The organism is Streptomyces sp. NPDC057694, from assembly GCF_042799415.1.
GTDB lineage: Bacteria > Actinomycetota > Actinomycetes > Streptomycetales > Streptomycetaceae > Streptomyces.
This window is the reverse complement of the sequence record NZ_JBHVIX010000001.1, coordinates 1-404,779: the sequence shown is the minus strand read 5'-3', so window position 1 is coordinate 404,779 and position 404,779 is coordinate 1. Positions and strand designations below refer to the sequence as shown.

Here is a 404,779-nt window from a genome sequence, read left to right as displayed (position 1 = left end):
TGCCCCACCCTTTTTCTTGGCTGCACGTCGTCCGCACGTAGAAAAAAACATGAGCTAGGGTTTTCTCCCTTTCCCTCACCCCCCCCCACCCCCCGGGACCACGATGTGGAGGCCGGTTCGCCTCATGTCCGCGCCCGAGCGGTCAGGTCCCGTAGGAGACCTTGACCTTCTCGAACCCCAGCGAATGCAGCAGCCCCTTCAGCATGTCGGTGGTGTTGCCCTCGGCGCGGCCCGTGAGGCCGCTGTCCTTCGCGGCGTCACCGATGTGCATGGCGGCGACCTTGCGCACCGCCCGCTCGTCGTTGGGGTTGTCCGAGAACAGATCGCCGAGCCGGTCGAGCAGCCCGCGCTGCTTCGACACCGCGTAGGAGCGGTCCGTGTCCAGCGCGGGCTTGCCCAGCTGGGCGTGCGGCAGACGCAGCGTCGCCGACGTGCGGTCCTTGTTCACCCGGACATCTCCGGGGTCCACCTTTCCGAGATCGACGTACGCGTCCACGGTTCCCGCCCCGATGTACAGGGTCCTGGTCCCGCGGATCGCGTCCGGCAGGTATTTCGTGTCCTTCTCCAGATCGACGACGACCTGGAAGTTCCCGGACGCGGCGTCGTAACGGCTCAGGTCCCGCACCGACTTGAGCAGCGTGGGGCCCGACCGGTCGTGGGTCTCGGTGCCGAACAAACCGTCGAGACGGTTCATCAGGCGCAGTCCCGTGGCGACCAGAGCCACCACGACGACGACCACGATGGCGGCCTTCGCCCACGGGGGGAGCGCAGCAACAGCCCTCGGCTTCATGAGGGAAACCTCCTTCCCATGCAGCCCGAGTTCCCGCGACGGGCGCAGATCACGCCTGCCGCGGTGCCGCCTTCGCCGGGCGTCCTGTCCGCCGGAGCGGTTCGTGCCGGTTCACTCCCGTACCGGCCGGTCGCCCGTCACCCGTGACCACCAGACGCCCTCGCCGCGCGTCAGTCCCGGCAGGGCCAGCTCCATCTCCCGTACCCTGCGCGCCGTCAGCTCCCCGCTGATCAGCCAGGACGTGTTGCCGCCCATGGTCCGCCCGAACTCGGCTCCCAAGGAGGCGAGTTGTGCGCTCACCGCGGCGAGCGCGTCCAGGGGGACCTCGGCCTCGAAGGTGTGCACCGGCTCGAAGACCCGGGTGCGGGCCCGCTCCAGCGCCCGCCGCACCACGAGCGCCGTCACCGCGCGGAAGTCGCCCGCCACGCTCACCGGCGAGTCGAACCCCGAGCGGATCAGTGTGACATGACAGTCCGTCACCGGCCAGCCGTGCGGCCCGCCCGAGGCGAGCGTGGCCCGCGCCGTGTCCGCGACGGCCTGGTGGAACGCCCGGGGCAGGGCGCCCAGTTCGGTCTCGTACGTGAAGACCCGGTCGGAACCGGGCGGCCCCGGCTCGACCCGCAGACCGACGGTCGCGGGCAGCCCGGTCGTGCTGCGGCGCCCCATCTCCTCGACGTCCTCGCCGGTGCCCACCGGGCGCTCCACGCACCGGATCCGGCTCGGCTCGAACACCGCCTCGATACCGAACTCCTCGGCGAGCGTGGCCCCGAGAACCTCCTTCTGCACCTCCCCGTACAGCAGGAGAGCCGTCGCGCCCCCGGTGGCCGGGCGGGCGTGGATCAGCGGGTCCTGGTCGGCGAGGTCCAGGAGGGCCGCCCGCAGTGCCGCCCCCTGCCCCGGCTGCACGGCGCGGGCCACGGTCTCCAGCGTGGGCGGCGCGAACCGGGAGCGGCCCGTGTCGGTCCTGCCGAGCCGGTCGCCGACCCGGATCGCCGCGACGCCCCGCACCTCGGCGATCCCGCCGGGGCCCGCGGTGTCCCCGCCGGGGCCCGCGGTGTCCCCGCCGGTCCCGGCGACCCGCAGCCCGGTGATGCGTGCCGGTACCGACTCGGTGCCTCCGTCGGTGTCCCGGCGCAGGAACGTCACCTTCTGCCGGGCCCGCAGCTCGCCGTCGTACACGCGCAGATAGCCGACGCGTTCACCGGCGGGCCCGCGGCGCACCGCGAACACGGTCGCGGCGGGCGGCGCCGACACGTCCGCCTTGCCCGCCGCGGGCAGGAACTCGACGATGGCGTCGACGAGCCGGTCCGCGCCCTGGCCGCCGAGCGCGGACCCGAACAGCAGTGGATGGACCAGTCCCTCGGCCGTCCGCGCGACCAGCGCCCGGCGCAGCGCTCCGGATGTCGGCGGCGGCCCGTCGACCAGGGCGGCGAGGACCGTGTCGTCCACCTCCGCGAGGGTCCGCGCCGCCGCGTCGTCCAGGGCGTGCTCGATGACGGCGGCCCGGGGCGTGCCCGCGTGGCTGACCCGGGACAGCGGGACCACGTACGGGGTGAGCCTGCGGCGGATGTCGTCGAGCAGCGGGCCGGTCCGTGCGCCCGCCCGGTCGATCTTGTTGACGAACACGAGTGTGGGCAGCCCGAGCCGCCGCAGCGTCTTGAGCAGCACACGCGTCTGCGCCTGCACGCCCTCCACCGCGGAGATCAGCAGGACGGCCCCGTCGAGCACGTCGAGCGCGCGCTCCACCTCGGCGATGAAGTCGGAGTGGCCCGGGGTGTCGATCAGATTGATCTGGGTGTCGCCGACGGTGAACGCGGCGACGGCGGAGCGGATGGTGATGCCGCGCCGTCGCTCGATCGCACCGGTGTCGGTGCGGGTGTCACCGGCGTCGACGCTGCCGAGCCGGCCGATGGCCCCGGTGTCGAACAGGAGCCGCTCGGTGAGGCTGGTCTTACCGGCGTCGACGTGGGCGAGAATGCCGATGTTCAGGGTGGTGCGAACCTGCGGGGTCTGCATGGAAGGTCGAGTCCTCGAGAATCGTCCGGCGTGGGCGCTGAACTGCTTCGAGGAATCGGCGCATTCCGTTCTCCTGCTCGCATGAGGACCGTGACCCGGGTGCGGGCCCTGTGACCCGGCCATGGTGCGCACCGGGTCAGGGGGCCACGCAACTCATTTTCCCGGCGGTGCGAACCGGCGTACGTAGCGCTTCTGCCACGGGGTCTCCACCGCCTGCGGGGCGTAGTGGCGTCGCACATAGGCCACCGCCTCGGGCGCGGGCACCCCGTCGAGCACCGCGAGGCACGCGAGCGCCGTCCCTGTCCTGCCGCGCCCGCCCGCACAGGCCACCTCCACCCGCTGCTCGGCGCTGCGTCGCCACGCGTCGGCCAGCACTTCGCGGGCCCGTCGCCGGTCGGCCGGGAGCCGGAAGTCCGGCCAGCGCAGCCAGGTGAACTCCCACTCCACGGGCGGCGGTTGCCGCCCCAGCAGATAGACCCCGTACGCGGGGTGCGGGCCGGGCGGCAGCGGCGCCCGCAGTCCACGTCCCCGTACCAGTCGCCCCGACGGGAGGCGAAGGACGCCCGGCGCTTCCGGGTCCCAGGTCATCGCGTCTCCCGCGCGGCGGAGAGGAGGAACGCCGCCAGCCGGCGGGCCCGCCCGAACGCGTCGGGGAACACGTCGAGGCCGTCGGAGACGAGCGCTCCCTCGTGCAGCAGCATCAAGGAGCGCCCCAACTCCCTTGCCGCGTCCGGCGACACGTCGTGCGCGAGTCGCGTGAACAGCTCCAGCATCCACTGCTTCTGCCCGGCGATGACGGCGTACGCGGGGTGGGCCGGATCGCTGATCTCGGCGTGCGCGTTGACCATGCTGCAGCCCTTGCCGCTGTGCGCGGCCATCCACTCCCGCGACGCGTCGAACACCGCCAGCACCCGCTCCGTGGGCGTGAGGCCGGCCGGGTCGTGGTGCCGGGCCAGGAAGGCGCGCCAGCGGGCGTCCCGGGTGGCCAGGTAGTCGACGACGATCCGCTCCTTGGAGCCGAACCGGTCGTAGAGCGTCTTCTTCGTGACCCCCGCCTCGGCGGCGATCAGATCGACGCCCACGGCGTGGATCCCGCGCTCGTAGAACAGCCGCGACGCGGTCTCGAGGACCCGGCGCGCGGCGGGGGTGAGGTCGGGCCGGTCCGGATCGACGACCGGAGGGACGTGCGGGGCGGAAGGGGGAGGCATACCGCAAGAGTATACCGATCTGTATAGTCGGGCCGTGACGGCGGAGTAAGCAGATCTGTTTACTCGCGCCGCGTGCCCGTCCCGTTGTCGTCCCGAGGTGGTGTCCGCACCGTGAACGTGCTGCTGTCCGTCGGCTTCGTCCTGACCTGGAGCTCCGGTTTCATCGGGGCCAAGCTCGGCGCCGCCGAGGCGAGCGCCGTGACCACGCTGATGTGGCGGTTCCTGCCCCTGGCCCTCGTGCTCGCCGCCGTCGTGGGGCGCCGCGCCGTACGGGAGCTGACCGCGCGGAGCCTCGCACGCCAGATCGCCGTCGGCGCCCTCTCGCAGAGCGGCTATCTCCTGACCGTCTACTACGCCATCCAGCTCGGCGTCTCCAGCGGCACCACCGCCCTCATCGACGGCACCCAGCCCCTGGTCGCGGGCGCCCTCGCCGGACCGCTGCTGCGCCAGTACGTCACCGCGCGCCAGTGGGCCGGCCTCTGCCTCGGCCTCGCCGGCGTCCTGGTCGTCACCACGGCCGACGCGACGGCCGTGACCGGGGTGCCCCCGTGGGCGTACGGGATTCCGTTCCTCGGCATGATGTCGCTGGTCGCGGCCACCTTCGTGGAGAGCCGCTCGACCACCCGCGTCGAGCCGATGGTGGGGCTCGGGGTGCACTGCGCGACGAGCGCCGTCGTCTTCACGCTCCTGGCCGTGGCCACCGGCGACGCGACCCCGCCCGCCGCACCGTCCTTCTGGCTCTCCCTCGTCTGGCTCGTCGGCCTGTCCACCTTCGGCGGGTACGGCCTGTACTGGGTCGTGCTGCGCCGCGACGGCCTCACCCGCGTGAACACGCTGATGTTCCTGATGGCGCCGGTCACCGCGGTGTGGGGAGCCCTGATGTTCGGCGAGCCCTTCGGGGTGCGGACCGCCCTGGGCCTGGCCCTCGGACTCGCCGCCGTGGTCGTCGTACGGCTAGGGCCTGTCTTCAAACTCCCCTCGTTCGCCCGGAGGGCGGCCCCGCGGCGTCTGGTGCGTGCTCTCGGCGTGCCGGGCGCACGGCCTCGTACTGGACGTACTTGGCCTTGTGCCCGGTGCGGCGAGAGTGCGTGCCAGGCGTCGCGGGGCAGAGGGGAGTTTGAAGACAGGCCCTAGGAGGCCGTGGGCGGCGTGACCAGGTGGCTGTTGGGGAGGATCGCGGCGCCGGCGAGCTCCGGCACATCGGCGACGACGACACCCGCCTGCGCGAGGACGCCCATCCCGTCGGCGCCCGGCACGAACGTGTCCGGCTCGCGCCAGGCCGTCACCACCCGCCGCACCCCCGCGTCGACGATCAGCCGCGCGCACGGCTTCGGTCGTGAGGCGCGGTGGGCGCACGGCTCCAGGCTGCTGTAGACGGTGGCCGCCGCGAGCCGCGGATCGTCGCCGGGGAGCTTCGCGAGCGCGGCCTCCTCGGCGTGCACGACCGGGTCGCCGCCCTCCCGGGAATGCCCTCGTGCCAGCTCCGTGCCGTCGGCCGCGACCACCACGGCGCCCACGCTGAACGCGGTCTGCGACGGCGGGCAGTCGGCGGCCAGGTCGCAGGCGAGGCGCAGCCAGTACCGGTCCGCCGCCGTGACGCCGTCCGTGGTGCCGGGCACGGTCGGCGCGTACCGGGTGACGATCACATCGCCGACCCGCTCCGTGTCCAGGACCCGCATCCGGCTGCGCGGCCCGCCCGGATACGCGCCGGGGCCGAACAGGCGGGGTGCGTCCGGCTCCCCGACCACCAACGGCGCTACGGCGAGCCGCAGTTCGTCCGCGAGGCCCAGCCGCAGCAGCTGGGTGTGCACCCGCGCCCCGCCCTCGACCATCAGCCGCCGCACGCCCCGCTCGCCGAGGTCGTCCAGGAGCGCCGCCCAGTCGACGGCCGCCCCGAGCGCCACCACCTGCGCGGCCGCGCCGAGCCGGGCGCGGGCGAGGACCGCGCCCCGGTCCGTGGTGTAGACGAGGCGCTCGCCGCCCGTCGTGAAGAACGGGTCGCCGGGATCGAGCTCCCCCGACCCGCTGACCGTCACCTTCAGGGGATACGCGGGCCGCCCCTCGCCGACCCGCTCGGCCCGCCGCGCCTCGGAGTTGACCAGCAATCGGGGCCGGTCGGCGCGCAGGGTGCCCGCGCCGACGAGGATCGCGTCGCTCGCCGCACGGACCGCGTCGACCCGGTCGAAGTCCTCGGCGCCGGAGAGGAGCAGCCGCCCTTCTCCCGTGTCGTCGAGACACCCGTCGAGCGAGACGGCGGCGGACAACAGCACATGAGGGCGGGGCATGGCGACTCCGTGACCAGGAGGAACGAACACCTCGACCCTACCGAGGAGCGGGCGGCGTGCGTGATCCGGCCGGAGGGACGACGGCGGCCGGACGTGGAACGCACCCCGCCGCGGCGGGAGGCGGTGCCCGGTGCGCGATGAGAGGCTGTAAGCGGCTCACGTGACGCCCGGGACACCACCTCAGACCGCTACGGACCGCGGAGGCGCGCGCATGACGACCCTCACCGGCGACTATCTGACCCTGGACGACGGCCGCCCCGCCGTCCGCCTCACCCGCACCTACCACCGGCCGGCCGAGCAGGTGTGGAGCTACGCGAGCGACCCCGCCGAGCTGGCCCGCTGGTTCCCCTCGACGTTCGAGGCGGACGAACTGCGCCCCGGAGCCACGATCCGTTTCTTCGAGGACCCGAACATGCCGGAGTCCACCGGCACCGTCCTCGCCGCCGACGCCCCGCGCCACCTCTCCTACACCTGGGGCGCCGACGAACTCCGCCTCGACGTCACACCGCTCGGCGACGGCACCACCCGGCTCACCCTGACGGACGTACTGGAGAGCGCCGACACCGCCGCCCGCAACGCGGCGGGCTGGGAGGTCTGCCTCAACGCCCTCGACGCGGCCGACCGGGGCGAGCCCCAGGCGCCGTCGCAGCCCGCCTGGAAGGAGCTGTACGACGCCTACATCACGGCGGAGTTCCCCTCGGGCGCGCCGGTACCCGGCCTGGACGACCGCACCTGAGGCGGCCACACCCCGGGCACCAGAACGCCCGACGCATAGGCGCGGGCGACGAGTTCGGTGCGGTTCGCAGCTCCCCACCGCCGGGACAACTGCCGCAGGTGATACGTGACGCCGTCCGTCGTCAGGCCCGTCTCGCGCGCCGCCTGTGCGGTCGTCGCACCCGCCGCCAGCAGTGCCAGGATCCGCTCCTCGTTCGGGTGCAGCGCCTCGGGCTCCGGTGACGGCTCGGCCGGAGCGGACACGGCGGACGTGCGCAGCATCACCAGCAGATCCGGCAGCCCGTTCGGGGTGTCGCTCACCGGGTCGACGATCAGCTCGCCGTGCCGCCGCGCGCCGTGCGTGTCCCGCCAGGTCACCGACACCGTGTAGCGGGACCGGCGGCGCAGCTTCAGGGCCTCGGCGATCCGCTCCACCTGCGCGCCGTCCAGCGGCGGGAACAGCTCCAGCATGTCCCGGCCCCTGAGCCGGCCCGGCGTGGTGCCCCACTCGGCGGCCAGCGCCGCGTTCGCCAGCCGCACCGTGCCGTACGGATCGCACACCGCGACCGGCATCGGGATCCGGTCGAACAGCACCATCGCGCGATTGCGCCACACCACCGCGTCCACGACACCTTCACCTCCCGCCCTGCACGTCACGGACCGGCGCCCGGCACAACCCCGGCACGCCGTCGGCCACTACACAATCATGTAGTGCGCCTGCGCGGACCGGCGGGGGAGCGGCAGCAAGCTGGAACCTCCGATCCACCGCTCCGCGAAAGGCAGTTGTCGCACCATGCCGCACAACGCGCTGCTCCCGCCGCCCCCCACCGACGGCCTTCCGCTCATCGACATCTCCGCCACCGGCCCGGGCCCGGCTCCGATGCAGCAGGTCATGCGCCTGATGCGGGAGAACGGGTCGGCCCTCGTACGCCGGCTGCACGGCCGCGACGCCCTGTTCGTCGCCGACCTCGACCTGGTCACCGAACTCTCCGACGACGACCGTTTCGCCAAGTTCGTCGGCCCGGCCCTGCAGAACGTGCGGGAGTTCGCCGCCGACGGCCTGTTCACCGCGTACAACGACGAGCCGAACTGGGCCCGCGCCCACGACATCCTGATGCCCGCCTTCGCGCTCGGCTCGATGCGCACCTACCACCCGGTGATGTACCGCGTCGCCCGCCGCGTCATCGACAGCTGGGACCGCGCGGCCCGCGACGGCAGCCCCGTCGACGTTCCGGGCGACATGACCCGGATGACCCTCGACACCATCGGGCTCGCCGGATTCGGTTACGACTTCGGGTCCTTCGACAGCGTCGAGCCCCACCCCTTCGTCGAGTCGATGGTGCGCTGCCTGGAATGGAGCATGAAGCGCCTCGCCCGCGTCCCCGGCGGCGACCATGCCGCCGTCGACGCGGCGTTCCGCGCCGACGCCAACCACCTCGCACAGGTCGTCGACGACGTCATCACCGCCCGCGTACGGGGCGCGGCGGCGGACACCGACGACCTCCTCGGCCTCATGCTCACCGCCGAACACCCCCGGGACGGCTCACGCCTCGACACGGCGAACATCCGCAACCAGGTCATCACCTTCCTCATCGCCGGACACGAGACGACCTCCGGCGCGATGTCCTTCGCCCTGTACTACCTCGCCAAGAACCCCGCCGTCCTCGACCTCGTGTGCCGTGAGGTCGACGGGCTGTGGGGCGACACCGCCGATCCGGAGCCCGGCTTCGACGACATCGGCCGCCTCACCTACACCCGGCAGGTCCTCAACGAGGCGCTGCGCCTGTGGCCCACGGCCGCCGCGTTCAGCCGTCAAGCCCGCGAGGACACCCTTCTCGGCGGGCGCATCCCGCTGCGCGCCGGGCAGGGCGTCAGCGTCCTCACCCCGATGCTGCACCGCCAGCCTGTTTGGGGCGACAACCCCGAGCGCTTCGACCCGAACCGGTTCACCCCCGAGGCCGAGGCGGCCCGCTCAGTGCACGCCTTCAAGCCGTTCGGCACCGGTGAACGCGCCTGCATCGGGCGGCAGTTCGCCCTGCACGAGGCCACCATGCTGCTCGCGATGCTGGTGCACCGCTACCGGCTGCGCGACCACGCCGCATACCGGCTCACGGTGAAGGAGACCCTCACCCTGAAACCGGACGGCTTCACGCTCACCCTCGCCCCGCGCACCCCGGCCGACCGCCGCCACGGCCCACTTCCCGGACCCGGCGCCACCACGGCGCCCGAACAGGCCGCCGAAACAGCCGGGTTGCCGGTGCGCGTCCGCCCCGGCACCCGCGCCCTGTTCCTGCACGGCAGCAACTACGGCACCTGCTCCTCCCTCGCCCTGCAACTCGCCGACGAGTCCGCCGCGCTCGGCTGCGACACCGAGGTCGCACCGCTGGACGCCTACGCGGGCGCCCTGCCCACGGACCGGCCCGTGATCGTCGTGGCCGCCTCCTACAACGGCCGGCCCACCGACGACGCACGGGAGTTCGCCGCCGCCCTCGACACCGTGCCCGACGGCGTGGTGTACGCGGTCCTCGGCGTCGGCGACCGCAACTGGGCCGCCACCTACCAGCACGTCCCCACCCGCATCGACGAGCGGCTCGCCGCCGCGGGCGCCGAGCGGCTGTGCGAACGCGCCGCCGCCGACGCCTCCGGCGACCTGAACGGCACCGTGCGCACCTTCACCGCCCGGCTGCGCACCGCCCTCCTGGAGCGCTACGGCGACCCCGACGCCACCGGCGCCGCCCCCGCGCCCACGGCCGCGTACGAGATCCGCGCACTCACCGGCGGCCCGCTCGACGCCGCCGCCCGCCGGCACGGCCTCGCCGAGCTGACCGTCACCGAGTCCTACGACCTCACGGCGCCGGGCCACCCCCGCACCAAGCGGTTCCTGCGGCTCGCCCTGCCCGAGGGGGCGACGTACCGCACCGGTGACCACCTCACGGTCCTCCCCGCCCACGAACCCGCCCTCGTGGACCGGGCCGTGGCGGCGCTCGGGCTCGATCCGGACACCCTGCTCGACCTGCGCGACCACCGGCCGGGGCGGACCGGACTCGCCGTCGACCGCCCGCTGACGGTGCGCGAACTCCTCACCCACCACGTCGAGTTGCGGCACCGGCCCGCCCCCGAAGCGGTGGCGGTGCTGGCCGCCGCCAACCCGTGCCCGCCCGAGGCGGCCGCCCTGAAGGCGCTCCCGGCCGACGACCCGCGCACCTTCGTCGAACTCGTCGAGGACCACCCGGCACTGCGCGGAGCGCTCACCTGGCCCGCACTCCTGGAGGTGCTCCCGCCGCTGCGGCCGCGCCACTACTCGATCTCGTCCAGCCCGGCCACCGGCAAGCCCGGACAGGTCGACCTGATGGTGTCCGTGCTCGACGCCCCGGCCGCCTCCGGCCGCGGCCGCCACCGGGGAACCGGCTCCACCCACCTCGCGGAACTGCGACCCGGCGCGACGGTTCTCGGCCGCGTACAACCGTGCCGCGACGCCTTCCGCATCCGGCCCGACGTGCCCGAACCGGTCATCATGGTCGCGGCCGGAACAGGCCTCGCCCCGTTCCGCGGCGTCGTCGCCGAACGCGGCGACGGGCTGCCGCCCGCGCTGGTCTACTTCGGCTGCGACCACCCCGACCGCGACTTCCTGCACGCTGACGAACTGCGCGCCGCCGACGCCGCCGGAACGATCTCGCTGAGGCCCGTCTTCAGCGACGCACCCGTCGACGGCCACGCGTTCGTGCAGCACCGCATCGCCGCCGAGGCCGACGAGGTGGGCCGGCTGCTCGACGCCGGTGCACGGGTCTACGTCTGTGGCGACGGCGCCCGCATGGCGCCCGGGGTGCGCGCCGCCTTCCGCGCGCTGTACCGGCAGCGGACCCCCGGCGCCGACGAGAGCGCGGCCGAGGGCTGGCTCGCCGGACTCGTGGCCGAGGGGCGCTACGTGGAGGACGTCTACGCGGGGTGACGACCTTGGCCGAAGCCTGGCGTAGCGGGATCGTCACGGAGGGCCCAGAATCAGATACATGTCCTTTATGTCCGCGGGTGTGACGTGGCTGGGACTGGGCCTGACGGTCGGTGCGGCGGGCCTGGTGACCTACGGTCTGGCGATGTTGCCGTGTTCGGCGACGGTCCGCCAAGAGGATGCCGAACTCGTCTGTCGCCCGGCTCGGCGCATGGCGCTGGGCCTCTGCGCGCTGGCGGTGTCGGCGGTCGTGGTCGGGACGGTGCTGCTGGTGTTCGCCGTCACGGACTTCAGCTGACACCCGCCGGGCCGCCGCGAGGGCGGCCCGGCGGGTGTGGCTCAGGCGGTGTCAGGCGCCGTCGCCGCCCCCGTAGGGGCGGGTGATGACCTCCATGCCGTGGCGCACGGGATCCTTGAAGTACACGCCACGACCGCCGTCGTTGTGGTTGATCTCGCCCGGCTGCTTGCCGTGCGGATCGGCGTAGTAGGTGAGCCCGGCGTCCTGGATACGACCGAAGATGCCGTCGAACTCCTCCTCGGTGACGAGGAAGGCGTAGTGCTGCGTCACGATGGACTCGGCCGGGATCGACGCGAAGTCGAGCGTGACGGCGTTGCTGAGTTCGAGAGCGACGAACGGGCCCCATTCGGCGCCCACCTCGAGACCGAGGATGTGGGCCAGGAACTCGGCCGACTCCCGGTTGTCCCGGGCGTGGACGATGGTGTGATTGAGCTGTACCGCCATGGTGGATTGCCTCCGATGGGCAACTCCGGCACCTCCATGCCTCACCGGGTCGGTGACCGGCACGCGATGCGGCCGGGAGTATAGGCACATCACGGCGTGCTCGGCCACCGGTACGCCGGGAGGCTCAGTCCAGTGCCAGTTCGGGGTTGTACATGTCCAGCCAGAGCGCCAGATCGAGGGTGCGCTCAAGCCCGCGCCGGGACGCCTGGGTGATCTGCGGGGCCTCGCGGTGCGCGGCCCGGTGCACCCGGTCGCGGTCGACGAGGTCGAAGACCCGGTGCGAGGGACGCGACAGCAGGTCCTTGGTGTGGTCCTGGAGCGCCACCGCGTACTTCGGGTCCTGCGTGGAGGGGTACGGGCTCTTCACCCGGTCGTACACCGACTTCGGCAGCACGTCCGCCGTCGCCTCCCGCAGCAGCGACTTCTCCCGGCCGTCGAAGGACTTCAGCGCCCATGGCGTGTTGTACACGTACTCGACGAGCCGGTGGTCGCAGAACGGCACCCGCACCTCCAGGCCCACCGCCATGCTCGCCCGGTCCTTGCGGTCCAGCAGCACCCGCACGAAGCGGGTCAGGTGCAGGTGGCAGATGCGCCGCATCCGGTACTCGAAGTCGCTCTCGCCGTCGAGGCGCTGGATGCCGCGCACGGCCCCCGCGTAGTTGTCGGCGATGTACCCGCCCAGGTCGAGACGGCTCGCGAGGTCCGGGCGGAGCACGTCCGCGTCGTCGCCCATGTGGCGGCCCATCTTCAGCAGCCACGGGAAGGTGTTCGCGGAGCGGGCCTCCTCGTCGAAGAACTGCAGATAGCCGCCGAACACCTCGTCCGCGGACTCGCCGGACAGGGCGACCGTCGAATGCTCGCGGATCGCCTTGAACAGCAGGTACAGCGAGGCGTCCAGGTCACCGAAGCCGGCGGGGAGGTCACGGGCCCGGATGACCCGGGCGCGCACCTCGGGGTCGGCCAGCGCGTGCGAGTCGAGCACGATGTCGCGGTGGTCGGTACGGGAGGCCTTCGCCACGTCGTGGACGAAGGGGGTGTCGGGTGTGCCGCGCAGTTCGTCGGCGACGAAGTTCTCGGCCTGCCCGAGGAAGTCGACGGCGAAGCTGCGCACCGTCTCGCCCCGCCCGGCCAGCTGCCGGGCGGCGATCGCGGTCATCGCCGAGGAGTCCAGGCCGCCCGAGAGCAGCGTGCAGCGCGGCACGTCCGAGACGAGCTGGCGGCGCACGATGTCGTCGAGCAGCTCGCGCACGGTGGCGATGGTCGTGTCCCGGTCGTCGGTGTGCGCCCTCGTCTCCAGCGTCCAGTACGCGCGCGCCCGCAGCCCGGACCGGTCCACGGTCACGACCGTGCCCGGCTCGACCTCGTGCATCCCGTCCCACACCGCCTGTCCCGGAGTCTTCACGAACGTGAAGAGCTCGCGCAGTCCCTCCAGCGAGACCCGGCCCCGGGCGAGCGGGTTGGCGAGGATCGCCTTGGGCTCCGAGCCGAACAGCACGCCGTCCGGGGTCTCGTAGAAGTAGAAGGGCTTGATGCCCATCCGGTCGCGGATCATGACGAGCTTGTCGGACCTGCCGTCCCAGATGGCGAAGGCGTACATGCCGTTGAGCCGTCCGGGCAGCTCCTCGCCCCACTCCAGATAGCCGCGCAGCACGACCTCGGTGTCCGAGTCGGTCCGGAACTCATGCCCCTTGGCGGCCAGTTCCGAGCGCAGCTCGGTGTAGTTGTACGTCTCGCCGGAGTACACCATCGCGACCGTGCCGCCCGGTGTCTCCACGGTCATGGGCTGCCGTCCGCCCGGCAGGTCGATGATGGCGAGCCGGCGGTGGCCGAGCGCCGCGGGACCGTCGATCCAGGTGCCGCGGTCGTCCGGGCCGCGGCACTCCATGGTCGCCGTCATCGCATCCAATGTGTCGTGCGAGGCCCGCAGGTCACGGTCGAAGGAGACCCAGCCGGTGATGCCGCACATATGCTTCCTCCCGCTTGCCGATCCGCCGTGTCGCTCCGGTGCGGCCGGTGTGACCTGCGAGAAAGCAGGGACGAGTGCCACCGCGCCGAATCGGTTGTACACGGCATCTATGTGTCGAGCGTGTGACATGGCGGCGGGGCCGGTCAATGAGTCCGTAACGCGGCGGGCGGGGAGACCCCGTCGCTTTCGGCCGTGCGTCAAAAAGGTAAAGCGACCGATTCCCTTAGCAAATCCGCCGTGTGCGGAGTTGTGGGTGATGGTTGCCTGGGGCGACCGGGTGGGATCCGGCCATCGGCAAAGATTTGATCAACCCTCAGATCCAGCCCCGGCGCTGCGCGATCACACCCGCCTGGAACCGGTTCGCCGCGCCGAGGAGGTGGTGCAGACGGCTCGTGCGGCGGCGCATCGTGCGCACCGACCACCCCAGCTGCCGGGCGATCGCCTCGTCCTTCAACCCGCTCACCAGGAGCGAGAGCATCAGCCGGTCCTCGGCGTCGAGCGGGCCCTCGGCGGGCGCGTCGAGCGGCTCGGCCACGCGCCAGCACAGCTCCCAGTGGTCGATGAGGAGATCGAGCAGTGCCGACGGGCGGATCACGGCGGCCCGCACCTCGGACGACAGATCCAGCGAGAGCGGCATCAGCGCCACCCGGTCGTCGGCGATCGCCAGCTTCACCCGCAGCCCCGGCAGCACCCGGGCCTGCTCACCCAGACCGACCAGACGCCGGATGTCGTCGAGGACGCCCGGCCACTCCAGCGCCTCGGGCGCGTAGACCGCCCGGTAGGTGAGGCCGTCGGCGAGCGAGGTCTCCTCGACGGGGTTCGCGGTCGTCAGTGCGTAGGGCGGCCGGTCGAGGGTGCGCACCTCGTCGCGGGCCTCCTGTTGCAGGCGTACGAACCAGCGGCCCAGCGCCTCGCTGCCGTGCACGACCTCCACCTGCTCGCCGCCGCCGTGCCGCCCGGCCGTGAACAGCCGGGACAGCTCTGCCGCGGTGGACCGGACCCGGTCGAGCTCGGCCGCGCGCGTGCGGACCAGGGCGTCCACAGCGTGCTCGGGATCGATCGCCGCGTACCGCCGCCGGGTTCCGGACAGCCGTCCCACCAGACCCAGGTCGTGCAACCGGTGGAGCGCGCGGCCCACCCGGTCCGCGGAGCACGCGAGTTCGTCGGCGAGCTGTCCGGGGGAGGCCGCCTCGCGGGAGAGCAGGGCGCGGTAGACGGCCTCGTCGAAGGGGTCGACGCCGACCGCGGAGAGCTGTTCGGTCATGCCGGGATCCTGGCCCATGTGTGCCACCGGCAGCAATGGGCCGCCGAGATCCGTTGTGCCGGCCTCCTCCGCCCGACTACCAACTCCCACCATGGGCAACCACATACGACTCACCCGTCGCACTCCCCGCGGTGTGCGAAGACCTCTGCATGCCGTGCTGACCGCCGCCGTGCTCGGCGGCCTGTTGTCGGCGACCCCCGTCGCGCAGGCCGCGGCCACCCCCGCCCGCACCCGCGTGATCGTCGAACTCGACGGGGCCACCGCCCTGGAGGCGCCCGCGGGCACCGCCCGTGCCGCACGTGCCGCCGACGTCCGTGCGGCGCGCGAGCGCATCGACACCCGGCAGGACGCGATCGTCGAGGCCGCGAAGGACGCGGGCGCCGCCCCGAAGTCCGTACGCCGCATGGGGCTTGTCCTCAACGCGGTCTCGATGACCGTCGACGAGGACACGGTGTCCCGGCTGCGCGCCCTGCCCGGGGTCCGCGCCGTCGTCCCGGACACCCGGATGAAGGTCCAGGCCACCGAAGCCGCCCCGGAGCAGGAGCTGGTCAACCTGCCCCAGGTGTGGCAACGCTCCGCGCCCGGCGGCACGAAGGCCACCGGCAAGGGCGTCACCGTCGCCGTCGTCGACTCCGGCGTGGACTACACGCACCCCGACCTCGGCGGCGGCTTCGGAGAAGGCCACAAGGTCGTCGGCGGCCACGACTTCGTCAACGGCGACGACGACCCGATGGACGACAACGCCCACGGCACCCACGTCGCCGGGATCATCGCGGCCGACGCGGCCCACCCGGGCGGCGTGACCGGAGCGGCGCCGGACGCCGAACTCCTCGCCTACAAGGTGATGGACGCCGACGGCTACGGCGACACCTCCACCATCGTCGCCGGCATCGAGGCCGCCGTCGACCCGGGCAACCCGCACCGCGCCGACGTCATCAACCTCAGCATCGGCGGCCCCGGCGACGGTACCGACCCGCTCGGACTCGCCGCGAGCGCCGCCGTCGACGCGGGCGTCGTGGTCGTCGCCGCCGCGGGCAACGACGGGCCGGGCCCGTACAGCGTCGGGTCGCCCGCGGCGGCCCGCGGCGTCCTCGCGGTCGGCGCCTCCACCAGCGGCATCGCCGTGCCCGAACTCCGCCTCGCGGGACAGCGCGAGACCCTGGAGACGTACCGGGGGCTGGTCTCCGCCAACCCGCCGCGGCAGCCGGTCACCGGCGCGCTCGTCGACATCGGCCAGGGCAGCGCCGACGACTGGGACAAGGCCGGCGACGTACGCGGCAAGATCCTCCTGTACGCCGCGCCGCCCGCGCGCACCGAGGGCGACACCGTCTACGCGGAGGATCTCGCCGTCTACGAGGAGGCCGAGAAGCGCGGCGCGCTCGCGCTGATCGGCGGCGTCGGGGGCGGCGGCGGACCCGTCGTCGCGAACGAGCCCGGTGACGGCGCACCCGTCGCCTCCGACAGCGGACGGAGCCTGAACGGCTCGGGCGGCGACCTGCGCATGGACCGTCTCGTCGTCACCGGCGTCGACAGCGTCCAGGCCGAGGAGCTCACCGGACTCGCAGCCCAGGACGCGAAGCTGACCCTGTCCGGCCGCGACTCCACCGACGAGATCGCCTCGTTCTCCTCGCGCGGCCCCGACCAGAACCTGAACCTCAAGCCCGATCTCCTCGCCCCGGGCGTGGAGATCCGCTCGACCGTGCCGACCTCGATGGTGTCGTCCGGCGCCTGGCGCATGTCCGGCACGTCGATGGCGTCACCGCTCGTCGCGGGCTCCGCCGCGCTGCTGCGCCAGCTCCGGCCCGAGCGCACCCCCGCGCAGATCGACGCCGACCTGACCGGAACGGCCCACCGCCTCAAGGGAGTCGACACCATCGCCCAGGGCGCGGGCCGGCTCGACGTGGCCGCCGCGGCCGACGCCGCGCTGACCGCGTCCCCGGCCACCGTCTCGCTCGGCCTCGCCGACATGGGCGGCCCGCGCGTCACCGGCTCGCGCACCGTCACCCTGCACAACAGCTCCGGGAAGACCGTCAGCGGGACGGTCTCGGCCGACGGCGACGCGGCGCGGGTGAGCCCCCGCCGGGTCACCGTGCGCGCGGGCGGCTCGGCCACCGTGCGGCTCACCGTGGACGCCCGCCGCCCCGACACGACCGTGCACTTCTCCGGCGCGGTCACCGTCACCGGCCACGGGCACACGCTCCTGACGGTGCCGTACCTGCTCGAGGCGATCCCGCTGTACGTCGACGCCACCCCCGACCCGTCGTCCGGCGCGAGCACCGCGTACGTCTACACGCCGACCGCGCTCACCGCACCGCCGGTGCTCACGGTGGATCCGCCGAAGGGACGCAACTACACGAAGACGACGAAGGCCACCGGCGACCCGCACTACTTCGCCGTCGACCTGGACGGACCCGACCCTGGCACCTACCGCCTCACGGCGCGCGCGAAGGCGGCCGGTGGGCAGCACCAGTACGGCACCGGCGGCTTCGAGGTCACCCCGGCCGACGCGCACGGCACCGCGTGGCGGCCCGTCGGGCCCAACAGCGCCGACGGCCGGGTCACCCTGGCGTCGAGCGACCCGGAGCAGGCCGTCATGACCCAGTCCGGCAAGCCCGGCGCCTGGCTCACCACCGACGCGGGCAGGACGTGGGCGGAGCGCGCCCGCACCCCGTTCGCGGGCGCCGCCACCAACGAGCCCTCGATCGTCGTGGACGCCCACGACTCCAGCCGCTGGTGGTCGGCGATGCAGGCCTTCTCGTGGTCCGTCGGCAACGGAGGCATCCTGCGCACCGCCGACAGGGGACGCACCTGGGAGCGCCTGAACGCACCCGACCTGTCCTACAAGAACCTGGTCAGCGACGCCGACAACCGTGTCCTGGTGGCGCAGACGGACGAGGGCGCGCTCTTCGTCAGCCGTGACGACGGCGACAGCTGGCAGCCCGAGGAACTCGGGCTGCCAGCCGACGTCTACGCCGTCGCCATGGGCGGCGACGACCTGTACGTCTGGGCCGGGCGCGCCGTGTGGGTGGTGCGCGACATGGTGGGCGGCGGACCGAAGAAGGCCGAGCGCGTCTACGCGGCGGCCGGCGACGGCAGCCAGGCGTTCGCCGGGTTCTCCGCCGACGGTCAACTGGTTGCCGTGAAGATCCTCGGCAAGGGCGGCGGCCTGTTCATCAGCTCCGACGGCGGCCGCACATGGGGCGCCGGACAGGGCAACGGGCGCGGCCTCGTCACCGTCAGCCGCGGCGAGATCCTCCAGGACGGCTCCGACGGCAAATACCGCGTCAGCAAGGACGCGGGCGCCACCTGGCAGGAGATCGGCAAGCCGGTCGCGGGCACGGTCCTGTACGACTACGACCGCTGGGCCGACGGCAGCTACACCGTCAGCGCCGCCTCGGCAGGCATCTACCGCGGCGGGCAGGGCGGTTCGGGTCAGCAGCGGATCGGCGTGCAGGGCGAGAGCGTGCCCGCGCTCGCCGTGGCCGACGGATCGTTGCTCGCCGGGACGAGCGTCGGCATGTACCGCACCCCGCTGCCGGCCGCCTCGCCCGAGTGGGGCCCCGGAGAGCACGAAGGCACCACCGGGACGCAGGTGACGGCGATCCAGCCGTACGCCCGCGACAGCAGGATCGTGTGGCGCACCTTCGAGAGCCTCGCCGGGCTCTCCGTGCAGAAGAGCACGGACGGCGGCCGCACCTGGGAGGAGCGGGGGCAGCTCGACGGGAACGCGCTCGCCCTGGCCGTGGACCCGCGCGACCCCGACCGGGTCGCCGTCTCCTACGCCCGCATCGACGGCCCCGGCGTCTACACCACGGCGGACGGCGGCGAGCACTGGAAGAGCCTGCGCAAGAACGACGAGTACCGCGCGCTGGCCTTCGACCCGGGCCGTGCCGGACGGCTCTGGCTCGGCGGATACGGCGGCCTGTCGTACTCCGACGACTTCGGCAGGACGCTGACCGAGGCGGCCGACGGCGCGGTCTCCGCGCTGGGCGCCGACGGCTCCCGGCTGATCGTCGGCGGTCAGACGCTGCGCTGGTCGACCGACGGCGGCCGCACCTTCCGCACCGCCGACCACGGCGGCCTGCGCATCCAGGTCTCCGGGATCGTCAAGGCCGGCGGCGCCTGGTACGCGGGCACCACCGGACGCTGGATGCCGGGTGAAGTCCCGTACGGAGCCCGGGGCGTTCTGAAATCCACCGACGGCGGCCGCACCTGGCACAACGTCTCGGGGACGCTCCAGAACACCGACGTCCTGTCGATGGCCGCCTCGCCCGACGGACGCGGCCTGTACGTCGGCACACAGCTGGGAGGGGTGCACCGGCTGACGCTGAAGTGAGCCGGGGAAGGGGGCCCGTGCGAGGGGAGGGGCCCCCTTCCTCACTTCCCGACTTCCTCGAGCCCTTGTCAGTCCGTCGTCTTGAGGTCCCCGTCGAAGGTCGCGGCCGCCAGGCCGAAGGACAGGGTCATCCCGACGCCCGAGGTGACCGAGATGGCCCGCACGCCCGCCGCGACGTCCCGTACGAGCAGTGGTCCGCGCGGGCTGCTCGCGTACACGCCCTGCCAGCGCTCGGTGACCCGCACCTCGCGCACGCCGAGGACGCGGGCCGCCTCGCGCAGCAGCAGCGCCGACGTCGCCTCGTCCTGGAAGGGGATCTCCGTCGCGTCGTACGCGTGCGAGTCGCCGACCAGGACCGTGCCGTCGGGCAGCCGCGTGAACATCACATTGGCGACCACGTCCAGCAACTCCGGGCTGTGCGCGGTCACTTCGGCCCGCAGCGCGGGCGCGGAGGACGTGGCCGTGAACGCGTCGTAGCGCAGCATCGAGGTCGCCGTCAGCACCGCCGCGTCCGTACGGAAGGCGGCCGGTGCCTCGATCCGCGCCATCGACAGACGGCACCGCTCGATCCCGTGCGCCTCCGCCTCGGCCGGGTGCAGGCGGTCCAGGTCGTGGCCGACGCAGAGCAGGATCCTGTCGCCGTGCACCTCGCCGCGAGCGGTGTGCACGGTGCCTTCCTCGACCCCCGTGACGTTCGTGCCCCACACCACCGTCGCCCCGGGCTGCTCCGCCAGCCAGGCCGCGAGCCGGGGCGCCGCCTCGCGCGGGTTCACCCGCAGGTCGGCGGGGAGGAGGGCGCCGCCCACCAGGTCGTCGCGCGCGTCCGCGGGGCGCCCGAGCGCGTCCCCCACCTGGTCCCGGGTGCGCAGCCGCACCGCGTCCGCGCCCCGCTCCTCCCGCAGCTCCTCCAGGACCGCCAGCTCCGTCGCCGACCGCGCCACCACCAGGGCGCCCGCCTCCGGGGCCCACAGCCCGGCCCGCCCGGCGGCGTCCAGCCACCCGGTGCGCGAGCGCTCGGCCAGGCCGAGCAGCTCGCCCTGTTGAGCGGTGACGCAACAGTGGCCGAAGTTCCGCACGGACGCGCCCACCGGCCGCCGGTCCCGCTCGACGACCGTGACGCTCAGCCCGCGCCGCACCGCCTCGACGGCATGGGCGAGACCGACGATCCCGGCGCCGACCACGACGAGGTCGCTGCGGCCGGTCGGCAGGTCCACGGAAAAGGAGGGTGCTGTTGCGATGCTCATGCCGCCCAGCCTGCGGAGTGCCCCGCACCGACATCAAGAGCTGTCTATACAAGTTTCCCGAGTGTTTACCGTCCGGAGATCAAGCGGGGCCTTGTCCTGTTCGGCCCGGAACTGTAAGACTCGACTTGTGAAGACAAGTGCGGAGAGCGGGCCGCTGCACCAGCGGCTCGGCGCCGAGTTCCGGCGCCGGATCGAGGCGGGGGAGTGGCCCGAGGGGCAGCCCGTGCCCAGCGAGGCCCAGCTGTGCGAGGAGTTCGGCACCTCGCGCGGGCCGGTGCGCCAGGCGCTGGCCCAGCTGCGCGCGGAGGGGCATCTCGTGGGCGGCCGCGGCAAGCCGCCCGTGGCCCGCAGGGTCACCCCGTCCCAGCCGTTCGCCTCGCTCATGTCGTTCACCCAGTGGGCGCGCTCCATCGGGCGCGTCCCGGGCCAGTTCACCGTCGAGGTGGCCCGCCGCCGCGCCGGAGCGGAAGCGGCCGCCCGCCTCGGTCTCGACGAGGGCGAGTCGGTCGTCGACCTGGTCCGGCTGCGCAAGCTGGACGGCGTACCGGCGATGGTCGAGCGCTCGACGTTCGTACTGGACGCGGGCGCCCACCTGTTCGCGGTCGACCCCGACGCGGGCTCCGTCTACGAGGCCCTCATCGCCCGCGGCGTCGACCTGCACCACGCGCGCCACACCATCGACGCCATCGCCGCCGACCCGCAGGACGCCGAACTGCTGGACGTCGCCGTCGGTCAACCCCTGCTGCGCGTAAGGCGGTTGGCGTACACCGGCGACGGCACGCCCGTCGAGTACGCGGACGACCGCTATCTGCCGTCGATGGCCACCTTCACCATCGAGAACACCGTCGGAGGCCGCACCGTCGCGGCCCGCGAACGCACCGACGACGCACCGCCCCACCACACGCTTAAGGACACCCAGTGATCGAACTCGCCGTCTTCGACATGGCAGGAACGACGATCGAGGAGCACGGCGCCGTCTACGAGGCGCTGCGCCACGCCGTCGAGGCGACGGGCGTCACCGTCGCCCCCGCCGACCTCCAGACCTGGATGGGCACCGACAAGCGCGAGGCCATCGCCGCGCTCGTCCGCATCGGCGGCGGCACCCCGGACGCGGAGCTGGTGGAGCGCCAGTACGGGGTCTTCCGTACGTTCCTCAAGGAGCGTTACGAGGATGTGCCGCCGGAGCCGATCGCCCACGCCGACAAGGCACTTGAGGAACTCCGCGCCCGCGGCGTCAAGGTCGCCCTCACCACCGGCTTCAGCGCCGACGTGGCGCTGCCGCTGCTCGCCTCGCTCGGCTGGTCCGTCGGCGAGGGCGGCAATCTCGACGCCGTCGTCACCTCGGACGAAGTGCCGCGCGGCCGCCCGGCCCCGTACATGATTCACCGGGCGATGGAGAAGACCGGCGTCGTCGACGTCCGCACGGTGCTCGTCGCCGGTGACACGGTCGTGGATCTGGAGGCCGGGACGAACGCGGGGGCGGGCGTCGTCGTGGGCGTGCTCACGGGCCAGTTGACCCGTGAGCAGCTCGAAGCCCACCCGCACACCCACGTGCTGAACAGCGTCGCGGACGTCCCGGGCCTGCCCGAGAGCGCCGCTAGCTGAGCGCCGCGTCCACGATGGCCTGCGCCTCGCTCTGCACCTGGGCGAGGTGCTCGGCCCCGCGGAACGACTCGGCGTAGATCTTGTACACGTCCTCCGTGCCGCTGGGGCGCGCCGCGAACCACGCGCTCTCGGTGGTCACCTTCACGCCGCCGATCGCCGCGCCGTTGCCCGGCGCCTCGGTGAGCCGGGCCGTGATCGGCTCGCCCGCGAGGGTGTCCGCCGTGATCGCGTCGCCGGTGAGCTTCGCGAGCCGGGCCTTCTGCTCCTTGGTCGCCTTGGCGTCGATCCGCGCGTAGGCGGCGCCCGACGCCCCGTGCTCGGCGGCGAGTTCGGCGTAGTACACCGACGGCGTCTTCCCCGTGACCGCGAGGATCTCGGCGGCGAGCAGCGCGAGCAGGATGCCGTCCTTGTCGGTCGTCCACACGCTGCCGTCCTTGCGGACGAAGCTCGCTCCGGCGCTCTCCTCGCCGCCGAAGCCCACGGATCCGTCGACGAGCCCGGGCACGAACCACTTGAACCCGACGGGGACCTCGACGAGGGTGCGCCCGAGCGAGGCGGCGATCCGGTCGATGACGGCGCTCGACACGAGGGTCTTGCCGATCGCCGCGGACGCCGACCAGTGCGGGCGGTGGCTGAACAGGTAGTGGATGGCGACGGCGAGATAGTGGTTGGGGTTCATCAGGCCCGCGTCGGGCGTCACGATGCCGTGCCGGTCGGCGTCGGCGTCGTTGCCGGTCAGCAGGTCGAAGTCGTGGCGGCGCGCGAGCACGGACGCCATCGCGGGCGCCGACGACGGGTCCATGCGGATCTTGCCGTCCCAGTCCAGCGTCATGAACCGCCACGTGGGGTCGGTCTCCGGGTTCACGACGGTCAGGTCGAGGCCGTACAGCTCGGCGATGCGCGACCAGTAGTGGACGCTCGCCCCGCCCAGCGGATCGGCGCCGACGCGCACGCCCGCGGACCGGATGGCGTCCACGTCGATGATGTCCTTCAGGTCCTCCACGTAGCGTTCGCGGAAGTCGTACGGCTCCCAGGCTGTGGCGTCACCGGCGGCCGCCGTCCAATCGGCGTCCTCCAGAAGCTCGTTGGCGCGCTGTGCGATCCAGGCGGTCGTCGTCGAGTCGGCGGGACCGCCGTGCGGCGGGTTGTACTTGAAGCCGCCGTCGCGCGGCGGGTTGTGGCTCGGTGTGATCACGATGCCGTCGGCGCGGTCCGCGCCGCCGTCCGCGGTGCGGTTCCAGCGCAGGATCGCGTGGCTGAGCGCCGGCGTCGGCACGAAGTCGCCGTGCGTGTCGGCCATGACGCGCACGCCGTGCGCCGCGAGCACCCCGAGCGCCGTCGTGAGTGCGGGCCCGGACAGGGCGTGGCTGTCGGGGCCGATGAACAGCGGGCCCGTGATGCCCTCGGCCGTGCGGTGCTCCACGATGGCCTGGGTGATCGCGGCGATGTGCTTCTCGTTGAAGGCGCCGTCGAGGCTGGAGCCGCGGTGGCCACTCGTGCCGAAGACGACACGCTGCTCGGGACGCGAGACGTCGGGCACCGTCGAGTAGTAGGCGTCGACGAGGGCGTCGATGTCGACGAGGTCATCCGGCCGGGCGGGGGTTCCTGAGCGGTCAGTCATGGGAGCAGTTTCCCACTTGCGTCCATGGGGCCCGGCCGGGACGCCTCGCTGTTTCCTGTGGGTTCAGGCCTCCTTCGTCAGCTTGTCGAGGGCGGCGGTGATGTCCGCCTCGGACGCCTCCTTGGTGATGCCGAGGTCCGAGAGCACCCCCGTGCCGTTCTCCTGCTCCAGCAGCGCCAGCAGGATGTGCTCGGTGCCGATGTAGTTGTGCCCCAGGCGCAGGGCCTCGCGGAACGTCAGCTCCAGGGCCTTCTTCGCCTCGGCGTCGAACGGGATCAGCGCCGGGGACTCCGCGGCGGACGCCGGCAGCCTGACCGTGGCCGCCTGCCGCACGGTGTCCAGGAGCACGTCCTGCGCGAGGATCGCCCGTGCGCCGAGGCTGTCCGGCTCGTGCAGCAGTCCGAGGACCAGGTGCGCGGTGCCGATCGAGGTGTTCTTCGCGGCGTGCGACTCGGTCTGCGCGCTCACCACCACGTTCCGGGCGCGCGTCGTGTAGCGGTTGAAGCCCTGGCTCGGGTCGAGGTCGTTCTCCGAGCCCTTCGCCACGAAGCGCTTCTGCGCCGCCTGGCGCGTGACGCCCATGCTCTTGCCGATGTCGGTCCAGGAGGCGCCGGAGCGGCGGGCCTGGTCCACGAAGTGGCCGATGAGGTGGTCGGCGATGTCGCCGAGGTGGTCCGCCGCGAGGACCGCGTCCTGGAGCTGGTCGAGGGCGCTGGTGTGCACCTTCTTGATGGCGTCGATGAGGTCGTCGAGGCGGACGGTCGGGGTCATGCCCGCGGGGTTCACGTCTTCCGGTGGATTCGTCATGAGGCAACCCTAGGTTGACAGTGAAGGGGTGTCAACCTTCAGTTGACACCCTGATGGGGAGTTCGGGAGCCGGGAGGAGGCGTTCGATCTCGTCGGCCGGGTACGGCGTTCGCCGGCTCTCGCCGAGCAGCCGTTCCACGAACCCGTCGAAGAGGTCGAGAGCGGGCGCGTACGGAGCGAGCAGCGCGTGTACCGCGTCCGTCGGGGCTTCGGCGGGCAGATGGTGGCGGCGCAAGTGGCTCAGGGTGCGGCACAGGTCGTACGACGGCAGATGCCGGCCCAGGAACCCGGTCTCCGCGGCGCCGAGTCGGAAGCGCGCGCTGAGCGCGAGGCCGAAGTCCGCGAACAGCAGCCGGTCCCCGTCGGCCAGCAGATTGCCGAAGTGCCCGTCGAAGTGCACGACACCCTGCTCCCGCAGAAACGCGGCGGTGCGCTCCACCTCCCGCACCGCCCAGCGGTACGTGTCCTCGTCGGGCCGCGCCGAGAACCGCTCGGCGACCGTCTCCGGCACGTACTCCAGGAACAGCGCGAGACTGTGCTCGGCCGCCGCCAGCTCGGTGAGCCGCACGCGCACCGCGGGGGAGTCCTCCCAGTGGGCGACGGCCCCGTCGAGCCCGCCGAACTCGTCCAGGAAACCGTCCGGTGCGCTGTCCGGCAGGATCCGCCAGTGATAGGTCAGGGGAAAGCCGTCGTGCGCCTGCGACAGCACCCAGTTCGTGGTCATGACGTGCAGTGCGAGCTCCCGCCACGCCCCGAACCCCGTCGAGCCGATCCCGTACTGGTAGAAGCTGGGAAGGTCGAAGAGATCGACGGTGGAGCGCAGGTTCGACGGCCGCAACTCCCTGGCCGTGAGCGGCACCCGCTTGACGAAGACCGGTGTGCCGTCGACATCGAGGACGCCCGAGCGCCCGCCGATGCCGGCGGATCCGGGCCGCGCGCCGCGCACCAGCTCTCCCAGTCGCCGGTCGTCGATCAGCGCGAGGGCGGTGGACATCCGGGCGTACCGGGTGTGACGGCGGTGCATCGGCGACTCCTGGGGACGCGAAGGGTGGCCGGGCACTCGCCCGGCCACCCCATCGTGCCGTGCCGCCGCGCTGCTACGGCAGCTGGTTGATCTTGAACGTGGACGTCGTGTTGCGGACGTCCACCGCGTTGTCGCTCAACTTCAGGTTGTGGAAGGTCACTTCACCGACCGCCGGACCCTGCCCGGCCTCCGGCATCTCGTTCGCCCACAGTCCGAAACCGGACTTGGCGTCGTAGGCGTCGCCGCTCTTGTGCGCGCCCGAGATCGTGACATCGGTCAGGATCGTGTCCTTGATCGGGAACTGCGGCTGGCCTCCCACGTAGTTGGTCTGGAACATGATGCCGCTGTACGTCGGGTCGAGGATGTCGACGTCATTGACGCGGATGCCCTGGAACACCTTGGACGCCGAGAACATCCAGATCCCGGGGAAGGTCTGCCCGCCCCAGAAGTGCCCGCCGGAGCGGACGATCGAGGTGTTCTCGACAGCCGTCGGACCCGTGCCGAAGCCGTTCATCGGGTAGCCGAAGTCCAGCGAGCTGATCGTGATGCCGGAGTAGACGAGGGTGTCCGCGACGAGCATGTTGCGGAACGTGTTGTCGTATCCGCCGTAGACCGCGATACCGGCGGCCCGCCAGGTGAGCAGCGCCGTCAGGTTCTCGAACACGTTGTTCTTCTCGTCCGCGCCGCCCGCGTCGATCGCCGAGAACAGCGCGAAGCTGTCGTCACCGGTCGAGCGCGCCTCGTTGTTCACGACGTGGTTGTCCGTCGAGCCGTTCGTCATGTTGACGCCGTCCGCGAACGTGTCCCGGATCCGCGAGTTCTTGATGGTGACCCGGTCGGTGTTGGCGCCCCAGTACAGGCACACCGTGTGCTCGTTCCAGATGTCGTCGATGGTGATGTCGGCGACGTTGGCGAAGTCGAACACCTTGCCGGGGCCGTCGATGCGCGAGGTGTAGTTCCCGAAGAACGAGAAGTGCGCGAACGTCGACCCGTTGGCGGTGGAATCCGCGCGGAAGCCCGCGTCGGTGTTCTCCTGCGACGACGGCGTGTGGAACCGGGTGAACCAGGGACCGGCGCCGACCACCTTGACGGCCTTGCCGTACACCTGGAACTTGTTCGACGTCTCGTAGTCACCGGCCGGCAGATACACACCGACGAGCTTGCCCGTCGTGTCCATCCGCACCTTGTCCAGCGCGTCCTGCACGGCCTGCTGCGAGAAGCCGGTCGGCACGGCGTACGTGGCCGGGTCCGGGTTGGCGAGCTGGGTGGCCTCCTCCAGGTTGACGTAGTCGATCGTGTACGTCGACGAGTTCGCGGCGTCCTTCTGGAGCCGGATCTTGCTGCCCTTGGGCACGGTCGTGCCGAGCAGCAGGTTCGCCTCGTCGTAGATGTGCCGCGGCCCGCCCGCGCTCGGCGTGTTGCCGGGCCCGGTCTCGTTGCCGTACAGCCACGCGTACTTCGACGACAGGTCGATGGCCTTGAGGAACGTGCCGTCGACGTAGACGTTCAGCGTCGAGTTGGTGCCGCCGCCACCGGTCGAGTCCGGCATCGAGAAGCGGGTGACGAGGGTGTTCGTCGGCGCCTTCGTCGTCCACTCGACGTACGAACCGGTCGAGCCGAGCGTGACGGCCTTGCGGCCCGACGCCTCGCCCGCCAGGTCACCGACGGTCCGGTTGGGACCGACGGCCTTCGCGCCACCGCCCGCGGTGCCGTCCTCCGCCTCGTACATGTCGTACGGCATGCTCGCGCCACGCCCCACGAACAGCGGCTGCGAGGAGGTGTTGTTGGCGCGCTTGACCGCCAGCTCCTCGGAGTCGTCGGCGATCACCGTCTTCACGGTGAACTTGCCCTTGCCCGCCGCCCAGGTGCCCAGCTTGACCGGGTCGGTGGTGGCTCCGGCCGCGATCGCGCCGCTCGCGGAACCCGTGAGCGTCTTGACGACCGTGCCGTCGGAGTCGGTGACGGTCAGCGTGATGCCGTGGGCGGTGGCCGAACTCGCCTTGTTGCCCTGGTTCTTGACGGCGACCGAGAAGCTGACCGTGTCGTTCTCCGCGGGCGCGCTCGGCGACCAGGACACCGGGGAGGCGATCAGGTCCGCGCTCGTCACCGGCTTGACGACCAGCGAGGTGGGACTGGTGTAGCTGTTGTTGCCCTCGTTCTGCTCGATCACGAGACCGCTCGGGTCGACGACGGCGCCGACCGTGTACGTGCCCGCGTCGTGCGCCCCGATGTCCGCGCTGACGGTCGCCGTGGCGCCGGCCGCGAGCGTGCCGACCGAGGCGGTGCCCACCTTCTGCGAGCCGAGCAGGAAGTCGAGGTCGGTGGCGTCGGCGGCCTGCGTGCCCGCGTTGCGGACCGTCGCCGACAGCGTGATCTTGTCGGACTCGACCGGTGCGTCCGGCTTCGAGGTGATCCCCGTGACCACGAGGTCCGGGTTGGGCGCCGGGGCGCCGAGCACCTGGAACTCCGCCACCTGCCCGCCGGAGGAACCGGAGTTGGCGGTGATGGAGAGGCGCACGTCCGCGACGCGGCCGCTCACCGGGATGCTCACCTTGTTGCCGCTCGCGGGGGAGAAGGAGTAGTCCTTCGCCGCGACCAGCGACGTGAAGCCCGACGCCTTCTGCTCGCGCCCGAGCACCTCGATCTTCTGCGTCCGCGCCGACCAGGCAGCGTCCGGGTTGAGCTTCACCACGACCGACGACACGTCCGCGTTCGAGCCGAGCTTGACCGTCAGCGTCCCCGGGTACGCCCCGGCGGCGCCCTCCCAGTAGGTGCTGGTGTCGTCGTCCACCGCGTTCTCGGCGACATAGGTGAACGTCGAGGACGAGGCCGTCACCGGCTTGCCCACGGCGAGGTTCGCGTCGTTCGACGTCGACCCGTTGCGGGTCACGGAGTTGCTGGCGGCCGACACGTTGTCCGCCGCGTCCTTCGCCCGCACCGTGTAGGTGACGGTCGCCGACTGCGGCTGCGTGTCGGTGTACGTCGTGACGTCACCGGCCACGGACTTCAGCAGCTGCCCGTTCGCGTAGACGTCGTAGCCCGTGACCTTCACGTTGTCCGTGGAGGCGCCCCACGCCAGCTTGACCTGGCCGGGCGTCGCCTCCGTGAACGCCAGGTTCGACGGAGCCGTCGGCGCCTGCGTGTCGCCCGAAGCACCCGTCCGCGTCACGGAGTTGCTGTTCGCGGACTGGTTGCCCGCCGCGTCCTTGGCCCGCACGTAGTAGGTCAGCGTCGACGACGCGGGCTGGGTGTCCGTGTACGTCAGCGTGTCGCCGTCGACCGAGGCGCGCAGCTGGTTGTTGGCGTAGATGTCGTAGCCGGTGACCTTCACGTTGTCCGTGGCGGCCTTCCACGTCAGCTTGATCTGCCCGGTCGCGGGCTCGGTGTACGCGAGCGAGCTCGGCGCGGCCGGTGCCGTCGTGTCACCGCTCGTCGGCCCGTAGACCTCCAACTCCGAGAGCTGACCGGCCTGTTGCACGGTGTTCCCGGTGACCTTCACCCGCACATAGCGGGTCGTCGTGGTGTTGAACGTCAGAGTCTGTGCCTGCCCGTTCGCCGAGCTGAACTCGTACGCCTTCGACGCGACCAGGTCCGCGAAGTCGCTGCCGTTCGTGCTGCTCTGCAACGTGAGCGTCTGCGACCGGGTCTCCCACGTCGACGGCAGCCGCAGCACCACCCGGTTCACCTGCACCGAAGCGCCCAGGTCGACCTGGACCCACTGTGGCAGCGCGTTGTTCTGGCTCTCCCAGTAGGTGGCGGCGTTGCCGTCACCGGCGTTCGCCGCGAGATACGTCTGCGTCGTGGAGCTGGCCGTGAACGTGCGGCCGCGCGCCAGGTTCGTCGAGGAGTCGCTGCTGCCGTGCACCTCCAGCTCGGACAACTGGGCCGACTGCCAGCCGGAGTTGGCCGTGACGACGACGCGCACATAGCGGGTCTGCGCCGCGCCGAAGGACACCGTCACCGTGTTCGAGGAGCCCTGCGCGAAGGAGTACTGCGCCGACGCCTTCAAGGTGTCGAAGGTCTGCCCGTCCGCGCTGCCCTGCACCGACAGCGTCTGCGTACGGGTCTCCCACGCGGCCGGCAGCCGCAGCACCACCTCGTCGACGCGGGCCGACGTCCCCAGGTCGACCTGCACCCACTGGGGGAAGTCGGAGCCCGAACTCTCCCAGTACGTCGAGGCGTTGCCGTCCGAGACGTTCGCCGCGCCGTAGTCCGCCTTGGCGCTGCTCGCCTTGGCGGTGGCACCCGCGGCGAGATTCGGCCCGCCCGCGGCCTGCGCCGAAACCGCCGGCAGACCGAGGAGCGCCAGGGTGAGGGCGAGCACCGTCACCGCGAGAGCGCGCCAGCCACCTCCCGCTCTCCGTCTGCCGGATCTCGGCACGAACTGTCCGATCATGACTCCCCTGTCCCCGCGCCCGCCGGCGCGGTGAAGCGAATGAGGCGAGTGAAGTGAAGGATCACCATCGTGTTCTTGCGTTCAGTTGTTGGAGAATTGCAGAGTGATGTTGTGGAGTCCACCGTTTGAACAGAGGGAGTTGCGATGGGGGAGAATCCACGACCATGTCCCACGCACAGGCGGCCGACGGCGCCGCGCTCCACTACGACGTCCTCGGCAGCGGCGCACCGTTGCTGCTGCTGACCGGCCAGTCGAACAATCACCACTGGTGGGATGCGGTGCGCGACCGTTTCGCCGCGCACTTCACCACCGTCGTCATGGACTGGCGCGGCACCGGCGCGAGCGACGCCCCGGACACCGACACGTACAGCACGCAGAACTTCGCCCGGGACGCCGTCGCCGTCCTCGACGCCGCCGGCATCGACCGGGCCCATGTGTACGGGACTTCGATGGGCGGCCGCGTCGCCCAGTGGCTGGCCGCCGACCACTCCGCGCGCGTCGACCGTCTCGTCCTCGGCTGCACGTCACCCGGCGCGCCGCACGGCGTCGAGCGCGGCCCCGCCGTCCGCAAGGCCCTCGCCGACCCGGACCCGGACGCGGCCCGCGCGGCGCTCCTCGACCTGATGTACACCCCCGCCTACACCGCCACGCACCCCGGCCCGTTCCGCACCCTCGGCGACCCGGCGATGCCCCTGTACGCACGGCGCCGCCATCTGCGCGCCAGTGCCCGGCACGACGCCTGGGACGCGCTGCCGCGCATCGCCGCGCCCACCCTCGTCGTGCACGGAACCGACGACGACTTCAACCCGACGGCCAACGCCCCGCTGCTGGCCGAACGCATCCCGGACGCGCGGCTGCTCCTGATCCCCGGCGGCAGGCACGCCTACTTCGAGGAGTACGCCGACGTCGCGACACCCCCGGTGATCGCCTTCCTCGACGGCTCCTGACCGCCCCGGCCCCGTTCCGCGAGGGTGCCGCGCATCGGTGAACTCCGTAGGCTGCGACTGGCCTGAACACCGCCCTGGCCACTGGCCTGAACGCCCGCCTGAACCCCATGGAGGAGTGCGAGACCATGCCCGCCGCCCACGTGACCCTCGCCGACGTCCTGGCAGCCGCGGAAGCCGGCGCCACCGGAGCGCTGTGGCGCCTCGAAGGCGCGGCCCGGCAACTCGACGCCAATGTCGTCCGGCTGCGGCCGGGCACCCGCGGCGCACCGCACGTCGAGCCCGACCTCGACGTGCTCCTCTTCATCGCCGAGGGCAGCGGCACGCTCTGGCGGGCGGGCGCCGAGGAGCCGCTGGCGCCGGGCACCCTGCTGTTCGTGCCGCGCGGTGAGGAGCGCGCCGTCGGCGCCGGGGACGACGGCCTCGTCTATCTCACCGCGCACCGCAGGCGGCCCGGCATGACCATCCGCCGGGCCGCCTCACCGGTCGCCGCGGAGGGCGGCGAGGCCCCCTGTCTGCTGCCTCGCGTCTGCGAAGACTGCGGCCGGGTCACCGACGACGGCGCGGCCCGCTACTGCGCCCACTGCGGCAAGCGCTTGCCCGGACCGGGTCCTGCGCAGACTTCCGGCCTTAGTTGAGACGGAGGGTTCACGCCAGGAGGCCCGTTCGCGACAGCAACTTCCGGATGCCGCAAGGGTCTTGACGCTCCGCCTCCGTCACATTTCGCCACTGATTCAACACACAAGGTTACCGAAAGCCGGGGGTGCGGGATGAGATCCCGCCCGCCGCGCGGCAGAATCTTGCCCGCGGCGGCCGCAGCCGACTCCCGGGCCGGCCGCCAGGGGTGGGGGAGCACCACCGGGGAGTCCGGGCGTGTGGGGCGCGCGGACTCCCCGCCCCCGGTCACCTCACGCCGACGGCACGGTGTCCTCGAACGCCGTGCCCGCCGAGCGGTAGGCGGCCACCTTCGCCGCCACCTGCGCCGGGGTGAGCACCTGGTCCTTGACGTGCAGCACGTAGTCGACCTGCTCGTCGTAGGCGCGCGCACTGGTACTCGTGTTGCCGGCCAGGTCGATCAGCCACTGGTTGAAGTTGATCGACATCGGCCGCTCGGGCAGATACGCGGCGTCGTGCGTGCCGAACAGCTCACCGTCGACGTAGTACCGGATGGAGCTGTCGTCGATGGTGACGACCAGGTCGTGCCAGCCGTCGTAGCTCCGCCGGCCCTCCGTGTGCTGGTTCACCGCCTGCCACGGATCCGGGTTGTAGGTCTCCCAGGACGTCGTGTAGAGGATGTTCGACGGCTCGCCCCAGCCGCCGTTGGGCAGGTACTCGAAGTCGTACTCGGCGTAGTCGTCGGCCATCGGCGCCTTGAGGTCGTTGATCGTGAAGAACGTCTGGACGAGGTGGTCCCCGTCGGGCCCGCTCTTCGGTGCGTCCGCGAATTTCACCCGCGCCGCGTAGGTGCCGTTCTTGAACTTCGTGGCCTTGGTGAGCACTTCGGTCTGCTTCGTGCTCTCGCCGGTGCCCGCCGTGGACGTCTCCAGGTTCATCACGGTGTTGCCCGACGCGACCGGGAACGTCACCTTCTCCGGCGCCCAGGTCGCCCCCGGCACGCCGGGCCCGCCGGAGTTGGAGCGCACGGTCCAGCCGTTGGCCGCGATCCGCGGGTCGTTGTACGCCGTGTAGGAGAAGTCGTCGAAGAGGGTCGCTCCGCCGGCCGGCGGGTCGGTGGGATCGGTCGGGTCCGTGGGATCGGTGGGGTCGTTGCCCTCGGGGGCCGTGCCCCACACCGTGGCGCCGCCGAGCTGCGCGGTCACCTTCGACCAGTTCCCGTACGCGCTCTGTGTGCCGCCGAACGAATAGTCGTCGGCCTGGTTCAGCGGCTGCCAGTCGGAGCGGTAGAAGCGCAGTTGCAGATCGCCCGTGTCGGCTCCGGCCGCGAGGGAGCCCGCGTCGGACGTGAAGCCGATCTCCAGGTACCGGTCGGCGGTCGCGGTCGGGTGGGCGAGGGTGCCGAGGGTGCCGGTGACGCGGGCGCAGCCCTTGACCGCCCACGAGCAGGCGAAGCGATAACTGGCGCTCGCGGAGTCGGACTTGAAGTAGTAGCGGAGCTTGACGTTGCTCAGTCCGACGGTGGCGGAGCCGGTGTTGCGGACCTTCAGCCAGGGTTCCGCCTGATCGCTGCCGGTGCTGCCCGTGTGGTACTGCACGCTCAGCGCGCTGTCGGCCGCGGCGGCGCCCTGCGGGAGCGCGAGCAGGCTCACGCAGCCGAGCGCGCCGGCGACGGCGCAGGCGAGTGCGGTTCTCGTCCTGGGGGAGCGGGCCGTCCTGCTCGTGCTGCTCGTGCTCTTCGTGCTGTTCGTTCTGGGAGTCCTTCTCATGACTGTTCCCTTCCGGAACCGTGGGGGTTGGGGACGTACGGGTCGAGCGGCCCGTGCCGCACGCCGAGCGCGGCGAGCCGGGCGCCGTGCTCGCCGAGGCGGACGCGGAAGTCCGGCCAGGACGGGGCGCCGTGCCAGGCGCGGTCGGCGAGCGCGGACAGGCGGGGGAAGGTCCTGCGGTCGAGGTGGTCGACCGTGGGGGCGTACTCGGTCCACAACTGGGCCTGCACACCGAGGAGGCGGCCCGAGGCGTCCGGGTCCGTCGGCGGTTCGTGCTCGTGCACCGTGCGCAGGTCCACGACGAGGCCGGGCTCCGCGTGCGGCTCGTCGGGGGAATCCGTCTGCGCGTAGTCCAGATACGACGCGCGGTGCTGGCAGCTGATCACGGGATGCCCGCGCTTCAGCGCGATCCGGGTGTGCTCGGGGTCGCGCCAGGTCATCACCGCGAACTCCGTCGGCAGGCCCTCTCCCGTCTCGGCCCAGACCACCGGGGTGCGGCCGCGCTCGACGAGGTGGGCGCCGATCCGGCCCAGGAACCAGTCCCGCAGCGCGTCCGTGTGCGTGAGTCCCTCGGCGGCGGCCCGGGCCCGCGCCGCCGGGCTCGCCGCCCATTCGGTGGTGGGGCACTCGTCGCCGCCGATGTGGACGTGCTGGGCCGGAAAGATGTCGACGACCTCGTCGAGGACGGTGCGCAGGAAGTCGAGGACCGGCTCGTGGACGCCGAACACGGTGTCGCACACGCCCCAGAGCGGCCATACGTCGAGCCGCCGTTCGGGGACGTTGCCGAAATCCGGGTACGCGGCGAGCGCCGCCCGCGCATGGCCCGGCATCTCGACCTCCGGGACGACGGTGACGCCACGGGCGGCGGCGTACGCGACGAGGTCCCTCAACTCCTTCCGCGTGTAGGCCCCTTCGTGCGGGACGGGGCCGTTGCGCCGTCCGCCGATCTCGGTCAGCAGCGGGTATGCCGCGACCGGCATCCGCCACCCCTGGTCGTCGGTGAGGTGCAGATGGAGCACGTTGAGCTTGTGCAGGGCGAGCAGATCGACACAGCGGCGCAGGACGGACACCGGCTGGAAGTGGCGTGCCACGTCGAGCATGAAGCCGCGCCAGGCGTGCCGCGGCACATCCGTGATCTCGACGCAGGGCAGCCGCCACGCGACACCCGGCTGCGGTGTGCCCGAGAAGACTTCGACGGGCAGCAGCTGACGCACCGTCTGGATGCCGCGCAGCAGCCCCGTGAGGTGCGCGGCGCGCAGGAGGACCGCGTCCGGGGCGACGGTGAGGCCGTACCCCTCGGCGCCCAGACCGCTGAGATCCGGATCGAGCGCGAGGACGAACGCACCATCGGGAGAAGGAGCCAGCGGCAGCCCGGTCGCGGGTGCGAGGAGGGTGCGGAGCAGATCGGCGGCCGGTGCGGCGCCGGGGGAGACCCGGACCGCCGTCCGGTCGGACAGGGTGAAGTGGCCGGGACGATGGGTGAGTTGGGTGGGGAGGGGGACGAGTGCGGGCAGGGGTGCGGGCACGGGGAACCTCCGAGGCGAGGGGGTCAGCCCTTGACGGCGCCGGCCGCGAAACCCGACGTCACATGCCGCTGGAGCAGCAGGAAGATCGCCAGGGCGGGCAGCGCGAACAGGGTGGAGGCGGCCATCGTGGCGCCCCAGTCGGTGCCGAACGTGTTGTGGAACGAGGACAGCCACACCGGCAGCGTCCGGTGGTCCTGCTCCTTGATGATGAGGAAGTTGGCGTACGCGAACTCGTTCCACGCCGTGATGTAGCCGAACAGCGACGTCGCCATCAGGCCGGGCGCGAGCAGCGGGAACGCGATGTGCCGGAACGCGCCGACTTGCGTACAGCCGTCGACCTGCGCCGACTCCTCCAGCTCCGCGGGAATCGTCGCGATGAAGCCGCGCAGCACCACGATCGTGAACGGCAGCGTCATCATGAAGTAGACGAGGGTGAGGGTGGGCAGCCGGTCCAGCATCCCGGTGTCCCGAGAGATGATGTACACGGGGATGATCAGCGACTCCCACGGCGCCATCTGCGCGACGAACACCATCAGCATGAACTGCCGCCGCCCCCGCCACCGCATGCGTGCCACGGCGAACGACGCGCCGAGCGCCACGATCAGCGCCAGTGCCACCGCGCCGAGGGTGACCAGCACGCTGTTGCGCCAGAACAGCGCGAACCCGTCCGCGTCGATGGCCCGCCGGAAGTGGTCCAGAGTCCAGCTCTGCGGCAGCAGCTGAGGACTGTCCGACTGGATGTCCCGGGACGGCTTGAAGGCCGTGGTGACCATCCAGTACACGGGGAACAGGCACACGACGACCGTGACGGTCGCGGCGATGTTCAGCGGGAGGCGGCGCAGCGCGCGCGGTGTGCTCACAGCTCGGTCTCCTGTCGGAACATCTGCCGGAAGTAGGCGACGAGCACCCCGGACATCAGCAGCACGGTGACCATGGACGCCGCGGAGCCCAGGTCGTACCGCTGCTGGGCGAGCGCGGTCTGCACCGCGTACACGGGCAGGATCGTCGTCGCGTCGCCCGGGCCGCCCCGCGTCATCACCCAGATCTGCACGAACGCCTTGAACGTCCAGATGACTTCGAGGGAGAGCACCAGCATGAAGATCGGCCGCACGATCGGCAGCGTGATCGACCGGAAGATGCGCGGCCCGGACGCGCCGTCGATCCGGGCCGCCTCGTGCAGTTCCGCCGGCACGGTGGTGAGCGCCGAGTAGAGGGTGATCGCCGCGAACGGCACCGACTGCCACACCACCAGCGTCACGAGGATCGCGAACGCCGCCGGGCCGTGCGCCAGCCACGGGTAGCCCTCGAAGGACGTGAACCCGAGCCCGGTCAGGGCGTGGTTGACGATGCCGAACTCCGAGTGGAACAGCCACTGGAACACGGTGGTCGCCGCCACCACCGGCATCGCCCACGTGAGCACCAGGGCGCTGAGCACCGCCGTCCGTCCGAACCGGCCGAGCCGCTCGATCATGAGCGCCACCAGCGTGGACAGCACCATGATCAGCGCGACGTTGACGGCCATGAACAGGAACGTGCGGCGCACCACCGTCCAGAAGCGCGGATCGGTGAGCAGGGTCGTGTAGTTGTCGAACCCGACGAAGTGCGCGTCACCCAGGATGAGTTGGCGCAGCCCGAAGTCCTGGAAGGAGATCAGGACCGCCCGGACCAGCGGGTACACCAGCAGATACAGCATGCCGAGGACGGCGGGGGCGACCAGCAGGTACGGCCAGACGCCCGACATGGTGGGGCGGCGGGGCGGGCCCGGCGGGCGCCGGGTCGGCCGGGACAGGGGGCGGCGGGGTTGCGCGGTCCGCTCGCGGACGACCGACACGGCGCACACTCCTTTCGGGAACGCGAGGGACGGCGGGAGAGCCGAGGGCAGGGGAGTCGGGGAAGGGGCCTCAGGAACCGGAGTTCATCGCCGACGTGATCGCCTCGGACGCCTTCTTCGCCTCACCGGCCGGATCGCCACCGGTCAGGACGGCCGTGAGGTAGTCCTTGATCGGGTTCTTGGCCTCGACCGCCGCCCAGCCGGGTGTGTTCGGCGTCGCGTGGCCGACGGCCGCGCCCACCGCCATCGTGGAGGCGCCCGGGTCGGCGGAGACCGCGCTCGCGAGCGTGGTCCTGTTCGGCACGTAGCTCATGGCGACCGCGAGCTTCTTCTGCCAGGCGTCACCCGTCAGCGCCTTGACGAAGGTGTACGCCTCGTCCTGGTGCTTGGCCACGGCCGGGATCACCAGGTCCGAGCCGCCGGTGAACACCGCTCCCGGAGTGCCGGCCGTCTTGCCGGGGATCGGGAAGAAGCCCAGCTTGTCCTTGAGCTCCGGGTTGTTCTGGGCGACGACGTTCGCGCCGCCCGGCGTGGAGATCACCTGCGCGATCTCGCCCTTCGCCATCACCTCGGCCTGCGGCGGCTGTGCCTCGTCGGAGTCCTTGGGGCCCTTGCCGAGCGCCTGGAGCTTCTTGTAGAAGGCCATCGCCCGCTGTGCCTCGGGGGTGTCCAGGGAACCCTGCCACTTGCCGCCGGACTCCTCGGCGAGGTCCCCGCCCTCGTCCCAGACGAAGCCCGCGTAGGTGTACCAGTTCTGGCCCGGCAGATAGATGCCCTGCTGCTTGCCCTTGTTCAGCTTGCGGGTCGCCGCGACCCACTGGTCCCGCGTCTTGATCGCGGAGGCGTCGACGCCGGCCTTCTCGAACAGGTCCTTGCGGTAGATGACCACCCGGTTGGCAGCGTAGTACGGGATCCCGTACTGCTTGCCCTCGTAGGCGCCGGGTTCGGCGAGCCCCTTCAGCCAGTCCTTGCCGCCGAGATCGTCTACCTTGCCGCTCAGGTCGGTCAGCCCGCCGCTCTGCGCGAACTGTGCGACCTGGGTGTTGCCGCTCTCGATCACGTCGGGTGCGTCGTTGCTGGCGAGGGCCGCGGTGACCTTCTCACCGATGCCGTCCCACTCCTGGATCTGCACCTGTACGTCGATGTCGGGATGCGCGGCCTCGAAGCCCTTGACGAAGTCCTTCTGGAAGGCGGCCGACACGCTGTCACGCATCAGCCACACGTCGATCCTGGTCCGTCCGCCGGCGGAATCTCCGTCGGAGCCGGACGAGCTGCTACAGGCACTGAGCCCGGCGACCGCGACGAACGCGGACAGGCCGGCGAGGAAGCGGAGCTTCACGGTTCACCTCTGGGGGACGGACCTGACCAGTTGGCAACTGGTCAGGTGACCTCTGATGAGGCAGAAAGCTGGCATAGACCATTGGCCGCGTCAACCCCCTGGTAGAACATAGGTAGTTGGGGAAGTTCTTGGCGATCTTCGCGCTCACGTGGTCAACTGGTAAGGCAACTGGTTGTGCGCACGAGAGGGAGGCGAGCGTGAAGGACGCGCAGGAGGATGCGCAGGGCGCGGTGCTCAAGAGGGAGCGGGTGCGCGACCACATCCTCGAACTGATCGAGTCCCACCGTCCCGGCGACGCGATCCCGTCCGAGCGGGCGCTGTGTGCGCGCCTCGGCGTCTCCCGCCCCACCCTGCGCGCGGCCGTCGACGAACTCGTCGCCGCCGGTCTTCTCGTTCGCGAACACGGGCGGGGCATGTTCGTCGCCCCCGAGAAGATCACCCAGGAACTCGTCCCGCAGGACACGGGCCTGACGCTCCCGCAGGCGTCCGGTGCCTGGTCGAGCAGGCTCCTAGAGTTCACCACGATCCCGGCGGGCGCTCGTGTCGGGCGCAAGCTGCGCCTGTCGCCCGCCGCGCAGATCGTGTACGTGGCCCGGCTCCGCCTCGTCGACGGGGCGCCGATGGCCGTCGAGCACCTGCACATCCGGGCCGATCTCGTCCCGAACCTCAGCGCCCAGGAGCTGGAGGACGGCGACCTGTACGAGCATTTGCGGGCCCACCACGACGTCCACGTCCAGGAGGCGGTGCAGGCCATCGAGCCCACGGTGGTCACCCGCGCCGAGGCCGATCTGCTGGAGGTGCCGGAGCTGTCCCCCGCGCTGCTCGTCGAGCGCCTCACCTCGGACACGGAGGGCAGGCCCGTCGAGTACGTCCATTCGCTCTACCGGGGCGACCGCTACCGGATCGTCTCCCGCCTCACGCTCGGGCCGGTCGCGGCGCCCGTCGCCCCGCTGCCGGGACACCACCCGGGCATCCCGCCGGGCGACTTCGCCCACCGCGACACGGTCGCCTCCATCACGCGTGGCGACGTGCAGACGCCCTGAGCCTGGCTACGGTTCCGTCATGGCCGACTACCGCATCGAAACCGTACGCAACGGCGAGCGCGACTGGACCGCGCGCAACGACCGGGGCGCCGAGGTCCGCATCGCCCCCGCCGACTCCGAGGGCGCCCAGCCGTCCTTCACCCCCGTGGAACTCCTGCTCGCCGCGCTGGGAGGCTGCGGCGGCCTCGTCGTCGACCGCACCGCGCGCACGGTCCCCCACGACGACCTGCGGATCGTCGTCGAGTCCGTCTCCCGCCCCGAGGACGACGGCCGCGTCGGCAGGGTGAGGGTCAGCTACGAACTCGAACTGCCGGAGGGCGACACGGCCGCGGCGGACACCTTCGAGCGCGGTGTCCGCCTGACCCATGAGAAGTACTGCACGGTCAGCCGCACCGTCGAGCACGGCGCCCGGGTGGAGGCCCTGGGGCCCGACGGGACGATGCTCTTCCTGGGCGGCTGACCGCATCCACCGTCGCTACGGCAGGGCGTGCACCTTCGGTCCCACCGAGTTGGACCACGCGCTGCCCGCCGTGGCGTCCCAGTTCGTGGACCAGGTCATCGCGCCGCGCAGCCCCGGATAGGTCTTCCCGGGCTTGAACGACCCGCAACCCGTGCCCCGTGCGAGGCAGTCGAGCGCGTTGTTCACCACGGACGGGTCGACATAGCCGCTGCCCGCCCCGCGCGTGGAGGCCGGGACGCCGAGCCCGACCTGCGACGGGTCGAGACCGCCCTCCAGCTGGATGCAGGCGAGCGCGGTGAGGAAGTCCACCGAGCCCTGGCTGTACACCTTGCCGTCGCAGCCCAGCATCGAACCGCTGTTGTAGTACTGCATGTTGACGACCGTGAGGATGTCCTTCACGTTGAGCGCCGTCTTGAAGTACTCACCGGACGTGGACTGCATGTCGATGGTCTGCGGCGCCATGGTCAGGACGAGCTTGGAGCCCGCCTTCGCCGCCAGGGCCCGCAGCGCCTTCGTCATGTAGGTGGAGTTGAGGCCGTTCTCCAGGTCGATGTCGACGCCGTCGAAGCCGTACTCCTGCATGAGCGCGTACGCGCTGTTGGCGAACGCCGTCGCGGAGGCGTCGCTGTTGACCGAGATGCTGCCCTTCTCGCCGCCGATCGACAGGATCACGGACTTGCCGGCCGTGTGCTTGGCCGCGATGTCCGCCTTGAAGTCGGCGGTGGAGGCGTAACCGACGGCCGGATCCAGGTTGAAGGTGATCTGGCCGGGCGTGGTCGTCGCGTCGGCGAACGACACCGCGATGATGTCGTACTGCGAGGAGACGTCGCGGAGCTTCTGCACGGTCGCGCCGTTGTTGAAGTTCTGCCAGTACCCGGTCAGCGCGTGCTTGGGCACGGTGCCGCCGCCGGGGTTCCCGCCCCCGGTCGTGGCGGTCCGCGCGCTCACGGCGGTCGACTTGGCGGACTCACCGGCCGCGTTCGTGGCACTGACCTGGAAGCTGTACGAGGTGTCGGCGCTCAGGCCGGTGACCGTGGCCGACGCGCCCGTGGTCGAGGCGACCTTGGCGCCGCCCTGGTAGACGTTGTAGCCGGTCGCGCCGGAGACCGGCGACCATGACAGGTCCACGGTGGAGGACGTGGTCGCGCCCGCCGCGAGCCCGGCCGGCGTGCCCGGGATCACCACGGGGTCGCTGCCGCCGCCCCCGTCGGGGCCAAAGACGTTCACGTCGTCGGCGTAGTACGCGCCCTGCCCGTACCAGCCGTGCGTGTAGATCGTGACGGACGTCGTGCTCGCGCCGGTCTTGAAGCTGGTGGTCAGCTGCTGCCAGGACGAGGCGCCCGGCGTCCACGTCGACACGTCGGTGGTCCCGGTGCCGCTCGCGCCGAGGTAGACATAGCTGCCCTGCACCCAACTGCTCAGGGTGTACGTCGAGTTGGGCTTCACCGCGACGGTCTGGGTGCACTGGGCGGTGTCCTGCCCGGCCGGCGTGGCCTTGAGCGCCTTGGCGCCGCCGTGCACGGGGGAGGAGACGGTCGCGCCGCTGCCCGCGCTACAGGTCCAGTTGCTCAGGTCCGACTCGAAGCCGGCGTTCTTGGCGACGTTGACGTCGGCTGCCTGAGCGGGGGCGGCGAGCGCCGTCACACCGAGCGCGGCCGCCGAGACGACGGCGAGCGCGGCGGCAAGGCGTCGTGGTGCGCCGGGTCTGCCATGACGTGCACGGTCCACAGAGTGCCTCCGGGGGAGAGGAGAAGGGCGGATGTGGACGACGGTGGCCACCGTGTCGTGCGCCAAAGTTGGTCCAGACCATTCGCGTTGTCAAGACCTGTGGAGGGAGAAGGAGTTCGGGAGGCACGGAAACGGCGCCGGACGGGAAGTCCGACGCCGTTGAAGAGGCAGGGGGCCGCGGCCCGGAACGTCAGAGCAGTCCCCGTGCGTACGCCGCCTGCCCCACGTGCTGGAGATCGTCCGAGAGGACGCTCATCAGGCGCACCCCCAGCGTCACCGGCGGATCCCAGCCCTCGTCGACGATCCGGTCCAGATCGGCGTCCGTGAGGCCGGAGAGGTACTGCAGGCTCCGCTCGTGCACCGCGTCGTGGTAACCGAGCAGCAGCTCGCCGGAGGCGACACGCACCTGACCGACTTCCTTCGGCGTGTGCCCGTACCCGGTGTCGGTCTCGGGGAGCGGCAGATCGAAGCGCGCGGCCCAGTCCTGGGCGAGCCACACCTGGTCCGTTCCGGCCGCGTCGGCGACATGGTCGTCCTGCACGCGCGTGAGATGCCAGATCAGCCAGGTGATGGAATTCGCGTCGTCGCCGGGACGCGCCTGCAACTGCTCCGCGGAAAGCCCGTCGAGGACTGCGTGGACCTCTTCCTTAATGCGGTGGTAACCGTCAATGAGCAGGTCGTGTGAGTGCATGGTGTGCAGTGTCGTCGACTCGGCGCATTTCGGCCAACGGGAGCCGCGAATATGCCGGAAGACTGGCGCGAAAAGCATGGTGACAGAGAGCGGCGAGTGCCGATACTCGACAAGTGGGACGGTTGAACATTGTGCGGAATCGGCGGACCACGGTGACCGGGAGACCCATTGACCGGCCACTCCCGCCGAGAGGGTCGATTACTGATCACGCGCCACCGCGTAAGTGATCAATGGCGCCAGCAATGGGGGAGATCGTGCACGACGAATTCCTGTGCCATGTCACCGCGTACGGAATATGCGGCGGACAGCGCGTAGGTGTCCCGCTCGGCACGTACCGTGCCCCGACCCTCCCCCTCGCCCTGTGGTGGCTGCGCGATCGCGCCACCTGGATCGCCGAGCGCCTCGACCCGCGGCCCGAGCTGCCGCACCTGCCCGAGGGCGCCCTGATGCCGGTCGCCGACAGTGCCCCCGACGTGCCCTCCCTGCTGCGGGCCTGGTGCGCGGACACCGAGCACCAGGAGCGGGTCGCCGAGGAACTCGCGGGCGGCCGCCTCGTCCGGGTCGCCACCCGCGACGACACCACCGAGTACGAACTCCTCGCCGAGTCCGTGGACGCCCTGCGGATGGCCCGCACGCTGCCGCGCGCAGAGGCCCCCGTTTCCGCGTCGGTATGACATGACTAATCGCCGTCACGGGTGAATGCGTGCGTGAGACCGCGCGGGCCCGGGGAGTGTGGTCACGCACAGTGAGAACGATCACCTCGGGGCCGCAAAAATGAAACACAGATCCGTATTCTCCGTCGCTCTGCTCGCCTTCACAGCCGCCCTCGTGCCGGCCGCGTCCGGCGCCCAGGCCGCGAAAGGACCCGGTCAGGTCTGCTTCTGGACCGAACCCGGCCAGCACGGTACGGCCTGGTGCTATGCGCCACCCGGATACGCGGAGGCCGAGAACGGCACTCAGCGTCGTGCCGCGTCCTTCGAATCCCGCGTGGGCACAAGCGTCTACGCCATCAGCTACACCGTTTCCAACTGCCTCTACCGGGAGATCCGGCGCGACGACTACTCCGAGAACTGGGAGTGGGCCGGAAAACTCGACGGCGTCAGTGACAACACCATGGGGTGCGAGCAGGGCTGAACCGGCCATGATCCACCGCCTCCGCGCCCAGGCGCTCGCGCTCGTCACGGTCGCCCTGCTGCTCGCCGGCTGCGCGAGCCGCGCACCCGGTCCGGTCCGCTCGCCGGACGACACCGTCAGGGCCGCCCAGCAGGTGCTCACCGACCGCTGTCTGACCGGCCGGGGACTCACCCCGCCCCGGCCGGGGCAGCGCGCGAGGAGCGCGGCCGACGAACAGCGCGTCGCCGACGCCCTGTTCGGCAGGCCACCCGCCGAACTGTCCCTGACCCTGGCGAACGGGGTCCCCGTCCGCGCCCACACCGACGGCTGCCTCGCCGCGGCCCAGCGCACCCTCTACGGCGACCAGAAGCGCTGGTTCCGTGTCTCGACCGTCGTCAACAACCTCAAGCCCGAAGCCGCCTACCGGCACACCTCGCTGACCGCCGTCCGCGAGCGGCACCGGGCCGATCTGACCGCATGGCGGCACCTGCGCACGCACGCGCTCGACGTCTCCGCGCGGATCCTGCGCACCACCCCTGGCACCACCGGCTGACACCGTCACCCGGCACCACCGGCAGAAGGAACCCCATGAAGCATCCGCTCGCCCTGTTCGCCGCCGTCGCCCTCGCCCTCGGCGGCGCGGCGGTCACCACCACCGCGTACGCCGCCCAGTGCCCCAGCGGCGAATTCTGCGCCTGGACCGACGCCAACTACACCGGAATGCGCTGGAACTGGTCCGGCGACGACCACGACTGGGAGCCCGGCATCCAGGACGAGGACTCCTCCTGGGCCAACCACGGCATCTCCGGCCCCGGCATCAAGGACCACGTCCAGGTCTACGAGAACCCCGGCCTGATCGGATTCGGCACGGTCTGTCTCGCGCCCGGACAAGAGATCCCCAACGACGGCTGGGGCAACGACAGCGGTGACTCGCACACCTGGAAGATGGAGTGCTGACACCGCACTGACGGAATTCAGAAGGCGTCCGCCGTGTGCGGCAGCAACCCGGCGGACAGCGCGGCGTCGAGCATCGGCGCCGCGCCCGGCGTGTGCTCGGTGACCAGACCGGCCGCCACCAGCGCCCGTACGGTCACCGACCCCATGTAGGCACTCGCCAGATCACGCACGTCCAGGGACAGGTCGGGAGCGTCCTCGGTCGGGGCGTAGGAGAAGCCGTCGGGGGACGCGATCAGCCGGAACGTCCCCGCGTTGGCGGACAGGTGCGGATCGCGGACCTCGAGCACCACATCGGCCGGCGCGTCCCAGGAGCGCCCCGCGAGCGCCGCGCGGACGTCCACGAGCCGTACCCACAGGGCCGGGAACTCCTCCGTGACCCGCACCTGGTCCGGATCCCCCGCGAACAGCCGCAGCGGATCGTCGAGCGGACGCCCCCAGGCCCGCACCCGGTCGGTCAGGTCGATGCCGGCCAGGTAGTTCCACAGCGCCGCCGCGACCTGCGGGGAGTCCGCCTCCAGTTCGTCGAGGCGCACCAGGCCCTGCGCCTGCGAGGCCGCGTCGCCCTGCTTCGTCCGGTAGATCGCGTACCCGGCGAGCGGCTCGCCGAGCACCACCACCCGAGCGGGCGAGAACTCCGCGCTCTCCTCGTCCTTCTCGGACAGCCACTCCTCGCGCCACCAGTCACGGGTGCGCGCGAGGCGCCCTGCGCGACGCGCCCTGGTCCCCTCGAAGTACGGGCCGAGCACATCCGGTGCGGCCTCCGCCTCGACCAGTCGCAGGGGACCGGGGTCGGGCGGGACGCGCAGGGCCAGCGGACGGCGCGTGTCGATCTCCACCGTGGCGCCGTACGAGCCGGGGCCGAAGCCGAACCGGCCGTAGATCGACGCCTCCGAGGCCCACAGGGCGATCAGGGGCGCCCCCTGAGCCGCGCAGCGCGCGAAGAGTTCGGCGATCATCCCCGACAGCACGCCGCGCCGGCGGTGCGTCGGCGCCACGGACACGAACGTCAGCCCAGGACAGGGGAGTTCACCGCCGCCGGGCACGGAAAGCTCGAAGGGATGCGCGGCCGCGAAGCCCACCAGCTCGTCGCCGTCGTAGGCGCCGATCCGCAGGCAGGTGGCGAGCGTCTTCTCGTGCTGGCGCCGCTTGTCGCTCTCGGGCGACTCGTGGAAGACGAGGTAGGCGAGCGCCAGAGCGCGCTGGATCTCTGACTCGGGGACGTCACGGATCTGGACGGAAGACGCATTCATGATCATCAAGCCTAGTCGTGAGCCGTCGCCCGCGCTCTCCGAAAAAACGGGGACGTGGACGACGCCCGGGGAGTCGTCGTCAAGCGCGGCGACAGGCCTCGACGTGACGGCTCTGCGTGACCGTCTGGGTGGCGGGGTCCGGGCCACCCGAGGCCGCGCGCCATCGGAGTTTCATGAGGCGCGACTGTTCTTCTCCCGATCCGGGCGGTACGGATGCACCGTCCCCGAATTTTCTCAGTGCCGCACCCGGACGAGTCCGAGGCGGAAGCTCAGCCGCTGCATGCCGCGCCGCGCATGGCTCTTGACCGTGCCCAGCGGCCAGCCGGTGCGCTCGGCGATCTGCGGCTGGGTCAGATCCTCGTAGAAGGCCAGACACAGCACGGTGCGCTGGGGCGCCGGAAGCTTCGCCAGCTCCTGGGTGACCACCATTCTGTCGAGCACCGAGTCCGTGGAGACCACGTCCACCGTGTAACCGGCGGTCGCCAGGTCGAAGAGGGCCGCGCGGCGGGCGCGGGCCGCGAGGGCGTCGGCGATCCGCCGACGGGTGATGCCCGTCAGCCAGGCCGCCGCCGTACCGAGTTCGGGCCGGTAGCCGAGGCGTCCGCGCCATGCGGCGAGAAAGACCTGCTGCACCACGTCCTCGGCGTCGCAGGTGTCGCCGAGCGCCCGCCGGGCCAGCCGGTGCACCAGCGGCGACCAGCGCCGGTACACCTCGGTGAGGCACGCCGCGTCACCGGCCGTCAGGCCGTCCGCCAGGGCGGCCTCCGTCGCCGTGCGAGGGTCGGGTACGTGCTGCCGTACCGCTGTGCTCATCGATGAATCGTCAACTCCTGGAAACGGTCGTGAACTCACCTCGTGGCGACCAGGACCGGGCAGGCGGCAGCACACCCGGCCGTGGCCCGGTCATCCTGGAAACGTCTTCGCCATCCCGGCAACCCGCATCGGTTGTGCGTCGTATCGTGAGCCGATGGACGAGGGGCGAGAGTCATCGCACGCGCGACGCACATCCGAGGAAGGGCCCGGCGTCACCACCGGAGCTCTCGCGCGGCGGCTCGGGGTCTCCCCGACGACACTGCGCAGTTGGGACCGTCGCTACGGACTCGGACCCGTCCAGCGCTCGACGGGCCGGCACCGGCGCTGGACGGACGAGGACGTCGCGGTCGTCGAGGAGATGTGCCGGCTCACCACGACGGGCCTGCCGCCCGCCGAGGCCGCACGCCTGGCCCGCAAACGCCTGGTGACCGAACCCGCCGGGCTGCCGCGGCAGGGCCGGGACACGGCCGAAGCCGCCACCCCCGCCTCGCTGGAGCGCCTCTCCCGGGGCATCTCGCGCGCCGCGACCCGGCTCGACTCGCCCACCGTGCACAGCCTGTTCACCGACGCCGTGCGGACGTACGGCCTGGTGCGCACCTGGCAGGACGTGATGGTGCCGGTGCTGCACGCGGTGGGCCGCAAGTGGGAGGAGGCGGGCGACCGGTACGTGGAGGTCGAGCACCTGCTGTCCTGGCACGTCTCCCGCACCCTGCACCAGGCCGTCCCCGTCGCCCCCGTGTCCACGCTGCCGCCGCTCGTGCTCGCCTGCGTCCCCGCCGAACAGCACGTCCTGCCACTGGAGGCGCTCAGCGCCGCGCTGGCCGAACTCGGCGTGCCGCAAAGGATGTTCGGGGCGGCCGTGCCCGTCGAAGCGGTCTCTGCCGCCGTGCGCAGGACCGGGCCCCGCATCGTCGTGCTCTGGGCGCAGGCCCGCTCCACGGCGAGCCTGCCGCTGGCCCGTCATCTCGCCGAGACCCACTGGGGAGTGCGCGGGGCCCGCGGCAAGCCCGCCGTGATGCTGTGCGGCCCCGGCTGGGCGGGCCGCAGCGTGCGGGGCGCGCTGCATCCGACGACACTGCCGGAGGCTCTGCTCCAGATCGGACGGGCGTACCCGGAGATCAGTCGAGGCCGCGCGCCTGCTTGAACCGGGCGAGGCCGTCCGACAGGTCGACGATCGGGTCGGGGTAGTCGTACGCGGCCCTCTCCAGGCCCTTGAGCTTCCACGGCCGGTGCACCGCGGCCCCTTCGAGCTCCGCCAGTTCCGGCACCCAGCGCCGCACGTAGGTGCCGTCCGGGTCGTACCGCTCCGCCTGCGCCAGCGGATTGAGCACCCGGTTCGGCCGGCTGTCCGTGCCGGTGCCCGCCATCCACTGCCAGTTCAGCTGGTTGTTCGCCACGTCACCGTCGACCAGCAGGTCGAGGAAGTGGCGGGCGCCCACCCGCCAGTCGACGTACAGCGTCTTGACCAGGAAACTCGCCGTGATCAGCCGACCCCGGTTGTGCATCCAGCCCTCGTGCCGCAACTGCCGCATCGCGGCGTCCACCACCGGATATCCGGTACGTCCCTCCTGCCACGCCTCGATGTCCTCGCCCGCCGAGCGCGCGGTGCGCCAGTGGTCGCCCTTGGTGCGGTAGTCGGCGTGCGCAGCGGCCGGGCGCGCGGCGAGGACCTGGTGGTGGAAGTCCCGCCAGGCGAGCTGCCGTACGAACGCCTCCGCGCCCGGGCCGCCCGCGGCCCGCGCCCGCTGCGCGGCCTCCACCGGACCGATCGTGCCGAAGTGCAGATGCGGGGACAGCTTCGAGGTGGCGTCGCCCGGCATGTCGTCGTGCCGGTCCTCGTACGCGGAGATCCCCGACCGCAGCCACGCGGTGAGCCGCGCCCGGCCCGCCTGCTCACCGCCCTCGGCGAGCCCCGGCGACACCCCGGGGACATCGCTCCGCTCGGGCAGCGGCGACGACCCGACGCCCTCGGGCACCTGGATCGCGCGCGGCGCCCGCACCACGGAGCGGACCGGCTGCTGGTCCCAGTGCCGGTGGTAGGGGGTGAACACGGCGAAGTGGTCCTTCCCCGCCGGTGCCACCTCGCCGGGCGGCACACAGGTCACCACCGCGTCGTGCACGACCAGCTCGCAGCCGAGACCCCGCAGCGCGGCGCGCAGCGCGTCCTCACGCCGACGCGCGTAGCGGCTCACGCCGCCCGCGAGATGCACCGCGCACGCGTCGGTCTCGGACACCACCTTCGCGACCTCGGCCGTCACCTCGCCGTCGCGCAGGATCAGCCGCCCGCCGCGCTCGCGCAGCCCCGCGTCCAGGTCGCGCAGGCAGTCCGCGAGGAACGCCTCCCGGTTCGGCACGGTGAAGGACGCCGCGTCGATCCCGCTGTCCCGGACGAACAGCGGAACCACCGCATCGGATGCGTCGAGGGCGGCCCGCAGCGGCGGATGGTCGTGCACCCGCAGGTCGGAGGTGAACAGGACGACACGGACACGCACGGAACGACTCCCGGGGGAACGATGGACAGACGCCTTCGTGAGCCCTTCCCCCGCCGGACCCGACCTGGATGCAGCCGCTCGCCCGAACGGGTCCGCGGACCCGCAGGCCACGGGCTGTGCATGTACGGGACAGGAGCGGGCAGGCGAAGAACAGGGACGGCGGAACGCCACAGGGCGAGGGCGGTCCGTGAGAGTGCGACGGGTGGAGGTGCTGGCGACATGCGAGCAGAGGTGTTGCGACGGTTTTCCGCGGGAGCGCCGCGAGGATCCTGGCCGGCCGAGGAGTACGCGGCGCGACTGCGCGCCCAGGGCCGCGCCGCGCGCGTGGTGATGGACCTGGAGACGGACGCGTTCCTGGTGGTGGCCGGGGACGCGGAGACCACCGGCTGAACAGGGGAGCGGGGGGGGGAAGGGGGCGGGGAGAGGGGCCCCCCCCCCCGCCCCCCCCCCCCCCCCTCCACCCTGTACCGAGCCCCCGGCCCCGTGGCCGGGGGCTTTCAGCGCCCTGCGGCGCCCACCTCCGAGAGCTGCTCCCCACCGGCCTCGCCGGAGAGGCGCGCCGTGACCCGGACCGTGCCGTCCTCGGGCGCCCGCACCGCAAGCGTCCGGCCGGGACGGGCGGAGTCGACCGCTCCGCTCGCCGTGATCCCGACGACCGCACGGCTGCCCGCCGCGACCAGGTACCAGTGGTCCTTCGGCGACTTCCACCGCGTCGAGGCCACCACGTGCTGCCCGAAGCGGCTGCACGCCGCCGTGTTCCGCGCCTGCCCGACCAGCTCGGCCGGCGTGGTCAGCGACGTGGTGGGCGTACGCAGCAGCATGGCCACATCGCCCGGTCCGCGCCACGTCGAGGCACGCGCACACATCCACACCGCGTGGCCGCCGCCCTCCGGCAGATCCTGCTCGGCGAAGTCCCAGGCGTTCACGGCGCGCACGCCGCCGCCCGCCCACGAGCCGAGCCGGCACGCGCTGCGCGCCCACGCGAGCAGCGCCTGGCTGCTCGTCGCCTCACGCGGCTGCCGCGCCGGGGGAGTGCCGTGTCCCGGCAGCGGCGTGTACGTGAGGTGCACGGGCGAGAGCCCGCCGAGATCCGCGACCACGAAGGCGTGATGCTCCACGATCCGCGAGGAGGAGCGCAGTTGCAGCACGGGACGCCGCTGGCAGTTCCCCGCCGCGACCACCGGGACCGTGTCGGTCACGCCGTCGCCGGACACGTGCAGCGGCCGGGCCGGGCTGTCGGGCCGCAGTAGATCCCGGGTCGTCGACTCGGCGACCCAGGGGGCGGTCAGATAGCGGGCCGAGCCCTTCGACCGGGCCAGCACGACGACGGCGGCCGAGGTGACGTCCGCGTCGTCCGCCCGGGCCAGGTCGAGCGCGGCGGGTGAGTCGCCGTCGGCGTCGGTGTACCGCGCCAGACGCTCGCCGTCGCTGAACAGGACCACGGCCCGGCCGCCGACATCGCCCGCGTACAGCAGCTGCGGACTGCGCGGTGGCGCGTCGACCGGAGTGCCGGGCGTCGACGTCACCCGCACGTCGGTGGTGGGCGCCGCCCAGGTGCCCAGTGCGCGGGAGAGCAGGTCCTTGTCGTCCTTGCGGTCGCCGCGCGCGGGCCACGCCGTGAAGTCGACGCGGGAGGTGTCCGCCCACTGTCCCGGTGCGGTCCGCACCAGGCGGTCGGCGGAGAGATACCGGGGTGTGGCGGCGCGGGCGGCCGTCGTCGGCTGTCCGGAGCCGTCGGTGCTCTGCGGGACGATCACCGCGGCCAGGGCGACGGCGACCGCCGCGCCCGTGACCCACACGGCCCGCTTGCGCCGGCCGCGGCGGACCAGATCGGTGGGCCGGCTCTGGACCGAACAGGCGTCGAACTCCTGGGAGCGCAGCAGGGCTTCGGCGGCCGCACCGGCGGCCGCGTCCAGCTCAGCGGCGGCCAGGACGCTCGCCGAGCCGTCCGGAACACCGGCCGCCTCCAGCAGCGCGGCGACCCGCTTGTCCGGCAGGCCGTCGACGCGGCGCAGCACGAACGCGGCACGGGTCGGGGCAGGCGGGTCGGCGAGCGCCTGCCCCAGTGCGATCTCCTCCGGGCCGCCCGCGTGCGGGAACAGCCGCAGCCCCCACACCACGGGCAGCCTCGGCACGAGGGTCCGGGGCGGCGGCAGTGCGCCGGGCCAGCCGGCGGGCCGGTGGGCGGCGGACAGGGCCGCGCGCAACACCCGTACCCGCAGGGCGTCCCGGGTGAGGGTGTCGCCGTCCTGCGGACCGCGCGGGCGGGGCACGAGCGCGCCGCGCGCCCCGGGCAGCGCCCGTTGCGCGGCTCCGTGGGCCAGCAGGACCCGCCGGTGACGGGAGAGGGCGGCGGGAAGAGTGAGATACGCGAGGCGCACCAGCGCCGTGTACTGCGTGACGAGAGCGGCCTCGGCACGATCCGTGGCTATCCTGGTGCGCTTGACGGGACGGCCGGGTCGGAGGACGGACATGATCGGGCCTTTCGGGTCGAGAGACGGACCGAAGGACACGCCGGACAACGAGACGTGTCGACGACCGTCAAACGACCGGAACCCGATGCGGTCACTCGGGGCGGCCCAATCAGGACTGCCTCGGGCGAGTCGGGGTATCAGCATGGCTGCGGGGGCCTTGCCACACGGGCCGGGGCGCGAGAGAGACATGGATGAGCGAGTACACCGAGTGCATGGGCGGAGAAGTGATCCGATCGGGCTTCGAGGCGTCGGTCGACCCGCTGCGGCAGGTGACGCACTACTCCGGTGAACCGGGTTGCATAGCCGACGCACGCGCGTTCACCCGCGCGTTCCTGACACGGCTGCGCCAGGAGTGGTGCGTGGGTCTCGACACGCACGTGACCGGTGACGTGATGCTCATCGTCAGCGAACTGATCACCAACGCGGACCGGCACAGTGCGGGCCCCTACGTCCTGGAGCTGGAGGGGACGGCGCGGCACATCGTCGTCACCGTCTACGACAGCAGCGCGGCCGTACCCCTGCGCTTTCCCAAGGACCCGGGGCGCATCGGGGGGCACGGCCTGGAGATCGTGGACGCGCTCGCCGACGTCACCGTGGAGCGAGTGCCCGTCGGCAAGCGCGTACAGGCAGTGCTGGCACTGCCCTCCTGAAAGCCCGGCTCAGACGGTGTCCGCCTCGGCGAGCATGCCCGAGCGCAGCCGGGAGATCAGCTGCTTGATCAGGCGTGACACATGCATCTGCGAGTATCCGAGCCGCTCACCGATCTCCGCCTGGGTCAGCTCCTCGACGAACCGCAGATGGAGCAGCTGCCGGTCCCGCTGCGGGAGCCTGGCCACCAGCGGGGCGAGCGCGTGGAAGTCCTCGACGAGCTCCATCGCGCCGTCCTCGACCCCGATGAAGTCCGCGAGCACCGACTCGCCGTCCTGCCCGCTGTCACCACCGGTCAATGCCGCGTCCAGGGACGCGGACGTATAGCCGTTCGAAGCGAGCTGGGCCTCCACGACCTGGCCCTCCGAGAGGTCCATCAGCGTCGCCAGCTCGGCGGTGCTCGGCTCCCGGTCCAGACGGCTGCACAGCTCGTCGCGTGCCTTCGCCAGTTCGAGCCGCATCTCCTGAAGCCTGCGCGGCACGTGCACGGCCCACGTCGTGTCCCGGAAGAAACGCTTGATCTCGCCGCTGATGTAGGGCAGCACGAACGACGTGAACTCCACCTCGCGCGAGATCTCGAACCGGTCGATCGCCTTGATCAGACCGATCGTGCCGACCTGCACGATGTCTTCGAAGTCCTCGGTGGAGCCGCCGCGGTGCCGGAAGCGACCGGCCGCGAAGCGGACCAGCGACATGTTCATCTCGATCAGCGTGTTGCGCGTGTACTGGTACTCCGGAGTGCCCTCCTCCAGCTCCGCGAGCCGCCGGAAGAACTGGCGAGACAGCTCCCGCGCGTCCAGCGGCGCCACCCGGCCGGGGTCGGAGATCTCGTACGCGGATACCTCACCAACCGTGGTCCGGGTCCTGTGCGCAGTGACGTCCGTCCCGCTCATGGTGGAATCCACCGTCCCTCCCGCGCCGTGGGCCGACGCAACGCTCTGTTCCATCATGGTGTTCGGCAGTTACCCGCGAACTCGCCGGTCATGCACATTTGCTCAGGAGGTACGCCATCAACACGGCAGACACAGCAGGGGCGGTGCGCGAACTCGCCGCCGCGCTCCCCGACAGCACCCTCGTCACGGACGCCGACGTCCTCGCGACGCTCGGCCGGGACGACGCCGAGTGGGCGCCCGTGGGCCGGCCCCTGGCCGCGGTGCGCGCCACGTCCGCCGACGAGGTCCAGGCCGTCGTCAGGGAGTGCGCGGCCCGGCGGATACCCGTCGTCACCCGGGGCGCGGGCACCGGCCTGTCCGGCGGCGCCAACGCCGTCGACGGCTGTCTCGTCCTCGACGTGTCGCGGATGAACCGCATCCTGGAGATCGACACCGAGAACCTGATCGCCGTCGTCCAGCCCGGCGTCGTCAACAACGACCTCAAGGCCGCCGTCGCCGAGCACGGCCTGTGGTACCCGCCGGACCCGGCCAGCGCCCCCTGGTCCACGATCGGCGGCAACGTCTCCACGAACGCGGGCGGCCTGTGCTGTCTCAAGTACGGCGTCACCCGGGACTACGTCCTCGGGATGGAGGTCGTCATGGGCGGCCCCGCGGGCGAGTACGGCTCCCGCGTCCGGCTCGGCCGGCGCACCACCAAGGGCGTCGCCGGATACGACCTGACGAGCCTGTTCGTCGGCTCCGAGGGCACCTTCGGGGTCGTCACCGAGATCACGCTGAAGCTGCGGCCCGCCCCGGTGGCCGAGCCCCGCACCGTCGTCGGCGCCTTCGACAGCCTCGTCGCGGCGGGCGCCGCGGTCGCCCTGGTCACGAGCCGCGGCCTGGCCCCGGCCGCCCTCGAACTCCTCGACCGCGCCTGCATGCAGGCGGTGGAGGACTGGAAGCACCTCGGCATCGAACCCGGCGCCGAGGCCATGCTGCTCGCCCGGATCGACGCCCCCGGCGACGCGGGCGCGGCCGAGGCCGACGCCATGGCCGCCGCGTTCCGCGAGGCCGGGGCGATGTGGGCCGAGCAGTCCACCGACGCCGTCGAGGCCGAGGCCCTGTTCGACGTACGACGTCTCGCCTATCCGGCGCTGGAGCGCCTCGGGCCCGTCCTCACCGAGGACCTGTGCGTGCCGCGCTCCGCCGTGCCCGCGATGCTCGCCACCATCGAGAAGATCGGCCGCGCGCACGGCGTACGCATCGCCACCATCGCGCACGCGGGCGACGGCAATCTGCATCCGCTGCTGATCACCGAGCCCGGTGACGAGGCGGCCCGCGTCGCCGCGCAGGCCGCCTTCGAGGAGCTCCTCCAGGCCGCGATCGCCGCGGGCGGCACCGTCACCGGCGAGCACGGCGTGGGGCTGCTCAAGCGCGGCGGGATGCGGGCCGAACTCGGTCCCGCCGTGCTCGCGATGCAGCGCGCCGTGAAGCAGACCCTCGACCCGCTGGACCTGTTCAACCCGGGGAAGGTCGTCGGCGAGGACTGACCTTCCCCGGGCGTCGGATCAGCGGGGCAGCCCCGCCGGATCGGTGGCCCACGCCGTGTCCGGCCGGTCCGTCAGCCGGTAGGAGAGGGTGCCGCCGGTCCGCAGGAAGTCCGCGTCCGTCCAGGACCGGTCGTGCACGCGGCCGTCGAGGCGCACCCCGGAGACGTAGGCGTGCGTGTCGTCGGCCGCCGGGGCGTCGACCACCAGGTCCGTGCGCCCCGGCCGGTCCACCACCGCGTGCGGGAACAGCGGGGCGCCGAGCAGCAGGTCGGCGCTGCCCGGCGCCTTCGGGTACAGGCCGAGCGCCGAGAAGACGTACCAGGCGGACATGGTGCCGAGGTCGTCGTTGCCGGGCAGGCCCGAGGGCCCGGTCCCGTAGACGGTGTCGACGATCTCGCGGACCGTGGCCTGGGTCTTCCAGGGCTGTCCGAGCGCGTTGTAGAGCCACGGCGCGTGGATGCCCGGCTCGTTCGTCGGGTCGTAGCGCAGCGCGTCGCCGCCCTTGACGGACCAGGAGCCGTCCGCCTTGTGGAAGAACCCGTCGAGGCGGCTCGCGGCGGTCTCCCGGCCGCCCATGGCGTCCGCGAGTCCCTGGACGTCCTGCGGCACCATCCAGGTGTACGTGGCGCTCGTGCCCTGCGCGAACCCGAGGTCGCTGCCGGGGCTGAACGGTGTCACCCACGACCCGTCGACGTTGCGCGCCTGGACGTAGCCGGTGTCCGCGTTGAAGACATTGCGCCACCAGGTGCCGCGCTCGGTGAAGTACGCGGCCTGCTTCTCCTTGCCGAGCAGCTTCGCCCACGATCCGAGCGCGGCGTCGGCGACCGAGTCCTCCAGCGTCTCGGCGGCCCCGCCCCAGCAGTGGCACACGTCCTGCGGCGCGTAGTGCGAGGTCAAGTACTGCGCGAGGTTCGGTCGTTGGCCTTCGCACTGTCCGGGGCAGCCCGCGTCCGACAGGCCCGCGTCGCGCGGCTCGGTCGCCTGGCGGGCCAGCGACTCGAAGGCGCCCTCGTAGTCGAAGTTCCGTACTCCCATCGCGTAGAACGTGGCGAGGGTCGCGGCGGACGGATCGCCGGTCATGACGTGCGTGGCTCCGCTGATGTGCACCCAGCGGTCCCACACGCCGTCGTTCTGCCGCGCGAAGTTGTACAACGACTGCGCGAAGTCCCCGGCCACCTTCGGTTTCAGCAGCGCGAGCAGCTGGATCTGCGCGCGGTACTGGTCCCAGCCGGAGAAGTTGCTGTACTGCGCGCTCTGCCCGCGCGCGAGGCGGTGCGGGGCGCCGTCCATGCCGGGATAGCGTCCGTCGGTGTCGCTGATGATGTTCGGCTGCATCAGGGAGTGGTAGAGCGCCGTGTAGAAGGTGGTGCGCTGCGCGTCGCTGCCGCCCGAGATCTTCACGGAGCTCAGCTCGCGGTCCCAGTCGCGGGACGCCTCGGCCGCCACGGCGTCGACGCTCGCCCGCGGGGCGATCTCCTCGCGCAGATTGGTCTCGGCGCCCTTCAAGGACACGTACGAGATCCCGAGCCGCATGTGGACATCGTTGTCAGACGCCGTGTCGAAGCCGACCCAGCCGCCGGAGCCCCGTCCCGCGCGGTCCGCGCCGGTCGCGTAGCCCTCGCCGCCGTCCGCGCTGGTGGAGCCGGGGGAGACGGTGGCGTCCTTCCAGGTTCCGTACGAGGCGAAGTCCCGGTCGAACGACGCGCTGAAGTAGAGCTTGTAGTAGCTCTTGCGGTTGTTGGTGCCGCCGTTGGCCCGGCGGCCGCAGAACGCGCCGGTCAGCACCCAGCCGGTGACCTTGCGGTGCGCCCGGTCGATCTCTACGTGCGCGTCTTCACTGCCGTTGAGGGAGTTGGACGTGCGGAACAGCAGCGAGGCGGCCTCGCCGGCGGGGAAGCCGAAGTCGGCGACGCCCGCACGGCGGCTCACCGCGAGGTCGGCCGTCGCGCCCGAGTCGAGGCCCAGGGTGTAACGGCCGGGCACCGCCCGCTCGTTGTCGTGGCGGAAGTCCGAGGCGTAGACCGCGTCCTTGGTGTCGGCCGAGGGGGACGAGGTGACGTCGCCGACGAACGGCATGATCGGCACGTCGCCCGCGGCGCCGGGATGACAGCCCGCGCCGTTGACGTGGGTGAGGCTGAGACCTCGTATCCGGGTGGTGTTGTACGCGTACCCGTTCGCCGCGCCGGTGTTGGTCTGGTCGCCGGTGGTGCTGGTCGGGGACCAGGAGATCATCCCGTACGGGCGGGTGGCTCCCGGATAGGTGTTGCCGCCGTTCGCCGAGCCGATCAGCGGGTCGACGGAGGCGGTGGGGCGGTCCTGCGGCGCGGCGGCCGAGGCGAGCGGGCCCGGCAGGGTCAGGGCGAGGGCGGTCGCCAGACCGAGCGCGGCGAGGCGGCGGCGGGTGGGCGCCGCGGATCTGAAGGGCACGGAGCGGGCCTTTCGTCGGGGTCGGGGGCGCCGCCGAGCGTAGATCGCCGGGCCGTCCCGGGGAACGGGTCGGGACGGATCACAGATGAACACCCGGTGAAACCGGCCCACTTGAACCGCTACGCCCCCGCGGTCCCGGCCCGTCCGCGAGACTGCGGTGGGGACAATCCCGGCAGTAGGGCAAGATCGACGACAGCGGCTCCTCCGCGGCGCGCGGAACGGGCGACAACCGACAGTGCAGTGCACGGATGAGGGAGGCGGTCCCATGGCCCGGCCGATCACCGCGGGAGTGGACGGATCACCCGAGAGCGCGGCGGCGGCCGCCTGGGCGGCACGCGAGGCGGTACGGCGCGAGCTGCCGCTGCGGCTGGTGCATGTGAGCGAGGCGCTGCCGGAGAGCCTCGCGATCGCCGCCGACGAGGCCGCGAGCACGCGGTGGGCGCACGATCTGCTGGAGGACGCCGAGCAGGAGATCGCCGAGCGCCACCCCGGTCTCTCCGTCACCGTCGACGTCCTCGACGACGCGGCCCCCGCGGCGCTGACGGCCGCCGCGCGCGACGCGGAACTCCTCGTCCTCGGCTCGCGCGGGTACGGCACCCTCGTCGGATTCCTGCTCGGCTCCGTCGGCCGGCAGGTCGTCGCGTCGGCGGAGCGGCCCGTGGTCCTGGTCAGGGAGGGCGCCGAGGCGAGCGCCGAGGCCGCCGGGCGCGAGGTCGTCGTCGGGCAGGAGGGCGACGCCGAGGACAGCGCCGCCACCCTGGAGTTCGCCTTCGCCGCCGCGGCCGCCCGCGGCGCGACGGTGCGCGCGGTGCGGGCCTGGAGCCTGCCGCCGGTCTTCGCCTACAGCCCGGCCTCGCTCCAGCTCCTCGACGAGTCCGGAGGCATGGAGCCCCACGAGAAGAAGGCACTGGCCGCGGCGCTCGCGCCCTGGCGCGACCGCTTCCCCGACGTGCCGGTCGTCGAGCACGTCGAGATCGGCAGCGCCGGCCAGGTGCTCCTGTCGGTGGCCTCTCAGGCCCAGCTCCTGGTCGTCGGACGCCGGGCCCGGCGCACCGCCGTCGGCGCCCGGATCGGCTCCGTCGCGCACGCCGTGCTGCACCACGCGCCGTGCCCGGTCGCGGTGGTGCCGCACGGCTGAGCGCGGCCCGGCCCCGGGTCAGCCCTCGCCGGTCAGGGACACGGCGCCCACCGGGCAGGCCCGCACCGCCTCCTTCACCAGGGGGTGCTCCCCGGCCGCCGTCGCGCGGCCCGGGAGCACTTCGCTGAGTCCGTCGTCGTCCTGTGTGAACACGTCCGGGGCGGTCAGCGCGCACATGCCCGCGCCCACGCACCGCTCCTTGTCGACCTCGACCCGCACGGCGCTCACCACGCGACCGGCAGTTCGAGCATGCCCTGGATGGTGTCCCCGGGCTTGAACGGGATCTCCTCGGCGGGAGCCGCGAGACGCAGCGCGGGGAACCGCCTCAGGAGGCTGTCGAGCGCGATCTCCAGCTCGGCGCGCGCGAGGTTCTGGCCCAGGCACTGGTGGATCCCGAACCCGAACGCGAGATGGTGGCGCGCGCTGCGGTCCCAGTCGAGGCTCTCCGCCTGCGGGAAGGCGCCGTCGTCGCGGTTGATCAGCGACGTGGAGAACACGACGCCCTCACCGGCCCGGACCGTCGACCCGGCCACCTCCATGTCCTCCTTCGCGATCCGCAACAGCCCGTCCGCGATGGACAGATACCGCAGCAGCTCCTCCACCGCGACGGCCGTCGTCGTACGGCCCTCGCGCAGCGCGGCCAGCTGCTCGGGGTGGCGCAGCAGCGTGAAGGTGCCCAGCGAGATCATGTTCGCGGTCGTCTCGTGTCCGGCGACGAGCAGGATGACGGCGTACGCGATCAGCTGGTCGCGGTCCGGCGGCCCGTCGGGCCCTTCCCGGTGGATGAGTTCGTCGAGGAGCCCGTCGCCCGGATCGGCGCGCTTGCGGTCGATCAGGTCGCCCAGGTATCCCTCCAGTTCGTCCCTGGCCCGCTGCACGTCGGACGGGGCCGGGCCGCGCAGGAGCCGGCGTGAGCGTTCCTCGAAGAACTCGTGGTCCGCGTACGGGACTCCCAGCAGCGCGCAGATGACCATGGAGGGCACCGGCAGCGCGAACGAGCCGACGAGGTCGGCGGGCGGTCCCTGCTGCTCCATGGCGTCGAGCAGCCGGTCCACGGTCTGCTGAATGCCCGGGCGCAGTCCGGTGATCCGTTTGAGCGAGAAGCTCGGGATCAGCATCCGGCGCTGGGCGTTGTGCTCGGGGTCGTCGACGCCGAGCAGCGCAACGCGCCGTGAGCCGGCCTTCGCGAACCGTTCGGTGGGCGCCGGGAAGCCGGGGCGTTCGCGGTCGCTCGACAGCCGGGGGTCGGCGAGCAGTTCACGGGCCAGGGTGTGCCCGGTGACGGCCCATACCGTGCGGCCGTCGTAGAACGTGACGCGGCTGAGCGGGCGTTCGTCGCGCAGGGGCGCGTAGGCGGCCGGCGGCTGGTAGGGGCAGCCGCGGTCCTGCGGGAAGGGGATCGGGTCGGTGGCGGCAGCTGATGCGCGGGACGCGTGGGGTGCCGCGGGATGGGGGTGGGGGGCCTGGCGGGCCGGTTCCGTCGTGGATTCCGTCATGGATCGGATCGCCTCGCAGTGCTCGGTGGTGCGCGCGGAGCTGGCCGTTCCGCGCTCCCTCGTCATTGGATGCCCCTACCACCGACCCGGTCGACGCCAAGACCGGCCAGTTCGTACGCACGGGTGATCTGGCCGGGGTTTTTCGCCGCCGGCCGGGCGAGACGCCGTCGGCCCGGTTCGGGGCGGAGGTGCGGGAGGAGAGGGAGCGCCGGATTCGGCCTCCCGGTGGCCGGATCGCGGTGTGAGAGGGGCCGGAATCGTGCCGTCCGCGGGCGCCGGGGCTGCGTCCCCTCAGGCTTTGAGGGCGACCACGGCCTCGTCGGTGTACGGAAGGAAGGTCAGCGTCTGGTGGAAGTACAGCTCGATGCCGTGTCCGTCGTGCGCCGTGTAGCCGATCGCCAGGTCCTCGCCGAGCCGCAGCTCGAAGTCGCCGCCGCGCGTGGAGATCACGAACGCGCCGTTCAGGGCCGGGGCCCAGATCAGTTCGCCGTCGAGGATCCGGCTCAGATGGTTGGCGACGGGATAGCCGTGGTCGGAGGTCTCGCTGACGGCCGTGTACGCGTCGGCGCCGAGCAGCAGCGCGTACGGGCCGTCGACGCCGGCGAGGCGCAGCGCGGTGAGGGCGCGGCTGATGGTGTCCGGGTAGTCGCGCGGCTCGGCGGGCAGGCTCAGGACCGGGTTGGAGGTGCGCTCCCGCAGCCCGGGGATGCCCGCGGCTCCGTAACCGTCGAAGATCGCCTGGTCCTCGGCGAAGGCCATGGACCGTGCCGCGTCCTTCACGGGCTGCCAGTCGGAGTCGAGCGCCCCGCGCTCCACGTCGTCGACCGCTTCCCGGCTCACGACGAACGGGACCCGCAGCTCGACCAGCGGCCGGGCCGCGCGCAGCCGCGCGGTGACGCCCGGCGCGGGCGGGGCGATGTCGGTGAGGTGGCCGGTGCCCACGGCCGCGAGCTGCGGTCCTTCGGGGCCGGTGACGTCCACGACGCGGCGGCCCGCGACATGGCGCTGGAACGTGCGGCGGGCCTCCTCCTCGATCTCCGCCCATGCGGCGGGCGTGATCGGCGCGAGCTCACGGTGCAGATTGGTGCCGGGGGTGGGGGTGCTCATGATGCTCAGGCTCCTTTGAGGCTGCCGATGCCGAGCGAGCCGTCGACGACGTCGGCCGCGGTGGGCGGGGGATCGGGCAGGTCGTCGAGGAAGTCGGCGCTCGGCACGTGGAAGAGGCACCCCGTCACCGCCGTCGAGAAGTCGAGGATGCGGTCGTGGTTGCCGGGCGGATCGCCGAGGAACATGTTGCGCAGCATCCGCTCGGTGACGTCCGGTGTGCGCGCGTAGCCGATGAAGTACGTGCCGAACTCGCCGCGGCCGAGGCTGCCGAACGGCATGTTCTCGCGCAGGATCTGCCGCTCGGTGCCGTCGTCGTCGACGATCGTGTTGAGCGCGACGTGCGAGTTCGCGGGCTTGACGTCGTCGGACAGTTCGACGTTCGCGGTCTTGGTACGGCCGATGACCCTCTCCTGCTCGTCGGAGGGCAGCGCTTCCCAGGCCGCCATGTCGTGCACGTACTTCTGCACGATCACGTAGCTGGAGCCGCGGAAGTCCGGGTCCTCGTCGCCCACGTACACCGCGGCGGCGGCCGCCCCGCCGACGGGGTTCTCGCTGCCGTCGACGAAGCCGAGCAGGTCGCGCTCGTCGAAGTACTTGAAGCCGTGCACCTCGTCCACGACGGTGACGGCGGAGCCGAGCCGGTCGACGAGCAGCCGGGCCAGTTCGAAGCAGAGGTCCATCCGGCGGGCGCGGAGGTGGAGGAGCAGATCGCCGGGGGTGGCCGGGGCCAGGTGGCGCGGTCCGGCCAGGGCCTGGAAGGGGTGCAGCTCGCGCGGCCGGGGACCGGCGAAGAGCCGGTCCCACGCGGTCGAGCCGATCCCGGCCACGCAGGTGAGGCCGTCGTCGGGGGAGCGGAAGGCGACCGAGCGCAGCAGCCCGGAGAGGTCCTCCAACGTGTCGCGCACCGCGCTCTCGCCGCCGGGCGCGACGGTGACCACGAGGAACATCGCGGCCTTCGCAGGTGGGGTGAGGACGGACTGCGACTCGACCACGAAGACTCCGCTCCTGTGACAGCTGCCGTGATTTCTCAGTTTTGTCACTTTATGGGTAGATTCGAGGCGCGGCATGTGCGGCAGTTGGGTGGATGTGTCCCATCTCACCCGACGGAAACCACTGGGATGGGTGGAGCACGGTTGGTTGGCTGTTAAACTTTGAACCAAGGCCCCGACCGTTCTCCCCCGTACGGTCGGGGTCCTTTTTTTGCCATGACGCATGTCCCATTGGGACAGATGTCCCAATGGGACGCGAGGGGGTTACTGTGGAAGGGCGGGGGCGAGCGAGAGCGACGAAGGAGTCGAGTCATGAAGGCACTTCAGTACCGGACCGTCGGGGCAGCGCCGGAGGTCGTCACCGTCCCTGACCCGGAGCCGGGTCCCGGACAGGTCCTCCTGAAGGTGACCGCCGCGGGCGTCTGCCACTCCGACATCGCGGTGATGAGCTGGCCCGCCGAAGGGTTCCCCTACGAGCTTCCGCTGACCCTCGGCCACGAGGGCGTCGGCACCGTCGCCGCGCTCGGCGCGGGTGTGAGCGGTCTGAAGGAGGGCGACCCGGTCGCCGTCTACGGACCCTGGGGCTGCGGCACCTGTGCCAACTGCGCGCAGGGCAAGGAGAACTACTGCCTGCGCGCCGACGAGCTGGGCATCCGTCCGCCCGGACTCGGCGCCCCCGGCTCCATGGCCGAGTACATGATCGTCGACGACCCGCGCCACCTCGTGCCGATCGACGGCCTCGACCCCGTCGCCACCGTGCCGCTCACCGACGCCGGTCTCACCCCGTACCACGCGATCAAGCGCTCGCTGCCCAAGCTCGTGCCCGGCTCCACCGCCGTCGTCATCGGCACCGGCGGGCTCGGCCACGTGGCCATCCAGCTCCTGCGCGCCATGACCGCCGCGCGTGTGATCGCCCTCGACGTCACCGAGGACAAGCTCGCCCTCGCCCGCACCGTCGGCGCCCACGAGGCGATCCTTTCGGACAAGGACGCCGCCGCGAAGGTGCGCGAACTGACCGGCGGGCGCGGCGCCGAGGCCGTCTTCGACTTCGTGGGCGTCCAGCCCACCGTCGAGACCGCCGGCGCCGTCGCCGCGGTCGAGGGCGACGTGACCCTCGTCGGCATCGGCGGCGGCCTGCTCCCGGTCGGCTTCGGCGCGACCAACTTCGAGGTCAGCGTCACCGCGCCCTACTGGGGCAGCCGCGGCGAGCTCATCGAGGTACTGGACCTGGCCCGGGCCGGAGCCGTCTCCGTGCACACCGAGACGTACTCCCTCGACGAGGCGCCCCTGGCGTACGAGCGACTGCACGACGGCAAGATCAACGGCCGCGCGGTGATCCTCCCCAACGGCTGACACGTGGCGCAAACCGTGGTCGGTTTTCGGCCACGGTTTGCGTTCATCATTCAACTGTCGGCGCGGAGAGGGCTGTTCCGGGTGGCGGGTGATCAATAGCCTGAGGTGAACCGTCCGTACATCCCACTTCAGGGAGCGCCATGTCCACCGCGCAGATCCCCGACATCCTGTCGCCGGAGTTCGCCGCCGACCCCTATCCCGCCTACCGCGCGCTGCGCGAGTCGGAGCCGCTCCTCTGGCACGAGGCGACGCAGAGCTGGATCGTCTCGCGCTACGCCGACGTGGAGCGCGTCTTCAAGGACAAGGCGGGCCAGTTCACCACCGACAACTACGACTGGCAGCTGGAGCCCGTCCACGGCAAGACGATCCTCCAGCTCAGCGGCCGCGAGCACTCCGTGCGCCGCGCGCTGGTCGCCCCGGCCTTCCGCGGCAGCGACCTCCAGGAGAAGTTCCTGCCGGTCATCGAGCACAACTCCCGCGCCCTGATAGACCAGTTCCGCGCCACCGGCTCCGCCGACATCGTCAGCGACTACGCCACCCGCTTCCCGGTCAACGTCATCGCCGACATGCTCGGCCTCGACAAGGCCGACCACGCCCGCTTCCACGGCTGGTACACCGCCGTCATCGCCTTCCTCGGCAACCTGGCGGGCGACAAGGACGTCGCGGCGGCGGGGGAGCGCACCCGGGTCGAGTTCGCCGAGTACATGATCCCGATCATCCAGGCCCGCCGCGAGAACCTGGGCGACGACCTGCTCTCCGCCCTGTGCGCCGCCGAGGTCGACGGCGTACGGATGAGCGACGAGGACATCAAGGCGTTCTGCAGCCTGCTCCTCGCGGCCGGCGGCGAGACCACCGACAAGGCGATCGCCAGCATCTTCGCCAACCTGCTGGTCAACCCCGAGCAGCTGGCGGCCGTGCGGGAGGACCGCTCGCTGATCGACCGGGCCTTCGCCGAGACGCTGCGGTACACGCCCCCGGTCCACATGATCATGCGGCAGTCGGCCACCGACGTGGAGCTGACCGGCGGCACCGTCCCCGCGGGCGCCACCGTCACCTGCCTCATCGGCTCCGCCAACCGCGACGGGCACCGCTACGCCGAGCCCGACCGCTTCGACATCTTCCGCGACGACCTCACCACCACCACGGCCTTCTCGGCCGCCGCCGACCACCTGGCCTTCGCGCTCGGCCGGCACTTCTGCGTCGGCGCGCTGCTCGCCAAGGCCGAGGTCGAGATCGGCGTGAACCAACTGCTCGACGCGATGCCCGACGTGCGCCTCGCCGACGGCTTCGACCCCGTGGAGCAGGGCGTCTTCACCCGCGGCCCGCAGTCGCTGCCGGTGCGCTTCACTCCGGTCGCCTCCTGACCGGCGGCCGGGTGTTAACCTCGTACACATGCTTCGTTCCACGTGTCTGAACTGGTGGCGCCTCACTTAGAGGCGACCCCAGTCATGCACGAACAAGGGCCGTCCCCGGACGGCCCTTCTTGCTTTCCTCCCGCGGATCTCCGCCGGCGGAGGCCGGGCCGCCCCGAGGGCGACCACGACCCGTCGAACCGCAGGGAGAGATCATGACCGCCACCGTCGAGCACCCCACCACCGACGTCCTCGGCACCACCGCCGCGCGCGCCCGCAGCGCGGAACTGGAGCGGCTCGTCCGCGGCGACCCGGGCCGCTTCCGGGTCCTCACCGGGGACCGGCCGACCGGACGACTGCATCTCGGCCACTACTTCGGCACCCTCCACAACCGCGTCAGACTCCAGGACCTCGGCGTCGAGACCTTCGTCCTCGTCCCCGACTACCAGGTCCTCACCGACCGCGACGTGGCCGAGAACCTCAAGGAGTACGTCGCCGAACTCGTCCTGGACTACCTGGCCATCGGCATCGACCCGGAGCGGTCCACGATCTTCACGCACAGCGCCGTGCCCGCACTCAACCAGCTGCTGCTGCCGTTCCTCAGCCTCGTCTCCGTCGCGGAGCTGAACCGCAACCCCACCGTGAAGGACGAGATCGCCCACTCCCGGCAGTCGGCCGTCAGCGGGCTCATGCTCACCTACCCCGTCCACCAGGCCGCCGACATCCTCTCCGTCAAGGCCAACCTGGTGCCCGTCGGCCAGGACCAGCTGCCTCACCTGGAGATCACCCGCACCGTCGCCCGCCGCTTCAACGACCGCTACGGCCACGGCACGGAACTCTTCCCGCGCCCCGAGGCACTGCTGTCCGAGGCGCCGCTGCTCCTCGGCACCGACGGCACCAAGATGAGCAAGAGCCGGGGCAACGCCATCGCGCTGTCCGCCGACGCCGACGACACCGCCCGGCTGCTGCGCGGCGCCAAGACCGACGCCGAGCGCCGCATCACGTACGAGCCCGCGACCCGACCGGAGGTCTCTTCACTGGTGCTGCTCACCGCGCTCTGCGAGGGCACCGACCCGCACCGGGTCGCCGAGGAACTGGGCGACGGGGGAGGTGCCGCGCTCAAGCGCCGCGCCACCGAGGCGGTCAACACGCGGCTGGCGCCGATCCGGGCCCGCCGCGCCGCCTACGCCCGCGACCCGCAGCTGGTCAGGGACGTACTGCGGGCCGGGAACGAGACCGCGGGCGCCCTCGCGGAGCAGACGCTCGACGAGGTGCGCACGGCCATGCGGACCGACTACTGACACCTGGACGACCGCAGAGGCGCTGCGGGGAACCGGCTCAGCGCACGACCGGTGTGAAACTCACCGGCAGCGCCGTCAGGCCCCGCATCCAGATCGACGGCCGCCAGGACAGCTCGGCCGGCTCCACCGCGAGGACCAGATCCGGCAGCCGGTCCAGCAGGGTCTCCACCGCGGTGCGCGCGATGACGTCGGCGAGCAGCGGAGCGGGGTAGGGGCAGCGGTGCTCGCCGTTGCTGAACGACAGGTGCGCCGCGTTCTCCGCCCCGACATGGCCCTCCGGCCAGATCTGCGGGTCGGAGTTCGCGGCCGCGAGACCCAGCACCACACAGTCGCCCGCGCGGATCTGCCGGCCGCCGAGCTGCGTGTCGCGCACCGCCCAGCGGCCGATGAAGTTCTGCGTCGGGGTGTCCAGCCACAGCACCTCGTTCAGCGCCTCGCCGACGCTGAGCCGCCCGCCCGAGACATTGATCGCGAAGCGCTCGTCGGTGAGGAGCAGACGGAGCGTGTTGCAGATCCAGTTCGCCGTCGGCTGCTGGGCCGCCGCGATCACCGAGATCAGGTCCTGCACGATCTCCTCGTCGGTGAGCCCTGCCGGATCGAGGATCATCCGGGACGTGACGTCGGCCCCCGGCCGCTCCCGCTTCTCCCGCACCAGACGCTGGATGCGCTCACCGACCCGGACGTACGCCGCCACCGGGTCGTCGCCCTCGTTGGCGTCCAGGGAGATCCGCAGATCGTCCACGAGCTCCTGCGTCTCGTCCGCGAGTTCGGGCATCCCGCACATCTGCACCGCTGCCCGCATCGCCAGCGCGTGCGCGTACGAGGCCATCAGCTCGGCCTGCCCACTGCCCGCGAACGCGTTGATGAGGCGGTCGGCGATCTGCGCGCAGTCCCGCGCCAGTTCGAACTGGTCGACCTGCTCCAGAGCGTGCGTGATCACCCCGGCGCGGCGCCGGTGCTCGGCCCCCTCGGTGAACAGCACCGACGGCTGGTACCCGACGAACGGCATGAGCGGCCAGTCGGCAGGGATGTGCTCCCACTGGTTCCAGCGCCGCGAGTCCCGCGCGAACAGCTCGTCGTGCGCCGTGACATAGCCGAGCTCGGCGTAACCGAGCACGAGCCACGCGGGCACGTCCCCGTCGAGCAGCACGGGCGCCACCGGACCGTGCTCCGAGCGCAGCGCGCGGTAGAGCTGCGACGGAGTCTGCTGATACTGCAGGCCGCTGAGCGGGACGGCGCCCGCGTGCGCGGGGCAGGCCGATACGTCGGGGGGCGTCGTTTCCGTCACGGTGTCGTCTCCTGGGCCATGGCGATGGCGTAGAGGTGGTCGACGAGGGTGATCAGCACGTCCTTCCCGGACGACCTGACCCGTGCGTCGCAGTCGACCATCGGGATGTGCGCGGGCAGCGCGAGGGCCTGGCGGATCTCTTCCAGGGAGTGGCGCACGGGCTCGTCGTCGAACCGGTTGACCGCCACCACGAACGGGGTCCCGTGATGTTCCAGGCGGTCGATCGCGTACCAGGAGTCGTCCATGCGCCGGGTGTCGACGAGCACGACCGCGCCCAGGGTCCCGGAGAACAGCCGGTCCCACAGGAACCAGAACCGCTCCTGGCCGGGCGCGCCGAACAGGTAGAGCACCATGTGGTCGTTGAGGCTGATCCGGCCGAAGTCGAAGGCGACCGTGGTCGTCGTCTTGGAGGCCACCGCCGACGTCTCGTCGACGCCGACGCCCGCCTGCGTCATCACCTCTTCGGTGTTCAGCGGACGGATCTCGCTGACCGAGCGGACCAGCGTCGTCTTGCCGACCCCGAACCCGCCGACCACGACGATCTTGAGGCCGGTGTCCGCGCCGGCGCCGAGCGGTGTGCGCTGAGCGGGCAGCTCAGAGGTTGCGGAGCCCATGGAGCACCTCCTTGAGAAGAGCGGAATCGGGGAGTTCGGCGACGGACGGGGCGGCCCTCGGATGGCGGGCGGTGATCTTGCCGCTCGCCTGGAGGTCGCCGAGCAGGATCCGGACGACGGTGATCGGCATCCGCAGCTCGGCGGCGATCTCCACGACGGCCGTGGGCCGCCGGCACAGTTCGAGGATGCGTACGTGCTCGGACTGCATCCCCGACGCCGGCTCGCACTCGCTCACCACCAGGGTCACCAGGTCGAAGGAGGCGTCGTCGGCGCGGCTGCGGCCCCCGGTGACCGTGTACAGCCGGTCCGGGGCACCGGTGTCCACCGGCCGCCGCGTCACTGGGCGCCGCCCCCCGCGCCGGACTGACGCGGAGCGGCCCGCAGGTGCTCCCCGATCTGCTCGACCAGCTCCGACATCTGGTGGCCCACGACGCCCGGATCGGCCTCCTCGTCGGCGACGACCGCGAGGTGCGCGCCCTCTCCGGCGTCCACGATGAACAGCAGCCCGCCGTGGAACTCGGTCATCGAGTGCCGTACGCCGCCGCTGCCGTTGCCGAACTCCACGGACGCGCCCTGGGCGAGTGCCTGGATACCGGAGCAGATCGCCGCGAGCTGGTCGGCCTGGTCGAGCGTCAGATGCTCGCTCCAGCACAACTTCAGACCGTCGCGGGACAGGACGAGGGCGTACCGGGTGCCGGGAGTGCGCTCGAGAAGGTTCTCCAGGAGCCAGGTCAGGCTGGTGTCAGTGGTCTGCATGGCGGGGTCGGGACGGCCCTTCCGGCGGTCCGGAAAGGCTGCCCGTGCCTCCAATCTCACGGTGTAGAGCGGTGCGGAGCGGGCTGGGAGCGGCCGGGTGGAGCGGCCAGGGGTGTCGGCGGTCAGTCCGTGGCGTCGGGCCGGCCGGCGTCCTGGGCGTCGGGCTTCTTGGCGTCCTTCGCCCGGCGAGCGGCGTGGAAGGCGCCGAAGCGGGCGCCCGCGTCCCGGGACGGTGTGGGGGCGGCGGCCGGCGCGGGGCGCGAGCGCTCCTGCTCGACCGCGGCCATCGTGCGGCCCGGCGGCCTGACCGGCAGCCCGTTCGGCGTGGACTCGACGCCCGGTGCGGGGCGCGGCACGACCGTGTCGGTGGTGTCCATGAGGTTCACGGTGTCCGTGCCGTTCGGGTACGCGGTGTCCGGGGTGCTGGTGGTGGCCGTGACGCCCGGGGTGGTGTCGGCCGCCGGAGTGTCGGCGCGCTCGTGCGTCTCGGCGGGCGCCGGACGCGGGATGTTCACCGGCGGCGCCTGTTCGCGCTGCTGGGCGAGGACCTGGGGCGGCAGCAGCACGACGACGCCGGTGCCGCCGCGCGAGGACGGCCGGTAGTTCACGGCGATGCCGTACTTGGCGGCGAGCCGGCCCACCACGGCGAGCCCCAGCCGGGTGCCCTGCAGCGACGCCAGGTCGGTGACCTGGCCGGACACCGCGTCCTCGGCCCGCCGCATCGCGGCGTCGGCCATCTTCAGGCCGCTGTCCTCGATGGTCACGACGAGGCCCGCGGAGCGCTCCTCCACATACACGTGCACCTCGTCGATGGGCGGCGAGAAGTTCGCCGCGTTGTCCATCAGTTCGGCGAGCAGGTGCATCACGCCCTCGGCCGCGAAGCCGGCGATCGCCGCGTCCGTCGCGCAGTGCAGCCGCACCCGCTGGTAGGCGGCGATGCGTCCGACGGCGCCGCGCAGCACGCTCTCCATCACGATCGGCCGGTTCCAGGCGCGGCTGGAGCGGCCGCCCATCAGCAGCGCCAGCCGGTCCGTCATGAGCCCGAGCTGGGAGGTGGCGTGGTCGAGCTTGAGCAGGTCCCCGAAGACCTCCTCGCCGTGCCGCTCCTGCATGCTGCGCAGGTCGGCGAGCATGCTCACGGCCTTCGCCTGCACCCGGCCGAGCGCCTTCGCCGACGCGGCCTGCGCGGCGGCTCCGCGCCGCTCGCTCAGGGCCAGTTCCCGAAGAAACGTCTCGGCCGGAACCTTCAACAGGGGGTTCTCGGGCCAGATCGGCTCGGCCAGCACCGTGTCGGCCGAGGCGCCGTCGCGCAGCCGCTCGACCGCGGCCGGGAACGTCTCGGAGGTCAGGCGGTCCAACTCGCCCGCCGCCCGGCGCAGTTCGTCGTGGGCGGCGTCGCGCTCGGCGGCGGTCCGGTCGGCCCGGTGCACGGCCTCGCTGAGAGCGGTCGTGAACTCCTGGAGGATGCGGGCCAGTTGAGGATCGTAGGGCGGGGTGGGCGCGGGGAGCCGGCCGTCCTGCAGGTGCCGTGTCACGCCGGGCAGTGTGACGTTCACCAACTGCGCCGCCTCGGCGGCCTGCTGGGTCAACCGGCCTGTCGCGAGGGCCAGTTCGCTGCGGGCGGTCTCCGCCTCCCGGCGGGCGCGGCCGACGGTCGTCGTGTGCACGGCCAGGACGACGGCGAGGAACGCCCAGGCGGCCAGGGCCGTCCAGACCGCCCAGGTGCGCGCGGCCGCCGGAGCCAGCGCGGCCGCGCCGCCTGCCGCGGCGGCCGCCACCACCAGCACGGTGAGCGCCGCGACCAGCGACGGTCGGCCCGCCCCGGCTTTCGGCTGAGAGCGGGCAGTGGAGGGTGGAGCAGGCACTGACATTCCGCGATCCCTCGGTCGTTGCGTGCGGGGAGCGGCCGCTCGACCGGTCGGGTCGGCGGCGGATCCGGGCCGTCCGCGCCGAAGGGGACGCCGATCTTCCGGACCGTACGAACGCTCATGCTAGTCACGCCGCGCGACGGGAAGACCGGACAAGCCGGGCAGTTCTCCCGGCGGGCGACTTCGTCGTGAACTCGCCCTTGCCTCTACCGGTCGTGGTAGCTGCCGCTCTGACCTTATATGTGGCACGAAGTCGTGGTGGGGGCGGGTGCGGAAAGGCTTCGGGAATCACCGGAAGGTGTCGCTCCGCACGACGTCAAAGCGTCGTTGAGCGAAGGCTTTCAGCCAACATCACTAGTTTTCCACGATGTTCCAGTGCCCGACCTCCCGGTACTGGGAGTCGTGGATCGCCGCGCCGTCACCCGGCGTCAGGTCGAAGTGGTGGAGATTGCCGCCCCAGTACCGCAGTGCGCGGCCCAGTTCGCGTGCCGCGTCGCCGTCGAAAGCGCTGTCACCCATGTCGATCTCAAGGAGGAACTTCATGCCTTCTACCCTGTCATTGAACCGCCCATTGAGACTTTTGCCGTGGCACCGGTGTGGACGGGGGCGCGCTCTGAGGTTTTCCGTGAACCGGTGTGCATGCTCGGGCCGATCCCGGGAACCAGACAACGGACAGGCTCTGGCAGCCCCACCCCCCCGGGCGCTTGAGCATTGAGCCCCGCCGCCTCCGCTCTCCCCCCTGCGAGGCGGCGGGGCTGTCGTCTGTCCTGGCAGTCCTGGCAGGGACTAGCCCTGGTGGTGGTGCGGCTGCTGGGCCGGGTGGCCGTGCGCCGCGGCGGCCGTGGCGAGCATGCCCTCCGCCTGCTCCTTGGGCAGTTGGTGCTCGATGCCGCAGAACGTGCACTGCGTGCGGTACTTCGTCGAGATCGGGAACAGCGGTATGAAGAACAGCGTGAACTTCGTGACGTACTTGCGCAGCGAGTGCGCCGACGGATTGCCGCAGCCGCCGCAGACGAGCGTGAGCATCGCGAGCTGATACACGTAACCGCGCGTGCCGAAGATGATCATGGGTGGTCCCCTCCCGGTCGATGGCCACCGCCGAGCGTGGGGCCTCGCGCCATCGTAAGCAGCCCCTGCGCCGCCCTCACAAGCCGTACTTGCGAGTGGAGTGCTCCTCCTGCGCGAGGCGGCGAAGGGCGAGGAGCAGTGGCTCGAAGAGGATGGCCGCCGCGACCACCAGTTCGGCCTTCTCCGTGTCGCTGTCCATGTCGTCCAGGCGCTGCATGTCCAGCCGTGCCACCTCGTCCATCTGGCGCGCGTACGCGAGCAGGGTCGCGGGGTCCCTCGCGTACCCGAGCCGGACGACCGTGGTGACGGTGGTGACCAACTGGCGGTAGCTGGGGGACAGGGCGCCGATCTCGCGCGCGTGCTCCCAGCCCACCTCTCCGAGGCACCAGTCGACCGCCGCGGTCACCTCGGCCGTCAGCGGGTCGTCGGCCGGCGCCTCGGGCGGCTGCGGCAGCGACCACATCGCGGCGCCGAGGCGGAAGGTCGTACTGAGCGAGTCGTCGTCGATGTGCGCGAGCACCTCCCGCGCGGTCGCCACCGGCACCCGGCCGATCTGGATCAGGGCCCGCACCAGATTGAGCCGCCGCAGATGGTCCTCCGCGTACTCGGCCTGCGTCTTGCTGATCCGCCGCCCCGGCGGAAGCAGACCCTCCCGCAGGTAGTACTTGATCGTGCCGACCGGCACCCCGCTGCGCTCGCTGAGCTCCGCCAGCCGCATCTCTTGTGTCCTCCATTGGAAAGTGCCACTATCCAATCACGCGAACACCGGGAGTCCAAGGGGGAGTTGTGCCCGTGAAGACACAGATGGGACGGACCACGGCCGACGTGGAGGGCGACGTCGTCGTCTTCCTGATCGGCATGCGGATCAATCACTTCTGGGCCGTGCACCGCTGGCTCCCGGTGTTCTGCGCCATGCCCATGATGCTCAGGGAGCTCGGCAAGGACCGCGGCCTCGGCCTGCTCCACCACGTGCTCGGTACCGCGAACCCGCGCACGTACTACGTCGTCCAGTACTGGGAGTCGAAGGAGAAGCTGCTCACGTACGCGGCGGCCCCGGGCCGGCGCCACCAGCCGTGGTGGGCGCGCATGAACCGCTACGCCCGCAAGAGCCGCGGACACGTCGGCCTGTGGCACGAGACGTACGTCGTGCCCGCGGGCTCCTACGAGACGATCTACGCCGACATGCCGCCGTACGGACTCGCCAGGGCCCACGGCGTGCGCCCGCTGCGTGACGGGGTGCAGGCCCGCGACCGGCTGTCGGTCTGACTCGGCCACAATGCGCGGCCGGAGCGCTACGGACCGTGCGGATGTGGCCACACCGGCCGCCCGAATCGGCATTTCGGGGCTCGTGATGAAAGTATTGCGCCCATGGCAATCAAGACCTACTTCGACATCACGATCAACGACGAGCCCGCCGGGCGGATCACGTTCAACCTCTTCGAGGACGTCGTCCCGAAGACCGCGGAGAACTTCCGTGCCCTGTGCACGGGCGAGAAGGGCTTCGGCTACGCCGGCTCGTCCTTCCACCGCGTCATCCCGCAGTTCATGCTGCAGGGCGGCGACTTCACCGCCGGCAACGGCACGGGTGGCAAGAGCATCTACGGCGAGAAGTTCGCCGACGAGAACTTCCAGCTCAAGCACACCAAGCCGGGCCTGCTCTCCATGGCCAACGCGGGCCCGAACACCAACGGCTCGCAGTTCTTCATCACGACCATCGTCACCGACTGGCTCGACGGCAAGCACGTCGTCTTCGGCGAGGTCGAGGACGGCATGGAGCTCGTGAAGAAGATCGAGTCGCTCGGCTCGCGCAGCGGTTCCACCGCCGCGAAGATCACGATCGCCGAGTCCGGCCAGCTCTGATCCTCCGCACAACCCGGAAGCCGGGAACCCGCCGCACGGCGGGTTCCCGGCTTCTGCCGTTCCGGGGTGAAGGGCGCCGAGGGCGCTATCCGAAGCGCTCGATGCGGATCCGGTCCACGGGCTGACCGAGGTCGACCAGCAGCCTGGAAGCGTGCTCGGCGAACGCGTTGGAGCCGCACACGTACGCCTCCCACGCGGGTGCGCCCCGCGTGAAGCACGGCGCCAGATGGTCGGCCGCCAGGCGCCGGCGCTCGCCCTCGCGCGTGAGCACCGGCGTCGTCTCCTCCCCGTACTCGGCGGCGTAGATCAGATCCTCGGCCGTACGCGCGGACACGACCAGACGCAGGGGCACGGTCAGCCGCCGCAGCCGGTGATGGCGCAGCATCGACATCAGCGGAACCACGCCCGAGCCCGCGCCGACCAGCAGCGCGGGCCGGTCGCCGGGCCACGCGAAGAAGCCGCTGAGCGGTCCGCGGACCTCCACCGCGTCACCGACCCGGGCGACGGTGTGCAGATGGCCGGAGACCTCGCCGCCGTCCACGTGGTCGAGGGTCAGCTCGATGTGCCCCGTGTCGTCCGGGGGCGAGGCGAGCGAGTAGTGGCGCTGCGCGGTGTAGCCGTCCTCCGCGGTCAGCCGCAGGATCAGATGCTGGCCCGGCAGATGCCCCTGCCAGCCGGGGACCGCGAACCGGAACGTCGACACCTGGGGCGTCTCGCGCCGGATCTCCGTGATCACCGCGCGCTGCCAGGCGGCCGCGGTCTGCCGGCCGACGGCGATCCGGCCGGGCACGGCGAACCGGGTGGGCGGCGTGAAGGTCGTCTCAGTCACCGGAGTACCGCTGCTCCTCCCAGGGATTGCCCCGCGCGTGGTACCCGTTCTGCTCCCAGAAACCGGGCTCGTCGTGGTCGAGGAGGCGCAGGCCCGCGAGCCACTTCACGCTCTTCCAGAAGTACAGGTGCGGCACCAGCAGCCGGGCGGGTCCGCCGTGTTCGGCCGGAAGCGGCTCGCCGTCGTGGCTGAAGGCCACCCAGGCCCTGCCGCCGCTGACGTCGGCGAGCGGCAGGTTCGCCGAGTAGCCGGTGTGGGAGTACGCGACCACGTGGGTGGCGCGGGCGTCGGGGCGTACGGCGTCGAGGAAGGCGTCCAGCGGGACACCGCCGAAGCGCACCCCGAACTTCGACCAGCCCGTCACGCAGTGGATGTCGCCCTCGTACCCGGACGAGGGCAGCGCCCGCGCCTCGTCCCAGGTCCACGTGCGCTCCTCGGCGACCAGCCCGTCGACGCGGAAGGTCCAGTCCCGCTCGGCGATCCGCGGAGTCACCTCGGCGGAGAGGACCGGCCAGTCGTCGCGTGCGTCGTACTGGCCGGGCGGCAGCCCCGGATCGTGGCTGCGGGGACGCCCGACGAAGCCGCGGGTGACGGGGACGGTCATGCGAAGAACTCCAGGTCGGCAAGGGTGTGGCACGCACACGTGCGCAGGACGACTCTGCCATCCCGCGCCGCTTTCGCGCACATCCGTCTCAGCGGCGCGGACCCACCGGCACGCCCAGCGGCCGGGCCAGACCCGTGATGTTCTCGTCGAGACGCTGAAGGTGGCGCAGCACACGGAAGGTGACGGTGTTCGCGGCCGGCATGCCCAGACCGTCCGTCTCCAGCATCGCCGTGATGCTCGCCCCCGACTCGACGCGGCCCTGCTCCTCCGTCTCGTTCACGTGCGCGACCAGGACGTCGATGTTGTGGTCGATGCGCTGCGCCGCGCGCGCCAGGCGCGGATCCGCGCCGATCCGCTTGCTGTACGGGACGAGCTCGGCCGTCGCCGCCAGGGAGCGCGCGTGATAGGCCGAGGTCTCAAGGAGCGCCACCAGATAGCGGGCGGTCTGCCGGCGCTCGCGCAGCGGCGTGATGGGGTGCGTCAGCGGCTGGGTGGACGCCCGCAGCTCGTCCAGCGCGGTGTCCAGGTCACGTGCCTTGTCCAGCAGGTCGACGGCGGGACCGCCGCTGAGCTGCTCCACGGCGCCCGCGACGACGTCGCCGAGCCGCTCCAGCACGGCGGCGAGCTGTTCGTCGGTGTGCCGGTCGGTGCGGACCGGGAGCACCAGCATCGCGGCGATGATGCCGCAGGCCGCACCCAGCGCCGTCTCCTCGATGCGCAGGACGAGCACGTCGAGGCTGTAGGTGTTCAGCAGGGTGTAGAGCAGGCCCAGCATCGCCGTCACGAAGAACGACATGAGGGCGTACGACAGCGGAGCGGTGAAGAACATCGCGAACACGCAGACCAGGACCAGCACGAACGCCAGCCAGGTGTGGTGCCCGACCGCGCCCGCGAGCGCCACACCGGCGACGACCCCGAGCACGGTGCCGAGCAGCCGCCGGTAGCCCTTGACGACGATCTCGCCCGTCGACGCGGTGTTGAGGAAGACGACCCAGCAGGTCAGGACCGCCCAGTACCAGCGCTGCGAGGAGAGAAACTCGCCGCCGACGATGGCGAGCGCCGAACCGACGGCGACCTGGAACGCCGCACGGGTGGTGGGCCGCTGGAATCCGGCCGGGTCCGGGGTCTCCTCCTTCTCGGTGCTCGTGATGGACACGTCCTCCGCGTCGAACTCCTCGCGCGAACGGATCGTCGCGGGGGAGTCGTCCGACTCGTCCTGCGGCCCGTCGAGCGCGAGCCGCAGACCGAGGACGGCGCGGGCCGCCTCACCGATGCCGCGGAACACGTCCTGCACGGCGAGGGTCGTGCCCGGCGGTATCGACTCCTCGTCGCGGTAGCCGAGCAGCCGGTTGCGGACGTGGGCGACGGCCGTGCCGCGGTTCGCCTCGGCGGGGCGGGCCACCATCAGGCGCAGGGCGCCCAGGTCGCGGCGGAGCAGCGCGGTGGACTCGTCCTCGGCGCGCAGCAGCTTGCCGGTGGCGGGCACCGGGGCGCCCGGCAGATGCAGGGTCAGGGTGTCGGCGCGCTCCGCGCTGCGGGCGTTCAGGAGCAGCATGCCGAGTCGCTCGGCGGCCACCTCGGCGTCGGCGACACGGCGCTGGATCAGCGCGGCCGCGGCGTCGTCGCGGGTGCCGTCCTCCAGGCGCCCCTGGATCATCAGCGCGGTCTCGTGCAGCCGGGCGGTGCGCCGCCGCAGATCGTCGAGGACGTCGTCCAGTTCCTCCGGCGGCGCGTCGAGCAGCAGCGTCTGGGCGTCCACGAGCTGCGCGAGCCGCGCGCGGAACGCGTCGCGCAGCCGCCCGAGCACCCGCTGCGGCGTCTCCGGCACCAGCGCGAACCGGGCCACGGCACTACAGGTGAACGCGATCGCCAAGGTACCGAACAGGACCGGCAGTTGATCCACCGAAGCGTTCACGAACAGGGACACGAAATACACCTGAAAACCGATCAGGCCGAGCGCCGTGCCCCGGTCGCCGAATCTGCGGCTGTAGACCGCGCCGAAGATGAGCGCGACGAAGAACGCGTCCCCGACGACGACCAGACTGTGCAGCAGCGCGCCGAGCGTCATCGCCACGAGAGCGGTCGGCAGCCCGAGCGCCAGGGTCGCCGCCTGCCCGCGCACGGTCTTCTCGCGGATCGCGAACGTGCCGACCATCGCGGCCATCGCGCCCGACACCATGTGCGTCACATCGGTGCCGAGCAGGGCGAGCACGCCGAGCGTGAGCCCGATCGCCGCCACGGTGCGCACGCCGGCCATCAGCCGCAGCAGCCCGGGGTCGGAGGCCACGAAGCGGTCCCACGTCGCGGTCAGGGTCGGCCGTCGCGCCACCTGCGTCACTCCAAGATCGATCCGGCGTTCGTGCCCCCGAGCATACGAGCACGAGCGCGCGGCTTTGACGCGTCCATGGCCCGGATTCGGGGTGACAGAACGGCGAGGTCGACAGGGATGCGGCGGTCATGGACCTGAACGGGACCGGCCCGCGGCCGAGTTGAGCGTCAGGCGGAGCGACGTGGCCGGAGGGCACCGCTGTTCGCCGTTCCTCCTTCTGTTGCGCTCCTGTTTCTCTACTGTGCGGATTTCAGGACGGCCGCCACGAGCGGCCCCGACGACTCGCCGCCCCGGCCGCCGCGCCGCATCACGGCGGCCGCGGCGACGTCGCCGTGCCAGGCCGCGAACCAGCCGTTGGGCTCCTTCTGGCCGATGACCTCGGCCGACCCGGTCTTCGCCCCGATGTCGCCGGTCAGCCCCGCCATGGAGCCGGACGCGGAGCCGGAGGTCGCCGTGGTGTGCAAAAGGTCACGCAGTTGAGCGTGCGCGGCCGCGTCGAGCGGCCGGTGCGCGGTGGCGAGCGTGCGGTGGTCGACGTCCGGGGCGACGAGGTAGGGCTGCCGGAACTGTCCCGTGCGCGCCGTGGAGATCACCGACGCCATCGTCAGCGGGTTCATCCGCACCTCGCCCTGCCCGATCATCGAGGCCGCCTTCGACGCGGCGTGCTCGACCGGGACCGCCCCGGCGAACACGTCGACGCCCGCCGACCAGCGCTCCCCGATCCCGAACACGTCACGCGCCTGCCGGGACAGCGCGTCGTCGGCGATCTTGCCCGCCTGGGTGATGAAGGCGGTGTTGCAGGACGCGGCGAAACTGCTGCGGAACGTACCGCCGACGATGTCGAAGTCGTCGACGTTGTGGAACTTCCAGCCGCCGTACGAGGCGTTCTTCGGGCACGGATGCGGCCGGTCGGGGGCGGCGAGCTTCTTCTCCAGGAGCAGCGAAGCCGTGATCATCTTCATGGTGGAGCCGGGCGCCAGCCGTCCCCGCAACGCGGTGTCCGCGCCCTTCTCCCCGGATCCCGCGACGGCCAGGATCTCTCCGGTCGACGGCTTCACCACCACCAGCGAGGCGTCCGACCGCAGCGCGACCTCCCGCTCGGCCGCCTTCTGGATCCGCGCGTCGATCGTGGTCCGCACCCGCCCGGGCGCTCCCTCGGGCACGGACGCCAGCACCTGACCGCCGGGAGCCGTCCGCAGCTCGACGCCCGGCCGGCCACCCGCCGAGCCTCCGTAGCCCTGCCGCAGCCCGTCGACCACAGAGGCGAGCGAGGGGAAGGCGCGCGGGTCGAGCGGTCGTCCGGCCCGGTCGGATGCGTCGACCCGCGCGGGGCTCGTCTCCCGCGCCTCGAACCGCGCGCCGTCGCCCAGTCGTGGATGCAGCACGGCCGCCCGCCAGTCGACGACGGGCACCCCGTCCCCGGCCCGCCGCACCACGGTGAGGCCGGAGTCGTACGACACCGGTGCGCGCCCGCCCTCGTACGAGAACCGGGCGCGCACGGAGAAGGGGACGCTTGGGCCCTTCGGCGTGCCCGCCGTGAGGCGTACGGGGGTGAGGTGGCCGCGCTCCCGGTAGTCGCGCAGCGCCGCACCGGCGGCCGTCGCGTCGTCGGTGCGGCCGGCGGCCCGCTCCGTGTCGCCGTCGGCCCAGGCGTCGAGGAACCCGTCGGCGGCGCCGCGGATCTCGGCGGCCGACAGCGGGCCGGTCCGGGGCGCCGGATCGCCCGCTGCCGTGAGCGCCCAGCCACCCGCGCCGAGGGCGACGACGGCCACCGCGCCGCCGATCCACAGACCGCGTCTCCCGCCGGTGCCCTGCCGCCCGTCGCCCACGGGTCCTCCGCCCTGCCGAAGCCTCGAGATCCTGACGGCTCACCGTAGGCAGGTCCCGAGAGCGCTTCCCTGGCGGAATGCGCCGTTCAGGGGTGGCGTATCACCCCAGGCCGAGCGCGGCCAGCGTCCGGTCGGCCATGGCCGACTCCCCGAGCGCGTTCGGATGCACCGGCACGAAATTGGTGCCGAACAGCGCGGGCTCGACCCAGCGCGTGCCGCTCGCCTGGCAGGCGTCGTGGCCCTCGGACGCCTGCGCCAGATCCACGTACGTGGCGCCGGTCTCGGCCGCGGCCCGCCGTACCGCGGTGTTGAGGTGGGTCTGGATGTCGCGGACGTAGGGCACGTCACCGGTGGCGATCGGCATCTTCGCGAAGCACCCCGACTGCGCCTTCGCCGGCATGATCCACGGATAGCCGAGGATCGCGACGCGCGCGTTCGGCGCCTTGTTCCGTACGGCCTGCAGCGCGGCCTTCACCGCCGGATACGTCTTCGTGTCGATGTCGTCGCTGAACTTCGTGCCGTTCTGGTCCTTGCACGGGCTGCCCTGGCCCGCGGAGAGCACCCCGGCGGCGGCGCACGCCAGGATCGTGCTGATGAAGGTGTTGTTGTCGTTGCCGCCGATGGTCAGGGTCACCAGGCCGGTGTCCGTGCCGAGCGCGTCCAGCTGGGGTGCGACGCCCGGGTACTGGGCCCCGGCGAAGTCCTTGGTCTGTGCGCCGCCGCAGGTCACGTCCTTGAGCGCGGCGCCGGTGCGGGCCGCGACGACATGCGGGTAGTTCTTCGTGGAGCGGGCGCACAGTGGGGACGCGGAAGGGTCGAGCGGCAGGACGCCGGAGGCCGCGCTGTAGCTGTCGCCGAGCGCCACGTAGGGAAGCGGCTGATCAGCGGCCTGCGCGGGTACGGCAAGCCCCACGAGGGCCGCGCCGGACGCCACCGCCACCGCCGCGGACCGCCCACGGAGGAACGCGCGATTCGCCATCTGTAGCTCCTTCGAAACCGGCTCGGCTCATGGCCAAGTTCCGTATGAGACAGGGGATTCCAGCGCGCTGACTCTCGAAGCTACCGACGAGTTAGAAAACGAGTCAATAGGTGTGCACGGGGTCGTGACCAGGGGCGGGCGGGGCCCGTGGTCATGAGGTGGCCGAGCGCGGGACTCAGTCGGCCTGCGCCGCCTCGGGAGCGTGTCCGAAGTCGAGCACGTTCTCGGCGGTGCGCTCGGTCTGGTGAGCCGCTTCACGGGCGACGGCCAGGACGTCGCCCTGCTCGTCGACCAGCTGGTCGTAGATCGGGGCGGGGGCGGTTGATGGTGCGGGCACGGCGAGAACTCCAGGTGGGTGCGGTGCAGGGGTACCTGCGCTGCGGACAAAAGGGGACCCTACGACGACGCGGTCGCGGTCGCTCGACCGGGGTCGGGTTGGACGCCGGTGCGAGCGCGAGATATGAGGCCGGATACGCCCGCCACCAGGCACGCGGGCCGCTTCGCGCCAACCCTGAACGAGGCGGGGACAGCGGACGGAGAGGCCGATAGACAAGAGGAGGGGGGTCGGCGCCGTTAAGTCCACACGGGGAGGGCCGTCACATGATCACGATCGACGTCGCCGTCTTACTGGGCATCATCGCGTTCTTCCTGCTGCGACGGCCCGTCGCGCCGAGAAAGCGGGTCGACACGTTCTTCGTGATGCTGGTCTCTCTCGTCCTCGGCGTCCTCATCGCCCCCACGCCGTTCGGCGAGGGCATCACCAACGTGATGAACCAGCTGTCCACCAGCATCTCCAACTGGGGCAACTGACCAGGTCGCGACCGTGCTGTGCCAGACTCGGGCGGATGAGGATCAGAGACTTCCGTGCCGACGACTGGGAGCGCGTCTGGCCGTTCTGGCAGCGGATCGTGGCCGCCGGCGAGACCTACGCCTGGGACCCCGGCACGAGCGAGTCCGAGGCCCGCGCCCTGTGGACGCAGGGCGCGGGCAAGCGGGTCCTCGTCGCCGAGGACGCGGCGGGCGGGATCGTCGCCACGGCGTACGTGAAGCCCAACTACGGCGGACCGGCCCGGGACGTCGCCAACGCCGGATTCATGGTGGACCCGGCCCACGGCGGCCACGGGTACGGCCGTGCGCTGGCCGAGCACGTGCTGGCCGCCGCGAAGGCGGACGGGTACCGCGCGATGGTCTTCAACGCCGTCGTCGAGACCAACCCGGCCGTACGGCTGTGGACCTCCCTGGGCTTCACGATCCTGGGCACCGTGCCGGACGCGTACGACCACCCGCGCCACGGCCGCGTCGGCCTGCACGTCATGCATCGCGTGCTCTGAGACAGGTCCGCGCGGAACCCGCGGGACTCACAGGTCCAGCGTGAGCCGGCCGCCCCTCGCCGCCCGGGACACGCACACCATCAGCGTCTCGTTGCCGGCCCGCTCCTGCGCGGTGAGCACACTGTCCCGGTGGTCGACCTCCCCGGCGAGCACATCCGTCTCGCAGGTACCGCAGGTGCCCTCCGTGCAGGAGTAGAGAACCTCGACCCCGGCGTCCCGCACGGCGCTGAGGATCGACTGGTCCGCCGGGACCGTCAGAACAGTGCCCGACCGGGCCAGTTCGACCTCGAAGCTCTCGTCGCCGCCGGCCGGCGCGGCCACCGGCGTGAAGCGCTCGGTGCGCAGGGACCCGGCCGGCACGAGAGCTTCCACCGCGGTGAGAAGGGACTCCGGGCCGCAGGCGTAGACGAGTTCGCCGGGCCGCAGACCGGCGAGCAGGGTGTTCAGGTCCAGCGGACCTTCCTGGAGACGCAGCCGCTCGGCGGGATACCGAGCGGCCAGCTCAGCGGTGAACGCCATCGAGGAGAGCGACCGGCCACCGTAGGACAGCGTCCAGGGAGCGTCGGCCGCCGCCAGCATCGGCAGGATCGGGGTGATGCCGATGCCGCCCGCCACGAACCGGTACGCCGGCGCCGCTTCGAGCCGGAAGTGATTGCGCGGACCACGGGCCCGTACCCGCCGGCCCGGGCCCAACGCGTCGTGCACATGCGCCGATCCGCCCCGCCCGTCCGGCTCCCGCAGCACCGCGATCCGCCAGGACGACGCGTCCGTGCCGCACAGCGAGTACTGCCGCTCCAGGCCGTCGCCCAGGAGCAGATCGATGTGGGCGCCCGGCTCCCACCCGGGCAGCGCGCCACCGTCCGGACGGCGCAGCAGCAGGGAGACGACGCCGTCGGCCTCCTGCCGGCGGTCGGCGACGACGAGATCGGTCAACTCGCTCACGGTGCGGGGTCCTTGTCGGTGCGGGTGCGGGTGGGGAGACCGGGAGGTCCGGGGTGATCCGGGTGGGCGAGCATCCACTCCCACAGGGCGACCGGATCCTCCGCCTCGTGGCGGGCCCCGCAGTGGCAGATGCCGCTGAGCAGGTCGGTGCCGGGGAGCCAGTCGACGCGGTAGACCTCGCCGCTCATGACGTGGCCGCTCGTCCTGCGGCCAGCCGGGCGAGGATGCGGCGGGCGGCGAGGCCGCCGGTGTCGATGTTGATGCTCAGCTCCTGGTACCCGGCGGGCTCGGAGTCCAGGGCGCGCTGCAACAGGTTCAGCGCGTCCACGTCCTGCATGACCACCGTGTGGTTGAAGTCCCTCAGGAACGTGGTGACTTCGTCGTCGTCGACCGCGAAGTTCCGGGAGACCGCCCAGAAGTCGTACACCTTGCCGGGCGCCGACGGGGTGATCGCGTACGTGATCTCGGTGAGGAACGCGGGGGAGTCCTGCCCCGCGGGGCTGATCCGGCTGTGCAGGAGATACAGGCACGGCGCGTGGTACTCGATGTCCTGGAGCCGCTGGATGCGCCCCTCGATCCCGGTCGACCGGGCGTAGAACGGCGGACAGGCGGCGTCCGCCATGTGCCGCGAGACCCGCACGATGCCCGCCGCCTCGTCGACCTCCGTCGTGATGGGCGTCTCGGCGACCTCGGGGGTGCCGATGTACCCGCCGTGCAGATACGTCTCGTGCGAGAGGTCGAGCAGATTGTCGACGAGGAGACCGTAGTCGGCGTCGATCGGTTCCATGCCCCGCACGGTGACCCAGCCGTCGGCGGCCAGGTGCGGGGCGCGCGGCACGGTGTCCGGATCGGCGAGGCCGGGGTCACCGATCCACACCCACACCATGCTGTCGACCTCGGCCACGGGGTAAGAACTCACGCGTGCGGTGCGCGGTACGCGCTTCTGCCCCGGCACGAAGACACAGGTGCCGGTCGTGTCGTACGTGAACCCGTGGTACCCGCACACGACCCGGTCGCCGTCGAGCCCGCTCGCCGACAACGGGAAGCGCCGGTGCACGCACCGGTCGGCGAGCACCACCGGCTCACCGGCCTCCGTGCGGTACAGGGCGAGGGGTTCCCCGAGGACGGTGCGGCCGAGCAGCTCACGGCCGACCTCCGACGACCAGGCGGCGACGTACCACTGGTCACGGGCGAAGGCCGGGCCGGGCGACGGGTTCGGGTGGGCGGTCGTCATGGCAGGCGTCCCTCCTGTCACGGCGCGGCCACGTCGCCGCGCATCGCTCACCAGAGTGGTGACGTGGGCCATACCCCCACAACGCCACTTCCGTCAGGCGGAAGCCGCGGGCCCGGAAGGGGCGGACGGCGGGTCGGGCCGCCAGCCCAGGGCGCGCGATATGCCCCGCCCGGCCAGCCGTACCGCCGGGACCAGCGCGGGTGTCCGGGCATCGGCCACCGGCACCACGAGGGAGACCGCCGCGACCACATCACCGTGCGGCCCGCGCACCGGCGCCGCCACCGACAGCGCGTCGTCGGTGATCTGCCGGTCGCTCACCGCTATCCCGGAGCGCCGCACCTCGGCGAGCATTCCGCGCAGCCGCCCCGGATCGGTCACCGTGTACGGCGTGAACGCGGCGAGGCCCTCGGCCGCGTACCCGTCCTGGAGGTCGCGCTCCCCGTGGGCGAGCAGCACGAGCCCGACCCCGGTCGCGTGCAGCGGCCAGCGCGCGCCGACCTGCGAGTGGACACCCACCGCGCCGCGCCCGGACAGCCGCTCGATGTAGACGACGTCGCGGCCGTCGCGCACGGCCAGGTGCACGTTTTCGTGCGTGGCCTCGTACAGGTCCTCCAGGAACGGCAGCGCCGCCTGCCGCAGCCCGAGCCCGCGCGGGGCGAGCGCCGCCAGCTCCCACAACCGCAGCCCCACGTGATAGCGGCCGGCCTCGTCCCGCTCCAGGGCGCCCCATCCGGCGAGGGCGCCGACGAGCCGGTGCGCGGTGGCCGGCGGCAGTGCGGCGCGGCGGGCCAGGTCGGTGAGGGTGAGGGCCGGATGGTCCTGGTCGAACGCGCCGAGCACGGCGAGCAGCCGGTCCGACGCGGAGCGGGGCGCCGGGACACGGGGGAGCGCGGGTCGCCCCATCGGAGGCTCCTGTCAGGTCGGGTTTCCGGACCGTACGGTGTGCCGCTCCGCCTGATCAAGGGGATGGGAGAATCGAGGGAGGACTCCCCATGACCACGACGACCACCCCTTTCGAACCAGGAACCACCGTGACCACGCAGCAAGAGCAGACCGCCCGCACCACCACCCCGCCCGACATCCGCCTCGTCGTCACCGACATGGACGGCACCCTCCTGGATGCCGACGGACGCGTACCGGACGAGGTGTGGCCGCTCCTCGCCGAGCTGAACCGGCGCGGCATCGTCTTCTGCCCCGCCAGCGGCCGCCAGTACGCCACGCTCGCCGCCGAGTTCGCCGCCGTCGACGACGGCGGCATGGTCTACGTCGCGGAGAACGGCACCTACGTCGTGCGCGGCGGCACCGAGATCAGCTCGGACGTGCTCGACCGGGCCGTCGTCTCCCAGATCGTCAAGTCGATACGTCAACTGGTCGACGAAGCCACCGACGCGGGTGGGGCAGGGGTGGACCTGGGCGTCGTCGTCTGCGGCAAGCAGTCCGCGTACGTAGAGCGCTCCGACGAGGCGTTCATGACCGAGGTGCGCAAGTACTACCGCAACCACCGCGTCGTCGACGACATCACGGCCGTCGACGACGACGTCATCAAGGTCGCCGTCTTCGACTTCGGCCAGGCCGAGCGCACCGTCGCCCCGGCCCTCGCGGCGCTCACCGACACGCACAAGGTCGTCGTCTCCGGGGAGCACTGGGTCGACGTCATGAACCTCACCGCGAACAAGGGCGTCGCCGTCCGCGGCCTCCAGCGCGAACTGGGCGTCACCCCCGCCCAGACCATGGTCTTCGGCGACTACCTCAACGACCTGGAGATGCTGGACGCCGCCGACTGGTCCTACGCCATGGAGGGCGCGCACCCCGACGTCCTGCGCCGCGCCCGCCACCGCGCCCCGGCGCACACGGACAACGGCGTCGTCCGCACCGTACGCGCCGTCCTCGGGCTGCCCGCACAGCGCTGAACAGGCGGCTCCGGCGCGTCCAGGGCCGCCCGGCAGGCCCTCTACGGCAAACCGGCGGGATACGGGACCGTGGCCCCATGACCTCGCTGCCGCCCGTGCCGCCCGCGCCGTCCGTCTGCTACGCCTGCGCCAACGAAGCCCGGTTCGACGACCTGCCGCCGCGTGAGCGCGTCGCCCATGACGCCCACTGGCGCGTCGCCCACTCCTTCACCAGCGCGCTGCCCGGCTGGCTCGTCCTGCTGCCCCGGCGCCATGTGACCGCGGTGCACGACCTCAGCGACGCCGAGGCGACGACCCTGGGCGGCTGGCAGGTCGGCGTCTCGCGGGCGCTGCGCGCGGTCACGGGATGCGCCAAGACGTACGTCGTCCAGTTCGCGGAGGCCGAGGGGTTCGCCCACGTGCACTTCCACATCGTGCCCCGCCAGGCGGGGTTGTCCGCTGCCCGACGCGGGCCCGGCGTCTTCGAGTTGCTGCACCGGCCGACGCGCGAGCGGGTGAGCGCGCAGGAGGCGGACCGGCTCGCCCTCGCGCTGCGCGCCCACCTCTGAGCGGGAACGACCATGGCCGGATCGCGCCCCCTGATTGGCATGGACCTGTCCATGATCCCTCGCTAGGCTGCGCCACCGGCAGGCGAAGGGAGCGCTCCCGGCGCATGCCGTGCTGTTCCGTTCGGTTCCACCCCCACATCACTGGAACGACGAAGGGTCGCACCATGAGACGTACGAGACGACGTACCACCTCCCTGCGCACCGTCCTGTCCGCCCTGATCGTCACGGGCGCCTGCGCGACGGCAGGATTCGTCCCGGCCGCCACCGCCACCGCGCAGCCCCCCGCCTCCGACGGCGTACTCGCCGCCATGCAGCGCGATTTCGGCCTCACCCGCGGCCAGGCCGAGACGCGCCTGGCCACCGAGAAGGCGGCGACCGCCACCGAACGACAGGCGCGCAAGGCCGCCGGATCCGGCTACGCGGGCTCCTGGTTCACCGCCCGCGACGGCCGGCTGACCGTCGCCCTCGCCGACGGCGCCAAGGCCGACGCCGTACGCGCCACCGGCGCGGACGTGCGACTCGTCGACCACAGCGCCCGACAGCTCGACGCCGCCAAGGCGCGCATCGACGACCTCAAGGCCCCGACCGGCGTGGCCAGTTGGCGAGTGGACTGGCAGGCGAACAGCGTCGTCGTGGACGTCGTGGACGTCGTCGCGGGACAGCGGAGCGACAACGATGTCAAAGACTTTCTCGCGCGGGCCCGCCGGGCAGGCGGCGCCCTGAAGGTCGAGAGCACTGACCACGCGCCCGGCACCCTCGCCGCGGGCACCGTCGGCGGCGACCCCTTCTACACCGGCAACGTCCGCTGCTCCATAGGCTTCTCGGTGCAGGGCGGATTCGTCACGGCCGGGCACTGCGGCGGTGCCGGGCAGGGCGTCAACGGCTGGGACGGCTCCTACATCGGCAACATCCAGGGCTCCTCGTTCCCCGACAACGACTACGCGTGGGTCAACGTCGGCAGCGGCTGGTGGACGGTGCCCGTGGTGCTCGGCTGGGGCACGGTCTCCGACCAGCTCGTGCGCGGCTCGGCCGAGGCCCCGATCGGCGCCTCCATCTGCCGCTCCGGCTCCACCTCGCACTGGCACTGCGGCACCGTTCTCGCCAAGAACGAGACCGTCAACTACAGCCAGGGCGCCGTGCACGAGATGACCAAGACGAACGTGTGCGCCGAACCCGGCGACTCGGGCGGCTCGTTCATCAGCGGCGACCAGGCCCAAGGCGTCACCTCCGGTGGCTGGGGCGACTGCACCGGCGGCGGCGAGACCTGGTACCAGCCGATCAACGAGATCCTGAACCGCTTCGGTCTCACCCTGAACACGGCCTGACCGGCAGTCGGCAGGGGTGTCGGCGCCGGGCGAATTCGCTGGTGCCGGCACCCCGGACCGACGATGATCACCTCTCATGACGACGCCTCCGAAGCAGTCACCGGTCCACGCGGCCGCCCGCAACAACGCCCTGTGGTGCGCCGCCATGAGCCGCACCCACGGCGTCATCGGCGCGTTCACCGACGAGGCCTGGGCGGCCCCGGCCCGTACGCCCCCGTACTACCCGGACGCGGTGACCCTGGTGTCCGGCGCGGACCCGGCCGCGCTCGTCGCCCGGATCGACACGGCCGCGCCGGGCGCCACCGTCAAGGACAGTTTCGGCGATCTCGACCTGACCGGCGCCGGGTTCCAGGTGCTGTTCGAGGCCCGCTGGATCCACCGCCCGGCCGACGCACCCGTACCCGGACCGGTCCCGCCCTGGGACCTGGTGCGGGACGCGGACACCCTGCGCGCCTGGGCCGATGCCTGGGACGACGGCGACGCGGACCTCTTCGGGCCCGCGCTCCTCGACGCCCCCGACGTCCAGGTGATCGCCGCACGCGACACCCAGGGGCGTGTGACCGCGGGCGCCGTGCTGAACCGGGGCGCGGACGCCGTCGGAGTCTCCAACGTCTTCTCCCTGGGCCCGGCACCGGACACGGCCTGGCCGTCCGTGGTCGACGCCGCACACCGCCTGTACCCGGGCCTGCCCGTCGTCGGCTACGAACACGGCGACGACCTGACCGCGGCCCTGCGTCACGGCTTCGCGGCCATCGGCCCGCTCCGGATCTGGCTCAAGCCCTGAACACGCCCGGCACGAAAGGCAGTCCGCGCTCGGCCGACCGAGGGAGAATCGCCGAGGAGTCGGCTCCGTCGGTGATGTGATGGGCAGGGACACCCACCCGTCCGAGCCGGGCAGGAGCATCATGAGCACCCATCAGACCGACACCGGGACCCGCACCAGGACCGACACGGCCGCCGCCGCGCCGGCGGCACTGTTCACGGCCGCGCGTTCCGCCGAGATCGTCACCGACAGCTTCGCCCGCACCCCCGACCCGCGGCTGCGCGAGATCCTCGGCTCGCTCGTCCACCACCTGCACGCCTTCGCCAAGGACGTGGACCTCACCGTCGACGAGTGGGCGGCCGGCATCCGCTTCCTCACCGAGACGGGCCACACCTGCGACGACACCCGGCAGGAGTTCATCATGCTGTCCGATGTGCTCGGGCTGTCCATGCTCGTGGAGACCCTCCCGCACCCGGCCGACGGTCAGTACACCGAATCGACAGTGGAGGGCCCCTTCCACATGGTCGACTCACCGCCGCGCGCACTCGGCGACACCATCGACGAGGCGGCCGCCGGGGGCGAGGCATGCCTGGTGACCGGCCGGGTCACCGACGCCGAAGGCATCCCCGTCGCGGGCGCGCACGTCGACGTGTGGCAGGCCGACGCCGACGGCTACTACGACGTGCAGCGCCCCGGCGAGGTCCCGGACCGCAATCTGCGCGGACTGTTCACCGCCGACGACGACGGCCGGTTCTGGTTCCGCACGATCGTGCCGCGCCACTACCCGATCCCCACCGACGGACCCGTGGGCGGCCTCCTGCGGGCCACCGGCCGCCACAGCTTCCGGGCCGCCCACATCCACATGGAAGTGACGTCGCCCGCGACCCGCACCCTGACCACCCATCTGTTCGTCGCCGACTCGCCCTACCTGGACTCCGACGCGGTCTTCGGCGTCAAGGAGAGCCTCGTCCGCGACTTCGCCGAGGTCGACGACCCCGACCGGGCAGCCGCCCACGGCCTGCCGAACCCGTTCCGGCACGTCGACTTCCCGGTCACCGTCCAGCGGGACGGCTGACGGCCGTGCGCCTTCCGGCCGCCGAGCAGCGCGGCGCCCGACGGCCGCGCGCTTTCCGGCCGCCGTCCACGGGGACGCCCGATGCCCGTATGTTTCCCGGCCGCGGCCTGCCGGATGCCCGGTGGCTGTGCGCTTCTCGGCCACCCGTCCACCGGGCGTCTTGCTACCGCAGGCTTCCCGGTCGCCGCCGACCGGGACGCCCGACCGGTCGTGCGCTTCACCGTCACCGTCACTGTTACGTCCAGCGCCGCGTCCGACGGCCGTACGCGTCCCGGTCACCGTCCAGTCCAGCGCCGCGCCCGGCAGCCCCCGCTTCCCCGCCACCGCCCACAGCCACGGCCGACCGTCGTTCGCGCCGCGGGCCACGCCCCCCCGACACCCCGGAGAACGGAGCCATGACCGACCACCCCCCAGGACCCCCGCAGGTGACCGTCCACGAGACGCTGCCCGCGCGCGTCCTCCTCGGCCCCGGCGCCCGCCACAGCGTCCCCGACGAGTGCGAACGCCTCGGTGCCCGGCGGGTCCTGCTCGTCTCCACCCCGTCCGCCGCGAGCCCGGCCGACGAACTCGCCGACGCCCTCGGCGCCCGCCTCGCGGCCCGCTTCGGCCGCCCGGCCGCGCACACCCCGGTCGCGGTCACGGCCGACGCGCTCCGGCTGGCGGAGGAGGCCGGCGCCGACAGCGTCGTGGCGCTCGGCGGCGGTTCGGCCGTCGGGCTCGCCAAAGCCCTCTCCGTACGCACCGGCATCCCACAGATCGCCGTTCCCACCACCTACGCCGGTTCCGAGGCGACCCCCGTGCTGGGCGAGACCGAGAACGGCGTGAAGACCACTCGCCGCGCGCCCGCGATCGCCCCGGGCACGATCGTCTACGACCCCGAACTGACCCTCACCCTGCCGCCCGGCCTCACCCTCACCAGCGCCCTCAACGCGCTCGCCCACGCCGTGGAAGCGCTGTGGGCGCCGGACGCCACGCCCGTGAGCGACGCGCTGGCCACCGAGGCCGCCGACGGCCTCCTCACCGCCCTGCCCCTGGTGCTCGGCGAACCCGCGCACCCGGGACACCGCGGACGGCTCCAGTCGAGCGCCTGGCTCGCCGGGCTGTGCCTTGCCGGAACGCGGATGGGCCTGCACCATCAGCTCGCCCACGCCCTCGGCGGCACCTACGACCTGCCCCACGCGGCCCTGCACGCCCTGCTCCTGCCGCACGTGCTGGCCTTCAATCTGCCGGCCGCACCGAAGGCCGGTGCCCGGCTGTCCCGCGCCACCGGCGACGCGGACCCGGTCGCGGCCGTCGCCCGACTCGCCCGCTCCTACGACGGCCCGACCACACTCGCCGCCCTCGGAGTCCCGCACGACGGACTGCGGACGATCGCCGAACGCGTCGCCGCGGCCCCTCACCCCAACCCCCGCCCGGTGACCGCCGATTCCGTCACCCGGCTCCTGGAGGCAGCCTTCTAGCCCGACGGGTGCGCGTGCGCCGCCCTGTGCCTCAACTCTCCCCCCATGCGCCGGAGGCTCTCTCTCTGCGCGTGCGGTGCGCCCCCTTTGCGGGGCTTCGCCACGGCCGGGCCGGGTGATACCGCTGGAGACACGGCACTACCGCAGGGGGGATGAAAGGAATCGGCATGACACCTCAGACTCATCTCGAAGCGGGGCGGCTGTCCGCCATAGCGAAGATCCTCGACCGGGCCGACGGCCATCTCAGCGCCGCGGTGCGCGAATGGGCCACGCTCCCGGCCCCCGTCGACGACCGGAACCTGACCGGGATCCAGTCACTGCTCGAAGTGTCGCGCAGCGCCTCCCGCGACGTGACCTGCGCCGTGCGCCACGCGGGCAGCGGCGATCTGGCCCAGGCCCACTTCCACCTGGAGGCGGCGCGCACGGCCCCCGACAAACACCCCGCACTCGCGGCAGCCATGCACGGCCCGCTGCCCGCCGGGGTGCGCACCGCGCTCCAACTCCTGCGCGGCATCCGGGGATTCTTCAGCGCGGAGGCCGAGGACGCCTTCGTCCGCGCGCTCACCGGCAACGCCCACCAGCAGCGTCTCGCGAGCTGACGCCGGCCCGGCCCCACAGACATTTTTCGGGCGGACAGCCCGCGTCTCCCGCACTCGACAGGGGCATGACACTCCTGCACGCGTCACCCCCCGATCGCAGTGACAGGAGAGCATGTTGAAGCCCATCCGGACCCTGCGCAGAGCGTCCCTCGTCACCGGCGGCGCCCTCGCCCTGGTCGTCGCACTCGCCGGCAGCGCCCTCGCCGCCCCGCCGGGCGCCCTGCCCGGCAACGCGGACAGCACGGAGACCACGTTCCAGCCCGCCTACGACTACGACACCGACGGCTGCTACCCGACGCCCGCCATAGGCGCCGACGGAACCCTCAATGGCGGACTCAACCCCAGCGGCGCCCTCAACGGCCAGTGCCGCGACGCCGAGGACCTCGCCAACACCAACGGCTACGCCCGTACCAAGTGCAACAACGGCTGGTGCGCCGTCATGTACGCCCTCTACTTCGAGAAGGACCAGGCCGTGGCCGGCAGCGGCATCGGCGGCCACCGGCACGACTGGGAACACGTCGTCGTCTGGGTGAAGGACGGCACCGCCCAGTACGTCGCCACCTCCGCCCACGGCGATTTCGTCGTGCACGCCCGCGACGAGGTCCGCTGGGACGGCACCCACCCCAAGATCGTCTACCACAAGGACGGCATCCGCACCCACTGCTTCCGTCTCGCGACGGCGGGCGACGAGCCCCCGGAGAACCATCGCGGCACCTGGCAGTTCCCCACCCTCGTCGGCTGGAACGGCTATCCGCCCGGCCTGCGCGACGCCCTCAGCGCCCACGACTTCGGCAGCGCCACCCTCGGCCTGAAGGACGCGACCTTCCCGAGCCATCTCGCCGCCGCCCTGCCCGACGGCGTTCCGTTCGACGTCAACGCCTGACGTCCCGCACGCCGTAAGTCACGCCGTAAGTCCCGTGCATCACCGCTAAGTTACTGGATCGTAACCTCCTGAGTGCTACCGGCGGTAACGGCCCTGTCGATACCGTCCCCGCGACGCGTGGGGACGGTGGGACGTCCGTCCGCGCGCCGTACCTTCCCCCTGCGCTCAGGAGGTTCGCCATGCCCGCCCCCACCCGTCTGCTGGCCGCCGCCGTCACCGTCGCCGCCTGTCTCGGCGCCCAGGCGCTGCCGGCTGCGGCCGACAGCGCGTCGAACTCCGGCGACACGGTCTCGCGCGGCGTCACCATCCCCGCGTTCTACAACCCGCCCGCGCAACTCCCGGACGCCGACGGCAGCGTCATCCGCAGCGAGCCGCTGCCGCTCGCGCTGAGCCTGCCCAGCCTGCACGGGCCGCTGCCCGGCAAGGCCACCCGCCTCATGTACAAGACGACCGACTCCACCGGCAGCCCCGCCGCGGCGACCGGCGCGTACATCGAGCCCACCGCGAAATGGCGCGGAGCGGGCCCCCGTCCGCTGGTCGCGCTCGCCCCCGGCACCCAGGGCCAGGGCGACCAGTGCGCCGCCTCGCTGGGCCTCGAACACCCGATCACCATCAACGGGCAGACGCTGTCCGTCGGTTACGAGGACCTGGCGGTCTACCGGCTCCTCGCCAAGGGCGTCGCCGTCGTCGTCACCGACTACATCGGCCTCGGCGCCACCGACCGCCTGCACACCTACGTCAACCGTCTCGACGAGGCCCACGCCGTGCTCGACGCGGTACGCGCCGCCCGCTCCCTGGACGGCGCCTCGGTGACCGAGCAGTCGCGCGTCGGACTGTTCGGCTACAGCCAGGGCGGCGGTGCGACCGCGGCGGCCGCCGAACTCCAGCCGGCCTACGCCCCCGACGTCCAGCTCTCCGGCACCTACGCGGGAGCGCCGCCCGCGGACCTCACCGAGACGACCAAGGCCATCGACGGCACCGACCTCGTCGGCGCGCTCGGCTGGTCCCTCAACGGATTCCTGCAGTCCGACCCCGCACTGCGCCCGATCGCCGACGCCCACCTCAACGACAAGGGCCGCGCCGCCCTGAAGGACCTGTCGACCATGTGCGTCGGCGACGCGATCCTCTCGTACAGCTCGCAGCGCAGCTCGTCGTGGACGAACGACGGCAAGAGCCTCGACGACATCATCCGGTCCGAGCCGCGCCTCCAGGAGTTCCTGGAACAGCAGCGCATCGGGACCATGACACCGGCCGGTCCCGTCCGGATCGCCACCGGCGTCAAGGACAACCTCGTACCGCACGCCCAGGCCCGCCGACTCGCCGTCGACTGGTGCGCCAAGGGCGCGCAGGTCACGTACAAGCCGGTGGTGCTGCCCGACGTCGGGCGCGCGCTCATCAACCACTTCGGCCCGCTCCTCACCGACCAGGGCACCGCGGTGGACTGGCTGACGGACCGGCTCTCGGGCGAGCCCGCCTCCTCCAACTGCGCTTCCCTGCCGACCCAATAGTCAGGGGCGCGGCGGGCGGGCCCTGTGGCAGCATGACCGGGCTCCCCGTCCGGGGAGCACCTGCCGGAAAGGAACCCCTGACCCGTGCCCCGCTCCGTCACCCTGATCCGCTCCGCCGCGCTGTCCGACGTCGCCGAGTACGCGTACGCGGCGACCGCGCCCGCCGACGCCCGGCTCGTCTTCCTCGCCGGGGCGTGCCCGCTGGACGAGGACGGCGCGACCGTGGCCGTCGGCGACCACGCCGGTCAGGCGGCCCGGTGCGTCGCCAACATGAGGACCGCCCTCGCCGCGGCCGGGGCCACCCTGGAGGACGTCATCAGCACCCGTGTCCTGGTGGCATCGACCCGCCAGGAGGACCTGGTCAAGGCCTGGAGCGTGGTCAGGGACGCCTTCGGCGGGCACGACGTGCCGAGCACCCTCATGGGTGTCACGGTGCTCGGATACGCCGATCAGCTCGTCGAGATCGAGGCCGTCGCGGCGGTTCTCGACGACTGACGCGGACAGCGGTGAGGCCCGACCGCCGTGGAGGCGCACGGCGGTCGGGCCCAGAACCGGAGCGGGTCGACCTCAGGTCGAGGTGACCCTCACCGGTTCCGTCTCGGCGGAGCTGTGCCGCTGGGCCCAGCTCTCCAGCGCCGTCCGGCAGGCGTGGTCGAGATGGTGCAGCCCCGACAGATTCACCTCGACGGGCCGGTCGTGGGGGAGCGCCTCCAGGCTGTCGAGGATCTTCGGCAGCCGCAGGAACGTCGCGTTGCCCGACAGATGCGCCTGCACCGGCCCCGCGCCCTTGTCCACCACCTCCAGCTTCACCTGGGAGGCGTCCCACGCGGTCTTCGCGACGGACAGCGCCACACCCACGAGTACGCCCTCGAACATACTGACCGTCACGATCGACACCGCCGTGACGACAAGGATCAGCACCTCGCCGCGCTGCTCACGCCACAGACCCACCACGGTCCGTACGGGAATGAGCTTCGCCCCGGCGTGCACGAGCACACCCGCGAGCGCCGGGACCGGGATGTAGGCCAGCGCGGCCGGCAGCAGTGCCGCGAACAGCAGCAGCCACACACCGTGCAGGACCCGCGACGCCTTGGTCCTGGCGCCTGCCTGGACATTGGCGGCGCTGCGCACGATCACCGCGGTCATCGGCAGCGCGCCGAGGATGCCGCACACGGTGTTGCCCGCGCCCTGTGCCAGCAACTCCTTGTCGTACGAGGTGCGGGGACCGTCGTGCATGCGGTCGACGGCCGCCGCGCTGAACAGCGACTCGGCGGAGGCGATCAGCGTGAACGCGACGATCGTCCCGACCAGGCTCAGCCCGGCGATGTCGCCGAGGGTACCGAGGGACGGCGGCTGCACGGACTCCACGAGCCCGCTGACCTCGACGGTGGCCACCCGCAGGTCCAGCACGAGCACCGCGATGACGGCGAGGCCCACCGCCGCCAGCGGCCCGGGCACCACGCGCACGTGCCGCGGGAGGTGTTTCCACAGCACCAGGACGGCGACGGTGCCGGCGCCCAGGGCGAGTGAGGCGATCGAGCCGGTGCTGCCGAGGGCGTCGACGAACGCGTCGGGCAGCCCGGTCACCTTGCCGATCCCCGACTCCGGTGCCTCGGTGGCGAATATGGAGTACAGCTGACCCGCGATGAGCACGAGCCCGATGCCGGCCAGCATCCCCTCCACCACCGAGACGGAGATGGCCCGGAAGTAGCGCCCGATCTTGAGGGCGCCCATGCCGATCTGCAGCAGCCCGGTGGCGAGCACCACGACACCGAGACCGGGCAGACCGAACTCGCGCACCGCCTCGTAGACGAGGACGGTCAACCCGGCCGCCGGACCGGACACTTGAAGGCTGCTGCCGCGCATCAGACCGGTGACGATGCCTCCGACGATGCCGGTGACCAGACCGAGCTCGGCGGGCACGCCGGAGGCGACCGCGACACCCACGCACAGGGGGAGCGCGACGAGGAAGACGACGAGTGAGGCGGTGAAGTCCTGCTTGAAGTGAGGGTATTTGGTCATCACAGAACTCACAGAGCCTCGAACGAGTCGGTGGCGGTGCGGTGTTCGTGCACCCTTCCCGTGTGCACTTCGTAGTACCAGCCGTGCAGTCGCAGGTGGCCCTCCGCGAGCCGCCGCTCGACACACGGGTAGGAGCGCAGCCGGAGCAGCTGGGTGAGCACGTGCCGCTGCACGGCTTCGGAGACGGTCGGGTCGGCGGGGTCCGCCGCGGACGGTGACTCGGCCGCGTGGGCGAGCCAGTCGCGCACGGCGGGTACGGCGTCGAGGTCGTCGCCGCGGACCAGGGCGCCGACGGCGCCACAGTGCGAGTGCCCGCAGACGACGATGTCCCGCACCCCGAGCACCTGCACGGCGTACTCGATGGTGGCGGTCTCGCCGCAGGGCCGGTCGGTGGCATGGGCGGGCACGATGTTGCCCGCGGTGCGCAGCTCGAAGAGCTCGCCGGGGCGGGCGCCCGTGATCAGGGCGGGTACGACGCGCGAGTCGGAGCAGGTGATGAAGAGAACCTGCGGCGACTGGCCGTCGGCGAGCCGGGCGAACTCCTCAGGGCGCCTTCCGAACGTGCGGGCGTTGTCGATGAGGGGCTGCATGCGTTGATTCCTCCTGGCGCGCCGTGGGGAGCGCGTCGGGCTTGCAGGACGGGTGCGACTGCTCTGTCGCGGTCGGGGGCGGGGGCTTCTCGGGACACGGTCGGCCCCGATCCGCTCGGACTTGTGTGCGGGAGCGAACGGGCACGTGACGGCGCGACGCGACTACGGCGGCGCGACGGCTCGTGGGGGTATGTCCCGCGCGCAACCTCTCACCTCGGGACATGCGACCCCCCTCCCGCTCTCCGTGGATCAAGAGAATGCCAACAGAAGGTCAACTGATGGTCAAGAAGCAGGCTAGCTGTGCAATGGCGATCGTGGGGTTAACGGGAGGTTGCGGAGCTGAGGTTGCGTGGAAAAGGTGGTTCGTTTGGCGTGAACGGGACTCTGGGGCAGGGGTTTTTACACACGTGTTCGGGCCGCTCGAAAGCAGCCGCCGCCGGGGGCCAGGGGCCCGCGCCGGCGACGGCCGCTCGTGCGCGGTACCGGGGCTCCCCTCCCGGGCACGGCGCGCACCTCGCCCTCGACGGGGCCGGGAGGTGCGGGAAGGCATCCCGGGCTGGCCCGCGAGGACGGAGGGCCGGGCAGCGTGTCGGCGTATGACGCGGCACCGGCCGTTCTGGGCGCGGCCCGGGGACTTGGGGCCTCGACCTCCGTACGGCATATGCGCGAAGCCGCCGAAACGGAAGTCTGGACAGCACTTTAGGCGCTGAGGGCGATCAGGCACAGACCCTCTGTATATGCCTGACTCACTCATCCGGCGCACGGCGGCCGCCGGATGAGGGAATCACCGCTCTGTGGGGTCGGTTGGCCCCGGTGTGACGTCGACGCCGACCGCCGGGCCGGGACCCGTGCGAGGCGACGGAGTCCGTCGCCTCTGACCGCCTTCCCCGACGAGGAGAGTCCGTTGACCGCCCCCGCGCCACGGTTCATCACCTTCGACATGTACGGCACGCTGACGGACTTCGCCATCGGCCCCGCCGCCCGAGAAGCGGTCGAGGACATCGCGACTCCGGACCAACTCGACGTCTTCGCGCACAGGTTCGCCTGCTATCAGCTCGACGAGGCGATGGGTGACTGGCGCCCCTACGACGAGGTGATCTCCCGCGCCTTCGAGCGGGCCTGCGTGAGCTCCGGCATCGAGTTCAGGCCGGAGGACCCGGCCGAGGTGTTCGCCCGGATCCCCGGATGGGGCCCGCACCCCGACGTCCCCGAGCCGCTGGCCGAGCTCGCCGAGCACGTGCCGCTGGTGATCATCTCCAATGCCGCGACCGGCCAGGCCGCGCAGAACGTGGCCCGGCTCGGCGCCGAGTTCCACGCGGTGTTCACGGCGGAGATGTCCGGTGCCTACAAACCCCGGCTGCGGGCCTTCGAGTTCGCGTACGAACAACTGGGCTGCCGTCCGCAGGAGACGATGCACATCTCCTCGAGCCCGCGCTACGACCTGCAGTCGGCGACCGACCTCGGCGTACGGGACACCGTCTACCTGAACCGGGGAACCGAACCGTCGGCGCCCTTCTACCACGCCCACGAAGTCACCTCCCTCACCGAGGTGGTGGACCTTCTGGGGTTCTGAGGTCCCGGATCCTGCCGAGACAGCAGGAGGGGCCGCGTCGTGGTCCGGAACACCGGTGGCCGACGCGGCCCCTCCTCGCGAGTGACGGTCAGGCGCCGCTGGCGTCGAGCATCTCCTCGCGCTCGACGAGCTTCACGCGCTCGCGGCCGTGCGGCTCACCGAGCGCCCGCTCGGCGGCGTCGAGCCGGTGCCAGCCCTCCCACGTGGTGTAGCGGACACCCCGCTCGCCCAGGTACGCGTCGACGGCCTCCGGGGCCGGGGACGCGGGCGTGTGCAGCCGGTCGGCGGCGAAGTCCGCCAGGAGGCTGCCCACGGTCTCGTTGGCGTCGCCCTTGGTGTGACCGATCAGGCCGATCGGGCCGCGCCGGATCCAGCCGGTGACGTACGTCGACGTCAGGTGCTCCCCGCTGTCCTCGATGACCCGGCCGGCCTCGTCGGGAACCGTGCCGGAGGCCACGTCCCAGGGCAGCTTGGGCAGCTCGTCCGAGAGGTAGCCGACCGCGCGGTAGACCGCGGTGACGTCCCAGTCGGTGTGGGCGCCGGTGCCCTTGACGTTCCCCGTCCCGTCGAGCTCGGTGCGCTCCGTGCGCAGGCCGATGACCCGGCCGTCCTCGCCGAGGATCTCGCTGGGCGACTCGAAGAAGTGCAGGAACAGCTTGTGCGGCCGCTCGCCGATGTCGCGGATCGCCCAGTTCTCCAGCGTCTTGGCGACCATGTCGGCCTGCTTGTTGCCGCGCCGGGTGGCGATGGACCCCTCGTCGTAGTCGATGTCCTCGGGGTTGACGATGACCTCGATGTTGGGGGAGTGGTCCAGCTCGCGCAGCTCCATGGGGCTGAACTTCGCCTGCGCGGGACCGCGCCGCCCGAACACGTGGATCTCCTTGGCCGGGCTGGCCTTGAGCCCGTCGTACACGTTCGCCGGGATCTCCGTCGGGAGCAGCTCGTCGGCGGTCTTGGCCAGGATGCGGGCGACGTCGAGCGCGACGTTGCCGACGCCGAGCACGGCGACCTTCTCGGCCTTCAGCGGCCAGGTCCTCGGCACGTCGGGGTGCCCGTCGTACCAGGAGACGAAGTCCGCGGCGCCGTAGGAACCGTCCAGCTCGATCCCGGGGATGCCGAGCGCCCGGTCGGCGGTCGCGCCGGTGGAGAAGATCACCGCGTCGTAGAACGACCGCAGGGTGTCGAGGTCGATGTCACGGGGGTAGTCCACATTGCCGAAGAGGCGGATCTGCGGCTTGTCGAGCACCTGGTGCAGGGCGGTGACGATGCCCTTGATCCGGGGGTGGTCGGGGGCCACGCCGTAGCGGATCAGCCCGAAGGGGGCGGGCATGCGCTCGAAGAGGTCGATGGACACACCGGGGTCGACGGCCGTCGCGGACTTCAGCAGCGCGTCAGCGGCGTAGATACCGGCGGGGCCGGCGCCGACGATGGCGACCCGCAGAGGGCGAGGCATGGTGAGGTTCCCTTCGAGTGGGGCGGGTGGTGCTCGAAGAGAATCTTAAAGTAAGGCAAGCCTTAGTTGATAGGCGGGTCCTGTCTATGACCCCATAAGCATCGGTTATGGGGTCGATCGGTCTTCCTTTGGGGCTGTCGGGGGCCGCCCCGGGAAGCCGTCGACGGGGATGCGGGTGCGCCGCCGGAGGTGATCGCGCAGTGCCCGGGCGGCATGCCCCATCAACGCCTCCGCACCGGGCTGGACACCTGCGGGGACCAGAGATTCGGTGAGGACCACGACGGCGAAGCGCTGCCCGTCGACGTGCTCGACGACCCCCGCCTCGTGGCGGAGATTGAGCAGCGTGCCGGTCTTGGAGGACCAGACGGTCGCGTCCGAGCTGAAGTCCGGAGCGAGGCGGTGCCGGATCAGATTGTGCCGCATCAGCTCCCGGACCCGGGCGGCTGTGACGCTCGGCACGGCCGACGGAAGCCACACCGCCTGCAGTAGATCCGCCCAGGCGCGTGCGGTGCCGGTGTTGGCCCGGCTGGTGTCGAGCTGGGGGACGCGGTGCCCGCGACCCGCGGTGCTCGCGCCGATCGCCAACGCGTGCGCGAGATGCGCCCGGCCGGGTCCCAGGTGCTCCTCCGGCGTCTCGGTCAGCTCCTCGGTGCGGTGCCGCACGGTGACGCCGGTCAGGTCCCAGGCGCGCAGCTGCGCCGTGACCACGTCCGGCGGGGTGAGGTCGAACAGGGCGTCGGCCGCCCTGCCGTCACTCAGACTCGTACTCAGGTAGAGGAGGTCGTCGAGGGCCACGCGGGCCGGGTGCCGGAAGCGGCTCAGGCCGGTCGGACCGGCCGTGGTGATCTTCCCCGGCGCGACCTCGACGCAGTGCGCGCCGTCCAGCTCGCCGCGCCGGATCCGGTCCGCCGTGGCCAGCGCGAGCGGCAGCTTCACCAGCGAGGCGGACGGCAGCGGCACGTCCGGGTCGATGCCGATCTCCTCGCCCGTCCCGAGGTCGCGGACGAGGAGGCTGGCGCGCAGCCCGCCGTCGTTCAGCTCCTCGCGCACCGTGCGCAGGAGAGCTTCGGTGGTCATGCGCCGACTCCTTCGTTGGCTGTGTCCGGCACGAGGACGGCTGCGCCCTGGGCGAGGTGCGGATGCTCCGCCTCGTCGGCGCCCAGGCACCGGCCGAGCTGTACGCCGAGCCGGGTGAGCGCCGGCGGGGGAGTGTCGCGCGCCGCCGTGCGCAGCACATATCCGCGCTGTGGTGTGAACTCTCCCATCGGCCGCCAGTGCAGACCGAGCGCGCGGGCCTGGAGCACCGAGCACAGCAGGAAGTCGGGCGCCGCGTGCACCTCGGCCGCCGCCGTCGTCAGGTCCTTCGCGATCGCCAGCTGCGCGGGCCTCAGCCCGACCGCGTCGCGCAGCCGGGCCAGCGGATCCCGCACGTGCGGGACGTCGTCCTCCGGCTGCAGCCAGACCCGGCGGGCCGGACCGCGCTCGGTGCGCCCCAGGCGCAGCGTCTCCACGTGGACGTACCCCTCGCCCGGATCCCCGGCGGCGGCCAGGCCCAGGGGGACCGGCCAGACCGCCTCGGCCGCCGGCACCGCGAGCAGCGCCGCCTGGATCCCTCCGGCGAGCAGCAGTTCGGCACGCCGGGCCGGTGGCTCCGTACGCGGTTCCAGGGCGATCCCGAGCCCGCGGGCGTCGGCGATCAGCCGGGCGAGGCCGCTCGTCGTGCAGATGTCCGGTACGGCCAGCCGCCAGGGCCTGCGACGGGCGGTCGCCGCCTCGTGCAGCAGCCCGTCCGCGTCCTCGACGAGCCGACGGGCGTGCGGCAGCATCTCGCGGCCGAACGCGGTGAGGACGGCCCGGCGCACCGTCCGCTCGAACAGCCGCGCCCCCAGCAGCTCTTCGAGCGCGGCGACCCGGCGACTGGCGACCGGCTGGGAGACCCCGGCGGCCGCCGCGCCGTCGGTGAAGCCGTGGTGATCGCTGACGCTGACGAAGGCGCGACATGCTCCGAGCAGATCCACCCGGCCACTCTATGCGGATTCGGCATGGACACCGGGACGGATGTATTGGTCGCCGTACCGCCCGACCGGCAAGGGTGTGTGACAGGGCGTCACCGATGCCCCGGCCGCGGCCCGTTCGGGCGTGACGGCCGTGCCCACCCCGCGCCCGGGATCCTCCGTGTTCCGCGGCCGGGGTTCCGTCGAAGGGACTCGACCGATGCAGCACCTCCGACCGAGCCGTCGCCGGCCTGCCGGTGCCGGCCGTGCAGTACTGGCCGCCTGCGCCGTCCTGACCGTCCTGTCCACGACGGGCTGCGGACAGGGCGGCCCCGCCGGAGCCGGGGGTCCGGCCACCACCACGGCGGCCGCGGACCGCTCCGCGAACGCTTCCGCGAACGCCTCCGCGAACGACGCGTTCGCCCGCCTGGAGCGCACCTACCGGGCGCACGTCGGCCTCTACGCGATCGACACCGGCAGCGGCCGGGAGGTCACCTGGAACGACAAGCGGCGCTTCTCCTACAACTCGACCGTGAAGTCCTTCCTGGCCGCCGCCGTCCTGAAGAAGAACGCCGGTGACGGCATGGACCGCGTCCTGCACTACGACCGCACCGATCTCGTCGAGAACTCACCCGTCAGCGAGAAGCACGTAGACACCGGGATGAGCCTGCGCGCCCTGTGCGACGCCGCGATCCGCTACAGCGACAACACCGCGGCCAACGTCCTGTTCGAGGACATCGGCGGCCCCGGCCGCCTGGGCGCCTTCCTGGAGAAGGAACTCGACGACAAGGTCACCCGCACCGACCGCGTCGAGCCCTACCTCAGCCGTTGGAGTCCGGGGGAGCGGCGCGACACCTCGACTCCCCGTCAGATGGCCGCCGACCTGCGCGGTCTCGTCCTCGGTGACACCCTGCCGACGGCCGACCGGCGCCAGCTGACGACCTGGCTGCGGACGAACACCACGGGCGACAGGACCATCCGCGCCGGGGTGCCCAAGGGCTGGACCGTCGGGGACAAGACCGGTACCGGTTCCTACTACGGAGCGCGGGACGACATCGCGGTCATCTGGCCGCCCGGTCGCAAGCCGCTGGTCATGGCGATCCTGACCTACCGCGACGGCGCCAAGGACGCCACGGCCGACGACAAGCTCCTCGCCGACGCCGCCGAAGCGGCGGTCACCGCGCTCGACGCCGACAGCTGAGGGCCCGGAGCGGCTGACGCGTTCGACCGAACGTCAACACGGGAGCCGCGCTTTCAGCCGTAAGGAGTGCATCCAAGAACCCTTTTGGCGCGGTACCGGTTGACCCGCCGAGAGCGCGCGGTTCACCGCCAGGGACGGCGGGGTGGTGCACAGCCGGCCGCGTGCTCGGCGCCGGTCCGGCGTTCCCACCCCCTCGGGGCCGGACCCGGCGCCGCGCGGCGGCCCGACCGTGGTGGGCCGGGCTGCCGCGTTCGCCGAACCCTCCTGAATCCACGGATGCATGAACGTGCGGCCTTTACGTTGACCGCCCGTGCCACGCTCCGCCCAAGCCGGTTGGAGTGAGCATGGAAGAAGAGCCGAACCGTTTCTCTCATCGGGACTACGCACGACTCACGGACGCGTACTGGCTCGATGCCCCGCACTGCGTCGACGGTCTGTGCGCGTGCCCCCTCGACCATGACGAGCCACGCGATCTCGAAGGCCTCGCGCGTCTTGTCATGCTCGGCGTCGCCACCGGCACCATCGCGGTCGGCGTCGTCTGCGCGCTGAGATGAGGGCCCCTGGGCGGGGTCCGGGCTCAGGGGTACCTCCCTTGTGCCCGCAACCACCGAACGCATGCCGCAGGAACGGGTGTGCGACACCAAGTTGCCGGCGTTCGAGGAGAGCCGGCGCCCGGAGCCTCGGCCGTGCCCGGCTCTCTCGAGAGGGCTGCAGCCGGCGTCCGGCCGCGTGTCAGGTGACCAGGCCGTGGCGGTACGCGTAGACGACTGCCTGGACGCGGTCGCGGAGGTGGAGTTTGGTCAGCATGCGGGAGACGAAGGTCTTGACGGTCTCCTGGCTGATGAGGAGGGTGTCGGCGATCTCCCGGTTGGACAGGCCGTCCGCGATGAGCCGCAGGACCTCCAGTTCGCGCGGGGTCAGCGGAGTGGTGGGCGGGACGTCGTCGACGGGCCGGATCCGGGCCGCGTACCGGCCGACGAGCCGTCGTGTCACGTCGGGGTCGAGCAGCGCCGCTCCGGTGGCCACGGTACGGATGCCGTGCAGGAGCTGGGCCGGGGGCGCGTCCTTGAGCAGGAATCCGCTCGCCCCGGCCCGCAGCGCCTCGTAGACGTACTCGTCCAGGTTGAACGTGGTCACCACCAGGACCTTGACGGGACGCGGCACCCCGGGCCCGGCCAGCAGGCGGGTGGCCTCGATGCCGTCGAGGACCGGCATCCGCACGTCCATCACCACGACGTCCGGGCGCAGCCGCTCGGCGAGTTCGACAGCGGTCCGCCCGTCACCGCACTCGCCCGCCACCTCCAGGTCGGGCTGGGCGTCGATGATCGTCACCAGGCCGGTGCGGACCAGCATCTGGTCGTCGCAGACCAGCACCCGGACGGAGTCGCTCACGACGCGCTCCCGGCCGGTATGCGCGCCCGTACGACGAAGCCGCCGTCCGTGCGTCGGCCCGCCGTGAAGTCGCCGCCCAGGACGTCGACCCGCTCCCGCAGCCCGGCCAGCCCCCGCCCGCTCCCCGCGGGCGCCGCGGCCCGGGCGCCCGTACCGTCGGTGCTGACCTCCACGGCGATCTCCCGGCCCCGATGGTGCACCTGGACCGAAGTCCGGCTCCCGTGGGCGTACTTGAGGGCGTTGGTCAGGGCCTCCTGCACGACGCGGTACGCCACGAGGTCGGCGCTGCCGGTCGACGCGTCCGGGGTGCCCTCCTCGGTGAACTCCACGGGCTGCCCGGCGCTCCGCGTCTGTTCCACGAGCGTGTGGAGTCTGCCGACGGTCGGCGTCCGGTCCTCGACACCGTGGTCGGGGTTGAGGAGGTCGAGCAGGTGGCGCAGATCGGTGATGGCCCGCCGGCCGGTGTCGGTGACGGCGGTCAGCGACTGGTCGAGCCGCTCGGGAACCGCGGTCAGATACCGGGCGGCCTCCGCCTGCACGACCATCGCCGTCACATGATGGGTGACCACGTCGTGCAACTCGCGGGCGATACGCGTGCGTTCGTCGGCGAGGGTGTCCTCGGCCACGCGACGCCGGAGCTCGGCCTCCATGGCCCGGGTGGAACGCAGCCACGCCCCGATGCCCCACGCCAGGGACAGCGCCAGCCAGAACAGCACGTATCCCGCCACGCTCTCGCCCGGCCCCACACGGGCCAGCGCGACCGCCAGCGGCACGTAGGCCACGGAGAACAGGAGCGCGGTGCCGCGCCGGTGACGCTCCAGATGGGCGCCCATGCTCAGCAGGGCGAGGGGCAGGGCGGTGCCCGCCAGAGAGTGGTAGCCGCGCAGTTGGTCCAGGGCGAAGCCGAGCGAGACCACGGCCGCCGCCACGACCGGCCACCGTCGGCGTCCGGCCAGCGGAAGACACTGAAGGACGAGCGCGACCACGGCCAGTACGTCGAGGGGGCGGTCCGGCACGCCGCCCAGCCGCGTTCCGAAATGGTGCAGCCCCGGGACGAGCGAAGCGACCAGGCACAGCAGCGCGAGCGGGAGGTCCCGGACGAGGACACCGGAGGCGCGCCACCACGCCGGGACCCACGCAGAACTGATCACCGAGGAAGAGTAGCGGTGTCCGTGCCTGCGGGCCGCCGGTCGTGGCGGGGCACCAAGTGGCCTCGCCGGCGTGCCAGCCACAGGAACACGAGCGCCGTCAGCAGGCAGAACAGCACCGCGTACACACTCCCCTCCGGCCCGAAGTCACCACCGGTGATCAGGGCCGGGCCGGACGTCGAGGAGTCCAGCAGCCCCTGCGTGCTGCCGTTGCCCGAGACCTCCGTGCTGAAGATGCCGCCCGCGGCGAAGTTCCAGCCGAAGTGCACGCCGATCGGTACCCACAGGTTGCGGGTCGCGATGTACGCGGCGGTCAGCATGCCTCCGGCCTCGACCGCAACGGCGGCCGCGCCCCACAGTGTGGCGTCCGGATTGGCGAGGTGGTACGCGCCGAACAGCAGACCGGTGGAGATCATCGCGATCCACGTACCGGTGCGTGCCTCCATGATCCGGAACAGGACGCCGCGGAAGAGGAGTTCCTCGGTCACGGCCGCGGCGGCCATGTAGCCGACGAGCCCCGCAGCCCCCGTCGCCGAACCCCGGCCGTGGACGTCGAAGTACCCGTTCGTCGCCAACTGCAGGATCAGAAGGCCGAACACCGCCACGCCGACCAGCGTCCCCCAGGCGATCCCGGCCGCCGCCCCCTCCTTGGCCACCTCGATCGACGGACGGCGCTCCGTGCGCCGTACCACCCACCCGTACACCAGCACGGCGACGACGGCCGTCGCCAGGCCGACCACGAGCGTCAGCCACGGCTTCCCGTCCACCGCGGCGACACCCTGACCACCGACGAGTGCCACCGCGGCCACAGCCAGCAGCTGCCACACCAACCTCATGAGAACTCCCTTGTCACAGCCGCGACATGAGCGTCACGGCCTGCGAAGAACGCTATGGATCAAGGAGTTCCGAAGCGTCACCATGGAGAGGACACCTGCGGGTAGCTCGCACGGGGGACATGTGTGGGTCGGGAGCCGGCGCTGCGGAGGAATCGGAGCAGACCGGCTCAGCGCCGGGCGTTCCCCGGCACCGCGATCTGCTTCTCGGACCAGGTCGCCTTGGTGGTCGCCGAGTAGTTCACCGCCGTGCCCGCCTTCAGCCCGGCCTGCCGGGCCCTGGCCGACGGCTCGACCAGCAGCGTCTCGTCCGCGAGCAGTTCACCGGTCGACGGGTCGACGACGAGCCGCTCCCGCACACTGCCCAGCGGGGTCGAGTTCGTCGTGGGGAAGGTGACGCCGACGCCCTTGCGCCCGAGCGGATCGCTGACGTCGGCGCTCATCCGTACCCCGGGCAGATCCGCCATCACCCGGTACGCGGCGGCCCGGACGCCCGGCTCCACCGGCATGGTGACGAGGTCGGCCGTGACGCGCAGCAGCCACGCCGAGCGTTCGGCGCCCTGTCCCGCGGTGCCGTCCTGCGTGGACAGCCGCTCCAGTTCCTGACGCAACGCGGCCGTCTTGGTGGGCAGTTCCCGCAGTTCCTTGTACGAGACGTTGCGCGGGCCGAGAGCGTAGATCTTGTCGCCGAGGGCGGTCCGGTCGACCGTCGGCCGCCCGGTGCCCAGCCTGAACGCCCGCTTGGCGCCCTCCCCGGCCGCCACCTCGACCGTGGTGGGCGATCCCGCGTCCCGCCAGCGTGCCTCGTCCGCCGCCGTACGGGGCGCGACCTCGGAGTCCAGGCCGGAGACCAGCAGGCTGTCCGTTCCCTTGCGCACACCCACCGACCATTGGGACGACGAGGTGTCGCGCACGGCGAAGAGGTGCCCGGCCTCCCCGGCGACGTCCACGAGCTCCGACCGTGAGTCGGTCTGCCAGTACGTGCCTTCGGAAGGCGCCGCCTCCGCCTTCGTGGCCGCGCTGAGCAGGACGAGTCGGGCGTCCGTCACCGAGGTCGCGGAGGAGCGCGGACCGGCCTCGGGCCGCTCGGCCGGGGACCGGCCGTCGAGGTTCGTCACGATCACCGCGGTCGCGGCGACGGCGGTGAGGGCGGCGACCGCGCCGATCGGCTTCAGGGCCAGGCGGCCGCGCGGCGAAGGCACGGAACGCCGGTCCGGGACCTCGGAGAGGATGCGGGCCAGGTCGTCGCGCTGCCGCTCCGAACCGGCGAGCCGGGCCGGGTCCAGCTCGTCGGGCCGGGCGGCGGCGAGGGCCCGCAGGGCGTCGGGGCGCCCGGAGTTGTCATGGCTGGTCTTCACGCGATTGCTCCTTTGTGGTCGTCGAGGTGGGCGGCGCGCGCGTCCGGCGGCGGTGACGGCACGGCCGCCGTCTGAAGCGCCTTCTCCAGGCGGCGACGGGCCCGGTGCAGCCGGACGGTGAGCGTCGCCGTGGCGCAGCCCATGACCCGTGCGGCCTGCTTGGCGGTCAGGCCGTGCCAGGCGAGCAGCGTCAGCAGTTCCCGGTCGGCGTCGGACAGGCTCGCCAGGGCCTGCAGCGCCGCCTCCCGGTCGGTCACGTCCGCCGCTATGTCACCGGCGTCCGCCCCGCCGACCTGCCCGATCCGCCGGGCCTCCTCGGCGGCCGCCGCGTACTGATGGCTGTCCCGGCGGCGCAGTTCGCGCACCAGATTGCGCGCCACCCCGAGCAGCCAGGGCAGTGCGGGCCGCGGAATGTCCCGTACCCGTCGCCAGGCGACCGTGAAGGTCTCGCTGGTGATGTCCTCGCCCACCTGTCGGCCCACCAGACTGGTGGCGTAGGCGAGGACGCGCGGATAGCACTCCTCGTACATCTCCCGGAAGCGTTGGGCTTGTGTCACGCGCCGTCCCCTCGTGTCGGTCCTTACGCCAAGCAATGCGCGGGACGGCCCACTTCTTACAGGGCGGATCGAAATTCACCGGAGAAACCGCTTCAGGAAGCGGACCCGAGGCGGAGCCAGCCGCGGCCCCGGGTGGTGTCGGCGGTGACGCGCAGCAGGTGGGGGAGTGCGGGGCGGTGGGTGTCGCCGCGGGTGAGCAGGTGGATCTCGATCGCGGTGGCGGGGGTGAGCGGGCGCCAGGTCAGGCCGGCGGGCAGCCCCGAGCGGGCGGAGGCGCCGACGACGGAGACGGCCCGGCCCTGCGCCACGGGACCGTGTGCGGCGTCGAACAGCTGACGCAGGCGCAGGGTGGGGGCGATCCCGGCACCCTCGAAGACGGCGATGATCGCGTCGTAGTGGCCGGGGTTGGCCCCGCGGGGATGGATGAGCACGGTCTCGTCGGCGAGTGCGGCGGCGTCGATCGTGTCCTGGCCGGCGAGGGGGTGCGCTTCGTGCATGAGAAGCCCCTGCGGCTCCAACCTCACCAGGGTGCGCACGAGTTGAGGGGTCGGAGGCGGGCAGCGCACCAGGCCGGCGTCGAGGGTGCCGTCGCCGACGCCGGAGACGACTTCCGCGCTGGAGAGCAGGTGCGTGGTGACCGTGATGCCGGGGTGTGCGTCGGCGAGCGCCTCCAGGAGCACGGGGGCGGTCTCGTAGCCGGTACTGGCGGTGTACCCGACGGTGAGGCCGCCCTCGGCGCCAGCGGCGAAACCTCGTACGTCGCGCCACAGCCGGTCCGCGTCCGCGCACAGCACCCGTCCGCGCTCCTGCAGCAGCCGTCCGGCCTCGGTCAACGAGGTGGACTGGGTGGTGCGCTCCAGAAGCCGCACGCCCAGCTCCTTCTCCAGCTCGCGTATCTGACGGCTGAGGGCGGGCTGGGCTATGAGCAGGCGTGCGGCGGCCCGGGTGAAGTTCAACTCCTCGGCGACGGCGAGGAAGTAACGCAAGCGACGGAGATCTGCCATGCCGCGCATCCTACGTAGGTAGGTGGCCTGCACTTATGCCGCGCTGTTCTGAGTCCCGCGGAAAGAGGTCTTTCCCCTCCGGGGCGCTCTCTCCATAACGTTCAGGTCATCGGAACACACACCGCGACGGAAAGGCTCCAGGCCATGAACGAGCAGCAACTCACCAAGAACAGCAGGGCAGTTGTCCAGGCCTACATGGACACCTTGATGGCCGGGGACCTCGCGGCGCTGCGGACCTTCTTCACCGAGGAGTCGACGTGGACGCTCGCCGGAAACCTCCCGCTGTCCGGCACCTGGACCGGGCCCACGGAGATCCTGGACGAGTTCGTTCCGGCGATGGTGGCCCGCCTGGAGCCGGAGACGATGGAGTTCACCTTCGACGGGCTGATCGCGGACGGCGACCGCGTGCTGGCCGAGTGGAACACCCGGGCACAGGCGAAGGCCGGCGGCCGCTACGACCAGCACTGCCTCGCCGTCTTCACCGTCCGCGACGGCAAGATCGCGAACGTACGCGAGTACTTCGACACGCTGCACGCGAAGACGGTCGTGTTCGCCTGACCGGTCCGCACGTCGCGCCGACAGCACCCCACCCCCCTTTCAGCAGCCGAACGAGGAGAGATCCATGAACGAGAACACCGACCCCACGGCCGTGGTCCTGCGCTACTTCGAGGCACTTGCCGCCGACGACCAGGACACCGTCTTCGACTCGTGGGCCGAGGACGGAAGCTGCTGGTACGGCGGCGACCTGCCGATCTCGGGCACCTGGCAGGGCCGCGACCAGGTGATCAACGGCTTCCTGGCCACCGCCTTCGCCCACCTCGACCCGACGAAGGAGATCGGCATCAAGGTCACGAACGTCTTCGGCGCCGGTGAGCAGGTCCTCGTCGAGTGGGACTCCTGGGCGACGGGCAGGACCGGCCGCCCCTACCGCGAGAACAACATCGGCGTCTTCACCGTCCGCGACGGCAGGATCACCAGCATGCGCGAGTACGCCGACACCCAGCACTGGGAGCGCGCCCTGATCGCCTGAGGCCCGCGTGACGACGTACCCCGACCGCCTCGACGAAAAAGAAGAGAACGAAGAGGGAGACGCAGACCATGAAGGCGATGCTGCCCGGGAACGCCGCCGGCACCGACGAGCCCCTCGCTCTCGGCGAGGCCGCCGAGCCCCGACCCGCCGCCGACGAGGCGGTCGTCGAGGTCGAGGCGTACTCCGTCAGCCACGGCGAGGTCTTCCGGCTCGACGACCGCCTCGATCGTGGCGGGGCGCGATGGCGGCCCGGCCAGGGCGTCGCCGGTGCCGTGCTCCGGCCCGCGGCCGACGGCTCCGGGCCGGCCGAGGGCGCCCGTGTCGTCGCCCACCCGCCCGCCCTCGGCTGGGCCGAACGCGTCGCCGTACCCACCCACAGCCTGGCCGAACTCCCCGACAGCGTCGACGCCGTGACCGCCGCCACCCTTTCGCCGGCCGGGATCGCCGCGCTGCGGCTGCTGCGCGCCGCCGGACCGCTCGCGGGCCGCAAGGTGCTGCTCACCGGCGCGAGCGGCGGAGTCGGCCATTACGTCACCGAACTCGCCGCCGCCGGTGGCGCGCAGCTCACCGCGGTCAGCGCCACCGCCGAACGCGGCGCGAAACTCATGCAGTTGGGCGCGATCGAGCTGGTCACCTCGGTGGCGCGGGCGAGGGGCCCGTACGACGTGGTGCTGGAGTCGGTCGGCGGCGACAGCCTGACCACCGCGCTGGCCGCCCTGGCCCCCGACGGCCTTCTCGTCTGGTTCGGGCAGACCGGCCGCGCCCCCGTCGCTCTGGACTTCTTCAGCTTCTTCCAAGGGCCCAATCAGGCCCGGATCGCGCACTTCGACTACACCACGTCGGACGTGACGTACGGCCAGGACCTGTCGGTGCTGGTGCGCCTCGTCGCCGCCGGCCGCCTCCACCCCGAGATCGGCACCGTACGCGACTGGACCCGTACCGCCGATGTCATCACCGACCTGTGCGGCCGCAGGATCCGGGGCAACGCCGTCCTCACCGTCGGCTGACCCCGGCAGTGACCGGGCAGGTCAGCCTGCCTGTGTGTCGCGGTTCGAGACGGCCAGGTAGGCGACGAACCCGACGATGGCGACCGTCCAGGAGAGGGTGACCGGACCGAGCCCCATCCCGAGGCCGCCCCGGCTGCCGGGGAGGGCCATCCAGTCGGCCAGGGAGGCGCCCAGCGGTCGCGTGACGACGTACGCGCTCCAGAACGCGGTCACGGCGCCCAGGAGCCCGGACCGGTGCAGGAGGGCAGGTACGCAGATGGCGACGGCGAACAGGGCGGCGGATCCGAGGTAGCGCAGGCCGACGGACGCGGTCAGATCGCCGGCCGCGGTGCCCAGTGCGAACGTGGCCAGGACGGCGGCCCAGTAGAAGAGTTCACGGCGGCGGGTGTGGATGCTGTGGATGGACAGGGTTCCCTCGCGCAGGTGCCAGAGGGCGAACACGGCGGCCAGCACGATCATGAAGAACGGCGTGGACAGGGCGTACGGGACGCCGAGGACGACGTGCAGGACGTCGGTGGCCATCGTGCCGAACACACTGACCATGACGATGCCGGTCCAGTAGATCCACGCCACATACCGGCGGACGGCGAACTGAAGCAGCAGAGAAGCCACCAGACCGAGCCCGCCGAGCCCGACCGCCAGGACCGGATCGAGGGCCTTGGCCAGGAAGTCGGACGCCGTCTCGCCCATGCCGGTGGTCAACACCTTGATGACCCAGAAGCAGACCGTCACTTCCGGAACCTTGGTCGCCATGAGGCGCGCGTGGGCAGGGGTGTCGGGACGGTCGCCCCGGTGGTGGTCGAGGACGTTCTCTGTGCTCATGGCCCGCACCCTGACACGGTGAACCACCCCTGCCCCAGACCTCTTTGCCAGGGCTTTTGGGCTTCCGGAGCAGGTGTTTCCCCTGCCGGGCGCGAACCTGAAAGCAACCTGAACGCACGTCGCCCGGCCCTGGTCGCCGCTGCCCCGCTGTTGCTATCCAGAAGGGTGGCCGGCCGGATCCGCACGGCAGTCAGGGTGCGGTACGAGGGTGCGTTTCGGCAGTCAGGATGCGTTCAGGTTCCCCCTGGCAGCGTCGGCCCCATGACATCCGAAACCTCACGTGCCCCATTCCTCGACGGCGGGGAGTCGACGCCCTCCGGGCACCGCCCGCGCTGGAACAAGGTCCCCGAAGTCACCGTCTACTTCTGGATCATCAAGGTGCTGTGCACCACGGTCGGCGAGACCGCCGCCGACATGCTGAACGAGAAGCTGGGGCTCGGCCTGAGCGGCGTCTCGCTGCTGATGAGCGTGCTGCTGGCGGTCGTGCTCGTCGCGCAGTTCCGTACCGACGCCTACCGTGCGGGCGTCTATTGGACCGCGGTCGCCCTGATCAGCGTGGTCGGCACGCTGGTCAGCGACAACCTCACCGACAACCTCGGGGTGCCGCTGGAGGCGAGCACCGCGGCGTTCGCCGTGTGCCTCACCGTCGTGTTCGCCCTCTGGTACCGCAGCGAGCGGACCCTGTCCATCCACAGTGTCGACACACGGCGCCGGGAGTGTTTCTACTGGCTGGCGGTGCTGTTCACCTTCGCTCTGGGCACAGCGGCCGGGGACCTGGTCGCCGAGCGGATGGCCGTCGGCTACTGGCTCTCCGTCGTGCTGTTCGCGGTGGCGATCGCCGCTGTCGCGGTGGTGCACTTCGCCCTCGGCCTGAACGCGGTGTGGAGCTTCTGGATCGCCTACGTGCTGACCCGCCCGCTCGGCGCCTCGACGGGCGACTACCTCTCCCAGCCCACCGCGGACGGCGGCCGCGGCCTGGGCACCGTCGTCACCAGCGTGCTGTTCCTGGCGGTCATCTCCGCCCTCGTCGTCTACTTGGCCGCGACCCGCAAGGACGTCACCGAACGGGAACGACGCGCCGGAACGCCGGTCACGCCGGAGGCAGGCACACCGTGAACCGGGCTCCGGGGGTGTGCTGTTCGTCGTAGCGCACCTCGCCGCCGACGGAGCGGGCCAGGCGCCGCGCCAGCGGCAGGCCGAGGCCCGCTCCGCCGTGCGGACCACCCGGATCGGCGCGCCGGCCGGGAACGAAGAGCTGTCCCACGAACGGTGGTGGCACTCCGGTGCCGTCGTCGGTGACGTCGACGCACACCCCGTCGGGCCCGGGGCGGGCGTGCACCGACACTCTGGAGCGCGCGTAGCGCAGGGAGTTGGCGAGCAGCGGGCTGACGATGCGCTCGAGGAGGGCCGCGCTGACGCCCACGGCGAGCCCGGGCTCCTGGGCGGTGACGGTGAGCGTCAGATGCCCGGGCGCGTCCAGCTGCGCGGCGGCGTGGCGGAGGGCGGGCAGTGCCACGGCTGTGCCGGGCGCGGTGGGAAAGCCGTCGCGGGCGTCGAGCAGGAGCGTGTCGCAGATGGTGCGCATGGACGCGGCGGCCTGTGCGATCGCCGTGTGAGTGGCCCGGGTGTCGGCCGGGGTGCGGGGGCGGCTCCCGTACCAGTCGAGTTCGGCGATGACACGGCTGAGCGGCGTGCGCAGCTCGTGGGAGAGTTCCGCGGTGAGCTGCCGCTCGTGCCGCAGCAGTGCGCGGATGCGGTCGAGCAGGGCGTCCAGCGACGCGCCCAGGACGGCGAGTTCGGCGGGCAACGACGACGCGCCGAACCGGTCGTCCGCGGCGACCGTGTCCCACTGGGTGGCCTGGTCGGTCATGGCACGGACCGGGCGCAGCGCGTGGCCGACGGCGAGCCGGGTCAGGGTGTAGGTGCAGGCGAGCATCACCGCGTCGAGCGCGAGCGAGCCGTACAGAAGACTGTCCGCGGAGCTCCGGTAGGGGGCCAGGTCCAGTGCGGTGACGATCGTGGCGCCGCCTGCCCGGCCGGGCAAGGGGAACGCGCACAGCCGCACCGGCCGTGCTCCGCCGAGACTGGTGCAGGAGCGTGTGCCCCCGACGCCGAGAGAGCGCGCGGCGCGGCCGACCGCGCTGCCCGGATCCGTGTGCGGGGGAGCCTCGGCCGGCCGACTGCCGGCATAGATCCAGACGTTGCTGTCCAGGAGGTCGTCGTGGCTGCCTTCGTGGACGCGAGGGACGGGCCCGCTCGTGTCCACGGTGGTGGCGACGGCGGCGGCGCGGGTCCGCAGTTCGTCGTCCGCCTGCCGCTGAAGGTGCTGCCGGGCCACGGCGTTGAACGCGACGGTGAGGACCGTGATGAGGAGCGCGGCGCCGGTGAGCGCCACCAGGGACAACCGCCCGCGCAGGGTGCGGGGCGCCAGGCGCGTCGCCAGGCGGGACACCGTGCGGTACATGGGGCTTGCGCGGTTCATGTGAGGCGGTGGCCGATGCCCCGGGCCGTGCCGATGCCGCGGGTGCTGCCGGCCTCCCGCAGCTTGCGGCGCAGCCGGGTCAGGTACTGGTCGAGGGTGTTGTCGTTGACCCGGGCCCCCTCGGGCCACGCGGCCCTGACCAGGTCACGGCGCCGCACCACGTCCCCGGAGGCCGCCATCAGTACGGCCAGGAGCCGGAACTCCGTCGGTGTCAGGGCGAGTTCGGTGTCACCGACCGTGCAGCGGTGCCGGACCGCGTCCAGTCTCACGTCGCCGACGGCGGTCGTGGTGTGTGCGGGGGAGGCGCGCTTGATCGCCGCGCGCAGCCGGGCGGCGAGTTCGGCGAGATGGAACGGCTTGGGCAGATAGTCGTCGCCGCCCGCCGAGAACCCGGACAGCCGGTCGGTCAACCGGTGATGAGCCGTCAGAAAGATGACGGGGAAGGTGAGTCCGCCCGCCCGCAGGGCCTGGCACACATCGCGGCCGTCGGCGTCGGGCAGCCCGACATCGAGCACGGCGGCGGCCAGTTCGCCGGAGGCGAGGCGCAGGGCGGTGGCGCCGTCCGGGGCGGGCAGCGGATCGAACTCCTCCTCACGCAGGCCGCGCAGCAGTACGTCGCGCAACGCGTGATCGTCCTCAACGACCAGGATCTTGCGCCGCACGGCCCTCCACCGCCTCCCTGGAGTCCATCGGCTCGACGGTCGCTCCCGCTTCACGGGGGACGAACCGATCGGGCAGCCACCAGCACGCGACGCACAGACAGAGCCCGGCCCAGCCGGCGGCGAACAGCCAGCCGCCGAGCACATCGGTGGACCAGTGCACGGCGAGTTCGGCGCGGGTCAGCCCGACGGCGAGTCCCCACACCGTGATCACGGCCGTCAGGAGCGTGCGGCCGCGCGGCGCGCGCAACTGTACGGCGACAACGAGGATGCAGGCGGTGAGGGCGGCCGTGGTGGTGTGACCGGAGGGGAACGACCACCCCGAGGCGTGTGTCGCCCAGTCGGCCCGCGGCGGGCGGGGCCGGTGGACGAGGAGCATCACGCCGTAGCGCAGGGCCTGTCCCGCCATCAGGCAGACCAGCCCGAGAAGGGCGGCGGCCAGCCGGTGGCGCGCGGTGCGCCCCACGAAGATGCCCGCGAGCACGACCAGGGCGTAGGGGACGACGCCGGTGCCCGTGGCGGTCACGCCGCGGGCGAGGGCCAGCCACTCGTCGGGCCGGTGGCCCAGGGACCAGGCCAGCAGCTGATCGTCCGGGGAGAGCGGGCTGCCGCCCCGGCCGATCACGATCATGGTGAGGACACCGAACGCGGCCCAGGCGCCGAGGCCCACACTGCCCGCCAGGTCCGCGACGCTCCGGCGGTTCATGACGCGGCGAGCAGCAGCGGACGAAGCGGGGAGTCGGCGAGGCGCCGCGCGAACGACGGGCGGCGCCGCAGCGCGAGCATGCCCACGAGCGCCACCGAGGCTCCGACGACGAGCCCGGCCAGCACGTCGTGCGGGTAGTGCGCCCCCACCCACACCCGGGATGCGGCCATGACCAGCGCGGCCACGGCGGCGAGCGCACCCAGCCGCCGCGAGACGAACCACAGCGCCACCGCGGCCGCCGCGGCGATCGCCGCGTGGTTGCTCGGGAAGGACCAGTCGTCCGGCGCCGGACACGCCTCCAGCGTCGCCAGCCGCAGGCTCCGGCAGGGACGCACCTCGCGCACCGCCGACTTCACGAGGAGATCCACCCCGAAGGCCACGACCACCAGCACCGGTGCGGCCAGCGCCGTCAGCGCGACCTCGGCGCCCGCCCGGCGCGCCCGCCACCAGCCGAGGGCCATGAGCGCGCCGAACAGCAGCAGTCCGTACGTCGACCAGAGGGTGGCCGCCGTGTCCAGCCAGCCGGGCGCGCGCCCGGCGAGCCCCACCACGTCGCTGTACACGGAGCCGTCGACCGACGCCCCGTCGAATGCCGCGATCACTGCGGAAGGAGCGGTGCTCATCCTCGTACCTCCGTCGCCGTCCGTGCCTTCGCGGCCCTTCGCGCGCGGTGCAGCTCGGCGGCGAGCGGCAGCAGCGACACGGCCACGATCAGTGCCACCAACGGCAGCAGGTAGCGGTCGACGTTCGGCACGGACGAGCCGAGCGCGTACCCGGCCAGCGTCAGGCCCACGGACCAGACGACACCGCCGACCACCTGCCACAGGGTGAAGGTGCGCAGCGGCACCCGCAGCGCACCCGCCATCGGATTGAGCACAGTGCGCACCACGGGCACGAACCGGGCGAGGACCACCGCCTTGCCGTACCCGTACCGCGCGAGGAGTTCCTCGGACCGGCGCGCTCCCTCGTGCAGCCGCCGCGAGCGACTGCGGGTCAGCAGCGCTCCGCCGCCCTTGCGGCCGATCAGATAGCCGACCTGGGCGCCGGCCAGCGCGCCGGCCGCGGCGGCGACCAGCAGGGGAACCAGCGGCAGGTGCAGACCGCCCCGGCCGGTCCCCGTGCTGAGCAGTCCGGCCGTGAAGAGCAGCGAGTCGCCCGGGAGGAAGAACCCGATCAGCAGCCCGGTCTCCGCGAACAGCACGGCCGCCACCCCCAGCACGCCGAAGGCGGACAGCAGGGAACGGGCGTCCAGCACGTTGACAGCGAGCTGCGAAGATAGGTGGATGGCTGAGGTCATCGTCGTGAGCCCTCGCATTCTGGTCGTGACCGGCCGGAGGCGAGCGGGAGCACCCGGCGACTGACTACAATTCTGTAGACGGTCTACGTGACTGTAGACGATAGCGGGGTGAGGAAAGTTCCATGACCGACACCGACAGCACCGACGAACGCCGGCCGGCCGGTGAGCTGGAGGCCGCCGTCATGGCCACCCTCTGGGCCGCGCAAGGCCCACTCACCCCGGGGCAGGTGCAGGCCGATCTCGCGCGTGACCTGGCACGGACCACCGTGACGACGATCCTCACGCGCCTCTTCGACAAGGGCGTCGTCGGACGCGACCGTCAAGGGCGCGGCTTCGCGTACCACCCGGTGCAGGACGCCCCGGGACTGACGGCGCGGCGCATGCACACCGAGCTCGACCGGGACGCCGACCGCGAATCCGTCCTGGCCCGCTTCGTGGCCCAGCTCAAGCCGGACGACGAGCAGTTGCTGCGACAGCTCCTGGAGGGCGAGGACGCGTGAGTCCGCTGTTCCTGCTCCTGGTGCCGCTCGCGCTGCCCTTCGCGGCGCGGCCGCTGTCCCGGTGTGTCGTACGCCGCCTGCCCCCGGATCCCGCGCTGTACGTGCTCACGGCGAGCAGCCTGCTCCTGGCCGGCGCGTCGGTCGTCGCCCTCGGCACGCTCGTCGTCGCCGGGCTGCTCACCCTCCCCGGCCTGGCCGCGCTCGCCGAACTCGTGCACCCCCTGCCCTCCGCCTCCGGCCTGGTCGCCCTGCCGGTGGCCGGCGCCGCCGTGGGCGCGCTCGCCATCAGCACCTGGACCCTGACCCGCTGGACCGTGCGCCAACTGCGGGCCTTCCGCTCGGCCACCCGGGAGGCCGACCACCGCCCCACCGCCGGCGACCTGTGCGTCATCGAGTCGCCCCACCCCGACGCGTACGCCCTGCCCGGCCGCCCGCACCGCGTCGTCGTCACCACCGCGATGCTGCGCAGCCTCGACGCCGCCGAACGCGACGCCCTCCTCGCCCACGAGCGCGCCCACAACCAGGGCCACCACCACTACATCCTCGCCGCGGCCGAACTCACCGCCCACTGCCACCCCGCCCTGCGCGCGCCCCGCACCGCCATCCGCCTCGCGGTCGAACGCGCCGCCGACGAGGCCGCCGCCCGCGCCACCGGCGACCGCCGCCTGACCGCCCGGGCCGTCGCCCGCGCCGCACTCGCCGGCCACGCCGCCCGCACGGTACGCCCCGACTTCGCCCCCGCGGCCTCCTCGGGCCCCGTCCCGCAACGCGTCGCCGCCCTGCTCGCCCCCGCGCCCCGGGTCCACGCCGCCCGCTGGATCGCCGTCGTCCTCGCCTGCTGCGCGGCCCTCTCCGTCACCGCCGGAGCCGTCGGCGCCTTCGCCTTCCACCAGCAGGTGGAGGTAGCCCAGGGCGAAGCGCCCTGACGCGTCGGGCCCGACCGGCGAACCGCGCTCTGCGCGCCCGGAGTGAAGTACCGGCCGACGTGCCGAAGAACACCCTTGACACCCGCGCCCCACTGAACCCATAGTTCTCGCCGCTCAGCGCAACGGCGTTGCGCTGAGCGCACCGAGCGCAGTCGAGGGAGAGGAGCGAGGCGATGTCAGAGGCGAAGGCGAACGGCACGGCCGACGACGAAACCGCCCGGCAGGCGGACCCGGCCGACGAGGCCGACGCTCTCGCCCCGCCGCAGCCCGGCGTCCTCCAGGGCGCCGACCGTGCGCTGCTCGCCCTGCTGTCGTTCACCGAGCGCCGCCCCGAGTGGGGCGTCAGCGAGATGGCGCGCCGGCACGGCTGGGACAAAGCAGTATCCCAGCGCGTTCTCACCACGCTCGCCTCCCGCTCCTTCCTGACCTGCGACACCACGACCCGCCGCTACCGGCTCGGCCCCGCCGTCTCCCGGCTGGCCCGCGCCGGGGAGCACAGCGGCGTACTGCCGTCGCTGGTCCGCCCGATCCTCGCGGGGCTCCTGCGCGAGACCGGCGAGAGCGTCGTGCTGAACGTGCCGCAGGGCGCCGGATACCGGTGCGCCGCCGCCGTCGACGGCACCGGCCCCGTCCGCTACACCGCGATCGTCGGCGCCGTGATGCCCGGCCACGCCGGCGCCTCCGGCCACGCCATCTTCGCGCACTACCCCGAGGCGGAGATCCGGCGCCTGTTCGGAGCCACGCCGCTCCAGCGCTTCAACGACCACACCGTCACCGGTTTCGACGCCCTCCTGGCCCGGTACGCCGACGTGCGCACCCACGGATACAGCGTCAGCCACGGCGAGTACGACGAAGCCGTCGCCGCCGTGGCCGCCCCGGTGTTCCAGGCCGGCACCGTCGCCGCCTCGCTCACCGTCATCGGCCCCGCGCACCGCGTCACCCGCGCCGCCGACCGCATCACCGAACTCGTCCTGGCCGGAGCGGAGGAGGCCACGGCCGCCTTCGGCTCCTGACCCGGCCCGGCGGCACCGACCGCCGGACCACCCGCCCGTACGACGTGACCCGCACCGGAGTACGCGGCGTGCCGCTGCCTGCCCGAAAAGTCCCGCCCCGGACCCTGTCCCGAGGTGGGCCCACCCAGCAAGGGGTGTCCCCGTGTCGCACCACACCTCGCCGTCGGCCACCGCGCCGCCGCCCGCCGACTCCGGCCCCGGCGCAACGCCCTCCGGCGGCGGTCACCCGAAGGTGACCGAACCCGTCGTGTTCGTGGTCCTCGCCGTGCTCTCCGTCGTCGGCGCCGTCATCGGCGCGGACCTCGTCGCCAAGCTCGGCATCTCCGCCAACACCTCGGTCGTCGGCGCCCTGATCGCCATGCTCATCGGCCGCATCCCGCTCGCCGGGCTGCGCTCGATGCGCTCGGTGCACCGGCAGAACCTCGCTCAGAGCGCCATCTCCGCCGCCACCTTCGCCTCCGCCAACGCCCTGCTCACCTCGATCGCGGTGCCCTACGTCTTCGGGCGCAAGGACCTGGTGTGGCCGATGCTCATCGGCTCCTTCGTGGGCCTGCTCATCGACACCTGGGTGCTGTACCGCTCCTTCGGCTCCCGGCTGCTGCCCGCGGACGCGGCCTGGCCGCCCGGGCAGGCCGCCGCGGAGACCATCAAGGCGGGCGACAAGGGCGGCAAGCGGGCCCTCGTCCTGGGCGCGGGCACCCTCGTCGGCCTCGCCGGCACCCTCTTCAGCCTGCCGCTGTCCGCCGCCGGCGTCGCCTTCCTCGGCAACGTCTGGGCCCTGCTGATGTTCGGCGTGGGCCTGGGCCTGCGCGAGTTCAGCCCCGACCTGTTCCACACCGACCTCGGCGCCGGATACGTCCCGCACGGCGTGATGGTCGGCGCGGGCGTCGTCGCCCTCGGCCAGGCCGTCTTCATGCTGGTCCGCAGGCGTCCGACGCAGAAGGAGCAGCCCGCACCGGCGGTGCGGGACGAGACGACTGCGTACACGGTCGACGAGAAGCAACTGCGCCGCTCCCTCGTGCGCGGCTACGCCCTCTTCGTCGCCGGCGCCGTCCTGCTCGCCGTGCTCGGCGGCCTGATCGGCGACATGAGCCCGCTGGGCCTGCTCGGCTGGGTGCTGTTCGCCGCGTTCGCCGCCCTCGTGCACGAGCTGATCGTCGGCCTCGCCGCGATGCAGTCCGGCTGGTTCCCCTCCTTCGCCGTCACCCTGATCTTCCTGGTCCTCGGCCTGCTCATCGGCATCCCGTCGGTCCCGCTGGCGCTCCTCGTCGGCTACGTGTCCGCCACCGGCCCCGCCTTCGCCGACATGGGCTACGACCTCAAGGCCGGGTGGCTGCTGCGCCGCGACCACCGGCCCTGGGACCCGTACGAGCGTGAGGGCCGCCGCGAGCAGTTCCGCGCCGCGCTCATCGGCTTCGCCGCCGCCCTCGTCGTCGTGGCGGTCCTGTGGCAGTCGTACTTCAAGCAGGGCCTCATCCCGCCCGTCGCCAAGGTCTACGCCGACACCGTCAAGAACGGCCTGGGCGAACCCGGCGTGCTGCGCACCCTCCTGCTGTGGGCCATTCCCGGCGCCCTGATCCAACTCATCGGCGGCACCAAGCGGCAGATGGGCGTCATGCTCGCCACCGGCCTGCTGATCCTCACGCCGAACGCCTGCTGGATGGTCCTCGCCGCGCTCGCCGTGCGCGTCGGCTACCGCAAGTGGCGCGGCCCGCGCGCCGACGAGGAACTGAACCTGATCGGCGCCGGCCTCATCGCGGGCAGCTCCCTGGGCGACTCCGCCCAGATCATCAAGGCGAGCTGACCCCGCCCCCGAACTACCTTCTCCCACACGCACCACCCCAAGGAGACAGATTCCCATGGAGATGTTCAGCCGGCTCGAGCCCCGCCCCGAGTACCTGAGCTACGAACTCGCCCTCGCCGCCCGCAAGCTCGTCGAGCAGGTCATGCTCGTCAAGCCCGGCGAGCACGTCGTCCTCACCGGCGACACCAGCAGCGACCGCCGGGTCGTCGACGCCACCGCGCAGGCCGTCGCCGCCGCGGGCGCGCACCCCGTCGTCGTCTGGTCCGAGACCATGCCCAGCTCGTCGATGGAGCCGCCGCGTCCCGTCGCCGGCGCCATCGCGGACGCCGACGTGTGGATCGAGTTCGCCGTCTCGTACGTCATGCACTCCGACGCCTTCCGGCGCGCCATGGCGAACGGCTGCCGCTACACCAACCTCACCGCCATGGACGTGCACATGCTCGTCGCGACGGTCGGCCGCCCCGACTTCGAGGGCGTCATCCGGCTCGGCAAGGCCCTGGTCCACCTCCTGGAGCAGGCCGACGAGGTACGCATCACGTCCGCCAACGGCACCGACATCACCGGCCGCAACGGCGACCGACCCATCAACCTGCGCGGCAAGCCCGCCGAGAAGCCCGGCGAGACCGTGATGCTCTCCGGCCAGATCTCCTGGAACCCCCTGGAGGAGACCCAGGACGGCGTCCTCGTCTTCGACGGCGCCCTGTGGCCGCCGGACCAGCTCGGCCTGCTGCGCACGCCGGTCCGCTGCACCGTCGAGAAGGGCGTCGTCACCAAGATCGACGGCGAGGGCCAGGACGCGGAGATCTTCCGCCGCTGGATGGAGTCCTGGGACGACCCGAACATGTACCGCGTCGCCCACTGGTCCCTCGGCTTCAACCCGGGCGTGCCCGCACCCACCGGCCGCATCGTCGAGGACGAGCGCGTCTTCGGCTGCGTCGAACTGGGCATCGGCACCAAGGGCGCCTGGATCGGCGGCGAGCCGTGGGTGTCCGCCGCACACACCGACGGCTCGATCCTCGGCCCGTCGATCTACCTCGACGGCGAGTGCATCGAGAAGGACGGCGTGTACGTGCACCCCGACCTGGTGAAGATCTGCCGCGAGCTCGGCGTCGCCGGCTACTGACCGCAGCGGCACCCCGCCTCGACCGCCCATCCGCCCAAGGAGCCGGACTTGACCGACGACCAGATCACGTACCGCCACAGCGGCCTCGTCTGCACCGACCACACCCTCGACGTACCGCTCGACCACACCCGCTCCGACGGGCCGAGCATCTCCGTCTTCGCCCGCGAAGTCGTCGCCGAGGGCGCCGAGGGCACGGCGGGCCGCGAACTGCCGCGGCTGCTCTGGCTCCAGGGCGGTCCCGGCGGGCGCGCGGAACGCCCCAACGCGGCGGGCGCCTGGCTGCGCCGCGCCCTCAAGGACTTCCGCGTCGTCCTCCTCGACCAGCGCGGCACCGGCCGCTCCACCCCGGCCGACCGCACCACGCTCGCCGCCCTGCCCGACGCGGCCGGCTACCTCACCCACTTCCGGGCCGACTCGATCGTCCGCGACGCCGAACTCGTGCGCCGACGCCTCCAGGGCGACCGCCCCTGGACGGTCCTCGGCCAGAGCTTCGGCGGCTTCACCACGCTCACCTACCTCAGCCTCGCCCCGGAAGGGCTCTCGCGGGCCCTGATCACGGGCGGCCTGCCCACCCTCACCGCCCACGCGGACGACATCTACCGTGCCGCGTACCGGCGCACCGCCGCGGCCAACACCCGCTACTTCGACCGGTATCCGGCCGACCGGGCCCTCGCCGAACGGGTCGTCGCGCACCTCGCCGACCACGACGTCCGGATGCCGTCCGGCGAGCGTCTGTCGGTACGCCGCTTCCAGACACTGGGCATCACCTTCGGCACCTCGTCGGGCTTCGACACCCTGCACTACCTGCTGGAGTCCGCGTTCGTGGCGGGTCCGCACGGGCCCGCGCTCTCCGACCCGTTCCTGCGCGGGGTCGACGCGGTGGTCTCCCTCGCACCACGTCCTCTGTACGCGGTCCTGCACGAGGCGATCTACGCCCAGGGCGGCCGGGCCACCGGCTGGTCGGCGCACCGGATCCGCGACGAGTTCCCCGAGTTCGACGCGGCCGGCGGCGGCCCGCTGCACTTCACCGGCGAGATGATGTACCCGTGGATGTTCGACGAGGACCCCGCGCTCGTCCCGCTGAAGGCCACCGCGGACACCCTCGCCCACCGCACGGACTGGCCCGCCCTCTACGACCTGGACCGTCTGTCGGACAACAAGGTCCCGGCCGCCGCGGCCGTGTACCGCCAGGACATGTTCGTCGACCACGACCAGGCCCTGACCACGGCGGCCCGGATCCGCAACCTGCACCCCTGGGTCTCCGAAACCCACCTCCACGACGGAGTGAAGGCCGACCCGGGTGTGCTGGACCACCTTCTGACCCTGTCCTAGGAGTCGGGGCCAGGGTCAGAGTTCCAGGGGCTGAGATGACGAGTCACGCGGGCCGCACCGCGTCCGCGGTCTCGTCCGTGCGGACGACGATGTCGAGATGGGCCAGGCCGCGCAGACCGTTGTTGATCATCGGTGTCGAGGCCAGCGTCTCGAACCGGCTCACCCGGTCCGCCAGGCGGTCGAGGAGCGTGCCCATCTCCAGCCGGGCAAGGTGCATGCCGACACACACGTGTTCGCCCCGGCCGAAGGCCAGATGGTCCGAGGGGCGGCGCGTGATGTCGAAGGTCTCGGGGTCGGGATAGTGGCGCTCGTCGCGGTTGGCCGACCCGTAGAGCAGCGCCACCCGGCTGCCGGCGGGGAGGCCGACGCCGTCGATCTCGTGGTCCTCGGTCAGCACCCGGCTGAACTGCGGGACCGGGGTCTCCAGGCGCAGCGACTCGTTGATCGCGTGGGGGATCAGCGACCGGTCCGCCCGCAGCAGGTCCCACTGGTCCGGATGCGCGGCGAAGAGGGCGATGGCGTTGGTGATCGCGAGGATCGTCGTGTCGAGGCTCGGCGTGACGTAGTCGAGCATCAGCGCCGGGCACTTCTCCGGCGGCAACTCCCCGTCGGCCGCCGCCCGGTGGAGATGGGCGGCCCAGCCGTCGGGGCGGATCCGTCCCGGGACCGCGTCATGGGTGACGTACTCCATGAACTCCTCGACCACGGGTGCCGCACTGGTGAAGCGCTCGTCGGCCGGGCCCTGCATGTCCCACATGGCCGCGGCCCACTCCAGCATCTTGGCGCGCCCCCGGTCGGGCAGACCGACGAGGTCCGAGACGACGGCCAGGGGCAGATGCTCGGCCAGCTCCGTCGCGGCGTCGAACCGGCCCCGCCCGACCAGCTCGGCGACGATCCGCCCGGCCTCCGCCTCGATCGTGGGGGTGACGTCCCGCATCCGGTCCTGGCGCAGCGGACGGCCCAGCACCGAGCGCAGCGCGGTGTGCTCGGGCGGGTCGCTGCACAGGGTGATCCCTTCGAGCTGGGCGTTCATCCCCGGATCGACGAACACCCCGCGGGCCGAGGAGAACGTCCGCCAGTCCATGAGGGCCGCGCGCACCTCCTGGTAGCGGGGGAGTGCATACAGGTCGTACCGGGCCAGGTGCACCACCGGCCCGAGGGCCCGTAACTGCGCGTAGATCGCGTAGGGGTCGGTCCGGGCCTCGGGCGTGTAGAGATCGACGTCGCTGACGGGTATCGCGGGCAAACCGGCTCCAGGGAACGGAGGGCCCGAACCCTCGTGGCGCGGGCCCGTTTCGTCATCGGGCAAGATCCCCACGACCCTCGCACGCCGCTCACAGTTGGCGCAGGAGTTCCCGAAATTGACGGTTTTTGATCGAAGTGCCGGGCGCCGAGGGCATCTACGCGGGGGCGTCGGTGATCTCGGAGATCAGGGCCTCGACGCGCCGCCGGATCTCGTCGCGGATGGGGCGGACGGCCTCGACTCCCTGGCCGGCGGGGTCGTCGAGCTGCCAGTCGAGGTACGTCTTGCCGGGGAAGACCGGGCAGGCGTCACCGCAGCCCATCGTGATGACGAAGCCGGACTCCCGAACGGCTTCGGTGGTCAGCACCTTGGGCGTGGCGGTGGTGATGTCGATGCCGACCTCGGCCATCGCCTCGACGGCGGCCGGATTGACCTGGTCGGCCGGCAGCGAGCCGGCCGAGCGGACCTCGACGCGGTCGCCCGCCAGGTGGGTGAGGAATCCGGCGGCCATCTGGGAGCGGCCGGCGTTGTGCACGCAGACGAACAGGACCGAGGGCCTCGATGCTTCAGACACGGGCGGAGCCTTCCGCGGTGGCCGCCGTCGGGATCTCCGGGGCGGGGGAGTCGGGGAACCAGCGCCGGGCGGCGAGCGCCACGTACACCAGGCCGATCAGGACGGGGACCTCGATGAGCGGGCCGACGACACCGGCGAGCGCCTGGCCGCTGGTGGCGCCGAAGGTGGCGATGGCGACCGCGATGGCCAGCTCGAAGTTGTTGCCCGCGGCGGTGAAGGCCAGCGTCGTCGCTTTCGGATGGCCGAGGCCGGCGGCCCTGCCCCAGGCCATGGATCCGGCCCACATGAGCGCGAAGTACACCAGCAGCGGCAGCGCGATCCGGGCGACGTCGAGGGGCCGGGCGGTGATGGCGTCACCTTGGAGGGCGAAGAGTACGACGATGGTGAACAGCAGCCCGTAGAGGGCGAACGGCCCGATGCGCGGGATCAGTTCGGTCTCGTACCAGCTGCGGCCCTTGGCCTTCTCGCCGAGCCGACGGGTGACGAAGCCGGCCACCAGCGGAATGCCCAGGAAGATGAGTACGCTGCGGGCGATCTCCCACACGGACACGTCCAGAGCGGTCTGTTCGAGGCCCAGCCAGCCAGGCAGCACCGACAGGTAGAACCAGCCGAGCAGGCTGAAGGCCAGTACCTGGAACACCGAGTTGAGCGCGACCAGGACGGCGGCGGCTTCGCGGTCGCCGCCCGCGAGGTCGTTCCAGATGATGACCATGGCGATGCAGCGGGCCAGGCCGACGATGATCAGGCCGGTGCGGTACGCGGGCAGGTCCGGCAGGAAGATCCACGCGAGGGCGAACATCAGGGCGGGGCCCAGGACCCAGTTCAGCAACAGGGACGGGACGAGCAGCCGGCGGTCGCGGGTGACGCTGTCGAGCCGGTCGTAGCGGACCTTGGCGAGGACCGGGTACATCATCACGAGCAGGCCGAGCGCGATCGGCAGGGAGACGCCGGTCACGGTGATCCTGGCGAGCGCGTCACCGAGGCCGGGCACGAGGCGGCCGAGCCCGAGGCCGACGGCCATCGCGGCCAGGATCCACACCGCCAGGTACCGGTCCACGAACGACAGGCGCCCGGCGACGGGAGTGGCGCTCACGAGGAACCCTCCGCGGCCGTCCGCTGCCCGGGGCGGGTGAGGAGACCGGCCAGCCGGTCGGTCGTCTCCGGCAGCAGCCAGTAGTAGACCCAGGTGCCGCGCCGCTCGCAGTCGATCAGGCCCGCCTGGCGGAGCAGCTTCAGGTGGTGGGAGATCGTCGGCTGCGACAGATCGAACGCAGGCGTGAGGTCGCAGACGCAGATCTCGCCGCCCTCACGCGAGGCGATCATCGACAGCAGGCGGAGTCGCACCGGATCACCCAGGGCCTTGAACACCCTGGACAGCTCGACGGCTTGCTCCTCGCCCAGCGGTGCCGTCAGCAGGGTCGGGCAGCACTCGCCCTCGTCCTGGCCGAGCACCACAAGTTCGTGTTTCGACATGCTTCTATGTTGACGAACTTCGATACAGACCGCAAGCTTGCATCGACAAATTTCGAAACAGCTGTCCGAGCCCTTCCCCTCTCCTCTCGTCCTAGGAGGCATGTCGTGAGCGATCACTCCATCGACCTGCGCGAAACCGTCCGGAAGCGCTACGCGGCCGCCGCCGTACAGGTCACCGAAGGCGGCGCGGCGTGTTGCGGCCCTCAGGCCATCGAGATCGACGACAACTTCGGCGGCGGCCTGTACGCGGCCGACGAGCGCGAGGCGCTGCCCGCCGAGGCCGTCGCCGCCTCGCTCGGCTGCGGCAACCCCACCGCCGTGGCCGAACTGCACGAGGGCGAGCGCGTCCTCGACCTCGGCTCCGGCGGCGGCATCGACGTACTCCTGTCCGCCCGCCGGGTCGGCCCCACCGGCAAGGCGTACGGCCTCGACATGACCGAAGAGATGCTCGCCCTGGCGCTGGCCAACCAGAGGAAGGCCGGCGCCACCAACGTCGAGTTCCTCAAGGGCACCATCGAGGCCATCCCGCTTCCGGCGCACACGATCGACGTCGTCATCTCCAACTGCGTGATCAGCCTGTCCACGGACAAGCCCACGGTCTTCGCCGAGATGTACCGCGTCCTCGTACCCGGCGGCCGGATCGGCATCTCCGACGTCGTCTCCGACGATGCGCTCACGCCGGCGCAGCGGGCCGAGCGCGGCGACTACGTCGGCTGCATCGCGGGCGCGCTCTCCTTCGCCGAATACCGCGAGGGCCTGACGGAGGCCGGATTCAGGGACGTCGAACTCACCCCGACCCACGCGGTGGCCGACGGCATGCACTCCGCCATCGTGCGCGCCACCAAGCCCGCCACGGACGCTCACAGCACGCGCCGAGCCCCCGGCAGCCTGCGCAGCCCGGCCGAAAGCGCGTAGGCGGACACGGTCCCGGCGACGGCGACGACGCACCATGCCGCCGTCGCCGGCAGGCCGCGTCCGGCGAGCAGGTACTGCAGGGTCACCACGAGCGGAACGTGCACGACGTACACGGTGTAGGAATCGGCGGACAGTTCGCGCGTGACGCGGCCTGCGCGGGCAAGGGTCTCCCGGAACAAGGTCAGCAGGCCCACGCTCAAGGCCACGCACAGACCGCTCTCGTACGTCGACCAGAGCGCGGAGCCCCCGGTCGCTCCGTCGGGGCCGAAGGCGGACGCGTCGGCGCCGACGGCGAACAGCACGGCCACGGCGAGCATCCCGCCGGTCAGCCACGACCAGCCGGTCGTCGCGTCGAAGCGGTGCAGCCAGTCGTGCCGCCCAGCCAGTGCACCGAAGGTGAAGAAGGCCGCGTACTGGGGGAGCCGGGCGGGTTCCACCTGGAGGAAGTCGAGAACCGGCACCCAGGTGTCCAGCGGATAGCGCAGGCGGACCAGGAAAGTGGCGGCGGCCAGTGCCACGACGGTGAGTAACAGCATCCGATGACCCGGCGCCCGCCGTTGCCGTGTCACCCCGGGCCGTCGGCGCCCGACCAGGCGGGCCGTCTGCCGGAGGACGACGTACAGGACGCTGTAGGCGAGCAGGTTCTGGACGAACCACAGGTGCCCGAACTGAAGATCGGGCCAGGACGGACCGCTCCAGTCGTCCGGCCTGTCGCCCAGCCCCAGGAACACGTCGGTGAAGTAGCGCGGGTAGGAGATCGGTGCGTAGCCCCGGTAGTGGACGTAGTACGCGTACATCAGACCGGGGATGATCGTCAGCGCCCCGGCCAGGAGCGGAACCCCCAGTCGCAGGAGGCGGCCGGTCAGGAAGCGGCGGGCCCCGCGGCGATCGTAGGAACCGGGCACGAGAACGGCGGAGACGAAGAAGAACAGGCTCATGAAGAACGCGCCGTCGACGGCCGAGAGCGTGGCGAGGCCGGAACTGCGCGGCTGGCCCGTCACGTACCACCAGTCGGCGGGGCCGTAGGCCTGAGCAGCGTGGTGGGCGACGACGAGCAGGGTCAGAGCGATCCGCAGATTGTCGAGCCAGGCGAGTCGGGAGCCGGCCGGCAGGTGCGGGGGACGGGCGGCCGGAGGCGGCTGAGGCATGTCCGTGAACGCGGGAGTATGCATGCGTTCAGTTTCCTCAACACTTGTACACGCCACCCTGGTGCTAACCCCCGACCTCGTCCTCCGGGTGGCCGTAGTCGCCGTAGTAACCGCGCAGCAGCAGACGCTGGTTGGCCGCGCTGCGCGCCGCTAGGACGTCAGGGGCGAACATCGGACCGCGCAGGTGAGGCTGCATCACTTTCTCCAGCAGCAAGGGACCGAGGACGATGCAGAGCATCTGGAAGGACGCCCACTCTGGATCCGGCCCGGCGCCGACTCCGCCCGGCCTGTCCGCGCTGCCATAGGTCTCGGAGAGCCGCCGAACCTCCGCCCGCGCCCCCGCCAGCAGCCGCCCGAAGAGCGCGGCGCTGGCCTCGCTGTCCTCCAGCAGCACATGGCGCAGATAGCCGCGCAGAACAGGATCCGCGCCGAAGACACTCGCCGACGCCGAACCGAGAGAGGCCATCAGGTCGGCCTCCGGGGCCCGTTGCCGCAACTGCTCGGTGATGCGCTCCAGAACGTATGCGTCGACCCCCTCCCGCAGACCCTGCTTCGACCCGAAGTGCCGCGTCACCAACGCCGGCGACAGGCCGGCCCGAGCCGCCACGGCCCGCGTCGAGGTCGCCTCGAATCCCTTCTCGGCGAACAACTCCAGGGCCGCGGCCCGAAGCCGCGCCCGTCCTGTCAGATCACTCTTCGCCACCGACGTCATGGCGGCAGCGTATGCGCGAGGAACGTCCTTCTAGGCGGCGGCCTCGTTCGCCGGGACGGCAGGCGCGTAGAGAGTGAACTCGGGGGCATCTGGGAGTCCATGGAAAGCGAGCCGCGGCTACGACGGCACACATTGGGTTGGAAATTGGCGCGCGCCTTCGTCATGGCGCTGGGATTCGTCTGCATGGTGGCGTTCGCCGTGGCCCTGGCGAGGGTGACGCTCGTGCCCTCGCCGGAGTCCGTGCCGATGACGCACACCAATCTGCACCCGGGCAGTTCGATCCGCCTGTACTTCGACCAGCCCGACTGGCGGGACACGGTGAAACAGGTGGGCGGGAACATCCTGCTGGGAGTGCCGTTCGGCGTCCTGCTGCCGGTCCTCTTCCCGCGCACCCGGGGCCTGGTCCGCGTCGTGCTGATGACGGCGCTCGTCATGCTCACCGTCGAGACCGCGCAGGGACTGCTGGTCACCGGGCGGGCCTTCGACATCGACGACGTCATCCTCAACTCGACGGGGGCCTTCCTCGGTTACCTCGTCCTGGGTCGCAGGCTCGGCCGGGCACTGCACCCTCGCCGCGTGCGCTGGTGGCACCCGCGCCCCCGACCCGCGACGGCCGAGGAGCGGCACGCGGGACGGGAGCGAACCCCGTCCACCACCGACACCGACACCGATCGAGACGCTGCTCCGGACGCCGACAAGACCACCGCGTCCAAGCGTTCCCGGTGGGCGCTGCCCGCGGCGCTGCGGGCGAAACGTCCTTGATCATTTGTCACTCGGGAGGGTCGAAACCGGGCGACACCGGCAACAACGACCTGGTCTATTACGACGCCAACGGTGACTCGGTGCGGATCGATCGCTGGCACGACATGAGTTTCCCGAACAACCCGCCCAAGGTCTCGTCCATTCAGATCCTCTGACGGCCCGACACATTCGTCCGACGCCGGCCTGATGGAACGTAGTGGTCGCCGCAGCTCCTGACGGCGACGAGTTGCCTCCGCCGTCACCATCCTGCGGACATGGATGACCCACGACGTGATTCACGCCGTGGTGGTGTCCCCAGGGTGGTGGCGGCTCAGTGGTTGGATGAACTCGCGTATGGCATGGGCCAGTTGCGTCGGCTGGTCCAGCGGGACGAGGGTGTAGCTGTCCTCGATCTCCCGCAGGATCGCGTGGGGGAGCAGTTCGGCCAGACGGCTGCCGTGCTCGGGTGGCATCACTCGGTCCTCGCTCGCCCACACCACGAGAGCGGGGCGCCGGAACCGGGGCAGTCGTTCGGCCGCCCGCTGCAGGACGGCGGTGTCGGCCGCTGCGGCGCGCAGCATGCGTACGGTGTCCCGCGAGATCTCGGGCTGTGTGGTGACCGGCTCGATCCAGGCGGCGGTGGCCGCGTCTCCTCGCCGGGTCAGCCACCCGAACGCCAGGGGAAGCCGTCGCATCGTACGCAGCTTCATCTGGCGCATGAACAGGCTGAACAGACGGGGCGACAACTTGCCGGCGAGGACGAGAGTCTTCCCGGTGAGGCCCGGGGGGAAGTTGTCGAAGGCGTCGCACGAGATGAGAACCGCGCGCCCGACGCGAGCCGCGTCGTCGGCCATGAGCAGTTGAACGAGGGCCCCGCCGGTGTCGTTGCCGACCAGGGTCACGTCGCGGAGATCGAGCCGTTCGAGGAACTCCGCGACCAGCCGCGCGATCCCCGGCAGCGACAGATCGGCGTCGGCGCGCATCACGTGCCGATGGGCCCCGAGGGGCAGCGTGGGCACGATGCAGCGGTGATCCGCCGACAGGTCGCCCCGCACCGCGTCCCAGAGCGACGCGTCCATCATGAATCCGTGCAGGAGCACGGTCACGGGGCCGGTCCCACCGGAGTCGCGGTAGGCGATCGTTCCGGTGGACAGCTCGATCTCCGGCATGACGTCTCCTCGTGTCGGGTGGGTGGAGCGAGAAGGGATCGCTGCGGACGCGCGCCGGTTCAGGAGTTGAAACCGGGCGCGAAAGCAGGGGCGTTGTCCGCGGCCCATGCGGCGAAGGTGCGTGCGGGGCGCCCCAGGAGCTGTGCCACGGTGTCGGTGGTCGGTCCGGGTTCCGTCGCGTAGTCGGCCAGGGAGCCGAGCAGACGGTCGGGAACATCGCTGGGCAGGCCCTGGGCGAGCATGGCCTGCCGCACCCGCCCAGGAGGGACGTCCTCGAACTTCAGGGTCCGTCCTGTCGCTTCGCCGATGAGGCGAACCTTGTCCTGCTGGTCGAGGGAGTCCGGTCCGGTGAGGACGTGGGCGCGACCTGAGTGCCCGGACTCCGTCAAGGCCTGCACGGCCACTTCGGCGATGTCGCGTTCATGGATGGGTGAGGTGGCGGCCCCACGGTGGGCGCCGCGCACCACACCGGTGGCGCGGATCTGCGGAGCCCAGGCGAGGGTGTTCGCGGCGAAATCTGCGCAGCGCAGGAACGTCCACGCAAGCCCCGAGCGACGGGCGGCCTCCTCGACCGCCTCGAACTCGTCGATGAAGCGCTGACGGCCGGCCGGGTACTCCACGGTCGCGGACGACAGAACCACGACACGTCGCGCTCCCCGGGCCGCCCCCAGTGCGAGCAACTCGTCGGCGGCGGTGCCGACCGCGCGTGGGCTGAGCAGAATTCCTTCCGCCGTGTGCGGCCAGTCGGTGAGCGTGCCCGGCCGGGACGGATCTCCCAGGACCGGTCGCACACCTGCGGGCAGGTGCGCTGCGCGATCGCGGGTCACGGCGGCGATCTCCGCGCCGCTCTGGAGCAGCAGCTCCATGACCTGACGTCCTACGGTTCCTGTTGCTCCGATCAGTACGAACATGCTCATGCCCCCATCGAGCCGTACTTAGGATGCCGTAATGTACGAGAACCGTAGCATAGTATTTCGGAAGGCGTACATTATGAGTTCCGTAGAACGTGCGGGTGGGGCGCGTCGGCGCAGGCAGGTCACGGTCGAAGTGGGCCAGGGGCTACGCGAGTTGAGTGCCGAACTGGTCCTGCTCAGGCGGCAGGTCGGGGCCCGGCTGGACCTCAGGGGCATGGATATGGACTGCCTCGACCTGATCAACGCTCACGGCCCGATGAGTCCGACCGCCCTCGCCCAGCGCGCCGGGCTCCACGCCGCGACCACCACCGGCATCCTCGACCGGCTCGAACGCGGCGGGTGGATCTCGCGCCGGCGCGATCCGTCCGACCGCCGCGCGACCGTGATCCATGCCCTGCGCGAACGCAACGCCGAACTGCTCGGCCACTTCGCCGAGATGAACTCCTCCGTGGAGCGGATCTGCGCCGACTACGACGAAGCCGAACTCGAACTGCTCGCGGATTTCCTGCGCCGCACCGCCGACGCGGGACGTCACGCGACCGAGAAGCTGACGGATCGACCGTAGGCGGCGGCGCCCGCCGAAGGGGCGGCAGCCGCGGCGAGCGGAGAAGGGGGCACCTTCCAACTCCCGCTGAAGCAAGCCCTATTGACGCGCGTAGCGCGGCCGGGCAGTGTCAGGGATCCTCGATTCTCTGTCCGGCATTCACTTCGGGAGGCTCTGTGTTGAGACGGTATCTCCGTACGCTTCTCAGTCTTGTCATGCTCGCTTCACTTTCGATGTTCGGTGTCGCGGTCACCGCGGGCACCGCGCACGCCGACGACTGCTACACCTGGAACCGGACCCTCGGCCAGGGCACCAGCGGTGAGGACGTGCGGCAGTTGCAGATCCGGGTCGCGGGCTACCCCGGATACGGCGCGGTCCTCGCGGTGGACGGCGAGTTCGGCCCGGGCACCAAGGCCGCGGTCACCCGCTTCCAGCAGGCCTACGGTCTGTCGGCGGACGGCATCGCGGGAGCGCAGACCTTCAGCAAGCTCTACGCGCTCCAGGACGGTGACTGCACCCCGGCGCACTTCACCTACGCCGAGATGAACCGCTGCAACGCGGACTGGTCCGGCGGCGCGGTCTCCGCGGCCGCCGCGAAGGCGAACGCGCTGCAGCAGATGTGGAAACTGGAGGCCCTGCGGCATGCCCTCGGCGACCGCGCCCTGACCACCAGCAGCGGCTTCCGCTCCCACGCCTGCAACAACGCGGTCGGCGGCGCGGCCAACAGCAACCATCTCTACGGCCGTGGCATCGACCTCGTCGGCACCCCCTCGTACTGCGAGATCGTCAAGCAGGCACGCAACCACGGCTTCAACGAGATCCTCGGCCCGGGCTACCCCGGTCACAGCACACACGCCCACCTCGGCAGCCAGAGCTCGCGCTACTGGTCGGCGTCCTCCTGCGGCATCTGACGGCACTGTCGGCGCCGCTCTCCGTTCAGGTTCCCGGCACCCGCCGGGAACCTGAACGGAACATCGGGGATGAGGCGGAACAGACCGAATGCGCCAGGCGCGGGCGGCCGCCTCCAGCGTGTCGCGCACGTGGCGTACGTCGGGGTTGGCGTCGGCGCCGGGCCCGAGGGTGGCGGAACGGAGTCCTCGCAGGGGCTGAAGTTCTCCTTCGGCACCTGCGGCTTCCCGCCCCTGGATGCCGAGGTCGTCGAGTACGCCGAGCCCACCGACACCACGCCCGGCCGTCTGTCCTGGACCGCCGGGCAGGACGGTGGTGCGGACGAGAAGCTCGACGTCCTGCATGCCTGGCTGGTCGAGGACCTGCCCGGCGGCCGGGTGCGGATCCTGACCCAGGAATCGCAGATCGGCAGACCCGCCGCCGACCTCACCGCCCAGACGCCCAACTCCATGCTCAACGGCCATCAGGCGTGGCTCGACGGCCTCGTGACCGCCGCCCGGGCACCGGGCAACCGCCCCTGAGCCCATGGCCCGGTTGTCGCGAGCGACCGGGAGCCGCCCCGGAAAACGCGTCAGTCCTCGAGTTCGTGCCGGACGCGCCGCGAGGGCTGGAAGGCGTAGAGGTCCAGGACGCCCGGGGGATCGGCCAGGCCTGGACCACCGGCCTCGACCCAGGCGGCGATGTCGGCGGCGGCGCCGGGGTCGTTGACCTGGCCGAGCCAGACCGGCCGTCCGCCGGCCTTGCGGCCCTCGGCGGAGGGCTGGACGACGATGACGTTGGCGCGCTCGCACGCGTCGAGGCAATTGGTCCGCCGGATCATGGCCACTCCGGCCAGCGCGGTGCGCAGGTCGGCGAGTTGGGCTTCGTGGTCGAGGCGGGGAACCTTGGCCGCGGTCCCGCAGCAGCACCCGCGGCAGACGGTGACCGTGCAGCGGGCACCGACCGCCGCCCCGGCGGGGACTTCCGCGCGCGTGCGCCGGGTGCGCCTGCTCATGCCGAGTCCCCGGAGTGGCGGGGCCACGCGGACGCCCGCAGCAGGCGCAGGCCGTTGAGGCCGACGACGACGGTGGAGCCCTCGTGCCCCGCGACGCCGAGCGGCAGCGGGAGCGTACCGATCAGATCCCATGCCACCAGTACGGTGATGAAGGCCCCGGCGACGACCAGGTTCTGCACGACCAGGCGACGGGCCGTGCGCGAGAGCGCCACCACGGCCGGGATCGCGGCGAGTTCATCACGGACGACGACCGCGTCGGCGGTCTCCAGGGCGAGATCCGAGCCGGCCCTGCCCATGGCGACGCCGGTGTGCGCGGCGGCCAGGGCCGGGGCGTCGTTGACGCCGTCGCCGACCACCAGCACCCGACGCCCCTCGGCCTCCCTCTCCTTGACCGCGGCGACCTTGTCCTGCGGCAGGAGCCCTGCCCGTACGTCCGTGATGCCGACCTCGGCGGCGAGGCGGCGGGCGGCGCGTTCGTTGTCCCCGGTCAGCAGGACCGGAGTGCGGCCGGTCAGTTCGGTGAGCGCGGCCACGGTCGCCCGGGCGTCGGGGCGGAGCCGGTCGGCGACGCCCAGCACCCCGACCGGCGCACCGTCGCGCAGGACGAGGACCGCGGTGCGCCCCTCGTCCTCAAGGGACCGCACCACGTCGTCCTCCTCGTGACCGCCGGTGCGGGTGAGGCGGGCGGGGGAGCCGACCTGCACGGGGCGTCCGTCGATGACGGCGGTGACGCCCCGGCCGGGTGCGGAGGCGAAGTCGCGGGCCGCGGCGACGGGCAGGCCGCGGTCGCGGGCGGCCTGGACGACGGCGCGGGCGAGCGGGTGCTCGCTGGGATGCTCGGCCGCCGCGGCGAGGGACAGCAGACCGTCCTCGTCGAGACCCGATCCGGGCAGAGGGCGGATGTCGGTGACGCGAGGGGTGCCCTCGGTCAGCGTGCCCGTCTTGTCCAGGGCGACGGCGTCGACCTGCCCCAGACGCTCCATCACCACGGCGGACTTGGCCAGCACGCCGTGGCGGCCAGCGTTGGCGATGGCGGACAGCAGCGGCGGCATCGTGGAGAGGACCACCGCGCAGGGCGAGGCGACGATCATGAAGGTCATCGCCCGGAGCAGGGCGGGCTGGAGCGCGGAGCCGAGGGCGAGCGGCAGAGCGAAGACGACGAGGGTCGCCACGACCATGCCGATCGAGTACCGCTGCTCGATCCTCTCGATGAACAGCTGGGTGGGGGCCTTGGTCGCGGAGGCCTCCTCGACCATCTTCACGATCCGGGCGATCACCGAGTCCGCCGGATCGCGCTCGACACGGATGTGCAGGGCACCGGTGCCGTTGACCGTACCGGCGAACACGTCGTCCCCGGGCTGCTTGGCCACCGGCAGCGGCTCGCCGGTGATGGTGGCCTGGTCGACGTCGCTGCAACCTTCCCGCACCTGTCCGTCGGCGCCGATCCGCTCGCCCGGCCGCACCAGGACGGTGTCCCCGATCCGCAGATCCTCGGCGGCGACCGTCTCCTCCCGGCCGTCCGGCAGGACCCGCGTGGCGGTGGAGGGCGCGAGGTCCAGCAGACCGCGCACCGAGTCCGCGGTGCGGGCGGTCGCCACCGCCTCCAGGGCGCCGGAGGTCGCGAAGATGACGATCAGGAGTGCCCCGTCGAGGACCTGGCCGATGGCGGCGGCGCCGAGAGCGGCGACCACCATCAGAAGATCGACGTCCAAGGTCTTGTCCCGCAGCGTCTTCAGGCCCTCCAGGCCCGGTTCCCAACCGCCCGCGAGATAGGTGCCGGCGAACAGCGGCGCCCACGTCCACGCCGGAGCGCCGAGCAGATCGAGCGGCAGGGCGATCAGGAACAGGACCAGCGCCGCCAGCGCCCAGCGGGCCTCCGGCAGCGCCAGCACCCGCGTACGCCGCCGGGGAGCCGCCGGACGCGGCCCGGAGACGGCCCGCGTGGGCCTCTGGTCCAGGACGGAAGACATGACAGAACAACCCTTCACGGGGGCGGCCGGGGGAGGCCCGGGGAACTGTCCTCACGATACAGGAACGCATGAACAGGTCTTCAGGTGTCATCGGTATGATGTCCCCCATGGGGCACGGAACCGACACCGCCGGCAGCGCGACCACCCGCGAGCGCCTGGACGCGGTCGGCACCGCCGACGTGGCCGCCACCCTCCAGGCCCTCGCCACCCCCTCGCGCCTGTACATCCTGGCCCGCCTCCAGGAAGGCCCCTGCTCCGTCGGCGACCTCGCCGACGCCGTCGGCATGGAAGCCTCCGCCTGCTCCCACCAACTGCGCCTGCTGCGCAACCTCGGCCTGGTCGCGGGCGAACGGCACGGTCGTTCGATCATCTACGCCCTCTACGACAACCACGTCGCGGAACTCCTCGACCAGGCCCTCTACCACGTGGAGCACCTGCGCCTCGGAGTCCGCGACGCGCCGCTCGCCGCCGACGAGGAACCGGCCGGGGCGTAGCCCGTGTCCCCGGCCGGTCCGGGCGCCTAGCTGAAGAGCGTGCCGACCGGCTCCGGCCGGTGCACGCCGCGCGGACGGTAGCCGAGCGCTTCGGAGACCCCGGCGAGATCGGCGAGATACCAGATCAGAGCGAGCCACATCTCCGTTCCCTGCAGGCCCGGGACGGTCTTCGCCATGCCTGCCGTCGTGCGGTGGGGAGCCCGGAATCCGAAGCCCTGGCGGTCCGTCCAGTGGCTGACGGCGTTCGTCAGCAACGTGCGGGCGAGTTCCGTGACCTCGTCCGTCCGGTGGCCGCTCTGACGGGTCAGCCAGAGCGGGTGGGCGATGTCCAGGATGTTGCAGGCGTTCTGTACTTCGGGGCGGACGACGCGGACGTCGCGTGCGTGGGTGAGCACCGTGTCGACGACCCGTTCGGGGTAGGGGAGCGGTACTCCGAACTGGGCGAACGTTCCCCGCGAGGCCCGGTAGAAGCCGTTGACGATCTGCAACAAGCCGTCTTCGGCCCGGGGTGAACCCCACATGCCCGTCGACGAGTCGGCCCGCGTCAGCAGGCGGCCGAAGAGCGCCTCGACGGCCCCCGGCTGTCCCGGAACACCGAGGGCGAGGTTCCAGCGGACGGCGGTGGAGAGCACGTCGACCCAGTTCCCGGCTCCCCAGGCGTTCTCCGCCCAGGGCTGCCGGTCCAGGCCGGCGAGAATCTCCTCCGGCCGCGCCTCTGCGACCACGTGCACGGGATGCTCGAAACGGCTGCCGAGCAGATCGAGCGCGTAGCCGACACTAAGGACGTGGTAGTCGGCCTCCGGGTCGAACAGGCCCGGGGCGGGGGACCGTTGTGAACCGTCGGGGAGCAGCGGGCCCACCATGCCGGTCCGCGGATCCTGCCACTGCCGGAGCCGGTCGACCAGATCGTCCCGAGGCACCTGCGGGGGAGCATGTCCGAGCAACAGGTACGAGATCTCGACGGCGTCGCACTGAGCGCGGACCGTGGGCGCCGCGTGAGGTGTGTCGACGAACAGTCCGCCGCCCGACGCAGGTGTGAAGCAGCGGTCGAGCAGGACACCGGCCTGCTCGCGGGCCCGATCGGCCAAGTCGGCCACCGACGTGCCCACCTCGTCGGTGTGAGCGGACGGCCGGGCTCCCGGAACACGCCATTTGAGTACGCGCGCCGGGTTGCCGCCGACGATCGCGCCCGCCGGAACATCCTTGGTGACCACGGCGCCGGCCGCGACGACAGCCCGGTCGCCGACCTGCACGCCGTCCAGGATCACCACATGTGAGCCGATCCAGACGTCGTCGCCGACGCGGATGCCGACGCTGGTCAGCGGCTGGCGGTGCACTTCCGTGTCCGGGTCGCTGTAGGTGTGGTTGAACCCCAGCAGCGACGTGTGCGCACCGATACGCACGGAGTCGCCGAGCGCTATTCGTCCTCGGACGACGGTGTAGGCGTTGATCGTGCAGTCACGGCCCGTCGTGAGCTCGTCCGTGAGATAGGCGCCGGCGGCGACGGTGGTACGCGCCCCGAGGCGCAGTGTGTCGTTCTGCACCGAGGCCAGCTCGGACACGAAGCAGTCGTCCTCGACCGCGCATCCGGCACGCTTGTTCAATGCTCCGCGGAAGTCGGCCTGCCGGGAACGCTGTTCCTCGGTGGCCTCGGCCGCGAACAGCCAGGGTGAGAAGTCGAGACGGTTGCGGTCGACATCGGATGTGGCCGAAGAGGCCACTTCCTGCCGGGATTCCTTGGACATGTTCCCCATTCCGGGCTTCGGGCTTCGGACTCAGGGTCGGTCTGCCCGTCGAAGGCGCGATGGGAACACGATCATCCGGTTGACGGCCCTCCGGTCAGGGCCCGGGTGTGCCGAGACGGTCGGGGCCGCCGCCCCTCTCATGGTCCGGAGATCCGGTCATGACAGGGGCCGGCCGCTGCCCGTCGGGCAAGATGCCGCTCGATCTACCTGACGGTGACCTGGACGGTGTTGGAGACGGCCCCGCCGCCGACGATCCGCACCTTGTTGAGGCCCTTGATGCCCAGCTTCACGCGGAGGTTGTAGGCGTGACTGCGCGTGGTGTTCATGTGGATCGGGAGGCTGACCCACCCCTTCTTCTGCAGCTGCTGCAGGGTGACGCGGGTGCCGGACGCCAGGCGCGTCGAAGTGCCGTACACGCGGAACTCCTGCCAGGCCTTGACGGACTTCACCGTCGCCTTGGCCGTCAACGTCGGCCTCGGCGCCTGCTGTTGGGCCGAGGCGGTGGCGGCCTGAGGAGCGGAGGCGTGGGCGGTGACCGGAGCCGCGGCCAGCGGCGCGGCGCAGACCAGGAGACCGGTACTCACGGAGGCGATGCGTCGGGAGACAGGATGCACGGAGGGCCTTTCGACAGTGAACCGAACCGAAGGATCAAACCAGCGCAATATATGACAAATGATGCCCCGGACCGGACGGACATGCGGAACAGGGGCGTGTCGCTCTCGCCCTCCGGTCCCGCGCCTCACCGCTCACCGACAGCTGCCGGCCGTTCGCCGCTGCGTCGTGATGCGCCAAGTGCCCCACGCCGTCCAGTGAGTCCTGTCCATCCGGGGCTGCGGGCCCTGTATATCTGAGGCATGTCGAATGTCCGGCTGGCCTCGTCCCAGGGCAAATGGATTCTGCTCACCACCGTGCTCGGTTCCAGCATGGCCATGCTGGACTCCACCGTCGTCAACGTCGCGCTGCCCCGCATCGGCGAGGAACTGGGCGCCGAACTCGCGGGCCTGCAATGGACGGTCAACGCGTACATGCTGACCCTGGCCGGGCTGATCCTGCTCGGCGGATCCCTCGGCGACTCCTACGGGCGGCGGCGCGTCTTCGTGACGGGTGTCGTGTGGTTCGCGTCGGCCTCGCTCATGTGCGGGCTCGCTCCGAACGCCGAGGTGCTGATCGCCGCGCGCGCCCTGCAAGGGGTCGGCGGCGCGCTGCTGGGCCCTGGCTCCCTCGCGTTGATCCAGGCCTCGTTCCACCCCGACGACCGCAGCCGGGCGGTCGGCGTGTGGTCGGGGTTCGGCGGAATCGGCGCTGCCGTCGGGCCGTTCCTGGGCGGCTATCTGGTCGGCGGTCCGGGCTGGCGCTGGGTCTTCTTCCTGAACATCCCGCTCGCCCTGCTGTGCGTCCCGATCGCCCTGCGCCACGTACCGGAGTCGTCCGACGGGCGGCGCCACGAACGGTTCGATGTGCTGGGCGCGGCCCTCGGAGCCATCGCACTCGCTCTGATCACCTACGCGCTCATCGAGGCCCGCGAAGGTACCTGGGTGGTGGCGCTCTGCGCGGTGGCGGGAGTGCTGGCGGGCATCGCCTTCGTCTACGTGGAGGGGCACCGGGCCGACCCGATGCTGCCGCCGGACATCTTCGCCTCACGCCAGTTCACCGCGGTCAACCTGGTCACCCTGTGCGTGTACGCCGCGTTCGGCGGCTTCTTCTTCCTCGCCGCGCTGCAACTTCAGGTGGTGGCGGGCTTCTCACCGCTGGCGGCGGGGAGCGCCCTGCTGCCGACGACGGCGCTCATGCTGCTGTTCTCCGCCCGCTCCGGCGCCCTGGCCGACCGCATCGGCCCGCGCATCCCGCTGACCGTGGGCCCGCTGCTGTGCGCGGCGGCGATGCTGCTCATGCTCCGGGTGGGACAGGACGCGAACTACCTCAAGGACGTGCTGCCCGCCGTGCTGGTCATGGGCACCGGCATGGTCGTCCTGGTGGCGCCGCTGACGTCCACGGTGCTCGGATCCGTCGACGCCTCCCGGGCGGGACTGGCCAGCGGCATCAACAACGCGGCGGCACGGGTGGCGGGCCTCGTCGCCGTGGCCGCGCTGCCCCTGCTGACCGGGATGGGCGCCGACGCGTACCGGTCGGCGGACGCCTTCGGTGCGGCGTTCCGGCGGGCCATGCCGATCTGCGCGGCGGTGCTGGTCGTCGGATCGGCGCTGGCCTTCACGCTCGTACGCCGTCCCGCACCCGGTTGCGCGCGTCCGGAGTGCCGCACCCACGGGGCCGTCACGGCCCCGCCCCTGGAAGGGAAACGGGTCGGCAAGCGCACCGCCTGAGCCGGCGGCCGTGCCACTCACAGGCACTGCGCCTGCACGTCGGCACCCCGGACGCGCGCGATCACTTGGTGGCGTACACCGCGGTGTAACCGCCGATCAGGGGACGGGCCTCCACCTTGGTGAACCCGGCGGCCTGCAACCACTGCGAGGCGTCCGCGACGGTGTACTCGGAACCGCCCTCGCTGTCGATGAGCATGTTGAGCGACAGCGTCAGACCGTAGGTGTTGCGGCGCCGCTCGTCGTCGATCATCGCGTCGTAGACGATGAGGACGCCGCCCGCCGGCAGGGCGTCGTACGCCTTCTTGAGCAGGAACCGGCGCTGCTCCAGGTCCCAGTCGTGGAGGATCTGCCCCATGACGTAGACCTCGGCCTCGGGCAGGGGGTCGGAGAAGAAGTCCCCGCCGTGGAAAACGAGTCGGCCGGTCAGGCCGCGAGCGGCGACGAACTCGTCGAACACCGGCTCCACCGGGGGAAGTTCGAAGACGCCTCCGGTGATGTCGGGGTGGAGGGTGAGGACGGCGGCCGGTACGGCGCCGAGAGCGCCGCCGACGTCGATGACATGGCGTCGGCCGGTCCAGTCGAAGTCGGCGGCAAGGGCGGCCGCGAGCGGGGTGCTGACGCCGTTCATGCCGTTGAGGAAGTTCCGCCAGGCGACCGGGTCCTGGCTGAGGGTGGCGAAGAACGGGGCACCGCTGTGCGCGACCTCGTTCTGCGGGGCGCCGGTGCGTAACGCGTCGGTGAGGTTGTTCCAGAAGCCGAAGAGGCGCGCGTCGGCCATCTCCAGGATGCCGCCCACGTACGACGGCTTGGCACGGTCGAGGAACAGGTCCGCGGACGGGGTGTTGCGGTAGGTGCCGTCCTCGCTCCGGGTCAGCACGTTCAGCGACACCAGCGCGTCGAGGAAGTCGGCGGCGGAACGGGGGTGCAGACCCACTGCGGAGGAGAGGGACGCGCGGTCGCGGCCGCCGTCCGCCAGCACGGTGAAGATGCCCAACTCCACCGCGCTGAGCAGTGTCTTGGAAGCCATGAAGCCGAGGCCGAGCTGTAACAGCGGCTCCGGGGTGAGCGGGTCGGTGACCGACATGTGTGTCTCCACTTCGGTGGGAGGTTGAAAGCGGCCGTCGGCGGAAGATGCTCAGGAGGTGGCGCGGGCGGCGGCCTCGATGAGGTGGGTGGTCGCGTCGGGATGGGAGACGAGGACCGCGTGCGAGGCGCCGCGGACCACCTGGGTGTGGGACCCGGCACGACGGGCCATGGCCTGTTCCGCGGCCGGCGGGATGGCGTGGTCGGCGCCCGCGACGAGGAACCAGGAGGGAATCGTCTTCCACGCAGGCGTGGAGCTGGTTTCGGCGAACGCCGACAGCGACACCGGCCGCTGCCCGGCGGCCATCAGCCTGGCCTGGCCCGCCGGTACATCGGCGGCGAACACCTGCCGGAAGGAAGCGGGATCGACGTAACCGTCCTGCCCGCCCGGGAACGGCCGGACCGCCAGCGCCGCGGGGAGGAGACTGCCCGGATAGGTGTCGAGGATCGACAGCCCGGACTCGCCCTCGTCGGGGGCGAACGCGGCGATGTACACGAGAGCCTTGACGTTGGAGTGGCCCACGGCGGCGTCGGTGATGACGGCTCCGCCGTAGGAATGACCGGCCAGGACGACGGGTCCGGGAATGGTGTCCAGGACGCTGGAGACGTAGGCGGAGTCCGCGGCCAGGCCACGGAGCGGGTTCGCGACGCCGATCACCGGGTATCCCTGGCGCTCCAGCCGCGAGACGACCGCGTTCCAGCTCGACGAGTCGGCGAACGCTCCGTGCACCAGGACCACGGTCGGCTTCGGTGTGTGCGGAGTATTCGTCGTGCCTGATGTGTGCGCTGTCGCTGACGGGGCTGATGTGGCGGGCGTGGCGGCGGACAGGGCCGGGATCACCAGAAGTGTGCCGACCGACACCGCCGTGAGCATCAGTCTTCGCCGACGGTCGCCGGCCTTGCGGAGCCGTTCGGATCGCGTGCTCGTCATGACTGTTTCCTCCTTGGTGTCCGTCACCGTCGTCCGCCCAGGAATCGCAGCAGCAGGCCGGTCATCTCTTGGGGGTGCTCCTCGTAGATCCAGTGGCCGGAGTCGGGGACGACGACGGGGGTGACGTGGGTGGCGTACCGGCGTGCCTGCTTCGCGACCGCCGATCCGAGGCTGCCGTCGGCGCCGATCGCGAGGACCGGCATCGTCAGCCGCTTCTTCTGGAATCGCGCGTTGTCGGTGATGTCCTGCGGGAACGCCCGGAACCAGTCGAAGCTCGCCTTCAGGTGTGCGGGATCCCGCAGATAGGAGGCAAAGACGTCGAGGTCGTCCGAGGTGAGAGCGTCCTTGTGCACCGCGATGCTCCGCATGAAGCCCGAGGTCCACGTCAGCTCGCGGCCCTGGACCATGCTCTCGGGGAAGCCCGTCGGCAAGGAGAAGAAGCCGAAGTTCCACACCCCGGGGCCCTTCGCCGTCAGCGCCGGGAACTCGTAGATGCCCGCATCCGGGATCGGTGCCTCGCTGAGCACGAGCTTGCTGACGCTGCGCGGGTACTGCGCGGCGTAGGAGTAGGCGACCATCGTGCCGATGTCGTGGCCGACGATGTTGACGTCCTTGTCCTTGCCGAGCGACACGAGGAGGGCGTGCAGGTCGGCGGCCATGGTCTTCTTGTCGTAGCCGGACGCCGGCGCGTCGCTCTTGCCCGCCCCGGGCAGGTCGGGGGCGATGACGGTGTAGTGCTCGGCGAGCGCGGGCATGATGTCGTGCCACTCGTACCAGGTCTGGGGGTAGCCGTGGATCAGAACCAGCGTCGGACCGTGGCCGCCGATCACGTAGTTGATGCCGGTCCCGGCGACCTCCGTCTTGTGTTCGCTGAAGCCGGACGGCATCCGCTCGCCGTGTGACGGCGTCGGCTCGTCGGCGGCCGAGGCCGTGAGGGTGAGGGAGCCGAGGCCCAGGGCCAGGGCGAAGACCGCGGCCACCAGGCGGCGGGATCTGGGCATGCTGAATCTCACTGACGTCTCCAAAGGACGCGAGGGGAAGCACGGTGTGAGCGAAGAGGTACCGTCGAGCCGCCACGTCGGCGCGCGGCGGCACGACGTCGTGTCGGACCGTCAGAGGGAGTCGACGAGCCCGCCGTCGATGACGAAGTCGGCTCCGGTGATGTTCGCCGAGGAGGGGCCGGCGAGGTGTACGACGAGATCGGCGACCTCGGACGGACGGCTGAAGCGGCCGGTCACCGCCTGGGCCGCCGCGCCCCGGGCCACCTCCGCGGGGTCGACGCCCTGGGACCGGCCGACGGTGGCGGCCACACCGCCGTCACCCTGCCACAGCGCCGTCTCCACCGGGCCGGGGCCGACGGTGTTGACCCGCACACCTCGTGGTCCGACCTCCTTGGACAGGGCCTTGCAGAAGTTGGTGAGCGCCGCCTTGGCCGCGCCGTAGTCGATGACGAGCGGGTCGGGCAGCCGTGCGTTGACCGAGGAGACGGTGACGATGCGCCCCGCGCCGGTGGCGAGCAGGTGGGGCAGGGCGGCGCGGGTGGCACGGACGGCGGCCATGAAGTTGATCGTGAACGTCCACTCCCACTCCTCGTCCGTGACGCTCAGGAACCCGTCCGGGCGCGGACGCACCGCTCCGACGTTGTTCACGAGGACATCGACACCACCATGGACCGCCACAGCCTCGGCGATCAGCTCCGCCGGGGCCTCGGGCAGCGCGAGATCGACTTCCACGACGGTCAGTTCGGCCCCCTGCTTCACGAGCCGGTCCAGGGCTTCGGTGCGTTCCCTCGTGCCCGCGACCACCCGGGAGCCGGCCGCGAGGAAGGCCTCGACGATCGCCAGCCCGATGCCGCGCCCCGCGCCGGTGACCACGGTGGTCCGCCCGGCCAGGACCTTGGCGGCACCGGGTGCTCCGGTGGCGGGGGAGGAGCGGTCGCTCATCGCCCGCCCTCCGGGCTGTGCTTGCGCAGCCACCCGAGAACGGTGTTCGCGACCTCGCGCCATCCGTCGTCGATCGTCAGGGAGTGCCCGCGGTCGGGGAAATTGAGGATGTCGGTGACGGCCTCGGAGTGCCGGTACTGCTTGAGCGTGGCCCGGGTGACGGCCTCGGGCACCGTGTGATCCTTGCCGCCGGAGATGAGCAGCAGCGGCCCGCGGCCGCTGTTCTCCGTGTCGACCTTCGCCGCCGAGTGGGGGTTGAAGTTGGCGGAGGCGGCCTCGTACAGCGGCTTGCCCGGCGCGGGAATGGTCCAACGCTCGTACAGAGCCGTCGACTCCTCCTCCGTGAGGGCGTTGCCGAAGGCGAACCGGAACTGCTCCTCGGTCAGCGAGACGGACCGGTGCTTGTTGGCGGGGTTCTTGAAGACGGGGAACGTCGCCCGCAGCGCGGACAGCGGCAGCGGCAGAACTCCCTTGATCTGCGCGGCGTCTATCGCGACCGCCGCGGCGGCCCGGTCCTGCCCCAGCAGCTTCTGCGCGATCATCCCGCCGAACGAGTGCCCGATCACGATGGGTCGTGTGGGCAGGGCCTCGATCAGGTGCGCGTAGTGCTCGACGACGTCGTCGATGCCGTGGTCGGCGATGCTCTCGGGGTTCTGGCGCGCTTCCTCGACGGTGTCCGGGTCACCGGGCCAGCCGGGCGCGGACGGCTCGTAGCCCTCGCTGCGGAACAGGTCGATCCAGGGCTGCCAGGAGGCGCTGTGCAGCCAGAGTCCGTGGATGAAGACCACGGGAAGCGGAGCGGTCATGATCGATCCTCTCTCGTACGGGCGTGCTGACCCGGCGTGCCCACAGAGAACCGCCAACGCCCCTGCTCTCGCACCGGGGTTCGACCCCAGTGGTTCAGGGCCGAACGGTGTCCGAGACCGCGTCGAGGGAGCCGATTGCGCAACGGGTGCCGCGACCCCGGCTCACACCGGCCGCTTCGCCCTGACGTCGGCTCTCCACTCACTCGGCGACGTGCCGTACGCCGCCCGGAACGCACGGCTGAAATGGGCGGCGTTGATGAAACCCCAACGCCGTGCCACCGCGGCGACAGTGGGGGCGACCGGGGAGTGGCGGGACAGTTCGCCGCGGCATTCCTCCAGACGACGGTGCTGGATCCAGCGGGCGGCGGTGGTCGATTCGCCCTCGAAGAGCCTGTGGAGGTAGCGGACCGATATCCGGTGTTCGCGGGCGATCGACGCCAGGCTCAGATCGGGATCCGCCAGATGCAGGTCGATGAATGCCTTCAGCCGGAGCAGCAGGGCGAGGCTGCCACCGGGGGTGTCCTGGGTCTCATGGTCGAGTCGCTCGGCGAGGAGCGTTCCGACGAGGTTCACGGCGTTGGCCGCCAACTGTTCGCCGACCATGGGGGAGAAGCCGGGGGCGTGGTCGACCAGACCCTGGAGGAAGGGCAGGATCACCTTCCCCAGCCCGGCGTCCTGGTGCACGGCAGTCGCGGTGACACGCTGGAGGTCCGACTCCGGCTGCGGGAGCAGCGAACGCGGCACCAGTAGTACCTGCATGCGAAATCGCTGCGGGAAGCGCAGGGTGTACGGACGCGTGGTGTCGTACAACGCCAGGTCGTCCGAGCTGATTTCGGCGCTCCGCGCATCCTGTTCCACATGGGCGCGCCCGCTGCGCTGAAGGCCGACGTACAGGAAGTCGGCGCTGTCCCGGGCGATCAGCTGCGGAGTGCGGTCGACCCGGCCACGATCACAGTCGACGGTGCTCACCTGGAGCGGACCGACCTGGTTGCTGCTGATCCGCCCGTCGAACGGCTCGTCCTTGGGGAGGGTGATCCGCAGCGGGACGAAGGTCCGGAAGACCTCTTCCTGCCAGTGTTCCAGTCCCTCACTGCCGGCTGCCGACCGCACCGAGAACACAACGCTCATGTGACTGTCCCCAGGTTCTGTGACGCGGGTGACGCAGGTGGCACCCCCACACCAGGACGTTCGAACACGCCTGATGCCCAGGCATAAAGTATCGACTTTCCCGATGTGGGGACGCGGGAATTCCGCTCTGCCGGTGCCTGGCCGAGTGCACGATGAGCACAGTATTTGTGCGCGATCGGAGAACACCCTCGGTGTTCCTTTCTCTAGGGTGCGGTGTGCCACGGCCCGAGGGGACGTGCCGATCCGAGACACGCTCCACACCACGTCACACAGCGCCCCGCACAAGTGCGTCCTGGCCCGAAGCGGCTCGCCGGAAGACCTGGGGGAATCTCATGGTGTGGTCCCAAGCCCACGGCTCGGCCGAGCCACCGATGGTCGGACGGGATGACGAGCGCGCGGCGATCGGAAAGCTGATCGCATCCGTCCGCGACGGCTTCAGCGCGGTCCTCGTGCTCAACGGCGACGCAGGAGTCGGCAAGTCCCGGCTCCTGCGGTACGCGGCCGAGTCCGCCCCGGACCTGGCGGTCGTCGGACTGGTCGGCGTGGAGGCCGAGACACGGCTCGGCTACGGAGCCCTGCACCGGCTCCTGCGCCCCCATCTGGACCGGCTCCCCCTTCTGCCGCAGCGCCAGCGTGACGCGCTGAACGCCGCGCTGGGACTGACCGCCGCCCCGCCGTCCGACCGTCACCTGGTCGGCCTGGCCGCGCTGACGCTGCTCTCGGACGCGGCCACGGCGACGCCGATGCTCTGCCTGGTCGACGACGTGCAGTGGCTGGACCGCGAGTCGGCGGAGACCCTCGCGTTCGTCGCCCGCCGGCTGTACGCGGACTGCCTCGGACTGCTGTTCGCCGGACGTGAGGGGAACAGCGGCCTGGACGTCTTCGGAGATCTCCCCGCGCTCCGCCTCGCCGGACTCGCGCGTGCGGAGGCCAGAGCCCTGCTGACCGCCGGCGTGCAGGGGCACCTGGACCAGGAGGTCGCCGAGCAACTCGTCGCCGGCACCGGCGGCAACCCCCTCGCACTCCTGGAACTGGCGGTGAACCTGCCCTCCGAACAGCTGGCCGGGGTCACCCCGCTGCCCGAACCCCTACCGGTCAACCGGCAGCTCGAAGAACACTTCCGACGCACGGCGGCGCGGCTGCCCGCCGACACCCAGACCCTGCTGCTGCTCATGGCGATGACGCCGACGGACGACCAGGCGGCGCTGTGGCGCGCGGCCGGCACCCTGGGACTGTCCGTCCGCGCGGCCCGGCCCGCGGTCGCAGCGGGGATATTGAGCCGTGGCACCATCGCCGAGTTCCGCCACCCGCTCATCCGGTCGGCGGTCCACTCGGCCGCGTCCGCCCAGGAACTGCGCCGCGTCCAGGCGGCGCTCGCGGCCACCAGCGCCCCCGAGCGCCGGGCCTGGCACCTGGCCGAGGCGGTCGACGGCCCCGACGACACCGTGGCCGAGGAACTCGAAGCCGCCTCCGAACTGGCCCAGGCACGCGGCAAGTACTCCGAACAGGCCCTGGTCCTGACCCGCTCGGCGGAGATGACCACACATCCCGGCAAGCGGGCCGACCGCTATCTCGACGCCGCGGCGGCGCACCTCGCCTCCGGCAATCTGGCCGCCGTCCAACCGCTGCTCGAACTCGCCACTCCGGCCCTGACCGGACCCGTGGGCCGGGCCCGCGCGACACGACTGCGGGCCGCCGTCGAGATGGTCCGCGCCCGCCCGCGCGAGGTACCGGCGATGCTGTTGGACGCGGTGGCCGACCTCGGGACCGTCGATCCCGGGGCGAACTGGGACCTGCTGCGCGAGGCGACGCACGCCGCGATCATCGGCGGCCGGACGATCACCGGCACGACACCCCGCGAAGTCGCCAAGATCGCCGCCGACTCCTGGCACGACGCCGAACTGCCGCCCTGGAGCCCCGATCCGCTGATGGCGGCGCTGGCGCGGCTGATCGCCTACGGCTACGCCGAGGGCGCCGGACCGCTGGCCGCGGCCCTGGCCCGGTTGCGCAACGCCGGGCCACTGCAGGACCCCAACATGTTCAGCACCATGATCAGCATCGCGGGCGACGAACTGTGGGACATCGAGGCCAAGCGAGAGATCCTGGAGAAACTGGTCACCGCGGATCGCGAGCGCGGCGCCGTCCTCGGGCTCAGCATCGCGCTGGTCGCCCTGTCCACCGTGGAGATCTGGGACGGCCGGTTCGCCGTCGCCGAGCGGTGCTTCAACGAGGCCGACGACTACATGGCCGCGGCCGGGTTCAGCGTGGCGGGAGACTTCCACAGGGCCCTGCTGTACGCCTGGACCGGCCAGGAGGCCGAACTGCGGGCCGCAGTCGCCACGATGCGCGTCCTGTCCGAGGAACTGGGGCTCGCCACCAACTGGCGGTGGATCGCGCAGTCCGTGAGCATCTACGAGATCGGCCGCGGCCGGTACCAGCAGGCGCTCGACGTCCTGCTCATGGTGTTCGACAACCACCCGCTGATCCTCGGCGACATCAACCTCGGCGGCATGGTCGAGGCCGGGCTGCGCGCCGGTTACCGCGAGGCCGCCGACCTGGCCATGCAACGTCTGGAGGAGCGTGCGCCGCTCGCCGGGACTCCGTGGGCGCTCGGCCTGCTCGCCCGCTGCCGGGCCCTGATGGCCGACGACGACCGGGCCGAGCAGCTGTACCAGGAGTCGATCGCGCAGCTCGAAAAGGCACCGGTGGCCGTCGAACTCGCCTGGTCACGACTGCTGTTCGGCGAATGGCTGCGCCGTCGCCGTCGCCGGGCCGACGCGAGGATTCAACTGCGGGCCGCCTACGAGTCCTTCTCGTCGTGGGGAGCCGGCCCCTTCGCCGAGCGGGCCCGGGCCGAGCTTCTGGCCACCGGAGAGACAGCCCGCAGACGAACGGTCGCGAGCCGGCTCGATCTCACCCCGCAGGAACGGCACGTGGCGACACTGGCCGCGTCGGGGCTGACCAACGCGGAGATCGCCGGCCAGTTGTTCGTCACCACCTCCACCATCGAGTTCCACCTCAGCAGGGTCTTCCGCAAGCTCGGCATCACGTCGCGCAAACAGATCGGGGCCAGGCTGCGGGAGTCCGCCGTTGTCAGACCCGGCTGAGATGCTCCGCTCATGGAGATGACAGTGCAGCTGACGATCGACTGTTCCGATCCGCAGAGGATGGTGACCTTCTGGGCCGAGGCGCTCGGCTATGTGCCCGAGCCCGCGCCCGCCGGGCACGCCACATGGCGTGCCTACTGGGCGTCGATGGGGGTGCCCGAGGAAGAACTGCCGCCCGGAGCAGGGGACATCCCGGAGTCGATCATCGATCCCGCGGGGCGTGGCCCGAGGGTGTGGTTCCAGCAGGTTCCGGAACCGAAGACCGCAAAGAACAGGTGGCACTTCGACCTGAAGGTCGGTGGGGGCCGTGACGTCCTGCTGGAGGTCCGCAGACAGCGGGTCGACACCACGGTGGCACGTCTGGCCAAAGCCGGTGCCACTGTGGTGCGTATCAAGGATGAACCGGAGTCGGGGTTCTACGCCGCCGCCATGCAGGACCCCGAGGGCAACGAATTCGACGTCGTCTGAAGGTCGTTGCTCCGTTGCCCCCGGCGGCCGATCTCGATGTCCTCAAGCGCCATCCGCCGCCTTGAGTACGTGATGTCGAGGCAGAGCAGCAGTTCCTCGACGGCACCCGCGACCGCTTGGCGTTCTCGGTCTCGCGGCGCTCTAGTCCTGCGGTGCCAGGGTGCGCAGGACGTCGAATTCATTGCCCTCGGGGTCGGCCATGACCACCCAGCTCCGGTCTGGGCCCTGGCCCACGTCCGTCCTGGTGGCGCCGAGGCCGAGCAGTCTGGTCACCTCGTCCTCGGTGCTGCCGTCGATCGGGCTGACATCGAGATGAAGCCGGTTCTTGACCGCCTTGCCCTCGGGTACGCGGATGAACACCAGGGTGGGCGGCATCTGTCGGGCTCGGATCTCCTCGACGGTCGGTACCCAGGAGCCGATCTCGACCATGTCCTCGCGCCGGTCGATCACCTTGAAGTCCAGGACCTCGCACCAGAACACCGCGAGTCTCTCCGGATCACGGCAGTCGACGGTCAACTCGGTGAACCTGCTTGTCATGCTTCTCCCAGATAGTGCGGACGTGACTCGAACAAGCCCGTTGACCGGCAGGTGCCGCACCCCGAACCGAGGGTCCTCCGAGGCGTCGGCCTATTCCACGGGCGCGGAGAAGATGAGGCGGGTCTCCGTGGTGCGGTATCCGGCGCGGGTGAAGGCCGCCGCCATCGGACGGTTGCCGAGGTCGGTCGTGGCGGTGACGCGCTCCGCGCCGTCCTCGGCCTGGAAGCGGGTGATGGCGGCGAGGACCTCGGACACGTAGCCGCGGCCGCGCAGTTCGGGGACGACGCCGAGGTAGCCGACGTTGCGGTTGTAGGGAGTGGCCGACGGGATGGCGAGGCCGGCCAGGGCTCCGTCCGGGGTGTGAGCGAGGCGCCACCATTCGCGCTTGCCGGGCCGGTCGATGTAGAACTGCAGGCTTTCGCGGGCCGTGTCCTCCCGCCCGGTGGCCGCCTCGCTCTCCAGGGTGTGGGCGTCGAGTGTGCCCTCGGCGACCCGCAGCATCGCCTGGAGGAAGACCTCGTCGTCCGGCTCCGGGGAGAACACCAGGCGTTCAGGCGCGGCGGGCAGCGGGGACTCGGGCGTCCACTCGAACTGGAGCCGCTCCACCTCGACCGTCAGGCCCGCGCGGCGGGCCGCCTCCTGGCGCCATGCGACGGCGGTGACGTGCTCGGAGTCGTCACGCCAGGATCCGGGCAGCCGCATCAGGTTGTACAGCGGCGGAGCCTCGGCGCCCGTCTCGCGGAACGCCTGGTGCCCCGCGTCGAGCAACGCGGCGGCCAGCGCGGCCCGTTCGGCGGCGGGCACCTCGTCGGCGACGGCGAGACAGTCGAGTGCGAGCGGATGCGTGCTGTCGCTCTGCCCCCACCACAGGGCGCGGGCCAGTACCTGCCCGTCCGGCCCCCAGGCCGCCCAGGTCCACTCCGGTCGGTACTGCCGCTGGGCGGCCTCCTCCCGATAGGCATCGGAGGGCAGTCGCCACACGGGCTCCGCGGAGGTGAGGGCAAGCACGAGATCGAGCTCGGCGCCGGTCCCCGGCACGGCGGACACACGAGTAACGGCACTGCTCAAGAAGGACATCCAGGTACCTTTCAGGTACGAAAGCATCGGCCGGCCGGTACACACTCCGCGCCAGCCTCCAGCGATCTTGGCAGGGGCACATGAGGAGGGCAACGAATTAAGTCCGCAGCCGGACGAGAGCCGGCGGCGGCACCTCGCCAAAGGTGCCTGAGTGAGGCAGCGTCCCTGCGCCGGCTCGATACCGGCCGGCCGTGACACCGAGGCCGCGGACCAGGCCGACGGCGCGACGTCGCCGGGCGGTGGCAGGGGAACCGACCGGCGGGCGTGTCCGCGTCCGATCGGCTCAATCCGCCGGCGGCCCGGCACCGAGCCCTCACGGGGCGGGGCAGCATCGCGCATGTGCTCCTCTTCGCAGTGGTCTTCGCCGTTCTCGGAGCGGCCAGCAACGCCGCCGGAACGGCCTTCCAGCGCAAAGCCGCCGCCACCGTCCCCGAGGGCGGCGGTCTGCGGCTGCTGCTCGCTCTGGCCCGCCGGCCCGCCTGGGTGGCCGGAATCGCCGGCGTGATCGGTGCGGCGCTCTTCCAAGCCCTGGCTCTCGCCTTCGGGCCGCTCGCACTGGTCCAGCCCCTGTTCGTGCTGGAGCTGCCGTTGGCGCTGATCATCGCGATGCCGCTGCTGCACCGGAGTCTGCCCGCCGTGGGGTGGTGGGCGGTGGCGAGTGTGGTCGCCGGGCTGGGGCTGCTGCTGGGCGCGGCCGCGCCGTCGGGTTCTTCCAGCGACGCGCCGATGAGCCGGTGGACCCCCGCGCTGGCGGTCTGCCTCGGCGCTGTCGGCGCCGCCCTGCTGGTGGCACGCAACCGTTCCTCGGCACTGGTCAGAGCGGCCTGCCTGGGCCTCGGATCGGCGGTCGCCAACGCCCTGACCGCGGCCATGCTCAAGTCCGCGACCGGAACCTTCTCCGACCATGGCCCGGCCGCGTTCCTCACGACCTGGCAGACGTACGGGTTCGCCGTCACCGGCATCGGCGCCGTGCTGCTGCTGGAGAACGCCCTCCAGGCAGGATCGCTGGCGGCCTCCCAGCCGGCTCTCACCATCGGCGACGCGACCGTCAGCCTGCTGCTCGGGATCTTCCTGTTCCAGGAGACGATCCGCACGGGCTGGTACCTCGTCCCGGAGGCCGCCGGAGCGGTCCTGATCGGTGCCGGTGTCCTCGGACTCAGCCGCGCCGTGCCCCACATCCGCGACCTCACCCAGGGCGCCGCCGACGGAGGTACGGCCCGCGTGGACTCGTGACCGGTGGCGGACGTTCGAACCATCGAACACGATGGGTGGACCGAGGGCTTCTGCCACAGGAGGCGGGCGGTCCGCATGATCGACCGTGGCGCCGCGTCCGCCGAGGAAGCCGCCGTGCGTCTCAGCGACGCATGACTCCGCCCCTGCGTCTGTTCCGCACCACATCGATTCAGGAGACGAAAGCTCATGTTCTCTGCCGAGAGGCTCCTCCAGGCTCACCCCGTCGCCGCGGCGGCGGAGACACGCGAAGCGATCGCCCGGGCGGTGGAAGCCGCACTGGGCTGCGTCGCGGCCTGCACGGCTTGCGCCGACGCCTGCCTGTCCGAGGAGGACACGACGCGCCTTTCCCGCGCGGCCGCGGCGGCCGAGACCTGTGCGACGGTCTGCGCGGCGACCGCCTCGACTCTCCTGCGCCAGAGCGGTCACGCCGAACGCGAAGGCCTCATCACCCTGCTGCAGAGCTGCACCAGCGCGTGTCTGCGCTGCGAACGCGAATGCCGGGAGCACGAGATGATGCACGACCACTGCCGCCTGTGCGTCGAGGCCACCACGGCGTGCGTCGCGGCGTGTGAGCGGTTGCTCGAATTGCTGTGAAGGCGGCAGGGCGACGTCTGCTTCCGACGACGGGCGACGGTGTCGCCCGTCGTTCAGGGTTTCCGTGCCTTCCGGGCAGCTGATGGCCGCGTGTCGACCGGGCGTCGCTCGCGGTGGCGGGCCACGGCGTCATTGTTGGCGCAGCGCACCGAGCAATAGGTGCGACGGCCATTGCGGGAGGTGTCGACGAATGCCGTACCGCAGGTGTGGCGGGCGCAGCGCCCGAGCCGCTCGGCGTCCGAGGAGCAGATGACGTAGGCGAGTCCGGCGGCGGTGACGGCACGGACGTGTGCGGCGGCGTCGGCGCCAGGGGCGCTGTAGTGCAGGTGGGGATGACCGTCATGCAGGGAGATGCGGGGGCTGCTGGAGGCGTCGGCCAGAAGTGCGTTGACCTTCTCGCACCGTTCGCCGAGGTCCTGCGGGCCGAAGCACTCGGCCAGGCGACGGCTCCATGTCCAGATTGTCTCGGCCTGCGCCGTGCTGAACCTGCGGTTCACCACACTGCGTGCGGCAAGTAGTGGTTCCAGATCCTCGGGTCGAGGCGGGGCGCTCAAGTTGACCAGGTCCGCGGCCAGCCGGGCAGCCTCGCCGCCGTAATGATTGAACTGCATAGAGCCATTACAGCATCACTGGCCAGGCCGGATTGATGTAATGGTTGAACTGCTTTAGGAAGTGACGTCATGTTGGAGGCATGACGCGCACATCCACGGACACGTCGGCGTACGACCACTGCCCCGTCTGCCACGAGCCGATCTCGGCACGGACGCAGTGGTGGAAACTGAAGTCTCGCCACCGCACATCCCGAGGCGAGATCGAGTACTGCCTCGGCGGCTGCGGCTGTCTCGTCATCCTGGTCGACGGCGAGATGATCAAGGCAGTGAGCATGGGCACCACGCAGAGGGGCGACTTCCGGAACGGGGCGGAGGCCGTGACGCCACCCGCCCACGCCATCACGCCCCAGTCCAGGCGCAGTGGGGACGAAGTCGCCGATCCCGGATGATGCACGAGAACACGTGCGCGGCAGCCGTCAGGCACTCACGGCGGCCATGGACGGCGGCCAGCGGTCAAAGGCCCGGATGCCCGGCCGGCTCGGGTGCCGCGATCTGGCGTGCGAGGCTGTCGCGCAGCGCGGTGAGCCGTGTGATCTCCGTGTCGAGTGCGTCGATCCGTTGTTGCACGATCCCCGGTGCCTCGCCGGGGGCGGGCACGACGCACCGGCGGCCGGGCTCGGCGAGAAGCAGGTCGAGCCGGTCGGCGCAGGTGCGCACGTCCTCCACGGTCAGGCCCAGGGAGAGCAGGCGCCGGATGACGCGGATCCGGGCCAGATCCCGCTCGGCATAGACCCGTTGACCGGTCGTCGTGCGGTGCGGGGGCGGGAGGAGACCCCGCTCCTCGTAGAAGCGCAGCGCGCGCGGGGTGGTGCCCGCGGCGGCCGCGGCGTCTCCGATACGCATCCGGGGTCTCCCTCGTGACTGGCGCCGGTCAGATCTCTACCACCAGGGTCCCGAAGTGACGTCCCTGATGCAGTTCCTGCAACGCTCCCGGCGCCCGGTCGATGCCCGGCAGCGTCACGTACGGATAGACGATCTCTCCCGCCCGCAGCCAGTCCGCCAGCTTCTCGCGCCACTCCTCCTCCACACCGGGATGGTCGCCACCCTGGTAGCCGAGCAGCGACACCGACCGCCTGACGAGCAAATACGTGTCGATCACCGCGGGTGAAGTGCCGCCGGCCAGCACGGGGTCGAACTGCCCCGACAGCGCCCCGACAAGGCCCACCCGTGCTCCGGGCCGGGTCACCTCAAGGGCCGCGGTGAGCTGTTCACCACCGACGTTGTCGACGACCACGTCGTAGCCGTCCGGCGCGGCCTCGGCGAGCCGGTCGGCCAGCGGATCCGTTCCGGGGACCACGACGGCGTCGTACCCGAGTTCCTGCCGCAGCCGTTCGGCCTTGCCCGGGCTGCGGGTCGTGCCGACCACCCTCCCGGCACCCAGCAGCCGGGCCACCTGCCCGGCGAGCGAGCCGACCCCGCCCGCCGCGCCCGTCACCAGAACCGTCTCGCCCTTGCGCAGCCGGGTCAGCCGGGTCAGTGCCCCGTACGCGGCGGACGCCGTGGACAGCAGCGCCACCGGATCGGGATGCCCGGCCGGCACCACCTCTACCGCGTCCGCGTCGACCACCGCGAACTCCCGCCAGCCCAGCATGTGCGTGACCAGAGCCCCGACAGGTACGTCGGCGACCCCCGGCCCCGCCGCCACCACCTCGCCGAGCGCCGGGCCGATCAGGGGCTCTCCGGGCTTCAGCGGCGGGAACGGAAACCCCTCGCCCTGACGCGACACCAGAGTGCGCAGTCCCGCGAAGACAAGGAACTTCCTGTTGTTTACGAGGAGTTGGCCAGCGGCGGGTCGAGGTACCGGAACCTCGGCGACCCGGAAGTGCTCCGGAGCCGGCAGGCCGCTGGGATTGCTGACCAGGTGGATCTCGCGACCGATGGACGGTGTCGACATGGATGACCTCCGGAGCCGTAGAGCCTGAACGGTGCCGGGACGCTAACCCTTGACGCGCGGGTGAGGGTCAAGCGCCCGGGCGTTCACCGTTCGTCCCTGGTTCGTTCGAACGGGATCTGCTCACCTGCTTCGATCGCGACCGGGAGCCGGTTCTCGGCGGGAGGCAGGGGGCAGGTCGCGAAGTCGGTATAGGCGCAGGGCAGGTTGGTGGCGCGGTTGAAGTCCAGGACCACGCCGCCGTCGGCGTCGGGGGCATCGATGTGCAGGGCGCGGTTGGCCGCGTACGTGGTCACGCCGGAGGTCGCGTCCGTGAACAGCGCGAGGAGACTGCCCGGGGCGCGCCCGTTGAACACGGTCAGTTCGAGATCCTGCCCGTCGAGCCGGAACCGGACCCGGCCCGGTGCGTCGTAGACGTGCCGCAGCCCCTCGACGGCCGCGCCGACGGTGGTCGGCCGCGGCTCGGCGAACGGCGTGTACGAGCCGGTGACAGCCCAGCGAGGGTGCGGTGCGAACGCGGGCGTTCCCTGGAACGCGGTGCGCAGCGGGTGGTCCGGGTGGCGCGGCCGCAGCACATCGTGGCCGCCGCGCCGGGCGATCTCGATCACGGCGTCGTTCCAGACGGCGCGGACGTCACCGCGCTCGGGAAGGGCGTCGAAGGTGTGCCGTCCGCGCACGGTGGCGCCGTCGACGACGAGCGTCTCTCCCTCGTCGAGCTCGACGGTGACGCGGTCGCCGTCCGCCGACCAGGTCCCGGGCGCGCCGGGATGGCGCCGGGGAGTGACGTCCAGCCAGTACAGACCGGTGACGGCGAGGAACCCGTGCTCGTGGGCGAGCGCGGCGTCCTTGTCCTGGTGCCACGTCTGCCACAGGGCGGTGAAGTCGGCGAGTGCGTCGGCTTCGCCGACGGAATCCTGGACGGTGGTCATGTCTTCTCCTGGTGGGTGCGCGGGTGGGGGACGAGTTCGCCCACGAGTGAGGCGACCTGTTCCACTTCGATGAGGAAGCCGTCGTGGCCGTACGGGGACTCGATGAGCCGGAGCGCGTCTGCCGTGGGGATGCCGCTCGCCAACTCCCCCTGCTGGGAAAGTGGGTAGAGGCGGTCGGAACCGACGGCGGCCACGAGGGTCGGGGCCGTCACCCGGCGCAGAGCGCTCCGCACCCCGCCACGGCCGCGGCCGATGTCATGGCTGTTCATCGCCTCGGACAGCACCACGTAGCTGCCCGCGTCGAATCGGCGCACCAGCTTGTCGGCATGGTGGTCGAGGTACGACTCGACCTGGTACCGGCCGCCGCGCCACGGGTCCTCCGTGCTCTGCGGAGTGCGGCCGAACCGGACGTGGAGCTCCGGCTCGCTGCGGTACGTGACATGGGCCAGCCGCCGGGCCTGGGCCAGCCCGGTGGCCGGGCCGTGGGCCGTGGCGTGGTAATCGCCGCCCTGCCAGTGCGGGTCGGAACGGATGGCGTGCAGTTGGATCGCGGCCCAGGCGATCTGCTCGGCGCTCGCCGCGGCCGCCGTGGCGAGCAGGAGGAGCGCTCCGGTCCGCCCGGGACGCGACACCGCCCATTCCAGCGCCCGCATCCCGCCCATCGAGCCGCCGACCACCAGCGCCCAGCGGTCGATGCCGAGCGCGTCGGCCACCTGGGCCTCGGCCGCCACCTGGTCGCGCTGGGTCAGGAACGGGAACGCGCCGCCCCAGCGCCGCCCGTCGGGGGAGAGGGACGCGGGGCCGGTGCTGCCCTGGCAGCCGCCGAGGACGTTCGGCGCCACGACGTACCAGTGGTCCGTGTCCAGGGCGAGCCCCGGCCCGACGAGACCGTCCCACCAACCGGGCGTGGGATGTCCGGGCTCGGACGGGCCCGCGACGTGACTGTCGCCGGTGAGGGCGTGCAGCACCAGGACGGCGTTGGACGCGTCCGGAGCGAGCCGCCCCCACGTCTCGAACGCGAGCCGTACGCCCGCCAGTTCACCGCCCGCCTCCAACGCGAGCGGGGCCGGCAGGTCGTACCACTGCCGACGCCCGGGCGGGTCCCCCTCCTGCCAGGCTCCGGTGGCCGGCGGGAGGGGGACCTGGGACGGCGTCAGAGCGGTGCTCAGGAGGACGCGCCCTTCGCGGCGCGGAATCCCGCCTCGAGGTCCGCCTTCAGATCGGCGAGGTTCTCGATCCCGACCGACAGACGCACCAGACCGGGGGAGGCGCCGGTGGCCGCCAACTGCTCCTCGTCGAGCTGGCTGTGGGTGGTGGAGGCCGGGTGGATGATGAGGCTGCGGACGTCACCGATGTTCGCGAGGTGGCTGAACAGTTCGACCGCGTCCACGAACCTCTTGCCCGCCTCGACCCCGTCGCGCAGCTCGAAGGAGACGATGGCGCCGGAACCGCGCGGCAGATACTTCTGCCCCGCCTTGTACCACCGGCTGGACTCAAGTCCCGGATAGTGCACGGCGGCGACCTCGTCACGCTGCTCCAGCCATTGCGCGAGCGCGAGCGCGTTCGCCGTGTGCCGCTCGATGCGCAGGCTCAGCGTCTCCACACCCTGCAGCAGCAGGAACGCGGAGTGCGGCGACAGCGCCGGGCCCAGGTCGCGCAGCAGTTGGACCCGCAGCTTGACGGCGAAGGCGCCGGGGCCGAGGGCCGGCCAGTACTGGAGGCCGTGGTAGCTCGGGTCGGGTTCGGTGAAGTCCGGGAACCGCTCGGCGTGCGCGCCGAAGTCGAAGGTGCCGCCGTCGACGACGACACCGGCGATGGCCGCGCCGTGCCCGCCCAGGAACTTGGTCGCCGAGTGCACGACGATGTCCGCCCCGTGCTCGATGGGGCGCAACAGGTAGGGCGTGGGCACCGTGTTGTCGACGATCAGCGGTACGCCGGCCGCGTGGGCGACGTCCGCGACCGCCCGCACGTCGAGCACGTCGCCGCGGGGGTTGCCCAGCGTCTCCGCGAACAGGGCCTTGGTGTGGGGCCGGACCGCCGCCCGCCACGCCTCCGTGTCGTCGGGGTCGTCCACGAACGACACCTCGATGCCCAGCTTCGGGAGCGTGTGGCGGAAGAGGTTGTACGTGCCGCCGTACAGCGACGTACTGGAGACGATGTGGTCTCCCGCGCTCGCGAGCGTGAGGATGGCCAGCGTCTCCGCCGCCTGCCCCGACGCCAGCGCGACGGCGGCGACACCGCCTTCCAGCGCGGCGATCCGCTGCTCGAGGACGTCCTGGGTGGGGTTGTGGATGCGGGTGTAGATGTTGCCGGGTTCGGCCAGTGAGAACAGGTCGGCGGCGTGCTGGGTGTCGCGGAACACGAAGGACGTCGTCTGGTAGATCGGCGTCGCACGGGCGCCGGTCGTCGGGTCGGGCGCGGCCCCGGCATGGATCTGCTTGGTCTCGAAGGACCAGGCCGAGGTGTCGGGCGCGGCGGGCGCCTCCTCGGGGGTGTGGCCGGCGGTGACGGAATCGATGGGCTGGCTCATGACGATGCTCCCTGGACGAAGGTCGGGAAGACGGAAGGCAGAGCGGCAGACGGGAAGGCCGGAGCACCGGGACCCGGAGAACCGGAGAACCGGAGAACCACAGAGAGGGGAATGTGGGGTCGGGACCGGTCAGAACCCGGTCACGACCCGATCAGCGACGAAGCGCGGAATTGTCCGAGACCTGTCTTCTGCTGGTCAGAAGGCAGGTCCGGGGCCGGAGCGCGGCGTCAGCTCGCGGCGGAACAACCAGTAGTGGTGACACGCACATAGTCGATGTGGCGGCGGGTCACGAGCACGGTCATGGAGCCAGGTAACCACAGCGGAGACGCCACGCGCCAGACGTTTCAGCCATGGGCGCCGTCTTTGTTAAGAACAGTTGTTCTTACGTGGTGTACGTTTGTTCTTATGCAAGGAAAGGGAGCCTCTGCGGAGCAAGAGGCGGCGAGCGGCGAGGGGCGACGCACACGCCGACATGACCCGCTGCGCAGGGACCGCGTGCTCGATGCCGCACTGACGGTGCTGGTCGAGGACGGAGTCGCCGGACTCACGCACCGCAAGGTCGCCGCCCGCGCGGACGTGCCACTTGGCTCCGTCACGTACCACTTCGCGAGCCTCACCGAACTGCGTACGCAGGCGTTCGCCAGGTACGTCGAGCAGCGGACCGCCGCATACGAGGCGCTCTTCACCGAAGTGACCTCGCGCGAGCACCTGATCGATGTCCTGGTGGACCTGGTCCAGGGAGGGCCGTCCCGGCAGCGCAGCGCGGTCCTCGGCTTCGAGCTGCACCTGGCCGCGTTGCGCGATCCCGCCCTGCGCGCACTCACCCAGGAGTGGACGAGGTCCAGCCGGGCCGTGCTGGCCCGCTTCACCGGGCCGCGGACCGCTGCTCGCCTCGATGCCCTTCTGGAAGGGCTCATCATGCACGCGCTGCTGTCCACGGACCGGGAACCACGCGAGGAGACCCGCTCGGCCATCGTGCAGACGCTCGGCTCGGCCGCCGCGTCGAAGACATGAAAACCCCTGCCGCAGCTGGAAGTTGGGCGGGCGAGACCACGAGCACCGCGAGTACGCACACGCCGAGGGAGTCACACCTTGCCGACCACCCCACCCGTCATCGACATCAGTGACGCCGACCTGGAAGACCTCCGCTCCCGCCTGCGCGCCACCCGGTGGCCCCAGCCCTGGCCCGTGCAGGACAGCTGGGAGGCGGGTACCGACGCCGCCGAACTCCGCCGGCTCGTCGACCACTGGGCCCATGGCTACGCCTGGCGAACCCACGAAGCCGCCGTCAACGCGCTGCCCTCCCGCTTCGCCGACATCGACGGCACGCCGGTGCACTACCTGCGCTACGACGCCGAACACCCGGACGCTCTGCCGATCGTGCTCACCCACGGTTGGCCGAGCACCGTCCTGGAACTCACGTCCCTGGCCGAACGCCTGGCCGCCCCCTCCCGCCACGGCGGAGACCCCCAGGACTCCTTCACCGTGATCGTCCCCTCACTGCCCGGCTTCCCCTTCTCGCCGCAACGGCCCACCCTCACCGAGCAGACCCATGAGCTCTGGCACCGGCTGATGCAGGATCACCTCGGCTTCCGGCGCTATGCGGCCCACGGCGGAGATCTGGGCGCCGGCATCACCTCACGGCTCGCCGAGGCGCACCCCGAGTCCGTCGTGGGCATCCACCTGCTCGCCGCAGCGGCGCCGGCCGGCCACGACCCGGCCTCGCTCACCTCGGAGGAGACCGCGCACCTCGCCTCGGCCACGGCCTGGCAGGCCGAAGAGGGCGGGTACATGCACCAGCAGAGCACCCGCCCTCTCACCCTCGCTCCGGCCCTGAACGACTCACCCGCCGGACTGCTCTCCTGGATCCTGGAGAAATACCGTGCGTGGAGCGACTGCGGAGGCGACCTGTCCACACGGTTCAGCGACGACTTCCTCCTGACTCAGGCATCCCTCTACTGGTTCACCGGCACGATCTCCACGTCCTTCCGGCCGTACTACGAGTTCGCGCATCACCTGACCCGGCGCGTGCGGAGCGTGGAAGTCCCCACCGCCCTGGCCCTGTTCCCCGCGGACCTCGCCCAACCGCCGCGCAACTGGGCCGAGCGCACCTACCACCTCACGCGCTACACGCACATGCCCCGCGGCGGCCACTTCGCGGCCCACGAGGAACCCGCCCTGCTGGCCGACGACATCACCGCGTTCTTCCGGGACCTCCGCACGCCTGCCCGCCGGGGGTAGCAGGGGCAGACCGGCCGCCACGGGCACGGTCACGTTCTTGGGCGGTACGTCCAGACGTCCACGCTGGAAAGAGTAGGTTCTCCGTCGCCGGTGAACCCGTTACCGGGGTCTCCTTGGGGGACGCGTAAGTGCAATGGCCGATCCGGGGCACGAGACAGTGTGCACAGACAAGAAAGGCGGTCCATCGTGGCGGACTCTTCGCTCAGGGCTGTGGGTTGGGCGCGCTCTCTGCCGGTCAGCAGCGGCGTCAAGGCGGCCCGTGACTGGACGCGCTCGCACGTGGAGGACCTGGAGTGGTCCCGCAGCGCGCCGGACACGGTCGACGCCGTGCTGCTCGCGGTCTCCGAGCTCGTCACGAACACGCACATCCACGCACGCAGCACCGCCCAACTGGTCCTGACCTGGGACGGCGAGTGTCTCCATGTGACGGTGCACGACAGCAGCCCCGAGATGCCCCGGCGGCGTGAAAACGACGAGGAGGCGACCGGCGGTCGCGGGCTGATGCTCATCGACGCGCTTGCGGACACCTGGCAGGCCAACGAGTGCCCCCGCGGCAAGGACGTCACGGCGTGCTTCCGGCCGGTGATCACCGACAGCTGAACACGGCATCCTTCAGCGCGAGGCCCGCTTAGAAGCGACAGCACGGGCTTGGCCCTGCGGGGCGAGTGCGGGGACCCGCTCCGAGTGGCGCTCACCGGCGTACGAGGTCGGTGACGCGAGTTGTTGGCAGATCAGCTGCTTTGCGAGGTGCGCCGTCGCGAGCAAGCCTTCGCGAGCCGTGTCGACGTTGGACCGCACCGACAGGCCGTGCCAGACGGATTGGATGAGCCCGGTCAGGGCCGCAGCGTCGGTACCGGCGGCCAGTTCCCCGTCCCGGATGGCTCGTTCGATGCGCGCGAGGAGGGCCTGCTCGTTCGAGAAGTGCAGGTCGGCGATGTGGGCGCTGGTATCGAGAGTGCTCGTGCTGTCGGCCATCACGGCACTGCTGATGAGGCACCCGGGATGTGTGTCGCTCGGCCGGGTGAACTCGTGGACCGAGTCGGTCAGGACGCGGTCGATGACGGTCCGGATGTCCTTCTCGGCGACTGCCTGCTGATAGATCTCGCGGTAGCGCTCCGCGTAGGTCCGCACCGCTTCCTCGAACAGTCCTGCTTTGCTGTCGAAGGCGGAGTAGAGGCTGGAGGTGGAAAGCCCCAGGGCCTCGGTCAGAGCGCGGGTCGAGGTGCCGGAATAGCCGCGTCGCCAAAAGAGGCGAGCGGCTTCAAGGACCGCACGGTCGCGGTCGAAGGCTCGTGGTCGTCCACGGGTGCGTTCTGTCACGCTTGTATTGTAGAGCGTCTGCTCCATAATGGATTTATGGAGCAGACGATTCAGAAGAAGGTGCCGGTCGGCGGGGGCAGTTGGGTCACCGTCGATGTGTACGGGGAGCCGGACGCTCCTGGCCTCGTCGTCGTCCCGGGCGTGATGAGCGATGCGCACGCGTGGGGCCGAGTCGCGGGAGCCATCGACGCGTGGCCCTCAGTGGTCGTCGTGAACCGCCGGGGTCGTGCTTCCTCGGGGCCGTTGACCGACGCGTACTCGCTGCGGACGGAGGTCGAGGACCTCGGTGTCGTCCTTGCCGAGTTCGACAGCGCGAGGGCGCTCTTCGGCTGGAGTTACGGCGGCTTGATCACCTTGCTGGCAGCCAACGATCACCCGATCTCCCAGGTGATCGCCTACGAGCCGGTGATGCCGCCCTTCGGACGTCATGCACTGCCGGAACTGAAAGTCGCGGATGAGGCGTCGGACTGGGATCGCAGCGTCGAGATCGTCAACCGGCAGATCTCCGGCTTCTCCGCTGCGCACGTCGAAGGTCTTCGAGCCGATCAAGACGGGTGGGCGATGCTGCGCCGCTTGAGCGGACCGCTGTATGCCGAACTCCGGTCCCTCAACGCGGCGCTGCCCCTGGGTGAGATGGCGCAACAGGCAGACCTGGTCGAGCTGATCATCGGCCAGTGCAATCGCGGAAGTGCTCCCTACGGAACGTCCTTCGACAAGGTGCGGCAGCACATCGTCCACGCCTCGGTCCACGAACTCCCCGGCCAGGGACACTTGGCCCACCTTCAGGCGCCGGCGGAACTCGCCCACCTTCTCGACAGGCTCGCCGCCATCTGAAGGGCGACCATGCCGACGCACCGCTATTTCGTTGAGCCCGCCCCCTGCGATCGTGTTGGCTGGCGGCACCGAACTGTCGGTACCGCAGGTGTCCGCCAGGCTGTAGCAGGGAGTTGAACGTGCAGGACATTGTTGTCGACCCGGTGGCCCACAATCGAGCGGCCTGGGACAAATATGTCCAAGAGGGCAACGAGTGGACGAGGCCGGTGAGTGCCGAGGACATCGAGCGCGCTCGCAGGGGCGACTGGTCGATCGTTCTCATCGGGCGTGAGCCGGTCGACCGCTCCTGGCTCCCGACGGACCTGACCGGCAAGGACGTATTGTGCCTGGCCTCCGGCGGTGGCCAGCAGGGGCCGATCCTCGCCGCCGCGGGGGCGCGGGTCACCGTGTTCGACAATTCACCCCGCCAACTCGGCCGGGACCAGATGGTGGCGGAGCGCGACGGACTCGAACTGCGCACCGTCCTGGGCGACATGCGCGACCTCAGCGCCTTCGGCGACGCCACATTCGACGTCGTGTTCCATCCGGTCTCCAACCTGTTCGTACCGGAATTGGCAGCGGTGTGGCGCGAGTGCTTCCGCGTCCTGCGGCCGGGCGGAACTCTGCTCGTGGGCTTCCTCAACCCTGATGTGTACTTGTTCGACCACGAGGCGCTCGACGAGCGCGGCGAGCTGATCGTCGTGCACAAGCTGCCCTACAGCGATGTCACGCAGTACTCCGCCGAGGAACGCGCCACGAAGTTCGGCGCGGATGCCGCTCTTGAATACAGCCACACCCTCACCGACCAGATCGGCGGGCAACTCGCCGCGGGATTCGTCGTCACCGCCTTCGCTGAAGCGCCGCACCAGTCCAACGCATCCGCTCAATACATGTCGAACTACTTCGCGACGCGGGCGGTCAAGCCGGGCTGATCCCGCCCGCCCCACTGGCTTCGCTGAGCCCACGTGGTCCGCGGGACGTATCGCCTTCGAGGCCGGCCGCTAGGAGTCGAGCCGACGCAGTCCCTCTTCCCACCGTTGCTTGCGAGCCTTCTCGTCCTGTTCCCACCACGGCGGTGTGCCCCGCTCCCCGAGAGCGACCTTCGCGGCGTTGACGCGCTTGCGTGAGGCGCGCTCCGCCGTCGTGTCCTTCTCGCGGAGGGCGACGCCCACCGCCCGGCGAGCGGCCATGAGGTGCGAGCGCAGCCGGGCCGCGACGTCGTCGGGTACGGACGGGTCGGTTGCCCGCCATCTGCGTCCGCTGATCACCACGTAGTGGCCGTCGGGTGTGTGCTCGGGTTCGGTGCGTCGATTCACCTATGGCGTATTCCGTGGTTGCGGTGTCCGTGAACCAACGGCCTGGGTTCTCCCGTTTTCCGGGCCGGTCGACGAGCGCCGCCGCCCGGTGCCCCGTCCGTTGTCCGTCATCCGCCAGGAGCGGCGTCGAGAAGGACGTGGGAGACTCGGCCCGAACGCGGCTGACGATCGACCTGGAGTGCTGATGACCACTGCACGGGACCTCGCCCTCGTCGCTCTCGACGTACCGCCCGGCCGCACAGTGGAGCAGGGCGACCTGTCGCTCGCCCTCGCGGGCGCCGAAGTGATCGACCTCGTCGGCGCCGGTGCGCTCACCCTCGACGAGGACCGGATCGTGCCCGGTCCGCCGACGGAGACGGGAGACCGGCTCCTCGACGAGGCCGACGCGGCGCTCAACCGGCAGGAGCCCTTCGAGACCGTCGAGGACTGGCTGTGGCGGCGCGGCCGGGAGCTCGCCGCGGCCTATGTCGACGACTTGGAGGGCGCCGGGCCAGGGGCCCGCAAGCGTGGCCGCCGCAACCCGCTGCTGACAGGGCGGCGGGGTCCGGTGGACCCTGTGGCCCACGGTCGCGCGGAGCAACGCCGGGCGTCCGGCGAGCCGGTCCTCGCCGTCTTGGCGGCAGCTGCCGGGGTCGAGGACGAGAAGCCGGGTGCGGACCAGGACATCACCGACGACTCGGTCACCACGGTGCTGGCAGCCGTCGGCAATGCGGTGATGGAGCTCGAAGCCGTACGACAGCGCCGGTCGATCGAGGACGCCGCGTTCGACAACGTCTGGCGAGGATTCTGAGGCCTGTCCTGGCATTCGGGTTCGGCCTTGGCGGGTGGCGTGCCGGAGTCTGGTGGCGGGGCCGTGCCTCGGTCGGGGCGGGGTCGTTTGCAGTTCATGAAGAGAATCTTTGCTGTGCGTGGTCTGCCGGGTGAGTGGTGCGGGGCCGGTGGGGTCGCGGTATGACCGTCGTGGAAGGTGTGCGGACCACAGGGGTGGTTGAGAGGCCGCAGGAGCGGCTGCACCGTCTGGAGGTGGCGGGGTACGACTTCACCTGCCGGGTGCGGACCGCCTCGCTGCCGTCGGTGGGCAGGCCGATCGTGCTGCTCGGCGGGGCTTTGATGGACATGTACGACTGGCGGTTGATCGAGGCACGCCTGCCGGCCGACGCCATGATCATCACGTTCGATCTGCCCGGCTGTGGCAGCGCTTCGGAACTGGACGACGAAACCGTCGCCGGCTACGAGTTGCAGGCCCGGGCGGTGCTCGTGGCCCTGGACCACCTGGGAGTGGGCCAGGTCGATCTGCTGGGGTACTGCTACGGCGCTGTGGTTGCCTGCCGTTTGCTGGCGCGCAGTGCGGAGCGGATCGCGCGGGTGGTGCTGGCCAACGTCTCGGAGGTGGTGCCCCCGGCGTCATGGGAGTTGCTGACGCACGCGGCCGAACTGGCGGAGCAGGACCGCATCGACGAGTTGTGCGACGTGCTCTGCGAGCACACCCTGGGGCCGCGTGACCGAGAGGCGCTGTCGAGGGTGACCCGGTTGGGTTTCAGCGACGTCCAGCGGCTGCCGCACGCCCCGGCGGCCCTGCGCCGTGCCCGCGACTCGCACGGCGAGGCGATGCGGCAGGCGCGGGACATCACGGTTCCGGTGCTCGTCATCTGCGGTGCACACGACGGGTTCACGCCCGCCTGGTCGGGGCAGCGACTGGCCGAGGGATGCGCGACGGCGAGCAGTGTCCTGCTCGACACCGGCCACACGCCGCTGCTGGAAGCTCCCGATGTTTTCGTCGGGCACGTCATGGGCCATTTCTCCGCGCCCTGAAGCGGCACGTCCACTGTCGGCGCGCGGGACGCGCGCCGTGGGCCGCCTGCTGGTCGGACGGCCCTGCCCCATAGCGAATTCGGAAGGCCATGACGTTGATGCACCCGACAGATCAGCTTGTCTCCCCGCGTGACGCGGACACCGCGTACACGAGTCCCGTCGCGCAGCCCTGCCACGACCGTGAGGAGATCGTCAGGATCCTCACCGCGGCGTTCACCGACGACCCGGTGTACCACTGGGCGCTTCCCCTCGATGTGCCGGAGCGCGACCGTCGACTGCGTGCCTGTATGCGGGCCGAGGTCGACTTCGCGCTCGACCACGACGGTGGCGCCGCGGTGTCCGCGGACCGCACCGGTGTCACCCTGTGGCAGTCGCCGGACACCGCCCCGGGCCACACGGCGCACGAGGAGTTCCGCGAGCGCATCGCGGCGGCGGCCGGACCGGCGGGTGAACGCTGCCTTGAGTTGGCCAGGATCGAGTCGGCTCACCCCGCCGACCTGCCGCGCCACGTCTACAGCGGTTTCACGGGCGTCGTCCCCGGGGCCCAGGGCAAGGGGACCAGCCTCGGCCTGGCGATGGCCGTGCTCAGCCACTGCCGCGACCAGAACGCGGCCATGTTCGCGCTGGCGACCTGCGCCCGCAACGCGGCCCTGTGGGCCCGCTACGGTGCCCGCCAGTGCGGCGAGACGATGCTGCTGCCCGACGGCCGGACCGGCCTCATCCCGATCCTCATCCCCGCCGACCGGATCGCGGAGTCCCTCGCCCAGCTCCACGACTTCGCCGTGCAGCGGGCTGCCGCGCCGCGCTGAGGATGGCGAGGGCTCGGTCCACCGGCAGGGTCCGGTCCACCGGCAGGGCGCGGCCCACCGGCAGGACGCGGTCCAGGGCCTGGCCGGAGACGCGACGGGCGCGCCCCGCAGGCCGGTTGGCGGGCCGTGAAGCAGGTCAGCCGCGCCGTCGCGCCGCGTACACCCCGTAGACGGCGGCGATCAACAACACGACGGGGCTGAGCTCGACCACAAGCGCGTCGCTGCCGACCACCTCGGCGTAATGGGCGACGACCAGAACGGCGACGACGGTGAATCCGACGAACGCCGCGCCGGGCGCCAACCGGGTGCGCCACCGGGACGGCTCGCTCAGTCGTCCGCGCAGCGAGGCGACCACGGTGGCGAGGCTGATCAGGGCGAATCCGGTGGCCAGGGCGAGCGAGGTGATGCCGGAAACGGCGGGGAAGAGCCCGGTGAGCGGGTCGAGCCCGGCCAGGGCGGGAAGGGCGATGACGGCGGCCCCGCAGCCGAGTTGGCCGGTCACCGGACGCGCCGGCACCTGACGGGCGTTCAACCGGGACCAGCCGTGGGGGAAGACGCCCTCGCGGCCCATGGCGAACAGGTAGGGCGACGCCGTCTGGTAGGTGATCGCGGCCGCGGTGAAGCTGACGGCGGTCATGGCCCCCACCAGCGATCCCGCCCACGAACCCAGGAACCAGCTCCTCTACGCCACCCCGTCCCTGACGGCAGCCCGCGCCCGGTACCAGGAACGGCTGACCGAACTGCTGCGAGACGCCCTGCACGACAGCGTCCCCGGGCAGGCCGAGCTGACGGCGCACCTGGCCGCCGGCCAGATCGCCACGGTGCTGATGCTGCTGATGCGCACCAACCAGGAGCGCATCGCCCACGGCGCCACCGCCGACGAACTCGCCGCCCAGGCACGCGACGAGGCGGCGGACGCCTTCGCCATGCTGCGTGGGGGTCTGACCCCGTACGCCGGCTGACGAAGCTGTCCGCGCACATGTGCGTCACTTAATGACAGCATGGTGCCGAACGGGATCGCAGAGGCAGGAGCGGTGATGGTCGAGTCGGCGTCCAAGAAGGCGAAGGGAACGAAGGCCGTCGGGGCGGCGCGGGCCGAGGAAGGGCGCGGTGGCGGGATGAGCGAGCAGCGGCGCCATCGGGTCCGCCTCGAGATCTCGCGGGAGGCGGCGCGGCTCTTCTGGGCGCAGGGGGTCGACGCGACCAGCGGCGACCAGATCGCCGAGGCGGTGGGGCTGTCGACGCGCACCATCTGGCGCCACTTCCGCAGCAAGGAGAGCTGCGCGGAGCCCATCGTGGCGCAGGGCCTGGAGTGGGAGTTGGCGACCTTGCGCGACTGGCCCCCGCACCTCTCCCTCGAGGAACAGTTCACCGAGCGGATGGCCGTGTACGCGCGCGAGTCCAACGCCTTCACGAGGGCGGACAGCGACCTCGCGATGAAGATGATCCTGCTCGCCGACAAGGAGCCCGCGCTGCGCACGGCGTGGCTGATGGCGTGCGACCAGGTGGAGCGCGAAATGGGCCGGATCGTGGCGGACCGGCTCGGGCTCGCGCCGGACGACCCGGACGTCCGGCTGCACGCGGCGGCTGCCACGGCCGCTCTGCGGGTCGTCAGCGAGGACATCGGCGCGGCGCTGCTCGGGGGCGCCGACCCGCGGGAGTTCGCCGACGCCGCCGATCGCGTAGCCCGTGCTGTCCGCCGGGCGACCGGGGGCGCGGTGGGCGACCCGGTCGCTGCCCGGCCCGTCTGACCAGCCGTTTCGCCGAACCGGGGGACACGCCATTGCTGTGAACGTCACTTAGTGACATTATGGCTCTCAGTGACGCCGTGTGGACTGTCGACGCACCGAGGAGGTGACACCTCATGGCAACACCGGGACGGACGAGGGGCGGCATGAGCGAGCGCCGCCGCCTGATGCTGCGGATGAGCGTCTCCCGCGCGGCCTGCCGGCTCTTCTGGGAGCGAGGCGTGGAGGCCACGAGCGGCGAGCGGATCGCCCAGGACGTCGGCGTCTCCGTGCGCACCGTCTGGCGCCACTTCCGCACCAAGGAAAGCTGTGCGGAGCCGGTCGTGACGTACGGCGTCGAGTGGTTCATGTCGGTCGTGCGCGACTGGCCGGCCGAGGCCGCGCTCGCCGACCACCTCGCCGCCGAAGTCAGGAGCTACGCGCGACAGTCGCGTCCCGAGGAGCGGGCGGACGAGATGCTGGCCCTGCGCATGATCTCCCTCGCCGAGACCGAACCCGCCCTGCGCACCGTGTGGTTGACGGCCTGCGACCGGATCGAGGGCGAGTTGCGCACGATCCTCGCCGCCCGGCTCGAACGCCCCGCCGCGGACCTGGAGATACGACTGCACGCCGCCGCTGCCGCCGCGGTGATCAGAGTGCTGGAGGAGCACGTGGGCGCCGCCGTCCTCGCGGGCAGCGCACACCAGGAGTTCGGGGACCCGCAGGTGCTGGCAGAGCGGTTCGCCGCCGCGATCCACCGGGCCACCGGGGGAGCCGTCGGCGACCCCGTCGGCCGTCCAGCCAGAAGTGAACCGGATCCCGCGGGCTGACGCCGCACAGACCGGAGCCGCATCCCTCCGCAGCTCTTTGGCACTTGATGCCAATCAGCGAACACGGCGCATGTGGTGCCGGTTCGGGGACAGGCCCAGAAGACCGGGACACGATCGCCACCACTGCCGGCCGTGTCCGTCACCGACCCGCATACAGAGCGAACCCGTCAACAGAGCGAACCCGTCAATGGATGAACGGAGTTGCCCGATCATGGCTACTGACACCGCACGCGAAGCATCCGAGACCAAGGAAAAGCCGACCGCCCTCGAACAGATGGGCGGCCCCACGGGGCTCGTCTACACCACCCTGCCCGTCGTGGCGTTCGTGGTCGCCAATGCCTCCGCAGGCCTGACCGCCGCGATCATCGTCGCGTTCGCCGTCGCCGTGGGCATCACCGTGCTGCGACTGATCCGCAAAGAACCGCTCCAGCCCGCGATCTCCGGCCTGTTCGGCGTCGCCGTCGCCTCCTTCGTCGCCTGGAAGACCGGTTCCGCGAAGGGCTATTTTCTGCTGGGCATCTGGTCGAACCTGGTGCTCGGCGGCCTCTTCCTCCTGTCCGTGGCCGTACGCCGACCGCTGGCCGGTCTCGTCTGGGGCGCACTGAACAGCGCCGGCTCCCGCTGGCTGCGCGACAAGCCCTCCGTGCGCTACTACGACATCGCCACCCTCGCGCTGACCGCCGTCTTCGCCGCCCGCTTCGTCGTGCAGCAGTGGCTGTACGACGCGGACTCCACCGGCTGGCTGGCCGTGGCGAAGATCGCGATGGGCTACCCGCTGCTCGCCCTGGCCCTGCTCGTCGTCGTGTGGGCGGCCCGCCGCTCGGGCAAGCGCCTCGCCACCCTGGAGCAGGCCGAGGCCACGGCTGCCCCCGCCCCGGCTCCGCTCGCGCAGGACGAGCGAACCCTGCGCTTCGGGACCGGCGGCGTCCGGACGCAGGGCCCCGCGCCCCGCGCCTGACCCACCGCCCGCTGCCCGGCACCCGCCCGGCCCCGCCGGGCGCACGTCCCCCCACCCTTCTGAAGGACACACCATTTCCGAAGGACACAGCATGCCGCTGCCGCGCCTCATCACCGTCGAGGAGTTCTTCCGGCCGCCCGAGCGCACCCGGGCGACGATCTCCCCGGACGGCACCAGGATCGCCTACCTCGCCCCGTGGAAGGACCACCTCAACGTCTGGACCGAGAACCTCGACGGACCGCCGGACGCACACCCCGTCACCACCGACGCCCACCGCAGTGTGCACACGTACCACTGGACCGACGACCCCCGGTGGCTGCTCTACGAGCAGGACGGCGAGGGCGACGAGTGCTGGCACCTCTACCGCGTGGACCTGAACGACCCCGAGGCCCCGGCGCTCGACCTGACGCCCTTCCCGCCCGGGGTCCGTGCCGCCGGCTACCAGCAGGCGGCCCCCGACAGACCCGGACGCGCGATCCTCCGGCTCAACAGCCGCGACCCCGCCGAGTTCGACCTGTACGAACTCGACATCGCCACCGCCGAGCTGACTCTCCTCGCACAGAACAACGGCCGGATCGACGACTGGATCCACACCGGCACCGGCGAGCTGTACGCGCTGGTCCGCGCGGAGAGCGGCGCACGGCTGCTCACCGGATGGGACGCGGAGCAGGGTCCCACCGACACGATCAAAGAGTTCGACAACAGTGAACTGCCCTACGGCATCTACCCGGTTCAGGCGACCCCGGACGGCACCGGGTTGTGGATCGGCTCCCACCAGGACGGTGACCTCACCGGCGTCGTCCGCCTGGACCTGACCACCGGGACGGAGACGGAGGCCGACAGCCACCCCCGGCTCGACCTCGACACCCGCGCGCAGGTCTTCCCCACGCTGCCCCCGCCGCTCATCCTCGACCGACGCACCGGGGAGCTGATCGGCGCACGCTACCTCGGGGCCCGCCAGGAGATCCACGCCCTCGACCCGCACTTCGCCGCGGTCCTGGAACGGCTCGACGCCCTGTGCGACGGCGATCTGAGCACGCTGTCGAGCGACGAGAGCGGACAGCTCTGGGTCGCCGCCTTCACCCACGACCGGGACCCGGGACGCACCTACCTCTACGACCACCGCACAGGTGAGAGCCGCCTTCTCTTCAGGCCCTTCCCGCACCTCGCACCCGACACCCTCGCCCCGATGCGCCCCGTCACCCTCACCTCCCGTGACGGACTCACCCTTCCCTCGTACCTGACGCTGCCGGTCGGCATCGATCCGGTGCGCCTGCCCATGGTGCTGCTGGTGCACGGCGGTCCCTGGGCACGCGACAGCTGGGGGTACCACCCGGTGGCCCAACTGCTGGCCAATCGCGGCTACGCCGTGCTCCAGGTCAACTTCCGCGGCTCGACCGGCTACGGCAAGGCGTTCACCCAGGCCGCGGTCGGCGAGTTCGCCGGGAAGATGCACGACGACCTGGTGGACGGAGTGAACTGGGCAGTGGGGGAGGGGTACGCGGATCCGGAGCGCGTCGGCATCTTCGGCGCCTCCTACGGCGGGTACGCCGCGCTGGTCGGTGTCACCTTCACACCGCACCTGTTCGCGGCGGCCGTCGACCTCGTCGGAGTCTCCGATCTGCCCGACTTCCTGCGCAGCCTGCCGAAGTTCACCCGGCCGTCGCTGGCGAACAACTGGTTCCGATTCGTCGGCGACCCCGACGACCCGGAGCAGGAGGCGGACATGCGCGCCCGTTCCCCGCTCACTCACGTGGACCGGATCCGTACGCCGCTGATGGTGGTCCAGGGGGCCAACGACTCGCGCGTCGTGCGCAGCCAGTCGGACCGCGTCGTCGAGGCGGTGCGCTCCCACGGGGTGGCCGTCGAGTACATGGTCATGGGCGACGAGGGGCACAGCTTCGTCAACCCGAAGAACAACCGTGACCTGCACCTCGACGTCGACCGCTTCTTCGCCACGCACCTCGGTGGCCGTCGGCAGGACTAGCCTGCCCGCTCGAGGCACCGGTGCCTGCCGGACACGTATCTGGCGGGCACCGGTCCTCATCGGTTCCGTCCTGTCGCTTCCGTCCCGGCGACGGTCAGCTCTCGGACAGACCCCACCAGTGGGGACGCGCCGCGCGCAGCTGGCGCACAGGCTCGGGCAGTTCACGCAGTGACACGGTACCGACCCGTAGCTGCTCGTAGGCGTCGGTGAGCCGGTGCCGGGCGCACGCTCCGATCGCCTCCTCCAGCTCGGCCGTGGAGTGGGCGGCGAGCAGCCGGCCCAGATGGACAGCGGCCCTCAGACGGGCCGCGACGGCCTCGTTGCGTCGACGCTGCCTGATCCCAGTGGAACGATCCTGCGCGGGCAGCCGCGGAAGGGGTGCGCGCAATTGGTCGAGGGCGGAGGTGAAGGTGGGCCCGGTGGTACGAGAGGTGCGCAGGGCACGGCCGGCGTCCCGCGCGTCATTGTGTTCGCTCATGGTCGTCCAACGAGCAGGGCTCGTCGGGGCTACGGTGACCGACGCGAGAGCGCACCCAGAGTGCCTCCGAGGCAGCCTTCAGTTGATGATCTCGGCGCGGGAGTCCACGCGGATCGCGGCCAGCCGGTCCCGCCACATCTGGAGAGCCTCGGGTGTCTGTCGCGTCCAGTCGGTGACCTCGCCGACGACCCGAAGAGGTTCCCTGCTGCGATAGGAGCGGGTGGGATTTCCCGGGAACTTCTTGTCGGTGACGTTGGGATCGTTCTCGAACTCCCCGGTCGGTTCGACCACGTACACGCGCGGGGCACCGTCACCGGCGGCAAGTTCGGCGGCGAGACCCGCGCCGTCGCGCAATGCGGTGAAGTAGATGTGGTTCATCACGACTTCGGGCCGGTAGTTGGAACGGAAACCGGCGGTGAGGTGTTCTCCGACCCGCAAATCGGCCTTCGTCCCGTGGAAGAACGGTCCTTCGTCCAACACCTCGTTCATCGGCGCAGATTATCAACATCGCCTCGGTGCGGCGCACCCGACCAGGCACGCGGCACCGAGACGATCCCCACATCGGCCCGCCTCAGGCCGTCACGACGTCACCGCTCCGTCCGACGCCGAACCGACGGCCGCCGCGTATTTGCTGAGGACCCCGCGCTCCAGAGGGCGTGCGGGAAGCGTCCAGCGGGTCCGGCGTTCGGCCAGTTCCTCGGCGGTGACGGCGAGGTCGAGGGCGTTGCGGGCGGAGTCGACGATCACTGTGTCGCCGTCCTCCACGAGCGCGATGGGGCCGCCCGCCCAGGCTTCGGGGGCGACATGGCCGATGACCAGGCCGCGGGAGACGCCGCTGAACCGTCCGTCGGTGACCAGGGTGACCGAGTCGCCGAGCCCCTGACCGACCAGGGCCCCGGTGATCGACAGCATCTCCCGCATGCCGGGACCGCCGGCCGGACCCTCGTAGCGGACGATCACCACGTCGCCCTCGGCGATCCGGCCGCCCTGGATGGCCTCGAAGCACTCCTCCTCGGAGTCGAAGACCCGCGCGGGGCCCTGGCGTACGAAGTCGGGGCGCCCGCCCAGCTTCAGCACACAGCCGTCCGGGGAGAGCGAGCCGCGCAGGATGGCGAGCGCGCCCGCCGGCTTCACCGGTGACTTCACCGACGTGACGACCGCCTGTCCTTCCGTCTCGGTGGCCGAGGAGGCCACGTCCGACGGTGAGCGGCCGTCGACCAGCGTCACCGAGTCGCGCAGCACGCCCGCCTCCAGCAGCCGGGCAGCCACGAGCGAGGTGCCGCCGGCCCGCCACAGGTCCGCGGCCGTGTAGGGGCCTGCGGGTTTCAGGGCCGTGATGATCGGGACCTGGCGGCACACCTCGCCGATCCGGTCGATGGGCAGGTCGATCCCGGCCTCGCGGGCGATGGCGAGCAGGTGCAGGACGGCGTTCGTGGAACCGCCCATGGCGGCCACGGAGACGATCGCGTTGTGGAGGGCGTCCTCCGTCAGGATCGCGGACGGGCGCAGGTCGCGGGAGAGCACGTCGAGGGCGAGTTCGCCGACGCGTTCGGCCGCGGTCGTCTTCTCCCGCGCGGTGGCGGGGATGTCTCCGACACCGAAGGGCGCGAGGCCGAGGAAGTCGGCGACGGTGCCCATCGTGTTCGCCGTGTACTGCGCCGCGCAGGTCCCGGCACCCGGGCAGGCGTGCCGGGCGAGATCGTCCACGTCCTCCTGGCTGACCCGCCCGACGGCCCGCTCGCCGAGGGCCTCCCACATGTCCTGGATGGTCACCTCACGGCCGCGCCACGTGCCCGGCATCATGCTGCCGCTGTAGAGGAGCACGGACGGGATGTCGAGCCGCGCCATCGCCATCATGGCGGCGGGCACGGTCTTGTCGCAGCCGACGATGCAGACCATCGCGTCGAACTGGTGGGCCCGTCCCATGAGTTCGATGGAGTCGGCGATGACCTCCCGGCTGACCAGTGAGGCCCGCATGCCGGGCGTGCCCATCGTCAGGTTGTCCGAGACGGCGATGGTGTTGAACTCCATGGGCTGACCGCCCGCCCGGCGCACGCCCGTGGCGACGTGGCGTGCCAGGTCACGGTGCGTCAGGTTGCAGGGCATCGTCCCGGTCCAGGTCGAGGCGATGCCGACGGTCGGCCGCCGCATCTCCTCGTCGCTCAGGCCCATGGCGTACAGGTGCGAGCGGGCCGGTGCGCGGTCGGGGTCGTCGGCGATGTTCATTGCGGCTCCTTCGTCGCGAAGTCAATGGCGAGGTCGAGGGGCGAAGTCGGGGTGGCGGCCTCCTCCGGCCGGGGGTGGGGCGGAGGAGGCCGCACGGGACGGCGGCAGGTCCTGCCGCCGTCGGTCGGTGACGTGGATCAGTCGGTGACGTGGATCGGGTTGCGCAGCAGGCCGATGCCTTCGACCTCGACCTCCACGACGTCCCCGTCGCGCAGCCACAACTGCGGCTCGCGGCCCATGCCGACGCCGTGCGGGGTACCCGTGGCGATGACGTCGCCGGGGTACAGCGTCATGTACCGGGACAGGTAGGCGATGGTCTCGGCCACGCCGAAGATCATCTCCTTGGTCGAACTGTCCTGCACGGTCTCGCCGTTGACGCATGCCGCGATGGCCAGGCCTTGCGGGTCCGGTACGTCGGCGGCGGTGACGATCCACGGGCCGAGCGGGCAGAAGTCGTCGAAGTTCTTGCCGCGGAACCACTGCCCGTCGGAGAACTGCGCGTCCCGCGCGGAGACGTCGTTGGCCACGGTGTAGCCGAAGACGTACGACGACGCGTCCTCGACGCTCACGTCGCGCGCGGTGCGGCCGATGACGACGGCCAGTTCGGCTTCCCAGTCCAGTTGCTCAGTTGTGCCGCGCGGCACGCGGACGGCGGCGGTGGGGCCGGTCAGACAGTGTGCGGTCTTGACGAACGCCAGCGGAACCTTCGGGGTGTCCAGGCCGGTCTCACGGATGTGGTCGGCGTAGTTCAGGCCGATGCAGATGATCTTCTGCGGGGCGGCGAGCGGGCTGAGCAGCTCCACGTCGGCGAGCGGCACCCCCGCCACGTCGGCGCTCAGCGTGTCCTCGGCCGTCCCGTCCGCGATCAGATCGCGCACGGCGTCGGACATGTGCCGCTGGTCCTCCGCCACGACGGGGAACACGGTGTCCCCGTCCACCCGGGCCGCCAGGACCCGGCCCTCGTACCGCACTCGGGCAATCTTCACAGTCTCTCCAGGCTCGTCTCGGTGTGCGGGCGGTGTCAGGTGAAGCGGGGCAGGAAACGGCTCTGGGCCCGGAGCAGTTCGTCCGTCAGGGCTGCGGCCGCGTCCCGGTCGGTGACCGCGCCGTCGGCGATGACGGCCTCCACCGCCAGGTCGCGGTCGCCCGTCATCGCGGCCTCGACCGCCAGCTCCACGGGCGCCAGGCGCCGGGCAAGGATCGCGGTCAGCGGCGCCGACAGGTCCGGGACGCGCAGCTGACGCAGGCCCCGTGCCGTGGCCACGGCCGGAATCTCCAGGGCAGCCCCGTCCGGCAGGCCAGGGACGCTGCCCCGGTTCGGTACGTTGACCGAGAACATCTCCCGCCGGTCGAACGTGATCGACCGGATGATCGCCAGGAGTTGCTCCTGCTCACCGGTGGACCGGTCGAACGCGGACTCGTCGAGCGGCGCGTCCCCTTCGGCCTGCGTGCGCATCGACTGGTAGCGGTCCTCGCCCCAGGCGAGGATCTCCGGCACGGAGAACGCGTCGACGCCCAGCTTCTTGCCGTAGTAGTCGCCGCTCGCCCAGCGCTCCGGGAAGAACTCCACGACGTGCCGGTCGTTGGCCGCCGGATACGCGCCGTAGGTGCGGAAGAACTCCCAGGAGAACGGGTTGTGCCACGCCTTGCCGTTCTCCCAGATGGCCCCGATGTCGTCCGGGTGGGCCGGCTCGGCGAGTTCCCGCTCCATCCGCTCCCGTACGACGGGCCACGCGTCCTGGCCGCGGTGGCGGAAGTCGTAGATGAACGTGAGGTGGTTGATCCCCGCGTACAGCGTCGACGTCTCCTCGAACGGCAGCCCCGCGAACGCGGCGAGTTCGCGCTGCACATGGTGCATGCCGTGGCACAGGCCGATGACCTCGGCGCCCGCGTAGCGGGTCATCGCCTGGATGTTGGCGGTCATCGGGTTGCTGTAGTTGAAGAAGTAGGCGTCGGGGGCGAGTTCGACGATGTCGCGCGCGATGTCGACCATCACGGGCGTGGTGCGCAGCAGCCGGGAGATCCCGCCGGGCAGCACCGAGTCTCCGACCGGCTGGAAGACGCCGTGCCGCTGGCAGATCTCGTGGTCCGTCTGCCACGCGGGCCGCCCGCCGACGCCCACGCAGGTGACGACGTAGTCCGCGCCGGGCAGTTCGCTGCGCCGGTCGGTCGACGACCGTACGGTGATGCGCTTCTCGGCACCGCGCGCCTCGACCATGCGCTCGGCCAGGCGGGCGGTGATCGAGAGTGCCTCGGGGTTGACGTCGACGAGCCGGATCTCCCAGGAGCCGAGGTCGTCCGCACCGATCAGATCGGCGAGCAGGCCGCGGGTGAAGACGGCGCTGCCGGCGCCGATGAGCACGAGGGAGCGTCGGTCGGGATTGCTGGCTGACACGAACTTGTCCTTTCGGGTGCGTCCGGCCGCCCGTCCCGGGGGAGGGGCGGCGGAGCGGTTGAAGTAGGGGGTGCGGCGGCCGCTCAGCCGGTGTGCGCGGGGTGCCACTTCAGCGGTTCACCCGCGAGCCGGGCGGCGAGCAGCGCCGCGCCGACCACGGGAGTGCCGAGCGGCGGGCGGACGTCGTACGGCTCCGGGAAGGAAGCGAGTGCGTCGGTGAACGCCTCGCGTACGCGCTCCTCGATGAACACGCCGCCCGACCAGGAGACGGGGACCACCTCGTCGGGCGTGGCCGCCAGTGAGTGCCGGGCGGCGCGGGCGAGTGCGGCCAGTTCCTCTCCGGCCCGGGCGAGGACACGCGCACATTGCGCGTCGCCTTCCGCCGCGGCCACGGAAACGTACCGGCTCACCGCGGCGACGGCGGTGCGGTCGGGACGGCCCAGGAGCATGACGTCGACGAGTTCCAGGTCGCTGTCGAGTGCGAGACGGCGCCGGAGGACGGCGTGCAGGGGGCCGGGAGGCGTGCGGCCGTCGCTCATACGTGTGAACAGATTCAGGCCCTGGACGGCGATCCAGTATGCGGAGCCCTCGTCGCCGAAGAGCTCGCCCCAGCCGCCGGTGCGTGCCTCCCGCCCGCGCAGGACGCCGTACGCCATCGAGCCCGTGCCGCTGATCACGTTGATGCCGTCGGCGAGTCCGAGTGATCCGGCCCAGCCGCACATCATGTCGTTGCCGACGGCGTACCGGTCGTGGCCGAGGACCTGCGCGGGAAGGACGTCCAGTGCCTCGGTGAGGCGCGGGGACTCACCGTGCGCGGGCAGTCCGAAGTACGCGTACGTCAGCCGCGTCGGGTCGGTGGCCGCCTGTCGGCAGACGGCCGTGACGCCGTCGCGCAGCACGGTCCGCGCGGTGTCCATGCCGTGCTCCCCGAGCGCGGGCGAGGTGGACGGCCCGTCGGCCGTGCCGAGCACGGCGCCGGAGGCGTCCACGATCGTGAAGGCCGTCTTCGTGCCGCCGCCGTCGACTCCGAGATACATGGCGTGCTTTCCTTCCGACGGGTTCAGCGCGTGGGCAGGGGGTGGATCGTGACGCCCTGGACGACCCGGTTGACCTCGCCGTCGGGGAACGGGTTGTCGGGCCGTACCCCGCAGGCCAGCGAGGCGTTCAGCGCCACGAGTTGGGCGCAGAGCACGGCGGGCAGCGCCAGCGCGGCGTCGTCCGCGCCGGCCATGCCGTCGATCAGCCAGGTGCGGTCCGCGGGGAGACCGTCGGGCCGGGCCGCGACCGCCACCACGTGCCCGGCGGGCAGCGCGGCGCTCATCTCACGGAAGATGTCGAGGTCGTACTGGCGCGTGTAGGGGTCGTTCGACACGTAGACGACGACCGCTGTCCGCTCGGTGAGGAACGCCTTGGGGCCGTGCCGGAAGCCGAGCGACGAGTCGGAGAGCGACGTGACCGCGCCGCCGGTCAGCTCCAGCAGCTTGAGCGCCGACTCGCCGGCGAGGGCGTGCAGCGCGCCGCTGCCGAGATAGACGAAGCGGTCGGCCCCGCGACCGGTGAGTTCGGCGACGCGGTCGGTGACATCGCCGGACAGCAGGGACGCCGCAGCGGCGGGGCAGTCGTCCAGGCCGCGGACATGGTCGCCGCCGAGCGCCCGGAGGGCCCCGAGAAGCATGCACGTCAGGCTCGACGTCATCGCGAAGCCCTGGTCCTCCGACTCCGGCGGCGTCAGAAGGACGTAGGAGTCCGCGCGGCCCTCATGGCGTGCGGCCAGCGAGCCGTCCGCGTTGCAGGTGATGACGAGATGGGCGCAGCGGTCGAGAAGCTGGTCGGCGATCTGCGTCGCGGCGAGGCTCTCGGGGCTGTTGCCGGAACGTGCGAAGGAGACCAGTAGCGTCGGACGGTCGCTCTCCTCGAAGCACGCCGTGGGGTCGGCCGTGATGTCCGTCGTCGCGAGGGCCTCGACCGTGCGGCCGGTGGCTCTCGCCAGCGCCGAACGCGCGATCTGCCCGGCGTACGCGGAGGTGCCGGCGCCCGTGAGGACGATCCGCAGCCGCGGTTCGGCGAGCAAGGGTGCCAGGAACGCGTCGAGGGAGTCGCGCTGCTCGGTCAGCCGCGTCGCCATGTCTGCCCAGAGGCGAGGTTGCTGGCGGATCTCGCGATACGTGTGGGCTGCGCCTTGCGGCACGGACGGGTCGTGGACGCTATCGGCGACGGTGGTCTCGGGGGCGGCGGTCTTCACACGGACTCCTTCGAGCGTGGGGGTGCGGGCGCGGGGACGGGTGCGGCCTTTGACCCGCGCGTGGTTCAGATGGCAGGGCGGGAGGCATGGGGCGGTCCTCTATCAGGCGTGGGACCGCCGCACGTCCGCCGGCTATTGCTCGCGCATGCCCCAGGGCGCTCCGTACTCCTCCAGCAGACCGAGGAACGGCTCGGCGGGCAGGGCCTCGGGGCCGAGGACTCCGCTGCCCTTCCACTGGCCGCCCGCCAGCAGTTCGAGGGCGACCACCGGGTTGAGCGCGGTCTGCCAGACCACGGCCTGGGAGCCGTACTCCGCCATCGACCACTCGTTGTCGACCACGTGGTAGAGGTACACCTCGCGCGGAGCGCCGTCGCGGACGCCCTTCACCCAGGTCCCGGCGCAGGTCTTGCCGCGCATCCGGTCACCGAGGCCCGCCGGGTCGGGGAGGCAGGCGGCGACGACGTCACGCGGGGACACCTCCACGTCTCCGACGCGCACCTTCTCGGTGCGGTCCAGGCCGAGCTTGTGCAGGGTGCGCAGGACGTCGATGAACTCCTGCCCGAGGCCGTACTTGAAGGTCACACGCGGGGCGTCCACCCAGCGCGGGATGAGCAGAACCTCCTCGTGCTCGACGTTGACACACTCGACCTCGCCGATCCCCTCCGGGAAGTCGAAGACCTCCGGCTCGGAGAACGGCTCGGTGGTGAACCAGCCGCGGTCCTTCTCCCACACGACCGGCGGGTTGAGGCACTCCTCGATCGTCGTCCAGATGGAGAACGAGGGGGCGAAGTCGTAGCCGTCGACCGTCAGGTTGGCGCCGTCGCGGACGCCGATCTCCTCGATGCTGTCGAAGAGGTTGTCGGCGGCGTAGCGGGCGAACACGTCGGAGAGGCCGGGCTCGACGCCGATGCCCACCAGGGCGAGGCGGTCGGCGCTCTCCCACTCGGACGCCAGGGCGAACTGCTCGTCGCCGAGCATCACGCCGGTCTCGGAGTACGGGCGGTCGGGGTGGGGGCGGGACAGCGACATCGCCATGTCGAGGTAATGGGCGCCGCCGGCCAGCGCCGCACGGAACAAGGGCATGACGAACCGCGGGTCCGTGGCGTTCAGCAGCACGTCGCAGCGGTGCTCACGCAGCAGCGCGACGACGGCGTCCTCGTCGGAGGCGTCGATCCGGGCGGCGACGAAACGGGCGTCGTCGGTGGCCTCCGCCGCCCGCACAGCACGGTCGAGGACGTAGTCGGCGATCACGCAGTGGTCGAAGAAGGAGCGTCGGGCGGCGATCGCGGCGGCGGCGGTGCCCACGCCTCCGGCGCCGACTATGAGAATGCGCATGATGAATCCTCTGGTCTCTTCACTGATCGGGTCTCATCACTGAGCCGAAGAGGGTTGGCGAGTCGGTGGTGCCCACCATGGGGCAGGGGTTCAGCCTCTGTGGACGGGGCGCACTTCGTCTCCGGGCACCGTCGTCAGTCTGCTCATGAGCGCTGTGGCGACGAACTCGGTGCCATCGGCGCCGGTGTCCCGCAGATGCCAGAGCTGACCACCGCGCCGTACGACGAGATCGGTACGTCCCGGCTCATAGGAGACCGGCGTCGCGGCGAGGCCGGTCACCTCTCCTGATCCCGGAAGCGGCAGACGGCGTGCCCGGCCGGGGTGACCGGGGATGAGCACATCCAGCCACGGGCCCTCGGACCACACGTACACCCGTACGCCGTCGAGGCCGGGGGCCGCGGCCGCGACCGTTCCCGCCGAGACCGGTTGGGTGTCCCCGGTGGGGGAGAGGTAGAGGCCTTCACGGTCCCCCACCAGGACGATTCCGGGGCGCGCCGCGTCCGGGACCGCCACCAGGGCCATCGCGGTCCAGCGGGAGTCGGTGAGAAGGGCGTGCGCCGGTGTGTCGTCGGACCAGGCGAGGTGCGGATACGCGGACGTGTCCGCGCGCAGGACGCGCGGTTCGCCGTCGGTTCCGAGCACGCCGGTCCACAGGACGCCGTGCGCGGTCTCCGTGAGCGGGACGGCGCCGGCGGGGCCGCTCGGCGGGGGCGGTTCCGTGGTGAACGCGGCCTCGGGGCTCCAGCGCAGTCGGTGCGACGAGTCACCGGAGCGGGCGACGAGTTCGAGATGGTGCGGGCCGTGGCGGCTCTGCACCACGCCGACCTCGTCGTACCGCCTGCCTGCCGCGAAGCGCAGTCCGCCGCTCCACTCGCCGGGCGGCGGCCCACCCGGTTCGGCAGCCGTGTCCTGCGGGTCACTGTTGAACCACAGCACCCACAGCCCGTCCTGTTCGTCGCAGAGCACGAGTTCCAGGTTCCCGCGGACGCCGTATCTCCCCTGCGCAAGACCGATGCCGCCCCGGGAGACCGGAGGTGACGCGACGCGGAGGGAGGGGGAAGGAGAAGCAGCCATGGGACACCTTCAGGGCCGGGCAACGAGAACATCGGCGCCATCCGGAGCCATCGGCCCGGAGCGCCACATCGGCAGCCTATTCACTCCCATTAACAAGCGTCAATGAGCAGAAGTGAGCAAGAGTGCGCGATGATGGCGGCAAAACGGCTCCCACCCCATTGGAAGGTCGAGACTATGCCTGAACAGAACGCGCCAGAGCCCCATGCCCCGACGTCAAAGGGTGGACAGGTGCTGGTCGTCGGAGCGACCCGCATCCTGCGCCCCGCCGTCACCGCGCTGAGCGAGCGGGCCGTGTCCGTGACGGCTGTCGCCCGCTCCGCGGCCGATCTGCGCGAGCTCGCCGATGAGTACCCGGATCTCGTCACCCCGCTCGTCGCGGACGTGACAGCACCTGACGTCGGCGCGGTCCTGCGCGCCGCTGCCGAGCGCGCACCGCTGACCGGGGCCGTGGTGTACGCCCCCGCCGTGCCGCCCGGCGCGCTGGCGGATCTCGTGGGTGCCGTCGTCCCCGGGCCGGTCGTCGTCCTCGCGACGAGCGAATGGGCGGTGCCGACCGAACCCGGTACGGACGCGGGGGAGTGGACGCCGAACGACCTTCCCGCGCAGGCCCGTTCGGGAGTCGCGGCAAGGATGCTCGTACTCGGTTGGCATGAAGGAGAACAGGCGGCGCGGTGGCACACCCCCGACGAGATCTCCGCCGCCGCCCTCGCCCTGCTGGACGCCCCGGTCGACCGGAACGCGGTGCTCGGCACCGTCCGCCCCTGGTCGTCGCGACCGCGATGACCGAACGCGATGACCGAACGCGACGACTGAACCCCATGACGGACTGTCATGGCCGACATGGCCGACATGGCCGTAGGTGTCGCATCCGTCGCACGGAACGGCGTCAACTTCTGGCAGGACTGAGCAACGCCAGTAAGCTTCCCCGTGCGGCCGCCGGACCACCGCCGGCCGAGGAATCCGCGGGTGCCGAGGCCGAGTCGGCCGGCGCACCCATGCCGAGAGGAAGTGGGACCGGGCCATGCTGGGCGCCGAGCGAAGGAAGAGGCTGCTTCACGTGGTGCGCGCGGAAGGCGTCGCCCATGTGGGCGTGCTCGCCGAGCGCCTGGACGTCAGCCCGTCGACGATCCGCAGGGACCTGTCCGCCCTGCAGGCCCAAGGCCTGCTGAACCGCACCCACGGCGGCGCGATGGCCGAGGCCGTCCAGGCCGACGAGCCGGACCGTCCGCAGCGCAGCGGATTCGCCTCCTGGGAGAAGAGCAAGCTCGCGAGCGCCGCCGTGGAGCACATCGCCCCCGGCGCGACGATCCTCATCACGGGCGGCACGACCACGGCCGCGATGGTGCCGCTGCTCGACGGCATCGAGCGACTGACCGTCGTCACCAACTCGCTGCACCTGGCCGGTGAACTCGCTCAGTTCGAGGACATCAGCACCGTCGTGCTCGGCGGATATCTGCGCCACCGGGAGATGTCCCTGCTCGGCCACCTGACCCGCCAGGCGCTGGAGGAGCTCCAGGTGGACGAGGCGTTCGTGGGCGCGTACGGGATCACGGACGCCGGGATCAGCGGCGCGCACGTGGACGAGGCGGAGACCGACCGCTGGCTGCTCTCCCGCGTCCGGCGGATCACGGCCCTGGTCGACGGCTCGAAGTTCGGCCGCTCCGGCCCGGTCCGGGTGGCTCCCGCGGGCCAGTTGTACCGGGTGATCACCGACGCCTCGGCACCCGAGGACGAGCTGCGGTCGCTGCGCGCCGCCGGGGTGGACGTCGTGCAGGTCTGAGCGGACCCGGTCAGTCTCCCGCCGTCCGCGAGCCCGCCCACTCGACCCAGACCTCCGCACGCGGAACGCCCCAGCCCTCGGCCAGTGCTGTCGCCGCCGCGGCCAGGGCCCGCCGCGTCGCATCCTGTCCGCGGTCGGATCCGTGCACCACGGCCAGCGGCCACGCGGGCACGACCCCGTCGCCCGTGCTGGTCAGAGCGGCCTCACAGAGCACCGCGACAACCCCGGAGGGCGGCAGCCCGAGCGCCGTCGCGACCTCACCGCACAGGTGCTTCAGCCGCGCCGCGTCGTCCCCGTCGCCGGAAGCCTTCGGCGCGGTCACCTGGATCACGGGCATACGTGGGCTCCTTCTGAAATGTGCAGGTAGCGGCGCCGGAACAGGCCGGTCGCCGGGCCGAGGCTAAGCGCGCCCCCAGCACCCGTCAAGAAAAAACGAGCAATAAAAATCAAGTCTTGCTTGTTATTGACTGACCTTGGCCGGTGCGACTAAAAAGCAGGCATCAAGGCCTACGCGGCCGAATCTCCCCCTTGACGACGGAGGTTGTGCACGATGGCTGTCGCCAGACGAGCCGTGCTGGGTGCCGCTGTGGCGGGTGCCGGAGCGGTCGGTTTCGCCCGCCGGTCCGGTTTCTCGCCCTCCAGCACCGGCTCGGCAGGAGCGGACACGCTCACCTTCTCGCTGTGGGGGGCCGACACCGAGATCGCGGCCTTCCAGGCCCTGGCCCGCGCCTACGAACGGCTCCACCGGGGCATCCGGGTGCAGATCCGGCTGGAGTCCTACCAGCAGATGTACACGAACATGGACGCGCTGCTCGCCGGCGGACGCGCCCCCGACCTGTTCCGCTGCGACTACGCGAACCTCGGGATGTACAGCGCCAGCGGCCAGCTCCTCGACCTCAGCCCCTACTTCGGCGACAAGGAGCGCGACGCGTTCCTGCCCGCGCTGTGGAAGGCGGTCTGCCACGAGGGCAAGCCGTACGCCGTTCCCCACCACACCGACACCACGGCAGTCCTGTACCGCAAGGACATGTTCCACAAGGCGGGCATCACCTCGGTGCCCACCTCGCTCGACGAGGCGTGGACCTGGGACGAGTTCAGCGAGATATGCGCACGACTGCGCAAGAAGCTGCACGGCGTCTACCCCTTCGTCTACGGCTGGCAGCAGACCGGCGCCTTCCGCTGGCTGACGTGGCTGTGGGAGGCGGGGGGCCGGCTCCTCGACGACAGCCTCACGGCGCCCGCCATCGAATCCGCGGCCGGTCTGCGCGCCCTGCGCTTCACGCAGGACTTCTTCCGGCAGGGCTTCGTCCCGCCCAACAGCTCGGTGAAGAGTGCGGCTTACCCCGACTCCCTGTTCACCGCGGGCACCGTCGCCATGAGCTTCGCCGGCGACTTCCTCCTGCCCACCATCGACCCGGCGATCGACAAGGACCTGTACGGCGTCACGTTCCAGCCGCGCGGCCGCACCGCGGCCACCGACCTCGGCGGCAACGCGGTGGTCGCCACCCGCACCACCGAGAACCCCGAACTCGCCGCCGACTTCCTCAAGTTCCTCGCGAACGAGGAGAACATGGCCCGCTTCTGCGAGCAGACCGTCGTCCTGCCCACCCGCAGCTCCCTGCTCACCCAGCCCCTCGACTACGCGGTACGGCCCGACCTCATGCCCGTGTACGCGGAGCAGGCGACGGCCCTCACCCCGGGCATGACCGAACAGGTCGCGATCCCCGGCTTCGGCCGCATCAACTCGGCGCTCCAGGACGAACTCGAGGCCGCCTTCGTCAACCGGCAGCCCGCCGAGGTGACGCTCCGGAACATCGCCGCATCCACCCGGACCGCGCTGGCCTCCGCGTAAGGCCCTCCCTACCGCACACAGGAGTTGCCATGGCCACCACCGCCTCGCCACCGCGCGACCTGCGCCCGCCCACCCCGGTGACCGCCCCGCCCCCGCCGCGCGCTCGCAGAGCGGCGCGCTTCCGCGAAACACTCACCGCCTACTGCACGCTCGGCCCGAACCTGATCCTGGTCACGGTCTTCCTGCTTGTCCCGCTGGTCATGGCCCTCGTGCTGAGCTTCCAGTACAGCACCGGACTCGCGTCGCCCACCTGGGCAGGACTCGCCAACTACCGCCAGCTGGCCGGTGATCCGGTCTTCTGGCGCACCGTCCTGAACACCGGCGTCTTCTGCGTGGCGACCGTGCCGGTGGAGATGGCGCTCGGGCTCGGCGTCGCCCTGCTGTTCAACAAGGTGATGCCCGCGCGCCCGCTGTGGCGGACCCTCGTCTACCTGCCGATGGTCATCTCCGGCGTCGCCACCGCCCTCATCGGCACCCTGATGTTCGACCAGAACATCGGCCTCCTGAACAAACTGCTCGCCGTCTTCGATCTCCCCGCGGCGCCCTGGCAGACCAGCGGCAGCACCGCCATGCTCTCCGTCGTCCTCATCACCCTGTGGATGCGCGTCGGCTTCAACATGGTCATCTACCTGGCCGGCCTCCAGGGCATCTCACCCGAGATGTACGAGGCGGCCGAGGTCGAGGGCGCCGGACCCTGGCAGCGCCTGCGCAACATCACGATCCCGCTGCTCGGCCCGTCGACGTTCTTCCTGCTCATCATGAACGTCATCTACTCGTTCCAAGTCTTCGACACCGTCTACGTGATGACCCTCGGCGGACCGGGACACGCCACCGACGTCATGATCACCTACGCGTACCGCAACGGCTTCGAAGGACGCCAGCAGGGCTACGCCGCCGCCATCGGCATCGTCCTCTACGTCATCGTCATGATCTTCACGGCACTTCAGTGGCGCTTCAGCCGCAACAGGGACACGGTCGGCTGACCCCCACGCCCTCCCGCCCCCTCCCTTAAGGACACCCCTCTCCTAAGGACACCGATGTCCGTCACCTCCTCCGCCCGACTCCCCGGAACGACCCGACCGAGACGACGCGACCGCGCCCGCCACCTGCGCGTGGCGGCAGCCGTCGTCATCGCCCTGGCCATGGCCCTGCCCCTGTTCTGGATGATCCTGGTCGCCTTCTCACCCATCGCCGACCTGCACACCTCGCAGCTGCGTTTCTGGCCGAGCGCGCCGACCCTGGACAACTTCCGCCGCGTGTTCCGCCTGCCGGTCGGCACCTGGGCGATGAACTCGACCGTCATCACCTGCCTGGTCGTCCTCATCACCGTCTCCTGCAACCTGCTGGCCGGATACGCCTTCGCGAAGCTGCGCTTCCGCGGCCGCAACCTGCTCTTCCTCGTCATGCTCAGCACGATGACCGTGCCCGTGCAGGTGCTGATGGTGCCGCAGTTCAAACTCGTCAGCGCCCTGGGCATGTTCGGCAGCTTCTGGGCCGTCATCGTCCCCGCGTCCTCCACGGCCTTCGGGGTCTTCCTCGCCCGGCAGTTCATGCTCGGCATCCCCGACGAGGTCATCGAGGCCGCGCGGATGGACGGCGCCGGACAGCTGCGCACGTTCTTCACCGTCGTCCTGCCGCTGTGCAAGCCGCTCATCGCGGTGCTGTCGCTGCTCACGTTCCTCTACCAGTGGAACGACTTCGCCTGGCCACTGACCGTCCTCAAGGACGAGCGGCTGTACACCCTCGCCGTCGGCATGCAGTTCGTCAACGGCCAGTACACCGCCGACTACGGCGCCATCATGGCGCTCGCGCTCATCTCCGTACTGCCCATGGTCGTTCTCTTCCTCTGCTTCCAGAAGTACTTCGTCCAGGGCTTCGCACGATCGGGAATCAAGTGACCTCTCCCTCCCCCGTCCACTACCTGAGCACCCTCTCCTTCCCCGACTGGTGGCTCGACCGGCTGCGCGCGAGCCACCCGGGACTCACCGTCACACAGGTGCCCGCCGCCTCCCCGGCGGACGTGCCCGACGAGGTGTGGCGCCGGACGCAGATCCTGCACACGGGTGCCGTCTTCCCGAACACCCCCGACGCGGCACCGGACCTGCGCTGGATCCAGCTCGACACCTCGGGCGCGGACCACCTCAAGGACACCGCCGTATGGGACCTCCCGGTGCCGCTCACCTCCATCGGCGGCATCTCGCCGGTCCCGATGGCCGAGTACGTGATGATGATGCTGCTCGGCCTCGCACACCGGCTGCCCCGCGCCATCGAGGTACAGCACAGCGGCAAGTGGCCCTCGCTGAGCGAACGGTGGAACACCCTCATGCCCCGCCGGCTGCGCGGCGCCACCGTCGGCGTCGTCGGCTACGGCCGCATCGGCCGCGAAATAGGCCGCCTCGCCGGGGAGTTCGGCATGACCGTGCTCGGCCTCAAGCGCGGCCGCAGCACCCGCGCCGGCGAGTTCTTCGGCAGCCCCGCCGAGGGCTCGGGCGAGGCCGAGCTGTACACCCCCGACGCGCTCCACGCCTTCATGAACCGCTGCGACTACCTCGTGGTCACCTGCCCGCTGACGGACGAGACGCGCGGCATGATCGACGCCGCCGCGCTCGACGCCCTCAAGGACGGCGCGATGGTCATCAACGTCTCCCGCGGCGGCATCGTCGACGAACACGCCCTGCGCACCGGACTCCGTTCGGGCCGCATCGCGGGCGCCGCACTCGACGTCTTCGACGAGGAACCCCTCCCTGCCGACCACCACTGGTGGACCGAACCCGGCGTCATCCTCACGCCCCACGTCGCCGGCTTCGCCCCCGACTACGAGGAGCAGACCCTCGAACTGGTCAGCGCGAACGTGGAGCGCTTCCTCGCAGGACGCGAACTGATCAACCTGGTGGACCGGACCCGTGGCTACTGAGTACCTCCTCGCCCCCCAGCGCCGGCACGCCGTACTGACCCGGCTGCGGCGCCGCGGCACGGTCAACGTCCAAGAGCTCTCCGACCTGCTGCGCATCAGCGCCTCCACGGTCCGCCGCGACCTGCGCGACCTCGAACTGCAAGGCATGCTGCGCCGCGTGCACGGCGGCGCCACCACCGTGGACGGCGCCTCGGAACCCGAGCAGCCGCAACGGGCGTCGACCCAGCTGGAGGAGAAGGGCCGGATCGCCGCGGCCGCCCTGCGCCTGATCCCCGACCACAGCACGGTCCTCATCAGCGGCGGCACCACGACCGAAGCCCTCGCCGCCAGGCTGGGGGAGCGGCGCGGCCTCACCGTGGTGACCAACGCACTGCCGATCGCCCAAGCCCTGTCGGCCACCGCCAACGTCGACGTCATCGTGCTCGGCGGCGTCCTGCGCCACCGCGAGCAGTCCCTGCTCGGCCACCTCACCGAGCACGCCCTGCACGAACTGCAGATCGGCCACATCATCACCAGCGCGTTCGGCCTCGACGTCGACGCGGGACTCACCGGAGCCCACGTCGACGAGGCCCAGACCGACCGCGCCCTGCTGGCCGCCGCCCGCAGCGTCGTCGTCCTCGCCGACGACTCCAAGCTCGGCCGCCGCGGCCCGGTCCGCCTCGCACCACTCGAACGCGTCGCCACCCTGGTCACCGACGCGGGCCCCGAACACCCGGTGTGCCAAGCCCTCGACGCATGCGGCAGCACCGTCATCCACGCCTAGGCCTGACACGACCCAGAACCCATCGCTCTACAGAGGTGCCCCATGCCCCTAGTCCCCACCGCCGACCTGGTGGAGCACGCCGTGCGCGAAGGCTCCGCGGTCCTCGCCTTCAACATCGTGACCCTGGAGCACGCCGAAGCCGTCGCCCAGGCCTGCGAGGCCGCGCACGCACCGGCCGTCATCGCCGTCAGCCACAACGCCGTCCGCTACCACGGCGGCGATCCGGCCCCGCTGCTCGCCGCCGCGGGCGCGATCGCACGCCGTAGCGAGGCTGCGCTGGCCCTGCACCTCGACCACGTGGAGGACGAGGAACTCGTCCTGCGCGCAAAGGAACTGGGCTGCGGCTCGGTCATGTTCGACGCGTCCCGACTGCCGCACGCCGAGAACGTCGCCAGGACGGCCGCGATCACCGCCCGCCTCCACGACGACGGCATATGGGTCGAGGCCGAACTGGGCGAGATCGGCGGCAAGGACGGCGTCCACTCCGCCACCGCCCGCACCGACCCCGCCGAAGCGGCCGACTACGTACGCGCCACAGGGATCGACGCACTCGCGGTGGCCGTCGGCAGCTCCCACGCGATGACCGAACGCACCGCGTCCCTCGACCAGGACCTCATCGCCCGCCTGCGCGACGCCGTCGACGTACCGCTCGTCCTGCACGGCTCGTCCGGCGTCCCGGACGACGCCCTCCGGTCGGCGATCACCCACGGCATGCGGAAGATCAACTTCGGTACGCACCTGAGCGCGGCCTTCACCCGGGCCGTCCGCGCCCGCCTCGACGAGTACACCGGGGTGGACCCCCGGCGCTACCTCTCGGCCGGCCGCGAGGCAGTGGCCGCGGCCACGGAGGAAAGGCTCCGGCTCCTCGCCCCCGCCCCGGCCGCCCTCTGAGCACGGACAGACCCACCAGCACCACGACGTCACAGGAGTTACGAGCGTGACCACCCCCGCGCCCCGTCATGAACCCGTCCCAGACCCCCGCGCCCTTCTCACCGAACTCGGCGAGCGCGTCCTCGAACGCGAAGGCATCCCGATGTTCCTGGCCCTCCAGGTCCCCTCGCGCGACAGCGCCCAGCCGCAGGAAGCGGCACCGGCGGACGCGGAGGGCGAGGAACTCGCCGGGCTGCTCCGGCACTACCGGGGCGCCCTCGTCCCCGAGGCCCCGGACGACGCCGAACCCGCACTGATCGAAGTCCTCCAGGTCATGGGGGCCGCCCACTTCACACCTCAGAGCCCTGCCGCACAGCAGGCCCCCGCCGCACAGAAGGACGAGACCCGGCGATGAACACGCACTCCCGCACCCGACTGCCGTCCTTCGACGGCCAGGAGCAGGCCCTGCGATCCGGCCAGTACGTGCGCGTGGTGAACTACCACAACACCCCGCACGCCGACACGGACAAGATCCGCGGTGAACTGCACGAACTCGCGGAGCACTTCTCGGCCGTCACCTTGGACGACCTCGACCTGTTCCGGTCCACCGGCCGCTGGCACAAGAGCCGCCCCGGAGTCATCCCGGTCTTCTACGAGGGCTACCGCAACAACGCCGAGGTCGCCGCGCCACTGGCCGAGGAGGCGGGCCTGACCGCCTGGTTCTTCATCTGCACGGCGTTCCTGGACGTGCCCGTCGCCGACCAGTACGACTACGCCAACGCCCACGACATCGACCTGGTGCGGGAGAACGAGAAGGGCGAGCGGCTCGCCATGACGTGGGACGACGTCGCCGAACTCAGCCGACGGCACGTGGTCACCCCGCACACCGCGAACCACGCCGAGGCCGCCGCCCTGCACACGGACCTTGATTTCCAGCGGGAGATCGTCGAGCCCAAGCGCCGGATGGACGCGGTCACCGGCCAGGACGCCGCGAGCACGGCTTTCTTGTGGGGGACGCCGTACGGGGCGAACCCGGCGGTGGACGCGGCACTGCGCGAGGCCGGCTACCGCTACCAGTTCGGCAACACCATGATCCAGTACATCGGGTAGGGCTACGGCGGTGAGGAAGCGGGCCGGCACGGTGTGCCGGCCCGCTCTGCCGTGGTCAGGAGGGCAGCCGCTGCACCATGGTGTTACTGAAGACGAAGCGGTATCCGGCCTCGACCAGGGCACGGTCGGCAGCCGTCTCACCGGTCCAGGAGGTGCCCTCCAACCAGGCGGTGCACAACGCGGAACCGCCGGTGGCCTGGTCCATGAGCCGCTTCGGCTCGACGACCTCTCGCTCGATGTCCTCGGGCGCCAGCACCTTACGGGCGAGGGCGTGGGAGGCGGTGTGCGGAGTGACCACGTGGCCGCGCCGGTGCAGATCGGCGATCTCGTCCCACGACATGGCGAGCCGTTCCCCGCGCGGATTCTCCGGAACGAGCTTGATCCGATGGGCGAGTGCGTAGTCGTACTGAGCGTCGACCGGTGTGTCCACGAAGGCCGTACAGACGAAGAACCACCCGATGACCCCGGCCTCCTCGCACGCGGCCGCCGCGACGTCGTAGTTGTCCCGGTAGCCCTCGTAGAACACGGGCAGCAGCCCGGGCCGTTCCTTGTGCCACAGGCCGGTCTCCGCGAAGCGTTCGAGATCGGCGACGTCGACGGTCTCGAAGTCCTTCGCGTATCCGCGCAACTCGGCGACCAGCTCGTCCTTCCAACTGGCCGGAGTGTTGTGGTAGTTGACCACGCGGAGGAAGTGGCCGTCCCGCAGGTCGGACTCGGTGCCGCGGGCGCTGATACCCGGATCGGCCGACAGGGGCACGGGCAGAGATGTGGACAGGGGTGTGGTGGGCGTCCGGCCGGCCGGTGTGGATGCGGAGGGCGGGACGCGATCGGGCCCCAGCCCCGCATACGCGAGTGCCTGCAAAGCCCGTATCAAGGTCTCCTCCTCACCCGGCGCTTCGAGTCGCGAGCGCGCCACGGAGAAGGCTTCCGCCAGTTCGACGTCGGCCGGGTGCGGGGAACCGGTCGACGTATCGCCCCGGCCGGTTGCCGCGTCGTCCGGGGCCGACGCCGAACGCAGGGACACGTACATCGGCACACCCCGGCGCCGGGCCACCAGACGTTGACTGGCCTCAAGGGCGTCCTGCGGGGTGAATTCCGTGAAGGAGTGAGACATGCCAGATCCTCAATGCAGTACTCAACTGACCTTCTCACTGTGCTCATTCGCGCGAGGAGCGGCAATAGCACGCAGATTCTGACCGCTATTGCTCACTTTGGCTGTTCGTCAGCCGATGCCCTGTCGGTCGGGATGCAGGGCGAAGTTCCGGTCGTCGGGATCCGGCACCGACCGCTCCACGCTGCGGGTGAGCAGTTCCCGGTGCCGCAGCAAAGGCTCGCGACGCTCCTCCGGTACGAGCGACAGGAGATCGTCGAATCCGGCGAGGAGTCGGCGCGTGACTTGAGGTGTGTCGGCCGCGCACCCCCGTACTTCCGTGAACGCGAGGTCGACCAGTTCGCCCCAGCTCGGAACCGGCTGCACCAGCCGGACGGCGCCGCCGCGATCCCGGTACCGCAGTGTGTCGAGCGGGCCTCGTCCCACGGCCGCGAGGAACTGCACGATCCGGTCGATGGCCTGCACGGCGGTCGTCGGGTCGTTCACGGCTGCGGACAAGGCGCGCAGCGCGACATCGGCGAGCACCCGCAGACCGAACCCTAGGTCCTGATGGAAGGCACGCTCCACCCCCACGAACACGCAGGACTTCAGCTGGCGTCGGGACGGCGCCGGTCCGCCGTGCACCGCGAACATCATCGTCCCGGGCACCACGAAATCCCCGATCCGCGGCATCATCCGGAGCACCACACCGCGGCGGCGGGCGATCCGCACCAGCCGCGCGATGTTCACGTCCCGCAGGACCCCCGCCCGGCCCTCGTACGCCACGTGCCCGACCTCCGGTCCGAGGTCGCCGTCCGCCGCCTCCCCGTACGGCATGCGCGCCACGACGCGGAACGCCTCCCAGGCGACCCGGTCGACGACGTGGCCCACGCGCATCATCCGCAGTGTCGAATTCACGTACATGACGAACAGCAGCAGACTCAATGCCACCAGCCCCAGGGTGAGGAACGCCTGGAGGAAGGGCACGGTGCTGACGAGTTGCGGGTCCTGCTCCCCGTCGTACGAGGTCAGTACCAGCAGCGACAGCAGAAACGTGGCCAGAAAGACGGCGAAGGTGAGCTTGGTGATCCGGCTCCGCACGAACAGCCGCACCACGCGCGGGGTGAGCTGACCGCCCGCCATCTGCACGGCCACCAGCGAGATGCTGAACACGACACCGATGAACGTCATCATCGCGGAACTGATGGTGGTGACGACGGTCTTCGCATCGTCGGCGATCCCCATCAGATCCTTGACCGCGTCGAACTCCCCGGCGTCCTGGAGCGTCGAGACGATCGCTTCGTCGGCCCAGGAGGTAATCCACCACACCAGGCACACCACGATCATCGCCGCCGTAGGGGCGAACCAGAACGTGTCGCGGAGATGCTCCCGAAGCGGGGACAACGCCCGGGGACGCCGCGCCTTTCCTCGACCGAGGGTGATCATCCAGTCGCTCATGGTGAGACTGTAGAGCTCAGAGGCAGAGCTAGGGATCTGACCCGCTGGCCTTGCCTCGGACCGACCATGGACGGGATCTTGAGACCATGAGCAGCCCATGGCAGGCTCGTGCCGCATGATCGATGAGTTCGCGAAGGACAATCTGCACACGAGGCTGCGGCGGGACCGTGAGGCGCTGCTCTGGAAGCTCGACGGCCTGTCCGAATACGACGCGCGCCGACCCCTGACAGCGACCGGGACCAATCTCCTCGGTCTCGTCAAACATGTGGCCACGGTCGAGGCCAGGTACTTCGGTGAGGTCTTCGGCCGTCCTTCTCCGGAAACGCTGTGCCGGTGGCAGGACTCCGACGGCAGCGATCAGTGGGCGGCCGAGGACGAGACACGCGATCAGATCATCGGGTTCTACCGGCGCACCTGGGAACACTCGGACGCGACGATCGGCGAGCTCAACCTCGATGCCCCCGGACATGTGCCGTGGTGGCAGGGGCCTTATACGAACACGAACTTGTTCGCCATCCTGGTCCACGTCCTCGGCGAGACCAACCGGCATGCGGGGCACGCCGACATCCTGCGCGAGGGCGTCGACGGCCGAACCGGAATGCGCCCCGAACATGAGACGCAGGTCGATGAGGACGCCCGCATCGCCTACTGCGTGAAGATCGAGCAGGCCGCCAGATCGGCCGGATCGGTCGAGAAGTCCGTGCGCCAGCAGGTCGCCAGCACACCGACCACAGCAAGATCATTTCACTGAGGCTGAGCCCTCCGGCGGGGCAGGATGACCCCCGGACGCGAAGGCAAGGATGTCGTGGACCGCTTCGCGCAGACTGCCGAAGTGACGATGCACGCCATCGGCTGCCGAAGGGGTGTTGACGCCCCACACCGTCATTCCGGCACGCAACCCGGACTGCACCCCGGAGGGGGCATCCTCGATGACCAGGCAGTTCCCCGGTTCGGCACCCATTTCCGCTGCCGCCTGCAGATACGGCACCGGCGACGGCTTGCCTTCCGCCACGGCGGCCGCATCTACGACAACCTTCGGGACCGGCAGACCCGTCCGTGCGAAACGTCCACGTACCCGGTGCTCGTAGTTCGAGGTCACGAGGGCCCACGCACCGGGGTCCAAGGCGTTCAGCAGTTCCGAGGCACCATCGAAGGCCGTGTACGAGCCGGTTCGGACGTCTTCGTTCTCCAACTCGTTCAGTGCGGCCAGGCACTCCTGGGGGTCGTGATCCGGGGCGACCTGCGCGAACGTTTCCATCGGCCTCGTCCGCAACGCCACTCGGTAGACCTCATCAGCGTCCAGTTCGTACCGCTCCGCCCACGTGCGCCAGACCAGGCGCTGATTGTCGACGGCATCGATCAACGTGCCGTCGACATCGAACAGGACGTACCTCGTCGCACCGGGACCGCTGGGTTCACTGATCACGCCTCGATCATGCCATCGGACCCTGAACAGGCAGTTTGAGGGACAAGCCTTCGCCATGTTCACCCGTGAGGAATTCGGCGAAGCTGTCGCCTCCTTGGAGCGCAAGAGCCGATCTCGCAACTGGATCACCAATGGGCCGCAGCCGACTCGAAGTCAGCTGCGTTTGTATCTGGCTGCCATCGTGTGGAACACCTTCTTCGGTTCCCAGCGCCTCTCGTCAAGCACCCGGACAACGCCGTAGGAACCAAGGTCCCGCTCCCCGGGCCTGCTGTAACCGGCGAAGGTGAACCAGAGCGCGGTGTCCACGCCCTCGTCCTCGAAGATGTCCAGCAATTCGGTGAGGTAGCGCGCCTGCTCGTCCTCGTCCGGGACCGCGTCGTCCGGCACCTGCCAGGCCATGCCGCCCCGTGCTCCGGCGCCCTGGTACGCACAGGTTCCGTACTCCGTCACGGCGACAGGCTTGCCGTGGGCGAGGTGCCCACGCAGCTCGTCCCGGAAGGTGTCGAAGTTGTAGGCGGCCCGGTAGGCATCAACGCCGACGACATCGAACGCACTCCAGTCGATGAACTCCCAGGGCGCCGAGGCGTAGGTGACCTGCCCGCCGAAGTGCGTACGGACACACGCGACAACCTGGGCGAGGAAGTCGTTGAGACGTTCTTGCACCGGTCCGAGGGAGGACCACCACTCCATGTCGGCACCGGCCATGGCCCGCATCCGGTCGCCGTAGGTGTCGCCCGGGATGAAGCCGCCGCAGAATGCGCTGATCTCGCAGCCGGCGACGAACACCACCTCTGCTCCGGCCTCGCGCAGGGCTTCGGCCCGAGCGGCGCAGTCGGCGAAGAACGGGAGCAACTGGTCGTGGGGAAGGTCCACGGGAAAGGGAGCGAACCAGACTTCAAGGCCCATGTCGGCGGCGTGCCGGGCAGCGATGCTCAGCCGTTCCGGGTCTCGTCCTGAGATACGAACGGCGTCGCAGTGGAGGTCTCCGGAAATCACCGCCATGTCGTGCCGGACCGTCTCAGGGGTGAAGCGCTTGCGGGAGATTTCTTCCCCCGGCAGGAATCCTGTGTCGTAGTTGATGCCCCGTGCGCGCACGTTCACGTCCCCTCACTTGACTGTCGCCGTGTGCCGGCAAGTCAAAGCCGCGCTCGGGGTTCTTGGCCAGAGGGCGGTACGGCTCCCTTCAGACCTGCTTCTCCTGCTTCTCGGCGGGCTCTACCGCGGCATCGACGAACGAGGCGGCCTGGCGGCGACTGTCGTCCTGCGCCCAGGCGACGACGAGCTCGCTGCGAGGGGTGTCGGTCACCGGCCGGTACACGAGGTCGGGGTGCTGGTGATGGGCTCCGGCGCAGTCGTGCAGTTGCGCGACGCCGACCCCTACGCCCTCGACCCCGTCTGGGTCAGCCACGAGCCGCTGGGCTGAGCGCGCTCACCCGTCGTGTGCCCTCAAAGCGGGGGCGGACCGGGTGTCCGGCGCGCAGAATGACCTCATGTCAAAGCTGCCGGTACGGTCGGTTCGTCGTCGTTCCTCGGATTCAGTGCTGTCCTTGTGGTCGCAGGACTCTGTGCTGTCGATCGGCTCAGTAGGTTCGGTGCTGTCCATCGGGTCCGTTGGATCGGCCCTGTCCATCGGCTCGATCGGGAGCGCCCTCTCGGCCGGCTCGATCGGCTCGTCCCTGTCGTTGATCTCGACCGGGTCGTGGCTGAGTACGGGGTCCCTGTTCTCGGCGCAGTCGCGCTGGTCGGTGCTGTCCTGGCGCTCGTCGCGCAGCTTCCTGGCCGTGGGAGCGGTCGGGGCAGCGGCGGCGGGAGGCGCCTTGGTGCTGCTGCAGATGCTCCCCGCAGACCGTCGACACGCGTCGAAACGAGGATGACGGACCTCAGCGCGACGGTTTCAAAGGGCCATCCCGTAGACGATGGTGAACAGCGTGCCGAGTGAGCCGATGATGAACACTCCGGTCAGCCCGGCGATGATGAGGCCCTTGCCCTGCTCCGCGCTGAACGTGTCGCGCAATGCGGTCGCGCCGACGCGCTGCTTGGCGGCGCCCCAGATCGCGATCGCCAGGCAGAGCAGGATCGCCACCGCCATCACTACCTGGACCATGGTCTTGGCCTCAGTGCCCAGGGAGCCGAAGGGCCCCCAGTCGGGAGCGATCCCTCCGATGATCGTGTTGATGTCGCCCTTCTCGGCTGCGAGCACCATGGCGTCCTCCATGCGTTGCGTGACGTCGTGCCTGTCATGGTGCCAGGCCGAAGGGCGGATTTCCCCGTCCCCGCACGACTCTTCCCGAAAGACGACATGACCCACGCCCGCTGCACGCCGTGGTCGGCGGCGTCAGGGCCTTTACCCGTGTCACGTACCGGAGTTGATCCGACGGCGGGCAGCAACGAATTGGGGATCAGCCCGGCCTGCCCGGCACGAGCCGCGCCGGGCAGGCCGGGCTGCTGGTCAGCGCTCCATCATGCGCATCTGGGCCTCATTGTGGGTGTCGCCCGCGGCCGGCGGGAGGCCGGTGAGCCGGGCGAGCTGCTCGTCGGACAGGTGCACGGCGTCGGCGCCGGCGTTCTCCTCGACCCGCGAGACACGTCGGGTGCCGGGGATGGGCGCGATGTCGTCGCCCTGGGCGAGCAGCCAGGCCAGGGCGACCTGCGCCGGGGTGGCGCCGATCTGCCCCGCGACGGCGGCCACTTCGTCGGCCAGGCGCAGATTGTGCTGGAAGTTCTCGGCACTGAAGCGCGGGTTGTCGGCCCGGAAGTCGTCGGCGGCGAACTGGTCCGTGGAGCGGATCGTCCCGGTGAGAAAACCCCGGCCGAGAGGCGAGAAGGGGACCAGGCCGATGTTCAGTTCGCGCAGCACCGGCAGGACCCGGGCCTCGGGGTCGCGGGTGAACAGCGAGTACTCGGACTGCAGGGCGGTCACCGGATGCACCGCATGGGCCCGGCGAATGGTGTCCGGTCCCGCCTCGGACAGGCCGATGTGGCGGATCTTGCCTTCGCCGACCAGCTCCGCCAGCGTTCCCACGACATCCTCGATGGGAGTGCCGGGGTCGACGCGGTGCTGGTAGTAGAGGTCGATGTGATCGGTGTCCAGCCGCTTGAGGGAGCCCTCGACAGCCGCCCGGATGTTGGCGGGGCTGCTGTCGGCGCCGCCGTCGCGACCGGTGTGGGAGATCATGCCGAACTTGGTGGCCAGCACGACCTCGTCACGATGCCCCTTCAGGGCCCGGCCGATCAGCTCCTCGTTGATGTAGGGGCCGTAGACCTCGGCGGTGTCGATCAGGGTGACGCCCAGTTCGAGGGCACGGTGCACGGTGCGGATGGACTCGGAGTCGTCGCTGCCGGCACCGGTGTAGGCGTGCGACATGCCCATCGCGCCCAGTCCGATCCGGGCGACGTCGAGGTCACCGAGCTTGATGTGCTTCATGAGTTGCGCTCCTTGGACGTCTTCGCGGGATGCTGCCGAAGATACGGGCATACGGTCGTTCACCGGCACGGGTCCGCCGGTGGAACCCGGCATGTTTCATGCTGCCTCGCAGGACGCCGTGCAGGCAGGCCGCGTCGTTCCGGGGTCTGGCGATCAGGGGTGTGACAGGGCCCCCTCGGCCGTCGTCCGGGGGAGCCTCCCCGGCGGGCGCAGCGCGCGATTCTCCGCTCCGTCGCTGGTGAGGGACCGGATGGTCACTGCGAGCCGCCGGTAGACTCGTCGGCATGGTTCGATCGTCCGGTGCTGAGGCGAGCCCGGGAACGTCGCCGCGTTCGACGGGCGTCGTGGGACATCCGGCCCCGGCTGTTCCGGGGCGGGCGGCGGCCCCCTTCGTCATCACGGCCGGGTTCCGGGTCCCCCGCGTTCCCACCGAGTGGGCGCCCCACTCGCACCCCGTCCATGAGCTGGTCTGGGTGCGCGGGGGAACGCTGACGTCCCGCGTCGAGGACCGCGTCTTCACCGTGTCCGAGGGGCACGGACTGTGGATGCCCGCCGGAGTGGCGCACGGCGGCCGGGCGACGGCGGGTGCGCAGTTCCACGACGCGTTCTTCGCCCCCGACCACACGCCGTTCGCCTTTGGGGAACCGACAGCGATCGCGATGACGCCGTTGCTCGAGTCGCTGCTGACCCATCTCGCCCGCACCGATCTCGACGCGGCGGCCAGAGCGCGGGTGGAGGCGGTCGTGTTCGACGTGCTCCGGCCCTCCGAGCGCCAGTTCACCCTGCAACTGCCCAATGACACCCGCATCGACCCGATAGCCGAAGCCCTGCTGGACGATCCCGGCGACGGCCGCTCACTGGAGGAGTGGGCGCAGTCGCTGGGGATCAGCGACCGTACGGTCACCCGCGCGTTCCGCCACGCGACAGGTCTCTCCTTCGCGCAATGGCGGCAGATGCTGCGCGCGCACCGGGCACTGACGCTCCTCTCCGAGGGCTTCGACGTGCTGACGGTCTCCGAGGTACTGGGGTACGCGCAGCCCAGCTCCTTCATCGCCGCTTTCCGGCGGAGCATGGGAACCACACCCGGCGCGTTCTTCGGCGCGGCCGATGACACCCCCGACGGTGTCCGGAATCCCGTATCGGGTGTCCAGAACTCCTGATTGTCGCCACGGCGAGCGGAATATAACCTTCCCGGAGTTAGGTAACCCTTAGTTGTTGCTCGACGTGCACGGCGCTGCCCGTGTGCCGGAGCGCTCGCGGCCCGGCCGGTGAAGGCCGGACGGAGGGATGCCACACTCCTCGCCCCTCCGACGGTCCGGACTCATCGATGTTCACACGCCCAAACCGGCACATAGCGGGCCCTGTTGTCGGCTCTGCCGCACCGGCCGCCGCCCTCAACGGGCACGAGCTCGTCCTGCGCTACGACGGCAACCCGGTGGTCCACGGCGTCTCGATCGACCTTGCCCCCGGCCGAGCGACCGCCCTGGTGGGGCCCAACGGCAGCGGGAAGTCCACCCTGCTGCGCGCACTGTGCCGACTGCACCGGGTGGACGGCGGCCGGGTGACACTCGGCGCTCCCGAGGGACGGCCCGAGCGCGACGCGGCTCTGCTCAGCGCCCGTCAGTTCGCCCGCGAGGTCACCCTGTTCTCCCAGTCGCGGCCCGCGCCCCAGGGACTGACGGTGACGGAGGTCGTGGCGTTCGGACGCCACCCCTACCGCCGTGGCTTCGCGGGCCTCGACGCCGACGACCGCACCGCCATCGACCACGCCATGGCCGTCACCGGCGTACGGGACATGTCCGGCCGACCGGTCGGTGAACTCTCGGGCGGCGAGATGCAGCGCGTCTGGCTCGCCGCATGCCTGGCCCAGGACACCGGCGTCGTCCTGCTGGACGAACCGACCAACCACCTGGACCTGCGCTACCAGATCGAGACGCTCGACCTGGTGCGCGATCTCGTCGTCGAACACGGCGTCGCCGTCGGGATCGTGCTGCACGACCTCGACCACGCGTCCCGCGTCGCGGACACGCTGGTCCTGATGCGCTCCGGCCGCGTACACGCCGCCGGACCGCCCGCCGACGTCCTCACCGCCGAGAACATCGGCGAGGTCTACGACATCCAGGTCGAGGTCTTCACCGACCCCCGCACCGGCCGTCTCCGGATCGACCCCATCGGGCGCCACCCCGCCTGAGACGGAACTTCGGCCCCGGCTCGCACCACCTTCACATCACAAGCAGCACAAGCGTTACAAGCATTACAAACAGCACAAGCATCACAAGAAAGAGGACCCTCCATGAACCGTGCCCGTCGCCTGGCGGCTTCAGCCTCCACCGGGCTCGTTCTTCTCCTCGCCGCAACGGCCTGCGGTACGACCGACGTCGACAGCGCCACCGACGACAGCAGCGCCAAAGCGTCGCCCGCCTCGAAGGACTGCGCCTCGGACACCACGACCACCTCGACGAAGCCGGTCTCGTTCAAGGACGGCGTCGGCCGGACCGTGAAGCTCGACAAGCCCGCCAAGCGGATCGCGGTCCTGGAGTGGCAGCAGGTCGAGGACGCTCTGACCCTGTGCGTCACCCCCACCGCGGTCTCCGACGCGAAGGGATACCGCACCTGGACGAGCGCGGAGAAGCTGCCCAGCGGGGTGACCGACATCGGCACCCGTGAGGAGCCCGACCTCGACACCCTGTACGCGGCGAAGCCCGACCTCATCGTGGTGGAGGCGTACAAGGCCGACGACGAGACGCTCGCCAAGCTGGAGAAGCGGGGCGTCCCCGTGATGGCCGCCCGCGGCGCGAACCCCAAGGACCCGATCGGGAACATGCGGGACGTGTTCAGCATGATCGGCAAGGCGACGGGCCGCACCGAGCGCGCCGACCAGGTGCTCAAGGAGTTCGACGACCACCTCGCGACGGCGAAGAAGCAGGTCAGCGACGCCGACCTGCCGACGAAGGACTTCCTCTTCTTCGACGGCTGGCTGGAGGGCGGCAACCTCACCGTCCGCCCCTACAGCGACGGCGCCCTGTTCACCGAGATAGGCAAGGAACTCGGGATGAAGCCGGCGTGGACGGCCGCCGTCAACAAGGACCACGGTGACGGAGGTGTGGACAAGTCCTACGGCCTCGCCCAGACCGACGTCGAGGGACTCACCGCCGTCGGTGACGCCAACCTCTTCTACGCCAACGACGACGGAGCCGGCGGCTACGTCGCGGCGCTGAAGAAGAACCCGATCTGGAAGACCATCCCGGCCGTCAAGGAAGGCCGCGCGCACTCCTTCCCGGCACGGGTGTGGGGCGCCGGTGGCCCGCGCTCCTGCGAGCAGGCGATCGACGCGTACGTCGACGTACTCGACAAGAAGTGAACACACCGCACGACGTGAGCACTTCACGAGAACCGAAGGCTTCACACAAGGTGAGTGCCTCACACGACGTGCGCACCCCGGCGACGTCGACAACCGGCGGGAGCCCGCTGCCGCGCACCGAGCGCGGCGGCGGCCCCACCGGGGCGGCCGTCCTCGTGGCACTCCTCGCCGCGACCGCGCTGGTGGGCATGTGGCACCTGACGCAGGGGACCTCGGGTGTCGGCTTCGGCGACCTCGTGCGGTATCTCGCCGGGGGCCGGGAGCATACCGAAGGGGCGCCGGTCGGTGAGATCCTGACCGGCTCGCGCCTGCCGCGCCTGCTCGCGGGCGTCGCGGTCGGGTTCGCCCTCGGCGCCGCCGGAGCGCTGCTCCAGTCCGTCACGCACAATTCCCTCGCCTCGCCCGACACCCTCGCGGTCACGGCGGGGGCCTACTTCACCCTCACCTGCGTCGCGGCCTTCGGCCTCGCCGTCCCGCTGTGGGCGTCGGGCGCCGTGGCCTTCGTCGGCGGCCTGGCCGCCGCGGCAATCGTCCTGCTCCTCGCGGGACGGGCCGCCGGTACCGCGGGCACGCGCCTCATCCTCGCCGGATCGGCGATAGCGATGGCCCTGGACGCGGCGACCGGGGCGCTGCTCATCCTGTTCAACCAGAACACGACCGGCCTGTTCGCGTGGGGGAGCGGTTCGCTCGCGCAGCTGAACATCGACGCGTCGGTACGGGCCTGGCCCCTCGTCGTCGTGGTTTTGGGTCTGGCGCTGGCGCTGTCCCGGCGCCTCGACGTGATGAGCCTGGGGGACGACACCGCGTCCAGCCTCGGGGTGCCGATCCGCACCACCCGCGTGACCGCGGTGCTCTGCGCGGTGCTGCTGACCAGCACCGCGGTGACCCTCGCGGGCCCGATCTCGTTCGTCGGCCTCGGCGCCCCCGTCCTGGTCCGCCTGATCGCGGGCCGGGTCCGGGCGCTGCGCCGGCACCTGTTCTCGGTGCCCGCGGCCGGACTGGCCGGCGCGCTGCTCATCCTGCTCGCGGACGCGGTCCTGCGCACCGTGCAGGGCGCGGACGGTGCCGCCTCCATCCCCACAGGTGTGCCGACCGCGCTGCTCGGCGCCGTCGTGATCGTGGTCCTCGCGCTGCGCCTGCGGGACACGGGGCAGGTCCGCAGGCCGCCGAACGCGCGCGTCGCCGCACGTTCGCGCCGCGCGTTCCTCCTCGTGGTGTTCGGCTCGCTGACGCTCCTGGTCGTGGCGGCCTTCGTGGCGGTCCTCGCGGGGAGCCTCTGGCTGCGGGCCGGTGACATCGCGCTGTGGGCCCAGGGAACGGCGCCGGGCCTGATCGGCCAGGCGCTGGACGACCGGGTCCCGCGCGTGCTCGCCGCGGTGCTCGCAGGCGCCGCGCTCGGACTGGCCGGATGCGTGGTGCAGGGCGCGGTCCGCAACCCGCTGGCGGAACCCGGCGTGCTCGGCATCACGGCGGGCGCCGGACTGGGAGCGGCGAGCGTCGTCACCTCGGGCCTGCCCGGCGGGCGGCCGGTGCTCATCGCCGTGGCGGTCACGGCGGGGCTCGCCACGTTCGGGGTGATCGCCCTGCTGTCCTGGCGAGGCGGCTTCCTGCCCGACCGGTTCGTCCTGATCGGCATCGGCTGCGGCTACGGACTCAGCGCCGTCACCACGTTCCTCCTCCTGCGCGCCGACCCGTACAACACGCCCCGCATCTTCACCTGGCTGTCCGGTACGACGTACGGCCGCACCTTCTCCGACGGCGTACCGGTCGCGGTGGCCCTGGTACTCGCGCTTCCCGTGCTGTTCGCCATGCGTGGCCGGCTCGACCTGCTCGCCGTCGACGAGGACACTCCGCGCATCGTCGGCGTCAAGGTCGAACGCACCCGTTTCATCGCCCTGGCGATCGCCGCGGTACTCGCGGCGCTCAGCGTCATCGCCGTCGGCGTGGTCGGGTTCGTGGGACTCGTCGCCCCGCACCTCGCCAGGTCACTGGTGGGCGCCCGGCACGGCCGGGCGATCCCGGTGGCGATGCTGCTCGGCGCGGTCCTGGTCTGCGTGGCCGACGCCCTCGGCCGCACGCTCGTCGCGCCCGCCCAGATGCCGGCGGGCCTGATGATCGCGCTGGTCGGCGCCCCGTACTTCGTCTGGGTGCTCCGGCAGTCCCGCGCGTGACGCGGGACCGTCCGGCAGCACCGAAATCGCGCATCTCACCAGCCCGTTCAGAAGGAAACGCCCGTGCAGAGCATCGTCGTCCCGTTCGATCCCGCCACGTCACCAACCCTGTCGGGGCGGCTCGGACACCTCGAGGTGCCGGAGCGCTGGCACACGGTCGACCGCTCCGCCCACGCCCCGCACATCGTGGCCGTCCTTGGGGGCGACGGTGAGAACTGGACCGCCGCCGCGCTCGTGTCGGCCCGCCCGCACACGGCCTACCTGAAGATCGTCGACGCCGTCGGCGACGTACCGGCGGCTGTCGAAGCCGTCGTGGCCCACGCACGCCAACAGGGACTCGCGCAGGTCAAGTGGGAAGGATGGACCGCCAGTCCAGAGGACGCCGCCGCTCTCGGCTTCGTCCCGCTGCGTCCTCCGCACACACCGGCGGAGAAGGCGGCGGGTCCCGACGCCGGATACGTGTGCTGGCTGCACGACGGCCTGACGACCGAACCCCCGTACTACGGGCAGACCACGCACTTCACGTGCGGCGCCGTCACCGCCCTGGTCGCGCAGGCGCATGCGGGAAAGCTGCCGACGGAGGCGCTCGACCGCGAGGCGGAACTGACATTGTGGCGCGACGCGACCAACTTCCCCGCGTGCGAGCCCGTCGGACTGGGCGTCGCCGTGCGCCGAGCATGGCCGTCGACCCCGGTCACGGTCCACCTCGACGTGAACAGGCCCGTCCTGCTCGACCACTATCCGGAGGACGACCAGGAGTGGCGCGCCGTGCTCCAGCGCACGTCACGCGCGCAGGCCCGGGAGATCGGCCTGCCGATCGACGCACAGCGCCTCTCGATGACCGCGATCCGCGGCGCACTCGCCCGAGGGGAGCACGTACTGCATCTGGTCTCGCTCGCCAGGATGCAGGGCTTCGACGTGCCGCACTGGGTGCTCTGCCACGGCACGGTGCCCGGCGCCATCGTGATCGAGGACCCGTGGGCCAACGAGTCGACGGGGGACACCTGGGTCGATGCCCATCTGCTGCCCGTTCCCGACACGTCACTCGACACGATGGCGACCGTCGAGGCGGACGGCTTCCGCGGCGCGGTGACCATTGCCGCTCCGTAAAGCTCGGCTCAGGCTGTCGGGTCCCAGAGCCCGCCGGCTTCACCGCGGGCGAGATGTTCGGCATAGACGCCGACCTTCCAGGCGATGACCGAACGGCATTCCTCCAGCGCCCGGATCTGTGCGTCGACGCGTTGTTGATGGGAGTCGAGGAGCCGCAGACGCTCCTCTTCGTTGCCCGGCCCCCGGCGTACGAGTTCCGCGAAGTGCTTGAGGTCGGCGAGCGGCATACCGGACTCGCGGAGCTTGACGCAGATCAGCAGCCAGTCGACATCGGAGGAGGTGTAGCGCCGTCGGCCGCCCGACGTGCGCCCGACCGGTCCGACGAGCAGGCCCTCGCGCTCGTAGAGGCGCAGGGCGTGCACGCTCAGCCCCGTCCGTTCGGCGACCTCGCCGATGCTCAGCGACTGCACGTCGGCCTCGGTGGTCGTCATGCCGCTCACCCCTGGACTTGATCTAGACCTCGGTCTAGATCGTAGCGTCCACGGCATGACCACCACTGACCACCAGCCGCTCGGCTCGCCCTTCTCCGCCTCGACCACCGCCGAGGACATCGTGACCGGCCTCGACCTCTCCGGGAAGACGGCCGTGGTGACCGGGGGATACTCCGGGCTCGGCCTGGAGACCACCCGGGCTCTGACGGCCGCCGGAGCCCGAGTCATCGTTCCCGCGCGCCGCCCCGACGTTGCCCGTGCCGCCCTGAACGATGTGACGAACTGCGAGGTCGTCCCCATGGACCTGGCCGACATCGACAGCGTCCGCTCAGCCTCCGCGTACATCACCGGCCGGCTCGGCCGGCTCGACCTCCTGATGGCTGTCGCCGGAGTCATGGCCACCCCGGAGCGGCGCGTCGGACCCGGCTGGGAAGGCCAGCTCGCCGCCAACCACTTCGGGCACTTCACCCTCGTCTGCGAGCTCTACCCGCTCCTGGCCGCCGCGGACGGCGCGCGCGTCGTCGTCAACAGCTCCGCCGGACACACCCTGACCGGCATCCGCTGGCACGACCCCCACTTCCGCACCGGCTACGACAAGTGGCTCGCCTACGGCCAGGCCAAGACCGCCAACGCCCTGTTCGCCGTGCACCTCGACACCCTCGGGCAGGGCGACGGCGTCCGGGCCTTCGCCCTCCACCCCGGCAAAATCATCACCGGCCTCCAACGCGAGATGGCCGTTCAGGAACAGATCGACCGCGGCTGGGTGGACGAGCACGGCAACGTCATCGGCGACGGTTTCAAGTCCCCCTCCCAGGGCGCCGCCACCGGCCTGTGGGCTGCCACCTCCCCGCTCCTCGACGGCCGAGGCGGCCTGTACCTGGAGGACTGCGACGTGACACACGTGTCCGCCTCCGGCACCCCCATGGACGACGGCGGCGTCCGCGCATACGCCATCGACCCCGACGAGGCCGCCCGGCTCTGGGACCTGTCCCTCGCCGCGACCGGCGCCACGCCGATCCCCCGATGAACCCACGCCCTGCATGTGTCGCCGCGTTCAGGGACGTAACACGAACATGGCGCCTCCATGAAGGGGCCGTTGCAGCCTCGTGCCGGTCAACTCGTCTCCCTTGACCCGCACTTGGCGTGTGGATAGCTTCGGCGGCATGTGGATCAACCAGCGGCTCAGGAAGCGGCGGGCCATCGACCTGATGCGTGTCGCCACCGCGGTGTGTAGCTGACCCTCCGCCTGCGCCGCTCAGGGACACTCAGTGTCCCGTCGCGCTGCTGCTCATCGAGTTGATCCCCTCTCCCGCGCCTGCACTTTTCCGGCCGTGTGGCCGGCCTCGAAGAGGACCGCATCCCCGCCTCCCCGCACCACGCCGCCACGGCGCGCCCCGGTACGCCCTCGCCCGCTTCGGCGTGGAGACGGCCCGCTGACCGGCCCCGATGGACGCAGCCGACCCCCGCACGACCCGCACCGTACAAGGAGGAGAAGACGCCATGACCACTGTCGCCCCGTTCGACATCGTCAGGACAGGACCGCGCTTCGGCGCCGAGATCACGGGCATCGACCTGACGGGCCCACTCGACGACACCACCGCCGACGCCCTGCGGCAGGCGTTCCGGGATCACAAGGTCCTGGTGTTCCGCGGCCAGCACCTGACCCCTGATCAGCACGTCGCCGCCGTAAGCGTCTTCGCCGAGCCCTTCGACCATCCGACCGCCGCGAAGGACCCGGGCAACCCGCTCGTCTACCCGTACAACGTGCGACAGACCGGCAAGGCCAGCACCTGGCACATCGGCGGTCTGTGGCGCACTCCCGTCTTCGCGATCGAATCGCTGACCTACGAGGTGGTGCCCGAGCTGGGCGGTCACACGCTGTGGGCGGATCTGCAGGCCGCGTACGACGATCTGTCGGAGCCGTTCAAGGAACTCCTGGCGTCCGTGAGCGCCGTGTACGACGGCAACGCGGAGAACTACGCGCAGGGCAGCAAGAAGACCGCGGGCGGACCGACGATCGAGCACCCCGTCGTCCTGACGCACCCGACCACCGGCCGCAAGGGCCTGTTCATCAGCACCGCGGCGACCGGCCTCACCGGGGTGACTCCCGCGGAGAGCAAGGTCCTGCTCGACCATCTCCTGCGGCACGCCTCCTCGCCGGACTACACGATCCGCTTCGGCTGGCAGCCCGGTGACTTCGTCCTCTGGGACAACCGCGCCACCTGGCACTACGCCGTCGACGACTACGGCGACGGGGCCCGTGTCTATCGCAAGGTCATCGGCGTGGAGCCGGAGGCGGGTCCCGTGCCGCAGACGCGTTCCTGAATGCTCCCGGGAGAAGACCGCGCCGCCCGGCGCGCCCTGCTCGTCTGCCTGGCCGCGGGCGCGACGACCCTGCTGGACCAGGCCGTGCTGAACATCGCCGTGCCGAGCATGCGGCACTCGCTCGGGGCCGGCGCCGGGGACGTGCAATGGATCGTCGCCGGATACTCGCTGGCCTTCGGGCTCGCACTCGTCCCGGGCGGCAGCCTCGGTGACGCGTACGGGCGCAAGCGGTTCTTCCTCCTGGGCGTGGCCGCCTTCCTCCTCGCGGGGGCGGCGGCCGCGACCGGCCGCGGTCCGGGCACACTGATCACCGCACGGCTGGTGCAGGGAGCCGCGGCGGGGCTCGTGAACTCCCAGGTGATCGGCACCATCCAGGACCTCTTCCACGGCCAGACCCGAGGCCGCGCCCTGGGCCTGTACGCGGTGACCTCCGGCGTGGCCACAGCACTGGGACCGCCGCTCGGCGGCGCGCTCGTGGCGGCCCTCGGTCCCGAACTGGGCTGGCGCTGCTGCCTGTTGCTCAGCGCGCCGTGCGCGGTCCTCACCCTGGCGCTGGCGACGAGGTGGCTGCCGCCACCCCGGCGCACCGCCCGTGACCCCCGACTCGACATCCTCGGTCTCGCCCTGGCGTGCGCCTGCACGCTGACCTTGATGATCCCGTTCATCCGCACTCCGGACAGCGGGGGAGAGGCACTGCTGTGGGCGACCGGGGTGGCCGTCCTGGCGGTCGCCCTGACCGGGCATCAACGACTGCGTGCACGCCGCGGACGGCGGCCCCTGCTGCATCCCGCCCTCAGCACGTCGAAGCCGTACCTGCTGGGCACGGCGATCGCGATGGCCCAGTTCGGCGCCGCGCTCGCCTCCTCGCTGGTCCTCACCGTCTTCCTTCAGGAAGGACTCGGCCTGACGGCGCTCGGCACCGCGGCCGTCACCCTTCCCTCGGCGCTCGCGATGGGGGTCACCTCCGCGCTCGCCTGGCGCGTGGTGCGCCGCATCGGACCGCGCACGGTGCCCCTCGGTCTCACCCTGGGCATCGGGGCCGCCCTGACCGGGAGCGCTGTCGCACTCACCACTCCTGCCGCAGCGCTTCCCGCGGCTCTCGCCGGTGTGCAGCTGCTGACCGGCGCCGCCGCGGGCCTCACGGTCTCGCCGAACCAGACCCAGGTCCTGCTCCACGCTCCGGCCGACGCCGCAGGTGTGGCCGGCGGCGTGTTGCAGATGGCACAGCGCATCGCAGCGGCGGTCTGCCTGAGCGCTGTCCCCGCGGTGTATCTGCACTCCGCCCCGACGCCGCCGGGAGGCAGCGGCCCCCGATCCGCGTACGCCCTCGCAGCGTGCGCCTGCGCCGGCCTGCTCGCGGTGGCTCTGGTGCTCTCACGGCTGCGCACATACGGGCCCGGACGACACCCTGGCCGCCGCCCGCCCGTCGAGGCGGACACCGGCACCGCCGGACGAGAACTCGCCGTGCCCCAGGGCCACACGCCGCCGGGCACCTCCCACGGCCGAGGCCGCATTCCGGCCTCGCGGCCCCTGCCCGACCGACGATCGGAAGCATCATGACCCCGCAATTCCTCTGGTACATCCCCAACACCGTCCGGTCGGGGCACCGCGGTGACGACACGACCTCCGGCTGGGGATCCATCGAGCACTCGACGGAACTGGCCCGCACGGCGGAGGACCACGGCTGGGACGGCGCCCTCCTCGGCACCGGATGGGGGCGCCCGGACGCGTTCACCCTCGCTACTGCCCTGGCCGCGCGCACCACCACGTTCAAACCCCTGGTCGCCGTCCGCCCCGGCTTCTGGCAACCCGCACACTTCGCCGGCGCCGCCGCCACCCTCGACCAGCTCAGCCGCGGCCGCCTCCTGGTCAACATCGTCAGCGGTGTGGACAGCCCGGCCGCCTACGGCGACACCGTCGTCGACCCTGCCGCGCGCTACGCACGCACCCAGGAATTCCTGCATCTCGTACGCCGCCTGTGGACCGAGGAGAACGTCACCTTCAGCGGTGACCACTTCCACGTCACCGACTCCACGGTGAGCCCGCCCCCGTACGCCACCGATGAGCGGGCCCACCCTCCTCTCTACTTCGGAGGCGCGTCCGATGCCGCCGAACGTGTCTCGGCAGCGGAAGCCGATGTACAGCTCTTCTGGGGTGAACCGCTGGAGGGAATCGCCGAACGCATCGCCAGACTTCGGGAGTTGACCCAGCGGGTGGAGCGCCGCCACGCACCGCTGGAGTACGGCCTGCGGATCACCACCGTCGTCCGCGACACCACCGAGGAGGCGTGGCGCGCGGCGGAGGAGAAGGTCGCGAAGATGGCGGCCGACGCGGGCGAGATCGACACATGGATGGGCAACCGCAGAACAGCGGTCGGCCAGCGTCGGCTCCTCGACCTCGCCGAGCGGGGCGAGGTCCTCGACACCTGCCTCTACACGACGCCGGGCAGGTTCGGCGGCGGGGGAGCGGCCACCACATGGCTCGTCGGCTCACCCGACGACGTGGCCGCGGCACTCGACGCCTACCGCGCGCTCGGCGTCACCCACTTCGTGCTGTCCGACACCCCGTACAGGGAGGAGACCCGTCGCGTCGGCGACCAGTTGCTGCCCCTGCTGCGCGACGACCACCTTCGGGAAGCGGACAACTCCTGACCGCGCACTGTGCCGCACCTCTCGGACGGGGCTAGCCGACTGTGGCCGTCAGGTGTTCACGCGCCCAGTCGGCGAACGTGGTCAGAGGGATCCCCAGCGCCCGGGCGAACTCGGGTCGCGCCGGCTGGGTGACCGTGTTGTTCCACTCGTGGCCGGCGCCCCACGTCGGCATGCCCGCGGCGAGAGCCTCTTCCACGGTCATGGACGGCGCGACGACGGGAACTCCCGCGGCCTCGGACAGGATCTGCGCGATCTGCGTCATGGTCAGCAGGTCGCTCGCCAGCTCCAGCTCCACCGCCTGGAAGCGGTCGGGATCGGCGAAGGCGTGCGCGGCGGCCGCGCCGATGTCCTCGCGCGACACGAGCGCCAGTACCGTGTCCGGGTTCAGCACCGTGGCCAGGCCGCCACTGATGCCGTGGGGCAGCAGCGCGGGGATGTTCTCCATGAAGAAGGCGGGCTTGATGACGGCCCAGCGGTCGAAGCCCGCACCGCGCACCGCCTCCAGGATCTTCTGCTTGGTGGCGAAGTAGCCCTCCATCGCCGCCCATTGGCCTTCGGCCCAGCCGGGGGTACGGGTGTGCTCGCCGACCCCGCTGGTGGAGGACTGCACGAACTGCCGGACGCCCGCTGCCTTTGCCGCGTCGATCAGGTTGGTGGCCTGCGCCAGCTCTCCTGCGAAGTCGACGCTGGTCTCGGTCATGGGCGGCATCTGCACCGAGAACACCGCACGGGCCCCGGCCAGGGCCGCGTCCAGGGAGTTCCGGTCGGCGAGGTCCGCCTGCACCAGTTCGGCGCCCAGCTCTTCTATGGCCCGGGCGGGTTCCGAGTCGGGGTTGCGTACGAGTGCGCGTACCGGGGTCCCGGCGGCAAGAAGGGCGCGGGCGGTGGCCCCGCCCTGGCGGCCGGTGGCGCCGGTGACGAGGACGGGTGCGGTGTCAGTGGTCATGGTTCTCGCTCCTTGGAGTCCTAAGAACATAAACGGCGGGCCCCGCCGTTTTACCTGGGCTAAGATATGGCGGGGCCCGCCGTTTAGCAAATGAGGGAGAACATGACCGGTCAGCGCTCGGACGCCCGGCGTAACTACCAGCGGATCCTCTCCGTCGCCGAGGCCGAGGTCGCCGCGCGTGGCGCCGACGCCTCCGTCGAGCAGATCGCCCGCACCGCAGGCGTCGGATCGGCCACCGTGCGCCGTCACTTCCCCACCCGCCAGGCACTCCTCGACGCTGTCTTCCAAGAGCGCATCGGGCACCTCTGCGACCGCGCCCGGCACCTGAGCGACACCGACGACAGCCGAGCCGCGCTCCTTGAATGGCTCCAGGCTCTGGTCGAATACGCCGTCTCCGCCCGCGGACTCGCCGATGCCCTCACCTACGAGCCCCCCACCGACCAACCCGCCACGCACTCCTGCGGCAACGCGCTCGAAGAAGCCGGCACGCCCCTGCTCCGGCACGCCATCCGGGACGGGGCGGTCAAGGGTGATGTCACCTTCCACGACCTGCTCACCCTGAGCGTCGGCATCGCCCTGGCCACCGAGCATCACAGTGAACCGGCAGTGCAGGCGGACCGTCTTTTCCGTCTCTCCGTCGAAGGAATCAGCCCTACGCCGGGGACCGCCAAGGCCTGAACTGCGAGGCACTTCCTACTCGTCATGTCGGTGCCACTGGCGAAACCCGCGTGCGGGGTCGTGCCGCCGGGGTGTCGCGATCTTGTGCGCCGTTGGCCGGCCGATGGGGTTGGGCAGCCTGCTCGCAGCACTGTCGGCGAGGAGGCTTGTGTGGCCAGTGAGTTTCAGCGGTTGAAGGTCCAGGCGATGTTCGACGTGTTCGATGTGGATGGTGACGGCTCTTTGACGGAGGGGGATTTCGAGGCCCTGGCGGCGCGGTGGGGGTTACTGCCGCGGGTGGCCGCGGGGCCGGAGCTGGCGGTGCGTGTGCGCGCGGTGATCATGGGTTGGTGGCAGCACCTGTCGGCCGTCGGCGGCGGGGCGGGTGTCGAGCGGATCGGGATGGACGAGCTGATGGCGATGGTCGACCGCCTGCCCACGATGAAGCAGGCGGTCACGGCCACCGCGGACGTCGTCTTCGACGCCGTCGACGAGAACGGGGACGGACAGATCTCCCGGACTGAGCACGGGCGGCTGATCGACACCTGGCACGGACAGACCATTCCGACCGGGGACGTCTTCGACCGCCTCGACCAGGACGGCGACGGCTACCTCAGCCGGCCCGAGTTCGCGATCTTGTGGACGCAGTTCTGGATCAGCGACGACCCGGCCGAGCCGGGCAACCTGATGTGCGGGCCCGTGGAGGGTGCCTCCGCCGCCTGAGCCCGGGGTGAGGCGACCGGGCCTCGGCACGGTCGAGGAACTGTCGGTGGCGCCGGGCACGGGTGCAGGCACCGCACTCATCACCCGTTCCGGGCGTCCTTCGCTTCGGACGTCCTTGATCCACATTCAGCGCGATGTCATGAAGGTTGTACGACTGCAATGGTTGTTGTGGGGCACTCGCGTCTGCGTAAGGCACTTCGGTGCGGATGATCGAGGCGACGGTTGGCGGTGAGCTCGGTGAGGACGGACGTGTCTTTGACCGGCCATCTGCCGTCATGGGATCTCACCGTCGTCCTGGTGATCCTGACCGTCGTCGCCGTGGCTGCAGTGACCATTTCGCTCCGTAGTTGGCGCTCGCCGCACTCACACGGAACCGAGAGCAACGCCACGAGAACCCCTGTGGCGTTGCTCGATCAACTGACTGTTGCCCCCCACTTGCAGGGATGCAGGAACGGGCGGGAACTCCCCTTCTCGACGGCGTGCGCGCCGAGGGCCGGGGTACAGGTTGTGAGCCCGCGGAGATCGACTCCTGCACATCAACTCGCACAACTCGAACGAACGGAATCGTGATGATTGTTCTCGGACTGATCCTGCTGATCATCGGCCTGCTGGTGGGCCTGGGCCTCCTGACGACCATAGGTGGAATCCTGATCCTGGTCGGCGCGATTCTGTGGATCCTCGGAGCCACCGGGCGTGCCGTCGGCGGGCGCAAGCACTACTTCTAGTCCTGCGGCAAGAGGCCGCTGCCCTGCCGAGCCGCCCTTCCTGCTCCGGGGGATCACGCCCCTCAAGAAATGTCCCTCCGGCGACCTCTCCGCCGTGACGCCCGCGGCCTGTTCCGCTGAGAACAGCCAAGGGCGGCACAACTCGACGCGATGAGCGTAGTGATGCCGGAGCCGAACACTGCCGTCGTGATGCCCACGGACGCCGGGACATCTGCCATCCGCCAGATGCCCGGCGTCCTCATGTGGGCGGCTGTGTTCTACGACTTCACGCTCTGGCGCCGAGCATCGACGCCCAGCCCGTGCGCGTGGCTCCCGGCGTCACGAACCATCGGGCCCGCGGCGGGCCCGGAGGCCGCGATCGGACGAGGCGCCTACGCCTTGGTCGCCCGGTCGTAGGCGGCCACCGCCCGCTCGAGAAACGCAGCCACCACGGCCTGCTCCTGCACCGTCATCGACTCAACGATCTCGCCGATGCCCACGACAAGTGGCTCGACATGTTCGAACGCAGCCTCTTCCCAGTCCTCCGCCGGCGCCACCAGCACCTTGCGCCGGTCACTGGGATGAGGCTGTCGGCGTACGTGTCCGCCGTCCGCCAGGCGGTCGATGACCAGCGTCATCGCCGCCGTCGACGTACTGAGTTCACGGGCCAGTTCGCTCGGCGTCACCGGGCCGGCGCTGACGAGACGGTCCATCACCGCAAGCCCGGCGGGATCAACATGCATCTGCCGCCCCAGGTACCGCTCGAACCGCTGCTGGCGACGGGTCAGGTTCCGCAACTGGTCGCGGATGGTCCTGTCCTCCGCAGGGGCTCCGGGCTGGGGATCGGTGGACCGGTTGGCAGTCATGGCGCGGAATCTGCTCCTGGATCATTGAAGGCGTAGGCAACCAATGATGCGACACAGGCCCTAGGGGCAGGGTAAGTCGGCGGGAGGATCACACAGAGACGTCCCTTGGAGGGATCACACAGAGACGTCCCTTTTCGAACCGGAGCCGGCCGGACCGCTGTCGGAGGCGGACGGGCCGGCGACGGCGTGCTGTTCCTCCTCGGGCCGGCCCTTCTTCGGCAGCAGGAAGGTGATGGCCAAGAACGCCGTCAGCAGACACGCCTGGACGATCAGCGCATGGTGGAAGCCGGTGGTGAAGTCGCCGGTCTTGGCCCGGGCGAAGAACACCGAGCCGAAGATCGCTACACCGATGGAGCCGCCGATGGCCTGCACCGCGGACAGCACGCCGGAGGCGGAGCCGATCTCGTCGTCGTCGACCGCGGCAAGGATGAAGCTGAACAGAGCGGCGATCACCATGCCCGCCCCGATACCGGCCACCGCCACCCCCGGGGCGATGTCCCAGATCGAGAACGAATCGGCGCTGAGACGATCGAGTTCGACCCAGAGCAGCGCCGCACCGGCGAGCTGGATCACCGGTCCGGCCTGGAGGACCTTGCGGCCGATCCGGTCGGCGAGTAACGCACCGCTGACCGCGCCACCGATCGCCGTACCCACCGCGAGCGGCAAGTTGCCGAGACCCGCGTCCCCGGCGCTGAAGTGCTGGCCGATCTGCAGGAACAGCGTGAGCACGAGCTGCGTGCCGATCAGCCCGCCGAAGAACAGCGCGATCCCGCCGAGCCCGACGGTGAAGGCGGGCTTGCGCAGCAGGCGCGGGGTCACCAGCGGCTCACGGCCCACTGCGGCGGTGCGCCGCTGTTGCAGCGCGAACAGACCGAACCCGACCACGGAGGCGGCCATGCACAGCCAGGTCCACAGCGGCCAGCCGTCCTCCTGTCCCTGGTTCAGCGGTAGTACGAGCAGCGCGCAGGACGCTACGACCAGGCCCGCGCCGACCATGTCGACCCGGATGGTGCGGTCGCCCTCCTTCTTCGGGACGAACTTCGCGGCGATGACCAGGGCCGCAAGCCCGATGGGCACGTTGACCAGGAACACCGAGCGCCACCCGAGGCCGAAGAAGTCGCCCTCGATGAGGAAGCCGCCAAGGACCGGGCCGATGATGCCGCCCAGGCCGAGCACGGGACCGAAGATCGCGAAGACCTTGGTGAGCTCGGGCCCGGAGAAGTTCTCGCGCAGCAGCCCCAGGCCCTGGGGGAGCAGCATCGCCCCCGCGGCGCCCTGGAGCAGCCGGAAGGCGATCAGCGACTCGATGTCGGGAGACAACGCACACAGCAGCGAGCTGGAGACGAAGGCCGCCAGACCGGTCAGGAACATCCGGCGCCGCCCGTAGCGGTCACCGAGCCGACCGCCCAGGACGAGCCCCGCCCCCAGTGTGAGGGCGTAGCCGCCGATCACCCACTGCAGCCCGACGGAACTGGCACCGAGGGATTCCTCCAGCGCGGGCCCTGCGACGTTGACGATCGACGCGTCCAGGAGATCCATGACCTCCGCGACGATCATCACCACCAGGATCAGCCATCGCCAGCGGTACGGCTCGGCGCTCGGGTCGACACCCATCTTACCTCAGATCATTGATTACCAATATTCTTAGCAAGATTGAGAGTAGCCAGTGCTGCCCTGCGGATGTCAACCGCATCCGAGAGTGCGGCTCCACAGGCGGGTACGGACCGGTCGTTGCGACGCCGATGGAAGAGGTCGGCCGGCAGCAGCCCGCGGAGGCGACACGTCAGGCCCACGTACGATGAAGGGCGCTCGGCCGTCCGGGACTCGCTTGGCCGCCTCTCTCCGACGGCCGGGCGCTTTGGTACTTCCAGTCGGCCCGGAGCAGCTGGGCGGCTCGTACACATCGGAATGGAGCATCCAAGGATGGCCCGGCACCTGGTAACCAGCGCACTTCCCTACATCAACGGGATCAAGCATCTGGGAAACATGGTGGGCTCCATGCTCCCGGCGGACGTGTACTCCCGCTATCTGCGCCAGCAGGGCCACGAGGTCCTCTACATCTGTGCCACGGACGAGCACGGCACTCCTGCCGAGCTGGCCGCCAAGGCCGCAGGTCTGACGGTCGCCGATTTCTGCGCCCGGGCACATGAGGCGCAGCGTGCCGTCTACGACGGATTTGCCCTCTCCTTCGACCACTTCGGCCGCAGCTCCTCTCAGCAGAACGTTGAGATCACGCAGCACTTCGCGCGCAAACTGCACGAGAACGGCTTCATCGAGGAGCGCGCGATCCGGCAGGTGTTCTCACCGGCGGACGACCGCTTCCTTCCGGACCGGTACATCGAGGGCACCTGTCCTCACTGCGGCTACGACAGGGCCCGGGGCGACCAGTGCGAGAACTGCACCCGGGTGTTGGATCCCACGGACCTCATCGATCCGCGGTCGGCGATCAGCAACTCCACCGAGCTCGAGGTCCGCGAGACCAAGCACCTTTTCCTGCTGCAGTCGAAGCTGCAGCACGAGGTGGAGGCCTGGATCGACGAGGTGGCCGACGAGTGGCCCCAGCTGGCGTCTTCGATCGCCCGAAAGTGGCTGACCGAGGGCCTGCACGATCGTGCCATCACCCGCGACCTGGACTGGGGCGTGCCCGTGCCCGCCGACACGTGGCCGGACCTCGCGGCCGAGGGGAAGGTCTTCTACGTCTGGTTCGACGCCCCGATCGAGTACATCGGCGCGACCAAGGAATGGGCGGACGCCGCGGGCGACGGTCAGGTCCGCGACTGGAAGTCGTGGTGGTACGGGCCTGACGGTGCCGACAACGTGCGGTACACGGAGTTCATGGCGAAGGACAACGTCCCCTTCCACACCGTGATGTTCCCGGCCACCGAGCTGGGTGTGCGGGAGCCGTGGAAGAAGGTCGACTACGTCAAGGCCTTCAACTGGCTTACGTACTACGGGGGGAAGTTCTCCACTTCCCAGCAGCGCGGCATCTTCACCGACCAGGCTCTCGAACTCTTGCCCGCCGACTACTGGCGCTACTTCCTCATCGCGAACGCCCCCGAGTCCGACGACTCGGCGTTCACCTGGGAACACTTCGCGGCCACCGTGAACAAGGACCTGGCCGACACCCTCGGCAACTTCGTCAATCGCGTGCTGTCTTTCTCCCGCAAGCGGTTCGGCGACCACGTTCCTGCCGGGAAGGAGCGGGGCGCGGCCGAGGCGAAGCTGGGCGCGGAGATCGCCGGGCTGCTCGCCGACTACGAGGGCCACCTGGAGGCTCTGCAGTTCCGCAAGGCGGCTCAGTCGCTGCGGGCCCTGTGGTCGGCCGGCAACTCCTACCTGGAGGAGAAGGCCCCCTGGCTGGAGATGAAGACCGACCAGGAGGCCGCGGCGACCACGCTGCGGACTGCGATGAACCTGATCCACCTCTACGCGGTGATCTCCGAACCCTTCATTCCAGTCTCCGCTGCCGCCATGCGCACCGCCTTCTCGCTGGAGGCCGACACTGCGACTTGGGTGACTGCAGAGCAGGCCCGCGCCCTTGACGCCGTCCCCGGTGGCACCGCCTTCACGGTACCGCCGGTGCTCTTCGCGAAGGTGTCCGAAGAGGACCTGGAGTCCTACCTGACGCGCTTCGGCGGTGAGAGCTGAACCGCCTCGCTCAACTGCGACGATCCGGTGGCATCGACTTGGGTCACCTCTGCACGATGTAGGTGCAGACCCCGACAGCGGCGCCGAACCCGCCCGCGCACAGGCCGAGGCAACGCCTTTTGAGCCGGGCGTAGCGTGCCTCGTATTCGGCGCACAGTTCGACGGTCCGGTTCACGATGTGCAGCAGCCCTGCCTTGTGCATGGCCAGCCGCTGTGTCACGAAGACGTGCTCGATGTCCTCGCGCTGGGCCGTGGTGAGCCAGTCCAACTGCCGGGTGAACTCGTCGGCCTCGGCCCGGGCCGAGACCACCTTCGAGTTCCACAGCAGGTAGCCCTCCACCTGCCGGATGCCCACGGTCACGTCGTGTTCCGAGCTCATGCGGACGTGACCTCGTGGTGCTTGGGGTCGAGGGCGGCGATGTCGGGGTGGTTCAGGTCGAATGCCGGGGATTCGGAGCGGATCCGCGGCAGGGTGACGAAGTTGTGGCGCGGCGGCGGGCAGGACGTCGCCCACTCCAGAGAGCGGCCGTAGCCCCAGGGGTCGTCGACCTCGACCTTCGTGCCGTACTTGGCTGTCTTCCAGACGTTGTAGAGGAACGGCAGCAGGGACAGACCGAGCACGAAGGAGGAGATGGTGGAGAGGGTATTGAGCGCGGTGAAGCCGTCGGCGGCGAGGTAGTCCGCGTACCGGCGCGGCATGCCCTCGACACCCAGCCAGTGCTGCACCAGGAACGTGCCGTGGAACCCGCAGAACAGCGTCCAGAACGTGATCTTGCCGAGGCGCTCGTCCAGCATCTTGCCGGTGAACTTCGGCCACCAGAAGTGGAAGCCGGCGAACATCGCGAAGACCACCGTTCCGAAGACGACGTAGTGGAAGTGCGCCACCACGAAGTACGAGTCGGAGATGTGGAAGTCCAGCGGCGGGGCCGCCAGGATCACCCCGGTGAGGCCGCCGAAGAGGAAGGTGACGAGGAAGCCGATCGACCAGAGCATCGGCGTCTCGAACGACAAGGACCCCTTCCACATGGTGCCGATCCAGTTGAAGAACTTCACGCCCGTCGGCACGGCGATCAGGAATGTCATGAAGGAGAAGAACGGCAGCAGCACGCCACCGGTGACGTACATGTGGTGCGCCCATACCGTCACCGACAGGCCCGCGATGGCGATGGTGGCGCCGACCAGTCCGTTGTAGCCGAAGATCGGGTTACGGCTGAAGACCGGGATGACCTCGGAGACGATGCCGAAGAAGGGCAGCGCGATGATGTAGACCTCGGGATGCCCGAAGAACCAGAAGAGGTGCTGCCACAGGAGCGCGCCCCCGTTCGCCGCGTCGAAGACGTGCGCCCCGAACTTCCGGTCGGCCTCCAGCGCGAGCAGCGCGGCCGCGAGGACCGGGAAGGCGAGCAGCACGAGGACGGCGGTCAGCAGCACGTTCCACACGAAGATCGGCATGCGGAACATCGTCATGCCAGGGGCACGCATGCAGACGATGGTGGTGATGAAGTTGACCGAGCCGAGGATCGTGCCGAAACCCTGGAAGGCCAGACCCATGATCCACATGTCGGCGCCGATGCCGGGCGAGCGGATGGCGTCGGACAGCGGGCTGTAGGCGAACCAGCCGAAGTCCGCGGCTCCCTGAGGCGTGAGGAAGCCACCCACCGCGATCAGCGAGCCGAACAGGTACATCCAGTAGGCGAACATGTTCAGCCGCGGGAAGGCGACGTCGGGAGCGCCGATCTGGAGCGGCATGATCCAGTTGGTGAAGCCGATGAACAGCGGGGTGGCGAACATCAGCAGCATGATCGTGCCGTGCATGGTGAACGCCTGGTTGAACTGCTCGTTCGAGACCAACTGCGTTCCCGGCCGCGCCAGTTCGGCCCTCATGACCAACGCCAGGACGCCGCCGACCAAGAAGAACAGGAACGATGTCGTGAGATACATCGTTCCGATGGTCTTGTGATCAGTGGTCGAAAGCCACTTCACGACGACCGAGCCGGGCCGGCGCGCAGGGCCGGCATCAGTAGGGGGCGCGGCGGGCTTCAGGTTTTCCAGGGATGCCATCAGGCCGGTTCACTCTCGTCGGTGGTGCTGCTCGGGCACCACCACGACTAGCCCATGCACTCCCGGGAACCCGCGTCATCCATCTCCGGGCAGCGCCGGTTCCCACGAATGCAGCAGCAATTGAGAGTGCTGACTCAACCCGTGGCGGGGCGGGATGGATCCCGCCCCGCACATCCGGGAGCTCTACGCCGCTACGGAGCCCGTCACTGCACGGCGCCGTCCGGGATGCACACGTATCCCGGGCCCCATCCGTTGCGTTCCACGTGGCTGGGTTCCGCGGAGCGAAGGCAGAAGAGCCATGCCTCACGGTACGACGGGTCGGTCAGGATCAGATTCTGCTCGTCCTGATCGGCACGGACGAGGCTGTCATAGGCCTCGTCCGACATGATGACCGCACCGGCACCCGGCTCGGGGTCGGCGGCCGAAGCCGCGGTGGTCCAGGCTGCGGACGCGGACAAAGCCAGAAGGACGGCGACGGCGCCGGTGGCACTGCGGATGCGCATCTGAAAGGGCTCCCTGTTTCGACGACGGAACATCGGCTGCTCAACTCCGGAGCCCCGACTTGGTCACGCCACCGGGCCGGGGAGCCATGTCAGGCGGCGTCGGCGCTTTTCAGCTCGCGTTTGAGGTGCTGGAGTGTCCCGAAGCGCTCGGCGGCGACGGCCGAAGCCAGACATCAAGGGCCTGGACCAGATCCGTTACGTCAGCGAGCAGACCTTCGCCATGCTCCACCGGTTCAACGGCTTCGCCGTCCGACGACGGGAACGACGCCCCGAACTCCGCGACTCCTGCACCTCGTTGGCCTGCATGCTGATCTGCGAGAGGTGCCTCAAGACGACGAGTCGTGCCTGCGAGCGGCTAAGGTAGCGCGCCGTGTTCAGCAGGACACCCTGACTCGGAGGCAGACTCGCGTGCGCAGTCTTTACGTCGTCACCCACCCGGAGGCCACACACCACGTGGAGGGAGTCGTCGGCGGATGGCACGACTCGTGCCTGACGCCTGCCGGCGTTCGTGCGGCAGCTTCCATCGCCGAGGCGCTTCGCGCTCAGATCCCAACCGGCGCCGAAGTGGAGCTGTTCTCCTCGGACCTGCAGCGCACACGGCAGACTGCGGAGGCGGTTGCCTCCCGGCTCCAGGTGCGGCCGACTTTCGATCGTCGGCTGCGGGAGAAGTCCTACGGCGAGGCGGAGGGGAGGCCGCAGGAGTGGCTGAACCGGCGTTTCATCCCGCCGCCGGCTGTCGGGGAGCGGATGGACCATGACGAGGGTGTGGAGGGCGCCGAGACGAAGGAGCAATGGGTACGTCGCATCTACGCGGCCGTGGAGGAGATCCTGACGCATCCCTGCGAACACCAGATCATCGTGACGCACGGCGGCTCGCTGACATTCGTCCTGGCATCCTGGATCAAGATGCCGATCGAGTCTGCCGGCTACGCAAGTTTCCGGGTCTCCTCCGGCAGCATCACCACGCTGCGCGAGGACGACTTCTTCCACAACCGACAAATCGTCAGCCTCGGCGACACCCGTCACTTCAATGGCGCGCAGCGATGATTCCGCTTCTCGGGCACATGTGAGCAGGGCGTTTCGGTAAGGCCCTGCTGCGAATTGCAAAGGGCAACGCCCCGGAATCGGATGTCATGCACGAAGAGTTTCGAGGCATCTTCGGCTCTTGTCCGGCCAGGGGGGGGCGAGGGCCAGCGCATGCCCTCGACCGTCGACTTCGAGGGGTGGGCTGCGGGCCTTGCCACTCGCCGGGCCCTGGGCTGGTGGCCTCCCTCCGGTACCCGTCGGAGTGACGGGTACCGGAGGGAGGCCACCGTCGTCAGTACGCCGTCATCCCCCCATGAAATTGTGTGCGACCACGCTGGTTTGCTCATCGGAGGGCTGCATCTGACCAACCGCTCCCTGTGCGACCACCTTCACCTCATCGGTGATCACCTGCGCGGCCGCTGCCAGTGGACCGCCAGCGACAGACCCCACCAATATCGCGGCAGCTGCCGCAATGAACACGGATTTCCCAGCCTTACGGTTCATCAATACTCCCCCAAAACGGTTAACGAACGGGCAATCCACCACCTCGATCGCCCCCAAGTTCGAGCCCCGAATCCACAGTGGATACCCGGATCCTGATCCTATGGAATCCCGCCAGCGTCATCAACAAGAACTGCACGCAGACCCCAAGCACCACCAATCCACCATCAGTCAGATTCACCTGACAGCCGTTTCGAACGGATGTACCGTACGGGCTGTCAAGATCTCGGAACTGAGAGTTGCGGCCTGCGCGCCGCCAGCGGGGGCTGATTCCAAGTGGCTTCACTTGCCGATTCCGGTACGTCGTCCAGTACGTCAGCTACTCGCGGAGGAACGAGTAAGACCGACACCAAGCTCATGGACCAGGCGGCCAACTCCCTGGTCGACCTGCGCGGTGACATCGAGAACGTCGACGACACGGCCGACGCCGCCTTCGCCACCATGGCCAAGGTCCGCACGGAGTACGAGAACGCCGCCGTCGAGGCGGGACGCATAGGCAAGTTGCCCTGATGAACAAGAAGGGCCGCCTCACCCACGCCGAGGTCACCAAGCTCAACCTGTTGCTGTCCGCCAACAAGAACCACCCCGAATTCTCCCGGGACTTCGCGGTCAAGACCGGCGCAGACAACGTACTGAGCAAGTACAACGAGCTCATGAGCCCACCGGGCGGAACCTCGCTCTCCAAGGCCGAACTGGCCCAGCTCAAGGATCTCAAGGCGAATCTGGGCACCACCATCGCACGGCGACCAGGTCGGACGACCACCGCAGGACGCCAGGACAGCGATCGGCACCTCCACGGCCAAGTCTCTTCGGCTGGCTTACCACGCCGCGGGGATCGACATGCCACAAGAGGACATCGACGTGGACAGCGGCACCATCGAACGGACAGCCCAGAGCGGATACGCGGAGGGCGCGACCTGGAACTCCTCGGTGAACGACAAGTGAGCACCACGACCAACTGGCGCCCCCAGTACCGGACGATCGCCGTCATCGCGCTGCTCCTGCCCATCCTGAACGGCTGCAGCAGCGACGAGAGCCCACCCGACGCATCCAGCACCGCAGCCGCGGTCTGCGACGGCAAGCTCTCCGGCTCGGTGTTCGGCCCTCTGGTCGGGGATGGCGGCATCACCTCCGAGGACACCAGCCGCTTCCACCCGACCTCTTGGACGGCATACGGGTACTGCTTCCTGGACGGTGAGGAGCAGTCCGTCCGCGTCTCCTACCTGTGGAGAAAGATCGTTGACAACGGCGTCGGCACATCGCCACCCCGGAGTGACACGAGCCCGACGCCGTCCTCCACTTTCGCAGGGACGGTTGACACCTTCACCGTGGGTTCCGCGATTGGCGCGGTGACCGACAAGCGAGCAGTCATCGACATTCCGTGCGTCGCACCAGGGGTGTTCGAGAAAGGCAAGGCCACGCTGGAGGTCGAGGTCACGGGCATGCCGCCGTATCAGGGCATGGATGCGGCGAAGCGCCACCAGTACGTCACGGCAGCCAAAGAAGCCACCCGCTACCTGGCCGGAGACGTGTTCTCCTGTTGATGCGCTGCCGGTGAACTCTCGCCGGGGCACGGGGAATCGGCAACAGGCCGGTGCGAGCCGATGTACGCGAGTACGTCGGCGAGCACCGTACTGACGAGGCCGCGGTACTGATCGCGGACGAGACCGGCGACGTATAGATGGGCACCCACACCGTCGGAGTCCAGCGCCAGGCCGCGACCGGTCGCGCAGTCACCCGCGATAAACCGGGCGACGTCGGCGATCATCCCCGGAATACTGGGCGCCCATGGATGAGGTCAAAGTCGTTGTCGCCCACTCCGAGCGAGCGACCCTGCGCGTCGGTGACATGTTCCTGAAGGTCGACGCCGATCAGGCACGCATCGACGCAGAGGTCGAGGCGATGTCCCTCGCGCCGGTCCCCACCCCGGAAATCCTCTGGCACAAGCCGCCCGTGCTCGCGATCGCCGCCCTTCCTGGCGCGACGCTCGGGCGCCTCGGCGGGCCGTCGACCGGGTCATCGACCGCGTGGGCCGCGGCGGGCGCCGCTATCCGGAAATTGCACGATGCTCCGTTGCCGCCCCGGCACGGCCGGGCGGGCCGGAGCAGCGGCGCGCTGGCGGCGGAACTCGACGCCGAGTGCGAGTTGCTCGTGGCGAACGGCGTTCTGCCCGCCGACCTGGTCACCCGCAACCGCCAGGTCGCCGAGGCCGCGCTCCGGCCGTGGACGGCGGCGTTCACGCATGGCGACCTGCAGATCGCGCACGTCTTCGTGGACGGCGATGAAGTCACCGGCATCATCGACTGGTCCGAGGCGGGTCAGGGCGATGCTCTGTACGACCTCGCCACCTTCACGCTCGGACACGAGGAGCACCTCCACGATGTTATCGACGGCTACGGCACCGACGTCGACCTTGATGTGATCCACGCGTGGTGGTCGCTGCGCAGCCTGCTGGCAGTCCGCTGGCTTATCGAGCACGGCTTCGACCCGTCCGCGCCGGGCTGCGAAATCGACGTACTGAGATCCCGCATGTGAAACTCCGCGGGCCCGACTGCCGTGCGTACCCTCCGACGCACCGCACAGGCCCCTGGGATGCACCGCTGGCATCCTGACGCGGAGATTATCCTCAGCTTTCCTGGCCTCGGTACCCAGCTCGATGCTTGTGTTCTGGCCGAGATTGGGTCGCGCAGTTCGAGACGCGACACCGGCTGCCCCGGGGGCTGTCGCCTGCGCCTTCCGTGTATGGGCCTTGGCGCTTCATGAGTGGCCAGACCACGGATCCAATCGTGGACACGGAATCACGAGTTGGAGAGACAAGCATGCCCGAACACTCCTGGAAGGGGCAGCCGCATCCATGCGACGGAAGGCGCGTCGCGAGCTTCTCATGACGGTCGCCCCTCTGGACGACCGATTCCTGGCGCGGACACTGCAAGATCCCTTTGCTCCTGGCTCCGACCCTTGGTGGAAGCGCCGGCTCAGATGGCGGCTGCTTCCAGGCGAGGCCGACAGCGCCAGTGACTTCAAGTGCTGCTACCTCTCATAAACACTTGCAGCCTCTCAGAGCCGGGACCGCCGCTGAGACCCGTCAACATCTGCTCTTCCTTCTGCTTACGGAGCCACTCAAGGGACGGAGCCTCCTCCTCAAGCTCCGCGCCGCAGCACCAACCGAGCGACCGGCGTCGTGAAGGCAGTCCGTGTCCTGACCTCGCATCGACATGAGGTCGAACAAAGCGCAGTGCGCGGGCTCCCGTACCTGCTCTGCCCAGGTTCTTCCGACCTTTCGACGGCGCGTGCGCGGGATCCCGCTGGGGCTACCGGGCGTTGCGTCGCCGACGCGCGCGCTCGAACTCGGCGACATCCGACATCCAAGGGCCGTGCTGTTCGAGTGCGGCGCAGCCGCCGCGGACGAAGGCGCTCACCAGTTTCCGGTACCCGCCGATCCCGTCGACCAGGCTGTACTCGACCCGGTACTCCGGATCCGACCCGCCTTCACCCTCGCGCAGCGTCGTGATCCGGGCGAGTGAGTCCGCGTAGAAGTGGAGCTGGATCCCTTCGCCCATCTCCTCGTCCTCGATGGTGAACACTTCGTTGTCCGCGGCAGAACGATCGCCGACGAACTCCCAGAACTCCGTGGCGGCAGTGCGGGGACTGTTCCGTAGCCACTTCTTCTCGACGCCCTTGTCGTCGGTGAACGACAGAGCTGTCTTCCTCGCGCTCGCGCCGAAGTCGGTGCGGTGGCCGGCAGACTCCTCGTCTTCCTCCATGGGTGTGTTCCTGGAGAGGTCCGCGGCCTCCGAGCACATCAGGAAGCTCACCGTACGCACCGCGTCATCGACGAGCTCAGGGTGTGCACGGCGCACGGCCGTGGCGACCGTCGTCTCCATCCGATCCCAGTCGCGCTTGTCAGTGGCGCGTTTTCCCCGTCGTGGATCGCGGCCGATCCGCATCCCGGCGCACGACTGCTCCGCAGTGGCGATCACTCGCATGACCTCGGGCAGCAGTGCGGGGGCAACGGCATCGGGTATCCGCCTCGGAACCGTTGCGCCGTGCAGATACTGGCCCGTGTACCTGAGAATCGCGGCGTCGAGTGGACCGAGTACTGCTCCGCGCTCGGCGCGACGGCGGTTCGCTTGGTACTCCTGAGCCCGCTTCCCGTTCGACGTCTCTGTCGCCCCGCGCATCGCCGCGCATACCTGACCGCGCTCAAGGAGACCGATGTCGGCCCCGTGGGCGATGAGTCGGCTCTTGTCCCATGGGATGCGCTGGAAGAGCGCGTCGACGTCCGCGGGCGCGGCAAGGAGGATCGGGTCCAAGAGCGCGACGGCAGCGTTCTCGTCGAGCCGGCCCCGGGTTCCGGCGGCATCGCACAGCTGAAGGACCGCACTCCACAGCAGCAGGTGTCTGGCCAAGTCGTCCTCGATCACCGCAAGATGGGCATCGCTGATCGAGAACGTGAACGTGCGAGGCTCGTGGTTGGCGTCTGCCCCGGCACCGAGCATCAGCTTCAGCTGACCGTCCTCGCGGATCACGTTCGGGATCCAGCCGCTTGCGCGCGTGAAAACGATGTCTCTCATGGACTCAGTCTTCCCCGGAACCGGACCGGACGGCAGCATGGTGATGTCGCAGCCCCACGCTGCACCGGCTGTTCACGACCACCGTGCACATTCGACGTCGAGACGTGTGTCGGTGCGCACCCAGACTTCGCCCCCGGCGGCCTCGGCCGGTGCCTCGACTCGTTCGATACCGAGGAACCCGATCAGCTTCAGAAGTTCGGCTCGTTCAGCCCGGTCATCGTCGACATCATGCGAGTCGAAGAAGACGTAGTACTGGTCGCTCGGGTCCACGCAGCCCGAATCCGCCCAGATCCGAGCTACCTCCTCGATCGCCGCTGCTTCCGTCCTGAACGTGGCCGCGCGGGCGGCACCACGAGTCTCCGGTGATGCGTCGAGGTCGGCGAGGTCGGAGAACCACTGGCCGAAGCGGTCGAGGCCGGAGAATCCGTTCTCGAAGAACAGCATCGCGCTCGGAAGGTACCGGTTGGGCCTGTCGACCTGGAGGTATTCCGACCGAGGTTGGCCCGCACCATTGATCCGGGAGATCACACCTTGCCCGGGCATGAGTACCAAACTCTGCCCCGACGGTTCATCAATGATGGTGTAGGTGTCAGCGTCTCGATCACGGAAGAACGCCGAGAACGCTACGTAGGCTTCCTGAGGGTCGCCCACGGAGACCTGTTGGTCGTTGCCATCACCGACAGCGAAGACGAACTGTTTCGGTCTGGGGTTGTACGGGCGAGCCATGTGCGTCCTTCGTTCAGGTGTGTCAGCTCCGCCAACGTAGTCGAATCAGAGCGGTTGGACCTGCTCTTCGTCGCCGACGAGAAGCCAGGAGAACCGACAGATCGTCCGGCCCCTCCTGCACGCCATCAGCCGTCGCACCCCGCCCGGCCCGCCTCGTAGGCGGCAATGGCAGCCTCCACCCGGCTGCGTACGCCGGGTTCACCGATGGACGCGATGACGCGGGCCTTCACCGTGCCCTCGACCAGGTTCAGCCGCGCCCCAATCCCGGCGATGAACACGGCAGCCGCGTATCTCGTCCTTCCGAAGGGGGAGTAAAGGACGTACAGATACCCGCCCCGGACCCCGACAGCGGGGCGTAGAGCCCCGAGTGTGCGCCGTTCGTCTCGCACACGCACCCACGCGCCTCCCCTATAGAGGGGCGCTCTCCGAAACCGCACCCGCCGGGCAGCACCGCACGTTAGCGTCACGCCATCGCGCAGACCGGGGAGGGCTGAGATGGGGCGTTCGGGCGGGCACATCGCGCTGCTGCTACGCGTGGCGGAAACGCAGCGGGAGCCGGACGGGTGGGCCACCTCCAGCCCTGGGCTTGACGCACGCACCACGGCCCCGCTCGTCAGGACCGGTTTGGTGAGAGAGGCGTCCGCCGAAGACCAGGCTGAGCTGTCCGCGAAGGCCGGCCGCCCCGTCTTGTGGGCGGTGCAGGTGACCGCCGACGGATGGGACGTGCTGCTCTACGCCCGCAGACGCGACGCATCGGCCACCACCGTCCCACCCGAACCGGGCCTGCAAAAGGTCGCCATGCGACGCACGGACCTTGAGATCCTCAAGCGGTGCGTCGCACTGAGCGGGCAGCTGCGCGGCGGTCCGGTCGCGGGACTGGAGGTGGCCGTGGAAGGCGCCCGCTTCCATGCCCCTTCCAACAGGTGGATCATGCACGTGGACGGTGCGCAGATGCACTCGATGGCCTACGCGTTCTTCCTGGAACGACACGGTGGTTCGGCGGCACCCGCCAACCGGTTCGCCCGCATCTACGGAGTGGTCTACCCGCCGCAGCCGCTGGACTTCACCCCCGAGGCGGAGCGCGAAACAACATCCCGATAGCCGTCGTCCAACCCTCCTACGGACTCTGCCCTCTCATCCCCACCGCGGACGAGCTCGGAGCGCTCACCCTTTGGTCTGGCGAAGTGCCCAGTCGCGGTCGCTCGGCGTCGGCTCGGTTCGCCAACGAGCCCGTAGGACTCCGTCGTTGTCGGGTAGGACAGCAGTGCACAGGGGCACGGATTCACCCGCATAAACAGAGAGGAGCGCGGCGGCACGAGCACGGGACATCCGGGCGGACAGTTCGGGGAACTCGGCTTCGTCAGCGATGGCGCTGCTGACGTTGCCGTCGTCGTCCTGCCACACGCCTTCGACGAGGCCATCAGCGGGCAGGGTTCTGAGGACGGCGTCGATGTCGGTGGACAGGGGCGGCCAGGCGGCGAGACGGGCTCTGGGGGTCAGTCCAGCGCGAACGGAGTCGATGGTGTCGCTGGTCAGGTGATGCCATCGTGAGGCGCCTTCCAGGTGTGTCTCTTCCAGGATCCCTGCGCGGCCGGTGGCGACTGCCCTGTGCAGGTCGGCCCAGAAGTCGTCATCGCCGGGCCGCTGGACGCCGTGCTCTTCCTCATCGGCCCTGAATGCGTACGGAGAGGCGTCCGCGCGTTCTGGGAACAGCCCGAGCGCCCGGGTGTGGGCCAAGGCCTCCTCGCAGGGACGGCTGCTGCTGATGTAGAGGTACTGGTCCCACCCCACGTGGACCGCGAACGTGCCGTCCACCTCCAGCCGGCACCAGGCGCCGTAGTCACGCAGCATGGCTCGCACCAGTTCCAGACCGATTCCAAGCGGTACTTCTGCCCCGTCATGAAAACTGGAAGGACCGCCCGGGAAGAGCGCGTTCAGCCCGAAGCCGTTCGCGGGAGGCTCCACACCGAAGTGCGCGACGGACGGGATCTGTGGTTCACGTACGGCCAGGTGGTCGACGCCGGTGTCGTCAGCAAACGCCGCGACTGCCTGAAGATATGACGCCTCGACCTCGCCGTGATCGCTGACGGTGTCCTCACTGCCGGTGTAATGCCCGTGCTCGTCACGGTCGGCGGGGTCGTACTTGGTGACGCGATAGACGTGGGGGAGCTGCACCGCCCCATCATCCAGCACGCTCGTGTCGCCCACGAGGAAATACGGTGTGACGGAGACAGCCCCCGTCCGACTCAGGCTGCATCACATTTGGCGTCGGCTGTGGGGCGCGTCGGGCGGCATTGCCGTCCGGCTCATTCCGGCCCGATGGTCGCGGTGTGCTGGGCGAGGCCACCGAGGATGAGCGTGAGGCCCGCCTCGAAGGCCTCTTCTTGATCGAGTACGGGAACGTCGTCCGGCAGGTCCTCGCCGTCCGGCGAGCCTGTGTCCGCCTGCTCCTCCAGGACGCATCCGACAGTGAAGCGGCTGGCGGCCAGCATCGCCATCTGCGCGTCCCGCTCCTGCACGCCGGAGGTGACCAGGAAGGCGATCTTGCGGCGGATTCGGTCGAGGTCGCCGGTCGGAGTGCTTCCGGCGTGCAGCCGGGCACCGTCGCGGCGCATCAGCAGGGTGCGGCGGAAGCTGCGGGAGTTGTCCAGGAACCACTCGCGCCAGTCGTCGTCGGGCGTCGGCAGCCGCGCGTCGGCGTGCGGCGCCATGGCCGCCTCCGCCATGGCCGCCAAGAGGTCCTTCTTGGTCTTGAAGTGGTAGTAGAGCGAGGGCTGCTCCACGCCTAGGCGCTTGGCCAGCTGCCGGGTGCTGACCGCGTCCAGACCCACCTCGTCCAGCAGATCCAGCGCCTCAGCGACGACGGTCTCACGGTTCATCTTGGTCACGTTGACAATCTATCGCCGATAGAAGACTCTGGAAACGAATCTATCACCGATAGAAAATGGAGTTGTCGGCTATGACGAACACCATCGCGAAGCGTTCGCTGCGCATCCTTGTCGCCGGTGGCGGCGTCGCAGGGCAGGCGCTGGCCTTCTGGCTCACCCGAGGCGGTCACCAGGTGACGGTCGTCGAGCGCTTCCCGGCGCTGCGCGCTTCGGGTGCGCAGGTCGATCTGCGCGGGCAGGGCATCGAGGCCATCGAGCGCATGGGGCTGCTGGAGACGGTGCGCGGTCAGCTGGTGGACGAGGCGGGCGTGGCCTTCGTCGACTCCCGCGGCAGGCCGAAAGCGACGATCATGGCGAACACCTCCGGCAAGGGCCGCCAGACCCTGACCTCGGAGTACGAGATCATGCGCGGCGACCTCGTACGCATCCTGCACCAAGCGACCAAGGACGACACCGAGTACGTCTTCGGAAAGAGCGTCGACGGCTTCGACCAGCACAGTGACAGGGTCACCGTCCACTTCTCGGACGGGACCTCCGGCGACTACGACCTGCTGATCGGCGCCGACGGACAGGGCTCGCGCACCCGCCGGGCGCTGCTGCCGGAAGGCTTCGACCCGTACTGGCGCGTGGGTATCCACATGGCCTACTGGTTCGTGCCGCGCATCGCCTCCGACAGCAACATCCGCGACACCTACATGGTCCCGGGCGGCCGCCAGATCATGCGGCGCAGCCACAACCCGAGCGAGACCCAGGTGTACTTCGTGATGCGCGAGGACTCGGCGGAAGCCTCCGCGATCCACCGCGCGCCCGTCGAACAGCAGCAGAAGTTCTGGGCCGACAGGTTCCGGGACGCCGGCTGGCAGACCGACCGCTTCATCGAGGGGATGAACGGTAGCCCGTTCTTCTACTCCCAGGAGATCGCCCAGGTGCGGATCGACAGCTGGTCCAAGGGCCGAGTGGCCCTGGCCGGTGACGCCGCGCACTGCGCCTCTCCCTACAGCGGCATGGGCATCTCCGGCGGACTCGTCGGCGCCCACGTCCTGGCCGGCGAGATCAACCGGCACGCGGACGACCTGCCGACCGCGCTGGCGAACTACGACCGCGTCCTGCGGCCCTTCGTCGACGAGATCCAGGGCGAGGTCAACCCCCGCATCCTGCGCGTGGGCATGCCCCTGAACAAGCACGCCATCAGCGCCTTCCAGAACGCCACCGCACTGGCCTGCTTCTTCCACATCCCCGACCTGGTCGCACGGTTCTCCAAGGAGGACCGCGGCGGCGACTGGCAGCTACCGGCCTACGCCGACGCCCTCGCCGCCTAGTGCTGCGTTCCTCGAAGGACGTACGCATGGCGGCGCCTTCGTGTGCGACTGGGAGGGGCTGGGCGTCCCCAGATCTCAGGATGCCCCTAAGGGGCAGCCACCGAGAGCGAGGAAACGCGGGGTGGCCCTCGAATTAACGGGAAATCGCGGAATCCGTAATGCCACGGCTTTCCCTTCAGATTTCTTCTCATTGATGACTGATCTGATCCTTGTCGCACCACGACGTCTCTATGCTGCTCAAGCTTCGCCATGAGGGCGTGGCGGCTGCCGACGCGCCCGGGGAGGGGTGCCGAAAGCGGTCTTGGGGGGTGCGGAGAAATTCGTCTCGCCACCCTGGTATCCGTGTGATGAAAGCCGAGGAATTCACGTGAGACGTACGACTTCCGTCCTGCTGTCCCTGACCGCCCTGGTGACGGTCACCGGTCTGGCCGTTCCCTCCGCGGTCGCCGCTCCGGTGTCCGATCGGCAGGCCGTTCCTGCCGGCTGGAAGGCGGTGGACGCGTCCGAACTGGCGCGCGTGACGGGCGGGGCGGATGCCCGGCGGACCTCGCGCGCCGCCGACGAGCCCGTGCAGCTGGCTCTGCAGTCGGCCCGCAACAACCGCTTCGTGGCCACCGAGGTGACCTACCCGGCCCCGAACACCGGCGTGCAGCGTGCCCGTTCCGCCGCAGTCGGCGGTTCCTGGGAGAGCTTCGCGTTCGAGTGGGACGAGGCCACCGCGACCTACGGGCTGCGCTCCCTCGCGAACAACCGCTACGTGGCCGTGGAGAAGAACTACACCGGTAGCGCGCAGAACATCCTGCGCGCCCGTTCCACGAGCGTGGGCGGCTGGGAGCGGTTCGCCCTGTACTACAACGCCGACCTGGACCGCTACGCGCTCCAGTCCACCCTGAACGGCCGCTTCGTCGCCATGGAGAACAGCTACACCGGCTCGCTCCAGTACGCGCTGCGCGCCCGCTCCGCCGATGTCTCGGGTTCATGGGAGGAGTTCTCCCTCTACAGCATCGGCTCCTGACCTGGCCCGCCGTGCCTCAGCGGTGAGATCCAGCAGAGCGGCGACGGCGGCCGCGCCCGGTTCGACGGCGTCCGTTCGCAGGGCGGGCGCCGTGCTCGCGACGTACTCGGTGTACGCGGTCGCGCCTCGTCCGCCGTTCTCGACGACGAGGATGCGGGGGCCGCTACTGCGTCGTCTGTGAGGTTCGCGCCGACCAGCAGGGGCCAAACGGAGAGAGGTGAGGTGACGCGTTGGTGCCGTGGCCCAGCGTGTCACCTCACCCCGGCCGCGCGGCAGTTGGTGCGCAGCATGTCGACTCCGGTACAGCGCGGCGCGTACGGCATCGGCCCACGCAATGACGAACCCGCGCAGACGGCTCCGGAGCGAGTTGTCGGATGCCGCCGCCGAAGCGTTCCGGTGGATCCCTCCACGGGTGCGGCTGCGGTTGAGGCCGTCCCTTGCGCGCTATCGATCGCCGCGCAGATAACGCGTGATCATGTCCACCAGTTCGCTCTCGAACGACTCGACGGGAATGGTCTGCGGGTCGGCCATGAGCTTGTGGGTGTTCGCCTCCACGGTGAAGGTGATCAGTTCGGCAGCGATGCCGAGGTCCCGTACGTGGACGTCCGGGTGACGGGCGAGGATGTCGCGGATCTGTGCGACGCGGCTGCGTCCATGTCGCTCGATCGCGTCGAGCAGTTCCTGGGAGACGGACGCCTCTTCGATCATGATGCGGAGCAGTTGAGGGTCGTCGCGATGATTGTCGATCGCGTCGCGGACCAAGGCCCCCACCATCGTCTCCAGGCTGCCGGCGGACAGGTCGATCTGATCGGCCTGGGTCCAGGTGCCGCGGTCGATGTGGCGCACCACCAGCTCGGCCAGGATGGCGTCCTTGTTCGGGAAGTACTGGTACAGGGATCCGATGGAGATCCGGGCGTGTTCGGCGATGCGGTTGGTCGTGCCGGCCGCATAGCCGTGCTCGGCGAAAACGTGAGCAGCGGCGGTGAGGATGCGCTCGCGAGTGAGTTCGGCCCGCACCTGGCGGGGCTTGCGACGTGGGCTGAGACGGCGATCGGCGGGCGGCATCGGCGGGGCTCCCCGGGGCGTGAAATGCGAGTAGTCAAAGACATGAAGTATTGCTCACAATAGTGCCATGACCTGCAAAAATACTGCCCTGGTCGACCGGGCGGGCGCCCGGTGATCCCCAAGGTTTCCCTGCCCGCGTGGCGTCGCATGATCACGCTGGAGGTTCGCCGCCGGGAGCTCGTCACGCCGGGCTTCGCGTGTGTGACGCTCGGCGGGCCCGCCCTGCGGATGCCGACCTTGTCGAACGACGCGCGGATCGCCCAATTCATGGTGGTGCCGAAGGCGGCCCGCCCGTGGGTGCGCAGTCTGACCGTCCGTTGCGCGAGGCCCTGCGGCCCGGCGCCCTGGTGCTGAACGCGGTGCGCGAGGCCGCCCTGCCTGCTGGCCGTTACTACGTGTGGGCCGCGGGCGAATCCCAGTTGGCCACCGAAGTGCGGCGGCACCTGGTCAACGACCGTGGCGTGCCCAAGCAGGACATCTCCTTCTTCGGCTACTGGCGCCTGGGCCGCTCCACGCCGGGATAGCACCGCGGGCACGACGCCTGTCCGTGTGAAGAACGAGAGGAATCCTTATGACCGCCCCACCCGACCGCTCCGCCCCGCGACGACTTGAAACGGTGACCGACATCGAGACGATCATCGGCCGCCCCGCATCGATGATCATGCTGAAGCAGGTCGGAGCGCTCGACGAAGGCTGCCGGGCCGTCCTCGCCCACAGCCCGATCGCGGCTTTCGGCTACCGGGACAGGGACGGCACCGGCAGGACGACGTTCGTCGGCGGGGAGCCGGGGTTCGCCCGGGCCCTCTCGGCCACCCGCATCTCGTTCTCCCTGCCCGGGACCGGTGACCCGCACGGTCCGGTCTCGCTGTTCTTCCTCCTGCCGGGCGTCGGGGAGGTCCTGCGCGTCAACGGCACGGCGGCCGGGCGCAAGGGCGCCCAGGCGTCCGTCGACATCACGGAGGCGTACGTGCACTGCGCGCAGGCCGTCCTCCGCTCGGGCCTGTGGAACCCGCCCGCCGCTCCGTCGCCGCCGGCCACCCGCATCGAGGGCGGCGGCCCCCTGTCGGGGCCGGGCATCGCCGACTTCCTGGCCGCGGCACCGTTCCTGGCGCTGTCCTCCTGGGACACCGCCGGTGGCAGCGACACCAGCCCGCGAGGTGACCAGCGGACGGTGGCGCGGATCCTGGACGATCGCACCCTCGCCATCGCGGACCGCAAGGGCAACAAGCGTGCCGACACCCTGCACAACCTGCTCCAGGACGACCGCCTTTCACTGGCCGCGCTCGTCCCGGGGCGCAGTGGCGTGCTGCACGTTCGCGGCCGCGGCGCGATCACCGACGATCCCGCGCTGCTGGAGACGATGGCACTGCGCGGAACGCCCCCGCACCTGGCACTGCTCATCGACGTCGAGCACGCGGAAGTCAACGGCAACGACGCTCTGGTGCGCTCCCGGCTGTGGCACACCGGCGCGCGCCCGGACCGTGCCACGATGCCGGATCTGATGGCGGTGGGAGCAGATCACCTCGCCGCCAATGCGTCCGGCGCCGACGGCGCACCACCAGCCTTCCTCCTCAAGGCCGTCGGCGCTGTGCCGGGGATGAGTCGGCTGCTGCGCTGGGGGATGGACCGCGCCTACCGGTCCGGGCTGCGGAAAGAGGGGTACGGTGACATCCGGCCCGGCGCGGGCGACCGCCGTGGCTCCCGGCACCGGCGTCCCACCGACGTCGTCGCCGGCGAGCCTGCACTGCGACAGGTGCGCGTCGCCGAGGTGCGCAGGGAGACCCCGAGCGCGATCACGCTCGTACTCGAAGACGCCGGTGGGCCTCCGCACCCCTTCGACTTCCGGCCCGGCCAGTACTTCACGCTCGTCGCCGACATCGACGGCCTGCCGGTGCGGCGGGCCTACTCGGCTTCGTCGGAACCCGGGGCCTCCCGTCTGGAAGTCACCGTCAAGCACGTCGAGGACGGCCGGTTCTCCACCCACGTGCACCGAGGTCTGCGCGTGGACGATCGCCTCGCCATACGCGGCCCCTCGGGCTCCTTCCACGCCCGACTCCAGCCCTCGGACGACACCGTGCTCATCGCCGCGGGCAGCGGCGTGACGCCGATGATGAGCATGATCCGCACACGGCTCGCCGACCGCCAAGGCCGCGACAAGATCGCACTGCTCTACAGCAGCCGCACCCTCAAGGAGATCATCTTCGGTGACGAGCTGGACCGGCTGGCGCACACCTTTCCCGACCGCCTGTCCGTCACCCACGTCCTGACCAGCGAAGCGGGGCGCCTCGACACCGACGGTGTGCGGCACTGGATCACCCAGCGGTCCCCGGCCCGTGACGCGCACTACTACGCCTGTGGACCCGACCCGCTGATGAACGCCGTCCAAGACGTCCTGGCCGGCCTCGGGGTACCGGACGAGCAGACGCATCAGGAGCGCTACACCAGCCGAGCGGACACCGGGAGCGCGACGACCGTGCCTCAGGAGATGCGCGTCGAGAAGGACGGGCACCCCCTCGCCACGGTGACGGTGGAACCCGGCCAGACGCTGCTTGAGGCGGGACTCGCCGCCGGGCTGGCGATGCCGCACTCCTGCACGGTCGGGAACTGCGGCGACTGCATGGTGCGGCTGCGTCGCGGAGAGGTCACACAGAACGAACCGAACTGCCTGACACCCCAACAGAAGTCCGATGGGTACGTACTGACCTGTGTGGGTTGCCCCCTGTCGAAGGTCACCCTCGACATCACCGACCCGTGACCGTCGACGCGGCGGTCAGGCTCAGCGGCCCCGGCGAAGCTGATTACACCCCCAGCAGCCGTTCGGCGTTGCGGTGGGCGATGTCGAGCTTGGCGTCCGGGGACAGGTCGCAGTTCTCCAGGAAGTCGCGGGCGCCCTCGTTGCCGACGAAAGGGTAGTCGACCGAGTAGATCATCCGGTCGGTGCCCAGGACGTCGGTGCAGAAGCGCAGGTGCGGTGCCGTGAACATCCCGCTGGGCGTGTAATAGACGTTCTGGCGCACGTAGTCGCCGATCGTCCGGTCAAGTCCCGTCGCGCGCCGGGGCAGAGCCTCGTCGAGGCGGTCCAGGAACCAGGGGACCATCTCGCCCCAGTGCCCGAGAACAAACTGCAGATCCGGGTAGCGGTCCAGTGCTCCGCTGAGTACGAGATGGAGGAAGTGGATGCCCGACTCGTTGTGCCACCCCCAACCGGCGGTGGCGAACCGCGTGGCGACCACGGGATCGAGGCCTGCCTCGTAGTTGACCGCGCTGGTGCCGCGGGTGGGCGGGGCGGGATGGAGATAGATCGGGACCCGCAGCTCGGCCGCTGCCCGCAAGATGGGGTCGAAGCGTTCGGCGGACAGGAACTCGTCGTCCGTACGGCCGTGGATGAGCGTTCCGACATGCCGAGCTCCTCGACGGCGCGCTTGAGCTCGGCCGGTGCCCGGTCCGGAGCGGACGTGGGCAGCGAGGCGAACGCGGCGAAGCGGTAGGGGTGTCGTCCGCAGGCCGCCGCCAGCCGGTCGTTGACGGCCCGCACAAGTGCGGGCGCCACGTCGGCCGGCAGGAACTGCGTGGTGAGGTTGGACAGCACCTGCATGTCGATGCCGTGCGCGTCCATGTCGGCGATGCGCCCCTGGTCGAGGTCTTCCAGTTCCTCGGCCGTCGGGCAGTAGGGCAGTCCGCCGGCCGGCGCGTACGCGGACCCGAAGTGCGGGCTCACCTCCGCCGCGCGCCCGGCGGAGGCCTGCGCCACCGCGGTGTCGAGGGTGTGCTCCTCAATGGTGATCAGCTTCATGACGTCTCAGGCTCCGGCTTCTTCGCCGAGCCAGGCGAAGGCCGACTCCTTGATGTCGCGTTCGAGTTCGCTGCCCTGCGTCGCGAAGACGCGCGCGACCGGGAACCCGCTCCGGTCCAGTACGTAGGCCAGCGCGCCGTACTCACGGGGGTACTTGGCCACCACCTCGGCGTCGACCTCCGTGATCCCGGCGGGGAAGGTGAAGGTGGCGAAGTCGTACACGCTCTTGCGGTCGACGATGCCCCAGACGCCGTCCCGGCGCTCCAGCCGGTCGATGAACCGGTTGTGGCCGTTGCAACCCAGGTTGATGCTGCTGTTCTCGGCGACGATGACCGCGTTGGTCTCGCTGACCGCCCGAGTGCCGTCGGCCGAGAAGGTCACGCTGGGGGCGGTGATGAGGTGCTTGGTCCGCAGGTCGGTGGTGGCCATGCGCGCGGACGCATCGACGAAGGCCGACGCCGCGCCCTCGAACCAGGTGATCTCGATCCTGGCGTCCGGGTGGAACAGTTCCCTGAGCCGGTCCCACCGGCCCAGATCGCGATGGATCCAGCCGGTCATGAGGTCGGCGATGTCCTGACGGTCCTGAAGTGTGGTCGATGCAGACATATCCACAGTCTCCGCCCCTTCCATCGATAGATCCAATTGATAGATCTGATCTATTCTTCGCTGAGAACGATCGGAGGTCGGGCGTGGAACTTCGTCACCTGCGCTATTTCGTGGCTGTCGCCGAGGACTGTCACTTCGGCCGTGCGGCCGCACGGCTGCACGTCACCCAGTCGACGCTGAGCACCCAGGTGAAGGCGCTCGAGAGGGAGGTGGGCGGCCCCGTTTTCGTCCGCACCAGTCGTCGCGTCGAACTGACGGAAGCGGGCGAGCTGCTGCTCGTCGAGGCGCGACGCACACTCGCGCAGGCCGGTCGCGCCCTGGACGTCGCCCGGCAGTCGGTCAGAGGTGAGACCGGCGCCGTACGGATCGGTTTCTCCGGAATCGCCGTGCTGGAAGGCACTCTGTCCGCGGACCTGCACCGCTTCCATCTGGCACACCCGCGCGTGGAACTCCACGTGACCGAACTCCCGCCCGCCGCACAGGTGCAGGGCCTGCGCGACGGCACGCTCGACATCGGATACAGCCCCGACAACGGGCTGGGCGACGTGGATGACCTCGTGGTGGGTCGAGGCGTGCGGACGACCCTGTCGATCGCCGTACGCCACGATCATCCACTGGCCGCCGCCACTTCTGTCGCCCCCGCCGACCTGGAGGGCGAGAACCTCGTCGTCTACGCGGCCGACGAGAACGACAAGAACGTGCTCGATCGGCTGGGGGCCGGGCAGTGGGCGCGCGTCCATCTGGTGACCGGCACGCTCGGCGCGCTCCTGCTCGCCTCGGCGGGCGTCGGCGTGGCCCTCGTCCCGGCCGCCACGGAACGCATCGGACTGCCGGAGATCGTCTTCCGGCCCCTGCGCGACCTGGCGGCCGACGTGGAGGTGGTGCGGCTCAGCCGTCCCGACGAACTCGCGGGCCCGGTCCGCGCATTTGTCGGCTCGTGGGACCGGACCGCCCGGGTCACCCGGTCCTGACCGGAAGTTGCAGGTACAACGTGTGGTCGCCGCCGGGGTGGATGACGTGCCGGCCACTGCTGGTGGGGGCGTACTCGCGGATGCCGGGCATCATCGTGCCCGGGAGCGACCGGCCGCTGATGACGAGCCGGAGCTGTTCTCGACTTCGGCGAGGTTCACCTGTCCGTCGGGCCGCAGTTCGTCATCCTGAATCGCGCGCCCAGGCCCAGTCGTTGTGCCCGGCTGGACCGTCGACCTGAACGCCGTTTCTGAGCAGCCCAGATGACCTGCTCAGACCCGTGGCGCCGTCCACGCCCGGGTTGCAGCCCGGGCGTGGTCACGGTGCACAGGCGCCCGCTGTCACGCGGTGTTGTTGGCCAGGGCCAGCAGGCGGGAGCGGTCACCACTGACGCGGTCGCGGTCGACGTACCCGGAGATGCCGCGCACCGAGCCGGTGGCCGTGTGCTGCCAGATCGTCCAGGACGGGAAGCCCGACGGGATGCGGGGACCGCCCGCCGAGGTCCAGTGGGCCACCCAGAGCGGGCTCCTGGAGGAGAGGCCGGCCCAGCCGCCGGTGCAGAGGTTCCACCAGCTCGCGCTGGTGTAGATCGCGACGTCGCGGCCGGTGCGGGCCTTGTACGTGTTGGCGAAGTCGAGGATCCAGGACCGCATCGCCGCGCGCGTCTTGCCGTAGCACGTGCCCTCGATGTCCAGCACGCCGGGGAGCGTCATGTTGTCGCGGGACCAGGCGCCGCCGTTGCCGACGAAGTGATTCGCCTGCGCCGCGCCCCCGGACGAGTCGGGCCGCGCGAAGTGGTACGCGCCCCGGATCACGCCCGCGTTGTGGGCGCCCAGGTAGTTGGTTCTGAACGTGGGGTCCTTGTACGTGGTTCCCTCGGTCGCCTTCATCCAGGCGAACTCGATGCCCGCGCCACGGACCGCGGGCCAGTTGATGCCGCCCTGCCAGCTGGAGACGTCCACGCCCATGGGGTTGGCCCGGGGGTTCGCGTCCGGCGCCACGTCAACGCGCCACTGGCGTGTGTCCGCCTTGAAGTCCTTGCCGTCCTGGACATAGCCGACGCCCATGTATCCCATGCCCGGCGGTATCGCGCCGTTCGACGGCAGTGGCGTCGAGGAGGCTGTGCCCGACATCAGGCTGAGGGTCAGTGCGGCGCTCACGCCGACAACACCGGCCGCGGTACGAGCTCGCTGTGTGGATCTGGGGGAAAGACTCCGGGGGAACAAGGCATCCTCCTGCTTGGTGGGTGTGGGGGGTGAGATGCGGTGGTGACGAGTGGTCTTCCGGTGCGGTGGATCCTGGCGCGCCGAAGCGAGGGGCGGCGGGACGGACAGCAAGGAGGCGTGCGTCGGGCAAGGAGCGGCCGACTGCACGCTTCCCATAGAGGGATCTACGCGCGCGTGGCTGGCGCGAACACGGCGCAGCCAGTCACAGGAGTGAGCGCGCGTAAACGGTTCTCCGCTTCGTCGGCGGCCTGGACCACCATGGGCTCTGGTGAGCTGCTGCGGAGACGGATCAACTTCAGTAGTACGTCGTCAAGTGCTCTAAACGGAACGGCAGTTGGCAACACGAGGCGGCGAGCCGATCGGCGCGAAAACCGCACGGAACCCGCTTGGGACAACCAGCCGTGACACGGCGGAGGGGGACACCCTGCTCATGCCCACAGCGAAGCGGAATCCAAACCGATGCGGGAGAACGGGCCCGGCATGTTCGCTTCCAGCGGCCTCAGTTGGCGAAGATTCCGCCCGCTTGGGCGTCCCCGGGTGCTGCGCCTGGCGGTGCTGGTCACCGTGGCTGGTGTCGAGGACTCCACCGCCGGCCACACCCTGCTCGAGCGGACCTACGGCTGGCTGATGCTCCACCGCCTAGCCCGCGTCTACGCCAGGATGAAACGACCCCTCAGGTGCGGGCGGTGCCCCGGCTGTCGGGTGTGAGGAGGTAGGCGATCGCCATGTCGCCGAGTTCGTCCGCGTAGCGGTATTGCGCCGCCTTGCCGGTCGCCGGGTCGGGGCGTACGGAGTTGTGGAAGCAGGCGCCGAGGAGGGCGCGGGCCGCGGTGTCCAGCGCCCTCTGCGGATCGGAGCGACGGATCTCGTCCGCGTAGGGAGCCGCCGCTTCGAGCAGGAGCCGGTGGAGCTCCGTGATGGTGTGGGCCCCCCGTTCAGGGGGCTTGGTGCCTCGCGCGCGCAGCAGTTCGGGGAAGAGTTTCGCGCTGTCGGCGAAGGACTGCAGCAGGGCGTGCGCGTAGGCGCTCAGGACGCCGGCGAGTGACGGCTCGGCCTTGCGGAGTCGCTCGGTCACATACTCCTCGCGCCGGTCGAGCATTCGCTCCGACAAGGCGCTTATCAGCTGCTCCTTGTCCTCGAAGCGACGGTAGATCGTGCCGACCGAGACGCCGGCGCGGTCCGCTACGCCCGCGATCGTCATCTCTTCCAGGCCTGACGACGTGGCGATCTCCTCGGCCGCCTGCAGTACGCGAGCCAGTGTCGCGGCGCTGCGCGCCTGCTGAGGCTCCCGGTACGGCGCCGGGCGGTCTGGTGCGTCGGTCATGTACCGCATCGTATCGGCGGTGATCTCGGCCCGAACGATTGACAAGCGGTGCACCCCTCCGCGTACTCTCCTGACGTGAATGTGAATTCGCATTCACATAATGATGGAGGTTGAACCATGACCGACCAGCAGACTTCCCCTGCTGTGACCGTGGCGCTCGAGTCGGGGCCGGCCGGCCCCGGGAGCATCGACGACTTCGAGCTGTTCTACGCGCGCCGTGCCCTTGACCGTTTCAGGACGCGGCTGGGCCGCCAGGGCCTGCTCGATCTGCTGGCCGCGGACATAGAGGAAGGCAATGCCTTCCTCCGCGAGTGCGCGCGTACCTCCGACGGTGAGTTCCACGGGGGCACGACGGTGCTCACCGCGCGGGGCCTGACGTCGGCAGAGTTCCTGGCCTGGATGGACGGCGCCTTCGCGGGCGACGACACGCGCCCACTTCTCGCGGCGCACCCCGAGCATTACGTGATGGGCACCGACGACATCGGGGCGCGCGTGGTGGAGAACATCGGCCCCCACGTCTGCTCCTTCTACATGGGCGGCTGGGGCACGGCCGCGATGGCCTGGGCGGAGGACGCGGCCGAACTCCTCCCGGAGTCGGAATTTCCGCGCAAGATGTCCTCCAACCTCTTCCTGGAGGACGGCACCGTGGTCGGACGGGCGTTGATCCAGTTCGGCGACACCGCCGACGGCTTCACCGCGAATCTCACGGTCTACTTCCCCACGTCCTGCCCCAGGGGTGTCCTGGACCACCACCTGCGGCACTACGCCGTCGAGTTCAGGAACTGGATCGTCGCCGCGGCGGCTGCCCGGTCCTGAGCGACACGGGCGACACTCGTCGCCGGTTGACGTCGTCAGCCGGACGTCGGGCGGCTCCGTCTCGATGAAGCGCGGCCGCCCGACGCGCCGGAGCGCTGCGCTCACGCCGATCCCGCTCCACGGCAGTCGCCGCACGGCAGGACGAGCACAGGGGGCAGCCGGTGAATGGGCCGGGGCGGCGCATCAGGGTGTGCGCAGCCCGTCGAACATGACGACCAGCATCCGGTGGCAGGCGTCCGGCGCGTCGATCGATGCCAGGGCGAGACCGGCGGCCATGCGCAATACGTCGCGGGTTTGGACGTCGTGCCGTACGGCGCCGTCTGCCTGCGCTGCGGAGACGAGCCGGTCCGCCGCTTCGCTGAACCGCTTTTTGCTCTCGGAGAAGACTTCGGGTGCCGTGGCCAAGGCGGTGTTGAGCGTCGTGGCGAGGCCGGGCCGCTGCTGGGCGGGCACGAGCACGTCGCGAACCCAGCGCTCCAGGGCTTCCAGGGCGGGCAGACGTTCGGCCAGCTCAACGGCTTGATCGGTCAGCTGGCTGATGTCGTCGCGGTAGACCGCCTCCACCAGCACTTCCCGGTTGGGGAAGCGGCGGTAGAGGGTGCCGGCCCCGACGCCGGCGCGCTGTGCGATGACGTTCAGGGAGACGTCGGGCCCCAGCTCGGCGAATGCCGCGCGCGCGGTGGCGACGATGTGCTCGTGATTGCGACGCGCGTCGGCGCGCAGAGGCCGTTGCTCGCTCAACGGTGTACCGCCCCTCCCTCTCGATAAACGGACAACTTCTCCGCTTCGCTTTGCGTAAGTGGATAGCTTCTCCGTATAGTAGCCGCGAAGTAAACGGAGAGCCTCTCCGCTTCGATGGTATTGGAGCCCTCGTGCAGTACCGCACTCTCGGCCGTTCCGGCATCAAGGTGAGCCCCTACGCGCTCGGCGCGATGAATTTCGGGGCCATGGCCAACAAGGACCACGACGCCGCGGCCCAGATGATCCACCGGGCGCTCGACGCCGGAATCAACCTGATCGACACCGCGGACGTGTATTCCGTCGGCGAGTCCGAGGAGATCGTCGGCAAGGCCATCCAGGGGCGGCGCGACGACGTCGTCCTGGCCACGAAGTTCTCCAACCCCATGGGCCACGGCCCCAACCAGGGCGGCGGGTCCCGCCGCTGGATCACCACCGCCGTCGAGAACTCGCTGCGCCGCCTGGGCACCGACCACATCGACCTGTACCAGTACCACTACCCGGACGACTCCACCGACTTGGAGGAAACCCTCGGCGCCCTCACCGACCTCGTACGAGCCGGAAAGATCCGTGCGATCGGCACCTCCAAGCAGCCCGCCGCGGGCATCGTGGAGGCGCAGTGGATATCCGAGCGCAAGGGCTTGGCGCGGTTCCGCTGCGAACAGCCCCACTACTCGATCCTCAACCGGGAGATCGAGCGCGAAGTCCTGCCGGCCACGCAGCGCTACGGCATGGGCACCATCGTGTGGAGCCCGCTCGCTCAGGGCCTGCTCACCGGTCGGGTGCGCAAGGGGCAGCCGTCCACCCTCAACCGTGGTGGTCAGTGGTTCGGGCACCTGAGTGATGAGCGCCGTATCGACGCCGTCGAGAAGTTGATCCCCATCGCTGGACAAGCCGGGATCTCACTGACGCACATGGCCATGGCCTTCGCCGTCGCACACCCTGGCGTCACCGCGGCGCTGCTCGGCCCGCGCACCATGGAGCAGCTCGACGATCTCCTTGCCGGAGCCGAGGTGAGCCTGAGTGACGACGTTCTGGACCAGATCGACGCCGTCGTCGCACCCGGCACAGGAGTGGGCCGGCTCGACATGGGCTACACGCCCGGGGTCCTCAAGGACGCGTACTTGCGCAGGCGCCCGATCGGCCACCGCGCGGCCGCGTGACTGGCCTGATGTAGCTCCGGCTCGGAAGGCCCGAAAGACGCGGCCTCGTGCTGCCCGTCCCCGGGTCACCCGGCCGGCCTCACCGGTGCCCCGCGCGACTGCCGCTCGGCGCGGCTCGACATGCGGCGGCGGCCGGGGCACCGGATGCTGGTGGGCGTCCGGACTCCGATCGCGTACGAGGTTGCTCATGACGCCGCAGGGGATGCCTGAGGGACCGCCCGGAGGCCGGCCGTCCTGGGGGCGGTCCAGGATCATCACCCTCGCCGTCGCCGTCGTACTCCTGGCGATCGCCGCCGTCGCCGCCGCGACCATGGACGACGTGGTGCAAGACCTCCAGGGGACCGGCATGCGGTCCAATCTCACCCTGGTGTGCGGGGTCGCGGGCCTGGCGGTGCTGCTGGCCGCCCTGCTGTGGCCGAGCCCGACCCGGCTGCGCTCGCTGGCCTGGTTCAGTGCCGGAGTGAGCCTGCTGTGTGTGGTGGCCACTGTCTTCATCTGGGTGTGCGTGGCCCAGAACGACCAGGTGCACGCGGCCCCCGGCACCGTGGTGTCGGACCGGGCCCAGACCGATCGGGCCCTCGCCCGGCAGGACATGAAGGGCCGCAAGGGCATCCCCACTGGCCTCATGATCGAGACGATGCAGTACACGGACAGCAACAACGTCAAGCTGACCGGCTACATCTGGCAGCGACTGCCCAAGGCCGACGCCGAGACCGCGCAGGTCGAGCTGCCCGACGCCGTAGATGGCGGGGTCGGAGACGAGATCTACCGCGATCCGGTGGGCGGCGGCGAGGAGGTGGTCGGCTGGAAGCTGAGCACCACGGTGCGGGAGAAGTTCGACTACCGCACCTATCCGCTCGACCGCCAGGTGGTGTGGCTGGTCATGTGGCCGAAGGACTCGGGGACCACCGCGCTCGTGCCGGACTTCGAGGCGTATCCGCCATGGGACTCCCACCAGAAGTACGGGATGTACCAGCACATCGTGAGCGGCGAATGGCAGCCGCGGTTCACCACGTTCAGCCTCGGCCACTCCAACGAACGCACCAGTTACGGCCGCCCGGACGTCCGCCTCGACGGCAGGATCCCGGAACTGACGTACTCGATGGGCCTCAACCGGGCCTTCCTCAGCCCGCTGCTCGACCGTCTCGTCCCGCTGATCGTGATCGCGATGCTGGTCTTCGCGTCCCTGTTCGTCGTCACCAAGGACTCCGACCGGCGCTCCCTGTCCGGCTTCAGTACCTGGGCGGTGATCGGCTTCTGTGGGTCGATGATGCTGGTGGTGTCGGTGCAGCACAGTTCGCTGCGGTCCGCGACCGGGTCCGCCGGGGGCATCGTCTACGCCGAGTATTTCTACTTCATCCTCTACCTGGTCATCGGCCTGGTGGCGCTGAACGCGGTCGAGCACACCTCCGAACGGCGCTTCCGCCTCGTGGACTGGCGCGACAACAGCGCGGCCCGGCTTCTCTACTGGCCGGTGACGTGCCTGCTGCTGTTCGCGGTCACGACCGCGGTCTTCGTCATCGGCGACGTGTCTTAGGGCTTGTCCGATGGGGCGGGTCAGCTGTTCAGGGCAGTGCCCCAATGAGCGGCTGTCGGCGGTGAGGTGGATCCACCGTCCACCGGCCACGCCAGAAGGTTCTCGAACAAGGGGGTGTACGCGGCGTAGCCGAGCTAAGAGGCGAGCCCGCTCCGCCGCGTCAAGGTACAGCGCGTCAGCCACCGCGTTCGGTGCGGAATCCGAGGCCCGTGCCAGGTGCCGGAAGCGTGACGCTTGCACGAACGTCTCCCGGGGACCGATGGCAGGCAGCAGACTCGTCCTCACGGCCCTTCGTCTCGATCGGTGCACCTCGGTCGGAGCACGTGACCAGGCGAAGGCCACTTCAATGTCCGTCAAATGCCAAGGTGAGTGATCCAGTTCGAGATGTCGTTCGATGCCGGGAGCCGGGAGCCGGGAGCCGGGAGCCGGGAGCCGGGAGCCGGGAGCCGGGAGCCAGGAGCCGGGCACGGGCGCTGATGCCTCAGCCGGCGAGCAGGGCCTGCATCCACTGGTCTTCGCGTTGTTCGATGTATTCGGTGTCGTTTCGCCATGCGTCGCCGTGGCCTTCGGCCCACAGCCGTGCCCAGGGCTGGGTTCCTTGGGCTGCCTGGTCGCGCAGGAAGTTGTGCATGGAACGCGTACGGCGTCCCAGTAGAGGCACCAACCGGCGGCGTTCGGACTCGGCCAGACCGTAGGCGTCGGCGAAGATTCGCATTCGGTGCGCCGCGTTCGGGTTCTGCCAGTCCGGATGGGCGGACAGGGGGATGAACCCGTGCATGGCGTAGGCGACGTCCCACAGGCGTGAGCCGGGGCCGGCAGCGTCCCAGTCGATGAAGGCCCACCGTGCCTGGTCCGCGACCACGAGGTTCCAGGGGGCCAGGTCGTTGTGGGCGATGATGTCGCTGCCCTCAGCGGGGATCAGGGTCTGCCACCGCGCATCGGAGGACGCCGTGAAGTCCTGCACGGCGTCGTGGAAGTCCCGGATCAGCCGTGCTACGCGAGCCAGTTGTCGCGCGGGTTCCATCAGCGAGAACCGGTCGGGCCAGATCACATCTCCAGGCATGAAGGTCAGGACCTCACGTCCCTGATCGTCGATGCCGAGCGGGCGGGGCGCCGCGCCGAATCCGACCTCGTGCAGGTGGGCAAGTAGGGCATGGACAGCGGGAGTCCATGGTCCGGTCGGACGGCGAACGGTGTCCCCGATGCGAACGACACCGTCACTGACGTTGCCACCGGACAAAGGCAGTTCATCATCGTGCCGCATCGAACCAGTGTGTCGGATCAGCTCGTCATGATCACCCCATTAAGGGGGAGTGTCAGAGTGGGGACGGAGGTTGAGGAACAAGCTGAACTTGAGTTTTGACCTCGGTAACTACGGTTCGACGCCGACCAGGCCCATGTGAGGTGATCTCTTCAGTTCGCATGGCATGCATGCCGTCCGCGTCGGACTCGGGAAGCCCGCCTCGCCGGCGCGCGAACGTCTGGACGGGCCCTGGACGGCGCTACTCAACACTCGGCCCGCCGCTGCGCTGGGCGGATAAGGTCATGGACCGAGTCTTCACGAGGCCGGTCGACATCTCGGGGGTACAAGGCATGCCTATGCCTGAGCAGATCTGGGCGGACGCCGATCTCCCCACCCGTCGGCTCGCCGGGCTGGCTCTCAACCCGTCCGTGCCGGAGAGCATCCTCCTTCGGCTGCTCTCCGAGGCTCCGCTTGCCGCACGGATGGTGCTGTGCCGGGATCGGATCCTGCCAGACGCTGTCATCGACGCGGTGATCAAACACCCCGACACCTATACGCGCAGCTTCTTCGCCCGCAACCCTCATGTCGATCCGGACCAGCGAGTACGACTGGTGGACGACCCTGAGTGGTTCGTCCGCGCCCACCTGGCCGAGGGACCCCGTGTGGCCATCTTTGCCCGGCCCAGACCCCTGCCCGACGAGGCCGTCGTCCACATGATCAACACGTACGACGACGAGATCCTTGGCGGTCGCTTCTATCAGCAGATCTCCTCGAGGCTGCGCCGATCGATGCCCACCCATCCGGTTGCGAAGGTCCGCCGCTGGGGTGTCGGCGAGTGGGCATCACTACCCGATGACTTGCGGGCCGCTCTTCTCACAGACCCCGACGGCGAGGTCCGGGAGACGGCGCAGCGGCAGGCGCGCTTTCAGGATCCGGCGTGGGTGGAGAGTGTGCTCCCTGACCGACCGTGCCACGGCCGCACCGACTTGCTCGTCCACCGCTCCCTCACCAGAGCTGTGGTGGAGCGCGTCCTCGCCAGGCCCGCCGGGAAGGGGGACAAGGCGATGATCGCCGTCAACCCCACCCTTCCTCCCGACATCGTGGTCCTCCTGGCCGCCGATCCGGACTCGGAGGTACGGGTCCGGATCGCGAGACGAGTGGACCTCGGGCCCGCCGAGTGCCGCGCACTCGTCGCCGATCCGGACCCGGACGTGCGCACCCAGGTTGCGTACCGCGAGGACTTGGGACCGACCGAGTGCCGCACGCTCATGACCGACCCCCACCCAGACGTCCGGCTGGCCGTGTCCCTCCACCCCGCACTGAGCGAGGAGGAACGGGCCCGGATCGACTACCAGGTCCCCATGGACCATCCCTTCGACTTCCGCCCTGCGCCCGAGGTGCCCGAGGATCCCGAGATCGTCCGCCGGAACGCACTCTCCAACCACCCACTGCTGCGTCGGCAGGCAGCCAGGGATCATCTGCTGCCACCGGATCTCGTCGCACGCCTGGCTGCCGACGACGATCTGGGCGTACGTGTCCTGCTGGCCCAGAACCATCCAGACGCGCCCGCGCCACTTCTGCTGCGCAGCTTCATCGAGTACACAGGCCCCGAGCGCAGCCACCTCATCACCCGGCCGAACTTCCCGACCGACGGACTGGCCGCCTTCGCCGATCACGAGGACCCTGAGGTCCGAGCCTTGGCCGCACGCGATGCCGAAACAGAGCCGACTGTCGTGGATCGACTCACCCAGGACCCGGAACATGCCGTGAGGGCTGCGGCGACCCGGCACCCGAACCTTCCTCATTCCCGGCTGGAAGTACTCCTCGACGACGAAGAGTTGGCCCGCGATGCGGCTGCGAACCCAGCGCTGGACTTGGACACGATCCGTCGACTGTTGAAGACGGACAGCCGACGGGTATGGCCTTCCGCGTAGGGGAAGGTCCGGGTTGGCTCCAGCGCTCCGCGAGGAACGAGTTGTGGAACACCGGAGCAACGAGTCGTCGCTCCGACGGCGTTCCGAAACTGCATGCCGCTCATGAACAGGGACGATCGCAGGCGCTGCCCGCGTGAAAGTGTCGATCGTCCATGGCAGGCAACGCCACAAGGAAGGTCAAAGCTCAAGCTGAGTTTGCTCTTTAACCTTTGGCGGAGCGTCGGTGACACCGGTAGGTTCTCCGCGGTGACCTTGATGGAGACGCAGGGCCTCACGTCGATGACCGACGAGGCGCAGCTATGTTGGAGGGCGCTGGGGGACACGACTCGGCCGCCCGCTGTGATCCTGCTCCATGGCGGTCCGGGGCTGCCGGACTATCTCGGCGATGTCGCCTCCATGCTTGCGGACCTCGTGCCCGTGTACCGGTACGACCAGCGTGGCACAGGCCTATCCCCGTGGCGGGGCCGCCATTCCTTCGCCCGGCATGTCGACGATCTCGCCGAGCTGCTCGACGCATGGGACGTGCCCGAGGCCGTGCTGATCGGGCACTCCTACGGCACTGACCTGGCGAGCCGGTTCTGTCTGACGCATCCTGACCGGGTTGCCGCGATGCTGTTGATGTGCGGGCCGTTCGTCGGTGATTGGCGTTCCGGGGACCGAGCGGAGCGCCGCCGCCGTATGTCCGCAGCGCAGCAGGAGCGGCTCCACGCCTTGGATGAGTTGCCGCACCGCACGGAGGAGCAGGAAGTCGAGCTGCTCACACTGGCCTGGTTCACCGACCATGCCGATCCCGCACGGGGGTGGCACTGGGCCGCGCAGGGTGCCCGGCGGCGTCGCCCCGTCAACTGGTCCATGAACAGCGAGCTCGGCAAGGAAGGGCGTGCGGACCCGCTCGATGAGCATCTTGCCGAGCTGCGCGCATGCCTGCCCGCGCGGGCGGAGCTCCTCGGTGGAGCCGGCGACCCCCGTCCTGTGTCGGCCCTTGAAGCACTCGCGTTCAGGCTTGATATTCCGCTGACCCGGATCGAAGACGCCGGGCACGAGCCGTGGTTGGAGCAGCCCGACACCGTGCGTGCGCACCTTCGGCGCTTCGTGCAGGGCACGGTGGGCTCATAGGGCTTCGATTTAGCTTCACGCCTACGGCCCGGATCCGGGCTCACCCCGCCCAGAAGGACGGGGCTTGCGCCCTTCATCCCCGGTCGATCGAGGCGCTTGGAACGAACCCCTTCGTCAGCGGGACGGGAAGGGCATCAAAGCGAGATCCCACTGGTCAGCTGCGTGGAGCAGCGCGGCTGTATCCATTTGCACCTTCACGGAGTACTGGTAGATGTCAGCCCCGTCGTCCCCTTGCTGCCAAGGAGGTGCTGCCTCCAAGGACAGGTGGATGCGAATCACTGCGGTCCCGTTCTCGCTGCGACCGGCGAGGCTGAAAGCCAGGAGCGGTTCGATGAAGCATGTGTCCGGGGACAACTCGCCTTCGATATCAGGGTCGGTCACAGCCACCGTTCCCGCGGCCACCGCGCGCAGCCACGACGTCACCTCGCGGGCTTCATCGGTCAGCAGACATGGATCGGTGAAGGACCAGTTGCCCTCGGGAGTGGTCACCGTGCAATCGATGACCAGCCAGTTGTCGTCGTACGAGTCGCCCTGAACTGCAGCGAACTGATAACGCATCGGGTGTAGTTGAACACTGCTTACACGATCACTCAAAAGCACTGCGCAAGGATGCCACGCACAAGCTCGTTGGACTGAACGACTTGAGGGCTGACCATCCGGCTCGCCGCCTACGACGGCGAGACAACAAACAGCCGCGCCGGCTGGAGCATCGTCAAGATGGTGCGCGGGTGGGCCGCAACCATCAGGACGCTGGCTAGGACGCGAGGTGGGCGCTGACGACGACGTTTCCCTTGTACTGCTGGTGCCGGCGGTCGAAGCCGCCACCGCAGGTGATCAGCCGTAGTTCCGGGTGGCCGGTGTCGGCGTAGACCTTGTCGTCGGGGAAGGCGTCGGCATCGTAGACGTCGATCGCGTCGATCGTGAAGCGGGCCGTGCTTGCGTCGTCACGGTCGACCATGACACTCATGCCGACACCGAGAGCTCCCAGGTTGTAGAAGACGGCGCGTCCGGTGGGGACGTCGACATGTCCGGCGATGATGGCGGTGCCCCGGGTTCCGGGGGAGGGGCCGTCGGCCCACCAGCCAGCCAGGTTCGCGTCCGTTTCCGGTGGCGCTGCCAGGCGTCCGTCGTCCAGAAGGGCGAGGCCGGTGAGCGGAGCGCTCACGCCGATGGACGGGATCCTCACGCGCAGCGGGCGGGCGGCGGGCAAGGGCTGGGCTGCCGACTGCGTCCGGTCAGTGGAGCGTACGGCGGAGGGCGCGGGCTGAGGCGGCCCTCCTTCGGTGACCGTGAACGCGAAAGCGATCAGGGCTACTGAAGCCAGGAGCATCCCCCTGGCCAGGCGTCCTACCCGTATGGAGGCACTGCTGTCGGTCGAAGCGGACACCGGACGCTCTCCCAGGGGGCGTGGCCGTGAGGATCGTGCGCGCCGCCCGGGCATGACCAGCTCCGAGGCGGCGCATACGTGGGGGATCGGTCAGTGCTGGCGGCTGGACCGATTGCGGCGGCGCACTGCGAAACCGGCGGCAGCGGCGACGGCGAGCCCGCCGGCGACGGCCAGAGCGGGGATGCCGGCGGGGCTGGTGGAGCCGGTGCCGGTGTGCATGGCACCCGTCGGCTTGTGGGTGGAGGGCGACGTGGGGTTCATCACCGTGTCGCCACACACGCGCTGTGCTTCGGAGGCGGCCGAGTCGGCCTTCTGCTTGAGCTGGTCGACGTTGTCCTGCTCGGCCTGGCCCGGGTGGCCGCCGGCGTCGATCTGCTTCTGGTAGTCGGCGAGCGCGGCCTTGTAGGCCGACTCGGCTTCGGTGGCGGCCGCGGTGGCCGGGTCGCACTGGGTGTCGGATGCCGAGGCCAGCGGTGCGGCGACGAACAGGGCGGTGCTGGCGAGGACCGTGCCGGTGGCTATCTTCAGCGAACGCATCAGCGCATTTCTCCCAGGGGAGCCGGTCCGCGACAGTCGATGTGCCGCTGGGAAGATCCGCTCCATGCACCGACTCAAGAACGGGACCGGTCAACGCGCACAAGCCACCAGGGACAGTCGCCTCGTGACGAGCGGAATCCTTGCCGCAGTCGTGCAGCTCAGCGGCGTGCACGTACTGCGCATGGGTGAACGCCGCCCCGTTGCTCCGAACAGGCAACCAGCAGCCCGGCGCCACGTCGCGCGCGGGACGACCTCCCGGGCAGCCGGTTCCGGTGTCAGAGGTGGACGGGATCGCGGTCCGGGCGCGGGCCGGAGCCTGCCAGTACGGCGACAGCGTCTCGGGCCTTGCCCTCCAGGTCGGCCGTGGAATAGCGGTGTTGGGAGAACGCGCCGTCGCGCTGCATCGCGGAGTAGCCGTGGGCGACGGCCAGCGTGTCCTCCAGCAGTACCAGCGCGCGGCGGTAGCCGTCCTGGGGGCTGACCTGCGCCGCCAGCTCCATGAGGGTGTCCATGAGGGGGCGGGTGTGGGTGTGCAGGTCGGCATGGGCGGGGTCGTCGAAGCCGGGCTGGAGGATCAGGTCCAGCCCGATCCCTTCCTCCAGGCGCAGCCGGGTGTACACACCGGCGGCCGTCGCGAGGCGGGCGACCGGGTCGGGACCCACCTCCTCAACCGCGACCTCGATCTGCTCGCGCAGCCTGTCCGCGGCCTCGGCGGCCACCGCGGCCAGGAGGGCCTGCCGGTCGGCGAAGTGGCGGTAGGGGGCGCCGGAACTGACGCCGGCGCGCTTGGCGAGCGCCGACACCGAGAACTGTGCGACGCCGTGCTCGGACAGGAGTTCCCGAGCGGCTGTCAGAAGCGCGGCCCGCAGATCACCGTGGTGGTAGCCGCGCCCGGTCGTTGGCTTGCTCACGACGTCCCCTGTGCGTTTGACGAACATGTAATGGGTCTCTTACTTTCGTATGTAAGAACCCTCTGACATCTCTGACCTCAATGTACGTTCTCGCGTTCCGTCCCGCGGTGCCGGGGGACGGAACGCGAGGTTCGGCACCGCGGTACGGACGTACGCATGTACGCAGAAAGGCGTCGCACCGAATGAAGCTCCACACGCGCACTCTTCGGGATCTGCAGGTCTCGCCCCTGGGCCTCGGCTGCATGGGCATGTCCGCCTTCTACGGGTCCGCCGACGAGACCGAGAGCATCAAGACCATTCAGCGCGCCCTTGAACTGGGCGTCAACTTCCTGGACACCGCCCAGATCTACGGCCCTCTCACGAACGAGTCGCTGGTCGGCCGCGCGGTGAAGGGCAACCGCGACCAGTACGTGATCGCCACGAAGTTCAATCTCCGCATGGACGACGCCGTCCCGGGCGACCCGAGCACCGTCGGCCGGCAGGACGGCTCGCCTGAGCATGTCCGCGGCTCGGTCGAGGGGTCCCTCACTCGTCTCGGCACCGACTACATCGATCTCTACTACCAGCACCGCGTCGACCCCCTGGTGCCCATCGAGGAGACCGTCGGGGCCCTGGCCGAGCTGGTCGCCCAGGGCAAGGTCCGGCACATCGGCCTGAGCGAGGCGAGCGCGGAGACCATCCGCCGGGCCCACGCCGTGCACCCGATCACGGCGGTGCAGACGGAGTACTCGCTGTGGAGCCGGGACCCCGAGGCTGAGATCCTGCCCACGTGCCGCGAACTGGGCATCGGCTTCGTGCCGTACTCCCCGCTGGGCCGCGGCTTCCTCGCGGGCAGGTTCTCCTCACCCGAGGAACTCGACAAGGACGACTTCCGCCGCACCGGTCCGCGCTTCACCGGCGACAACCTCCAGGCCAACCTCCGTCTCGCCGAGAAGGTGAGGGAGATCGCCTCCGAGAAGGACGTCACACCCGCGCAGCTCGCCATCGCGTGGGTGCTGGCGCAGGGCGAGGACCTGGTCCCGATCCCGGGCACCAAGCGCCGCACCTACCTCGAACAGAACGTCGGCGCGCTCGATGTCGAGCTCACCGCGGACGACCTCGCCCGCATCGACGCCGAGCTTCCCGAGGCCGCCGGAGAGCGTTACGACGAGCGAGGCATGTCCGCCGTGAACAAGTAGGCCCCTCGTACGCGAGGCAGCTCCGGGGACGGCCCTCTTCGGTCTCCCGGAGCAGCCTCGCGGATCTGTCGTCGGAGCCTGCCGAGGCAAGCGCCGGCGGGGGTTCAGGAGACGTCGGCCCGCGACGTGCCCATCTTCAGCCGCGCCACCCAGTTGATGGAGGCCGTGCTGGTGTCGGTGCCGAAGTAGGTTCCCCAGCGCGGCTTGTTGCCCAGGTCGTCCCAGGTGCGGGCGCCCGTGCGCGAGGCGAACTCGGAGCCGTCCTTGTACACGGACAGGGTGCCCTGGCCCGCGGAATCCGTGGTGATGCCCAGTTGGACCGAGTGCCACTCGCCCGCCGTCCACGGTGTGCTGCCGATGGAGATCCAGGTTTCCCCGGGCGCGACGTACCAGGCTTTGAGCTGATCGTCCTCGACCTTCATCAGGACCGGGTAGTTCTGGGCGTTCTGATCGTTTGTGCCGTTCGACTTCCACTGGAACACCGTCTGGGCGTTGCCGGTCTTCGTCATCGAGTCCCAGCCGAACCAGTAGGTGCTGTCGTCCTTGAAGGCGTACTCGCCGGCCGAGGTGTGCACGCTGTGCCCCTCGCAACGTGCCGTGCCGATCGGCTTGTTGAACTTGAAGAAGGTGCCGTGGCCGTCGTTCCAGTTGCCCGTCGTGACACTGCCGGGGCTGTCGCACAGCGTCGTCACGAAGACGCCGGTGCCCTGGGACGCGTCGGCGTCCCAGATGACGGAGGCCTGAGCGGGCGAGGCGCAGAACGCGACAGCGCAACCAGCGCTCGCCGCGACGGTGATCCACGCGCGCAGAGTTGTACGGAACATGCGGTCACCTCTCAGTGTGCGGTGCAAGGTCCGAAGCCGTTGTACTCACTACGCGCAACACGCTCAACAACAGTGACCAAAATGATCGTTACGATCGATCGTGCGATCCTCAACTCGCCCATGGCCAAGACCTTGCGGCGGTTTTGCGGGGGACCGGCGGTTTCACTCAGCGAAGGCCATCGAGTGCGCGCTCCTCCACCGGTACGGAACTCACCGCGCCGTCGGCGTTCTTCCGGGCCGCCCCGAAACGCGCCAGGTAGTGCCACACCTTCTTGACCGCCTGGGAGTCATAGCGGCCGGCACGTGCGGCATCTCCGACGATGCGCGGGTCGAGTACGCCGCCGACCGCGATCTCCGCGCCCAAGTCGACGTGCTCCTGGCCACGGTAGCCAGGGTGAAGGCGCAGCTCCTCCACCTGGAGCCGGAAACCTGAATGCCACTCCACAGGGCAGCCGAGACGCCGGGCCGCGGCCTCAACAGCCGTATCGCGGTAGCTGGGATCCAGGACCAGCGCCTCCACATGGCAGTTCGTCCGCACCGGCCCGTGCACCTGCGCCTCGATGTAGTCGTCAAGGTCGTCCCGACGATCGGCGAGGGCGAGCGTGATGAGCCCCATGCGGGCCGCCACACCGAAATCCGCAGGTTCAGTGGAGCTGTCGGGGTAGCAGAACGTGGTCCGTGTGAGCGTCTCGGCCGTCAGCCGGAAGTGGGCGGACCCGAACCGCGGTGTCGCGCCGACCGGCTTGCGACGGAAGTTCAACGCCCCGTAGACGGGCCGCTCATGAGCGGGCTCATCGTCGTATGCCCCATTGAAGATCCGGCTCTCCCAGCGCCACCGGTCACCGCCCGGATACGCGGTCAGTCCACCGTTGCTGGTCCCGGTGACGAACTGCGAGCGGTATACGCCGTCTTCGGCCAGGGCGTCCAGCACGGGTCTGCCGTGCAGCAGGCGGTCCGGATGGAAGTTGAGAGTCACCCGCAGAGCCGAGTCCACCGAAGGGCCCGACGACAGTTCCGCGACATGCCGAAGTGCCTGTTCCTGCGCTGTCCGAGAGGCTGCGGAGTTCATCCGCACAGTGTTCCCGAAGCTGATCGCTCGGCGCACACGCATTGTCTGCCGCCGGCTCGCACCGAGCGTGATCGTCAATCGAGCCGATCTCGAAAAACGGCCTGGTCGTCGGATACGTGGCCGGGGCATGATGTCCGCCGTGCATGAGGACGAGGTGGCGCGCGGGAGCGCTCTGTACACGCTGACCGAGACGGAGCACGGTCACGTCTGGGGCGTCTGCGCCGAGGTGGAGGGCCTGTTCGGAGAGTCCGAGCGTGGCACGTACGAGCTGTTCGGCTGGGTTTCGCAAGGGGCCGGAATGCCTGCATGGGCTGGACGCAGGGTGTGGCTGGTGCCGGGTGACGAGCCACTCGACGTCTGGCTGCTGGAGGACGCGGAGAGGTTGGAACAGCGTCCCGGAACGGACAGCCTGGTACTCACCGGCCTGGACGACTACGAAGGTCCGCCCGAGGGATACAGAGGCCGCGTCCGCGTGCACGACGGACGTCGCTGGCTGGGCTCCTGCCGGGAGTTCACCCGGATATTGTCGGCAGAGCGGACGCCTCCACCATTGGTACTGCGGGGTCTCGCGCCGAGTGATCGGTTGAGGGCGGCACTGGCGAAGGGCACCCGGCGGGCGCTCGATCTGGAAGAAGCCTGCTTGGAGATCCGGGACCGGCACCGTGAACGTCTTACGGATCTGGTCTTGTGGACCACGATCAAGGCTTGGTCCCCCTCCTCTCGTGGGGGAGACCTGATCGACCTCGAGCTCGACGCACGTGGCTTCACACCCGTTCCCGAGTACGCCCAGCCCCTGTGGGAGCGATGGCTCACCGGACCACCGGAGACCGCGAATACCTGGGCCGGCCTCGACACCCGCCGCCGCGGGGCCTGGCACGACCTCGTTCGCGAACGAGGGTGCCGACTGTCCCACCATGACCGGCCGGCCGCTCACGCCTACGAACTCGACGGCCGGTACATCACCGACGAACCGGCGCTCTACCTGGCACTCGGCGAAGCGGTCAACGGTCCGGGTGGCTACTTCGGCGGCTGCCTCGCCGCCCTCGACGACTGCCTCCGCGGCACCTTCGGCTACACCGCTCCCGCCACCCTGATCTGGCGGGACGCGGAGACCGCGCGCGAGCACCTGTCCCGGACTCTGACACCGGAAGGTGAGCCGTACGACCTGTTCACCGAAGTCCTCGAAGCCCTGACTGCGGGCGGTATGACCGTCACCCTGGCATGAGTCGCCGTCAGACCGGCAACGCCTACGACGCCTCGCTCCCGGCGCGGCAGTGGCGGAACCGCCTGCCGTGCCGAGGGCGCCGAGGACGGTGGCGGCGCACAGGCGCGAACGGGGGAGGGGTGGACACCCGGAGGACCTGCGCCGGGCACTGGTACCTACTCGCCGAGCACCTCGCCGTACTTCGTGCCCGTGGACAGGGCCAGCCCGAACGGCGTCAGGGAGCGCCCGAGGGGATAGGCGGTCTGCGTGCTCTGCGCGTACCAGACGCCGCCCGAGCGGGCCTCGCCCGCGTTCTCGGTGGGGGCGCTCGCGGCGACGTCATCCAGTTGGTCAGGGTTGTACCTGCCGGTCGTCACCTGCGCGCCGAACTGGTCGCCGGTCTCCGCGGTGCCGGGCATGTCCGGGGTGTTCTGGTTGCGGGCGACACCACCGGACGGGCCGGTGGCGCTGCCGCGCAGGACGACGTATGCGCCCGCGTCCTTGACGGTGCCGATGTCCTCACCCGGTACGCCGACGACGAGCTCCGGGAGGTCGTCGCCGTTCACATCGCCCGCGGCGACCGAGAAGCCGAACCAGTCGCCGGCCTCGGAGGCCCCGGCCACGCCGGGACTGTCCTGGGTGAAGCAGTCGTGCGAGGCCCCGAAGGACTCTCCCCCGCCGTACACCACGGCGACCGCGCCGCCGGACCGCTCGTCCGTGCAGAGACCTGCGTCCTCGACCTCGGGGTTCGGCTGGTCGTAGCCGATGGCCAGGTCGTCCTTGCCGTCCCGGTCGAAGTCGGCGGCGGCCAGCGACTGGCCGTAGTCCGAACTGTTCCAGTACCGGGCGGGCTCGCCCGCGGCGTTCCAGCGCAGGATGAAGGTGCCCGCGCCCTCCATCTCCTTGTACGTCACCGCGAGGTCGTCCTTGCCGTCCCCGTCGAAGTCGCCGGTCGCGAGATCGCGGGTGCGACCGCCCATGCTGTACTGCGCGATGACCTCGGTCGTGGTGGGCGATCCGGGGGTGAGCGGGCCGGGTCGCAGCCGTAGCGAGCCGCTCTCCTCGTCGGCCGCGCCGAGCGCGAGGTCCTGGTCGCCGTCGTGGTCGTAGTCGCCCACCGAGATGCGGCTGCCGAGTTGCGTGAACTCGCCCTCGCCCCGGGCGGCGGTGAAGCCGATGCTGTCGTGGTTGCCGAAGCCCGACGGGGAGCCGTACAGCACGGTGACGCTGCCTTCGTGGCCGCGGCCCGAGTCCGTGAGGGCCTCGCCGCTCGCGCCGATGACGAGGTCGGAGATGCCGTCGCCGTTGAGATCGCCGGAGGCCACCGCGGAACCGAAGCGGTCCCCGGCCTCCGGAGTGCCGGGCACGGCGCGGTAGGACTGGCTGATGACGCCGGTGGAGCTGCTCGGACCGAGCCCGTTCACGCCGCCCCAGACCACATTGACGTATCCGGCGTTCGCCTTGCCGTTCACCGTCGCCGACGGCACGCCCACCGCGAGGTCGGTGAGCCCGTCCCCGTTGAAGTCGGCGTGCAGCGGGGTCGCGGCGGCCGCGGCGGCTGAGGTTCCGGCGAGGGGCAGGGTCAGCCCGGCAGCGGTGACGGCAACAACAGCCGCCGTAGCGCTCAAAGTTCGTACACGCACGGTGGTTCTCCCGAAATCGCGACTGTGGGGAAGCGTCCCGGGCTGTGTGACGTGTGAGGCGTACGAAGGGTTGTGCGAGAGCGGCGAGCAAGTGAACGGAGCTCAAGGCGGGCGGAGTTCGGTCCTCGAAGCCCCGGTTGGAAGCGCTGCCCCGGTCCGGTGTTGATTCCGGCCCGCGGCACGATCCGCGGGAAACCGAACTTGCCGGACCGGCAAGTTTATGTGCGTTGCGGCGTGGATCCGAGCAGGATCGACAGGGCACCCCGCGGGAAAGCCCAGGTGGGCGACGCGGCACTGTACGGCAGCATGAACAACGGGAGGCATCCGGTGTCCGGACACCACGAGCACGGCGGAAACGGCGAGCACGAACAGCACGACGAGCAGGCGGCCGCCGCGATGTTCGAACCGGCCGGCTGGAACGAGCGGTACGCGGGCCAGGAGCGCTTCTGGAGCGGCGAGCCCAACCCGCAACTGGTCACTGCCGCCGGCGAGCTCACCCCCGGCACCGCGCTCGACGTCGGCTGCGGCGAGGGCGGCGACGTCGTCTGGCTGGCCGGGCAGGGCTGGCGCGTGACCGGCGCCGACTTCTCGGCCGAGGGACTCGCGCGCGCCGCCCGGCACACCGAGCAGGCCGGCCTGGCCGAGCGCGTCGACTGGTGGCAGGTCGACGCCCGTACGTTCGACGCGGGGGAGCGGGCGTACGACCTGGTCACCAGCCACTACCTGCACGCCCCCGACGGCGGCATGGTCGAGGTGACCCGCCGCCTCGCCGACGCCGTGGCCCCCGGCGGTCTGCTGCTGGTCGTCGGCCATGCGCCGTCCCACGAGTTCACGCAGCTCTCCGAGAGCCACCGCAAGGCGATGTTCCTGGCCGCGGAGCTTCTGCCCGGCCTGCCGGTCGACTTCGAGCCGGTCGTCGTGGAGCAGCGCACCCGTACGCTCCAGCGGGACAGCGGTCCGGTGGAGGCCGAGGACTCGGTCCTGCTGGCCCGGCGCGCGCAGCGCTGATCACAGGGCTGACCGCAGGGCTCACCGCAGAGTAGCCACGGCTGCGTTCCGCGGCCCGGACGGAACCGGGCTCAGCCCGCTTCTCGGCCGTCCGGTCGGAGCGCGGCCGCGTTCTACTGAGGACGGCGGATACGGACAGGTCCGCGGGCGTCGTCGGGATCGACGGTGTGTCCACGCTGGGCGATCTCGACCTCTCCGGCCGCGGCCAGCCTGGCTGCGGCCCGACGTGCCGAGTCCATGAGGTCGCGCCAACCCTCGTCGTCGCCGTCGTACACCGCGCGGGCCGCGTCGGACGGACAGATGGAGCGCCCGACGCGCTGGTCCAGCAGACTCAGGATGGCCTGCTCCAGGCGACGCTGCGTCGGTTTCGAAGCGTCTGTCACGCTTCCAGGGTTACACCGACAGAGGTGACCGCGCGCTGCGTGAGGTTACTCGGGCGGGGCGGGGCGGGTCGCGACGGCACGGCGAACGGCACCGGCCTCAGGTGTGCCCCGATGCCGATGCCGATGCCGATGCCGATGCCGTTCAGTTCTGCGGTGCGTGTCCGCCGTGCGTGCGGGAAATTCCTTGTTGCCCGTCAGCGTGACCGCTGGCCTGTCGCCAAGCGGTACACCACGAGCACGATCACCGAACCGACGATCGCCGCGATCCACGTCGACAGGTGGAAGAAGCCGTTGAGGGAGTGCACCCCGAAAATCACCTTGCCCAGCCAGCCGCCGAGCAGACCGCCCACGATGCCGATGAGCATGGTGACGAGACAGCCGCCGGGGTCCTTGCCGGGCATGAGCGCTTTGGCGATGGCGCCCGCGATGAGTCCGATGAGAATCCAGGCGATGATGCCCACGGTGCTTCCTTTGCTGTCGAGGATCCGGCGGTACGACCACCCCGGCTGAGTGCCGGGCGGCTCTCACCGATGGTCGGGTAAGTCCAACTATCCGTTCGCGGACCTCTTACACAGGACCAAAGTCCCGTCCTTCGCACCGGCACCGAGCCGTCACGTTCCGCTGGCGGGGCAGCCGCTGGACTCAAGCCCCGGCGCCGCCGTCGACGGGGACGATCGCACCGGTGACCATGGAAGCGCGATCGCTGAGAAGCCAGGCCGCCGCCTCGGCGACCTCGCGGGGCTCGGCCATGCGGCCGAGCGGGATGGACGCCGTGATGTGTTCGACGACTCCGGGCGTCGCGGCTTCCCAGGCTTGGATCATCTCGGTGTCGGTGCCGCCTGGAGTGATGCCGTTGACCCGGATCCGGGCGGGAGCCCAGTTGACGGCCGCCGTCTCGGTGAGGCTGTTGAGCGCGCGCTTCATGGCTCCGTACGCGGGCAGGGCCGGATTGGCCCGGCGGCTTCCGATGCTGGAGGTGTTGACGATGGCCCCGCCGCCGTTCTGGCGCATGAGCGTGGCCTCCGCGTTCATGGCGATCCAGTGGGCGCGGAAGTTGACGGTGTACTGCTCGTCGATGTCCGCATCGGTCGTGCTGTCCACCGGGCCGGGCTGCCGCTGTCCGACCGCGCCGTTGTTGAGGGCGCCGTCGAGCCGGCCGTGCAGTTCCCCGACGCGGTCGACGGCCGCGTGGATGCTCGAACGGTCGGCCAGGTCGAGAGTGACGGCGTCCGCGACGCCTCCGTCCGCGCGAATCTCGGTGACGATGCGGTCGAGAGCGTCCTTGCTGCGAGCGGCGAGAACGACCTGCGCGCCCTCTCGGGCGAAGAGCCGGGCCGCGGCAGCGCCGATGCCGCGGCTGGCACCGGTGATGAAGACGACCTTGCCGTTCAGGAGACCGATGGGAGCGGGGACGGAGACGCTGTGGTTGCTCGTGTCGTAGTTGTTGCTCATGCCGAAAAGTGTTCGTCGGCTCCCGCAGCGGATACAGGCACAAGCCGTACCAGGATCCAGCCTGCGCGGACGGGCACACTCGACGTATGGACAAGCACGAGCTGGGAGCCTTTCTGCGGACCCGTCGGGAACGGCTGCGGCCCGAGGACGTCGGTATGCCCTCGGGCCCTCGGCGCCGTACACCGGGCCTGCGCCGGGAAGAGGTGGCGGTCCTCGCGCACATCTCCACGGAGTACTACGTCCGCCTGGAGCAGGGCCGGGCAGCCTCACGCCCCTCCGGGGAGGTACTCGCCGGGATCGCGAGTGCCTTGCTGCTCACGGAGGCCGAGTCCGACCACCTGCATGTCCTCGCGGGTACGGCGCCCAGCGACAACAGGCTGCACCGGCGTGATGTCCGCCCGAGCATCCTCGCCCTGCTCGAACGTCTTCCGCAGACGGCGGGTTTTGTCACGTCGGCCACGTTCGAGGTACTTGCGTGGAACGACCTCGCCGCCGCCCTCCTGGAGGACTTCGCGGAGCTGACTCCCCGGGACCGCAACCTCGCTCGCCGCGCCTTTCTCGCAAAGCCCTCCAACAGCACGCCGATGTACGGCGTCAGCGATCCCACAGAGTTCCGCCACCACGCCGTCATGAGTCTGCGCGCCGCACTTGCCCGCTATCCCGCCGATCCTGAAGTCACCGGACTCATCGACGAACTCCGCGAAGGAAGCGCTGAGTTCGACGGGCTGTGGGAGAGACACGACGTGTTGACGTCTCCCACGCTGACGAAGACGTTCCACCACCCGGTGGTCGGCAGGATCACGGTCGACTGCGACGCGCTCGCGCTCACTGAACGCGACCAGCATCTGGTGCTCTACAGCGCCCCACACGGGTCCCCGAGCGCCGAAGCGATTGCTCTGCTCGGTGTCTTGGGAACGTCGGCGGCTGAATACCGGAGCCTGTGAACAGGAGGGCTCAGCCTTGTGTACGACCCTGGGCGGTGTCGAGGAATTCTCCGAAGAATCGTGGACGTGCCGCGCCGACTTCTAGGATCCGTGCATGACAACATATGGCGGCATGTTCGCGCCGGACGCGTACTTCGACTCTCTGGAAGGCCGTTTGGTCTCGGACGGCTGTGTCACGCAGCGCCAGGACTGGTCCGGAACGTGTGTCCTGGTGGGGCGGCGTTCGGACGTCCGTATGCGTTGGGTCGCGACGAGGCTGGACCTGTTCACCATCGCGGCGGTGGTGCCGGAGATCACCGCCGCGGGCCTCTCCGCGTTCACGGAAGAGTCCTTGCGGTATGCCAAGGCCGCCAAGGGAGGCAGACCGCTGGGCATGCAGGCCGGTATCGGCGCTTTCCCCGTTCTGATCAGTGACAAGGTCGATCCCGCAGCGGCAGAGTGGGCCAGGGCCCGACAGCGCGTCGCGTTCGCCTGCATGGCCCGCCCTGTCGTGGTCGATCTCTCGTGCCGGAGCGTCTCCACGTACCGGGGCAAGCCCGGTCTTGGCCGCCTCTACGCGTCGTATTTCATCCAGAAGAGCACTCAGTACTTCGACCTCGCCGCTTCCGGCAGCCCTCACTGATTCGCGCCCCATACGGCGCGGTCATCCCAGCGTCCGCGCCGCCGCCACCACGAACACTCCCGTCACCCACGTCCACAGCACCGCCAACGCCGCATGGCCCGCGGTGCGCAGGCGATGGCCGCGCCACAGGCGCGGGGAGAAGTAGGCGAACTCCATGATCCAGCGCAGGCCCCAGAACAGGGTCTGGGCGCAGAGCAGGAACGTCGGCAGGGGAGCGCCGGTGAGCAGGTCCGGGGCGAAGGCCAGGGGGAGGACGCCGAGCAGGGTGCAGGTCAGGCCGATGAAGAACAGGTGTGCGTAGGAGACCTGACGGGTCAGCAGACTGCTGGCGCGCAGATCGCCGGGCCAGTCGAGTACGCGGGGCAGTACGGCGTGCACCAGTCCCATGACGATCAGGGCGAGCCCGACCAGGCGCAATTGGACGGTGAGGGTGAGGAGTTGGGTCATGGCCGTTCCTTCGTGAAGGCGAACGCCGTGACCAGGTGGGCGACGCGACGCTCGGCCTGGTGCCGCAGTCCGGCGTGAGCGGCGAGCCGGAGCCATTCCTTGCGAGGCAGGAAGTGCCAGGCGCCGGGTCCGAAGGCGGCCGTGTTCGGTACGTTCCTGAGGTGTTCGGCCACGAGGAGCGTGCCCCCGGGCCGCAGCAGGCGGGCGCATTCCGCGAAGAGGTGTTCCCGGTCCCGGGCACGGCGCAGTTCGTGCGCGGCGAAGACCAGGAGGACGGCGTCCGCGTCGGCGGAAGGGGCCGGCAGTGCGCCGGGGCGGCCGGGTACGGCGTGTGCGGGTGGCGGGACGCGGCGCCGTGCGCGGCGGATGGAGCCCTCGTCCGTCAGGGCCGGGTCGTACAGGTCGATGGCGGTGCGCCGCGCGGTGGGCCAGCGCGCGGCGAGCGGAGCGCTCACCTCGTCGAGGCCGGTGCTCACCACGACGTAGGCGGACGGGCCGGCGGGCAGCAGTGCCGCCAGCCAGTCGTAGCCGTACAGCTCGGAGCGGTCGTAGACGTACCAGCTTGCCGCGGTGGCGGTGCCGAGGAGGGTGAGGGCCAGAGCGGATCCGGTACGGGCGAGGCGGCGCAGGGGGCCGGGCAGGCGAGGGGCGACGGTGGCCGCGGCGACGGCGGTGGCCAGTCCGGCCGCGTACTGCGGCCAGTTGTAGGCGACGACGTCGCGGACGCCGGAGTGCCGGGCCGTCATCTCGCGGCGCCGTTCTCGCCGCGCAGTACGCCGCGCTCCCAGCCGTAGTCGACCCCGGCGACGTGGAAGGCGTTGGCAAGCACGGGCCGGGTGCCGGCCAGCGGGCCGTGGTCGAAGAAGGTCAGCCGGTCCACGTCGACGCGGACCGGCCGCGGATCCCACTCAGTACGGAACGCCTTGATGACGATCACGGAGCGGGTTTGCGGTTCCCACTCGAAGGTGTAGGGCAGCGGTCCGGCGAAGCGGCGGGCGGCGTGCTCGTCCACGAACGGACTCCGCGGCGGCAGGGGCGCAGGACCGCCGCGCAGGTCGGCACGGACCGTGAGGTCGGCGTGCCCGTCCGCGCTGTCGACCCGGAACTCCAGGGTGCCGTCCTCGACTGCTGAACCGATGCGTGCCAGGCGGTAGTTGTACCGGGTGAGCAGGTTGCCGCCGAACCGCATCAAGCGGGTGTCGGTGTCGCTGCGCAAGATGCGCAGGCCGCGCATCGTCCGCCCGCCGGGGGTCGGGAAGCGGGTGAAGACGCGGTAGCCGGTCAGGAGGAAGTCGAGGCCGAACCGGGCGGGCAGAGCGGCCGGTCGCAGGGCGCGGGTGTCGACGAGGGCGGCGGCCACGAAGCCGTACACCGGTACCTGTGCCCCCGCGCGATAGGTGTCGAGTTCCAGGGCGGGCGGCACGAGTGGACGCAGCACCTCGGCGGGCAGGGCGTACGTCAGGACGAGTGAGTGCGCGAAATGCGTACGCATCGCTATGGGGTGACGCTGTATCAGATGTCGCACGGCTCGATCCTCAGATCCTCGGTTCCGGCCGGGTCCGCGCCCAGGCGGACCACGCGGACGACGCCCCACAGGGCGGAACGGTCCCGTGCCGCCCAGCCCGCTCCGGCCGGTCCGGGTTCGCGGAAGCTGCGCAGGACGACGACGCCGCCGGGGCGGACGGCGCGCCGTACGGCGGTGCGCAGACGGCGGGCGAAGGCGGGGCCCGGTCCGTCCAGCACGTTGGAGAGAGTCACGGCGTCGTAGCCGCCGCGCGGTGCCCGCTCCATGACATCCACGACATCGCCTTCGACGAGCCGGACGTCCGGCGCCAACGGGGGATCCACGTGCGGGAGTTCGGTGCCCGCCAGCAGTCGCCACAGCCAGGGATTGTGGACGTTGGGGTGGCCGGTCACGGTCCGTTCCAGACGTCGCCGGAGCACGACGTCGAAGCGTGCCGGGACCACCGCGGCGAACGACGGACGCACCGTCACGGCGAGGGCGCCGCTCGGCCGCAGAGCGAGTCGCATCAGGCGGCGCAGCCCCGGGGTGTCCAGGTCCGCGCGCCAGCGCCGAACCTGTTCCGCCGGGTCGTCGAGCGTGAGGAAGCCGCGCAGGGCGGGCTCGCGCCAGGCCGGGAGCAGGGCTGCGGCCGCGCGGCGGCCCAGCCGCATCAGCCGCTCGGCGGAGCCCTCGACGCTCTCGCCTCCGGAGAGCCGCCTTCGCGCGTAGGCGAGTTGTACGGGATTGAGGTCCACGGCCGTCACCTCGTGTCCGGCGCGGTGCAGGGCGGCGGCGGTGTCGCCCGCGGAGGCGATGCACAGCACCCGTGCGCCGGTCGCGGGCAGGACACCGAGTTCGATGCCGCAGTCCTCGTACATCCGCCCGAACAGCAGGCGTGGACCGCCGGTCGCGCCGGTGATCCGGCCACGTGCCCAAGGTGTGCCGTTCACCGGTCCACCGCCTCGGCTGAACTCCAGGACGCCATCCAGATCAGGACGACGAAGGCCAGGTTCTGCGTGAGCATGCGCCCGGGCTCCTGGACCTGTCCGGGGCTGAAGACCAGGCCACCGGCGTTGAACCCCGCGACGAGGACCGTCTGGACGACGGCGGCGCCGCGCGCCCGTCGCCCGGTCAGCACCCAGAGCCCGATCGCCATCTCGGCGAGCCCGATGGCCACCAGAGCCGCCGTCAGCGCCCAGTGGGGGAGGAACGGTACGTCGCCGACGATGGCTCGCTGGTCCGCCCGCCCCGGCCAGACCTTGCACCACCAACCCTCGTAGAACCACACGAGGGCGATGGCGCTGCGCGCCACGACCCCGTGCCACTGCTTCACCGCAGGCCCGGCATGCCGGGCGGCGTGCGGGTCGGCTCCGGCCAGCTGATTCATGGGCATCGCACCGATCTCATAGGGCCGTTGCTCCGTCGACTCGCTCGACTCGCAGAATTGAACGTGTTCAAGATGAGCGTACGGTACAGGTCCGGAGTCGTACCGCCGCCGTCGGCCTTCGACCAACGCCGTGGGCGCAAGGGAGCCTGAGATCGCTCTTCCTGCTGAGCGGCTGCCCTGGGGTAAAGTTCGCAGGTCGCGCGGCCGGGGGGCCGAAGAGGAACGCGGCAATCCCTGGGGAGGGTGCGCAGCCGTGCTGTGCAAGAAATGCGGTAAGAATCAGGCCTTGGTCGAGGACGGGCTGTGCTCCCGGTGCGCGGCCGCCGTGGTCGCTGAGCTGACGCCCGCGCCGGGGACCGAACCGGTCGCGGACGCGCCGCTGCCGCCGCGGGTGCCGTCCGCGCCGTACGACCCGGGGGCCCGATGGGCGCTGCTGCGCTCTCCGAACGGGCTGGCCACGCTTGCCGTGGCCCTGCTGTGCCTGGTCGCCGCGGCCGATCTGGCTGCGGTGCTCGCGGGCATCGGGGAGTACCGGTTCCTGGCCGATGCGGCAGGCGGTGACTGGTCCCGTCTCGATGGCGCCGACGCGCGGCGCATCGACGAGCTGTACGTCTGGGCGGGCCGGATTCAGCTGCTGACCCTGGCTGCTTCGGCGGCCGGCTTCGTCGCCTGGTTCCTGCGCGTGCGCGACAACGCCCACGTGTTCGTGCCGTCCGGGCAGAGCAAGGCGCGGGCCTGGGCGATCTTCGGTTTCTTCGTCCCGGTCGTCAGCCTGTGGTTCCCGCGCCGCATCGCCCTGGACACCTGGCACGCCAGCACCGCCGAACCCGAACTCGGTCGTGGCCGCGCCTGGATGGTCGACCTGTGGTGGGTCCTGTGGCTGGGCGATCTGTTGATCGGGCGGGTCGCGGGGAACATGTACGACAGCGCCGAGACGGTGGATGCGACCACGTCGGCGACCGGGATGGTGATTTTCGCCGACGCCCTCGACATCGTGGCGGCCGGCGTCGCCGTCGCCCTCGTGCGGGCCCTGACCGGCCTGCAGAATCAGAAGGTCCAGGCGCGGAGCGAGTCCCTTCCGACCGTCTCCGAAGGTCCGACCGTCTCCGAAGGGACGTCGCGCAACTGATCCCGCTCGGTCCGGCAGCGGTCGGCGACGACGGCTTGTGGTCCGGAGCCCGCCGCAAGGCCGCCGCGGCGGTCCTCGGCTCTCGGCGGTGTGGGGTCAAAGGAGTCGGAGGCGTGACGACGGTGTCGTCCTTCGTCATGGCGACCGTGCGGTGCGGTCCGGCGGGGACGGTTCCGCCGCCGGACCGCATCTCGCGGGTGCATTCCGAGGTGTTCGTCCGCCTGAACGGGGAGATCGCGCGGCGCAACCGCCCGTCAAGCGGCACGTGCCGTCGGTCGCGGCCGCGCGTGTCACACGCGGAGCAGCAGACGCACCCGTAGAGCGTCGGACGATGTCGAGGTCACGTCCAGCTTGTCCGCGACCGAGGCGGCGATCGTCCAGGCCCAGCCGTCCGTCAGCGCTGCCTCGACCTCGCCCTGGGGCTGTGGCTCGTAGGCGATGTCCAGGTCGACCCAGTCGTCACCGGCGCGGGCTGTCACGGCGGCCACGTCGATGCCGTGCCGCTGGGCGGCCAGGATGAGTTCCGAGACCGTGAGCAGGGCATCGGAGCGAGCTGACGGGGAGCAGGACGGCATGCTGTCGAGCAGGTGGCCCAGGCCTTCCCGTGCCTGGGTGGCGTCGGCCGGGTGCCCGGTGAGCAGATGATCGGCGGGCAGGGTTGTCATGCCTTCTCCTCAGTCTCCGTTTCCGCGGTCCTGCGGACGGTCGTCACGCCACTCGTGACCTCGACCGAGCGGTTCAAACGCCGCGAGTCCGTAGAACGGTCCGGTGCGGGGTGCCACGTCGGCGGCCTCGGCCAGGCGCCACGCCCCGGCGCAGGCCACCGCGGCCCGCGCCCCGCGAGATGCGTCGGACCAGGAGTGCACCGGGAGAGCGGCGTCGCCCGCCTTGAAACCGGCCTCCGCCCGCACCCACCGGGTCAGGGCGTCGGAGCCGGGAGGGAGTTGCCCTGAGGAGAACGCGGGAAAGCGTCGCCGCACCAGGTCCGGGTCGGGTGGGACGCGGTCGCACGGCTCGACGTCCACGCCCACCGGGCCGCGCCCCACAGCAACCGCCACCAGCCCCTCCGCGTGACTCGTGCTGACCCCGAGCCGGCTGTGACCGCGGAGGAAAGGCCTTCCGTGACCGGTGCGGTCACAGTCGGGGCAGTGCTGGCGCACCTCCAACTCGGCTGCCGGGCGGCCGGTGACATGGGCCGCGCACCAGCGCAGCAGCAGGCGGGCCGCCAGAACGTCGTCCCGGCGGGACGGGATCCGTACGAGCGCGAGTCGGCGCCGTTCCCAGTCGGCGAGCGTCCGCTCGTCCGCGGCCGGTTCGGCCAGCACCTCGGCGGAGCGGGCGACCACGACAAGCATCGGCGTGCCGGCCGGCCCGGACGCGGGCCCGCCCGCCCGGGTGCTCATGCCGGGGTGGTGCCCGACGGGCTGAGGAACCGCTCGCGGATGCGGTCGAGCGTGCGGAAGTCGTCGATGGTCGACGTCTGGAGGTCGATCGTCCAGCCGCTGATCGATTCGAGCAGGTCGATGAACTCCAGGAAGTCCATCGAGTCGATCAGCCGGGCCTCGATGAGGTCCTCGTCGGGGGCGATGTCCCCTTCGAGTCCCGGGTTCTTCTCGTGGATCCACTCGATCACGGATTCCATGGCGCTGCCGGGTCCTTACTGTGCGGAACGGATGGGGAGGGCGGAGGTATCGGCGCGGGGCCGGACGCTGTCGAGCACGGCGAGGGCGTTCTCGGCGGAGCCGTGGGTGAGGACCATCGCGTGGACCCACCGTTCGACGCCGAAGGCGACGCAGGCGCTGAACGCGCTGCCGTGCGTACCGGCGTTGATGCCGAGCCGGTCACCGAAGAAGTTGCGGTGCCGGTTCACCGAGGCGATGGCCGTGCCGTCGGAAGCGCTGTACTCGTGTTTGACGGGATCCAGGGCCATGAGCCGGGCCCGGGAGCCCTGCCGGTCGTAGAACGGATCGTCCGCCGCCGCCCGGGTCAGGTCGAGACCGAGCCGCTCGGCCAGGTCCGTGACGAACCGCCCGCCCCGGTCGAGGTGTTCGACGCAGCCGTCCTTGGTGCCCAGGTACAGCACCTCCCGCATGTGGAAGCCGTGCAGCCTGCGCAGTCCCTCGTAGTGGGTCTCGTTGCGGAAGCAGCGGCCCGTCGCGGACAGGCGCAGTCCTTCCTCGCCGACGTCCTGGCCCTCCAGCGACAGCAGCAGGCCGTAGCAGGTGGCGGAGGGCAGCAGGTGTCCGGTCGCGCGCAGCGGCGCGTCCACCGGTGCTCCGCCGTCCGCCAGCGCGTCGAACGCGTCGGCATCGAACCGGCCCGCGGGAACGCCCAGGTGCGGGAAGTTGCGGAAGTAGTCCAGGCGCGCGAGGCCCGCGGCCGGCAACAGCGGGGGACCGAGGCACTCGGGGGCGGCCACCTGCTCGGCCAGACCGAGCAGAAGGCCGTCCAAACCGTGCAGGAGAGCCGTGTGCACGGGATCGAGCGCGAGCAGTCCGGCGCCGGGGCCGCGCAGTGGCGGCAACGGCCGGGTGGAGGTGTTCATGCAAACCGCTTCCTGCGAGAGGGGACGGGCGCGTGGGATTCGGGACATGGGGGAGCGCGACGACGGTGCCGGGCCGTCAAGAGCGCGGTCCGGGCGTCGAGTTGTGGACCATAGAGCGGCGCCACAGAATTTGTCTAGACCAGATGGCCGTCGTGTGGTGCGGTGGCTTGAATGGTGCGCTTCGCGGCTCAAATGGCTTTCAAATGCGGGTACTTGACATAGCCATCGGTCTAGACCAGTGTTCGAGCGCTCCTTCATCCCGCTTCTCCCACCGGGCCGACGGCGGAGCGGAGCGCTGCCCACGGCCGTGCCGTGCGCGAGCCCAGCCGAACACCGCCGGACGTCGCCGAAGGAACCCCATGCCCAGCACAGCGCCCGCCCGCTCCCGCCGTCCCCGCCTGCACCGTGCCGCCACCGAACGGCCCTACTTCAGCGCCGACGGCGAGTCCTACCTCGCCGAGACCACCCTGCGCGAACTCGACAAGACCCGTCCGTTACGGGTGCTGTCCGCCGAGCAGTTCGCCCACTGGCAGACCTACGGCTACGTCGTCGTCCGCGAAGCGATCCCGGCCGCCTCCGCCCGCCGGCTGCTGGACTTCACCTGGGACTTCCAAGGACTCGACCCCGACCGCCCGCAGACCTGGTTCGAGGACCGGCCCTGGCGCTCCCAGCTCGACCGACAACTGCACATCTACGGATTCGTGGAGGCCTACCACCACCAGATGCTCTGGGACAGCCGCCAGAACACCCGGGTGTACGACGCCTTCGTCGACGTATGGGACAGCGAGGAACTCTGGGTCACCCTCGACCGGCTGAACCTCAACCCGCCCAACCGCGGAAATCGCGACCGCGCCCTGATCGATGCCACCGACCGCGGATTCGACATCGAACTGCACTGGGACATCGACACCACCCTCGGAGTCCCGCCGCAACGGGTGCAGGGCATCATCGCCCTCAACGACACCAGCCCCGAAACCGGCGGCTTCCAGTGCAACCCCGAACTCTTCCGCAGGTTCGACCAGTGGGCCCCGCTCCAGCCCGCCGACCGCGACCCGCTGCGCCCCGACGCCGACCGCGACGCGTTCCCCGTCGTCAGACCCGAACTGCACCCCGGTGACCTACTCATCTGGAACGGACTCCTCGCACACGGAGTGGCCCGCAACACCTCCGACAACGGCGTGCGGGCGGTGCAGTACCTCTCGATGATGCCCGCGCTGGAGGAACACGACCGGCTGCGCACCTCGCGCGTCGAGTCCTGGCGCCACCTGCGCACACCCCGCTGGAACCGCACCCTCGTCGGCGACCCCGTACGGCACGAGTCCCAGCGCTATCCGACCGCCGAACTCGACGACCTCGGAAGCCGTCTGCTCGGGCTCACGTCCTGGCACGAACCGCTGCCCGCCAAGAACGCCGGGGAGCGCGCGTGCGCCGCATCTGCCTGACCCTCCCCACGGACCGGCCCTGCACCCCGGCCATCGCCGGCATCGCCCGCGAGGCGGCGTACGGGGCCCGTACCTTCGGCGTCGAGGTCCACATCCTCGTCCTGGACTCGGCGCCCGCCGCCGCGCGCGCCGAACACCGCACGGCCATCGACCACCTGACACCCGCACCGGGCGTCGTCGTCCATCACCTCGACGAGCAGGCACAACGCGTCCTGCTGCGAGACCTCGCCGCCACCGCCGCGCCCGCCGACACCGCCCGACTGCTGGAACTGCTGCTGCCCGCCGGAGTCTCGTACGGCGCCTGCACCGATCGCGCGTTCCTCATCGCGGAAACACTCGGCTGCGCCTCGGTGCACCGCCGGGACTCCGACAGCAGCTACCAGGAACACGACGGCGAGTCCGTCTTCCCGATCCACCAGGAGCTGGCCTTCCTCGACACCGTGGCCTCCGACGCCGGCTCGCGGGTGTCGGTCCGCCGGCTCCGTCCGGGCGCGCAGGACCGCCGCGTGGCCCTGGTGGGCGGGTCGTTCATCGGCGAGATGTCCGTCGACCTCGACGGGATACGGCAGCGCGACCCCGCCGCCTACGAACGGATCCTCACCCTCACCGTCCCCGACGACTACCCGGCGCTGTGGCGTGCCACCCTCGCCGCCGACTCCTTCCGCGGCGGTGGAACGACACCGTTCACCGAGGACCGCACGACTCTCACCAGCGTCCCGCCCACCCGCGTCGACATGTGCAACATCGCCTTGTCACGCGCGGTATACGCGACCGTGCCCCTGCCCCCGGCCAGGGACACCGTCGGCAGCGACTACTTCCTGCTGCACGCGGTCCACGCGGCCACCCTGCCCGGCGTGCTGCACAACCGGCACATCGTCAACCACCACACGCCGGACCGGCGCACCGACGCTGCGTTCCTCGCCTATCAGGTCAGACTCGCCAAGTACTTCCTGGCCGTGCCACGCCTCCATGAGGTCCACACCGCCCTCGCGACCGCGGGCCCCGACCTGCTCGACGAGCACGGGCGGATACGGACCGCCGCCGTCGCCGATCCGGTACGGCTCAGCGCCGCCGACCCGCGCCCCCGCGACGCCCGCAGACTGGACACGCTCGACGCCGTCCTCCGGGGCCTCGGCGGACGCTGGACGCAGGCAGCCGACCTGTTGGCGGCCCGCCGGGACCACCTGCTCGCCGAAGCGGCCTCGGACATGGCGGACTTCGCGTTCCTGCTGGACGCGTGGCCCGCGCTGATCCGTGCCGCCCGCGCCCGGGAGGCGGTGGGCGCACGATGACGGAAGTGACTCCAAGGCCCCTCGTCCCCACCGAACGCGGAGACCGGCCCGCCGACAGGGAGCGCACGCACACCGTTCCCTACGCCGCGGGCGTCGCCCGCCGCGGCCCGCTCGCGGTCGGGCAGACCAACATGATCCGGTGCATCCTGCGCGACGACCCCGTACAGATCAACATCCACGATGTGTGGCCCGCACCGGACGGCACCTCCGTGGCAGCCGCACTCGACGCCCTGCGCGTTCTGGTGGAACGGCACGAGGCACTGCGCACCACCTTCCCCCACCGCTCGGGCGACCTGCCCGGCGAACAACACGTCGCGGCCGAGGGCACCTTCGAGGTCACCGAGCGCCCGCAGCACGCCGATGCCTACGCCGGAGCACCCCACCGGTACGCCGAAGCCGTTGCCCGGCGGGCCCGAGAGGGCCGCTTCCGGCTCGGCCGCGACTTCCCGCTGCGCCTCACCCTCCTCACCCGTGACGGGGTCGTCAGCCATGTCGCGCTGGCGGCCAGCCACGCCGCGGTCGACGGCACCGCGCTGGCCGTCCTCCACGAGGAATGGCGCACCCTCGTGGCGGGCGTCCCCCTCGCCGCCGCGACCGCCCGCACCCCGCTCGACCTGGCGGCCGAGGAGACCTCGGCCGCGGGACAGCGCAAGAGCGAGGCCTCGCTGCGCTACTGGGAACGGGTCCTGCGCACCGCGCCCCAGGCCATGTTCGCCGAACCTCGGCTGCGCGCCGGTGACGCCAGCACCGCACAGCTGTCCCTGCGCTCGGCGCGGGCCGGACGGGCCCTGCGCGCCGCCGCCGCCCGCACGGGAAGCCCCGTCCCCACCGTCCTGCTCGCGGCCTGGTGCACCCTGGCCGCCCACCGGGCCGGACAGGACACCTGCGTCGCCGCGGCACCGACCTCGAACCGCAACAGGTCCGGGCTCGCCCGCAGCGTGACCACGCTCTCCCAGGACGCTCTGCTCAGCCTCGACATGAGCGGCCCGACCTTCGACGCGGTGCTGCGCAGGACATGGGGCGCGGCCCTCGACGCCTACCGGCACAGCAGGTTCGACTCCGTGCGGCTCTGGGACATGATCGGCTCGGTCACCCGCGAACGCGGCAGCCGCTTCGCCCGCGACGTCGTGTTCAACGACGTGAGCAGCGTGCCCGCGACCTCCGTCGGCACGGCGGAGCCGGTCCAGGACGACGAAGCCCACGAACTCTCCCTGCTCTGGGGCCCCGAGCAGGACCTGCCCACCCGACTGCTCACCTTCGTCCACGCGGTCGAGCCGGAGCTGCGCCTGTCGCTGTGGGCCGACCCCGCACTCTTCACCCGGCAGGAGGCGGAGGGCCAACTCACCGGACTCGTCCGTCTGCTGGAAGCCGTCGCGCACACGGACGTGCCGCTGGAAACCCTCACCGACGTCACCGGAGTACGTCCCGCGCCGCGCGACGCCGACTGGCACCAGGTCGACGGCTGCTGGATCTCCCGCAGCGCCGTCGAACAGGCGGTGAGCGAGGCGGCGGGCTCGCTCCCGGCCCACGTCGCCGTGACGGGCGGGCCGGAGGGCGCCGGGTCGGAGGGCGCCGGGCCGGACGGGGTCGGCAGTCGGCTGGTCGCCTTCGTCGCGGCGGCACCCGACGGCCGCGCCCCGACCTCCCACGACATCCACACCGCACTGATGACCCAGGTCGCCCTGCGGTCCGAACTCCTCGCACCGCACCACTACGTGATCGTCCCCCACGCCCCGCGCGACGCCACCGACACCGCGGCGTGGCACCGGCTGCCCGTCCTCACCGAAGGGAACGGCCGCCGACGGCCGATGTGACATGACCACCGACGACACTCCCGCCGCGCCACCGCCCAGCCCCTGGCGGTCGGCCCCCTTCCGGCTGTTCTTCACCGCCCGCAGCGCCTCGCTGCTGGCCGACGGCATGCTGATGGTCTCGCTGACCACCGCCGTGCTCGCCACGGGCTTCGGCCCTTCGGGCGTCGGCTACGCGCTCGCGGCGTGGATGGCCCCCATCGTCCTGCTCGTCCTCGTCGGGGGAGTGCTGGCCGACCGCTTCTCTCCGCAGACGACGATGGTCGCCGCCGATGTGCTGCGCATGTTCGCCATGCTGCTCATGGCCGCACTCCTCGCCTTCGGCGATCCGAGACTGTGGCAGATCATGGCGCTCATGGCGCTCAGCGGCGCCGCGACCGCGCTGTTCCAGCCCGGTCTGGCCGGTCTCGTACCGCAAGTGGCCCAGGACATCCAGCGGGCCAACGCCCTGCTGCGCGTGTCCGAGGCGATGAGCGCACTGCTCGGCCCCGGACTCGCCGGCCTGCTCGTCGCCTACTGGGACGTCGCCGGCTCCTACACGGTGATCGCCCTCGCCTACGCGGTCAGCGCCCTCGGCCTGCTTCCCCTGCGCCGCCTCGCCTCCGCACGCGACGAGGAGACCGCGCCCATCTGGCACCGACTGGCCGTCGGCTGGCGGGAGTTCCGCTCCCGCGACTGGCTGTGGAGCGTCATTCTCATCTGGTCGGTGTTCGGGCTGTTCGTGTTCGGCCCCGCGCTGCCGCTGGGCGCCGCGCTCATCACCGAGCAGCACGGCGCGAGCGGATACGGGTGGATCGCCTCCGCGGACGGCGCGGGCACGATCATCGGCGGCCTGCTCGGGCTGCGCGCCCGCCCCCGCCGGCCGGTCGTCGCCGGGGCGCTCGCCATGCTGATGTTCGCGCTCAACCCCCTGGCCCCCGCGCTGGGCTGGTCCTTCACCGCCACGGCGGCAGCCCACGTGCTGGGCGGCTGCGGGTTCGCCTTCTGGGGCGTGATGTGGGCGACGAGCATCCAGACGCACATCCCGCTCGCCGTCCTCAGCCGCGTCTCCGCGTACGACGTCGCCGGCTCCATCATGGTCATCCCGCTGGGCCGAGCCCTGTCGGGGCCGGCCGCCGAGAGGTTCGGCGCGGCGCACGTCCTGGAGTTCTCCTCGGCGGTCGCTGTCGTGCTCCTCACGGTCATGCTGATCGTTCCCGCTGTGCGGCGCCTGGGGCGTGAACCCGCGGGGGCCGTCTCCACGAATGCGGCCCGACTGGCACCGGCCGACGGCTAGGGCGTGTCCGGCGGATCAGGTCGCGTCCGGGTGGCCCGCACCTTCTGTGCTGGTGAGCGGGGTCTGGTGCGTGCAGCTGCAAGGCGGAGGAGGGCGACAACGCGGAGCGTTGGCAACTGACGACAACGCAGCAGATGGGCGTGCCAGACCCCGCGCCCGCGACAAGATCCGCCGGACACGCCCTAGGGCCGCCCGGACACACAACGACGGAAGGGGCCGGCATCGCCTTCGATGCCGGCCCCTTCCGTCGTTGCCGAGCGAGCCTCCACGCCCGTCAAGCCGCAGTGCGCGTCGTCATCCGACGGACATCGCGTCCGGCCGTCCGAATCCGCACGGCCGGAGAACCACCTGGCAAACACCGGATCCGCACGACGTCTGCACGCGGGTTCAGGGGGCATACGGCAGCGGCGGGCGGTGATCGGCGGATGCGCCGAGTCGCCCCGACGACGCGTCCAGAACGAGCCAGGGGGACCCCATGCCAGCCGTCATACCGGAGAGACCGGGCGGCGACAGCGCGACAACACGCGTACGCCCGGCCGCCGGGCATCCGTCCCGGGCGGGCCTCGCACGCACCGTCCGGAGCGCCGCCCTGCACATCGCCGCGCTGACGGCCGTGCAGACAGCGCTGATGATCGGCCTCGGCCTGCTGATCACGGGGCCCGCCCACGGACTGTGGCCCCTCGCGCACGAGGACGCCGTGGACGAACGGCTCGAAGCGATACGGACCCCGGCGCTCACCGGTATCTCCTTCGTCGCCTCCGAAGCGGGCAACACGCTCACGGTCATCACGATCACGGTCGTGGTGTGCCTGGGACTCGTGCTGATTCCGCACCGGACGCGATGGCGCGAGACCCTCTTCCTGTCCATCGGCGTGGCGCTGCAGTCTCTGGTGTTCCTGTTCATCACCCTCGCAGTGGACCGCAACCGGCCCGAGGTGGACCGGCTCGACGCCTCTCCGCCCACCTCCAGTTACACCTCGGGCCACACCGGGGCGGCCACCGCGCTGTACGCAGCACTCGCCGTCCTGGTGCTCTCCCGGGCGCGGGGGCCCTGGCGCCGGATCGCCGGATACGCCCTGCTGCTGGTCCCGTTGCTGGTGGCCGCGGCACGGCTGTACCGCGGCATGCACCACCCGACCGACGTCATGGGCGGCATCCTCAACGGCTCCCTGTCCCTGCTGATCGTCGGCCGCGCCGTCCTCACCCGCGACAACCAGGACGACGCCGCCGCGAACGTCCCCGCGGCCCCGGACGCCTCCGCACGTGCCGGACAGCGGCGCGGCACTGCCGTGGTCGTGTACAACCCGCTCTCCGCCGACGAGGCACTCCTCGACACCGTGCGACAGGGCCTGTCCCGCCACGGGTACGCCGACGCCCGGCTCGTCGCGACCACCGCCGACGACCCTGGGCGCGGCCAGTGCGCCGCGGCCCGCGACGCCGGGGCCCCGCTGATCGTGGTCTGCGGCGGCGACGGCACCGTACAGGCAGCGGCCGACGCCCTCGCCGACAGCGACGTACCACTCGTCGTCGTGCCCTGCGGCACCGGCAACCTGCTGGCCCGCAACCTCCACCTGCCGCTGTCACCCGCGAAAGCCCTGGACAGCGCGCTCGCGGGCACCGCACACCGCCTGGACCTCGGCCGAGTCGAGGGCGACGGCATCCCCGCCACCCACTTCGCGGCGATGAGCGGAGCCGGGCTCGACGCGTCGGTGATGGAGTCCACCGGGAGCCGCGCCAAGGCCGTCATCGGCTGGCTCGCCTACGCACTGGCCGTCATCCGGAAGATGCGCTCCCCGCGCATGGAACTGACGCTGCGTCTCGACGGCGGGCCGGCCCTGCGCCGCACCGCCCGCATGGTCCTGATCGCGAACGTCGGCACCATCCAGGGCGGCGTCTGCCTCGTCCCGGCGGCCCGGCCCGACGACGGGCTGCTCAACCTGCTGATCCTCGACCCGCACGGCCTCCGAGGCTGGCTGCGTGCCCTGAACACCCTTGCCCGCAAGACCACTTCCTCCCCGGCACCCGAGAACACGCCCGACGGCACCAGGGCCCCGGCCGGGCCCGTCGAGTACTTCGACTTCCGGCAGGCCGAAGTGGAGTTCGACGCGCCACAGCCACGCGAGGCCGACGGCGACCCGGTCGCCGCAGGACGCGTACTGCGCGCCGAGGTACGGCCCGGAGCCCTCACCGTGATGCTCCCCTCCGGAGGTAACTGACGTGGGAACCGCCACCCGGGTGCCGATTACGCGCGACATGCTGGGCGAGGAACTCTCCGGCGACGAAGCCCTCGTCACGCTGCGCAGATACGGCCGCTGGCCGCTGCTGCGCGACGCGTTCATGCGCTTCCGCTACGCCGACGGCTTCAGCCATTCCCGCGCACTCGCCCTGCAGACCGTGCTGTCCGTCGTACCCCTCTCGATCGCCTTCGTCGGGCTCTCCACCGCCCTGCACACCGAGGGCATCGGCCAGATGGCCGAACTCACCATCCACCGCATCTCGCAGGGCCCCAGCGCCTCGGTCGTCGAGGACGCGCTGGACCGCAGCCGACGGCACGCCGGAGACGGGAACCAGCTCGCCCTCTGGTTCGGCCTGGTCTTCTCCCTGATCAACGTCACCACGGCCATGTGCCAGATCGAACGAGGCGCCAACCGCATCTACGGCTGCGAACGCGACCGCCCCTTCGCGCAGAAGTACACCCGCGGCCTGCTGATGGCGCTGACCGCCGGAGTGCCGCTCGGACTGGGATTCGTGATGGCGGTCGCCGGAGACGACCTCTTCGAGTCCGCCGCCACCGTGTACGACCTGGGGGACACCGCATCGACCGCCTGGAACCTGCTCCGCTGGCCCCTCGGTCTGCTCCTGGCCCTGCTCTCGGCCAGCGTCATCTTCCGACGCTCACCACGACGCGTCCAGCCCGGATACACCTGGCTCGCCTTCGGAGCGGCCGTCTACATCGTGCTGTGGAGCCTGCTGACCTGGGCCCTGAGCATGTACCTGAACCTCAGCGGCTCCTTCGACACCGTCTACGGCCCGCTGAGTGCCTTCATGTCCCTGCTCCTGTGGGCCTACCTCACCTCCATCGCCCTGTTCCTGGGACTGTCCTTCGCCGCGCAGTTGGAGGCCGTCCGGGGCCAGCGGCCCGACCCGATCCAACCCGACCCGGGAGTCTGAACCATGGTGGTGCGCGCCGGCGCCCGTCGTCTCCAACAGCACCGTCGCCGCGTGGCAGACCGGCGTTTCGCCGCACGCCTGGCCGGCGCGGCGACCATCGCGGCGCTCGCGACCGCCCCGTTCGCTCTCCTGGCCGTCCTGGTCGAGAGCCGGTGGACGCCATTGCACCGGGTCGACGAGAACGCCGCCCGGAGCCTCAACGCCGTCGCGACGGACCATCCCGCGTGGACCCAGGTGCTGCGCGTCCTGTCCGACTGGGTCTGGGACCCCCTGACGCTGCGCGGTGCGGTCCTGGCGGTCACGGTGTGGCTCCTGTACCGGCGCGCGTGGCGACTGGCCGCCTGGTCGGCGACGACGGCGGTGACCGGCGGCCTGATCGGGCTCTGGGCCAAGCTGCTGGTCGAACGAGCCCGGCCGTCCCTGGCGGATCCGGTGGCACACGCCCCCGGTTACTCGTTCCCCTCGGGCCACGCGATGACGGCGGCCACGTCGTGCGCCGTCCTGCTCCTGGTCGCGCTGTCCCTCGTCCCGCGCCGTGTGCGGCCCGTCTGCTGGGCGCTCGCCGCCCTCTCGGTCCTGGGCGTCGGATTCACCCGTGTCGCCCTGGGAGTGCACTGGTTCAGCGACGTCGTGGGCGGCTGGCTCCTGGGAGCCGCCGTCGTCATCCTGACGACCTGGGCCTTCGAGGCATGGCGCACGGACGCCGGTCTACGGCCGACATCACTGGCCCAGGGCCTGGAACCCGAACTGCGCACCGCGCACCCGGAAACGTGACCCCCGACAGGAAGGAGCAGGAACAGGCGCGGTCCGGTCTCAGCCGGGGCGCGGGGTCAGCTGACGGCTGGGAGCTGACGGCTGGGACGAGCTGCTGTACGCGCACAGGCGTGCTTCGCCGGTGATCCTCGCGCTCGGGGAGCGCCTGGGGTGCGGCCCGCCCCGAGCTGGACGGCGGTGGGACCGACTCCACGTCCGCGGCGATGATCCCACCGGCTCGTCACCCGCGACCGCAGCCTGGGGCAGCTGCTTCCCGCGCCCGGGGAAGCACGGGAAGCAGCTGGCGATTTCAGCCCGGTGGCCGTGGGACGGTGTGCGCCGACACCCTCACAGGAGGTCGGCGAGGCGCCCCACTTGGTTCGGGTCGAGGCCGTAGCAGTAGAGCATGACCTCATCCGCGCCGAGGTCGGTGAAACGGGCGATCGCGTCGCTGACGGCGGTCGGCGTGGTGAGCAGTCCGTCGACCATCCGGTCGGCCATGCCGGTGAAGGCGTAGTAGGCGTGCATGTTGGCCCGGGCGTCGTCGATCACCTCGTCAGGACCGAGCGCGACGTTGACCTGCGCGACCATGCGGGGTTTGCCCTCGCGGCCGTGCTCCTTCCAGAAAGCGCGGACGGTGTCGAACAGGCCGCCTGCCCACGAGGGCGCCGCGGCGGAGAGGAAGCCGTCACCCCAGCGGGCGACGCGTTCGAGCGCGGCGGGCTTGAATCCGCCGAAGAGGATCTCGGGGCCGCCGGGTCGGGCCGGGCTGGGGCCGATCGGGCCGACCCCGTCCGCGTACGGCTCGCCCGACCACAGGCGGCCCATCACCGCCATCTGCTCGTCAAGGCGGCGGCCCCGGGTGTGCATGTCGATGCCTGTGGCCCGATGGTCGTCGTCGCGGCCGCCGACACCGATGCCGAGGACCAGGCGGCCACCGGACATCCGGTCCAAGGTGGCGGCCTGCTTGGCAAGGAGAGCGGTGTCGCGCAGCGGAGCGAGCAGCACCTCGGTCTGGACACGGACGCGGGACGTGGCACCCGCGAGGACGGAGAGCGCGACCAGGGGCTCGGGGTTGTCGTAGACGAGCCGGTCCAGCAGGCCGAGAGTGCTGAAGGGGCCGTCGTCAGCGCGTTGGGCCCAGGTGAGCAGGGTGGTCGGGTCGCCGATGGGCAGGCCGATACCGACGTTCATGAAGCAGACCTCCGAAGGGAAGGATCGACAAAGACTGTCGCCGCCCCTCCGGCACCTCGACGAGGTGGGACGCTCCCGCTCTGCGGCGTGCTTCTGGGGAACGTCTCGTTGAAGTGGTCTGACTTTAGGGCGGCCACCGCGCCTGGGACAACGGATTTTGGCGGCCCCTGCCCCCCGGCCCCTGCCCCTGACCGGGGGAGTAGTGGTGGTGGAACCGGAGACGATCACAGGATTGGTGCCGACGGGCGCCACAAGTACCGGATGTCCGGCTGACGTTCCTCGTTACGGTGCCCGTCGGTCCATTCGGCCGCGATGAAGCCGTGCCGCTCGTAGAAGCGACGTGCCGAGTCGTTGACCTGGAACGTCCACAGAGCCAGCCCGGCCGGACGGCGCTGTTTCGCCAGATCCACGAGGCGGCTTCCGATGCCCTGTCCCTGCCAGGCCGGGTCGAGATAGAGCTGGTCCAGATCTTCGCCGTCCAGCACCATCATCGCGACGACCGAGTCCTCGACAGCCGCCACCCACGTCTCCTGGCCGGGCACGACCACCTCCCGGAACCAGGACCGGACCTGGTCGTCCGTATGCGCCCGACGCACGCTCGGAAGCGCCGCCGCGAAAGAACGCAGCCACACCTCGGCCACCGCAGCAGCGTCGGAGCCGACTGCACGGCGGACGGCAAAGTTGTCGATCTCCACAGCGACGCATGCTTGCAGACCCGCGATGCGGCCGCAGCCGAGTTCCCCGCGACGCTTGGACCCACGCGGAACCCGGTGAACCTATGCGGTCGGAGCACCAGCGTGATCGTCGTCTGCATGCCGTACGCCGAGAGGACGTGCTGGTGCCCGACGACGTGCCCAAGCCGGTGACCCTGCGGTTCGGCCAACTGAGGAACGGGCCGGACAAGGAGGTTCGGTAGAAACGGGGCAGAGAACCGGCGTTGCTGCCAAGAGTCTTGACGGCGTGTGAACTGGAATGTCAGGGAGTGCGGACGAGTGATTGCACGCCGCTCGATAGGTGATCCCGGAGCGCGCCGCAGGGTGCGACAAAATCCGTTGCTGGCGGGCGATGCGGCGTGGAATACGTGGCGGCAGTGCCATTGCCGTTGATCCTGGGGAGCCCTCGTGACCGCAACCGTCCACGCCGTCGATCCGCACGACGAGGCAGCGCTGCGCGCCTGGTACGTGTGCTTCCGGGAGGGGGCCGTGGCCGGGCGCACCGATCCTCTTGTCGATTCCCTCGGCAGCCTGGCTCCGCGGCTTCGCGACCGGAGCGAGGCCGCGCCGCGCAGGGTCCGGGCGGTCGCCGCCTACGAGGCTGGGTCCGTCGTCGGGGCGCTATTGCTTGAGTTCCCGCTGGCGGAGAACCGGCACGTCGCCCAGGTCGAGATCGACGTGCCGCCAGGCAATCGACGCCGAGGCGTCGGCACCCTGCTGTTCAAGCACGCCGTGGACGCGGCGCGGGCCGAGGGCCGCACCATCCTGCTCGGCGAGGTTCCGAAGCCCGACGGAGTCGGCCCCGACAGCGTGCCGGGGTTGCGCTTCGTCGAGCGGCACGGCTTCAGCGTCGAGCACGGCGAGGACCACTACGTGCTGCCGCTGCCGCTGTTGGCGGACGGCACCGCGCCGATCCGGGCCGGCTACTCCTTGACCGGCTGGGTCGGCCCCTGCCCGCAGGAGTACTTGGACGCCTACGTGGCCCAGCGGACCGCGATGGGCCACGACGTGCCGACCGGCACTCTCGACGTGGAGCCCCCCGTGTGGAACGCGGCCCGGGTCCGTGCGACGGAGGGCCGACACGTGAAGCAGGGATTCACCCCTGTCGTGACCATGGCCAGGGGGCCAGGTGGCGAGTACGCGGGCTACACGCTGATCCTTGTGATGGCTGACCAGGACGGGCAGGTGCTGCAGGACGACACCCTGGTGGTGCGCGCGCACCGGGGTCACGGCCTCGGAGCGGCGCTCAAGGCCGCCAACCTGGCCAGGCTGGTGGAGGCGTTCCCCCGCAGCGCTCGCGTCCACACCTGGGTCGCCGGCACCAACACCGCCATGCTGGCCGTCAACCGCCGCTTCGGCTTCCGCCGCGTCGACTCCGAGGTCGGCGTCCAGCGCCGCCTCGACTGATGCCCTCCGCGTCACCGCCGTACCCGCCATCCACCGACAACTCCCCATGCACTGCCCGCCCCTCGACGGCACCTCGGCGATCCCGGCGCGGCGCAAGGCCATCGCGAGTACGAGAACCACGTCAACGCTCTCGGGCTTATCGGCTGGACAAGATCAACCACTGTCAGAAGTTCTGACAGCAGCACCAGTTCTCTGTTCCATTCCTACCGGACCCCACAACCACGGTCGGATGGCCGGGCACACCGCCGCCGGGATGACCGGGCGGCAGCAACATTTCTGCGGCGTGCTCCCTCGGAGCTCCGGGGACGCGTGTCCGGCGCGATCGTGGCCAGGGTGCCGGTGGGCATGATGGGCGATGGTCCGCGACCCGGCACCAGGCGTCGAGTCGGAGCAGGTTCAGCGCCCCCGCCGAGAAGGCGTGTTCGAGGTGTGGCTTGGGCAGGCCGCAGTGGCGGGATCGGTCGGAGATCGTGTGGGTTTGAAGACCGACCGGTGGAGCACTCGTTTAATCGGTTCTTATTTCCGCTGGTTGGAGGCGAATGATGGGCATCATCGCGTGGATAGTCATTGGACTGCTGGCAGGAGCGATCGCCAAGCTGCTGCTGCCGGGCAAGGACCCGGGCGGCATCATCATCACGATGCTCATCGGTATTGCCGGTGGTCTTCTCGGCGGCTGGCTCGGAAAGGTCATCTTCGGCGTCGACTCCATCGATGGCTTCTTCAACCTGTCCACGTGGGTGGCCGCCATCGTCGGATCGCTGATTCTGCTGATCCTCTATCGCCTGGTCACCGGTAACCGACGTCACGCTTGATCTGGCGCACGATCCCTTGCACAGATCTGCCCGGACGGCTCCGCTTTCCTGGAAAGCGGAGCCGTCCGCGTTGTGTCTGAGGGCCGAGCGGGCGTACGTCTTGCCCGTCGCCTGGTCGTGGAATTGACGTCGTGCTCCACGCCGTCAACTTCAGCCCGTTGAGCGACGGAATTTCGGGTAGTGGGTTCGGCATGGCACCGAAGACTGAAGTTCTCACGTCCCTGCGGGTCCTTCGACAACTGCGCCGAACCCGCGGTTTCTACATGGCGGGTGTCCTGCTGTGGACCGCCGCGGCAGTCTGGACCGGCTGGGTCCATCCCGGAAGCCGACAGATGTGGGTATCGCTCCTCCTCGCGGCCGTCTTCGCGGGCCTGCTCGGAACCGCCTCCGCCTGGCTGTACCGTCTGCGAGCCGCCCAACCGCGCAAGCCGGTGCACCATGCGGCGCGCGGGACCAGCGCCGCGGCCGGATGAGTTCGGGCCTCAGCGACCCGGACCACGGTGACCGAGGCGTCACTCATCGGTGCGCATGCCGCCTACCTGGGTGCGCTGGGGGCGTTGCCTGGCACAGGCCGGCTGCGAGGCCGCCCCTTCGGGATGTTGTCGGTTGCAGATGCGCGGTCAGCCGGGCTGGGAGAGTCGGTTGGGCCGGGGGAGGCTGATGGCCGCCGTTGGCTGCCCGGCCCCTGCCGACCAACGGCATTGGCACACATGCCGTTCACACCCGACATCGACCCCGGACGGCCTCCTGGCTATGGAGGTCTGAACGGGAGTTGTTTCGAGGCGTGTGGGGGAGTCACTGGTCGGCTCTCGACATGATCAATCGCGATGACTTTTGATGCCACTCGCTTGCCCGTTGGCCCCATACCTTCGCCGTCTGCTCGCAGTTCGGCGGGCTGGCCAGGCCAGAGGCGTGGGGCCTCGGCCTGGCCTCGCAACTAGGCCATGTCCGGGCGATCATGAGCGGAGCCAGATGACCAGGGCTGCGACGGTGACGGTGCCGAGGAACACGTGACCGCGTTTGTCGAACCGGGTCGAGACGGCTCGGTGGACTTTAAGCTTGTTAATGGCACGTTCCACCGTGTTGCGCTTCTTGTAGCGTTCCTTGTCGAATCCGGGCGGTTTGCCGCCGCGTGAACCCTGGCGCAGGCGGACGGCCTTGTGGTCCTTCTTCTCCGGGATGACATGCCGGATGCCGCGTCGTCGCAGGTAGGCGCAGATGGCGCGGTTGCTGTACGCCTTGTCGGCGGAGACGCTATCCGGTGTGCGGCGGGGACGACCGAGCCCGGCCCTGGGTACACGAATCTTGTCCATGACCAGCTCGAACTCGGTGCAGTCCGTCCGCTGTCCGGGGGCGACGGTGAGGGACAGCGGGTGGCAATGGCCGTCGGCAGTCAGGTGGAGCTTGGTAGTGAACCCGCCGCGTGAGCGGCCCAGGCCCTCGCCCGGGGCACCGGCGCCACCCGGCGGCCGGGCAGCCTCAACCCGAGCTTCTCGCTCTGGTGTTCCGCCGCGTCGGCCCCCTTTGAGCAAGGCGGAGCTGGCGGCGGGGTTCGGCGGGCGCCGGCAGCATGCTGATGGGCCCGCATCACCGTGGAGTCCACCGAGATGTCCCAGTCGATCGCGCTGTCGGCATCGGCGGCAGTCTGGACCTGCTGGAACACCCGTTCCCAGGTTCCGTCGGCCGACCACAGCCGATGGCGTTCATACGCGGTCTTCCACGGGCCGAACCGTTCCGGCAGGTCCCGCCACGGCACCCCGGTCCGCACTCGGTGCAGTATCCCGTTGACCACCTGACGGCGGTCCCGCCACCGCCCGCACCGGTTGTTGCTCACCGGCAGCAACGGCTCCAGCCGCCGCCACTGTCCGTCCGAAAGATCGCCTCGCCCCGCCATGCGCCGGACAACGCTGTGGGGTAGCGGCCGGACACGGCCTGTCGTCAGGATGTGGCAGCAGCCCGCAGGTCTTCGGCCGTAAGCAAGGACAACAGGCTGATGCCCTCTACCTTGAGGGCCTCGGCACCGCCTTGGTCCCGGTCGATCACGCACAGCGCCTCACCCACCTGCGCACCCAACCCCCTCAGATCCGCGGTCGACAGCACGATCTGGCCGCCACTGGTGACCACGTCCTCGATGACCAGCACCCTCCGGCCTGCAACCTCCGCGCCCTCCGCCAGACGGCATGTGCCATACGGCTTGGCCTGCTTGCGCACGAACGCGCAAGGAAGGCCCGTGTGTCGGCTGAGCGCGGTCACTACCGGGATGCCGCCCATCTCCAGGCCGGCCAGCACCTGCGTGCCGGACGGCACCAGCGGGGCCATCCGCTGGGCGATCTCGTCCAACAGGACGGGATCCGCCTCGAACCGGTACTTGTCGAAGTATTCCGTGGCAGTACGTCCCGACCTAAGCGTGAACTGGCCGGTCAGATGAGAGGCGGAGTGGATACGCAGAGCAAGATCAGAATGAGTCACAGGAAATCACTCTCCCAGCCGTCCCCTTTGACCAGCGCACCGGCTCCCCCCGACTCCACACAAGATCGCCCGGACACGGCCTAATGCGCAGTGTCAATGCTGTTCCGGGGATCGAATACGCAGAACTCGTTGCCCTCCGGGTCGGCAACGACGATCCAGCGGAAGCCGTGTTCGGTGAGTTCTTCAGAGAGTCTCGAAGCGCCCAGCTGTTCGAGGCGATTGACCTCGGGCATCAGGTCTGCGGTGCCGAAGTCGAGATCAAGGTGCAGGCGGTTCTTGCCCTGTTTTGGTTCTGGGACCTGTTGGAGGAGAAGGGTCGGGGCAGGAGTGGGCCCGACCAGGCTCAGGTAGGGAGGTCCATGGAAGCCGCGCCGGTAGTCCAGGGGAGAGAGCGCGGCAAGCCAGAACTCGGCTTGCGCCTCGGTGTCGACACAGTCCAGCGTCACAACGATCTGCATGGCGGAACGGTAGGAGGATCAGCCCGCCCTGACGATCTATTTTTCGGCAGCCCTGATGGGGCCCTCTGAATATCCCCACTCCAGGCTAAGGGGGTGGCCAGACCTGCTCGCCGGGATTCCCCACCCGGCTCCGGCCTGCGGCGGGACGTCACCGAGGAGGAACCGCCCGGTAGCTGGCCGGGTCCGGGGACGGGGCGAGCTGTACAGGTGTCGGGCGGGTGATGGGGGTTGGCCGCACCTTTCGGGTGACGTGGGTCACACCAGCTGGACCTGAAGTCTGGTTGAGGATGCAGGCTTCTGGTCATCGGGGCGATTGCTTCGCGGTCGCCCGGGACCTGCGCTTATTGAGGAGTCTGTGATGGCTGACAACCGTGTCGTGGTGGTCACCGGTGCAACCGGCAAGCAGGGCGGTGCCACCGCCCGTGCCCTGCTGTCCCGCGGCTGGACCGTGCATGCGCTGGTGCGTGATCCCGGCAAGGCGGAGGCGCTGGCGCTGGAGGAGGCCGGGGCCGTGCTGGTGCGCGGCGATCTCGACGATGCGGCCTCGCTGGATGCGGCACTGGCAGGGGCGTACGGCGTCTTCAGCGTGCAGACCTTCGCCGGGCCCGACGGCTTCGCCGGCGAGGCGCGGCAGGGCAAGGCGGTCGCGGACGCGGCGGCGCGGGCGGGTGTCGCGCACTTCGTCTACAGCTCCGTGGACGGCGCCGACCGGCCCGGTGAGGTGCAGCACTTCGCGAGCAAGGGCGAGGTCGAGCGGCACATCGAGGCGCTCGGACTGCCGGCCACGGTACTGCGGCCGTCGTTCTTCATCACCAACTTCGAAGGGCTCGGCCCGCAGTGGCACGACGGTGAACTGGTGCTCACCCTGGCACTGGCGCCTCAGACCCGGCTGCAGATGATCACTCCCGGGGACATCGGGGTCATCGCCGCGACCGCTTTCGACGCACCCGCCGACTACCTGGGGCGCACCATCGAGATCGCCGGGGATGAGGTGACCGGCCCTCAGATGGCCGAGATCTTCGGCCGTGCCGCAGGACGGCCGGTGCGCTTCGACGCCCAGCCGGTCGAGCAGGTGCGGGCCCACAGCGAGGAGATGGGGGCCATGTTCGACTGGTTCAACACGGTGGGCTTCCGCGCCGACCTGCCCGCGCTGCGCGAGCGCCACCCCGGGCTGACGAGCCTGGACGCGTGGGTGAGCGAGCGGTGGACGGTCCCGGCCGAGCCGGTGCCCACCGTGTGACGTCACCCCGTGCTGCTGATGGCCGCCGCCCGAAAGAGCGCCGCGGTCATCAGCAAGGCCGTCAGCTGAAGGGGCCCGGAGAACGGGTAGTGCACCGGGTCGGTATGGCCCGAACAATCGAAGAGCGGGAGGCTCCGGGCACAGTCGCTCGTGGCAACGAGGTGGGGATCGAAGAGCACAGGTGGCCGTTTTCAAAGATCTGACCGCAGTTCCGTGAAACCCCAGGTCAGGGATGTGAGCGGGGGATCGTTTCGGCAGAGTATGTCCCGGCATGGCGAGCAAGACGGTCGAGGCTGTGCTGTTTCCCGGGATCGATGTGCGAGTGGAACGCGTCAGCGACAGCTCCGACGTCCTCCTGGTGGAGGCCGTGTCCACCGCTTGCTCGTGCCGGTGCCCGGGCTGCCGGAAACAGGCGAGGCGCATACACAGCACGTATCAACGGGCCCTGAACGAACGGCCGGTGGGGCCTCGCCGGGTCCAGTTCGGCTGCGGGTCCGCCGGTACTTCCGTGACCGGAAGAACTGTTCTCGCAGGACGTTCGTCGAGCAGGTGCCGGGCCTGTCCGAGCGGCATCGTCGCTCGAGTGCCGGGCTGACCGGGTGGCTTCGATCGATTGCGGTGGAACTGGGTGTCCGTCCGGCCGCAAGGTTGTGCCGCCGTCTGAAGCTGGTTGCGCGCCGGACACGGTTGCTCAGTCTGTTGGCGGCGCCGACGGTGCCGGACCGTGCGCCGCGGGTGCTGGGGTGGACGAGTTCGCCCCCAGCAAGGGCTGCACCTACGGCACCGTGCTGGTCGACGTCGAAGCCCGTCGCGTCGTGGACGTGCTACCCGACCGCGCCTCGGAGACGTTCGCCGCCTGGCTCACCGAGCATCCCGGCGCCGAGATCATTCGTCGGGACCGGGCTACCGCTCACACCAAGGCGGTCAGGGATGCTGCCCCTCATGCCCTAGAAATCGCTGATCGCTGGCACCTGCTGCAGAACCTGTCCGCTGGGGTGGAGAAGACCTGCCACCAGCACCGCTACTGCCTGCGCAAACGCGCCGAGGAGAAGACAGTTGCCGAGGCGCCGGGGCCACCCCCGACGCTGTTACCGCCTACGGAACTGCCACGCACCCAGATCATCGAACGCACCCGCCACCGCTACGAAGACATCCACCGCCTGCTGGACAAACGCTGGACCATCAGCGCCATCGCCCGCCAGCTGAACCTCGACCGCAAGACCGTGCGCCGCTTCCGCGACACCGGCCTCGACGAACTGCTGGCCTGCGCCCGCGAGCGCCGCCCCAACGGTGTCCTGGAGCCGTTCAAGGCTTACCTCAACGCCCGCTCCACCGAAGCCCAAGGCCAGGTCAGCGGCACCCGACTGTTCCTGGAGATCCAAGCCCGCGGCTACCGGGGCAGCTGCCAGGTCGTCCGCAAGCACCTGGTCGCCTTTAGAGAGGGCACCACCGAACCGGTCCGGGCGGACATCCCGAGCCCCCGCAAGACCACCTCATGGATCATGCGGCCCCGGGAGACGCTCATCGAAAGCCAGGACGAGCGGCTCCTTCAAGTCCGGCTCGCCTGCCCCGACATCGCCCGGGCCTGCGATCTCGCTCGCGCGTTTGCCGACCTGGTCCGCTATCAGCGCGGATACCTGTTGCTGGAGTGGACCCGAAAGGCCGAGCAGGACGCACCGAAGCCCATGAAGGGCTTCGCCGGCTTCCTCCGCCATGACCTTGACGCAGTGACTGCCGGTCTGACCCTGCCCTGGAGCTCTGGCGTCGTCGAGGGCCACGTAAACCGGGTGAAAACACTGAAGCGAGCTATGTACGGCCGAGCGTCGTTCGAACTTCTCCGAGCCCGCGTCCTCACCCAGCCATGAGCATCGGGGAACTACGAGAGTCCCTTTCAGGGGCCTGCGCCAAGGAACAGGGCGGCCAGACGGGGAAGCCGACGGCTCATCTCTCTGTCGTCGTCGAAGTCGAAATCTTCGCCCATGTCAACCGCGTTGTCGCTCTCTCCACCAGCCCCGCGGAAACTGCGCCAGGCTTCGTAGAAGGCATCCGCATCACCCGTGATCCATTCGAACGCTCCGCTAGCTGCATAGTTCACGTCCTCGTAGAACAGCACCTCGGAACGGTCCCGGACGGTCGCCGCCTGAACGACATCGGGGTGCGTACCAAGGCTGTCCGGGTCGGCAGCCACGCGCTGGTACCACTGACAGCCCAAGGCGATCACACCGGCGCGGAAGTCCATGAAACTGTCGTCCGAACACCCACCTCCGATGAGGTATGCAGCCGCCCACACATCCCAGCGATACAGGGCGTCGTGCAGCTCATCGAAGCGCTCGGCGTACTCCAGGATCTCCTGCCGCGGTCTCTCCGCGAGCTGCTTGACGAGAACCTCGTCAAATGGCTCGCCAGTTGCGGCAGCCCCGGCTTGCGCGGCTTCGATGACGTCCCAGAACCTGTCGATCTCCATGACCGCGCACTCTGCCACGACCCAACGACAATCGATCCTGGCACCCTGCCGACACCTGGCCATTTCACGGAACTGCGGGCAGAGCCGTTTTCAAAGATCCCCATCAGCCCTGAGGATGCGAGGGCGGAGCAGAGGCCCGCTGACCGAAGGGAGAGCACTATGAAGGAAGTCGTCGTGCTCACCCTCCTTCTCCTGATCCTGGGTTGGGCGCTGGCGAGTGTGTGGAGTGCCTACTGCCTGTATGTGGGAATCCGTGACCTGCGGCGCGGCGCGAACTGGTGGGCCCACCTGCTGTCCTTCTCCCTGTTCACCGCCCTTGCGGTGTGGCTTCGGGGGCTGTTCAGCATGGGGCTCAATGGCAGTGAGGAATGCCAGTTCATCCACCGTCAGCCCTACGATGCCGCGTACGTCGACGCGCACACAGCCGAGTACAACAAGTGGTTCCCGCTGCACAGCAAGTGCAACGCCAGCTACGACATGGTCCCGGCATGGGTCAATCCGGTGGTCGTGCTCGCTCTCGTCGTCTCCCTTGTCTCCCTCGTCGGGCTGGTCTGGTTCGCCGTGGCGCGGTGGCCTTTCTCGCGTGCAATGAACGACACATCGTCCACCTGAGTGGCCCTCCTGTTGCCGGCTCCCCGCTGTCGGCGCGGCCGGCCACCGTGGCAGCGGTGCTCACGGACCTCGACGTCCACGCTCAGGCCGACGCCACCAGTCCCAGCTACGCTTCCACGGCACAGACGGTTTTGGGCAAGGGGGATCGTGAAGCGACCGCTGCTGTTTCTTGATGTGGACGGACCGCTCAACCCTTACGCGGCCAAGCCGGAAAGGCGTCCTGCCGGCTACACCACACTCAGGGTGCCCCACGAGATCTCGAAGGATTATGTAGGGATCTCTCTCCGACGGCGGCCCCTGCGGGTCTGGCTCAACCCCGCGCACGGGCGGGCCCTTCTCCAACTCGACTACGAACTGTGCTGGGCCACCACGTGGATGGGCGACGCCAATCGGTGGATCGCCCCGGTGCTCGGCCTCCCAGAGCTTCCCTTCGTCGATTTCGGTGACGCCCTGCTCCAAGAGCGTCCGGACGGGGTCCACTGGAAGACCGGTCCCCTCGTGGACTACGCCGAAGGCCGCCCTTTCGCCTGGGTGGACGATGAGCAGAGCACGCTGGACGAGGTACACGTAGCTGCCCACCATCGGGGGCCCGGGCTTCTCCACCACGTCAACCCGCGCATCGGTCTACGGGAGGACGACTTCCACAGGCTTGCCGAGTTTTCCCGGTCGCTGGAGCCTCCCCGCGCCTCCAGCTGAGCACGCCACGTACCCCACCAGACCCGTACACGCCACCGCCGTGGTCATGACGAGGTAGCTCCGAGGGGACTTGACCGATCACATGGATGCGCTGAGGGGCGACTTGCCCGACCGGCCCGGACGGGGAAGCCGAGTCGGTCAAGCGTGAGAGTGATCCAGGATCGGCTTCGGCTGCCTCAACTGAGTTATTTCCGGCGGATCATGTTCGGGCGGGGCTCGGTAGGTTGGCTTCATGCCTTCTGCACTTGTTGTTGGTTACGACCCGCGAGCGATACCCGGCGTCGACGGAGAGGCTCTTCGTTCGGCGCTCGGTGCGGAGCTGTTCCGGTTCGGCGAGCACGGGATCGACGCGGCCATGACGCTGATCGTGTTCGACGCATCAGCGGAGCCTGCCCTCGTCGCATCGTTGACCCAGCAGCCGTGGGATGTCGTGATCGTCGGCGGCGGGCTCCGCAAGACCGAGCCGCTGCTACCGCTTTTCGAACAGATCATGAACCTGATCCGGCGGCATGCACCCCAGGCCGCGATTGCGTTCAACACCAGTGGCGGGGACAGCGTCGAGGCGGCGCAGCGATGGCTCTGAATCCCCCAGTCTGAGGACCGGAGAGACGTTATATGGCCTCCCTCTGCCGCGGGGCCGAATCCATCGAGGGCATCAGTGCGCCGGAACAGGCCGAACGCAGGCGCTTGTTGAGTCGCGACTACGGACGCTCGCCCCTGCCATGGCTCACTGTCGTCCGGCCCTTCCATGCATGCTGTCGCGCCGCATCGGGGCGCGTGCGGCCCACGAGCCCGAGCAGAAAGCCGACGGGAATGGTGATCAGCCCGGGGGTCTGGAGCGGGAACCAGTGGAGATCGTGGTCCGGGAAGACCGCGATGGGCGTGCCTGTGGCGGCCGGTGAACCGGCCAGCAGCAGCACGATGAGGGGGATGGTCCCGTAGACGGTCCGGCGCACACCGGTGGCGGAGTACCCCGGCAGGAAGAGCGCGTACAACAGGACCGGAGCGAGCACCGAGGCCGCGACCGTGAACGACAGCGAGATCAGCGTGAGCCTGCCACGGTCGGCGAGGGTGGCGGAGAGGACGACCGCGACGGCTCCGACCAGCACGATGCCCAGGCGCGCCCGCCGGATCTCCCCGGCGGCCGACGCCTTCTTGGCGCCGCGTGCGGACCCCAGGTCCCGGGCGAGGCTGGAGGCGGCGGCGAGCGTGATGCCTGCCACTGCCGCGAGGGTGGTGGCGAAGACGGCGCACGCGATGACGGCGAAGAGCATGCTGTGCCGCGCGCCCCCGGCGACCGGGTCGAGAGCCCCCGTCACCATGAGGAGTGCGGTCGCTCCTCCGGGGTCGGCTGCCCGCACCGCGTCCCGGCCGATCAGGGCGCATGCCCCGAGCCCGGCCACGACCACCCCGGCGCACACGACCGCGACGGGGCCGACGGCCCAGCCCACGGCGCGCCGTGCGGTCCGGGCGTCCCTGAGCGGATGCAGCCGCATCGTGAGGTGTGGCAGACAAGCGGCGCCGATCACCAGGGTGGCCTGGAAGCTGATCAGGTCGAGGCGGCCGGCGACGGAGGAGCCGAAGTGCAGGCCCGGCCGTACGTAGCCGGCGCCGGCTCCCGAGCGGTCGCGGGCGGCGTCCAAGAGCGCCAGGGGCGACCAGCCGTACCGGGCGAGGACGATTCCCGCGAGGAGCGAAAGAGCGGTGAGCACCACGCCGACTTTGAGGATCTGTACGTAGCCGACGCCACGCATGCCGCCGAACGCGGCGTAGGCGACCATGAGGGCGCCACCCGCGACCGTGCATCCGGTCAGCGCGCCGTCGGGCAGGCCGAACATGGCGGCCAGGATGCGTCCGGCCGTGGAGAGCTGCACCAGGAGAAGCGGGGTCAGGACGAGGAGGCTGGCGACGCCCAGCGCTCTGCGTATCGACGGGTCGTCGAGCCGGTCGGCGAGGAAGTCGCCCAGGGTGAACACACCGGCGCGGCGCAGGGGTTCACCCATGATCCGCATGACCAGGAACAGCGACAGGACCGTCGCACCGGCGAAGAGCATGCCATCGGCGCCGTCGAGGGCGACCGCGCCCGTGGTGCTGAGCAGGGTGGCCGCGGAAATGTAGTCACCGGCGATGGCGAGCCCTCCGCCGACCGGTCCGAAGGCCGCGCTGCCTCCCGCGTAGAAGTGCTCGGGATCGTCCAGGTCGGCCGCTGCGAGCCCACACAGCAGCAGCGACACGGCGACGAAGCCGAGGAAGACCACGACGGCGAACGACTGTCCGTCGCCCCCGATCACGGTCGCCGCTTCCGAGCGGCCGGTCTCCGGCGGCGGGTGAGGGATGTTTGGACGGGAGCCGGAGCCGGAGCCGTAGCCATAACCGGAGTCCGCGCCGATCGAGATGCTGGATAGGACATGCCGGGGATGGCATCAGCCGACATGGTGGCGCGTACAGGAGTGGCGGTTTTCCGGGGGCACCCGCACAGCCGGCCCGCGGCCTTCTTGTGCTGGGACACAAATGCTGTGACACAAACCCTCAGCTTGTGGCGGTCGCCCAGGAGTTCGCAGCGTGCGACGTCCATGGGTGGGCGGTCATCCGGCCGACCTCACTCGCCGAGCGCCTCCCGGCAAGGCAGAGGCGGGGCAGCACCACAGTGCCGCCCCGCCTTGTCCGTCACCGCCGCTAGGACTGCGGACGGCTGCCGTGGTTCGCGCCGTTCTTGCGGCGGGCCTTCTTCTTACGACGTCGCTTCGACGACATGTGTGCCTCCCAGGGGTTAGCGCGGTTGTTCTCCCTGGGTGTCCCAGGCGAGCTCCAGATCGCCTGCCCGGCCGAACGGGGTCGCATGGTGTGACCTGTGTCACTCGTGCCTCATGGGGCATGTACCGCCACTGTCGGCGCCGGTCACCTCCGCCACGATTTCGAAGCGGGCGGACTCGACCCTCTCGTTCCAGGCGCGCGTGGCCGATGCGTTCTGGGGCAGCGACAGGCCCTGCGACCGTGTGGCGCTGGTTACGCGGCGGGCTCTCCCAGGTGAGCGGTAGCCGTTCGCCAGGCCGTGGTCACTGCCGCCTGCGCCTGCGCTGTCCGTACCGTGCGGACGCCCGACGGCGACACCGGCGCACCCACATGGACATGGAGTGTCGGTCGACGCAGGGGCGCGGTCGCCAGTCCTGCGACCTGCTTGGCGGTGCTGCCCGAGGTGATGCGGCGGGCACCGGCCTGGCCCACCGGAACGATGGGAGCGCCCGTGCGCTCGGCCAGTCGGGCCAGGCCGCTGCGGAAGGCCCGGGGCGCCTGCTCGGCCACGTCTCTGCGGCGCGGCAACCCGCCCTCGGCGTAGATGAGGACCAGCCGTCCCTGGTCCAGGGCGTCGGCAGCCCTGTCCAGCGCGTCCGCTGCGCGACGGTCGCCGCGGACGACGGGTATGTGACCTTCGCTGGCCAGCAACCGGCCCAGAAGCGGGACACGCCACAGTCCGGCCGCCGCCATGATCACCGGCTCGACCCCGAGGCGGCGCAGGGCGGTGACGACGATGGCGGGATCGGCGAGAGAGGTGTGGTTCGCGGCGATGATGCTGCCCGGCCCGAGATCGGCGTGCGGATCCGTGGTCACCGCCAACCGGCCGACAGCGGGCACGAGGAGGTCGGCAATTCGGCTGAGCATGAGCGGTCTCCCGGATCCGGCGATGTGTGTCCTCATCGTCGATGGCGGAACGTGGCCGCGCCTGAGTTGCCGTACTCAAGTCACCTGACAAACCAACCTAGCCGCGGCGCGCTGGCCAACAGGGTAGTAACTGCATGTGGTTACGGTGATGCGGGGACGGGCTCTGCAGGCCTTTGACCGGGCGCCGCGTCGACACAAGGATGCACAAGGATGGCGGAGAACAGCGGGCCGCGTGGTGACGTGCGGCCTTGTGGAAGCCCGGACAGCAGGGAGCGTTTCATCCGATGACTGCACAGCCCGCACGTCCTGAGCGCGGTGGTCCCGAGACCGTCCGGGTCTTGGATGTCCCGCCGTTCAAACCTGCTCTCGTCAAAACGGTGTTCAGGGAGACGAGCCCGATGCACGTCACTCGGTCGGCCGCCTTGGCCGCCGCGTCGGTGACGCGGACATTGCTGACGGAGATCATCGCCGGTGCGCGGAGAGCGGCGGCGGCGGAAGCCCGTACGAAGCTGGTTCCCCGGGATCTCGTCTCGGCGATCGACCGGAACGTCGAGCTGGACGTGGGTGACAAGTGGTACGTGCACAGCCCGACGTTCAAAGCCCTGGACGGTGTCCGGTACGACGCCGAGGGTGTCGTCGTGCCTTCTCCCAGGCGCAGCAGGTCGCGCAAGTCGAGTGCTGTGGTCGGCGCTCACAGGTTCGAGGCAGGGGTCAGGAAGCTCCTGCGGAGCCAGGGGGCTACGGCCGTCCCCCTGATGGTTCGCGAACTGGACGGAATCGCGAGCGTGTTCCTGACGGGTCTCGCCCGGGACGCGGCAATGGTCGTTCGTGAGGGCGGGGTTCAACGTTTCGGTACGGTCGTCCTGGGGTCGTCGGACGACGTGGCCCCGCCGCCGTTCGCCAAGGATCCCTTGGTCATGGCCCTGTCCACGCGCAGAGGGGACGGACGGACCATCGGCAGGGACGACGTTCTGGCCGCCGCCACGATGCAGTTGTTCGGCGGCACCATCAGGCAGCAAGCCCTCGCCGCGGCACGCGAGGCGGCACAGGCTGCATGATCGGGCGGTCACCGCCCTCTCCCTGAGGCTGAGCAGGGCGGACCGCGGTGCCCGAGGTGTCGCCGGGGATGGTGCCTCGGCCGCGACAGGGGTCCGGTCCGGCCGTCCCGGGGAGAGAGACGGCCGGACCAGTGGGGGCGGGATCAGGACGCGGTGCTCACCGGCGTGCCGCGGTCTTCGGCGCGGAGGTCGGGCTGTGGCCCGGCTTCCAGGCCGGCGCGCCGGGCGGATTGGCTGCCGTCTTCCTGTTCAGGGACTGGGCGGCGGTCGGCAGCGTCCAGTTCTGGGCGCCGCTTGCGTTGCAGGCGTAGAGCTGGAGCTGGGTGCCGCCCGCGCTGGAACTGTTGGGATCGTCCAGGCAGAGGGTGGATTGCGGGTTGACCAGGGAGTTGTTCGCTCCGGCCCGCCACTGCTGGCTTCCGGTTCCGTTGCAGGTCCACAGCCGGACCTTGGTGCCGTTGGTGGTGCCGCCGTTGTCCACGTCCAGGCACTTGCCGAGCGAGCGCAGGGAACCGTCCGAGGCGACCGTCCAGTCCTGGGCGTAGGTGGCGTTGCAGGCCCACATCTGGGTGGCGGTGCCGTCGGCCGTGCCCGAGTTGGCGACGTCGACGCACAGTTTGCCGCCGCCGGATGCGGTGACACCGGAGACGACCGGTCCCACGCGTGGGACCGACGGCGACGACGTGCTGCCCCCGTAGGACGGCGGTGCCGCCGAACTATCGCTCGCCCAGCTGGTGTTGGCGCTGGTGCCGAGGGTGAAGTCCAGCGTCCCGCCCGCGGTCAGGGCGGAGGTGGGCGCGTAGGCGTTGTTCCACGCCGAGCCGTTCCAGGCCGCGGACTGCACGTAGGGGGCGTTGTCGGCGGCGCCGTTGCCGTTGACCGTCAGCTTCTTGCCGGAGGGCAGGGTGATCACGGCCTGCGGGAAGAGTGGCGAGCCCAGCGCCAGATCGGCGGTGCCCGGTGTCTGCGGGTACATGCCGAGTGCGGAGAAGACGTACCAGGCGCTCATGGCGCCCAGGTCGTCGTTGCCGTCGGCCAGGCCGCCGGGGGTGGCCGACCAGATCTGCTGCTGGATGGCGCGGACGGTGCCCTGCGTCTTCCAGGGCTGGCCGGTGTAGTCGTACTCCCAGGGCAGTTCGATGCTGGGTTCGTTGCCGACCCAGGCGTAGCCGTTGGCACCGGTGTAGCTGCGCAGGACGGTGTCCAGATAGTGGTTCATCGCCGTGTTGCCGCCCTTGGCGCGGGCCAGGTCGCGCACGTTGAAGGGCACCATGCCGGTGTAGATCCAGGAGTCCGCCTCGACCATGTCCGTGCCGCTGGTCGGGTCGAAGCCGCCCGTCCAGGTGCCGTCGGCGTTGCGCGGCTCGACGAAGCCGGAGGCCGGGTTGAGGACGCCCCGCCAGTTCTGCGCGCGCGTCGCGTACTTGGACTGGTTCGCGCTGTCGCCGAGCGCTCCGGCGAAGGCGGAGAGGGCGAAGTCCGCGGTGTTGTACTCCAGTGTCGTGGCGACCGGGCCGTAGAAGTTGCAGCAGCCGTAGCTGCCGTTGTGCGGCATGTAGCCGGGGGAGTCGAGATAGTTCAGGCCCGGGCGGTCGTTGTTCGCCTTGGACGCCTGCGAGACCAGGCCGCGCAGGGTCTCGGCGGTGTCGAACTGCCGGGCGCCGAAGGCGTGGTAGTCGGCGATGATCGCGGCGGCGGGGTCGCCGACCATGACGTAGGACTCGCCGTTGTTCTCCGACCACTTGGGGAAGATGCCGGTCTGCCGGTAGTCGTCGAGCATGGACTGGGCGGTGTCGGAGGCGGCCTGTGGATCGACCAGGGCCTCAAGCTGCGCCTGGGAGCGGTAGATGTCCCAGCCCGAGTAGTTGCCGTAGGCGGCCTGGTGGCCGGAGTCCACGGTGTGGGCCTTGCCGTCGAAGCCGGGATACTGCCCGTCGGTGTCGCTGATCACGTTCGGGTGCAGCAGCGAGTGGTAGAGCGCCGTGTAGAACTGCTGCTGCTGGGCGGCCGTGCCGCCGCCGATCTGCACCCGTCCCAGCTCGGTGTTCCAGGCACCCTGCGCCGCGTTGCGGGTGGCGTCGAAGTCCCAGCCGGAGTTCTCCGCCGTACGGTTGGCCTTGGCGCCGGCGACGGAGACGTACGAGACGCCGACCTTCGCCTGCACCACGGGATGCTTGGTGGCGTCGAAGGTGACGTAGCCGTTGTTCGCGGCGGCCTGAGGGGCGGCGGTTGTGGCCGAGGTGCCGCTCTTCGCGGGGGTGCCGTGCAGGACGGGGTGGTTCGGCTTCTCCGCGGCGTTCTTGCCCGCGCCCTTGGTGGCCTTGTCGCGCAGTGTCGCCGCGGCGGCCGGGGTGCCGCTGGTGGCGAAGGGCTGATCGAAGACCATGTCGAAGTAGACGGTGTAGCTGTTGCCCGCGCCGCAGAAGCGGCCGCTGGTCACCTGCCCGCTGACCTCGGTGTCGGAGACCTTGGTGAACTGCGTGTTGCTCGCGCCGTTCTGGCTGCCGGTGAGCTTGAAGACCAGATTGGCCTGTGTGGTGGACGGGAACGAGAACCGCGCCATGCCGCTGCGCTTGGTCGCCGTCAGCTCGGTGGTGACCTTGTTGTCCAGGGCCACCTTGTAACTGCCCGCCGACGCCGACTCGTTGGCGTGGCTGAAGCCGACGCTCGCCTTGGTGTCGACAGCTCCCACGCTGGGCAGCACCGGCACGTCGCCCGCCGCGCCGCAGCCGGGCCCGGCGATGTGGGTCAGGCTGAACCCGGTGATCGACTTGTCGTTGTACTCGTAGCCGCCACCGGGCGGCCGCGAGGGGGTGTCGGGACTCCACTGCACCATGCCGAACGGTGCGTCGGCGCCGGGGAAGTCGTTGGCCTGGTTGGTGGTGCCGATGAAGGGATTCACCAGGGTGGCCGGGGCGGTGACCAGGGCCGCGGGACGGGGTGCCGCGACCGCGGGGCCGGCCAGTTGGGCCACCGCGAGTGCGCCGGCGGCCAGGATGCCGGTGCCGAGTGCGGCGGATGACCGTAAGGGGCGTCTCATGTCCTTTGTGCCTCCTCGTGTGCGCGGACCGGTGGGGCGCGGTGCTGGCCCCGCCGGACAGCGGAAGGGCTGGTGCAGGAGTTGTGACAACGTTGTCAAAGTGCTGTCACGTGCTCTCCGGCGATGGAGGGGGGTGCAGAGGTGCCGGGAGGGGCAGGTTCGATGGGGAACGTAGCCATCTGGCGGGGACGCGTCAACGCTGCTCGCAGAGAATGCCGCGCGGCGCGCCGCCGGCGGCGAGCGAGCGCCTGTCGTGGGGGCCGCCCGGACGGCAGGCGAGCGCCCGCCGTCGCTGCCGCCGGGAGGGCAGGCGAGCGTCCGCCGTCGGGACCGCCCGGACCGCAGGACGCGCCGCACCCGAGGGCATGGTCCAGAGGCGGGGCGGCCTGCGTGCTCTACCTGCGACGAGGACGCGGCCTCACGGATGCCCGGCGCCTTCGCCCGAATAGGTCAGCGGGCGGGGCGCCCAGCCCACGCCGCAGCGCGCGCTGCCTGATGATCACAGAGTGCACCTGGGCCGAACACGGATCACACGCTACGACCTCGTACGGGCGCTGCCCGCTGTGCTGATCGCGGCGGCGGCGGTGACGGACGCCGCCACTCCTCGACGGGAGCGCTATGACGCTTTCCTCTACGTGGTGCCGAGCCTGGCTGCCGTGTCGTGGGGCGTTCTCGCCACTCTCGCGTTCGGTGCGGTGGCGATCGGGGTCATGCTCCTGCTGGAGGCGATGCGTGGTGAGGCGTTCATGCCGGGCGGGCTGGCCGCCACGGTCCTGATGCTCGTCATCACTGCCGTCGCCGCGTGGTGCAGCAGCGTACGACAGCGCCGAGAGCGGGAACTGCGCCATGTCCAGCAGGTCGCGGACGTGGTGCAGCGAGCCGTTCAGCATCCGCTGCCCAAGTGTCTGGGCCCCGTCGACCTGCATCTGCTGTACGAACCCTCGATCGCCGGGGCCCACATGGGCGGCGACTTCTACAAGGCGCTCCAGGTGCCCGGCGCGGTGCGCATGATGATCGGTGACGTGCAGGGAAAAGGGCTGGGAGCCGTCGAGACCGCCGCCGTCCTGCTGGGGTCGTTCCGCGAAGGCGCGTACAGCGCGCCGGACCTGCCCGCCCTCGCCCGCAACCTGGAAACCACCATGGATCGGCACGCCGCGCGCGTGGACGTCGAGGACGCGGAGCGGTTCGCGACGGTGATCCTCGCCGAGATCCCGCTCGACCGTCCGGTGATGCGCCTGCTGAGCTGCGGACATCCTCCGCCCATCGTCCAGCCGCGCGGAGGCCCGGCCCGTCCCGTGGTCTTCGAGCAGGTCTCTCTGCCCGTTCACCTAGCTCTGGGCACGAACGACGCGTACACAGTGGAGGAGATCCCCTTCGCGACAGGTGACCGACTCCTGATGTACACCGACGGAGTCAGCGAGACCCGCGACGCGGCGGGAGAGTTCTACCCCCTGACCGAGCGGCTCGCGGCCTGGCTGCATACGCCTGACCAGGAAGTTCTTCCCCTGCTCGCAGACGATCTGCGCCGCTACGGCGGACAGGCTCCGGACGACGACACGGCCGCCGTGCTCGTCGTCCGCACTGCTGAGCCCCAATGACCGACGTCATCGCAGGCGCGGGCTGATACGGGCCCGATCCCTGCCTCTGGCCCCTTGGAAAGCCGGCTCGTTCTTCGCTGAAAGGCATTGATCATGACCAAGCCCCTTGTCGTCATCACTGGCGCCAGTTCCGGCATCGGAGCCGCCACCGCACGGCTGCTCTCCGCGCACGGCCACTCGCTGCTGCTCCTCGCCCGTCGTCTGGACAAGCTCGAGGAACTGAGTCTTCCCGACGCCCTGTGCCGAAAGGTCGACGTCACCGATCGCGCCGCTGTCGCGGCCGCGATCCGCGAGGCCGAAGGCCGGTACGGGCCGGTGGACGCACTCATCAACAACGCAGGGGCGATGCTGCTCGGCCGGATCGTGGATCAGCCCGAAGACGAGTGGGATCGCATGATCGACCTCAACGTCAAGGCCGTCCTCCACGCCACCCGCGCCGTACTGCCTGGCATGGTCGACCGCCGGGCCGGCACGGTGATCAACATCAGTTCTGTCGCGGGCCGCAAAACGTTCCCGAACCACACCGCGTACGTCGGCACCAAGTTTGCCGTGCACGCGATGTCGGAGAACCTGCGCGAAGAAGTCGCCCCGTACGGGGTACGCGTGGTCACCATCGCCCCGGGTGCGGTGGAGACCGAGCTCCTCTCGCACACCAGCGACGAGCAGATCAAGAACGACTACGCGGAGTGGAAGGCGGCCGCCGGTGGCGCCCTCGATCCGCAGGTCGTGGCGGAGGCCATCGCGTACGCCTATGAGCAGCCGCCGAACGTCACCATCCGCGAGATCGTCCTCGCCGCCACCGGCCAGGAATCCTGACGGCTGCCAGGGCGTGTCCGGCGGATCAGGTCGCGTCCGGGTGGCCCGCACCTTCTGTGCTGGTGAGCGGGGTCTGGTGCGTGCAGCTGCAAGGCGGAGGAGGGCGTCAACGCGGAGCGTTGGCAACCGACGACAACGCCGAGGGGGGTACCCCCTGCTCCTTAAGAGCTTGGGGGAGTGCGTGCCAGACCCCGCGCCCGCGACAAGATCCGCCGGACACGCCCTAGAGCCCTGCGCTGACCGCCACGGGATGAGTGCGGTGGCGAACGGGATGCGCGCGCAACTGCCTTGGCCACGCCCTCGGGGAGCCGTTGAGCACGCGGTGGCACAGGCCGATTTCAGCCGACCGTGCGTCGGCCGGCCTCCCGAGCCTCTCGCGTTGAGCCGCCTTTTTGCGTTCGAGCATGGTCTTTTTGCGGAGGACTCAACGCCTATTGCGTTTCCGTGTTCACGTCAATACGCTCGCTGGCGCACCATCCCCTTCGTTGTCGTCGTCTCCACCAACAGGGCTGCCTGGAAGAGGAGTTGGCGCTACGTCCTTCAAGGAGAACCAGATGGTCGTCTCGCGCCGCACGCTTCTCCAGGCCGTCACCTCCGCAGGGATCGTCGGAGGCGTCGGGCTGGGACAGACCGCTCTCGCGGCCCCGGCGACAGCGTCGAGCGCTCCCGGCGACGTGGTCGGGAAGGTGACCGTCGGCTACCAGGGATGGTTCGCGTGCGCCGGGGACGGTGCGCCGATCGACGGCTGGTGGCACTGGGCCCAGAACTGGGGCCAGACCCCGTCCGCGGCCAACAAGGCCATCGTGGCCTGGCCCGACGTCCGCGACTATCCGGCCACCTACCGAACCGCCTTCGGCGACCTAGGCAACGGCCGGGCGGCCTCGCTCTTCTCCTCCTACGACCAGTCGACCGTAGACGTGCACTTCCGTTGGATGAAGCAGTACGGCATCGACACCGCGGCGCTCCAGCGCTTCAACCCCACCGGCGGCGAAGGACCGACCCGCGACGCGATGGCGGGCAAGGTGCGCGGCGCGGCCGAGTCGCAGGGCGTCAAGTTCTACGTGATGTACGACGTCTCCGACTGGGCGACCATGCAGACGGACATCAAGGCCGACTGGACGAACAAGATGCGTGCCCACACGGGTTCGTCCGCCTACGCCCGGCAGAACGGCAAGCCGGTGGTGTGCATCTGGGGCTTCGGGTTCAATGACGCCCAGCGCCCCTTCACTCCGGACGTGTGCCTGGACGTCGTCAACTGGTTCAAGGCGCAAGGCTGTTACGTGATCGGCGGGGTGCCGACCTGGTGGCGGACCGGGGACCGCGACTCCCGCGCCGGATTCTCCGGCGTCTACCACGCATTCGACATGCTTTCGCCGTGGATGGTCGGACGCATCGGCACCATCGCGGACGCCGACAATTTCTACAACGTGGCGACGGTGCCCGACCTCGCCGAGTGCGCCGCGCACGGCATCGACTACCAGCCGTGCGTCCTGCCGGGCGGCGTGGGCGATCGGCAGCGCGCCCATGGCGACTTCATGTGGCGGCAGTTCTACAACATGGTCCGCGCGGGAGTGCCGAACGTCTACATCTCGATGTTCGACGAGTACAACGAGGGCAACCAGATCGCCAAGACCGCCGAATCCCAGGCCTGGGTGCCGACCGGATCGGGCTTCCTCGCCCTCGACGAGGACGGCACCGCCTGCTCGTCCGACTACTACCTGCGCCTCACCGGCGACGGCGGCAGAATGCTGAAGGGGCAGATCGCCCTCACAGCGACACGTCCCACCCCGCCGACCGTCTCCGCCGGCGACACGGCGGCACCGACCGCCCCCGGAAACGTGCGGGTCACCGGCACGACCGGAACCACCGTGTCGGTTGCCTGGACCGTATCCACCGACAACGTCGGTGTGACGAGCTACCGGATCCGGCGGATCACCGGCGACGCCGCCACGCCGATCGGCACCGCCGACGCCAACGCCACCTCGTTCACGGTGACCGGCCTCACCGCGTCGACGTCCTACACCTTCGACGCGCAGGCACTGGACGCGGCGGGGAACGTGTCCCAGCCGTCGAACCGCGTCACCGCGACCACCACGGCCGGTTCCACCAACGACAACCTTGCCCTGAACCGCCCGACCACCGAGAGCGGACACACTCAGACCTACACCTCGGCCAACGCCGTCGACGGCAACCCGGGCACGTACTGGGAGAGCACCAACCAGGCGTTCCCGCAATGGCTCCAGGTCGATCTGGGCAGCGCCATCGGCGTCGGCCGCATCGTCCTCGCCCTGCCCCCGATCGATGCCTGGGCCACCCGCACCCAGACCATCGCCGTACAGGGCAGTGCCGACGGTGCCTCGTTCAGCACCCTCCGATCCGCCACGGCCTGCACGTTCGACCCGGCCGGCGGAAACACCACCACGCTGACCCTGCCCGCCGGCACGACCGCCCGTCACCTGCGGCTGATCTTCACCGCCAACACCGGCTGGCCCGCCGGTCAGATCTCCGAGTTCCGGGTGTTCGGCACCTGACGGGGCGAGCGCGGCCGACGGAGGGCCGGTGAAGACTGCCGACCGGCCCGACGATGGCACAGGGGCAGGCCCACAGGCCCGGGCAGTTAGGCCGGCGAGGTGTGAGCTGTTCCCACTCGTTCGGGGCCGTGGCGGCAGCCTCAAAGGTGCGGCGCTGCCGACCAGTTCAGCTGGGCTGGAACCGCCGGTGTTGCCGACGCCGGCTTGGGCCCTCTCCTGGACCTTGTTCTTGATCGAACCATGGGTGGGTGTAGCGCGTTCAGACTGGTGACACACCAGCTTGGCTCGTCCTCACCGACTGCGAGGAGCTCCTCTGTATGCGCCTCCCGCCGGCCAAGTAGCCTTGTCAGGTCGATTGATCCGACTGTTTGTGATCGTCAGCGGCTTTGCGGGGCCGAGATCGTCGATCCCTGCGGACGAGGGGGCTTGGGTTGGGGGCAGAGGTGTGGGCGCCATTGTTCTCGCTCGTCGGCGTGGTGCTGGGAGGTGGTCTGACGGCTCTGTCACAGCGTGCTACTCAGCGTTCTGCTGAGCGGCTAGAGGAGCGCCGCCAGGCGATTGTCGGGCGTGAGACCCGGCGAGCCGAGCAACTGCAGGCGATCAAGGACTTTCTGGCCTGCGTGCAGGAAACGGAAGCAGTGGCGTATCGGCGTCCCCAGGGGTGGGGAGAGGACGAGGCGTGGCACGGCGCCGCGTCGGCGGCCATGGGCAGACTCTGGGTCGCCGAGCGGCACTTGGTGCTCCTGTGCCATGCCAGCCTGCACGCTCCCGTACACGCGTACGGCAGGGCGTTGAACCGGGCCGTATGGCGCGAGATCGGCGACGTCGAGGTCAATGAGCACGTCGAGGAGCACAAGAGTGCCTTCATGGCCGCGGCCCGCGCGAGCCTGGCTTCCGCACTCTGAACCGTTCCCGTACGTCAGTCGGTCTCGGGTCGAGTCGGATACCGGCGATGGGAGCGGAAGACATCGATGCCCCTGCTGCACTGAAGGTCTGTCGCGGGCCGGCCGGAGTTGAGCTGCTCGATCATGCGGCCGGTGTCCTCTCGGGTGGCCTCACAGCTTAAGCGCGCAATAGGGCTCTTGGTGCGTGAAGGGCGTGTGGCGCAGCACCCTTGATCGTTTTTTGGGCCCCATCTACGCTCTTGGGCTTATGGAGACGGGGGAGTCGGGCGGTGCCCGACGGGCAGGGCAGGACGGGTTCAGACGCCGTGCGCTGACAGGGCTGCTGGCCGGTGCGGGACTGGCCCTCCTTGGCACGGCGTTCGTCGTACTGCCGGCGGTGGTGGTCGATCACGACCTCGCGGGAGCCAGCGTCACGGCGCAGGAGCGGCTGAAGGCGGTCAACGATGTCCGTACGACGCTACTGCAGGTGGTCGGCGGCCTCGTCGTGCTCTTCGGTGCGTACGCCACCTGGCGGCAGCTGCGGGTGAGCCAGGACGGACTGCGCGCCACGCAGGAGGGGTACGTCACCGACAGGTTCAGCCGGGCCGTCGATCAACTCGGCAGCGACAAGTTGGATGTGCGGATCGGCGGACTGCATGCGCTGTGGCGGATCGCCGAGCAGTCCGTCCGCGACCGGGAGGCCATCATCTCCATCCAGGCCGCGTACCTGCGGACACATCTGCCGTGGCCACCCGCCCAACCGGACTCACCGGCGGCGGACGTGCACATCAACGACGTTGCACCGCTGGAGACGCGCGCCGCTGACGTCCAGGTGGCGCTGACCGCGCTCGGCGTGCTGTGTCAGCACCGCGAGCAGTCCTGGGTCAACCTCAGCATTACCGACCTGCGCAGAGCCGACTGCGACGGACTCTGGTTTCCCGAGGTCAACTTCGATCACGCCTGCATGGAGGCAGCGAGCTTTTACCGTGTGAACCTGACTCAGGCATCCCTGGTCTCGGTCACCATGCGGCACGTCGACCTCACGACCTCGATTCTCTGCCGGGCCCGCTGCGTTCTCGCCGACCTACGAGCCGCGAAGCTGGTCCGAACCGACCTGCGTGACGCCGACTTCACCGATGCGGATCTGCGCGAAGCGAACCTGCGCAAGGCCGATGCCCGAGGCGCGATGTTCCACCGCGCCGATCTCCGGATGGCCGATTTGCGTGGCACCGACCTCAGCACAGCCAATCTTGTCGGGGCACGCCTGACCGGTGCCATGGTCAGTGAGCACACCCGATGGCCTGTCGGCTTCGACCCCGCGACGGCCGGAGTCGTCGAGATCGAGGACCCTGGTCCCGAGCCCTCTCCTCTGCTCCAACCACCTGGGGTGACGGGGCAGGTCCCGCCCCTGCGCTGCGACCCCTGACGCCGGAAGGACTCGCCGAGCGTGCCGGGCGCCGGTCCCTGGGCGGACACACCGCGCCTGCACTCCCTGTCTGACGGGCCCAGGGCTGCCCGTGCACGGGAGAACAGTGCCCCTTTCTGCCCGGGCGCAGGAGAGGGCGGTGTCATGCTTCGGGAAGTCGTCGAACGGCCCTCCCCCGTGACCGTGCGACGCCCTCTGCGAGGCCGGCCGGAATCCGAACTGGCCGGCCTCGCCCCGCGGAGCAGTGCCGAGGCCGGCCCGCCCGGCGAGTTCACACCCGGACATGTCCCGGAAGCCGAGTTCCCTGGGCCATGCCATGTGTACGTACGGCATGACACCTGGGCCCCTTTTTGCGATTCATGCACATCGTGCGAGTTGCTGAGGGCGTGAGGGTGCCAGGGGAGCCCGGAATCATGCGGATGTCCGCAGGGAGCAGGGGCGTTGTTGTCGTTAAAGGCATCGCCCCCGTTGAGGAGTTTTAGGCGAGCAATGCGCAGTGAACCATCGCGAACAGGAGTCGCTGTTGGTGTGGGCAAGATGCGTCGATGCCGTTCGTGCCCACTCCTCATGCCATGTCGGAGGAGCAGGTCGTGACCCTGGCCGCTGCCCGTACGTTGATTGGCGCATGCCCGGTTCATGACCGGTACTGGTCACCCGTCCGGTGCGGGATCCGACGCACGATCCCGGTACCCCATGGTTCGGCGCACCAGTGACACGCGCGTAGCCCTGCGGTCCCGGGGCCCGCAGGCCGGGGGTCCTAAGAAGGCAGTGAAATCAGCGGCTGCATGTGCTGTGGGCTTCCGGCGTCCGACACCTGGCGGGCGCCTCGCGCTAGCCCAGACGCTCAGGCCCTCCGTCGGCGCCGGCGCAGGTGTGTCGGAGGCCGTCGCAGAGGATCGCCACGACGCGTCGTGCGTCGTCCTGCCAGCCGCTGGCGCGCATGCCGCAGATGCCTCCCAGTGCCCGCAGGACGATCCGGCCGCTGACGTCGTCCCGCAGCAGTCCCGCCTTGACCCCCGCGGTGAGTAGGTGGTCGAGGGCGTCAGCCATGTCGTCGCGTGCCTCGTCGAAGACGGGGGAGTCCGTCGCGGTGATGCTTTCCAGTGCTTCGCCCATGCCCTTTCCTGTGGCTGAGTGGTCTACGAGCAGCAGTAGGAAGGCGTGCAGAGCCTCATCGGCGGGGTGCTCGGCGAGCAGCCGCGTGGGGGCGGCACACAGTTCGGCGACCTCTTGGCGGTAGACCTCGGCGACCAGGGCTTCGCGGGTGTCGAAGTGCCGGTACAGGGTGCCGACCGCCACTCCGGCCCGTTTGGCGATGTCCTCCACGTGCGCGTCCGTGTCTCCGGCCAGGAATGCCTCGCGGGCCGCTGCGAGCAGGGCTTCGCGGTTACGGCGCGCGTCGGCGCGCAGGGGGCGTGACGAGGGCAACGCTCCTCCAAGGTGAGTCGGGTTCCGTTTATGTGTACCGTTCCGGAGTCAGGTTCACTTTAACGAAGGAGAAGTCCCATGAGCGTCATGGACGAGAGCTTCGAGGGACTCAGGGTCCTGGTGACCGGAGCCAGCCGCGGACTCGGCGCCGCCACCGCGCGGCGCTTCGCGGCGTCCGGCGCCACGGTGCTGACCGCCTCGCGCACCGCACCGGCCGACGACGTGCTCGCCACCTTCATCCAGGCCGACCTGCGCACCGAGCGAGGGGTGTCGGAACTGGGGCGGCGGGTTGTCGAGGAGTACGGCGGCGTCGACGTCCTGGTCAACAACGCGGGCGCGGCGACGCCGTCGGCGCCCACGCTGGAGCGCACGGATGCTTCCTGGCTCCAGGACCTGGACATGAACCTGCTCAGCGCGGTCCGGCTCGACCGTGCCCTGGTGCCGGGAATGGTCGAGCGTGGATCGGGCGTCGTGGTGCACGTGTCCTCCATCGCCAGCCGACTGCCCCAGCCCGACGATGTGTCCTACGCCGCGGCCAAGGCCGCACTGAACGCCTACAGCCGCGAACTGGCGACCTCGGTCGGCGGCAACGGTGTGCGTGTCGTGTGCGTGCTGCCAGGCTTCGTCGCTACCGAAGGCGCGGTCGATCATCTCCAGCAGATGGCCGACCGGCAGGGCGTGGAGTACGGCGACATCGAGCGCCAGATCGTCGATCACCTGAAAGTGCCGATGGGGCGCCCGGGCGACCCCGAGGACGTCGCCGAGATGATCGCGTTCCTCGCCTCCAGTCGCGCCAAGTGGCTCACCGGCGCTCAGTTCCGGGTCGACGGCGGCATCATCCCGACCGTCTGACCGCACCACCGCATCCACTCACGGACAGAGGCACACGATGAACTTCCATCTGACCGCACTGATCATCGACAGTGCGGACCTCGACAGCGAGAGCGCCTTCTGGCGCGGCCTGCTCGGCGGATCCCTCGCCAAGACGCCGACGCACCACTTCCTCCAGGCCGACGGCTTCCCCGTCATCGCCGTCCAGAAGGCTCCCGGGCACGTTCTGCCGCAGTGGCCCGACGGGAACGCGCAGCAGATGCACTTCGACCTCACCGCCCGCGACCTGGTCGTCGCGGACGAGCAGGTCCTGGCCGCGGGCGGCCGCCGCCTGCGCCCGACCGACGATGTCTCCGACCCCGACGCGCAAGGCTCGCGCGTCTACGCCAGCCCGGCCGGTCACCCCTTCTGCGTCCGAACAAGCCGCTGAAGGGAACCGTCCAGGACGCCACCGCTGCCGTGATCGGACCGGCCACGCGGTGATCATTCCAGCCCTCCTGCCGTCGGGGGTCCCGCTTCCTCGGCCCAGCGTCGACTCCAGGCGTCCAGCGGGCTCAGCGCCTCGACAAGGTCCTGGCCGAGCTGGGTGAGGCGGTAGCCATCGTCGTCCAGGGCGAGCAGGCGGGCGCCGGACAGTTCCTCGATCCGGGTACTGAGCACGCTGGAGGACATGCGCTCGCATCGGCGCTGCAATTCACGGAAGCCGGTGGGAGCTTGACTCAGTTCCCACAGGATCCGCATCGTCCAACGCCGTCCGAGCAGATCGAGCGCGGCCATCACTGGACGACCCGACTCGGACCCCCGCACTGGCACACCCGGACGTGGCGCGCTGGCTTCCATACTCACTCCTTGCGCTTCGGTTATCGAAGCAGCATAGTGATTCGAAAATCGAAGCAGGGAGGTGCCGCAATGCCACGCATCGAACCGCTCACCCCGCCCTACACCGCCGACGTCGACCGGGCGCTCCGCCGATGGATGCCGCCGGGTGTGCCGCACGAGCCAATCGCACTGTTCCGCGTACTGCACCGCAACCCGGAGCTGGCCTCACGAATGTTCGCCCTCGGCGCCGGGCTGCTGGGCCATGGACTCCTCCCCGCCATCGACCGGGAGATCGTCATCGCCCGCGTGACCGCGCGATCCGCCTGCGCCTATGAATGGGGCGTCCACGCCGCGACCTTGGCGCCGCAGGCCGGACTCAGCATGGAACAACTCCGGGCAACTACCCAACCCGACGCAGCAGTCAGTGCTCCATGGTCGCTCCGCCACACGGCACTGCTCCACGCCGTCGACGAACTGAACGACACGGCCCAGCTCTCCCAGTCCGCCTGGGACGCCCTGCACATGCACTACGAAGAGGCTCAACTACTCGAACTGCTCGTCCTGATCGGCTGGTACCGAACCATCAGCTATCTGGCCAACGGGCTCCTCCTGGAAGAGGAACCCTGGGCTACCCCGTTCCCCACACGATGACTACGTTCCGCCCCTACCCGCCGCCGCGGAGCTGGTCGGCATCGGCGCCATGGTGATCACGAAGCTGACAATGCTCGTTCTCGCCCGCCAACGCTCGCCCGACACCAATCCGTAAGTCAGATGCACTCATCCGAACACTGGAGGTTCCATGCCCAAGGGCTACTGGGTCAGCGCCTACCGCACCATTTCAGACCCTGAGAAGCTGGCTGCTTACAACAAGCTGGCACCTGCGGCCGTCAAGGCCGGGGGCGGTCGGATCCTCGCCCGTGGCGGTCGGGTCGTGGCGCATGACGCCGGAATCGCCGAGCGCACCGTCCTGATCGAGTTCGACAGCTTCGAGCAGGCCGTCGCGGCGCACGAGAGCGCGGCCTACCAGGAGGCACTGGTCGCCCTCTCCGACGGCGTCGAGCGCGACTTCCGCATCGTCGAAGGCATCGACTGACCGAGGTCCAGTCGGATCTTCACTGAAGTTCATCGCGGGACAAGCCGCATGGGCTGTCCCGTAACCGCTGGTCACATGGTTGCCCGGAGTGCGGAAACTGCGTAGCCGCCGAGTTGGCGGCCCGGGTATCGTCCGGTCTCCCGAAGTGCCGTACCAGCGGCCTACGTTCAGAGAGCGATGCAGATGACCAGCCGGCAAGCAACGACAACCCTGTGGCGCCCTGTCGGCCCCAAGGAGCTGGATCTGGTTCGGGAGCTGAACTGGCGTGCGTGGCCGCCCCGGCTGCCCGAGCAGCCTCTCTTCTACCCGGTCCTGAACGAGGACTACGCGATCAAGATCGCGCGGGACTGGAACGTGAAGCACGACGGCGCAGGCTTCGTCACTCGTTTCGAGGTCGAGTCGCAGTTCGTGCGCCGGTACCCCGTCCAGCAGGCCGGTGGGCAGACGATCCTCGAACTCTGGGTTCCGGCCGAGGAACTGGACGACTTCAATGCCCACATCGTCGGCGAGATCCAGGTGGTCCACGAGTTCCGCTGAGGCGGGGAGGGATGCTGGTGTGGCGCGCCGGGACGGTGCAATGATCTCGGCGTGGCTGGTGCGATCACGGCGCCGGGGCTGTCCTGGAGCGATCCGCCTGTGATCCACGCGGCACCCCCACGGTTCTAGAGTCTCCCCATGGACGTCAACAACTGGTTCGAAGTCGAGGACCCGGAGGAGTACGGCGAGGAGCCCTGGGACTTCGGCGAGCTCGAACTCGCCTTCCTGGCAGCCCTGCGAGCACAGGCCGCCAATTGGCAGGTGCCGTGGGCTTCCAACCAGGTCGGACGGCCGGAGGACGAGTCGTCACTCCTCGTCTATGTCAGCATTGTCGATGAGGCACGCCGACTGGTGCTCGGCGAGTGGGCCGTGCACTTTTACGGCACACACGTACAGGCCGGACCAGTCTTCGACCAGCTCTTCAACCTTGACGAGTCGACCGAGCGCGGCTTCTTCCGGGCCTCCGGCACGGTCGAGCAGCTCGCGGAGCGGTGCGCCGGCTGGTTCGAGAGCCTGTTGAGCCGCCCTGTCGTCCGCGTCGAATGGCCGTTCAAGGACGGGAGACCTGCGACCCACTGGGAGTTCGCCGACACAGGCGAGGTCTTGGCGACGCGCGGCTCAGTCCCCGCAGACGGCTCATCCCCGGCCCATCGCCTCCCGGTCCGTCTCTGATCCGCCGGACAGCTCTTGGTGCAGCCTGGCCATAGGGAGTTGACGCTGCCCGCCGGGGTCGGTCATGGCGACCGCGGCGTCCTGTCGCGGCGCAACATCGTCTGCATCGAGACGTGCACCAGCTGAGATGCCACCGGGCAGGGGATCGCCACCGCCACCGCCACCATGGATCTGCCGCCCGACACAGTCCTCGACGTGCGTCGCGGCCCCGTGCCGCAGCGGCCGCTCAGAGGTGGCCGTCCAAAAACTTCCGTACCTCGGCGATGGTCATAGGCCCCGTGCCGTGCGCCACCACCTCTCCCTCCTTCAACAGGACGCAGGACGGGGCTCCGGTGATCCCGTATCGCTCGATAGCGGCCGGACAACGCGTGATGTCGACGCGGACGGCCGTCAGACGGCCCGTGTAGTCGTCGGCGATGTCACCCACGACGTCGTCCATCACCCGGCAGGGCTCGATCGCCTTGGGCCATGTCCCGGTGAAGTATGCGAGGACCGGAACTCCGCTCATCCCGAGGATGAAATTGAACTCCGCGTCCTCACGGGGGCGGTGAACCCGCTTCGCCATAGAACTCCTGACCTCACGTTCCGTCATTCCATCCCCATCATCCCCTGCGCGGTGTGCCGGGCCGGCCAGGCCGGTCACCCGGCTGCCGCCCGCCACGCGCCCATGGGCCGGCCCGTGCCAGGACAGCGCCCTCCACGACGACAGGAAAGCTGCTCATACCGCTCTTCCCCGGGCCGCATGAGCCTGCTGCCGGCCGAAATACGCGTCAGCTGACCCGGAGACCGACCGCCAGCGTCAGCTCAAGGACCCGGTGCGGCGATGCGAGATCCGGAAACAGCTCCCGTAGCTGCGACATCCGGTACCTGACTGTCTGGGGATGGACGAACAACGCCGCCGCCACCTCGTCCCGCCTGCCCTGGTGCAGCAGCCACGCCCCCAACGTCTCCTCCAGCCGCCGTGCGGTCGCGACAGGCAAGGCCCGCAACGGCGCGAGGGCCCGGGCACGCAGGTCCGCGAACGCGTCGGCGTCCGCGCTGAGCACCAGCTCGGGCAGGTGGTCCTCGGTGTCGCGAATATCAGAGGAGAGGGAGCGCGCGCGTACGGCGCGTGCGTACGAGGCGGACGCACGGGTCCATGGCCGGGCCGGGCCGACCACGGCGGTGCGGTCGGTCAGCCGCCGCAGGAGATGTGATCGGTCGGCATCGGGGACGAGCAGCACACCGGTGGCGTCCGGCAGATCGTCGAGGACGAGGGTGCTCGGGTCGAGCGCGCGGTAGGCGGGCCGGGCCTGGGCGGCGGGCAGCAGGACCGCGGTCAGCGAAACCGGAGGCTGCCACCCGGCCCGTTGGGCAGAGGCCAGCAGCACGTCCGGGCTCGCGTCGGCGAGGAGGTCGCGGGCCAGGTGTTCCAGATGGCGCTCGTGGGCCCTGCCCCGGGCGGCCAGTTCGTCGGCGTGGCCCGCGGCGCTCGCGGCGGAGAGCTCGTCGATGTAGGCGAAGGTCAGCTCGGCGAACTTGGCGACCTCGGCGGCGGGCAGACCCGCGGGGACGGCACCCGCTGCCAGACATCGCCAGGCCACGCGGGCGCCGACGCGGTAGGCGCCGAGCAGGGCGTCCATCGAACGGCCGTCGCGCACCTCGCCGCGGCCCAGCTCGTAGGCGGCGTCACCGCCGTCACCGCCTGTGGCGTTCCCGCTCGCGAGGTCCAGGTAGTGCCCCAGGGCGGTGCGGACGGCTCGGCGGATGGTGCCGCCCATCCGGCCCGAAAGGGCGTTGGCGTAGGGAGGGACCTCGTCGATGATCGCCTGGACGACCTCGTCGGCGGTGGTCTTCAGCGCGGCCCGAAGCGCGGTGACCGTCTTCTCATCCAGGGCCAGTTCGCTGGCCCTCCGGATCACATGACTCACGTTTTGTTCCCTGCGAACAATTCAGCCGACCAGATTCACATCCTGCGGTCAGGACTTTACGCCTTGAGGCGCAGCAAGCTGACGTCATGACGAGTACAGCCCTCCGCAGCAGGGCTTGGAAACTGCTGGAGATGGTCACGACGCCGCTGCTGCCGTCGGACTACCTCGACCTGGTCAGCCCGCTGCGTGCGGGCGCCGACTTGCGTGGGCGCATCGAGGCCGTGCACCCCGAGACGGGTGACGCCGCGACTGTCGTGATCAGACCGGGACGGGGCTGGCGCGGCCACACAGCCGGTCAGTACGTGCGGATCGGGGTCGACGTCGACGGGGTCCGCCTGTGGCGTGCCTACTCCCTCACCTCGCCGACAGACCGCCAGGACGGCCGCGTCACCATCACCGTGAAGGCGATCCCGGGCGGCAAGGTCAGCAACCACCTGGTCCGCAGGGCCAAGCCGGGCACGCTGATCCAGCTCGACCACGCGACCGGTGACTTCGTGCTGCCGCGGGCCAGGCCCGACAAGGTGCTCTACCTGACGGCCGGCAGCGGCATCACGCCCGTGATGGGCATGCTGCGCGACAGCGAGTTCGACGACGTCGTCATGGTCCACTGCGCCCCGAGGCCGCAAGACGTGATCTTCCGCGACGAACTGCACGGCTTGGTCGCGGACAAGAAGCTGCGGCTCACCGAGGTGCACACCGACACGGACGGCATGCTCGACATCGCCCGTCTCGACGACCTCGTGCCCGACTGGGCCGAGCGCGAGACCTGGGCCTGCGGGCCCGCCGGACTGCTCGACGCCGCCGAAAAGCACTGGAGCGAGCACGGCGTACAAGAGCGCCTGCACACCGAGCGCTTCCGCCCCAGCATCGTCGTCGCCGGAGACGGCGGCGAGGTCACGTTCAGCGCCACCGGAAAGATCGTCGACGCGGACGGTGCCACACCGTTGCTGGACATCGGCGAGGAGGCCGGTGTGCTCATGCCCTCCGGGTGCCGCATGGGCATCTGCTTCGGCTGCATCACGCCGCTCAAGGCGGGCGCCGTCCGCGACCTGCGTACCGGCGAGATCACCGAGGCCGAACCGGGCGTCCTCATCCAGACCTGCGTGTCCGCCGCGGCGGGCCCCTGCGACATCGAACGGTAGGAACACCTTGACCGCCATCGACCCCACCGCCCACCTGACCGCGGAGCAGATCGAGGAGCTCGGCCGCGAGCTGGACGCGATCCGCGACGAGGTGATCGCCGGCCGCGGCGAGAAGGACGCCGCCTACATCCGTAAGGTCATCTCGGCGCAGCGCAAGCTCGAGCTGGTCAGCAGGGGCGTGCTGCTGTTCTCGATCTTCCCGCCCGCGTGGCTGCTGGGCACCGCCGGTCTGTCCGTGGCGAAGATCATGGACAACATGGAGATCGGCCACAACATCCTGCACGGCCAGTGGGACTGGATGCGAGACCCGAAGATCCACTCCTCCACCTGGGAGTGGGACCACGTCTCGCCGTCCGAGCAGTGGAAGCACTCGCACAACGAGCTGCACCACACGTACACCAACGTGATCGGCAAGGACAACGACCTCGGCTACGGCATCATGCGCGTCGACGAGGACCAGAAGTGGCACCCGTTCCACCTCGGCCAGCCGCTGTGGAACTTCATCAACGCGTGCTTCTTCGAGTACGGCATCGCGGCGTACGACCTGGAGCTCGGCAAGAACCTGCACAAGCGCCGCCGCAAGAACCCGGAGTTCCGCGCGCGGGCCAAGGCCGTGGGCCGCAAGATCCGCAAGCAGGTGCTCAAGGACTACGTGATCCACCCACTGTTGTCGGGCCCGTCGTTCCTCCCCACACTCGCCGCCACTTTCACCGCGAACCTGGTCCGCAACATCTGGTCCCACTCGGTGATCATGTGCGGGCACTTCCCCGAGGGCGTGCAGGTCTTCGAGCGCCGGTCGATCAAGGGCGAGACGCGCGGCCAGTGGTACCTGCGCCAGATGATGGGCTCGGCGAACATCAGCGGCAGCAAGGCCATGCACTTCATGACCGGCAACCTCTCCCACCAGATCGAGCACCACCTGTTCCCGGACCTGCCGAGCAACCGGTACGCCGAGGTCGCGGTGAAGGTGCGCGCGCTGTTCGAGAAGTACGAGCTGGAGTACGTCACCGGGCCGCTGCCCAAGCAGGTGTTCTCCGCGTGGCACAAGGTCTTCCGGCTCTCGCTGCCGAACAAGAAGCCCAAGGTCGAGACGCCGGACCGCGAGCGGGAGCTCGTCGCGGCCTGACATTCGGAGCGTGCCGCCTGGCCGGCCGACCGGGTGGCTGGCCAGGCGAACATGCTGCTAGCGGGTCTATCGGGGGGCCATCTTCACTGGCTTGTTGGGGTGCCCCCTTGCCCGGGGCCGGGCCCGGGGCCGAGCTATGGTCTCGTCCGCCAGGGCTGGGAGTAGCCCTCGAGCAGTCGGCCTCCGAGCAGGTCGAGCACCTGTTCCACCGCCGTGGCCAACAGTCGTGCGTCGGCGTGTTCGGCTACGGCCTGGTGCCCATCCAACAGGGCTTTGCCCAACTCCGGGTCTGCGCTGAGCAGTCGGCGAGGAAGCCATTTGCCGATGCCCGTCCAGGCACCGTGGTGGGCGGTGAGCAGGTCTACTGCTTGACGAAGTAGCTGGTCGGCGAGGGAAAGCTGTTCGTACCGGCTGTCCGGTGGGGTGTCGGTCAGGTCGTCCAGGAAACAGGTGAGAGCGTAGCGGCCGTGTTCCCACTCGGCTGTGCTGAGGGCAGGGGGCCCTGATGCGAGGACGTTCCGGGCCAGTCGGCGCGCATGGGCCACGTGCCCGTACGGGTCTGTCAGAGGTCGACCCTGGTCGTAGATGAACAGAAGGGTCCCGCGGCGTCGGGCTCGGTCCCAGGCGAAGAACTCCGGTATATCCGCGTGGGTGTTGAGGAACAATTCGACGACGCGGCCCTGATGACGGATCACCTCCCGCCGGCTGACGTCAGAGTCGGGAAGGAGCACGGCCACATCCAGATCGCTGGTCGCGGTGGCGCGCCCCTGCGCGGCGGAGCCTCCGAGTATGGCGCCCAGGGCTTGGGGGTGGAGCTCGGTGACCACACGGAGAGCGTGAGCTGCAATAGCTTCTTGATCATCCATGGATGCTCATGATGCCAGCCTGCCGGGTCTGCCAACCGGGCTTCGAGATGGGCGGTGCAGTTTGTTGGCGGCGTGATCACGCCACTGCTGAGTGGTGCTGATATGCAGGCTGAGTGCGGGTGCTACGTCGTCGAGGAGGCCTCCGCCTTCCTCCACCAGTTCAAACGTCCCGCCGTCAGATGTGAACGCCGCCTCAAACTCCGCGTCGCCTTCGTCCCGTTGGGCTGCGGCCTCATCTGCTGGGGAGGGGACCACTCAAGAAGGCCGGAGCACGATCGCATTACGAGGTCTTAGCGGCGGCTGATGCGGCGGCTGCCGCGACGGTTGCCAGGTCTTCGCCCGAGAAGCCGGCGCGGTTCAGCACTGCCAGAGATTTGTTCGTCGCCAGCGTGCACAGCGCCAGCTCTGCCGCCTTCTGCTCGCCGGCCCCCGCCGCCAGCAACGCCTGCTCCAGCATCGCCCGCAAACCGTCGATCATGGCGCGGACCATCGCCCGTCCCTCCGCGTCGAGCGCCGGGAACTGCGTAGCCGACACCGTGAGCAGGCAGCCATCCGGGACCGTCGGGTCGGCGATACGGTTCAGGGCGACCTGCAGGAAGGCGTCCACGACGGCGCTCGGGTTCGGGTGAGGGCCGGACAGCGCCTGCTCGTACAGCGGGTGGTACGTCTGCGTGTACCGCTGGAGGCTCTTCTGGAAAAGGGCGCTCTTGTCGCCGAAGGTGCTGTAGAGCGAGCCCCGGCCCAGGCCCGTGCCCTCGGTCAGGCGATCGATCGAGGCCTCCGAATAACCCCAGCGCCAGAAGACGTGCATCGCGCGTCGTAGTGCCTCGTCCACGTCGAATTGCTTGCGGCCTGCCATGGTCGGTCACCCTACACATCTTGTACCGATCGTTCAAAGATGAGTATGGTCGCCAGCATGACTAGCTTGAGTTCGCTGCGGCTGCCTGACGGATTCCTTGACGTCTTCACCAGCCGACTCGTAGAGGTGAACGGGCTGCGGCTGCACGCGGTCACCGGTGGCGAGGGCCCGGCGCTGCTGCTGATCGGCGGCTGGCCCCAGACCTGGTACGCCTGGCGGGAGGTGATGCCCGCGCTCGCCCGCCAGCACACCGTCGTCGCCGTCGACTCGCGCGGTGCCGGGCTCTCCGACAAGCCCGACGACGGGTACGACGCCGGGACGCTGGCCGCCGATCTGGTCGCGTTGATGGCGGCGCTCGGGCACGACCGGTTCGACGTGGTCGGCCATGACATCGGTACATGGACCGCATACGCCCTCGCCGCCGATCACCCCGAGCGGGTGGGCCGGCTCGCCATCCTCGAAGCAGTGATCCCCGGTCTCACGCCGTCCCCGCCGTTCTTCGGCCCGGCCTCGGCCAACCTGAAGCTCTGGCAGTTCGGCTTCAACCGGCTCACCGACCTCAACGAGGAACTGGTCCGGGGACGGGAGAAGCTCTTCTTCGGCTGGCAGTTCGCCACCAAGGCCGCCACACGGACCGCGATCCCCGCATACGCCGTGGACGTCTACGTCGACGCGATCACCGCGGATCCTCGCGCGCTGCGGGCGAGCTTCGCGTACTACCAGGCGCTGGACGAGACGATCGCGCAGAACGAGCAGCGCAGTAAGACCCGGCTGACGCTGCCGGTGCTCGCCCTCGGCGGCGCGCTGTGGAGCGGCGCCAATGCCGCCGAGACGATGCGGCTGGCGGCCGACGACGTCACGGGGGTCGTCCTCGACGACTGCGGCCATTACCCGGCCGAGGAGCAGCCGGCGCGGTTTGTCGAGATCCTGGGGGACTTCCTCGCGGCCGGCCGGTAGCAAGCACGCCACACGCCTGAACTTGGCGAACGGCAGGCGGAGCTTCACCAACTCCTCTACGTCGTCGAGCAGTCCTCCGCCCTCCTGCACCAGCTCAAGTGCCTCGCCGTCCGACGGGAACGACGCCTCGAACTTCGCGACACCTGCCAGCCCGGAAGTTCATCGCCCTTCATCCTGCGGTGCGGGCGGGGTTGTGGCGTGGCCTGGCTGTCTCCCGCTTCCGCAAATTTGATCGTCGTGGTCGGCAACCTCGGGCAGGTCCGCACGTCTGTGGAGGCGTAAGGGATGTTCCGATCCGGCGCGCACGTGCATGTCCTGCATGCGCAGGACACGTCACCGCCGGATGTGAGACCTGAGGAAGACTGTGCTGAGAGTCAGAGCTGCTGCCGCCGCCGCGCTGGTGTGCATGGGCCTGGTGTGCCTGGGGCTGGTGTCGGGCTGTGCCAGGCCGGCCGGCGGGTCCGGGCACGACCCGAAAACGGGAGCCGCGACGTCGACCCCGCCGGTGCCCTCCGGGGCACGGAGCAGTGCTCCCGCCGCACCGCCGGATCATGAGCCGGTCTCGTACGAGCCGGGCTCTCCGGACCGCACGGTGCGCACGACACGGGGGTATCTCGTCAACACATGCGTGGCCAAGGACCTGAGGAGCAATGCCACCACGCTGACGACCAGCGACGGGGTGCATCTGTCGGCGCTGGTCCTGGGGGAGGGGCCCGACGGTGTTCTCCTGGATCACGAGCAGGGCTACAGCATCTGCTCGTTCGTCAACATTGGGCGGCAGCTGGCGAAGCGCGGCTATCACGTGGTGATCCCCGAGTACCGCAATCACGGTGCATCCCAGAAAACGGCCGTCAACGAGCACATCGACCGGGATGCCCGGGCCGGACTGGCGGAACTGAGGCGTGTCGGCGCGAAGAGAGTGTTCCTGGCGGGGGCGTCGTGCGGGGGAACGACGGCAGCAGTCGCCGGGGTTGACACGCCCTTGCGGGTGGTGGGCCTGCTGATGATGTCCTCGCCCGCCCGTTGCCTCGGGGCGGACGGCGTGGCGGCGGTGCGGAAGCTGCGCGTTCCGACGTTTCTCGTGGTGTCGCCCGGCGACATGGAGGGCGCGGTGGAGAGGCAGGTCCGCGAAGTCTATGCGGCCTCCGCTGCCCGCAAGAAAGAGCTGGTCATCGACAAGAGCGGCTTCCACGGAACGGACATGATCAGGCGGGGAGGTGCTTCAGGGGCCGCGTTGCAGGACCGGGTCATTCGGTTCGTGATGGATTCCTACGCCGCCGCCCGCTGAGGACGGCCTTCACCTTCACTCCGGCAACGGCCACGAGCGGGTGCGGACGCTCCGGGCCGGCCCTGTACTCACCGAGAGAGACATGACGAAGCGACACAAGCGCACGAGGAAATCGGCTCGACTGCTGGGCCAGTCGGCGGCGTTGCTGTCCGCCGCAGCGGCAGCCTTGACGTATACGGCCGCAACCGGTGCCGCGGCACTGAGCCAGCCGACGGAACAGAACGCGATACCTTCGTCCGGATCCACCAGGACGGTCCGCTACGACCTGGGCGATGAGGCCTGGCACCTGCCACAGACCGGTCAACCCGTCGAGCTGAGCGGGGTGGTGCACTACCCCGCCGACCTGAGCACGGGGCGGCATCCATTGATTGTGATGCTGCACGGCCTGCACGACACCTGCGCCGACCGGAGAGCAGACGCGGCGCGCACCGCCGCCGAGCACGATGGTGACGACGCCGCGTATGAAGCTGCCAATGCCAAGCTGTCCGCCTGGCCGTGCGCGTCGGGAACACCCGTCCTGCCCAGCGAGCGCGGATACGACTACCTGGGCCGCAGGTTGGCAGCGCAGGGGTTTGTCGTGGTCTCGGTCGGCGCCAACGGCATCAACGCATCCTCCGTGTGGGGGGACGACAACGCTGCCGCGCGGGCGGATCTCATCAACCGGCATCTGCGCATGTGGCAGAAGCTCAGCTCCAAGGGCAATGGCGAGCTCGCCGGGAAGTTCGCGGACCCGGCGACCGGAGCGGCACGACGCGTCGGCTTCGCCCACCACGTGGACCTGGGCAACGTGGGGATCATGGGGCATTCCAGGGCAGGCGCCGGGGTCACCTGGCAGGCGGCCGACAGCCATCGAGGGCAGTGGCCCAAGGGCGTCGAGGTCAAGGCGGTGGCCGCCGTGGCGCCCGCCTACAACGTGATGACGGAGGACATGTCCAACTACACGATCACCAAGACCCCCTTTGCCACCTTCCGGGGAACATGCGACGGACAGGTTGGCGGTGAGGCACTCTGGTTCGCGGCCGACGCGGCCAAGGGAAACCGGAGCGGCTTCTATCAATTCGCGATCCACGGGGCGAACCACAACTACTTCAACACGCAGTGGTCTCCTCAGAGCCGTCAGGTCGCGGCCTCTGACGACGCCATGCCGGTGGAAGGACACCCCGGGCAGTGCACTGACCGTGAGGGTTCGGCGCCGACCGGGCAACTGACCGAGCCGCAGCAGCGCCATGTCGCCGCCACCTATCTCGGTGCCTTCTTCCGCCGCTACCTCCTCGGCGACACTGGGCAGGACCAGGTAATGACAGGCGTGCGGCATCCCGACGCGGCCATCACCGCCGTGGACGTCACCGCCGCGGCTCCCTGAACGGCAGCCGTCTGGGTACAGGGAGCCCCTTCCAACCTGACGAGGCCGTTCGTGAGTTGGACGGTTCAGCAGAATGGCGAAGTGCCTGGAAGCCGAGTCCTCGACCAAGATCAACCGTCGTTGTGGGAGCTTCGTGTAGTCGCTTACCCGTCGGCCACCAGTGTTGCTGATCATTCCCGACCGGATATTCGCTGCATCCCGGCGCCTGGTGGTCGTAGTGTCCGTGCATGACGGACGAGAATGAGCGGGCAGTGCAGGCCGCGATCGATGGGGAGTTGCGGTTGCTCGACCCCGAGGTGCGAGCGTCGCCAGCTCTTGTCGTGGAACTTCTGGATCCGGAGTTCGCCGAGATCGGTGCCTCTGGTCGCTGGTGGGACGCGGAGTCGATCCGCACGGTGACGAGTTCGGGATCGGTGTCGTCCGAGTCTCCGGTCAAGGTCAGCGAGATGTCGGGCGTCGTTCTTGCCCCGGGCATCGTTCACTTGACGTACTTCTCCGACCATCAGGGTCGCCGGGTATGGCGGAGCTCCCTGTGGCGCCTGACAGAGACGGGCTGGCGCATGTACTTCCACCAGGGCACTCCGGCCGGCTGACCGAAGCCCGCCCCACCGCATGCGAGGGAAGCCGGAGCCCCGCCGGATCGCGCCGAACAGCTGGACCTTCGTAGCCCGTTCCGGCACGCCGAAGCCGTAGCGCTGCCACACTGAAGCCGCGTGCCGGGCCCCGTGGAAACCTACTCGACCGCGGACAGGTCAGTCGGACACGCGCACCGTTCCTCGGCCACTCGACCTCCACCGGCGCAGGGACTACCAATCCAGCTGCCCCGAAGGGGACTTCCCAGAAACCCACGGGCTGAGTGGCCAGCTGTTGCGCGATCCCCGCCCGCCGCCAGATGGGACGCCGACCTAGGCGGTCGGTCACCAAGTCTCGATCGAGCGGCAGGGTTCGTGGAGCACTGAGGAGCAAGAGCACCTCTGGGGAATCTTCAGGATCAGCGTCTGATGAGACACGCTGTCGGCCGTGTCAGTAGCGCCGGTCGGGGTAGTGCGGGTCCGACCAGCGGGCGGGCCCGGTGAGTCCCATCAGTCTTATCCGGTGCAGCAGTTCGTCGGATGCATTCTGGGCGCGCAGCCGTGCGGGGGCGTAACGGGCGAGCCAGGACGTGAGTTCGGTGCGCAGGGCGTCTGCGTTGTCCCACTCCCGCGTGTTCCAGGGAAGTTGGTCGCCGAGCAGGTCGTATTCCCAGCAGGCTGCCGCTGCGGCCAGGTGATGGTTGGCAACGCGGTGGTCTTTCGTCTCCCAGATGCCGAGCCACGGGGTGAGTGTTGCCGATGCCTCGGCGCACAGGGTGAGGACCTCGTGCGCGGGGACAGCGGGAGATGGGTCGCGCAGCGTGAGCGCCCACCAGGCATGCAAGAACTCTGACACTGCTGCGCTCTGGGACGCGGGCCACTGCTGCCAGCGACCACGGGCGAAGGAGTATCCGACCTCGTGCCAACCGAACGGCGGCTCCACGAGTCCCGCGCTCAAGGCCCTGGAGAACTCGGGAAGAATGCGGCGCAGCACCGCGCCATGGTCCTTCCAGTCTGGCGCGCTCCAGGTGCGATACAGGAGGTCCAGGCCCAGCTCGGTGTCCGGAACCTTCAGTAGGGAAAGCTCTTCCTCGCTGCCCCAGTGACAGTCGCATTGCGACTCGTCCTCGCGTGCCGTCGCACCGCAGAAGATGGAGGCCAGAGAGTCCAGTGCACGGTCAAGCCGGACTCGTGCAGAAGTAAAGTCGCTGCTCATGGTCGTGGGCACAACCTCAAGGGACTCCGGGCGGCTTCACCACCCGAAGATCCCGACCCTACCGGCACCGGCATCCCCCGTCACCGGGATTGTTTCTGCGAGGCCTCTGGGAGTGTCCGGCGAACCTTCGAACTCCCGTTGTGCGCGGTTGAGCTGTCCACAAATGGTGTCCGCCTCCATGCCGGCCGCCGGACCGTGGGTGCACCTCACCCGCCGGAAGCCGCTGAGGTCGCTTGAGGACACGGCCCTGGGAGCGACTTCCCGCAACCGCACGCGGGATGTTCTGGCCGCCCCGGACGCACTCGGACTCGCACACCACGATGTGGCCGTCCGTACCTACCACCGGCAAGCGCGCACAGGCGGCCAGCTCCTGTTCTTCCCCGGCCGTATGAGCTGCAGCTTCCTCCCGACCATCAACCGGCGGTGCCTGCCCGACTCGGCCGACTTCACCGACCTGAGCTGGTACCTGCACACACTCCTGCCGCCGCTGCTGACGGTCGGGCTGCAAAGCTACGAAGCATGCGACCTTTGCTACTGAGGGCGCAAGCTTGACCAGCCCTCAATCCGTGCACAGCCTTGGCCCGGGGCCGCTTCGCCCCGGCGCAGTTCAGCCGGCGGAGGGTTCGGGCTGCGGTGCGGCGGCTGCCTGTCCTGTGGGAGCGGTCGCGGTGTAGAAGACGGAGGAACCCTGCTTGGTGCGCTGGGCCCGGTGCTTGGCGACCAAGCCCTCCACCGTGGTGCGTACGACGGTGGTCTTGATGGTGCGCTCGGGGTGGGCCTGGGCGAGCGCGGTGGTGATCTCAGCAGCGGAGCGCGGTTCGCTCTGCCGGCCGAGGTGGCCTTCGACCAGTTCGACGAGGGTCGGGCCCGTGGCCGGTGCGGCCGGCTTCTTCGCCGCGGCCTTGGACGCCCCCTGGGCGGTCTTGTCCTTGGCCGCCGTGGCCTTCTTCGCCCGGGCTGCACCGGAAGTCTTTGTGCCCGCCCGCGGGGCCGGCACAACCTCCTTGCGGGCCGGAGCCTTCTTGTGAGGCGTTGCCTTCGTGGCGGCTGCCGGGGTGGTGGGGGAACTCAGCGCCTGCTGCATGTTCAGCAGCACCGCGTGGTCGTTCTCCAGTGCATGCAGCTGCTGCTGCAGTGCTGCTACGTCGGCGCTGACGCGTTCTTGTTCCTTGCGGTTGGTCTCCAGGTCCGCGTCGACACGGGCGGCGTACCGGTCCTGCACTCCGGCAGATTCGGGCTGGGTGTCTGACATGGCGGTGACCTTTCGTCGAGTGCACGCGGCCGTGCAGGCTGCAGACCGGGCGTACGAAGGACTCCTCGCGACCGGCCGCACGGGTGCGCCCTGTCATGTCCATTCGCTGCCCCACCTGCACAGGAAGTAACTCACCTGCCGGTGGGGGAGAAGCGTACGTGCTTGTTGTCGCCGGGCTTGCACGTCGGGTGAACACTTGACCCTCTACTCGCGAGGGGCAGAGGGGCGCCCCGGGCAAGGGGCCTGCCGGTAAGGGCAGTTGAGGGGTGTCCTGTGTGGGAACCGGGTGTGAATCGGACCAAGAATTTAACCGGCGCAGGGGCAGGGCTGGGCGGCCCGCATCGCGCGGGTGGGGCCGGCGCATCATCGGCCACCCTCAACTGTGCGTCCACCTAAGCGCGGAGACGTAGCCAACCATGATCATCCTCGACGTCGAACGCCGCACCGATGCTCCCCGAGGCCGTACAGGCACCCGCCCACGCCACCCCCCTCACGTCACAGCAGTGTCACAACCACCCCACAGGATTACCCCGTCGCGGATGATGCATCGTCACCACAGCACATACCAGGGGGAATCATGCGTACGCGTATCACCGCTGCCGTCATCGCCGCACTGCTCGCCACCGGCGCCGTCGCCTGCTCGTCCAGCGAGACGAAGGCAGACCCTGCAGCCTGCAAGGCCGCCATGAAGAAGCAGTTCGACGAGGCCATGAAGAAGGGCGGCGACGAGGCCGCAGCGGACGAGCGGCCCGAAGCCTGCGTGGGTATCGACGACGCCACCGCACAGCGCTACGCCAAGGAACTGATGGGCGACGCCGTCGACGACGCCATGAAGTCCGTGGCACCCGACATCGACCCGGACGACGTCACCGCGTCGCCGCCGTCCGCGGACGACATCCAAGAGAGCCTCGACGCCATCGAGCAGGACCTCGACGACACCCTCGACGAGTACGGCGTCACGCCGACCCCCTGACCGGGGGAGGGCGCCCGTGGTCGGCAATCCGCGCAACGGGCGCCTCGGAACGGGACCTTGCAGCGGTCGGTCTGGGCTTCCGCCTGGCGCGGCACCGGCCGAGTACAACCGGGCACCGTGCCGACGTCGCGTGATGGGCAGCCACATGAGTGGCTCCAAGGCGCACCTACCTTGCCGTTTGGCCTCCCGCCTGGCGCGGATGAGGCGCCCTTCGCCGAGCCATTGGAACTCCTTGCCCAGGCCGGCCAGCGTCGCAGCCCTGCGCCGTCAGGCTGAGCGGGCCAGGTCCCGCCGCCGCTGACCGGGCGGCCGCACAGGCGAATCCTGTACTGGTGAGAGCCGGGGGCGTCCCTGGGTACTCCAGGTACTTCGTCTGCCCCGTCCACGTGGCGCGGGGAGGATTTGGGATCAGAGGCCGCGGGAAGTTTGATCACGTGGCCGGCTTGTTTGGCGGGCGGCCAACCTCCAGCGGGCCAGACAGGACAGCACGGAGATCACGGAAAATACGGTCGCCGGCCGGCTGAGTACGGCGGTCCACGCCCGGCTCCCGCTCAGCGACGCGGCCCAGGCCCACCGCCTGCTCGAAGACCGGACGAACCTCGGTCGGGTCCTGCTCCTGCCCTGACGGCCTCTCAGAGACAGGGCAGCGAAGGGGGCACGCGCGTCTTGCGAGCGGTCCGGACCGCGGCGACCCGTATCGTTTTCCAGGGGCCGGGGAACGATCTTCGGGCTCGAAGGCACGCTAGGCCTGGATGCCCATATCCGGCCAGTTGCCGAACTGCCTGACCTTGTGGATCCACCGCTGAGCTCAGCCACCGACAAGCCAACCGAGCCCAGCTCGAAGTGATTGGGCGGGATGAGCGGCACGGCAGCGGCGGGGGCCGCGCCGGCTCAGCTGGTTTGCGCGTCCGGTCGGACTGCGAAGTCCCCGTCGGTGGTGGGGGAGTGTTCGGCCCGGGACGTGGGAGGGCCCGGCTGTCTGCGTGTTAGCGGGGACGGCCGGGCCTTGGCAAATGGGGAGTTACCAGGTGAGTGCGTAGTCGGGGCTGGTCATCCAGTAGGTGACGAAGGAGGTGTCGTCGATGTAGACACCCTTGCCCGGCAGGTTGAGACGGGTCGGGTAGCCGATGCCGACGTTGTTGCGGTCGTAGAAGCTGACGCCGACGGTGGTGGCGGTGAAGCCGTGGCCGCCCTCGCCGGACGCGTCGGAGGTCTTGACACCGGCGTAGGCGGACTGGCCGGGGGCCAGGGTGGCCACCGCTTGGGGCTGGCTGTCCTCGAGGACGGGGGTGGGTGCCTGGGCGTCGTTGAACTGCAGCGCCGGCGCATAGTAGGCAAGGCACGTTTTGCCGCTGGTGTTGGTCGCGGTCACCAGCAGGTGGTTGACCGGAGAGGCGACTTTGCTGACGGTCACCTTGGTGTCCGCCGCGGTGCACGGCCGGCTGACAGCACTGGCGTTGTGCCCTGCGGCCATGGCCGGGCCCGCCAGGACAGTTGCGGAAGCGGCGGCGGCCAGGACGAGGCCGGCGGCCATGTGGGAGGCGCGGCGAATACGCATCGCGAAACTCATTTCCGTGTGGGGGGCAACTGGTTGACTGCTTCGACAATAGAGCGGGCTCTGTCATGATCGCGTCGCGCGAATGTCCGGGTTGCGTACCACTACGCGCTACCCGCGCGGCGTCCGCCGGGTGAAGCGCCGACCGCCCTGGGACGGCACGGGTCAAGCCGAAGAACGAGGGTGCGCTGGAACGTCCCAGGCTGCGGACATGGGCGCACCGATCCGACGATTTCACGGCACGAGACGTAGGAGGGTCAGGTGCTACGTGCCCGGCGTCTGGGTGTCTGCCTCGTGGCGTTCGGGTGGTGGCCTGGGCTTCTTCCGGGAGGGGGCATCGCCCAGAGGGGCACGTGCAGCGACATGGGCGCGGCTACCGTTTCGAGGAGAGGGGCGATCTCGAAAGCCGCTGGACAGTGCCAGTCCAAGGCCCACTTGGAGCCCAACCCGCGGTAGCAGTCAGCTCGTTGCTTCTGCCGTGACGGGGAGGGCTGCGCGACCTTGGTGTTTCTGCATGACACCGGCTACAACTACCTACCGATCGCGGCAGGCCATCCAGGATGGTCTCGAACAGCGGCTGTCGGCAGTCCGAGACTCGTTGGTCTTGGCGATAGCGACGAACAGGACCGCCGAGGGCCGCCAGGCTGGATGTTCCGCAGTCGCTCGCCCTGCTCCTGCAGACTGTGCTCAGTAACCACTAGAAATCTGCACCACGACGTAACTCACCTCAGGAGGTAATTACATGGCGGTCTGGGAAGTTGTGCGGATAACCGTAGCCGAAGGAATGCAGGACGAATTCGAAGCCGTCGTCCGGTCGCATCTGCCGCTCCTCAAGGAGGACAGTGGCTGTCTGGACGTGAAATTGTTCCGAGCCATTGACAAGGAGGGTGCCATCTTGCTGTGCGTTCAGTGGGAGTCGATGGAGCACCACACCGAGGTGTTCACGAAGACCGAGGGGTTCGTCAAGTTCGCCGGCGCGATGGCGCCCTTCTTCACGGAGCCTCCCGAGGCGTTCCACGCCAACGCCGTCATCGACGGTTTCTGACCTGCTCGGCGCGGGTCTCACGGGTATCGGCCCGGGGTGCTCGCGCCAGGGGCCGGACTTTCACCCAGCGTGCTGATGCTGGCCTTCGAACAGACGGCGCAGGGAGACCTCGTGGCGGCCGACGTCCGTACCGGCTGGCGGGCTCACCTGTTTGGGCTGTAGGCCGGGCTAGGGCGGAGATGTCCAACAACCCGGCGGTCGGCGGCAAATCTCGCCGAGGTGAAGCGACCGACGAGGTCTCTCTGATCTGTTCGAGCTCTTCGACCGTAGGAAGTGCCTTGTCGTCGCGGCCGTGGGCGTAGTTGGAACGATGTCCGTGAGCCGCGGTGACCAGGTTCGCTCCTTTGAGGCGATCGGATCCGTCGGCAACAAGGATGCTGCGTGCTGGGATCTGCGCGACTTGTTGATGCCCTCGGTCACCAGCAGTGCCTGCTGTCGCCGTGACGTAGTCCAGCGGCACGTCCTGGACCTCGGACTCGCCGGCCCACTCCCTGTCGAGGGTGCGCTGCGTGGCGAGCAGTGGCCGGCCTGTGGCGGCTGTCACCGATCGTTTGGTGGTCGTCGACGCACCAGCGGCCCCGCGATCGTCTTGCTGCGACCCCGACACCATGAGAGCAGGACCTCGACTATGTATGTCCAGCCGTCGGCTTGGACGTGGAGATGTCCCGTCCGTGCATGCCTCCGGTCACGCCCCTTCCGTCGACCGTTGGATCGTCCTCCAGCGTGGGGCGTCGTCATCAGGGACGTCCGGAGATGCGAAGTAGAAAGGCACGTGAAGGTGGTCGGCCAGCAAATGGCCGGCTTCGGCGGCGGCAACACCGGGAGGAGGGCCGTCGGATCGGTGGTGGACAGTTGCGAGATGGCCCTCCCCGTGAGGGGCGTCCAGAACCGCGACCAAGACCACGAACCAGTCGTGCACGGTATCGCCGTCCCATAGCGCCTCCACCGCCGCCACATGGCCTGGGAGAGTCTCGGCGCGGGCTGCGAGCGAGGACAGGTCAAGCGGATCGGGGGACGTGCGCTCCACAGAGTCACCCAAAGCCTTGTATCGCGCCTGGACCAGCTCCTCAGCTTCGTGCAGTCCAACCTCCAGCGGACGCAGCGCCTCCCAGACGGACCTGACCGCCGACAGCCGACGGTCGCGCTGCACGTCGGCATCGACCTCCCGACAGGTCCGTTCCGCCAAGTAGTCCCACCATCCGCTCACCGGGCCACCAACTCGGATCTCCGATTGCGCGTCATAGGGTCGAATCTATGACAGGACTCGGCGCCTGCCCTAGTTGGACAAGTTCGCGGTCCGCTTCGATGCCACCGTTCCCATTGCCGCGATCAACGCATGTCTGTGACCTGGCGAAGGTGTCGGTTCCGTGTGTCATTCTGGCCGCGATCAGGTCCGCGGGTTGAGGGGAGACAGGGCCGATGGGGGCTGCGTACTACCGGGCCGTGAGCGAGAGCGGAGACCACATCGAGGACCCGTCCGAGGACGCGCTGTTCATGCTGATCGACGACCTCAACGACACGGACAACACCTTTCTTGTCGTCCAGCCCGACGAAGGCGACCCGGTCTGGTTCACCTCGGTCGCGATTGTGGACGAAGGGGGCTACGAGGTCGTCCGCCGCGACAGGGTCCGTGGCGAACACGGCGTCGTCATCGAAAACAGCATCGACCGGATCGCGCGCGACTTAACCGTCTGGATGGCCGCTCGCAAGTTTCCCGGACGGGCCACCCAGCCCACCAGCAACTTCTAAAACACGCCCTGGGCTGCCTTGTAGCCGGAGATCGCCTGGCACAGCCGCCGTGATGGATCTTCAGGTGCCGGAGAATCAAAGGGAGTTCCCGCGGTCCGGAGCGCGCTCCGGACGACGAGGGCCGGGACCACCTCGATCTTGACGACGACGCCGATGCTGTTCTTGGCGGCGGCTTCGAGCACGTGCTCGCTGCAGGGTGTGGCGGCCTGGCCGGCTGCGTCGCCGCAGATCTTTCCGGCTCCCTGGATGTCAGTGTCGGTCGCGGTGAAGAACTGCTGCTTGGTGTCCTTGAGATCGGACACGGTGTACTTGCCGGGGGCGAGAGAGGAGACCGTGCCGAACCATGTACCGGTCCCCTTCTTGCTGTCGGACTTGCTCCCCGCTGCGGCCATCGGCACGTTGGGCGGTGAGCGCCAGGGCGAGGAGGTGTGGTTCCGCTACCACTTGGTCGACGTACGCACCGGCACACCCAGCGGTGAACTCACCGTCGAAGTGCGCACTCCGTACGAGCTGCTGCCCATGGGCGATGGTTCTTGGCTCACCGACGGCTCCCACGGGCACCCCGTCCGTTGATTTCGTGCTCCGCAGCCCCCGGAACCGGCAGTATGAGCTGGTCCGGGCAACAGCTCCCGCAGCTGCTTGACGAGCAATGGTCAAGAGTTGTGGGTGGAGTGACTTCAGCTCTCGCTGCGGTGGTTGAGGCTGATTCTGGCGTTGCCCGAGACAGTGCTGGTGCAGGGTGCGCAAGGCCGGAGTAACCGATGAAGGGTTCCCATGGGGCGAGTAAGGAAACGCGGCAAAGTGCTGGTCGCGGCAAGCATTTGTTTGGGTTTGCTGGGATTTGAAGTTCTTTTGCAGAGCTCGCAAAGTCAATTCTCGTGGCATAATTTTCCATTGTTTCTGGCTCCACTCCCTTTCATGCTGTACGTCGTCTGGCGGTTGCATCTGAATCCTTACGTGCAACTCATGGATTCCGGCGTCTGCGTGAACAACATTTTCACTCGCCATATCGTTCCCTACGGCCAGATAAAGGAAATACTCGGCGTTAGGTCCATTCTGCTCAAAGTCATTGACCATGGGATCCTTCCTGTGGTCGCTTTCGACGCCGGAATTCTCGGAAAGAGGTCCAGGGATGCTTTTGTGGGCAAACTGCAACTGGCCCTGGAGCAGGCGTCTTTCGACCCCGGGGCAACCAAGTCGCGAGTGATTACCACCGGACTGCCTGAATATCTCGGACCTGGATTGTCGTTGCTTCTTTTCGCCATCGCTCTTTGCGGGTGAGTGGCAGCCTCCAGGGGGCGATCGATGGCAGGTTGATGTACCCATTTCGTTAAAGTCCGGAGGCTGTCCGTGGGTTTGTCGCATAAAAATGAGAATGATGAGGCTTTCGTTCGAGGGGTGATGTGGAGGAGTCTTCCCGAGTTTCGGTCTGATCATTGGGCTTGAGCAGGAGGTGATCGAAGGCCTCGATCCGGATGCGGGCGAGGGGGGAGCCTGTCCGGGTCGGGATGTATCGGATTGCGTCGGGTGTCTTCGTGTGGGAGGCGCTTGAACGCCTGTTTGGCGGCGAAGAGCTGGATATGGATCTCGCCGAAAGGTGTTCAGTCGTCCTTGAAGAACTGCTGGGGAGCGGAAGGCTGCCGGTGGTTGAGATGGTGAGCCTCAGGGTCACTGACTACCTGCTCGGCTATGTGAATCCCTGGCTCAGGTTCAAAGTGGTGGCCGGGCCGCTGATGATGCGTGAAGTTGAAGAAAGGAAGCCTTACTACATAGGTCCCTTCTGAGTTCCGCACCCCTGATTGCCGTTGATCACAAGTTCCCCCGTCGCTGCGGAGCGCAGCCAACTGCTGCCCGGGTCCGTGTGGTCCGCCGGCCTGCCGCCGAGGGGACCGTGGTGCACCGGTGCGACCTCGGACGGGCAAGGGGGCGGTTGCGTGGTCGGCGGGGCACCTCCACCCAGTAGGCGTCGTTGTCTGCCTTCGCCCCGCAGACGGGCGGGACAGCCATCAGGTGTGCCGGGTAGGGCGGGTTCGCCAGAAGGCGGCATGGGCGGCGTGTATGCGGGCCGCTTGTTGTTCGGGGCCGCGTGCACGGCAGGGCGTTGTGGAGGGTGTCGGGGTCGGCGAGGCGTCCGCTGCCGTCCGGCTGGACGCGCCAGAGCAGGCAGTGCTGCTGAACGCCCGAGATCGCGTCGGCCGCGGGGGAGGGGAAAGGCCACTCGGCACCACGGGACAGCGCCGTCTGCTCCGGGGTGTCGGGCCAGTCGTGAATGCGGCCGGGCTGCACCAGCAGGTTCAGGGCGGCGCTTGGCAGGGTGTGTTCCTCCAGCACGGCTGTCTTGTCGGCCTCGTTGCCCAGTTACCACAGCAGCGTCAGCCCCAGGGACTGGGGCACACGCACACATCGAAACGGATCCCCAGAGGGATCAGCGCAGGCATCACTTCCTGCGCCCACTGCTCGTGGACCAGCGCCGGGCGCGGATGACAGTGAGTCAGCCACTGCGCCCCCAGATGCGTCAATGACCCGCCAGTCACGCGAACTCCCCTCCCAACTTCGCCACACGTTCCGTGGATTGCGGAACGCTACTGGTGGAACCTTCTGCACGGGCCTCGCAACCGGACGCGGCCGTTGGTGCAACGCCCAGAACCGGCAGCAGGAGTATGCCGACGAGACCGGGGCTAGGGGAGCGGTACATGGCCACGGACAGCTTCCGCGCCGAGCGCTGCCCGCGGTGTGCGGTGGAGTTGTTCAGTGCGAGCACGGTGTCCCGCGGATGCTCCAGTGCGGTGGAGGCCTTCTGGCCACGGCGAGTGCTGGCGAGGGTTATGTTCACATCGGCCATACCTACCGATTGCTACGGTCCTCGTGAGGCCGGTTGCCCCCATGCGGAAGCAAACCGGGGCAGTGGGGCCGGCCTCACCAAGCCGCCCCGCCCGCCCGCTCGCGCATCCCCGTCGAGAGTGGACGGGGTGTTTCTCTGGCCAGGGGTCTTTACCGACCCTCAGCGCTTGCCCCTACGTGCGCGCGTGATGGCAGTGGAGGTTGCGCCTCCACAGCGAACATCGCGTCGCGGTCACGTAGCGCTCCGTCGACCTGCCCATACGGCGAGGTAAGGCGATCCGCCGGTCGTACGTTGCCGAGTACGTCCCAAAGTAGAAGCTGGCGCTGCTCGTCGGCTCGGTGGTCGTACGGACTACGACGGGACGATCCCCTGAGCAGAACTAGGCTTCGTCTTCGGCTTGCCCAGCCTCTTGGACGGGCTGATCTGACAGTCCAACGGCGAACTGCCCATCGAGCGCACCCTCTGGAGGGCGTCGACCGTGCATGGACCGGGCCGGGCGTGCCCCCCCCTGGGCTGAAGGCTCTCGGGCCCCGGGGCCCGAGAGCACAGGCAACTGCCTCTGTGGCCGGCAACTTCTGTCGCACATCCACTGATCCCGGACTCAAGTACGGTCTCCACATGGCCTACTACCTCGCCAGCGTGCCCGTCGACTTCACCAAAGAGCCCACGAAAACCGAACTGAGCGACCTCAACGACGCACTCGCGCCCTACGACCCGCGAGGCTCCAGAGGCAGTCTCTCCTGGCGACACGACGCCGCCGGGGACGTCACGTTCAACCTTGTCGTCGAAACCGCTGACGATCAGGAGGCCAAGAGCAAAGCCCGGGAGACCCTCACCGCAGCCTTGTTCGATAACGGCCGCCGGAACGACACCGCCACCGTGAGGGCAGAGGACATCGAGATCATCCCCTGGAAGTAACGCCGTGCCCCGGGGCACGGCCGTCACCGCGACGACCCGTCCCATGCACGCCATGCTTGCGTCATAGGCTTGGGCGGCTGCCCCCCAACTTGACGTACAGGGAGGGGGCCTACGCGGCTCCAGGGGGTAGGCCCTCCGCGTGTGGGGGGGTGCCCCTATCTCTTTGGTCAAGGGAAATGGGGCTGCGTTGGGTCGGGGAGCCGGGCAGCATGGCGGTGTGGCTGATCTGTTGTGGGACGACGTGAGCTGTTTCTTCGATCCGGATCTGATGGGGTCGTTGCCGGATGTGCGTGTCCCGGATGCTTCGGTGGAGGACTGGCAGTCCGTTCTCGATCTTGTCGTTGAGCGGGGCTGGGAGTGCCAGTACTCCGAAGGCGCGACGGTGCTTCCGGTGCCTCGGGCGGAGGCTGTTCTGGCCCGCTCTGCGGATGCGGAGTGCGCGGACCTGCGGGTTTGGCCGACTGTTGATGTGCTGGCGATCTTCCGTTTCCATGCCGATGACGAGATCGACTTCGACGTCAATCTGCGGGAGTTGCAGGGGCAGGGGCGACTGGATGTGTTCTGTGGCTTCCTCCGTGAGATCGGGCGGCGCTTGGGCAAACCGGTGCTGATGGATCCGGAGGGCGACTCCGGCCATCCGGTGCTTGGGTTCGATGTCGAGGCTGATCAGGTAGTCCTCCTCGCGGAGCCGCTGGTCAGGTGACCGCGGGTGTCACCCGGGGTTGGTAGAAGGTGCCGTCGCGGAGCATCGCGAAGAGGACGTCGGCTCGGCGTCTGGCGAGGCAGAGCAGGGCCTGGGTGTGGTGCTTGCCCTGGCTGATTTTCTTGTCGTAGTAGGCCCGCGATGCCGGGTCGCCGAGGGCGGCGAACGCGGAGAGGAAGAAGGCCCGCTTCAGCTGCTTGTTTCCTCTGCGGGAGGGCTGTTCGCCGCGGATGGAGGTGCCCGAGCTGCGGGTTGCCGGAGCTAGACCGGCGTAGGCGGCGAGGTGGGCGGCGGAGGGGAAACGGGTGCCGTCACCGACGTCGATGAGGAGGCGGGCCGCGGTCCTGACGCCGACGCCTGGCATCGACATCAGGACCTGCGAAAGAGGGTGGGCTCCCAGCAGTTGCCCGATCCGTTTCTCCAGCAGCCGGCGCTGGTCCAGCACTGCGGCGAGGGATCGGGCGAGGCTGGGAACGATCAATGCGGCCGCATCCGTGCCGGGAACGACGACGGTCTGCTCATCGAGCGCGGTGAAGATCTCCTCCGTCAGACGGGCCGCCATCCTGGGAGCCTTCGGGGCTATCAAGGTGGTGACCCGTCGCCGTCCGGCCGCGTGGATCTCGGCCGGGGAGCCGAAGCGTTGGAGCAGGGTCAGGATGGCCGGATGTTGCATGCGCGGGCCGAGCACCCGCTCCAGGTGCGGGTGGACTTGCGTGAACAGCCCGCGCAGCCGGTTGGAAAGGCGGTTCGCCTCGCCGACGAGGTCGTCGTCGAACCCGACGATCATCTCCAGCTCGGCAATGGTCTCGTCGTCGAGGTCGACCGAGCGCAGGGTGTGGGGCATCGCCCGGGCGGCATCGGCGATGACGAAGGCGTCGCGGGCGTCGGTCTTGGCCTCGCCGGGGTAGAGGTCGGCGATCCGGCGCATGGTCAGTCCGGGGAGATAGGCGACCGGGCAGCCCATGGTCCGGGCGACCGCCAGCGGCAGGGCGCCGATGGAGACCGGCTGGTCCACGACCACCAGGACGGTGCCGTGCTTGGCCTGCAGTTTGGCGAAGACCTCGCGGAGCTTGGGCTCGCTGTTGGGCAGCCTGCGGTCGAAGGCTTTCTTCCCGGCCGGTGTCACGGCGGTGGCGTGGTGTTCGCTCTTGCCGACGTCCAGGCCGAGGAAGACGTCGATGTCGCTGATGTCGATCACGTGGTGGTTCCTTCGGTGCTGTTCACCCGGCCCTGCCACGGCACTGATCGCCACATCCACATTACGAAGAGCCTCCCGACCTTCGAAGAAGCCGGTGGTCATGCCCCTAATCAGCGGTCTGTCAGTGCCTTCGGAGCTGGTGACACCACCCCCCGGGCCATGCACTCGACAAGGGGAGGTAGTCATGCCAACTCCGAAGGCCGGTCGTCCCGTTGCGGGACTACGAAGACGGTAATGGGGGGGAATGTCCGGCGCTCGGACTCCACCATGGTGGCGGCCGCGGTCTGCTGGACGATGCGCTGCTGCGGGTCCTTCGGAACGTCCAAGCTGGCGGGCTGGTAGCGGCCGGGGCACAGGCAGCAGTCCTTGAGGTGGTCAGTGACAGGGGCACCCCGCTGTCACCGAGTCCAGCAACGGCTGCTTCGCTCACGGCGTTCAGACGTCAGCAGGGTGGTGCAGTCGCGGGACGCACAGGTCCGGCAGGTCGACGTGGAGGCCGTGTCCGCGACCGCTCATGGTGCCGTCGTAGGAGAGCTCGGCCGGATCGGCGCCGAGGTGCCGCAGCTCCTCGACGAGCATGCGGGCGGCCGTCGCGGCGTGCGTGTGGTCCTCCATGGCGTTGGGGAAGCGGCGTTGCCACATCGAGCGGGAGTCCTCCCAGCCGCTCCGGATGAGTCTGGCGGGGTCGGCCGCATGCGGCTGGTGCACGTGTCCGGTGGCCTCGATGACGAGTGTCAGGTCCTGGCTCCAGCACTGGACGAAGCGCAGAGGATCCTGAGCCACTCCCAGGTGCAGGATGAACCTGCCGGGGAAGTACGGGGTGTCGTGGCTGAGAGACCGCAGCGCTTCGCAGAGGCTTTTCTCCACCTCCTCCCAGGTGGTTCCGGACCGGTCCGTATCCACCTGGGAGGAGGGTATGGATGGCTGGTCGGACGGCTCGGCGGCCTGCCAGCGACCTCGCGCACGGGCCCGGCCGGCGGTGTCGGCGTGCGCGTGGGGCGGCAGGAGCGCGAGGCTCATCTCGCCGCCGTCATGCGCGTGTACGAGGATTCGGGGGAGGGCGGGATCGGGTTGCCGCCACAACATCCACGGGCCTGAGGAGCCGCCCCACATGGCAGGCGGGCCCAGCTCTTCCTCCATGATCCACCATGCGGCGCGTACGCGGTCCACGGCGCCGCGCACGTCCTCGTCGGGCAGGTCAACGACTCGGACGTCCAGCCTGCGCACCTGCTCGGGTTCCGAGGCGTCCGCAATCAGGGTGCCGTAACCGGCCGAAGGTCCCTTGCGGGCCGTGAATCTGTGCCAGACCTGGCCCGCGACCTCTTTCGGCTCGCGGAGTTCCCAGCCCAGCGCGGACGTCGCGTGCGCGAACTCCGACAGACTCCATGAGCCCGGACGCAGCGGGGCGACTTCTCTCACAAACGCACGGAAGATGTCGTCGTCGAGCCAACTGCCGCGGGGGATCGTGTTCTCCATCCGGCAGACAGTAGTGGCCGGTACTGACAGACCGAGGCCGACGCTAAGGACTCCTACTGACCTCCCCGACAACACCTCGGAGAGGTCAGTAGGAGTTGTAAGACGGTGGACGGCATGCGGTCGGTCGGGTGCGCCTACGCCGGGGCTCCGCGATCCGTGCCCTCGATCGGGGGTGACCCTGCGGCTCCGCACCGCACAGGGCGCTTACCGGACGGCCACAGGGTCGTCTTACGTGATCCGGGTCCGTCCGGCATGCTGGCCGCGGGCCTGTCCCACATCGACCGCGTAAGGAACCCGTTGTGCCTGAACAGCAGTTACCCGACCAGAGCTCTTCCGGACAGCGACTTCTCGTCCTTGATCCGAGCGGCTCCGACCACCACGCCGAGCACCGTGCCCTGCACGCCCGCGGCGCGGCCACACTCGTGGACCTCCTCGGGGTGACCGCCTGGTCGGTCTCCGACCCCACGCTTCTCAGGCAGCTCCTCACCAGCCCGGCCGTCTCCAAGAACGCCCGGGCTCACTGGCCGGCCTTCGCCGAGACGGTCGCCACCTGGCCGCTGGCGCTCTGGGTGGCGGTCGACAACATGTTCACCGCCTACGGAAGCGACCATCGCCGGCTGCGCCGGCTGATAGCCCCCGCCTTCACGGCCCGCCGGGTCGCCGCCATGAAGACCGACATCGAAGAGCTCGTGACCGGGCTGCTCGACCGCCTCGCCGACGTTCCGGCGGGCGATGTCGTCGATCTGCGTGAGGAGTTGGCCGCGCCGCTGCCGATCGCCGTCGTGGGCCGGCTGATGGGCGTGTCCGCGGGGCACGGGGCAGACCTCCGCACCTTGGTGGACAACGTGTTCCTCATGTCACTCTCCGCCGAGGAGGCGGCCAAGAACACCGCGGCCGTGTACGAACTGCTCGACGAACTGATCCGCGACAAGCGGGCCCGGCCGGGCGACGACATGACGTCGCTGCTCATCGCCACCCGCGACGAGGAGGGCGACGGCTGCAGCCTCAGCGACGCCGAACTCCGCGACACGCTCCTGCTGATGATCAGCGCCGGGTACGAGACGACCGTCAACGTCATCGACCAGGCCGTCTGCTCCCTGCTGACCGACCCGGCGCAGCTGGACCACGTCCGCGCCGGCCGCTGCACCTGGGACGACATCGTCGAGGAGACGCTGCGCCACGAGCCCGCGGTCAAGCACCTTCCGATGCGCTACGCCCTCGAGGACATCCCGCTTCCGGACGGCGGCACCATTCGCGCCGGTGACGCGATCCTCGCCTCCTACGCCGCTGCCAACCGGCACCCCGGCTGGCACGGCGACAGCGCGAACCGCTTCGACGCGACCCGCGCCGGCAAGGAGCACCTGGCGTTCGGGCACGGCGTCCACTACTGCCTCGGCGCCCCGCTGGCCCGGCTCGAGGTGACGACGGTCCTGCGCGACCTGTTCGCGCGCTTCCCGGACGTCGAACTGGCTGTCCCGGTCGACGAGTTGCGTCCGCTGCCGACGCTGATCAGCAACGGACACACGGCCCTGCCCGTACGTCTGCGGCCCCGGGGCTGACCCCACGCACAAGCCCCGCCTCCCGTGCCACGCGCGTGAGGCGGGGTCGGCAGGGCGTCATTTCCGCGGACTTCAGCGCGCGAGCGAACCCATCGGGTCCCAGGCGGACAGGACGACCGGCGGCTCATCAAGGACGGCGGCCGAACTGGGGCTGCGACCAGCCGTCCCAGGCCCGAGCTGACCAGGGTGCTCGGACCTGGAGCGCTCAGCTTGTGGTGTCCGCGTGCGACAGAGAGGGCGCGGATCACGAAGCGGACGCCCCGTCAGGCGCAGCCGTCCGCGCCCGGTGACGCGCTCAACGTTGGCACAGGCGACAACGGTGGCGGTGGCGCCCTGCCTCGCCGTGCCCGGTGCGTCGTGCGGGGGTTCGGTCAGCGCAGGGTGGCTCCATAGGCGTCGGTGGTCTTCCAGACGTGCAGGGGTGCGAGGGGAGCGGGCCAGACGTCGATGAGGTGTTCTTCGAGGGGTTCGTCGCCGTCGATGATGAGTTTTTCGTGTCCCAGGTCGCGGCCGCGTGCGTGAACGCGGATGCGGCTGGGGACACCCGCGATGCGGGTGAGGGGCGGCAGGGGATCGTTGTCGTGGGCGTCGGTGATGCCGGGGTTGGTTCCGGGCAGGAGGAGGCTGGCTTCGACGATGTCGTCCCAGGCGTCCAGGTCTGGCGGCGGGGGAGGGGCGGAGCGCTGGGTGAGAGTCACGCGGACCGGGCCGAGTTTGGTGCCCGTCATGACCAGGGCGAAGGCGCCGGGTTCGGTGATGCCGCGGCCGGGGGAGAGGGGGGCGAGGAGTCCGTTGAAGCCGGTATAGGAGAAGCCGGCGGGGTCGAAGTCGTCCCCGCACACGTAGTACTGGTGGTCGCTCGTCCACACGAAGGCGGTCGCGGTTTTCATCGGGGCACCTGAACCCAGTAGGCGTCGTTGTTGAGAGGTGGACCCGGATGTCGTCGTCGGCCATCGCGAAGGCATGAAGGACCAGCTCGTCGGCCTCGGCCCGGGCGCCGGGCCGAGGCCGACGCGTGCTGGTCGAGCCTCAGCCCCCTCCGCCCTCGCTGGCCGACCGTGCCGCGCCGAACTCAGCGGCGCTGAGGACAGAGTCCAGACGGGCTCGCGTGGCGGCAAGGTCCCGCATGTGTTCGTCGAGGCGGTCCCGCTCCGCGCGAAGCCGGGCGATCATCTCCGGGCCGGCGATACCGGTGTGCACGCATGGCAGGAACTCCACGATCGTCCGGCTGCTCAGCCCGGCAGCGTAGAGAAGCTGGATCCACCGCACTCGCTCGACCGTGTCAGGGGCGTAGAGGCGCTGCCCGCCTGCACTGCGGCTCGACACGATGAGCTGCTGCTGCTCGTAGTAGCGCAGCGCCCGCGTGCTCACTCCCGCGGCCGATGCCACCTCGCCGATACGCATCCCGTCGCTCCCTCTGCTCCACATGCCGCCGGGCCCCGGTCGCTGCCGGGCCGTCCCGGGGGTCGTCCCCGACTTGCCTTTGACGTCAACGTCAACTTTTACACTCTGGCAGCCGGCCATCAACACCGGCAGAACCGATCACGACGGAGCAGCACCTCATGAGCACTGACGACACCACACCCGACGGCCTCATCCCCGCCGCCGTCCTCGCCTCGGACGCGCCGGTCGCGGTCTATGGATACGCCCGGGCCAAGGCGGGCGAGGAGGACCGGATGCTGGGCGAGATCCAGGCGATCATCGGCGTCACCCGCAAGGAGGACGGATGCGAGCAGTACGTGGTCCACACCACGCCGGACCAGCCGGGCGCCTTCGCCTTCTACGAGCGCTGGTCCTCCGGCGCCCACCTGCTGGCGCACGTTTCGCAGCCGTTCATGCAAACGTACTTCGCCGCCATCGCGGGCCTGGTCGAGGGAGAACTGGAGGCCCACTGGCTGCACCCCCTCGCCTGACCCCCTCCACACGGCCGGCCTCGCGCCCCGCGGGGCCGGCCGCATCCGGCATTAGCCGTCCGTGAAGGCGCGGAATGCGGGCACCGGTATGGCTCCTGGCAGGGCCACGCTGCGGGCCGCCTGTCGGCTGCAGGACTGTGACCCGCAGCTTTTCGCTCTGGCCGACCCGTGAGTCCGCCGCCAGCGCGGTCGACATCGCCTCCGCGCAGGGGCTGCTGGCCAACGCCGTAGCTCCACCGCTTACGCCGCTCGGCAAGAGCGCAGGAGGCAACCCGTCGACTCGCTCAGCGAAATTGATAGCGGGTACCGAGAGACGGTGTCGGGTCCGCCCGGCAAGACTCAGTCCTCCTGCTCGACGATCCTTTTCAGCACGCTCGTCGCTCCCATGCCGTTGGGCCAGCCGGAGTAGAACGCCAGATGCAGCAGGGCCTCCTGCAGTTCCTCGTCGGTGACGCCGTTCTGGCGGGCGAAGTCGAGGTGGAATTGCAGCTGGTCCATCTTCCCGAGTGCCGTCAGGGCGGAGATGGTGACGAGACTGCGGTCGCGCTTGGACAGCCCCTCGCGCTCCCAGACCTCGTCGAAGAGAACCCGGTCGGTGTAATGGACCATCCCCGGGGCGAAGTCTCCGAAGGCGTTCTTCCCGCCGGACCAACCGGTCTCTGTGTACTCAGTCATGATCTCTCCCTACCTGCGGCGGCGTCCGTCGACCGATCTGTATATGTGCCATGCCAATGACATCGCCGCCCATGCCGGGGAGGGAGTCCCTGGTGAGGGGCGTACTGGCAGGGCATCCCTCACCAGGGCTTCGCGCCTTAGCGTGGAAGGCATGGACGCCAGGAACGAAGCACGGGAGTTCCTCATGTCCCGTCGAGCGAACCTCACTCCCGAGCAGGCTGGACTGCCGGTCTCCGGACACCGGAGAGTGGCGGGCCTGCGCCGCGGTGAGGTGGCGATGCTCGCGGACGTGAGCCCGGAGTACTACGCCAAGATCGAGCGCGGCCACCTGGCCGGCGTCTCCGACGCCGTCCTGGAGTCGATCGCCCGGGCGCTGCGGCTGGACGACGCCGAGCGCGAGCACCTCTTCGACCTCGCGAAGGCAGCCAACGGTGGGGCCAGGCCCGTGCGCCGGAGCAGGGCGAAGAAGTGGGTGCCCAGGGACAGCCTGATCCGTGCGCTGGAAGCCATCGCCCTCGGGCCCGCGTTCGTGCGCAACGGACGGATGGACGTTCTGGCCACCAACGTCCTCGGGCGGGCCTTCTACGACGAGGTGTTCGACGGCCCCGGAGAAGGGAACTTGGCGCGTTACTGCTTCCTCGACGAACGGGCCAGGGCGTTCTACCCGAATTGGGAGGCGGCAGCGGACGTCACTGTCTCGATTCTGCGCACCGAAGCCGGCAGGGATCCCCGGGACAAGCAGCTGCACGACCTGGTCGGTGAGCTGTCCACGTGCAGCGACGCCTTCCGCACCCGGTGGGGAGCACACAATGTGCGCCGCCACGGGTCGGGCACCAAGGAATTCCACCACCACGAGGTCGGCGACCTCACGCTGACCTACGAGGGGATGGAGCTGACCGCAGAGCCCGGGCTGTCCTTCCTCATCTACACCGCCGAGCCCGGCTCGCCCAGCCAGGAACGCCTGCAGCTCCTCGCGAGCCTCGCCGCGACGTCCCCCGCAGGACCGCCCCGCACCGGGCACCCGACGATCCAAGAAGGATGACCATGCACACCAGAACACTCGGACAGGGCCTGGAGGTCTCCGCGATCGGGCTCGGCGCGATGGGCATGTCCCAGAGCTACGGCCGCAACCCCGGCGGCCGCGACGACATGATCGCGGTGCTGCGCTCCGCGGTCGACGAGGGAGTGACCTTCTTCGACACCGCCGAGGTCTACGGGCCCTACGTGAACGAGGAACTGGTCGGCGAGGCGCTCGAGCCGATCCGCGACCAGGCCGTGATCGCCACCAAATTCGGATGGGACATCCAAGACGGCAGGAGCGTCGGCCTCGACAGCCGTCCCGAGCAGATCCGCCGCGTTGCGGAGCAGTCCCTGAAGCGACTCCGTACCGAGGCGATCGATCTGTTCTACCAGCATCGCGTCGACCCCGACGTGCCGATCGAGGACGTCGCAGGCACGGTCGGCGAGCTGATCGCCGAGGGAAAGGTCAGGCACTTCGGGCTCTCCGAGGCCTCGGCCGCCACCATCCGCGCCGCACACGCCGTCCACCCCGTGACCGCGGTTCAGAGCGAGTACTCACTGTGGACACGGGACCCCGAGGCCGAGGTACTGCCCGTGCTCGGCGAGCTCGGCATCGGGTTCGTGCCGTTCAGCCCCCTGGGCAAGGGCTTCCTCACCGGCACCATCGACACCTCCACGACCTTCGCCGACGGGGACATCCGCCATCGGGTCCCGCGCTTCACAGCCCAGAACCTGGCCGCGAACCAGGCGCTCGTCGACCACGTGCGGCAGCTCGCCCAGGTGAAGGGCGCGACGCCGGGCCAGGTCGCCCTGGCATGGCTGCTCGCGCAGCAGCCATGGATCGTGCCGATCCCCGGCACTCGCCGCACGGCACGCATCCAGGAGAACAACGCCGCGACGGCTGTCGCGCTGTCCGCGGACGAGGTCGCGGGCCTCGACGGCCTGGCTCAGCGGGTCGGTGTCAGCGGCGATCGCTACAACGCCGAGCACATGGCCTTGGTCAATCGCTGAGCGCTGCTGCCGCAGCGTGCGTCCTGCCCAGCAGGACGCACTGAAATTGAAGGAAAGAACAAAAATGGCTGTCCACGAATTCGATCAGATCTTCCCGCTGGGGGAGAAGAACGAAGCCTTCGCGCCCTACTTCATAGGCCAGAGCTACCTGGCTCCGCTTGCCTCGGGCAGCGTGCCCGTCAGCAACGTCTCCTTCGAGCCGGGATGCCGCAACAACTGGCACATCCACCACGGCACGAACGGCGGCGGTGACCAGATCCTGCTGTGCACGGCCGGCAGCGGCTGGTACCAGGCGCACGGTGAGGACCCCGTCAGCATGGAGCCGGGAACGGTGGTCCGCGTTCCGGCGGGCACGAAGCACTGGCACGGCGCGAAGGCCGACTCGTGGTTCTCCCACGTCGCCTTCATCACCCCGGGCGAGGACGTCAGCAACGAATGGCTCGAGCCCGTCACCGACGAGGCGTACGGCGAGCTGCGCGAGAACGGAGCACACGCATGACCATCCTGGACGAGAAGTACGAGCTGTCCAACGGCGTCGAGATCCCCAAGCTGGGGCTCGGCACCTGGTTCATCGACGACGACAAAGCGGCCGAAGCGGTTCGCGCAGCCGTGGACATCGGCTACCGCAACATCGACACCGCCCAGGCCTACGGCAATGAGCGCGGCGTCGGCGAGGGGGTACGCACCGCAGGCGTGCCTCGCGACGAGCTGTTCGTCTCGACCAAACTCGCGGCCGAGATCAAGGACCACGACCAGGCGGCCGACGCGATCGACGGATCACTGGCGACACTCGGCCTCGAGTACATCGACCTCATGCTCATCCACAGCCCGCAGCCGTGGAACGACTTCCGCGGCGGCGACTACGCCGAGGGCAACCGCGAAGCATGGCGCGCACTCGAAGAAGCGCATCAGGCCGGCAAGATCCGCTCCATCGGAGTGTCCAACTTCCAGCAGCAGGACGTGGAAAGCATCCTGCAAGGCGCGACTGTGGTGCCGCACGTCAATCAACTGCTCGTTCACGCCGGTAACACCCCCTCAGAGCTGCTGAACTACTGCGAGCGTCAGCAGATCCTCGTCGAGGCGTACTCGCCGATCGCACACGGAGCGATCCTCGACAACGCCGAGGTCCAGGCGATGGCAGAGAAGTACGGAGTCTCCGTCCCGCAGCTGTGCATCCGCTACACCCTGCAGCTGGGCGCGGTGTCGCTGCCCAAGACGGCGAACCCCGCACACATGCGTTCCAACGCCGAGATCGACTTTGAGATCGCCGGCGATGACATGGACGCCTTGCGGGGCCTGCGCGACGTGGACTACGGGAAGCACAGCGTGTTTCCCGTCTACAGCGGCAGGTGATCCAGAACGAGCGCCGACTCATGACGGGGACGGGCGTGGGACCATCCCGCGCATGGGGAGACAGCCATCGGGGCGGCCCGCCTGCTCGCAGTCTTGGCCGCCATCCCTGTAGGTCGTCTGCTGGTGGTGTGGGTGCAGCACCACAGCTGACCGACAGGACCAGGACCAGGTCAGGATCAGGTTCCGGACCAGTGAGTGAAGCACGGGGCGGCTTTTGGCTCGGTGCGCGGCGTTCGCAGGTCACAATGGAAGGGCTTCCATAATCAAGTGAGGGAAGGCCCACGTCCATGACTGAGGAACTGCCGCAGCGGCATGCCACGCTCGACGATGTGGCCGCGCAGGCGGGTGTTTCGCGAACGGTGGCCTCCCGGGTGATCAACGGTGCACCGCACGTCAGCCAGGCCAAGCGGGAGGCCGTCGAGCGGGCGATCAGAAAGCTCGGCTTCGTTCCCAATCCGAAGGCCCGCGCCCTGGCCACGCGGCAGGCGGGTGCCGCCGCGCTGGTCATCGCGCGAGACGACCCGGGAGTCCTGGCCGACCCGTTCTTCGCGCAGGTCATGGTCGGAGTGTCCGGTGCCCTGGAAGAAGCCGACCTGCACATGATGCTGTGTCTGGCCGCCACCCCGCGCGGCCGGGAGCGGGTCGAACAACTGGTGCGCTCCCGTGCCGTCGACGGGGTCATGCTGATGGCACTGAACGAGGACGACCCGCTGGCCCGGCTCGCCAAGGAGACCCCGCTGCCGGTCGTCTTCGGCGGCCGCCCGATGGACTTCGAGCCGCGCTGGTACGTCGACATCGACAACGTCGGCGGCGCGCGCAATGCGACCGAGCACCTCCTCGTGCACGGACGCAGCCGCGTGGTGACGATCTGCGGCCCGCTGGACACCGGGGTCGGCGACTCCCGCTGCCGCGGTTACCGGGAGGCCATGGTGCTCGCCGGCCTGACGCCCCGCCCGCCCGAGCAGGCAGACTTCTCCGAAATGGGGGGAGAGGCCGCCATGAACCGGCTGCTCCAAGCGCATCCGGACCTCGACGGGGTGTTCGCGGCCAACGACAACATGGCGGCGGGCGCGTTGCGCGCGCTGCGCAAGGCGGGCCGTTCGGTACCCGGGGACGTCGCCGTGGTCGGGTTCGACGACCTCGCTGTCGCACAGAGCGTCGAGCCCGCGCTCACCACCGTCCACCAGCCCATCAGGGACCTGGGGCGGGAAATGGTCCGCATGCTCGTCGGGGTCATCGCCGGCCGCGCCCCCAGCCCGCTGATCCTTCCCACCCATGTGGTGCGACGCGCCAGCACGTGACGCATCGTCAGGAACCGTACCGGAAGACGTGAACGGGAAGGTGTGCGTGGGAAGGCGTGAACGGGAAGGTGTGAGTGGTGCGCGGCCGCCAACCGTCGGCCACCGGAGCCGTAGCGAGGAGGCGCCGGTTGCTTGCCGCAGGCGGGCCGCCGCGCACCACCGTTCATGGGCGGCCCGCCGCAGCTGGATACGGGGTTGGAGCGCGTGGCACACGCCCTGGCGCGGGTGGATTCATCCCTTCACCGCGCCCTGCATGATGCCGCCGACGATCTGCCTGCCGAGCAGGCCGAAGACCACCAGGACGGGGAGGGTGCCCAGCAGGGTTCCCGCCATGACGACGGACTGGTCCTGGACGTAACCGCCGCCGAGCTGCCGCAGGGCGACCTGCACGGTGGGCTCCTGAGAGGAGAGCGCGATGATCGGCCAGAAGAAGTCGTTCCAGGCTGTCATGAAGGTGAGGAGCCCGAGGACCGCCATGGCGGGGCGCGCGATGGGGATGACGATGGTCCAGAAGATTCGGGACGTGGAGGCGCCGTCGACACGTGCGGCCTCGATGAGTTCGTCAGGCAGCGACTGGGCGATGTACTGCCGCATGAAGAACACCCCGAAGGCGGAGACCAGGCTCGGCAGGATCACCGCCTGCAACTGATTGGCCCACTCCAGCTTCGCGATCACCATGAACAGAGGGATCACACCGAGCTGCGGCGGGATCATCATGGTGCCGACGGTGAACGCCAGCAGTCCGTTACGGCCCTTGAAGCGCAACTTGGCGAAGGCGAACCCTGCGAGGGTGGAGCACAGCACGGTGCCCACGGTGATGGACCCGGACACGATCAGGGAGTTGAGCAGCGCCTTGCCGATGTCGGCCTGCTCCAGGGCGAGTTGCACGTTGTGCAGCAGGTTCGGTCCGGGGAGCAGGGTAGGTGGGGACTTCGCGATGTCGGCGTTGGAGCGGCTGGCCGCCACGATCGTGTAGTAGAAGGGGAAGGCGGAGACCAGCACCGCCAGGATCAGGAACGCGTAGGTGGGGCGGCTGCCGTGCATGGTTCGTCCTGCGCCGCGCCCGAGCCGGCGAGGCCGGGGTGTGGGTGGCGAGGACGGCCGCACGCGGCTCGCTGTCTGCGGATCGGCGAGAGTGGTGGTCACCGGCCGGCCTCCTTGGCCACGCGTCGTCGTGCGAGCAGGGCGTTGACCCCGACGAGCACCAGGATGAGCAGGAACATCACCCAGGCGATGGCCGCGGCCCGGCCCAGGTGGAAGAAGGACCAGCCCTGCTCGTACATGTACAGACCGAGCGTCTGGTACTGGTGCGTGATGCCGCCGCCGGGATTTCCCTCGAACAGGAGCGGCTCGCCGAAGAGTTGAGTGGCGCCGATGGTCGACATGATGACGGAGAAGACGATGGTGGGGCGCAGGCCCGGCAGCGTCACGTGCAGGAACTGCCGCCAGCGGGAGGCGCCGTCCATCTCCGCCGCTTCGTACAGGTCGCTCGGGATGGACTGCATGCCGGCGAGGAAGATCAGCGCGTTGTAGCCGGTCCAGCGCCACACGACGATGCAGGAGATGGCGGTCTGCGAGGCGAGCGTCCCCGTCTGCCAGTCGACCGGGCCCAGGCCGACGAGCCCGATGACGTAGTTGATCAGCCCGAAGTCGTGGCCGAAGAGCTGGGCGAAGACCAGTGTCGCGGCGGCCACCGAGGTGGCGTACGGCATGAGCATCATGGTGCGGAAGAAGGTGCGGCCGCGGAGCTTGTAGTTGAGCAGGTGCGCGAGTCCCAGAGCGATCATCAGCTGTGGGACGGTGGACAGCACGCCGAGGGTGAAGGTGTTGCGCAGGGCGCCCCAGAAGAACGGGTCCGTGAAGATGGCGGTGTAGTTGCCGAAGCCGCGCCATTCCATGTCGCCGGGGGTCTGGAGCTCGATGCGGTACAGCGAGATGAACGCGGTGTAGATCAGCGGGAAGAGGCCGAAGGCTCCGAACAGGACGAAGAACGGGGCTATGTAGGTGTACGGCGAGACGGAGCGCCAGACCCGGCGCCCTGGCGGGAGCTCGGGACTGCGCGCCGGCGCGGCCGGCGGCGCGGGAGCGGTGAGGGTCACGGGGCGGCCCTTAGGGGGACAGGGAGGCCGGGGGCCTCGGCGGGAGGGCGGGTACGGGGGCGCGGTGGCGGCCGCGTTTGCGGGCGGATTCCCGAGGGGGCCGGGGGAGCGCCGGCCGGGAGTTGCGCCGGGGGCCGGGCGCGGGTGCGGACGAGACCGGCCCCCTCGGCCGGATCAGCCGATGGCGTTGTCGATGCCCCTCTTGGCGTGCTCCCAGGCCGTGCCGGGCGCGGTGCCCTTCTTCTCGATCTCGAACAGCCCTGCGGTGATCTGCTCCTGGATGTCCTGGTCGTTGACGCCGAGGACCTGCACCGGAGCCTCCTTGGCCGCGTCACCGAAGATCTTCCCGATGGGCGCATCCGAGAAGTACGGGTCCTTGGTGTCCGCGACCTTCGCGATGGCGGGCACGCTGGAGGGGAAGTTGCCGATCTTGTTGAAGAGCTTGGCCTGCTGCTCCGGAGCGGTCAGCCACTGGATGAGCTCGTAGGCCTCCTTCTTGTGCTGGGCCGCCTTGGGGATCGACAGGTAGGAACCGCCCCAGTTGCCCGCGACGCCGGGCATCTTGGCGATGTCCCACTTGCCCTTGCCGGCGTCGCCCGCCTGGCCCTTGATGTAGCCGAGCATCCAGGCCGGGCACGGCAGGGTGGCGAAGGAGCCCGCGGCGAACGCCTGGTTCCACGGCGGGGTCCACTGGGCCAGCTTGGCGCTCACGCCTGCTCGCTCGGCCTTGACGGACAGGTCCCAGGCTTCCTTGACCGCCGGGCTCTTGTCGTAGATGAGCTTGCCGGAGGAGTCGTAGTAGCGCTCCTTGTACTGGCCGGCCACGTTGGTGTAGATGCTGCGGACGCTGTCGATCCAGGCGGTCTTGGCGGGGGCGTTCTTCATGTACTGCTTGCCGAGGTCCAGGTAGCCGTCCCAGGTGGACCACTTCTTCGCGAGTTCCTCGCGGTCGGTGGGCAGTCCGGCCTTCTTGAGCAGGTCGGTGCGGTAGCAGATGGCCCCGGGGCCGTTGTCCGTACCGAGGCCCATGACCTGGCCGGACTTGCTGGTGGCGGCACCCCACTTGGACTCAGTGAAGTTCGCCTTCAGCTTGCCGGCCCCGTACTGGTTGAGATCCTCGAACTTGTCGCTCTGCCGCTGCGCCACCGAGGCGATGCGACCGATCTCGATGCCCTGGACGTCGGCGAGACCGCCGCCACCGGCGAGGCGGGTCTGGAGCGCCTTCCAGTAGTTCTTCTCTTCCTGGGTGTCGGTCTGCTTGATCGTGATGTTCGGGTGGCTCTTCTCGTACTCCTTGTAGAGCCCGGCCTCCTTGAAGCCGAACGTGCCGAACAGGTCCACGGTCAGGGTGACTTTGCCGTTGCTGTCCTGGGCACCGGTCGAGGCCGATCCGCAGGCGGCAAGCAGTGTGCCGGCCACGGCGACAGCGCCCAGGCGGACGAGGGTCCTTCTCGCGGCTCGTGCGATGGACATGGAAAGCCTCCTCAGACTTCGTCAACAGTGGTGTGGAAGCGCTCCCACTCGACGTGAGGCGAGCCTCCCGCCCGTGGAGACGGGGCGTCAAGACTCGAACACGTAACGACTTCGAAATGTGGAAGGCGTTCAGGGAAAGGCGCCTTGAAGACACCTGGTGTGGCACTTGGTGCGCCCGCGCGGGAGAACGTGACGTCTCTGCGTTCAAGAGTTGGCGATCGAGGTGACGATCGGTCGATGGGCGGCCTAGCGCTTGCGGGTCGCCTGCGCCGCGTCCCGTAGCCATAGGGCGCTCTGTTTCGGGGTGCGGCGCTGCGTCGCGTAGTCGACGTGGACGATGCCGAAGCGCTTGGCGTAGCCGTAGGCCCACTCGAAGTTGTCCATCAGCGACCAGGCGAAGAACCCGCGTACGTCGGCTCCGGCCTCCCTGGCCCGGCCCGCGGCGGCGAGGTGGTCGGCCAGGTACGCGGTGCGGTCGACGTCCTCGATGCGCCCCTCGGCGCTCACGTCGTACGCCGAGTCGTCGAAGGCCGCGCCGTTCTCGGTGAGGTAGATCGGAAGGGCGGGGTAGTCGCGGCTGATGCGCGTCAGCAGGTCGGTGAGGCCCTGCGGGTGGATCTCCCAGCCCATCGCGGTGACCGGGCGGTCGGGCTGCGGGATCCGGACGGTCCGGCCGGGTTCGTCACCGGCCGCGACGACGTCGCTGAGGTAGTAGTTGATCCCGAGGAAGTCCAGCGGCTGGGCGATGACGTCCAGGTCCCCCGCCTCGACCGGTACGTCGACCCCGAGTTGCGCCAGGTCGGCGAGAACGTCCTGCGGGTACTGCCCGCGCAGCACCGGGTCGAGGTAGAGGCGCAACCCCATCCCGTCCGCGCGGCGGGCGGCGTCGATGTTCTCGGGGGCGTCGGAGGCCGCGTACACCTGGGACGGGTTGAAGGTGATGCCGGCCTGGACCGGCGCGGGCACGACGGACCGGATCCGCTGGACAGCGAGGCCGTGGCCGAGGTGCAGATGGTGCACGGCGCGGACGGCGGCCCCGAAGTCCTTGCGGCCCGGGGCGTGGCAGCCGATCTGGTAGCCGAGGATCGCCGAGCAGAACGGCTCGTTGAGGGTGATCCAGTGCCGCACCCGGTCGCCTAGCCGGCCCGCGACGAGCTCGGCGTAGTCGGCGAAGCGGTACGCGGTGTCGCGCTCGGGCCAGCCTCCGACGTCCTCCAGCTCCTGGGGCAGGTCCCAGTGGTAGAGCGTCGCCCAGGGGGTGATGTCCTTGGCGAGCAGCTCGTCCACCAGGCGATCGTAGAAGTCGAGCCCCTTGGCGTTCGCCGGTCCGCGTCCGCCCGGCTGGACGCGGGGCCAGGACAGCGAGAAGCGGTAGGCGTCCAGGCCGAGGCCGGCGAGCAGGCGGACGTCGTCGGGCATCCGGTGGTAGTGGTCGCACGCCACGTCGCCGTGGTCGTCGTTCTCGACGGCGCCGGGGGTGTGGCTGAAGGTGTCCCAGATCGACGGCGTGCGTCCGTCGATGTCGACCGCGCCTTCGATCTGGTACGCCGATGTCGCGGCGCCCCAGACGAAGTCCCTGGGCAGGCCGTGGATCTCGGGGTCGGGGAGTGCGTGCGGAAGGGGGCGGCCGGGATCGGCGGACCGCAGGTCAAGGGTCATGGTGTGCTTCTCCAACAGCAGCAGAGGGAAGGGGTCCGCCGGAATCTGGCGTCAGAGAGGGCCAGCCGGTTGGGAGCGCTTCCAAGAAGATGAGGTGAGGCCTGACCCTTGTCAAGGGGCTGCGAGGGGAGAGTCTCGCCTGCATCGGCCCTTGAGGATCGTGTCAACTGTGGTTTCTTTGCTGCTCATTGTGGGTCTTGTCGGGGATACGCCTGCCGTACGTGCCGCTTCCCCTTCGCCCGAGATCCATGGCTCGCTTGACAGACAGATCTCCGCTTACGCATTCTTTGGGAGCGCTACCAAATTCCGACGTGAAGACGGGTCTTCGGTAGGTAGCGGGACGTGAGGAGGGTCGCCGCTCGCGTCCGGTCCCGCGGGGTTCGGTTTCCGCGGGGGTGTCACCGAACCCCGCCCCGGGCGCGAGCCCGACACATCGACCGCCGCCCCGTCTTCCTCGAAGGAGCGCGTCGTGTCCGAGCTGTCCGCGAGCGGCGCCCGACCCTGGAGGCGGTGGCGTTCCACGCGGGAGTCTCCCGTTCGACGGCCTCCCGCGTCACGCCTGGACCAGCAAACGGACTTGGACACAGCCTTCGTCGCCGGCGACCTCATGGCCGTGGGCGCCCTGTGCGCACGCTGCGCGAGCAGGGCGGCCGCGCGCCATCCGTGCACGCCACTGTCATCAGTCCCACCACCCTGATACGCCGGGGGCGGCCTGATCCGGCCCGCCCCGACCTGCCCCCCGCGAGTGCGGCCAAGCGGCTCGTTCGATCAGATGCATGTCGTGGAGGCTCAGCGTTCGCGTGCACGTACGCCGGTGACGTCGGGACGTCGTTACGTCCGCGGGGAGCCGGCGACTCGCCGACTCCCCACGTCTCAGGACGACTTGAAGATGTTCCCGCCGCTACCTGCCTGTGTTGAACGTGAGCCCGGGCTTCGCGTTCTTGGCCAGGGTGTGCGCGAACTCCGGCCACCACGCGCCGGCCGCCGGGTCCTCGACGCCGTACTCCGGATCGACGGGGCCCGCCGTTCCCCGGCGGCAACTGCCGTCCGACTCGCCGATGGTCTTCACGTAGAGGTACGCGTCCGCCAGCGGAAGGCCTGTGTCGGCGGTGGGCCTGACACCGATACCGCGCCCGGGGGCGTTGCACCAGGGTTCGGCATCGGTGTACTTGCCCGTCGGGGGGATCCAGGCGCCGAGGCCGTTCCGGCTGTTGTCCAGGACGTAGTGCGTCAGGTCCTCGACCGGGGGCCGGCCCACGGTCCGGTCGAACCACGCGTCGGTCCACTTCCAGGTGGACGGGTCGTAGAAGTCCACCGCGTTGCCGGGCTGCCCGTCGTTGGGGGCGTCGGGTGAGTAGTACTGGCTGGCGCAGGTGTCGGTCCTGCCGCGCGCCTCCAGCGGGCCTTCCGTGGTGTACCAGACGCACTTCGAGACCCAGGTGGCGTACCGGTTGAGCTGGTCGGTGGGCTGGTAGTTGGAGACGTTCAGGGCGAAGCCCTGGGTCTTGGCCAGGTCGGCCTTGAGCAGACGCCCGGCCAGTTCACCGACCGGCTGCCAGTTGCTGCTGCCGCCGTCGAGATACACGGACGTACGGGGTCGGGAGGCCATGAGATCCACCGCGGTACGGATGTTGCGGTACCGCTCCTCGGTGCGGGTGCCGTCCGCGTCGCCCTCGGGGCAGTCCGCGGGCAGCAGCGCCAGCCCGTCGGGTTCGACGACGACCACGGCGCGGTCGGTGCCGATGCCTTCGGCCACGCCCTGGACCCAGGCGCGGTACTCCGCGGGGCTGTCCGCGCCGCCGGAGGAGTAGAAACTGCAGTCCCGACCGGTGACGTTGTACAGGACGAACACCGGCACGGTGCCGGTGGCCCTGGCCGCCCGCATCTTCTTCTCGACGACCTGCTTTATCTCGGCGGGTGTGCCGTAGTCGAGCCAGATCGCCTGCGGCCAGCTGGCGAGTTTCGCCATCCGCAGGGCGTCGTCGATCTTGCCCGCCTTCAGGTCGGCGGCCGCTTGCCGGGCCGCACCCGCCTCGGGGTCGACGTAGAAGCGGCTGTTCTTCGGCAACGTGTGGTCGGTCGCCGGTGGGCGGGGCGCGGCAGTGGCCTCGCTCCCGCCGGCCAGGGCCCCGGCGGCGAGCGCCGCGCAGGCGACCGGGACGAGCAACCGTCGCAGTCTGCTCATGGGTGCAGTCTCCTTCGTACGAAAGGGGTGGGCTGATGCGCCGGAGCCCGGTCGGGGGAGGCGCTGGGAGCGGAGGGCCGACGGCGGCACAGACAGGACGGAGCATGCGCCGCACGTCCGCATTTTGGGAGCGCTTCCAGATGTATGTGGAGTGCGGCGCTCTCGGGGGCACATGGTCGGGCTCGCGTGACGGGCATGTCAAGAGTCGTACGACTCCCGGCTGTCCCACTCCTTATGACCTCCTCTCTGGGCTCCGAACAATCCCGCACACCAAGGGTGCAGGAGAGGTCCCTGTCGACAGGTCTTCCCTGGTGGTGGCGGCTCGGTGCGATCCTCGGTGTGAACGGAGGGTTTCCTGCATGCTTCAGTAAATGGCTCCCGGCTCTTGTCGCCCCCGTGCCCTGCTGCTAATTTTTGGAAGCGCTACCAGATATTCCGCTCGTGGCGTGTACACGCGCCGAACGCACGAAGGTCGTGGACGAGCGGCGTACTTCCCCGCACCACAGGCGTCCTCCCCCCGCACAGTCGTGCCGTCGACGGGCGTCGAGCCTGCCCCACACATAGGTTTCACGGCACACGTTTCGAGCCGTGCCCGTCAGTGCAGAGAGGCGTCGGTCCGTCAACCGGCCGCTCGACACCTCCGCGCGCTGCCGATGGCGGTGTGCTCGGACGCTGCTTGCCGCATTCGCGCCTTAAGGAGGCCCGAAATGCCGTTCCGCAGATCATCCCGCCGCTTCCGCAAGTACCGCTGGGCACTCGCCCCGCTCGCCGCCTTCGCGCTGCTGCTCAGTCCCGTCACCACCCCGGCGTACGCCGTCGGCGGCAGCTTCACCGACAACTTCGACGCCTACGACACGGGCCGCTGGAGCAAGTCCGACGGCTGGTCCAACGGCGGCATGTTCAACGCCGGTTGGCGCGCCGACCACGTCTGGTTCAGCGGTGGTGTCATGGGCCAGAACCTCGACACCGCGTCCTGCCCCGCCGGATGCTCGGGCAAGCCCTACGCCTCCGGCGAGTACCGGACCAACGACCTCTACTCCTACGGCCGTTTCGAGGCACGGCTCCAGGCGGTCAAGCGCTCGGGCACCGTCACCGGATTCTTCACCTACACCGGGCCGAGCGACGGCCAGCCCTGGGACGAGATCGACGTCGAGATCCTCGGCAAGAACACGACCCAGATGCAGACCAACTACTTCACCAACGGCACCGGCGGCCACGAGACCGTCATCAACCTCGGCTTCGACGCCTCCGCCGGCTACCACGACTACGCCATCGAATGGTGGAACCAGGGCACCATCAACTGGTTCGTGGACGGCAAGCTCGTCCACCAGGAGAACGGCTCGCGGGGCGCGCTGCCCACCCACCCGATGCGCATCATGGCCAACCTGTGGCCCGCCACCGGGGTCGACAGCTGGACGGGCCCCTTCAGCTACCCGGGCACTCCGCTGACCGCGCGCTACGACTGGATGAAGTACACGAAGTACTGATACCGGCGAGCCCGCGATCCGGCGGGCGGGTGAAGAGGCGGGACCGGCGCGGGACCTGACGGCCTGTGCCGGTCTCCTTCGCGGCCGCCCGGATCCCGGCACCTGGCTCCCGTCCCGTGTCACCAGTCGTGCACGCTCCCGTCCTGAAGGCGGTTGACCGGCAGGTACGCCGCCTCGTACGGGTGGGCGGCCGCGAGGGATTCGTCGAGATCCACGCCGATGCCCGGGGCCTCGCCGGGGTGGAGGTGGCCGTCGGTGAAGGTGTAGGCGTGCTGGAACACCTCGTCGGTGAGCGGGGTGTGGCCGGAGTACTCCTGGATGCCGAAGTTGTGGACCGCCAGATCGAGGTGGACCGCGGCGGCCATGCCGACGGGGGAGATGTCCTCGGGACCGTGCACGGCAGTCCTGATCTGGTACTGCGCCGCGAAGTCGAAGAGCTTGCGCAGTGGGGTCACCCCGCCGAAGTGGGTGACCGCGGAGCGCACGTAGTCGATCAGCTGCTCGGTGATCAGGGCCTGATAGTCGTACACCGTGTTGAACACCTCGCCGATGGCGAGCGGTGTCGTGCTGTGCCGGCGGACCAGGCGCAGCGCCTCCTGGTTCTCCGCGGGCGTGCAGTCCTCCAGCCAGAACGGGCGGTACGGCTCCAGGTCCTTCGCGAGGCGCGCCGCCTGGATCGGGGTGAGCCGGTGGTGCGCGTCGTGCAGGAGGGGGAGTTCGGGCCCGAACTCCGCGCGCACCGCCTCGAACACGGCCGGGGTGTGCCGCAGGTAGGCGTCGGTGTCCCAGTCCTCGACGAGCGGGCGCGTCTGCTGGTGGAGGACGGGCGCGCCGTCGTCGTCGGTGGCGTGCACTCCGTACACGGCCTTGAGGCCGGGGATGCCGGATTGGATGCGGACCGCGGGGTAGCCCTCGGCGAGCCGGGCGCGGACCGAGTCGAGGAGTTCGGGCAGGTCGCGGCCGTTCGCGTGGCCGTACGTGCGCACGCGCTCCCGGCTGGCGCCGCCGAGCAGCTGATACAGCGGCAGGCCCGCGGCCTTGGCCTTGATGTCCCACAGCGCGACGTCGACGGCGGCGATCGCGGCCATCGTCACCGGGCCGCGCCGCCAGTACGCGCCGCGGTACAGGTACTGCCACGTGTCCTCGACGCGGTGCGGGTCGAGGCCGACGAGGAGGGGCGCCACGTGGTCGGTCAGGTAGCTGACGACGGCCAGTTCACGCCCGTTGAGGGTGGCGTCGCCGAGGCCCGTCAGGCCCTCGTCGGTGGTCAGCTTCAGGGTGACGAAGTTGCGGCCCGGGCTGGTGACGACGACCTTCGCGTCGACGATCTTCATGGGTTCTCTTTCAGTAATGGCAGTAATGGCAGTAATGGCAGTAATGGCGGTGATGGCGGTGATGGCGTTACGGACAGAGGGGCGGTCAGCCCTTGGTGGCGCCTGCGGTCAACCCGGCCACCAGGTACTTCTGTCCGAGGACGGCGGCGAGGAGGACGGGCACGGTGATGAGCGTCGCGGCGGCCATCAGTCCGCCCCAGTCGGTGCTCGCGTAGGAGATGAAGTTGAACAGGGTGACCGGCACGGTCTGGGTCCGGTCGTCGGCGAAGACCAGGGCGAACATGAAGTTGTTCCAACTGAAGACGAAGGCGAGGAGCGAGGCCGTCGCGGTGCCGGGAGCAGCGAGAGGCAGCGTGATGCGCCAGAAGGCGCCGAACGCACTGAGGCCGTCCGTGCGCGCCGCTTCCTCCAGTTCGACGGGCAGCCCCGCGAAAAAGCTGATCATGATCCACATGATCAGCGGCACGGAGACGAACATGTGGCTGAGGACGAGCACGGTGTAGGAGCCGACAAGTCCCATGCGGGCGAAGAGGTAGTACCAGGGCACGAGCAGCGAGATGGCCGGGACGATGCGGGCGACGAGGATGACGGAACCCGTGCGGCGCATCCCGAAGCGGCCCACCGCCCAGGCGGCCGGCACCGCGATGACGGCCGAGAGCACGGTGGAGACGGCGCCGACGAGCAGCGAGTTGCCCATCGAACGCGGGATCTGCCCGGCCTTGAGGACGGCGCGGAAGTTGTCGAGGGTGGGCCGGAACCACAGGCCCACGGTCGGGTCGGTCACCTGGACGTTCGTCTTGAACGCCGCGGCGAACATCCAGACCAGGGGCAGGGCGAAGACCAGGGTCACGACGGCGATGGCCGCGCCACGCAGTCGTGCCAGGTGCCGTCGCTTCCGCGCCCCGGGGACGGGTGGGGTGGTGACGGTGGCGCTCATGCGTGCTTCCTTCCGCCGCGGCGGCGCAGCAGGACCACGACGCCGATGATGAAGAGCGTGAACAGGATCAGGACGGCGGCCGCGAGCCCGTACTCCTGGTAGTCGAAGGTGAGTCCGTAGGCGTAGACGTTGAGCGTCTCGACCTCGAAGTCGGAACCGCCGCCCGGGCCCTTCGCGGCGTAGAGGATGTCGAACGTCTTGAGTCCGTCGACGGCGCGCAGGACGAGCGCGGTCGCCAGTGTCGGGCCGAGCATCGGGAGGATCACGTGGCGGAAGCGCTGCCAGCCGCCCGCGCCGTCGACGAGCGCGGCCTCCTCCGGCTCCTCGGGCAGCGTGGTGAGCCCTGCGAGCAGCAGAAGCGTCATCATCGGCGTCCACTGCCAGACGTCGATGAGCATCAGGGTCGGCAGCGACTGGCTCACCGAACCGAGGAACTCCTGCGGGGGCAGGCCCAGCGCGTCGAGCAGATGGTTGGCGATGCCGTTCGTCGGGTCGAGGATCAGCAGCCACAGGATGCCGATGGCGACCGGCGTGGTCAGCAGCGGAATGATGAGGACGGTGCGGACCCAGCGCATCGCGCGGAACGGCTTGCGCATGAGCATCGCCAGGGCGAGGCCGAGCACCGTCTCCAGTGCCACCGCGCCCACGGTGAACACCAGCGTGCGGCGGGCCGCGGGCCAGAACCTGCGTGAATCCTCCAGGGCGTCGGCGAAGTTGCGCAGCCCGACGTGCCGGCTGTCGGCGTTCACCGCGCCGAAGGCGTCGGTCAGGCTGAGGTCGAGCGTGAAGACCAGCGGGAAGACGATCATCAGGCCGACGAAGAGCAGGGCGGGTGTCAGCATCGCCCACTTCAGCCGCCGGCTGGCCTGCTCGAACGTGCGCGGCGGACGCGCCCCGGTGCGCGGCGCGTCGGGTGCGGGCGTGCGGGTGGCGCGGGAGGCGCGGCGGGGGGTGGAGACCTCGGTGGTCGGCATCAGGACTCCTTGTGGCGGTTGTCGCGGACGAGGAAGTCGGCGAACTCGGCGTCGGCGTCGCGGGCCACGGGCGGTACGGACTTGCCGAGGATGCCGGCCACCAGCGGACGGCCGACGATGTCTCTGGCCCGGCCCACCTGGAGCACGCGCGGCCGGTCGTAGCCGCGGCCCCGCTGCGCGTTGAGACGCATCGCGCGGGCCAGGTCCGCCGGGAACGCCGCGAGCGTCTTCGGATCGGCCCACACCGAGGCGCGGGCTCCGGGGATGCCCTCGGACTGCAACGCCGTGGACATCTCAGGCCCGGCCGCCCACCTGATGAACTCCCAGGCGTCGTCCCGGAGTCGGGAGAACGCGTTGATGCCGAGGCTCCACGAGGGAATGTTGTGCGGCACCGCGCCGGCGGGCCCGGCGGGGAAGGGTGCGAAGCCCACCGTGTCCCGTACCGTCGACACCTTCGGGTCGAGGAAGCTGCTGTAGATCGCGTCGGCGTCGATGTAGAACGCCGCCTTGCCCTGCGCGAAGATCGGCATCGCCTGTTCGAGGCTCATGTTGGTCGCCCCGGGCGGACCGGTCAGGGCAAGCAGCTTGCCGTAGTACTCGTAGGCGGCCAGTGCCTCGGGGCTGCCGATGCCGGACCGGCCCCGGACGACGAAGTCCCCGCCGTGCGAGTACAGGAAGCTCGACCACTGGGAGACGGCGCCGCTGCGCTGGCCGCGGCCGACGTATCCGTAGAACCCCTTGCGGCGGGAGGCGATTTCGCGGGCGCCGTCCATCAGCGCATCGAGCGTGTCCGGCGGGCCGCCGAGCCCTTCGACCAGGTCCTTGCGGTAGTACAGGACCGGCCGCTCGGTCACCACCGGGACGCTCAGCACCTTGCCCGACGTCACGGACGCCTCGCGCGGCGCCTTCTGGAAATCGGGCCAGTCGAAGTGGGCGTCGCCCCGCACCCGGTCGGTGAGGTCCGCGAGCCAGCCGTTGTGGCCGAAGACCAGTTGCTCCTGGAGCGCGCGGACCATCATCACGTCGACGTCGGTGCCGGAGGCGTTCAGCTTGACGTTGTAGCTGCCGGCCAGTTGGTCGGCGGTGAGGAGGGTCATCGAGACGCGGCGTCCGACCCGGTCCTCGAACTCCTTGATGCGACGGCGGACCGCCTGGGACCACACGTGGTTGATCGCCATGATCCGCAAGGGGGTGCCGGCGGACGGTGAGCCGCCACGGGCCGAGCAGGCCCCGAGCGTCCCTGTGGCGCCGATGGCTCCCGCCGCCCCCGCGGCCAACCTGCCGAAGGAGCGTCGGCTCAGAAGCGGGCTACTCGTGGACATCGTCGTCCTCGCCTCTCTGTGATGCCGTGCTGAGCGTGTGAACGTACTGGTCCAACTGGTAGGACCAGTTGGACCAGCGTCACGCTAACAAGAGAGGAGCCGGGCTGAACAGCCCCGACGTCGAGGTTGTCGGGACCTGATTGTCAGGAGCTAGGAGTGGTCGCGCTCTCCGGACGGGCCGAGCAGGGCATCGATGTGGTTGCGTGCCATGACGTCGACCTGGACGTCGAGATCGGCGCCGTAGGTCCGCAGGCCGAGCAGCAGGTGCTCACGCATCCGCGCGCAGGCCAGCTCCACGTCACGGGCCTCCACGGCCTCGAAGATCTCGGGGTGGTGCGGCACGCCCGGCTCGCCGATCGAAGGGTCCGAGTTCGAGCGCAGCATCATCTCGAACATCATTCCGCTGATCGACGACAGCATGATGCGCAGCACCGGGTTCCTGCTCGCCACCGCGATGGCGTCGTGGAACTCCAGGTCCGCCCGCGCCTTGACGACCACGTCGGTCGCCGACTCCAGGGCGTCCCGCGCGGACCGCATCGCCGAGATGTCCTCGTCGGTGGCCCGCTCGGTGGCGAGGCGGACCATCTCGACCTCCAGCGGGACGCGGGCCTCGATGAGCTGACGCACGGTCGGCCTGCCTGCCCGGTACAGGGCGTCGTATCCGCGGGCCTGCCCGGAGGACGGTTCCCGCACGAACGAGCCGCGGCCCGGGGCCACCTCGATCAGATGCTGGGCCTCCAGCCGGCGCAGCACCTCGCGTACGACGCCTCGGCTCGCCCCGAACTGCACGGACAGCTCCCGCTCCGAGGGGAGCTTGGCACCGACGGCGATCTCTCCGGACCTGATCGCGTGTTCGAGCTGGCGTGCGATGCCTTCCGTCAGGAGCCCTCGTCGCCCGGGGTCCGCGACACGGGCCGAACGAGACGATTCCGAAGGCTCTGGCAACTGCATGGTCGCAGGGTACAGGGCTGATGAGGGCGACTGAGATGGCTGTCCGACCGTGGCGCTGAGCCGGCGGACGGCGCGGGTTGACGGTGCGCGAGATGATGAACCACAGACGGTCCTGCTCGCCGGCAAGGCGAGTGGAGTGCGGGCCGCGGCTTCACGGACCACTGTGCCGACGACGGTGCGGGCCCAGGTACGTGCTGCGGAAGTCCGGGTTCCAGCTGGCCAGACCGCGTCATCAGACGGCTCACCGCGAAGGCGACGCAAGGCCGCCGACAGGAGGACGGCTCAATGACCGAACATTTGGGCACGGTGACCTGCGACCTCTCGATCTCCGTCGACGGGTACTCGGCCGGGCTCAACCAGTCCGAGCAGCGCCCGTTCGGCGACGACGCCGGCGATGGCTGGGGCGACAGGCTGCACGCCTGGATGTTCGAAACCCCGGAGCAGCGGCAGGCTGAGCTCGACCGGCTGACGGCGGTCGGTGCCTTCATCATGGGGCGCAACATGTTCGGTCCCGTACGCGGCGCATGGGATCGACAGTGGAAGGGATGGTGGGGCGACAATCCGCCGTATCACGCACCGGTCTTCGTGCTCACCCACCACCCCCGCACCCCACAACCGATGGAGGGCGGCACCACCTTCCGCTTTGTCACCGACGGCATTGAATCCGCGCTGCGGCAGGCCCGCGAGGCGGCAGGGGGCCGCAACGTGTCGATCCACGGGGGCGCGACCACCATCAACCAGTACCTCGCAGCAGGCCTGATCGACGAGCTGCGGCTCCACATCGTGCCGTTCACGCTCGGCGCCGGTACGCGGCTGTTCGACGGCGTGCCGACACTGAATCTCGAACAGGTGGAGTCGAGAGCAGCGAACTCGGTCACACACGTGACCTATCGCATGCGGTCCTGAGCGAAGGGCGGTGCCCCTCACGACCACCGCTCAAGGTCGGGTGGCTCCCCTCCAGGTTCGCCGACACAGCACGCAGACCGGCTGTCCCGTGGCATAGCTTGATCACCGCAGGTCAGAGATGCGCGATAGACGATCCGGGCACGGCTGGGCGACTGTCCGTATCATCCCGGGGTGACCTCGCCCCTCATATCGTCCCCGCGCCGACAGTTCGCCACCTTCGGCACCATCGCGAGCCTGTGCCTGTTCGCCTGGTGGGCCGTACAGCCCGTCGGTGGAGACTGCCCCAACGAGGGCCTGACCCTGTCCTCCGACCCGTACGGGTCCACCTACGACCCTGCCGCCGCCAAGGGGGCCGGCGACATCGAGTACGAGGGCCGGTACGTGCCACTCGACGGCCCAGCGCCCAGTCCCGGCGCGAGCGCTGACGCCGCATCGATCCCCGATACCGCGATCGGCTCGGGCGACTACGACCCGTGCGGGGCGGAGCCCCGGCACCCGCGACTTTACGGCTGGCTCGGCCTGTAGACGACCGCTCACATGACCTTGAGGCCCAGAACCGCTCCGAAAGGCTCTGCGGTTCGGGATACCGAGGGACGACACCATGATCCTGGTGATCCTGGGCAAGTTCGCCCTCATGATGCGCAGCGTGTAGCCGCGCCCCGCACACAGCACCACCGAACCCGCCCTGCCACAGGGCGGGTTCGGCCGTTTCCGCACGCCGAACCATCCACAGGCGACCCCCAATAGCGCCTTGATCGGACCCCAGAAAATTGTGTGCGGCACACCACACGGCTCGATGGTCGGGCCGGACTGGAACGCACGCCGGCCGACGGTGTGAGCAGGTGACAGCAGCTCACCGGCGAAAAGGTCGTCTACTGGGGCGGTATGGCGCACACCGCCGTCGGAGACCCTCGTACCGTGTCCCCCTCCGAGCCTCCGGATTCGCACCAGAATCCGAGCGGATACCTGCGTGAACGAATGGGGTTGGACTACCGGTCCGTGGGCCTGACCATGGCGCATGGTTCGATCGCCCAGCCACTGCCCGCTCCGCGCCCGGACTTCGTCGACAGACAGCCTGCTGCATGCGGCCGCCGAGAACAGGGCGGGACAAGTCCTGGACCTGGGCACATCGCACCCCGAGTCGCCGCCTTTCGGACGCTCCGACGCGCACGCGGTTGACCGGCCCGTCCTACGACCCCCGGAATGATGCGGCCTACCACATGCCGGGCGGGTCACTCGCGAGCTGGTTCGACGCCGTCCTCCACACGCAAGAAGTGACACCGTCCCGGCCCTTGAGTGAGAGGATCGGCCGTCGCATGACGCGGTCGGAGCACATCCGTCCCAGTCCCTCGACCGGGAGGCCGGTCAGGAGGTGAGTCATGCGCGGAGTGTCGTAGTCGGCGTCGCAGGCGATGAGCATGTCGCGGTCGCCCAAGTGCCAGCGGCCCTTCTCGGTCAGGTCCTCGACCACCCGGCGGAGCTGGGCGGCAGTGACGATGCCGGGAGCCGGGCACGGGCGCTGATGCCTCAGCCGGCGAGCAGGGCCTGCATCCACTGGGCTTCGCGTTGTTCGATGTATTCGGTGTCGTTTCGCCATGCGTTGCCGTGGCCTTCGGCCCACAGCCTTGCCCAGGGCTGGGTGTCTTGGGCTGCCTGGTCGCGCAGGAAGTTGTGCATGGAACGCGTACGGCGTCCCAGTAGAGGCACCAACCGGCGGCGTTCGGACTCGGCCAGACCGTAGGCGTCGGCGAAGACTCGCAGTCGGTGCGCCGCGTTCGGGCTCTGCCAGTCCGGATGGGCGGACAGGGGGATGAACCCGTGCATGGCGTAGGCGACGTCCCACAGGCGCGAGCCGGGGCCGGCAGCGTCCCAGTCGATGAAGGCCCACCGTGCCTGGTCCGCGACCACCAGGTTCCAGGGGGCCAGGTCGTTGTGGGCGATGATGTCGCTGCCCTCAGCGGGGATCAGCGTCTGCCACCGCGCATCGGAGGACGCCGTGAAGTCCTGCACGGCATCGTGGAAGTCCCGGATCAGCCGTGCCACGCGAGCCAGTTGTCGCGCGGGTTCCATCAGCGAGAACCGGTCGGGCCAGACCACATCTCCAGGCATGAAGGTCAGGACCTCACGCCCCTGATCGTCGATGCCGAGCGGGCGGGGCGCCGCGCCGAATCCCACCTCGTGCAGGTGGGCAAGCAGGGCATGGACAGCGGGAGTCCATGGCCCGGTCGGACGGCGAACGGTGTCCCCGATGCGAACGACACCGTCACTGACGTTGCCACCGGACAAAGGCAGTTCATCATCGTGCCGCATCGAACCAGTGTGTCGGATCAGCTCGTCATGATCACCCCATTAAGGGGGAGCGTCACGGTGGGGACGGAAGTTGAGGAACAAGCTGAGGGATACGGAGTGTAGGTGAAGTCGGTGCGGCCCGGATCGGCCTGCTGGACCTCGTCGCCGGCTCGTTGAGGGCGCCCCCATGTGAGTAACCCTGCGGGTCAACGCGGCCTGCCGCCTGATCTCCGGCCTCCTCAGAACGCGCCGTGGTCCGTGCCATCATCCGCGGAACGCCCAGCGATCTGCGCCGAGTTCGCCCGCAGCCAGGCGAGCGCCGGGGCCAGCGCTTCCGTAGCGCCCCGGCCCAGTTCGGTGACCGAGTAGGTGACCGGCGGCGGCTGCGCGGTGCCGATCTCCCGGTGCACCAGGCCGTCTTGCTGGAGCGAGCGGAGCGTGGCCGCCAGGCTCTTGTCGCTGATCCCCGCGACCGTAGTGCGGAGCTCGGTGTATCTGCGCGGCTCCGTCATCAGCGCCGTGAGGACAAGCAGGGACCATCGGCCGGTGAGCCGGCCCAGCACATCGCGCGCAGGGCAGTCTTTGTGGAACACATCACGTGTCACGCTTCCCCCGGTCGCCTGGACTGCCCGCTCACCATCAGGTGAGCATCGCACCTCATGGTGAGCGTCTTCCGCCGTATAGACACGCTCCTTACGTTAGTGGCCCGCTCAGACCCGAGGAGTAACCGTGCCGACGACCGCGACCGAACCAACGGCCACGACCGCCACTCCGCCAGCGACGCCCCCGCCCGCGCTCGTCACCGGCGCCGCCCGCGGCTTGGGGGCAGCCATCGCGCGGGAACTCGCCTCGCGTGGACACCATGTGATCGTCAACTACCGGTCGGCTGCCTCCCGCGCGGCAGACGTCGTGCGGGACATCGAGGCTGCGGGTGGCAGCGCGTCGAGCGCCCGCGCCGACGTGACCGACCCGAGCGCCGTCGACGAGTTGGTGGCCGGGATCCTCGCGACCCACGGACGGATCGACACGGTCGTCGTCAACGCCAACACGGCCTCCCCGCCGTTCGCCGATCTGGCCGACTTATCGTGGGCCGATTTCGAGGCCAAGGTCACCGGCGAGCTGGCCGGCGCGTTCCACATCACCAAGCGTGTCCTCGAACCGATGCGTGCGCGGGGCGCAGGGCGGATCGTCTACATCGGCAGTACCGCCGCCGACTACGTGGGCGACGGCCGGCTCGCCCACGGCACCGCGAAGTCCGCGCTCGCCACTTTCGCTCGACACGTCGCCTCCGAAGGCGCTCGCCACGGCGTCAGCGTCCTGATCGTCGCCCCCGGGGCGGTCCGCACTCCGGAAACGGAAGAGATGCTTGAGGGGGCACGTGGCGTCGCTCTGGCCAGGGAATCAGTTCTGGGCCGGGTACTTGAACCCGAGGACGTCGCCGCCGCAGTGGCGCTGGCCGTTGACCCCGCACTGCGCCCGGCCACCGGCACGACCCTGCGCGTCGACGGCGGCTGGTCGGTCCTCGCCGGCGGCCCGACCAGCTGAGCGCCACACCGGCATCGGACATCCCGTACCCGCCCGCGCCCCACCCGCCCCCGACCAGGTGCGGAATCGGCAACGTTCCGATCCGAGCGTCAGGCCGGGAGCCCAGGCTCACACCTACGCCGGTGCCCGAGCGGCCTTGAAGAAGTTCCGGTCCGATGCCGGGGTGGCTTTAACGGTCAGCGGTGGTTCCGTTTTTCCGGTTTGAATTGGGATCACTTGAAGATCGAATGTGCGTTGGTTCCGGGTTGAGCTGGTCCCGGGGCCCGGCTCGTTTCGGCTCCGGCACTCGGGGTCAGTCGTAGTACTCGCCGTCGTCGCCTTGGACTCGGGCGTCGAGGGCCCGAGCCAGCGTCTGCATCGTGCGGATCAGGGTGTCGGTGGGATTCTTGGCGCTGATGTCCATTGGCGAGAACCAGTGGATGGCTATGCCGAATCGCTTCTCAGACGGATGGGTGACCATCTCTGCAGTCCAGCGAAGGGGTTGGCCTTCGCTGGGCGCGACGTCTCGCTCGACGGCGAGGTGTTGATGCTGGCGGCGACAAGGGAGGGGTCGGCTTTGTGCTGGTCGCGCTGGTGGAGACGGCTGGTGCCTGTCCGGCAGATCTGGCCGAAGGCCCCTTGACCTAAAGAGTGGTTGAGGTCAGATGGTTCAGCCATGGACGAAATGATGAGCAGCACGACGAATGCCCGGGACCACTTCGAGGTGGCTACGCTTGTCAGCGGCTTTTTCCGCACCTTGGACGAGCGGAGGTTCGGCGAGGGCTGGGCCCGTGCCTATTTCACCGATGATCTTCGGACGACAACACCGCTCGGCGTGGCCAGGGGCGCCGACGCCGTGCGCCAGGTGGAGGAGGCCATCGGCCGGTTTGCCGCGACCCTGCACATCTCCTCCGACGTTCTCGTCCGGGCCGAGCGGGGTGCGCGGACGGTCCGTGCGTCCTGGAACGCCCATATGACCCACGTCCATCTCGATTCCACCCTCCAAGCACGGGGCGAGGGTGCCGGCCCGCTCTTCACTGTGGGCGGTGTCTATGAGGCGGAACTCCGGCATTCCGACCGCGGCTGGCGCATCAGCCGGATGTCGGTGCGGGCCGTCTGGACGACGGGGGAGCCGCCCCTCCTCCCGGAGGAGACCGTCACGCGTTTCGCGGAACCCGTCGACGGCCCGGCATCGAACTGAGCCCGGTGGATCACGGGTGGAGCCGGAGCCGGATCGAGGCGAGAGTGACGGAGTTGTCGAAGACGTAGGCGCGCCTGTCGTATCTCGCCACGATTGCCCAGGAGTTCCTGAGAGCCTTGATCGTTCCTGCGACTTCGTTCCTGCGCTTGGAGTTCGTGGCGTCGAGGCTGGTGGATCATTTCACCCGCCCTATAATCCGAGCCAAGAGATGAGGATCGGTTGGAGGCCTGTAGAGATGGGCGCGGCGCGGATGGCAGCCGTTGTGCTGGCCACATGGGCCACGTTGATCTTGCTCCTGCTCGCGCCGTCGCTGTTGCCCGAGCATTGGCGCTACTACATCTACTCTCCAGCGAGTGTGGGCCTGTGGCTGCTGGCCATGCTTGTTGTTCCAGTCGGGGTCTGCATCGTGAAATGGCCATGGATCAGATCGAGCGGCAGGTGAACGGCGACCCGTATAGGGGCTCGCAAACTGCCCCGCCTGCTCGCTAGGCGGCCGCCACAGCCCCGGCTGGTTGTCCCTTGGCGGCTTGGGGGGGGCTCACCCTCCTGGTGCCTGGGGCAATTCCACGGTGATGCGCAGCCCGCCGGCCGGGCGTGGAGTAAGCGCGAGGGATCCATCGTGTGCCTCGGTGATGGTCTTGACGATGGCCAGGCCCAGGCCGACGCCTGCCTGGTCGGTGTGGATGCGCTCGGTGCCGCGCTGGAAAGGTTCGGTGAGGGTCGCGACCAGTTGCGGGGTGAGTTGCTCGCCGGTGTTCTCGACGGTGAGCACCACGGTCTCGGGGTGGACGCCGGTGTGGACCCAGACGGTGCCCTGCTTCTGCAGGTTGTGGACGATCGCGTTGTGTACGAGGTTCGTGGCGAGCTGCAGCAGGAGTGCGGGCGATCCGGTCGTGCGGGCGATGTCGCCGTTGATCTCGAGGGTGACGCCGTGCTTTTCCGCGAGCGGGTGGAGCGTTTCGGCTGCTTCCTCGGCAACGAGAGACAGGTCGACGCGTTCTCGGGTGAAGGACCGCTGGTTGACGCGGCTGAGCAGGAGCAGTGCCTCGGTGAGATCGATGGCCCGGGTGTTGATGGTGTGGAGGCGCTCGACGAGTTCGCCGCTGTCGTGGTTCGGATCGGCGCGGGCGACGTCGATGAGTGTCTTCGAGATCGCCAGCGGTGTACGCAGCTCGTGGGAGGCGTTGGCGGCGAATCTCTGCTGTTCCGCGACGTGTGCTTCGAGCTGCGCGAGCATCTGGTCGAAGGTGTCGGCGAGTTCGCGGAACTCGTCCTGGCGGCCCGGCAGACGGATCCGGTGGGACAATGATCTGGCCGCGGCCGTCCGGGTGGCGTGTGTGATGCGGTCCATGGGCGCGAGCATGCGGCCGGCGAGGAGCCATCCTCCCAGCAGGCCGAAGACCAGGAGGAACGCCATGACCGCGGCTGCCGTCGGCGCGAAACCGTGCACGATCTCGGTGCCAGGAGTCTTCTTCCACACCCCCTCTTCGTTGGTCTGCAACCATCCCTGGCGCAGCAGGAAGAGCCCCGCGGCACCGATCAGCAGGGCTCCCGCGAGCATGAGGAATCCGGCGTAGCTGAGGGTGAGCTTGAGACGGACGCTCAGGCCGGACCTCCTATCCACGGTCACCACCCCCACGCCCGGTGTCGCGCGCCGTGTCGATGCGGTAGCCGACGCCCGGCACGGTGGCGATGAGCCAGGGTTCGCCGAGGCGTTTGCGCAGGGCGGAGACCGTGATGCGTACGGCGTTGGTGAACGGGTCGGCGTTTTCGTCCCACGCGCGCTCCAGGAGCTCCTCGGCGCTGACGACTCCGCCTTCGGCGGCGACGAGGACTTCAAGGACCGCGAACTGTTTGCGGGTGAGCGCGATGTAGCGGTCGTCGCGGTAGACCTCGCGGCGGAACGGATCGAGGCGCAGCCCCGCGATCTCTCGCACCGGCGGCCGGTTGTGGGCGCGCCTGCGATCGAGGGCCCTGAGCCTGAGCACGAGCTCCAGGAGTTCGAACGGTTTCGTGAGGTAGTCGTCGGCGCCGAGTTCGAACCCGGATGCCTTGTCGTCGAGCCGGTCGGCGGCGGTGAGCATGAGGACGGGTATCCCGCTGCCGGAGGCGACGATGCGTTTGGCGATCTCGTCGCCGGAAGGCCCGGGAATGTCGCGGTCGAGGACGGCGATGTCGTAGGTGTTGACACTCAGTAGTTCCAGAGCGGTATCGCCGTCACCGGCGATGTCGGCCGCGATCGCCTCCAGGCGCAGGCCATCGCGGATGGCTCCCGCCATATAGGGCTCGTCCTCGACGATCAAGACACGCATGGTCTCAAGGCTACGAGTCGGCCCATATCCCCGGCATATGGAAAACCGCATACGTGCCGGCAACACCGGGGTGCTTTCACTGGCGGCATGCCTCGAATTCCAGCATCAGCACTATTGACGACGACCCGACGGGTTCGCCGGATGCCCGCCGTCGGCCCGATGGCCGTCATAGCGGTGATGGCCGCAGTCCTAGGCTGCCAGGCGCCAGAGTCCTCGGCCTCCTTAGGTGTCGTCCCTGACGGCGTGACGGTCTTCGACGACGCGGTTCCGGGGGTGGCCAACCTCGATCCAGATCTGCTCAAGGCCCTCCGCCAGGCTGCGATGGTCGCGGCGGACGACGGAGTGGAGTTCTACGTCAACAGCGGCTGGCGTTCCCCGGAGTACCAGGATCAGCTTCTTCGTAGGGCGGTCGCCGAATACGGGTCCAAGGAGGAGGCGGCCCGATGGGTGGCGACCGCGACGACGTCTCCTCATGTGTCGGGTGAGGCGGCCGACATCGGGCGATCCGCGGCGGCGGCGTGGCTGTCCGAGCACGGTGCCGCATATGGGCTGTGCCAGACCTACGAAAACGAACCCTGGCACTACGAACTGCGCACCGAAGCGGCCACCAGTGGCTGCCCGCAGATGTATGCCGACCCCACCCATGACCCGCGAATGCAGCAGTGATCAGTGATGAACAGCGAGCGAGAGCAGACGATGACGCATGTACACACGGCACCGACCGGACAGGGCAGCCCGGCGGTCGATGACCAAGAAACCCGGCCCACGGGCCGCTCACAGCCCGGGGCGTGGAAACGCGGCCCGGTCCTCACCACGTGCGCGCTGCTGCTCGGCCTGCTTCTGCTGCTGCACGGGAAGCTCACGGACCGGGCCGGTCTGAGCAGTCTGGTGGAGACCTTCCTGCCATGGTTCGGTCTGTTCGTCCCAGTGCTCCTCGCAGCGGCGCTCCTGCGCCGTTCCGCCACCGCGGTGGCGGCGCTGCTGCTTCCGGCCGTGGTCTGGGTGAGCCTCTTCGGCGGGCTGCTCGGCGACAAGTCCCGTACGGGCAGCGACCTCACCGTCGTCAGTCACAACGTCGCCGCAGACAACCGCGATCCGGTCGGCACCGCCCGTGACCTGGCCGCCTCAGGCGCGGACCTGCTGGCGCTCGAGGAGCTGACCGACCAGGCCAAGGGCACGTACGAGAAGGAGCTCGCGAAGGCGTACCCGCACCACACCGTGCAGGGCACGGTCGGACTGTGGAGCAAGCTGCCGCTGTCCGCCACCGGGCCGGTCGACGTGCTGAGGGGCATGGTCGGGCCACTGGCCAAGAAACCGCGCCCCGAGGGCACCCCGGTGGACACACCGCGGGCGCTGCGCACCACGGTGACCACGAAGCAAGGGGCGTTGGCGGTGTACGTGGCGCATCTGGGTTCTGTGAGGGTGATGCCCAGGGGCGGCTTCTGGACGGATTCGCGCGACGCCGGCGCGACGAAGCTAGCCAAGGCGGTTGCCGCAGAGCGCAGCGAACGGGTGCTGGTGCTGGGTGACTTCAACGGCACCTTGGACGATCATGCGCTCGACGGACTCTCCTCGCAGCTGCGCTCGGTCCAGGACGTCGCGGGGGATGGCTTCGGCTTCAGCTGGCCGGCCAAGTTCCCGGTAGCGCGGATCGACCAGATCCTGGTCCGCGGTGTGGAGCCGAAAAGTTCGTGGCTGTTGCCGGCCACGGGCAGTGACCATCTGCCGGTGGCGGCCGGGATCAACTGGTGAACGCCGCGTGAGCCGCCGGGCGGGGACACATCGTCGGCGGATCGAGATGTGCATACGCCCGGGCAACACTTCGCCGCCTTGTCCGGCGGCATGTCCTCCAGCGAAACAGTACGAGCATCAGTCGGGATTCCGGTCATCGGGCCGATCAGCGCGGTCGAGCATGTGGCGTTCGTGCGGGCCCAGCGGTCGGTCAGTTTTCTGCAGGACCAGGCGTGGGGGCGCGTCAAGACCGAGTGGCGCTCATCACCGTCGGTCGCTGGGGGATCCGGGCCAGGCGGTCCCGCTGTTCTAGCGGCACCTGTCGGACATCGCAGGGGTGCTCGGTGCGGACCGCCCCGACACCCTGACCGCCTGCAACAACCTCGCTTACGCCTACCAGTCGGCCGGAGACCTGGCCCGGGCGATCCCGCTCCTCGAGTAGATCTTGTGCGACCCCGTACGGGCGCTCAGTGAGCACCACCCACTGAATAAAGCAGTCAGCTTCGCTCACCTTGCAGCTTGCGCCCAGAAGGCTGTCGACGGCCCCGCGATGATGCAAGTGCCCACCTCGGCACTCAAAGGGTGTTGGCAGCAGCTCGCGTCGGATGCAGTTGCGGTGCAGGGTGGCTATGACACTTCACCCGGATGTCGTTTCGTCGTGGCGCCGAGAGTCATTGAGGGCATCTCTGCGTGATCGATGTCTGTGGGAAGTGGAATCAGTTGGTGGGCATGCTTGGGCATGCTAGCCGGGATGTCGTTCGATCCGATTGACGGCGTCAGCCGTGGCCATAGCGTTGAAGCATCAGCCGATAGTGATCGGGTTCGGCGAGGATGAGTTGCTTGACCCGATGGTGATCATCTTGAAGAGCATCGGGATAGCCGGAAGCTTCCAGCGAGATCCACAGAGAGAGGTCCTGCTGTGTGGTGAGATCTTCGCAGTTCAGGAAGGCGGTCAGGACTGCGTTCCGGTAGGCGGCTCGCAGGTCGGCCAGTGCGTCCAGGACCGCCTTGCTTTCCGGCGTGGGGATCCTGGTACGCAAGTCGTCCATTGACGCGTATTTAAGTCCTGGGCGGGAGAAGTACCAGGCCATGGTCGCACCGACCTTTTGGGCGTTCGAGCCGACGCGAACGCATCGGACGAGCTGTTCCTGCGTCCAGCGGTGCCCGAGAGCCTTGACCAGAGGGCGGATCAGCTGGTTGATCCCGCTTCGGCACTGATCATGCACAGCCGCGTGGATCAAACGGTCGGCGTGCTGACGGGTGAGGTCAGTGTTTTCTTCGGCTGCCCGTCCGACCTCCCAGCGTTTGGCCTCGCAGCGACGATGCGGGTGCTCGTCCAGTATCTGCTCTGCATGAGGCCAGACAGGGCTGAGGATTTGCAACAGCTCATCAAGGAGCGGTTCAAAGGCGGCTTCCCGCCCGGGCCGATCCGGGATCATCTCAACGGCCATGCCCAATCCTTTGGTGAAGGCTCGCTGTCGCCGATCGGCAGCGGCTCAGAGTAACTCCGCCGGTGGCAAGGTGTTCAGACTCCTTATTACTCCGGCCGTGACGGGCTGTCAGCCAGTGTGTTCGGCTTGCGCCCTGGTGTGGGCGAGGCCGTAGGAGTCGGTGCCGGCCTGGGAGATCGCGCCGTTGAAGGTGGGCCGGTCGTCGATGGCCGTGCAGAGACGCGAGTCAGTGAATGTCTTCGGCCACCCGGAAAACGACTCGTTGGAGGCGATCGCGACGCTGTTCTTCTCCTCGCGTTCGGTCAGAACCTGGAATAGCAACTCGCCCCCGTGCCAGTCGACTTCCTCGTATCCGAGCTCATCGATGCACAAAAGATCGACACGGCCGTAGCGGGCGATGGTCCTGGTCAGCTGCTCGTCATCGGCCGTCTCGACCAGCTCGTTGACCAACTTCGTGGACGGTACGTAACGGACGCGGAAGCCCTGCATGGCGGCCTCGGTTCCGAGTGCGATCGGCAGGTGGGATTACCTGTGCCGGAGACGCCAATCAGGCAGAGCGGCTCGCATTTCTTGACCCACTCGCAGGTCGTGAGCGTGTTGACGGTGGCAGAATCGACGTTGGGGTTGGCCTCGAAGTCGAAGGCCCGCAGCGACTTCTCCCGCGGGGACGCGGCAGCCCGGATCCGGCGTTCGGAGCGGCGCCGCGCCCGGTTGTCGGACTCGGCCATCAGCAACTCGGCGAGTGACGGCTGATACGACATCGGGCCGCCGCATCGCTCATGTCCTTGAACTGCTGACGGATGGAGGGCAGTCGCAGCATGCGGCATGCCTGGTCGATGGAGGCGGTGTCGACTTCTTCTGTCAGCCCGCCCTTGCGTGGATTCATGAGCCTTCTTTCCTGCCGTCCGCGTGGCCGGGCCGTTTGAGGAGTCGGTCGTAGGGGGGGCGAACGACGGCAACAGCCGGTTGTCAGGGTGCAGATGGGCCAGCTTGCAGTCCGCGAGGAACGTCACCGACGCGCTCACACCGTTCGTCTTGGCCCTGCGCGACGTCGTGAGCGAAGGTGAAGGTTCACTTTCGCTCTCGGCGACTTTGCAGGCCTCCAGAGCGACCGCGTCCGCGGTCAGTGCCCCGGCCCAGTAGGCGGCGGTGAGGCCAGCCACAACCTGCTCGTCGTCCATGTGCCTCGTCAGCAGAGGCATATCGATCAGGGCTCGGGGTGCTGGCGACCTGGCGGATCGCAGCCTTGGCCTCCCCACCATTTTTCGTGGACCGGGGTGAACAGGCCCGCGGAGCGAGTCTGTTCCAACGCGATCGATCCGGGAAACGCCCCGGTTTGCGTATCAGCGCCTCCAGATAGTGATCCAGCAACAGACACGTGCCGCCGGCCTTTCCAAGGTGCTGGTGGCGGGCGACATCGGTGCGGCCGTCGAACACGATCAGCTCGTTGTCGTACAGGAGGACCCGCAGCCGGCACGGTGATCGCAAATGTGGTGCAGGCGGACGAGGACAGCGGCCGCGACGTCATCCACCGCTTCAACGAGATCAGGCTGGCCTGCTTGGCCTCTCGGTGGGCGGGAAGCCGCCCCCGCCTGCTCACGGATGACGACGAGGAGTTCGTCATCCAGACGGCCACCACCCGCCCCACCAAGCTCGTCAGGCCCTTCACTCGCTGGTCGATTCGTAAGTTCGCCGACCATCTGCGGCGCAACGTCGTCCGTCCGATACGCATCGGCTGCGAGACCCTGCGCTGCCTGCTCGCGCGCCACGGCCTGACCTTCCAGCGGACCAAGACTTGGAAAGAATTCAGCGCGCCCTGGACTCCGACGCGCGGCACTCTTCCTGCAGACGACAAGCGCCAGCCCCACTGCGGACTGCGTCAGCCTGCCGGCCGCTCAAAATCCGAGATCGGACCGGCCCAGGACTCTGGTTCCTCGTCGTCCGCGCCACGCCCGCCTGCCGAAGCGTTTCGGTTCGCGTCGGGCGTGACGTTTACGCCCAACGGTGAAGGCGACCTCGCGTGACGATCGCTGGGAAAGGGTCGTGGGGTCGGTTCCGTCAATGTGTGGAGGCAGCCTGTGGGCCCGGACCTGAGCCGTGTGATGCGATCTTCGCCGTACTGGCCGGTGATCAGTCACCCGACGCTGCGGCGGGTCCTCCCGGGGTTCGCCGTCTCGTCACTGGGTGACGGCATGGCCGTGGTTGCGGTGAGCTGGCTGGCGATCGAACTGGCGCCGGCGGCGGACCTTGGGCTCTGGGTGGCGCTGGCGGCGGCCGCCTACACCCTGTCGGGGGCGGTGGGCGCGCTCCTGCTCGGCCGCTTCCTGCGGCACCGCCCGCCCACGCAACTGGCCGGCTGGGACGCAGCGCTGCGGGCGGGAGCGCTGGGGACCATCCCGGTGCTGCACGCCTTCGGCGCGCTCAGCATCCAGGGGTATGTCGCGCTGCTGGCGGTCTCCTCCGTGCTTCATTCCTGGGGGCAGGCGGGTGTTTACACGCTGATCGCCAGGGTGCTGCCGGAGCGCGACCACCTGGCGGGCAACGCCGTGCTGTCGGGTGTGGGGTCGATCGCGACGGTGGTGGGGCCGCCGCTGGCCACGCTGCTGATCGTTTTCGGGGGCCCGGCGACAGTGTTGGCCGTGGACGCGACGACGTTCCTCGTCCTGGCGCTGACTTTCCTCGTCGCCGTCCCCAAGGACGCGGTCCCGGAGCCCGAGGGCGACACGGCCTCGCGTACGGCCGGTTTCACGGTGATCCGGCGCAGCCCGGCGCTCTCCGGCCTCCTTGCCCTGAGCTTCGCGTTCTTCTTTCTCTTCGGCCCCGTGTATGTGGCGCTCCCGCTGCACGTGTCGGACGACCTGGGCGCCTCAGCCGGTGTCCTGGCGGCGTTCTACACGGCCTTCGGCATCGGCGCGGTACTGGGTTCGGTGGTCACCGGCTTTCTCAGCCGGTGGCAGTTGTGGCCGACGACGGTCGGCATCGTCATCGGCGTCGGTGCGCTGATGCTCCCCCTGGGCCTGGGTGCCCCGACGGCCGTGTCGGTCGTCTGCTTCGGGCTGGCGGGGCTGCTCTGGCCGCCGTACTCGTCGCTGTCGACCACCCTCTTCCAGCGCTCGACGCCCAGCGCGCTGTTGCCGCAGGCACTCGCGGCGAGTTCCGCCGTACGGGTGCTGTCGGTTCCCCTGGGCACCGCGCTCGGAGGACCGCTGGAGGCCGGCATCGGCGCGGTCGGCACGCTGCGCCTGTCCGGTGCGGGCATCGCGGTGGTGGGCCTGATCGCCGCCTGCGCGCTGACTCTCCGGGCCGCGCGGACGCGCAACGAGCCGGCGACGGCGAACGCGAAGCCGGCCCGTGCGGAGTCGGAGGTAGAGACGGATGCAGAGCAGGAAGCCGGGGCGCGGCCGTAGCCCCAGCTAGCATTCACGGCTCGCTCAGGGAGCGGCGCATCGTCCTGCCGCCAGTTGTTCAACCAGCCTGTCGTGCAAGCAAGCCGGGAACCGCTAGCCCCAAAGTCGATCCGGCCGTCATCCACAGCCGCGCCACCTGCGACTGGATCACCAAGGGCTACCCGCTGTGCCTGATCGGAGACTCTGGCACCGGCAAGTCCCACCTGCTGATCGGCTTGGGCACCGCGGCTGCCATGGCCGGCTTCCGCGTCCGCTGCACGACTGCGGCTTCCCTGGTTAAGGAGCTCGTCGAAGCCGCCGACGACAAGCAGCTCGGCAAGACCATCGCCTGCTACGGACGTGTCGACCTGCTCGAAATCGACGAACTCGGCTACCTCGCACTCGACCGCCGTACCAACGGGCTGAATTAGCCCTGAGCCGTCCCAATACTGTCGCCGTACCCGCATGGCTGCGCGTGCTGCCGAGGCTTTCGACCCGCTGGTCTCGGCTGCTCAGCCGCCGGGTTCGGTCACCGTGACCGGGCGTACCGCCGGTTCGAGCAGCGACAACGTTCGCTGCTGCGCGTCGAGAGCGACGCGGATGCCGACCGGCATCGGCAGATTCGGTCCGGCATGTCCGAACTCGACGTTACCCAGGACCGGAATGTCACGGTCGCCGAGGACGTCGAGGACGATCTCGCGCAGGGTCGGGGCCCCGTCGGGCGAGTCGAGTCCGTCGATCTCCTCCGGAATGCCCACGACCATGCCGGCGATCCGATCGAGGATGCCCGCGTGCCGCAGCACCTGCAGATAGCTCCACACATATGCTGCCTGGCCGCCGAACTCCTCCCAGAACAGCACCGCGCCGTCGAACCATTCGGGCGGCAGCGCGTAGGGCGTCGCCTGCGCCAGCACGATGCGGTTGATCACCCCTCCGATCAGCCGGCCCTCGGTGCGACCGGCACGCCAGCACTCCCACGACGGAGTGGCCGGCAGCGCACCGATCGGCTCCGTACTTGTCAGCAGTGTCGAGTAGAGCTTTTCGAGTTCCGCCCTTCGCGCTGGGCTCGCGCGCTGCCAATGACCGCCGATTCCTGGGGTGGCCACGTCGGCATGGAAGCCGACCAGACCCGTGCGCGCGTAGAGCACCAGATGCAGCAGCGAGATGTCGCTGTAGCCGAGGATCGGCTTGGGGTCGGCCACGATCGCGTCGACATCGATCAGGTCGAGGTAACCGAGCACCGTCTGGCCGCCGTCATGCGCGACAACCGCGCGCACTTCGGGATCCCGCAGAAGAGCATTGAGCTCTTCGGCGATCTCCTCCGGTCGAGCTGCACTCCACCAACGGTGCCGTCCCGCCTTGAGGAGCGGCGCCCGACGCACGCGGAACCCCATCCGTTCCAGCACGAACACTGCCTGCTCAAGGTCGGGCTCGTAAATGGAATGGAGCGGCCCGGACAGCGATGCGACAACGACGAGATCTCCGGGCCTCAGCGCACGGGGACGAAGCAGTTCAGGCAGCGCAGTAGGGATCACCGAGGCAGTATCCCGGCGCTTTGAGCACCACGCGACACATTTACCGACGTCTGTCCACGATGCCCCCACGGCCCAGATCGAGCCGCCTTCCGGGGCCACTTCGCGACGCCTGCTCTTCGCGATTCCTCCCCGCAATGGGGCCAGTTGGAGTCGCAATGGGTGGAGCCAAATTGCGCGCGGCCCTAGCCACAACGCCGCCCTGCACGCCATCACCACGAGTACCGGATCGCGCCCTGATGCCGAGGGATGGATCGGCCTCGCGCTGGTTCATCTAGCGATCACTTGCCGACCCGCACCAGCCCAAAATTCCCATGGCCATGACGCACCTGCACCACCTACGCTCCAGCCCATGCGCAGCGTGTTTGTGTTCCCTGCAGGTGGGCGAGCTGAGACCGTCGCCTCGCTCGATCAGCACCTGCCGCAACATCGTGACCCGTGGAGCCTCGACGGCAACCTCTACATCGACATTGACGACGAGGAATCCGGGCAGTTCTTCTCAGACTGGGATCCCGACGAGGTTGCGGTCCTTGTCGCGGCTGTCGGACATCACCCCGGCTGGGCGGTGCAGATCGATATCTCGGGACGGATCGACGGCACCGCAGAGATTCACCGGCTGGTCGCGCAGCTACTACAACACGGTGGTGTTGCATTTGACGACTACTCCGACCACCCCTGGACTCTGCAGGAAATCGAGTCCGGCACCGTGATCGGCGGCCTACGCTTCTTCGACTTCCGCACCTACCACGAACTCCAATGCGAGCATTGACATCGATCGCCTGAGTACCGTTCAGGCAAGTTCAGATATTGATCGGTGACCGACTCGACATCGCCGGTGCCCGCTGGGCCTTCACAGGGGCGAAGCTGTCCTGAGGCTGCGTGCCGTTGTCTCCAACGGCCACCTCGACACCTACTGGCGCACCCATCTCGCCCGCGAGCACGAGCGTCTCCATCCCACTCCTGAGCAGCGGGCTTACACCCTCACCGCTTGATCGCGAGCCGCACGAGCCCCTCAGGACTTGTGGCGGACATGCAGATGACCCTCGGTCGGAAACGCGGGCGGCTGAGCAGGCAGGATCGCTTCGAGGTCGAAACCGCATCTCCCAGCCACACGACACGAGGCACGGTTGCCCACCGCGTGGAGCAAATCCAGTCGCGCCACCGCTACGGGAGAATGCTCGCTGAAGGCCCACCGCACCACTGCCTCCAGGGCTCGGGAGGCCAGCCCTTGCCCTCGAGCCTCGGCCGCTGTCCAGTAGCCCACTTCCGCGGAATTGTCATCACCGATCTTCACCGTCACATGGCCGGCCACCGCAGCGAAGCCTTCCCCTCCGTCTTCCATAACGGCGAAGCTGAATCGGCTGCCGGCGGCCCACTCCTGATGCTGGCTGTCGATCCAGCGATGAGCATCAACATCGTCGCTGATCGTGTGCGTTAGCCAACGACGCAGGTCAGGGTCCTGATGCGCGGACATAAGAGAGTCAACGTCGTCCACTTGCCAGGGGCGTAGCCTCAGGGCAGGCAGCGACGCGGTCGCCCCCACAGACAGTTGGACGCTCACATGCTCCTCCGATCAACTGGCTCGCCGTTCAACAACCTAGCCGCCCAGGGAAGACAGGAGCCCTTGTCCCCTGCGGCACGCCACACCCATCGCAGTTTGCGGGAACTCTCGCGCTGCGGTAGCACATGAGCTCATCTGTGATGCCGGGCTACCGCCCGCGCCTGCGTTTCACCCAGCCAATGCCGAGCGCGACGGCGGCAACCGCGGAGAGAAGGATCGCGCCGAGGACGACAGTTGCCCCGATCGAGGCAGCAAAGATCACCCACCACGAACCATCGTCAGATGTCACAGCACCCCCAACTGCTCGCCAGTACGGAACGAGACGTTGAACCCACGCAGCCGGTTCCGTAAGGGCGAAGGCCGCCTTGCTGGCCGGTCTCAGATAAGTCCGGACAGAGGGCCAGCTTGGTCAGATGTGGAGTTCGGGCGGGAAGCCGGTCCAGCGCAGTTCCGCGGGCAGGTGTCGCATGTCGTTGTAGAAGAGCACGGAGGACGGCCTGCCGGGTGCGTATCGGATGGCCGTCAGAGCTGCGTTGCCGTGGTTGAGGCCCATCCAGCGCCACGCGGGCGCGTCGAGGGCGGCCCGGATCAGCCATCCGATGAGGAAGTTGTGGGTGACGACCAGATCATGGCGGGGGCGATCGCCGTCGACCGGGCCTGTGAATTCTGCGAGTGCTTCCCGGGCCAGTGCTGGACCAAGGTTGCGCTCCTCTTCCGGAACCTGAGCGAGGAAGCCGAGCATGGCTTCGGCCGAATCCGGCGGCAACTCCTCCTTCGTAGGAAGGTAGGGGACGTAGTCGCCGGCCGGTTCCGACTGGTGCAGTGGGACGGCGTCAAGTTGTGCGCTGATCAGTTGGGCCGTCTGCTGTGCCCGAGGCAGCGGCCCGTGGTAGATCGCCGAAAGCGGAGTGCTCTGGAGCCGTTCACCGAGCAGAACGGCTTGGCGCCGGCCGCTTTCCGTCAGGGTCGTCTCGTCCGCTGAGGCTTCACCGTGCCGGGCGAGGTAGAGGTATCGAGTGGATGTGTCTGTCATGTCCCAGGTCTCCGTCGTCATCCGTGATCTTGTATGTCGGGATGGACGCTGACGCTGTGCGCATAGTTCCGTCGCGGCTGTGCTGGCTCAGTTGGCGATGAGTGTGGGGACGCCTTTCGGGGTTGCCGCGCCGATACTCGATCTCCGCGGCAGACGACTTCACAGCACCAGATGCCCGGACATCACGGATGCAGGCGGTCGCTTTCCTCTTGCAGTCGGCACTAGCCGTTACGTGTGGCAGTTCGTCCTGCGGGGAGCCTGCGGGACAGGACTGCCGTACGGGCAAGAGAGCCCTCGGCCCCGGCCGGCGCGGCCCTCTTCATCAACCAGCCCGTCCGTCGGCCGTATCGCAGGACCGCCTTCGGCGAAGATGCTGGCGAGGACGCCCGTGTCGCGGAGGGCGTGGGCAGCCCGCCCGTGCAGAATTCGGGCGGGCTGTCGTACGGCTCTGGTTCGGCGTCCGGTCTCTGTGCCGGGTTGAGCGGAGTCCGGCTCGCTATGCCATGCTCTGCGCGCCGTCCAGGGACTCGCGGATGATGTCGGCGTGACCGCAGTGCTGGGCCGTTTCGGCGATCAGGTGGATCAGAACGCGACGGATCGACCAGGAGGTCCCGGGCTCGTTCCACGGAGCTTTCGGCAGTGGCCAGGACACGTCCAGGTCGGGCAGGGAAGCGACCACGGCGTCAGTGTCGTGCGCCGCCTTTGTGTAGTCGGCGAGGACGCCCGCCAGCGTCTCGCCGGACAGCATGCGGAAGGTCGCCGCTCGCTCGGCCCAGTCCGCCTGCGTCATCGCCGTGAAGTCGGGCATCGCGGACGGGCCGTGCTGGATGAAGGTCACCCAGCTCCGCTCCACCCGGGTGACGTGCTTGATCAATCCGCCCAGGCACAGTTCGCTGGCGGTGGTCCGCAGGCCTGCCTGCTCGTCGGTGAGGTCGCGTGTGGTGAACCGGAGGAAATGCCGCTGCTTGGCCAGCCCTTGGAGCCAGTCGGCGGCCTCGCCGGTGACGGCCGGGGTGGCGGGCTCGGCGTGTACACGGGTGATCGTCTCGTTGCTCGTCATGGTGACCGCCTTGTGTGAGTTGCTGGGGTGCCAGTGGCGTCACGGTAGGAGTCAACTAGGCCAGTTTCGGTCCTAGATGGTTCGGATGCGGTCAGGAGATCGAGGGGCCCGCAACGGCAGATGACATCGGGCCGACACAGATCCGGGTGGTGAGAGCCGGGAGTCTCGCCCCACCCCGTCCTGGCGGATCGCGCGTATTGGTCCCGTGCGATCCGCGGCCAGCCGCGCTGGCGAGGAATCCGTGCCGTCATCCCGCAGCCGTCCGATCAGGTTGGTCACCGTCTGCGGCGAGGTCGCGCCGGCGGTCGCCCTCCGGCCTTGGACGCCGAGGCGTGCAAGCAGCGCAACGAGGTCGAGCGTTGCATCAACCGGCTCAAGCAGTGGCGCGGTCTGGCCCTGCGGACGGACAAGCTCGCCATCGCTTACCAGGCCGCACTCCACCTCGCTGTCATCCTTATCCGGGCCCGTAGGTGACCCAGCTCCGCAGCTGAACTGATCACGGTGAACCCACCTGATGGCCCTTGCCCCTGCGCGAAGATCAACCCATGGACGACCTCGTGAAGTTCCTTCGGGCCTGCAACATGGAGGACAACCACGCCTATGCCGAGGTGGCCCACCGCTTCGGCGGCGACGCCCTCCTCGACAGCCACCTGCCCATGCTCGATCTGGTCGACATGCTGGCCAGGGTCTACAAGGCGATGGACTCGGCGGATTCACGTCACGCAGGGCTCGGGTAAGCGCTCCCAGTGCTGGCACAGTCCTACGCCGAGCACTCCCAGTAGCGCCAGGAGTGGCGTCCGTAGGCCGACCAGAGAAACATTCCATAGCAGCCGTGGCCGCCACGAAGCGATAGCCGTCCGCGAGTTCACGACGGTAGGCACGCAGCGACGTCGACTCGGCCCATCACGTGGCCTGCGCCTCAGGCCCGTGCTCGTTGTGTCAGTCATCACCGGCCACGGCGAGATCATGTCAGCCGCATGCGGCTGGTGTGGGACAGGCCGTAGCCTGTTGCGGTGTTGGTCTATGACGAACTGGCCTCTGCCGAAAGAGAGTTGTGGGACTCCTTCCCGGAGGGGCGTTGGGTGGATCTGCGCACCGGAACGCCTGAGCGCGATAACCCCCGCGGGGGAGCGCAGTGGGAACCCGAGCGCACGGTCCGCGCCGCGGTGGTGTCTGCCCTTCTGCTAAGCGCCGACGAAGTGCGCTCAGGTAGCGTCGCTTCCCTTCGCCTCGCTGGCGCACGGATCACTGGCCACCTCGACCTGGCGGGTGGGGAGATCGGCCACGTGCTCTGGCTGAAGGAATGCTGGCTGGAGCACACAGCCAACTTCTACGGAGCATCGACACGAACGATCCGGATCACGGACAGCTGGGTACCCGGAGTTGACGCCGAACTGGGCCGCATCGAGGGACACCTCGACCTGAACGGCTCCGTGATGGAAGCGGGCCGCCTGTCCCTCATGAACGCTCGCGTAGCCGGAGAGCTGGATCTGGACGGGGCGCGGATATCGGCGCCCGGGAAATGGGCGGTGTGGGCGGGAGGTCTGGTCATGGGCGGCGGCATCTTCTGCCGGGACGGCTTCACCGCATACGGCGGTGTGCGGCTGCCGGGTGCGCAGTTGCCCGGTGGCCTGCACATGCGGGGAGCACGCCTGGAGAGCCTGGGCGGCGTAGCACTCAACGCGGACGGCATCACCGCCACGGTCGTGACTTTGTCCGGAGGCTTCCATGCGGCTGGAACCCTGCGGATGCGGGGCGCTCAGATATCGAACCAGTTGACGTTGAACGGAGCCACCCTCGGCGCCGGTGACACGGCGCTGCTCGGCGTGGGGATGCAAACAGGCACCTTCGACTTCACGCTTGCCGCACCGCCGACGGGAGCGGTGGACCTTCAGGGCGTCAGGGCCACCACTTTGCAGGACCGAGAGCAAAGTTGGCCAAAGGAGGTACGGATGGACGGCTTCGTCTACGGCTCCCTCCGCTCCGATAAGAATTCCCTGCAGGAAGACGTGGCGTACCGCTTGGCGTGGATCCGTCGCAACCCTGGCTATGCCCCGCAGCCCTACGAGCAACTGGCCACCTGCTACTGGCAGGCTGGCCACGACGATGCCGCCCGTCGGGTGCTGTTGGAGAAGCAGCGTCACCGCCGTCGGACCCTGCACCCTGCAGGGCGCGCCTGGGGATACCTGCTCGATGCCACAGTCGGGTACGGCTATCGCCCCTGGCTGGCTGGCCTGTGGCTGGCTGCACTCTCCTTGCTCGGCACCCTGGCGTTCAGCGCCTACTCGCCCGTCCGGACGAAGCAGGGGGAAGGTGACCCGTTCAATGCCTTCGTCTACACCGTCGACTTGCTCTTCCCGATCGGCGACTTCGGCCAGCGCACCGTATGGCATTGGACAGGGACCGCGCAATGGCTGTCCTACCTGCTGATTGCCATCGGCTGGCTCCTCACCACCACTGTCGTCGCCGGGGTATCCCGCATGCTGAACAGGACCTGACAGACTTCCGCGCCCAGGCCTTCGCGCCGGTGCCCAATGGGATCGACCACTTGCTTGGCGTGGTTACCCACTTGCGGCCGAACACCGGCGGCACCCGGCGCGACATCAGGTACACCGTGCTCCACCTACAGGCCGTGCAAACCTATGCCGCGCCTGCCAAAGCCGAGACACGCGAGGTCTTCCTTAGGAGCCGTAGTTCCCGGCTACGTTTGCGTACACCTTGCGGTGGAATTGAGGGAACCGCACGGCGTCCCGGTCCAGAAGGTCGATGAGCTCGACCAACTGCTGCTGCAGGGCCCGCAGGCGGGGCAGCGCGGGCGTGGGATCTGCCGCGATCGTGTCCACGTCTGTGAGCAGCTCGGTGAACCATGCGGCGAAGGCGTTGTCGGTGTCGAGCAGTGCGCAGAACTCTGTGTAGCCGAGGCAGTGACGACGCCCTGGTTCGCTGTCCGGGTGGATCATCACTGCCCCGATGGCGCGCTGCTGGATACGGAAGAGCCGCAGTGCCTCGCGCCGGTTGTACAAGCCGTTGAAGGTCTCCGCGATGCGATACAGCTGCGTCATGACCCTGCGGTTTCCACCGCTGTTGCCGAGGTTGAGGAACTGGAGGTCACGGCGGAGAATCTCCACCCATCCCAGGTACTCGGCGACGACGAACACCGTGCTGCGTCGCGCAAGTTCGGCTTCCCGCTCGCTGCCGTGCACCAGACAGACGGTGAGATAACCCTGGGCCGGTCCCGGGCTCGTGTCCCGCTCGTGGCCCGTGAGGATGGTGAACAGGCGACTCTGCAGATCGAATGTCGCCCAGGCCAGCGAAGCACCGTAGCGATCCATGTAGTCCAGCCGCTCCGCCTGCCGTATCCGGCGCTGCTGCCAGTACCCCAGGACCGCCGCCGTCGCTGCGCTGCCCAGGGCGACGGCGGCCGCAAGCCAGTTGAGAGCGTCCATGACCCAAATCTAGGTGCTACGGACAGCCACACCAGATGGACTGGAGAAAGTCCGCTGGGTGTGGCTCTCCTGCGTAGGACGGCGGCTCCCTATGGTGCCGAGAGCTGCACCACGCGTCGTACCTCCTCAGGCCAGACGGCTCGGGGCCGTGTCCACGGCTGCGGGAATGGCCTCTGACCAGGGAAGACGAACGTGATCGACACAACTGTGCTGCTGCCGGTTGCAGGCTGCCTGCGGAGGGGAGGATCAGCGGGCACACCACCATGTAGCGCGCGAACTCAGGGGGAAGACAGTGCAGTTGGATGTATGCATCGACGGGCCGCAGCAGGAGGACGAGTTGCGGTCGTTGCGCGACTGGCTGCGTCGGGAGCCTGCGGTGCGCAGGACGGCGCGTGTCGGTCTGAGGGAGGCACCCGCCGCATCCGGGACCATGGGGTCCACCCTGGACGTGCTGGAGCTTGTCACGGGCAACGGGTGGAGCGCCGCTGCTTTCGCTCTGTCGGTTGTCACCTGGCGCCGGACGCGGCCCCGCCAGCCCCGGGTGACGGTGCGCCGCGGCGACGTGGAGATCACTTTGCTGGAGGGGACGGACGAGGAAATCGCACGGCTGGTGCACCGGCTGGAGCAGGCCCAGCGGGATGGGGAGCAGCGTCCGTCATGAGCGCTCTTCCGGATCCGGGGCTGACCCGGGCGGTCCTGGTCGGTGTCGGCGCCTATACCCACCTGGAGGCGCTGCCGGCAGCCACGCGGAACCTGCCGGCGCTCGCCGCGGTGCTGACCGGCCCTCTTTCCTGGCGTCTGGCTGCCGAGCACTGCACCGTGGTCGCGGACCCGGCGTCCACGCCGGACATGCTCGATCCGGTGAAGCGGGCGGCGGAGGAGGCCGAGGACACCCTGCTGGTGTACTTCGCTGGCCACGGGCTGCTCGACGGCCGCGGAGAGCTCTTTTTCGGCCTGCCCGGCTCCCAGTCCGGATGGAGCTACACCGGCGTCACCCACCAGGCTCTGCGCGAGATCATCCTCAGCTCGCCCGCCCAGCGGTGCGTCGTCATCCTCGACTGCTGCATGAGCGGACGCGCCCTGGGGCTGATGGGCAGCGACACCCTGGCGGACCAGGCCGAGATCGACGGCAGCTACCTGCTGGCCGCCGCACCCGACAACAGTCCCGCTCTGGCACCCCCGGGACAGACCTACACCGCGTTCACCGGACAACTCCTGAAGACTCTCGAGCAGGGAGTGCCCGGTCCCGAGCGGGAGCTGGACCTGGAACTGGTCTACCAGCAGGTGCGCCGCCAACTGGTCGCGCAGAACCTGCCCGAACCTCAAAAACGAATCCGCAACACCGCTGGCCGCCTCGCCCTGGCCCGCAACCCTGCCTATCGCCCGCCACGGCGCCCCGCCGGAGTCCGCGGAGTCAAGACCCCCTGGCCCGACCCGTGCACCTTCCATACGCCGCTGGCCTTCCTGGAGGCACTCGCCGAAGTCCGCGCGCTCACCGGTCTGACGATCCCCGCAGTGAGCGAGCGGACAGAACCGGCCGTCGCAGCGTCAACCATCAGCCAGCTCCTGAACCGCACCACCCTGCCCCGCACATGGAAGACAACCCGCAGCTATCTCGCCGCCTGCGGCCTGTCGGACCGCCAATGCGCAGCATGGGAAGCGGCCTGGAAACGCCTGCGAACTCTGGAACAGCACGCACCGACTCCCGAGCCGGAGCCGACGCCCACACGCGGCTGGTACGCCCGCCTGCGTCGCAGGGGCACCAGCTCCTGACGTGCCTGCGCCGCGGGGCCGGGGCTGCGCGCGGCTTGGCGCCGCGGCGCCGCCACTCTTTACGTCAGCGGCTGGCCGTAGCTGTGGGAGACGGCCCCGGTTGGGGGTCCTGGGCGTCGGAATCGTTGGCGAAACCCATCCACGCCAGCATGGCCAGCAGCCCCACCACCACGACGGCGGTGGACTTCTTGGCCGCCTTGCTCTTGCCGGTGGAACCTGACCGCTTCACCCAGTGCCCGGCCCGGTAATACTGGCCATCTCGACCTGCCACGCCCTATCCCCCGATCTTTACTGCGACGGGCTGTCTCCCGTGTACGGAGCATTGCAAAGCCAGGAAGGCGCGGTGTCGCGTTTCGGCGTGACTGGCCGAGAACTGTCGGGATACGGCGCCATGAGACCTGCAGGCCGGAGCGCGTCCGGACAGCCGACGATGGAGGCAGGGTTCATCCCAGGCTTTGCGTTGAGGGGAGGGCGGGCGGTCGCGGTCTCGGAGCATCCCAGGTTGCGCAGGGCACGCCCGTTGCAGCGCATGTGGGTGAGCTCGTCGGCTCCTCCTGCCAGGACTCTTGCCGTGGCTCTATTCGACGTCGACTCCGTAGGCGCGGGCCAGTCCGTCGAGTCCGTCGGCCCAGCCCTGGCCGATGGCTCGGAGTTTCCAGATGGGTGTGCCCTGTGCGTGGTGGCGGTAGATCTCGGCGATGACCATGGCACGGATGGTGGGGTCGGCGGGTGGCTGGAATGTCCAGGCGGCGCTGTCGCACTCGATGTGCAGCGAGGCGTGCGTGAGTGCGGAGCAGGGCAGTCTGGTGTCGACATCCATGTTGATGGAGACGATGATCCGATGCACGTGCGGGGGCAGTGCGCTGAGGTGGAGTGTGGCCCGTTCCTGGATGTGAGACGGGAGGGACTGCTTGCCCAGCAGTCGGGCTGCGCCATTGGCTGCGGTGGGCTGGTTGTAGAAGACGAAGTCCTCGTCCTGGGCGACTTGGCTGTCCGCATCGGTCAGCAGCAAAGTGAGGTCTGCGTCCGCGCCGGCGAACGTGAAAGCAACATGGAGGCCTTGCCATGCTTCTTCGGGCAGGACGACGGTCTGCCCGGGAACCAGGGTGGCTGGTGTACGGGGCTGCTGGTGTGGTCGGCCTGCTGTGGGGGGTGAGGGCGTGACTGGTGGCGTGGTCTGGGCTTTCCACTCGGCGAAGGGACGGATTTCGTACGGTGTCTGCTGCACTGTGAGCGGCTGGCTCTGGCCGTCGTCGGCGCCGCGCGTCTGCAGGGTGACATCCAGATCCGACAGGTTCGCCTCGGGAGTATCCGTTTCCTCCTGCAGGTGGTCGAGGAGAACCTGCAGACCTCGGGTGCGGCTGACATCGAGCGGCTTGAGGACGCTGGAGAGGTTGCCCGACGCCGTGGTCTTCACCGAGCAGGCCACGTCCTGGCCGATGTCCAAAAAGCGCAGAGCGTCCTGGGCGTCACGCCACGGCGTGGTGTCGACCGCGTGACGCGACCAGCGTCCGAAAGCCACGAACCCCAGGCGCTGGCTGTCGGGCAGACGGGTCAGGACGGCCAGGTCGATCGCCGTGATGGAGGGTGCCGTAGCAAAGCCCTCCTTGAGCGTGGCCACGATGTTGGAGCCCATGGAGGTGAGCCACCAAAGGGTGCGCTCCCGCTTGCTCAGTCTCTTCAGGGTGGGCCGTCCATTGGGCGTGAGGCCTGGGGCTTGGTCCGGCAGCGCATCCAGATCCTGCTGACGCATGACGACACTCATCACCGACCCATCGACTCCAACCGCGCACCCGGCCGCCGGATTGTCGGAGAACGCCGTGTTCACCGCCTCACAGACGGTCTCCTCGTTATTGGCCAGGAGCGAGTGCCACCACCGGTCCGCCTCGCCGCGCACGACTTCGAAGACGCTGTGCAAACGCGCCTGCTCGGCGGCCAGATAACCCGGCGCATCCTGCGCTGCACGCGTCTTGGCGGCACTGCGTTCGGAACGTGCCAGACGCCCGATGCCCTGCAGATGGAAGGCCTGAGCTTCGGAGCGTGCCCACGCCAGACCGAGCTCGGGAGGAGGGCCAATAACGGGCGGCTGGAGGGCAGGGAAAGTCTGCAGATGCACCGTCGTCGTCTGCTCCCGAAGCGCAGTCAACTGCGCGATCGCGGCATCTCGCTGAGCTTCCTGGTGCGCTCGCTCCGCCTGCCGACGCACGCGATCGAGCTGCGCGGCTGACGGCGCGACAGAGCGAGACCGACTGCGCCGGGTGCTGGTGCGGCGACCGCTTCCACCGCGCAGGGAACTGGAGGCGTAGAACGGGCCGAGTCCAGACGAGAGGCGAGCGCCACCGCTGCCCACACTGATCCGGGCTGCTCGCGGCCCCAGTGAGGTGCGCACCCCACGGGTGGAGACCCGCACACTCATCCCGGGCACACCGACGCGGAAACCGAACCCCATGCCATCTCCTTCTCCCACTCAGAGCAATGAGTGTGGCACCGGCATCAGTCCGGGCGGTGCTGATTCAGCGTTGCCACCCGTGCGGCCCGGGGCCATATGCGTGCCTGAAGCGGTCCCTGCCCTGCGGTTACCGCGCCACGGCAGTCTGAACGACATGGGTGATGAGCTCTTCGTCGGCTGCCTGCCTGCTTGTCTGCATCGAGGGCATTCGCCTGCATCGATCTCTGCCGGATGCCGGATGCTGTCTTCCGGTCGTGGCGGGCAGGCGCACAGGCGATCCGTACTACTGGCCTGGCCAGGAGCCGGCCCGGACGGGCTCGTACGGCCTGGACAGGGACAGGTACGGGCTTCTGCCCCTGTGCAGAAGCGGCATGGGGCGGTTGCGGCACTCGCCTGGTGCGGGTCTGATCGTTTTGGACGAAGCACGGTACTTCTTCCGCTGGGAGGTCTACCGTTTCCGTCTCGGCGATCAAAGGGGAGCGGCGGATGCCGGTATTACGCAAGGGCGAGAACATGGGGCTGCACAGGGCGCCGGTGGTGTTGTCGGTGTCCGCGCAGGGGCCCGCCGTTGATGTGTCCGCGCTGCTGCTCGGCCCCGACGGCAAGGTCCGCGCGGACCATGACCTCGTCTTCTACAACCATCCCGTCCAGGATCACGTGTCAGTCTCGGACACCACGGTCACCGCGGACGTGCCGCGCATTCCAATGGGCGTGGACCGGGTGGTGATCGCAGCCAGTATCGACCCCCTGCAACCAGGCGCGGTCTTCACCCGCGCACCGCAACTGACGATCACCCAGAACGGCGTCCCGGCAGCCTCGTTCACCGCCCCCGACTTTGTTGCCCGGGAGACCGTCGTGGTCCTGGCAGAGCTCTACCGGCGCGGCGGGGACTGGAAGATCCGTGCAGTTGGGCAGGGCTACGACTCCGGTCTGGCCGGACTGGCAACCGACTACGGCATCCACGTCGACCCAGAACCCGCGCCTGCGCCGCCAGCAACGTCGGCACGGACGAGCCGGAGAGCAGGCCCGGCTGTCGACCTGACCAAGGTCGAACGACAGGCTCCCGGGCTCCTGGAACCTGCACGGCAAGCCAGTCAGGTTCTCGTCGACCGGGGGATCGCCGGACGACGCGCCGCCGTCTATCTGATTCTTGATCACGACTGGAACATGGAGGAACTCTACGAGTCCTTCGCGGTGCAGGCCTTCGCCGAGCGCGTTCTGGCCCTGTCGGCCAACCTCGACGACGACGGCACCGTGCCCGTGGTCTTCTCCAGCGGCCGCGAACCATTCCTGGAAGAGATCCGGCTGGACAACTACCGCGGCCGCATCGGGCAACTGCACACCCAGGTCGACTGGGGCTGGGGCAACGTGGCGGACGCCATGCGCCGGGCCATGAACCATTACCAGGAGTCCGCCGCCACCGACCCTGCGTTCGTCGTGACACAGGTCGGCGACGAGCCCTGGGACAAGTCCGAAGTACGCTCCCTGCTGCAGAACACCGCCTCACTCGGCGTCTTCTGGCTCTTCGTCGGCTTTGGACGCGGCAAACTCGCCTTCTACAAAAACCTCAACGCCTCAACGTCTGCCACCTTCAGCAACGTCGCCTTCTACGACGCCAGCAAGAACCCCGGCTCGGTCCCCGGCGAGCGGTTCTACACAGGCCTCATCGACGCCTTCGCCGCCTGGATCCGCCCGTGAACGCCACACCGTCAGCCGAGCAGACGACCGACCGCACCACACAGACCACCCTCCAGCAGACCTCTCCACGACAGACGTTGCCGACTCCGGACGAGGCCGCGTGCCACTTGGCAACGAGGATGCGCGCGGTTCTCAACGATCCTCGCGCCCTCACAGATCTCCGCACCTACTTCGGCCTCGAACCCGTTGCCGCCCCCTTCACCGGCGCCCGCTTCGAGTCGCTGGGCAGTGGCACAGATACCCACCAGCATGCGAACACCATCACCGCCACGGACCTGATCGCCGTGCAGACCCTGTCAGTGACGGTCCCCGCGCCCGTCGCCCTCGACCTTCTCGAAGGCACCCTGGGCACACGCTTATCCGAGCTGCTCTCGCACATCCCCGCAGACACCGACATGACCGACGCCGACGCACACCACCTTGAGGCCGGCTCACCCGCCGACCACGCCTGGCACCTCCTGCGCGCTCAACGCGGAGTGAACTGGGTGATCGCCGGCAAACTCCTGGCCCGCAAGCGACCCCGACTGCTCCCCGTCTACGACAACGTCGTGCGCTGCGCGCTGGGCCGACCTCAGTCCTTCTGGGTCGCGCTGCACGGCGCACTTCAACACGGCAACCATGCACTCCACGAGGAAGTCCTGGCGGTACGGCAGGCAGCGGGAGTGCCGCAAACGGTGAGCGTGCTGAGAACGTGTGACGTTGCGGTGTGGATGCGTCACCACACAATTCACCGGTCAACGCACGGCTGCGAGCGAAATGCCGAACGCCCCATCGATCATCTCGACGCCGACGTAACCGCCGCCCTGAGGGACGGCACCGCAGGCTGATCCGGGACCATGGCCAAGCCCCGGAAGCCGTTCCGCTGGGTAGTCCGCTGCGGACATGGCCATCCAGCGCGCCCCATCACGAACTCGCCCGGCCGTCGCACGGGAGCGGCGAATCTGCTCTGCGATCATGACCGGCGTATGGCCGAGGAGCTCGCCTCGGGCGCGGGCCTCCGTCAGTCTCTCGACAGTGCCTGCACGATCAGCTGGTGAGTGACGGCGGACACCTGGCCCGCCCATTCACTCCCCGTACGCCTCACTGCCGTGCACCAAGTGCTCCTCGCTGCGTTCACTGATGAGGCCGCAGCGAGCGCTCCCGACGACAAGGAATAGGACTGGCTCCGTGCCTCGGGGGAGCCTCTCACGGACGCCGAGACCGTGATCCTGCGCCGAGCTGCCGACGCACCGCAGCACAGCGAAGCCCTCAGCGAGCGGGCGACACTCATTGAGCAGTTCAACGCCCCGAAGACCGGCGAACCGAGCGGTCCACCCGCGGATGAGGTCTTGCAGCACCCCCTGGTACGGATGGCCGACGCCTATCGAAAGATCATCATCGACCGCGTAGTGCGAACAGATCTTCCAACGCGAGAGGTCCGAGCCGCCGGCCAGTCGCAAGGTGCCGACGTAGGCAATGAACAGACGAGTGGCGTCGAGCCGACTGATGGTGGGGACAAGCCCTGAGTAGCGGCAGGCCTTGGGCGCCGATCAACTGCCCGATGGCCTGCGGCGGGAGGCCGCGGTATCTCGCCACAGGCTTGCGGCGAGTGCCGTCAAAATGCCCACTGCAGACGGGAGGAAAGCCAGACTGTCCGCCATGGACATTTCCTCAGCCCACCAGGACCGTGAAGAAGCAGAACGGCTGAGCACCGCCGTTGGGGTCCTCGCCGATTTCCTGAGCCGGCAGCCGCTCACCCAGGCCTTGGCCTCGTTGGAGTACCGATTGGAGGGCGCCGACGGGATGAATGTCATACGGGTTGCCGAGGATGGCCACGTCGTGCCGGAGCTGCTTGCCTCAGCCCTCACGGTCCGCGAGAGCCTGGGCCGGATTAACGACTTGATCCACGCCTGCGGCATCCTCCTCGTACTGCCTCACATTCTCAAGGATGAAGAACGCATCACCGTCCGCCCCTCCCTCGGCGCCGGCAACGACCCGAGCCGCCCGTACGACCTGGAGACAGACCAGCGCATCGCGGAGTTCAAGCTCGCTCGTTGGCGCGGCGCGGACGCCATGCGTAAGCGCCAAACTTTCAAGGACCTCGTGATGCTCGCCGCCGACACCTCGGGCCGCCAGGCGGACCTGTTCGTGATCGGCCCCGAGCCCCGCCGCTTCCTAACCACCAGCACCTCTACCGCGGCCTGGGCCTTGGACCGCGCCCCAGGGGCGCTGCGGACCTTCACCACCGTCTTCGGCACACCGAGCATGTCCGTGGCCCAGTTCACCGCGACCCATGCCGCCCAGGTTCAGATCACCGATCTGCGGAGTCTCCTCCCCGCGTCCGTCGCAGCCCTCCTGCAGTGAAATGTCCTCAGTACCAGGCGCCAGCCTTGCGAAGTGAATTGCGCCGATTAAGGTGACCAGCCACAATTTGAGGCAGTCGCGCCGAGGGGACTGGGGCTAATGCCCCCGGATTGGTCGCCAGAGTGCCCCAAGAATCCGAGAACCGATCGGTTTCTCGTGCGCGGCGATTCCATGGCAGGTGCCCACATCTCGATGATGACACCGGTGTTGCGCGCGCCCAGGACCAGGCCGAGGCCGGCGAGGTCGTTGCGGCCGTGCTCGACGGCGAAGCGACCGTCAAGCGCGACGGCTCGCAGGTAAGGCCGATGGCCGAGAACCCGTCGTATGACCCGATCTGCGGTGATACTGCCACGATACTTGGCAAGGTCGTGACCGTACTGCGGACCCTGCAGAGCGAGACGCGGAACGGCGAGCCCGCTGCGGGCACTTGAGGTGAGGGCGAGTCCTTCTTCGGGGCAGAAGGACTCGCCGTGATCACCGCCGAACCCTCACCCCGCTTGTCCCGCACCGGGCACCGCAAACGGTCGGCCTGCACCGATTCACCGAGACGGACCATTCGTGTGAACGAGCTCAGCGAGGTGGCAGACTGTCCGACCGGCTCGGTGAGCGGACCACCAGAGGCCGAAGAACCACATCCACCACATGGGCCGTGCTGCGAATCGCTTCCAGCGCGCTGGTTCCCTCGTAGTCGCGCATGGCGGCCGAGGGGGGACTGAAGGGCGGACTGACTGACTGTCGCACGGGCTCTGCTGGCAGCTGCCCTGCGCGTCACGGGTGCTGATGGCGCGGCTGCCGGCCGCTACGAGGCGTCCCGAGGACCAGGGTGGGATGTGGGAGCCGCGGCTGCGGACCGACCGCTGATCAGAACCATTTACGGCGGCGAGCAGGGGGCGGGGCCAGCAGTAGTAAGCAAAGCGCCCAAATGGGACACTGTTTCTGGGAGGTCCCTCATGAGCGACATGCCCCGCACGGCTTCGAAGGTCAAGGACAAGCACGCCCAGCGATGGCTGCATGGGCTCCAAGGGCACCTTGTGTCCGGAGAGACTGTTCGCTACCTGGGGCGGATCAACGCGATGAGAGGGGCTGACGCCTTCGCGGTCACGTCGATTCGCGTCATGTCATTCCTTGGGCTTGAGGTTGGGGGAAAAGGGCTGTTCTTGGATGTCCCTCTCGGTGAGATTGAAACCGCCGAGATCAGATCGAGCATGGGGGGCAAGAAGCTCGTCGTGCACACTCGCGCGGGCGAGGACATCTCCTTCGGGGCACTGGTGAACGCAGATGCCGAGGACAACCTCACCGCAGTGCGGGAGGCGGTAGCCGAGGGACCGGATACAGAAACAGCAAAATCGTGGACAGAAACCCAAGCGGCTGCTGAAGCTGCCTGGGGGGCGACAAGATTCATCGGCGCAAAGCTCAGCGACAAAGCACGTAGGGTGCTCGAACAGCACTGCGCCGCCACGGAGGCCCCGTGGTTCGTTCTCACTTCCAGTGGCGCCGGTGTCCTGGCCGCCTTCGAAGACCGATGCATGATCATCAAGGCGGGTGGGATGGCCGCCATGATGGCCGGTGCCACGGGTGGGGCGCGCATTACGAGCTTTGCATACCGCGAGATCACAGGGATCGAGTACAACTCGGGCCTCTCGAACGGCGTCCTGGAAATCCTCACAGCGAGTTACCAGGGAACGGCGAACAAAGACTTCTGGCGAGGCACCCGAAGCTCCCGAAACGCCGACTCACACGACCCGTACACCCTCAGCAATACGCTCCCCCTGCCGAAAAGGCTGTACCAGGAAGCCTTGCCCTGGCTGAATGAGCTGCGCTCTCGCGTCACCGACTCCAAGGGACAGGTTGCTGTCCTTGCGTCGCCTCCGTCGGCAGCGAAGACCTTGGCGGACGAGATTCGTGAACTTGCCGCCCTGCACGAGGCAGGGGCTCTCAGCGACGAAGAGTTCACCGAGGCCAAGAAAGCCGCGATGGCACGGAAGTAGCTGAGGATCAGGTGACCGTCCAGTCGCGGAGCTGACGGGCGATTCCGGCGACGCCGAGGTGGTCCGACGCGGCGTCGCGCACGAGCTCGACCGCCGCCTTGGGCGGGTAGTCGAGGCGCTGGCCGTGGAGCAGCAGGTAGGCCTCAGCGGAGTGCCAGGCGAACGCGGCGTTGGAGTGTTCCAGGCAGGGCAGCTTCGCCAGTGTCTGCAGGAGCGCCGCCGCCTTCAGATTCAGCGACCCGTAGATGTCGTGCTCCAGGGCGCGCGCGTTCACGCGCGCCACCGCTGCGCAAAGCGGCCCGAAGTCGTCCACCTGCGGATCGCAGTCGAGGAGCTCGGCGGCATGGAGGAGGAATTGGACGTCGAGCCGCTGCTGAGGGCCGGGCTGGGGCACGCGGAGTGCCCCTGCCCCGGCTGCTGCGCCTCGAGTTCACGGCGCGCGCTGCTCGGGCGCGGATCCAGATCGTCGGCATCCCTGAACGCCCCTCCGCTGTGCGCCATGGACGCCCGGAAGTTGCTCAGGAAGGACCGCTCGACCGCCGTCGCCCTGTCGTAGGCCGCCGACAGGATGTACTCCTGCAGCGACATGTTCTTCTGCCGCGCCGCGGTCTCAATGGCCTCACGCTTCGCCGGGTCGGGGAACCGCAGGTTCATGGCCTTCGGGGAGCCTCCGCTGTCATGGTACCGATGGAACTACTGGCCCCACGAAGGAGCCAGCAGCCGCTCCCGTGTAGCGCCGCGGCGGGCCGACCAGCACCTGGACGACACGTCCCGCCCACCACGGGCACCAGCTGCCGGGGTGGGCCCGTCGATAGCTCGCTGAGCACCTCACCTCTCGCGGGCCGCTGCAGCCCGCCCGATGCGCTCCGGGGGTGCTCGCGAGGCCGCGTCACGCGAGGCCGACGGGCATCCCTGGGCGGCCCGCTGGTCAGCCGATTAGTTTGTCGCCCTCGCGCATACAGACTCCGGTGGCCGTGATGTCGGCGAGTACGGCAGCAGGGACGTTCCGCACCGCGAGGAAGGTGAGTTCGCCGGCTCGGTCAAGCTCAGCTTGCGCTGCCTCTCTGCGCCCGACGCCGTGATTTGGCTGCTCGATCAGGTGACGAGCTTTGTGAAGGCCGAGCAGTAAGGGTGGCGAGCTCGAATTCGTGAGGGCTTTGGGGCTGCTGTGCACGCATGCCGTGCGCGCACTCCCTCGCGCCTGCTGTGCGCCCTGCCAGCTCACCAAGGCGGCGACGTAGCGTCGTCACGCCACACCTCATCAGTTGGCAGGCCGGGGATGTCTCGGTAGCAGCCCGGCTACTGGGGAGTGCCGGGGCACCGGCATCTCCGGCCCAACAAGATGAGGTGAGGTGGGTAGATGGTGTCGGAAAGTGGCGCCCCACCCCGCAAGGGATGGATGCGCGAAGCAACTGAACGCTTGGGGATCGCACTCGCGGCTCGCGTGGTGTGGTCCTTGATCGAAAGGTTGATCCACCATTAAAGGGCTTCGGCCCGGAGTGGCCCCCGGTCAATCCCCAGTGATCGGGGGCCACCCTCCCTCATCTTGAGTGCATCCTTGCGCCGGCCGGACTCACTCAATGGCAACGTACTGTCGGAGTCCTTAACGATCGATTGCGGGTCTGGAGGCGTGCGTTGCACGCTGGCTCTCCCCAGCGTATGCAGGCCGCACCATCATCGTGCGCGCCGCATCCACGGGGCCGCTCGTTGCGTGCGGTTTTGCTACCCCTGTTCTGCGACGTCGGTGATCTCCACGGACACCTTTGTGCTCGCCGAGGCTGTACTGATCAGCGACGGCGTGTAGTTGAGGCTCGTCTGGTCCGACAGTTCAGCGGTCTCGGTCACCGTTCCCGAGGCGTCCCCGGAGATCTCGTAGGTGATCTCGTACACCGCGTCGGGGTCGAGGGCCTCGGCGATGCCGTCGTAGGTGAGCCGCGGCTCGACGGTCACGTTGCAGCCTGCTGATCCGAAGCACTGACGCTTGGTGGTCTTCAGCGTCATGGTGAAGTCGTCGGCTGTCGGTGCCTCGAACGTCGGCTCCCCGGTCTCTTCCTCCTCCTCGGCTGCGGCCTCAGCTTTCGGGGTCTCGCTGCTGGACGCGGTCGCGGCGGGCTTGCTGTCGTCTCTGGACTGCACGACGTAGAGGCCGGTGCCGACGATGGCGGCGATGATCGCGGCTGCTGCGCCGATGACGACGGCGTTGCTGGCGCGCTTCGTGGTGGGTGGCTCGGGTGGTGCGGCCGGCGGGAAGTCGGGCTGTGGCGGCGGCGTGGTGGTGCTCAAGGGGTCCCCCTGCGGTTGCGCTGTGTCTGCGCATGATGCGGTGTTGTGCAGGTAGCGTGAAGGCAAAGTGTTTGATTCGTGACACAGGGATTTTGTTGTGACCGCTTTCATGCGGGACGCGGTGCTACATCCACGGCGCGGGCCCGGTCCTGCTCGCCGACGCGGCGAGGGCATGCTCGCCGACGCGGCGGATCCTGTGCTGCGTGGTATAGCCCGGGGCTGGTGCCGTGAAGACGTTCGTCGTCACCACCGTGGCGACATGCGCGCCGTGGATGGTGAAGCCTGTGCCCCCGACCCGATGAAGGTCGGGACTGCCGACCTTCATCGTGGGGCCGTACCGCTTGCACTGGATGACGATGCGGCGTCCGTCCGGTGCGATGGCGATGATGTCCGCGCCGAGGTCGCCGGCCCCGCCCACGACGCGGGCGTCCGGGCAGCCGTCTCGGCGCCAGAGGTAGGCGATGGCCTCCTCGAACTCGCGGGGTGACATGACCTGGTAGCGGGCGACCTCCATGGACTGGAGTGCACAGCCCCCGGCGGCCCGGCGGAGTTCCCTGGTGCGATGGCCGGCCCAGGCGAGGCTGACGCCGCACAGGGAGAAGAACACCAGCGAGACGGCTCCGCCGCTTCCGGTGACGAACATCAGGATGCCGAAGAACGTGAGGAGGGACGGAATCGCTGGCCCGACGTCTGCGCCCGCCTGATGTGGGTCGAGAGCTTCCTCCAGGCGGTGCAAGACCTCGAGACGCCGGCCGCCCTGACCTTCACGCACGGCAGCGTTGCCCTGCCGTAATGGCCCAGCCCGCCACTCAGCGCGACAAGCCGTTGCGGCCTCCTGGACGCCTGTACTGAAGACCAGGTGCCAGGCCAGGGCGGCCTACCGTGATGGGATCCCGCAGCGCCCCAGGCGCAGTTCAGCTGCCGGCGGTCTCCGGCTGCGGCTTGAGGGCCTGCTCTGCCAGGGAGTCTGCCGTGTAGAAGACCGAGGAACCCTGCTTCGTGCGCTGGGCCCGAGGCTTGGCAACCAAGTTCTCCACCGTGGAGCGCACAACGGTGGCCTTGAAGGTGCGCTCCGCATGAGACTTGGTGAGCGCGGCGGCGATCTCGGCAGCGGAGCGAGGCTCGGACTGCCGGCCGAGGTGGTCGTCGACCAGTTCGACCAGGTCGGCCCCGCTGCGAGTAGGGCCGACTTCCTCGCTGCGGACTTGGGTGCGCCCTCGGCGGGTTTGTCAGTAGCAGCCGCGGGCTTGTTGGCCCGGGAGGCGGCGGAGCGCTTCGCACCTTCCCGCGGAGCAGGCACAGCCTTCTTGCGGGGTGTTGCCTTCTTGGCGGCGGCCGTCGTGGTGACGGGGGAACCGAGTGCCTGCTGCATGTTCAGCAGCATCGCATGGTCGTTCTCCAGCGCCTGGTGGTGGGGAAGACTTGAGCGGGCCGTGCCGGGGCGTTGGAGGGATCCATTCGCGCCGACCTCGCGATGGCAAAGAGGGGGCCTGCGCGTACTGCTGATATTCGTGTTGTGTTGTTCCCCTGCACGGTGGTCTGCGGGCTGATGATTCTGCGCTGGTGCGCGCCTGTAAGCGGGTCTGGTGGCCTGGGGGCGTTGGTTCGGCGAGTGTGGCTGGAAAGGCAAGGGCACGCGTTCCCCTACCGGGCCCAGGGCGTGAGTGGTTGGGGGTTGCGGGTACGACTGAGTCCCACTGGAGGAGGGGGCGTTCATGGCTGGTGGGGAGTCATCACACGATGACGGGCCTGTGGGCGAGACGGTTCCGGATTACCAGGCCATGGAACAGGCAGCAAAGGTCTTGCTGTATCAAGCTCGCAAGGTTGAACGTGGTAACAGGCTGACGGAGGCTGGCTGTGCTGCTTTCGACAGAGCGGTCGAGGTGCTGCTGGGTGCCCCTAACCCACGACTGGGTGAGATTTCAGACCCGATCGCTGTCGATGAGATCGTGCTGCTGGCAAGGGAGTTTGCACGTGATATGAGCTCGCGCGTCTTCGAAGAGGATGACCTTGCACGCATTCGCCGGGTCGGCACCCCCTGCCTCGACAAGCTCGACGGCGGCGCTGTCCTCGAGGACAGGCAGCGGGCGGAAATCCGTGCCCGGGACGAAACGGCGGCTGACGCAGCCGCTGACCGTTGGGCGCTCCAGAATGGAGCCGCGCGGTGGGTGACCGCATCCCTTCATCTCGATCCCTTCACTGGCCTGTTGTTCGGTTCCGTCGTCAACGGGCTCGTCAGGCCTGTGCACGAGATCGGGGTTCGTGGTGCGGTGGATCGGGGGGCCGGCTTGATGAAGGCGATCGACGAAGCGGCACAGGCGTCTCCACTGCTACGGCTCGGGCGGCACGAGGGACGCCGTCGGGTGAGGAATGTTGGGCAGACTCCGCCCGATTCGGAGCCCACCACAGCGGGTGATGTCCCCCAAGCGCTGGCAGACGCGCCGAAGGAGCCTGTGGTACAGCAAGACGCCACGAGGCGGAAGATGCGCAACGAGCCCCGGCGGCCGCAGGCGGGTGGTGCCGGGGGGATGCCTGGCGTGTAGGAGGCTCACCCGTTGCCGTGTTCGCGTCCCGAACGAGCGAAACTGCTGGCGATAGGAGAAGTACGAGGCGCACACAGACGAGCCCGCGTGCGGTGAGACCTGACTGCTGTCAGCTGCTTCGCAAGATACGCGTCGCCTTGTACGCCGCACGGGCCCCGCCCTGTGCGGCGCGAGCCGTTCGGAGTACGCCATGTCAGGTCGCGCGCCTGTTGTCAGTGGCGGGTGACAACATGGGCGCTTTGATCTGGCCCTGCTCTTTGGGAGTGGGGGTACCGAGTTCGACATTGGAGTACCGCAATGAACCGCAGTGAGCTGGTAGCCGCGCTGGCCGAGCGTGCCGAGGTGACGCAGAAGGACGCCGACGCCGTGCTGAACGCGTTCGCCGCCACGGTTGGTGACGTGGTCGCCAAGGGCGACGAGAAGGTCACCGTTCCTGGCTTCGTGACTTTCGAGCGCACCCACCGTGCCGCGCGTGAGGGCCGTAACCCGTCCACGGGCGAGGCGATGAAGATCCCCGCCGGCTACGGCGTGAAGGTGGCCGCGGGTTCCAAGCTCAAGGACGCCGCCAAGGACAAGTAGGCCCGCGGATCTGCACGGGGGCGGCCGTCCACGGGGCGTGGGCAGCTGCCCTGTGCTGCGGACTGGCTCTACCCGAAGGGGTTGCCTCCCTGGGTCTGCACTTCGGCGGTGATCGCCTTGAGATAGGCGGCGTAGGTCTCGCGTTGGTTCCAGGTGAACATGACGGTTCGGGAGTTGTTCGCGATGGCCTTCTCTCTTTCGGCGGTCGCGATGCGGAGCTGCCCGCGGTCTTCTTCGGTGGCGAGCTGCACGTATCCATTCGCGAGCCGAGTCGGCTCCTTGGACTGGACTTTGATGACGTCCTTGAGCGGGATCACGGCGTCTTTTGCCCCAGTGACCTTCCCCATGAGCGTGCGTTTGATGTCAGCCCGGTCCGCATAAAGGGTGACGGTCGCGACGTACCCCTTGAAGACCTGTGCCGGGGGCTGGGGTGATGCTGACCCCTTCGAGAAGTCGTATGCCATCGGATCAGTGTGCCGCTTGGCCAGCTGAATCGAGCGCAGCGCATCGTGGTCCCACGCGATCGGGCAAGAGACGAGCCGAGTGAGGCGCAGCACCATCCCCGCGGGCGCGGGGATGGTCTCAAGGCCGGGGCGCTCGGCCTGCTGATGGGTGCCTGCTCCCTCCGGTGGTCTGTGTGGTTACCAGCGCATGCCGAGGGCATCGAGGTCTGCCCGCCGCTGCGGGGTGAGCTTGGCGGCTCGCCGCCGTACGTTGGCCAGCCACATGCCCAGCTGAACCCGGACTCCGTCTGCGTCCTGCTCGGTACCGCCCGCACCGGAGCCGGCGTCCGCGAGTGGCACGAGCTCGGTGTGTTTCCGGGGTACCTGCAGGTGCCCTTCCCGCGCGTGGAAGCGTTCTGCCGCGGTCAGGTTGAGAGCCCATTTGTCGTCCTGGGTGCGCCGGACCGGCCGTTCGTCCTCCCCGGCCTCCTCAACCCCCAGGACGCTCTCCAGCAGCCACTGCTGCGCCGCTCCGAGCTTGTCCCACCCCAGCCGCTGCGCTTGTACCCACGCGCCCAGGTCCTCGCCCTGCACGACCAGGGCGCCAGCCTGGTGGGGGAGAGTGCCACCGGCGTCGAGGTGGTTTTTGGCGAGCCGGAAGCAGCGCTGCCAGGCGGTGTCCCATACCGGGCACCACCCAGGATCGATCGCGTCAAGCGCGTCCTGCCGGCTCTCCGACAGCCCCCACCCACCCGAAGGCACCCTCTCGCCCTGTTCGCGCGCAGCAGCGACTTCTGCCGCTTGGCGGGCTGCGGCGCGCTGGTTCTTCAGCCACACCCCGATCGGGAACCCGCCCGCACTCACCGCACTCACCGGCGCGAGGAGATGCCCGTGCTCTGCCGCCCACGCCCGCGCGATGGCCAGGCCTTCCTCGAAAGCGTGGTCGTGTGCGTTCCACACCATCCCCAGCGCATCCAACTGCCGCACCCGCTCATCCGGCAGGGCCTCCGCGTTGTAGGCCTTGCGCAGGTCGGCCAGCCACACACCGAGCGGAAACCCGGCCGGCGCCCAGTCCTCGGGCGTGACATACCGGTACGGCGCCTTGAGCTCCTCGATGCCGGTCTCCTTGAGGTACTGCAGACAGGCAGCAATACCACGCCGCCAATAGGCCCTCTCCGGGTCGAGGACGCGCAGCTGGATGAACTGCGCGAGCAACGCCGGATCCCGCGGAGTGGAAAACCGCAACAACTCCGCAGCCGCACCACTGACCACCGGCTCGGCATCCCCACGGCCGACGTCATCGACGTTCTGGTCCTGACCCTCGGCGTCCTCGGCGTCGCCCATGTCGCCGGTCGCCTCGTCGGCCTCACCCAGGACGTCGTCGGTAACCCAACTCCCACTGCGCACACGAGGATCCGCGAGCGCCTCAATGGTCTCCGTGTCATGAGCCCGCAGGGCAGACAACACCTTGCTCAGGCTGATGTAAGCATCTGAAGTAAGCATTTCCGAAGGGTTTTCACCCGGCCGCACAAACACCGGAACAAGCAAAGTGGCGAGTTTCCCCTCACCCGGACGGATACGCAAAGCCCGCCCGACCATCTGCACAATATCGACCATCGAGCCACGCGCATCCATAAACGCAACCGCATCACACCGAGCGGTATCCACCCCCTCACCCAACACCTTGACCGACGCCAACACCTGCACAGCCGCCTTCACCTCACGACCCTGCTCGCGAGGCAGGAAGTCGGACGCGAACTCCGCCAGCACCGCCCGGCGGTGGCCGGGGGAGTGCTCCCCGTACAGCCACTGCGCCCACACCCGCCCGGGCGCAGGGAACCGCTCAGGATCGTCAGCGTGCAACTCCCCGGCGACGGCCGGCACCCCAGCCGCCATTGCCTCCGCTTCCACGATCCGGCTGTGAAAAGTCAGGATCCGGCGCAGCTTCTCGTCCGCGGCCGCCGTCAACAGCCCCGTCTGCAACGCGGCAAGCCGCGCGCCCCGCACAGAGCCAGCGCCCAAGGGAGCATCCTGCAGAGCCTCGTACAGCTCAGCGTCCTCGATCTCCACACACACCACCTGATACGGCGCCACGATCCCGCGCCGGATCGCCTCCGACAGCTTCAGCTCGAACGCCACCGGCCCGAATACCGCACTGTCCCGGTCCATCGAGGCAGCCATCCGAGGAGTGTCCCCACCGGCCTCCCACACCCGCGGCGTCGCCGTCATGTACAACCGACGCCGCGCCGGAACCTGCTGCTGATCATGCACCGCAGCCCACGGCTTGCCCGTATCACCAGAGGTACGGTGCGCCTCGTCGACGACCACCAGGTCCCACACGCCGACACCGGCCGCATGCGCCCTCTGCAGGGTCCGCAAACCGAGCGAGGCGTACGTGGCGAACACCGTGACCTGATCCAAACCACGCAACCACAAACGCAGTTCCACATCACTGGTCGTACACGGAACGCCCTCGCTGTCCGCGGCACTCAGCGAGCAGACACCGATCATGACGCCACCACGGCCACCGGCCCGCCACGCCGCCACCGTCTGCAACAACAAATCCAACGTCGGCACCAACACCAACACACGCCGCGCCCTCAACCGACGGGCCGTCTCCACCGCGATCAGCGTCTTACCCGACCCCGTCGCGGAAATCACCTGGGCCCGCAGCCCCTGCGACGGCATCGTGCCGGCGGCCGGCTCCTGAAGGGCCCTCAGAACGCCGTCTACGGCCTCGACCTGATGCGGCAGAAGTTTCACTGTTGCTAATCCCTGACTCACGTAAAAGGTATTCTCGGCAAGCACTGAAAAGCGTGGCGCCGAGTTGCCGAAAATTCGGCGCCAGACCCCAGTTCTGCTCAGGACGACCAGGGGTCCGAACCAAGGCCATAACATAGCCTACCTAAAATAATGACACACATAATGCAGCGAGACCGATCCACCGGACTGTGAGGCGAAGCCACAGATAGGCCCGCTCCCCAGCCCGCAGAAGCACGAGCAGACCGCCCCTTGCAGCCAGCCGCTTTTCAGGTCCGCGCGAAGCGTGGAGCTGCCAGGCCGGATCGCGGAGCGATCCGAGCCGCCGGGCCGCGGAGCGGAACCGGCAGGCGTCACGGAGTGACGCCCAACTCCACGACGAAGTCGGGGAGTTGCACCGGTGCGGAGCACCGGTCACCCGCCGCGTAGCGGCGGCGCGTCGTGTCTGCGGAGCAGACC

General features: G+C 69.9%; 396 protein-coding genes and 9 pseudogenes. 197 read left to right on the top strand and 208 right to left on the bottom strand.

Going from position 1 to position 404,779, the window contains the following annotated elements; genetic code table 11:
- Positions 1 to 142: 142 nt before the first annotated feature.
- From ACFVDP_RS02025 to ACFVDP_RS02010, 4 genes are all read right to left on the bottom strand, one after another.
- Positions 143 to 790 (bottom strand): DUF4230 domain-containing protein, encoded by a 648-nt coding sequence (locus ACFVDP_RS02025; RefSeq protein ID WP_383481733.1) that lies wholly within the window; start codon positions 788 to 790, stop codon positions 143 to 145.
- A 111-nt stretch (positions 791 to 901) separates the two neighbouring features.
- The gene (gene otr(A) / locus ACFVDP_RS02020) at positions 902 to 2,806 is read right to left on the bottom strand and encodes a tetracycline resistance ribosomal protection protein Otr(A) (protein WP_383481730.1); all 1,905 of its coding nucleotides are present in this window, start codon (positions 2,804 to 2,806) and stop codon (positions 902 to 904) included.
- Positions 2,807 to 2,959: 153 nt separating this feature from the next.
- On the bottom strand, positions 2,960 to 3,394 hold the full coding sequence (locus ACFVDP_RS02015) for a protein-tyrosine phosphatase family protein (RefSeq protein ID WP_383481727.1): 435 nt from the start codon (positions 3,392 to 3,394) through the stop codon (positions 2,960 to 2,962).
- The gene (locus tag ACFVDP_RS02010) at positions 3,391 to 4,014 is read right to left on the bottom strand and encodes a TetR/AcrR family transcriptional regulator (RefSeq protein WP_383481724.1); all 624 of its coding nucleotides are present in this window, start codon (positions 4,012 to 4,014) and stop codon (positions 3,391 to 3,393) included. Before ACFVDP_RS02010 ends, ACFVDP_RS02015 begins: the two co-directional genes overlap by 4 nt.
- Positions 4,015 to 4,125: 111 nt before the next feature.
- Here ACFVDP_RS02010 and ACFVDP_RS02005 point away from each other — a divergent pair, with 111 nt between their 5' ends.
- Positions 4,126 to 5,148: a DMT family transporter gene (locus tag ACFVDP_RS02005; protein ID WP_383481721.1), complete on the top strand. Its 1,023-nt coding sequence runs from the start codon at positions 4,126 to 4,128 to the stop codon at positions 5,146 to 5,148.
- Here the strand turns inward: ACFVDP_RS02005 and ACFVDP_RS02000 are convergent.
- Entirely contained in the window at positions 5,145 to 6,299 is a 1,155-nt protein-coding gene (locus ACFVDP_RS02000) for a dihydrofolate reductase family protein (protein ID WP_383481718.1), read from the bottom strand. The genes ACFVDP_RS02005 and ACFVDP_RS02000 overlap by 4 nt on opposite strands.
- Before the next feature lie 211 nt (positions 6,300 to 6,510).
- On the opposite strand from ACFVDP_RS02000, the gene ACFVDP_RS01995 reads away from it, so the two are divergent.
- Entirely contained in the window at positions 6,511 to 7,035 is a 525-nt protein-coding gene (locus ACFVDP_RS01995) for an SRPBCC family protein (RefSeq protein ID WP_383481715.1), read from the top strand.
- On the opposite strand, the gene ACFVDP_RS01990 is transcribed toward ACFVDP_RS01995, so the two are convergent.
- Positions 6,975 to 7,610: a PAS domain-containing protein gene (locus tag ACFVDP_RS01990; protein WP_383484260.1), complete on the bottom strand. Its 636-nt coding sequence runs from the start codon at positions 7,608 to 7,610 to the stop codon at positions 6,975 to 6,977. The genes ACFVDP_RS01995 and ACFVDP_RS01990 overlap by 61 nt on opposite strands.
- A 196-nt stretch (positions 7,611 to 7,806) precedes the next feature.
- Between ACFVDP_RS01990 and ACFVDP_RS01985 the strand changes: the two genes are divergently transcribed.
- Positions 7,807 to 10,962 (top strand): bifunctional cytochrome P450/NADPH--P450 reductase, encoded by a 3,156-nt coding sequence (locus tag ACFVDP_RS01985; protein ID WP_383481712.1) that lies wholly within the window; start codon positions 7,807 to 7,809, stop codon positions 10,960 to 10,962.
- Positions 10,963 to 11,020: 58 nt separating this feature from the next.
- Entirely contained in the window at positions 11,021 to 11,257 is a 237-nt protein-coding gene (locus tag ACFVDP_RS01980) for a hypothetical protein (protein WP_383481709.1), read from the top strand.
- A gap of 51 nt (positions 11,258 to 11,308) precedes the next feature.
- Here the strand turns inward: ACFVDP_RS01980 and ACFVDP_RS01975 are convergent, their stop codons facing one another.
- The 3 genes from ACFVDP_RS01975 to ACFVDP_RS01965 form a co-directional block, all read right to left on the bottom strand.
- Positions 11,309 to 11,701 carry a VOC family protein gene (locus ACFVDP_RS01975; RefSeq protein ID WP_383481707.1) on the bottom strand — a complete coding sequence of 131 codons (393 nt, stop codon included), beginning with the start codon at positions 11,699 to 11,701 and terminating at the stop codon, positions 11,309 to 11,311.
- 124 nt (positions 11,702 to 11,825) lie between these two features.
- Complete coding sequence (gene asnB, locus ACFVDP_RS01970) at positions 11,826 to 13,667, bottom strand: asparagine synthase (glutamine-hydrolyzing) (RefSeq protein WP_383481704.1); 1,842 nt, start codon at positions 13,665 to 13,667, stop codon at positions 11,826 to 11,828.
- Between the two features lie 313 nt (positions 13,668 to 13,980).
- Positions 13,981 to 14,931, bottom strand: coding sequence for a helix-turn-helix domain-containing protein (locus tag ACFVDP_RS01965; protein ID WP_383481701.1), 951 nt, complete (start codon positions 14,929 to 14,931; stop codon positions 13,981 to 13,983).
- 133 nt (positions 14,932 to 15,064) lie between these two features.
- Between ACFVDP_RS01965 and ACFVDP_RS01960 the strand changes: the two genes are divergently transcribed.
- A complete protein-coding gene (locus tag ACFVDP_RS01960; protein ID WP_383481698.1) occupies positions 15,065 to 19,267 on the top strand; it encodes a S8 family serine peptidase in 4,203 nt (1,400 codons plus the stop codon).
- Positions 19,268 to 19,335: 68 nt separating this feature from the next.
- Here ACFVDP_RS01960 and ACFVDP_RS01955 read toward each other — a convergent pair whose 3' ends face one another.
- Entirely contained in the window at positions 19,336 to 20,511 is a 1,176-nt protein-coding gene (locus ACFVDP_RS01955) for a TIGR03364 family FAD-dependent oxidoreductase (RefSeq protein ID WP_383481696.1), read from the bottom strand.
- A 127-nt stretch (positions 20,512 to 20,638) separates the two neighbouring features.
- Between ACFVDP_RS01955 and ACFVDP_RS01950 the strand changes: the two genes are divergently transcribed.
- Both ACFVDP_RS01950 and ACFVDP_RS01945 read left to right on the top strand, forming a co-directional pair.
- The gene (locus ACFVDP_RS01950; protein ID WP_383481693.1) at positions 20,639 to 21,433 is read left to right on the top strand and encodes a GntR family transcriptional regulator; all 795 of its coding nucleotides are present in this window, start codon (positions 20,639 to 20,641) and stop codon (positions 21,431 to 21,433) included.
- Positions 21,430 to 22,116, top strand: coding sequence for a phosphonatase-like hydrolase (locus ACFVDP_RS01945; RefSeq protein WP_383481690.1), 687 nt, complete (start codon positions 21,430 to 21,432; stop codon positions 22,114 to 22,116). The genes ACFVDP_RS01950 and ACFVDP_RS01945 overlap by 4 nt, the downstream gene beginning before the upstream one ends.
- On the opposite strand, the gene pgm is transcribed toward ACFVDP_RS01945, so the two are convergent.
- The 4 genes from pgm to ACFVDP_RS01925 all read right to left on the bottom strand — a co-directional run bounded on the left by pgm (position 22,109) and on the right by ACFVDP_RS01925 (position 29,964).
- Positions 22,109 to 23,737 carry a phosphoglucomutase (alpha-D-glucose-1,6-bisphosphate-dependent) gene (gene pgm / locus ACFVDP_RS01940; protein ID WP_383481687.1) on the bottom strand — a complete coding sequence of 543 codons (1,629 nt, stop codon included), beginning with the start codon at positions 23,735 to 23,737 and terminating at the stop codon, positions 22,109 to 22,111. The two genes, ACFVDP_RS01945 and pgm, sit on opposite strands and share 8 nt — an antisense overlap.
- Positions 23,738 to 23,800: 63 nt before the next feature.
- Positions 23,801 to 24,544, bottom strand: a complete 744-nt coding sequence (locus tag ACFVDP_RS01935) for a Clp protease N-terminal domain-containing protein (RefSeq protein WP_383481684.1) — start codon at positions 24,542 to 24,544, stop codon at positions 23,801 to 23,803.
- Positions 24,545 to 24,575: 31 nt separating this feature from the next.
- The gene (locus tag ACFVDP_RS01930) at positions 24,576 to 25,568 is read right to left on the bottom strand and encodes a hypothetical protein (RefSeq protein WP_383481681.1); all 993 of its coding nucleotides are present in this window, start codon (positions 25,566 to 25,568) and stop codon (positions 24,576 to 24,578) included.
- A gap of 73 nt (positions 25,569 to 25,641) precedes the next feature.
- A complete protein-coding gene (locus ACFVDP_RS01925) occupies positions 25,642 to 29,964 on the bottom strand; it encodes a discoidin domain-containing protein (RefSeq protein WP_383481678.1) in 4,323 nt (1,440 codons plus the stop codon).
- 164 nt (positions 29,965 to 30,128) lie between these two features.
- Here ACFVDP_RS01925 and ACFVDP_RS01920 point away from each other — a divergent pair, with 164 nt between their 5' ends.
- Both ACFVDP_RS01920 and ACFVDP_RS01915 read left to right on the top strand, forming a co-directional pair.
- Entirely contained in the window at positions 30,129 to 30,911 is a 783-nt protein-coding gene (locus ACFVDP_RS01920; protein WP_383481675.1) for an alpha/beta fold hydrolase, read from the top strand.
- A 125-nt stretch (positions 30,912 to 31,036) separates the two neighbouring features.
- Positions 31,037 to 31,546, top strand: a complete 510-nt coding sequence (locus ACFVDP_RS01915; RefSeq protein ID WP_383481673.1) for a cupin domain-containing protein — start codon at positions 31,037 to 31,039, stop codon at positions 31,544 to 31,546.
- Between the two features lie 270 nt (positions 31,547 to 31,816).
- Here ACFVDP_RS01915 and ACFVDP_RS01910 read toward each other — a convergent pair whose 3' ends face one another.
- The 5 genes from ACFVDP_RS01910 to ACFVDP_RS01890 form a co-directional block, all read right to left on the bottom strand.
- Complete coding sequence (locus ACFVDP_RS01910; protein WP_383481670.1) at positions 31,817 to 33,292, bottom strand: cellulose binding domain-containing protein; 1,476 nt, start codon at positions 33,290 to 33,292, stop codon at positions 31,817 to 31,819.
- Complete coding sequence (locus ACFVDP_RS01905; RefSeq protein ID WP_383481667.1) at positions 33,289 to 34,818, bottom strand: beta-N-acetylhexosaminidase; 1,530 nt, start codon at positions 34,816 to 34,818, stop codon at positions 33,289 to 33,291. The genes ACFVDP_RS01910 and ACFVDP_RS01905 overlap by 4 nt, the downstream gene beginning before the upstream one ends.
- A 23-nt stretch (positions 34,819 to 34,841) precedes the next feature.
- Positions 34,842 to 35,678, bottom strand: a complete 837-nt coding sequence (locus ACFVDP_RS01900) for a carbohydrate ABC transporter permease (protein WP_383481664.1) — start codon at positions 35,676 to 35,678, stop codon at positions 34,842 to 34,844.
- Positions 35,675 to 36,649, bottom strand: coding sequence for a carbohydrate ABC transporter permease (locus ACFVDP_RS01895; protein ID WP_383481662.1), 975 nt, complete (start codon positions 36,647 to 36,649; stop codon positions 35,675 to 35,677). Before ACFVDP_RS01895 ends, ACFVDP_RS01900 begins: the two co-directional genes overlap by 4 nt.
- Positions 36,650 to 36,719: 70 nt before the next feature.
- Positions 36,720 to 37,988 carry an extracellular solute-binding protein gene (locus tag ACFVDP_RS01890; protein WP_383481659.1) on the bottom strand — a complete coding sequence of 423 codons (1,269 nt, stop codon included), beginning with the start codon at positions 37,986 to 37,988 and terminating at the stop codon, positions 36,720 to 36,722.
- A gap of 197 nt (positions 37,989 to 38,185) precedes the next feature.
- Here ACFVDP_RS01890 and ACFVDP_RS01885 point away from each other — a divergent pair, with 197 nt between their 5' ends.
- Positions 38,186 to 39,031: a GntR family transcriptional regulator gene (locus ACFVDP_RS01885; RefSeq protein ID WP_383481656.1), complete on the top strand. Its 846-nt coding sequence runs from the start codon at positions 38,186 to 38,188 to the stop codon at positions 39,029 to 39,031.
- 19 nt (positions 39,032 to 39,050) lie between these two features.
- The gene (locus ACFVDP_RS01880; RefSeq protein ID WP_383481653.1) at positions 39,051 to 39,491 is read left to right on the top strand and encodes an OsmC family protein; all 441 of its coding nucleotides are present in this window, start codon (positions 39,051 to 39,053) and stop codon (positions 39,489 to 39,491) included.
- 15 nt (positions 39,492 to 39,506) lie between these two features.
- Here the strand turns inward: ACFVDP_RS01880 and ACFVDP_RS01875 are convergent, their stop codons facing one another.
- Both ACFVDP_RS01875 and ACFVDP_RS01870 read right to left on the bottom strand, forming a co-directional pair.
- Positions 39,507 to 41,219: a chitinase gene (locus ACFVDP_RS01875; protein ID WP_383481651.1), complete on the bottom strand. Its 1,713-nt coding sequence runs from the start codon at positions 41,217 to 41,219 to the stop codon at positions 39,507 to 39,509.
- A gap of 190 nt (positions 41,220 to 41,409) precedes the next feature.
- Positions 41,410 to 41,910, bottom strand: coding sequence for a DinB family protein (locus ACFVDP_RS01870; protein WP_383481648.1), 501 nt, complete (start codon positions 41,908 to 41,910; stop codon positions 41,410 to 41,412).
- 254 nt (positions 41,911 to 42,164) lie between these two features.
- Here ACFVDP_RS01870 and ACFVDP_RS01865 point away from each other — a divergent pair, with 254 nt between their 5' ends.
- From ACFVDP_RS01865 to ACFVDP_RS01850, 4 genes are all read left to right on the top strand, one after another.
- Entirely contained in the window at positions 42,165 to 42,584 is a 420-nt protein-coding gene (locus ACFVDP_RS01865; protein ID WP_383481645.1) for a hypothetical protein, read from the top strand.
- A 100-nt stretch (positions 42,585 to 42,684) separates the two neighbouring features.
- Positions 42,685 to 43,044, top strand: a complete 360-nt coding sequence (locus ACFVDP_RS01860; RefSeq protein WP_383481642.1) for a hypothetical protein — start codon at positions 42,685 to 42,687, stop codon at positions 43,042 to 43,044.
- 7 nt (positions 43,045 to 43,051) lie between these two features.
- The gene (locus ACFVDP_RS01855) at positions 43,052 to 43,576 is read left to right on the top strand and encodes a hypothetical protein (protein WP_383481639.1); all 525 of its coding nucleotides are present in this window, start codon (positions 43,052 to 43,054) and stop codon (positions 43,574 to 43,576) included.
- Positions 43,577 to 43,611: 35 nt separating this feature from the next.
- Positions 43,612 to 43,980 (top strand): peptidase inhibitor family I36 protein, encoded by a 369-nt coding sequence (locus ACFVDP_RS01850; RefSeq protein WP_383481636.1) that lies wholly within the window; start codon positions 43,612 to 43,614, stop codon positions 43,978 to 43,980.
- A 17-nt stretch (positions 43,981 to 43,997) separates the two neighbouring features.
- Here the strand turns inward: ACFVDP_RS01850 and ACFVDP_RS01845 are convergent, their stop codons facing one another.
- Together ACFVDP_RS01845 and ACFVDP_RS01840 are read right to left on the bottom strand one after the other, a co-directional pair.
- Positions 43,998 to 45,230 carry a GNAT family N-acetyltransferase gene (locus ACFVDP_RS01845; RefSeq protein WP_383481634.1) on the bottom strand — a complete coding sequence of 411 codons (1,233 nt, stop codon included), beginning with the start codon at positions 45,228 to 45,230 and terminating at the stop codon, positions 43,998 to 44,000.
- Positions 45,231 to 45,464: 234 nt separating this feature from the next.
- Complete coding sequence (locus tag ACFVDP_RS01840; RefSeq protein WP_383481630.1) at positions 45,465 to 46,043, bottom strand: RNA polymerase sigma factor; 579 nt, start codon at positions 46,041 to 46,043, stop codon at positions 45,465 to 45,467.
- A gap of 154 nt (positions 46,044 to 46,197) precedes the next feature.
- Between ACFVDP_RS01840 and ACFVDP_RS01835 the strand changes: the two genes are divergently transcribed.
- Positions 46,198 to 47,187 (top strand): MerR family transcriptional regulator, encoded by a 990-nt coding sequence (locus tag ACFVDP_RS01835; protein ID WP_383481626.1) that lies wholly within the window; start codon positions 46,198 to 46,200, stop codon positions 47,185 to 47,187.
- Here ACFVDP_RS01835 and ACFVDP_RS01830 read toward each other — a convergent pair.
- Positions 47,162 to 48,535: a cryptochrome/photolyase family protein gene (locus ACFVDP_RS01830; protein WP_383481623.1), complete on the bottom strand. Its 1,374-nt coding sequence runs from the start codon at positions 48,533 to 48,535 to the stop codon at positions 47,162 to 47,164. The two genes, ACFVDP_RS01835 and ACFVDP_RS01830, sit on opposite strands and share 26 nt — an antisense overlap.
- A 219-nt stretch (positions 48,536 to 48,754) precedes the next feature.
- Here ACFVDP_RS01830 and ACFVDP_RS01825 point away from each other — a divergent pair, with 219 nt between their 5' ends.
- Positions 48,755 to 48,925, top strand: coding sequence for a hypothetical protein (locus tag ACFVDP_RS01825; RefSeq protein WP_383481620.1), 171 nt, complete (start codon positions 48,755 to 48,757; stop codon positions 48,923 to 48,925).
- Positions 48,926 to 49,032: 107 nt separating this feature from the next.
- Here the strand turns inward: ACFVDP_RS01825 and ACFVDP_RS01820 are convergent, their stop codons facing one another.
- Positions 49,033 to 51,009, bottom strand: coding sequence for a hypothetical protein (locus ACFVDP_RS01820; protein ID WP_383481617.1), 1,977 nt, complete (start codon positions 51,007 to 51,009; stop codon positions 49,033 to 49,035).
- 191 nt (positions 51,010 to 51,200) lie between these two features.
- On the opposite strand from ACFVDP_RS01820, the gene ACFVDP_RS01815 reads away from it, so the two are divergent.
- Complete coding sequence (locus ACFVDP_RS01815; protein ID WP_383481614.1) at positions 51,201 to 51,659, top strand: ATP-binding protein; 459 nt, start codon at positions 51,201 to 51,203, stop codon at positions 51,657 to 51,659.
- Between the two features lie 9 nt (positions 51,660 to 51,668).
- On the opposite strand, the gene ACFVDP_RS01810 is transcribed toward ACFVDP_RS01815, so the two are convergent.
- Positions 51,669 to 52,550, bottom strand: a complete 882-nt coding sequence (locus ACFVDP_RS01810) for a SigB/SigF/SigG family RNA polymerase sigma factor (RefSeq protein WP_383481611.1) — start codon at positions 52,548 to 52,550, stop codon at positions 51,669 to 51,671.
- A gap of 143 nt (positions 52,551 to 52,693) precedes the next feature.
- Here ACFVDP_RS01810 and ACFVDP_RS01805 point away from each other — a divergent pair, with 143 nt between their 5' ends.
- Positions 52,694 to 54,079: an FAD-binding oxidoreductase gene (locus tag ACFVDP_RS01805; RefSeq protein ID WP_383481609.1), complete on the top strand. Its 1,386-nt coding sequence runs from the start codon at positions 52,694 to 52,696 to the stop codon at positions 54,077 to 54,079.
- 18 nt (positions 54,080 to 54,097) lie between these two features.
- Here ACFVDP_RS01805 and ACFVDP_RS01800 read toward each other — a convergent pair whose 3' ends face one another.
- Positions 54,098 to 56,506, bottom strand: coding sequence for a GH92 family glycosyl hydrolase (locus ACFVDP_RS01800; RefSeq protein WP_383481606.1), 2,409 nt, complete (start codon positions 56,504 to 56,506; stop codon positions 54,098 to 54,100).
- A gap of 265 nt (positions 56,507 to 56,771) precedes the next feature.
- On the opposite strand from ACFVDP_RS01800, the gene ACFVDP_RS01795 reads away from it, so the two are divergent.
- Positions 56,772 to 57,644, top strand: coding sequence for a universal stress protein (locus ACFVDP_RS01795; protein ID WP_383481603.1), 873 nt, complete (start codon positions 56,772 to 56,774; stop codon positions 57,642 to 57,644).
- A gap of 18 nt (positions 57,645 to 57,662) precedes the next feature.
- Here ACFVDP_RS01795 and ACFVDP_RS01790 read toward each other — a convergent pair whose 3' ends face one another.
- From ACFVDP_RS01790 to ACFVDP_RS01775, 4 genes are all read right to left on the bottom strand, one after another.
- The gene (locus ACFVDP_RS01790) at positions 57,663 to 57,863 is read right to left on the bottom strand and encodes a ferredoxin (RefSeq protein WP_383484257.1); all 201 of its coding nucleotides are present in this window, start codon (positions 57,861 to 57,863) and stop codon (positions 57,663 to 57,665) included.
- A 5-nt stretch (positions 57,864 to 57,868) separates the two neighbouring features.
- Positions 57,869 to 59,140, bottom strand: coding sequence for a cytochrome P450 (locus tag ACFVDP_RS01785; protein ID WP_383481601.1), 1,272 nt, complete (start codon positions 59,138 to 59,140; stop codon positions 57,869 to 57,871).
- A gap of 291 nt (positions 59,141 to 59,431) precedes the next feature.
- Positions 59,432 to 60,247, bottom strand: coding sequence for a family 1 encapsulin nanocompartment shell protein (locus ACFVDP_RS01780; RefSeq protein WP_383481598.1), 816 nt, complete (start codon positions 60,245 to 60,247; stop codon positions 59,432 to 59,434).
- A gap of 5 nt (positions 60,248 to 60,252) precedes the next feature.
- On the bottom strand, positions 60,253 to 61,239 hold the full coding sequence (locus ACFVDP_RS01775) for a Dyp-type peroxidase (protein WP_383481595.1): 987 nt from the start codon (positions 61,237 to 61,239) through the stop codon (positions 60,253 to 60,255).
- Between the two features lie 309 nt (positions 61,240 to 61,548).
- Here ACFVDP_RS01775 and ACFVDP_RS01770 point away from each other — a divergent pair, with 309 nt between their 5' ends.
- The 3 genes from ACFVDP_RS01770 (at position 61,549) to trpS (ending at position 65,242) form a co-directional block, all read left to right on the top strand.
- Entirely contained in the window at positions 61,549 to 62,589 is a 1,041-nt protein-coding gene (locus tag ACFVDP_RS01770; RefSeq protein ID WP_383481592.1) for an NAD(P)-dependent alcohol dehydrogenase, read from the top strand.
- A 140-nt stretch (positions 62,590 to 62,729) separates the two neighbouring features.
- Positions 62,730 to 63,953 (top strand): cytochrome P450, encoded by a 1,224-nt coding sequence (locus ACFVDP_RS01765; protein WP_383481589.1) that lies wholly within the window; start codon positions 62,730 to 62,732, stop codon positions 63,951 to 63,953.
- Between the two features lie 203 nt (positions 63,954 to 64,156).
- Positions 64,157 to 65,242: a tryptophan--tRNA ligase gene (gene trpS / locus ACFVDP_RS01760; RefSeq protein WP_383481586.1), complete on the top strand. Its 1,086-nt coding sequence runs from the start codon at positions 64,157 to 64,159 to the stop codon at positions 65,240 to 65,242.
- Between the two features lie 37 nt (positions 65,243 to 65,279).
- Here trpS and ACFVDP_RS01755 read toward each other — a convergent pair whose 3' ends face one another.
- The 8 genes from ACFVDP_RS01755 to ACFVDP_RS01720 all read right to left on the bottom strand — a co-directional run bounded on the left by ACFVDP_RS01755 (position 65,280) and on the right by ACFVDP_RS01720 (position 71,554).
- Positions 65,280 to 66,530 carry a cytochrome P450 gene (locus ACFVDP_RS01755; RefSeq protein ID WP_383481583.1) on the bottom strand — a complete coding sequence of 417 codons (1,251 nt, stop codon included), beginning with the start codon at positions 66,528 to 66,530 and terminating at the stop codon, positions 65,280 to 65,282.
- Positions 66,527 to 67,144 carry an ATP/GTP-binding protein gene (locus ACFVDP_RS01750; protein ID WP_383481581.1) on the bottom strand — a complete coding sequence of 206 codons (618 nt, stop codon included), beginning with the start codon at positions 67,142 to 67,144 and terminating at the stop codon, positions 66,527 to 66,529. Before ACFVDP_RS01750 ends, ACFVDP_RS01755 begins: the two co-directional genes overlap by 4 nt.
- A complete protein-coding gene (locus ACFVDP_RS01745) occupies positions 67,125 to 67,484 on the bottom strand; it encodes a DUF742 domain-containing protein (protein WP_383481578.1) in 360 nt (119 codons plus the stop codon). Before ACFVDP_RS01745 ends, ACFVDP_RS01750 begins: the two co-directional genes overlap by 20 nt.
- Entirely contained in the window at positions 67,481 to 67,900 is a 420-nt protein-coding gene (locus ACFVDP_RS01740; RefSeq protein ID WP_383481575.1) for a roadblock/LC7 domain-containing protein, read from the bottom strand. Before ACFVDP_RS01740 ends, ACFVDP_RS01745 begins: the two co-directional genes overlap by 4 nt.
- Before the next feature lie 122 nt (positions 67,901 to 68,022).
- Positions 68,023 to 69,771 carry a sensor histidine kinase gene (locus ACFVDP_RS01735; protein WP_383481572.1) on the bottom strand — a complete coding sequence of 583 codons (1,749 nt, stop codon included), beginning with the start codon at positions 69,769 to 69,771 and terminating at the stop codon, positions 68,023 to 68,025.
- Between the two features lie 351 nt (positions 69,772 to 70,122).
- Complete coding sequence (locus ACFVDP_RS01730) at positions 70,123 to 70,311, bottom strand: hypothetical protein (RefSeq protein WP_383481569.1); 189 nt, start codon at positions 70,309 to 70,311, stop codon at positions 70,123 to 70,125.
- Between the two features lie 243 nt (positions 70,312 to 70,554).
- A complete protein-coding gene (locus ACFVDP_RS01725; RefSeq protein WP_383481566.1) occupies positions 70,555 to 70,836 on the bottom strand; it encodes a zinc-ribbon domain-containing protein in 282 nt (93 codons plus the stop codon).
- A 76-nt stretch (positions 70,837 to 70,912) separates the two neighbouring features.
- A complete protein-coding gene (locus ACFVDP_RS01720; protein ID WP_383481563.1) occupies positions 70,913 to 71,554 on the bottom strand; it encodes a MerR family transcriptional regulator in 642 nt (213 codons plus the stop codon).
- 86 nt (positions 71,555 to 71,640) lie between these two features.
- Here ACFVDP_RS01720 and ACFVDP_RS01715 point away from each other — a divergent pair, with 86 nt between their 5' ends.
- Positions 71,641 to 72,102 (top strand): DUF4188 domain-containing protein, encoded by a 462-nt coding sequence (locus ACFVDP_RS01715; RefSeq protein WP_383484254.1) that lies wholly within the window; start codon positions 71,641 to 71,643, stop codon positions 72,100 to 72,102.
- A 102-nt stretch (positions 72,103 to 72,204) separates the two neighbouring features.
- Entirely contained in the window at positions 72,205 to 72,696 is a 492-nt protein-coding gene (locus ACFVDP_RS01710) for a peptidylprolyl isomerase (RefSeq protein WP_383481560.1), read from the top strand.
- Between the two features lie 85 nt (positions 72,697 to 72,781).
- On the opposite strand, the gene ACFVDP_RS01705 is transcribed toward ACFVDP_RS01710, so the two are convergent.
- From ACFVDP_RS01705 to ACFVDP_RS01680, 6 genes are all read right to left on the bottom strand, one after another.
- On the bottom strand, positions 72,782 to 73,525 hold the full coding sequence (locus ACFVDP_RS01705) for a ferredoxin reductase (RefSeq protein WP_383481557.1): 744 nt from the start codon (positions 73,523 to 73,525) through the stop codon (positions 72,782 to 72,784).
- Positions 73,518 to 74,129 carry a sulfite oxidase-like oxidoreductase gene (locus ACFVDP_RS01700; RefSeq protein ID WP_383481554.1) on the bottom strand — a complete coding sequence of 204 codons (612 nt, stop codon included), beginning with the start codon at positions 74,127 to 74,129 and terminating at the stop codon, positions 73,518 to 73,520. Before ACFVDP_RS01700 ends, ACFVDP_RS01705 begins: the two co-directional genes overlap by 8 nt.
- Before the next feature lie 88 nt (positions 74,130 to 74,217).
- A complete protein-coding gene (locus tag ACFVDP_RS01695) occupies positions 74,218 to 76,386 on the bottom strand; it encodes an FUSC family protein (protein ID WP_383484251.1) in 2,169 nt (722 codons plus the stop codon).
- A 308-nt stretch (positions 76,387 to 76,694) separates the two neighbouring features.
- Positions 76,695 to 78,287, bottom strand: coding sequence for a penicillin-binding transpeptidase domain-containing protein (locus ACFVDP_RS01690; RefSeq protein ID WP_383481551.1), 1,593 nt, complete (start codon positions 78,285 to 78,287; stop codon positions 76,695 to 76,697).
- 100 nt (positions 78,288 to 78,387) lie between these two features.
- Complete coding sequence (locus ACFVDP_RS01685) at positions 78,388 to 79,266, bottom strand: SGNH/GDSL hydrolase family protein (protein WP_383481548.1); 879 nt, start codon at positions 79,264 to 79,266, stop codon at positions 78,388 to 78,390.
- A gap of 175 nt (positions 79,267 to 79,441) precedes the next feature.
- The gene (locus tag ACFVDP_RS01680; RefSeq protein WP_383481545.1) at positions 79,442 to 79,603 is read right to left on the bottom strand and encodes a hypothetical protein; all 162 of its coding nucleotides are present in this window, start codon (positions 79,601 to 79,603) and stop codon (positions 79,442 to 79,444) included.
- A 263-nt stretch (positions 79,604 to 79,866) separates the two neighbouring features.
- Between ACFVDP_RS01680 and ACFVDP_RS01675 the strand changes: the two genes are divergently transcribed.
- Both ACFVDP_RS01675 and ACFVDP_RS01670 read left to right on the top strand, forming a co-directional pair.
- Positions 79,867 to 80,076 carry a hypothetical protein gene (locus tag ACFVDP_RS01675; protein WP_383481543.1) on the top strand — a complete coding sequence of 70 codons (210 nt, stop codon included), beginning with the start codon at positions 79,867 to 79,869 and terminating at the stop codon, positions 80,074 to 80,076.
- Positions 80,077 to 80,111: 35 nt separating this feature from the next.
- Positions 80,112 to 80,597, top strand: coding sequence for a GNAT family N-acetyltransferase (locus tag ACFVDP_RS01670; RefSeq protein WP_383481540.1), 486 nt, complete (start codon positions 80,112 to 80,114; stop codon positions 80,595 to 80,597).
- Positions 80,598 to 80,624: 27 nt separating this feature from the next.
- Here ACFVDP_RS01670 and ACFVDP_RS01665 read toward each other — a convergent pair whose 3' ends face one another.
- The 4 genes from ACFVDP_RS01665 to ACFVDP_RS01650 all read right to left on the bottom strand — a co-directional run bounded on the left by ACFVDP_RS01665 (position 80,625) and on the right by ACFVDP_RS01650 (position 83,676).
- Entirely contained in the window at positions 80,625 to 81,539 is a 915-nt protein-coding gene (locus ACFVDP_RS01665; RefSeq protein ID WP_383481537.1) for a PDR/VanB family oxidoreductase, read from the bottom strand.
- A complete protein-coding gene (locus tag ACFVDP_RS01660) occupies positions 81,536 to 81,727 on the bottom strand; it encodes a hypothetical protein (protein ID WP_383481534.1) in 192 nt (63 codons plus the stop codon). Before ACFVDP_RS01660 ends, ACFVDP_RS01665 begins: the two co-directional genes overlap by 4 nt.
- Positions 81,724 to 82,773, bottom strand: a complete 1,050-nt coding sequence (locus ACFVDP_RS01655) for a Rieske 2Fe-2S domain-containing protein (protein ID WP_383481531.1) — start codon at positions 82,771 to 82,773, stop codon at positions 81,724 to 81,726. The genes ACFVDP_RS01660 and ACFVDP_RS01655 overlap by 4 nt, the downstream gene beginning before the upstream one ends.
- Before the next feature lie 93 nt (positions 82,774 to 82,866).
- Entirely contained in the window at positions 82,867 to 83,676 is an 810-nt protein-coding gene (locus tag ACFVDP_RS01650; RefSeq protein ID WP_383481529.1) for an IclR family transcriptional regulator, read from the bottom strand.
- 89 nt (positions 83,677 to 83,765) lie between these two features.
- Here ACFVDP_RS01650 and ACFVDP_RS01645 point away from each other — a divergent pair, with 89 nt between their 5' ends.
- From ACFVDP_RS01645 to ACFVDP_RS01600, 10 genes are all read left to right on the top strand, one after another.
- Positions 83,766 to 84,683 (top strand): Cof-type HAD-IIB family hydrolase, encoded by a 918-nt coding sequence (locus tag ACFVDP_RS01645; protein WP_383481526.1) that lies wholly within the window; start codon positions 83,766 to 83,768, stop codon positions 84,681 to 84,683.
- Positions 84,684 to 84,760: 77 nt separating this feature from the next.
- Positions 84,761 to 85,231, top strand: coding sequence for an HIT family protein (locus ACFVDP_RS01640; protein ID WP_383481523.1), 471 nt, complete (start codon positions 84,761 to 84,763; stop codon positions 85,229 to 85,231).
- A gap of 164 nt (positions 85,232 to 85,395) precedes the next feature.
- On the top strand, positions 85,396 to 86,556 hold the full coding sequence (locus ACFVDP_RS01635; protein ID WP_383481520.1) for a S1 family peptidase: 1,161 nt from the start codon (positions 85,396 to 85,398) through the stop codon (positions 86,554 to 86,556).
- A gap of 76 nt (positions 86,557 to 86,632) precedes the next feature.
- Entirely contained in the window at positions 86,633 to 87,340 is a 708-nt protein-coding gene (locus ACFVDP_RS01630) for a hypothetical protein (protein WP_383481517.1), read from the top strand.
- Between the two features lie 121 nt (positions 87,341 to 87,461).
- Positions 87,462 to 88,394, top strand: a complete 933-nt coding sequence (locus ACFVDP_RS01625) for a dioxygenase (protein ID WP_383481514.1) — start codon at positions 87,462 to 87,464, stop codon at positions 88,392 to 88,394.
- Between the two features lie 395 nt (positions 88,395 to 88,789).
- Complete coding sequence (locus ACFVDP_RS01620; RefSeq protein WP_383481511.1) at positions 88,790 to 89,854, top strand: maleylacetate reductase; 1,065 nt, start codon at positions 88,790 to 88,792, stop codon at positions 89,852 to 89,854.
- Positions 89,855 to 90,021: 167 nt separating this feature from the next.
- Positions 90,022 to 90,453, top strand: a complete 432-nt coding sequence (locus ACFVDP_RS01615) for a hypothetical protein (protein ID WP_383481508.1) — start codon at positions 90,022 to 90,024, stop codon at positions 90,451 to 90,453.
- A 112-nt stretch (positions 90,454 to 90,565) separates the two neighbouring features.
- Positions 90,566 to 91,336: an NPP1 family protein gene (locus ACFVDP_RS01610; protein ID WP_383481505.1), complete on the top strand. Its 771-nt coding sequence runs from the start codon at positions 90,566 to 90,568 to the stop codon at positions 91,334 to 91,336.
- Positions 91,337 to 91,515: 179 nt separating this feature from the next.
- Positions 91,516 to 92,844 (top strand): lipase family protein, encoded by a 1,329-nt coding sequence (locus tag ACFVDP_RS01605; protein WP_383481502.1) that lies wholly within the window; start codon positions 91,516 to 91,518, stop codon positions 92,842 to 92,844.
- 84 nt (positions 92,845 to 92,928) lie between these two features.
- Positions 92,929 to 93,339: a RidA family protein gene (locus ACFVDP_RS01600; protein WP_383481499.1), complete on the top strand. Its 411-nt coding sequence runs from the start codon at positions 92,929 to 92,931 to the stop codon at positions 93,337 to 93,339.
- Between the two features lie 72 nt (positions 93,340 to 93,411).
- Here the strand turns inward: ACFVDP_RS01600 and ACFVDP_RS01595 are convergent, their stop codons facing one another.
- Both ACFVDP_RS01595 and ACFVDP_RS01590 read right to left on the bottom strand, forming a co-directional pair.
- Positions 93,412 to 94,866 (bottom strand): SulP family inorganic anion transporter, encoded by a 1,455-nt coding sequence (locus ACFVDP_RS01595; protein ID WP_383481496.1) that lies wholly within the window; start codon positions 94,864 to 94,866, stop codon positions 93,412 to 93,414.
- A gap of 8 nt (positions 94,867 to 94,874) precedes the next feature.
- Positions 94,875 to 95,456 (bottom strand): carbonic anhydrase, encoded by a 582-nt coding sequence (locus ACFVDP_RS01590; protein WP_383481493.1) that lies wholly within the window; start codon positions 95,454 to 95,456, stop codon positions 94,875 to 94,877.
- A gap of 904 nt (positions 95,457 to 96,360) precedes the next feature.
- Here ACFVDP_RS01590 and ACFVDP_RS01585 point away from each other — a divergent pair.
- On the top strand, positions 96,361 to 97,029 hold the full coding sequence (locus ACFVDP_RS01585) for a haloacid dehalogenase type II (RefSeq protein WP_383481490.1): 669 nt from the start codon (positions 96,361 to 96,363) through the stop codon (positions 97,027 to 97,029).
- Between the two features lie 88 nt (positions 97,030 to 97,117).
- On the opposite strand, the gene ACFVDP_RS01580 is transcribed toward ACFVDP_RS01585, so the two are convergent.
- The 3 genes from ACFVDP_RS01580 to ACFVDP_RS01570 all read right to left on the bottom strand — a co-directional run bounded on the left by ACFVDP_RS01580 (position 97,118) and on the right by ACFVDP_RS01570 (position 100,500).
- Entirely contained in the window at positions 97,118 to 98,482 is a 1,365-nt protein-coding gene (locus ACFVDP_RS01580) for an FAD-dependent oxidoreductase (protein WP_383481487.1), read from the bottom strand.
- Between the two features lie 105 nt (positions 98,483 to 98,587).
- Positions 98,588 to 99,559 (bottom strand): serine hydrolase, encoded by a 972-nt coding sequence (locus ACFVDP_RS01575; protein ID WP_383481484.1) that lies wholly within the window; start codon positions 99,557 to 99,559, stop codon positions 98,588 to 98,590.
- Entirely contained in the window at positions 99,556 to 100,500 is a 945-nt protein-coding gene (locus ACFVDP_RS01570) for a LysR family transcriptional regulator (RefSeq protein ID WP_383481481.1), read from the bottom strand. The genes ACFVDP_RS01575 and ACFVDP_RS01570 overlap by 4 nt, the downstream gene beginning before the upstream one ends.
- Positions 100,501 to 100,696: 196 nt before the next feature.
- Between ACFVDP_RS01570 and bla the strand changes: the two genes are divergently transcribed.
- Both bla and ACFVDP_RS01560 read left to right on the top strand, forming a co-directional pair.
- Positions 100,697 to 101,677, top strand: coding sequence for a class A beta-lactamase (gene bla / locus ACFVDP_RS01565; RefSeq protein WP_383481478.1), 981 nt, complete (start codon positions 100,697 to 100,699; stop codon positions 101,675 to 101,677).
- 344 nt (positions 101,678 to 102,021) lie between these two features.
- Positions 102,022 to 102,231 carry a hypothetical protein gene (locus ACFVDP_RS01560; protein WP_383481475.1) on the top strand — a complete coding sequence of 70 codons (210 nt, stop codon included), beginning with the start codon at positions 102,022 to 102,024 and terminating at the stop codon, positions 102,229 to 102,231.
- A gap of 178 nt (positions 102,232 to 102,409) precedes the next feature.
- Here the strand turns inward: ACFVDP_RS01560 and ACFVDP_RS01555 are convergent, their stop codons facing one another.
- From ACFVDP_RS01555 to ACFVDP_RS01530, 6 genes are all read right to left on the bottom strand, one after another.
- Positions 102,410 to 103,069, bottom strand: a complete 660-nt coding sequence (locus ACFVDP_RS01555; RefSeq protein WP_383481472.1) for a response regulator — start codon at positions 103,067 to 103,069, stop codon at positions 102,410 to 102,412.
- The gene (locus ACFVDP_RS01550) at positions 103,066 to 104,220 is read right to left on the bottom strand and encodes a sensor histidine kinase (protein WP_383481469.1); all 1,155 of its coding nucleotides are present in this window, start codon (positions 104,218 to 104,220) and stop codon (positions 103,066 to 103,068) included. Before ACFVDP_RS01550 ends, ACFVDP_RS01555 begins: the two co-directional genes overlap by 4 nt.
- Entirely contained in the window at positions 104,217 to 105,053 is an 837-nt protein-coding gene (locus tag ACFVDP_RS01545) for a CPBP family intramembrane glutamic endopeptidase (RefSeq protein WP_383481466.1), read from the bottom strand. The genes ACFVDP_RS01550 and ACFVDP_RS01545 overlap by 4 nt, the downstream gene beginning before the upstream one ends.
- A 167-nt stretch (positions 105,054 to 105,220) precedes the next feature.
- Positions 105,221 to 106,408 carry a CU044_5270 family protein gene (locus ACFVDP_RS01540; protein WP_383481463.1) on the bottom strand — a complete coding sequence of 396 codons (1,188 nt, stop codon included), beginning with the start codon at positions 106,406 to 106,408 and terminating at the stop codon, positions 105,221 to 105,223.
- Complete coding sequence (locus ACFVDP_RS01535) at positions 106,405 to 106,965, bottom strand: RNA polymerase sigma factor (RefSeq protein ID WP_383481460.1); 561 nt, start codon at positions 106,963 to 106,965, stop codon at positions 106,405 to 106,407. The genes ACFVDP_RS01540 and ACFVDP_RS01535 overlap by 4 nt, the downstream gene beginning before the upstream one ends.
- A 92-nt stretch (positions 106,966 to 107,057) precedes the next feature.
- On the bottom strand, positions 107,058 to 107,969 hold the full coding sequence (locus tag ACFVDP_RS01530; RefSeq protein WP_383481457.1) for a LysR substrate-binding domain-containing protein: 912 nt from the start codon (positions 107,967 to 107,969) through the stop codon (positions 107,058 to 107,060).
- Positions 107,970 to 108,113: 144 nt separating this feature from the next.
- Here ACFVDP_RS01530 and ACFVDP_RS01525 point away from each other — a divergent pair, with 144 nt between their 5' ends.
- From ACFVDP_RS01525 to ACFVDP_RS01515, 3 genes are all read left to right on the top strand, one after another.
- Positions 108,114 to 108,527 (top strand): nuclear transport factor 2 family protein, encoded by a 414-nt coding sequence (locus ACFVDP_RS01525; RefSeq protein WP_383481454.1) that lies wholly within the window; start codon positions 108,114 to 108,116, stop codon positions 108,525 to 108,527.
- Positions 108,528 to 108,591: 64 nt separating this feature from the next.
- Positions 108,592 to 108,999: a nuclear transport factor 2 family protein gene (locus tag ACFVDP_RS01520; RefSeq protein WP_383481451.1), complete on the top strand. Its 408-nt coding sequence runs from the start codon at positions 108,592 to 108,594 to the stop codon at positions 108,997 to 108,999.
- A 68-nt stretch (positions 109,000 to 109,067) separates the two neighbouring features.
- Entirely contained in the window at positions 109,068 to 110,006 is a 939-nt protein-coding gene (locus ACFVDP_RS01515; RefSeq protein WP_383481448.1) for a zinc-binding dehydrogenase, read from the top strand.
- A 21-nt stretch (positions 110,007 to 110,027) separates the two neighbouring features.
- Here the strand turns inward: ACFVDP_RS01515 and ACFVDP_RS01510 are convergent, their stop codons facing one another.
- A complete protein-coding gene (locus tag ACFVDP_RS01510) occupies positions 110,028 to 110,828 on the bottom strand; it encodes a hypothetical protein (RefSeq protein ID WP_383481445.1) in 801 nt (266 codons plus the stop codon).
- 261 nt (positions 110,829 to 111,089) lie between these two features.
- On the opposite strand from ACFVDP_RS01510, the gene ACFVDP_RS01505 reads away from it, so the two are divergent.
- The gene (locus tag ACFVDP_RS01505) at positions 111,090 to 111,944 is read left to right on the top strand and encodes a hypothetical protein (protein WP_383481443.1); all 855 of its coding nucleotides are present in this window, start codon (positions 111,090 to 111,092) and stop codon (positions 111,942 to 111,944) included.
- Here the strand turns inward: ACFVDP_RS01505 and ACFVDP_RS01500 are convergent.
- The 5 genes from ACFVDP_RS01500 to ACFVDP_RS01480 are packed head-to-tail and all read right to left on the bottom strand — an operon-like array spanning position 111,919 to position 115,972.
- On the bottom strand, positions 111,919 to 113,310 hold the full coding sequence (locus ACFVDP_RS01500) for an ATP-binding protein (protein WP_383481440.1): 1,392 nt from the start codon (positions 113,308 to 113,310) through the stop codon (positions 111,919 to 111,921). The genes ACFVDP_RS01505 and ACFVDP_RS01500 overlap by 26 nt on opposite strands.
- Positions 113,307 to 113,972: a response regulator transcription factor gene (locus ACFVDP_RS01495; protein WP_383481438.1), complete on the bottom strand. Its 666-nt coding sequence runs from the start codon at positions 113,970 to 113,972 to the stop codon at positions 113,307 to 113,309. The genes ACFVDP_RS01500 and ACFVDP_RS01495 overlap by 4 nt, the downstream gene beginning before the upstream one ends.
- On the bottom strand, positions 113,947 to 114,675 hold the full coding sequence (locus ACFVDP_RS01490) for a phosphatase PAP2 family protein (RefSeq protein WP_383481435.1): 729 nt from the start codon (positions 114,673 to 114,675) through the stop codon (positions 113,947 to 113,949). Before ACFVDP_RS01490 ends, ACFVDP_RS01495 begins: the two co-directional genes overlap by 26 nt.
- On the bottom strand, positions 114,672 to 115,277 hold the full coding sequence (locus ACFVDP_RS01485) for a phosphatase PAP2 family protein (protein WP_383484248.1): 606 nt from the start codon (positions 115,275 to 115,277) through the stop codon (positions 114,672 to 114,674). Before ACFVDP_RS01485 ends, ACFVDP_RS01490 begins: the two co-directional genes overlap by 4 nt.
- Positions 115,278 to 115,294: 17 nt before the next feature.
- Positions 115,295 to 115,972: a DedA family protein gene (locus ACFVDP_RS01480; RefSeq protein WP_383481432.1), complete on the bottom strand. Its 678-nt coding sequence runs from the start codon at positions 115,970 to 115,972 to the stop codon at positions 115,295 to 115,297.
- A gap of 122 nt (positions 115,973 to 116,094) precedes the next feature.
- On the opposite strand from ACFVDP_RS01480, the gene ACFVDP_RS01475 reads away from it, so the two are divergent.
- The 6 genes from ACFVDP_RS01475 (at position 116,095) to ACFVDP_RS01450 (ending at position 122,670) form a co-directional block, all read left to right on the top strand.
- A complete protein-coding gene (locus ACFVDP_RS01475; RefSeq protein ID WP_383481430.1) occupies positions 116,095 to 116,472 on the top strand; it encodes a BlaI/MecI/CopY family transcriptional regulator in 378 nt (125 codons plus the stop codon).
- Positions 116,469 to 117,398: a M48 family metalloprotease gene (locus ACFVDP_RS01470; protein WP_383481427.1), complete on the top strand. Its 930-nt coding sequence runs from the start codon at positions 116,469 to 116,471 to the stop codon at positions 117,396 to 117,398. Before ACFVDP_RS01475 ends, ACFVDP_RS01470 begins: the two co-directional genes overlap by 4 nt.
- Positions 117,399 to 117,571: 173 nt before the next feature.
- Positions 117,572 to 118,411 carry an IclR family transcriptional regulator gene (locus ACFVDP_RS01465; protein WP_383481424.1) on the top strand — a complete coding sequence of 280 codons (840 nt, stop codon included), beginning with the start codon at positions 117,572 to 117,574 and terminating at the stop codon, positions 118,409 to 118,411.
- Between the two features lie 142 nt (positions 118,412 to 118,553).
- A complete protein-coding gene (locus tag ACFVDP_RS01460) occupies positions 118,554 to 120,215 on the top strand; it encodes an OPT/YSL family transporter (protein ID WP_383481421.1) in 1,662 nt (553 codons plus the stop codon).
- A 55-nt stretch (positions 120,216 to 120,270) separates the two neighbouring features.
- The gene (locus ACFVDP_RS01455) at positions 120,271 to 121,338 is read left to right on the top strand and encodes a hypothetical protein (protein WP_383481418.1); all 1,068 of its coding nucleotides are present in this window, start codon (positions 120,271 to 120,273) and stop codon (positions 121,336 to 121,338) included.
- Between the two features lie 48 nt (positions 121,339 to 121,386).
- Positions 121,387 to 122,670: an alpha/beta fold hydrolase gene (locus tag ACFVDP_RS01450; RefSeq protein WP_383481415.1), complete on the top strand. Its 1,284-nt coding sequence runs from the start codon at positions 121,387 to 121,389 to the stop codon at positions 122,668 to 122,670.
- A 43-nt stretch (positions 122,671 to 122,713) separates the two neighbouring features.
- Here the strand turns inward: ACFVDP_RS01450 and ACFVDP_RS01445 are convergent, their stop codons facing one another.
- The 4 genes from ACFVDP_RS01445 to ACFVDP_RS01430 all read right to left on the bottom strand — a co-directional run bounded on the left by ACFVDP_RS01445 (position 122,714) and on the right by ACFVDP_RS01430 (position 125,960).
- Entirely contained in the window at positions 122,714 to 123,916 is a 1,203-nt protein-coding gene (locus tag ACFVDP_RS01445; RefSeq protein WP_383481412.1) for a cytochrome P450, read from the bottom strand.
- A gap of 154 nt (positions 123,917 to 124,070) precedes the next feature.
- On the bottom strand, positions 124,071 to 124,487 hold the full coding sequence (locus tag ACFVDP_RS01440; RefSeq protein WP_383481409.1) for an arsenate reductase ArsC: 417 nt from the start codon (positions 124,485 to 124,487) through the stop codon (positions 124,071 to 124,073).
- A complete protein-coding gene (gene arsB / locus ACFVDP_RS01435; protein ID WP_383481406.1) occupies positions 124,480 to 125,580 on the bottom strand; it encodes an ACR3 family arsenite efflux transporter in 1,101 nt (366 codons plus the stop codon). Before arsB ends, ACFVDP_RS01440 begins: the two co-directional genes overlap by 8 nt.
- Positions 125,577 to 125,960, bottom strand: coding sequence for an ArsR/SmtB family transcription factor (locus ACFVDP_RS01430; RefSeq protein ID WP_383481403.1), 384 nt, complete (start codon positions 125,958 to 125,960; stop codon positions 125,577 to 125,579). The genes arsB and ACFVDP_RS01430 overlap by 4 nt, the downstream gene beginning before the upstream one ends.
- Positions 125,961 to 126,065: 105 nt before the next feature.
- On the opposite strand from ACFVDP_RS01430, the gene arsM reads away from it, so the two are divergent.
- On the top strand, positions 126,066 to 126,875 hold the full coding sequence (gene arsM, locus ACFVDP_RS01425; RefSeq protein ID WP_383481400.1) for an arsenite methyltransferase: 810 nt from the start codon (positions 126,066 to 126,068) through the stop codon (positions 126,873 to 126,875).
- On the opposite strand, the gene ACFVDP_RS01420 is transcribed toward arsM, so the two are convergent.
- A complete protein-coding gene (locus tag ACFVDP_RS01420) occupies positions 126,821 to 128,047 on the bottom strand; it encodes an acyltransferase family protein (protein ID WP_383481397.1) in 1,227 nt (408 codons plus the stop codon). The genes arsM and ACFVDP_RS01420 overlap by 55 nt on opposite strands.
- Positions 128,048 to 128,087: 40 nt before the next feature.
- Positions 128,088 to 128,735: a TetR/AcrR family transcriptional regulator gene (locus ACFVDP_RS01415; protein WP_383481394.1), complete on the bottom strand. Its 648-nt coding sequence runs from the start codon at positions 128,733 to 128,735 to the stop codon at positions 128,088 to 128,090.
- A gap of 99 nt (positions 128,736 to 128,834) precedes the next feature.
- Here ACFVDP_RS01415 and ACFVDP_RS01410 point away from each other — a divergent pair, with 99 nt between their 5' ends.
- Entirely contained in the window at positions 128,835 to 129,497 is a 663-nt protein-coding gene (locus tag ACFVDP_RS01410) for a VanZ family protein (protein ID WP_383481391.1), read from the top strand.
- Positions 129,498 to 129,532: 35 nt separating this feature from the next.
- A pseudogene (locus ACFVDP_RS01405) lies at positions 129,533 to 129,652 on the top strand (beta/gamma crystallin domain-containing protein); the annotation flags it as partial.
- A gap of 120 nt (positions 129,653 to 129,772) precedes the next feature.
- Here the strand turns inward: ACFVDP_RS01405 and ACFVDP_RS01400 are convergent.
- Positions 129,773 to 130,645: an alpha/beta fold hydrolase gene (locus tag ACFVDP_RS01400; RefSeq protein ID WP_383481388.1), complete on the bottom strand. Its 873-nt coding sequence runs from the start codon at positions 130,643 to 130,645 to the stop codon at positions 129,773 to 129,775.
- Between the two features lie 59 nt (positions 130,646 to 130,704).
- A complete protein-coding gene (locus tag ACFVDP_RS01395) occupies positions 130,705 to 131,562 on the bottom strand; it encodes an NAD(P)H-binding protein (protein WP_383481385.1) in 858 nt (285 codons plus the stop codon).
- Between the two features lie 73 nt (positions 131,563 to 131,635).
- Between ACFVDP_RS01395 and ACFVDP_RS01390 the strand changes: the two genes are divergently transcribed.
- From ACFVDP_RS01390 to ACFVDP_RS01380, 3 genes are all read left to right on the top strand, one after another.
- Entirely contained in the window at positions 131,636 to 132,124 is a 489-nt protein-coding gene (locus tag ACFVDP_RS01390; RefSeq protein WP_383481382.1) for a MarR family winged helix-turn-helix transcriptional regulator, read from the top strand.
- Positions 132,125 to 132,279: 155 nt separating this feature from the next.
- Positions 132,280 to 133,014: a D-Ala-D-Ala carboxypeptidase family metallohydrolase gene (locus tag ACFVDP_RS01385; protein ID WP_383481379.1), complete on the top strand. Its 735-nt coding sequence runs from the start codon at positions 132,280 to 132,282 to the stop codon at positions 133,012 to 133,014.
- A 69-nt stretch (positions 133,015 to 133,083) separates the two neighbouring features.
- Positions 133,084 to 133,533 carry a hypothetical protein gene (locus ACFVDP_RS01380; protein ID WP_383481376.1) on the top strand — a complete coding sequence of 150 codons (450 nt, stop codon included), beginning with the start codon at positions 133,084 to 133,086 and terminating at the stop codon, positions 133,531 to 133,533.
- A 50-nt stretch (positions 133,534 to 133,583) separates the two neighbouring features.
- Here ACFVDP_RS01380 and ACFVDP_RS01375 read toward each other — a convergent pair whose 3' ends face one another.
- A complete protein-coding gene (locus tag ACFVDP_RS01375; RefSeq protein ID WP_383481373.1) occupies positions 133,584 to 134,006 on the bottom strand; it encodes a (2Fe-2S) ferredoxin domain-containing protein in 423 nt (140 codons plus the stop codon).
- Positions 134,003 to 135,976, bottom strand: coding sequence for a heavy metal translocating P-type ATPase (locus ACFVDP_RS01370; RefSeq protein ID WP_383481370.1), 1,974 nt, complete (start codon positions 135,974 to 135,976; stop codon positions 134,003 to 134,005). Before ACFVDP_RS01370 ends, ACFVDP_RS01375 begins: the two co-directional genes overlap by 4 nt.
- 107 nt (positions 135,977 to 136,083) lie before the next feature.
- Here ACFVDP_RS01370 and ACFVDP_RS01365 point away from each other — a divergent pair, with 107 nt between their 5' ends.
- Positions 136,084 to 136,470, top strand: a complete 387-nt coding sequence (locus tag ACFVDP_RS01365) for an ArsR/SmtB family transcription factor (protein WP_383481367.1) — start codon at positions 136,084 to 136,086, stop codon at positions 136,468 to 136,470.
- A 26-nt stretch (positions 136,471 to 136,496) separates the two neighbouring features.
- On the opposite strand, the gene ACFVDP_RS01360 is transcribed toward ACFVDP_RS01365, so the two are convergent.
- A complete protein-coding gene (locus tag ACFVDP_RS01360) occupies positions 136,497 to 138,215 on the bottom strand; it encodes an acyltransferase (protein WP_383481364.1) in 1,719 nt (572 codons plus the stop codon).
- 203 nt (positions 138,216 to 138,418) lie between these two features.
- Positions 138,419 to 138,799: a hypothetical protein gene (locus ACFVDP_RS01355; protein WP_383481361.1), complete on the bottom strand. Its 381-nt coding sequence runs from the start codon at positions 138,797 to 138,799 to the stop codon at positions 138,419 to 138,421.
- Positions 138,800 to 139,069: 270 nt separating this feature from the next.
- Here ACFVDP_RS01355 and ACFVDP_RS01350 point away from each other — a divergent pair, with 270 nt between their 5' ends.
- Positions 139,070 to 140,536, top strand: coding sequence for an MFS transporter (locus ACFVDP_RS01350; RefSeq protein ID WP_383481358.1), 1,467 nt, complete (start codon positions 139,070 to 139,072; stop codon positions 140,534 to 140,536).
- Positions 140,537 to 140,597: 61 nt separating this feature from the next.
- Here the strand turns inward: ACFVDP_RS01350 and ACFVDP_RS01345 are convergent, their stop codons facing one another.
- The 6 genes from ACFVDP_RS01345 to ACFVDP_RS01320 form a co-directional block, all read right to left on the bottom strand.
- Complete coding sequence (locus ACFVDP_RS01345; RefSeq protein ID WP_383481356.1) at positions 140,598 to 141,620, bottom strand: methyltransferase; 1,023 nt, start codon at positions 141,618 to 141,620, stop codon at positions 140,598 to 140,600.
- Positions 141,621 to 141,671: 51 nt separating this feature from the next.
- Positions 141,672 to 142,550 (bottom strand): alpha/beta fold hydrolase, encoded by an 879-nt coding sequence (locus ACFVDP_RS01340; protein ID WP_383481353.1) that lies wholly within the window; start codon positions 142,548 to 142,550, stop codon positions 141,672 to 141,674.
- A 23-nt stretch (positions 142,551 to 142,573) separates the two neighbouring features.
- On the bottom strand, positions 142,574 to 143,551 hold the full coding sequence (locus ACFVDP_RS01335) for an alpha/beta fold hydrolase (protein ID WP_383481350.1): 978 nt from the start codon (positions 143,549 to 143,551) through the stop codon (positions 142,574 to 142,576).
- Positions 143,552 to 143,662: 111 nt separating this feature from the next.
- Complete coding sequence (locus ACFVDP_RS01330; RefSeq protein WP_383481347.1) at positions 143,663 to 144,493, bottom strand: SDR family NAD(P)-dependent oxidoreductase; 831 nt, start codon at positions 144,491 to 144,493, stop codon at positions 143,663 to 143,665.
- Positions 144,490 to 145,299, bottom strand: a complete 810-nt coding sequence (locus tag ACFVDP_RS01325; RefSeq protein ID WP_383481344.1) for an alpha/beta hydrolase — start codon at positions 145,297 to 145,299, stop codon at positions 144,490 to 144,492. Before ACFVDP_RS01325 ends, ACFVDP_RS01330 begins: the two co-directional genes overlap by 4 nt.
- A gap of 162 nt (positions 145,300 to 145,461) precedes the next feature.
- Entirely contained in the window at positions 145,462 to 146,427 is a 966-nt protein-coding gene (locus ACFVDP_RS01320; protein WP_383481341.1) for a helix-turn-helix domain-containing protein, read from the bottom strand.
- 332 nt (positions 146,428 to 146,759) lie between these two features.
- On the opposite strand from ACFVDP_RS01320, the gene ACFVDP_RS01315 reads away from it, so the two are divergent.
- Together ACFVDP_RS01315 and ACFVDP_RS01310 are read left to right on the top strand one after the other, a co-directional pair.
- Positions 146,760 to 149,534 carry an AAA family ATPase gene (locus tag ACFVDP_RS01315; protein ID WP_383481338.1) on the top strand — a complete coding sequence of 925 codons (2,775 nt, stop codon included), beginning with the start codon at positions 146,760 to 146,762 and terminating at the stop codon, positions 149,532 to 149,534.
- Between the two features lie 12 nt (positions 149,535 to 149,546).
- The gene (locus ACFVDP_RS01310) at positions 149,547 to 150,002 is read left to right on the top strand and encodes a VOC family protein (protein WP_383481336.1); all 456 of its coding nucleotides are present in this window, start codon (positions 149,547 to 149,549) and stop codon (positions 150,000 to 150,002) included.
- A 141-nt stretch (positions 150,003 to 150,143) separates the two neighbouring features.
- Here the strand turns inward: ACFVDP_RS01310 and ACFVDP_RS01305 are convergent, their stop codons facing one another.
- Complete coding sequence (locus tag ACFVDP_RS01305) at positions 150,144 to 150,539, bottom strand: VOC family protein (protein WP_383481333.1); 396 nt, start codon at positions 150,537 to 150,539, stop codon at positions 150,144 to 150,146.
- Positions 150,540 to 150,629: 90 nt separating this feature from the next.
- Positions 150,630 to 151,616, bottom strand: a complete 987-nt coding sequence (locus tag ACFVDP_RS01300) for a GNAT family N-acetyltransferase (RefSeq protein ID WP_383481330.1) — start codon at positions 151,614 to 151,616, stop codon at positions 150,630 to 150,632.
- Positions 151,617 to 151,955: 339 nt separating this feature from the next.
- On the opposite strand from ACFVDP_RS01300, the gene ACFVDP_RS01295 reads away from it, so the two are divergent.
- Positions 151,956 to 152,849, top strand: coding sequence for a DMT family transporter (locus tag ACFVDP_RS01295; RefSeq protein WP_383481327.1), 894 nt, complete (start codon positions 151,956 to 151,958; stop codon positions 152,847 to 152,849).
- Positions 152,850 to 153,035: 186 nt separating this feature from the next.
- Positions 153,036 to 153,443, top strand: a complete 408-nt coding sequence (locus ACFVDP_RS01290) for a four-helix bundle copper-binding protein (RefSeq protein ID WP_383481325.1) — start codon at positions 153,036 to 153,038, stop codon at positions 153,441 to 153,443.
- A gap of 53 nt (positions 153,444 to 153,496) precedes the next feature.
- On the opposite strand, the gene ACFVDP_RS01285 is transcribed toward ACFVDP_RS01290, so the two are convergent.
- Complete coding sequence (locus tag ACFVDP_RS01285; protein ID WP_383481322.1) at positions 153,497 to 154,054, bottom strand: CGNR zinc finger domain-containing protein; 558 nt, start codon at positions 154,052 to 154,054, stop codon at positions 153,497 to 153,499.
- 80 nt (positions 154,055 to 154,134) lie between these two features.
- On the opposite strand from ACFVDP_RS01285, the gene ACFVDP_RS01280 reads away from it, so the two are divergent.
- Positions 154,135 to 154,443 carry a hypothetical protein gene (locus ACFVDP_RS01280; RefSeq protein ID WP_383481319.1) on the top strand — a complete coding sequence of 103 codons (309 nt, stop codon included), beginning with the start codon at positions 154,135 to 154,137 and terminating at the stop codon, positions 154,441 to 154,443.
- A gap of 64 nt (positions 154,444 to 154,507) precedes the next feature.
- On the opposite strand, the gene ACFVDP_RS01275 is transcribed toward ACFVDP_RS01280, so the two are convergent.
- The 5 genes from ACFVDP_RS01275 to ACFVDP_RS01255 form a co-directional block, all read right to left on the bottom strand.
- Positions 154,508 to 154,897 carry a MerR family transcriptional regulator gene (locus ACFVDP_RS01275; RefSeq protein ID WP_383481316.1) on the bottom strand — a complete coding sequence of 130 codons (390 nt, stop codon included), beginning with the start codon at positions 154,895 to 154,897 and terminating at the stop codon, positions 154,508 to 154,510.
- Between the two features lie 28 nt (positions 154,898 to 154,925).
- The gene (locus ACFVDP_RS01270) at positions 154,926 to 155,948 is read right to left on the bottom strand and encodes an MDR family NADP-dependent oxidoreductase (protein ID WP_383481313.1); all 1,023 of its coding nucleotides are present in this window, start codon (positions 155,946 to 155,948) and stop codon (positions 154,926 to 154,928) included.
- An 83-nt stretch (positions 155,949 to 156,031) separates the two neighbouring features.
- On the bottom strand, positions 156,032 to 156,874 hold the full coding sequence (locus tag ACFVDP_RS01265) for a DUF1684 domain-containing protein (RefSeq protein WP_383481311.1): 843 nt from the start codon (positions 156,872 to 156,874) through the stop codon (positions 156,032 to 156,034).
- Entirely contained in the window at positions 156,871 to 158,043 is a 1,173-nt protein-coding gene (locus ACFVDP_RS01260; protein WP_383484245.1) for a homoserine O-acetyltransferase, read from the bottom strand. Before ACFVDP_RS01260 ends, ACFVDP_RS01265 begins: the two co-directional genes overlap by 4 nt.
- Positions 158,040 to 159,404: a bifunctional o-acetylhomoserine/o-acetylserine sulfhydrylase gene (locus tag ACFVDP_RS01255; protein ID WP_383481309.1), complete on the bottom strand. Its 1,365-nt coding sequence runs from the start codon at positions 159,402 to 159,404 to the stop codon at positions 158,040 to 158,042. The genes ACFVDP_RS01260 and ACFVDP_RS01255 overlap by 4 nt, the downstream gene beginning before the upstream one ends.
- A gap of 495 nt (positions 159,405 to 159,899) precedes the next feature.
- Between ACFVDP_RS01255 and ACFVDP_RS01250 the strand changes: the two genes are divergently transcribed.
- From ACFVDP_RS01250 to ACFVDP_RS01240, 3 genes are all read left to right on the top strand, one after another.
- Positions 159,900 to 160,418 carry a TetR/AcrR family transcriptional regulator gene (locus ACFVDP_RS01250; RefSeq protein ID WP_383481307.1) on the top strand — a complete coding sequence of 173 codons (519 nt, stop codon included), beginning with the start codon at positions 159,900 to 159,902 and terminating at the stop codon, positions 160,416 to 160,418.
- 78 nt (positions 160,419 to 160,496) lie between these two features.
- Entirely contained in the window at positions 160,497 to 161,645 is a 1,149-nt protein-coding gene (locus ACFVDP_RS01245; RefSeq protein WP_383481304.1) for an epoxide hydrolase family protein, read from the top strand.
- Positions 161,646 to 161,831: 186 nt separating this feature from the next.
- Positions 161,832 to 162,245 carry an ATP-binding protein gene (locus ACFVDP_RS01240; RefSeq protein ID WP_383481301.1) on the top strand — a complete coding sequence of 138 codons (414 nt, stop codon included), beginning with the start codon at positions 161,832 to 161,834 and terminating at the stop codon, positions 162,243 to 162,245.
- A 12-nt stretch (positions 162,246 to 162,257) separates the two neighbouring features.
- Here ACFVDP_RS01240 and ACFVDP_RS01235 read toward each other — a convergent pair whose 3' ends face one another.
- Positions 162,258 to 162,965 carry a TetR/AcrR family transcriptional regulator gene (locus tag ACFVDP_RS01235; RefSeq protein WP_383481298.1) on the bottom strand — a complete coding sequence of 236 codons (708 nt, stop codon included), beginning with the start codon at positions 162,963 to 162,965 and terminating at the stop codon, positions 162,258 to 162,260.
- A 36-nt stretch (positions 162,966 to 163,001) separates the two neighbouring features.
- Between ACFVDP_RS01235 and ACFVDP_RS01230 the strand changes: the two genes are divergently transcribed.
- Positions 163,002 to 163,799, top strand: coding sequence for an alpha/beta fold hydrolase (locus tag ACFVDP_RS01230; RefSeq protein ID WP_383481295.1), 798 nt, complete (start codon positions 163,002 to 163,004; stop codon positions 163,797 to 163,799).
- Positions 163,800 to 163,918: 119 nt separating this feature from the next.
- Positions 163,919 to 164,710: a class I SAM-dependent methyltransferase gene (locus tag ACFVDP_RS01225; RefSeq protein ID WP_383481292.1), complete on the top strand. Its 792-nt coding sequence runs from the start codon at positions 163,919 to 163,921 to the stop codon at positions 164,708 to 164,710.
- Positions 164,711 to 164,779: 69 nt separating this feature from the next.
- On the opposite strand, the gene ACFVDP_RS01220 is transcribed toward ACFVDP_RS01225, so the two are convergent.
- Positions 164,780 to 165,094, bottom strand: coding sequence for a hypothetical protein (locus ACFVDP_RS01220; RefSeq protein ID WP_383481289.1), 315 nt, complete (start codon positions 165,092 to 165,094; stop codon positions 164,780 to 164,782).
- A gap of 184 nt (positions 165,095 to 165,278) precedes the next feature.
- On the opposite strand from ACFVDP_RS01220, the gene ACFVDP_RS01215 reads away from it, so the two are divergent.
- The 3 genes from ACFVDP_RS01215 (at position 165,279) to ACFVDP_RS01205 (ending at position 167,715) form a co-directional block, all read left to right on the top strand.
- A complete protein-coding gene (locus ACFVDP_RS01215) occupies positions 165,279 to 165,884 on the top strand; it encodes a GPP34 family phosphoprotein (protein ID WP_383481286.1) in 606 nt (201 codons plus the stop codon).
- Positions 165,885 to 166,117: 233 nt separating this feature from the next.
- On the top strand, positions 166,118 to 166,906 hold the full coding sequence (locus ACFVDP_RS01210; RefSeq protein ID WP_383481283.1) for an alpha/beta fold hydrolase: 789 nt from the start codon (positions 166,118 to 166,120) through the stop codon (positions 166,904 to 166,906).
- A gap of 98 nt (positions 166,907 to 167,004) precedes the next feature.
- The gene (locus ACFVDP_RS01205) at positions 167,005 to 167,715 is read left to right on the top strand and encodes a hypothetical protein (protein ID WP_383481281.1); all 711 of its coding nucleotides are present in this window, start codon (positions 167,005 to 167,007) and stop codon (positions 167,713 to 167,715) included.
- Between the two features lie 136 nt (positions 167,716 to 167,851).
- Here the strand turns inward: ACFVDP_RS01205 and ACFVDP_RS01200 are convergent, their stop codons facing one another.
- Positions 167,852 to 168,352 carry a hypothetical protein gene (locus ACFVDP_RS01200; RefSeq protein WP_383481278.1) on the bottom strand — a complete coding sequence of 167 codons (501 nt, stop codon included), beginning with the start codon at positions 168,350 to 168,352 and terminating at the stop codon, positions 167,852 to 167,854.
- Between ACFVDP_RS01200 and ACFVDP_RS01195 the strand changes: the two genes are divergently transcribed.
- From ACFVDP_RS01195 to ACFVDP_RS01175, 5 genes are all read left to right on the top strand, one after another.
- Complete coding sequence (locus ACFVDP_RS01195; RefSeq protein WP_383481275.1) at positions 168,351 to 168,677, top strand: hypothetical protein; 327 nt, start codon at positions 168,351 to 168,353, stop codon at positions 168,675 to 168,677. The genes ACFVDP_RS01200 and ACFVDP_RS01195 overlap by 2 nt on opposite strands.
- 39 nt (positions 168,678 to 168,716) lie before the next feature.
- Positions 168,717 to 169,466, top strand: coding sequence for a TetR/AcrR family transcriptional regulator (locus ACFVDP_RS01190; protein WP_383481272.1), 750 nt, complete (start codon positions 168,717 to 168,719; stop codon positions 169,464 to 169,466).
- Positions 169,467 to 169,579: 113 nt separating this feature from the next.
- A complete protein-coding gene (locus ACFVDP_RS01185) occupies positions 169,580 to 170,272 on the top strand; it encodes a TetR/AcrR family transcriptional regulator (RefSeq protein ID WP_383481269.1) in 693 nt (230 codons plus the stop codon).
- A 211-nt stretch (positions 170,273 to 170,483) separates the two neighbouring features.
- Complete coding sequence (locus ACFVDP_RS01180) at positions 170,484 to 171,230, top strand: DUF3159 domain-containing protein (protein WP_383481266.1); 747 nt, start codon at positions 170,484 to 170,486, stop codon at positions 171,228 to 171,230.
- Positions 171,231 to 171,321: 91 nt separating this feature from the next.
- On the top strand, positions 171,322 to 173,217 hold the full coding sequence (locus tag ACFVDP_RS01175; RefSeq protein ID WP_383481263.1) for a S9 family peptidase: 1,896 nt from the start codon (positions 171,322 to 171,324) through the stop codon (positions 173,215 to 173,217).
- A gap of 94 nt (positions 173,218 to 173,311) precedes the next feature.
- On the opposite strand, the gene ACFVDP_RS01170 is transcribed toward ACFVDP_RS01175, so the two are convergent.
- From ACFVDP_RS01170 to ACFVDP_RS01130, 9 genes are all read right to left on the bottom strand, one after another.
- Positions 173,312 to 173,695, bottom strand: a complete 384-nt coding sequence (locus tag ACFVDP_RS01170) for a hypothetical protein (RefSeq protein ID WP_383481260.1) — start codon at positions 173,693 to 173,695, stop codon at positions 173,312 to 173,314.
- Between the two features lie 78 nt (positions 173,696 to 173,773).
- Complete coding sequence (gene arr, locus ACFVDP_RS01165; protein ID WP_383481257.1) at positions 173,774 to 174,184, bottom strand: NAD(+)--rifampin ADP-ribosyltransferase; 411 nt, start codon at positions 174,182 to 174,184, stop codon at positions 173,774 to 173,776.
- 90 nt (positions 174,185 to 174,274) lie between these two features.
- Positions 174,275 to 175,921 carry a dihydroxy-acid dehydratase gene (gene ilvD, locus ACFVDP_RS01160; protein ID WP_383481254.1) on the bottom strand — a complete coding sequence of 549 codons (1,647 nt, stop codon included), beginning with the start codon at positions 175,919 to 175,921 and terminating at the stop codon, positions 174,275 to 174,277.
- 137 nt (positions 175,922 to 176,058) lie between these two features.
- A complete protein-coding gene (locus ACFVDP_RS01155) occupies positions 176,059 to 176,907 on the bottom strand; it encodes a fumarylacetoacetate hydrolase family protein (protein ID WP_383481251.1) in 849 nt (282 codons plus the stop codon).
- 35 nt (positions 176,908 to 176,942) lie between these two features.
- Positions 176,943 to 178,316: a hypothetical protein gene (locus ACFVDP_RS01150; protein ID WP_383481249.1), complete on the bottom strand. Its 1,374-nt coding sequence runs from the start codon at positions 178,314 to 178,316 to the stop codon at positions 176,943 to 176,945.
- A gap of 83 nt (positions 178,317 to 178,399) precedes the next feature.
- On the bottom strand, positions 178,400 to 179,353 hold the full coding sequence (locus tag ACFVDP_RS01145; protein WP_383481246.1) for an N-acetylglucosamine kinase: 954 nt from the start codon (positions 179,351 to 179,353) through the stop codon (positions 178,400 to 178,402).
- Between the two features lie 23 nt (positions 179,354 to 179,376).
- On the bottom strand, positions 179,377 to 180,558 hold the full coding sequence (locus ACFVDP_RS01140; RefSeq protein WP_383481243.1) for an SIS domain-containing protein: 1,182 nt from the start codon (positions 180,556 to 180,558) through the stop codon (positions 179,377 to 179,379).
- Positions 180,559 to 180,690: 132 nt separating this feature from the next.
- Complete coding sequence (locus ACFVDP_RS01135; RefSeq protein ID WP_383481240.1) at positions 180,691 to 181,893, bottom strand: saccharopine dehydrogenase family protein; 1,203 nt, start codon at positions 181,891 to 181,893, stop codon at positions 180,691 to 180,693.
- Positions 181,894 to 181,983: 90 nt separating this feature from the next.
- Positions 181,984 to 182,967, bottom strand: coding sequence for a hypothetical protein (locus ACFVDP_RS01130; protein WP_383481237.1), 984 nt, complete (start codon positions 182,965 to 182,967; stop codon positions 181,984 to 181,986).
- A gap of 228 nt (positions 182,968 to 183,195) precedes the next feature.
- Here ACFVDP_RS01130 and ACFVDP_RS01125 point away from each other — a divergent pair, with 228 nt between their 5' ends.
- Together ACFVDP_RS01125 and ACFVDP_RS01120 are read left to right on the top strand one after the other, a co-directional pair.
- A complete protein-coding gene (locus tag ACFVDP_RS01125) occupies positions 183,196 to 183,750 on the top strand; it encodes a hypothetical protein (protein WP_383481234.1) in 555 nt (184 codons plus the stop codon).
- 238 nt (positions 183,751 to 183,988) lie between these two features.
- The gene (locus ACFVDP_RS01120) at positions 183,989 to 184,747 is read left to right on the top strand and encodes a DeoR/GlpR family DNA-binding transcription regulator (protein WP_383481231.1); all 759 of its coding nucleotides are present in this window, start codon (positions 183,989 to 183,991) and stop codon (positions 184,745 to 184,747) included.
- A gap of 10 nt (positions 184,748 to 184,757) precedes the next feature.
- On the opposite strand, the gene ACFVDP_RS01115 is transcribed toward ACFVDP_RS01120, so the two are convergent.
- On the bottom strand, positions 184,758 to 185,084 hold the full coding sequence (locus ACFVDP_RS01115; RefSeq protein WP_383481227.1) for a hypothetical protein: 327 nt from the start codon (positions 185,082 to 185,084) through the stop codon (positions 184,758 to 184,760).
- A 213-nt stretch (positions 185,085 to 185,297) separates the two neighbouring features.
- Between ACFVDP_RS01115 and ACFVDP_RS01110 the strand changes: the two genes are divergently transcribed.
- Genes ACFVDP_RS01110 through ACFVDP_RS01075 form a run of 8 tightly spaced genes read left to right on the top strand, consistent with a single transcriptional unit; the run spans position 185,298 to position 192,256 of the window.
- Positions 185,298 to 186,599, top strand: coding sequence for an ABC transporter substrate-binding protein (locus ACFVDP_RS01110; protein WP_383481224.1), 1,302 nt, complete (start codon positions 185,298 to 185,300; stop codon positions 186,597 to 186,599).
- 29 nt (positions 186,600 to 186,628) lie between these two features.
- Positions 186,629 to 187,582, top strand: coding sequence for a carbohydrate ABC transporter permease (locus tag ACFVDP_RS01105; protein ID WP_383481221.1), 954 nt, complete (start codon positions 186,629 to 186,631; stop codon positions 187,580 to 187,582).
- 54 nt (positions 187,583 to 187,636) lie between these two features.
- Entirely contained in the window at positions 187,637 to 188,497 is an 861-nt protein-coding gene (locus ACFVDP_RS01100) for a carbohydrate ABC transporter permease (RefSeq protein ID WP_383481218.1), read from the top strand.
- Positions 188,494 to 189,513: a D-2-hydroxyacid dehydrogenase gene (locus ACFVDP_RS01095; protein ID WP_383481216.1), complete on the top strand. Its 1,020-nt coding sequence runs from the start codon at positions 188,494 to 188,496 to the stop codon at positions 189,511 to 189,513. Before ACFVDP_RS01100 ends, ACFVDP_RS01095 begins: the two co-directional genes overlap by 4 nt.
- Complete coding sequence (locus tag ACFVDP_RS01090) at positions 189,503 to 190,276, top strand: DeoR/GlpR family DNA-binding transcription regulator (protein ID WP_383481213.1); 774 nt, start codon at positions 189,503 to 189,505, stop codon at positions 190,274 to 190,276. Before ACFVDP_RS01095 ends, ACFVDP_RS01090 begins: the two co-directional genes overlap by 11 nt.
- Before the next feature lie 42 nt (positions 190,277 to 190,318).
- Positions 190,319 to 191,167 carry a class II fructose-bisphosphate aldolase gene (locus ACFVDP_RS01085; RefSeq protein ID WP_383481211.1) on the top strand — a complete coding sequence of 283 codons (849 nt, stop codon included), beginning with the start codon at positions 190,319 to 190,321 and terminating at the stop codon, positions 191,165 to 191,167.
- Positions 191,168 to 191,213: 46 nt separating this feature from the next.
- Positions 191,214 to 191,561, top strand: coding sequence for a hypothetical protein (locus tag ACFVDP_RS01080; protein ID WP_383481208.1), 348 nt, complete (start codon positions 191,214 to 191,216; stop codon positions 191,559 to 191,561).
- Positions 191,558 to 192,256, top strand: coding sequence for a polysaccharide deacetylase family protein (locus ACFVDP_RS01075; RefSeq protein ID WP_383481205.1), 699 nt, complete (start codon positions 191,558 to 191,560; stop codon positions 192,254 to 192,256). Before ACFVDP_RS01080 ends, ACFVDP_RS01075 begins: the two co-directional genes overlap by 4 nt.
- A 55-nt stretch (positions 192,257 to 192,311) precedes the next feature.
- Here ACFVDP_RS01075 and ACFVDP_RS01070 read toward each other — a convergent pair whose 3' ends face one another.
- Positions 192,312 to 193,370: a polysaccharide deacetylase family protein gene (locus ACFVDP_RS01070; RefSeq protein WP_383481202.1), complete on the bottom strand. Its 1,059-nt coding sequence runs from the start codon at positions 193,368 to 193,370 to the stop codon at positions 192,312 to 192,314.
- Between the two features lie 108 nt (positions 193,371 to 193,478).
- Positions 193,479 to 194,804: a DUF2254 domain-containing protein gene (locus ACFVDP_RS01065; RefSeq protein ID WP_383481199.1), complete on the bottom strand. Its 1,326-nt coding sequence runs from the start codon at positions 194,802 to 194,804 to the stop codon at positions 193,479 to 193,481.
- 115 nt (positions 194,805 to 194,919) lie between these two features.
- Here ACFVDP_RS01065 and ACFVDP_RS01060 point away from each other — a divergent pair, with 115 nt between their 5' ends.
- Positions 194,920 to 195,555 carry a DinB family protein gene (locus tag ACFVDP_RS01060; RefSeq protein ID WP_383481196.1) on the top strand — a complete coding sequence of 212 codons (636 nt, stop codon included), beginning with the start codon at positions 194,920 to 194,922 and terminating at the stop codon, positions 195,553 to 195,555.
- Here the strand turns inward: ACFVDP_RS01060 and ACFVDP_RS01055 are convergent.
- The 3 genes from ACFVDP_RS01055 to ACFVDP_RS01045 form a co-directional block, all read right to left on the bottom strand.
- Positions 195,544 to 196,230 (bottom strand): HAD-IA family hydrolase, encoded by a 687-nt coding sequence (locus ACFVDP_RS01055; RefSeq protein WP_383481193.1) that lies wholly within the window; start codon positions 196,228 to 196,230, stop codon positions 195,544 to 195,546. The two genes, ACFVDP_RS01060 and ACFVDP_RS01055, sit on opposite strands and share 12 nt — an antisense overlap.
- A 153-nt stretch (positions 196,231 to 196,383) precedes the next feature.
- On the bottom strand, positions 196,384 to 197,325 hold the full coding sequence (locus tag ACFVDP_RS01050) for a glycoside hydrolase family 113 (RefSeq protein WP_383484242.1): 942 nt from the start codon (positions 197,323 to 197,325) through the stop codon (positions 196,384 to 196,386).
- An 88-nt stretch (positions 197,326 to 197,413) separates the two neighbouring features.
- Positions 197,414 to 197,638 carry a hypothetical protein gene (locus tag ACFVDP_RS01045; protein ID WP_383481190.1) on the bottom strand — a complete coding sequence of 75 codons (225 nt, stop codon included), beginning with the start codon at positions 197,636 to 197,638 and terminating at the stop codon, positions 197,414 to 197,416.
- 82 nt (positions 197,639 to 197,720) lie between these two features.
- On the opposite strand from ACFVDP_RS01045, the gene ACFVDP_RS01040 reads away from it, so the two are divergent.
- Entirely contained in the window at positions 197,721 to 198,104 is a 384-nt protein-coding gene (locus ACFVDP_RS01040) for a hypothetical protein (RefSeq protein ID WP_383481187.1), read from the top strand.
- 20 nt (positions 198,105 to 198,124) lie between these two features.
- On the opposite strand, the gene ACFVDP_RS01035 is transcribed toward ACFVDP_RS01040, so the two are convergent.
- Positions 198,125 to 198,433 carry a hypothetical protein gene (locus ACFVDP_RS01035; protein WP_383481185.1) on the bottom strand — a complete coding sequence of 103 codons (309 nt, stop codon included), beginning with the start codon at positions 198,431 to 198,433 and terminating at the stop codon, positions 198,125 to 198,127.
- Between the two features lie 246 nt (positions 198,434 to 198,679).
- On the bottom strand, positions 198,680 to 199,654 hold the full coding sequence (locus ACFVDP_RS01030) for an aldo/keto reductase (protein WP_383481182.1): 975 nt from the start codon (positions 199,652 to 199,654) through the stop codon (positions 198,680 to 198,682).
- Between the two features lie 284 nt (positions 199,655 to 199,938).
- On the opposite strand from ACFVDP_RS01030, the gene ACFVDP_RS01025 reads away from it, so the two are divergent.
- The 5 genes from ACFVDP_RS01025 (at position 199,939) to ACFVDP_RS01005 (ending at position 206,296) form a co-directional block, all read left to right on the top strand.
- The gene (locus ACFVDP_RS01025) at positions 199,939 to 200,814 is read left to right on the top strand and encodes a helix-turn-helix domain-containing protein (RefSeq protein WP_383481179.1); all 876 of its coding nucleotides are present in this window, start codon (positions 199,939 to 199,941) and stop codon (positions 200,812 to 200,814) included.
- Between the two features lie 167 nt (positions 200,815 to 200,981).
- Positions 200,982 to 201,845, top strand: a complete 864-nt coding sequence (locus ACFVDP_RS01020; protein WP_383481176.1) for an ABC transporter ATP-binding protein — start codon at positions 200,982 to 200,984, stop codon at positions 201,843 to 201,845.
- A gap of 102 nt (positions 201,846 to 201,947) precedes the next feature.
- Positions 201,948 to 203,015, top strand: a complete 1,068-nt coding sequence (locus ACFVDP_RS01015) for an iron-siderophore ABC transporter substrate-binding protein (protein ID WP_383481173.1) — start codon at positions 201,948 to 201,950, stop codon at positions 203,013 to 203,015.
- 68 nt (positions 203,016 to 203,083) lie between these two features.
- On the top strand, positions 203,084 to 205,186 hold the full coding sequence (locus ACFVDP_RS01010; protein WP_383484239.1) for an iron ABC transporter permease: 2,103 nt from the start codon (positions 203,084 to 203,086) through the stop codon (positions 205,184 to 205,186).
- A gap of 63 nt (positions 205,187 to 205,249) precedes the next feature.
- Entirely contained in the window at positions 205,250 to 206,296 is a 1,047-nt protein-coding gene (locus ACFVDP_RS01005) for a peptidase C39 family protein (RefSeq protein WP_383481170.1), read from the top strand.
- Positions 206,297 to 206,304: 8 nt separating this feature from the next.
- Here ACFVDP_RS01005 and ACFVDP_RS01000 read toward each other — a convergent pair whose 3' ends face one another.
- Positions 206,305 to 206,727, bottom strand: a complete 423-nt coding sequence (locus ACFVDP_RS01000) for a MerR family transcriptional regulator (RefSeq protein WP_383481167.1) — start codon at positions 206,725 to 206,727, stop codon at positions 206,305 to 206,307.
- A gap of 55 nt (positions 206,728 to 206,782) precedes the next feature.
- Here ACFVDP_RS01000 and ACFVDP_RS00995 point away from each other — a divergent pair, with 55 nt between their 5' ends.
- From ACFVDP_RS00995 to ACFVDP_RS00980, 4 genes are all read left to right on the top strand, one after another.
- Entirely contained in the window at positions 206,783 to 207,754 is a 972-nt protein-coding gene (locus ACFVDP_RS00995; protein ID WP_383481164.1) for an SDR family NAD(P)-dependent oxidoreductase, read from the top strand.
- A 473-nt stretch (positions 207,755 to 208,227) separates the two neighbouring features.
- On the top strand, positions 208,228 to 209,052 hold the full coding sequence (locus ACFVDP_RS00990; protein WP_383481161.1) for a TauD/TfdA dioxygenase family protein: 825 nt from the start codon (positions 208,228 to 208,230) through the stop codon (positions 209,050 to 209,052).
- On the top strand, positions 209,053 to 210,612 hold the full coding sequence (locus tag ACFVDP_RS00985) for an MFS transporter (RefSeq protein WP_383481158.1): 1,560 nt from the start codon (positions 209,053 to 209,055) through the stop codon (positions 210,610 to 210,612).
- A complete protein-coding gene (locus ACFVDP_RS00980; protein ID WP_383481155.1) occupies positions 210,609 to 211,703 on the top strand; it encodes an LLM class flavin-dependent oxidoreductase in 1,095 nt (364 codons plus the stop codon). The genes ACFVDP_RS00985 and ACFVDP_RS00980 overlap by 4 nt, the downstream gene beginning before the upstream one ends.
- 31 nt (positions 211,704 to 211,734) lie before the next feature.
- Here ACFVDP_RS00980 and ACFVDP_RS00975 read toward each other — a convergent pair whose 3' ends face one another.
- Positions 211,735 to 212,649: an NmrA family NAD(P)-binding protein gene (locus ACFVDP_RS00975; protein ID WP_383481151.1), complete on the bottom strand. Its 915-nt coding sequence runs from the start codon at positions 212,647 to 212,649 to the stop codon at positions 211,735 to 211,737.
- A 102-nt stretch (positions 212,650 to 212,751) separates the two neighbouring features.
- Between ACFVDP_RS00975 and ACFVDP_RS00970 the strand changes: the two genes are divergently transcribed.
- The 3 genes from ACFVDP_RS00970 (at position 212,752) to ACFVDP_RS00960 (ending at position 214,754) form a co-directional block, all read left to right on the top strand.
- Complete coding sequence (locus ACFVDP_RS00970; protein ID WP_383481148.1) at positions 212,752 to 213,327, top strand: TetR/AcrR family transcriptional regulator; 576 nt, start codon at positions 212,752 to 212,754, stop codon at positions 213,325 to 213,327.
- A 150-nt stretch (positions 213,328 to 213,477) separates the two neighbouring features.
- A complete protein-coding gene (locus tag ACFVDP_RS00965) occupies positions 213,478 to 214,029 on the top strand; it encodes an EF-hand domain-containing protein (RefSeq protein WP_383481145.1) in 552 nt (183 codons plus the stop codon).
- A gap of 569 nt (positions 214,030 to 214,598) precedes the next feature.
- Positions 214,599 to 214,754, top strand: coding sequence for a hypothetical protein (locus ACFVDP_RS00960; RefSeq protein ID WP_383481142.1), 156 nt, complete (start codon positions 214,599 to 214,601; stop codon positions 214,752 to 214,754).
- Between the two features lie 371 nt (positions 214,755 to 215,125).
- Here ACFVDP_RS00960 and ACFVDP_RS00955 read toward each other — a convergent pair whose 3' ends face one another.
- Positions 215,126 to 215,599 (bottom strand): MarR family winged helix-turn-helix transcriptional regulator, encoded by a 474-nt coding sequence (locus ACFVDP_RS00955; protein WP_383481139.1) that lies wholly within the window; start codon positions 215,597 to 215,599, stop codon positions 215,126 to 215,128.
- A 114-nt stretch (positions 215,600 to 215,713) separates the two neighbouring features.
- On the bottom strand, positions 215,714 to 217,213 hold the full coding sequence (locus ACFVDP_RS00950; RefSeq protein ID WP_383481136.1) for an MFS transporter: 1,500 nt from the start codon (positions 217,211 to 217,213) through the stop codon (positions 215,714 to 215,716).
- A gap of 309 nt (positions 217,214 to 217,522) precedes the next feature.
- On the opposite strand from ACFVDP_RS00950, the gene metG reads away from it, so the two are divergent.
- Positions 217,523 to 219,247: a methionine--tRNA ligase gene (metG, locus tag ACFVDP_RS00945; protein ID WP_383481133.1), complete on the top strand. Its 1,725-nt coding sequence runs from the start codon at positions 217,523 to 217,525 to the stop codon at positions 219,245 to 219,247.
- A 43-nt stretch (positions 219,248 to 219,290) separates the two neighbouring features.
- On the opposite strand, the gene ACFVDP_RS00940 is transcribed toward metG, so the two are convergent.
- The 3 genes from ACFVDP_RS00940 to ACFVDP_RS00930 form a co-directional block, all read right to left on the bottom strand.
- The gene (locus ACFVDP_RS00940) at positions 219,291 to 219,626 is read right to left on the bottom strand and encodes a hypothetical protein (protein WP_383481130.1); all 336 of its coding nucleotides are present in this window, start codon (positions 219,624 to 219,626) and stop codon (positions 219,291 to 219,293) included.
- On the bottom strand, positions 219,623 to 221,308 hold the full coding sequence (ctaD, locus tag ACFVDP_RS00935; RefSeq protein ID WP_383481127.1) for a cytochrome c oxidase subunit I: 1,686 nt from the start codon (positions 221,306 to 221,308) through the stop codon (positions 219,623 to 219,625). Before ctaD ends, ACFVDP_RS00940 begins: the two co-directional genes overlap by 4 nt.
- A 203-nt stretch (positions 221,309 to 221,511) precedes the next feature.
- The gene (locus ACFVDP_RS00930) at positions 221,512 to 221,811 is read right to left on the bottom strand and encodes a hypothetical protein (RefSeq protein ID WP_383481124.1); all 300 of its coding nucleotides are present in this window, start codon (positions 221,809 to 221,811) and stop codon (positions 221,512 to 221,514) included.
- A 408-nt stretch (positions 221,812 to 222,219) separates the two neighbouring features.
- Here ACFVDP_RS00930 and ACFVDP_RS00925 point away from each other — a divergent pair, with 408 nt between their 5' ends.
- Positions 222,220 to 222,858, top strand: a complete 639-nt coding sequence (locus ACFVDP_RS00925) for a histidine phosphatase family protein (RefSeq protein ID WP_383481121.1) — start codon at positions 222,220 to 222,222, stop codon at positions 222,856 to 222,858.
- Between the two features lie 282 nt (positions 222,859 to 223,140).
- On the opposite strand, the gene ACFVDP_RS00920 is transcribed toward ACFVDP_RS00925, so the two are convergent.
- Positions 223,141 to 223,341: a hypothetical protein gene (locus ACFVDP_RS00920; protein WP_383481118.1), complete on the bottom strand. Its 201-nt coding sequence runs from the start codon at positions 223,339 to 223,341 to the stop codon at positions 223,141 to 223,143.
- Positions 223,342 to 223,695: 354 nt separating this feature from the next.
- Between ACFVDP_RS00920 and ACFVDP_RS00915 the strand changes: the two genes are divergently transcribed.
- Both ACFVDP_RS00915 and ACFVDP_RS00910 read left to right on the top strand, forming a co-directional pair.
- Positions 223,696 to 223,848, top strand: coding sequence for a hypothetical protein (locus tag ACFVDP_RS00915; protein ID WP_383481115.1), 153 nt, complete (start codon positions 223,696 to 223,698; stop codon positions 223,846 to 223,848).
- Positions 223,848 to 224,882, top strand: a complete 1,035-nt coding sequence (locus ACFVDP_RS00910) for a hypothetical protein (RefSeq protein WP_383481113.1) — start codon at positions 223,848 to 223,850, stop codon at positions 224,880 to 224,882. Before ACFVDP_RS00915 ends, ACFVDP_RS00910 begins: the two co-directional genes overlap by 1 nt.
- Here ACFVDP_RS00910 and ACFVDP_RS00905 read toward each other — a convergent pair.
- Positions 224,852 to 225,106: a hypothetical protein gene (locus ACFVDP_RS00905; protein WP_383481110.1), complete on the bottom strand. Its 255-nt coding sequence runs from the start codon at positions 225,104 to 225,106 to the stop codon at positions 224,852 to 224,854. The genes ACFVDP_RS00910 and ACFVDP_RS00905 overlap by 31 nt on opposite strands.
- Positions 225,107 to 225,126: 20 nt before the next feature.
- Between ACFVDP_RS00905 and ACFVDP_RS00900 the strand changes: the two genes are divergently transcribed.
- Positions 225,127 to 225,873, top strand: coding sequence for a phosphotransferase family protein (locus tag ACFVDP_RS00900; RefSeq protein ID WP_383481107.1), 747 nt, complete (start codon positions 225,127 to 225,129; stop codon positions 225,871 to 225,873).
- A gap of 776 nt (positions 225,874 to 226,649) precedes the next feature.
- Here the strand turns inward: ACFVDP_RS00900 and ACFVDP_RS00895 are convergent.
- From ACFVDP_RS00895 to ACFVDP_RS00885, 3 genes are all read right to left on the bottom strand, one after another.
- Positions 226,650 to 227,912 carry a DUF6357 family protein gene (locus ACFVDP_RS00895; protein WP_383481104.1) on the bottom strand — a complete coding sequence of 421 codons (1,263 nt, stop codon included), beginning with the start codon at positions 227,910 to 227,912 and terminating at the stop codon, positions 226,650 to 226,652.
- A 72-nt stretch (positions 227,913 to 227,984) separates the two neighbouring features.
- Positions 227,985 to 228,638: a hypothetical protein gene (locus tag ACFVDP_RS00890; protein WP_383481101.1), complete on the bottom strand. Its 654-nt coding sequence runs from the start codon at positions 228,636 to 228,638 to the stop codon at positions 227,985 to 227,987.
- Between the two features lie 125 nt (positions 228,639 to 228,763).
- A complete protein-coding gene (locus ACFVDP_RS00885; RefSeq protein WP_383481098.1) occupies positions 228,764 to 228,916 on the bottom strand; it encodes a hypothetical protein in 153 nt (50 codons plus the stop codon).
- A 349-nt stretch (positions 228,917 to 229,265) separates the two neighbouring features.
- Here ACFVDP_RS00885 and ACFVDP_RS00880 point away from each other — a divergent pair, with 349 nt between their 5' ends.
- A complete protein-coding gene (locus ACFVDP_RS00880; protein ID WP_383481095.1) occupies positions 229,266 to 229,739 on the top strand; it encodes a DUF6417 family protein in 474 nt (157 codons plus the stop codon).
- Between the two features lie 63 nt (positions 229,740 to 229,802).
- On the opposite strand, the gene ACFVDP_RS00875 is transcribed toward ACFVDP_RS00880, so the two are convergent.
- Both ACFVDP_RS00875 and ACFVDP_RS00870 read right to left on the bottom strand, forming a co-directional pair.
- Positions 229,803 to 230,846, bottom strand: coding sequence for an RNA-binding protein (locus ACFVDP_RS00875; protein ID WP_383481092.1), 1,044 nt, complete (start codon positions 230,844 to 230,846; stop codon positions 229,803 to 229,805).
- A gap of 98 nt (positions 230,847 to 230,944) precedes the next feature.
- The gene (locus ACFVDP_RS00870) at positions 230,945 to 231,517 is read right to left on the bottom strand and encodes a TetR/AcrR family transcriptional regulator C-terminal domain-containing protein (RefSeq protein WP_383484236.1); all 573 of its coding nucleotides are present in this window, start codon (positions 231,515 to 231,517) and stop codon (positions 230,945 to 230,947) included.
- 80 nt (positions 231,518 to 231,597) lie between these two features.
- Here ACFVDP_RS00870 and ACFVDP_RS00865 point away from each other — a divergent pair, with 80 nt between their 5' ends.
- Together ACFVDP_RS00865 and ACFVDP_RS00860 are read left to right on the top strand one after the other, a co-directional pair.
- On the top strand, positions 231,598 to 232,845 hold the full coding sequence (locus tag ACFVDP_RS00865; protein WP_383481089.1) for an FAD-dependent monooxygenase: 1,248 nt from the start codon (positions 231,598 to 231,600) through the stop codon (positions 232,843 to 232,845).
- Positions 232,846 to 233,212: 367 nt separating this feature from the next.
- Entirely contained in the window at positions 233,213 to 233,860 is a 648-nt protein-coding gene (locus ACFVDP_RS00860) for a hypothetical protein (RefSeq protein WP_383481086.1), read from the top strand.
- A gap of 444 nt (positions 233,861 to 234,304) precedes the next feature.
- Here ACFVDP_RS00860 and ACFVDP_RS00855 read toward each other — a convergent pair whose 3' ends face one another.
- A complete protein-coding gene (locus ACFVDP_RS00855; protein WP_383481083.1) occupies positions 234,305 to 234,925 on the bottom strand; it encodes a TetR/AcrR family transcriptional regulator in 621 nt (206 codons plus the stop codon).
- Between the two features lie 147 nt (positions 234,926 to 235,072).
- Between ACFVDP_RS00855 and ACFVDP_RS00850 the strand changes: the two are divergent.
- Both ACFVDP_RS00850 and ACFVDP_RS00845 read left to right on the top strand, forming a co-directional pair.
- Positions 235,073 to 235,449: pseudogene (locus tag ACFVDP_RS00850) on the top strand (SIP domain-containing protein).
- A 47-nt stretch (positions 235,450 to 235,496) separates the two neighbouring features.
- Positions 235,497 to 237,680: a 2Fe-2S iron-sulfur cluster-binding protein gene (locus ACFVDP_RS00845; RefSeq protein WP_383481080.1), complete on the top strand. Its 2,184-nt coding sequence runs from the start codon at positions 235,497 to 235,499 to the stop codon at positions 237,678 to 237,680.
- Positions 237,681 to 237,723: 43 nt separating this feature from the next.
- On the opposite strand, the gene ACFVDP_RS00840 is transcribed toward ACFVDP_RS00845, so the two are convergent.
- Both ACFVDP_RS00840 and ACFVDP_RS00835 read right to left on the bottom strand, forming a co-directional pair.
- Positions 237,724 to 238,428, bottom strand: coding sequence for an amidohydrolase family protein (locus ACFVDP_RS00840; protein ID WP_383484233.1), 705 nt, complete (start codon positions 238,426 to 238,428; stop codon positions 237,724 to 237,726).
- Positions 238,429 to 238,724: 296 nt separating this feature from the next.
- The gene (locus ACFVDP_RS00835) at positions 238,725 to 239,324 is read right to left on the bottom strand and encodes a nuclear transport factor 2 family protein (protein WP_383481077.1); all 600 of its coding nucleotides are present in this window, start codon (positions 239,322 to 239,324) and stop codon (positions 238,725 to 238,727) included.
- Positions 239,325 to 239,407: 83 nt separating this feature from the next.
- Between ACFVDP_RS00835 and ACFVDP_RS00830 the strand changes: the two genes are divergently transcribed.
- The gene (locus ACFVDP_RS00830; RefSeq protein ID WP_383481074.1) at positions 239,408 to 240,295 is read left to right on the top strand and encodes a LysR substrate-binding domain-containing protein; all 888 of its coding nucleotides are present in this window, start codon (positions 239,408 to 239,410) and stop codon (positions 240,293 to 240,295) included.
- A 339-nt stretch (positions 240,296 to 240,634) separates the two neighbouring features.
- On the opposite strand, the gene ACFVDP_RS00825 is transcribed toward ACFVDP_RS00830, so the two are convergent.
- The gene (locus tag ACFVDP_RS00825) at positions 240,635 to 241,426 is read right to left on the bottom strand and encodes a GH25 family lysozyme (protein ID WP_383481071.1); all 792 of its coding nucleotides are present in this window, start codon (positions 241,424 to 241,426) and stop codon (positions 240,635 to 240,637) included.
- Positions 241,427 to 242,192: 766 nt separating this feature from the next.
- Positions 242,193 to 242,843 carry a TetR/AcrR family transcriptional regulator gene (locus ACFVDP_RS00820; RefSeq protein WP_383481068.1) on the bottom strand — a complete coding sequence of 217 codons (651 nt, stop codon included), beginning with the start codon at positions 242,841 to 242,843 and terminating at the stop codon, positions 242,193 to 242,195.
- Between the two features lie 117 nt (positions 242,844 to 242,960).
- On the opposite strand from ACFVDP_RS00820, the gene ACFVDP_RS00815 reads away from it, so the two are divergent.
- Positions 242,961 to 243,659 carry a hypothetical protein gene (locus ACFVDP_RS00815; protein WP_383481066.1) on the top strand — a complete coding sequence of 233 codons (699 nt, stop codon included), beginning with the start codon at positions 242,961 to 242,963 and terminating at the stop codon, positions 243,657 to 243,659.
- Between the two features lie 183 nt (positions 243,660 to 243,842).
- Here ACFVDP_RS00815 and ACFVDP_RS00810 read toward each other — a convergent pair whose 3' ends face one another.
- The gene (locus tag ACFVDP_RS00810) at positions 243,843 to 244,400 is read right to left on the bottom strand and encodes a TetR/AcrR family transcriptional regulator (protein ID WP_383481063.1); all 558 of its coding nucleotides are present in this window, start codon (positions 244,398 to 244,400) and stop codon (positions 243,843 to 243,845) included.
- 131 nt (positions 244,401 to 244,531) lie between these two features.
- On the opposite strand from ACFVDP_RS00810, the gene ACFVDP_RS00805 reads away from it, so the two are divergent.
- Both ACFVDP_RS00805 and ACFVDP_RS00800 read left to right on the top strand, forming a co-directional pair.
- A complete protein-coding gene (locus tag ACFVDP_RS00805) occupies positions 244,532 to 245,560 on the top strand; it encodes an aldo/keto reductase (RefSeq protein WP_383481060.1) in 1,029 nt (342 codons plus the stop codon).
- 202 nt (positions 245,561 to 245,762) lie between these two features.
- Positions 245,763 to 247,097: a hypothetical protein gene (locus ACFVDP_RS00800; RefSeq protein ID WP_383481057.1), complete on the top strand. Its 1,335-nt coding sequence runs from the start codon at positions 245,763 to 245,765 to the stop codon at positions 247,095 to 247,097.
- 481 nt (positions 247,098 to 247,578) lie between these two features.
- Here the strand turns inward: ACFVDP_RS00800 and ACFVDP_RS00795 are convergent, their stop codons facing one another.
- Positions 247,579 to 248,361, bottom strand: a complete 783-nt coding sequence (locus ACFVDP_RS00795) for a phosphotransferase (protein WP_383481054.1) — start codon at positions 248,359 to 248,361, stop codon at positions 247,579 to 247,581.
- A 335-nt stretch (positions 248,362 to 248,696) separates the two neighbouring features.
- Here ACFVDP_RS00795 and ACFVDP_RS00790 point away from each other — a divergent pair, with 335 nt between their 5' ends.
- Both ACFVDP_RS00790 and ACFVDP_RS00785 read left to right on the top strand, forming a co-directional pair.
- Entirely contained in the window at positions 248,697 to 250,274 is a 1,578-nt protein-coding gene (locus ACFVDP_RS00790; RefSeq protein ID WP_383481052.1) for a hypothetical protein, read from the top strand.
- 255 nt (positions 250,275 to 250,529) lie between these two features.
- A complete protein-coding gene (locus ACFVDP_RS00785) occupies positions 250,530 to 251,390 on the top strand; it encodes an alpha/beta fold hydrolase (protein ID WP_383484230.1) in 861 nt (286 codons plus the stop codon).
- Between the two features lie 114 nt (positions 251,391 to 251,504).
- Here the strand turns inward: ACFVDP_RS00785 and ACFVDP_RS00780 are convergent, their stop codons facing one another.
- From ACFVDP_RS00780 to ACFVDP_RS00765, 4 genes are all read right to left on the bottom strand, one after another.
- Positions 251,505 to 251,948, bottom strand: coding sequence for a hypothetical protein (locus ACFVDP_RS00780; protein WP_383481049.1), 444 nt, complete (start codon positions 251,946 to 251,948; stop codon positions 251,505 to 251,507).
- Positions 251,949 to 252,144: 196 nt separating this feature from the next.
- Positions 252,145 to 252,720, bottom strand: coding sequence for a class F sortase (locus ACFVDP_RS00775; RefSeq protein ID WP_383481046.1), 576 nt, complete (start codon positions 252,718 to 252,720; stop codon positions 252,145 to 252,147).
- A gap of 147 nt (positions 252,721 to 252,867) precedes the next feature.
- Positions 252,868 to 253,314: a hypothetical protein gene (locus tag ACFVDP_RS00770; RefSeq protein WP_383481043.1), complete on the bottom strand. Its 447-nt coding sequence runs from the start codon at positions 253,312 to 253,314 to the stop codon at positions 252,868 to 252,870.
- A gap of 275 nt (positions 253,315 to 253,589) precedes the next feature.
- Positions 253,590 to 254,225: a TetR/AcrR family transcriptional regulator gene (locus ACFVDP_RS00765; protein WP_383481040.1), complete on the bottom strand. Its 636-nt coding sequence runs from the start codon at positions 254,223 to 254,225 to the stop codon at positions 253,590 to 253,592.
- Positions 254,226 to 254,407: 182 nt separating this feature from the next.
- Between ACFVDP_RS00765 and ACFVDP_RS00760 the strand changes: the two genes are divergently transcribed.
- Positions 254,408 to 255,403, top strand: coding sequence for an aldo/keto reductase (locus ACFVDP_RS00760; protein ID WP_383481038.1), 996 nt, complete (start codon positions 254,408 to 254,410; stop codon positions 255,401 to 255,403).
- A gap of 104 nt (positions 255,404 to 255,507) precedes the next feature.
- Here the strand turns inward: ACFVDP_RS00760 and ACFVDP_RS00755 are convergent, their stop codons facing one another.
- Together ACFVDP_RS00755 and ACFVDP_RS00750 are read right to left on the bottom strand one after the other, a co-directional pair.
- Positions 255,508 to 256,227, bottom strand: coding sequence for a heparin lyase I family protein (locus ACFVDP_RS00755; protein WP_383481035.1), 720 nt, complete (start codon positions 256,225 to 256,227; stop codon positions 255,508 to 255,510).
- Between the two features lie 166 nt (positions 256,228 to 256,393).
- The gene (locus tag ACFVDP_RS00750; RefSeq protein WP_383481032.1) at positions 256,394 to 257,296 is read right to left on the bottom strand and encodes a DUF3626 domain-containing protein; all 903 of its coding nucleotides are present in this window, start codon (positions 257,294 to 257,296) and stop codon (positions 256,394 to 256,396) included.
- A gap of 127 nt (positions 257,297 to 257,423) precedes the next feature.
- Here ACFVDP_RS00750 and ACFVDP_RS00745 point away from each other — a divergent pair, with 127 nt between their 5' ends.
- Positions 257,424 to 258,521 (top strand): barstar family protein, encoded by a 1,098-nt coding sequence (locus ACFVDP_RS00745; protein WP_383484227.1) that lies wholly within the window; start codon positions 257,424 to 257,426, stop codon positions 258,519 to 258,521.
- Positions 258,522 to 258,676: 155 nt separating this feature from the next.
- Here the strand turns inward: ACFVDP_RS00745 and ACFVDP_RS00740 are convergent, their stop codons facing one another.
- Complete coding sequence (locus ACFVDP_RS00740) at positions 258,677 to 260,143, bottom strand: FG-GAP-like repeat-containing protein (RefSeq protein WP_383481029.1); 1,467 nt, start codon at positions 260,141 to 260,143, stop codon at positions 258,677 to 258,679.
- 306 nt (positions 260,144 to 260,449) lie between these two features.
- Here ACFVDP_RS00740 and ACFVDP_RS00735 point away from each other — a divergent pair, with 306 nt between their 5' ends.
- Positions 260,450 to 261,151, top strand: a complete 702-nt coding sequence (locus ACFVDP_RS00735) for a class I SAM-dependent methyltransferase (protein ID WP_383481026.1) — start codon at positions 260,450 to 260,452, stop codon at positions 261,149 to 261,151.
- 113 nt (positions 261,152 to 261,264) lie between these two features.
- On the opposite strand, the gene ACFVDP_RS00730 is transcribed toward ACFVDP_RS00735, so the two are convergent.
- The 3 genes from ACFVDP_RS00730 to ACFVDP_RS00720 all read right to left on the bottom strand — a co-directional run bounded on the left by ACFVDP_RS00730 (position 261,265) and on the right by ACFVDP_RS00720 (position 262,986).
- Positions 261,265 to 261,534 carry a DUF3253 domain-containing protein gene (locus tag ACFVDP_RS00730; protein ID WP_383481023.1) on the bottom strand — a complete coding sequence of 90 codons (270 nt, stop codon included), beginning with the start codon at positions 261,532 to 261,534 and terminating at the stop codon, positions 261,265 to 261,267.
- Positions 261,535 to 261,728: 194 nt separating this feature from the next.
- The gene (locus ACFVDP_RS00725; RefSeq protein WP_383481020.1) at positions 261,729 to 261,995 is read right to left on the bottom strand and encodes a GlsB/YeaQ/YmgE family stress response membrane protein; all 267 of its coding nucleotides are present in this window, start codon (positions 261,993 to 261,995) and stop codon (positions 261,729 to 261,731) included.
- Between the two features lie 181 nt (positions 261,996 to 262,176).
- On the bottom strand, positions 262,177 to 262,986 hold the full coding sequence (locus tag ACFVDP_RS00720; protein WP_383481017.1) for an SDR family NAD(P)-dependent oxidoreductase: 810 nt from the start codon (positions 262,984 to 262,986) through the stop codon (positions 262,177 to 262,179).
- 86 nt (positions 262,987 to 263,072) lie between these two features.
- Between ACFVDP_RS00720 and ACFVDP_RS00715 the strand changes: the two genes are divergently transcribed.
- Positions 263,073 to 263,930 (top strand): helix-turn-helix transcriptional regulator, encoded by an 858-nt coding sequence (locus tag ACFVDP_RS00715; RefSeq protein WP_383481014.1) that lies wholly within the window; start codon positions 263,073 to 263,075, stop codon positions 263,928 to 263,930.
- Between the two features lie 94 nt (positions 263,931 to 264,024).
- Positions 264,025 to 264,552: a levansucrase gene (locus ACFVDP_RS00710; RefSeq protein ID WP_383481011.1), complete on the top strand. Its 528-nt coding sequence runs from the start codon at positions 264,025 to 264,027 to the stop codon at positions 264,550 to 264,552.
- A gap of 21 nt (positions 264,553 to 264,573) precedes the next feature.
- On the opposite strand, the gene ACFVDP_RS00705 is transcribed toward ACFVDP_RS00710, so the two are convergent.
- From ACFVDP_RS00705 to ACFVDP_RS00685, 5 genes are read right to left on the bottom strand one after another with little or no spacing between them, the layout of a single operon-like run.
- Positions 264,574 to 264,999: a hypothetical protein gene (locus ACFVDP_RS00705; protein ID WP_383481008.1), complete on the bottom strand. Its 426-nt coding sequence runs from the start codon at positions 264,997 to 264,999 to the stop codon at positions 264,574 to 264,576.
- The gene (locus ACFVDP_RS00700; RefSeq protein WP_383481005.1) at positions 264,996 to 265,745 is read right to left on the bottom strand and encodes a class I SAM-dependent methyltransferase; all 750 of its coding nucleotides are present in this window, start codon (positions 265,743 to 265,745) and stop codon (positions 264,996 to 264,998) included. The genes ACFVDP_RS00705 and ACFVDP_RS00700 overlap by 4 nt, the downstream gene beginning before the upstream one ends.
- Positions 265,742 to 266,491 carry a DUF2071 domain-containing protein gene (locus ACFVDP_RS00695; RefSeq protein WP_383481002.1) on the bottom strand — a complete coding sequence of 250 codons (750 nt, stop codon included), beginning with the start codon at positions 266,489 to 266,491 and terminating at the stop codon, positions 265,742 to 265,744. The genes ACFVDP_RS00700 and ACFVDP_RS00695 overlap by 4 nt, the downstream gene beginning before the upstream one ends.
- A 20-nt stretch (positions 266,492 to 266,511) precedes the next feature.
- The gene (locus ACFVDP_RS00690; protein WP_383480999.1) at positions 266,512 to 267,453 is read right to left on the bottom strand and encodes a hypothetical protein; all 942 of its coding nucleotides are present in this window, start codon (positions 267,451 to 267,453) and stop codon (positions 266,512 to 266,514) included.
- Positions 267,450 to 267,896 (bottom strand): DoxX-like family protein, encoded by a 447-nt coding sequence (locus ACFVDP_RS00685; RefSeq protein WP_383480996.1) that lies wholly within the window; start codon positions 267,894 to 267,896, stop codon positions 267,450 to 267,452. Before ACFVDP_RS00685 ends, ACFVDP_RS00690 begins: the two co-directional genes overlap by 4 nt.
- A gap of 280 nt (positions 267,897 to 268,176) precedes the next feature.
- On the opposite strand from ACFVDP_RS00685, the gene ACFVDP_RS00680 reads away from it, so the two are divergent.
- Complete coding sequence (locus ACFVDP_RS00680; protein ID WP_383480993.1) at positions 268,177 to 269,019, top strand: DUF4328 domain-containing protein; 843 nt, start codon at positions 268,177 to 268,179, stop codon at positions 269,017 to 269,019.
- Between the two features lie 290 nt (positions 269,020 to 269,309).
- Here ACFVDP_RS00680 and ACFVDP_RS00675 read toward each other — a convergent pair whose 3' ends face one another.
- From ACFVDP_RS00675 to ACFVDP_RS00660, 4 genes are read right to left on the bottom strand one after another with little or no spacing between them, the layout of a single operon-like run.
- A complete protein-coding gene (locus tag ACFVDP_RS00675) occupies positions 269,310 to 269,684 on the bottom strand; it encodes a hypothetical protein (RefSeq protein WP_383480990.1) in 375 nt (124 codons plus the stop codon).
- Positions 269,685 to 269,693: 9 nt separating this feature from the next.
- Complete coding sequence (locus ACFVDP_RS00670) at positions 269,694 to 270,422, bottom strand: 4'-phosphopantetheinyl transferase family protein (RefSeq protein WP_383480987.1); 729 nt, start codon at positions 270,420 to 270,422, stop codon at positions 269,694 to 269,696.
- Complete coding sequence (locus ACFVDP_RS00665; protein ID WP_383480984.1) at positions 270,419 to 270,661, bottom strand: acyl carrier protein; 243 nt, start codon at positions 270,659 to 270,661, stop codon at positions 270,419 to 270,421. Before ACFVDP_RS00665 ends, ACFVDP_RS00670 begins: the two co-directional genes overlap by 4 nt.
- A 15-nt stretch (positions 270,662 to 270,676) precedes the next feature.
- Entirely contained in the window at positions 270,677 to 271,564 is an 888-nt protein-coding gene (locus tag ACFVDP_RS00660; protein ID WP_383480981.1) for a hypothetical protein, read from the bottom strand.
- A 359-nt stretch (positions 271,565 to 271,923) separates the two neighbouring features.
- On the opposite strand from ACFVDP_RS00660, the gene ACFVDP_RS00655 reads away from it, so the two are divergent.
- The 7 genes from ACFVDP_RS00655 to ACFVDP_RS00625 all read left to right on the top strand — a co-directional run bounded on the left by ACFVDP_RS00655 (position 271,924) and on the right by ACFVDP_RS00625 (position 281,329).
- A complete protein-coding gene (locus ACFVDP_RS00655; RefSeq protein ID WP_383480978.1) occupies positions 271,924 to 273,006 on the top strand; it encodes a phytanoyl-CoA dioxygenase family protein in 1,083 nt (360 codons plus the stop codon).
- Positions 272,988 to 274,298: a DUF6271 family protein gene (locus ACFVDP_RS00650; protein WP_383480976.1), complete on the top strand. Its 1,311-nt coding sequence runs from the start codon at positions 272,988 to 272,990 to the stop codon at positions 274,296 to 274,298. The genes ACFVDP_RS00655 and ACFVDP_RS00650 overlap by 19 nt, the downstream gene beginning before the upstream one ends.
- Positions 274,295 to 276,112 carry a condensation domain-containing protein gene (locus tag ACFVDP_RS00645; RefSeq protein ID WP_383480973.1) on the top strand — a complete coding sequence of 606 codons (1,818 nt, stop codon included), beginning with the start codon at positions 274,295 to 274,297 and terminating at the stop codon, positions 276,110 to 276,112. Before ACFVDP_RS00650 ends, ACFVDP_RS00645 begins: the two co-directional genes overlap by 4 nt.
- Position 276,113: 1 nt before the next feature.
- Positions 276,114 to 277,385 carry an MFS transporter gene (locus ACFVDP_RS00640; protein WP_383480970.1) on the top strand — a complete coding sequence of 424 codons (1,272 nt, stop codon included), beginning with the start codon at positions 276,114 to 276,116 and terminating at the stop codon, positions 277,383 to 277,385.
- A gap of 475 nt (positions 277,386 to 277,860) precedes the next feature.
- Positions 277,861 to 279,600 (top strand): diacylglycerol kinase family protein, encoded by a 1,740-nt coding sequence (locus ACFVDP_RS00635; RefSeq protein ID WP_383480967.1) that lies wholly within the window; start codon positions 277,861 to 277,863, stop codon positions 279,598 to 279,600.
- Between the two features lies 1 nt (position 279,601).
- Positions 279,602 to 280,555, top strand: coding sequence for a YihY/virulence factor BrkB family protein (locus ACFVDP_RS00630; RefSeq protein WP_383480964.1), 954 nt, complete (start codon positions 279,602 to 279,604; stop codon positions 280,553 to 280,555).
- A 3-nt stretch (positions 280,556 to 280,558) separates the two neighbouring features.
- Positions 280,559 to 281,329 carry a phosphatase PAP2 family protein gene (locus ACFVDP_RS00625; protein WP_383480962.1) on the top strand — a complete coding sequence of 257 codons (771 nt, stop codon included), beginning with the start codon at positions 280,559 to 280,561 and terminating at the stop codon, positions 281,327 to 281,329.
- A 327-nt stretch (positions 281,330 to 281,656) separates the two neighbouring features.
- Here the strand turns inward: ACFVDP_RS00625 and ACFVDP_RS00620 are convergent, their stop codons facing one another.
- Both ACFVDP_RS00620 and ACFVDP_RS00615 read right to left on the bottom strand, forming a co-directional pair.
- The gene (locus tag ACFVDP_RS00620) at positions 281,657 to 282,502 is read right to left on the bottom strand and encodes an LLM class flavin-dependent oxidoreductase (protein WP_383480959.1); all 846 of its coding nucleotides are present in this window, start codon (positions 282,500 to 282,502) and stop codon (positions 281,657 to 281,659) included.
- A 224-nt stretch (positions 282,503 to 282,726) separates the two neighbouring features.
- Positions 282,727 to 283,197, bottom strand: coding sequence for a GNAT family N-acetyltransferase (locus ACFVDP_RS00615; protein ID WP_383480957.1), 471 nt, complete (start codon positions 283,195 to 283,197; stop codon positions 282,727 to 282,729).
- Positions 283,198 to 283,623: 426 nt separating this feature from the next.
- Between ACFVDP_RS00615 and ACFVDP_RS00610 the strand changes: the two genes are divergently transcribed.
- From ACFVDP_RS00610 to ACFVDP_RS00600, 3 genes are all read left to right on the top strand, one after another.
- Positions 283,624 to 284,622 carry a GNAT family N-acetyltransferase gene (locus ACFVDP_RS00610; RefSeq protein WP_383480954.1) on the top strand — a complete coding sequence of 333 codons (999 nt, stop codon included), beginning with the start codon at positions 283,624 to 283,626 and terminating at the stop codon, positions 284,620 to 284,622.
- A 542-nt stretch (positions 284,623 to 285,164) separates the two neighbouring features.
- The gene (locus ACFVDP_RS00605; protein WP_383484224.1) at positions 285,165 to 285,434 is read left to right on the top strand and encodes a GlsB/YeaQ/YmgE family stress response membrane protein; all 270 of its coding nucleotides are present in this window, start codon (positions 285,165 to 285,167) and stop codon (positions 285,432 to 285,434) included.
- Between the two features lie 191 nt (positions 285,435 to 285,625).
- A complete protein-coding gene (locus ACFVDP_RS00600) occupies positions 285,626 to 285,907 on the top strand; it encodes a hypothetical protein (protein WP_383480951.1) in 282 nt (93 codons plus the stop codon).
- Between the two features lie 483 nt (positions 285,908 to 286,390).
- Here ACFVDP_RS00600 and ACFVDP_RS00595 read toward each other — a convergent pair.
- The 3 genes from ACFVDP_RS00595 to ACFVDP_RS00585 form a co-directional block, all read right to left on the bottom strand.
- Positions 286,391 to 287,328 (bottom strand): IS5 family transposase gene (locus ACFVDP_RS00595; RefSeq protein ID WP_383480948.1). Its coding sequence is split into 2 segments (ribosomal slippage): positions 286,391 to 286,935 and positions 286,935 to 287,328, totalling 939 coding nucleotides; the frame shifts between segments, so codons are not numbered across the junction.
- A gap of 44 nt (positions 287,329 to 287,372) precedes the next feature.
- Entirely contained in the window at positions 287,373 to 287,903 is a 531-nt protein-coding gene (gene pyrE / locus ACFVDP_RS00590) for an orotate phosphoribosyltransferase (RefSeq protein ID WP_383480945.1), read from the bottom strand.
- A gap of 80 nt (positions 287,904 to 287,983) precedes the next feature.
- Complete coding sequence (locus tag ACFVDP_RS00585; protein WP_383480942.1) at positions 287,984 to 288,361, bottom strand: VOC family protein; 378 nt, start codon at positions 288,359 to 288,361, stop codon at positions 287,984 to 287,986.
- Between the two features lie 358 nt (positions 288,362 to 288,719).
- Between ACFVDP_RS00585 and ACFVDP_RS00580 the strand changes: the two genes are divergently transcribed.
- Both ACFVDP_RS00580 and ACFVDP_RS00575 read left to right on the top strand, forming a co-directional pair.
- Positions 288,720 to 289,601 (top strand): NmrA/HSCARG family protein, encoded by an 882-nt coding sequence (locus ACFVDP_RS00580; protein ID WP_383480939.1) that lies wholly within the window; start codon positions 288,720 to 288,722, stop codon positions 289,599 to 289,601.
- A gap of 743 nt (positions 289,602 to 290,344) precedes the next feature.
- The gene (locus ACFVDP_RS00575; protein WP_383480936.1) at positions 290,345 to 291,466 is read left to right on the top strand and encodes an ISL3 family transposase; all 1,122 of its coding nucleotides are present in this window, start codon (positions 290,345 to 290,347) and stop codon (positions 291,464 to 291,466) included.
- A gap of 26 nt (positions 291,467 to 291,492) precedes the next feature.
- Here ACFVDP_RS00575 and ACFVDP_RS00570 read toward each other — a convergent pair whose 3' ends face one another.
- Complete coding sequence (locus ACFVDP_RS00570) at positions 291,493 to 292,065, bottom strand: DUF4240 domain-containing protein (RefSeq protein WP_383480933.1); 573 nt, start codon at positions 292,063 to 292,065, stop codon at positions 291,493 to 291,495.
- Between the two features lie 159 nt (positions 292,066 to 292,224).
- Between ACFVDP_RS00570 and ACFVDP_RS00565 the strand changes: the two genes are divergently transcribed.
- The 3 genes from ACFVDP_RS00565 (at position 292,225) to ACFVDP_RS00555 (ending at position 293,956) form a co-directional block, all read left to right on the top strand.
- Positions 292,225 to 292,677 carry a hypothetical protein gene (locus tag ACFVDP_RS00565; RefSeq protein WP_383480930.1) on the top strand — a complete coding sequence of 151 codons (453 nt, stop codon included), beginning with the start codon at positions 292,225 to 292,227 and terminating at the stop codon, positions 292,675 to 292,677.
- Between the two features lie 147 nt (positions 292,678 to 292,824).
- A complete protein-coding gene (locus tag ACFVDP_RS00560) occupies positions 292,825 to 293,373 on the top strand; it encodes a hypothetical protein (RefSeq protein WP_383480927.1) in 549 nt (182 codons plus the stop codon).
- Positions 293,374 to 293,605: 232 nt separating this feature from the next.
- Positions 293,606 to 293,956 carry a hypothetical protein gene (locus tag ACFVDP_RS00555; RefSeq protein ID WP_383480924.1) on the top strand — a complete coding sequence of 117 codons (351 nt, stop codon included), beginning with the start codon at positions 293,606 to 293,608 and terminating at the stop codon, positions 293,954 to 293,956.
- Between the two features lie 118 nt (positions 293,957 to 294,074).
- Here ACFVDP_RS00555 and ACFVDP_RS00550 read toward each other — a convergent pair whose 3' ends face one another.
- From ACFVDP_RS00550 to ACFVDP_RS00540, 3 genes are all read right to left on the bottom strand, one after another.
- Positions 294,075 to 295,664, bottom strand: a complete 1,590-nt coding sequence (locus tag ACFVDP_RS00550; protein WP_383480921.1) for a cation acetate symporter — start codon at positions 295,662 to 295,664, stop codon at positions 294,075 to 294,077.
- A 385-nt stretch (positions 295,665 to 296,049) separates the two neighbouring features.
- Positions 296,050 to 296,127, bottom strand: coding sequence for a 50S ribosomal protein bL37 (locus ACFVDP_RS00545; RefSeq protein WP_370443954.1), 78 nt, complete (start codon positions 296,125 to 296,127; stop codon positions 296,050 to 296,052).
- A gap of 252 nt (positions 296,128 to 296,379) precedes the next feature.
- Complete coding sequence (locus ACFVDP_RS00540) at positions 296,380 to 297,033, bottom strand: lysophospholipid acyltransferase family protein (RefSeq protein ID WP_383480918.1); 654 nt, start codon at positions 297,031 to 297,033, stop codon at positions 296,380 to 296,382.
- Positions 297,034 to 297,317: 284 nt separating this feature from the next.
- On the opposite strand from ACFVDP_RS00540, the gene ACFVDP_RS00535 reads away from it, so the two are divergent.
- Positions 297,318 to 298,091: a hypothetical protein gene (locus ACFVDP_RS00535; RefSeq protein WP_383480915.1), complete on the top strand. Its 774-nt coding sequence runs from the start codon at positions 297,318 to 297,320 to the stop codon at positions 298,089 to 298,091.
- Between the two features lie 157 nt (positions 298,092 to 298,248).
- On the opposite strand, the gene ACFVDP_RS00530 is transcribed toward ACFVDP_RS00535, so the two are convergent.
- Complete coding sequence (locus ACFVDP_RS00530; protein WP_383480913.1) at positions 298,249 to 301,131, bottom strand: lectin; 2,883 nt, start codon at positions 301,129 to 301,131, stop codon at positions 298,249 to 298,251.
- 506 nt (positions 301,132 to 301,637) lie between these two features.
- Between ACFVDP_RS00530 and ACFVDP_RS00525 the strand changes: the two genes are divergently transcribed.
- From ACFVDP_RS00525 to ACFVDP_RS00505, 5 genes are all read left to right on the top strand, one after another.
- Complete coding sequence (locus tag ACFVDP_RS00525; RefSeq protein WP_383480911.1) at positions 301,638 to 302,729, top strand: PP2C family protein-serine/threonine phosphatase; 1,092 nt, start codon at positions 301,638 to 301,640, stop codon at positions 302,727 to 302,729.
- Positions 302,730 to 302,822: 93 nt separating this feature from the next.
- The gene (locus ACFVDP_RS00520; RefSeq protein WP_383480908.1) at positions 302,823 to 303,545 is read left to right on the top strand and encodes an SDR family oxidoreductase; all 723 of its coding nucleotides are present in this window, start codon (positions 302,823 to 302,825) and stop codon (positions 303,543 to 303,545) included.
- Positions 303,546 to 304,099: 554 nt separating this feature from the next.
- Positions 304,100 to 306,076 carry a discoidin domain-containing protein gene (locus ACFVDP_RS00515; protein WP_383480905.1) on the top strand — a complete coding sequence of 659 codons (1,977 nt, stop codon included), beginning with the start codon at positions 304,100 to 304,102 and terminating at the stop codon, positions 306,074 to 306,076.
- A gap of 431 nt (positions 306,077 to 306,507) precedes the next feature.
- Positions 306,508 to 306,981, top strand: coding sequence for a hypothetical protein (locus ACFVDP_RS00510; RefSeq protein WP_383480902.1), 474 nt, complete (start codon positions 306,508 to 306,510; stop codon positions 306,979 to 306,981).
- Between the two features lie 247 nt (positions 306,982 to 307,228).
- Positions 307,229 to 308,386: a pentapeptide repeat-containing protein gene (locus tag ACFVDP_RS00505; RefSeq protein ID WP_383480899.1), complete on the top strand. Its 1,158-nt coding sequence runs from the start codon at positions 307,229 to 307,231 to the stop codon at positions 308,384 to 308,386.
- An 831-nt stretch (positions 308,387 to 309,217) separates the two neighbouring features.
- Here ACFVDP_RS00505 and ACFVDP_RS00500 read toward each other — a convergent pair.
- Positions 309,218 to 309,814 carry a TetR/AcrR family transcriptional regulator gene (locus ACFVDP_RS00500; RefSeq protein WP_383480896.1) on the bottom strand — a complete coding sequence of 199 codons (597 nt, stop codon included), beginning with the start codon at positions 309,812 to 309,814 and terminating at the stop codon, positions 309,218 to 309,220.
- A 78-nt stretch (positions 309,815 to 309,892) separates the two neighbouring features.
- On the opposite strand from ACFVDP_RS00500, the gene ACFVDP_RS00495 reads away from it, so the two are divergent.
- Positions 309,893 to 310,666, top strand: a complete 774-nt coding sequence (locus ACFVDP_RS00495; protein ID WP_383480893.1) for an oxidoreductase — start codon at positions 309,893 to 309,895, stop codon at positions 310,664 to 310,666.
- 37 nt (positions 310,667 to 310,703) lie between these two features.
- Positions 310,704 to 311,075: a VOC family protein gene (locus tag ACFVDP_RS00490; protein ID WP_383480890.1), complete on the top strand. Its 372-nt coding sequence runs from the start codon at positions 310,704 to 310,706 to the stop codon at positions 311,073 to 311,075.
- A 53-nt stretch (positions 311,076 to 311,128) separates the two neighbouring features.
- Here the strand turns inward: ACFVDP_RS00490 and ACFVDP_RS00485 are convergent, their stop codons facing one another.
- On the bottom strand, positions 311,129 to 311,485 hold the full coding sequence (locus ACFVDP_RS00485) for a winged helix-turn-helix transcriptional regulator (protein WP_383480888.1): 357 nt from the start codon (positions 311,483 to 311,485) through the stop codon (positions 311,129 to 311,131).
- A 69-nt stretch (positions 311,486 to 311,554) separates the two neighbouring features.
- Here ACFVDP_RS00485 and ACFVDP_RS00480 point away from each other — a divergent pair, with 69 nt between their 5' ends.
- The 4 genes from ACFVDP_RS00480 to ACFVDP_RS00465 all read left to right on the top strand — a co-directional run bounded on the left by ACFVDP_RS00480 (position 311,555) and on the right by ACFVDP_RS00465 (position 313,766).
- Entirely contained in the window at positions 311,555 to 312,115 is a 561-nt protein-coding gene (locus ACFVDP_RS00480) for a carboxymuconolactone decarboxylase family protein (RefSeq protein ID WP_383480885.1), read from the top strand.
- A gap of 148 nt (positions 312,116 to 312,263) precedes the next feature.
- A complete protein-coding gene (locus ACFVDP_RS00475) occupies positions 312,264 to 312,557 on the top strand; it encodes a DUF1330 domain-containing protein (RefSeq protein ID WP_383480883.1) in 294 nt (97 codons plus the stop codon).
- A 177-nt stretch (positions 312,558 to 312,734) separates the two neighbouring features.
- On the top strand, positions 312,735 to 313,094 hold the full coding sequence (locus tag ACFVDP_RS00470) for a hypothetical protein (RefSeq protein WP_383480880.1): 360 nt from the start codon (positions 312,735 to 312,737) through the stop codon (positions 313,092 to 313,094).
- 138 nt (positions 313,095 to 313,232) lie between these two features.
- On the top strand, positions 313,233 to 313,766 hold the full coding sequence (locus tag ACFVDP_RS00465) for a hypothetical protein (protein WP_383480878.1): 534 nt from the start codon (positions 313,233 to 313,235) through the stop codon (positions 313,764 to 313,766).
- A 226-nt stretch (positions 313,767 to 313,992) separates the two neighbouring features.
- Here ACFVDP_RS00465 and ACFVDP_RS00460 read toward each other — a convergent pair whose 3' ends face one another.
- Both ACFVDP_RS00460 and ACFVDP_RS00455 read right to left on the bottom strand, forming a co-directional pair.
- A complete protein-coding gene (locus tag ACFVDP_RS00460; RefSeq protein WP_383484221.1) occupies positions 313,993 to 314,331 on the bottom strand; it encodes a thioredoxin family protein in 339 nt (112 codons plus the stop codon).
- 205 nt (positions 314,332 to 314,536) lie between these two features.
- A complete protein-coding gene (locus ACFVDP_RS00455; protein WP_383480875.1) occupies positions 314,537 to 315,676 on the bottom strand; it encodes a PucR family transcriptional regulator in 1,140 nt (379 codons plus the stop codon).
- A gap of 86 nt (positions 315,677 to 315,762) precedes the next feature.
- On the opposite strand from ACFVDP_RS00455, the gene ACFVDP_RS00450 reads away from it, so the two are divergent.
- Both ACFVDP_RS00450 and ACFVDP_RS00445 read left to right on the top strand, forming a co-directional pair.
- On the top strand, positions 315,763 to 316,818 hold the full coding sequence (locus ACFVDP_RS00450) for a ferredoxin reductase (RefSeq protein WP_383480872.1): 1,056 nt from the start codon (positions 315,763 to 315,765) through the stop codon (positions 316,816 to 316,818).
- Between the two features lie 7 nt (positions 316,819 to 316,825).
- A complete protein-coding gene (locus tag ACFVDP_RS00445) occupies positions 316,826 to 317,944 on the top strand; it encodes a fatty acid desaturase family protein (RefSeq protein ID WP_383480870.1) in 1,119 nt (372 codons plus the stop codon).
- Positions 317,945 to 318,078: 134 nt separating this feature from the next.
- Here the strand turns inward: ACFVDP_RS00445 and ACFVDP_RS00440 are convergent, their stop codons facing one another.
- Both ACFVDP_RS00440 and ACFVDP_RS00435 read right to left on the bottom strand, forming a co-directional pair.
- The gene (locus ACFVDP_RS00440; RefSeq protein WP_383480867.1) at positions 318,079 to 318,771 is read right to left on the bottom strand and encodes a nucleotidyltransferase domain-containing protein; all 693 of its coding nucleotides are present in this window, start codon (positions 318,769 to 318,771) and stop codon (positions 318,079 to 318,081) included.
- A 319-nt stretch (positions 318,772 to 319,090) separates the two neighbouring features.
- On the bottom strand, positions 319,091 to 319,669 hold the full coding sequence (locus tag ACFVDP_RS00435; RefSeq protein WP_383480864.1) for a TetR/AcrR family transcriptional regulator: 579 nt from the start codon (positions 319,667 to 319,669) through the stop codon (positions 319,091 to 319,093).
- A gap of 57 nt (positions 319,670 to 319,726) precedes the next feature.
- Here ACFVDP_RS00435 and ACFVDP_RS00430 point away from each other — a divergent pair, with 57 nt between their 5' ends.
- The 4 genes from ACFVDP_RS00430 to ACFVDP_RS00415 all read left to right on the top strand — a co-directional run bounded on the left by ACFVDP_RS00430 (position 319,727) and on the right by ACFVDP_RS00415 (position 323,870).
- Complete coding sequence (locus ACFVDP_RS00430) at positions 319,727 to 320,626, top strand: alpha/beta fold hydrolase (RefSeq protein WP_383480861.1); 900 nt, start codon at positions 319,727 to 319,729, stop codon at positions 320,624 to 320,626.
- A 628-nt stretch (positions 320,627 to 321,254) separates the two neighbouring features.
- The gene (locus tag ACFVDP_RS00425) at positions 321,255 to 321,914 is read left to right on the top strand and encodes an alpha/beta hydrolase (protein ID WP_383480858.1); all 660 of its coding nucleotides are present in this window, start codon (positions 321,255 to 321,257) and stop codon (positions 321,912 to 321,914) included.
- 82 nt (positions 321,915 to 321,996) lie between these two features.
- Positions 321,997 to 323,277 (top strand): alpha/beta hydrolase, encoded by a 1,281-nt coding sequence (locus ACFVDP_RS00420; RefSeq protein WP_383480855.1) that lies wholly within the window; start codon positions 321,997 to 321,999, stop codon positions 323,275 to 323,277.
- 227 nt (positions 323,278 to 323,504) lie between these two features.
- Entirely contained in the window at positions 323,505 to 323,870 is a 366-nt protein-coding gene (locus tag ACFVDP_RS00415; protein ID WP_383480853.1) for a DUF4440 domain-containing protein, read from the top strand.
- Between the two features lie 430 nt (positions 323,871 to 324,300).
- Here ACFVDP_RS00415 and ACFVDP_RS00410 read toward each other — a convergent pair whose 3' ends face one another.
- Positions 324,301 to 325,065 carry a hypothetical protein gene (locus ACFVDP_RS00410; protein WP_383480850.1) on the bottom strand — a complete coding sequence of 255 codons (765 nt, stop codon included), beginning with the start codon at positions 325,063 to 325,065 and terminating at the stop codon, positions 324,301 to 324,303.
- A 178-nt stretch (positions 325,066 to 325,243) separates the two neighbouring features.
- On the opposite strand from ACFVDP_RS00410, the gene ACFVDP_RS00405 reads away from it, so the two are divergent.
- Positions 325,244 to 325,603: a hypothetical protein gene (locus ACFVDP_RS00405; protein WP_383480847.1), complete on the top strand. Its 360-nt coding sequence runs from the start codon at positions 325,244 to 325,246 to the stop codon at positions 325,601 to 325,603.
- A gap of 69 nt (positions 325,604 to 325,672) precedes the next feature.
- Here ACFVDP_RS00405 and ACFVDP_RS00400 read toward each other — a convergent pair whose 3' ends face one another.
- Entirely contained in the window at positions 325,673 to 326,317 is a 645-nt protein-coding gene (locus ACFVDP_RS00400) for a hypothetical protein (RefSeq protein ID WP_383480844.1), read from the bottom strand.
- 577 nt (positions 326,318 to 326,894) lie between these two features.
- On the opposite strand from ACFVDP_RS00400, the gene ACFVDP_RS00395 reads away from it, so the two are divergent.
- Together ACFVDP_RS00395 and ACFVDP_RS00390 are read left to right on the top strand one after the other, a co-directional pair.
- Entirely contained in the window at positions 326,895 to 327,290 is a 396-nt protein-coding gene (locus tag ACFVDP_RS00395; RefSeq protein WP_383480841.1) for a hypothetical protein, read from the top strand.
- A gap of 478 nt (positions 327,291 to 327,768) precedes the next feature.
- A pseudogene (locus ACFVDP_RS00390) lies at positions 327,769 to 327,915 on the top strand (zinc-binding dehydrogenase); the annotation flags it as partial.
- A gap of 396 nt (positions 327,916 to 328,311) precedes the next feature.
- Here the strand turns inward: ACFVDP_RS00390 and ACFVDP_RS00385 are convergent.
- Complete coding sequence (locus ACFVDP_RS00385; RefSeq protein ID WP_383480838.1) at positions 328,312 to 328,848, bottom strand: DUF4232 domain-containing protein; 537 nt, start codon at positions 328,846 to 328,848, stop codon at positions 328,312 to 328,314.
- Positions 328,849 to 329,587: 739 nt separating this feature from the next.
- On the opposite strand from ACFVDP_RS00385, the gene ACFVDP_RS00380 reads away from it, so the two are divergent.
- Positions 329,588 to 329,890, top strand: a complete 303-nt coding sequence (locus ACFVDP_RS00380; protein WP_383480835.1) for a putative quinol monooxygenase — start codon at positions 329,588 to 329,590, stop codon at positions 329,888 to 329,890.
- A gap of 685 nt (positions 329,891 to 330,575) precedes the next feature.
- Here ACFVDP_RS00380 and ACFVDP_RS00375 read toward each other — a convergent pair.
- Positions 330,576 to 331,076 carry a hypothetical protein gene (locus ACFVDP_RS00375; protein WP_383480832.1) on the bottom strand — a complete coding sequence of 167 codons (501 nt, stop codon included), beginning with the start codon at positions 331,074 to 331,076 and terminating at the stop codon, positions 330,576 to 330,578.
- Positions 331,077 to 331,309: 233 nt separating this feature from the next.
- Between ACFVDP_RS00375 and ACFVDP_RS00370 the strand changes: the two genes are divergently transcribed.
- A complete protein-coding gene (locus ACFVDP_RS00370) occupies positions 331,310 to 331,639 on the top strand; it encodes a hypothetical protein (protein ID WP_383480829.1) in 330 nt (109 codons plus the stop codon).
- Here ACFVDP_RS00370 and ACFVDP_RS00365 read toward each other — a convergent pair.
- Entirely contained in the window at positions 331,636 to 331,941 is a 306-nt protein-coding gene (locus ACFVDP_RS00365) for a hypothetical protein (RefSeq protein ID WP_383480826.1), read from the bottom strand. The two genes, ACFVDP_RS00370 and ACFVDP_RS00365, sit on opposite strands and share 4 nt — an antisense overlap.
- A 31-nt stretch (positions 331,942 to 331,972) precedes the next feature.
- On the opposite strand from ACFVDP_RS00365, the gene ACFVDP_RS00360 reads away from it, so the two are divergent.
- The 5 genes from ACFVDP_RS00360 (at position 331,973) to ACFVDP_RS00340 (ending at position 336,102) form a co-directional block, all read left to right on the top strand.
- Positions 331,973 to 332,212, top strand: coding sequence for a hypothetical protein (locus ACFVDP_RS00360; protein WP_383480823.1), 240 nt, complete (start codon positions 331,973 to 331,975; stop codon positions 332,210 to 332,212).
- A 228-nt stretch (positions 332,213 to 332,440) separates the two neighbouring features.
- On the top strand, positions 332,441 to 332,920 hold the full coding sequence (locus ACFVDP_RS00355; RefSeq protein ID WP_383480820.1) for a hypothetical protein: 480 nt from the start codon (positions 332,441 to 332,443) through the stop codon (positions 332,918 to 332,920).
- A gap of 254 nt (positions 332,921 to 333,174) precedes the next feature.
- A complete protein-coding gene (locus ACFVDP_RS00350) occupies positions 333,175 to 333,423 on the top strand; it encodes a hypothetical protein (protein WP_383480818.1) in 249 nt (82 codons plus the stop codon).
- 1,676 nt (positions 333,424 to 335,099) lie between these two features.
- Complete coding sequence (locus tag ACFVDP_RS00345) at positions 335,100 to 335,399, top strand: hypothetical protein (protein ID WP_383480815.1); 300 nt, start codon at positions 335,100 to 335,102, stop codon at positions 335,397 to 335,399.
- A gap of 217 nt (positions 335,400 to 335,616) precedes the next feature.
- A complete protein-coding gene (locus ACFVDP_RS00340; RefSeq protein ID WP_383480812.1) occupies positions 335,617 to 336,102 on the top strand; it encodes a hypothetical protein in 486 nt (161 codons plus the stop codon).
- Here ACFVDP_RS00340 and ACFVDP_RS00335 read toward each other — a convergent pair.
- Both ACFVDP_RS00335 and ACFVDP_RS00330 read right to left on the bottom strand, forming a co-directional pair.
- Entirely contained in the window at positions 336,095 to 337,300 is a 1,206-nt protein-coding gene (locus tag ACFVDP_RS00335) for an IS110 family transposase (RefSeq protein WP_383480809.1), read from the bottom strand. The two genes, ACFVDP_RS00340 and ACFVDP_RS00335, sit on opposite strands and share 8 nt — an antisense overlap.
- Before the next feature lie 435 nt (positions 337,301 to 337,735).
- Complete coding sequence (locus ACFVDP_RS00330; RefSeq protein WP_383480806.1) at positions 337,736 to 338,776, bottom strand: hypothetical protein; 1,041 nt, start codon at positions 338,774 to 338,776, stop codon at positions 337,736 to 337,738.
- A gap of 299 nt (positions 338,777 to 339,075) precedes the next feature.
- On the opposite strand from ACFVDP_RS00330, the gene ACFVDP_RS00325 reads away from it, so the two are divergent.
- On the top strand, positions 339,076 to 340,335 hold the full coding sequence (locus ACFVDP_RS00325) for a cytochrome P450 (RefSeq protein WP_383480803.1): 1,260 nt from the start codon (positions 339,076 to 339,078) through the stop codon (positions 340,333 to 340,335).
- A 371-nt stretch (positions 340,336 to 340,706) separates the two neighbouring features.
- Here the strand turns inward: ACFVDP_RS00325 and ACFVDP_RS00320 are convergent, their stop codons facing one another.
- Both ACFVDP_RS00320 and ACFVDP_RS00315 read right to left on the bottom strand, forming a co-directional pair.
- On the bottom strand, positions 340,707 to 341,225 hold the full coding sequence (locus ACFVDP_RS00320) for a hypothetical protein (protein WP_383480800.1): 519 nt from the start codon (positions 341,223 to 341,225) through the stop codon (positions 340,707 to 340,709).
- Positions 341,226 to 341,364: 139 nt separating this feature from the next.
- The gene (locus ACFVDP_RS00315; protein WP_383480797.1) at positions 341,365 to 341,739 is read right to left on the bottom strand and encodes a MerR family transcriptional regulator; all 375 of its coding nucleotides are present in this window, start codon (positions 341,737 to 341,739) and stop codon (positions 341,365 to 341,367) included.
- Between the two features lie 158 nt (positions 341,740 to 341,897).
- On the opposite strand from ACFVDP_RS00315, the gene ACFVDP_RS00310 reads away from it, so the two are divergent.
- The gene (locus ACFVDP_RS00310; protein ID WP_383480794.1) at positions 341,898 to 342,248 is read left to right on the top strand and encodes a putative quinol monooxygenase; all 351 of its coding nucleotides are present in this window, start codon (positions 341,898 to 341,900) and stop codon (positions 342,246 to 342,248) included.
- A 339-nt stretch (positions 342,249 to 342,587) separates the two neighbouring features.
- On the opposite strand, the gene ACFVDP_RS00305 is transcribed toward ACFVDP_RS00310, so the two are convergent.
- On the bottom strand, positions 342,588 to 342,923 hold the full coding sequence (locus ACFVDP_RS00305) for a carboxymuconolactone decarboxylase family protein (RefSeq protein ID WP_383480791.1): 336 nt from the start codon (positions 342,921 to 342,923) through the stop codon (positions 342,588 to 342,590).
- A gap of 151 nt (positions 342,924 to 343,074) precedes the next feature.
- Between ACFVDP_RS00305 and ACFVDP_RS00300 the strand changes: the two genes are divergently transcribed.
- From ACFVDP_RS00300 to ACFVDP_RS00280, 5 genes are all read left to right on the top strand, one after another.
- Positions 343,075 to 343,965 carry a helix-turn-helix transcriptional regulator gene (locus ACFVDP_RS00300; protein WP_383480788.1) on the top strand — a complete coding sequence of 297 codons (891 nt, stop codon included), beginning with the start codon at positions 343,075 to 343,077 and terminating at the stop codon, positions 343,963 to 343,965.
- A 2-nt stretch (positions 343,966 to 343,967) separates the two neighbouring features.
- The gene (locus ACFVDP_RS00295) at positions 343,968 to 344,954 is read left to right on the top strand and encodes an aldo/keto reductase (protein WP_383480785.1); all 987 of its coding nucleotides are present in this window, start codon (positions 343,968 to 343,970) and stop codon (positions 344,952 to 344,954) included.
- A gap of 64 nt (positions 344,955 to 345,018) precedes the next feature.
- On the top strand, positions 345,019 to 345,453 hold the full coding sequence (locus ACFVDP_RS00290; RefSeq protein ID WP_383480782.1) for a cupin domain-containing protein: 435 nt from the start codon (positions 345,019 to 345,021) through the stop codon (positions 345,451 to 345,453).
- Complete coding sequence (locus tag ACFVDP_RS00285; RefSeq protein ID WP_383480779.1) at positions 345,450 to 346,307, top strand: aldo/keto reductase; 858 nt, start codon at positions 345,450 to 345,452, stop codon at positions 346,305 to 346,307. Before ACFVDP_RS00290 ends, ACFVDP_RS00285 begins: the two co-directional genes overlap by 4 nt.
- Before the next feature lie 287 nt (positions 346,308 to 346,594).
- On the top strand, positions 346,595 to 347,608 hold the full coding sequence (locus tag ACFVDP_RS00280) for a LacI family DNA-binding transcriptional regulator (protein WP_383480776.1): 1,014 nt from the start codon (positions 346,595 to 346,597) through the stop codon (positions 347,606 to 347,608).
- A gap of 231 nt (positions 347,609 to 347,839) precedes the next feature.
- On the opposite strand, the gene ACFVDP_RS00275 is transcribed toward ACFVDP_RS00280, so the two are convergent.
- From ACFVDP_RS00275 to ACFVDP_RS00255, 5 genes are all read right to left on the bottom strand, one after another.
- A complete protein-coding gene (locus tag ACFVDP_RS00275; RefSeq protein ID WP_383480773.1) occupies positions 347,840 to 348,652 on the bottom strand; it encodes a carbohydrate ABC transporter permease in 813 nt (270 codons plus the stop codon).
- Positions 348,653 to 348,750: 98 nt separating this feature from the next.
- Positions 348,751 to 349,707, bottom strand: a complete 957-nt coding sequence (locus ACFVDP_RS00270; protein ID WP_383480770.1) for a carbohydrate ABC transporter permease — start codon at positions 349,705 to 349,707, stop codon at positions 348,751 to 348,753.
- A gap of 174 nt (positions 349,708 to 349,881) precedes the next feature.
- Positions 349,882 to 351,180 (bottom strand): extracellular solute-binding protein, encoded by a 1,299-nt coding sequence (locus ACFVDP_RS00265; protein ID WP_383480767.1) that lies wholly within the window; start codon positions 351,178 to 351,180, stop codon positions 349,882 to 349,884.
- Between the two features lie 246 nt (positions 351,181 to 351,426).
- Entirely contained in the window at positions 351,427 to 352,839 is a 1,413-nt protein-coding gene (locus tag ACFVDP_RS00260) for a GH1 family beta-glucosidase (protein ID WP_383480764.1), read from the bottom strand.
- A gap of 901 nt (positions 352,840 to 353,740) precedes the next feature.
- The gene (locus ACFVDP_RS00255; protein WP_383480761.1) at positions 353,741 to 355,024 is read right to left on the bottom strand and encodes a glycoside hydrolase family 6 protein; all 1,284 of its coding nucleotides are present in this window, start codon (positions 355,022 to 355,024) and stop codon (positions 353,741 to 353,743) included.
- A 707-nt stretch (positions 355,025 to 355,731) separates the two neighbouring features.
- Here ACFVDP_RS00255 and ACFVDP_RS00250 point away from each other — a divergent pair.
- Complete coding sequence (locus tag ACFVDP_RS00250) at positions 355,732 to 356,511, top strand: glycoside hydrolase family 16 protein (RefSeq protein WP_383480758.1); 780 nt, start codon at positions 355,732 to 355,734, stop codon at positions 356,509 to 356,511.
- A gap of 119 nt (positions 356,512 to 356,630) precedes the next feature.
- Here ACFVDP_RS00250 and manD read toward each other — a convergent pair whose 3' ends face one another.
- From manD to ACFVDP_RS00225, 5 genes are all read right to left on the bottom strand, one after another.
- Entirely contained in the window at positions 356,631 to 357,845 is a 1,215-nt protein-coding gene (manD, locus tag ACFVDP_RS00245; protein ID WP_383480755.1) for a D-mannonate dehydratase ManD, read from the bottom strand.
- An 85-nt stretch (positions 357,846 to 357,930) separates the two neighbouring features.
- Positions 357,931 to 358,782, bottom strand: a complete 852-nt coding sequence (locus tag ACFVDP_RS00240; RefSeq protein WP_383480752.1) for a carbohydrate ABC transporter permease — start codon at positions 358,780 to 358,782, stop codon at positions 357,931 to 357,933.
- Entirely contained in the window at positions 358,779 to 359,756 is a 978-nt protein-coding gene (locus ACFVDP_RS00235; RefSeq protein WP_383480749.1) for a carbohydrate ABC transporter permease, read from the bottom strand. The genes ACFVDP_RS00240 and ACFVDP_RS00235 overlap by 4 nt, the downstream gene beginning before the upstream one ends.
- On the bottom strand, positions 359,756 to 361,078 hold the full coding sequence (locus ACFVDP_RS00230) for an ABC transporter substrate-binding protein (RefSeq protein ID WP_383480746.1): 1,323 nt from the start codon (positions 361,076 to 361,078) through the stop codon (positions 359,756 to 359,758). The genes ACFVDP_RS00235 and ACFVDP_RS00230 overlap by 1 nt, the downstream gene beginning before the upstream one ends.
- A 150-nt stretch (positions 361,079 to 361,228) precedes the next feature.
- Positions 361,229 to 362,029, bottom strand: a complete 801-nt coding sequence (locus ACFVDP_RS00225; RefSeq protein WP_383480743.1) for a FadR/GntR family transcriptional regulator — start codon at positions 362,027 to 362,029, stop codon at positions 361,229 to 361,231.
- A 285-nt stretch (positions 362,030 to 362,314) separates the two neighbouring features.
- On the opposite strand from ACFVDP_RS00225, the gene ACFVDP_RS00220 reads away from it, so the two are divergent.
- Both ACFVDP_RS00220 and ACFVDP_RS00215 read left to right on the top strand, forming a co-directional pair.
- Complete coding sequence (locus tag ACFVDP_RS00220) at positions 362,315 to 362,935, top strand: dihydrofolate reductase family protein (RefSeq protein ID WP_383480740.1); 621 nt, start codon at positions 362,315 to 362,317, stop codon at positions 362,933 to 362,935.
- Between the two features lie 171 nt (positions 362,936 to 363,106).
- On the top strand, positions 363,107 to 363,460 hold the full coding sequence (locus ACFVDP_RS00215; RefSeq protein ID WP_383480737.1) for a hypothetical protein: 354 nt from the start codon (positions 363,107 to 363,109) through the stop codon (positions 363,458 to 363,460).
- Between the two features lie 766 nt (positions 363,461 to 364,226).
- Here ACFVDP_RS00215 and ACFVDP_RS00210 read toward each other — a convergent pair.
- From ACFVDP_RS00210 to ACFVDP_RS00200, 3 genes and pseudogenes are all read right to left on the bottom strand, one after another.
- Positions 364,227 to 364,430 (bottom strand): annotated as a pseudogene (locus ACFVDP_RS00210) (transposase); the annotation flags it as partial.
- 32 nt (positions 364,431 to 364,462) lie between these two features.
- Positions 364,463 to 365,245: a phosphotransferase enzyme family protein gene (locus ACFVDP_RS00205; RefSeq protein ID WP_383480734.1), complete on the bottom strand. Its 783-nt coding sequence runs from the start codon at positions 365,243 to 365,245 to the stop codon at positions 364,463 to 364,465.
- Positions 365,246 to 365,463: 218 nt separating this feature from the next.
- A complete protein-coding gene (locus tag ACFVDP_RS00200) occupies positions 365,464 to 365,829 on the bottom strand; it encodes a winged helix-turn-helix transcriptional regulator (RefSeq protein ID WP_383480731.1) in 366 nt (121 codons plus the stop codon).
- A gap of 124 nt (positions 365,830 to 365,953) precedes the next feature.
- Between ACFVDP_RS00200 and ACFVDP_RS00195 the strand changes: the two genes are divergently transcribed.
- Both ACFVDP_RS00195 and ACFVDP_RS00190 read left to right on the top strand, forming a co-directional pair.
- Positions 365,954 to 366,769, top strand: a complete 816-nt coding sequence (locus tag ACFVDP_RS00195; RefSeq protein WP_383480728.1) for an SDR family oxidoreductase — start codon at positions 365,954 to 365,956, stop codon at positions 366,767 to 366,769.
- 655 nt (positions 366,770 to 367,424) lie between these two features.
- A complete protein-coding gene (locus tag ACFVDP_RS00190) occupies positions 367,425 to 367,949 on the top strand; it encodes a nuclear transport factor 2 family protein (protein ID WP_383480725.1) in 525 nt (174 codons plus the stop codon).
- 538 nt (positions 367,950 to 368,487) lie between these two features.
- Here the strand turns inward: ACFVDP_RS00190 and ACFVDP_RS00185 are convergent.
- Together ACFVDP_RS00185 and ACFVDP_RS00180 are read right to left on the bottom strand one after the other, a co-directional pair.
- On the bottom strand, positions 368,488 to 369,573 hold the full coding sequence (locus tag ACFVDP_RS00185; protein ID WP_383480722.1) for a sensor histidine kinase: 1,086 nt from the start codon (positions 369,571 to 369,573) through the stop codon (positions 368,488 to 368,490).
- Entirely contained in the window at positions 369,566 to 370,261 is a 696-nt protein-coding gene (locus ACFVDP_RS00180; protein ID WP_383480719.1) for a response regulator transcription factor, read from the bottom strand. The genes ACFVDP_RS00185 and ACFVDP_RS00180 overlap by 8 nt, the downstream gene beginning before the upstream one ends.
- A gap of 87 nt (positions 370,262 to 370,348) precedes the next feature.
- Between ACFVDP_RS00180 and ACFVDP_RS00175 the strand changes: the two genes are divergently transcribed.
- The 3 genes and pseudogenes from ACFVDP_RS00175 to ACFVDP_RS00165 all read left to right on the top strand — a co-directional run.
- Positions 370,349 to 370,927, top strand: a complete 579-nt coding sequence (locus ACFVDP_RS00175; protein WP_383480716.1) for a M15 family metallopeptidase — start codon at positions 370,349 to 370,351, stop codon at positions 370,925 to 370,927.
- Between the two features lie 30 nt (positions 370,928 to 370,957).
- Entirely contained in the window at positions 370,958 to 372,013 is a 1,056-nt protein-coding gene (locus ACFVDP_RS00170; protein WP_383480713.1) for an endonuclease/exonuclease/phosphatase family protein, read from the top strand.
- 90 nt (positions 372,014 to 372,103) lie between these two features.
- A pseudogene (locus ACFVDP_RS00165) lies at positions 372,104 to 372,253 on the top strand (peptidoglycan bridge formation protein FemAB); the annotation flags it as partial.
- Between the two features lie 515 nt (positions 372,254 to 372,768).
- On the opposite strand, the gene ACFVDP_RS00160 reads toward ACFVDP_RS00165, so the two are convergent.
- Positions 372,769 to 373,443, bottom strand: a complete 675-nt coding sequence (locus ACFVDP_RS00160) for a hypothetical protein (protein ID WP_383480710.1) — start codon at positions 373,441 to 373,443, stop codon at positions 372,769 to 372,771.
- Between the two features lie 108 nt (positions 373,444 to 373,551).
- A pseudogene (istB, locus tag ACFVDP_RS00155) lies at positions 373,552 to 374,329 on the bottom strand (IS21-like element helper ATPase IstB).
- 592 nt (positions 374,330 to 374,921) lie between these two features.
- On the opposite strand from istB, the pseudogene ACFVDP_RS00150 reads away from it, so the two are divergent.
- The 3 genes and pseudogenes from ACFVDP_RS00150 to ACFVDP_RS00140 form a co-directional block, all read left to right on the top strand.
- Positions 374,922 to 375,248: pseudogene (locus tag ACFVDP_RS00150) on the top strand (helix-turn-helix domain-containing protein); the annotation flags it as partial.
- A gap of 297 nt (positions 375,249 to 375,545) precedes the next feature.
- Positions 375,546 to 376,850 carry an MFS transporter gene (locus ACFVDP_RS00145; RefSeq protein WP_383480707.1) on the top strand — a complete coding sequence of 435 codons (1,305 nt, stop codon included), beginning with the start codon at positions 375,546 to 375,548 and terminating at the stop codon, positions 376,848 to 376,850.
- 92 nt (positions 376,851 to 376,942) lie between these two features.
- Positions 376,943 to 377,242, top strand: a pseudogene (locus ACFVDP_RS00140) (ATP-binding protein); the annotation flags it as partial.
- Positions 377,243 to 377,341: 99 nt separating this feature from the next.
- On the opposite strand, the gene ACFVDP_RS00135 reads toward ACFVDP_RS00140, so the two are convergent.
- Positions 377,342 to 378,364: an LD-carboxypeptidase gene (locus ACFVDP_RS00135; protein ID WP_383480704.1), complete on the bottom strand. Its 1,023-nt coding sequence runs from the start codon at positions 378,362 to 378,364 to the stop codon at positions 377,342 to 377,344.
- Positions 378,365 to 378,713: 349 nt separating this feature from the next.
- Here ACFVDP_RS00135 and ACFVDP_RS00130 point away from each other — a divergent pair, with 349 nt between their 5' ends.
- Complete coding sequence (locus ACFVDP_RS00130; RefSeq protein ID WP_383480701.1) at positions 378,714 to 379,130, top strand: hypothetical protein; 417 nt, start codon at positions 378,714 to 378,716, stop codon at positions 379,128 to 379,130.
- Positions 379,131 to 379,161: 31 nt separating this feature from the next.
- Here the strand turns inward: ACFVDP_RS00130 and ACFVDP_RS00125 are convergent, their stop codons facing one another.
- The 4 genes from ACFVDP_RS00125 to ACFVDP_RS00110 form a co-directional block, all read right to left on the bottom strand.
- Positions 379,162 to 379,314 carry a hypothetical protein gene (locus ACFVDP_RS00125; RefSeq protein WP_383480698.1) on the bottom strand — a complete coding sequence of 51 codons (153 nt, stop codon included), beginning with the start codon at positions 379,312 to 379,314 and terminating at the stop codon, positions 379,162 to 379,164.
- A 59-nt stretch (positions 379,315 to 379,373) separates the two neighbouring features.
- On the bottom strand, positions 379,374 to 379,904 hold the full coding sequence (locus tag ACFVDP_RS00120; protein ID WP_383484218.1) for a GNAT family N-acetyltransferase: 531 nt from the start codon (positions 379,902 to 379,904) through the stop codon (positions 379,374 to 379,376).
- A gap of 427 nt (positions 379,905 to 380,331) precedes the next feature.
- Positions 380,332 to 380,955 carry a histidine phosphatase family protein gene (locus tag ACFVDP_RS00115; RefSeq protein ID WP_383484215.1) on the bottom strand — a complete coding sequence of 208 codons (624 nt, stop codon included), beginning with the start codon at positions 380,953 to 380,955 and terminating at the stop codon, positions 380,332 to 380,334.
- A gap of 496 nt (positions 380,956 to 381,451) precedes the next feature.
- Positions 381,452 to 382,015 carry a DinB family protein gene (locus ACFVDP_RS00110; RefSeq protein ID WP_383480695.1) on the bottom strand — a complete coding sequence of 188 codons (564 nt, stop codon included), beginning with the start codon at positions 382,013 to 382,015 and terminating at the stop codon, positions 381,452 to 381,454.
- A 168-nt stretch (positions 382,016 to 382,183) separates the two neighbouring features.
- On the opposite strand from ACFVDP_RS00110, the pseudogene ACFVDP_RS00105 reads away from it, so the two are divergent.
- The 3 genes and pseudogenes from ACFVDP_RS00105 to ACFVDP_RS00095 form a co-directional block, all read left to right on the top strand.
- Positions 382,184 to 382,489, top strand: a pseudogene (locus ACFVDP_RS00105) (transposase); the annotation flags it as partial.
- Positions 382,490 to 382,560: 71 nt separating this feature from the next.
- Positions 382,561 to 382,752 carry a hypothetical protein gene (locus ACFVDP_RS00100; RefSeq protein ID WP_383480692.1) on the top strand — a complete coding sequence of 64 codons (192 nt, stop codon included), beginning with the start codon at positions 382,561 to 382,563 and terminating at the stop codon, positions 382,750 to 382,752.
- Between the two features lie 276 nt (positions 382,753 to 383,028).
- Complete coding sequence (locus ACFVDP_RS00095; protein WP_383480689.1) at positions 383,029 to 384,513, top strand: oxidoreductase; 1,485 nt, start codon at positions 383,029 to 383,031, stop codon at positions 384,511 to 384,513.
- 183 nt (positions 384,514 to 384,696) lie between these two features.
- Here the strand turns inward: ACFVDP_RS00095 and ACFVDP_RS00090 are convergent, their stop codons facing one another.
- Positions 384,697 to 385,461 carry a hypothetical protein gene (locus tag ACFVDP_RS00090; protein WP_383480686.1) on the bottom strand — a complete coding sequence of 255 codons (765 nt, stop codon included), beginning with the start codon at positions 385,459 to 385,461 and terminating at the stop codon, positions 384,697 to 384,699.
- 292 nt (positions 385,462 to 385,753) lie between these two features.
- Between ACFVDP_RS00090 and ACFVDP_RS00085 the strand changes: the two genes are divergently transcribed.
- Positions 385,754 to 386,122: a hypothetical protein gene (locus ACFVDP_RS00085; RefSeq protein WP_383480683.1), complete on the top strand. Its 369-nt coding sequence runs from the start codon at positions 385,754 to 385,756 to the stop codon at positions 386,120 to 386,122.
- Positions 386,119 to 387,234, top strand: coding sequence for a caspase domain-containing protein (locus ACFVDP_RS00080; RefSeq protein ID WP_383480680.1), 1,116 nt, complete (start codon positions 386,119 to 386,121; stop codon positions 387,232 to 387,234). Before ACFVDP_RS00085 ends, ACFVDP_RS00080 begins: the two co-directional genes overlap by 4 nt.
- Positions 387,235 to 387,298: 64 nt before the next feature.
- On the opposite strand, the gene ACFVDP_RS00075 is transcribed toward ACFVDP_RS00080, so the two are convergent.
- Positions 387,299 to 387,505, bottom strand: a complete 207-nt coding sequence (locus ACFVDP_RS00075) for a hypothetical protein (RefSeq protein ID WP_383480677.1) — start codon at positions 387,503 to 387,505, stop codon at positions 387,299 to 387,301.
- A gap of 306 nt (positions 387,506 to 387,811) precedes the next feature.
- Positions 387,812 to 389,350: a TerD family protein gene (locus ACFVDP_RS00070; protein WP_383480674.1), complete on the bottom strand. Its 1,539-nt coding sequence runs from the start codon at positions 389,348 to 389,350 to the stop codon at positions 387,812 to 387,814.
- Between the two features lie 819 nt (positions 389,351 to 390,169).
- On the opposite strand from ACFVDP_RS00070, the gene ACFVDP_RS00065 reads away from it, so the two are divergent.
- From ACFVDP_RS00065 to ACFVDP_RS00040, 6 genes are all read left to right on the top strand, one after another.
- The gene (locus ACFVDP_RS00065; RefSeq protein ID WP_383480671.1) at positions 390,170 to 391,381 is read left to right on the top strand and encodes a VWA domain-containing protein; all 1,212 of its coding nucleotides are present in this window, start codon (positions 390,170 to 390,172) and stop codon (positions 391,379 to 391,381) included.
- The gene (locus ACFVDP_RS00060; RefSeq protein WP_383480668.1) at positions 391,378 to 392,208 is read left to right on the top strand and encodes a DUF6308 family protein; all 831 of its coding nucleotides are present in this window, start codon (positions 391,378 to 391,380) and stop codon (positions 392,206 to 392,208) included. Before ACFVDP_RS00065 ends, ACFVDP_RS00060 begins: the two co-directional genes overlap by 4 nt.
- 375 nt (positions 392,209 to 392,583) lie before the next feature.
- Entirely contained in the window at positions 392,584 to 392,886 is a 303-nt protein-coding gene (locus ACFVDP_RS00055) for a hypothetical protein (RefSeq protein ID WP_383480665.1), read from the top strand.
- Between the two features lie 133 nt (positions 392,887 to 393,019).
- Positions 393,020 to 393,724, top strand: coding sequence for a PE-PGRS family protein (locus ACFVDP_RS00050; RefSeq protein WP_383480663.1), 705 nt, complete (start codon positions 393,020 to 393,022; stop codon positions 393,722 to 393,724).
- A 122-nt stretch (positions 393,725 to 393,846) separates the two neighbouring features.
- Positions 393,847 to 394,155, top strand: coding sequence for a LexA family protein (locus ACFVDP_RS00045; protein WP_383480661.1), 309 nt, complete (start codon positions 393,847 to 393,849; stop codon positions 394,153 to 394,155).
- 519 nt (positions 394,156 to 394,674) lie between these two features.
- Positions 394,675 to 395,712: an SHOCT domain-containing protein gene (locus ACFVDP_RS00040; protein WP_383480658.1), complete on the top strand. Its 1,038-nt coding sequence runs from the start codon at positions 394,675 to 394,677 to the stop codon at positions 395,710 to 395,712.
- 7 nt (positions 395,713 to 395,719) lie between these two features.
- Here the strand turns inward: ACFVDP_RS00040 and ACFVDP_RS00035 are convergent, their stop codons facing one another.
- The 3 genes from ACFVDP_RS00035 to ACFVDP_RS00025 all read right to left on the bottom strand — a co-directional run bounded on the left by ACFVDP_RS00035 (position 395,720) and on the right by ACFVDP_RS00025 (position 398,638).
- Positions 395,720 to 396,106 carry a fic family toxin-antitoxin system, toxin component gene (locus ACFVDP_RS00035; RefSeq protein WP_383480655.1) on the bottom strand — a complete coding sequence of 129 codons (387 nt, stop codon included), beginning with the start codon at positions 396,104 to 396,106 and terminating at the stop codon, positions 395,720 to 395,722.
- Positions 396,107 to 397,434: 1,328 nt separating this feature from the next.
- Positions 397,435 to 397,995: a hypothetical protein gene (locus tag ACFVDP_RS00030; RefSeq protein WP_383480652.1), complete on the bottom strand. Its 561-nt coding sequence runs from the start codon at positions 397,993 to 397,995 to the stop codon at positions 397,435 to 397,437.
- A gap of 124 nt (positions 397,996 to 398,119) precedes the next feature.
- Positions 398,120 to 398,638, bottom strand: coding sequence for a restriction endonuclease (locus tag ACFVDP_RS00025; RefSeq protein ID WP_383480649.1), 519 nt, complete (start codon positions 398,636 to 398,638; stop codon positions 398,120 to 398,122).
- A 1,108-nt stretch (positions 398,639 to 399,746) separates the two neighbouring features.
- Here ACFVDP_RS00025 and ACFVDP_RS00020 point away from each other — a divergent pair.
- Both ACFVDP_RS00020 and ACFVDP_RS00015 read left to right on the top strand, forming a co-directional pair.
- Complete coding sequence (locus tag ACFVDP_RS00020; RefSeq protein WP_383480647.1) at positions 399,747 to 400,538, top strand: hypothetical protein; 792 nt, start codon at positions 399,747 to 399,749, stop codon at positions 400,536 to 400,538.
- 297 nt (positions 400,539 to 400,835) lie between these two features.
- Positions 400,836 to 401,117 (top strand): HU family DNA-binding protein, encoded by a 282-nt coding sequence (locus tag ACFVDP_RS00015; protein ID WP_383480645.1) that lies wholly within the window; start codon positions 400,836 to 400,838, stop codon positions 401,115 to 401,117.
- A gap of 68 nt (positions 401,118 to 401,185) precedes the next feature.
- On the opposite strand, the gene ACFVDP_RS00010 is transcribed toward ACFVDP_RS00015, so the two are convergent.
- Entirely contained in the window at positions 401,186 to 401,581 is a 396-nt protein-coding gene (locus tag ACFVDP_RS00010) for a hypothetical protein (protein WP_383480642.1), read from the bottom strand.
- A gap of 177 nt (positions 401,582 to 401,758) precedes the next feature.
- Positions 401,759 to 404,323 (bottom strand): Helicase associated domain protein, encoded by a 2,565-nt coding sequence (locus tag ACFVDP_RS00005; protein WP_383480639.1) that lies wholly within the window; start codon positions 404,321 to 404,323, stop codon positions 401,759 to 401,761.
- Positions 404,324 to 404,779: the final 456 nt, after the last annotated feature.

Bases quoted from the DNA above. Each gene is read 5' to 3' on its own strand.
- ACFVDP_RS02025 (WP_383481733.1), bottom strand. From the start codon at position 790: ATGAAGCCGAGGGCTGTTGCTGCGCTCCCCCCGTGGGCGAAGGCCGCC.
- ACFVDP_RS02015 (WP_383481727.1), bottom strand. From the start codon at position 3,394: ATGACCTGGGACCCGGAAGCGCCGGGCGTCCTTCGCCTCCCGTCGGGG.
- ACFVDP_RS02010 (WP_383481724.1), bottom strand. From the start codon at position 4,014: ATGCCTCCCCCTTCCGCCCCGCACGTCCCTCCGGTCGTCGATCCGGAC.
- ACFVDP_RS02000 (WP_383481718.1), bottom strand. From the start codon at position 6,299: ATGCCCCGCCCTCATGTGCTGTTGTCCGCCGCCGTCTCGCTCGACGGG.
- ACFVDP_RS01995 (WP_383481715.1), top strand. From the start codon at position 6,511: ATGACGACCCTCACCGGCGACTATCTGACCCTGGACGACGGCCGCCCC.
- ACFVDP_RS01990 (WP_383484260.1), bottom strand. From the start codon at position 7,610: ATGGTGCTGTTCGACCGGATCCCGATGCCGGTCGCGGTGTGCGATCCG.
- ACFVDP_RS01985 (WP_383481712.1), top strand. From the start codon at position 7,807: ATGCCGCACAACGCGCTGCTCCCGCCGCCCCCCACCGACGGCCTTCCG.
- ACFVDP_RS01980 (WP_383481709.1), top strand. From the start codon at position 11,021: ATGTCCTTTATGTCCGCGGGTGTGACGTGGCTGGGACTGGGCCTGACG.
- ACFVDP_RS01975 (WP_383481707.1), bottom strand. From the start codon at position 11,701: ATGGCGGTACAGCTCAATCACACCATCGTCCACGCCCGGGACAACCGG.
- asnB (WP_383481704.1), bottom strand. From the start codon at position 13,667: ATGTGCGGCATCACCGGCTGGGTCTCCTTCGACCGTGACCTGCGGGCC.
- ACFVDP_RS01965 (WP_383481701.1), bottom strand. From the start codon at position 14,931: ATGACCGAACAGCTCTCCGCGGTCGGCGTCGACCCCTTCGACGAGGCC.
- ACFVDP_RS01955 (WP_383481696.1), bottom strand. From the start codon at position 20,511: ATGAGCATCGCAACAGCACCCTCCTTTTCCGTGGACCTGCCGACCGGC.
- pgm (WP_383481687.1), bottom strand. From the start codon at position 23,737: ATGACTGACCGCTCAGGAACCCCCGCCCGGCCGGATGACCTCGTCGAC.
- ACFVDP_RS01935 (WP_383481684.1), bottom strand. From the start codon at position 24,544: ATGACGAATCCACCGGAAGACGTGAACCCCGCGGGCATGACCCCGACC.
- ACFVDP_RS01930 (WP_383481681.1), bottom strand. From the start codon at position 25,568: ATGCACCGCCGTCACACCCGGTACGCCCGGATGTCCACCGCCCTCGCG.
- ACFVDP_RS01925 (WP_383481678.1), bottom strand. From the start codon at position 29,964: ATGATCGGACAGTTCGTGCCGAGATCCGGCAGACGGAGAGCGGGAGGT.
- ACFVDP_RS01920 (WP_383481675.1), top strand. From the start codon at position 30,129: ATGTCCCACGCACAGGCGGCCGACGGCGCCGCGCTCCACTACGACGTC.
- ACFVDP_RS01915 (WP_383481673.1), top strand. From the start codon at position 31,037: ATGCCCGCCGCCCACGTGACCCTCGCCGACGTCCTGGCAGCCGCGGAA.
- ACFVDP_RS01910 (WP_383481670.1), bottom strand. From the start codon at position 33,292: ATGAGAAGGACTCCCAGAACGAACAGCACGAAGAGCACGAGCAGCACG.
- ACFVDP_RS01880 (WP_383481653.1), top strand. From the start codon at position 39,051: ATGGCCGACTACCGCATCGAAACCGTACGCAACGGCGAGCGCGACTGG.
- ACFVDP_RS01870 (WP_383481648.1), bottom strand. From the start codon at position 41,910: ATGCACTCACACGACCTGCTCATTGACGGTTACCACCGCATTAAGGAA.
- ACFVDP_RS01860 (WP_383481642.1), top strand. From the start codon at position 42,685: ATGAAACACAGATCCGTATTCTCCGTCGCTCTGCTCGCCTTCACAGCC.
- ACFVDP_RS01855 (WP_383481639.1), top strand. From the start codon at position 43,052: ATGATCCACCGCCTCCGCGCCCAGGCGCTCGCGCTCGTCACGGTCGCC.
- ACFVDP_RS01850 (WP_383481636.1), top strand. From the start codon at position 43,612: ATGAAGCATCCGCTCGCCCTGTTCGCCGCCGTCGCCCTCGCCCTCGGC.
- ACFVDP_RS01845 (WP_383481634.1), bottom strand. From the start codon at position 45,230: ATGAATGCGTCTTCCGTCCAGATCCGTGACGTCCCCGAGTCAGAGATC.
- ACFVDP_RS01840 (WP_383481630.1), bottom strand. From the start codon at position 46,043: ATGAGCACAGCGGTACGGCAGCACGTACCCGACCCTCGCACGGCGACG.
- ACFVDP_RS01835 (WP_383481626.1), top strand. From the start codon at position 46,198: ATGGACGAGGGGCGAGAGTCATCGCACGCGCGACGCACATCCGAGGAA.
- ACFVDP_RS01825 (WP_383481620.1), top strand. From the start codon at position 48,755: ATGCGAGCAGAGGTGTTGCGACGGTTTTCCGCGGGAGCGCCGCGAGGA.
- ACFVDP_RS01820 (WP_383481617.1), bottom strand. From the start codon at position 51,009: ATGTCCGTCCTCCGACCCGGCCGTCCCGTCAAGCGCACCAGGATAGCC.
- ACFVDP_RS01815 (WP_383481614.1), top strand. From the start codon at position 51,201: ATGAGCGAGTACACCGAGTGCATGGGCGGAGAAGTGATCCGATCGGGC.
- ACFVDP_RS01810 (WP_383481611.1), bottom strand. From the start codon at position 52,550: ATGAGCGGGACGGACGTCACTGCGCACAGGACCCGGACCACGGTTGGT.
- ACFVDP_RS01795 (WP_383481603.1), top strand. From the start codon at position 56,772: ATGGCCCGGCCGATCACCGCGGGAGTGGACGGATCACCCGAGAGCGCG.
- ACFVDP_RS01785 (WP_383481601.1), bottom strand. From the start codon at position 59,140: ATGACGGAATCCACGACGGAACCGGCCCGCCAGGCCCCCCACCCCCAT.
- ACFVDP_RS01780 (WP_383481598.1), bottom strand. From the start codon at position 60,247: ATGAGCACCCCCACCCCCGGCACCAATCTGCACCGTGAGCTCGCGCCG.
- ACFVDP_RS01770 (WP_383481592.1), top strand. From the start codon at position 61,549: ATGAAGGCACTTCAGTACCGGACCGTCGGGGCAGCGCCGGAGGTCGTC.
- ACFVDP_RS01765 (WP_383481589.1), top strand. From the start codon at position 62,730: ATGTCCACCGCGCAGATCCCCGACATCCTGTCGCCGGAGTTCGCCGCC.
- trpS (WP_383481586.1), top strand. From the start codon at position 64,157: ATGACCGCCACCGTCGAGCACCCCACCACCGACGTCCTCGGCACCACC.
- ACFVDP_RS01750 (WP_383481581.1), bottom strand. From the start codon at position 67,144: ATGGGCTCCGCAACCTCTGAGCTGCCCGCTCAGCGCACACCGCTCGGC.
- ACFVDP_RS01740 (WP_383481575.1), bottom strand. From the start codon at position 67,900: ATGCAGACCACTGACACCAGCCTGACCTGGCTCCTGGAGAACCTTCTC.
- ACFVDP_RS01735 (WP_383481572.1), bottom strand. From the start codon at position 69,771: ATGTCAGTGCCTGCTCCACCCTCCACTGCCCGCTCTCAGCCGAAAGCC.
- ACFVDP_RS01730 (WP_383481569.1), bottom strand. From the start codon at position 70,311: ATGAAGTTCCTCCTTGAGATCGACATGGGTGACAGCGCTTTCGACGGC.
- ACFVDP_RS01725 (WP_383481566.1), bottom strand. From the start codon at position 70,836: ATGATCATCTTCGGCACGCGCGGTTACGTGTATCAGCTCGCGATGCTC.
- ACFVDP_RS01720 (WP_383481563.1), bottom strand. From the start codon at position 71,554: ATGCGGCTGGCGGAGCTCAGCGAGCGCAGCGGGGTGCCGGTCGGCACG.
- ACFVDP_RS01715 (WP_383484254.1), top strand. From the start codon at position 71,641: ATGGGACGGACCACGGCCGACGTGGAGGGCGACGTCGTCGTCTTCCTG.
- ACFVDP_RS01710 (WP_383481560.1), top strand. From the start codon at position 72,205: ATGGCAATCAAGACCTACTTCGACATCACGATCAACGACGAGCCCGCC.
- ACFVDP_RS01700 (WP_383481554.1), bottom strand. From the start codon at position 74,129: ATGACCGTCCCCGTCACCCGCGGCTTCGTCGGGCGTCCCCGCAGCCAC.
- ACFVDP_RS01695 (WP_383484251.1), bottom strand. From the start codon at position 76,386: ATGGCCGGCGTGCGCACCGTGGCGGCGATCGGGCTCACGCTCGGCGTG.
- ACFVDP_RS01685 (WP_383481548.1), bottom strand. From the start codon at position 79,266: ATGGCGAATCGCGCGTTCCTCCGTGGGCGGTCCGCGGCGGTGGCGGTG.
- ACFVDP_RS01675 (WP_383481543.1), top strand. From the start codon at position 79,867: ATGATCACGATCGACGTCGCCGTCTTACTGGGCATCATCGCGTTCTTC.
- ACFVDP_RS01670 (WP_383481540.1), top strand. From the start codon at position 80,112: ATGAGGATCAGAGACTTCCGTGCCGACGACTGGGAGCGCGTCTGGCCG.
- ACFVDP_RS01660 (WP_383481534.1), bottom strand. From the start codon at position 81,727: ATGAGCGGCGAGGTCTACCGCGTCGACTGGCTCCCCGGCACCGACCTG.
- ACFVDP_RS01655 (WP_383481531.1), bottom strand. From the start codon at position 82,773: ATGACGACCGCCCACCCGAACCCGTCGCCCGGCCCGGCCTTCGCCCGT.
- ACFVDP_RS01650 (WP_383481529.1), bottom strand. From the start codon at position 83,676: ATGGGGCGACCCGCGCTCCCCCGTGTCCCGGCGCCCCGCTCCGCGTCG.
- ACFVDP_RS01645 (WP_383481526.1), top strand. From the start codon at position 83,766: ATGACCACGACGACCACCCCTTTCGAACCAGGAACCACCGTGACCACG.
- ACFVDP_RS01640 (WP_383481523.1), top strand. From the start codon at position 84,761: ATGACCTCGCTGCCGCCCGTGCCGCCCGCGCCGTCCGTCTGCTACGCC.
- ACFVDP_RS01635 (WP_383481520.1), top strand. From the start codon at position 85,396: ATGAGACGTACGAGACGACGTACCACCTCCCTGCGCACCGTCCTGTCC.
- ACFVDP_RS01630 (WP_383481517.1), top strand. From the start codon at position 86,633: ATGACGACGCCTCCGAAGCAGTCACCGGTCCACGCGGCCGCCCGCAAC.
- ACFVDP_RS01625 (WP_383481514.1), top strand. From the start codon at position 87,462: ATGAGCACCCATCAGACCGACACCGGGACCCGCACCAGGACCGACACG.
- ACFVDP_RS01620 (WP_383481511.1), top strand. From the start codon at position 88,790: ATGACCGACCACCCCCCAGGACCCCCGCAGGTGACCGTCCACGAGACG.
- ACFVDP_RS01615 (WP_383481508.1), top strand. From the start codon at position 90,022: ATGACACCTCAGACTCATCTCGAAGCGGGGCGGCTGTCCGCCATAGCG.
- ACFVDP_RS01610 (WP_383481505.1), top strand. From the start codon at position 90,566: ATGTTGAAGCCCATCCGGACCCTGCGCAGAGCGTCCCTCGTCACCGGC.
- ACFVDP_RS01605 (WP_383481502.1), top strand. From the start codon at position 91,516: ATGCCCGCCCCCACCCGTCTGCTGGCCGCCGCCGTCACCGTCGCCGCC.
- ACFVDP_RS01595 (WP_383481496.1), bottom strand. From the start codon at position 94,866: ATGACCAAATACCCTCACTTCAAGCAGGACTTCACCGCCTCACTCGTC.
- ACFVDP_RS01590 (WP_383481493.1), bottom strand. From the start codon at position 95,456: ATGCAGCCCCTCATCGACAACGCCCGCACGTTCGGAAGGCGCCCTGAG.
- ACFVDP_RS01580 (WP_383481487.1), bottom strand. From the start codon at position 98,482: ATGCCTCGCCCTCTGCGGGTCGCCATCGTCGGCGCCGGCCCCGCCGGT.
- ACFVDP_RS01575 (WP_383481484.1), bottom strand. From the start codon at position 99,559: ATGACCACCGAAGCTCTCCTGCGCACGGTGCGCGAGGAGCTGAACGAC.
- bla (WP_383481478.1), top strand. From the start codon at position 100,697: ATGCAGCACCTCCGACCGAGCCGTCGCCGGCCTGCCGGTGCCGGCCGT.
- ACFVDP_RS01560 (WP_383481475.1), top strand. From the start codon at position 102,022: ATGGAAGAAGAGCCGAACCGTTTCTCTCATCGGGACTACGCACGACTC.
- ACFVDP_RS01545 (WP_383481466.1), bottom strand. From the start codon at position 105,053: ATGAGGTTGGTGTGGCAGCTGCTGGCTGTGGCCGCGGTGGCACTCGTC.
- ACFVDP_RS01530 (WP_383481457.1), bottom strand. From the start codon at position 107,969: ATGGCAGATCTCCGTCGCTTGCGTTACTTCCTCGCCGTCGCCGAGGAG.
- ACFVDP_RS01525 (WP_383481454.1), top strand. From the start codon at position 108,114: ATGAACGAGCAGCAACTCACCAAGAACAGCAGGGCAGTTGTCCAGGCC.
- ACFVDP_RS01520 (WP_383481451.1), top strand. From the start codon at position 108,592: ATGAACGAGAACACCGACCCCACGGCCGTGGTCCTGCGCTACTTCGAG.
- ACFVDP_RS01515 (WP_383481448.1), top strand. From the start codon at position 109,068: ATGAAGGCGATGCTGCCCGGGAACGCCGCCGGCACCGACGAGCCCCTC.
- ACFVDP_RS01510 (WP_383481445.1), bottom strand. From the start codon at position 110,828: ATGAGCACAGAGAACGTCCTCGACCACCACCGGGGCGACCGTCCCGAC.
- ACFVDP_RS01505 (WP_383481443.1), top strand. From the start codon at position 111,090: ATGACATCCGAAACCTCACGTGCCCCATTCCTCGACGGCGGGGAGTCG.
- ACFVDP_RS01500 (WP_383481440.1), bottom strand. From the start codon at position 113,310: ATGAACCGCGCAAGCCCCATGTACCGCACGGTGTCCCGCCTGGCGACG.
- ACFVDP_RS01490 (WP_383481435.1), bottom strand. From the start codon at position 114,675: ATGAACCGCCGGAGCGTCGCGGACCTGGCGGGCAGTGTGGGCCTCGGC.
- ACFVDP_RS01480 (WP_383481432.1), bottom strand. From the start codon at position 115,972: ATGACCTCAGCCATCCACCTATCTTCGCAGCTCGCTGTCAACGTGCTG.
- ACFVDP_RS01475 (WP_383481430.1), top strand. From the start codon at position 116,095: ATGACCGACACCGACAGCACCGACGAACGCCGGCCGGCCGGTGAGCTG.
- ACFVDP_RS01465 (WP_383481424.1), top strand. From the start codon at position 117,572: ATGTCAGAGGCGAAGGCGAACGGCACGGCCGACGACGAAACCGCCCGG.
- ACFVDP_RS01455 (WP_383481418.1), top strand. From the start codon at position 120,271: ATGGAGATGTTCAGCCGGCTCGAGCCCCGCCCCGAGTACCTGAGCTAC.
- ACFVDP_RS01430 (WP_383481403.1), bottom strand. From the start codon at position 125,960: ATGTCGAAACACGAACTTGTGGTGCTCGGCCAGGACGAGGGCGAGTGC.
- ACFVDP_RS01420 (WP_383481397.1), bottom strand. From the start codon at position 128,047: ATGCATACTCCCGCGTTCACGGACATGCCTCAGCCGCCTCCGGCCGCC.
- ACFVDP_RS01415 (WP_383481394.1), bottom strand. From the start codon at position 128,735: ATGACGTCGGTGGCGAAGAGTGATCTGACAGGACGGGCGCGGCTTCGG.
- ACFVDP_RS01410 (WP_383481391.1), top strand. From the start codon at position 128,835: ATGGAAAGCGAGCCGCGGCTACGACGGCACACATTGGGTTGGAAATTG.
- ACFVDP_RS01400 (WP_383481388.1), bottom strand. From the start codon at position 130,645: ATGCCGGAGATCGAGCTGTCCACCGGAACGATCGCCTACCGCGACTCC.
- ACFVDP_RS01395 (WP_383481385.1), bottom strand. From the start codon at position 131,562: ATGAGCATGTTCGTACTGATCGGAGCAACAGGAACCGTAGGACGTCAG.
- ACFVDP_RS01390 (WP_383481382.1), top strand. From the start codon at position 131,636: ATGAGTTCCGTAGAACGTGCGGGTGGGGCGCGTCGGCGCAGGCAGGTC.
- ACFVDP_RS01380 (WP_383481376.1), top strand. From the start codon at position 133,084: ATGAGGCGGAACAGACCGAATGCGCCAGGCGCGGGCGGCCGCCTCCAG.
- ACFVDP_RS01375 (WP_383481373.1), bottom strand. From the start codon at position 134,006: ATGAGCAGGCGCACCCGGCGCACGCGCGCGGAAGTCCCCGCCGGGGCG.
- ACFVDP_RS01370 (WP_383481370.1), bottom strand. From the start codon at position 135,976: ATGTCTTCCGTCCTGGACCAGAGGCCCACGCGGGCCGTCTCCGGGCCG.
- ACFVDP_RS01365 (WP_383481367.1), top strand. From the start codon at position 136,084: ATGGGGCACGGAACCGACACCGCCGGCAGCGCGACCACCCGCGAGCGC.
- ACFVDP_RS01360 (WP_383481364.1), bottom strand. From the start codon at position 138,215: ATGTCCAAGGAATCCCGGCAGGAAGTGGCCTCTTCGGCCACATCCGAT.
- ACFVDP_RS01350 (WP_383481358.1), top strand. From the start codon at position 139,070: ATGTCGAATGTCCGGCTGGCCTCGTCCCAGGGCAAATGGATTCTGCTC.
- ACFVDP_RS01345 (WP_383481356.1), bottom strand. From the start codon at position 141,620: ATGTCGGTCACCGACCCGCTCACCCCGGAGCCGCTGTTACAGCTCGGC.
- ACFVDP_RS01340 (WP_383481353.1), bottom strand. From the start codon at position 142,550: ATGACGAGCACGCGATCCGAACGGCTCCGCAAGGCCGGCGACCGTCGG.
- ACFVDP_RS01335 (WP_383481350.1), bottom strand. From the start codon at position 143,551: ATGCCCAGATCCCGCCGCCTGGTGGCCGCGGTCTTCGCCCTGGCCCTG.
- ACFVDP_RS01330 (WP_383481347.1), bottom strand. From the start codon at position 144,493: ATGAGCGACCGCTCCTCCCCCGCCACCGGAGCACCCGGTGCCGCCAAG.
- ACFVDP_RS01325 (WP_383481344.1), bottom strand. From the start codon at position 145,299: ATGACCGCTCCGCTTCCCGTGGTCTTCATCCACGGACTCTGGCTGCAC.
- ACFVDP_RS01320 (WP_383481341.1), bottom strand. From the start codon at position 146,427: ATGAGCGTTGTGTTCTCGGTGCGGTCGGCAGCCGGCAGTGAGGGACTG.
- ACFVDP_RS01315 (WP_383481338.1), top strand. From the start codon at position 146,760: ATGGTGTGGTCCCAAGCCCACGGCTCGGCCGAGCCACCGATGGTCGGA.
- ACFVDP_RS01310 (WP_383481336.1), top strand. From the start codon at position 149,547: ATGGAGATGACAGTGCAGCTGACGATCGACTGTTCCGATCCGCAGAGG.
- ACFVDP_RS01305 (WP_383481333.1), bottom strand. From the start codon at position 150,539: ATGACAAGCAGGTTCACCGAGTTGACCGTCGACTGCCGTGATCCGGAG.
- ACFVDP_RS01300 (WP_383481330.1), bottom strand. From the start codon at position 151,616: ATGTCCTTCTTGAGCAGTGCCGTTACTCGTGTGTCCGCCGTGCCGGGG.
- ACFVDP_RS01290 (WP_383481325.1), top strand. From the start codon at position 153,036: ATGTTCTCTGCCGAGAGGCTCCTCCAGGCTCACCCCGTCGCCGCGGCG.
- ACFVDP_RS01285 (WP_383481322.1), bottom strand. From the start codon at position 154,054: ATGCAGTTCAATCATTACGGCGGCGAGGCTGCCCGGCTGGCCGCGGAC.
- ACFVDP_RS01280 (WP_383481319.1), top strand. From the start codon at position 154,135: ATGACGCGCACATCCACGGACACGTCGGCGTACGACCACTGCCCCGTC.
- ACFVDP_RS01275 (WP_383481316.1), bottom strand. From the start codon at position 154,897: ATGCGTATCGGAGACGCCGCGGCCGCCGCGGGCACCACCCCGCGCGCG.
- ACFVDP_RS01270 (WP_383481313.1), bottom strand. From the start codon at position 155,948: ATGTCGACACCGTCCATCGGTCGCGAGATCCACCTGGTCAGCAATCCC.
- ACFVDP_RS01265 (WP_383481311.1), bottom strand. From the start codon at position 156,874: ATGACCACCGTCCAGGATTCCGTCGGCGAAGCCGACGCACTCGCCGAC.
- ACFVDP_RS01255 (WP_383481309.1), bottom strand. From the start codon at position 159,404: ATGAGCCAGCCCATCGATTCCGTCACCGCCGGCCACACCCCCGAGGAG.
- ACFVDP_RS01230 (WP_383481295.1), top strand. From the start codon at position 163,002: ATGGAGCAGACGATTCAGAAGAAGGTGCCGGTCGGCGGGGGCAGTTGG.
- ACFVDP_RS01215 (WP_383481286.1), top strand. From the start codon at position 165,279: ATGACCACTGCACGGGACCTCGCCCTCGTCGCTCTCGACGTACCGCCC.
- ACFVDP_RS01205 (WP_383481281.1), top strand. From the start codon at position 167,005: ATGCACCCGACAGATCAGCTTGTCTCCCCGCGTGACGCGGACACCGCG.
- ACFVDP_RS01195 (WP_383481275.1), top strand. From the start codon at position 168,351: ATGGCCCCCACCAGCGATCCCGCCCACGAACCCAGGAACCAGCTCCTC.
- ACFVDP_RS01200 (WP_383481278.1), bottom strand. From the start codon at position 168,352: ATGACCGCCGTCAGCTTCACCGCGGCCGCGATCACCTACCAGACGGCG.
- ACFVDP_RS01190 (WP_383481272.1), top strand. From the start codon at position 168,717: ATGGTGCCGAACGGGATCGCAGAGGCAGGAGCGGTGATGGTCGAGTCG.
- ACFVDP_RS01185 (WP_383481269.1), top strand. From the start codon at position 169,580: ATGGCAACACCGGGACGGACGAGGGGCGGCATGAGCGAGCGCCGCCGC.
- ACFVDP_RS01180 (WP_383481266.1), top strand. From the start codon at position 170,484: ATGGCTACTGACACCGCACGCGAAGCATCCGAGACCAAGGAAAAGCCG.
- ACFVDP_RS01175 (WP_383481263.1), top strand. From the start codon at position 171,322: ATGCCGCTGCCGCGCCTCATCACCGTCGAGGAGTTCTTCCGGCCGCCC.
- ACFVDP_RS01170 (WP_383481260.1), bottom strand. From the start codon at position 173,695: ATGAGCGAACACAATGACGCGCGGGACGCCGGCCGTGCCCTGCGCACC.
- arr (WP_383481257.1), bottom strand. From the start codon at position 174,184: ATGAACGAGGTGTTGGACGAAGGACCGTTCTTCCACGGGACGAAGGCC.
- ilvD (WP_383481254.1), bottom strand. From the start codon at position 175,921: ATGAACATCGCCGACGACCCCGACCGCGCACCGGCCCGCTCGCACCTG.
- ACFVDP_RS01145 (WP_383481246.1), bottom strand. From the start codon at position 179,353: ATGTATCTCGGAGTCGACGGCGGCGGCACGAAGACGGCCTTCACGATC.
- ACFVDP_RS01135 (WP_383481240.1), bottom strand. From the start codon at position 181,893: ATGCGCATTCTCATAGTCGGCGCCGGAGGCGTGGGCACCGCCGCCGCC.
- ACFVDP_RS01130 (WP_383481237.1), bottom strand. From the start codon at position 182,967: ATGGCTGCTTCTCCTTCCCCCTCCCTCCGCGTCGCGTCACCTCCGGTC.
- ACFVDP_RS01120 (WP_383481231.1), top strand. From the start codon at position 183,989: ATGCTGGGCGCCGAGCGAAGGAAGAGGCTGCTTCACGTGGTGCGCGCG.
- ACFVDP_RS01115 (WP_383481227.1), bottom strand. From the start codon at position 185,084: ATGCCCGTGATCCAGGTGACCGCGCCGAAGGCTTCCGGCGACGGGGAC.
- ACFVDP_RS01110 (WP_383481224.1), top strand. From the start codon at position 185,298: ATGGCTGTCGCCAGACGAGCCGTGCTGGGTGCCGCTGTGGCGGGTGCC.
- ACFVDP_RS01105 (WP_383481221.1), top strand. From the start codon at position 186,629: ATGGCCACCACCGCCTCGCCACCGCGCGACCTGCGCCCGCCCACCCCG.
- ACFVDP_RS01100 (WP_383481218.1), top strand. From the start codon at position 187,637: ATGTCCGTCACCTCCTCCGCCCGACTCCCCGGAACGACCCGACCGAGA.
- ACFVDP_RS01085 (WP_383481211.1), top strand. From the start codon at position 190,319: ATGCCCCTAGTCCCCACCGCCGACCTGGTGGAGCACGCCGTGCGCGAA.
- ACFVDP_RS01075 (WP_383481205.1), top strand. From the start codon at position 191,558: ATGAACACGCACTCCCGCACCCGACTGCCGTCCTTCGACGGCCAGGAG.
- ACFVDP_RS01070 (WP_383481202.1), bottom strand. From the start codon at position 193,370: ATGTCTCACTCCTTCACGGAATTCACCCCGCAGGACGCCCTTGAGGCC.
- ACFVDP_RS01065 (WP_383481199.1), bottom strand. From the start codon at position 194,804: ATGAGCGACTGGATGATCACCCTCGGTCGAGGAAAGGCGCGGCGTCCC.
- ACFVDP_RS01060 (WP_383481196.1), top strand. From the start codon at position 194,920: ATGATCGATGAGTTCGCGAAGGACAATCTGCACACGAGGCTGCGGCGG.
- ACFVDP_RS01040 (WP_383481187.1), top strand. From the start codon at position 197,721: ATGTCAAAGCTGCCGGTACGGTCGGTTCGTCGTCGTTCCTCGGATTCA.
- ACFVDP_RS01035 (WP_383481185.1), bottom strand. From the start codon at position 198,433: ATGGTGCTCGCAGCCGAGAAGGGCGACATCAACACGATCATCGGAGGG.
- ACFVDP_RS01030 (WP_383481182.1), bottom strand. From the start codon at position 199,654: ATGAAGCACATCAAGCTCGGTGACCTCGACGTCGCCCGGATCGGACTG.
- ACFVDP_RS01025 (WP_383481179.1), top strand. From the start codon at position 199,939: ATGGTTCGATCGTCCGGTGCTGAGGCGAGCCCGGGAACGTCGCCGCGT.
- ACFVDP_RS01020 (WP_383481176.1), top strand. From the start codon at position 200,982: ATGTTCACACGCCCAAACCGGCACATAGCGGGCCCTGTTGTCGGCTCT.
- ACFVDP_RS01015 (WP_383481173.1), top strand. From the start codon at position 201,948: ATGAACCGTGCCCGTCGCCTGGCGGCTTCAGCCTCCACCGGGCTCGTT.
- ACFVDP_RS01000 (WP_383481167.1), bottom strand. From the start codon at position 206,727: ATGACGACCACCGAGGCCGACGTGCAGTCGCTGAGCATCGGCGAGGTC.
- ACFVDP_RS00995 (WP_383481164.1), top strand. From the start codon at position 206,783: ATGACCACCACTGACCACCAGCCGCTCGGCTCGCCCTTCTCCGCCTCG.
- ACFVDP_RS00990 (WP_383481161.1), top strand. From the start codon at position 208,228: ATGACCACTGTCGCCCCGTTCGACATCGTCAGGACAGGACCGCGCTTC.
- ACFVDP_RS00985 (WP_383481158.1), top strand. From the start codon at position 209,053: ATGCTCCCGGGAGAAGACCGCGCCGCCCGGCGCGCCCTGCTCGTCTGC.
- ACFVDP_RS00980 (WP_383481155.1), top strand. From the start codon at position 210,609: ATGACCCCGCAATTCCTCTGGTACATCCCCAACACCGTCCGGTCGGGG.
- ACFVDP_RS00975 (WP_383481151.1), bottom strand. From the start codon at position 212,649: ATGACCACTGACACCGCACCCGTCCTCGTCACCGGCGCCACCGGCCGC.
- ACFVDP_RS00970 (WP_383481148.1), top strand. From the start codon at position 212,752: ATGACCGGTCAGCGCTCGGACGCCCGGCGTAACTACCAGCGGATCCTC.
- ACFVDP_RS00960 (WP_383481142.1), top strand. From the start codon at position 214,599: ATGATTGTTCTCGGACTGATCCTGCTGATCATCGGCCTGCTGGTGGGC.
- ACFVDP_RS00955 (WP_383481139.1), bottom strand. From the start codon at position 215,599: ATGACTGCCAACCGGTCCACCGATCCCCAGCCCGGAGCCCCTGCGGAG.
- ACFVDP_RS00950 (WP_383481136.1), bottom strand. From the start codon at position 217,213: ATGGGTGTCGACCCGAGCGCCGAGCCGTACCGCTGGCGATGGCTGATC.
- metG (WP_383481133.1), top strand. From the start codon at position 217,523: ATGGCCCGGCACCTGGTAACCAGCGCACTTCCCTACATCAACGGGATC.
- ACFVDP_RS00940 (WP_383481130.1), bottom strand. From the start codon at position 219,626: ATGAGCTCGGAACACGACGTGACCGTGGGCATCCGGCAGGTGGAGGGC.
- ctaD (WP_383481127.1), bottom strand. From the start codon at position 221,308: ATGGCATCCCTGGAAAACCTGAAGCCCGCCGCGCCCCCTACTGATGCC.
- ACFVDP_RS00930 (WP_383481124.1), bottom strand. From the start codon at position 221,811: ATGCGCATCCGCAGTGCCACCGGCGCCGTCGCCGTCCTTCTGGCTTTG.
- ACFVDP_RS00920 (WP_383481118.1), bottom strand. From the start codon at position 223,341: ATGAACCGTAAGGCTGGGAAATCCGTGTTCATTGCGGCAGCTGCCGCG.
- ACFVDP_RS00915 (WP_383481115.1), top strand. From the start codon at position 223,696: ATGGACCAGGCGGCCAACTCCCTGGTCGACCTGCGCGGTGACATCGAG.
- ACFVDP_RS00910 (WP_383481113.1), top strand. From the start codon at position 223,848: ATGAACAAGAAGGGCCGCCTCACCCACGCCGAGGTCACCAAGCTCAAC.
- ACFVDP_RS00905 (WP_383481110.1), bottom strand. From the start codon at position 225,106: ATGATCGCCGACGTCGCCCGGTTTATCGCGGGTGACTGCGCGACCGGT.
- ACFVDP_RS00900 (WP_383481107.1), top strand. From the start codon at position 225,127: ATGGATGAGGTCAAAGTCGTTGTCGCCCACTCCGAGCGAGCGACCCTG.
- ACFVDP_RS00895 (WP_383481104.1), bottom strand. From the start codon at position 227,912: ATGAGAGACATCGTTTTCACGCGCGCAAGCGGCTGGATCCCGAACGTG.
- ACFVDP_RS00890 (WP_383481101.1), bottom strand. From the start codon at position 228,638: ATGGCTCGCCCGTACAACCCCAGACCGAAACAGTTCGTCTTCGCTGTC.
- ACFVDP_RS00870 (WP_383484236.1), bottom strand. From the start codon at position 231,517: ATGAACCGTGAGACCGTCGTCGCTGAGGCGCTGGATCTGCTGGACGAG.
- ACFVDP_RS00865 (WP_383481089.1), top strand. From the start codon at position 231,598: ATGACGAACACCATCGCGAAGCGTTCGCTGCGCATCCTTGTCGCCGGT.
- ACFVDP_RS00855 (WP_383481083.1), bottom strand. From the start codon at position 234,925: ATGCCGCCCGCCGATCGCCGTCTCAGCCCACGTCGCAAGCCCCGCCAG.
- ACFVDP_RS00845 (WP_383481080.1), top strand. From the start codon at position 235,497: ATGACCGCCCCACCCGACCGCTCCGCCCCGCGACGACTTGAAACGGTG.
- ACFVDP_RS00835 (WP_383481077.1), bottom strand. From the start codon at position 239,324: ATGTCTGCATCGACCACACTTCAGGACCGTCAGGACATCGCCGACCTC.
- ACFVDP_RS00825 (WP_383481071.1), bottom strand. From the start codon at position 241,426: ATGTCGGGCACAGCCTCCTCGACGCCACTGCCGTCGAACGGCGCGATA.
- ACFVDP_RS00820 (WP_383481068.1), bottom strand. From the start codon at position 242,843: ATGACCGACGCACCAGACCGCCCGGCGCCGTACCGGGAGCCTCAGCAG.
- ACFVDP_RS00815 (WP_383481066.1), top strand. From the start codon at position 242,961: ATGACCGACCAGCAGACTTCCCCTGCTGTGACCGTGGCGCTCGAGTCG.
- ACFVDP_RS00800 (WP_383481057.1), top strand. From the start codon at position 245,763: ATGCCTGAGGGACCGCCCGGAGGCCGGCCGTCCTGGGGGCGGTCCAGG.
- ACFVDP_RS00795 (WP_383481054.1), bottom strand. From the start codon at position 248,361: ATGCGGCACGATGATGAACTGCCTTTGTCCGGTGGCAACGTCAGTGAC.
- ACFVDP_RS00790 (WP_383481052.1), top strand. From the start codon at position 248,697: ATGCCTGAGCAGATCTGGGCGGACGCCGATCTCCCCACCCGTCGGCTC.
- ACFVDP_RS00785 (WP_383484230.1), top strand. From the start codon at position 250,530: ATGGAGACGCAGGGCCTCACGTCGATGACCGACGAGGCGCAGCTATGT.
- ACFVDP_RS00780 (WP_383481049.1), bottom strand. From the start codon at position 251,948: ATGCGTTATCAGTTCGCTGCAGTTCAGGGCGACTCGTACGACGACAAC.
- ACFVDP_RS00775 (WP_383481046.1), bottom strand. From the start codon at position 252,720: ATGCTCCTGGCTTCAGTAGCCCTGATCGCTTTCGCGTTCACGGTCACC.
- ACFVDP_RS00770 (WP_383481043.1), bottom strand. From the start codon at position 253,314: ATGCGTTCGCTGAAGATAGCCACCGGCACGGTCCTCGCCAGCACCGCC.
- ACFVDP_RS00760 (WP_383481038.1), top strand. From the start codon at position 254,408: ATGAAGCTCCACACGCGCACTCTTCGGGATCTGCAGGTCTCGCCCCTG.
- ACFVDP_RS00755 (WP_383481035.1), bottom strand. From the start codon at position 256,227: ATGTTCCGTACAACTCTGCGCGCGTGGATCACCGTCGCGGCGAGCGCT.
- ACFVDP_RS00750 (WP_383481032.1), bottom strand. From the start codon at position 257,296: ATGAACTCCGCAGCCTCTCGGACAGCGCAGGAACAGGCACTTCGGCAT.
- ACFVDP_RS00745 (WP_383484227.1), top strand. From the start codon at position 257,424: ATGATGTCCGCCGTGCATGAGGACGAGGTGGCGCGCGGGAGCGCTCTG.
- ACFVDP_RS00735 (WP_383481026.1), top strand. From the start codon at position 260,450: ATGAACAACGGGAGGCATCCGGTGTCCGGACACCACGAGCACGGCGGA.
- ACFVDP_RS00720 (WP_383481017.1), bottom strand. From the start codon at position 262,986: ATGAGCAACAACTACGACACGAGCAACCACAGCGTCTCCGTCCCCGCT.
- ACFVDP_RS00715 (WP_383481014.1), top strand. From the start codon at position 263,073: ATGGACAAGCACGAGCTGGGAGCCTTTCTGCGGACCCGTCGGGAACGG.
- ACFVDP_RS00710 (WP_383481011.1), top strand. From the start codon at position 264,025: ATGACAACATATGGCGGCATGTTCGCGCCGGACGCGTACTTCGACTCT.
- ACFVDP_RS00705 (WP_383481008.1), bottom strand. From the start codon at position 264,999: ATGACCCAACTCCTCACCCTCACCGTCCAATTGCGCCTGGTCGGGCTC.
- ACFVDP_RS00700 (WP_383481005.1), bottom strand. From the start codon at position 265,745: ATGACGGCCCGGCACTCCGGCGTCCGCGACGTCGTCGCCTACAACTGG.
- ACFVDP_RS00695 (WP_383481002.1), bottom strand. From the start codon at position 266,491: ATGCGTACGCATTTCGCGCACTCACTCGTCCTGACGTACGCCCTGCCC.
- ACFVDP_RS00685 (WP_383480996.1), bottom strand. From the start codon at position 267,896: ATGCCCATGAATCAGCTGGCCGGAGCCGACCCGCACGCCGCCCGGCAT.
- ACFVDP_RS00675 (WP_383480990.1), bottom strand. From the start codon at position 269,684: ATGACAACCCTGCCCGCCGATCATCTGCTCACCGGGCACCCGGCCGAC.
- ACFVDP_RS00670 (WP_383480987.1), bottom strand. From the start codon at position 270,422: ATGAGCACCCGGGCGGGCGGGCCCGCGTCCGGGCCGGCCGGCACGCCG.
- ACFVDP_RS00665 (WP_383480984.1), bottom strand. From the start codon at position 270,661: ATGGAATCCGTGATCGAGTGGATCCACGAGAAGAACCCGGGACTCGAA.
- ACFVDP_RS00660 (WP_383480981.1), bottom strand. From the start codon at position 271,564: ATGAACACCTCCACCCGGCCGTTGCCGCCACTGCGCGGCCCCGGCGCC.
- ACFVDP_RS00655 (WP_383480978.1), top strand. From the start codon at position 271,924: ATGCCCAGCACAGCGCCCGCCCGCTCCCGCCGTCCCCGCCTGCACCGT.
- ACFVDP_RS00645 (WP_383480973.1), top strand. From the start codon at position 274,295: ATGACGGAAGTGACTCCAAGGCCCCTCGTCCCCACCGAACGCGGAGAC.
- ACFVDP_RS00640 (WP_383480970.1), top strand. From the start codon at position 276,114: ATGACCACCGACGACACTCCCGCCGCGCCACCGCCCAGCCCCTGGCGG.
- ACFVDP_RS00635 (WP_383480967.1), top strand. From the start codon at position 277,861: ATGCCAGCCGTCATACCGGAGAGACCGGGCGGCGACAGCGCGACAACA.
- ACFVDP_RS00625 (WP_383480962.1), top strand. From the start codon at position 280,559: ATGGTGGTGCGCGCCGGCGCCCGTCGTCTCCAACAGCACCGTCGCCGC.
- ACFVDP_RS00620 (WP_383480959.1), bottom strand. From the start codon at position 282,502: ATGAACGTCGGTATCGGCCTGCCCATCGGCGACCCGACCACCCTGCTC.
- ACFVDP_RS00605 (WP_383484224.1), top strand. From the start codon at position 285,165: ATGGGCATCATCGCGTGGATAGTCATTGGACTGCTGGCAGGAGCGATC.
- ACFVDP_RS00600 (WP_383480951.1), top strand. From the start codon at position 285,626: ATGGCACCGAAGACTGAAGTTCTCACGTCCCTGCGGGTCCTTCGACAA.
- ACFVDP_RS00585 (WP_383480942.1), bottom strand. From the start codon at position 288,361: ATGCAGATCGTTGTGACGCTGGACTGTGTCGACACCGAGGCGCAAGCC.
- ACFVDP_RS00580 (WP_383480939.1), top strand. From the start codon at position 288,720: ATGGCTGACAACCGTGTCGTGGTGGTCACCGGTGCAACCGGCAAGCAG.
- ACFVDP_RS00570 (WP_383480933.1), bottom strand. From the start codon at position 292,065: ATGGAGATCGACAGGTTCTGGGACGTCATCGAAGCCGCGCAAGCCGGG.
- ACFVDP_RS00565 (WP_383480930.1), top strand. From the start codon at position 292,225: ATGAAGGAAGTCGTCGTGCTCACCCTCCTTCTCCTGATCCTGGGTTGG.
- ACFVDP_RS00555 (WP_383480924.1), top strand. From the start codon at position 293,606: ATGCCTTCTGCACTTGTTGTTGGTTACGACCCGCGAGCGATACCCGGC.
- ACFVDP_RS00545 (WP_370443954.1), bottom strand. From the start codon at position 296,127: ATGTCGTCGAAGCGACGTCGTAAGAAGAAGGCCCGCCGCAAGAACGGC.
- ACFVDP_RS00540 (WP_383480918.1), bottom strand. From the start codon at position 297,033: ATGCTCAGCCGAATTGCCGACCTCCTCGTGCCCGCTGTCGGCCGGTTG.
- ACFVDP_RS00535 (WP_383480915.1), top strand. From the start codon at position 297,318: ATGACTGCACAGCCCGCACGTCCTGAGCGCGGTGGTCCCGAGACCGTC.
- ACFVDP_RS00530 (WP_383480913.1), bottom strand. From the start codon at position 301,131: ATGAGACGCCCCTTACGGTCATCCGCCGCACTCGGCACCGGCATCCTG.
- ACFVDP_RS00520 (WP_383480908.1), top strand. From the start codon at position 302,823: ATGACCAAGCCCCTTGTCGTCATCACTGGCGCCAGTTCCGGCATCGGA.
- ACFVDP_RS00515 (WP_383480905.1), top strand. From the start codon at position 304,100: ATGGTCGTCTCGCGCCGCACGCTTCTCCAGGCCGTCACCTCCGCAGGG.
- ACFVDP_RS00505 (WP_383480899.1), top strand. From the start codon at position 307,229: ATGGAGACGGGGGAGTCGGGCGGTGCCCGACGGGCAGGGCAGGACGGG.
- ACFVDP_RS00495 (WP_383480893.1), top strand. From the start codon at position 309,893: ATGAGCGTCATGGACGAGAGCTTCGAGGGACTCAGGGTCCTGGTGACC.
- ACFVDP_RS00490 (WP_383480890.1), top strand. From the start codon at position 310,704: ATGAACTTCCATCTGACCGCACTGATCATCGACAGTGCGGACCTCGAC.
- ACFVDP_RS00485 (WP_383480888.1), bottom strand. From the start codon at position 311,485: ATGGAAGCCAGCGCGCCACGTCCGGGTGTGCCAGTGCGGGGGTCCGAG.
- ACFVDP_RS00480 (WP_383480885.1), top strand. From the start codon at position 311,555: ATGCCACGCATCGAACCGCTCACCCCGCCCTACACCGCCGACGTCGAC.
- ACFVDP_RS00475 (WP_383480883.1), top strand. From the start codon at position 312,264: ATGCCCAAGGGCTACTGGGTCAGCGCCTACCGCACCATTTCAGACCCT.
- ACFVDP_RS00470 (WP_383480880.1), top strand. From the start codon at position 312,735: ATGCAGATGACCAGCCGGCAAGCAACGACAACCCTGTGGCGCCCTGTC.
- ACFVDP_RS00465 (WP_383480878.1), top strand. From the start codon at position 313,233: ATGGACGTCAACAACTGGTTCGAAGTCGAGGACCCGGAGGAGTACGGC.
- ACFVDP_RS00460 (WP_383484221.1), bottom strand. From the start codon at position 314,331: ATGGCGAAGCGGGTTCACCGCCCCCGTGAGGACGCGGAGTTCAATTTC.
- ACFVDP_RS00450 (WP_383480872.1), top strand. From the start codon at position 315,763: ATGACGAGTACAGCCCTCCGCAGCAGGGCTTGGAAACTGCTGGAGATG.
- ACFVDP_RS00435 (WP_383480864.1), bottom strand. From the start codon at position 319,669: ATGGCAGGCCGCAAGCAATTCGACGTGGACGAGGCACTACGACGCGCG.
- ACFVDP_RS00430 (WP_383480861.1), top strand. From the start codon at position 319,727: ATGACTAGCTTGAGTTCGCTGCGGCTGCCTGACGGATTCCTTGACGTC.
- ACFVDP_RS00420 (WP_383480855.1), top strand. From the start codon at position 321,997: ATGACGAAGCGACACAAGCGCACGAGGAAATCGGCTCGACTGCTGGGC.
- ACFVDP_RS00415 (WP_383480853.1), top strand. From the start codon at position 323,505: ATGACGGACGAGAATGAGCGGGCAGTGCAGGCCGCGATCGATGGGGAG.
- ACFVDP_RS00410 (WP_383480850.1), bottom strand. From the start codon at position 325,065: ATGAGCAGCGACTTTACTTCTGCACGAGTCCGGCTTGACCGTGCACTG.
- ACFVDP_RS00405 (WP_383480847.1), top strand. From the start codon at position 325,244: ATGCCGGCCGCCGGACCGTGGGTGCACCTCACCCGCCGGAAGCCGCTG.
- ACFVDP_RS00400 (WP_383480844.1), bottom strand. From the start codon at position 326,317: ATGTCAGACACCCAGCCCGAATCTGCCGGAGTGCAGGACCGGTACGCC.
- ACFVDP_RS00395 (WP_383480841.1), top strand. From the start codon at position 326,895: ATGCGTACGCGTATCACCGCTGCCGTCATCGCCGCACTGCTCGCCACC.
- ACFVDP_RS00385 (WP_383480838.1), bottom strand. From the start codon at position 328,848: ATGCGTATTCGCCGCGCCTCCCACATGGCCGCCGGCCTCGTCCTGGCC.
- ACFVDP_RS00380 (WP_383480835.1), top strand. From the start codon at position 329,588: ATGGCGGTCTGGGAAGTTGTGCGGATAACCGTAGCCGAAGGAATGCAG.
- ACFVDP_RS00370 (WP_383480829.1), top strand. From the start codon at position 331,310: ATGGGGGCTGCGTACTACCGGGCCGTGAGCGAGAGCGGAGACCACATC.
- ACFVDP_RS00345 (WP_383480815.1), top strand. From the start codon at position 335,100: ATGGCCTACTACCTCGCCAGCGTGCCCGTCGACTTCACCAAAGAGCCC.
- ACFVDP_RS00330 (WP_383480806.1), bottom strand. From the start codon at position 338,776: ATGGAGAACACGATCCCCCGCGGCAGTTGGCTCGACGACGACATCTTC.
- ACFVDP_RS00320 (WP_383480800.1), bottom strand. From the start codon at position 341,225: ATGAAAACCGCGACCGCCTTCGTGTGGACGAGCGACCACCAGTACTAC.
- ACFVDP_RS00315 (WP_383480797.1), bottom strand. From the start codon at position 341,739: ATGCGTATCGGCGAGGTGGCATCGGCCGCGGGAGTGAGCACGCGGGCG.
- ACFVDP_RS00310 (WP_383480794.1), top strand. From the start codon at position 341,898: ATGAGCACTGACGACACCACACCCGACGGCCTCATCCCCGCCGCCGTC.
- ACFVDP_RS00305 (WP_383480791.1), bottom strand. From the start codon at position 342,923: ATGACTGAGTACACAGAGACCGGTTGGTCCGGCGGGAAGAACGCCTTC.
- ACFVDP_RS00300 (WP_383480788.1), top strand. From the start codon at position 343,075: ATGGACGCCAGGAACGAAGCACGGGAGTTCCTCATGTCCCGTCGAGCG.
- ACFVDP_RS00295 (WP_383480785.1), top strand. From the start codon at position 343,968: ATGCACACCAGAACACTCGGACAGGGCCTGGAGGTCTCCGCGATCGGG.
- ACFVDP_RS00290 (WP_383480782.1), top strand. From the start codon at position 345,019: ATGGCTGTCCACGAATTCGATCAGATCTTCCCGCTGGGGGAGAAGAAC.
- ACFVDP_RS00285 (WP_383480779.1), top strand. From the start codon at position 345,450: ATGACCATCCTGGACGAGAAGTACGAGCTGTCCAACGGCGTCGAGATC.
- ACFVDP_RS00280 (WP_383480776.1), top strand. From the start codon at position 346,595: ATGACTGAGGAACTGCCGCAGCGGCATGCCACGCTCGACGATGTGGCC.
- ACFVDP_RS00275 (WP_383480773.1), bottom strand. From the start codon at position 348,652: ATGCACGGCAGCCGCCCCACCTACGCGTTCCTGATCCTGGCGGTGCTG.
- ACFVDP_RS00265 (WP_383480767.1), bottom strand. From the start codon at position 351,180: ATGTCCATCGCACGAGCCGCGAGAAGGACCCTCGTCCGCCTGGGCGCT.
- ACFVDP_RS00260 (WP_383480764.1), bottom strand. From the start codon at position 352,839: ATGACCCTTGACCTGCGGTCCGCCGATCCCGGCCGCCCCCTTCCGCAC.
- ACFVDP_RS00255 (WP_383480761.1), bottom strand. From the start codon at position 355,024: ATGAGCAGACTGCGACGGTTGCTCGTCCCGGTCGCCTGCGCGGCGCTC.
- ACFVDP_RS00250 (WP_383480758.1), top strand. From the start codon at position 355,732: ATGCCGTTCCGCAGATCATCCCGCCGCTTCCGCAAGTACCGCTGGGCA.
- manD (WP_383480755.1), bottom strand. From the start codon at position 357,845: ATGAAGATCGTCGACGCGAAGGTCGTCGTCACCAGCCCGGGCCGCAAC.
- ACFVDP_RS00240 (WP_383480752.1), bottom strand. From the start codon at position 358,782: ATGAGCGCCACCGTCACCACCCCACCCGTCCCCGGGGCGCGGAAGCGA.
- ACFVDP_RS00235 (WP_383480749.1), bottom strand. From the start codon at position 359,756: ATGCCGACCACCGAGGTCTCCACCCCCCGCCGCGCCTCCCGCGCCACC.
- ACFVDP_RS00230 (WP_383480746.1), bottom strand. From the start codon at position 361,078: ATGTCCACGAGTAGCCCGCTTCTGAGCCGACGCTCCTTCGGCAGGTTG.
- ACFVDP_RS00225 (WP_383480743.1), bottom strand. From the start codon at position 362,029: ATGCAGTTGCCAGAGCCTTCGGAATCGTCTCGTTCGGCCCGTGTCGCG.
- ACFVDP_RS00220 (WP_383480740.1), top strand. From the start codon at position 362,315: ATGACCGAACATTTGGGCACGGTGACCTGCGACCTCTCGATCTCCGTC.
- ACFVDP_RS00205 (WP_383480734.1), bottom strand. From the start codon at position 365,245: ATGCGGCACGATGATGAACTGCCTTTGTCCGGTGGCAACGTCAGTGAC.
- ACFVDP_RS00190 (WP_383480725.1), top strand. From the start codon at position 367,425: ATGGACGAAATGATGAGCAGCACGACGAATGCCCGGGACCACTTCGAG.
- ACFVDP_RS00180 (WP_383480719.1), bottom strand. From the start codon at position 370,261: ATGCGTGTCTTGATCGTCGAGGACGAGCCCTATATGGCGGGAGCCATC.
- ACFVDP_RS00175 (WP_383480716.1), top strand. From the start codon at position 370,349: ATGCCTCGAATTCCAGCATCAGCACTATTGACGACGACCCGACGGGTT.
- ACFVDP_RS00170 (WP_383480713.1), top strand. From the start codon at position 370,958: ATGACGCATGTACACACGGCACCGACCGGACAGGGCAGCCCGGCGGTC.
- ACFVDP_RS00160 (WP_383480710.1), bottom strand. From the start codon at position 373,443: ATGGCCGTTGAGATGATCCCGGATCGGCCCGGGCGGGAAGCCGCCTTT.
- ACFVDP_RS00145 (WP_383480707.1), top strand. From the start codon at position 375,546: ATGCGATCTTCGCCGTACTGGCCGGTGATCAGTCACCCGACGCTGCGG.
- ACFVDP_RS00130 (WP_383480701.1), top strand. From the start codon at position 378,714: ATGCGCAGCGTGTTTGTGTTCCCTGCAGGTGGGCGAGCTGAGACCGTC.
- ACFVDP_RS00125 (WP_383480698.1), bottom strand. From the start codon at position 379,314: ATGGAGACGCTCGTGCTCGCGGGCGAGATGGGTGCGCCAGTAGGTGTC.
- ACFVDP_RS00115 (WP_383484215.1), bottom strand. From the start codon at position 380,955: ATGACAGACACATCCACTCGATACCTCTACCTCGCCCGGCACGGTGAA.
- ACFVDP_RS00110 (WP_383480695.1), bottom strand. From the start codon at position 382,015: ATGACGAGCAACGAGACGATCACCCGTGTACACGCCGAGCCCGCCACC.
- ACFVDP_RS00100 (WP_383480692.1), top strand. From the start codon at position 382,561: ATGGACGACCTCGTGAAGTTCCTTCGGGCCTGCAACATGGAGGACAAC.
- ACFVDP_RS00090 (WP_383480686.1), bottom strand. From the start codon at position 385,461: ATGGACGCTCTCAACTGGCTTGCGGCCGCCGTCGCCCTGGGCAGCGCA.
- ACFVDP_RS00080 (WP_383480680.1), top strand. From the start codon at position 386,119: ATGAGCGCTCTTCCGGATCCGGGGCTGACCCGGGCGGTCCTGGTCGGT.
- ACFVDP_RS00065 (WP_383480671.1), top strand. From the start codon at position 390,170: ATGCCGGTATTACGCAAGGGCGAGAACATGGGGCTGCACAGGGCGCCG.
- ACFVDP_RS00050 (WP_383480663.1), top strand. From the start codon at position 393,020: ATGGACATTTCCTCAGCCCACCAGGACCGTGAAGAAGCAGAACGGCTG.
- ACFVDP_RS00040 (WP_383480658.1), top strand. From the start codon at position 394,675: ATGAGCGACATGCCCCGCACGGCTTCGAAGGTCAAGGACAAGCACGCC.
- ACFVDP_RS00025 (WP_383480649.1), bottom strand. From the start codon at position 398,638: ATGTTCGTCACCGGAAGCGGCGGAGCCGTCTCGCTGGTGTTCTTCTCC.
- ACFVDP_RS00015 (WP_383480645.1), top strand. From the start codon at position 400,836: ATGAACCGCAGTGAGCTGGTAGCCGCGCTGGCCGAGCGTGCCGAGGTG.
- ACFVDP_RS00010 (WP_383480642.1), bottom strand. From the start codon at position 401,581: ATGGCATACGACTTCTCGAAGGGGTCAGCATCACCCCAGCCCCCGGCA.